Origin of the sequence: Serinibacter arcticus (assembly GCF_003121705.1) — a bacterium.
Lineage (GTDB): Bacteria > Actinomycetota > Actinomycetes > Actinomycetales > Beutenbergiaceae > Litorihabitans.
On record NZ_PYHR01000002.1, the window covers coordinates 3,508,081 to 3,969,453 of the forward strand.

Here is a 461,373-nt window from a genome sequence, read left to right on the forward strand (position 1 = left end):
AGATGCCCTTGATGCGATTGAGCGGCGCGTCGACGAACGGGTGCTCGGTCACGCCCACCGCGTCGACGATCACGAACCGCGTCTTCACCTCCGCGTCAGGCGTCACCGCTTGGAAGTCGGACGGTTCGATCGTCCGAGCGCCGCGGCCCTTCATCTGCTCGAAGTACTGCCCGCTGCGCACGTCCCGCATGAAGAACACGCACTCCAGCGGCTTCACGTCCGTACCGGTGGCGATCATGTCGACCGTGACGGCGATGCGCAGCGTCGGCGAGTTCCGGAACGCCTGCAGGTGGCCCTTCGGGTCACGCGCGGCGTAGGTGATCTTGGCGGCGAAGTCGTTGCCCTTGCCGAACACCTCGCGGACGGCCGTCACCACCTCCTCGGCGTGGGCGTCGTCCTTGCAGAAGATCAGCGTCTTCGGGACCGTCGAGCGGCCCGGAAAGATCTCGGTGAACAGCCGGTCGCGGAACGTCTCGAGCACCAGGCGGATCTGCGGACGCGACGTCACAGCGCGGTCGAGCTGGCTCGGCCGGTAGTCGAGGTCCTCCTCCAGCGTCGTGTAGCGCTGCACCCGCGTGCGCCGGTCGATGGTCGGCACGACGGTGCCCGCCTCGATGGAGCCGCCCTGCTCAGTGCGCTCGGTGCGGATGCGGAAGATGTCGAAGTCGACGTTGACCTTGTCGGCCACCGACTGCGGGTAGGTGTACTCCGAGACGAGGTTCTGGCGGAAGAAGGCAAACGTCTGGCGGCCCGGCGTCGCCGTCAGCCCCACCACGTGCGCGTCGAAGTACTCCAGCACGCTGCGCCAGACGCCGTAGATGGAACGGTGCGCCTCGTCCACGATCACCAGGTCGAACGACTCCGGAGGCAGGTCCTCGTTGTAGGAGACCGTGACCGGCGCGTCCGGGACGAAGTCGTCGAGATCAGGGTCGTCGCCGGCCGGGGCGACGCCGCCCTGGAGCACTCGGTGGAGCCGCTGGATCGTGGAGATGACGACGCTCGCGCTGTCAGCCACACCCGCCGAGGTCAGCTTGTCGACCGGGTAGAGCTCGGTGAAGCGGCGCCCGTCGTCCGGCGTGCGGTAGTTGCTGAACTCGCCGAGCGTCTGATCCGCGAGGTTGTTGCGGTCCACGAGGAACAGCACGCGCTGGAAGCCGCCGTACTTGAGCAGTCGGTAGGACGACGTCACCGCCGTGAACGTCTTGCCGGCACCCGTGGCCATCTGGATGAGCGAGCGGTCGAACTGCTGCTTGCGCAGGGCATCCTCGAGCCCTGTGACGGCGTCGATCTGCGCCGGGCGCAGGCCCGCCGTCGTGAGCAGGGGCATGGTGCGGACGCGGCCACGCCAGGTCGGGGCGCCCGGGTGCTGCGTGGCCTCGCGCACGAAACGCGCGAGAGTCTCCGGCTTCGGGAACGCGAAGACCGCGCGTGAACGCGGGTCGAGGTCGTAGCCGTTGGTGAACTTCGTCTCCGTCCCGCTCGCCTCGAACGCGAAGGGCAGCCGTCCGTCGTCGATCGTGTGGCTCCGCGTGCGGTGGTGCTGTGGCAGGCCGGAGGCGTACATGGCGGACTGCCATTCCACGCCGGAGAGCGTGGTGCCGGTGGGCTTGGCCTCGATGACGCCGACGACCTTGCGGTCCACGTAGAGGAGATAGTCGGCGCGGCCGTGACCAGGTGCCATCACGGCCTCGCGTACGGCGACGCCCTGGTGGCTGACGATGTTGAGAGTGCGGGAGTCCTGGACCGACCAACCTGCGGCGGTGAGCTGCGCGTCGATGAGGATTCGGGCGCGCTGCTCGGCAGCGACGTAGGCCTCGTCGACGGGAGTCACCTCCCCACCCTATCCAGGGGTTGGCGAGCCCCATCTGCACCTCTACTGCGCACGGCCGTCGAAGCCCCGCACACATAGGGGATATGGGCCATCCCGGAACCGACGTCCGAGGTCGGAGGTCGGAGGTCGGAGGCGATTCTTCGCATGGTCCTATCCGAGGGCGTCGACCGGCGCCCCACGACAGTCCGGGCTCCGGACAGAAAGCGAGTACGGCGTGAGCGGTCGAGGAGATGCTGAGTGGTCGGATGCGCTGGAGGAGATGTACGGACTCACTCCCGGCGACGTCGCCGCGCACGGGTGCTTCGGCTGGGAGCACTACGCATGCCCTACGTGCCGGAGTGGCGCGGAGCCGTGCGGATGGTGCGAGCCCTGCGTCCGATGCCGCGTCCCGCTCGGAGGCTACGGTCGGCATGACATCCGTCATCCCACCCGGTGAAGGCCGTCACTACTCCGCGCCCGGATCCGCCGCGAGGCTGGATGCATGACCACCGACCTCGCAGTCCACGCCCAGGGGGTGACCCGTCGCTACGGCAGCTTCACCGCCGTCGACGGGGTCGACCTCGACATCCGGACCGGGGAGCTGTTTGCCCTGCTCGGCACCAACGGCGCCGGCAAGACGTCCTTCCTCGAGCTCCTCGAGGGCCTCGCCCCGGCGCACTCCGGCGAGATCCGGGTGCTCGGCGCCGAGCCGTACCGGCAGCGCCGCCAGGTGATCGGCCGCCTCGGCATCATGCTGCAGGACGTCGGGTTCTCCGGGGACCTCACCGTCGCCGAGACCGCCCGGATGTGGCACGGCACCCTCACCGGGCCGCGCCCGGTCGCCGACGTGCTCGACCAGGTCAACCTCGGCCACCGCACCGGCGTCCGGGTCGCGAGCCTGTCGGGCGGAGAGCGCCGCCGGCTCGACCTGGCCCTCGCCGTCATGGGCGGCCCCGACCTCCTCTTCCTCGACGAGCCGACCACCGGGCTCGACCCGGAGAGCCGGCGCGCCGCCTGGGACCTCGTCCGGGGGTTGCTCGACGGCGGCACGACCGTCGTCCTGACCACGCACTACCTCGAGGAGGCCGAGGCGCTGGCCGACCGGCTCGCGATCATGCACGGCGGCCGGATCGTCCGGCGGGGGACCGTCGGCGAGATCGTCGCGAGCGAGCCGGCGCGGATCGCGTTCGAGCTGCGGCGCGACCACCACCACGACCTGCCCGCCCTCCCCGGCCTGATCGGGGCACCGGCCACGGTCGGCGAGCGCGTCGAGATGCGCAGCACCGACCTCCAGCGCGACCTCCACACCCTCCTGACCTGGGCCGACGCGCGGGACCTCACCCTCGCCGACCTCGACGCCCGGTCGGCCTCCCTCGAGCAGGCGTTCCTCGCGGTCGCCGGGACGGACCAGTCATGACCACCACCCAGCCCACCCCCACCCGCCCGACGGCGCCCCGTGCGTCGGCCGAACCGTCCACCGGCACGCGCGCCACGCTGCGCCGGGTCCGCGCGCTCGCCCGCGCCGAGATCACCCTGCTGCTGCGGAACAGGGTGACGCTGTTCAACGGCGTCGCGCTCGCCCCGCTGATGGTCGGCCTCATCGCCGGCGTCGGCGGCGACCGCCTGCTCGACCTGTACGTGCCCGGCGGCGCGGCCAGCGCCGTCATGATCATGGTCATCGCGTTCGCGCTGACGTTCGTCGTCTACTACAACCTCACGACCGTGCTCGTGGCACGGCGCGAGGAGCTCGTGCTCAAGCGGCTGCTCGTGGGGGAGTGCTCGCGCACCGAGATCCTCGTGGCGACCGTGGTGCCCGCCGCCGTCGTGATGGGGCTCCAGGTGATCCTGTCGGTGGTGGTCGCGCTCGTGACGATCGGGACGCCCACCTTCGCCAACCCCGTGCTCATCGTGGTCGGTGTCGTCGGGGGCCTGGTCGTGCTGGCCCAGCTCGCCGTCGCCACGTCCGGCATCACCCGCACCGTCGAGTCGGCGCAGCTGACCACGCTGCCCGGGCTCGTGCTGCTCGGGATCGGCGCCTTCATCCCCGTCACCGTGCTGCCCGACTGGGCCGTGCGCGTGCTGGAGCTGACGCCGCTCAACCCGGTCGCCTCGCTGCTGCGGCTCGGCATCGGGGGCGTGGACGCCGAGGGTGCCCCGCTCGACCTCGCCCAGACCTTCGAGCAGGGTCTGCGACCGCTGGTCGTCCTCGTGGCCTGGGTGCTCATCGGCTCGCTGCTGGCCCGCCGGAGCATGCGGTGGGAGCCGCGTCGGTGACGACGGCGTGGCAGGCTGACGCGGTGACGTCCGGCCCCACCAGCACCACCCCCACCAGCACCACCCCCACCCCGCGCCGTCCCGACGTGCGCGGGGTGGAGGTCTACACGCGGTGGTCGCTGCTGGCGGTCTCGGCCAGCGAGGTGCTCCTCGTGGCGCTGGCGGTGGCCGGCGCCCGGCTCGGCGACGCGGCCGGCTGGCTGCTCGCCGTCGGGCTGCTCCACACGGCGAGCGCCGTGTGGGTCCTCGACACCGGGCTGCAGCCGGAGCTGCCTCGCCGCCGGTGGCGTCGGGCGGTGGCGACCCTCGCCGTCGCGACCGTCCTCGCGGTGGTCGTGATCGCGGCCAGGGTGCCGACCGTGCACGGGGAGCCGGGTTCGGTGCTCTACCAGCCGCGGGCCTCGCTGATCGCGGTCGTGGCGATGTTCACGGTCGGGGCGCTCGCGACGCGCCTGCGCCTGCGGTGGCTCGTCCTCGCGGCGGTCTCCTCGTGCGTGGTGACCCTGCTCGCGCACCACGACGACCTCGTCGTGCCGCTGGTGGCGGCCGCCGTCGCGCTCGCCTTCGCCGTGCTCGGGTTCGCCGGTTCCTACCGCGTCTCGGTCTGGATCCTCGCCGTCGTGCGCGAGCTGGAGGAGGCACGGCGCAGTGACGCGCTGCTCGCCGTCGCGCAGGAGCGGCTGCGGATCGCGCGCGACATCCACGACGTCGTGGGGCGCGCGCTGTCCGTCGTCGCCGTGAAGAGCGACCTCGCCGCCACGCTGCAGCGCCGCGGTGACGCGCGCGCCGAGGGGGAGATGCTCGAGGTGCGCCAGGTGGCGCAGGAGTCGCTCGCGCAGGTACGCGCCGTCGTCTCCGGCTACCGCGAGGTCGATCTGGTCACCGAGCTCGCCGGGGCGCGCGCCCTGCTCGGGTCGGCGGGGGTGACGACGACGGTGACCGGGTCGGCCGACGGCGTCGCCGACGCCGACCGGGCCGTGCTCGGTGCTGTCGTGCGCGAGGCGGTGACGAACGTCGTGCGGCACAGCCGGGCGCGACGCTGCACGTTCGAGCTGAGCCCGCACGCCCTGGTGGTGCGCAACGACGGTGTCGTGACGACACCTGCCGGCGACCCCGAGGACGTGCGGCCGGGCAACGGCCTGACCGGGCTGAGCGAGCGCCTCGAGGCGGTGGGCGGCAGGCTCGAGCTCGCCCGGGAGCCCGGCGGCTGGTTCGAGCTGCGGGCGGTGCTGCCGGCCGGACCGGGCCCGGCGGGTCCGTGGCCGGCGGGTCCGAGAACGTCCGGTTCCGGAACGTTCGAGGGGGAGCGCGCATGATCCGACTGCTGCTGGCCGACGACGAGGCGCTCATCCGCGACGCCGTCGCCACGATGCTCGACCTCGAGGACGACCTCGAGGTCATCGCCCGTGCGGCGTCGGGGACCGAGGCGATCGCCGTCGGGCTCCGCGTGCGGCCCGACGTGGCGGTGCTCGACCTCCAGATGCCCGGCGCCGACGGGATCGAGGTCGCGCGTGCGCTGCGCGCGGAGCTCCCGGACTGCGCCGCCGTGATCGTCACGTCGCACGGACGGCCGGGCTACCTGCGGCGGGCGCTGGAGGACGGCGTGCGCGCATTCCTGCCCAAGACCGCCTCGGCGGCCGAGCTGGCCGCGGCGATCCGCCAGGTGCACGCGGGCGGCCGGTACGTCGATCCGGCGCTCGCGGCCGAGGCCATCGCGGCGGGGGACTCGCCGCTCACGGCGCGGGAGGCCGACGTGCTCGAGCTCGCCGCCGAGGGGGCGCCGGTCGAGGAGATCGCACGACGCGCGCACCTCGCCCCCGGGACGGTGCGCAACTACCTGTCCTCCGCCGTCGCCAAGCTCGGGGCCGCGAACCGGCACGAGGCCGCGCGGACGGCGCGGGCGAAGGGGTGGCTCTAGCGGGTCGGGTGCGCGACCGGGCGGCCGGCGGTCAGGCCTTGGTGACCAGCACGGCCATCGGCGCGTCCATCAGCACGCTGCGCACCGTGCTGCCGAGGATCAGCTTGCCGACCGGGCTCCGGCGTCGGGCGCCGATCACGAGGGGGTCGGCGCCGACCTGGACGGCGAGGTCGACGATCACCTCGGCGATGTCACCGCGCGTGGGTGCCGTCTCGACGCGCCAGGTCACCGCCTCGCCGCCGTCCACCTCGGCGATCCGCCGGGCCGTCTCGTCGCGGACGGCCTCCACCTCGGGGCCGGCCTCGGCGTGCTCGGCCGTGTCCACGACCGCCAGGACTGCGAGATCGACCCCGCGACGGAGCGACTCGCGCGCGGCCTCCCGCAGGGCGGCCTGACCCGCGGGGGTGCTGCTGAAGACGACGCCGACGGTCATGGGCACAACCTACTCACGTATCCGCGCGGGCGGCCACTGTCCCGTGGGCGGCTCGGTCCGTGCCATGATTCGCGACGAGATCTGCTTCCGACGGCGAAGGTGGTGACTGGTGGTGACGCGAACCGTGGTGCAACGCGTCGTCGGTGCGGTGGTGGTGGGAGTGCTGGCCGTGCTCGCCGTCATCGACGCCCGCGGCGCGGGGGAGGGCGCAGGTGCGCGCACCACCCTGACCCTGGTCGCTCCGGCGGCGGTCGGCGGCGGCTGGGACCTCGTGGCCCGCGAGTCGCAGCAGGCGCTGCGCAGCGACGGCGTCGTCGGCTCGGTCAGCGTCGTCAACATTCCGGGGGCGGGCGGCACGATCGGCCTGAGCCAGCTCGCCGAGCTCGAGGGCGACTCCCAGACCCTGATGGTGACCGGGACCGTGATGCTCGGTGGCATCGCCCAGTCCGGCAGCACGACCACGCTGGCCGACACCACCCCCGTCGCGCGGCTCGCCGAGGACTTCGAGGTCATCGCGGTGCCGGCGGACTCGCCCTACGAGACCCTCGAGGACTTCATCGCGGCCTGGGAGGCCGACCCGGCCGGCCTCCCGATCGGGGGCGGCTCCGCCGGCGGCATCGACCACCTGGTCGCGGCCCAGCTCGCGGGCTCGCTCGGGATCGCGCCCGAGGACCTCGTCTACACCCCGCACGCCGGCGGCGGCGAGCTCACCCAGTCCCTCACCTCGACGGCCTCCGGCACGGTGAACGTCGGGATCAGCGGCTACAACGACTTCCGCGACCTGATCGAGGGCGGCCGGCTGCGGGCGCTCGCTGTGGTCGCGCCGGAACGGCTGCCCGGCATCGAGGTGCCCACCATGATCGAGCTCGGCTACCCCGAGGTGGACCTCGTCAACTGGCGCGGCCTGGTGGCCCCCGCGGGCATCACCGACGAGGAGCGCGCCGAGCTCATCGCCGTCGTGGAGGAGATGGTGGAGACCGAGAGCTGGGCCGAGGCCGTCGAGCTGAACCGTTGGGTGCCGAGCCCGCTGTACGGCGACGACTTCGCCGCCTTCGTCGAGACCGAGCAGGAACGCATCGGCGTGCTGGTCGAGGAGCTGGGGCTCGCATGATCGAGCGCCGCGCGCTGGGCGCGCTGATCATCCCCGTCGTGCTCCTCGCCGTCGGGATCACGCTGGTGACCGGCATCCTCACGATGGACGAGGCCGGCGACGGCGGACTGTTCGGACCCAAGGCGTTCCCGTGGCTGATCGCGGCGCTCTGCCTGGTGGTCGCCACCCTGATGACCGTCCAGGTGCTGCTCCCGAGCACGCCGCCTCCGACGGCGGACCCCGGGGACGAGGCCGACGAGATCCTCGACGGCGATCCCGACCTGCCCGAGGGCACGAACTGGCGCGGTGTGGCGATCGTGGTGGGCGGCATCCTGCTGTTCATCCTGCTGCTGCAGCCGGTCGGCTGGCTGATCTCCGCAACGCTCCTGTTCGCGGTCGTCGCCGTCGGCATGGGGGCGCGCAACCACCTCGTCAGCCTCGGCGCCGGCCTCGGCCTCGCCGCGGCCATCCAGCTGGTCTTCGGCGGCCTGCTCGGTATCCACATCCCTCCCGGAATCCTGGGGTGACCCGATGGACCAGCTGACCAACCTCGCCGGCGGCTTCGCCGACGCGCTCACCCTGTCCAACCTGCTCTTCGTCCTCATCGGCGCGGTGCTGGGCACCGCCGTCGGGGTGCTGCCGGGGCTCGGGTCCGCGATGGCGGTGGCGCTGCTGCTGCCGCTGACCGCGAGCCTGGACCCGCTGGCCGCGCTGGCGATGTTCGCCGGCATCTACTTCGGAGGACTGTTCGGCGACTCGATCGCCGGCATCCTCATGAACACCCCGGGCAACAGCACGGCGATCGCGTCATCCCTCGAGGGATACCGGATGGCGCGCGCCGGGCGGGCCCCGCAGGCGCTGGCGACGGCGGCGATCGGCGCCTTCATCGGCGGCATCATCGCCACGGTGCTCGTGGTGTTCTTCGCGCCGTCGATGGCCGACCTCGCCAACCGCTTCGGTCCGGCCGAGTTCTTCGCGCTGGCGGTGTTCGCGTTCGTGGCGATCGCGACCGTCGTCTCCGACTCGGCGATCCGCGGCCTGGCGGCGCTCGCGATCGGCCTCGCGATCGCGGTGGTCGGGATCGACCAGCCCACAGGGACGCAGCGCTTCACGTTCGAGCTCCGCACGCTGTTCGACGGAGTCGACATCGTCGTCATCACCGTCGCGCTGCTCGCGGTGGGCGAGGTCATCCACCAGGCGTCCAAGGTCGGCTTCTCCGACGAGGCCAAGCTGATCCCGACGGGCGGCCAGCCCTTCCTCAGCCGGGCGGAGATCCGCCAGGCGCTGCCCGCGTGGCTGCGGGGAACCGGGTTCGGCGTGCCGTTCGGCGTCATCCCGGCGGGCGGCGCGGAGGTGCCGACGTTCCTCTCCTACGGCGCCGAGCGCGCGCTGGACCGGCGGTCGGGCGACCCGCAGTTCGGCAAGGGCTCGATCAAGGGTGTCGCCGGCCCCGAGGCCGCGGGCAACGCGACGGCCGGGACGGCGATGGGCGCGCTCCTCACGCTCGGGCTGCCGACCTCGGCGACCGCCGCGGTGCTGCTGATCGCGTTCCGGCAGTACGGGATGCAGCCCGGACCGCTGCTGTTCGAGCGCAACGGCGAGATCGTCTGGGCGCTGCTGGCCAGCCTGTTCATCGCGATGGTCGTGCTGCTCATCCTCAACCTGCCCGTGGCCCCGCTGTGGGCCAAGCTGCTGAAGGTGCCCAAGGCGTACCTGTACGCGGGGATCAGCCTGCTCGCGGCCTTCGGCGTCTACGCGGCCGCGGCGAGCACCACCGACCTGCTGCTGATGCTCGCCATCGGGCTGCTCGGGTTCGCGATGCGCCGCTACGACGTCCCGCTCGCCCCGATGCTGATCGCCGTCATCCTCGGCCCGCTCGCCGAGTACTCGCTCCGCGACGCGATGGCCAACTCCGGCAACGACCCGATGGTGCTGGTGAGCAGCCCGATCACGATCGTGCTCTACGTGGTGCTCCTGGCGGGGGTCGCCTGGGCGGTGCTGCGACGCCGGCGGTCGGCGCGCGCGGACTTCTGAGCGCTGCAGCTCAGTCCTCCTCGAGCTCGTAGCTCCCCGAGGTGTCGCCGAACCGCGCCGTCTGGCCCTCGCGGGCCTCGCGCGTGAAGGCCTCGGTCCAGGGGAAGCGGGCGACGTAGCTCGCCGTCGAGACGATCTGGTGGTTGTCGGCGTCGTCCATGTACTCGGGCGACTCGCCGCCGGTGACGGACTGGAACATCCCGCGGGAGAGCGTGAGCCAGCGGGGTGGATGGGTGTCGTGCATCCTCGTCACGACGACGGCGGGAGCGGCCGGGTCGGCCGGGTCGTTGGCGTCGGCCGCCGCCGTCCCGGGCGCGGACGGGGCGCCCGGGGGAGCGCCGGGGACGACGCCGGCGCGCGTCACGTCGAGCAGGGCGTCGAGGCTGCCGGCCCGGCCCACGAGCGCGTCCCACCCGGTCTCGGCGACGACGGCCGCCTCGGCGTCCGTCAGCAGCCGCAGCGTCCGGACGTGGCCCAGCAGCGTGCCGCTGGAGTCCCGTACCTCGTCGAAGGCCGCGCCCCACCGTGAGCCGGTGGCGACGATCGCGGAGATCTCGGTGCCGCCCAGGAACGCCGTCCCGTTGCGCCAGGGGTTGCCGAAGGGCGGGCGACGGCGGTGCTGGGCGATGTCGCCGCACACGATCTGCAGCGCGACGAACGCCGCGCCCTGCTGCCCGTCCACGACCTCGACGGCGAGCTCCACCGGCAGGCCGTCACCGACCGGCAGGCGTGCGACGCCCGCCGTCATCAGCGTGATCGGGCCACCCTCGGGCCGCTTCTCCACCACCATCACGGAGCCGCCGATGCGCTCGTCGAACGGCAGCGGCGGCGCGCCGAGGGCGTCGAAGACGTGGTTCGGGAAGTCCTGGGGGACGTCGATGAGGGGGATGTCGTCGCTCATGGTGATCGACCCTAGGGGAGGGGCGGGTCAGCCGGGGAGAACCCGTTCCGGGTCGCCCAGCGCAGCCAGCACCGGGGCGAGCGCGGCGCCCCGCAGGCCCGGGAGGTCGCTGATCTCCGCCGGCTCGACGGCGACCGACGCCCACGGGTAGGCGAGCACGCGGGTGGCGAGCTCGGTCGTGAGGGCGGGCAGCAGGCGCGGCAGCAGCTCGCCTCCGAGCGTGCCGCCGAGCACGACGGTGCCGACGTCGACCACGTTGACGGCGCTCGCGAGCGCGATCCCGACGGCGCGACCCACCTCGTCCGGCGCCAGCCGGGCCAGCGCCTGGGCGCCCGCGTACTGCTCGAGGCAGCCGGTCGCCCCGCACCGGCAGTCGGGTCCGGCCGGGTCGACGACCACGTGACCGAGTTCGGCCGCGAAGCCGTGCATGCCGCCCTGCACCACGCCGTCGACCACGTGCGCGCCACCGACGCCGACGCCGCCCGAGAGGTAGAGGAACGTGCGCCCGGGGCGGGCGTGGGACTCCGCGAGCGCGGCGAGGGAGGCCTCGTTGCCCAGGGCGACCGCGGCATCGGGCTCGATCCCAGTCAGCGCGGAGGCGGCCTCGACGTCCAGCCAGCCCAGCCGCGGGGCGTCGAGCACGACGTCGCCGCGGACGATCCCGGGGACGGCCATCGTCGTGCCGAGGAGGCGGAGGTCGGGGTGGGCGGCGCGTGCGGCGGCCAGCGTGGTGCGGCCGAGGGCCGCGACGGACGCGAGTGCGTCGGCCGGTTCGGGGGCGGCGAAGTCGCCGCGCACCTCGCGGAACGCGAGCGTCTCGCCGCGCAGGTCGACGACGGCGGCGCTCAGGTGGTTGGCGCCGATCTCCAGGCCGAGGCCGGCGAGGGTGCCGGCCGCGAGCCGTATGGGGGCCGCGGGGCGGCCGACGCCGCCGGCCGCGGGGGCGGGTGCCCACTCCAGCACGCGCGCGGCCACGAGCAGCTCGACCAGGCTCGACACGGTCGCCCGCGTCAGCCCGGTGCGCAGCGCGACGTCGGCCCGGGAGATCGTGCCGGCGTGGGCGACCTGCTCGACGACGACGGCGAGGTTCTGGCTGCGCAGCCCCGCCTGGCGGGCAGGTCCGCGAGCGGGGGCGGCGGGCGGGCCGGCCGGGGTGGGGGGAGCGTCGTCGTCGAGATCCACGCCTTGACGGTAGCGCAGCGCGGCGATAAGTTCATCCAGTAAACCAAATCTCGACGACGAGATTCGTCGGGCGACGAGGCCAACCGAAAGAGGCAGTGATGGTGCGCGCAGCAACCCCCGAGGACAAGTTCAGCTTCGGCCTGTGGACCGTGGCGTGGGCGGGCAAGGACCAGTTCGGCGACGCCACGCGCGCCGAGCTCGACCCGTGGGCCTACCTCGCGCCGCTGGCCGAGGCCGGCGCGTGGGGCGTGACGTTCCACGACGACGACGTCGTCCCGTTCGGCGCGTCCGACAGCGAGCGCGAGCGCATCCTGACGACCTTCAAGAAGGCCGCCGACGAGGCGGGCCTGACCATCGAGATGGTCACGACGAACACGTTCAGCCACCCGGTCTTCAAGGACGGCGGCTTCACGGCCAACGACCGCTCCGTGCGCCGCTACGGCCTGCGCAAGGTCATCCGCAACGTCGACCTGGCCGCCGAGCTCGGCGCGTCCACCTTCGTCATGTGGGGCGGCCGCGAGGGCGCCGAGTACGACGGCTCCAAGGACGTCAACGCCTCGCTCGACCGCTACCGCGAGGGCATCGACACGGTCGCCGGCTACATCAAGGAGAAGGGCTACGACCTCAAGATCGCTCTCGAGCCCAAGCCCAACGAGCCCCGCGGCGACATCTTCCTCCCGACCGTCGGGCACGCCCTCGGCTTCATCGCCGAGCTCGAGCACGGCGACATCGTCGGTCTCAACCCGGAGACGGGCCACGAGCAGATGGCCGGCCTCAACTACACGCACGGTATCGCGCAGGCGCTGTGGGCGGGCAAGCTCTTCCACATCGACCTCAACGGCCAGCGCTCGATCAAGTACGACCAGGACCTCGTGTTCGGTCACGGCGACCTGCTGTCGGCGTTCTTCACGGTCGACCTCGTCGAGAACGGCTTCCCCAACGGCGGCCCGACCTACGACGGTCCTCGTCACTTCGACTACAAGCCCTCGCGCACCGAGAACTTCGACGGCGTGTGGGCCTCCGCCAAGGCCAACATCGACACGTACCTGCTGCTGGCCGAGAAGGCCAAGGCCTACCGTGCCGACCCGCGCGTGCAGGAGGCCTTCGAGGCCGCCGGCATCTTCGAGGCTGCCAAGCCGACGCTCGGCGAGGGCGAGTCGCTCGCCGACCTGCTCGCCGACCGCAGCGCGTACGAGGACTTCGACGTCGACGCGTCGGGCGCCCGTGAGACGAACTACGTCGCGCTCAACCAGCTCGCGCTGGACCACCTGATCGGCTGATCGCCGCGCGACCGGTGGGGTGCTGCTGCGGCGGCACCCCACCGTTCGCGAGGCCCTTCGGGTCCGTTCGCGAGGCCCTTCGGGTCGCATCGCGAGGCCCTTCGGCACCATCCGCGAGAGACTTCTGCACCACCGGGCGACGCCGCCCGCACCGTTCCCTCCCCACCCGTCGCCCGCGCCCAGCGCGCCACCCCACCGCGGAGATCCACCCATGACGCTCGTCGCCGGCATCGACTCCTCCACCCAGTCCTGCAAGGTCGTCATCCGTGACGCCGCCACCGGCGCGCTGGTCCGTCACGGGTCCGCGCCCCACCCGAGCGGCACCGAGGTGGACCCGACGGCGTGGTGGGACGCGCTCGCCGTCGCCGTCGAGCAGGCCGGCGGCCTCGCGGACGTGGCCGCGATCAGCGTCGGCGGTCAGCAGCACGGGATGGTGGTGCTCGACGCCGACGGCGACGTCATCCGCCCCGCGCTCCTGTGGAACGACAGCCGCTCCGGCGGCGCCGCGCGCGACCTCGTCACGGAGCTGGGCGCGCAGGCCTGGGCCGAGGGCACCGGCACCGTCCCGGTCGCCTCGATCACCGCGACGAAGCTGCGCTGGCTCGCGCAGCACGAGCCCGAGAACGCCGCTCGCGTCGCCGCCGTCTGCCTCCCGCACGACTACCTCACCTGGCGGCTGAGCGGGTCGACGTCGCTCGACGACCTCGTCACCGACGCCTCCGACGCCTCGGGCACCGGGTACTACTCGGGCCGCGACGGCGCGTACCGCCGCGACCTGCTGGCCCACGCCTTCGGCCGCGACGACGTCGTGCTCCCGCGCGTGGCCGGCCCCCGCGAGGCGGTGGGGACGGCGACGGCGTTCGGTGCCTCCGCGCTGCTGGGTCCCGGCGCGGGCGACAACGCCGCCGCCGCGCTCGCGCTCGGCCTCGGGCCGGGGGACGTCGCGATCTCGCTCGGGACGTCCGGGGTGGTGAGCGCCGTCGTCGCGCAGCCCGTGGCCGACGCCAGCGGGACCGTGGCCGGCTTCTCGGACGCCACCGGCAACTTCCTCCCGCTCGTCGTCACCGTGAACTGCGCCCAGGTGCTCGACGCCACGCGGCGCGTCCTGGGGATCGACGTCGACACGCTCGCGGCCCTCGCGCTGGCGGCCCCTGCCGGTGCCGGCGGCGTCACGCTCGTGCCGTACCTCCAGGGCGAGCGCACCCCCAACCTGCCCGACGCGACCGGTGCGCTGCACGGGCTCACGCTGGAGAGCTACACCCGCGAGAACGTGGCCCGCGCGGCCTTCGAGGCGATCGTGTGCAGCCTCGCCGTCGGGATCGACGCGGTGCGCGACCTCGGCCTCGAGGTCTCCTCGGTCCGGCTGCTCGGCGGTGCGGCCAAGTCGCCCGCGCTGCGCGAGGTGGCGCCCGCGGTGCTCGGCACCGACGTGCTGCTCCCCTCGCCGGGGGAGTACGTGGCGGACGGCGCCGCGCGTCAGGCCGCGTGGGTGCTCGCCGCCCAGGACGACGCCGGTGCGGACCTCCCGGACTGGGCGGACTCGGGCGCCGAGACGGTGAGCGGGACCGCGACGCCGCACGTGCGCGAGCAGTACGCGGCGGCGTCGGGACTGTTCCTGTCGCGCTGACGCCCGGTGGTGCGCAAGCCCCTCGCCGGTGGTGCAGAAACCCCTCGCCGGTGGTGCGTAAGCCCCTCGCGGGTGGTGCAGAAGCCCCTCGCGGATGGGTGGGGGTCAGGCGGGGGTCGAGGTGAGCGCGCGCAGTCGCGCCTCCGCGGTCGTGGTCGGCAGCGCCTCGAGGCCGCCCGCCCGCCAACCGGCCACGAGGCCGGGCTCGGCCAGCATGAGCGACGTCCCGCGTCGCACGAGTGCCGGGAGCGGCTTGCGCGACTCGCCGACATCGCGCGCGAACCGCCGGACCGCCGTCGTGAACCTGGACTGGTCGAGGTAGTACGCCCCCGCCAGCACGCCCTCGGCGCGCAGCGGCTCGACGACCTCGGCGGCGAAGATGCCCTCCGCCACCACGGCCGGGGCGCCCGCGATGTCGATCGTCTCCATGCCCGTGCGGCGCGAGGTCGGGATGTCGTACGTGGGGACCTCGAGCCGGTCGCCGCGGCACGCGGTCAGCAGGGCGGCGACGGCGGCCTCGGCGTCCCAGGTGCGGGGCGAGTCCCAGTCGACGATCCCGTGCCGTCGCGGCAGCTCGGGATGGTCGTGGTCGAGGTAGAAGTCGTCGAGGTGGACGACGGGCACGCCCAGGCGGTGGGCGATCGAGCTCTTGCCGCTCCCGGAGGCCCCCGCGAGCACGACCACCCTGCGCAGCGGCACCCTGGCGTCGTCCGGAAGGTCGAAGAGCGCCTCGTCGGACGGATTCTCGTGCGGCACCCCGCGAGTTTAGCCACCGCTCGCGACCGACCCGCGAGCATCCGGGTGTCCCCTTGCGTCGCCGCGGGGCCCTCGCCATAGTGAGCGCGCAACCACTCCACGACCCGGGCGGGCCTCCGCGCCGGGACCCGATCACGAAAGCGGTGCGGCATGACCGAGGAGAGCTTCTTCGACAAGCTGAAGGACAGGGCCGAGCAGGTCGCCGAGAAGGTCGGGGACATCGCCGACGACCTCGGTGACAAGGCGCAGGCCGCCTTCGCCGACGCCAAGGAGGCGGCCGGGCCCACGCTCGAGAGCGCGCGCGAGAAGGCCGGCGAGGCGTTCGAGGCGGCGAAGGACCGGGCGGAGGATGTCGTGGCCGACCTGAAGGACCGGTTCGACGGCGACGACGCCCCGGCCGCCGAGACCCCGGCCGATCCGCCCGCACCGGAGGCGCTCAAGCCGCACCCGCCGACGACGCCGCCCGCGACGCCGCCGGTCTGATCCACCGCTGCCACCGGGGCTGGGTGATCCGTTCGACGCCGTCGGGCGATCGCCCCGCCCCGGGCACACGGATCAGGCGGTGGCGACCCCGGGCTGCGAGCCCTGCGAGCCTCGCTCGTCGCGCCCGCCCCGCAGCACCGCCACCACGCCGGCGACGACGACCACGGCCGCCGCCGTCAGGGCCGTGATCACGGCCGCCTGCGAGTCCGGACCGTCCGTGAGGCGCCCGACGGCGATCCAGGCGAGCCCCCACGCCGACGCGAGCGTCGCGCCGACGGCGACCGCCCGGCGTCGGGCCGTCGTCACCACGGCCGCGCAGATGGCCGCGGCGACGGCGAGCACGACCACGACCCACACCGCCTCGGGCAGGAACGTCAGGTCGAGGTCGGAGAAGCTGAGCACGGCGGTGACGTTGGCGACCGTGGCCACGCACACCCAGCCGAGGTAGAGGCCGACGGTCCCGCCGAGCACGACGGCGTCCAGGCGCGGCGCGGGCGGCAGGGCCCGCAGCCGCAGGAGGCACACGACCAGCACCGCGACCAGGAGCGCGATGATCGGCACGGTCAGACCCAGCAGCCCGAGCTGGGCCGCGCTGATCCAGGCCGCGTTGAGGATCATCGAGGCGAGGATCCACCAGCCGAGCGCGCGGTGGTGCGGCGAGGCGGCGCGCGAGGGGAGCGCGTGCAGCACCGCCGTCACGATCAGCAGCGCGTAGACGACGCTCCAGATCGAGAACGCCCCGGTGCCCGGTGCGAGCACCGTCGCCGTCGCGGCGAGCGCGCCGCTGCTGGCGCGGTTGATCTCCTCACCACCGAACGCCCCGGACCCCCACGCGGCGCCGACGATGGCACCGGCGCCACCGACGACGAGGGCGATCTGTCGGACTCTGTCTCTCGCTTCGACCTGGACCATGCCTTCCATCGTCACCCCGATCGGCCCGCAGGGCGAGAGTGGCGTGCGGCGGCCACGTCGTCGGACGCTGGTCGGGACGCCTGCCATGCGCGCCGCCACGCCGCCCGGCGCGGGGGAGGTCCGCGATGTCTAGGCTGCAGGCATGGCGGCGGACCGGGTGACCCTCAGCGACGTGGCGCGGGAGGCGGGCGTCTCGCTCGCGACGGCGTCCCGCGCGATCAACGGCAGCGCCGACCGGTCGGTGCGGCCCGAGCTCGTCGAGCGCGTCACGGCCGCCGCCGCCCGCCTGCGCTACAGCCCCGACGCCACCGCGCAGGCGATGGCCCGCGGACGCACGACGACCCTCGGCCTCCTCGTGCACGACATCGCCGACCCGTACTTCTCGGCCATCGCCGCGGCCGTCGTCGCCTCGGCCGAGACCGCCGGTCTCCAGGTCTCGCTGGCCACGACGCAGAACGATCCGGCGCGTGAGGTCCAGCTGGTCGACCTCATGCGACGGCAGCGCGCCCGCGCCGTCGTCATCGCCGGCGGCCGCTCGGCCGGGTCGAGCACGGAGGACCTCGCCGGCCAGCTGGCCGCGCTGCGGGCCCAGGGGGTCGGCGTCGCGGCGATCGGCCAGCCCGTGCCCGGGGTGCCGTCGGTCGCCGTCGACAACCTGGGCGGCTCGGCGTCGCTCGCCCGGGCGCTCCTCGCGCTCGGCTACCGGACGTTCGCGCTGCTCACCGGCCCGCGCCAGCGGACGACGGCGCAGGAGCGCTGCCGCGGATTCTCCGACGCCCTGGGGGCCGGTGGGGGCGTCGTCATCGCGCGCAGCGAGACCCCGTTCACGTGGGAGGGCGGCCACGCCGGGATGCTGCGGCTCATCGACGACGGCTCGCTGCACGGTGTCGACGCCGTCGTCGCGACCAACGACGTGATGGCGCTCGGCGCGCTCGCCGCCGCGCGCGAGCGCGGCCTGCGGGTCCCCGAGGACGTCGCGCTCACCGGGTTCGGCGGCATCTCGACGCTGCGCGACGTGGTGCCCGCCCTGACCACCGTCGCGGTGCCGATGGGCGAGCTCGGGGAGCGCGCGGTCCGCCTCGCGCTGACCGCGGAGGGGGACGTCGTGGAGTCGGTCGGGTGCGACGTGGTGGTCCGCGCGTCGACGCCGGATCTTCGCCGCCGCTAGCCCTTCTCGGCGCTGCGCTGAAGCGCTTTCCACACGGTTGACGGCTGGGGGCCTCGCCGCTAGGTTGGAAAGCGCTTCCCGGCACCTGGCCGGGTCCTCGTCGCAACGGAGCCCCGATGACAGCCACCCTGAGAATCGCCATGAACGGCATCACCGGCCGCATGGGCTACCGCCAGCACCTGCTGCGCTCGATCCTGCCCATCCGCGACGCCGGTGGCGTGACGCTCGCTGACGGTTCCCGCGTGCAGGTCGAACCGATCCTCGTCGGTCGCAACGCCGAGAAGGTCGAGGCCCTGGCGAAGCAGCACGACGTCGAGCACTGGTCCACCGACCTGGACGCCCTCATCGCCGACGACTCCGTCGACATCGTCTTCGACGCCTCGATGACCTCGCTGCGCTACGACACCCTCGCCAAGGCGATGCGCGCCGGCAAGCACATCTACACCGAGAAGCCGACGGCGGAGACGCTGGACGAGGCGATCGACCTCGCGCGGATCCGTCGCGAGACCGGCGTGACGGCCGGCGTCGTGCACGACAAGCTCTACCTGCCCGGGCTGGTGAAGCTGCGCCGGCTCGTTGACGAGGGCTTCTTCGGCCGGATCATCTCGCTGCGCGGCGAGTTCGGCTACTGGGTGTTCGAGGGTGACCTCCAGCCGGCCCAGCGCCCGTCGTGGAACTACCGCAAGCAGGACGGCGGCGGTATGACCACCGACATGTTCTGCCACTGGAACTACGTCCTCGAGGGCATCATCGGCCGCGTCGACACCGTCTCGAGCCAGACGATCACGCACATCCCGACCCGGTGGGACGAGCAGGGGGAGGCCTACGAGGCCACCGCCGACGACGCCGCGTACGGCGTCTTCCAGATGACGACGCCCGACGGCGACCCGGTCATCGCCCAGATCAACTCCTCCTGGGCCGTGCGGGTGCACCGAGACGAGCTGGTGGAGTTCCAGGTCGACGGGACCCACGGTTCCGCCGTCGCCGGACTGTTCGGCTGCGTCGCGCAGCAGCGCGGCAGCACGCCCAAGCCCGTGTGGAACCCCGACCTGCCGACGACGGAGAAGTTCCGCGACCAGTGGCTCGACGTGCCCGCGAACGCGGAGCTCGACAACGGCTTCAAGGCGCAGTGGGAGGAGTTCCTGCGCGACGTCGTCGCCGGGCGCGAGCACCGCTTCGACCTGCTCTCCGCCGCCCGGGGCGTCCAGCTGGCCGAGCTCGGTCTGCGCTCCTCGGACGAGGGCCGCCGCCTCGAGGTCCCGGAGATCTCGCTGTGAACGCCGCGTCGGCGCTCCACGAGGCGCTCGACGGCCGGAAGCCGGTCGGGTCGCCCGTCGAGGTGACGAGCGAGGCCAGGCCCGCCGACCTCGCTCGTCTGTCCCTCAACACCGCCACCACCAAGCACCTCACGCTCGCGGAGGCGGCCGAGGTCGCCGCTCGGGCGGGTCTGAGCGCCATCGGCCCGTGGCGGGACCGCGTGCAGGAGGTCGGTGCCGACCGCGCCGCCCAGATCCTCGCCGACTTCGGCCTGCGGGCCTCCTCGCTGTGCCGGGGCGGTTTCCTCACGGCGGCCGACGCCGAGGGCCGACGCACCGCGCTGGACGACAACAGGCGGGCGATCGAGGAGGCGGCCACGATCGGCACGTCCGAGCTGATCATGGTGGTCGGCGGGCTGCCGGCCTCCCGCGTCCCCGGCGGCGCCGCCGAGCCGTACGCGAGCGGCGACGGCGTCGACCCCGGTCGCGACCTCGGTGCGGCCAGGGACCGGGTCGCCGACCGCATCGGCGAGCTCGTGCCGTTCGCTGCCTCGCACGGCGTCCGGCTCGTCCTCGAGCCGCTGCACCCGATCTTCGCGGCCGACCGCGCCGTCATCTCGACGTTGGGCCAGGCCCTCAGCATCGCCGAGGCGTTCGAGGCCGCGGTCGTCGGCGTCGTCGTCGACACCTACCACGTGTGGTGGGACCCGGACCTGCAGCGGCAGATCGCCCGCGCCGGCCTGGAGCGGCGCATCGCCTCCTACCAGGTGTGCGACTGGACGCTCCCGCTCGCGGCCGACCCGCTGCTCTCGCGCGGCCACGTCGGGGACGGCTTCATCGACTTCGCCACCATCACCTCCTGGATCGCGCAGACCCGCTACCGCGGCGACATCGAGGTGGAGATCTTCAACGACGACGTCTGGAACGCCCCGGCGGACGAGACCCTGTCGACGATGGTGGACCGCTACCGCCGCCACGTGGCCCCGCACCTGTAGCGGTCCAACCCCTGCCGAGAACGCCTGAGGCTGCCGTATCGCACCAGATACGGCAGCCTCGGGCGTTCTCAGCGGGCCTCGTGGGTCAGTAGACGTTCCCGTTGTCGCGGAAGGCCCGCCAGACGTTCTCGAAGAAGTCGTCGTCCTCGGGCAGCGGGCGGCGCGGGCGCCACCGGAAGGACGCCTCGCCGTCGTCCAGCGCGGCCTCCTGGACCTCGGAGTCCAGCGCCCCGCCGTCGAGCGCGAACCGGAAGATCTCGGGCAGGTCGAGCGCCTGCCCCGCCCCCTCGCCCCAGCTCGCGACGGGCAGGTCGCCGCCGGCGTCGGTGTAGAGCACCGACCCCCGCGAGCGGCCGCCGTGGTCGACGTAGTCCTGCATCGCCGACAGGTACACGTAGGCGGAGGTGAGCGTGTCCCGCACGAGGAACGTGCGGTTGACGGACTGCCGCGAGGACGCCGACGCCGTCACGATCCCCTCGTAGTCGGCGAGCCACGCGGTGACCTGCGTCAGCGCCTCGCCGATCGAGGCGGCGCTGCGGACGGGACCGGCCTTCTCGCTCATGAGGGCCTGGAGGTCGCGCAGCAGCTCGTGCACGTTCTCCGGCTCGCCCGCGGCCGCGCGGGCGGTGGCGCCGGCGACGAGCGCACGCGCGTCGGCGAGCACCGGGGCGGCCGCGACGGCGAAGGCCGCGTCCTCGAGCACGCTCACGTGCTCGGGGCCGCGCCGCGCCGCGATGAACTGCGCCGCCCGCGTCGCGCCGACCTGACCGGAGTTCAGCGCCGCGCCGCCGGGGCGGTAGACGCCGTGCGCGCCGCCCGCCTCGCCGACCGGGAACAGACCGGCCACGTTGGACTGCCACCACGCGTCGACCACGAGGCCACCGTTGTTGTGCTGCGCGCAGACGTCGACCTCGAGGAGATCCTTGGTCAGGTCCACGTACGGGTTTCGGTCGAGGTAGAACTGGTAGGCGGGCTCGTTCATGGTCCGCAGGCGCTCGATCGGGGTGCCGGTGAGGGCGCCCGCGCGCTCGAGGTAGTCGTACGCCTCGGGGGACAGCGCGCTGGGGTCGAAGGTGTCCTGCACCGGGTTGCGGGTGAAGTCGAGGAACACGGTCCGCCCGCGCAGCACCGTCTCGCGGTAGACGAGCAGGTCGATGAGGCTCGAGCCGTCGCGCGCCTTGCGGATGTCGAACGGCCACTGGTAGCCCTTGAGGAACACGAGACTCATGAGCGCGCCGTAGTCGTCGATCATTTCGGTGAGGAACTCGCGCTCGTCACCCCCCTCGGCGTCGAAGGAGACGAAGCGCGGGATCACCTGCATGTAGGTGCCGGACACGTTCCACCGCGGCTTGGTGGAGGCCAGCCCGAACTGCCACTCGGTGAGGTTCTTGCCGTGCACGCCCGCGCGGTAGGCGGCGCCCGACGCGCCCCACTGGCCGTTCGGGAAGACGCGCGTGCGGTACATGCCGGCGGGGCCGCCGGTGGCGTAGACGAGGTTGCTGCACCGCAGCAGGAGGTAGGGGGAGGCGGGCGCCGCGCCGTCGCCGTCGTGCGTCTCCGTCTCCTGCGCGGGGGACGGCACGTGCGGCACGTCCGTCCGCAGCACGAGCAGGCCCGCGACCGCGCGGGTGCCGTCGGCCGCGGTGGTGGTGACGACGTCGACGACACGGCACTCGTCGAGGATCAGGGTGCCGTCGCGCTGCACCTTCTTCTCCAGCTGCGTGACCATCGAGCGGCTCGTGTACGGGCCGACGGACGTGGCGCGACGGCGGGGGTCGTGGTCGGTCTTGTAGCCGATGAACTCCCCGTACCGGTTCTGCGGGAACGGCACGCCGAGGTCGACGAGGTGGAGGAAGCCGCGGGCGGACAGCGCCGCCTCCGCGAGGGCGTTGTCGCCGTCCATCGCGCCGCCGGAGAAAAGGGTCTCGGCCATCTCGCGCACGGAGTCGTCGTCACCGCCGGAGAGCGTCAGCTTGTAGTAGGTCTGCTTGTCGCTCCCGGCGTTCCGGCTCGCGCCGGCACCGATCTTGTCGGCGACCATGACGATCGTCCCGCCGCCGAGGTCGTGCAGGCGGTCGGCGGCGCAGTAGCCGGCCGACCCGGTGCCGACGACGACGGTGTCGGCGGTGAGGACGGGGACGTCGAGGCCGTCGATCACCAGGGGAGCGGGCTGGGTGTTCCGGGCGGGCTGCGTGGTCACGGTGGCTCCCCTCAGAGCGTCGGGATGTGGAGGCCGCCGTCGACGTTGAAGATCTCGCCGGTGGAGTACGGGGTCTGGCCGGACGCGAGCAGGGAGACGGCGCCCGCGACGTCGGCCGGCCGGCCCCAGCGCGCGATCGGCACGTTCCCGGCGGCGAAGAAGGCGTCGTACTTGCTCGTCACGCCGGCGGTCATGTCGGTGGCGATGATGCCGGGGCGGACCTCGTAGACCACGACCCCCTCGCTCGCGAGCCGGGCCGCGAACAGCTGCGTCGCCATCCCGACGCCCGCCTTGGACAGGCAGTAGTCGCCGCGGTTCACGCTCACGGTGACGGCCGACGTCGAGGAGACGTTGACGATCGTGGCGACGGGGCGCACCGGGGGCTCGGGCAGCGCCTCGAGCGGGCCGCGCAGCGCGAGCACGCGGTTGGCGAACGCCTGCGTGAGGAAGTACGGACCGCGCAGGTTGATGCCGATGACGCGGTCGAAGCTCTCGGGCGTGGCCTCGAGGATGTCGGCGCGCACGCTCGGGGCGACGCCGGCGTTGTTGACCAGGAGGTCGAGCCGGCCCCAGGCGTCCACGGCGTCGTCGAGGTAGCGGGCGTGGTCGGCAGGATCGGCCACGGACCCCTGCAGGTAGCGCACGCGCCCCGGCTCACCCGCGATTCCGTCGAGCCGCGCCACGAGGCCCTCGGGCTCCTCCCGGGTGGCGAGGATCGCGACGGCGAACCCGTCGGCGAGCAGTCGTTCCGTGATCCCGAGGCCGATGCCTCGGCTCCCTCCCGTCACCAGGGCGACGGGGACGGCTGCCGGCTCGAGAGTCATGGATGTCCTTCGTTGGATGGCTTGTCATCGTTGACGGTAAGCGCTATCCAAACACGCTCCGGGGGTCATGTCCACCGCCGTCCGGCGGAGCGGCGGCCGTCATCTCGAGCGATGAGGGGGCTCAGCCGGCGGCGACGGACGAGGCGCGGACCACCAGCTCGGGCGAGAAGCGCACCTGCGCCAGGCTCTCGGGCTGCGGCCGGAGCAGCAGATCGGCGGCGGACCAGCCGATCTGGTGCGTCGGTTGCCGGATCGTGGTGAGCGGCACCATGAGCATGCTCGCGAAGCCGATGTCGTCGTAGCCGACCACGGGGATCCGTTGCGGCACCTCGACGCCGGCCCGCAGCAGTGTGCGCAGCACGCCGAGGGCGACGAGGTCGTTGACGCAGAACACGGCGTCCGGCCTCTCCGACCTGGGCAGGGCGAGCAGCGCGTGGGCGGCCGCCTCGCCGGCATCGGCGTTCAGGGCGGGCAGGACCCGCTCGGTCAGCACCTCGTCGGGGTTGAGGCCGGCGTCCACCACCGCGCGCCGGGCGCCGGTGAGCCGGTCGAGGCACTGCCGGATGGTGCTCGGCCCGTTGAGGAATGTGATCCGGCGACGGCCGAGGTCCAGGAGGTGGGCGACGGCGAGGTGGCCGCCGTGGGCGTCGTCGACGGAGACGCCGGGGAAGGCCGAGTCGCCGTCGGAGTCCATGAGGACCACGCGCGTGCCGCGGTCACGGACGGCGGCGAGCTCGGAGTGGTCGGTCCCGACCGGGGTGACGAGGATCCCGCGCACCTCGTGCTGCTCGTACATCCGCAGGAAGTGCGTCTCGCGGGCCGGGTCGTCGTCGGTCGAGGACACCATCAGGGCCAGGGACTCTTCGGCCAGGCGGTCCTCGATGCCGCGCATCACGGACGTGAAGAACGGGTTGGCGAGGTCGAGCACGATCGCCCCGACGCTCTGCGCGACCCCCGCTCGCAGCTGCCTGGCCGAGGCGCTGGGCACGAAGCCCAGGTCGGCGATGGCCTTCTCCACCCGCGCCCTCGTGGGGCCGGAGACCCGGTCCGGCCGGTTGAGAACGTTCGAGACGGTGCCGACGGACACCCCGGCCACGGAGGCGACGTCGGTGACGGACGGGCGCTGCCGCATCGCGGTGTCCTTCGCTCGGTGGGCACTCCCGCACGGGGGTGTTTGACGGTCGCTGAATCGTTACATACGCTCGTGCTGTGAATCGTTTCATCACGGTGGTTCACCGGTCGAGGATCGAGCGGGGTGACGACGCCTCGCCCGTCGACCGGCCCTGACGACAGGCCCTGACGACGACCGTCCGGCCGGCTGCGCGATGGACCGCTCCACCCCAGGCACCCTCAGGAAGGACGCAGTCGTGACCATCGAAGCCGTGAAGCGGGCACTCCTCGCGCAGACCGTCGAGGTCCCCTCGTGGGCCTACGGCAACTCCGGCACCCGGTTCAAGGTGTTCACCACTCCCGGGACGCCGCGCGACCCGTGGGAGAAGATCGCCGACGCCGCCCAGGTCAACGCCTTCACCGGGGCGGCCCCGCGGGTGTCGCTGCACGTGCCGTGGGACGAGGTCGAGGACTACGACGCTCTCGCCACCCACGCCCGCGACCTCGGGGTGCGGATCGGGACGATCAACTCCAACGTCTTCCAGGACGACGACTACCGCCTGGGCTCGCTCGCCAACCCCGACCCCGCCGTGCGCGCCAAGGCCGTCGCCCATCACCTCGACTGCCTCGAGGTGATGCGAGCCGTCGGCAGCACCGACCTGAAGATCTGGCTCGCCGACGGCACCAACTACCCGGGCCAGGACTCCATCCGGGCGCGCCAGGACCGGATCGCGGACGGCCTCGCGGAGATCTACGCGGCCCTGCGGCCCGACGAGCGGATCCTGCTGGAGTACAAGTTCTTCGAGCCGTTCTTCTACACCACCGACGTGCCGGACTGGGGCACGTCGCTCGTGCACTGCCTCGCGCTCGGCGACCAGGCCCAGGTGGTGCTCGACACCGGCCACCACGCCCCCGGCACCAACATCGAGTTCATCGTGGCGCAGCTGCTGCGCCTGGGACGCCTGGGCGCCTTCGACTTCAACTCGCGGTTCTACGCGGACGACGACCTCATCGTCGGCGCGGCCGACCCGTTCCAGCTGTTCCGGATCATGCACGAGATCGTCGGGGCGGGGGCCCTGGACCCGGCGCTCGGCGTCAACTTCATGCTCGACCAGTGCCACAACATCGAGGAGAAGATCCCCGGCCAGATCCGGTCGATCACGAACGTCCAGGAGGCGACGGCCAAGGCGCTGCTGGTGGACGCCGACGCCCTCGACGTCGCCCAGCGGTCGGGCGACGTGCTCGGCGCCAACGACGTGCTGATGGACGCGTACAACACCGACGTCCGCCCGCTCCTGGCCCAGGTGCGCCAGGAGCAGGGGCTCGACCCGCACCCCCTGCGGGCCTTCGCCGCCAGTGGCTACGCCGACCGCGTCGCGGCCGAGCGCGTCGGCGGCACCCAGGCCGGCTGGGGCGCCTGACTCCGTCCCTCGCGCCGGCCGCACGACCCCGAGCGCCCGCCCCACCCGCCCCACCCCGACCCACCCCGACCCACCCCGACCCACGACAGAGGGACGCCATGACCAGCACGAACCCCGCCGCCGCGGACCTGATCGCCCGCTCCAACCGCCTGGGCAGCGACCCGCGCGTGACCAACTACGCCGGCGGCAACACGTCAGCGAAGGGCAGCGCCACCGACCCCGTCACCGGCGAGGACGTCGAGCTGCTCTGGGTCAAGGGGTCGGGAGGAGACCTCGGCACGCTGCAGGAGAAGAACCTCGCGGTGCTCCGGCTCGACCGCCTACGCGCGCTGCCGGGCGTCTACCCGGGGCTCGAGCGCGAGGACGAGATGGTCGCCGCGTTCGACTACTGCCTGCACGGCAAGGGCGGCGCGGCGCCGTCGATCGACACGGCGATGCACGCCCTCGTCGACGCCGCCCACGTCGACCACCTGCACCCCGACTCCGGGATCGCGATCGCCACCGCGGCCGACGGCGAGCGCCTCACCGCCGAGATCTTCGGCGACGCGGTCGTGTGGGTGCCGTGGCGCCGTCCGGGCTTCCAGCTCGGGCTGGACATCGCCGCGATCAAGGAGGCCAACCCGCAGGCGATCGGCTGCATCCTCGGCGGGCACGGGATCACGGCCTGGGGGGCCACGTCGGCGGAGGCCGAGGAGCGCTCGCTGGAGATCATCGCGCGCGCCGAGCAGTTCATCGCGACGGCGACGGCGGAGCTCGCCGCCCGCGGCGAGCACCCGTTCGGCGCCGAGCGCCCCGGCTTCGCCCCGCTCGAGCCGGAGGCACGCCGGGACCGCGCCGCCGCCCTGGCCCCGGTGATCCGGGGCATCGCCTCCGCCGACCGCCCGCAGGTCGGGCACTTCACGGACGCCGACGTCGTGCTCGACCTGCTCGCCCGCGAGCGGCTCGCGGAGCTCGCCGCGCTCGGCACCTCCTGCCCCGACCACTTCCTGCGCACCAAGGTCAAGCCGCTCGTGCTCGACCTCCCGGCCGACGCCCCGCTCGAGGACGCCGTCGCGCGGCTCGCCGAGCTGCACGCCGCCTACCGCGAGGACTACGCCGGCTACTACGACCGCAACGCCGAGCCGGACTCGCCCGCGATGCGCGGCGCCGACCCGGCGATCGTGCTGGTGCCCGGCGTCGGGATGTTCTCCTTCGGCAAGGACAAGCAGACGGCCCGCGTGGCGGGGGAGTTCTACGTCAACGCGATCAACGTCATGCGCGGCGCCGAGGCGATCTCGACCTACGCCCCCATCGACGAGCGCGAGAAGTTCCGGATCGAGTACTGGGCGCTCGAGGAGGCCAAGCTGCAGCGGATGCCGGCGCCGAAGCTCCTCGCCACGCGCATCGCGCTCGTGACGGGGGCGGCGTCCGGCATCGGACGAGCGATCGCCGAGCGGCTCGCGGCCGAGGGCGCGTGCGTCGTCATCGCCGACCTCGATCTCGCCAAGGCGCGGGCGGCCGCGGCCGAGATCGGCGGCACCGACGTCGCCGTCGGGATCGCGGTGGACGTCACCTCGGAGGAGGCGGTCGTCGCCGCGCTGCGCGAGACCGTCCTCGCCTTCGGCGGGGTCGACCTCGTCGTCAACAACGCGGGGCTGTCGATCTCCAAGCCGCTGCTGGAGACGTCGACGCGGGACTGGGACCTCCAGCACGACGTCATGGCGCGCGGGTCGTTCCTCGTGGCCCGCGAGGCGGCGCGCGCGATGATCGCCCAGGGCCTGGGCGGCGACGTCGTCTACATCGCCTCGAAGAACTCGCTGTTCGCCGGGCCCAACAACATTGCATACTCGGCGACCAAGGCCGATCAGGCCCACCAGGTCCGCCTGCTGGCCGCCGAGCTCGGCGAGCACGGCATCCGCGTCAACGGCATCAACCCCGACGGCGTGGTCCGCGGCTCGGGGATCTTCGCCGGCGGCTGGGGTGCCAAGCGCGCCGCGGTCTACGGCGTCAGCGAGGACGACCTCGGTGCGTACTACGCCCAGCGCACGCTCCTGAAGAAGGAGGTGCTGCCGGAGCACGTCGCGGCCGCCGTCGTCGCCCTCACGGGGCCCGACCTGGTCCAGACGACGGGGCTGCACGTGCCCGTCGACTCCGGGGTGGCCGCCGCCTTCCTGCGGTGAGCCGGACGGGACAGGTGCGCGCGTGACCACCCCCACCACCGGCCGGGAGGCCGGTCGCGACGACGGGCGTCCGCCGTCGTTCGCCGCCGTCGACCTCGGGGCGACCTCCGGGCGGGTGATCGTCGGCTCGGTGGTCGGCGAGCCCGGTGCGGAGCGGATCGACCTGGTCGAGGTCGCACGGTTTCCCAACGAGCCGGTTCGGCACGGCGACCGGCTCGTCTGGGACCTGCCCGCGCTGTGGGACGGAGTGGTCCACGGGCTGGCGGAGGCCGCCGCACGGTTCGGCCCGCTGGCCGGGATCGGGGTCGACTCCTGGGCCGTGGACTACGCCCTGGTGGACGACTCCGGCGCGGTGCTCTCCCCGCCCGTGCACTACCGCGACCCGCGCACCGAGGGGATGGCCGACCGTGCCGACGCGCTGGTGCCTCCCGAGCGGCGGTACGCCGTCACCGGGCTGCAGCGCCAGCCGTTCACGACCGCCCACCAGCTGCTCGCGGAGGACGGCGATCTGCTCGAGGCCGCCCACCGGCTGCTGCTCGTGCCCGATCTGCTGGGCGCGCGGCTGACGGGCCAGGTGCGGGCCGAGATCACGAACGCCTCCACGACGGGGCTGCTCGACGCTCGACGGCGCACCTGGTCGGCCGAGCTGGTTGACGGCCTCGGCCTCCCGCGGCGGCTGCTGCCCGACCTGATCGAGCCCGGGGAGCGGCTCGGGCGGGTGCGGGCCGAGCACGGCGTGCTCGCCGGGACACCGGTGTGGACGGTCGGGTCGCACGACACGGCCTCCGCCGTCGTCGCCGTACCGCTCGGCGCTGGAGCGTCGGTGGGCGACGGCGTGGCGGCGTACGTCTCGTGCGGCACCTGGTCGCTCGTCGGCCTCGAGCTCGGCGAGCCCGTCCTGACCGAGGCCTCGCGCGAGGCCAACCTGACGAACGAGGCCGGGGTCGACGGGACCGTCCGCTACCTCGCGAACGTCATGGGGCTGTGGGTGCTGAGCGAGACGCTTCGGACGTGGGCCGCGCGGGGCACGGAGGTCGCGCTCGCCGATGCGCTCGCGGCCGCGCGCGAGGTTCCGTTGCGACGCACGCTGATCGACATCGACGACGCCTCGCTGCTGCCGCCCGGCGACATGCCCGCGCGCCTCACGCAGCTCGCACGTGCCGCCGGCCAGCCGGTGCCGGAGAGCGTGGGCGAGGTCGTCCGCTGCATCCTCGACTCGCTCGCCCTGGCCTACCGCCGCAGCGTGCGGACGGCGGCGCGGCTGGCCGGGGTGGAGGTCACCGTCGTCCACATCGTCGGAGGCGGGGTGCACAACTCCGACCTGTGCCACCTGACGGCCGACGCGACCGGACTACCGGTCGTGGCCGGTCCGGCGGAGGGCGCCGCGCTCGGCAACGTCCTCGTGCAGGCCCGCGCGGCGGGGGTGCTCGCGGGGGACTGGACGCGCTGCGACGCGTCGTCGCGGCGTCCTGCGAGCTGACGGTGCACGAGCCCGACGTCGCTGAGGCCGCGGCCTGGGACGCCGTGGATCCGGTCGGCTGACCCACGCTGTCGGACCGGTCGGCTGACCCACGCGGTCGGACCGGTCGGCTGACCCACGCGGTCGGACCGGTCGGCTGACCGGACGCGGGACGCGCTCCCGGGTCCGTGGCCGGGCGGGGCGCGGCACTCGCTCCCGCCCGCCCCGCCCCCCGACCTCCTGGCTAGGGCAGCCGCACGTGCCGCGGTCCGAGCTCCCCGACGGAGCTCACCCCGAGCAGCTTCATCGTGCGCCGGATCTCGCCCTCGAGGATGTCGACGGCGCGTTCCACGCCGCGCTCGCCGCCGGCCATAAGGCCGTAGAGGTAGGCACGGCCCACCATCGTCGCGTGCGCTCCGAGCGCGAGGGCAGCGACGACGTCGCCGCCCGAGGTGATGCCGGTGTCGACCCACACCTCCGTGGCGTCGCCGATCGCCTCGCGGACGTCGGGGACGAGGCGGAGCGGCACCGGTGCGCGGTCGAGCTGGCGACCGCCGTGGTTGGACAGCACGACGGCGTCGGCGCCCGCCGCGCTGACGCGGCGCGCGTCGTCGAGGGTCTGGATCCCCTTGATGACGAGCGGGCCGTCCCAGCTCGCGCGCAGCCACTCGAGGTCGGCCATCGTCATGGTGGGGTCGAACAGCGAGTCGAGCAGCTCTCCGACGGTCCCGTCCCACTGGTCCAGGGAGGCGAACTCCAGCGACGGCGTCGTCACGAGGTCGATCCACCAGGTCGGGTGCATCGCACCGTCGAGGATCGTCCTGACCGACAGCTGCGGTGGGATCGAGAAGCCGTTGCGGCTGTCGCGGAGCCGGGCGCCCGCGACGGGCACGTCGACGGTCAGCTGCAGCGCCTCGTAGCCCGCGGCCTTCGCCCGCGCCATCAGGTCCTCGGCGCGCGAGCGGTCGCGCCACACGTAGAGCTGGAACCACTTGCGGGCCTTCGGGCCGGCGGCGGCGACGTCCTCGATCGAGGTGGTCCCCATCGTCGACAGCGCGTACGGCACGCCGCGGCGCTCCGCCACGCGGACGACGGCGGACTCGCCCTCGGTGTGCATCATCCGGGTGAATCCGGTCGGCGCGAACGAGAAGGGGAGGGCGGCCGGGCGTCCGAGCATCGAGGTCGTCGTGTCGACGGCCGAGACGTCCTGCAGGATCGACGGCTGGAACTCGAGGCCGCGGAAGGTGTTCCGCGCCCGGCGCAGGGAGATCTCGGACTCGGCGGCGCCGTCGGTGTAGTCGAACACCGAGCGCGGGGTGCGACGGGCCGCGAGCGTGCGGAGGTCGGCGATCGTGAGCGCCTTCGCCAGCCGACGGCGCGTGCCGTCGGGGTCGAACGGGCGCAGTCGGATGAGCTGGGCGAGCTCGACGACGTCGGGGATCTGACGCTGGACCACGGCTTGCCTCCTGGGGCTGAGTGTCGGAGTCACCCTAACGTTAGAACGTTTCAATCTCGACGGGTCGGCGGTCCCAGGATCGACGAGGCGATCGTCGCGTGGGCCGACTCCTCGTCGCTCGGGTGGAAGATCCCGGCCAGCACGTCGCGGTAGAGCCGGTTGATCTCGTTGCCCGTGCTGTAGCCGGCGCCGCCGCTGACGCGCAGCACCAGGTCGACGACGGCGCGCGCGTCCTCGATCGCCCGCACCTTGAGCCCGACGAGCTGCGCGAACCAGCGGGCGCCGTGGTCGGCGCGCTCGTCGACGTCGCGGGCGAGCGCGAGCACCTGCAGGCGGGCACCGTCGTGCCGCATCGCCGCCTCGGCCACCTTCCAGCGGATGTCGGGGTCGTCGGCGTACGGGGCGCCGTCGTTCTTCCGCGAGCGACGGCGGTGGGCCGCCTCGGCACCGAGCTCGACGGCGCGGCCCGCCAGGCCGGTGTAGACGGCCGCGAGCAGCACCTCGAAGGTCGCGAACAGCGCGAACATGAACGGGTCGGCGTTCGGGCCGGGCGGGAACGACCGATAGGTGCGGGTGACGGGGGAGTGCGCGCCGTCGAGCACGGTGCTGGCCGACTGCGTCGCACGCATGCCGAGGGTGTCCCAGTCGTCCCGCGTGCTGGTGCCGGCGCGCTCGACGACACCGTGCACGAGGCGGGGGTCGTCCGGGTCGGAGTCGTCGCGACCGAACGTCGCCAGGCGCGTCCACACGGGCGACAGCGAGGTGAAGATCTTCGTGCCGTGGAAGCGGTAGCCGCCCTCGCCGTCGGGCACGGCGCGCGTCACCGAGTCGAACATGACGAGGTCGTTGCCGGCCTCGGAGTTGCCGAACGCGTAGATCTCGTCGGCCGCGGCGTCGCGCAGCACGAACTCCACCGACTCGTCGCCGTCGGCGACCAGGCGCGCGGCGAGGCCGGTGACGACGAGGTGCATGTTGACGGCGAGCGCGGTCGCCGGGGCGGCGGCCGCCAGGCGGGTCTGCTCGCGCGCGACCTCCTCCAGGCTCAGCCCGGACCCGCCGAGCCGCTCGGGCACGAAGGCGCGCAGGTAGCCCAGCTCGACCAGGTCGGCGAGGTCCGCGTGCGGGAACGTGTTCTCGGCGTCGTGGGTCGCGGCGCGGCCGTGGATGCGCTCGAGGACCTCGTCGGTGAGGAGGGTGCGTGCCGTCATGACCTCAGCCTGCCACCAGGGTCCGACAACGAGCCCCGGCGGATCGGAGGGGCGGCGACAGGGTCCGCAGACGTCCGTGGCCGGCCTGCAGGGGGACTGCGGCCGGCCACGCTCGTGCCCGCGACGTTGAGGACGCGAACAACGTAGCCCACGCTCCGTGACGCACCTCACCTGGGAACGTTCACGCGGGCTTTCGATATCGGTTCGTTACCCGCCCGTGCGACCGTCGCCCGGTCGGTGTCCGATCGGGGGTCCGAGTGGCTCCGTCCCGGGTCCGAGTCGGTCCGGGGAGGTCCGGGTCGGTCCGTCGCTGCCTGACCGTGCCCGGGTCCGCGTGCGGCACCGGTGGCCGGGAGGCGGCGCCGTCGGGAAGGACGAGCGACCGCGCCCGGGAACGACGAACGGCGGCCGCCCACCGGGCGGCCGCCGTCGCAGGCGTGCGGACTACTCGACGTCGTCGTCGACCCAGTCGAGGGTCTTGGTGACGGCCTTCTTCCAGTTGCGCATCAGGCGGCCGCGCTCGGACTCCTCCATGGAGGGGGTCCAGCGCTTGTCCTCGGCCCAGTTGTCGATGACGTCCTGCTCGCCCTGCCAGAACCCGACGGCGATGCCGGCCGCGTAGGCGGCGCCGAGCGCCGTCGTCTCGGCGACCTTCGGGCGGACGACGTCGACGCCGAGCAGGTCGGCCTGGAACTGCATGAGGACGTCGTTGGCGACCATGCCGCCGTCGACCTTGAGCTCGGTGAGGTTGACGCCGGAGTCGGCGTTCATGGCCTCGAGCACCTCGGCCGTCTGGAAGGCCGTGGCCTCCAGCGCGGCGCGGGCGATGTGGCCGATGTTGACGTAGCGGGTGAGGCCGACCAGGGCGCCGCGGGCGTCGCTGCGCCAGTGCGGGGCGAACAGACCCGAGAACGCGGGCACGAAGTACGCGCCGCCGTTGTCGTCGACCGTCGCCGCGAGCTTCTCGATCTCGGGGGCGGAGGAGATGACCTTGAGGTTGTCGCGCAGCCACTGCACGAGCGAGCCGGAGACGGCGATCGAACCCTCGAGGGCGTACACGGCCGGCTGCTCGCCGATCTTGTAGCAGACGGTGGTGAGCAGGCCGTTCTCGCTCGGGACGATCTCCGTGCCGGTGTTGATCAGCATGAAGTTGCCGGTGCCGTAGGTGTTCTTGGCCATGCCGACCTCGAAGCAGGCCTGGCCGAAGGTGGCCGCCTGCTGGTCGCCGAGGATGCCGGCGATCGGGACGCCGGCGAGCAGGCCACCCTCGCGGTCGTTGCCGTAGACCTCGGAGGAGGAGCGGATCTCCGGGAGCATCGAGAGCGGGATCCCCATGTCGGACGCGATCTCCTCGTTCCAGGAGAGCGTGTCCAGGTTCATCAGGAGCGTGCGCGAGGCGTTGGTGACGTCGGTGACGTGCACGCCACCGTCGGGGCCGCCGGTCATGTTCCACAGCACCCAGGTGTCGATGGTGCCGGCCAGCAGGTCGCCGGCCTCGGCCTTCTCGCGTGCCCCCTCGACGTTCTCGAGGATCCAGGCGATCTTCGGACCGGCGAAGTAGGTGGCCAGCGGCAGGCCGACCTTGGCCTTGTACCTGTCGGCACCGACGTCGCCCGCGAGACGGTCGCAGATTTTCTGCGTGCGCGTGTCCTGCCAGACGATGGCGTTGTAGACGGCCTCGCCGGTGTTCTTGTCCCACACGACGGCGGTCTCGCGCTGGTTCGTGATGCCGATGGCGGCGATGTTCTTGGCCTGCACGCTGGCGCGGCCGAGGGCCTGGCCGACGACGTCGCGGACGTTGGTCCAGATCTCGGCGGGGTCGTGCTCGACCCAGCCGGCCTTCGGGAAGATCTGCTCGTGCTCCTTCTGGCCGGTGGCGACGATGCTTCCGGACTTGTCGAAGATGATCGCGCGGGAGCTGGTGGTTCCCTGGTCGATGGCGAGGACGTAGTCGGCCACGATGATTCCCTTCACTTCATTGTGTGTGCGGTGGTGGTGCATGTGCTCGAGGTACGGGTGGTGCGCGACGGCGGTGGCGGGCCGAGGGAGTCGGCCCACCTCCGCCGTCGTGACGGGGGATCGGGTCGGTCAGATGACGGTGAGCGCGCCGCCGACCAGACCGGCCAACGCGCCGCCGACCAGCGGGCCGGCGATCGGGACCCAGGAGTAGCCCCAGTCGGACGAGCCCTTGCCCTTGATCGGGAGCAGGGCGTGGACGATGCGCGGACCGAGGTCGCGGGCGGGGTTGATGGCGTAGCCGGTCGGACCACCGAGGCTGGCGCCGATACCGACCACCACGAGGGCGACGGCGAGCGGACCGATGGCGGTCGGCGTGGGGCCGAAGTGGATGATCGTGAAGACCAGCACGAACGTGGCGATGACCTCGGTGACGAAGTTGCGACCGAGCGAGCGGATCGCGGGTCCGGTGGCGAAGACGCCGAGCTTGGCGCCCGGGTCCTCCTCGGCGTCGAAGTGGTCCTTGTAGATGACCCAGACCAGGAAGGCGCCGATGATGGCGCCGACCAGCTGGGCGGCGATGTAGATGAGGGCGTTGCCCGCGTTGGCGGCGATCGGGTCGAGGCCCAGGTCGGCGTTGCCGGCGAAGAAGTCGCCACCGCTGGTCCACAGACCGACGGTCACGGCGGGGTTCAGGTGGGCGCCGGAGCGGAAGGCGGCGTACACGCCGGTGAAGACCGCGAGGCCCCAACCGAAGTTGATCAGCAGCCAGCCGCCGCCGAAGCCCTTGGTGCCCTTGAGGATGACGTTGGCGACGACGCCACCGCCGAGCAGGATGAGCAGTGCGGTCCCGATGAGTTCGGGCACGAAGATGTTGCTCACGGACAACCTCTCTTCACTTCGTTGTGACGATGACGCGGGTGCGTCACGTGGGACTGATTGTGATGGCGATCCCCCGCGGCCGCATGGGCGGCGCGCGGGTTCACGTCATCGGGTGATCACGAGGATCGACCGCTACTGACCGGCGACGGTGTGCAGCGGCTGCATGGGGGCGATGTCGTCGGCGGCTCGACGGGCGAGCTCGGCCTCCTCGTCGGTGGTGGTGCGGGCGGCGGCGTCCGTCGCCTCGCACCGGGCGATCCACGAGGCCTTCTCCGCAGCGACCTTCGCGTCGTCCCAGCCGAGGACCGGGGCGATGATCGCGGCGATCTCGTCGAGCGCGGCGCGGCCGGCGTCGGCGATCTCGTACGACAGACGGGTGCGGTGCAGGAGGACGTCCTCGAGGTGGAGCACCTGCTCGTGCGTCGCCGCGAAGTGGATCTCGGCGCGCAGGTAGGCGGGTGCGTGCTCGAGCGGACGGGCGAGGTCGGGCTGCTCCTCGATCGCGGCCATGAGGTCCCGGACCCCGGAGCCGTAGCGGTGGAGCAGGTGGTCGATCATCGCGGTGCTCCAGCCGAAGCGACGCTCGAGACGGGAGGTCTGGCGCTTCATCGCCTGGAGTCCGACGGCGCCCAGGAGCGGGATCCGGTCGGTGATCGAGGGCAGGGTGCGGGCGCGGTCGCCGAGGGCGAAGTCGACGGCGTCCTTGGCCATCACGCGGTAGGTCGTGAGCTTGCCGCCGGCGATCGCCACGAGGCCGGGGGCCGGGGAGGCGACGGTGTGCTCGCGCGAGACCTTGGCCGAGGAGGTGCCCTCCTTGGTGCCGGGCTGGAGCAGCGGTCGCAGGCCGGCCCAGGTGCCGATGACGTCGTCGCGGGTGATCGGCTCGGCGAGCACCGCGTTGGCGTGCTCGATCACGTAGTCGATGTCCGTGGCGGTGGCGACGGGGTGGACCGGGTCCTGCTCGTAGGGCGTGTCGGTCGTGCCGATGACCCAGTAGCGCGACCACGGGATCACGAAGAGGACGCTCTTCTCGGTCTGGAGGATCAGGCCGACCTCGCCGCGGATCCGCTCGCGGGGCACGACGATGTGGATGCCCTTCGACGCGAGGACCTTGAGACCGCCGTCGGTCTCGGCGAGCGACTCGGTGTCCTCGGTCCAGACGCCGGTGGCGTTGATGACGTTCGTGGCCTTCACCGTGCGCTGCTCGCCGGTCTCCAGGTCGCGGATGACGGCGCCGTTGATGCGGCCGAGGCCGCTCTTGGTGAGCTCGACGAGCTGGGTGCGCGGGGCCACGAGGGCGCCGTAGGCAGCGGCCGTCCGGACGACGGTGAGGACGAGGCGGGCGTCGTCGACCGAGGCGTCCCAGTACTTGATGGCGCCGAGGGCCGCGTCGTCGCTCAGGTCGGGGAACGCGCGGTGGAGCGCCTTCTTCGACAGGTGGCGGTGGAACGGCATCGCGCGGCCCTTGCGGCTGCCGATCGTGGCGAGCACGTCGTACAGGGCGATGCCGGCACCGACGTACGGGCGCTCGTAGTGCTTGACGACCGGGTAGAGGAACGGCACGGGCTTGACCAGGTGGGGGGCGATCTCCTTGATCAGGAGGTCGCGCTCGGTGAGCGCCTCGTGCACGAGGGAGAAGTCGAGCATCTGCAGGTAGCGCAGGCCGCCGTGGACGAGCTTGCTCGACCGGCTGGACGTGCCGCTGGCCCAGTCCTGGGCCTCGATGATGCCGGTGCGCAGGCCGCGCGTCGCGGCGTCGAGCGCGATCCCGGCCCCGGTGACACCGCCGCCGATGACGAGGACGTCGAGGCCGGCGTCGTCGCTCATCGCGTCGAGGGCCTCGGTGCGGGTCTGGGGAGTGATCGCGGTGGTCACAGTTCCTCCTGTGCCTGGGCTGGCGGGCCGTCGGTCGACGGACTCGTTCCAGGCCGGCTCCTGAGGTGGTGCACCCGGGGGTGGGCCACCCCTGCCATCGGTGCAGGATCACTGCGCCTCTGCGGTCCGGGCGCCGGCCCGGACACCCACCATGGCGCTCTCGGGCACATCTGCGCAACACTGGTGCACGAACGTGCAACGAGGGGAGTGGAGCCGTGGACGGTCGTGACGAGCTCATGCACGAGGCCGCCACCATGTACTACCTGCAGGACGCGACCATGGAGACGATCGGCCGGCAGCTCGGGATGTCCCGGTCCGGTGTGAGCAGGCTCCTGAAGACGGCGCGCGAGCGCGGGATGGTCCAGGTCCAGGTCCGGCCCCCGGGGGCGGGCGGAGCGGTGGCGCGACGGGTCGAGCGGCTGTTCCCCGTGCGTGCGCACGTGGTGCCGGTGCGGAGCCCCCTGACGGAGGACGTCCGGCTCGACCACGTCGCGCGGTACGCGGCCCAGCTGCTGCTGGGGTGGTTCGGGCACGGGATGACGCTCGGGCTCGCGTGGGGGACGACCGTGGCGGCGGTCTCCGCGCACCTGACGCACACGCCGATCCGCGAGGCGACGGTGGTGCAGCTCAACGGGGCGGCCAACACGTCGTCGTCGGGGCTGTCCTACGGCACCGACCTCGTGACGCAGTTCGCGCAGGCGTTCGACGCCGTGCCCGAGCACTTCCCGGTCCCCGCCTTCTTCGACTACGCCGCGACCCGGGAGCTCATGTGGCGCGAGCGCAGCGTGCGGCACGTGCTGAGCGTCCAGGCCAGGGCCGACCTGGCCGTGTTCGGCGTCGGCGCGCTCGTCGCGCCCGTGCCCTCGCACGTCTACACGTCGGGATACCTCGAGCCGGACGATCGGTCGGCGCTCGCGGCCGACGGCGTGGTCGGGGACGTCTGCACCGTCTTCCTGCGGGAGAACGGGTCCTGGGAGGACGTGGCGATCAACGCCAGGGCCTCGGGGCCGACGCCGCGGCAGCTGCAGGCGATCCACCGCCGGGTCTGCGTGGTGGCGGGGGAGGCGAAGGTGGTCCCTCTGCGCGCGGCCCTGCGGGCGGGCACGGTGACCGATCTCGTGATCGACGAGCCGACGGCGAACGCGCTCGTCCGTGGCACCATTCCGTGATGAGCACCGAGACCGAGTCGGGCGACGCGTCGCCGTCGCCGTCCGCTGCGGCTGGATCCGGGGACGCGGAGCGTGGTCGTCGCGGCCGTGCCGGCCACGACGGCGTGACGGTGCGCCGCGCCGTCGCCGCCGACGCCCGGGTGATCCGCGATCTCGTGACGCCGTACGCCGAACGCCGGATCCTGCTCGCCAAGGAGCTGGTCGGGTACTACGAGTCGGTCCAGGAGTTCGTGGTCGCGGTGGCGCCGGACGGCGAGGTGATCGGCTGCGGCGCGCTGCACGTGATGTGGCGGGACCTCGGTGAGGTTCGCACGCTCGCGGTCCGCGAGGACTGGCTGCACCGAGGGATCGGCCGGCTGATGCTCGCCGGCCTGCTGGACCGGGGCGGGAGCTCGGGCTCGAGCGCGTGTTCTGCCTGACGTTCGAGGTCGACTTCTTCGCGGGGTGTGGCTTCGCGCCTCTCGAGGGCGAGGCCGTGGCGCCGGAGGTCTTCGCCGAGCTGCTGCGATCGCACGACGACGGCGTGGCCGAGTTCCTGGACCTCGCGCACGTGAAGCAGAACACGCTGGGCAACACCCGGATGATCATCACGCTCGACTGAGCGGAGGTGGTGTCGCGACGGGGGCCGCAGGTCCGGAGCTGGCGGGTGGGGCTGGCGGGTGGGGCCGGCGGGTGGGGCCGGCGGGTGGGGCCGAAGGCGCGCCCGAGGCCTGTGGGTCAGGCGGTCGGCGGAGTACTGCGCTCGGCGGATGACGACGTTCCGGAGGCAGGAGCGGCGGGGCCGGGAGAGTTCGGCTCGGGGATGACCAGCCCACGAACGACGGGCTCGGGACTGTGGGGTTCGTGAGCGTCCGGGCCGTGGGTGACAGGCCCAAGGACGGTGGGGTGCGCCGGGCGCGGGCGCAGCAGGCGCGACCGCACCAGACCGATGATGAAGGCCACCTGGCAGGCGACGATCGCGCCGAGCACGGCGGACAGCGTGGCTCCCGGGCGGACGACGATCCAGACGGCGACGCCGACGATGCAGCCCGCGAGCAGGAACCGCGCGCACAGCCCCAGCGCCCGGCCGAGGCCGAGCACGTTGCGGGCGGGGTCGGAGACCCGACGACGCAGCAGCTGCACCAGCGACCAGACGGCCAGTGCCGTGCCGACGAGGGCGACGAGCTGGCCCACCATCAGCACCGAGATGCCGGGGACGACGACGTCAGCACCCGCTCCGCCGTTCTCCACCTGCGCCATGCTCGCGGCGCCGGCCCCGACGAGGCCGATCCCCACGGCGGTCGCCGCCATGGCGACGACGGTCCGGGTGATCGCCTTGACGGCCAGGCCGGTGGCGACGTCCGGGTCGGAGGCAGGCGGCGTCTCTGTCACGTGTCCACGGTAGTTCGCGACGGCGCCCGGGGCCGGGATGTCGGCCGCGACGAGCGGGAGCAGTTCAGTCGCACGGTCTCGTCCGGGGGTGTCTTGCCGCGCCGGCCGGCTCGCATCATCCGGTGAGGTGGGTGGTGCGTGGGGTGGTGCCGGTGTGCATGGGGTTGGTGGTGAGGGTGGGCAGGGTGCTCCACGGTGGGCGGAAGTGGATGCCGGTGGGGGTGTGGGTGAGGGTCCAGTTGGTGGTGTGGATGAGGTGGTGGTGGGCGGGGCAGAGGAGGAGTGAGTTGTCGGTGCTGGTGGTGCCGCCGGTGAGCCAGCTGATGATGTGGTGGGCTTCGCACCAGGTGGCGGGGATGGTGCAGCCGGGGAAGGTGCAGCCGTGGTCGCGGGCGATGAGGGCGCGTCGCATCCAGGCGGGGACGAGGCGGTGGTGGTGGCCGACGTCCAGGAGTCGTCCGTCGGTGCCTAGGACGATGGGGATGAGGTCGGCGTCGCAGGCCAGTCGTCTGACGGTGTGGATGGGGACGGGTCCGGCGTGTGGGAGCAGGGCGATGCCGCCGGTGGGTTGGAACGGTTGGGCCAGTCCTGGTGGGTTCGTTGTCCCGGGTGAGGGTGGGGCCTGACTGCAGGCGCAGGCCGTGATCGGGACCGGTGTCACGCCGCCGGCACCGGGGCCAGGACCGGGGCCGGTACCGAGACCGCTACCAGGGGTGGTGTGGGTGGTGGCGTTGTGGTCGAGGCTGGTGAGGAGGTCGTTGAGCTGCATGGTGACCAGGACCTGGGGTGGGAGTCCGGCGATCTGGGGTAGGTCACCCACGCGGAGGGCGGCGCCGGCGGCGGCCATGAGGGCGTCGAGCATCTTGCGGGCTCGGGAGCGGGTGTCGGCCCGCATCGCCTCCGCCTCGGCCTCCGAGACCGGGCCGGTTGCGGCCGCTGCGCTGTCCGGGCCGCCGGCATCGTCCGCGATCCCACCGTCAGAACTGTCGGCACCAGCGTCGGGACGGGCGTCATCGGCGTCGCCGCTCACGGCGCTGGCGGTGGTGCGGGGGTTGGTGCCGGTGTCGAGGATGGTCTGGAGGATCTCGCGTTGGGTCTGGTCGACCACGAGGCGGTAGGAGGTCAGGCCGTCGTGGGTGGGTCCTTGGTACAGGCCTTGACGCAGGTCGCTCTCGCGGGGAGCGGGTCCGTCGGGGTCCAGCAGGGCGATGGCCCGATCGGCCAGGACTCCTATCGCGTCCGGGTCCAGCTCTACCGCTTCTTCGGCCAGGGTCTGCTCGACCTGACCGGCCAGCTCAGGACCGACCAGCGGCCGGACCCGTTTCACGGCCCGGATCACGTGCCGGGCACTGTCACCACTGATGGAGGCGATAACGTCTCCGAGGTGTTCCAGGGGTGGGGGGACCATCTCGCCGGTGACCATCTGGCGGGGCAGGACACGGTGGGCCAGCGCGATGCGTCGTCCGGCCTCGGCCGCGGAGATCCGCAACCGGACCCGGAGCAGGTCCTTGGCCCGACGAAAGGGTGACCCGCCCGCCGGCGGACGCGGCGCGCACCCGCTCACCGGCTCGACCGTCGCGGTCTCGTCGGTGGGCTCGTTGCGGTTCATGGTGCCGGCGTGGTCGACCAGGACCAGGTCGCGCATCGGGGCGGGTGCTGCCTCATCGACCGCGCGGGCGGTGATCAGGCGCAGCAGGTCGATCTCGCGGCCGGTGACCTCGACCCGTTCAGCCAGCTCCAGCGCCGGTTCCCGCTCCAGCCCCGCCAGCTCGTTGGTCAGGGCCGTCCTGGCCCGGGTCAGGATCGCCAGCGCCTGCGTCAGCAGGACCGTTGCCGAGGTTGCCGCCGGGTCCGGGCCGTCGGGGCCGGGGCCCTCAGCACTGTTCTGGTTGGTGGCAGCACCCAGGCTGGAGCGGGTGCTCGGGTCGAGGACGGGGTGCTGGGCCATGACCCATTCTCTCGCACGCACGTTCGACAAACAAGGGACCGTGTGCACAGATTGATCCCCAGGGCGTCAAACGCCCTCCCGTCCACAGGCAACCCGACCCCGCCCACGCACCACCCACCTGGGGACAGCTTTGGACCAGGCACGACCCCAACAGCACGCGGCTCAACCGCCGAGGCGGTACTCGCCGTCGCGCTCCGAGACCAGCCCGTCGACCACGAGCGACGCCAGAGCACGCAGCGCCTGCTCGTCGCCGCACTCCGCGACGACCAACGCCTGCTCGGTCGTCAGCGTGGCACCGTCCATTCGCAGCGCGCCCATGAGCCGTCCGCGGACCTGTCGGTCCGTGCCGTGCCAGGCCTGCGTCCGGCGCGAGCTCGCATGCTCGTCCGAGGGGTAGCCCGCCGATCGCCACGCGCACAGGTCCCGCACCGGGCACGCGTCGCAGTGCGGCGATCGAGCGGTGCACACGAGGGCCCCGAGCTCCATGACGGCGACGTTCCAGCGCGCGGAGGCGGCGACGTCGTCGGGCAGCAGCGTCGCCGCGCGGCCGTGCTCGCCGCGCGTGAGGTGGGGCCGGGGGAGAGCGACGCCGTCGACCAGCCGGCCCAGCACCCGCCGGACGTTCGTGTCCAGGACGACGGCTCGTCGTCCGAAGGCGAACGCCTGCACGGCCGCGGCCGTGTACTCACCGATCCCCGGGAGCGCGAGGAGGTCGGCCTCGGCGGAGGGGACCACGCCGTCGTGCCTCGCGGTGATCGCCGCCGCACACTCCCGCAGCCGCAGCGCGCGTCGCGGGTAGCCCAGGCGCCCCAGGCGCGCAGCACCTCCTCGACGGGCGCGGCCGCGAGGTCGGCCGGCGTGGGCCAGCGCTCGAGCCAGTCGCGCCACGGACCCTCGACGCGCGCGACCGGCGTCTGCTGCAGCATCACCTCGCTGACGAGGACACCCCACGGCGTCGCGTCGGCGGCACGCCACGGGAGGTCGCGGGCGTGCTCGTCGAACCAGGGGAGCAGGCGGCCGTGCAGGGTCGCGGGTGCGGTGGTCATCGCCCACGAGTCTGCCGTCCCGCGAGGCAACCCGGTGACGGCGAGGGGCTCACCTATCCTCGAGTGGTGCCGGAGAACACTGGGTCGCGGGGGCCGTCGCGCAACACGAGGTCGACGCCGTCGCCGCGTTCCGGATCGGGCGGGAGCTCGTCCGGCAAGGGTGTCCCGACGGGCAGGGCCGCCAAGTCAGCGGGCTCAGCCAAGACCACCAAGACCGCCACGTCAGCAGGGGCCGGCACGACCGCGGGTCGAGGACGAGGCCGCTCGGCGTCGCACCCCGGGGCCTCGCGCCGGGTCGCCGATCCCGCCACGTTCCGCCGTCGCCGCCTTCTCGTGCTGGTGCTCGCGCTGCTCCTGGTGGCCGGCATCGGCCTGGGCGTGTGGGCCATCGTGCGCGCGCTCGACGCCGGCACGGCGACCGACCCCGAGGCGGACACCACCCCGGTCGCCACCGAGAGCGTCACGCCCACCGACCCGGCGGGTGACGGGACCGGCGACGAGTCGCCGACCGAGCCCGAGCCGACCGAGCCCGAGATCGGCGCGACCCCACCGATCCCGACGGCATGCACCCCCGAGGAGGCGACGCTCGCCGTCGTCACGCCGAGCTCCCCGAGGGCCGGCGCGACGGTCGGGGCCTCGATCGAGGTCGCGACGACCGGGACGACGCCGTGCCTCGTCGATCTCGGGTCGGGAGCCACGACCGTGGAGGTGCTGTCGGGTGAGGACCTCGTGTGGACGTCGGCGCACTGCGCGTTCGCGCCGTCCGAACGGCGGCTCCTCCTCGGCGAGGGGGCGACGGACAGCCAGCTCGTGACCTGGCCGGGCAGCCGTTCCGTCGAGGGCTGCGCCGCCGGTCAGGCGACGGCCGAGCCGGGCACGTACCGCGTCGTCGTCACGCATCGTCTCGACGGGCAGACGCTCGTGGGGGAGTCGACCTTCAGCCTCAGCTGAGGCTGTGGTCTCTCCCCGACGTCGTCGGGCGAACCGGTCAGACGAAGCGGTCGATGAGCGAGGTCTCGGCCAGCCGCGAGAGCCCCTCGCGGAGCGAGCGGGCCCGGATCGCGCCGATCCCGTCGACCAGCTGGAAGTCCTCGACCGTCGCCGAGAGCATGCGCTGCAAGCTCCCGAAGTGTCCGACGGTCGACTCGACGATCGCCGTGGGAAGGCGCGGGATGCGCGCGAGCATGCGGTAGCCGCGGGGCGAGACGGCCGCGTCCAGGACGTCGCCCGCCGCGCCGCCGAGGCCGAGCATCCGCGCGATCTGGGCGAGGTCGATGAGCGAGGCGGAGTCGATGGCCTCGAAGCCGGCGAGGGCGTCGTCGAGGCCGCGGCGGTCGTCCAGGTAGTCGCGGACGACGTGGTCACGGTCGGGCCAGGTGTTGCCGACGAGCTCCTCGAGCTGGAGCGAGAGCAGGCGGCCGTCAGCGCCGAGCTCGGAGACGTAACCCGCGACCTCCTGCGAGATCCGGCGGACCATCTCGAGGCGCTGGATCACGGTCGCGACGTCGCGAACCGTCACGAGATCCTCGATCTCGAGGGCTGACAGGGTCTGGGAGACCTCGTCGAGGCGGGACTTGTACCGCTCGAGCGTGGCGAGGGCCTGGTTGGCGCGGGAGAGGATCGCATCGGAGTCCTCCAGCACGAAGCGCTCACCCTGGAAGTACACGGCGACGATCCGCATCGACTGGCTCACCGAGATGATCGGGAGTCCTGTCTGGACGGCGGCGCGCTGGGCCGTGCGGTGGCGCGTGCCGGACTCGGAGGTCTCGATCGAGGCGTCCGGCAGGAGCTGGACGGCGGCGCGGAGGATGCGGGACGCCGTCGCATCGAGCACGATCGCGCCGTCCATCTTCGCGAGCTCACGCAGCCGGGTGGAGGAGAAGGCGACGTCGAACTCGAAGCCGCCGGAGCAGATCGATTCGACCACGGAGTCGTAGCCGACCACGATGAGGGCGCCGGTACGGCCGCGAAGGATGCGTTCGAGGCCGTCGCGCAGTGCGGTACCCGGGGCGATCGCCCGCAGGATGCTGCGGCCGGTGGCGCCAGGGAGCAGGTCGGACATGATGCGAACTCTACGACAGCGCAACCTTGGCGAGACCGGCGGTCGTCGCCGTGTCGGGCGGAATCCGCGGTCGGCGCAACCGGCGGAATGATCAAGCGTCGGGAAGTGCCCCCTCGTGCGTCGGGAAGTGCCCCCTGGTGGGGCGGGAAGTGCCCCCTGGTGGGGCGGGAAGTGCCCCCTGGTGGGGCGGGAAGTACCCCCTCGTGAGGGCGTCGGAGGGGGAAGCCTCAGCGGAAGGAGGCCTCGACGACGGCGGCCGCCGGCTCGCTCGCGAGCTCCCACGCCCGACGGAGGTCCGCTGCGAAGTGCACCGTCATCCCCTTCGGCGCGCGCAGGGTGGCGCGCGCCGACTCCGGGACGACGGCCTGGGTGAACCCCAGGCGGTTCGCCTCCCCGAGGCGACGCTCGAGGCCGGTGATCGGTCGGAGCTGTCCGGTCAGGCTGACCTCCCCGACGGCGACGAGTCCCGCCCGCAGCGGGGCGCGGCGGTGGGCGCTCGCCAGCGCGAGCGCGACGGCGACGTCGCCCGAGGGCTCCTGGGCCCGGGCGCCCCCGATCGTGGAGACGTAGACGTCGCTCGAGGACAGGCCCAGCTGCAGCCGCGACTCGAGCACCGCGAGCGTCATGCTGACGCGGGCCGACTCGACGCCGGAGGTCGCACGGCGGGGGTGCGGGGTGGCCGAGGGGGCGACGAGCGCCTGGATCTCGATCGGCATCGGCCGCGCGCCGTCGAGCGTGATCGTCACGCACGTCCCGGGCTCACCCGTGGCGCGCTCGGACAGGAACAGGCCGCTGGGGTCGGCGAGCCCCACGATCCCCGTGTCGGACAGGTCGAAGCAGCCGACCTCGTCCGTCGGGCCGTACCGGTTCTTCACGGCGCGGACCATGCGCAGCCGCGAGTGCCGGTCGCCCTCGAACTGGCACACGACGTCGACGAGGTGCTCGAGCACGCGAGGCCCGGCGATCCCGCCGTCCTTGGTCACGTGCCCCACGAGCACCACCGGCAGGTGGCGCTCCTTCGCCGTGCCGATGACGCCGGCGGCGACCTCACGGACCTGCGCGACGCCGCCCGCGGCACCCTCGACGGACTGCGACGCGATCGTCTGGACCGAGTCGAGGATGAGCAGGCCGGGGTCGACGGCCTCGACGTGCCCCAGCACCGTGCCCAGGTCGGACTCGGCGGCGAGCATGAGGTCGGGGTGCACGGCGCCGATGCGCTGCGCACGCAGCCGCACCTGGGCCGCCGACTCCTCACCCGTGATGTAGAGGACGCGCGTGCCGCCGCGCGCCATGCGTCCCGCGACGTCGAGCAGCAGCGTCGACTTCCCGACGCCGGGCTCCCCGGCCATGAGGATCACCGCGCCGGGGACGAGGCCGCCGCCGAGCACGCGGTCGAGCTCGCCCACGCCGGTCGCCCGCGTCGCCACGAGCGCGATCTCGACCTCGTCGATCGGGCGCGCGGGGGAGCGGGGCGGCGTCGCCGCCGTCGCGCGGGCGGTCGGCTCGGCGCCGACCTCGGTCACCGTGCCCCACGCCTGGCACTCGCCGCAGCGGCCCACCCACTTGGCGGCACGCCAGCCGCAGTCGGTGCACTCCCAGGAGGCACGGGTGGATCGCGAGGTCTTGGCTGCCATGTCGGCGAACCTACCCGCGACCACCGACATTCCCGCCGGGCGACCCGCTCGACCGACCACCAGACCCGCCGCGCGACCCACTGCCCGACCTACCGCCCCACCCACCCCCGGCACGTCCGCCCTGCCCCGACCCCGCCCCTGGCCTAGGCTTCCCCCAGATCCTGACCGCCACCGGTCCGGCCGCACCCGACCCACGACCCCTGCACGAGGAGACCGCGTGTCCCAGCCTGGCCCCGAGGGCGAGCTGCCGAAGCGTCGGCGCCCCGCCCCGGAGAAGCTCGAGGTGCGGCCCCCCAGCGCCGAGACGCTCCGCCGTCGACGCCTGATCGCCACGATCGCGGCCGCCGTGATCGGGGTCGCCGTCGTGATCCTCGTGCTCGTCCTGATCAATCGGCCCGACCCCGAGCCGACCGTGCTCGAGCCCGTCCCCGGCGAGACCGTCACCGCTCCCGTGCCGACGGCGTCCCTCGCCCCGATCGAGCGCGACACCTCCACGGCGTTCCTCGCCGCGCTGCCGTCGACGGTGCTGCAGTGGGCCGTCGTCGACCAGCAGGTCCCGCAGGGGATCCTCGACGAGGGTGCCCTCGAGGCCTACACGCTCGTGTACGCCGACGGCCCGGTCGACGACGACCCCAGCTCGCTCGTGCTCTCGGCGGCGCAGTGGCGCTCGCCCGAGGCAGCGGCCGGCCACCTCGCCTCGCTCGGGCTGCCGGGCGAGCCGGTGGCCTCCCAGGAGGTCCTCGTCGCGGGAGCGGCGGTCGGCACGATGACCACCTACCCCGACGTCGACGGCAGCGGCGCCTCCGTCGCCTGGTCCAACGGCGCCACCACCTTCGTCGCGCGGGCTCCCGGGGAGACCGCCACGACCTTCTACGACGCGTTCGGGATGTGACATGAAGATCGCTCTGCTGGGATCCGGGGTGATGGGCAGCGCCGTGCTGTCCTCGATGGTCGAGGCCGACGGCGTCGAGGAGGTGGTCGTCACCGACGTGCGCGGCGAGGTCGCCCGCGAGGTCGCGGCCCGCCACGAGGCGAACGACGCGGGCGTCACCGTGAGCGGCACCGACGACAACGTCGCCGCCGTGACGGGGGCCGACGTCGTCGTCCTGGCCGTGAAGCCGCAGCACATGGGCACGCTGCTCGCGCAGGTGCGCGACGCCGTCGAGCCCTCCGCCCTGGTGGTCTCGATCGCCGCCGGCCTCACCTGCGCCTACCTCGAGGCCGGGCTTCCCGACGGCGTCGCGGTCGTCCGGGTCATGCCCAACACCCCTGCCACGATCGGCCGCGGGGTGGCCGCGCTCAGCGCCGGCACGACGGCGGGCCCCGAGCACCTCGACACGGTCGCCTCGCTGCTGGCGCGCACCGGCCTCGTCGTCCGCGTGCCCGAGCACCAGCAGTCGGTCGTCACGGCGATCTCCGGCTCCGGCCCCGCGTACGTCTTCCACCTCATCGACGCGCTCGCGGAGGCCGGGACCGCCGGCGGGCTGCCGCGCGAGCTCGCCCTCCGGCTCGCCGCCCACACGGTCGCCGGCTCCGGGCTCTACGCCGTCGAGTCCGGCCAGCACCCCGCGCTGCTGCGGGAGGCCGTCTCCTCGCCCGGCGGGACCACGCTCGCCGCCCTCGAGGTGCTCGACGAGCGGGCCGTCCGCGCCGCCTACGGTGCGGCCGCGCGGGCCGCCGCCCGGCGCTCGGACGAGCTCAGCGAGAGCCTCGGGGCGCCGTCGGGGGAGAAGGCGTGACCGGCCCGTTCGGTGGCTCCGAGGGGTCCGCCCCCGACCCCGACCCGCAGCCGGCCAAGACCGACCCGCAGCCCTCGGCCCCCGCACCCCGCCGCGAGCGCCCCGCGGGCATGGCGGCCGTGGCCCGCCGCGCCGACGTCTCCCACCAGACGGTCTCGCGCGTCCTGAACAACCATCCGAGTGTCCGGACGAGCACCCGCGAGCGCGTGCTGCAGGCGATGGCCGACCTCGACTACCGGCCGAACCGGCTCGCCCGCGCGCTCGTCACCTCCCGCTCCGGGCTGATCGGCGTCGTCACGAGCGGGTCGGCGAAGTACGGGCCGACCTCCACGCTGATGGCGGTGGAGGAGGCGGCTCGCGGCGCCGGCTACGCCGCGAGCGTCACCGCCGTGCACGACAACGACCCCGAGGCGCTCGCGACCCGGATGGCCGACACGCTGCTGTCCTTCGACTCGCAGGCCGTGGAGGGCGTCATCGTCATCGCGCCGCGCGTCAGCACGGTCCTCGCGCTGGAGACGATCAGCTCGCGCGCGCCCCTGCTGCTCATCGCGGCCGGGGTCGCCCCGAGCTCGCGGTTCGGGGTCGTCAGCGTCGACCAGAGCCAGGGCGCCCGGGCGGCGACGGCGCACCTCGTGGCTCAGGGACACACGAGCATCGGCCACCTCGCCGGCCCCGCCGACTGGTTCGACTCGCGCGAGCGTTACCGCGGCTGGGTCGAGGAGCTCGAGAGCGCCGGGCTGCAGCCCGGACCCGTCTGGGAGGGCGACTGGAGCGCGGACTTCGGTTACGACGTCGGGCGCCGGCTGGTCGCCGACCCGGACCGTCCGACCGGCATCGTCGCGTCCAACGACCAGATGGCCCTCGGGCTGCTGCGCGCGTTCGGCGAGGCGGGCGTCGCGGTGCCGGGCGACGTGAGCGTGACGGGCTTCGACGACATCGAGGGGACGGCGCACTTCCAGCCGCCGCTGACCACGGTGCGCCAGGACTTCGCCCAGCTCGGCGAGGCCGCGATCGCCTCGATGCTGCAGATGATCGAGGAGCGCACGACGCCGACCGGTGCGGTGCCGCTCATCCCGACGGAGCTCGTCGTGCGCGCCTCGACCGGTCCCGCGCGCGCCTGACGTCCCCGCTGGATCGGCCCCGGAACCGCACCGTTCCGCGCCTCGCCACCACCCCGTGGGGTCGTCGCCGGAACCGATTGATGTGATCGTTAACAAGCGATAGGCTCGCACGAGTTCCACCACTTCGAGAGGGTCACAGATGACAGCCTCAGCCGCGAGCAGCCCTGCCGCGACGACCAGCCCGACCGCCACCGACGCGCAGCACGCCGCGCGCGAGGCGCTCTCCGCCGGCCGCACCACCATCGGCATCGAGCTCGGTTCCACCCGCATCAAGGCCTGCCTCATCGGCCCGGACCACGAGGTCCTCGCCACCGGCAGCCACGCCTGGGAGAACACGTACCTCGACCGCGTCTGGACCTACTCGCTGGAGGAGGTGTGGTCCGGCCTCGCCGCGAGCGTCACCGGCCTGCTGGACGACGCCGAGCAGCGTCACGGCGTGCGGCCCACCGCGGTCGGCGGCATCGGCATCTCCGCGATGATGCACGGCTACCTGGCGTTCGACGCGAGCGACGAGCTCCTCGTCCCGTTCCGCACCTGGCGCAACACCAGCACCGAGGCAGCCGCCACGGAGCTGACGGAGGCGCTCGGCCACAACATCCCGATGCGTTGGACCGCCGCGCACCTGTACCAGGCGGTGCTCGACGACGAGGCGCACGTCGCCTCGCTGGCGCACGTGACGACGCTGGCCGGCTACGTCCACTGGCGTCTGACGGGCCGCAAGGTCGTCGGGGTCGGGGACGCGTCCGGCATCTTCCCGATCGACCCGGCCACGCACGACTACGACGCCACCCTGCTCGCGCAGCTCGACGAGCGCATCGCCGCCCACCGGTCGGACCTGCCCTCGGTGCGCGACCTCTTCCCGGCCTCGCTCGAGGCCGGCGCCGACGCCGGATCCCTGACGACGGAGGGCGCCGCGCTGCTCGACCCGAGCGGCACGCTCCAGGCCGGCATCCCGCTCTGCCCGCCCGAGGGCGACGCCGGCACGGGCATGGTCGCGACCAACGCGATCGCCCCGCGCACGGGCAACGTCAGCGTCGGCACCAGCATCTTCGCGATGATCGTGCTCGAGAAGCCGCTCGAGGCCGTCCACCACGAGATCGACCTCGTCACCACGCCCGTCGGCGACCTCGTCGCGATGGTGCACTGCAACAACGGGGCCAGCGAGCTGGGGGAGTGGGCGAACGTCTTCCACCGCTTCGCCGGGGCGCTCGGCCACGGCGCCGACCGCGACACCGTGTTCGCCGCGCTGCTCGCCGAGGCGCTGGAGGGCGACGCCGACGGCGGCGGGCTGCTCGCCTACAACTACCTCGCCGGCGAGCCCGTCACGGGCCTGCCCGAGGGACGACCGCTCATCGTCCGCACCCCCGACAGCAGCCTCACGCTCGGCAACCTCATGCGCGCGCAGGTCTACGGCGCGTTCGGCACGCTCAGCCTCGGGATGCGCATCCTCGAGCGCGAGGGCGTGGAGGTCGACGCGCTGCTCGCGCACGGCGGCCTGTTCCGCACCGCCGGCGTGGCCCAGCGACTGCTCGCCGCCGCCGTCGGCACCGCGGTCGCCGTCGGCGAGACGGCCAGCGAGGGCGGTGCCTGGGGCATCGCCGTCCTGGCCGCCCACCAGCGCGCGGTCGCGGCCGCCCGCGAGGCGGGGGACGCCGTCCCCACGCTCGCGACCTACCTGGACGAGCGCGTCTTCGCGGGTGCCGAGCACGTCACGGTGGAGCCGGAGGCGGACGACATGGTCGGCTACGCCTCCTTCCTCGCCCGTTACGAGGCTGGCCTCGCGATCGAGCGCGCCGCCATCGCAGCGGTCTGACCGACCCTCCGGCGGCTCTCCGACGCATCGTCCGACCCGCCGCCACACCACCCCCACCCGAGAACGAGGAGCACCACCATGGGGACGATCCCCGAGAACCTGCGCGACGCCGTCGCGAAGGCCCGCGTCGACGTCGCGGCCCTGCACGCCGAGCTTCCCCGCTGGGGCCTCGTGGTCTGGACCGCCGGCAACGTCAGCCAGCGCGTGCGCGGCGAGGCCGCCGACGGCAGCCAGGACCTCCTGGTCATCAAGCCGTCCGGCGTCACCTACGACGAGCTCACGCCCGAGTCGATGGTCGTGTGCGACCTGGACGGGACCCTGATCGACGGCGAGCGCTCGCCGTCCAGCGACACCGCCGCGCACGCGTACGTCTACCGGCACATGAGCGAGGTCGGCGGCGTCGTCCACACGCACTCGACCTACGCCACCGCGTGGGCCGCGCGCCGCGAGCCCGTCCCGTGCGTGCTGACGATGATCGCCGACGAGTTCGGCGGCGAGATCCCGATCGGCCCGTTCGCGCTCATCGGCGACGACTCGATCGGGCGCGGCATCGTGGAGACGCTCCGCGAGTCCCGCAGCCCCGCCGTGCTCATGGCCAACCACGGCCCGTTCACGATCGGCAAGGACGCCAGGGCCGCCGTGAAGGCCGCCGTCATGGTCGAGGAGGTGGCCCGCACGGTCCACATCTCGCGCCAGCTCGGCGAGCCGGTCGCCATGGAGCGCAGCGACATCGACTCGCTCCACGACCGCTACCAGAACGTCTACGGGCGCTGACGCCCACTCCCGCCCGACCATCCCGACCCCCAGGAGACCCCACGTGAGCAGCGTTCCCCCCACCAACCCCACCACCCTCGACCCGTTCGCGGGCCGGGAGATCTGGTTCCTCACCGGCAGCCAGCACCTCTACGGCCCCGAGACCCTCGAGGAGGTGAAGGAGAACTCGCGCACGATCGTCGGTCACCTCGACGGCAGCGCCGAGATCCCGGTGAAGGTCGTCTTCAAGGACCTTCTCACCGACACCGAGGCGATCCGCGCCGTCGCCGCCGAGGCCAACGCGAACCCCGCCGTCGTCGGCGTCATCGCGTGGATGCACACGTTCTCCCCGGCGAAGATGTGGATCACGGGCCTGGACGCGCTGCGCAAGCCGTTCCTCCACCTGCACACCCAGGCCAACGTCGACCTGCCCTGGGGCGAGATCGACATGGACTTCATGAACACGAACCAGGCCGCCCACGGCGACCGCGAGTTCGCCTACATGGCCTCGCGCCTCGGCGTCGCCCGCAAGACGGTCGTCGGCCACGCGTCGCAGTCGTTCGTCCGCGAGGAGATCGGCACCTGGGCGCGCGCCGCGACGGCGTGGGCGCACGTGCGCGGCCTCAAGCTGGCCCGCTTCGGCGACAACATGCGCTTCGTCGGCGTCACCGAGGGTGACAAGACCGAGGCCGAGCGCGTCTTCGGCGTCCAGGTCAACACCTGGGGCGTCAACGAGGTCGCGGCCCGTGTCGCCGCCGTCACCGACGCCGAGGTCGACGCCCTGATCGAGGCGTACATCGCCGAGTACGACGTCGCCCCGGAGCTCCTCCCCGGCGCCCCGCGCCACCAGAGCCTGCGCGACGGCGCCGCGATCGAGGCGGGCATGCGCTCGTTCCTCGTGGAGGGCGGCTTCGGCGCCTTCACCACGAGCTTCGAGGACCTCGGCGACCTCAAGCAGCTCCCGGGCCTCGCGGTCCAGCGGCTCATGGCCGAGGGCTACGGCTTCGGCGCCGAGGGCGACTGGAAGACGGCGATCCTCGTCCGCGCGGCCAAGGTGATGGGCCACGGCCTGCCCGGCGGCGCCTCGCTCATGGAGGACTACACCTACGAGATGGCCGACGGGAAGCAGAAGATCCTCGGCGCCCACATGCTCGAGGTCTGCCCGTCGCTCACCACGGACCGCCCCTCGCTCGAGGTCCACGAACTCGGCATCGGCGGCAAGGACGACCCGGTCCGCCTCGTCTTCAACACCGACACCGGCCCCGCGATCGTCGTCGCCCTCTCGGACATGCGCGAGCGGTTCCGCCTCGTGGCGAACGTGGTCGACGTCGTCGAGCCCGACGCCGAGCTGCCCAACCTGCCCGTCGCGCGCGCCGTGTGGGTCCCGCAGCCGAACTTCCGCACGTCGGCGCAGGCCTGGCTCATGGCCGGCGGCGCGCACCACACCGTGATGTCGACGGCCGTGGGCGCCGAGGCGTGGGAGGACTTCTCCGAGATCGCCCGCACCGAGCTGGTGCTGATCGACGACGACACCACGATCCGCGGTCTGAAGAAGGAGCTGCGCTGGAACGCGGCGTACTTCCGTCTGGCGCAGGGGTTCTGACCGCCCGGCCCCACTGACGGGCGCGACCCCGCGGTTCGGGCGCGCGCGGATCTTGATCCGCGCCCCGACCGCGGGGTCGCTGCACGTCCAGGCGTGTGAACCTCGACAGCGTCACCTCGGGGGAGCACTCTGGGCACAGCGACCGGCCTCACCGGCGAGACCGGCGCCCGTGGAGGTGGTGCGGTCATGTCCAGCCCTGAGGTCACCCGGACGGATGCTCCGGACGAGCCGCCGACCGAGCTGAAGCGGGCCATCGGCCCCAAGCTGCTGCTCCTGTTCATCGTCGGGGACATCCTCGGCACCGGTGTCTACGCCCTCACGGGCCAGGTCGCCGGCGAGGTCGGCGGCGCCGCGTGGCTGCCGTTCCTCATCGCGTTCGCCGTCGCGACGCTGACGGCGTTCAGCTACCTGGAGCTCGTCACGAAGTACCCGCAGGCGGCCGGGGCCGCGCTGTACACGCACAAGGCGTTCGGCATCCACTTCGTCACGTTCATCGTGGCGTTCATCGTGATGAGCTCAGGCATCACCTCGGCCTCGACGGCGTCGCGCGCGTTCGCGTCGAACTTCGCCGTCGGCATCGGCTGGGAGGCCGAGCCCGGCCAGATCCTCGTGGTGGCGGCCGGTTTCATGGCGCTGATCGCGGTCGTGAACTTCCGCGGCGTCGGGGAGAGCGTCAAGGCGAACGTGGTGCTCACCCTCGTGGAGCTCTCGGGACTGCTCCTCGTGATCATGGTCGGGCTGACCGCGCTGGGGAAGGCGGACTTCTCGCGCGTCGTCGCGTTCGACACCCCGGAGGACAAGAGCGTCTTCCTGGCGATCACGACGGCGACGTCGCTCGCCTTCTTCGCGATGGTCGGCTTCGAGGACTCGGTCAACATGGCCGAGGAGACCAAGGAGCCGGCCCGGATCTTCCCGCGCATCATGCTCACGGGCATGGCGATCACCGGCGTCATCTACGTCGCGGTCGCGGTGGTCGCCGTCGCCCTCGTCCCCGTGGGGGACCTCGCCGCGAGCGAGACCCCGTTGGTGGAGGTGGTCAGGGCGGGGGCGCCGAACCTGCCGATCGACACGATCCTGCCGTTCATCTCGATGTTCGCCGTGGCCAACTCCGCGCTGATCAACATGCTCATGGCCAGCCGCCTGATCTACGGCATGGCCCGCCAGAAGGTGCTGCCGCCCCTGCTGGGCAAGGTCCACCCCAAGCGGCAGACGCCGTGGGTCGCGATCATCTTCACGACCGTGCTGGCGCTGGCGCTGATCACGGCGGTGTCGCTCAACCCCGAGTCCAACGTCATCGGCGTGCTCGGCGGGACGACCGCGCTGCTGCTGCTCGCCGTCTTCACGGTGGTCAACACGGCCGTGCTCATCCTCCGGCGGGACCCGACCCCCGAGGGGGCCTTCCGGGCGCCCACGGCGATCCCCGTGCTCGGGGCCGTGACCTGCCTCTACCTCGTGACGCCGCTGGCCGGCCGCGATCCGCTCCAGTACACGGTCGCGGGGGTGATCCTCGTCGTCGGGGTCGTGCTCTGGGCGATCACCTACGCGATCAACGCGACGATGGGGATCAAGCCGACCCGGTTCTCCGACCCCGACACGTTCAGCGGTTCGGGCCCGGTGAACTGACGGGCACCGAATCGACCGACGGCGGTCGGGCTGTGCCCGACGGCGGGGCGACGTAGACTCGCGCCGTGACCCCTCGTCGATCGCTCGCGCTGGCTGCTGCCGGCGTGCTGCTCGCGTCGCTGTGGGTCGTCGTGGCTGCCGGGTTCGTCCAGGTCCGGGCCTGCGTCCCGACCGTGGGACTCCTCGGGGACGCCCACCTGCTCCTCCTGCGCCCCGCGGCCGACTGCCCGAGCGGAGCGGCCCTCGACGAGGGCGGCGTGCTCGCCGTCGTCGGCACGGTGGCGCTGACCACCCTCGCGGCCCACCTGGCCGGGATGGGGGCGCTCGCCGGCCTCGGCACCGTCGTGGCGCGGGCGACCTCGCTCGTGGCGCGCCTGCTGGAGGCGGTCCTTCCGGGGCGCCGGGCCCCGGGGCACGTGGTCGCCGTCGTGCGTCGCGCTGCTCTCAGCGGGGCGACGGCGGTCGTGGGGGCGGTGCGGGGTGCTGCCTCGTCGGTGGTGGGCCTGCGGGCCCCGCCGCTCGCCGCCTGACACCTCACCCCTCCCTGACTCTCCCCTCCTCGAAGGAGCCCCCATGTCCACCCCCAAGCAGTCCGCGAAGCAGACCAAGGACGCCCGCCGCGAAGCGGCCCGCGCCCAGGCCGAGAAGATGCGCCGCGCGCAGGACGCCCGCGAGAAGCGCAGCCGCAACATCCTGATCGGTGTGCTCGGCGGCATCGTCGTGCTCGTCGTCGCCGTCGGGATCGTCATCTGGAGCCAGTCCCAGCGGACGCTGCTCGACGCGTTCGACGGCAACGCGCCCAGCACGGCCGACAACCACGCCGGCATCACGGTCGGCGCCGAGGGCGAGGCCGGCACCGTCAACGACGGCGCCCCCGTCATGCAGGTCTACGTCGACTTCATGTGCCCCTACTGCGGCGACTTCGAGGAGGCCAACGCGGCCGACCTCGAGGAGCTGCGCGCGGCCGGTGACCTGACGGTGACCTACCACATCATGTCGAACCTGGACCAGCTCTCGCAGGGCACCAACTTCTCCACCCGCGCCGCGAACGCGGCCGCCACGGTCGCCAACGACTCGCCGGAGCACTTCGTCGCGTTCGTCGAGGCCATGTTCGTCAACCAGCCCGAGGAGAACACCGCGGGGCTGAGCGACGAGGAGATGGCCGCCATCGCCGTCGAGGTCGGGGTCCCGCAGTCGGTCGCGGACACGTTCTCCGCCGGGACCTACAACGAGTGGGTCGGCGTCGGCACGAGCCAGGCCAACCGCGAGGGCGTGCGCGGCACCCCGACGGTGAAGATCGACGGCGACAACCTGCCCGAGACGGTGAACTACTACAACGCCGGCGCGCTCGCCGCCTACCTCACCGAGCAGGGCGCCGGAGACGTCTCCGAGTGATCTGAACCCGAGGACGACGCCGAGACCGATCCGTCCGCGTCGAGACCGAGCCGCACCGGCTCGGTCTCGGCTGCGACGGATCGGTCTCGGCGTTTGCCGCCGGCGTTCCGCTCCGGCGGGGGAGCGTGGGCGGTCTGGCAGAATGGCCGGGCCCGGCAGCGACCGGGCGTGCCTCCTTAGCTCAGCTGGCCAGAGCAGCTGTCTTGTAAACAGCAGGTCATCGGTTCGAATCCGATAGGGGGCTCCACCGCGGCCTCACCGCGCTCCCGCGACACGCGCCTCACCCCACCAGGCCCTCCCGGAACGCCAGCACGACCGCCTGGGTCCGGTCCCGCAGCTCGAGCTTGTTCAGCACCCGCGCCACGTGCGACTTCACCGTGAACTCGGAGACCATCAGGTGCGCGGCGATCTCGGCGTTGGACCGTCCGGTGGCCAGCTCGACGAGGATCTCGCGCTCGCGCTGGGTCAGCCGCGCCAGCCGCGGGTCGGGCTCGGCGGCCTCCGGCGGTCGCAGCTGGTCGGCGAAGGTGTCCAGGAGCCGTCGCGTGATGCGCGGGGCGACGACCGCCTCGCCCCTGGCCACCGTGGCGATCGCCTCGGCCAGCTGCTCCGGACGAGAGGTCTTGAGCAGGAACCCGCTCGCGCCGGCCTGCAGCGCGGCGAACGCGTACTCGTCGAGGTCGAACGTGGTCAGGACCAGCACACGGCTGCTCGATCCCGAGCCGAGGATCTGCCGGGTCGCCTCGACGCCGTCCAGACCGGGCATCCGGATGTCCATGACGACGACGTCGGGCCGCAGCCGCCGGGTGAGCTCCACCGCCCTCGCGCCGTCGTCGGCCTCGCCCACGACCTCGATGCCCTCCGCCCCCGCCAGCACCATGCCTAGGCCCAGCCTGCTCAGGGGTTCGTCGTCGACCAGCAGCACGGTGGTCACGAGGCGCTCCCCGGGTGCGACGCCGTGACGGGCAGCTGCGCGGTGACCCGCCACCCCGCGTCGGGGTCGGGTCCCGTGCGCAGCGAGCCGCCGTGCGCGTGCACCCGCTCCCGCATGCCGAGGAGACCGTGGCCGCCGGCCTCTCGCCCGCGACCGGCGCCGCGCCCGGCGTCGAGCCCCGCACGGATCGGGGCGCGCCCGTCGTCGACCACGTCGACGACGACCTGGTCCGCACCCCACCGCACCGTGGCGACGGCGGAGCGTGCCTCGCTCGCGTGCCGCAGGGTGTTGCTCAACGACTCCTGGACGAGCCGGTAGATCGTCAGCGCCGTGCCGCCGCTCACGGGCACGGGATCACCCTCGGTGACGAGCGTGACCTCGAGCCCGGCCGTGCGCACCTGGGCCACGAGGTCGGGCAGCTGGCCGAGGCCGGGGCGGGAGGCCGCGAGGGCTCGTCCGCCTCGTCGGCCTCGTCGGGCTCGCGCAGGACCCCCAGGAGGGCGTGCATCTCGGCCATCGCCTCGCGTCCGGTCCCGGCGATCGCCTCGATGGCGGCGAGGGTCCGGGCGGGAGGGTCGACCCGGCGGAGGGCGACCGTGGCACCGTCGGCGAGGTTCGTCATCACCGCGATGTTGTGGGACACGATGTCGTGGACCTCGCGGGCGATGCGCCGCCGCTCGTCCGCGACCGCCGTCCTGGCGAGGGCGAGCTGCGTGCGCTCGGCCGTGTCGGCCCGCTCCCGCAGCAGGGCCAGCTCGCTCCGCCGACCCCGGCGGTTGCGCCCCAGCAGCACGGCAGCAGCGGCGAGCGACAGCAGGGTGAGGACCGGGTTGCCCGTGCTCGCCTCCGGGCGCAGCAGGGGCGCCAGCGAGACGACGGCGGTGACCCCCACGGCCGCGAGCGCGAGCGCGTTGGAGGCCCGCTCGACGACGGGAACGAGGCAGAGCACGAGCGCGAGCGCCGCCGCGGTGACCGCCTCGCTCGAGGTCGGCGCCGCCACGAACGCCAGCACCGCCCCGGCGGCGGTGGCGGCGAACGCGGCCACCGGCCGGTGGTGCCGGCCCAGCGCCGTCAGCAGAGGCGGACCCAGCACGAGCACCCCGAGCCAGGCCGGCGGCGGCTCGACGGCCGAGCGCCACAGCACGACCTCGAACACCCCCAGCGCGATCACCGGTCCGGCGTCGCGGAGCACGGTCACCGACCGGGGTCGGACCTCCTCCGTGCGGGGCTCGAGGTCCCGCCACCGCGGTCGAGGACGGGGCGGGGCCGGGCTCTGCTGCATGCGTCCAGCGTGACTCGACGTTCCCCGTGCTCGCATCGGCCGCAGGAGCCGGGTGGGGCCGGTCGGCCTCATCCTCAGGAGTGACGCCGAGGGGCGCGGCGCCGTCGGTCGGCGGCCCCGGAGGGCGGCGGAGCGGGGCGGGGACAGCGGTGGAGGACGGCGACGGCGGTGCGCCCCGCCGTCGGGCACGTCGCCGTCGTCGTCCGCGCGGACCACGCGGCGCTCGACCGCGCGGACGAGGGCCGCGCCGCAGGTCCGCCCGGCAGGCCGATGTGCGCGCGGCCCCGCGTGCGGAGGCTGGAGGGCATGACTCGATCGGCCTCACCGCCCCCGCCCGTCCCGCCCGTCCCGCCCGTCGCCCCGCACGCCGTCGCCCCGCACGCCGTCGCCCCGCACGCCGTCGCCCCGCACCGGAAGGGGCGCTGACGTGGCCCGTCTCCTGCACCGTCTCGGCACCGGGACCCACCGGCGTCGCGTGCCCGTCATCATCGTCTGGCTCCTCGTCCTGGCCGGCGCCGGGATGGGCGCCGCCACGCTGTCCGGCGAGACGACCACGTCGTTCTCCCTGCCGGGCCAGGAGTCCACCGAGGCGACCGAGGTCCTCGTCCGGGAGTTCGGCTCGTCGGGTACGGGCACGGCCTCCGCCCGCGTCGTCGTGGCGACCGAGGACGGCGGTCCCCTCACGAGCGAGGCCAACGCCGCGGGGGTCGCGGCGCTCGTCGACCGGCTCGCCGGGCTGCCCGGGGTCGTGGCCGCCACGGACCCGCTGGAGGCGGCGACCGCCACCGTCTCGCCCGACGGCTCGACGGCGTTCAGCACCGTCACCTACGACGTCGGCACCACCGACCTGACGTCCGACCAGCGCGTGGCCCTGGCCGAGGCGCTGGACGCCGGCCGCGAGGCCGGGCTCGTCGTCGAGATGACGGGGGACGCCGCGCAGGCCGAGGTCGGCGGTCACTCGGCCGAGCTCATCGGCATCGTGGTGGCTGCCATCGTGCTCGTCCTCACCTACGGCGCCCTCGGCGTCGCGGGGATGAACCTGGCCACCGCGCTCGTGGGCGTGGGCGTCGGCGTCCTGGGCATCCAGATCGCGACGGGCTTCCTCGACCTGTCCGCCAGCACACCGCTGCTGGCCTCGATGCTCGGCCTCGCCGTCGGCATCGACTACGCGCTCTTCATCATCAGCCGCTACCGCAGCGAGCTGCGCGGCGGCGCGGACGTGGCCGCAGCGGTGGCGACGGCCGTCGCCACGGCCGGCTCCGCCGTCGTCACCGCCGGTCTGACCGTCGTCATCGCCCTCGTGGGCCTGTTCGTCACCGGCATCCCGTTCCTGGCCCAGATGGGGGTCGCGGCCAGCGCCACGATCGTCATCGCCGTCCTGGTCGCCACCACCCTCGTCCCGGCGTGCCTGAGCCTGCTCGGCCGCCGCGCCCTCCCGCGACGCGAGCGCGCGACCGAGGCCGACACCGCACCCGGCCCCGTGAACGCACCCGCCGGCGAGCAGGACCGCCCGGCCGCCGCCCGCGGTCGCGGCTTCTACCGCGGCTGGATCGGCCTGGTGACACGGCGCCGGCTGCCCGCGCTGCTGCTGAGCGTGGGGGTGCTGGCCGTGCTCGCCGTCCCCGCGCTCGACCTGCGGACCACCCTGATCGTCGCCCCGGTCCCGGACAGCACGCAGGACCGGGCCGAGGAGCTGCTGGCCGACGCGTTCGGCGAGGGCTTCAACGGTCCGCTCACGGTGCTCTACGAGGGTCCCGGGTCCGGGCAGGACGCGGCGGCGGCCGTGGCCGCGATCGGGGAGCTCCCCGGTGTCACCTCCGTCGCCGGTCCCGTGCCCAACCCCACCGGGAACGCCGCGCTGCTGACGGTCCTGCCCGAGCACGGACCGACGAGTGCGGAGACCGAGGCGCTCGTGGGGGACCTGCGCGAGCTGGTCCACGCCCAGACCGACGGCGCGGTGTACGTCACCGGCCAGACGGCGATCGGCGTCGACGTCACCCGCGCCGTCAACGAGGCGCTGCCGCTCTACCTGTCGCTCGTCGTCGGGCTCGCGTTCGTTCTTCTCGTGCTGATCTTCCGCTCGCTCGTGGTGCCGCTGCTCGGCGTGCTCGGGTTCCTGCTCTCGATCGGCGCGGCCCTGGGGGCCTCCGTGGCGATCTTCCAGTGGGGCTGGCTGAGCTCGCTGTTCCAGATCGAGGCGACCGGGCCGCTGATCGCGCTCACGCCGATCCTCATGATCGGCATCCTGTTCGGCCTCGCGATGGACTACCAGATCTTCCTGGTCTCGCGCATGCACGAGATGCACGGGCGGGGACTGGCGACGACGGCGGCCGTGCAGGCGGGCTTCCGCCACACCGCGCCGGTGGTCGTCGCCGCGGCCGTGATCATGTTCGCCGTGTTCGCCGGATTCTTCCCCGGCGCCGACGCCACGCTGAAGTCCATCGCTTTCGCGCTCGCGGCCGGGATCGTCTTCGACGCCTTCGTCGTGCGCATGGTCCTGGTGCCCGCCGCGATGGCCCTGCTCGGGGAGCGCACCTGGTGGCTGCCGCGCTGGCTCCACCGTCTGCCGAAGCTCGACGTCGAGGGCGCCGAGCTCGACGCCGCCACGACCGAACGGCAGGAGCGGGGCGAGCCCAGCCTCGTCTGACGTCGCTCGGACGCTCGGACGCTCGGACGCTCGGACGGCGCCTTGGCGACGTCCCGACGGCGACCCGCCCGATCACCGGGCGGGGCGCCGTCGGGCCGGCCGGCGGCACGTCGGGACCCGACGTCGCGGGCGGCCCCGGATGCGCTCTCGCCACGTCCGACTAGCGTGGGTGTCCCGCGCCGTAGGAGGTTTCCCGTGGTCCGCACGTCCCCCCGGCACCGACTGGCCCTCGTGCTCGCCCTGGTCCTGGCCGGGACCCTCGGCCTCGCCCTCCCGACCGCTCCGGCCTCGGCCGTACCGGTGGCCGACGGTGTCTACGCCATCGAGCACACCGGGGAGATCTACCGGGTGAGCGCGGGCACGGCCCGCCACCTGACCTACTCCGAGTGGGTGGATCTCGGTCGCCCCTCCCCGCAGCCCGCCCCCACGAGCTACGTCGGCTACGCGTGGAGCACCGGGATCTCCTCAGTGACCCGCTGGGACCCCGATGTGCCGGCCTCGTGGACGTGGCGTCAGGTCGGGTACGACGCCTGGGTGCGCGTCGGACGGCCCTCGCCGGCCGCCGTCGGCTGGGTCGAGGGGTCCTACGTCTACCGGTGGGCGACCAACGACCAGATCGGTGTGATCGCCCCCGACGGCACCTACCGCTGGCTGACGCCGGCCGAGTGGGCGGCGATGGGGCACCGCGCCCCCGACGTCCGTCGCAACGAGGGATTCGTCTCCCTCACGTGGGGCCCCGAGATCTTTCGGATGACCGACCTGGCCAGCGGCCGCGGCGAACCGCTGGACTACGCGGGCTGGCGTCGCGAGAACTTCCCGACGCCCCGGCCGGTGACGGCGCTCGCGGACCACCGGTACGAGCGCTACTCGACCCAGAGCTCGATCTGGTACGCGGGTCCGATGGTGCAGCGCGAGATCAGCCACGCCGAGTGGTCGGCCGTCGGTCGCCCCGCCCCGACCGTGCTGCCCGCGGGGGCGTCCTCCCCGTGGCCGGCCGGTCGCCCCGCGCCGTACTCGGGCCAGTACCGCGCGGAGAACGGACGGATCGACGGGGAGATGTGCGTCATCCCGTTCATGCCCACCCACCGCATCCACTGCCGGGCGCTGAACGACCTCGTCGGGTTCAACCGCGCCTACTCCGCGCGGTTCGGGACCGACCTCCCCATCGACGACTGGCGGTACTCCACCTACCGGACCCAGGCGGACCAGCAGGTCGTGCTCGACACGATCACCGCCCCGATCGTCGCGGCCGTCGGCACGTCACCGCACGGCTGGGGGCTCGCGATCGACTTCCTCGAGGGACCGCGGTACGGGTTCGGCTCGACGATCCACACCTGGTTGCGGACCAACGGTCCGGCCTACGGCTGGGAGCTCATGCCGTGGCACCGCGAGGACGGTCGCTACAAGGAGTACTGGCACTTCGACTACGTGCGGTGAGTCCCGTCCGACCGCCCGTCGTGTCGCCGCCGTCAGGCCCGCCGCTCGACCGTCACGAGCTCCGGCTGCTTGGGCTGACGGGTGTCACCGGACGACCTGCCCCGCAGCCGGCGCGTCGCCCACGGGTAGGCGTGCTCGCGGAACCAGGCGGCGTCCGAGGTCACGCGGTCGCGCACCGGCACGACCAGCGGCGTCAGCGGGTCGTCCCACGCGGCGTCGTCTGGCTCCTGGCCCAGGCCGACCAGGGCCGCCTGCGCCACCCGCCGGTGGCCGTCCGCGACGAGGTGGATGCGATCGCCGCTCCACATCCGCAGGTCGTGCAGGCTCCGCATGCCCCACACGTCGAGCACCATCGCGTCGTGGCGGCGCGCGATCGACCAGATGTGGGAGTTGAAGATGCCCACGCGTGTGCGGGTGGAGGAGATGAGCATCGACCCCTTGGCGTCGACGCCGGTCGCGAGCAGCACGGCGATCCCCGCCTCGCGCAGCCGTACGACGGCGTCCTCGAGCCGGTCGGCGATCGCGTCGACGTCGACCGAGGGCCGCAGGATGTCGTTGCCGCCGGCGATCAGCGAGACGAGGTCCGGCTCCAGCTCGAGCGCCACGGGGACCTGCTCCGTCACGACGGCGGGGAGCAGCTTCCCCCGGACGGCCAGGTTCGCGTAGCGGACGGACTCGCCCTCGGGCCGCCGGTCGGCGAGGTGGCCGGCGAGCAGGTCGGCCCAGCCGCGCAGGTGCAGCCAGCGCGTCTCGGGCGCGTGCGGGTTCGCCGTCGCCCAGGCGGACATCTCGGGATCGGGACGGGCGTCGTCGTCGACGACGTCCCACAGGCCCTCGGTGAAGGAGTCGCCCAGCGCGACGTAGGAGGACCAGGGAGCAGGTGCGGTCATGCCCGCCATGGTGGCACTAGGAGAGCCGCCAGTCGACGGGCGCCGCGCCCTGCTCCGCCAGGAGGGCGTTCACCCGGCTGAACGGTCGCGACCCGAAGAAGCCGGTCCGCGCCGACAGGGGGGAGGGGTGCGCGCTGGCGACGATCGGGGTCGAGCCGAGCATCGGCGTCAGGGACTGCGCGTCGCGGCCCCACAGCACGGCGACCAGCGGACCGCCGCGGGCCACGAGCGCCTCGATGGCCACCTGCGTGACCTCCTCCCAGCCCCGGCGACGGTGCGACCCCGCGGCGCCGGGCGCCACGGTCAGCACCCGGTTCAGCAGCAGCACGCCGGCGTCCGCCCACGGGCTCAGGTCCCCGGTGGCGGGTCGCGGCACCCCGAGGTCGCTCTCGAGCTCGGTGTAGATGTTCGCCAGCGACCGCGGGACGGGACGGACGTCCGGGGCGACGGAGAAGGAGAGCCCGACGGCGTGGCCGGGGGTCGGGTAGGGGTCCTGGCCGACGATCAGGACCCTGACGTCCGCCAGCGGACGCTCGAAGGCCCGCAGGACGTGCTCACCCGCCGGCAGGAAGCCGCGGCCGTGCGCGACGTCGTCGCGCAGCTGGTCCCCGAGGCGGCGGATCGTGGGTTCCACGGGAGCCAGGGCCTCGGCCCAGTCGGCGGCCACGAGCTCGGTCAGGGGTCGCGTCGGCATCCCCCGATCCTCGCAGCAGCCGGGCGAGCGGAGGCGAATGACACCCGTGTGCTTCGTGGCTAGACTGACCGGGCACGTCGATCACCACCGTCCCGGCACCCACCGACCTCAGGAGCGTCCCATGGCAGCAGTCGTCGCCCACGACGTCGAGGGCCTCACCGAGCGCGAGGCCGCGATCCTGGAGTTCGAGCGCGGCTGGTGGCGCCACGGCGGTGCCAAGGAGTCGGCGATCTCGGAGCTGTTCGGGATGACCGCGACGCGGTACTACCAGACCCTCAACGTGCTGATCGACTCGCCCGACGCGCTGGCCGCCGACCCGATGCTGGTCAAGCGTCTCCGCCGCCTGCGCTCCGCCCGTCAGCAGAACCGTCAGGCGCGCCGCTTCGCCGACGGGGCGCTCTGAGCGCTCTCGCCGGTTAGTCTCGAACCGTGCCCCAGGACGACTACGACTTCCCCGAGGACGAGTTCGACGTCCTCGGAAGCAACCGCACCCGCAGGCCGTGCACCGCGCGCCTCGCCCCTGGTACCGGGTGTGGGGACCGCTCATCGCCGTCGTGATCATCGCCCCGCTCGTGGCCTACGGGCTCGTCTCGCTCGCGACGGGTGACGACGGGACGCCGGAGCAGTCGTCGCCCGAGACGTCCCAGGAGGCCGGCGAGACCGCGCCGCCCGAGGGTGAGGGCGAGGGAACCGAGGCACCGGGTGAGACCGCCCCCGGTGAGGAGCCGACGGAGGAGCCCACCGCCGAGGAGCCCCCGCCGCCGCCGCTCGACCAGGAGGTCGCGGTGAGCGTGCTCAACGGCGCCTCGGTGCAGGGCCTCGCCGGACAGGTCGGCGAGACCCTCGCCGAGGCCGGCTGGACCGGCGCGACGACCGGGAACTACCAGTCGGCGCAGCCGGAGATCTCCACGATCTTCTACGCCGACCCCGACCTCCTCGACGAGGCCCAGGCGCTCGGCGAGCTCCTGGGGATCGGGAACGTCGTCGAGCTCGGCGACGTGCCGAGCATCACCGTGGTGCTGCGCCCCGACTTCGTGGGCTGACCCCGGTCGTCGACCGTCCGGCCCGGGTGGGGTCGTCGTCGGGGACGCTGTTTGGCGTCGAGGGTGACCGACGACTTACGGTGGACCCATGCCCGCTCCGCGCAACGACGCCCCGGTCGACTACGCCCTCGTCGGTGGTGGGGTCATGAGCGCCACGCTCGCGATCCTCCTCACCGAGCTCGACCCCGATGCGACGATCCACGTCTACGAGCGCCTCGTCGAGCCCGCGCAGGAGAGCTCCGACCCCTGGCGCAACGCCGGTACCGGCCACGCCGCGCTGTGCGAGCTCAACTACACGCCCGAGCGGGCCGACGGCAGCATCGACATCACCAAGGCGATCGCGGTCAACGAGCAGTTCAAGGCCTCGCGCGAGCTGTGGGACCACCTCGCCGACTCCGGCGCCCTGCCGGACGGGACGACGTTCGTCAGCCCCGTCCCGCACATGACCTTCGTCAGCGGGACCGAGGGCGTGGACTACCTGCGCCGACGCCACGAGGCGCTCGCCGCCCACCCCAACTTCGCCGACATGGTCTACACCGAGGACCCCGAGGTCGTGCGCGACTGGGCCCCGCTGCTGGCCGAGGGCCGACTGAGCAGCGAGCCGATCGCCGCGACCCGCTCCGACGCCGGGACCGACGTCGACTTCGGCTCGCTGACCCGCCAGCTGCTCGAGGCCGCGCAGGCGCGCGGCGTCGTCGTGCACACGAGCGTGCAGGCGTCGTCCGTGACGCGCGGCCCGCACGGCTGGAAGATCCGCCTGCGCGACAACGCCTGGACCCCGCTCGGCGAGCGCCGCACGGCGCACGCCCGGTTCGTCTTCGTCGGGGCCGGCGGCGGCGCGCTGCGCCTGCTCCAGACCACCGGCATCCCGGAGATCAAGGGCTTCGCCGGCTTCCCGATCTCGGGCCAGTTCCTGCGCACGTTCGACCCCGAGCTCGTGGCCCGCCACCAGGCGAAGGTCTACGGCAAGGCCGAGGTCGGCGCCCCGCCGATGTCCGTGCCGCACCTGGACACCCGCGTCGTCGACGGCCGCACCGCGCTGATGTTCGGCCCGTTCGCGGGCTTCAGCCTCAAGTTCCTCGCGTTCGGCTCGCCGCTCGACGCGCTCAAGACGATCCGGCCGGGCAACGTCCTGCCGCTGCTCGCCGTCGCCCGCGACAACCTCGACCTGGTGAAGTACCTGGTCAAGGAGCTGCTCGCGACGCCGGCCGCCAAGCTGCGCACGCTGCGGAAGTTCTTCCCCGACGCCGAGCGCTCGCGCTGGACCATGATCACCGCCGGGCAGCGGGTGCAGGTCATCCGGCCCGACGCCCGTCGCACCGGTGTGCTGCAGTTCGGCACGGAGGTCATCACGGCGGCGGACGGCTCCGTCGCCGGGCTCCTCGGCGCGTCCCCGGGCGCCTCGACCGCCGCGTTCGCGATGGCGCAGGTGATCGAGCGCTGCTTCGGCGACGAGCACCCCGAGTGGGTCGGGCGGCTGCACGAGATCATGCCGAGCCTCGCGCGTGCCGGGTCGGGCTCGCGCGACCCCGCCAAGCCCGCCGGGCCGGTCTAGGACGCGCTGCCGATCGGCTGCCGTCCGGCTCCGGCCGGCTGGCGGTCGAGCTCGTCCAGCGTCAGCAGCACCAGCGCGCTCGACCAGACCAGGGGCGCGACCTGCGCCCCTGCGCCGTCGGGTCCGACCTTCTCGGGGACCGACCCCATCAGCGTGGTGTGCGCGGCGAGCCAGTCCAGCCGTTCGCGTGCCGCGGCGTCCTCGCCCAGGGTGGCGGACGTGAGCGCGTACAGCGCGGTCTGCGGCGTCCAGGAGTAGTGCGGCTCGCGCCACCCCTCGCCCGGCGCGAGCCCGCCCGCCGGTCGGGCCATGCCGCGCGCACTCAGCCGCCACGCGGTCTCCGCGCCGGGCAGGGCCTCGTCCTGGAACGGCGGCAGCGCCAGCGCGGTCGCCGCGTCCTGGTGCCGGCCGCCCGCGTGCCGCGGCCAGGTGGGGCCGAAGGCCGTCGCGACGGCGTCGCGCACCAGCGCGAGGCGCTCGCGGGTGGCCGTGGCCTCGCCGTCGCGCCCCGCGAGCTGCTGCAGCGTCGCGAGGGCGTCGAGCCCCGTGAGCACCGGGGCCGCGGTACCGAGCGTCAGGCGCGTCTCCGGCAGCTCCCAGTAGTCGGAGGAGACGTCCGGGAGGTGCCCGGGGGAGTCCGTCGCGCCCAGGAGCACGCCGGCGCTCGCCAACGTGATGCCCGCGAGGTCCTCGAGGACGGCGGGGACGTCCGACGGCGGGGCGAGCGCTGCCGTCTCCGCGCTCGCCCACAGCAGCCAGGCCGCGCCGTCCAGCTGCGGGCCGCGGTCGTCCGGCACGGTGCCGTCGAGGCGGTAGCGCGCGTGGAAGCCCTCGGCGGTGACCTCGACGTCGTCGAAGAACCCCAGGACGGCGACGGCGTCGGCCACGTGCCCGGTGCGGGCGAGGGTGACGGCGGCGAACGCCGCGTCACGCGGCCAGACGTAGCGCCAGGCGCCGGTGGGCGCGGCGAACGGGGCGCGGACGTCGCCGTCGGGCGTGTGCGTGGCGGTGTAGAGGTCGAGCAGGGCGTCCCGGCCCAGGTCCGCGTGCGGGCCGCCCTCGCCGGGGACGGAGCCGGCCGCGAGCCAGTCGCGCTGCCGCTGCGCCTCGGCCGTCGCCGCCGCGCGCTCGGCGTCGGTCGCCTCCGGTCCCGGCGCGAGCACGCGGGAGCCGGGCAGGAGGTCGGGGGCGGTGCCCGGGCGGACGACGACGACGGCGCCGCTCACCTCGCCGTCGCTCTCGGTCCACGTGTGGACCGCACCCTCCGACGCGAGAACCACCGAGGGAGCGCCGGCGGGGCCGAGGCTCGCGCCCGCCGTGAGCACGGCGGTCAGCCCCAGCACGACGAGGGACGGACCGCGGCGCTGCACCCGGCCATCGTGCCAGACCGTGGTGTGACGGCCGGCACGCCCCGAGAACCGCCGACCGTCGGTCGGTCCGCGCGGTCCTAGGGTGGAGAGATGAGCAGGGACGTGGTGGACGTCGTCGTGGTCGGTTCGGGTCCGAACGGGCTCGCGGCCGCCGTCACGATGGCACGGGCAGGCCTGAGCGTGCGCGTGTACGAGGGGCAGCCGACGATCGGCGGTGGGGCCAGGACGGCCGACCTGGGACTGGCGCCCGGCGTCGTGCACGACATCTGCTCGGCCGTCCACCCGATGGCGCTGGCGAGCCCGTTCCTGCGCGAGCTCGACCTCCCGGCGCGCGGCGTCCAGCTCGCCGTCCCCGAGGTCTCCTACGCCCAGCCGCTGGACGACGGCCGCGCGGGACTGGCCTGGCACGACCTCGAGCTCACGGTCGACGGGCTCGGGAGCGACGGCCCTGCCTGGCGCTCGCTCATGACGCCGCTGGTCGAGAACAGCGAGGCCGTCGTCGCGCTGGCGATGGGTGACAAGCGCTCGGTTCCGCGCGAGGTGCTCTCGCCGTCGGGCGTGCGCAGCGCCCTCGCCTTCGCCTCCGCGCTGCTGGAGCAGGGCACGCGCGCCTGGGACCTGCGGTTCTCGGGCGAGGTCGCCCCGGCGCTCCTCACGGGGGTCGCGGCGCACGGCATCGCGATGATGCCCGGTCTGGCCCCCGCGGGCACGGCCCTGCTGCTCGGCAGCCTCGCGCACGTCGGCGGGTGGCCGATCCCGGTCGGCGGGACGCAGTCGATCACCGACGCGCTCGTGGCGGACCTCGTGGCGCACGGCGGCGACCTCGTCCCCGACCACCCGATCTCCGACTACCGCCAGCTGCCGAGGGCGCGCGCCTACTTCATGGACACCTCCCCGCGGGCCCTCGCCTCGATCTGGGGCGACCGGCTGCCGGCGGGCGTGCGCCGCGGCCTGGAGGACTTCCGCTACGGCGACGGCGCCGCGAAGGTCGACTTCGTGCTCAGCGAGGCCGTGCCGTGGCAGGCGGAGGGAGTCTCACGGGCCGGCACGGTCCACGTCGGCGGGACGCGGCCGGAGATGGCGCTGGCCGAGCACGAGGTCTCCCGGGGGCGGCACGCCGAGCGGCCGATGGTGCTCGTCAGCGACCCGAGCGAGCCCGACCCGTCCCGGCGCGTGGACGGACTCAGCCCGCTGTGGACCTACGCCCACGTCCCGAACGGCTCCGACGTCGACCCCACCGAGGCGGTCACCGCGCAGATCGAGCGCTTCGCGCCGGGCTTCCGCGACGTCGTCGTCGCCTCGCACGCGGTGCCCGCGTCGCGGATGGCCGACCACAACGCCAACTACATCGGCGGCGACATCGCGGCCGGGGCCATCACGATCTACCGCATGGTGGCGCGTCCGCGCCTGAGCTGGAACCCGTACGACGTCGGGATCCCCGGCGTCGCGCTGTGCTCCGCCTCCACGCCGCCCGGGCCGGGCGTGCACGGCATGTCTGGCTGGTTCTCGGCCAGGCGTCTGCTGCGGACGCGGTTCGGGATGTCGGCGCCGTCGCTGGCGCCCTGAGCCTCAGGCCGGGCGGCGCGCGCGCAGGAAGGGCAGCCGTTCGAGCGGCAGGAACGCCGCCCAGCACACGACCGTGGGCAGGAAGTGGATGCCGAGCGACAGGAACGTCGCGAGGTGGAAGAGGATGAACGTGGAGATGGCGACGTAGAGCCAGCGCCCCCGCAGCCACAGCACCACCGGTGAGAACAGCTCGATGAGGTACAGACCCCACTGACCGACGATCAGCAGCCACGGGTACTCGAGCGTCCACCGGATGAGCGGCGAGCCGCGCCGCATGATCGCCCACACGAACACGGCGCTGTTGGCCCAGCCGGCCGGGCTGCCGGCCCGCATCCACTTGAGGATCGCCGAGCCGAAGTAGGTCGCCACGACGGCGAGCTGGATCGCGCGCAGCGCCCAGCCGGCCGCCTGCGACGGCGTGTGGTCGCGCAACCGGGTGACGCCCGCCGTCGGGAGCACGGTGACCGCGACCATGAGGGCGAGGTGGTCGTGGCTGATGTAGCCGAACCCCTGGGAGTTGAGCATCCAGAGCCAGAACCCCAGCGCTACCGCGATACCGGTGGTCCGCTGCAGGCGCCCGAGCACGACCGCGACGACGGCCGCCACGCACGAGGCCAGGAGCAGCCACAGGAGGACGGTGCCCTGCGTCGGTGTCAGCGGCGGGATCGCCAGTGCCCGGGAGAGCCAGGTGGGGCGGTACAGGTCGGGGACGTAGCCGTGCGGGACGACGCTGGTGCGCACCCACAGCACGTCGAGGACCACGAACGCGTAGATGAGGATGCGGAAGGCCGCCACCCGCGCGAGCGGGACGGGTGCGAGGAACCAGTCGAGGCCGGCGCGCAGCCCGCGGCGGACGGGGGAGCGGTCGCGGGGCGACGAGGAGACGGCGACGGCGTCGGACGCGGTGGTCACTCGACCTCCCAGGTGGCGAGCGTGAGGATCTCCGGCTCGCCGACGGCGTGGCCGTCGGCGAGCTGCACGACAGAGCGCCGCAGGTACAGGACCTCGGGCTGCGCGCGCTCGGGGCGCAGCTGCGCGTAGGCGTCGGCGATGGACTGCAGGAGGGAGGGGTCGTCGACGAAGCGGCCGAGCTGACCCTCGATCTCCCCGCGCGCGACGCCGGTGCTGGCGTGGCTGAGGCCGATCACGACGGGTTCGGTCTCGCCGGGCAGGAGGCCCTCGAGGTAGACCGAGCGGACGGTGCCGTTGAGGTCCTTCGGGGCTCCGTACTGCGAGAGCGAGCCGAGCGGGAAGTAGTCGTCGGTGTCGTGGACCTGGCCCGCGACGAGGATGCCGAGCGCGAGGGCGGTGGCGCCGAGGCGCCAGGCGATCCCGGCGGAGGTCAGTCGTTGCACCACGTCAACCTACCGGCGGGCTCCTGCCGGTGTCCGCACCTCCAGGGCGTTGCGCCGTGGGGGAAACGACTCCCACTCGCTTGCACTCTCGGTGGGGGAGTGCCAATAATGGCGTTAGCACTCTCGTACCGAGAGTGACAAAACAGCCGGTACCGATGAGGCGCTGCTGCGAGCGGGACGAGACCGCGCGCGAGCGACGTCGTCCGTCGCGGGCATCGCCCGGCACTCACGTCAACACGGAGGATCGCACGCCACATGGCCAAGATCATTGCCTTTGATGAGGAAGCCCGCCGCGGCATGGAGCGTGGCCTCAACCGCCTCGCCGACGCCGTCCGCGTGACCCTCGGCCCGAAGGGCCGCAACGTCGTCCTGGAGAAGAAGTGGGGCGCCCCCACGATCACCAACGACGGCGTCTCGATCGCCAAGGAGATCGAGCTCGAGGAGCCGCTGGAGAAGATCGGCGCCGAGCTCGTCAAGGAGGTCGCCAAGAAGACCGACGACGTCGCGGGCGACGGCACCACCACCGCCACCGTCCTGGCCCAGGCGCTCGTGCGCGAGGGTCTGCGCAACGTCGCCGCCGGCGCCAACCCGATCGCCCTCAAGCGGGGCATCGACAAGGCCGTCGAGGCTGTCACCGAGGCCCTGCGCACGCAGGCCGTCGAGATCGAGACGAAGGAGCAGATCGCTGCCACCGCCGCGATCTCCGCCAACGACCCGGCCATCGGCGAGCTCATCGCCGAGGCGATCGACAAGGTCGGCAAGGAAGGCGTCATCACCGTCGAGGAGAGCAACGCGCTCGGTCTCGAGCTCGAGCTCACCGAGGGCATGCGCTTCGACAAGGGTTACCTGTCGGCGTACTTCGTCACGGACCAGGAGCGCCAGGAGGCCGTCCTGGAGGACGCCTACGTGCTCCTCGTCGAGTCGAAGATCTCCACGGTCAAGGACCTGCTGCCCCTGCTGGAGAAGATCATCCAGTCCGGCAAGCCGCTCGTCATCATCGCCGAGGACGTCGACAGCGAGGCCCTGGCCACGCTCGTCGTGAACAAGATCCGCAACATCTTCCGCTCCGTCGCCGTCAAGGCGCCCGGCTTCGGTGACCGCCGCAAGGCGATGCTGCAGGACATGGCCATCCTCACGGGCGGTCAGGTCATCTCCGAGACCGTCGGTCTCACGCTGGAGAACGCCGACCTGTCGGTGCTCGGCCAGGCGCGCAAGGTCGTCATCACCAAGGACGAGACGACGATCGTCGAGGGTGCCGGCGACGCCGACCTCATCGAGGGCCGCGTCAACCAGATCCGCGCCGAGATCGAGAACAGCGACAGCGACTACGACCGCGAGAAGCTCCAGGAGCGCCTCGCCAAGCTCGCCGGTGGCGTGGCCATCATCAAGGCGGGCGCGGCCACCGAGGTCGAGCTCAAGGAGCGCAAGCACCGCATCGAGGACGCCGTTCGCAACGCGAAGGCCGCCGTCGAGGAGGGCATCGTCGCCGGAGGCGGCGTGGCGCTCATCCAGGCCGGCAAGGTCGCGTTCGAGACGCTCGAGCTCGAGGGTGACGAGGCCACCGGGGCGAACATCGTCCGGGTCGCCATCGACGCGCCGCTCAAGCAGATCGCCATCAACGCCGGCCTCGAGGGCGGCGTCGTGGCGGAGAAGGTCCGCAACCTCCCGTCGGGTCACGGCCTCAACGCCGCGACCGGGGTGTACGAGGACCTCCTCGCCGCCGGTGTGAACGACCCGGTCAAGGTGACCCGCTCTGCTCTGCAGAACGCTGCCTCGATCGCCGGTCTGTTCCTCACCACCGAGGCTGTCGTGGCCGAGAAGCCCGAGAAGGCCCAGCCGATGCCGGCCGGTGGCGGCGACGAGATGGGTGGCATGGGCTTCTGAGCCCGTTCCCCTCGTAGCACCAGCAGCACCCGCAGGACGACGGCGGGCGGTCACCTCACGGTGGCCGCCCGCCGTTCGCGTTCCCGGGCGGTGTGCACCGGTCGATCCGCGGAGCCTTGGTCCCTCGCGGCTGCAACTTCTTGCAAGCCTTTACCCGCCCTTGCAATCCGGGCGTGATCTGGCGCACACTCGTCGGGTGCGCCGGGCCAGGCGCGCACCAACCTGCCCAACGACGAACAGGTGACTCACGTGCGAGCACGACGAAGCGCGCCCACGGTCCGCACCCGGACCGCCCGAACCACGGACGCCCCGACCGGGCGTTCCCGTCCCGCCCGCGAACCCGGGTCTCTGCGGCGCCGCAGCCTCGGGGCCGCGCTCGCAGCGGCGATGCTCCTGAGCGGCAGCGCCGGTCTCGCGGCGGCCGCCCAGGCGACCCCGTCCGACCCCGTCGGTGAGGCCGGCAGCGGGGGTGACGTGGCTGCGGCCGCCGCCGTCCGCACGTTCACCCTCGTCGGCAGCCTCCAGTCCGAGCTCGGCTGCGCCGGCGACTGGGACCCGACCTGCGGTGCGACGCTGCTGGCGGAGACCGCCACCCCCGGCGTCTACGCCGCCGACTTCGAGGTCCCGGCCGGGTCCTGGGAGTACAAGATCGCCGTCGACGGCGCCTGGGACGAGGCCTACGGCCTCGAGGGCGGCGCCGAGAACGCCCCGCTGACGCTGGGCGGCACGACGACGCTGCGCGTGACGTTCGACGACACCACCAAGCGCGTGGGCCTGACCCCGCTCGGGCTGGCGGGGGAGTACACCGCCACCGACGACGCGATCGTGGCCGAGCCGGTGCGCCAGGAGGGTGCGGACGAGACCTTCTACTTCGTCATGGCCGACCGGTTCGCCAACGGCGACACCACGAACGACACGGCCGGGATCGCCGGCGACCGGCTCGCGCACGGCTTCGACCCGACAGACAAGGGCTTCTACCAGGGCGGCGACCTCGCCGGGCTGCACGAGAACCTCGACTACATCGAGGGCCTCGGCGTCAGCGCGATCTGGCTCACGCCGTCGTTCGAGAACCGCCCCGTCCAGGGCGAGGGTGCGGGCGCCAGCGCCGGGTACCACGGCTACTGGATCACGGACTTCACCCAGATCGACCCGCACCTGGGGACGAACGCCGAGCTCGAGGCGCTCATCGACGACGCCCACGCCCGGGGCATCAAGGTCTACTTCGACATCGTCACCAACCACACCGCCGACGTCATCGAGTACGCCGAGGGTGAGTACGGCTACGTCGACCAGGCGACCTCGCCCTACCTCGACGCCGACGGCGCCGCGTTCGATCCCGCCGACTACGCCGGGACCGACGACTTCCCCGAGCTCGACCCGGCGACGTCGTTCCCCTACACCCCGGTGATCGACGCCGACGTCGCGGACATCAAGGTGCCTGCCGTCCTCAACGACCCGACGCTCTACCACAACCGCGGCAACTCGACCTGGTCCGGGGAGTCGGTCACGTTCGGCGACTTCGACGGCCTCGACGACCTCATGACCGAGCACCCCGTCGTGGTCGACACGATGATCGACGTCTACAACGCGTGGGTCGACCTCGGCATCGACGGCTTCCGGATCGACACCGTCAAGCACGTGAACATGGAGTTCTGGGACGTCTTCACCCAGGCCGTCTCCGAGTACGCCACGTCCCAGGGCCGGCCTGACTTCTTCATGTTCGGCGAGGTCTACGACGCCGACCCGAAGCTGCTGAGCCCGTACGTCCGCGACACCGACATGGACTCGGTGCTGGACTTCACGTTCCAGCAGCAGGCGATCTCCTACGCGTCGGGCAACTCGCCCTCGGCGCTGGCGTCGCTGTTCGACGGCGACGACTACTACACGACCCCCACCACGTCCGCGTCGGCGCTGCCGACCTTCCTCGGCAACCACGACATGGGGCGCGCGGCCTACTACCTGCGCCTCACCGACGACCCGCTGCAGCGCACGACGCTCGCGCACGAGCTCATGTACCTGACGCGCGGCCAGCCGGTCGTCTACTACGGCGACGAGCAGGGCTTCGTCGGTGACGGCGACCTCGGCGGTCGTGACAAGGACGCGCGCCAGTCGCTGTTCGCCACCCAGGTGCCCGAGTTCGCGACGCAGGAGCTCGTCACGGGCGAGGTCGCCGGGAGCGTGGACCGCTACGACACCGACGCCCCGCTGTACACCCTGATCGCCGACCTCTCGGAGCTGCGGGCCTCGTCGCCCGCGCTCTCCACCGGCGCCCAGATCGAGCGGCTCGTCGACGGCGACGCGGGGGTCTACGCGTTCTCGCGCGTCGACCGGGACGACAAGGTCGAGCACCTCGTGGCCACCAACACCTCGGCCACCGACCGCACGGTGACCGTCCCGAGCCTGACGGCGGACGCGACGTTCGCGCCCCTGTACGGGACGACGGCGACGGCCACCTCCGACGCCGACGGCGCCGTGATCGTCACCGTCCCGGCCCGCTCCGCCGTCGTCCTCGTGGCCGACGGCGAGGTCACGGCCCCGGCCGCGGCCTCGGCGATCGCGTTCTCCTCGCCCGCCGCCGGCGCGGCCGTCACCGGGGTCTCCCCGGTCGCCGTCGACGTCGACGACTCCTGGCGCGAGACCTCCTTCGCGTGGCGCGTGGTCGGCAGCGACGGGTGGACGCCGCTCGGCACCGCCGAGGACACCGACCCGCGCGTCTTCCACACCACGAGCGACCTCGCCACCGGCACCCTCGTGGAGTACCGCGCGGTCACGGTGGACGCGGCCGGGGCGGCCTCGGCCGTCTCGACCTTCGCCTCCGTCGGCAACGACGTCACGACGACGGAGCCCGGCGGCCCCGAGGAGCCGACGTTCGACTCGATCGCCGTGCCCGGTACGCACAACTCCGAGATGGGCTGCGCGTCCGACTGGCAGCCGGACTGCGCCGCGGCCGGGCTCACGCTCGCGGCCGACGGCATCTGGAAGGGCACGTTCGACCTCCCGGCCGGCGACTACGAGTACAAGATCGCCGCGAACGGCAGCTGGGACGTCAACTTCGGCGTCGGCGGCGTCCCCGGCGGCGCCAACGCCCTCTACACGCACGGCGGCGGGCCGATCACGTTCTTCTTCGACCCGGTGACCAAGCAGTTCAGCAACACCTCCTCGGGTCCGGTGATCACTCTCGCCGGCAGCCTGCAGACCGAGCTCGGCTGCACGTCCGACTGGGCGCCCGACCAGATGTGCGGGTGGCTGACCGACTCCGACGGCGACGGCACCTACACGTTCTCGACCGCCGACCTGCCCACGGGCGCGTACGAGGTCAAGGTGGCCCACGGCCTGAGCTGGGCCGAGAACTACGGCCTGAACGGCGTGCGCGACGGGGCGAACATCCCCTTCTCCGCGACCGAGGGCAGCGTGACGGCGTTCTCCTACGACATCGCCACGCACCTGCTGACCATCACGGTCGAGGACCCGCCGCTGCCCGGCACCGGACAGCTGCAGGCGCACTGGGTCACGCAGGACCTGCTGGCCTGGCCGAGCACGCTCGGCGCGCCGGCGGCCGGGGCGACCTGGACGCTGCACCACTCGCCCGACGCGGGTCTCGCGGTCGGCGACGGCGGGATCACCGGGGGCGACGACGTCGCCCTGAGCGTGGTCGCCGGCGGGCTGCCGGCCGACGTGGCCGCACGGTTCCCGGCGCTGGCGGGCGCCACGGTGCTGCGGGCCGACGGACTCACACGTGAGCAGGCCGCGGCGATCCTCACCGAGCAGGTGTGGGTGGCGCAGTCCGTCGGGGGCGACCTCACGGCGGCCACCGGCGTGCAGGTGCCGGGCGTCCTGGACGACCTGTACGCGGACGCCGTCACGGACGCCGACCTCGGACTGGTCTTCGACGGCGACGCCGCGGCCGCGACGCTGTGGGCGCCGACGGCGCAGGACGTCGTGCTCCTGCGCACACCGGTCGGCGGCAGCGAGGCCGAGGTCCCCGCGACCCTCGACCCCGCGGCCGGGGTCTGGGAGACCGCGGCGGTCCTCGCCGTCGACGACACCTACCGCTGGCGCGTGACCGTGTACGCGCCCAGCACGGGCGCCGTCGAGACGAACGAGGTGACCGACCCGTACTCGGTCGCGCTGACGACCAACTCGACCGCGTCCGTCGTCGTCGACCTCGACGACTCCTCGCTCCGCCCGGAGCAGTGGGAGGAGACGGCTGCCCCGATCGTCGAGCGGTCGGTGGACCAGACGATCTACGAGCTGCACGTGCGGGACTTCTCCATCGGTGACGCGACGGTGCCGCAGGACGAGCGCGGCACCTACGCGGCCTTCACCCGGGAGGACTCCGACGGAATGCAGCACCTGGGGGAGCTGGCGGACGCCGGCATCACCACGGTGCACCTGCTGCCCACGTTCGACATCGCCAGCATCGAGGAGGACCGGGCGGCCCAGACCGTCCCGGACTGCGACCTCGAGGCGCTCTCGACGGCAGATCCGGCCGGTGAGGCGCAGCAGGCGTGCGTCGGCGCGCAGCGCGACACCGACGGCTACAACTGGGGCTACGACCCGTACCACTTCCTCGCACCGGAGGGCAGCTACGCCGCCGATCCCGAGGGCGGGGCCCGGGTGGAGGAGTTCCGCGCGATGGTCGGCGGGCTCCACGCCGAGGGCCTCCAGGTCGTGCTCGACCAGGTCTACAACCACACGGCGGCCTCGGGCCAGGCGGACAGGAGCGTCCTGGACCGGGTCGTGCCCGGCTACTACCACCGGCTCGACGCGGCAGGCGCGGTCCAGAAGTCCACGTGCTGCGAGAACATCGCCACCGAGCACGAGGTCGCGCAGAAGCTGATGGTCGACTCCGTGGTGCTGTGGGCGCGGGACTACCGCGTCGACGGCTTCCGGTTCGACCTCATGGGCCACCACAGCAAGGAGAACATGCTCGCCGTGCGGGCCGCCCTCGACGAGTTGACGCTCGAGGAGGACGGGGTGGACGGCTCGTCCATCTATCTCTACGGGGAGGGGTGGAACTTCGGTGAGGTCGCCGACAACGCGCTGTTCGAGCAGGCCACCCAGGGCCAGCTCGGCGGCACGGGCATCGGCACCTTCAACGACCGCCTGCGCGACGGCGTCCACGGCGGAAGCCCCGTCGACGGTGCCTCGACCTTCGACCAGGGCTTCGGCACCGGGCTCGCGGGCGACCCGAACGGTCGGTCGCGCACCGGTGAGGCCGACCTCGGGGGTCTGACGGACCTCGTGAAGATCGGGCTGGTGGGCAACCTGGCCGACTACACCCTCACCGCCTCGGACGGCACGGAGAAGACCGGTGCCGAGCTCGACTACCGGGGCTCCCCGGCCGGCTACGCCACGCAGCCCGAGGAGACGATCAACTACGTCGACGCCCACGACAACGAGACGCTCTACGACCTCGGGGTCTTCAAGCTGCCGACCGACACGACCATGGCCGACCGGGTGCGGATGAACACGCTCTCGCTGGCCACGGTCTCGCTCTCGCAGTCGCCGTCGTTCTGGCACGCCGGGACGGATCTGCTGCGGAGCAAGTCGCTCGACCGCGACTCCTACAACTCGGGCGACTGGTTCAACCGGATCGACTGGACGGGCACCGAGAACACCTTCGGGTCCGGACTCCCCGGGGCGTGGGCGAACGAGGAGAAGTGGGACGCGATGCGTCCGCTGCTCGCCGACCCCGCGCTGAAGCCGTCGCCGGACGCCATGGCGAGCGGATCCGCGCAGGCGCTCGACCTGCTCCGCGTCCGCAGCGAGGTCGACCTGCTGCGCCTCGGCTCGGCCGAGCTCATCGAGCAGAAGGTCACGTTCCCCGGGAGCGGGACGGGCGCCCCGGAGGGCTGGATCGCGATGCTCGTGGACGACACCGTCGGCGCGAGCGTCTCCGACGACCTCGACGCGGCGCTGGTGCTGTTCAACGCCTCGCCCGAGCCGATCACGCAGGTCGTGGACGGTCTGGCCGGACGCGAGCTCGCCCTGACCACGGCCCAGGCCGAGGGCAGCGACGACGTCGTGCGCACCACGACCTGGGACCCGGCCACCGGCACGGTGACGGTGCCCGCCCGGACCGTGGCGGTGCTGGTCGAGAAGGCGGGGGAGACGGCTCCGACGTTCACCGACGTGGACGAGGACAACCAGTTCTTCCTCGAGATTACGTGGCTCGCGACGGAGGGCATCTCCACCGGCTGGGAGGACGGGACCTTCCGCCCGCTCGAGCCGGTCGCCCGTGACGCGATGGCGGCGTTCCTGTTCCGGATGCTGGCCCCGGAGGACTACACGGCCCCGACGACGTCGCCGTTCGTGGACGTCACCGTGGACAACCAGTTCTACAGGGAGATCGCGTGGTTGGCGGATGAGGGCATCTCGGCCGGCTGGGTCACCCCGGCCGGCCGGGAGTTCCGCCCGCTGGCGCCGATCGCCCGTGACGCGATGGCGGCGTTCCTCCACCGCGCGGCGGACTCGCCCGCGGTGACGCTGCCGGCGACGTCGCCGTTCGTGGACGTCAGCCCGGACAACCAGTTCTACGAGGAGATCGTCTGGATGCAGTCCACGGGGGTCGCCACGGGCTGGGTCGGCAACGACGGCCGGAACCTGTACCGACCGCTGGCGCCGGTCGCGCGCGACGCGATGGCCGCGTTCCTGTACCGGTACGCGCACCTCGACTGAGGTCGCCCCGCGACGTCGGCGGGCCCGGCACCCCTCGGGGTGCCGGGCCCGCCGACGTTCGCGTTCCCCCCTCTCGGGGGTACTTCCCGCCCCTCGAGGGGGCACTTTCGGCCCCCTCGAGGGGGTACTTCCGGCCCCTCGAGGGGGTACTTCCAGTCCCTCTCGAGGGCTCCTCGGTCGGGCGGGGGACCGGTGACGGGACGCCGCGAGGGCGGCCCGCCCGCGGGAGGACGGTGCACCCGGCACCGACCTCCCCACGGGGGACCGCCCTCGCGGCGGTGTTCTCAGAGCTGCTGCAGGCGGAACAGGAACGCGGCCATGGCGTCCCGCTTGACGCTGCTCAGCGGCTGGAACGTGCTGCTGCCGTCGTTGCCCTGCCAGCCGGTCGCGATCCCCGACTCGTAGAGCCACGCGATCTCCGTGTAGTACCGGTCGGAGAGTGCGACGTCCGTGAAGGGCGACGTGGACGGCGCCTGGTAGCCGGACCCGGCCGCGTACCGGTACAGGAAGGCCGCGATGGCGTCCCGGGCGATCGGCTCGAGCGGTCGGAAGGACCGGGTGCCGTCGGCGTTCTCCCAACCGGTGGAGATGCCGGCCTCGTGCAGCCAGGCGATCTCCGTGTAGAACTGGTTGCTCGTGCTGACGTCCACGAACGGCGAGACGGCGGGTGCGGTGTAGCCCTCGACGTCGGCGGCGCGGTAGAGGAACGCGGCCATCGCGTCACGCGCGACCGGGGTCAGCGGACGGAAGGTCGCCGTTCCGTCGGACTCGGCCCAGCCCGTGGCGATGCCCTCGTTCACGAGCCACGCGATCTCCTGGAAGAACTGCGAGCCGCGCGGGACGTCGGTGAACGCCGGAGCGTCGTAGGACAGCCCGTGCCGGTAGGTGAAGAGCGGGTCGGCCGTGTCGTTGGGCAGGTCGGAGGCCTGCGCGGCGACGTCCGCCATGCTCGAGGGCAGCTCGAACGGGAGGGTGCCCTCCGGCTCGGCGTCGCCGACGATCACGTTCAGCAGCGCCTCGTCCGACGCTCCGTAGTGGGCCAGGACGGCGGAGGAGTGCTCCACGACGTCGCCCAGGATCAGCGAGCGCGAGAGCTGCGGCAGTGCGATCGTCACGGCGCCGGCGTCGTGCGCCGCGAGCAGCGCCTGGTGGGCGGGCTCGGTGCCGTTGTAGTCGAGGTTGTAGTAGTTGTCCGGGTCGGCGACCAGGGCAGCCTCGCCGCCGCGCCAGTTGCCGGCGGGGTCGGTCAGGCGGACGAAGGCGTAGTCGGCCTCGGCCGGGTCCGTCACCGGCACGAAGCCGGCCGCGGTCGCAGCCTCGGGCGAGATGCCGTACAGGTAGGCGGTCGCGCCCGCGGTTCCCGACAGCGGGAGCAGGTCCTCCGAGTTGGTGAGCAGCGTCGTCGAGCGCTCCTGGATGTCCAGGGCGACGGCGCGGTGCTCGGGGGAGCCGACGACGGCGGTCGCCTCGACCGCGTCGACGTACGGGTTCTCGAACAGGCCCAGCAGGAACTTCTGCTCGACGACCCGCTCGGCCGCCTCGGAGACGCGCTCCTCGCTCAGCAGCCCGGAGGTGACGGCATTGACGATGTTGACGGGCTGGTCGGCGCCGCCGATGACGTCCGTGCCGGCGTTGATGGCCTTCGCGTAGCGCTCGGTCACCGTCGCGGAGTCCATGCCCCACGGGGTGCCGAAGCCGTCGGAGACGATGTAGAACGGGGTCGGCGGGCGGTTGTTCGTGCAGGAGACCGGGCCGCAGGTCTCGGTGATCGCCCAGTCGGAGGTGACCACGCCGTCGAAGCCGTAGTCCTCGCGCAGGAGATCCTGCAGGAGGTAGGAGTTGAAGCCTGCGCCGACCTGCTCCAGCAGCGTGCCCTCGAGCTCGAGGTTCTGCAGGATCGAGTAGGTGGGCATGATGCCGGCGGCTCCGGCCTCGAACGCCTTCTCGTACGCGACGACGTGCTCGTCGAAGTTGTTGCCGGGGAACGTGGCGTACCGGCCGTAGGAGTAGTGGCTGTCGTAGCCGTTCGCCTGGGCGCCGTAGCCCACCCAGTGCTTCACGACCGTGGCGACGCCGTCCGAGGCGAGCTCGGTGTCGCTGCCCTGGAGGCCGCGCACGTAGGCGCCGACGTGCTCGCCGGCGGAGACGCCCTCGGAGCCGAACGTGCCGTTGGCACGGGTCCAGCGGGGCTCGGTGGCGATGTCGGCCTGCGGGGAGAGGGCCTCGCGGATACCGACGGCGACGTACTCCTCGCGGATGATCTCGGCCATGGCCTCGGTGGCCTCGACGTCGTCGAGCCCGCCCATGCCGATCGCGTCGGGGAACTGCGTGAACGAGCCGCTCGTGACCGAGACACCGAAGGAGTCGGTGAAGCCCGAGCGCGGGTCGGTGCTGATGAGGACGGGGATGCCCCAGTCCTCGGCCTCCGCCAGCTCCTGCAGCAGGTTGTGCTGGTCGGCGAGCTGCGACGTCTCGGGCGACATGCGCGAGATGTAGGTCGAGATGTGACGCTGCTGCAGCATCGTCTTGAACCCCACCGACGGCCCGAACGGACCGACGCCGTCCTCGAGCGCGTAGGTGTCGGGCGCGCTGCTGGGGGAGGTGAGGCTGGCGTGCATGAGAAGGCCGGCCTTCTCGGCCAACGTGAGCCGCGAGACGAGGTCGGCCGCGCGCTCCTTGTCGGTCAGGCGCCAGTCCTCGTACGGCGTCAGGTCGCCGCTGTGGTCGAGGTCGCGGAACTGCAGGCCGTCGACGGTGAGGATCTCACCGCTCCGGCTGCCGAGCTCGGGCTGCTCCACAGCGGGTGCGGGGGCCGCCACAGCTGCGGGGACCGAGGCGGCGAGGGGGAGGGCGACGGCAACGGCCGCCAGGGCTCCCAGCCTCCGGCTGGTCAGGATCTTTCGGGTTGACGAATCCATCGGTGCATCCTTGCATCAGGGTTCTCGGGGTCGGGGGTGCCCCGAATGGAACAGTAGGCACGGTGTTCTGCGGGCGCAAGGTTCAGATGGGACCTGATCGCCGGTGCGGGCGAGCGCGGCACGCCGGTCGGCGAGCCCGCCAGCGGCGGGAATCCGGGGTCGACGGGGCGGCGGAGCGGTCAGGGCATCCCGACCAGGTGGTTGAGATTGAGCGGCGTGTCGCGCTCGCGTGTCGCGGTCAGGCGCGCAGGAAGCCGCGGTACACCAGACGGTTCTCGGAGCTCCGGGGGAGGTGCCGGCCCGCGCTCTCCGCCTCGTACTCGTGACCGAGCGCCACATGGCCCGCACGCACGAGCGCTCCCACGAGCGGCGCGCTCGCGACCGACGCCGAGATCACCCGCACGCCTCGCGCCACCACCGGCTGGGTGTGCCGCTCGATCGCCGCGGCGAGGCCCTCGTGATAGGCCGGGTGGGCTCCCAGCAGGTCCCCTCCGACGACGACGGCCTCGGGGTTGAGCACGTTGCACGTCGCGGCGACGACGCTGCCCAGGGTGGACCCCGCCTCGCGCAGCACCCGAGCGCTCACCTCGTCCCGGAAGTCGGCGATGCCGCGGGGGTCGTCCGGTCCGGCGTCGTTGACCTGACGCAGCCGCCGCAGGATCTCGACGGCGTTGACCATCACCTCGACGCACCCGTGCTGCCCGCAGCGGCACAGCGGGCCCATGGGGTCGACCTGGTTGTGGCCGATCTCGCCGGCGTAGCCCGCGTGGCCGGAGTAGACGCCGCCGCGCAGCACGAGGCCGGCGCCGACGCCGCGCGAGACCTCGAGGTAGAGGAAGTCCTCCAGGTCGCGGCCGACGCCGGTGAGGCGTTCCGCCCACGCGGCGAGGTTGGCGTCGTTGTCCACGTGGACCTGACGCCCCAGCCGACGTCCCAGCTCCGTGCGCACGTCGATCCCCGACCAGGCCGTCAGGACGCTCGGGCTGCCGACGGTGCCCGTGTCGTGGTCGATCGGACCCGGGAGGGCGGCAACCACGGCGTCGACGTCGGGGGCGTCCGGATCCCGACGGGCCAGCAGCCGGACGAACAGGTCGGCGGCGACGTCGAGCGATCGGGCGGGGGCCGCGCCCGGGGCCACCTCGGCCTCGAGGTGGTCCGTCACCTGCGCCAGCATGTCGCCCAGGGCCACCTCGACACGGTCGTGCCCGAGTCGGACGGCTGCGAGCGCGACGTGCGGGAGGACCGGGAAGAGGAGGGCCGGCCGGCGGCCGCTTCCGGTCCGGTCGGGCTCGCCCGTCCCTTCCTCGGCGAGCAGCGAGTCGGCGATCAGCTCCGCCACGACGGTCTTGACGGTCGAGCGCGACAGGCCCGTCTCGATCATCAGGTCGGCCCGCGTGGTCCCGGGGCTGGCTCGGACGATGGCGGCGATCCACTCGCGGTTGCCGGCTCGGCGCTCGGCGCTCCTCGGGCCCGACGACAGGCGTCCCGGGTCGAAGCCGGGCTGGTTCGGTGCCGTGCGCGGGGGCATGTCGGTCCTCTCGTTCACGGCTCCGATCGGCCGGTGCAGTCGTTCCACTCTAGGGCGGAACACGCATTCGGGTTCACCGTGACCCCGAAATGCCTCCCGCGGGTCGGTCGCGCAGCGCCACGACCTCCGCGCGCAGGTTGGCCCGCGCGCGTGCCTCCCATCGCACGTGGGCCGCGGCGGTGACGAACACCTCGCCCTCCAGCAGCCGGTCCAGGATCGCGGCGCGCGCCGGAGCGAAGACGTCGTCGGCCACGTGGGCGTACTCCTGACGGATGCCGGCGGCGTAGTCGGCGTAGCGCGGGGCGTCGGCCCCGAGCACCGCCAGGTCGGCATCGCTCAGCAGGGCTCCGGCCCTGTCGTCGGGCGCGACCTCGTGCGTCGCGGTCAGTCGCACGAGCCGTGCCACCTCCGCGGCGTCGCGATCACCGTCGAGCATCTCGAGCGCGAGCGCCGCCGAGGCCTCCTCGTCGTCCACCAGCGCGTCGCCGACGGGCACGGCCTCCCGCCGTCGGCCCGAGGCGTGCACGGCGTCGTGGAACCACGCCGCGAGCAGCGCCGTGCGCACGGTCCGCGGCGCTGCACGCTCGGCCAGGGCGAGGTCAGCGACACCGTCGAGCACCTCGCGCAGGTGGGTGCGGCCGTGGTGCAGCCGACCCGGCTCGGACCACCTGGCCAGGAGGTTCGCGCCGACGGCCTCCCAGGAGACGGACCCCGAACCGTCCGACGGGCCGGTGGCCAGGCCGGCCCAGTGCTCGCGCAGCCAGGCGTCCTCGGCGAGGCGGCGCCGCTCCGGGTGGCGCAGCCCGCCGGCGACGAGCCGGCGGATCAGGTCCCGCCCCGACACGGGCGCGGCGCCACGGGCGACGAGCTCCGCGTGGCGGGACGCCGGCACGTCGTAGTGGTCGACGTCGAACGAGCGCGCCGGCACCCCCGCCAGCGCGGCGAACGTGTGCAGCTCGGCCAGCGAGGTGTCCGAGACGAGGTGCGACCACAGGGTGCCGTGCGCGGGCCACGCCGGGGGATCGACGAGGACGGCCACGGGAGCAGCCTAGTGAGCGGGCCGACCCGCCCCGAACCACGCCCCGGCACCCGCCCTCACGCGATCGTGAAGAGCCTCGTCGCATTGGTCTCGGTGTCGGTGTACTGCCGGGCGGCGTTGTCGAGCGCGAGCGCGATGGCGTCGAGGTTCGCCTCCACCTGCGACTGCGTGCCGCGCCACTGCGCGGCCAGGGCCGCGAACTGGGTGGAGGCGGACCCCTGCCAGGTGGTCTCGAGCGACGTCAGGTGCGTCATCATCGCGGCGACCTCCGCGGAGATGGTGGCGCCGGACGTGCGGGTGCTGCGGGCTGCGGTGGCGACGGCCTCGGCGTCGACGGTGTATGCGGTCATGGGTCCTCCTCGGACCGGCGCTGTCACCCCGGCCGTCCCGGTCGGGGAGGCGCCGTCGGGACCGAGACTAGGAACGCGGGTCGGGTCGCGGGGAGCGTCCGAGCGTGGAGGTGGACCCGTCGTCGAACGGCGAGGCTGGGGACAGTCCGTCACGGGGACCACGCGCGGAAACCCGGGTGACGATCGACTGGCCGTCGAGCACCGCGGCCTCGGCATCGGCGTCAGGCCCCTGCGAGGCTGCTTCCACGCGCTCGAGCTCCGAGCTGAGCTTGGACAGCTCGGCGGTGATGTTCTCCCGCGCGGGCTCCTCCCACTGGCGGCCCATCGGCGAGCAGAAGATCTGGGGCCGGGAGACCAGCTTGCGCAGGATCGCGATCCTGGCCTCGAGGTAGTCCTCGGCGGGGATGTGCGCGTACTCGGCGCGGATGTTCTTGCGGTACGCCGCGTACTTCTGAGGCTCGCACGCCAGCCCCGCGAGGTCGGCGTCGCTGAGGGCCTGGGCGTCGACGTCGACGGTGGAGGCCGAGTGGCGGTGGATCTGTGCGATCAGCGTCGCGATGCGCTCGACGGTCGCGTCCGCGACGCCGATGGCCGGGAGCTCACGGCGGGCCCGCTCGGCGCTCGCCATGGTGTCCTCCCCGCCCTTGTGCGCGTAGGAGGCGCGGGCGAGGGCGGTGAACTCGGCGCCGTGGTACCAGCCGGCGACCCGCACGACGTCGGGGTCGTGCGTCTCCTCGGCGAGCTGGTCGATGCTGGCCAGGACGTCGACGAGGTGCTTGATCGCGTGGTGGAACCGGTCGGGGCTGGACCAGCTCGCGATCAGGGCCTCGGCCACCGCGGCGATCTCGTCGGTCGGGGCGTCGGCGCCGATCGCCTTCGCACTGCGCGTGAAGGCGGGGACCAACCACTGCGGCGCTTCGATCACGCCCATGACGCCCATCCAGTTCTGTCTCGGGACCTGAGCGGGAGCCATCGTAGCCCCGCGGCCGACGGGTCGCGTCACGTCGTTCGGAGGCCGCCTCGTCCGCGGGTCAGGTCGCGGTCGGGAGCCAGACCTGCATCGTCGCCCCGCCGCCCGGGGTGGCGTCGCAGCGCACGCGTCCCCCGAGCGCCGCCGTCATCCCGGCCACGATCGACAGCCCGAGGCCCGACCCTCCGGCGTCACGGGTCCGACCGGAGTCGAGGCGTGCGAAGCGCTCGAAGATGCGCAGCCGATCGGCCTCCGGGACGCCCGGGCCGTGGTCGACGACGGCGAGCCGCACGACGTCGCCGTCGTCCACCGCGGTCAGCTCGACCGGGCTGCCGTCGGGGGAGTATGCGGCGGCGTTGGCCACGAGGTTGGTGAGGATCCGGCGCAGGGCGGCGTCGTCGGCCAGGACCTGACGCGTCGTGTCGACCCGCACGGTCACCGCGCGGGTCGGGTCGAGGACCTCGAGATCGCGGGCGGCGTCCCGCAGTGGTGCCTCGACGTCGAGCGGGACGGGGGTCATCCCGACCCCCTGGTCCAGCCGCGCCAGCGAGAGCAGGTCGGCCACGAGGGCCGTCATCCGGACGGAGGAGGTCTCGATCCGCTTCATCACGCCGGGCACCTCCTCCGGCGGGATGCCCCCGATCCGGTACAGCTCGGCGTACCCCGTCAGCGTCGCGAGCGGCGTGCGCAGCTCGTGGCTCGCATCCCCGACGAACGCCTTCATGCGCTGCTCGCTCGCCTGCTGGGCGTGGAAGGAGGTCTCGACCTGGCCGAGCATCGTGTTGAGCGAGGTGGCGAGCGAGCCGACCTCCGTCGTCGGCGGGGCGGGTTCGACCCGCTGGGCCAGGTCGCCGGCGGCGATGCGGGCCGCGGTCGTCTCGATGCGTCGCAGCGGCTGGAGGCTGGAGCGGACCACGATGTAGGTGGCGATCGCGGCGAGCGCCAGCACACCGCCCCCGACGGCGAGCAGCGCACCGGCCATCACGCCCATCGTCGCGTTGACGGCGGTCAGCGGGAGCGCGACGGCGGCCGTCCCCGTCACCGAGCCGTCGGGAGCCGTCACCGGCGCGACGACCACGCGCCAGGACCCCCCGTCCAGGCCGGGCACGGTGAAGGGGCGGCCGGCGAGCAGGGCGACCGAGTCGACGTCGAGCGGACCGAGCTCGGGTCCCGCCGTCGCGACGCTCGAGCCGCCCAGCAGGCTGCCGCGCGTGCACGGTCCGGCGACGCAGCGCTGGATCTCGGTGCCGTCAGGTCGGGCCAGCACGACGGCGTAGTCGGTCGGCAGCGCCGAGTTGACGGGATCTTGCACCCCGGTCGGGACGAGGTCGGAGTAGGCGACGTCGACCAGGCTCTGCGCGGCACGATCGAGCTGGGAGTCGACCTCGCGCACCAGGGAGCTCTTCAGGAGCGTCAGGGCGAGCCCACCCACCGCCACGAGGGCGAATGTGAGCAGGACCGAGAACAGCACCACGAGCCGGACCCGCAGCGGCAGCTGCCGCCAGGCCGTCACGGCGTCTTGAGGACGTACCCGAGGCCCCGGCGGGTGTGGATGAGCGGCACGGGGGCCGCGGCGTCGGGCGTCCCGGGATCGGGCGCGTCGACCTTCCGGCGCAGGTAGGAGATGTAGGACTCCACGATCGTCGGTTCGCCGCGCCAGTCGTAGTCCCAGACGTGGTCGAGGATCTGGGCGCGTGACAGCACACGGCCGGCGTTGGCGGTCAGGTAGCGCAGCAGCTCGAACTCGGTGGGGGAGAGGTCGATCAGGCGACCGGCGCGGCGAACCTCGCGGGCGTCGGAGTCGATCTCGAGGTCGGCGTACCGCAGGATCGCCGAGTCGTCGGGGGCGTCCTGGGTGCGGCGCAGGACGGCCCGGATCCGCGCCACCAGCTCCTCGAGGCTGAACGGTTTGGTCACGTAGTCGTCGCCGCCGACGGTGAGGCCGGCCACCGTGGAGGCGACGTCGTCGCGCGCCGTGAGGAACAGGACGGGCACGCGGATCCCGCGCTCGCGGAGGCGGCGGGTCACCTCGAAGCCGTCGATGTCGCCGAGCATCACGTCGAGCACGACGAGGTCGGGCTCGACCTGCGTGACGACCTCGAGCGCGTCGTGCCCGTTCGCCGCCGTCGCCACCTCGAAGCCGGCGAACCGGAGCGAGGCGACCAGGAGGTCGCGGAGGCTGGGCTCGTCGTCGACGACGACGATGCGCGCCTCGGGCGCGGACGTGGGCGTGGCCATGGCACCAGTGTGCCCCCGCGGACTGAGAGTTTCCTGGGTGTCGCCTGGACACCGCGTCGGGGCGACGTGATGGTCGTGCTGGGCGGCGGGTCCGTGCGGTGCGACCTACAGGTAGCGCATCGGGTCGAAGGCGCCGATCGGGATGATCCGGACGCGGGGGAGCGGAGCGTTGAACGCGCCGAGGTCGTCCTCGAGGTCGTGGATCGTCAGGCCGTCCTCGACCAGCTCGGTGAAGCGGGCGTTGGCGAACTCGCGGAACGCGAGCAGCCCGACGCGGTGGTCGCCCTCGAGCAGCTGCTCGACCTGGGGCAGGAAGTCCCCGTCGTGGCTCGCCAGCAGCACGTCGCCGCCGTTGGTGGAGATCGCCTCCAGCATGCGCTGGATACCGATGTCGACGACCTTCTCGCTCGAGCTGCCCGACAGCGGGATCGGGTGGTAGCCGAGGGCGAGGAGCGCCTGGACGAAGCCCATCGGCATCTGGCCCGAGGACGCGTTGAGGAAGAACAGCGCCGTGATCGGCTGGTCCCACAGCGCCTGCGCGTAGTTGGTCACGCGCTCCCAGCGCGGGCGCTCCTCCGGGGCGGGACGGTGGCCCAGGACGCTCATGCCCAGGGTGGCGTCGATGTTCTCACCGTCCACCAGCAGATAGGTCCGGCGCTGAGTCGTCGTGGGCTCCATGCGCTCACCCTAACGACACCCGGCCCGCCACCTCGCAGGAGGTGCCGGGCCGGACGGCTTCGTGGAGCGGGGGTCGGGTCAGGAGGAGCTGATCTGGTCCTGCGTGCCGGCCGCCGGCAGGACGCCGCCCGGGTTGCGCAGCGCCTCGAGCCGGAGCTCGATCTCCGTCTGGTCGCTCGCGGTCTCGAGCTCGGCGAACTGCGACTCGAAGCTCGAGGCGGCGATCTCCGCGTGACCGGCGGCCTGGGCCTCCTCGCGACGCACGGCGTCCTCCCAGCGGGACAGCTCCGACGTCGGGTCCAGGACGTTGATCGAGCCGATCGACTCCTGCACCTGACGCTGCGCCTGCGCGGCCTTGGCGCGCGCCACGAGCTCGTCGCGCTTGCTCTGGAGCTGACCGAGCTTGTCCTTCATGCCGGCCAGGCCGGCCTTGAGCTTCTCGGCGGTGTCGGCCTGCGACGCCACGAGCGGCTCGCTCGAGGAGACCTCGCGCTCGAAGGAGAGCTGCTTGCCCAGCGCCAGGCGGGCGAGCTGCGTGAAGCGCTCGGCGTCGGCGGCGTTGCCTTCGGCGGCCTTGCGCTGGGCGGTGGCGGCCGCGGCCGAGGCCTTGGCGCCCCACTCGGTGACGGCGGCGCGGTCGGCCTCGAGGTCGGCCTGGGCCAGGCGCACGTTGCCGATCGTCTGGGCGATCGCGTTCTCCGCCTCGACGATGTTGTTGGTGTAGTCCCGGATGAGCTGGTTGAGCATCTTCTCCGGGTCCTCGGCGCGGTCCAGGAGCGAGTTGATGTTCGCCTTGGCCAGCTGGCTGATGCGTCCGAGGATCGTCTGCTTCTCTGCCATGCGTGTTTCCTTCCTGTGGACCGCCCGACGGGCGGTTGCCTGACGGGCGGCGGCTGGTGCCGACGCCCACGTGATCGGGCCCGACGGGTGTCCGGCGGGAGGGGCGACGGCTAGAAGCGGCCTCCGCGCGAGCGGCCGCGGGAGCCGCCCGAGGAGGACCGGCGGCTGCTGCCGCCGCTGGAGCGCCGGCTGCTGCTGCCCGACGAGCGCCGGCTGCTGCTGGAGCGGCCACCGCCGTAGGACGAGCCGCCACCGCCCCAGGACGAGCCGCCGCCCCACGAGCTGCCCCAGGTCGAGCGGCGCTGCCCCGAGCCGCCGAGCATGCCGCCGAGGATGAGGGAGCCGAGGTCGATCCCGCCGCCCCGGTTGCCGGAGCCCCCGTAGCCGTAGCCGCCGCCCTGCTGCTGCTCCCAGCGGGCGACGTCCTGCTGCGCGAGCTGGCTCGCCGAGGCGGTGAGCTGCTCGGCCTGCTGCAGCGTGGCGACCGCGCGCTGCGGGTCGCTAGCCCCCTGCTCGTGGGCGACGCCGAGCAGGCGGATCGCCTCGGCCAGCCGCGTGCGGGCCTCCGGACCGACGGCACCGCGGCGGGCGTCGATGTACTCGTTGGTGGCCCGGATGCCGCTCTCCAGGCGCGCGGACCGCTCGCCGATCTGGGCGGAGGCTCGCTGCGCGACCTCGGCCGCCTCCCGTCGCGGGGCGAGCGCCGTGTCCAGGGCCGTCTCGGCGTCCGCCAGCGCGGCGAGCGCCCCGAGGGGGTCGCCGCCCGGCTCGGTCGCGGCGGACGCGGCCGTCAGCGCCGAGCGGGCCGCCGTGACGGGGCCGACCAGGGCCGGGTCGCCGGGGGCGAGGCGGTCGGCGTCGGCCAGGTCGGACTGCACCGAGGCGCTCGCGGCCTGGATCCTCCCCGCCGCGTCGGCGAGGTCCTGCTGGGCGCGCTCCACGCCGTCGAGCAGCGTGGTGGCCTGGGCGAGCGCGTTCTGCGCGACGCGTGCCTGGGCGACGGCGGAACCGGCGTCGCCCGCGGCGAGCTGCTCCTGACCGGTGACGACCGTGCCGTAGGCGCCCTCGAGGAGCTGCGAGGCGTGGTCGGGGTTCGAGCCGATGGACGCGAGCGCCGTCGCCGGGTACTGCACGGCCAGGTTGGCCAGGGTGGCGCGAGCCGGCTCGATGCGACCGCGCAGCTCCTCGATCCGCCGGGCGAGGGTCGCCAGCGTCGTGGGCACGTCGCTCTGCTCCTGCCGCAGCTTCTCGAACGCCTGCGACTGCTGCTGCAGGTCGGCCGAGACGCCCTGGCAGACCTGGAGGATCTGCGTGGCGATGCCACGGCGCGCGGGCTCGTCCGTCGCGGCCACGCCGTCGAGCTGCTGACGCAGCGCGAACGCCTGGCCGACCTGGGCCTTGGCGCGGGCGAGCGCGGCGGCGAAGTCGCGCGTGGCGTCGGTACCGAACTGGGCTTCGGCGAACCCGAGCTCCTGCTCGAACTCGCGCAGGTCGTCGTCGATCGCCACGAGCGCGGGACCGGCCTGCTGGACGAGCTGCTCGGTCGGGACGCCGCCCCGGTCGCCCTGGCCCGCACCGCCGCCGGCCGTCCGGCGCTTGCGCGTGGAGTAGATGCCGTACCCGACCGCCCCGACGGCCGCCACGGCGACGCCCCCGACGACGAGCCCGGTCGCCCCGCCGCCCGAGCCCGACCCGCCCTGGAGGGCCTCCGCCGTCGCGACGACGGCGTCGCTCCACGGGGCACCGTCGTTCGCGGCGCCCCGGAGCGCGTCCTCGGCGGCGTCGTAGGCGCGGTCGTAGGTGCCGTCGGAGACCGAGTCGGTGGCGGACAGCGCGAAGGCGCGGTCGTCCACCGCGACGGCGAGGAGGAGGTCGTTGTCGCCCAGCGAGGAGATGTCGGCGGCCTCGTTCGCCCAGTCCACCGAGTTCACGCCGTCGAAGGAGTCGACGTAGACGGCCCAGAGCCGGAGGTCGCCCGAGGCGGCCAGCGCGTCGACGGCGGCCTGGGCGTCCGCGCCGTCGCCGAGAACACCGGCGGTGGACTCGTCGACGATCGGCTGCGCGAGCCGGAACGGCTCGGCGGCCTCGGCGCGGGGCGCGAGCGGGCCCAGCGCCAGGGCCAGCGCGGCGAGCGCCAGCCCGAGCACCGCGATCACCCGCGCGAGCAGCGGCGAGGGGAGGGACGTCGTCGTACCGCGAGCACTCATGCCCCCGATCCTCGCCTGCGGGCGGACCGGGCGCAACGACCGACCTGGTCCCGGGCCGCCGGTGCCGGGGCGCGGGTGGAGACGCGGATCACGCCTCGAGGGGAATGCCGGGACCGATGAGTTCGTTGGACCGCACGCGTCAACACCGTGATGCATCCGGCGAACGACAGGCACCGCATGACCTCCACCACCAGCTCCGACCGCGCCCTCACGGCGGCGTCCGGCGCGACTCCCGAGTCGACCGAGGCCGTGGCCGACGTCGTCGCGGTCGAGGTCGCCCACGACGCCCAGCCCGCTCCCGAGCGGCTCACGCCCGCCAATCTGCGGCTGCTGGTCCTGCTGCTGGTGTCGGCGTTCGTCGTCATCCTCAACGAGACGACCATGGGCGTGGCGCTGCCTCCGATCATGGACGACTTCGGCATCACGGCCGCGACCGGCCAGTGGCTGACGACGGCGTTCCTGCTGACCATGGCCGTGGTCATCCCGACGACGGGCTGGCTGCTCGGACGCCTCGGCACCCGCCGGGCCTACCTCGTGGCGATGTCGGCGTTCAGCGTCGGCACGGCGCTCGCGGCGTTCGCCCCCTCCTTCGAGATCCTGCTCGGGGCCCGCGTGGTCCAGGCGTCCGGCACCGCGATCATGATGCCGCTGCTCATGACGACCGTGATGCGGATCGTCCCGCCGTCCCAGCGCGGCCGCGTGATGGGTAACGTCGCGCTCGTCATCGCCGCCGCCCCGGCGCTCGGCCCGAGCGCGTCAGGCCTCGTGCTGCGCGGTCTGACGTGGCACTGGATCTTCGCGATCGTGCTGCCCATCGCGGTCGTCGCGCTCGTGTGCGGCTGGCGCTGGGTGCGTGACGCCAGCACGCCGAGCCCGATCCCGCTCGACCTGATCTCCGTGCCGCTGGCGGTGCTCGCGTTCGGCGGCCTCGTCTACGGCCTCTCCGGCCTGGGCGAGGCGGCGCAGTCGGACCCGGTCGTCCCGGTGTGGGTCCCGCTCGTCGGGGGTGTCGCGGCGCTGGCGCTGTTCGTGCGGCGCCAGCTGGTGCTGGCGCGCGACAACCGCGCCCTGCTCGATGTGCGGGTGATGACGGTACGGAGCTTCGCGACCGCCGTCGTGCTCATGTGCCTCGCGATGTTCTCGATGTTCGGCGTGATGATGCTGCTGCCGCTCTACGTGCAGCGCGTGCTCGGTCTCGACCCGCTCGCCACCGGCCTGCTGATGCTGCCCGGCGCGCTCGCGATGGGTCTGCTCGGCCCCGTCGTCGGCCGGGTCTACGACCGCATCGGCCCGCGGCCGCTCGTGGTCCCTGGCCTGGTCGCGAGCTCCGCGGCGCTCGCGCTGCTGGCGGCCGGCCCCAGCGAGGCGTGGCTCGTCCTGGGCGCGCACATCCTCATGAGCCTCGGCATGGCGCTGGTGTTCACGCCGATGTTCACGCTCGCGCTCGGCTCGCTCACCGGCCACCTGGTCCCGCACGGCTCGGCCGCCATCGGCACGATGCAGCAGCTCGCCGGCGCGGCCGGGACCGCGGCGTTCGTCGCGATCATGACGATCCGCGAGGAGTCGGCCTTGGCGGTCGGCACCGACGAGGTCGCCGCGCTGTCGGGCGGCGTGCACACGGCGTTCTGGGTCGGGGCTGCCGTGATGGCGCTCGCGGCCGTGGTCGCCACGACGCTGCGCCGTCCGGCCGATCTCGGTTCGGGCGGTCCGGTCGCCGTCGGCCACTGACCGACCCTGGTCCACGACGACGGGCTCCGCACCTCCGGGTGCGGGGCCCGTCGTCGTTCCGGGTCCTCCCGACCCCGATCCCCAGACCGCTGCTGCGCTGGTTGCGGTTGACGGTCGGCCAACCGCAACCAGCGCAGCAGCGGTTCGGGGGACGACGGCGGGGGTGCGCCTGGCCGTGAGCTGTCCCCAGGTCGTCCCTACGTCCGTGCGTCCACATCGGGTCCGGTCTCGGGCCCGCGGCCCCGGCGGTGCTGCTCCGATGGCGCCATGGACGACGATCCGCTGGCAGCGCTGACCGAACCGGGGATGGTGGCCCGAGGCCGTCGAGGGTCCCCACCTCCCGCACTCATCGAGCTCGCAACGCGGCAGCGGGGCCTCGCCACCCGCCGGCAGTGCGAGGAGAACGGCATGTCCGCGTTCCAGATCACGAGGCTCGTCCGTCGCGGCCTGTGGCCCGCGGTGGCTCGCGGCGTCGTCCTCGTCGTGCCAGGTCTCGTGAATCACAGCGACTGGCCGGAGCGGGCGAGGCAGCGCGCGCAGGTCGCGGCGCTCGCAGCCGGCGATCGAGGGATGCTCGTCGGACTCGCCGCGCTCTCGTGGCTCGGGGTGCAGGGGGCCCCGCTTCGCTACGTGCCGGAGTTCACCCGGCTCGAGGGCGGCACGCTGCGGGTCCAGCCCGGTGTGCGACAGCGTCGACTGACCCGTCGGGAGGACATCGCGGGCCACCCGAAGGTGGTCGGGTTCGACGGTGTGCTCACGTCCGGTCCGCTGTGGGCGCTCCAGCAGGGACTGTCCGGACTATCACGCGACCAGGCCGTCTCGCTGGTGGACAGCGCTCTGAACACGGGCCGGCTCCGAGCCTCGGACCTGCCGACGCTCCTCCATCTCCTGACGGCGATGCCGGGCGTGTGCGCGCTCCGGGAGTGGCTGCCCCTCGTCGACGGCAGGTCGGAGTCGCCGGCGGAGACCCGTGCCCGTCTGGTGTGCCACGACAGCGGTGTTCCGCCGGACGATCTCCAGCGCACGGTCCTCGACCAGTGGGGGGAGTTCGTCGCGCGGTGCGACCTCGTGTGGGAGCTCGGCGACGGTCGTCTGCTGATCATCGAGATGGACGGAGCACACCATCGTCAGACGGGTCAGATCACGCGGGACAACGCGCGTGACAGCGCCCTGATCGGGCTCGGCCACGTCGTGCACCACGTGAGCTGGAGCGACCTGTTCGACGGTCGGCTCGTGGCGATCGTCCGTCGCGAGCTCCACCGCGCCGGCCGACTCTCTTGACCGGCAGAGGTCCGCCGAACCCGTCCGTCACCACACCGGTGCTGCGGTGGTTGCGGATGACGTATCGGCAACCGCAACCACCGCAGCACTCGTGCGGGACGGGCCGGCCGTACCGGTCAGTCGACCGTCGCGTCCAGGTCCTCCGCGTCCACGATCCGGTAGGCGTAGCCCTGCTCCGCCAGGAAGCGCTGGCGGTGGGCGGCGAAGTCGGCGTCGACCGTGTCCCGCACGACCACCGCGTAGAAGTGCGCCGACCGCCCGTCGCCCTTCGGGCGCAGCAGCCGACCGAGGCGCTGGGCCTCCTCCTGCCGCGACCCGAACGCCCCGGACACCTGGATCGCCACCGCCGCCTCCGGCAGGTCGACCGAGAAGTTCGCGACCTTCGAGACCACGAGCACCCGGATCTCGCCCGACCGGAAACCGTCGTAGAGCTTCTGCCGCTGCGTCACCGTCGTCGCCCCGGTGATGACGGGCGCCCCGAGGGACTCGGCGAGCTCGTCGAGCTGGTCCAGGTACTGCCCGATGACCAGCGTCTGCTCGTCGGGGTGCCTGGCGAGCAGCTGCCGCACCACCGCGATCTTCCCCGGCGCGGTGGCGGCGAGCCGGTAGCGGTCCTCGGGCTCCGCCGTCGCGTACGTCATCCGCATCGTCTCCGGGAGCGAGAGCCGCACCTCGACGCAGTCGGCCGGCGCGATGTAGCCCTGCGCCTCGATGTCCTTCCACGGGGCGTCGTAGCGCTTCGGCCCGATGAGGGAGAAGACCTCGTCCTCCCGGCCGTCCTCGCGCACGAGTGTCGCGGTCAGCCCGAGCCGCCGCCGCGCCTGCAGGTCCGCCGTCATCCGGAAGATGGGCGCGGGCAGCAGGTGCACCTCGTCGTAGAGCACGAGGCCCCAGTCGCGCGCGTCGAGAAGCTCCAGGTGCGGGTAGGCGCCCTTCCGCTTCATCGTCAGCACCTGGTACGTGGCGATCGTGACCGGGCGGATCTCCTTGCGGGCGCCGGAGTACTCACCGATCTCGTCCTCGGTCAGCGTCGTGCGCCGCACCAGCTCGTCGCGCCACTGCCGCGCGCTGACGGTGTTCGTGACGAGGATGAGCGTGGTCGCCTTGGCGGCGGCCATCGCGCCGGCCCCCACGATCGTCTTCCCGGCCCCGCAGGGCAGCACGACGACGCCCGACCCGCCGTGCCAGAACGTCTCCACGGCCTCGGCCTGGTAGGGCCGCATGGCCCAGCCGTCCTCGTCCAGCGCGATGTCGTGCGCCTCGCCGTCGACGTACCCGGCGAGGTCGTCCGCCGGCCAGCCGAGCTTGAGCAGCACCTGCTTGAGGTGGCCGCGCTGGGACGGGTGCACGACGACGGAGGTGTCGTCGAGCCGCGTGCCCACCAGGCCCTGGGTGCGCTTGGAGCGGAGCACCTCCTCCAGCACCGCGCGGTCGAGCGCGTGCAGCACGAGCCCGTGCGCGGGGTCGGAGAGGATCTGCAGCCGCCCGTAGCGCGACATGGTCTCGGCGACGTCGACCAGCAGGCTGTGCGGCACCGGGTAGCGCGAGTAGCGCACGAGGGTGTCGACGACCTGCTCGGCGTCGTGCCCGGCGGCGCGGGCGTTCCAGAGGCCGAGCGGGGTCAACCGGTAGGTGTGGACGTGCTCCGGGGCGCGCTCGAGCTCGGCGAACGGGGCGATCGCGCGGCGGCACGCGCCGGAGTCGGGGTGGTCGACCTCGAGCAGCAGGCTCTTGTCGGACTGGACGATCAGGGGGCCATCAGGCATCCGACCATTCTCTCAGCCGGGGCGCCGCGGTGGGCGGTCGGTCGCTGCGCTCCTGACGAACACGCACCCGGCCGACCCCGCAGACGCAACACGCCGGCTCAGGCGGGCGTCACGCCACCGATCCGGTGCAGCGCGATCGTGAGGTCGCTCTCGCGCTCGACGTCGCGCGCGACGACGTGCCCGCCCTGCACGCGCAGGGGCGCGAGCCGGCGTCGGTCGACGGCGCCCGAGGGGCCGACGACCGTCACCCAGACGGTCGTCTGCGCTCGCACGGCCTCGCGGAGGGCGGCGACGGCGCTGGCCGGGTCGCTCTCGCGCGCCGCGCGGGCGTCCGCCTCCCGCAGTCGTGCGACGGCGGCCTCGGGGTCGGCGAGCTCCGCCGTCGGGGCCGTCGTGGTCCGGGAGCCTCGGGGGACCGCCGCGACGGTCGTCGTCTCCGTGCGCACGACGACGCCGTCCGGCCCCTCCACCAGCACCGCCTGCGCCTGCCCGCGCAGCAGCGACGCGAGGCGGGCGGCGGGCAGCTCGGACACCGCGACCGTCGGGGCGAGGAGGCGCAGCCGCAGGTCCCGTTCGTGCACCAGGGTCGTCAGCGTGCCGGGGTCGTCGCTGCGGAGGTAGCTCGCGGCGGGACCGGCCCGCAGCCCGCCGTGACGGCGCTGGGCGTCGCGGACCGCGTACTCCAGCGCCTGCGGCACGGGCGTGCGGCTGACGTCGGTGAGGGTCGCGAGGATCTCGTCGGCGTCGAGGCCGGACTCGACGGCGCGGCTGAGCGACGCCGTCGTGAACCGCGCGGTCAGGCCCGAGCCGCGCGACTCGATCTCGCTCGTGCGCGCCAGCAGCTCCTCGATCACGCGGCTGGGACGACCCGGCACGATCGCCGTGAGGTCGGCCTGCAGCAGGATCTCCTCGACGGCGGGCGGGAGGTCGGCCGCGAGGGCGGCGGCGGACGCGGCGACGACCGTGCCCGACCCGCCCGCCTCGTCCGACCCGTCAGCCTCGGCCCGCTCCCGCCCCGGACCCCCCGACCCGAGCAGCGCGGTGCCCGCGCCGCTCAGCGCGCCGGCCGCGGTCACCCCGAGCACGGCGGCCTCGGTCAGCACCGCCGCGACGGCCCAGTCGGGCGGGGGCGAGGCGGGGGTCTCCCAGGCGAGGTGCCGGGTCACGGCCTCCAGGGTGGGGGCGCCGCCGTCGGGCCACGCCGTCAGCGCGAGGAGCACCCGGCGCCGCAGCCGGGCGGCCCAGCCGCGCTCGAGGCCCGGCTCCAGCACGGAGCGCAGGGCGCCGTCGTCGGCCCGGGTCCCGACCAGGGCGAACGCCCGGTCGCTGTGCAGCCAGGCGTGGGCGAGCCGCGCCCAGCGCGCGGTGACGTCCTCGTCGTCGTACGCGTGGGTGGGGGCCCAGAGCGCGCCGTCCTCGTCGTGCGTCTGGCCGATCTCCCCGACGGCGGCCGCGAGCTCCACCAGAAGGGTGGTCGTGGTCTCGGGGGCGCCGAGGGCGGTGCCGGTGCGGCGGATCTCGCGCACGCCGACCCCGCCGGACCGCAGCGCCCCGGCGGGGGCGGCGCCCCACGCCTCGACGAGCGCGACCAGGTGCTGGTGCAGCTCGAGGGCGGCGCGGGCCGACTCGGCGGCCCGCGTCTCCTGACCCACCGACGCGGCGGCCGGGGTCGGGGGAGCGACGGCGAGGTCGCGGTGGGTGCGCCCCTCGCGCAGCGCCAGGGCCGTGGCGCCGGGCAGCACGACGCCGCCGTCCGCGGTCCGTCGCACGAGGCCGCGCTCGGTGAGGGTGGCGACGGCGGAGGTGAGCGACGACGCGCCCGCGCCGTCGTCATCCGCGAAGGTCCCCACCGGCGGCCCCCACGTGAGCGCGTCGAGGATGCGGCGCGCGGCTGCGGGCAGGTCGGCGGCCGCGGCGACGGCGGCGGCCGGCTCCGCCGTCCCGGCCGGGACCGTCACCGCGAGCCCGGCGGGCCGCGGGCGGGCGGCCGCGACGCCGGGCGCGGGCGACGTGCGCCGCCCGGTGCCCGCCGCGTCGGGGTCCGCCGCGACGAGGTCGACCAGGGCGAGCGCGTGCAGGCGCTCGAGCACATCGCCCACCTCCGCCAGACCCGTGGCGACGGCGAGGGTGGCCTCCGGGACCCCCGGCGCGTCGCCGTCCCCGGCCGGGAGCAGCGCGTCCAGGGCCACGACGGCGTCGAGCACCGCCAGGTGCGGCGTGTCCAGACCGGCGACGGCGAGCTGGACCGAGCGCGCCGTCGCGGCCCTGGCCGCGAGCGCCGTGAGGGAGCCGGGCAGCGGCGTCGCGAGGTCCGGTCGGGCGCGCAGGAGCGCGGCGAGCTCCGCGTCGGAGCGGTTCGCGAGGGTCGGCGCACGGCCCGCCCCGGCAGCGGTGGGGGCGGCCGGGTCGGGGCTGGGGATGGTGGGCATCGGGAACCACGCTAGGCCTCCGCGAGCCAGGGGAGAACCTCAGGCCCGACCGGTAGGGTGGGCAGTCCTGACCCGTGCAAGAAATGGACCCTTTCGTGCCCACTGGCAAGATCAAGTTCTTCGACACCGACCGCGGCTTCGGCTTCATCGCCGGCGACGACGGTACCCAGGTGTTCCTGCACGCGTCCGCCCTCCCGGGCGACGTCACCGACCCCAAGCCCGGATCCCGCGTCGACTACGGCGTCGCCGACGGCCGCAAGGGCCCGCAGGCCCTCTCCGTGACCATGCTCGACCCGGTCGTGTCCGTCTCCCGCGCCCAGCGGCGCTCGCCCGACGACATGGTCGCCGTCGTCGAGGACCTCATCAAGCTCCTCGACCGGGCCTCCGGTGCGCTCCGCAAGGGCCGCTACCCGGAGAGGGAGTTCTCCTCCCGGCTCGCATCGGTCATGCGGGTCATCGCCGACGACTTCGAGGCCTGAGCCATGACGACCCCCACCGCCGACGCGCCCGTGCGTGCGCGCCGCACCACCGCCAAGCCGCGCCGCGACGCGGTGCTGGCCGCCGCCGTCGAGCAGGCGCGCGAGGCTGCGCTGGAGACGTCGGGCTACGACGACGTCGGTGAGCACCTCGGCTACGCCGACGACGCCGAGCGTCTCGGGAGCCACCGCTTCGCCAGCACCGCCCCCGGCTACCGCGGCTGGCACTGGACCGTCACGGTCGCGCGCATCTCCCGCTCCAAGACCGTCACGATCTGCGAGGTCGAGCTCCTCCCGGGCGACGACGCGCTGCTCTCCCCGGCCTGGGTGCCGTGGGCCGAGCGCCTCGTGCCGGGCGACGTCGGCCCGAACGACGTCCTCCCGGAGGGCGCCGTGGACGACCGCGTCGTTCCCGGCTACGTGCCGGCCGACGGCGACCCGGTCGACGTCGCGCGCGACGCGCAGGCGATCATCGAGCTCGGTGCCTGGCGCCAGCAGGTGCCCAGCCGCCAGACCCTCGTCGACGCCGCGACGCGGTGGGAGGACCGCCTCCCGGCCGGAGGCCGGTCGTTCGCGACCGACCCGACCGCGTTCATCGTCCCGCTCAGCGGTGTGCTCGGTCAGGTGTACGGCGTCTGCGTCAACGAGTTCTCGCCCGACGACGGCAAGGTCGTCCGCCTCGACCAGGTCGGCACCGTCCCCGTGGAGCGCGGGGTCATCGAGTCGGTGTGGCCGGACAACGCGCCGGTGATCGACGAGATCAGCCTCGACACGGCGGCGCTCGCGGAGAAGGCGGAGCCGGCACCGGTCGCGGAGGCCGTCGAGGTCACCGGGGCTGTCGACGACGAGACGCCGGCTGACCCCGTCGCCACCGACGACGTCGCAGCCACCGACGAGGCCCCCGACCAGGCCTGACACCCCCCGTCCCGCCATCACGGGAGAGCACGGCCCGCCCGGCGAGAGATCGCCGCGGCGGGCCGTTCTCGTCCCCGGCACCGACCGGTGCCAGCCCACCCCGTCTCGGCTGGCACTGCGGGAATCCTGACGTAAACTCAGCACAGAACGCATCGAGTCTTGAGGCAGTTCTCATCTCGTCCCGGGCCTTCGGACCGGCCGAGGTGAATGTCCGCAGGGGGCTACGGATCGCGCCTGCCGGATCTCCGGGCGTCGAGAGGACCGCCGGGCCCGTGCCATGAGCGCTGACACCCCCCGGAGCGACACCGCTCTCCCTCCCGCCGCCCTTCCGCCCGCCGGCCGCCGCGTCGTCGGACCGCCCGAGTGGCACGCCCGGATCCAGCTGTACCTCACCATCGGCGACGCCCTCGCCATCCTCGCGACCCTCGCCGTCGTGCAGGCGCTGTGGCCCGGGGCGGACTCGAGCGTCCGGGTCGGCTGGATCGCCGTCGACCACGCCGTCGTCGGCAGCGTGATCGGTCTGGTCTGGCTGTTCTTCCTCGCCGTCACCCGGTCGCGGCAGACCCGGGTGCTCGCGGCCGGTGACCTCGAGTACCGACGCGTGCTCAACGCCACGCTGCTGGCGTTCGGCACCGCGGCGATCCTCGCCTTCCTGCTGCAGGTGTCCTTCTCGCGCGGCTACTTCCTCCTGGCGCTGCCGCTCGGGGTGCTGCTGGTGCTGGCGGGGCGCTGGTTCTGGCGTCGCTACCTCTCCCGTGCCCGCCGACGCGACCGCTACGTCGACCACGCGCTGGTCATCGGCACGCGCGCGGACGCCCAGCGCCTGACGAGCGAGCTCGCCCGGCACCGTTCGGCGGGGCTGAGCCCGGTCGCCGTGTGCGTGCTCGACGACGATCCGGGCGAGATCACCGACGCCGGCGACAACCCGCTGCCGCGCGTCCCCCGCCTCGACCTCGTGGCGGGCGCGTCCTCCTCGTCGGTCGACGTCGTGGTGGTGGCCGGCGAGATGCCGCGCGGCCGCGAGGACGTCCGCCGGCTCGGCTGGGACCTCGAGGGCACCCACGCCGAGCTCATCCTCGAGTCGCGGCTGACCGACATCGCCGGGCCGCGCCTGCACCTGCGTCCCGTCGAGGGACTGCCGCTCGTGTACGTGACGCTCCCGCAGTTCAGCGGGGCGACGTACGCCGTCAAGCGCGCGACGGACGTGATCCTCAGCGCGGCGGCCCTGGTCGTGCTGTCACCGCTCCTGCTGACGATCGCCCTGCTCGTCCGGCTCGGCGACGGCGGTCCCGCGTTCTTCCGGCAGGTGCGGGTGGGGGCCAACGGTCGCCCGTTCACGATGCTGAAGTTCCGCTCCATGCGGGTCGACGCCGAGGACGTGCGCGCCCGCCTGCTGGAGCAGGACGAGGGCGCCGGGCTCCTGTTCAAGATGAAGGACGACCCCCGGATCACGCGCGTCGGACGCGTGCTGCGCAAGCTCTCGCTCGACGAGCTCCCGCAGTTCCTCAACGTGCTCGGCGGCTCGATGAGCGTCGTCGGCCCGCGCCCGCCGCTGCCGGACGAGGTCGCGGCCTACGAGGGCGACGTCGGGCGCCGCCTCCTCATCAAGCCCGGCATCACGGGGCTGTGGCAGGTGAGCGGGCGCTCGGACCTGAGCTGGGAGGAGAGCGTCCGGCTCGACCTGATGTACGTCGAGAACTGGTCGATCACGGGTGACCTCGCCCTGATCGCGCGGACCGTGGTGACCGTGCTGCGCCGGGACGGGGCGTATTGACCGCGTCGCCGACCCTCGCGGCGCTCCGCCCGCCGCGTCACATCCGGGTCAACGTCAGGACGACGTCGCGGGTGTTCCTGCGCAACGCGCCGGTGCTGGCGGCGGGCGGGGCGTTCGTCGCCGTCCTGGTGCTCCTCTCGGGGCCAGGCGCGCGGACTCCGCACCTCTTCGTCGGCGTCGGTCTCGGGATGCTCGCGTGCGTGCTCTCCTTCGCCGTCGACTTCTCTCGCCTGCCCGGCGCGGCCGCCACGGCGGTGCCCCTGCTCAACCTCGTCGCCCTCGGCGTCCTCGAGGCGGGCGGTATCCCGGTCTCGATGCTCACCGTCCTGCCCGTCCTGACGCTCGCGGTCTCGCACGGGTCCGCCGGTGCCCTCGCGGGGGTCGTCGGCGGCACGCTGGTCGCCTGGACGCCGATGCTCCTCGACCCCGTGCCGGTCGGGCCCGCCCACCTGCCCTCGCTCCTGCTCGTCCCGATCGTGCTGGTCACCGTCGGGTTCACGGTGACCGGCGCCGAGCGCAGGGCCCGCGCCCGCAGCAGCCTCCTGCGCCGTCAGGACGGCGCGCTGCAGGAGCTGCTCGACGACCTCGTCGCCGAGCGCGAGACGCTCCAGGGCATCCTCGCCGTGCTGCCCGCCGGCGTCGTCGTGCTCGACGGGTCCCGCGTCGTGCTGGCCAACCCCCGCGGTGCCCGGCTGCTCGCCCCGGCGGGCCACCCGGTGGACCGCGAGAGCCGCGAGCAGGAGGCCGAGAGCGAGGCGGACGCCACGGCGTCGCCCCTCTCGAGCGTGCTGGGCCGCGCCGTCGCCGGCGAGGCGATCACGGCGGAGACCCACGCGTGGGTCGAGCCGGACGGGACGCGGTCCGCGATCCGGACCACGACGGCGACGCTGCCCGGCCGATCCGGCCGCGCGCCGCTGCGCGTGGTGCTGCTGGAGGACCTCACGCAGGAGGACCGCGCGATCCAGCAGCGGGAGGACTTCGTGCGCGCCGTGTCCCACGAGCTGCGGACCCCGCTCACGTCGGTGGTCGGCTACCTCGACCTCGCCCGTGACGTGCCCGACGTCCCCGACGACGTGCACGAGCTGCTCGAGATCGCCGACCGCAGCGCCCACCGCGTGCTGCGCCTCGCGGACGACATGATGGTCGCCTCGCGCCTGCGCACCGGACCGCTCCGCGTCGATCTCGCGGCGACGGACCTGTCGGAGCTCGTGCGCTCGCGGCTCGAGGAGACCCGGTACGCCGCCGAGGTGGGCGGCATCGTGCTCGTGGACGCCACCGAGGGTCCCTGCCTCGTGCAGGCGGACGAGGCCCGGCTGCGGCAGGCGATCGACAACGTCCTGTCCAACGCTGTCCTGTACTCGCACGTCGGTGGTGTGGTGACCGTCGCGACGCGGACCCGGGGGGATCACGCCGTGGTGGAGGTCCTCGACGAGGGGATCGGGATCCGGCCGGAGGACCGAGCCCGGGTCTTCGACCGCTTCTTCCGCGCCCCCGCCGTCGTGCGGGGCTCCCGTCACGGCACCGGCCTGGGGTTGCACGTGGCCCGCGAGATCGTCGTCGGGCACGGCGGGGACATCGCGATCCGCAGCACCCCGGGCGAGGGGACGCGCGTGGAGATCCTGCTGCCCGCCGTCGTGCACGGGGCCGCCGCGTGAACGTGGACCTGCCCACGGTGCTGCTCCTGCAGCACCTCGTGGTCGGGATGCTCACCGTCGTCTACGGGGTGGACGTCGTGCGCCGCGGGTTCACCTCGGTGGACCGGTACTGGATGATCGCGTACCTCGCGGCCGGGCTCGCCAGCCTCGGCCACCTGATCGGCACCCTGACCGCGCAGCGCGACTGGACCGACTCCGTCGCCGACGCCCTGCTGGTCCTCGCCGCCGGGGCCGCGTGGAGCGGGGTGCGGGTGCTCGACGGCGCCAGGCCCCGGCTGTGGATGCCGGTCCTCACGGCCGTGGCCGTCGCCGTCGCGGGTGGCCTCGGCTCCTCGGTGGAGCCGCGAGGCTATCTCGCGGTCGTCGCCGGCTGGGCGGTGGCGACGGCGGTCGCCACCGTGCGGGGGAGCGCCATCCGCCACATCGGTGGTGCCGTGATCGCCGGCTCGCTGGGTGTCGGCGGGTCGGCCCTGCTGCTGCACACCGTCGTCGGGATGTCCCGCGACGGCGCCGCCGCCCCGACCGACCTCATGCTCTCGCCCGAGACCGCCGCCCTGATCATCATGGTGGCGGTCGTGGGCACGGGCGTCGGGACGCTGCTCCTGCGGACGGGGGAGGGTGGGGCCCTGCAGGTCGGCGAGGCGCTCTTCGATCCCGCGACGGGCGTGCGCACGCCGCTCGGGCTGCACGGCAGGGCCGCGGCCCTGCTCGAGGACGGGCGTGCCGGCGGGCGCCCGTCGACCGTCGCCGTCGTGGAGCTGGTGGACGCCGTCACCCTGCTCGACGCCTACGGGTCGCGGATGATCGAGTCCGCGCGCGAGCTGGTGGCAGCGGTGCTCATCGACACTGCGCCTCGGGGGAGTCTCGTCGGGACGGTCGAGGGGACGGAGTGCTCGTTCGTCGTCGTGCTCCCCGACCACGACGCCGAGCAGGCGGATCCCTGGCGGGCGACGGTGGTCGCCGCGGTGCGCGCCTCCCGCGTCGAGGTCGTGGGCGACGGCGTGCGGCTCGGCGTCAGCGTCGGGCTCGCCGACGGGGACGGCGCCCTGCTCGACCTCGTGGACCGGGCGAGCTAGTCGGCCCTCGCGGCTCAGCCCTGGCGGAAGCGGTACCCCACGCCACGCACCGTCTCGACCCAGCGCGGGTTGCTGCTGTCGTCGTCGAGCTTGCGGCGGAGGTTGACCATGTGGACGTCGAGGCGACGGTTCTCGGACTGCTCGACGGGAGCGTCCACGCTCTCGCGCCCGTGCCGCAGCATCCGCGCGAGGTCCTCCTTGCTCGAGACGCGCCCGGGCACGGTGACGAGGTGGGAGAGGATGTCGAACTCGCTGCGGGTGAGGTGGACGTCCGACTCGTCGAGCGTCACGGTCCGGGCGAGACGGTCGACCACCAGCGTGCGGCCGCTCTCGTCCTGCGCCCGCATCGGCCACGACTGCCCGCCGGTGCCGGCGCCGTTGCTGCTGCCGGCGCCGCCGGAGATCTCGACCGGGGCGTCCTCGCCGAGCGGGGGCGCGTCCTCGCCGCGCACCGTGGTGCGGGGGCGGCGGAGCATGGCCTCGATGCGCGCCCGCAGCTCGCGCGGGCGGAACGGCTTGGTGATGTAGTCGTCCGCGCCCGACTCGAGCCCCATGAGGGCGTCGATCTCGTCGACCCGGGCCGTCAGCATGATGATGTAGGCGTCGGAGAAGGTGCGGATCCGGCGCGCGACCTCGAAGCCGTCGATGTCGGGCAGGCTGATGTCCAGCGTGACGACGACGGGGTCGGTCTCACGCGTGAGGTTCACCCCGTCGAGGCCGGTGGCCGCGGAGTGCGTCTGGAACCCGGCGGGGCTCAGGACCATCTCGAGGAGACGTCGGACGTCGGCATCGTCCTCGACGATCACGACGACTCGCGAATTGCTGCTCATAGTTCGAGAGGGTACAAGCCCGACCTGCCGTCCAGCGCTGTGCGCCCAGTTCGTGGGGAAGCTCTGCGCTCACCTTGCGGGAACGCAGAGCCTCCGTGGTCAACGATGCGCCCCGGCTCGTGTCTCGCACGTGCCGGGGCGCATTGCCTCTGTCGGATCAGGCCCGCGTGCGGGTCCCCCGACGGACGAGGTAGGTGCCGCCCGCACCGGCGACGACGAGGCCGCCGGCGAGGAGGGCGAGGCCACCGACCGAGCCGACGCCGGTCTCGGCCAGGCCGCCGGCCGAGGCCGCGGCGCCGGCGTCCGACCCCGTGCCCGACGACGAGCCCGAGCCCGCACCCGCGCCCGAGCCGGAGCCCGAACCGGAGCTCGGCGTGCCGACGGTGACGACCTGGGCCGGCAGGTCGTGCCCGGCGTCGGTGGTGATCTGGTGGGTGTAGACGCCCTCGACGGTGTGGGTCACGGAGAACTCGACGGTCGAGCCCGGCACGTCCTTCGTGAGCGAGGCGGTGCCGGCGATCGTGATCGTGGCGTCGGGGACGCTCGGGTCCTCGGACGTGACGGTCATGGTCGCGACGGTGGCGGTCTCGAGTCCGCCGGCCGTGACCGTGACGGGCTCGCCCGGAGCCGGGTTGAGCGAGGAGACGCTGACCGGGACGGGGGGTGCGGGGTAGGCCTGGGCGGCGGTGGGAAGGGCGACGAGGGCGAGCACGGCGGCCCCCACGGCGAACGATCGCTTCATGGTGTGGTCCTTTGCTGAGGGCGGGGGAGGTGGGTGGGGTCAGCCACTGACGAGCGCACGGTCGGTGCGGTCGGGGCCGCAGCTGCGGCTGCGACGAACGAGGTAGGCGGAGCCGGTGGCTCCGGCGACGACGCCCACGGCGAGCACCACGGCGAGGCTGGACTCGACGTGGACCGTGGGGGCGGAGGTCGTGACGGTGGTGACGACGGCCTGGTCCGAGGTGGTCACCAGATCGTTGGGGGTCGCCGTGGCCGGGGCGGCCAGGAGAAGGCCCCCGACCACGAGTGCCGTGGCGGTCCCCAGCGGTGCGAGCAGACGAGCCATGAGGTGCCTCCATCGGGTTGCACGGGTGTTCGGCGAGGCGTGCCGCGTGGAATGACCGTGACACATGGCTGATCCTTACGCAACCCCAACATTCTGCCAACGCTTCCGCCTATGTGAACAGCAAGTTACGGCTAGGCGTAAGGATTAGCGTTAGGTTTGTGTTTGTGATTCAGTTCGTGACGTGAACATCTCCGTCATCGGGTGCGGGTACCTCGGCGCCGTCCACGCCGCATGCATGGCCGACCTCGGCCACGACGTCGTGGGGGTGGACGTCGACCCCGGTCGGGTCGCACAGCTCGCGGCCGGCGAACCCCCGTTCCACGAACCGGGCTTCGCCGAGGTCCTGCGGCGCGCGCTGGACAGCGGACGCCTCTCTTTCACCACCGACGTCTCGCGCGTCGCCGGGGCCGAGATCCACTTCGTCGCCGTCGGGACGCCGCAGCAGCAGGGCTCCTACGCCGCCGACCTCACCTACGTCGACGACGCGGTCACCTCGCTGCTGCCGCACCTGGCCCCGATCGACGGCCGACCGGCCGTCGTCGTCGGCAAGTCGACGGTGCCGGTCGGGACCGCGGAGCGCCTCGCCGAGCGGCTCGGCGACGCGGCCGTCCTGGTGTGGAACCCCGAGTTCCTCCGGGAGGGCTTCGCCGTCCAGGACACCGTCGCCCCCGACCGCCTCGTCTACGGCCTGCCGGTCGACGAGACCGCCGCCGCGGCGGCGAGGGACGCGCTCGACGGGGTCTACGCCTCGATGCTCGAGCGCGGCACGCCCCGCCTGACGGCGGACTACGCGAGCGCCGAGCTCGTGAAGGTCGCCGCCAACTCCTTCCTGGCCACCAAGATCTCCTTCATCAACGCGATGGCGGAGATGTGCGAGTTCACGGGGGCCGACGTCACGTTCCTCGCCGAGGCGATCGGTCACGACGACCGCATCGGCAAGAAGTTCCTCCGCGCCGGCGTCGGCTTCGGCGGGGGCTGCCTGCCCAAGGACATCCGCGCCTTCATGGCCCGCGCCGGCGAGCTCGGCGCCGCCCAGTCGCTGACGTTCCTGCGCGAGGTGGACTCCATCAACCTCCGGCGCCGCCAGCACGTCGTCAACCTCACGGTCCACGCGCTGCAGGGCCGCGTCCCCGGCAAGCCCGTCGCCGTCCTCGGGGCGGCCTTCAAGCCGCACAGCGACGACGTGCGCGACTCCCCGGCGCTCGACGTCGCCTCCCGCCTCGCCGGGCTGGGCGCCGACGTCCGCATCGTCGACCCGGCCGCCGGCCCCGTCCTGCGCCGGCTGCGTCCCGACCTGGGGGTCGTGGACACCGTCGAGGAGGCCGTCGCCGGGGCGCACGCCGTCCTGCTGCTGACCGAGTGGCCCGAGTTCGTCGGCCTCGACCCGGCGGTGGTCGGGACCGGGGTCGCGGCGCGCACGGTGATCGACGGCCGCAACGTGCTCGACCCCGCGTCCTGGCGCGCGGCCGGCTGGACCTACGTGGGGCTGGGGCGGCCGTGACCGGGCGCCCGGCCGGCGTCGCCCTCACGCTCGGGGCGACGTGCCTGCTGCTCGCCTCGTGCGCGTCCGGCGCCTCGGCGAACGGCACCCCGACGACCGCGTCCGCCCCGGAGCCGTCGGCCTACGCCGAGCAGCTGACGGACGCCGTCGACGCCGCGCGCGTCGCCCACGGGGCCCCGGCCCTGGCCGGCTCGACCTGCGCCGAGGAGCACGCCGGCGAGCGGGCGGCCGCCCTGGTGGGTCGCGAGCTCGCGCACGCGCCGATCGACGACGTCATCGCCGACTGCGCGCCGGCCGCGGGGGCGGGGGAGAACCTGGTGCGTTCGGCGCGCGAGCCCGCCGCCGTCGTCGAGGCCTGGCTCTCCTCGCCCGGCCACGCCGACAACCTCCTCAGCCCCGACTTCGTCTCGCACGCGATCGCGTGCGTGCCCGACGGCGCGGAGCTCGTCTGCGCCGACGTGTTCCTGCGGGGGCCGAGGCATGACCGCCCGGCGCTCCTCAGCGACGCAGCGCGTCACCGATCGCCGTCGTGGCCTCGACGATCTGCGCGAGCACCGCCACGTGGACGGCGTCGCCCCGGCGGTAGGGGTCGGCGACGTCGTCCTCCGCCGGGTCGGCCAGCCCGGTCCGGTTCCGCAGCGTGAGCGCGGTCAGCGCCGCCAGCCGGTCGGCGATCGTTCCCGCGGGCAGGTCCTGCGACTCGACACCCGCCGCGGTCCGCGCGAGCTCGCGCAGGGTCACGGTCCGGCGCAGGGCCCGCACGCTCGCGGCGACGACCTGCGAACGGTGCTCACGGGTCAGCGCGACGACCAGGTCCGCCTGCTCGACCAGCGCCCTGTCCAGCTGCTGAGCCACGCCGCCGCCGGCGTCGACACCACGCTCGGCCAGCAGGCGCGCGACCGTCGCCTCGACGGGCGCGCCGACGACCGCGGCGGTCCCCGCGCTGCCGACCTCGACCTCGTCCCCGAGCGCGTCGGCGAGCAGCAGCGCCGCGGCGGGGGACCGGCAGATGTTCCCGGTGCAGACGACGAGGACGCGCGGTCGATGGGTCTCGGTCGTCGGCAGCATCGTTCGATCGTAGGTGTCGGCGCCGTCCGCCCGACCGCGGGAGCGCGGCGATGAGCCGCCGGGCGTGGGGCGCCGTGGGACTGGCGGTGCTGGTGGCCGTCAACGGACTCGTCGTGCTCGACCTGCTCGGGGACCGGGCCGCCGCCAGGCCCGACGCGACCGCGCCGGTCCCGTCGCCGTCGTCCGTGAGCACCCCCGTGCTCCCGGACGCCGCCGACGCTGCCGGCGGTGTGTCCGAGCCCACCGGTGCGACGTCGGCCGCGCGCCAGCTCGTGGCCGTGGGGGACGGCATCGCCTGGCGCGCCACCTTGGCGGAGTGCGGTCGCGGACGCTCGGTGGTCGAGCGCACCGCGGACGGCGGGGCGAGCTGGGCCGTAGTGACCCCCGACGTCTCGACCGTCGTCCGGCTCCGGGCGACCGGCGCGAACGAGGCGTTCGTCGTCGGCGCCCAGGTGGACTGCGCGACGGCGCTGGCCACCACCGCCTCGGCGGGGTCCGACTGGCGCCTCGCCGACGCCTCCCTCAGCACCGCCTGGTACCTGGCCCCCACCGACCGCTCGCTCGTGGTGGGTCCCGACGGGGCGGTCCCGGTGCCGTGCCCCACGGGCGCCGTCGACCTCGCGGCGGCCGGGACCGACGAGGCCGCCGTCCTGTGCCGGGACGGCTCGCTCGCCCTGACCCGGGACGCGGCCGTCGAGTGGTCGCCGGTCCAGCCGGACCTCCAGGCGCTCGCCGTCGCCGACAGCGCCGGCGGCTACGTGCTGGCCGGACGGGCGCAGGGGTGCGACGGCGTCGCGGTGGTCGCCCTCGACGAGGACGCGAGCGGCTCCGGCAGCCCCCTGGCCTGCGCCCCGATCACCCCCGAGCCAGGGCTGGCCGTCGCGGTGGCCGGCGAGGAGATCTGGGTCTGGACCGCGCTCGGCACGGCCGTCTCGACGGACGGCGGTGCGACGTGGTGACGCGGCGGCGTCGTCGTCGCCCGCCCCGGCCGCTGCGCCGGACCGGTGCCGTCGCGGGCTGGTGCCTGCTCGTCGTGGCCACCACCGTGGTCGCGGCCGGCGTGTGGACCGCGGCGGACGCGCTGCGCGTCCGCGACCAGCTGACCGATGCGGCCGCGCTCGTGCCTCAGCTCGAGGAGCAGGTCCGCGCGGGTGACCTCGACGCCGTGACGGAGAACGTCGCCGCGCTGCGGTCGGTCTCCGCCGCCGCCGTGCGCACCACGCACGCACCGCACTGGGACCTCTTCTCCCGCCTGCCCGGGGTCGGACCCGACGTCGCGGCGGTCCGCACCCTGACCGACGTCGTCGCAGAGCTCGCCGACGGCGCGCTGCCGCGGCTGCCCGACGTCGTCGCGGCCGTCAGCCCGGCGTCGCTCGCGCCGGTGGACGGCCGGGTCGACGTCGCGGCCGTCGCCGAGCAGGCCCCCCACGTCGTGGCCGCGGACGACAGCGTCCTTCGGGCGCTGGCCACCCTCGCCACGATCGACCGCGACGGGCTGCTGCCCCAGGTCACCGACGCGGCGGACCGGCTCGAGGGCGAGCTGACGCAGCTGCGCACCTCGACGGCGACCGCCGCGCGCGCCGTCCGGCTGCTGCCGGCGATGCTCGGCGCCGACGGGCCGCGCCAGTACCTGCTCGTGGTGCAGAACAACGCCGAGCCCCGGGCCCTGGGCGGCATCGCGGGCTCCGTCGTGCTGCTGCGGACCGAGGACGGACGGGTCGAGATCGTCGAGCAGCGCGCGGGCAACACGCTGACGTTCCCCACCAGCCCCCTCCCGCTCGAGCCGGTCGAGACCGCGCTCTTCGGCGACCAGGTCGGCCGCTACCTCATCAACGCCACCAGCACGCCCGACTTCCCCCGGGCGGCGGAGCTGGCGGCGTCCGCCTGGCGGGCCGAGACGGGCACGACGGTCGACGGCGTGCTGTCGGTCGACCCCGTCGCCCTCGCGGCGGTCCTCGGGGCGACCGGTCCGGTCACGACGTCCACCGGTGTCACGCTCGACTCCGACAACGCGGCCGCCTACCTCCTCAACCAGATCTACCTCGACGAGCCCGACCCCGCGGGTCAGGACCTCTTCTTCACCGACGCGGCGAGCGCCGTCTTCGACGCGCTCAGCTCGGGGGCGGGTGACGCGGGTGGTCTGCTCACGAGCCTCGTGGCCGCCACCGACGCCCACCGGCTGCTGCTGTGGTCCTCCCACCCGGTCGAGCAGGAGGCGCTCGCGGGCACGGTGCTGGCGGGGGAGCTGCGCGGCGACCTCGGCGGCGCCCCCGTCGTCGGCGTCGCGCTCAACGACGGGTCGGGCGCGAAGGTCGGCTACTACCTCGACGTGCGTCCGACCGTCACCGTGCTCGAGTGCCGACCCGACGGCTCCCAGCGGCTGGGGGTCTCGGTCGCGCTCCGGTCCGACGTCCCCGACCCGGCCACCCTGCCCGAGTACGTCACGGGCGGCGGCGTGTTCGTCCCCGAGGGCATGACGCGCACCAACGTGCTCGTCTACGCCCCGACGGCCGGCCGGGTCCTGACCGCCGGGTCCGACGGCGGTGAGACGGCCGTCCTCTCGCAGAGCCACGACGGCCTCGCCGTCGTCAGCCAGACGGTCGACCTGATGCCGGGCGAGTCCCGGACGCTCGAGTACGAGCTGCTGTCCGGGCCCGACCTCAGGGCCGCCCCCCACCTCCGACTGACCCCCGGTCCGCGCGCGTCCCAGGGCGTCGTCGAACCCGGCTGCGCCGAGGAGACGCGATGACCTCGACCAGCACCCCGGGCGGTCCCACCCGCCCGCTCGCCGCACCCCACCCCGGAGGAGCCCCCATGGTTCTGAGCGACCACCTGAGGATCGTCCGCCGTCGGTGGATGCTCATCGCCTCGATGGTGCTCCTGGGCACGCTCGGGGCCGGGGTGGCCACGAGCCTCGTCGAGCCGGAGTACTCCTCGACCGCGCAGGTCTACGTCTCCGTCCAGACCCAGGACGGCTCGACGTCGTCGCTCCAGCAGGGCTCGAGCTTCACCCAGAACCAGGCGGCGGCCTTCGCCGACCTGGCCTCGAGCCCGCTCGTGCTCGACCCCGTCGTCTCCGCTCTGGGCCTCGGCGTCACGCCGCAGTCCCTGAGCGGCCGGATCACCGCCACGGCGAAGGCGAACACGCCCCTGATCAACGTCACGGCCCGCGCCGCCGACCCCGTCAGGGCGGCCGAGCTGAGCAACGCCGTCGTCGCGAGCATGACGGAGGTCATCCCCGAGCTGCAGCGCCCGCTGGACTCCGCGGTCTCCCCCGTGAAGCTGACGATCACGCGATCGGGGCAGGTCCCGGTCGTCGCGTCCTCGCCCGACGCCGTCACGAACCTCGCGATCGGCGCGTTCGTCGGGCTGGCCGTCGGCCTCGGGCTCGCGGTGCTCCGGTCGATGCTCGACACCCGGATCCACGGCAAGGAGGACCTGGCCCGCCTGACGCGGTCGCCCGTCCTCGGCGTCGTCGGCTTCGACGCCGGCCTCCGGGGCGGGCCGCTCGTCATGGCGACGGACCCGCACGGCCGCAGCGCCGAGGCGATCCGCCAGGTCCGCACCAACCTCCAGTTCGTCAACCCCGACGCCCGGCCGCGCCAGATCGTCGTCACCTCCGCGGTGCCGGGCGAGGGAAAGTCGACGACGGCGGCCAACCTCGCCCTCGCGCTCGCCGAGGCGGGCGGCCGGGTGCTCCTGATCGACGCCGACCTGCGTCGACCCTCGATCGCCTCGATGTTCGGGCTGGAGGGGGCTGCCGGCCTCACCACGCTCCTCATCGGGCAGGCGGAGGTCGACGACGTCGTCCAGACGTGGGGCACGTCCTCGCTCGACGTCATCACCTCCGGGGCCATCCCGCCCAACCCGAGCGAGCTGCTCGGCTCCGGGCCGATGACGGACCTGCTCGCGAAGCTCGCCGAGCGCTACGAGACGGTCGTGCTCGACGCCGCGCCGCTGCTGCCCGTCACCGACGGCGCGGTCCTGACCAAGCTCACCGACGGCGCCCTGTTCGTCGTCGGAGCCCACGAGGCGCGCCAGGCCCAGGTGACCTCCGCGCTCGAGTCGCTCGCCACGGTGGACGGCACGGTGCTCGGCGTCGTGCTCAACGGCGCCGACGTCCGGCGCTCGGCGACCTACGAGTACTACGACTACACGACCGAGGAGCAGCCGGCGCCGCGCCGGCCCGGGATCCTCGGCCGGGCCCGCGCCGCCCGGGCGGCCAGGGCCGACCGCGAGGCCGCGGCCGACCGTGAAGCCGGGGCCGCCCGGGCCTCGACCGCCACCTCGAGCGGTCCGTCACCGGACGCGGCATGACCACGACGACGGTGCGGCCGACGGACTCGCGGGTGCCACGAGCGCCGCGGATGCCGTGGTCGGGGGCGGAGGCCGCACTGGGCGTGGCCGCCGGCGCGCTGTGCGTGCTCGGCGCCGCCGCGGCCGTTCTGCTCCTGGGCGACCGCGGGGCGATGGGCCCCGGCCTCGTCGTCGCGATCGCCGTCGGCGTCGCACTCGTGCTCGCGCTCCCGGTGCACCGGCTGCCGGCGCTCGCGCTGCTGGTCGCCGTCGCGATCCCGGTCCGCGTGCTGCCCGACCTCGCGCTGCTCTCGGTGCTCCCGCCGGCAGCGCTGGTGGTGCTCGCGTGGATGGCGCGCCGACTGCTGGACCGGGCGCGTGGCACCGGTCGCGACGCTGCCCCCACGGCCGGCTCCGCCGTCCGGGTGCTCGCGGGCCTGACGGCGGGCTGGATCCTCCTCAGCCTCCTCGCGGGCGACCACCTGCAGACCTCCGTCGCGTGGACGGCGAGCTTCGGTGTCGCCGTCCTCGCGCCGCTGCTGGTTCGCGGCGTGGCCGACGAGGCCCGTGCGCTCAAGCGCACGCTGATCGTCGGCGGCGGCCTCGCCGGTGCCTACGCCGTGCTCGAGACCATGCTCGGTCGCAACCCGGTGATCGACGTCGTCAACGCCGCCCTCGGGTTCGGCTCCGTGCAGCACTGGTCCGTCTACCGGGCCGAGGTCACCCTCGGCCACCCGCTCGCCGCCGGGACGCTGCTGGCGGTGGCCGGCGCCGCCGGTGTGCTGGAGTGGCTCGCCCGCGGGCGTCCGCGCGACGGCGTCTGGGGCGCGCTGGCCGTGGCCGGCACGGTGGCCACCGTGTCGCGCGGCTCGCTGCTCGCCCTCGTCGTCGCGCTCGGCGTCGGCATCCTCGTGTGGCTCGTCCGCAGCCGGAACCTCAGTGGACCGCGCGCCGTCGCGCTGGCGATCGCCCTGGGCGCGGCCGGCACCCTCGTGACGACCGCCAGCGGGCTGCTCGACCGGGGGGCCTCCGCCGAGGCCGCCGCCTCGGACGCGGCCCGCGCCCGCGGCGTCGAGCTCGCGATCGCGACGGCGCGCGAGAACGGCCTGCTCGGCAGCGGTCCCGGCACCTCCGCGCTGGCGGTCGCCGAGCGGGACACCGTGACGGCGATCGAGAGCTCGGGGCTCCAGCTCCTGGTGAGCATCGGGCTCCCCGGCGCACTCCTGGTCGGGGCCCTCGTCGTCGCGGGGTCGCTCACCGCGTGGCGCGCGGGCGACGTCGCGGCCCTGGCCGCCGTCGTCGCCTACACGGTCTCGGTGCTCGGCTACAACGCGATCGACACCCGCCGGTCCCTGCACGTGCTGCTCGCCGTCGTGCTGATCCTCGCGGTCGGCGCGGCGGACGAGGCGCGGCAGCGGCGGGCGGTGAGCTCGTGACGAGCCGGGTGGTGCACGTCGGGGTCGTCGGTGACGTCCCCGGCGGGATGGCGCAGGTCGTCAACGAGTACCTCACCTGGACCTTCCCCGGGTTCGAGGTCGAGGCCGTGGCCTCCACCCGGGGCCGCCACGACCCGGCGGCCCTCGTGCTCTGGCTGCGCGCCGCCGTCGTGCTCCTGGCACGGCGCGTGCGCTGCGGGCGCTCGACGATCGCGGCCTTCCACCTCTCCGAGCGCGGGTCGTTCGTGCGTGAGGGCAGCCTCGTGGTCTGGGCCCGGCTGATCGGGCTGCACGTCGCCGTCCACCTGCACGGCGCCCAGTTCGTCGAGTTCGCCGCGGCCCGGCCCGGCCTCGTCACGCGGGTCCTGGAGCGCGCCGAGCTCGTGCTCGTCCTCACCGCCGCGACGCACGACGTCGTCGCGTCGCTGCTGGGGAGCCGGTCCGGGGTGCGCGTGGTGCGGATCTCCAACGCCGTGGCGCTGCCCCCCGAGGCCGGGGAGAAGGAGGACGTCGTGCTGTTCGGCGGCGAGATCGGTCACCGCAAGGGCGTCGACGTGCTGCTGCGAGCCTGGGACGCGATCCCCGCGAACGACCGCGCCGGCTGGCGGCTGCGGCTGCTCGGACCGCGCGCGATGACGCTGGCACCGGCCGACCTCGGCGGCGACGTCGAGCTGCTGCCCCCCGTGGGGCGGCGGGCGATGGCGCTCGAGCAGTCGCGGGCGGCCGTCGCCGTCCTGCCCTCGCGCGACGAGGCGCTGCCGATGTTCCTCGTGGAGTCGATGGCGCACGGCTGCGCCGTGGTCGCGACGCCGGTGGGCGAGGTGGCCGCGCTGCTCGAGAACGGCGCCGGGACCCTGGTGGCCGTCGACGACGCGGACGGACTCGCGCGCGCCCTCGCCGACCTCATGACGCAGGACCGACGACGGGGCGAGGCCGGCCGCGCCGCCCGCGCCCGCATCGCGGCCCGGCACGACGCCGTCCGCGTCGCGCGCGACCTCACCGAGCACTGGACCCATCTCCTGGAGGAGCCGGCATGAGCATCCTCGGCCTGACGAACCGCCGCGTCGCCCTCGTGGCGTCGACGGGCGGCCACCTCGAGGAGCTCGTGCGGCTCCGACCGCGCCTGGACGTGGCGCCCGACCCGCTGTGGGTCACCTTCGACACCCCGCAGTCGCGCTCGCTCCTCGCGGGGGAGCGGGTCGCCTACGTGCCCTACGTCGCCCCGCGCGACGTCGGCGGCGTGCTGCGCGCGGCCCACGCCCTGCGCGGTCCGCTGCGGCAGCGCGACGTCGAGGCCATCGTCTCCACCGGTGCGGCCGTGGCGCTCGCCGCGCTGCCGCAGGCCCGGTCCGACCAGCGCGCGATCTACGTCGAGAGCGTGAGCCGGTTCGACGGCCCCTCGCTCACCGGGCGGCTCCTGCAGCGGCTGCCCGGCGTCGAGCTGCACTCCCAGCACCCCGACTGGGTGAGCGGCCGCTGGCAGCACGCGTTCTCGCTGCTCGAGGACTACCGGTCGCAGCCGGTCGCGCCGGTCGACCGACCGCTGCGGGTCCTCGTGACGCTCGGCACGATCCGGCCCTACCGCTTCGACGCCCTCCTGGACGCCGTCGAGCGGATGGCCGGCGACCTCGGCGAGATCGTGTGGCAGACCGGGGCGACGGACGGCCGGGACCTCACGGGAGCGGAGCGGACGCTGATGCCGTCGGAGGAGTTCGACGCCGCGGTGCGCCGCGCCGACGTCGTCGTCAGCCACGCGGGGGTCGGGTCGGCGCTGCGCGCGCTCGACCTGGGCCGCGTCCCCGTGCTCGTCCCGCGTCGCGCCTCCCGCCACGAGCACGTCGACGACCACCAGGCCCAGATCGCCCGCCTCCTCGCCTCGCGCGGACTGGCGGTCGACGTCGAGGCCCCCGACCTCACGATGGACCACCTGCGCCGGGCGGGCGCGCTGACGGTGTCCTCGCCGGCCAGGGCCGCGGCATGACCGCCGGCTCCCTCGCGTGGCTCACCGTCGTGCTGCCGCTGCACGACGCCGCTGCCTACGTCGACGACGTCCTGGTCCGGGTGGGCCGGCTGGCGGACGCCGGTGCCGAGGTGCTCGTGGTCGACGACGGCAGCCGCGACACCACCGGCGCCTCGGTCGGCGCGGCGGCGGCCGCCCACCCCGGCGTGGTCGCGGTGCTGCTTGAGGAGAACGTCGGGGTGGCGCGCGCCCGCAACGTCGCGCTCGGGCGCGCCACCCGCGAGTACGTCTGGCTGGTGGACGGCGACGACGTGTGGGCGCCCGACGTCGTGGACCTGCTGACGCGGGTCCGAGGCGAGGACGGCGCCGACGTGATCGCGTTCGGGGCCGACCGGTGCGGCACCGACGGCCGGCTCCGCCGCGCCGACACGTTCGCGGCGCCCGGGCTCTACTCCCGCGAGGAGGCTCTGTCGCTGCTGGCCTCCGGCGGTCTGCACGGCTTCCTCTGGAGCAAGCTCGTCCGGCGCGCGGTGCTCCCGCCCGACCCGTTCCCCGCCACCCGCTCGCAGTCGGACTTCGTCGGGGTCGTGGCGATCCTGGACCGGAGCTCCTCCGTGCGCGTCGTCGGGGAGACGCTCTACCGCCACGTCGAGCGCGACGGCTCCATCACGCGCTCGCGCGCCGCCGACGCGTCCAACCTGCTCCGTGCCCACGACGCGCTGCTGGCGGTCGCCGATCTGACCGAGGCGGAACGTCGGGCGTTCTCGCTCTGGTTCTACCTCGCCCCGTCCGTGGCCACGGCCCTGCGGACCGAGGCGGACGACGCGGAGGTGGCGCGCCTGGTGGGCGACCTGCGCGCGGCGACCACCTGGCGCGACGTGGCCCTGGCCGCCCCGGCCCACCCCCGCGCCGCGGCGGTGACGGGCGCCGTGCGGCTGCTCGGCCCTGCCTTCCCACCGATCTACCGGCGCCTGCGCCAGGGGCGTGCCGCGCTCCGTCGCGGCGTCACCTCGAGAGGACCCCACCGATGACCCGAGTACTGCTGGTGACCTCGTCGCTCCACGGCGGCGGCGCCGAGTTCGTCGCGCGCACCTGGATCGACTGGCTCACCCAGCGCGGGGCCGCCACGGCCGTCGCGCTGCTGAGCGACACGAAGGGGCGCGACGACCTGGACCCCCGGATCGCCGTGCACGACGACGCCGCGGGTCAGCGCCCCGCCGAGGCGGTCCGCTCGTTGCGCCGGGTGATCGACCGCGTGCGCCCGAGCGTCGTGCTGAGCCTCCAGACCCACCCGAACCTCTGGGCGCTCGCGGCCGTCGCGTCCATCCCGAGCGCGAGCCGCCCCGCCGTCGTCATCAGCGAGCGCAACCTCGTCTCGCTCGGGCTGGCGGGGTCCTCCCCGACGCACCGGGCCAAGGTGCTGGCCGCGAAGGCGAGCTACCGACGCGCCGATCGCGTCATCGCGATCAGCCACCCGGTCGCCGGCGAGCTCGTCTCGGCGTTCGGCGTCACCGGGCGACGCTGCGTCGTCGTCCCCAACCCGGCGACGGCGAAGGTCACGGTGCGCCACGAGCCGTGGATCGCCGAGCGACCGGTGCTGCGCCTGGTCCTGCCGGCGCGCATCGTCGAGCAGAAGCGACCCCTGCTCGCCGTGCACGTGGCGAGCGTCCTGGCCCGGCGGGGCTACGACGTCGAGCTGATCACGTTCGGAACCGGGCCCCAGGAGGCGGCCATGACCAGGCTCGCGGGCGAGGTCGGCGTGCGGCTGTCGCACCGCGGCTGGGTGGAGGCCTGGTTCGACGCGGCACCGCGCGACGCGATCGTCCTGCTGCCCTCCCTGCGCGAGGGCTTCGGGAATGTGCTCGTCGAGGCCGCCGCCGTCGGACTGCCGGCCGTGGCGGTCTCGGGAGCACTCGGCGTCGCGGACGCCGTCGTGCCCGGGGTCACCGGGCAGCTGGCCCTGGACGACGACCCCGAGTCGATCGCCGACGCCGTCCTGGCCGCGGCGCCCCTGCGGGTGCGGGGCATCGACGGCTGGCTGGAGCGGTTCTCGGTCCCCACCAGCGGGGCGCTCCTGGAGCGCGTGCTCGCCGGCGCCGAGGCCGAGCGGAGGGCGAACCGATGAGCGTGTGGGTCTCGGTCCCGGGACAGGTCGACAACGTCGGGGACACCGTGCTGCGCCGGGGGCTGCTCGAGGCGCTGCGGCCGCTCGGCACGCTCCACGTGTTCGTCGGCGACCACGACGACGCCTACTGCACCGGGCTGCGGCTGCGGCCCGAGGACGTCGTGCACCGGTCGGTCCCCGCGTGGCGCCGCGACGTCGCGCGCGCCGTGCTGTCGGGTCGCGCCACCTACGCCTACAACGCGGGGGAGATGATCGTCGACCGCCGCTACGTCGCCTCCTACGCCCGATTCGCCCCGCTGCTGGCCGCCGGTCGGCTGCGGGGCGGCCGCGCCGTCCACACGGGGTTCGGCATCCGCGCGAGCAACCCGCGCTGGAACTGGGCCCTGCGGGCGGCGCTCGCCCCCGTCGACGTCGTCACGTGGCGCGACCCGGTCAGCGCCGAGACCATCCGTCGGGGCCGGGTCACCCCGGACTGGGCCTTCCGCGAGGGGGCGTCCACCGCCGAGCTCGAGGGGTTCGCGGCCCAGACCCGGCGACCGGCGCTCGGCATCGCGCTGCGCTACGACCGGCCCGCCCCCACCCCGGCCTGGGTCCGCGCGGTCGGCGAGCACGCCGAGGCGGCCGGCTACGAGGTCGTCGTGCTCGCCCAGATCGCCCGGGACTCGCCCCGGGCCCAGGAGCTCGCGGACGCGCTCGACGGCGTCGCGGTGACGTGGGACGGTCCCGAGCACCTGCCCCAGGAGGAGCGGCTGCGCGAGGCCTACCGCCGCTGCGACGTCGTGATCAGCGACCGGCTGCACGCGCTCGTCATCGCGGCGACGGAGGGCGCCCTGCCGCTCGCGCTGGCCGATGCGCCCGGCGACAAGACGGTCCGGACGCTCGCGGCGGTGGGCCTCGGCGAGCACGCCGTCGACCGTCGCGGGAGCGAGGACGTCGCCGTCCTGGGGACGGCCGTGACCGCGGCCTCGGCCGCCCGGGCCGGGACGATGGCGCGCGTGGTCGAGGCCCGGCGTCGGCTCGACGACCTCGCGCAGCAGCTGCTCACCCTGCGGTCGCCCCGGTGACCTCGCTCGCCACCCGCACCGTCCGCGGGGCCGCCGTCACCCTCGTGGGGCAGTGGCTCCGGTTCGCCGTCCAGCTCGCCTCGATCGTCGTGCTGGCGCGGTTGCTGCTGCCCGCCGACTACGGCCTCGTGTCGATGGTGACGGCGGTGGCGGGGGTGGCGATGTTCCTCAGCGACTTCGGTCTCTCGACGGCGTCGATCCAGGCGCGCACCCTCGACCAGTTCCAACGCTCGAACCTGTTCTGGTTGAACGCCGCGCTGGGCACGCTGCTCGCGCTCGGGGTGCTGGCCCTGGCGGCCCCGTTGGCGGCGCTCTACGGCCACCCGGAGGTCGAGCGGGTGACCCAGGTGCTCGCCGGGACCTACCTCCTCAACGCGCTCGGCGCCCAGTTCCGGGCGCACGCGGTGCGCGCGATGCGGTTCCGTGCTCTGGCCGCCGTGGACGTCATCAGCCAGGTGGCGGCGTTCGGTGTCGCGCTGGGTCTGGCGCTCTCCGGGGCCGGCTACTGGGCGCTGGTGGGACAGATGGTCACGCTCTCGGTCGTCACGCTGGTGGCCGTCGTGGTCGCGGCGCGGTGGTGGCCCGGACTGCCGAACCGGCGAGGGGACGTTCGGGCGATGCTGGGCATCGGCGCGAGCTGGATGGGCACGCAGGTCGTCACGTACGCCAGCACGAACGTCGACTCGATCATCATCGGGTCGGTCGCGGGGGCCGGTCCGCTCGGGGTCTACGACCGCGCCTACCAGATCTTCCGGATGCCGCTGCTGCAGATCGCTGCCCCGATGACGCGCGTGGCGATGCCCGTGCTCTCGCGGCTGAACGGGACCGATCGGTTCGAGCCGTACGTGCGCCGGGCGCAGACCCTGCTGTCCTCCGTGCTCGGCGGCGCGTTCCTGGTGGCCGCCGGGGCGGCCGAGCCGCTGATGGCGATCGTGCTCGGCCCGGGGTGGGGCGAGTCCAGCACGATCTTCCGGGTCCTCGCGATCGGCGGCGCCTTCCAGGCCATCGCCTACGTCTACTCGTGGGTGTTTCTCGCGCGCGGTCGCACGGGCCTGCAGCTGCGCTGCACCCTGGTGGCTCGCGCCGCCATGATCGGGCTGATGCTGCTCGGGATCGCGTGGGGGGTGATCGGCGTCGCGTGGGCCGTCACGGCCGGACTGGCGCTGAGCTGGGCGATCATGACGTTCTGGGCGATGCCCCGGCTCGACGTCGCCGTCACCCCGCTCCTGCTGGCGGCGTTCCGTCCGCTGCTCGTGTTCGTCGCCGCCCTCGGGGCGATGCTCGCGGTGGAGCCGCTCGTGACCGAGATGGCCGCGGCCGCACGGCTCGGGGTGCTGCTCGGCGTGGCCGTCGTGGTGGTGGCGCTCGCCGTCGCCCTCGTGCGCCCCGTCCGCGCCGACGCGCTCGAGATCCTCCACACCGTGCGACGCGTGCGTCGCGGCGACGGGGCCACCACCCCCTGACCGGTCTCGCGCGGTCCTGGTGGGGACGCCTCGCCTCCGGCGCACGCCAATGCCGTTACTTACGCTAACTAACTACCTAGACTGGGTGCCGTGCCCGACACCCCCGACGCCACCGACGAGCTCGCCTCGCAGCTGCGGCGCGCCATCCTCGTGACCTCCCGCCGACTGCGCGCGGAACGCGTCGGCGACGTCACGCTGGGCCAGTACTCCGTCATGGCACGCCTCCTGGAGGAGGGGTCGGCCACCCCGTCGGACCTCGCCGCCCTCGAGCGCGTCGCCGCCCCCTCGATGACGCGCACCGTCCGGTGCCTCGAGGACGCGGGCTACGTCACCAGGGCCGAGCACCCCGACGACCGTCGGGCGATCCTGCTGACCCTCACCGACGCGGGGCACGAGGTCATCCGCGAGACCCGCCGCCGTCGCACCGTCTGGCTCGCCCAGCGCCTGGACTCCCTCACCGCCGACGAGCTGGACACGCTCGCGGCCGCCGCCGACATCCTGAGGAGGATCGCCACCCAGTGAGCACCACCTTCGCCTCCCTCCGCCACCGCGGCTACCGGCTGTGGTTCGCCGGCGCCCTCGTCGCCAACATCGGGACGTGGATGCAGCGCGTCGCCCAGGACTGGGTCGTGCTGACGGAGCTGTCGGACAACTCCGGGCTCGCGGTCGGGATCGTCACGGCGCTGCAGTTCCTGCCGGCGCTCCTGCTGTCGCCCTACGCGGGGCTGCTCGCGGACCGGCTGCCGCGACGGGCGCTCCTCATCTCCACGCAGGCGGCGATGGGACTCCTCGCGGCCGGGCTCGGCGTGCTGGTGCTCACCGGGGTCGCGCAGCTGTGGCACGTGTGGGCGTTCGCCCTGGGGCTCGGTGTCGCTTCCGCCTTCGACGCCCCCGTGCGTCAGACCTTCGTCGCCGAGCTCGTCCCGCCCGAGGGCCTGCCGAACGCCGTCGGCCTCAACTCCGCCTCGTTCAACGCCGCCCGCCTCATCGGGCCGGCGGTCGCCGGGTTCGCGATCGCCGCCGTCGGACCGGGGTGGGTGTTCGTCGTCAACGCGGCGAGCTTCGCCTTCACGATCGTCGCGCTGCTGCGGATCTCCGAGGCGATGCGGTTCCCGCTCGCTCACGCCGAGCGTGCCAAGGGGCAGCTGCGCGAGGGGATCGACTACGTGCGACGCCGCACGGACATCCTCGTGATCATGGTCGTCGTCGGGGTGGTCGGTGCCTTCGGGCTGAACTTCCAGCTGACGAGTGCGGTGATGGCCAGGACCGTTTTCGACAAGGGGCCGCAGGAGTACGGGCTGCTCGGTTCGATCCTGGCGATCGGCTCCCTGGCGGGGGCGCTCGTGGCCGCCAGACGGACGCGGCCCCGGGTGCGGATCGTCGTGCTCGCGGCCCTCGGGTTCGGCCTCTCCGGGATCGTGATGGCCGTCGCGCCGACGTACACGACCTACGCGATCGCCGCGATCCCCGTGGGCTTCTGCACCCTGACGATGCTCACCGCGGCCAACGCATACGTGCAGATGTCGACCGCGCCCGAGATGCGCGGCCGCGTGATGAGCCTGTACCTGATGGTGTTCCTCGGCACGACGCCGATCGGCTCGCCGTTCGTCGGCTGGGTCGCCGAGGCGTGGGGCGCCCGGTGGTCGGTGGCGATCGGTGCGATCGCCGCGATCGTCGTCGCGATCGCCGCCATGGCGTGGGCGCGTCGCGCCTGGCACGTGGAGCTGCGCTACGTCCGCGAGCCCAGCCGTCGCGTGCTCGTGATGAGCGACGCGGACCGGGTCGCCGAGGCCGCCTAGCTCGGCGCAGCCGTCCGGGGCGGACTCAGCCGAGCCGGTCGGGACGCGGCGCGTTGAGGCGGTAGCCGACGCCGCGAACGGTGTCGATCCAGCGGGGACGCGAGGTGTCCTCGCCGATCTTGCGGCGGAGGTTGGCCATGTGCACCTCGACGCTGCGGTGGTCCGACGGCGTGATCCTCGTCCCCGCGTCGTACTCCTCGCCCCACAGGGCCCGAACGAGATCGTTCTTCGTGACCACGCGGCCGCACGAGGCCCAGAGGCTCGCGAGGATGTCGAACTCGCTGCGGGTCAGGGAGACACCGGCGCCGTCGACCTCGACCGTGCGGGCCTCCCGGTCGACCCGGAGCCCGTTGACGACGGCGGGCGGCGGGCCCCACGGGCTCTCGGCCTTCGCCGTGGCACCGTCGGTGCCCGGAGCGGTGGTCCCGGGACCGGAGCTCGCGGCTGAAGGGCCGTGCGCCGTGGCGACGGCCGCCGTCCCGTGGAGCGGCGGTGCAGCACGGGGCCGGCGCAGCATGGCCTCGATGCGGGCCCGCAGCTCTCGGGGCCGGAACGGCTTGGTCATGTAGTCGTCGGCGCCGACGTCGAGCCCCGAGAGGGTGTCGATCTCGTCGTCGCGTGCCGTGAGCATCACGATGTAGGCGTCGTTGAGCGTGCGGATGCGGCGCGCGACCTCGAACCCGTCGATGTCGGGGAGATTCACGTCGAGGGTGATGACGAGCGGGTCGACCTCGCTCGCCAGGGCGACGCCGTCGCCCCCGTTGCTCGCGGAGTGCACGACGAAACCCGCCTGGCCGAGAACGGTCTCGAGCAGGCGGCGGATGTCGGGGTCGTCCTCGATCACGAGGGCCACTCTCTCGGTGAACTCCACGCGTCGATGCTACGGCGGTATCGCCGGAGATGCGTGTGTTTCCCTAACGGCATCCACGGAGTGACACGTTTCGCGAGGACTTCGTGTCAGCGGAGCTGGTCCACGACGACGTCGACGCACGCCGTCAGCGCCTCGACGTCGGCCAGGTCGACCGCGGGGAACAGGCCCATCCGCAGCTGGTTGCGCCCCAGCTTGCGGTAGGGGAAGACGTCCAGGATCCCGTGGTCCCGCAGCGCGGCGATCACGGTGGTGTGGTCGATGCTCGCGTCGAGGTCGATCGTGGCGACGACGGGGGAGCGGTGCGCCGGGTCGGCGACGAAGGGGGTTGCCCATTCGCGCTCGGTCGCCCAGGCGTAGACGTGGTCGGAGGAGGCGCGGCTGCGGCCGGCGGCCCAGCTCAGCCCGCCGTTGTCGGCGAACCAGTCGAGCTGGTCGGCCAGCAGCGCCAGCGTGGCGATCGCGGGGGTGTTGAGCGTCTGGTCGAGCCGGGAGTTGGTCACGGCCTGCTGCAGCGACAGCGACTCGGGGATCCAGCGGTCGGTGGCGGCGATCTCCTCGACCCGCTCGAGCGCCGCGGGCGAGAGGACCGCCAGCCACAGCCCGCCGTCGGACCCGAAGACCTTCTGCGGCGCGAAGTAGTAGGCGTCGGCCTGCGTGAGGTCGACGACGGCGGCGCCGGCGATCGACGTCGCGTCCACGAGGGTGAGCTGGTCGGTGGCCCGGTCGCCGCCGTCGGCGCGGGGACGCACGACGGGGGAGACCACACCGGTCGAGGTCTCGTTGTGCGCCCAGGCGTACACGTCGACGTCGTCGTCGTGGCGGACGTCGGCGCGCGTGCCGGGCTCGGCCCGCACGACGATCGACGGGTCGAGGAACGGCGCCGCCGTCGTGGCGGCCGCGAACTTCGCGCCGAACTCGCCGTGGGCCGCGTGCAGCGCGCGGTGGCGCACGAGCGAGAAGGTCGCGGCGTCCCAGAACGACGTCGAGCCGCCGTTGCCGAGCACGACCTCGTACCCGTCGGGGGCGCCGAGCAGCTCGGCGACACCGCGCCGGACGCGGGCGACGAGGTCGCGGACCGGGGGCTGCCGGTGGGAGGTGCCCATCACGCCGGCGCCGAGCGCCGCGAGCGTGTCCAGCTGACCCTGACGGACCTTGGAGGGCCCGGAGCCGAAGCGTCCGTCCTTCGGGAGGAGGTTCTCGGGAATCTGGACGGAGGTCTGCGCCATGGCCCCATTCTCGCAGGCGGCGACGGCGAGCCGCGAGGCCGTAGGGTGGTGCCGACGAGAGCAACGGGTGGTGCGGGGAGACCCTGGGCCGCCCCGCATTGAAGGGCCTGCCGCGTGAGCGACCTCATCGACACGACCGAGATGTACCTCAAGACGATCTACGAGCTCCTCGAGGAGGGGATCGTCCCCCTCCGTGCGCGCATCGCCGAGCGTCTGGGGCACTCGGGGCCGACCGTGTCGCAGACCGTGGCCCGCATGGAGCGCGACGGGCTCGTGGTGGTCACGGACGACCGCCACCTGGAGCTCACTCCGCTCGGCTACGAGCGCGCCATGCACGTCATGCGCAAGCACCGGCTCGCCGAGCGCCTGCTGGTGGACGTCATCGGGCTCGACTGGGCGCACGTCCACGAGGAGGCCTGCCGCTGGGAGCACGTGATGAGCGAGCAGGTCGAGTCGCGGCTCCTCACGCTCCTCGACCACCCCACGCACGACCCCTACGGCAACCCGATCCCGGGCCTGGACGAGCTCGGCGACATCGTCGCGGAGCCCTTCCTGTCGGGCGTGTCCTCGATCGTCACCGCGGTGACGGCCGGCCGGACCGACGTCGAGATCAAGCGCATCGGCGAGCCGCTGCAGGTCGACGTCGAGCTGCTCCGCCGGTTCGAGGAGGCGTCGGTCCGCCCGGGCGCGCACGTCGCCGTGACGCGCGAGGGCAGCACCCTCACCCTGCGGGCGACCGGCAGCGAGGTCGTCCTCGACCTCCCGACCGAGCTGGCCAAGCACGTCTTCGTCGCCGCCTGACCGCTCCGACGACGCCCCGGGGGGCGCCTGGGACCGCGTCCACACCCTGCCGTCACCGGCCGGATGTGAACGGTTGCACGAGCCCCGACCTGCGACGACGCGCCTGTGATGCACGACACGCGAATCGTTCGTAACCAAAATGTGACATCCGGGCGGACGTCGGCTAGTCTCGCTCCGTCCACGATCCCCTGATCGAGGACTCCCAGCGGTTCGTCGAGCCCTACCGCCGCGCGGGAAAGCCGTTCCAGGTAGGGACGGGGGAACCAGGATTCACGGACACCGACTCGTCGGGGTCCTTGGGGTGAAGCCCCGCACCACGGTGCGAGGCCGGGCGATCTTCCAGCCCGAACCCGACAGCTCACCCCGCAGGCGCTCGGAGGAACTTCTTTGACCCAGGTGACACAGCGCGGACGCCACCGTTCGGCCGCGCGACCCTCGACACCGCTCGACATCATGTCGGCGAGCATCACCACCTCGTTCCAGGGCAAGGCCGGCCGCACCGCCGTCGTCGCCGTGGCAACGTCCGGCCTCGTTCTCGGCGTCTCCGCCGCAGCGACCGCCGAGCCGACGTCGAAGGACGTCATCCAGGCCCCAGCCTCAAGTCCACCTCGCTGACCGCGAAGGACGTCGAGCGCGCAGGCACGCAGGCGACCGTGGTCGTCGACGCCGGCACCGAGCTCGGCTTCGCCGCCGCGATCGTGTCCGCCGAGGCGCCGCCGCCCCGCCCCCGCCGCCCCCCGTCGTTCGCACGGTGACGTCGCGGACGCGCACGGCCCCGGCCGTCGCGAACACGAACGAGCGCGCCGCCGAGGCGACGCAGGACGCCGAGGAGGAGAGCTCCGAGCCCGTCGTGGAGGAGGCCTCCGCCCCCGCTCCGGCGATCGACGGCAGCCTCGCCTCCTCGATCGTCAACGAGGCGTTCAAGTACGTCGGTGTCCCGTACGTCACCGGTGGCGCGAGCCCCTCGGGCTTCGACTGCTCGGGCTTCGTGCAGTACGTCTACGCGCAGATGGGCGTCTCGCTGCCCCGCACCTCCAGCGCCCAGGCCGGCGCCGGCTACCGCGTCTCCGCCTCGGAGGCCCGCGCCGGAGACCTCATCTACAGCCCCGGCCACATCGGGATCTACCTCGGTGACGGTCAGCACATCGCGGCGCGCAACCACAGCACCCCGCTGAAGGCCGGCCCCGTGTACATGAGCAACCCGACCTACATCCGCGTCCTCGGCTGATCCAGGCCCCACGCGTCACGAACGGCCCGAGCCTCGGCTCGGGCCGTTCGTGCGTTCCGGGACGAGCACGAAGTCTCGCGGGGCGGCGGCCGCCCCCAGCTCCTGCCGTGCGCGACGGCGCAGCTCGGCCTCGCTCGTCCCGCTCCGGGCGCGCACCACCAGGCGCGAGCCGAGCCGGGCGTCGGACACGACCTCGAGGCGGCTCGCCACGAGGTCGCCCTGCGCCGCGAGCCAGCGGCGCACGCCCGCGAGGTCGACGTTGTGCCCGCCCACCACGGCGACGTCGTCGGTCCGCCCGCGGAGGTGCAGCAGCCCCGAGGGTCCGAGGATCGCGAGGTCGCCCGTGGGGCGGAAGCCTGAGGCCGTGCCGGCCGCCCGCCACGGCGAGGCGATCTCCAGCCGTCCGGGGGCGCCCGTCACCGCCCGACCACCGCCGTCGACCACCCGGAGCCGGACACCGAGGGCCGCCCGACCGACGGTGCCGGGCTCGGCCGCCAGGTCCGCGGGCCGCGCGATCGTCGCGGTCCCCGTCTCGGACGTGCCGAAGAAGTCGGTGACGCGCGCGCCGAGCCGCTCGCCGGCCTCCTCCGCCAGCGCGGACGCCAGCGGTGCGGACCCCGTGACCACGCTCCGCAGGGCCAGCGCCGGGGCGCCGGCCGCCGCGTGGGCGTCGAGCAGGGCGGCCAGCTGGGCCGGTACCGCCGTCAGCACCGGGCGCGGTGCTCCGCCAGGGCGCCCAGCAGGGCGTCGTCGCGACCGACGAGCACGGGGGAGCCCAGGGCGAGGGCGGCCATCAGCACCGAGAACCCGTGACCGTGCTCCAGCGGGGGAGCGATCGCCGTCACCTCGTCGCGTCGGATCCCCGACGCAGCGCCGAGGTCGAGGACCGTGGGCCACGCCGTCGCCGGCACCCCGCGCCGGACGACCGGGTGCGGTCGACCGGTCGTGCCCGAGGTCAGCATGCTCACGCGCCCCGACCTCGCCGGCGGCGGGAGGCGCAGCAGGTCGACGGCGGTCCGCGGCAGCGCGGTGTCGGCGGTCACGAGCACGCCGCGCCACCGGTCCCGGATCTCCGTGGCCAGCCCGGGCGGGGCCGACGCCCCCACGAGGGCGACGTCGACGCCGAGCGAACCCGCCGCCAGGAGCGCGGCGACGAGCCGGGCAGGACCGCAGTCCTCCAGCACGAGGGGAGCGGGAGAGCCGGACGAGGTCGCGACGGCGTGGGCGGCCAGCCGGGCGGCCTCGCCCCGCAGGTCGGCCCCGGTGTGCACGCGTGTGCCGAGCTCCCGCGACACCTCGACGAGGACGGGCCGGTCCGGCCGGCGGAGGCACGCGGTCATCACGACGCCGGCGGGCCGCCCGCGGTAGCGGGCGGAACGCACGAGGGCCGCGAGCTGGACGAGGTCCGGCCCGGCGGCGCGCAGGACGGTGACGGCGGCGACCGCGGTGCCCGGACCGTCTGGAGGATCGGGGTCACGACGGCGGCCGCGGGCTCGAGGAGCCGGCCGCGCGTTCCGTGAGGCCCGGGGCGGCGAGGGCGACGTGCGCGCCGAGCCGGATCCACCACGGCGTGATCGTCCGCGGCCGCTCGACGATCGCCCGGCAGACCCAGTCGGCGGCGTCGGCGACGCTCATGCCGGCCCGGCCGGCGTAGGTGGGCGCGCTCATGGCCGTGTGGACCAGGGGGAGCCGGATCGTCGTGGTCGCCACGCCGTCGGGGGAGAGCTCGGCGTGCACCGATCGCAGCCACGCGTCGTGGGCGGCCTTGGACGCCCCGTAGGAGGACCACCCGGGCGCGGGGACGAGCGCGCTGGCGCTGCTGAGCGCGATGAGGTGGCCCGATCCCACGTCGCGCATCGCCGCGAGGAGCGGCAGGGCGAGCGCGACCGGTCCCAGGTAGTTCACGCCCGCGAGCCGCCGGACGTCGTGGAACCGGTCGGTGGTGGCGGCGAGGCTGCGGTGGATGGAGTGGCCGGCGCCCTGCAGCAGGACGACGGGGGTGCCGTGGTCGGCGAGCACGGTCTCACCCGCCCGCCCCGCCGCGTCGGTGTCGCGCAGGTCGGCGACGAGCACGCGGGCACGGCCCCCGGTGCGTCGGATCCGTCCCGCCACCGTCGTGAGGTCCTCCACGCCCCTGGCCACGAGGACGACCTCGGCCCCGCAGGCGGCGGCCCGCCACGCCACCTCGGCCCCGATCCCGCGCGAGGCGCCCGTGACCACGACGACCCGCCCCTCGACCACCCGTCGGACGGCGGAGGGCGGCGGGCCGCCACCGGTCATCCCCGCAAAGGCGAGGAGCACGCGTTGCGCGGGACCGCGGGCGGGCTCGGGCTGCGCCTCGGGGCCGGGGGAGGTCGACACGTCCCGAGACTAGGCCGGATCGCGGACGGGTCGCGGGTGCGGTGGAATCCCGCGCGAGGTCCCGCTATGGTCAAGAAAGCGTCAAAAGGCGCGGGGAACAGGCGCGGAGAGGCACGGTGGGGACGGTGACTCAGGAACAGCACGTCCTGGTGGGGGTCGACGGCTCGGAGTCGAGCGGGTGGGCCCTGGAGTGGGCGCTCGAGGCGGCGCGGCGGCGGGGGTGGGCGCTGCACGTGCTCTGCTCGTACTCGTTGCCCTCGTTCACGGCGGCCTCGCTCGACGGCGGGTACGCGGCGCTCGACGACAGCGCGATCCGCTCCTCCGCCCAGGCCGCGCTCGACGGCGCGATCGCCCGGGCGAGCGGTCGCGGGGTGACCGTCACGGGAACGCTCGAGACCGGCGACGCTGCAGGCGCGCTCATCGAGGCGAGCGCCGCGGCCGGTCTCGCGGTCGTCGGCACGCGCGGTGGGGGCGGCTTCACCGACCGGCTGCTCGGCACGGTCTCGACGGCGCTGCCCGCGCACGCCCACTGCCCGGTGGTCGTCGTGCCGCTGCGGACCGAGGAGAGCCCGACGCCGATCGCGGCGCCGCGCAGGATCGTCGTCGGCGTGGACGGTTCGCCGAGCGCCAAGGTCGCGCTGCACGGCGCCGTCGCCGAGGCGGCCCTGTGGGGTGCCGAGCTCACCGCCGTCGCCGGCGTCCCGCTCTCGCACGGTGCGGGGATGCTCGCCTGGCTGCCGGCCGCGATCGACCGAGGCCAGGTGCTGGCCGACGTCAAGGCGGGGCTCGAGGTCATGGTGCGCGAGGCGGTGGGCACGACGGGGCTCGACGTGAAGCTGCACGCGCTCGACGGCTCCGGCGCCGCGCTGCTCAGCGAGTTCTCGACGGCGGTCGACCTCGTCGTCGTCGGCTCCCGCGGCCGCGGGGGTTTCACGGGCATGCTGCTCGGCTCCACGAGCCAGTCCGTGCTCCACCACGCCTCGTGCCCGGTGCTCGTCATCCCCGCCCGGATCGACGACCAGGGCGTCTCGCCCGTCGACCCGCCCTGGCTGCGTCGCCGTCGCCAGCAGGGCTGAGGAGGGTCAGGCCGACGCGGCGTCCTGGACGGCCAGCTGCGCCAGGTGGCGCAGGGCCAGGCGCGCCACGAGCGCGCACGAGACCGTCGCGAGCGGCCGCGTCAGCGCGGCCGGCCCGACGGCGAGGCGTACGTCGTAGGCCCAGGTCACATCGGTCGCGGAGCCGTCGTCGACGGGGGCCGCCGTGAGCACGACCGTGCCGCGGAAGACGCCGTCGACCTTGTGGTAGACGGCGCGCCGGGCACCGGAGCCCGACGTCGCGAGCCGGTCCAGCACCATGACGTCGCGCACGAACCCGAGCGAGACCGCCTCGTAGCGGTCTCCGGTGCGGGCCGGCGGAGGCGGGGCGGCGACGGTGGTGAACGGGAAGGCCCCGGCATGACGGCGCAGGTCGGTCAGCACGGCGAACGTGGTGGCGAGCGGGGCGGCGACACGGCGACGGGCGGTGGTCCAGGCGGTCACGGGTGCTCCTGCGGCTGACGAGCCCGGAGACGAGCGGTGCCCCCGGCGCGAATCGAACGCGCGACCTACCGCTTAGGAGGCGGTTGCTCTATCCCCTGAGCTACGAGGGCGGGCACTGCGGCGTGCGCCGCGGCCAGGTCAGCCTACCGGGCGGACGGGCGGGGTCACGATGTGGACGACCGGAACGACCCGACCGCCTCCGCGTGCCGCCGTGCGAGTGTGGAGGAATGACGACGACATCCCCCTCCCCGTCCTCCTCCACCTCCGGCCACCTCGGCGACCTCGGCCCGCTCGTGCTCGGCGGCAACGTGTTCGGCTGGACCGCCGACCGCGCGACGAGCATCGCCGTCCTCGACGCGTTCGTCGAGGCGGGCGGCCGGTCCGTCGACACGGCCGACGCCTATTCGGCCTGGGTGCCGGGGAACTCCGGCGGCGAGTCCGAGACCGTCATCGGCGACTGGCTGGCCGGTCGCGGCCGTCGCGACGACGTCCTCATCGCCACGAAGGTGGCCAAGCACCCGGAGCTGCGGGGCCTGGCCCGCGAGAACGTCCGCGCCGGCGTCGAGGCGTCGCTGGGCCGGCTCCGCACCGACGTGATCGACCTGTACTACGCGCACGAGGACGACGAGACGCTCGCCCCCGAGGAGATCGCGGCCACGTTCGACGAGCTCGTCGTCGAGGGGAAGATCCGCGCGATCGGGCTGTCGAACTTCACCCCCGAGCGACTGCGGGCCGTCGTCGAGGCCGGACGGTCAGGCGGGCTCACGGCCGCGGCCTACTCCCAGGACCGCTACAGCCTCGTCGAGCGATCGCTGGAGACCGAGCTCGCCCCGACCCTCGCCGACCTCGGCGTGACGGAGCTGCCGTACTCGGCGCTCGCGTCCGGCTTCCTCTCGGGCAAGTACCGCCCCGGTGTCGAGGTCGACTCGCCCCGCGCGGGCGGCGCCGGCGCGTACCTCCAGCGCCCCGGCGCCGGCGCGCTGCTCGACGCGCTCGACGACGTGGCGCGGGCCCACGCGGTGTCCCCGGCCGCCGTCGCGCTCGCGTGGCTGCGCTCGCGGCCGACCGTCGGCGCCCCGATCGCCTCGGCCCGCACCGTCGAGCAGCTGACCGCGCTGCGGGAGAGCTTCGCGCTCGAGCTGTCGGCCGAGCAGGCGCAGGCGCTCGAGGTCGCGAGCGACCAGCTCGGCTGAGCGTCCGCCGGTGGCCCGTTCGCCGGTGACGGCCCGAGAACCTGGCCGTCACCGGCGCGGGGCCGCCGCTCCGGGCCGGGGAGGGTGCGACGATGGTCGCCGAGTCCTCGCCAGGACCAGGGTGCACGCGAGCGCGCCCGCGGCGGGGAGCTGGAGGTGGGTGTGAGGCGGCACGACGACTCGGACGCGACGGAGATCATTCCGGCCGCTCCCGACCCGGTGGACGAGCCGGGCGCCTCCGCGCGCCCCGACGGATCCGACGGTGACGCCGTCGAGCCCGCGGTCCAGCCGCTCGAGCCGCCGGACGACGACCTCGACCTCGACCTCGTCGACTCCGACGTGGTCGACCCCCGGCCGACCGGGGCCGACGACGCGGCGTCCGCCACGGGCGGGTCCGCGGTCCAGGAGGCCGCCGACGAGCTCGCGGGCGAGGAGCCCGTCGCCGCCGCCCCGGCTCCCGCGCTCGAGCCCGAGCCCCGTCCGGAGCCCGAGCCCGCTCCCGCACCCCGCCCCGCCGTCCCCCTCACGCGGGACGAGGCGGTGCTGCGCGCCACCCGCGGCTGGCAGGAGTCGCTGTCGGCGATGGGCGGGGAGTCCGCCCTGCGCGACATCGAGACCCTCGCCGACGCCACGCTCGACCTGTCGGCCGCGCACCCCGGCGGCATGGCCCAGTTCCTGGCGGGCCGGCCCACCACGCTCGGGCTGCTGGTCCGGGAGCCGTCCGCCCTCGCGCACGCCCGCCGTCGCGCCCGGGCCGTGCTGGCACGCGCGGCCGAGCACCTCCACCGCTACGGCGTCACGGCGACGACGGCGGCGCTCGGCGTGCTCACGTGGACCGAGCCGGGGAGCGAGGACGGTGCCGGCCTGCTGATGCGGGCCCCCGCGTTCCTGCGCCCCGTCAGCCTCACCCTGGCCGACGGCCAGCACGAGCCGACCCTCACCCTGCACTCCCGCGCGAGCATCAACCCCGTGGTCGAGCGCGCGCTCCTCGCCGCGGGCGTCGACGTCGAGGCGCTCGTCGCCCCGGCCGTCACCGGCTCCAGCGACCTGCGCGAGGCCCTCGACGCGATCCGCGACGTCGCGGACGGCGCACTCGGCGACGTCGAGGTGACGGAGCTGATCGTCATCGGCTCGTTCGCCCACCCGGGCCAGATCCTCGCCGACGACCTGTCGGGCGGCTGGCTCACCGGCAACGACGTCATCGCCGCCCTCGCCGGTGACGAGTCGGCGCGCGCCGCGCTCGACGTGCCCCTCCCGACGATGCTCCGCGGCGACCGTGACCCCGGTACCGAGCGCGGGGTCGGCGATCTCGACCCGACGCAGCACCACGTGCTCGACGCCGTCGCGAGCGGGATCAGCGTGCTCGTCGACGCCCCGCCCGGGTCGCCCACGACGGACACGGTGGTGGCGATCGTGGCCGACGCCGCGGCGTCCGGCCGCACCGTGGTCCACGTCCCCGGCACGCGCCGTGCCGCCGAGTCGCTGCGCGGCCGGCTCGAGGAGCTCGACCTGCCCGGCCTCGTGCTCGACGCGTCCGCCGGCTCGACGCAGGGGACCGAGGTGGGCGAGCTGTTCACCTCCCGTCTCGGTGGCGACCTGCCCTCCGTCGACGCTCCCTCCATCATCCGCACGCGGGGCGAGCTCTCGCGCCTGCACTCCGCGCTCACCGCACGCGTCCTCGCCTGGCACGCGCCCCGTCCCGAGTGGGGCGTCACGGCGCACGAGGCGATGCAGGCGCTCGCGGAGCTCACCGCCGCCCGACCCGCGCCGCGCAACCAGGTGCGGCTGCCCGTCCCGGTCCTCGCCCGCCTGACGGGCCGCGCGATGGAGGACGCCAGGGGCGAGCTCGCGAGGGCCGCGACGCTCGGAGCCTTCCAGATCCGGCGCAGCGACAGCCCCTGGTACGGCGTCGTGCTGACCGACGCCGACCACGCGCGCCGCGTCGTCGACGACGTCCAGCGTCTCGCCGTCCGCACCCTGCCCGCGCTGCGCCAGAAGATCGCCGTGGCCACCGCCCAGACCGGCCTCGAGCCGGCGACCACGGTCGCCGTCTGGGTCGAGCAGCTGCGCATGCTGCAGGGCGTGCGGGCCGCGCTGGACGTCTTCCAGCCGATCATCTTCGAGCGCTCGGCCGCCGACCTGGTGGCCGCCACCGCGCCGCGCTCCGAGCGGGCCGACCACGAGGAGCTGCCCGCGGGCGTGCGCCGTCGGCTGCGCAAGGAGGCCAAGGACCTGCTGCGCCCGGGGCGCCACGTCACGGATCTGCACGGCGAGCTCGTCGCCGTGCAGGAGCAGCGCGAGATCTGGCGCATCCACTGCCCGGCGGGCGGCTGGCCGCGACTGCCCGACGACATGACGGACCTCGTCCAGGTCACGGACGAGGTGGTGACGGCGCTGGCGAACCTGGAGTCGGCGCTCCGTCCCACCTACGACGACACCGTCCCGCTCGAGCACGTCCCGTTCGAGGACCTCGGCGACCACCTGCTGAGCCTCGCCGAGGACGAGAGCGTCACGCGCGCCCTGCCGGAGCGGACGGAAGCGATCACCCGTCTCGACGGCCTCGGGCTCGGCGACCTGCTGGACGACCTGGCCGCCCGGCGCGTGCCGCTCGCGCTGGTGGCCGCCGAGCTCGATCTCGCGTGGTGGTCCAGCGTGCTCGAGCAGATCCTCGCGTCCGACCCCGCGCTGCGCGGCGCGACCACGTTCGGGCAGGACGTCGAGCGCTGGCGCGAGCTCGACGTCGAGCAGGTCGCCTCCCTCGTCCCGCCGGTCCGGCTGGCGACGGCGACGCACCTGCGCCAGGTCGCCGTCACGCACAAGGACGCCGCGCGCGACCTGTTCCGCGCCGCCGATCAGGCGCGGCGCGGTCTCGCCGGGTTCGACCTCCGCACGGCCCGGACGCAGCACGCGCCGGTCGCGGCGGCCGTGGTCCCGTGCTGGAGCGTGCCCGCGATGCTCGTGCCGCAGGTGCTGGACCAGACCGAGCGCGCGGACCTGCTCGTCCTCGACAACGTCCAGAACCTCACGACCGACCAGGTCGTCGCGGCCATCGGGCGGGCGCGTCAGGTCGTCGTCGTCGGTGACGTTCGACGCGGAGGGACCGGGGTGGTCGCCGACCTCGCCGCCGTCCTGCCCCGGGTCGAGCTCGACTCCGAGCGCACGGACCGCGACGAGCACCTCACCGCCTTCCTCGCGACGCACGGCTACGAGGGCGCGGTGTGCCGGGTGCCCGGCCCGCCGGGTCCGTCGCTGATCCGGCTGGACCTGGTCGACGGTCGCGGCCTCGCCGCGCACGGCGGCGTCGTGGAGACCGTGCCGGCGGAGGTCGAGCACGTCGTCGACCTCGTCATCGAGCACGCGCTGACCAGCCCCGAGGAGAGCCTCGCCGTCGTCGCGCTGAACCCGCGCCACGCCACCCGGATCCGGGAGGCCGTCGCGCAGGCCGTCGCCGAGGCGCCCGCGGTCGCCACGTTCTTCGACCCGGCGGCGATCGAGCCGTTCGCCGTCGTCGACGTCGAGCAGGCGGCCGGCATGCGTCGCGACAGCATCGTGCTGAGCGTCGGTTACGGCAAGTCGCTGCACGGACGGGTGATCCACCAGTTCGGCGCCGTGAGCTCGCAGCACGGGGTCTCGCTGCTCGTCGACGCGATCGACGCGTGCCGGGGCCGGCTCGTCGTGACCAGCTGCATCGCCCCCTCCGAGCTCGACTCCAACCGGTTGCGTGCCAGCGGCTCGCGGATGCTCGCCGACCTGCTCGCCTTCGCAGCGGCCGGGGGCGACATCGAGGTCGAGACGGGGGAGCGGGAGGGGTCGCCGGACCCGCTGCTCGTCGACCTCGCCGACCGGCTGTGGCGCATGGGTCTGACCGTCGCGGCGGACTACGGACCCGACGGCGGCGTGCGGATCCCGCTCGCCGTGGGCCACCCGCACCTGTCCGAGCAGCTCGGCGTGGCGATCCTGTCGGACACCGACGTCTACGTCTCGACGCCGAGCCTGCGCGTGCGCGACCGGCACTGGGTCGAGCGCCTCGAGCGCCGCGGGTGGGACGTCGTCGTGCTCGCGTCGCTGGACGTGTTCCTCGATCCCGACGCCGCGGCGCAGCGCGTGCTCGACGTCGTCTCCGACCGGGTCAGGGCCCGCGGCGGCTCCGCAGAGCTCACGCCGAACGTCTCGCCGCCCCCGCTCGTGGAGGAGGAGCACCCGATCGAGGACGACGTCGTCGATCCCGACGCCGTGGCGGTGCCCGCCGTCGGGGGGGCGGACGTCGAGGCCGAGGCCGAAGCTGCGGCTGAGGCCGAGGCTGAGGCCGACGACGTGGACGTGGACGGGTCGAACCTGCCGGACGGCACCGCCGACGAGGTCGACGGCAAGGACGCTCCGGAGGTGTCGACGGCGGTGCTCGGGGCGGTTCCGGCGCAGCCCGTGACCGAGGGCGGAGCGGCGGAGGAGCCCGGCGGGACCGGGGCCGCCGAGGAGTGCGACGACGAGAGCGCTCCGGCGCCCCGCACGCCGGAGACGGCCGCTCAGATCGTCGCCTCGCAGCCCGTCATCCCGGAGCGCGCGTGGGAGGACGACGACCGCGCCTGGGGCGACGGTGGCGGCGACGACGAGGACCGCATCCTGCGGGAGCGCCCGCCCCACTGGGGCTGAGAGACAGACAGCAGCGGCCGCCCGGCTCGAAGCCGGGCGGCCGTTGCTGTTGGTCGTGCAGGTGGCGCGGGGTCAGCCGCGCACGGTCACGGGCGAGGCTTCGCCTGCGAGGCGAGGAGGTCGCGGATCTCCTGCAGCAGGATGACGTCCTCGGCCGGGGCCGCGGGCTCGGGCTCCTCGCCCTGCTTGCGGCGGGCGGCGAGCGTGTTCAGCGGGAGCACCACGATGAAGTAGATCGCGGCGGCGACGATGAGGAAGTTCAGCAGCGCGGTGAGGACCATGCCGGGCATGATCGCGGCGTCGCCGAGCGAGATCGTCCAGATGTTGTCGAGGTTCGGCTTGCCGAAGATGCCGCCGATGAGCGGGTTGATCAGACCCTCGACGATCGCGGTCACGACGGACGTGAACGCGGCGCCGATGACGATGCCGACCGCGAGCTCGACCGCGTTGCCGCGGGAGATGAACTCCTTGAATCCGTTGAGGAATCCGGAGCGCTCGCGGATCGCGTTCGTCGCCTTGTTGAAGTTGTTGCTGGGGGTGGTCATGGTGCCTCCTGGGTACGTGGAGCGTGGTCAGTCCCCCGTCCCGAGGGCGACGGTCAGGGAACCGCCCGCACTGGCGTCGAGGACGAGAGTAGCGACCTCCTGCGGAACCGCCAGCAGGAGCAGCGTCCCGGAGTGTTCGCCGCCGCCGAGCACCGAGGTCGTCGTCTCCTCCCGGACGGCCGCGACGAGGCGCGCCCGATCCGTCAGCAGGGTCGAGCCGGCGCCCGTGGCGGAGACCAGGTGGAGCGGCGTCGCCGTCGGGAGCAGGTCGGGCACGGCCGGGTCCGCCAGCCGAATGGGAACCACCAGCTCGCCGTCCTCGGCGAAGGACCACGCGCCGCCGTCGACGAGGTCGGAGGGCACCAGGGGGACGCCCCGACCCGCCGGATGGGCCAGGCGGTGCCCGACGGCGTCCGCACCGAGCCGGAGCGCGGCGGCCGGCGCAGCGGAGACGGGGATCGAGACGGTGCCGACGTCGGCGTCGGCCAGCAGGTGCCCGGCGGGGAGGTCCGCCGTCGCGACGACCAGATCGACCGACGGCGGGGGCGCGGGACGCAGCGCGCCGAGCGCGGACCACGCGGCGACGGCGACGAGGAGGGCGACGAGCGCAGGACGCCAGCGCCACAGGATCGAGCGCAGGCGTCGCCGCCGGGATGAGGTGGTGATCGCCGTCGTCATCGGCCGACGGTAGCCAGGGACTCGCCGACGCAGCCCTGCGAACGGGCGCCGATGGGGACGAACGCACGCGGCGCGGTCCTGGGGACAGCGCGCGCCGGGGAATCAGCTGGAGGCGGCCTTACCGGGGCCGGACGTGCCGCTCGACGACGACGAGGCGCCGCCCGAGGTGGAGCCGGAGCCCGTGCTGGGGGAGGGGGTGCTCGGCTTGGACGTCTCACCCTTGGAGGACTCGCCCTTGGACGACTCGCCCGAGGACGACCCGCTCGTGGAGGAGCTCCCCGAGGACTCGCTCGACGTCGACGTGCCGCGGGAGTCGTTGCGGTAGAAGCCCGAACCCTTGAAGACGACGCCGACAGGGGAGAGCACCTTGCGGAGCTTGCCCGCGCACTCGGGGCAGACCGTCAGGGAGTCCTCGGTGAAGGACTGGTAGATGTCGAACGCGTGCCCGCACTCCGTGCAGCGGTAGGCGTAGGTCGGCATGGGGCTCCTCGGCGTCAGTCCGGCCGACGGTCCGTCGGCTGGCACTCTCTCGATCCGAGTGCCAATTCTACGCCGTCACGCGGGAGGCAGCGGCCACGACGAGGTGGGCGTCAGCACACCGCGCACCGGGATGTCGTGCGGTGCGCGGGGGAGGGTGGGGTGGTGGGCCTCGCCGTCGTACACGACGCCGTAGACGGAGGCGTCCGGGTCGGCGTGGAGGAGGGCGCGGTCGTACCAGCCACCGCCGAGTCCCAGCCGCACGCCGTCGTCGTCGATCGCGAGGGCGGGGACGAGGACGAGGCGGGCGCGGCCCAGCGCGGGCGCCTCCTCGCAGGCCCCCCGGGGCTCGAGCGGCCGCCCCGGCGCGAGCTGCGCGAGGTCGTCGGTCCCGGTGAACACGCCCCAGCACCGGTCGAGCGCAGGACCCAGCACCGGGACGAGCACCTCGAAGCCGGCCGCGTGCAGCGCCTCGAGAGCGGGCAGCGTGCCGGGCTCGTGCCGGCGCGAGACGTAGGCGGCGACGGTTTCGCCGGCCTCGAGGCCGAGAGCGGCCGCGAGCTCGATCGAGCGTCGGGCGATCTCGTCGGCGCTTGAGGCGAGCGCGCGGGCGTCGAGCTGGGCCCGGCGCTCCTTGATCACGGCACGGAGGTCGTCCTTACGGTCCTCGAGGAGCTCGATCGCGAGGATCGAGTCCGCGGAGGAGTGCGGGTCGGCCAGGAGGTCCGAGGCATCTGCCGTGGCAGGGGTGGACAGGGTGGGGGCGTCGTTGCCGGTCACCCGACCACTGTCGCACGGATCGATGCGGACCCGTGAGCACCGCGTTTCCGACCAGCCCGTGGACGCGGCCGAGGTGGCCGCTAGGGTGAGCGCTCATGTGGCCGACGCGACTCGTGGAGGGCGACCTCGTGCTGCGGCCGCTCCGCCGACGGGACGCCAAGGAGTGGGGACGCGTCCGAGCCCGGAACGCCTCCTGGCTCGCGCCGTGGGAGGCGACGCTGCCTCCTGGATCGCCGGTCTCGCCCCTCACCTTCGGGCAGTACGTGCGGGAGGTGAACCGCCAGGCCAGGACCGGCGTCTCGCGCCCCTGGGTGATGGAGCACGCCGGCGCGATCGTCGGTCAGGTGACCGTCTCGAACATCACCCACGGTTCGCTCAGCTCGGCCGCGATCGGTTACTGGATCTCCCGCGACGTGGCCGGTCGCGGACTCACACCGCTCGCCGTCGCGATGGCGGTGGACGACTGCTTCTTCTCCCTCGGGCTGCACCGGGTGGAGATCAACATCCGGCCCGAGAACCGGGCGAGCCTGCGGGTGGTGGAGAAGCTCGGACTCCGGGACGAGGGTCTGCGGCGCGCGTACCTCCACATCCAGGGGAGTGGGCCGACCATCGGACCTTCGCACTCACGGTCCGGGAGGCACCGGAGGGCCTCGTCCCCGTCGCCCGGGCGATGGCACGGCCCGCGGTCGGCTAGGGCCCGCTTACAGACGGAGCGGTCGGACGCGATCTCGGGACCGGTTGCCGACACGCCCGGCGACCTGCGCCGTCGCGTGCAACCCCGCACCTACCGTCTACCTCGTGAGTTTCGCCGGGTACGTCATTGCGGCGGCAGTCATGCTGATCCTGGGTTACCTCGTGCCGTCGCTCGTGCGACGGCGCCAGGCGGCCGGTGACAGCTGCGTGGACGACCGCTTCTCCCAGGAGCTGCGGGTCGTGGCACGTGGCGGTGCCGGGGGACGACCCCGCCAGGAGACGCGACTGCCGAGCACCAGGGCCCTCGTCGTCTCACCGTCCGTCCCAGGCCCGCGAGGTGAGGAGCTCACCGTGAACCGTCCCACCGGGATGGCAGACCGCCGAACCGCCAACGAGGCGCGTCGCGTGGCGGCGGTTCGTGCTGCCCTCGCCGCACGCCGAGCAGAGCAGGCCGCCGCAGCGCGGCGCCGTCTCGTGCTGACCGTGGCGCTCGTGCTCGTCTCCGGAATCTCCTGGGCGGCCGTCGCGCTCGCCCAGTTCTCCTTCCTGCTCGCCGCCTTCCCGACGGTCGTGCTCGCAGCGGTGCTGTGGCTCGGTGTCCGGACGGCGAGGGCCGAGCGTGCGGAGTGGGCGCAGGTTCCCACCAGCCTCACCGAGCCGCGGGCGACCCGCGCCGCGGGTCCGACCTACTCGCCCTCGCAGCTGCGCTCGCACCTGTCGGCCGAGGGCGCTGCGCGTCCCGACGCCGCCCCGAGCGACGCCGCGGCCGGCCGACTGAGCTGGCAGACGGACGACGTTCCCGTGGAGGTCCCGGTCGAGGCCGAGCCCGAGCCGGTCGAGGTCGTGGCCGAGGTCGAGGAGCCGGCGGTGGCGGGGTCCTGGACGCCCGTCCCGGTGCCGGTGCCCACCTACACGCTGAAGCCGGTCGCGGTGCGCCGCGAGGCTGCTCCGTACGAGGCTCCCGTCGCGCCGACGACGGCGGAGGCCGACGTCTCCCTCGAGGTCTCGATCGACGAGGGCATCGATCTTCGGGCGGTCCTCGCCCGGCGCAGGGCGGTCGGGGCCTGAGCGGGGCCGGACGCGGCGTACGAGCCGCGTCCTTCCGCCGATTCGGCTCAGGACCGTCCGAGTGTTAGTCTTGATCCCGCTCAACCGGGGGTAACCCGAAGAGCATCGGGGCATTGGCGCAGTTGGTAGCGCGCTTCGTTCGCATCGAAGAGGTCAGGGGTTCGAATCCCCTATGCTCCACCCGCAGTACGACAGCCTGTCCGGCTCAGCCGGGCAGGCTGTTGTCGTTCCTGGGGAGGCCGGGGGTGTCGGGGGATCGGGGCCGATCCCAGAGGTCCGAGGTGTGGTCCGGGACCGGACGTGGCGCAGCGGTGGTCGGGTCTCGAGCTCGCGGTTCCGGTCGCCGCGGGCGGGGGTTCCCCTCTCCGGGGCGGTGACCGGTTTGCCGGCGGTCGGCGCTCGACGCCCGGACCGCAGGACTCGGACGGCTGCGACCACTGCGCCCGCCGGGTACCGAGATCACGGCGACCATCGAGCATCCAGACCGCTGCGACGGGGCAGCGCGTTCGGTGCGGCGGACGAGTCCTCTGGTGGGGGAGCGCATCAGTGGGGGAGCGCATCAGTGGGGGAGCGGATCCGCAGGGGGACGCACCAGCAAGGTAGGGGCCGCTCGAACCGCAAGGCGCGGCCGGACCTGACCGCGAACGTGGCGATCCCCCGAGGCCCAGGCGGCCATCGTCAGGCGGGTGCGTGAGACTGGCTCCAGGTGGTCGCCACGGCCCGGCCGAGCTCGCCGACGCACCGGGCCAGCGAGCGGGAGCCGGCGTCGAGGCGTGGCGGAACCCAGTGATCACGCCGATTTGCCACATCGGTCACCCTGACGTAATGTTCTTGTCACACGGGGAAGCGAGCCGGACCGAGAGGGCCGGGGCTGACCGTGAATCCCAAGCGAAGAGCCGCTGAAGCGGTTCCACTGTCGCGGGGTCACCCTTGAGCTGGATCTGGTCAGGCCGTTGGTTTGACGGAGTGGCTTGGGGGGTGTAAGTTGGAGAAGTTGCCCCGGTTGGTCCGGGCCCCAGGGTTTGGGGTGTGGATGGACTGGTGTGGTGTGTTGTTTGAGAACTCAACAGTGTGTTTGTGAACTTGATGCCATTTGTTGGCCGGGTTCTGTGGCGCGGTCCTTCGGGGCATGCGTTGTGGGGTTTGGTTGACTGTTTTTGTTTTGCCGGGCGTCATGGCTTCCTTTGGGGGTTGTGGTTGTTCGGGTTTTTGCTTGGATCATTGTCGTTAAATGATTCCCGTCGTGCTTTCGGGTGTGGTGGGGTTAGTTTTTGACGGAGAGTTTGATCCTGGCTCAGGACGAACGCTGGCGGCGTGCTTTACACATGCAAGTCGAACGATGATGGGGTGCTTGCATTCCTGATTAGTGGCGAACGGGTGAGTAACACGTGAGTAACCTGCCCCAGACTCTGGGATAACTCCGGGAAACCGGGGCTAATACTGGATATCACTTCCTGATGCATGTCGGGTTGTTGAAAGGGTTTCTGGTCTGGGATGGGCTCGCGGCCTATCAGCTTGTTGGTGGGGTGAAGGCCTACCAAGGCGATGACGGGTAGCCGGCCTGAGAGGGTGACCGGCCACACTGGGACTGAGACACGGCCCAGACTCCTACGGGAGGCAGCAGTGGGGAATATTGCACAATGGGCGAAAGCCTGATGCAGCGACGCCGCGTGAGGGATGACGGCCTTCGGGTTGTAAACCTCTTTCAGTAGGGAAGAAGCTTTCGGGTGACGGTACCTGCAGAAGAAGCGCCGGCTAACTACGTGCCAGCAGCCGCGGTAATACGTAGGGCGCAAGCGTTGTCCGGAATTATTGGGCGTAAAGAGCTCGTAGGCGGTTTGTCGCGTCTGCTGTGAAATCCCCAGGCTCAACTTGGGGCGTGCAGTGGGTACGGGCAGACTAGAGTGCGGTAGGGGAGACTGGAATTCCTGGTGTAGCGGTGGAATGCGCAGATATCAGGAGGAACACCGATGGCGAAGGCAGGTCTCTGGGCCGTTACTGACGCTGAGGAGCGAAAGCATGGGGAGCGAACAGGATTAGATACCCTGGTAGTCCATGCCGTAAACGTTGGGCACTAGGTGTGGGGTCTGTTTCCACGGATTCCGCGCCGTAGCTAACGCATTAAGTGCCCCGCCTGGGGAGTACGGCCGCAAGGCTAAAACTCAAAGGAATTGACGGGGGCCCGCACAAGCGGCGGAGCATGCGGATTAATTCGATGCAACGCGAAGAACCTTACCAAGGCTTGACATACTTGAGAAGCCACCAGAGATGGTGGTCTCTTTGGACACTCATGTACAGGTGGTGCATGGTTGTCGTCAGCTCGTGTCGTGAGATGTTGGGTTAAGTCCCGCAACGAGCGCAACCCTCGTCCTATGTTGCCAGCACGTGATGGTGGGGACTCATAGGAGACTGCCGGGGTCAACTCGGAGGAAGGTGGGGATGACGTCAAATCATCATGCCCCTTATGTCTTGGGCTTCACGCATGCTACAATGGCCGGTACAAAGGGCTGCGATACCGCGAGGTGGAGCGAATCCCAGAAAGCCGGTCTCAGTTCGGATTGGGGTCTGCAACTCGACCCCATGAAGTCGGAGTCGCTAGTAATCGCAGATCAGCAATGCTGCGGTGAATACGTTCTCGGGCCTTGTACACACCGCCCGTCAAGTCATGAAAGTCGGTAACACCCGAAGCCAGTGGCCCAACCTCTTGTAGGGGGGAGCTGTCGAAGGTGGGATTGGCGATTAGGACTAAGTCGTAACAAGGTAGCCGTACCGGAAGGTGCGGCTGGATCACCTCCTTTCTAAGGAGTCAACGTTGGCTGCTCACTTTCTTCTGCACTGCTTGTTCGTGCTCGCTCGTTGATGCTTCCTGCTGTGGTGGGGGGTGGAGGGTTGAGCTGTTCGGGGTGTGGGGTGTGGGTGGCAGGTCGAACATCATCATCTCGATGGTGGGGTTGCCTGTGACTCTTGGGTGGAACATCAGGTTCACTCTTTCATCGTGTCTGGTCTGCCGGCTCCTTCAATGGGGGGTCTGGGGGGCTGGGGCTGCGGTGGGGGGCACACTGTTGGGTCCTGAGGCAACACACGGGTTGTGCTGGTGGTGACGCTGGCGCGGTCGGGTGGTTGTTTCTGGCCCTCGCTGTCACTGGTCATCTCTGTTGGGGTGGGTGGTGGTGGTGGGTGGGGTTGGTTGTTTGAGAACTGCACAGTGGACGCGAGCATCTTTGATCTTTTGTGGTCAAGTGTTTAAGAGCAAACGGTGGATGCCTTGGCATCAGGAGCCGAAGAAGGACGTTGTGGCCTGCGATAAGCCTCGGGGAGTTGGCAAACGAGCTGTGATCCGAGGATTTCCGAATGGGGAAACCCCGCACGAGTCATGTCGTGTGACCTGCACCTGAATATATAGGGTGTGTGGAGGGAACGCCGGGAAGTGAAACATCTCAGTACCGGCAGGAAGAGATATTCCGTGAGTAGTGGCGAGCGAAAGCGGATCAGGCTAAACCGTGTGCGTGTGATACCCGGCAGGGGTTGCGCATGCGGGGTTGTGGGACCTTACTAGCACTGCTGCCGCAAGTGCGAAGGAGTTACAAAAGCGTGTCATAGTCGAACACTCTTGAACGGGTGGGGATACAGGGTGCGACCCCCGTAGACGAAATGGCATGGTCTTCTGTGAGTGTTCCCGAGTAGCACGGGGCCCGTGAAATCCCGTGTGAATCTGGCAAGACCACTTGCTAAGCCTAAATACTACCTGATGACCGATAGCGGACAAGTACCGTGAGGGAAAGGTGAAAAGTACCCCGGGAGGGGAGTGAAATAGTACCTGAAACCGTTTGCTTACAATCCGTCGGAGCCTCCCTAGTTGGGGTGACGGCGTGCCTTTTGAAGAATGAGCCTGCGAGTTAGTGGTACGTGGCGAGGTTAACCCGTGTGGGGAAGCCGTAGCGAAAGCGAGTCCGAATAGGGCGATTCAGTCGCGTGCTCTAGACCCGAAGCGAAGTGATCTACCCATGGGCAGGTTGAAGCGCGGGTAAGACCGTGTGGAGGACCGAACCCACCAGGGTTGAAAACCTGGGGGATGACCTGTGGGTAGGGGTGAAAGGCCAATCAAACTTCGTGATAGCTGGTTCTCCCCGAAATGCATATAGGTGCAGCGTTGCGTGTTCCTTGCCGGAGGTAGAGCTACTGGATGGCCGATGGGCCCTACCAGGTTACTGACGTCAGCCAAACTCCGAATGCCGGTAAGCCAGAGCGCAGCAGTGAGACTGTGGGGGATAAGCTTCATAGTCGAGAGGGAAACAGCCCAGATCACCAGCTAAGGCCCCCAAGCGTGTGCTAAGTGGGAAAGGATGTGGAGTTGCCCAGACAACCAGGAGGTTGGCTTAGAAGCAGCCACCCTTGAAAGAGTGCGTAATAGCTCACTGGTCAAGTGATTCCGCGCCGACAATGTAGCGGGGCTCAAGCACACCGCCGAAGCTGTGGCATTCACACTGTAGACAAGCCTTCGTGGTTCAGTCGTGTGGATGGGTAGGGGAGCGTCGTGTGGGCAGTGAAGCTGCGGAGTGATCCAGTGGTGGAGCCTACACGAGTGAGAATGCAGGCATGAGTAGCGAAAGACGGGTGAGAAACCCGTCCGCCGAATGACCAAGGGTTCCAGGGCCAGGTTAATCCGCCCTGGGTAAGTCGGGACCTAAGGCGAGGCCGACAGGCGTAGTCGATGGACAACGGGTTGATATTCCCGTACCGGCGAAGTACCGCCCATACCGAGCCCGGTGATACTAACCACCCAATCCTTCCCACCGTGACCTTCGGGTTGCATCGGGTAGGGGCGCGTGGGACCTGAACCGGTAGTAGGTAAGCGTATTAACAGGGGTGACGCATGAAGGTAGCCAGTTGGAGCGATGGTTGACTCCTTCCAAGCCCGTAGGACGCATGATAGGCAAATCCGTTGTGCATACAGTCCGAGAGGTGATGGTGACCGCGAACGCGGGAATATGGTGATCCTATGGTGCCAAGAAAAGCCTCGACGCGAGGTACTAGCCGCCCGTACCCCAAACCGACTCAGGTGGTCAGGTAGAGAATACTAAGGCGATCGAGACAATCGTGGTTAAGGAACTCGGCAAAATGCCCCCGTAACTTCGGGAGAAGGGGGGCCCGGAGCGTGATCCACACTTGCTGTGGTGAGCGTGCAAGGGCCGCAGAGACCAGGGAGAAGCGACTGTTTACTAAAAACACAGGTCCGTGCGAAGTCGCAAGACGATGTATACGGACTGACGCCTGCCCGGTGCTGGAAGGTTAAGAGGACCGGTTAGCCGCAAGGCGAAGCTGAGAATTTAAGCCCCAGTAAACGGCGGTGGTAACTATAACCATCCTAAGGTAGCGAAATTCCTTGTCGGGTAAGTTCCGACCTGCACGAATGGCGTAACGACTTCTCCGCTGTCTCAACCGCGAACTCGGCGAAATTGCACTACGAGTAAAGATGCTCGTTACGCGCAGCAGGACGGAAAGACCCCGGGACCTTTACTATAGCTTGGTATTGGTGTTCGAAACGGCTTGTGTAGGATAGGTGGGAGACTGTGAAACCTTTACGCCAGTAGGGGTGGAGTCGTCCTTGAAATACCACTCTGGTCGTTTTGGACATCTAACTTCGGTCCGTGATCCGGACCAGGGACAGTGCCTGGTGGGTAGTTTAACTGGGGCGGTTGCCTCCCAAAATGTAACGGAGGCGCCCAAAGGTTCCCTCAGCCTGGTTGGCAATCAGGTGTCGAGTGTAAGTGCACAAGGGAGCTTGACTGTGAGACTGACAGGTCGAACAGGGACGAAAGTCGGGACTAGTGATCCGGCGGTGGCTTGTGGAAGCGCCGTCGCTCATCGGATAAAAGGTACCCCGGGGATAACAGGCTGATCTTGCCCAAGAGTCCATATCGACGGCATGGTTTGGCACCTCGATGTCGGCTCGTCGCATCCTGGGGCTGGAGTCGGTCCCAAGGGTTGGGCTGTTCGCCCATTAAAGCGGCACGCGAGCTGGGTTTAGAACGTCGTGAGACAGTTCGGTCCCTATCCGCTGCGCGCGCAGGAAACTTGAGAAGGGCTGTCCTTAGTACGAGAGGACCGGGACGGACTAACCTCTGGTGTGCCAGTTGTTCCGCCAGGAGCACTGCTGGTTAGCTACGTTGGGAAGGGATAACCGCTGAAAGCATCTAAGCGGGAAGCCTGCTTCAAGATGAGGTTTCCATCACTCCTTGAGAGTGGAGAGGCTCCCAGTAGACCACTGGGTGATAGGCCGGAAGTGGAAGCGGGGACTAAAGACCCGTGGAGCTGACCGGTACTAATAAGCCGATCACTTCACCACACCAACAAGCTCAAAATATGTTGCGACGCGTCCACTGTGCGGTTCCCGAACCACCAACACACCCCCGACCCGGGTACTGCCTGGGTTGGGTGGGGTTGTGTTTGACAGTTCGACAGAGTTACGGCGGCCATAGCGAGGCGGGAAACGCCCGGCACCATTCCGAACCCGGAAGCTAAGCCCCTCAGCGCCGATGGTACTGCCCTGGAGACGGGGTGGGAGAGTAGGACACCGCCGAACACCCATTCGAAAGGCCCCACCCGCAAGGGTGGGGCCTTTCGCCATTCCCGGGCAGGTTCACCGGACGCCCAGCGCGGTGGTCACCCTGTCCTGAGTGCTGACTTCCTGCCGCCCCCACCGGCGTGTCACCGGCAGCAACTCAGCACTCAGCGGGCGAGGGCGAGCTTCGGCCTTGCTGCTGAGTGCTGACTTTCTGCCGCCACCACCGGCGTGTCACCGGCAACAACCCAGCACTCAGCAGGGGTGGGCGCGCCTGGGCCTTGCTGCTGAGTGCTGACTTCCTGACGCCACCACCGGCGTGTCACCGGCAACAACCCAGCACTCAGCAGGGGTGGGCGCCCCGTGGCTGCCTGCGGGGGAGCAGAGCTAGGTGGCGTCGTTGTCCGGGTGTGCCGCGCGCGCCGTGGTGACGGGGTCGCTGCCGGCGGACACCGCGTCGTCGAGCACCACGGTCAGCCGCGCCGGCGCCGTCGCCCGGTAGGAGGAGTCCAGCAGCTCGGCCACCTCGGACCACTCGGTGACCCCGTCAGGGCCCTCGAGGTCGAGGTCCAGGCCGAGCCACCCGCTCGGACCGAGGTAGGCGGGCTCGAAGCACCTGGGGTCGTCACTCAGGGCCTGTCGCTCGGCCTCGGGGAGCTTGAGCAGGAGGGCGTGGTCCCGTCTGTCCCCCGTTGCCTTGCCGCGAACGGAGCCCCCGAAGTAGGCGAACACCTTGGTCGTGCGAAACGTAGGTCTGCCGTGCGCCTCGACCTCGGTCGCCTCCGGGAACGCCAGTGCGACGGTGCGCAGTCGTCGGAGGACGGGATCGTCGTCGTCGTACATCCGCGGGTGCACCATCGCAACCCTCCTCGTCGAGGTGTCTGGAAGACCAGGCTAGACCCAGCCCACCCTCAGGGACGAGAACGAGGGGATCCACATGTGCCAGCGCCAGAACTCGTACGGAACGGGGTGACCGATCCAGATCGGCCAGTAGAACGCGGCCACGACGACCGCGAGACCGACCACGCCCCCGAGGATCCAGTAGCCGCGACGTCGGGCGCGGGTACCGGCACCGTCGGGAGCGAGCGCCTTCCCGAGGGCGTACGCCAGCGCGAGTGCGACGAAGGGCGCGAACGCGACCGTGTAGAACGTGAAGATCGTCCGGTTCGCGAAGGGTGCGGAGTAGGTGAACCAGGGGAGGTACATGGCGGCGTAGCCCGCCAGGATGCCCCAGGCGCGCCAGTCCCGGCGGCGCAGGGCCCACCACAGCACGACCAGCAGGGCGATCGCACCTCCCCACCACACGATCGGATTGCCGAGTGCCAGGACGACCTCGACGTCGCCGGTCTCGTTGCCCTGGGCGTCGGTCAGCCGCTTCCAGGCGAACGACGTCGGTCGGACCTGGAGCAGCCAGCCCACCGGGTGGGAGGAGTAGGTGTGCTCGGAGTCCAGCCCCTGGTGGAAGGACCACATCTGCAGGTGGTACTGCCACAGGGAGTTCAGGGCGTCGGGCATCCAGGTTCGCTCGGGCACAGCGGCGACGGCGTTGACGTCCTGGGCCCAGCGCCGGTTGTACGCGCCGTCGCTGGCGAACCAGCTCGCCCAGCCCGCGACGTAGGTGAGCACCGCGGTCGGGACCAGGGCGACGAAGCTCGAGACGCCGTCCCGCACCAGGCCGGCGCCGACCCACAGCCGGACCCCGGCGGCCCGGCGGGCGAACACCGACCAGACCACCGCGAGGATCCCGAAGACGGCGACCGCGTAGATGCCGGACCACTTCACCCCGCAGGCGAGACCGAGCAGGACCCCGGTCGCGACGAGCCACCACCGCACACCGATCCGAGGGCCCCACGGGTCGCGCAGGCGTCCGTGCTCGGCGAGCTGCCCTGCCACGCGCGTGGCGAGCCGCCGTCGGGACTGCTCCCTGTCCAGCAGGAGCGTGCCGAACGCGGCGATGACGAACGTCGAGACGAAGATGTCGAGGATGCCGGTGCGGCTCATGACGATGTGCATGCCGTCGACGGCGAGGAGGAGCCCCGCCGTCGCCCCCAGCAGGGTCGAGCCGAGCAGCCGCCGCCCGATGCGCACCACGAGCAGCACGCCGATGATGCCGGCCACGGCACCCGAGATCCGCCAACCGACCATCGACTCGGTGCCGAGGAGTCTCATGCCGATGGCGATGAGCCACTTGCCGAGCGGGGGGTGCACCACGTAGTCGGGGGTCTCCGAGAGACCCGAGTAGTCGCCGGCGGCGAACGCCTCGTCCTGCTCGTCGGCCCAGTCACCCTCGTAGCCCAGCGTCAGCAGCGAGTAGGCCTGCTTGACGTAGTAGGTCTCGTCGAAGACGACGCGGGCCGGGCGATCGAGGGCGACGAGCCGGAGCACCGCCGCCACGGCTGTCACGGCGAGTGCGGCGATCCAGCCCCACAGGCGGCTGCCCTCGACGCGGTCGACCAGGCGGGGGAGCAGGAGCGCGAGGTGCTCCGACGCGGTGCGGGTCTCGGGCTCCGGCGGCGCCGCCTCGACCGTCGTCGGCTCGGTCCCTGCCAGGTCGGCGCTGGCCCACGCGCTCGTGCCGTCCTCGACAGCGGCGTCGTCCCTCGTGCGCACACCGGGCTCGGACAACCCGTCGGCCGTTTCCGCCGGTCGGGAACGCGCGGCGTCACCGTCGTCCTCCAGCCCGGCGGCCCGGGGATCGAGGACGTACGGCGAGAGCGGGGCCGGGTCGGGCCGGGGGGAGTCACTCACCCGCCGAGTCTAGGTCGACCCCTCCGTCGCCGGGCGCGGTGCCGGGCCGGACCGGGGAACAATGGCCGGGTGAGCACCCGAGCAGACAGCGACGACGCCGCGCGGGAGACCGCCGGCCGCACCACGCACGACGATGACGCGACGGCGGACGACCTCGACGCGGCGTCGACCCCGGAGGAGGGCGCGCCCGAGGACGCCGTCGAACCCGGTCCGCTGCGGTGGCGAGGCCTGTCCCGCATCGTCCTGGCCGCGACGCCGATCGGCAGCTCGCGGGACGCGACCGAGAACCTGCGGGACCTGCTGGGCCAGGCCGACGTCGTCGCCGCGGAGGACACCCGCACGCTTCGCCAGCTGCTGCGGCGGATCGGTGTGCATCCGACGGGACACGTCGTCAGCTACCACGAGCACAACGAGCGCGAGCGCGCCGTCGAGCTGGTCGAGCGCGCGCAGGCGGGGGCGACGGTCGCCGTCGTCACCGACGCCGGGATGCCGTCCGTCTCCGACCCCGGCTTCCGCGTCGCCGCTGCGGCGCAGGAGGCGGGGGTACGGGTCTCGGCGCTGCCCGGTCCGTCCGCGGTGCTCACCGCTCTGGCCGTCTCCGGGTTCCCCAGCGACCGGTTCTGCTTCGAGGGTTTCGTCGCGCGCAAGGCGGGGGAGCGCCGTCGGGCCTTCGCCGAGCTCGCCGACGAGCGACGCACGATGGTGTTCTTCGAGTCCCCGCACCGGATCGCCGCCACGCTGGCGGACATGGCCGAGGCGTTCGGGCCCGAGCGCCTCGTAGCCGTGTGCCGCGAGCTGACCAAGCCGTACGAGGAGGTGCGTCGCGGCGGTCTGGGCGAGGTGGCGGCGTGGGCCGCCGACGGCGTACGCGGCGAGATCACGGTCGTCGTCGCCGGAGCGGACCCGGCGCGGCGATCGGTCACGGCCGCGGACGTCGCCCCCGAGGTGCTCGCCGCCGTCGCTGACGGAACCCGACTCAAGGACGCGGCGGCCGAGGTCGCCGTGCGCCACGGACTGGCCAAGCGCGACGTCTACGAGGCGGCGCTCGCCGCCCGCTGACGACGAGCCCGCACCGGATCAGGCCTGGGTGCTCGGCACCAGCACGACGCCGGAGGACGCCATCAGCTCGCGGGCGGCCTCACCCTGCTCGGGGGAGACCGGCACCGTGAGGTCGGTGAACACGCGGACCGCGAGGCCCTCGTCCAGGGCGTCGAGGGCCGTGCGGAGCACGCAGTGCGACTCGGCGAGCCCGACGACGTCGACCTCGTCGATCTCGGCGGCCGCCAGCAGGTCGCCCAGGGCGGCGCCGTCGGCGTCGACGCCCTCGAAGCCCGAGTAGGCCGCGGCGTACTGGCCCTTCTTGACGCTGATGTCCGGTGCGAGCCCCGCGAGCTCCGGGTGGAGCTCGGCCTCGTCGGTGCCGGCGACGCCGTGCGGAGGCCAGGAGTCGATGAAGTCGGGCTCGCTCGAGAAGTGGGCGCCGGGGTCGATGTGCCAGTCCTGCGTCGTCACCACCAGGGCGTAGTCGCTCCGGCGGGTCTCCGCGAAGGCGGCGATCGCCTCGGCGACGGCGTTCCCACCCTCGACGGCGAGGGCGCCGCCCTCGCAGAAGGTCGGCTGGACGTCCACGACGATCAGTGCTCGGCTCATCCCCCCAGGCTAGGCGCTCGTCCCGTGGCTCGGTAGGACGCCCGGGGTGCGGGAACGAGTACCGTCTGGCCATGGACTTCCGTCGCATCCAGGGCCTGCCGCCCTACGTGTTCACGATCATCGACGGTCTCAAGGTCGAGGCCCGTCGAGCCGGTCGCGACGTGGTGGACCTCGGGTTCGGCAACCCGGACCTCCCGAGCCCGCAGATCGCCGTCGACAAGCTGGCCGAGGCGGCCCACAACACGCGCAACCACCGCTACTCCTCCTCGCGCGGGATCCCGAAGCTGCGCGAGGCCGTGGCCGACCTGTACATGCGCCGGTTCGGCGTCACGCTCGACCCCGAGCGCGAGATCATCTCGACGATCGGTGCCAAGGAGGGCTTCAGCCACCTCATGTGGGTGCTGCTCCAGCCGGGCGACACGGCGATCGTGCCGACGCCGAGCTACCCGATCCACATCTGGGGGCCGTACTTCGCCGGGGCGTCCACCCTGCAGGTGCCCGTCGGTGACGGCGACGACGGCTCCGGCTACATCGACCGCGTCATCGAGGCGTGGGAGCTGGGGGCGCCGAAGCCGCGCGTCGTCGTGCTGTCTTTCCCGCACAACCCGACGACGACGACGGTCGAGCTCGCCGACCTGCAGCGGCTGGTGGACTGGGCGCGCGAGCGCGACGTCGCCCTCGTGCACGACCTCGCCTACGCGGACATGTGCTTCGACGGGTGGCAGCCGCCGTCGATCATGCAGTGCGAGGGGGCGAAGGAGGTCGCCGTCGAGCTCTACTCGCTGACCAAGTCGTACTCGATGGCGGGCTGGCGCGTGGCCTTCATGGTGGGCCGGACGGACGTGATCGCCGCGCTCACCCAGCTCAAGAGCTACCTCGACTACGGCACGTTCCAGCCGATCCAGATCGCCGCCACCGTGACGCTGAACGAGGCGCACGAGTACCCGGCCGAGCTCTCGCGCATCTACGAGTCGCGCCGCAACGCGCTCGTCGACGGGCTGTCGCGCGCGGGCTGGGAGATACACCGACCCCGCGGGACGATGTTCGCCTGGGCGCGGATCCCGGAGCCGTACGCCGAGATGGGCTCGATCGAGTTCGCCACGCACCTGATCCGCGAGTGCGACGTCGCGGTCTCGCCCGGGGTCGGGTTCGGCGCCGGCGGCGACGACTTCGTGCGGTTCGCGCTCATCGAGAACGAGCACCGGATCGGCCAGGCCACGCGCTCGATCAAGCGCGGTCTGACGCGGTTGCAGGGCTGAGGGTCGTCGAACCCTCGGTCGTGTCGGAGGTCGGCGCTACCTTCGCGATCTCACCTCCTCGAGGAAGGCTCCACCATGACGGACACGACCCCGGCACCCGGCAGCGAGAAGGCTGACCTCCTGGACAGCCTGGCGCGCCACCGCTGGTTCCTGACCACGACGGCGGAGGGGCTGACCGACGAGCAGGCGGCGCTCACGCCCACGGTGAGCGAGCTGCACATCGGCGGGCTCATCAAGCACGTCACCTCGACGGAGCGGAGCTGGATCGCGTTCATGATCGGCGGCGACGACGAGGCGGCCGCGGGCGACTGGTGGGCCGGCCACCACATGCTGGAGGGCGACACCCTCGCCGGCCTGCTCGAGGACTACGCGCGGTGCGCGGAGGAGACGACGGCGGTCGTGCTGGCGCTGCCCGACCTCGACGGCTCGCAGCCGCTGCCCGAGGCCCCGTGGTTCGAGCCGGGGACGCGCTGGACGTCGCGACGGGTGCTGACCCACATCATCGCCGAGACCGCGCAGCACGCCGGGCACGCCGACATCATCCGAGAGACGATCGACGGCCAGAAGACGATGGGATGACGGCGGCGACGCGCGTGCGGGCGAGGGAGCGGCCCGTCGGTCGCCGACGGGGTGCGTCGGTGGTCGTCGCGGTGCTGCTGGGCCCGGGCCTGCTCGGGGCGTGCGCGGGCGCCGGCGAGGACGACGAACCGACCGCGTCGTGCGACCGGTCCGCGTGCATCGACCTCCCGATCACGGAGATCGAGCAGATCAGCGGCCTCGACCTGCCCGAGGGCACCGAGGTGCTCGACTCCTCCTACTCCGCCTTCCAGGACTGGAACCTCGAGGCGACCCTGCTCCTGCCGGAGGGCGCGGAGGACCCGGTCGCCGCGAGCGAGGACGCGTGGGACGGGCAGGGCGACGAGGAGGGCGTGTTCCGCACCGTCGAGTCGTCGCTCGAGGGCGGACGCCTGACGCTCGAGATCCGGGTGTTCACGACCTGACCCTGCTCGGCCGACCGGGCGAAGGATCAGAGCGGAACGACTGCGGCCTGGTCCGGAGGCGGCCGATCGGGTGACCATGGAGGATGACCCGAACCTCCGCCGTCGTCACCGTCGCTGTCGCGCTCGCCCTCACCCTCGCCGCTTGCTCGACCGCGGGGGACGGTGCCGGTGCGAGCCCGTCGACCGGTGCCACCACCAGCGAACCGGCGAGCGAACCGACGAGCGAACCGGCGAGCGAACCGACCGCGAGCGGAACCTCCGACGCGAGCCCCGACCCGACGACCGAGCCGTCCGAGCCGTCCGAACCCGTCGAGACCGTCACGGTCGACCAGGTCGTCACCACGGGTCTCGCGCAGCCGTGGGGGCTCGCGCCCCTGCCGGAGGGCGGTCTCGTGGTGACGCTGCGGGACGAGGCGCGGCTCGTCGTCGTCGGACCGGACGGTTCGCAGACGGACGTGACGGGGCCGGGCGCCGACACCCTCGCCGACGAGACCGTCCCCGGCGGCGAGGGCGGCCTGCTGGGCGTCGCCGTCGCCCCGGAGCCGGCCGGCGACGGGGGGACGGCCCTGGTCGTCTACCGGACGGGGCAGTCCGACAACGCGGTGCTCACCGGGCGTCTCGACGGGACAGAGCTCGGTGAGCTCACCACGGTGGTCGACGGGATCCCGCGCGCCCGGACCCACAACGGCGGCCAGGTCGGGTTCGGTCCCGACGGCCACCTCTACGTCTCCACGGGCGACGCCGGCGACCCCTCCCTGGCCCAGGACCCCGACTCGCTCGGCGGGAAGATCCTGCGCGTGACGCTCGAGGGTGAGCCGGCGCCGGACAACCCCGTCGCGGACTCGCCGGTGCTCTCGCTCGGACACCGCAACGTCCAGGGGCTGGGCTGGGACGCCGGGGGCGTCCTGTACGCGAGCGAGTTCGGGCAGAACGACCTCGACGAGCTCAACCGCATCGAGCCCGGGGGCAACTACGGCTGGCCGGACGTCGAGGGCGACGGCGGCACGGACGACGGCTTCGTCGATCCCGTCGCCACCTGGGCCACCGACGTGGCGAGCCCGAGCGGGCTGGCGGTGACGCCGTCCGGCGTGTGGCTCGCGGGTCTGCGCGGGCAGCGGCTGTGGCTCGTGCCGTTCGACGGCGACGACCGGGCGACGGGGGAGCCGCGCGCCTACCTCGAGGGCGAGCTCGGACGGGTGCGTGCCGTCGTCGCCGGCGGTGAGCGGGGGCTGTGGGTGCTGACGAACAACACGGACGGCCGTGGCGCTCCCGGCCCGGACGACGACCGCCTGCTGCGCCTCACCTACTGACGCGGGCGGCAGGCGGCGACGTCGGCGCGGGGTTGGGGGCCTCACCCCAGGACGGTGACCCCCGCCGACCGCAGCTCGCCGAGCACCGGGTGCTCGTCGCCGTCGGTGACGAGACCGGCGATCTCGCCGAGCTCGAGAACGCGGTGAGGCGAGGCGGCGCCCAGCTTCTCGGCGCTCGCGAGCACGTAGGTGGCCGCGCTCCGGCCGGCGATCGCGCGCTTGGTCGCCGCGTCCTCGATCTCGCCCGTGGTGAGTCCGGCGCCCGGATGGACGCCCGTGACGCCCAGCAGGAAGAGATCGGCGCTCAGGCCGCTGACCGCCTCGGCCGCCAGCGCCCCGCCGACGACGAGCGAGTGACGGTGGAGGACGCCGCCGAGCAGGACGATCTCGGCGTCGGTGGTCTCCGCGAGGGCGACGGCGACGAGCGGGCTCGGGGTGATGATCGTGGCTCGAAGGTGCGAGGGAAGGGCGTGGGCCAGAGCGAGGGCGGTCGTGCCGCCGTCGAGCACGACCGTCATCCCCGGCTCGACGAGGGTGACGGCACGCCGGGCCACCCGCTCCTTGCTCGCCGTCGCGATCATCGTGCGCGCCGAGTACGGCTGGGCCGCCGGGGCCACGGGGAGGGCGCCGCCGTAGACGCGCTGCACCAGACCTTCGTCGGCGAGGTCGCGCAGGTCCCGGCGGATCGTGTCCTCGGAAAGTCCGAGGGCGGCCGCCTCGGCCTTGGCGACGACCTTGCCGTCGCGGGCGAGGACGGCGAGCAGGTGGGCGCGACGTTCGGCTGTGAGCACGGGGCCATCCTCTCGTGAGCCTCGGCGGGTCTCACCCGCCGCATCGCATTACTTCATAGTCTTGCACGATTCTGCACGGTTGTGGTGAGATGGCGCCATGACGACTCCGCAGCTCATCCTCATCGCCGGCCCCTACCGCTCCGGCACCGGTGGCGACCCCGCCCTGATCGCCGCGAACCTCGCCCGCCTGGAGGAGGCCTCGGCGCCGATCTTCCGGGCGGGTCACGTGCCGATGATCGGGGAGTGGGTCGCGCTGCCGGTGCTGCGCGAGCTGGAGGCCGTCGGCGAGGTCGGCGACGCGGACGTCATGTACGAGACGGCGGCGCGGCTGCTCCGGCACTGCGACGCGGTGCTCCGCCTCCCGGGGGAGTCCTCCGGCGCCGACACCGACGTGCGCATCGCGCGCGAGCGTGGCCTGCCGGTCTACACGGCGGTCGAGCAGATCCCCGGCTACGTGGCGCCGTAGCGGGACCGGCCGCGCCGACGCGCCCCGCCCGCCTAGACTGGACCCCCGTGAGCCACATCCTCTCCGCCGTCGCCTGGCCCTACGCCAACGGCCCGCGGCACATCGGTCACGTCGCCGGGTTCGGCGTTCCCTCCGACGTCTTCAGCCGGTACTCGCGCATGGCCGGCCACGACGTGCTGATGGTCTCCGGCACCGATGAGCACGGCACGCCGATCCTCGTGCAGGCGGAGCAGCAGGGCGTCGCCCCGCAGGCGCTCGCGGACCGGTACAACCGCGTCATCGCCGAGGACCTGACCCAGCTCGGGCTCACCTACGACCTGTTCACGCGCACCACCACGCGCAACCACTACGCCGTGGCGCAGGAGCTCTTCCGCCAGGTGCACGCCAACGGCTACATGGTCGAGCAGACGACCCGCGGTGCGATCTCGCCGAGCACCGGCCGCACGCTGCCCGACCGCTACATCGAGGGCACGTGCCCGATCTGCGCCTACCCGAGCGCGCGAGGCGACCAGTGCGACAACTGCGGCAACCAGCTCGACGCGAGCGAGCTGATCGAGCCGCGCAGCCGGATCAACGGCGAGACCCCGCAGTTCATCGAGACGGAGCACTTCTTCCTCGACCTGCCGGCGCTCGCGGACGCGATCGCCGCCTGGCTCGGCACGCGCACCGCGTGGCGACCGAACGTCCTGAACTTCAGCCAGAACCTGCTCAAGGACGTACGCCCCCGCGCCATGACCCGCGACATCGACTGGGGCATCCCGGTGCCGCTGGACGGCTGGAGCGAGAACCCGAGCAAGCGCCTGTACGTGTGGTTCGACGCCGTCGTCGGCTACCTGAGCGCCAGCATCGAGTGGGCGCGCCGCAAGGACATCGCGGCGGGCGGCGACGGGCGTCTCGACTCGACCGGCGCCGAGGCCTGGCGCGCGTGGTGGAACGACCCGACGGCCCGGTCGTACTACTTCATGGGCAAGGACAACATCACGTTCCACTCCCAGATCTGGCCGGCCGAGCTCCTGGCCTACTCGGGCAAGGGCTCGCGCGGCGGGCAGCCGGGCTTCTTCGGCGACCTCAACCTGCCGACCGAGGTCGTCTCGAGCGAGTACCTCAACGTCGGGGGCGAGCAGTTCTCCACGAGCCGCGGCAACGTCATCTACGTGCGCGACATGCTCGAGCGGTTCCAGCCCGACGCGCTGCGCTACTTCATCGCGGCCGCCGGGCCCGAGACGAGCGACTCCGAGTTCACCTGGCCCGAGTTCGCGCGCCGCACGAACGACGAGCTCGTCGCCGGCTGGGGCAACCTCGTCAACCGCACCGCGACGCTCGTGCACAAGAACTTCGGCGCCGTCCCCGCCCCGGTCGACGTGCAGCCCGAGGATCGAGCCCTGCTCGCCACCACGAGCGCCGCGTTCGACGGCGTCGGTCAGCTCCTCGGGGGCCAGCGCCTGCGCGCCGGCGTCGGCGAGGCGATGCGCGTGGTCGGCGAGGTCAACAGGTACGTCTCCGCGCAGCAGCCGTGGACGCTCAAGGGCGAGGAGAACCGCGACCGCCTCGCGACCGTCCTGCACACCTGCGTCCAGGCCGTCGCGGACTGCTCGGTGCTGCTGGCGCCCGTGCTCCCGCACAGCTCGCAGGCCGTGCACGAGCTGTTCGGCGGGGCGGGCACGCTCGCGCCGATGCCGCGGCTGGAGGAGGTCACCGACCTCGACGACGAGGAGCGCCACTACCCGGTCATCACGGGCGACTACCGCCTCGGCACCGACCTCGCGCCGTGGCGCAGCGCGCCCGTCGTGCCCGGCACCGAGGTCGCCAAGCCGAGCCCGGTGTTCACCAAGCTGACCGACGAGGCGATCGACGCCGAGATCGAGCGGATGAAGGCCTAGCCTCGTGGCTCGCAAGCGCGAGAAGGGCTGGCCGCCGCCGCCCGAACCGCTGGGCGACGGCGTCGAGCTGGTCGACAACCACACGCACCTGCTCAGCGCCGTCGACGTGCTCCCCGAGGGTGAGGCCGTCCCGACGGCGTCCGAGGAGATCGCCTGGGCGCGCGCCGCGGGCGTGACGCGCCTCGTCCAGGTCGCGTGCGACGTCGACGCGATCGAGCCGGGCCTCGCCCTGGCGCGCGATCACGCCGAGGTCGTGCTCGCCGTCGCGATCCACCCCAACGAGGCCGTGCTGCACGCCGGGATCCACGAGGTTGCCCCCGACGGGCTCGACCCCGACCCCCGCGCCCGGCACGAGCTGAGCCTGGACGAGGCGATCGACGCTGTCGCCCGAGCCGCCCGCACCGACCGGGTGCGCGCGATCGGCGAGACGGGGCTGGACCACTTCCGCGGCGGCGAGCGCGGCCGCGCTGCCCAGCGCGAGTCGTTCCGGGCCCACATCGCCCTGGCGAAGGAGCTCGGTCTGCCGCTGCAGATCCACGATCGCGAGGCGCACGCCGAGGTGGTCGAGATCCTCCTCGCCGACGGCGCCCCCGACGCGACCGTCTTCCACTGCTTCTCCGGCGACGCGGCGATGGCGAGGGTGTGCGTCGAGAACGGCTGGTACCTGTCGATCGCCGGTCCGGTGACGTTCAGGGCGAACGACGACGGGCGCGACGCCGTGCGCGTCGCCCCGCTGGAGCGGCTCCTCCTCGAGACGGACGCCCCGTACCTCACGCCGCACCCGTACCGCGGCCGCCCCAACGGGCCCTACCTGCTGCCGCACACGCTGCGCGAGGTGGCCCGCGTCCGCGACGAGTCCGTCGCGCACGTCGCGGCCGTGACGACCGCGACGGCCGTGGACCTCTACGGCCCGTGGTGACGGACCGCCCGGTGTGTCGCCGCCCGCCGCGCCGGGGCGCCTCGCGATTCCGTGACCGTTCCGTTATCGTCGCCGGGTGCCGGGACGCCGGCCGGTGAGGAGCAACTACCAGGTGAGCAACGCACGTCGCGGGGTCAAGATCGGCCTCCACACGCTGATTCTCGGGACCCTCGTGACCGGGACCGCCACGGTCGTCGTGGCCCAGGTCCAGGGCGACGCCGCCCTCGCGGCTGACAGCGCCGCCGAGGTGGTGGTCGACCGCGAGGCGGTCGAGGCCGACATCGCTGACGGCAGCGCCGACGTCCCGATGACCAGCTCGCTCGCCGCGCAGGACGTCCAGCACGTCGTGCCCGCGTCCCGCTCGCAGGCCCGCGACCCGCTGCTCGAGGGCGTCACGTTCACCCTCGTCGTCGACGGCGTCACGACCGAGATCACCACCGCGGCCGCCACGCTCGGCGAGGCGCTGACCGAGGCCGGCGTCGCGCTCGGCTGGGAGGACCAGGTCACCGGAGACCTGACCGCCGCCCCGGAGGTCGGCGCCCAGATCCACGTCGGGCGCGCCACCACCACCTACGTCACCGACCAGGTCGTCACGCCGCACGAGGTCGAGGAGCGCAAGAGCTCCACGATGCTCGAGGGCGAGACCAGGGTCGTCCAGGAGGGCGTCGACGGCGACGAGCGCGTCACGTCCGAGGTCAGCCTCGTCGACGGCGTCGAGGTCTCCCGCACGACGGTCGTCGCGGTGCGCACCTCGACCGCCGTCACCGAGATCGTCGAGGTCGGCACCCGCAAGCCCGTCGTCGCGGCGGCGCCCCGCGCCACGACCTCCGGTTCCGGAACGCCCGCTCCGGCCACCCCGGCCGAGCCTGCCGCTCCGCTCACCCCCGCCGACCCCGGCAGCAACCGGGCCATCGCCCAGGAGCTGCTCTCGGCGCGCGGCTGGGACTCGGCGCAGTGGTCGTGCCTGGACTCCCTGTGGCAGAAGGAGTCCAACTGGAACCACCTCGCCAAGAACAAGTCGTCCGGTGCCTACGGCATCCCGCAGTCGCTGCCCGGCAACAAGATGGCCTCCGTCGGTTCGGACTGGCAGACCAACCCGGCCACGCAGATCACCTGGGGCCTGAACTACATCGAGGGTCGCTACGGCAACCCGTGCGGCGCGTGGGACCACTCCAAGCGCAAGAACTGGTACTGAGCCGCTCAGGACTCAGGACCAGCCGAACGCCCCGGACTCCAGGTCGATCTGAGCGTTGCCGGAGCCGAAGTTCAGCAACCCGATCTCCTCGAGCTCCAGGTACCAGGGAGTCAGACCCGTCGGCAGCTCGTTCACCGGAAAGCTCGTTCCGCCGAGGTGGCTGACCAGGTGCAGCGACCGGGCCCACTCCACGAGCTGGGAGTGCTCGTCCCGGGGGCTCACGTAGCCGTCCTCGGACGACCTCTCCCACGACTCGCGGGGCGCGAGGCCGCCGTTCGGGTCGGCGCGCGGAGCCAGCCAGATGCGGCGGTGTCGCCCCGCGTCGTCCCACGCGTTGAGCTGGGAGTCGTGCCTGTGCTCCCCAGGGCGTCGGACGTCGGGCGCGGGCGCGCGCGGCCCGCGCGCCAGCTCGTCGGCCGTGAGCCACACCAGGGCGTGCTCGGCGTCCAGGACGTCGGTGCGGCGACGCAGCATCGGGTGGTCCTCCGCCCGCGCGAGGTCGGCGAGGAACGGATCATCGGAGCCGGGGTCGGCCTGCACCTGCTCGGTGGGCATCGACTCCCCGCTCGAGGCGAAGTAGGCCAGGCCGGGGTGCTCGCTGCCCGCCCGCTGGAACTCCGCGGGGAGCCAGAGCGTCAGCGCGTGCATCATCGGCAGCCCGGTCACGCCGTTGCGGGGCCAGTGCTTCCACGCGAGGGCGGGGCCGAACCCGCCGCTCCAGCCGTGGTGCGGTTCCTGCGGGACCGGGCCCACGCGCGTGCGGGGGCGTGCGGGATCGGTGGCGACGCCGTCGTCGATCTCGAAGTGCAGGTTCCACGAGGGGGATGTCGGAGTGGGCACGCGGCGACGATAGCGCCGCGGCGACGCTGTGAGGCCTGCCACCAACGGTCGACCGGTCGATAACGATTCGGTTACGGTAGCGCGCGGGCCGCCCCGGACGGCAGGCCCTCAGCCAGCCGGAGGCTCGCCGCGGTGGAACCCACCCCCGCGACCCCGGGACGCGCCTGCCCAGGAGCTCCATGACCGACCCCACCACGCCCGAGACGCCCGACGCCGAGGACACCGCCGTCGTCGCCCCCGTCGCCGAGACCGCGACGGAGCGCACCGACGAGCTGGCGCAGGCCCGCGACGACGGCCCCGAGCACGAGGCGCCGCTCGCCGGCGCCGCGGAGGAGACCCGGCCCCGCCGGCCCCGCCGCGTGCTGGTCGGCAGCCTGGTGGCCGCGCTCGTCGTCGTGCTGGGGACAGGTGGGGCGGTCGCCGCCCACGCCCACAAGGTCGTCACCCTCGACGTCGACGGCGAGGCTGTCGCCTCGAGCTCGTTCCGCGGCAGCGTCGCCGGCTTCCTCGTGGAGAACGACATCACGCTCGGCGAGCACGACGAGGTCGTCCCCTCCCTCGACTCCCCGCTCCGCGAGGGTGAGGGCGTGAGCGTCCTGCGGGCGGTGCCGGTCGACATCGTCATGGACGGCCAGCAGGACGTGCTGTGGACGACGGCGGACGACGCCGGTGCCGCGCTCGCCGCGTTCAACCTCGAGGGGCGCGACGTCCAGATGGCCGTCTCGCGGTCGACCGGTCGCACCGAGATGGACCTGCCGCTGGGCGAGAACACGCGCCTGACCGTCGACGGCGGCACGCAGGAGCTCGAGCTCGACCCCGGCACCACGCTGCACGAGGCCCTCGAGGGCCTCGGCCTCACGCTCGCCGACCTCGACGAGATCACGGTCTCGAGCGAGGCGGACGGCACCTCCGTCGTGACGATCGTCCGCGTCGTCGTCGCCGAGCGCGTCGAGAACGAGGCCGTGCCCTTCACCAGCCGGGAGGAGGAGGACTCCACGCTCCTCGTCGGCACCACGACGGTCACCACCGAGGGGGTCGACGGCAACATCGAGCGCCGCTACGCCGTCACCACGCGCGACGGCGTCGAGATCTCCGCCGACCTCACCAGCGAGGCGACCACCGTCGCCATGGTCGAGAAGGTCACCGCCGTCGGCACGAAGCCCAAGCCCAAGCCCGTCGCGGCGACGCCGCGGGCCAGCGCCGGCGGGAGCTCGTCCTCGGGCTCCGGCAGCGCCCCCGCCCCGGCCGAGCCGGCCGCTCCCGTCGCGAGCGGCGACGTCTGGGGTCAGCTCGCGAAGTGCGAGTCCGGCGGCAACGCGAGCATCGTGAGCTCGAACGGCAAGTACCACGGCCTGTACCAGTTCACCGTCTCCACGTGGCAGTCCGTCGGCGGTTCGGGTCTCCCGTCGCAGGCGTCCGCCTCCGAGCAGACCGAGCGCGCCCAGGCGCTGCAGGCCCGCTCGGGCTGGGGACAGTGGCCCGCGTGCGCCCGCAAGCTCGGCCTGCTCTGAGCGCTCGACGGCGCTGACCGGCCCGGTCCGCAGCGCGCAGCCACGCCGACGGCGGGGTCCACCGACGAGGTGGGCCCCGCCGTCGTGCGTCTCGGGGTCCGTCCCGGTCGTTAGGCTCGCGGGGTGACCGATGCCCCCGCGCCCGACCCCGATCCCGCCCTCGCCGTCGACCTGCTGACCACGGCGGACGTGCGCGAGCTGCTCGGACTGACCGGGGTGCGCCCCACCAAGGCCCTCGGGCAGAACTTCGTCACGGACCCCGGCACCGTGCGCCGGATCGTCCGCGTCGCGGGCGTCCGGGCGGGCGAGGTCGTGGTGGAGGTCGGTCCCGGGCTCGGCTCGCTCACGCTCGGGCTGCTCGACGCCGGGGCGGCCGTCGTGGCCGTCGAGATCGATCCGCTGCTCGCGGAGCGGCTGCCGGCCACGGTGGCGCGGCAGGCGCCGCGCTGCGCCGACCGGCTGACGGTCGTCCTGTCCGACGCCCTCGAGATCACCGAGCTGCCGAGCATCGACGGCGTGGTGCCCACGCGGCTGGTGGCGAACCTGCCGTACAACGTCGCCGTCCCCGTGCTGCTGACGATGCTCGAGCGCTTCCCCGACGTGGCCGAGGTGCTCGTCATGGTCCAGGCCGAGGTCGCCGACCGCATCGCCGCGCCGCCCGGCTCCAAGACCTACGGAATCCCGTCGGTGAAGGCCGCCTGGTACTCCGAGGCGACCCGCGCCGGCTCCGTCGGTCGCAACGTCTTCTGGCCGACGCCGAACGTCGACTCCGCGCTCGTCCGGCTCGTTCGGCGCGACCCGCCCGCGGGGGAGGCCACGCGCGAGGCGACCTTCGCCGTCGTCGACGCGGCCTTCGCCCAGCGACGCAAGACGCTGCGCGCCGCGCTCGCCGGCTGGGCGGGATCGCCGGTTCGGGCCGAGGCGATCCTGCGCGCGGCCGGGGTGGACCCGACGCTGCGCGGCGAGCGGCTGACCGTGACGCAGTTCGCCGCGATCGCCGCCGCGGAGCCCGGCGTCGCCCGCTGACCGTCAGTCCTCCTGCGGGCCGTCACCCTCGTCCGTGGTCGCGGACCGCGGCAGCCGCGACCGTGGTGCTGCCCGGGTGTGGATCCGCTCGCCCGCGGCGTTGAAGATCGCGACGAGCTCGCACGGGGTCTCGCCGTGGCAGCTGAGGGCGTGCGGGGTGCGGGTGTCGAACTCGGCGGCCTCGCCCGGACCGAGCACCAGGTCGTGCTCGGCGAGCTGCAGGCGGAGCCGGCCGCTGATCACGTACAGCCACTCGTAGCCGTCGTGGGTCCGCAGGCTCGGTGGCGGCGGGCCCGGCTCGAACGTGATCCTCACGGTCTGGACCGGGGAGCCCTCCGGGGCGAGCGGCACCATCGTGACGCCGTCGCGCGTGTGGGCCTTGCGGCGCACGCGTGGATCCGGCACCGCCGGCGGGACGAGCTCGTCGAGCCCGAGCCGCAGCTCGCGCGCGAGTGGCAGCAGCAGCTCGAGGTTGGCCTGCCGCTTGCCGCTCTCGAGCCGGGAGAGCGTGCTGGGAGAGATACCGGCGCGCTCGGCCAGCGCCTCGAGCGTGAGGCCGGCGTCCGTGCGGGCAGCCCGCAGGCGCGGGCCGATCTCGTCGATGCGGGGGTCGGTCACCGATCGCCTCCGGGAGTCGGGGGGCGCTTGCTGATTCCGCAAACGCGCTTGCTGGCTCGACATCCTGCCATGCATGCTCGGGTCATGGAGAACACCGAGCAGCACCCCACGTCCTGGGACGTCGTCATCGTCGGCGGGGGATCCGCCGGCCTCAGCGCCGCCCTCACCCTCTCGCGCGCCCAGCGCCGCGTGCTGGTGCTGGACGGCGCACAGCCGCGCAACCGCTTCGCCGGCCACATGCACGGCGTGCTCGGCCACGACGGCCGGTCGCCGCTGGAGCTGCTGGAGATCGGCCGCCGCGAGGTCGCCTCCTACGGGGGAGTGGTGCGACCCGCCGCGGTCTCCGGGCTCGACCTGCGCGGCGAGGACGGCCTGTTCCGCGTGCACACCGACGGCGGCACGCTCGCCGCGCGGGCGGTGCTCGTGGCGACCGGCCTGGTCGACGAGCTGCCCGCCGTCCCCGGCCTGACCGAGCGCTGGGGCCGTGACGTCAACGCCTGCCCGTACTGCCACGGGGCGGAGGTGGCCGGGCGGCCGCTCGGCGTCGTCGCCACGAGCGCCATGGGGGTGCACCACGCCACGATGCTGCGGCAGTGGAGCCCGGACGTCACGTTCTTCAGCCATCTGGCCGGGGACCTCGACGCCGAGACGCTGGCCGGTTTCGCGGCGCGCGGCGTGCGGGTCGTGACCGAGCCCGTGGCCGAGGTGGTCGTCACGGACGACGCCGTGCGCGCCGTCGTCGCCGGCGGTCGCCACTACCCGGTCGAGGCGATCTTCACGGGGTCGACGATGCGACCGCTGGACGCCCTGCTGGTGGGCGCCGGCGCCGAGACGGTCGAGGCTCCGCAGGGGTTCACCGTCGTGCAGGCCGTGATGGGCCGCACCAGCGTGCCCGGGCTCTACGCCGCGGGCAACGTCGTCAACCCTGCCGCGACCGTCCCCGTGGCCATCGCGGAGGGCTTCCAGGCCGGGGTGATGATCAACTCCGAGCTCCTCGAGCTGGACGTCGCCGAGGCGCGGGCCCTCGCCGTCGACCGCGAGCGTCGGTGGGAGGAGCGCTACGGCGAGAGCGCGGGTCCGCAGTGGACCGGCCACGTCAACGCGAGCCTCGGCGACGTCGCCGCGGCGTGGGAGCCCGGCGCCGCGCTCGACCTCGGGGCCGGGGAGGGCGGCGACGCGCTGTGGCTGGCCGGGCGCGGGTGGGAGGTGACCGCCGTCGACATCTCGGCGACGGCGCTGGAGCGCGGTCGGGCGGCGGCGCAGGAGCGCGGCGTCGAAGGGGTCACCTGGGTGCAGGGCGACCTCGTGGCGTGGCAGCCGCAGCGGACCTACGACCTGGTCAGCGCACAGTTCCTCCAGGACTGGGAGGCGTTCCCGCGCGAGCAGGTGCTGCGGCGCGCGATGGGCGCGGTCGCGCGCGGAGGGCGGCTGGTGCTCGTCTCGCACGCGAGCATGACCCCGCGCGTCCCGCCGGCCGACGGCGAGCAGGGCCACCACGGACCGGGTCACCACGCGATGCCCACGCTCGACGAGGAGCTCACCACGCTCGGCCTGCCCGACCACGGCTGGGTGGTCGAGACCGCCGAGGTGCGACGGCGCGAGGTCGTGCGCGACGGCGAGACCTGGGACCTGGGCGACAACGTGGTGGTCGCGCGGCGCCTGGGCTGACGCGCGGCGCCCCGGCTGACGCGCGTCGCCCCACGGGGCAGCCTCAGTCGGAGGCGAGCTCCATCCACCGCTCCTCGAGCTCGGTGACCTCGGCCTGGATCTCCCGCAGCTGGGCGGCGAGCTTCTCCAGGCCGGGGTAGTCCGACGGGTCGTGCGCGGCCATCGCGTCGTGCACCTTCGCCGCGTCGCCCGAGCGCTTCTCCATCCGGCGCTCGAGCGAGGCGAGCTCCTTGCGGGCGGCGTGGCGCTCGGCGCCGGACGCGGCGGACGAGCCGGCCCCGGACCCACCGCCGGCCGAGGACGCACCCGACCCGGTGGCGGCCGCCGTCCCGGGCGTCCCGCGGCGCTCGGTGCCCGCCGCCTCGGCGGCCCGCAGCGCGAGGTACTCCTCGACGCCGCCGGGCAGGTGGCGCAGCGTGCCGCCGTCGGGCCCGGACAGCACCGCGTACTGGTTGTCGGTCACGCGCTCCAGCAGGTACCGGTCGTGCGAGACGACGAGCAGCGTGCCCGGCCAGCCGTCGAGGAGGTCCTCCATCGCGGCGAGCATGTCGGTGTCCATGTCGTTGGTCGGCTCGTCCAGCACGAGGACGTTCGGCTCGCCGAGCAGCACGAGCACGAGCTGCAGGCGGCGCTTCTGACCACCGGAGAGGTCCTTGACCGGGGTCGCCAGGTGCGCGGAGGTGAAGCCGAGCCGCTCGAGGATCTGGCCGGGGGTGAGCTCGTCGCCCGAGGCGGACGTGAACGCCACCCGGTAGGGCGCGATGACGTCCGTGATGCGCTTGTCGGCGACGCCGGCGAGCTCCTTGAGGTCCTGCGAGAGCCACGACGCCTTGACCGTCTTGCCGCGCTTGACGCGGCCGGAGGTCGGGTCGAGGTCGCCGGTCACCAGGCCGAGCAGCGTGGACTTGCCGGCGCCGTTGGCGCCGAGGATGCCGACGCGGTCGCCGGGGCCCAGGTGCCAGGAGATGTCGTGCAGGACGTCGCGGCTGCCGTCGTAGCTGACGCTCGCCCCGACCAGCTCGACGACGTCGCGGCCCAGCCGCGAGGTGGCCATCCGCGTCAGCGCGACGGTGTCGCGCACGGGCGGCTCGTCGGCGATCAGGGCGTTCGCGGCCTCGATGCGGAACTTGGGCTTGGCGGTGCGGGCGGGTGCGCCGCGGCGCAGCCAGGCCAGCTCCTTCTTCATGAGGTTGGCGCGCTTGGCGGCGATGGTCGAGGCCTGCCGGTCGCGCTCGACGCGCGCGAGCACGTAGGCGGCGTACCCGCCCTCGAACGGCTCGACGATCCCGTCGTGCACCTCCCACGTCGTCGTGGTCACCTCGTCGAGGAACCACCGGTCGTGGGTCACGACGGCGAACGCGCCCTGACCGGTCGCGAAGCGGGCCTTGAGGTGGGCCGCCAGCCAGGTCACGCCCTCGACGTCGAGGTGGTTGGTGGGCTCGTCGAGGAGCAGCACGTCGAGGTCGCGCACGAGCAGGGCCGCCAGGGCGGTGCGACGGCGCTGCCCGCCCGAGAGGGCCTCGACGGGCTGGTCCCAGGGGACGTCGGTGACGAGTCCGGACATCACGTCGCGGATGCGCGGGTCGGACGCCCACTCGTGCTCGGGGGCGTTGCCGACGATCGCGTGGCCGACGGTCTCGGTCGGGTCGAGCGAGTCGGTCTGGTCGAGCATGCCGACCGTGACCCCGCGGCGCATGGTGACGCGGCCGGAGTCCGGTTCGTTCTTGCCCGCGAGGAGGCGCATGAGCGAGGACTTGCCGTCGCCGTTGCGACCCACGAGGCCGACGTTGTCGCCGTCGGACAGTCCGAGGGAGACGCCGTCCAGGACGATGCGGTTGGGGAACTTCAGGCGCAGCTGTTCGGCGCCGAGGAGGTGTGCCATCGGGACACCAGCCTATCGGCGCGGGCGGTGGCGCCCGACGTCAGCGACCCTCGAGCGCGCGACGGTGGTCGTCGGTGAGCTCGAGGTAGTGCGCGGCGTTGTGCCGCAGGTGCGCCTTCTCCTCGTCGGTCAGGTCGCGCACGACCTTCGCGGGGACGCCGGCGACCAGGACGCCGGGCGGGACCACCTTCCCCGGCGTGACGAGCGCCCCGGCCGCGACCATCGAGCCGGCACCGATCACCGCGCCGGACATCACGGTCGCGCTCATGCCGACCAGGACCCCGTCGCCGATGCTGCAGCCGTGCAGCACGGCCCGGTGGCCGACCGAGACGTCGTCGCCGATGAGGGTGGGGGAGGAGTCCTCGACGTGGACGACGACGCCGTCCTGGAGGTTCGTCCGCGCGCCCACGACGATCTCGTGGCAGTCGCCGCGCAGCACGGCGGAGTACCAGACGCTCGCGTGCTCGCCGACGGTGACGGCGCCGGCGACGACGGTGCCGGGCGCGAGCCACGCCGTCGCGGAGATCCGGGGACGGCGGTCCCCGAGCGCGACGACGAGGGGGGCGGTGGGCGACGGCGTGCTCATGCGGTCTCCTGCGCGGTGTCGGTGTACTGGGTCAGGACGCCGCGCAGCAGCGCCGCCAGGTCCGCGGCCCCGCCGTCGGGCAGGGTCTCGAGCAGGGCGCGCTCGCGGGCGACGAGGTCGGCGACCGCTCCGTCGACGGCGGCGGTGCCCGCCTCGGTGAGCCGCACCAGCACGATGCGCCGGTCGCCCGACGAGCCGCGTCGGGCCACGAGTCCGCGCTCGGCGAGGCGGTCGATGCGGTTGGTCATGGTGCCGGAGGAGACGCGTGTCTCGGTCACGAGCCGGCCGGGGGTCAGCTCGTAGGGGGCGCCGGCCCGGCGCAGTGCGGCGAGCACGTCGAACTGCCACACGGCGAGGCCGTGCTCGCTGAACGCGTCCCGGCGCAGGTCCTGGATGCGACCGGCGAGGCGGTGCAGGCGGGAGAAGACGTGCATCGGCTCGACGTCGAGCGTGGGCAGCACCTCGCTCCACGCGCGGACGATGAGGTCGACCTCGTCCTGGCGCCCGGGGGTGGAACCCACGTCGGCGGTCATGGAGGGGAGCCTAACCTCTCGACGTCGAGAATCTCGACAGCAGAGAGAGTGGCGTCGCGCGCGGTCGGCGGGCGGCTCCCGAGCGGGGGTCGGGCTAGGAGTGGCGGGTGCGCTCGCGCAGGGTCGGGTCGGGCTGCAGGTCGGCCAGACCGTTCCAGGCCAGGTTCACCAGGTGGGCGGCGACCTCGCGCTTGTCGGGGGAGCGGGCCTCGAGCCACCACTGCCCCGTGAGGGCGATCATCCCGACGAGCATCTGGGCGTACATGGGGGCGGTGGAGGTGTCCAGACGCCGGCTCGCGAACTGCTCGGCGAGAAGGTGCTCGACCTGCGTGGCGACGTCGCCGATGAGCGAGGAGAACGTCCCGGTGGCCTGGGCGACGGGGGAGTCGCGCACGAGGATGCGGAACCCGTCGGTGTTGGCCTCGATGTAGTCCAGGAGCGCCAGCGCCGCGCTCTCGACGATGACCTTGGGGTGCCGGGTGGGGGCGAGCGCCGTGGTCAGCATGCTGGTGAGGCGCTCGACCTCGCGGTCGACGATGACCGCGTACATGCCCTCCTTGCCGCCGAAGTGCTCGTACACGACGGGCTTGGAGACGTCGGCACGGGCGGCGATCTCCTCGACGCTGGTGGCCTCGAAACCGCGCTCGGCGAACAGGGCGCGTCCGACGTCGAGCAGCTGGGCGCGTCGCTCGCGGGCCGTCATGCGGGCGCGGGTGGTCCGACGGGGCCGCGGACGCAGCGGCTCCGACGGCTGCTGCTCGGGCGCGCTGGTGGACTCCACGGGACCATCATGCCGTCTGCCACGGAGGTGGCGGGGCCATGGGGCAGAATCGTCGGGCGGCCGGGCCGGGCCCGGCCGCGGTCCGCCCTGGTGTAATGGCAGCACGCCGGCCTTTGGTGCCGTGCAGTCCGGGTTCGAATCCTGGGGGCGGAGCCGCGGCGTCCAGCCCTTCCGGCGCCTCGCATCCCGACCGTTCCCCACCGCCTCGACGTCCGGCGGGCGGCGGAGGGCGGGTGCGCCACGGGCTAGAGTTGGCCCGCCCGAGTGTCGACATGGGGAGAGAAGCGTTCGTGAGTCACCCGAGCCCAGCAGCCGTGATCGTCCTCGCCGCAGGTGAAGGCACGAGGATGCGGTCGGCCACCCCGAAGGTGCTGCACGCCATCGGCGGTCGGAGCCTTCTCGGCCACGTGCTGACCTCCGCCCGTGACCTCGAGCCGCAGCGCCTCGCCGTCGTCGTCCGGCACGAGCGCGAGGCGGTCGCCGCCCACGCCCTCGAGCTCGACCCCGCCGCCACGATCGCGGACCAGGACGACGTCAAGGGCACCGGCCGCGCCGCCTGGTGCGCGCTGGCGGCGCTGGACGCCCAGGCCGAGGTCGACGGCGCCGTCGTCGTCCTCGCCGGTGACGTCCCGCTGCTCGACGCGGGGACGCTCGGCGAGATGCTCGCGGCCCACGCCGCCGACGGCAACGCCGTCACCGTCCTGACCACCCGCGTGCCGGACCCGACGGGTTACGGCCGCATCGTGCGCGACGCCGACGGTTCGGTGCTGCGGATCGTCGAGGACCGCGACGCCGACGAGACCGAGCGCGCGATCGACGAGATCAACACCTCCGTGTACGCGTTCGACGCCGCCGTCCTGCGCGCGGCGCTCACCACGCTGCAGGACCCCGCCAGCGGGGCGACGTCGAACGCCCAGGGCGAGGTCTACCTGACCGACGTGCTCGCGCTGGCCCGGGCGACCGGCCCGGTGCGGGCCATCGAGACCGACGACCCGATCATCGTCGAGGGCGTCAACGACCGCGTGCAGCTCGCGACGCTCGGCGCCGAGCTCAACCGCCGCATGGTCACCGCGTGGATGCGCGAGGGCGTGACCGTGGTCGACCCCGCCTCCACCTGGGTGGACGTGACGGTCGAGCTCGCGCGCGACGTCACCCTCCTGCCCGGCGTGCAGCTGCACGGCGCGACGACGATCGGCGAGGGCACCACGGTCGGACCCGACACGACGCTGCGCGACTCGAGCGTCGGGGCCGGTGCGAGCGTCGTCCGCAGCCACGTCCTCGGGGCCCGGATCGCCGACGGCGCGACCGTCGGACCGTTCGCCCACCTCCGCGAGGGCACGGACCTCGGCGCCGGCGGCAAGATCGGCGGCTTCGTCGAGACCAAGAACGCGGTCGTCGGGGCCGGGACGAAGATCCCGCACCTGTCCTACGTCGGCGACGCCGAGATCGGGGCGGGCGCCAACATCGGCGCCGGCGTGATCCTGGCGAACTACGACGGCACCACCAAGAGCCGCACCACCATCGGCGACGGCGCGTTCGTCGGCAGCGACAGCGTCCTCGTGGCGCCGCTCACGATCGGTGCGGGGGCGTTCGTCGCCGCCGGGTCGACCGTGACGCGCGACGTCCCGGCGGGCGACCTCGCCGTCGAGCGCGGTCAGCAGAAGAACCTGCCCGACTGGGTGATCCGCCGTCGACCGGGCTCGCGCTCGGCCAGGGCGGCGACGGCGGCGCGCGACCAGGCGGCAGCAGCAGAATCGTCCGGAGCCGACGCCTCGTCGGAGCCGGTCAAGTCAGACCCGTCAGACATCTGACGAGCAACGTGAAGGGCGCGACGGCATGAGTGGCATCACAACGTTCGGAGAACGTCGACTCGTTCTCATCTCGGGCCGGGCCCACCCCGAGCTGGCCGAGCGTGTGGCCTCGGAGCTGGGTGTGGACCTCGTTCCGACGACCGCCTACGACTTCGCCTCGGGCGAGATCTACGTGCGGTTCGCGGAGAGCGTGCGCGGGGCCGACGCCTTCGTGCTCCAGAGCCACACCGCGCCGATCAACCAGTGGGTCATGGAGCACCTGCTCATGGTGGACGCGCTCAAGCGCGCGTCCGTCAAGCAGATCACCGCCGTGATGCCCTTCTACCCGTACGCGCGGCAGGACAAGAAGCACCGCGGCCGCGAGCCCATCTCGGCCCGCCTGATGGCCGATCTGTTCCGCACGGCCGGCGCGAACCGTCTGATGTCGGTCGACCTGCACGCGGCCCAGACCCAGGGCTTCTTCGACGGCCCCGTGGACCACCTGTTCGCGATGCCGACCCTCGTGGACTACGTCCGCACCCGCGTGGACCTGTCCAACGTCGTGGTCGTCTCGCCCGACGCCGGCCGGATCCGCGTCGCTGAGCAGTGGGCCGCGAAGCTCGGCGGCTGCCCGCTCGCGTTCGTGCACAAGACGCGCGACATCACGCGGCCGAACCAGTCCGTGGCCAACCGTGTGGTCGGTGACGTGGCCGGCCGCGACGCCGTCCTGGTCGACGACCTCATCGACACCGGCGGCACGATCGCCGAGGCGGTCCGGGTGCTCAAGGAGAACGGCGCCCGCAACGTCACCATCGTGGCGACGCACGGCGTGCTGTCCGACCCGGCCACCCGTCGCCTCGCGGAGTGCGGGGCGCAGGAGGTCGTCGTCACCGACACCCTCCCGATCCCGCGCGAGAAGCGGTTCGAGGGCCTGACCGTGCTGTCGATCGCGCCGCTGCTCGCCCGCGCCATCCGCGAGGTGTTCGACGAGGGCAGCGTCACCTCACTGTTCGACGGCAACGCCTGACGGGGTCCGTCACCGGGGGAGTGGGCGCACCGCCGTCGCGGCTGCGGGCGGTCCGCCGCCCCGTGGGTGAGGATGAGGACGTGGACACCCCCCGTGAGACCGAGGACCTCGAGGCGGCGCAGGACTTCGAGTTCGAGCGACGGTTCTTCGTCGCCGAGTTCCCCCGTGCCCTGCGCGACGCGCCGACCCTGATCGTCCAGTCCTACTTCCTGGCCGACGCCGGGTACGCGCTGCGCGTGCGGGTCCAGGCCTCCGAGGTCGAGGCCGACCTGGACGGCAGCAGCCGACCGCTCGACGTCCTCGCGGCCCACGGGCACCGGATGTCCATGGGGAGCGTCACCGTCAAGGGTCCGTCGGTCGGCGGGACGCGGTACGAGTCGGAGCGCCAGGTGGACCCGACGGTCGCCGTCGAGATGATCCGCCGCGGCGGCATGGCGATGTGCAAGACGCGCTACTCGCTGTGGGTCGGCGGCGACGGGTGGTCGATCGACGTCTTCGGCGGCGCGAACCACCCCCTGATCGTCGCGGAGTGCGAGCGCTCGGGCCCGGTCACCGACCTGGAGATCCCGTCGTTCTGCGTGACCGAGCTGACGGACGACCTCCGCTTCTCCAACGAGTCCCTCGCCTCGCGGCCCTACGGGGAGTGGGCGGTGGACTACCGGGCCGAGCTCGTCCGCACGGGGCCGGCGATGCGCGAGGACTTCGGCACGAACGCCTGACGGGGCCGCGGTGGGGTCTGCCGCGGATGCGGTGGGGCCCGACGGCGAGATCGGGTAAGATTGCCAGGTTGCCTCGGCGAGGGACCCGCGGGTCCGTGATCGACGCGGCTGGGACGCTCCGGTGACGGGGCTCGTCCCTGCTGCGCTCGACCGCGCCCCCGCCCTTCTCGCCGAGAGCCCCCGATCACCATTGCTCTCCAGGAGGAACCCATGGCCGAGGCCATCACCGCCACTCCCCGCTCCGAGTTCGGCAAGGGTGCGGCCCGCCGCACCCGTCGCGCCGGCCTGATCCCCGCCGTGCTCTACGGCCACGGCACCGACCCGGTGCACCTGTCCCTCCCGGGCCACGAGACCTTCCTCATCGTGAAGCACACCTCGAACGCGCTGCTCGAGCTCGCGATCGAGGGCGGCACCGAGCTCGCGCTGGTGAAGGACGTCCAGAAGGACGTCGTCACGAACGAGATCGAGCACATCGACCTCCTCCTCGTCCGTCGTGGCGAGAAGGTCACGGTCGACGTCGACGTCGTCACCGAGGGCGAGTCCTACCCGGGCACGATCCACTCGGTCGAGCTGCAGACGCTGACCGTCGAGGCGCTCGCCACCAACATCCCGACGCAGATCGTCGTCGACATCACGGACCTCGAGGACGGCGCGATCGTGCGCGTGTCCGACCTGGTCCTGCCCGAGGGCACCACGACGGAGATCGACGACGAGTCGCCCGTCGTCCTCATCACCGTGCCGCGCGCCAGCGCCCAGGACGAGGCCGACGAGGCCGCCGTCGAGGCCGCTGCCGCCGCCGCGTCGGCCGCGTCCGCCGCTGCCGCGGAGGCCTGAGCCTCCACCCACGGCTGTGTCGACGGCGTCCGGGCCTGTGCCCGGACGCCGTCGGCGTTCCACCACCCGCTGACCCCGTCGGCACTGCCCGCCCGCAACCGCATCGGAGCACCTCGTGAACACCGTCTGGCTCGTCGTCGGCCTGGCCAACCCCGGCTCGAAGTACGCCGGCAACCGGCACAACGTCGGGGCGATGGTGCTCGACGTGCTCGCATCGCGGATGAACGGCTCGTTCACGCAGCACAAGGCGCGCGCCGCCGTCCTCGACGCCCGGCTCGGCACGCTGCCCGGCGGGGTCCCGGGGCCGCGCGTGATCCTGGCGCGGCCCGCCACGTACATGAACACGTCCGGCGGCCCGGTGGCTGCGCTCATGCAGTTCTACGACGTCGACGCCGAGAACCTCCTCGTGGTGCACGACGAGCTGGACATCCCCGAGCACCAGCTGCGGCTCAAGCGCGGCGGCGGCGAGGGCGGGCACAACGGCCTGCGCTCGATCAGCTCCTCGATCGGCACGCGCGACTACGCCCGGCTGCGGGTCGGTGTCGGCCGCCCGCCCGGCCGGATGGATCCGGCCGACTACGTGCTGTCCGACTTCCCCGCCGCCCAGCGCGAGGAGCTCGGCGTGACGCTGCAGCTCGCGGCGGACGCGGTGGGCGACGTCGTGACGCAGGGGCTGCTGGCCTCGCAGAACGTCTGGAACACGAAGGACTGAGGGCGCGGTCGAGGACCGGATCCACCGCCCGCCGACCCCCGATGTCGGCGGTGAAACGTAGACTGGACCTCGCGACCGGAACCCCCGCCCTGGCGGGTTCCGGGCTGTTCGTGCTGCCCGCACGCTGTTGAACGGAACCGACTGTGAAGCTCACCGCCACGCTCCCGATCCTCGCGGAGGACCCTGCCGTCCCCGCGTCCCTGCTCGCGCTCCGCGCCGGCGGCGACCTCGAGATCGTCGCCCCCGCCGGCACCCGCGCCCCGCTCCTGGCGACGCTGCTGCAGGCCGACCGCCCGCGCCCGCTCGTCGTCGTGACGGCGACCACGCGCGACGCCGACGAGCTCGCCTCCGCGCTGCGCGCCTACGTGCCGAGCGACGACGTCGCCGTCCTGCCCGCCTGGGAGACGCTCCCGCACGAGCGCCTCAGCCCCCGCAGCGACACCGTCGCCCGCCGACTCGCCGTCATGCGCCGCCTGGCCCACCCCGAGGTCGACGACGCCCCCGTCGGCGTCGAGGCCCGCACCGGAGACGCCGCCCGCGCCCAGGCCGGCCCGATCCGGGCGCTCGTCGTCCCGGTCCGCGCGCTGCTGCAGCCCGTCGTCGCCGGTCTCGGCGACCTCGAGCCGGTGAGCGCCCGGGCGGGGGAGCAGCGGAGCATGGAGTCCCTCGTCGACGCCCTGGCCGCCGCCGCCTACACGCGCGTGGACATGGTCGAGAAGCGCGGCGACTTCGCGGTGCGCGGCGGGATCCTCGACGTCTTCCCGCCGACCGAGGACCACCCCCTGCGACTGGACTTCTGGGGCGAGGAGATCGAGGAGATCCGCTGGTTCGCGGTCGCCGACCAGCGCAGCCTCGAGATCGCCGAGGACGGCCTGTGGGCCCCGCCGTGCCGCGAGCTGCTGCTCACGCCGGCGGTGCGGCAGCGCGCGCTCGAGCTGCGCGACACGCTGCCCGGCGCCGTCGACATGCTCGAGCGGATGGCCGAGGGCATGGCCGTCGAGGGCATGGAGTCGCTCACCCCCGCGCTGGTGGACCGCATGGTGCCGGTGCTCGATCTCGTCGAGGACGACTCGCTCCTCGTGCTCGCCGACCCCGAGCGGATCCGCCGTCGTGCCCACGACCTCGTCGCCACCACGCACGAGTTCCTCGCCGCCGCCTGGACCTCGGCCGCCGCCGGCGGCTCCGTCCCGCTGGACCTCTCGGCCGCCAGCTTCCTCACGATCGCCGACGCCCGCGAGACCGCCGCGCGCCGCGGTCTGGGCTGGTGGACGCTGACCCACTTCGGCGGCGACCAGGAGCTGACAGCGCTCGAGGACGGCGAGCTCTCGTCGGACCCGTCCGACCCGATCACCGACGACGCCACGACCACGCTGCGCCTCGCCGCGCGCGACGTCGAGGGCTACCGCGGCGACGTCGAGCGCGCGATCGTCGACGTCGCGCAGCTCACGAAAGAGTCCTGGCGACTCGTCCTCGTGACCGAGGGAGCGGGTCCCGCCCGTCGCCTGTCGGAGCAGCTCGCCGGGGCCGGCGTCCCGGCGCGCCTCGTCGCCGACCTCGACACCGAGCTCGAGCCCGGCGTCGTGCACGTGACGACCGCCGTCATCGGTCGCGGCTACGTCGCGCCCGAGGCGCGGTTCGCGATCTTCACCGAGGCCGACCTCACCGGCCGCGCCGGCGTGAGCACGCGGGACCGCCGCCAGCTGGCGCCGCGCCGTCGCAACGTCGTCGACCCGCTCGCCCTGCGCGCCGGCGACTTCGTCGTGCACGAGCAGCACGGCGTCGGCCGCTTCATCGAGCTCGTGCAGCGATCGGTCGGCGGCGCCGCGGCCAACGCGACGACGCGCGAGTACCTCGTGATCGAGTACGCCTCCTCCAAGCGCGGCCAGCCGGGCGACCGGCTCTTCGTGCCGACGGACGCCCTGGACCAGGTGACGAAGTACACCGGCGGGGAGTCGCCGTCGTTGTCCAAGATGGGTGGCAGCGACTGGCAGAACACCAAGGCGCGCGCCCGCAAGGCCGTCAAGGAGATCGCGGGCGAGCTGGTGCGCCTCTACTCGGCGCGGATGGCGACGCAGGGCCACGCCTTCGGGCCGGACACCCCGTGGCAGCGCGAGCTCGAGGACGCGTTCGCCTACATCGAGACGCCCGACCAGCTCGTCACGATCGACGAGGTCAAGGCCGACATGGAGAAGTCGGTCCCGATGGATCGCCTGATCTGCGGCGACGTCGGTTACGGCAAGACCGAGGTCGCCGTCCGGGCCGCGTTCAAGGCGGTGCAGGACGGCAAGCAGGTCGCCGTCCTCGTGCCCACGACGCTCCTGGTGCAGCAGCACCTGCAGACGTTCTCCGAGCGCTACGCCGGCTTCCCGGTGAACGTCGCCGGGCTCTCGCGGTTCCAGACGAACACCGAGGCCAAGGCCGTCCGCGAGGGCGTCAAGGACGGGTCGGTCGACATCGTCATCGGCACGCACCGCCTCATCACGGGGGAGGTCCACTTCAAGGACCTCGGTCTGGTGATCATCGACGAGGAGCAGCGGTTCGGCGTCGAGCACAAGGAGACGCTCAAGCAGCTGCGCACGAACGTCGACGTGCTCGCGATGAGCGCGACGCCGATCCCGCGCACCCTGGAGATGGCCGTCACCGGCATCCGCGAGATGTCGACGCTCGCGACGCCGCCCGAGGAGCGCCACCCCGTCCTCACCTTCGTCGGGCCCTACGAGGACAAGCAGATCACCGCGGCGATCCGTCGCGAGCTGCTGCGCGAGGGCCAGACGTTCTACGTGCACAACCGTGTCGAGTCGATCGAGCGGACCGCGGCGCACCTGGCCGAGCTCGTCCCCGAGGCGAGGATCGCCGTCGCGCACGGGAAGATGAACGAGCACCAGCTCGAGCAGGTCATCCTCGACTTCTGGGAGAAGCGGTCCGACGTGCTCGTCTCCACCACGATCGTGGAGACGGGCCTGGACATCTCCAACGCCAACACCCTCATCCTCGAGCGGGCCGACGTGCTCGGGCTGAGCCAGCTGCACCAGCTGCGCGGCCGCGTGGGCCGTGGCCGCGAGCGCGCCTACGCCTACATGCTCTACCCGCCGGAGAAGCCGCTGACCGAGACGGCGCACGACCGGCTCGCGACGCTGGCCGCCAACACCGACCTCGGGGCCGGCATGCGCGTCGCGCTCAAGGACCTCGAGATCCGTGGCGCGGGCAACCTGCTGGGCGGGGAGCAGTCGGGCCACATCGCGGGCGTCGGCTTCGACCTGTACATCCGCATGGTCTCCGAGGCCGTCATGCGCTACCGCGGCGAGGACGTGGCCGAGCTCGCCGACGTCACGATCGAGCTGCCGATCGACGCGCACATCCCGCACGACTACGTGCCGCACGAGCGCCTGCGGCTCGAGGCGTACACGAAGATCGCCGCGGCCGCGGGCCCTGCCGACGTCGCGGCGGTCCGCGACGAGCTCACGGACCGCTACGGCCCCGTCCCGCGGAGCGTGGAGCTGCTGTTCGCCGTCGCCGAGCTCCGGACGCTGGCCCGGGAGCACGGCGTCACCGGCATCACGATCCAGGGGCAGTTCATCCGGTTCGCGCCGGTGGACCTCGCCGAGTCGGCGCAGCTGCGCCTCAAGCGGCTCTACCCGCGCGCGATCCTCAAGCCCGCGATCCGCACGATCCTCGTGCCCGCGCCGATGACCGCGCGGCTCGGAGGAGAGGTGCAGCGCGACGGCGCCCTGCTGGAGTGGGTGACCGGCGTGCTCAAGGGTGTGATCGGCGGGGACGTCGCGGTGGCGGCGGCGACGGCGGCCGCGAGCCGATAGGGCGGCGACCGGGGTGGGGGCGAGGCTAGGATCGAGCCGGACTCCTGCCCGCCACCACCGGAGGTTGTTGTGCGAAGAAGCGCACGTCTCGCCGTCGTCCCCCTCGCCGCCGCTCTGCTGCTGACCGGCTGCGGCCGCCCGGGCACCGCGGCCACCGTGGACGGGCAGCGGGTCACCGAGGCCCAGGTCGCCACCCTCGTGGACGAGCTGTCCCAGCTGTCGACCGGCACCGTCGCCCCGGCGGGGGCGCTGAACTCGATGATCGCCGCACCGACGGTCCTGCGGGTGGCCGCCGAGGACGGGTACGCCTTCTCCCACGCGCAGGCCGTGCAGCTGCTCGACGACTCCGCCGCCGAGCTGCAGCTGGGCGAGTGGGACTACTCCGAGCAGATCGTCACGTTCGTGCGTCAGAGCATCGTGATCCAGCAGCTCCAGCAGGACCCCGCAGCCGAGGACACGCTCGACGAGATGCTGGCGGAGATCGCGGACCTGGACGTCGAGGTCAATCCCCGGTTCGGTGCGTGGGAGGCCGGCGCCGTGGTGGCCCAGCCCTGGCCCTGGATGATCCCGACGGCGGCCGAGGCACCGACGTCGTGACCTCGCCCGAGGTGATCCCCGGCCAGCTGGTGCTGGTGCGCCACGGCGAGACGGCGTGGAGCCGCGCCGGCCGCCACACCGGTCGCAGCGACATCCCGCTCACCGACGCGGGGGAGGCCCAGGCGCGCGCCACCGGCATCGCGCTCGCGGGACGTCACTTCTCCCTCGTGCTCACCTCGCCGCTCGGGCGCGCCCGTCGGACCGCCGAGCTCGTGGGACACGGTGATGCGCTCGTCGAGCCCGACCTCGCCGAGTGGGACTACGGACCCGTCGAGGGGCTGACGCGCACGCAGGTGCGTGAGAACCTCGGCCGCCCCTGGTCGGTGCTGCCCGGCGGGGTCCGGGTGCCCGTGACGATCAGCGGGACGGCGGACGTTCCCCCCGAGCAGCGGCCGGCCGAGCCCGGCCCCGGCGAGCTCGTCGAGGAGGTCGCGGCACGCGCCGCCCGCGTGATCGCGAGGATCGAGCCGACGCTGCTCGCCGGTGAGGACGTGCTCCTCGTCGCCCACGGCCACCTGCTGCGCATCTTCACGACGGTGTGGCTGGACCTGCACGCCGAGGTCGCCGAGCGGCTCGCGCTCGGGACGGCGGCGCGCTGCGTGCTCGGCTACGACCGGGGCGTGCGCTCGCTCGAGCACTGGAACGTGCTCCCTGTGCTCGACGACGACACCGAGGACCTGGGGTGACCGCAGCGGCGCGTCGGCTCGACACGGAGCGGGCGGCGCGGGCGCTGCTGGACGCCGTCGCCGTGATGGACCGGCTGCGCTCCCCGGGCGGGTGCCCCTGGGACGCCGAGCAGACGCACGCCTCCCTCGCGCGGTACGCGATCGAGGAGGCTCACGAGGTGGCGGAGGTCGCCGAGGGTGGCTCCTCCGCGGCGCTCGCGGAAGAGCTCGGTGACCTCCTCCTGCAGGTCCTGTTCCACGCCCGCATCGCCCAGGAGGAGGCGGACGGGTTCGACGTCGCGGACGTCGCCGAGGGCCTCGCGGCCAAGCTCCGCCGTCGCCACCCGCACGTGTTCGCGGACGTGGCGGCCGACGACTCCGCCGCGGTCCTGGCGATGTGGGACGACATCAAGGCGGCCGAGCGGGCGGCGAAGGGGCCGGCGGAGGGCGCCGTCGTCCGCACGTCGGTGCTCGACGGCGTGCCGGAGCACCTGCCCGCGCTGATGCGGGCCCAGAAGGTGCTGGGCCGGGCGCAGCGGGCGGGGATCGCCGTCGGGCCCGACTTCGACGCCGATCCGGCCGACGCCGAGGCGACCGCCGCGGCCGACGTGGGAGCCGAGCTGCTCGCCGTCGTCGCGCGGGCGCAGGCCCTCGGTGTGGACGCCGAGTCGGCGCTGCGCGCGCAGGTGCGGGGCCTGGGGCGTCAGGTTCGCGAGGCCGAGGACGAGCGCGCGGGCGATCGTCCCGCGTGACCTGCCCGGGCGAGGTGCCCGGGTGACGAACGTCCCGTCCGGGTGACGCACGGCATCCCCTAGGCTGAGGCACGGGCAGTGAGCCCGTCACCGGGCGAGCTCCGGGCCGTCGACAACACGTCCTCGGCCCCACGATGACCTACCCGAGGAGCATCTATGGCCACGATCGAGGCCGTTTACGCCCGCGAGATCCTTGACTCGCGCGGCAACCCCACCATCGAGGTCGAGGTCGGCCTGGACGACGGCACGACCGCTCGCGCGGGCGTCCCGTCCGGCGCCTCCACCGGCGCGTTCGAGGCCGTCGAGCGCCGTGACGGCGACAAGGGCCGCTACCTGGGCAAGGGCGTGCAGGAGGCGGTCGAGGCCGTTCTCGACGTCATCGCCCCCGAGGTCCTGGGCTTCGACGCCGCCGACCAGCGCGAGATCGACCAGACCATGCTCGACCTCGACGGCACCACGAACAAGGGCAAGATCGGCGCCAACGCCATCCTCGGCGTCTCGCTCGCCGTCGCCCGCGCCGCCGCCGACAGCGCCGACCTGCCGCTCTACCGCTACATCGGCGGCCCGAACGCGCACGTCCTGCCCGTCCCGATGATGAACATCCTCAACGGTGGGTCGCACGCCGACTCCAACGTCGACATCCAGGAGTTCATGGTCGCCCCCTACGGCGCGCCGACCTTCAAGGAGGCCCTCCGCTGGGGCGCCGAGGTCTACCACTCCCTCAAGTCCGTGCTGAAGTCGCGCGGCCTGGCCACCGGCCTGGGTGACGAGGGTGGCTTCGCGCCGAACCTCGGCTCCAACCGCGAGGCCCTCGACCTCATCCTCGAGGCCATCACCAAGGCCGGCTTCGAGCCCGGCAAGGACCTCGGCCTCGCGCTCGACGTCGCTGCCACCGAGTTCTTCAAGGACGGCGCGTACGCGTTCGAGGGCGGCACCAAGACGCCCGACGAGATGATCGCCTACTACACCTCGCTCGTCGCCGACTACCCGCTGGTGTCCGTCGAGGACCCGCTGAGCGAGGACGAGTGGGCCTCCTGGTCGCAGCTCGTCACGCAGGTCAACGACAAGGTGCAGATCGTCGGTGACGACCTGTTCGTGACCAACCCGGAGCGCCTGAGCCGCGGCATCGCCGAGAAGTCGGCCACGTCGCTGCTGGTGAAGGTCAACCAGATCGGCACGCTCACCGAGACGCTCGACGCCGTCTCGCTCGCGCAGCGCAGCGGCTTCACCGCGATGATCAGCCACCGCTCGGGCGAGACCGAGGACACGACGATCGCCGACCTCGCCGTCGCCACGAACGCCGGCCAGATCAAGACCGGCGCGCCCGCCCGCGGCGAGCGCATCAACAAGTACAACCAGCTCCTCCGGATCGAGGACCAGCTGGGCGACGCCGCGGTGTACGCGGGCCGCTCGACGTTCCCCCGCCTGGGCTGAGCACCACCACGCAGTGACCCGAGGGCCCCGGCCCGCCGCGCCAGCGGCGGCCGGGGCCCTCGGCGTTCGAGGGGGTCCTTGCTGCCGTTCGAGGGGGTCCTTCCTGACGTTCCAGGGGGTAGTTGTTGCCGTTCGAGGGGGTCCTTCCTGACCTTCTCGGGGTGCTTCCGGTCGCACAGGGCGCGCCCCGTCTCCCGTCCCGGCGGCGCGGCTTCGCGTGGATCCGCGACGGCGTGAGGCACCATGGCGAGGTGAGTGTCCGTCCCGCAGCCGTTCGAGTCGCGCCCGCGCGCGCCGGAACGGCCCCCGCAGCTCGTCCCGTCCTGCGGGCAGGGTCGGCACGTCCCCGCGCTCCAGCACCGGAGCAGGCTCCGGAACCGCTCGGTCGACGACACGGGGCGGCTCGGGTTCCGGATCGGGCCGTGCGGGTGGCGGCGGACGTGGACGTGGACGCGGCGGGGACCAGGGCGAACCGCGCCAGATCACGCTGCGGACCGCCGGCTTCGCCCTCGTGCTCCTCGTCGCGTTCATCGTGCTCGCCCCGACGCTGCGCGCCTACGTGTCCCAGCAGGAGCAGCTGCGCGACGTCAACGCCCGGCTGGCCGACACCAACGCGAGGGTCGAGACGCTCCAAGACGAGCTCGAGCAGTGGGCCGACCCCGAGTACATCAAGTCGCAGGCGCGCGACCGCTTCAGCTATGTCGATCCGGGCGAGACCGTCTACAAGGTGGTCGACCCCGAGACCGTGACCGGCGAGGACCCGATGGCCGAGCTGGCCGCCCAGAACGAGGCGCGGCCGGCGTACGCGACCGCCTCGGCGCTGCCGTGGTACTCCACGATCTGGGGATCGGTCGAGGTCGCGGGAGCCGCGCAGCAGGCGACCGCCGCGGAGGAGGCCGAGGCCGGCACCCCGTCCCCGGACGCACCGGCCACCGACGCGCCCGCCGACGGAACAGCCCCGGCCGGAGGCTGAGGCTCCGCCGTCGTCGACGTCGCGCTGCACCCCACCGAACCCCTCGGTCCGGTGGGGGAGAATGAACGACGTGAGCTTTACCGATCCCGCCGAGACCCTCCCGCGCGCGCACCGTGACATCCCGGGGACCGACGCCCGTCCGCGTCCCGTGAGCGACGCCGTCGACGTCGACGGCGTCAGCCCGACCGCCACGGGCCCCACCACCACGGGCGCCTCCGCCGCTTCTACCGCGGCCGCCGCGACCTTCCCCCCGGTCGACCCCGCCGACCTGGCGGCCGTCGCCGAGCAGCTCGGGCGCGAGCCCCGCGGCGTCGTCGAGATCGCGGCGCGCTGCGTCTGCGGGCGGCCGACCGTCGTGCGCACGTCCCCCCGGCTCCCGGACGGCACGCCGTTCCCGACGTCGTACTACCTGACGCACCCGGGAGCCGTCTCCTCGGTCTCCACGCTCGAGGGTTCCGGCCTGATGACCGAGATGACCGACCGACTTCCGGGCGACGCCGAGCTCGCGGCCGCCTACCGCCGGGCCCACGAGGACTACCTCGCCGCACGCGCCGAGCTCGGCGACGTGCCGGAGATCGCCGGTATCTCGGCCGGCGGGATGCCGGGCCGCGTCAAGTGCCTCCACGTGCTCGTGGGCCACAGCCTCGCGCGCGGCCGCGGCGTCAACCCCTTCGGCGACGAGGCGCTCGACCTCATCGCGTCGAGCTGGTCGCCGACCCGCTGCACCTGCTGACCACCGGCTCACGGTCCGTCCCCCTCGGGGAGGAGGGGTGCGCTGAACCCCTCGCCCGAGCGCAGCAGGCTCCCACGCGTCAGCGCGCCCGACCCGAAGCGTTCGCCCAGCCCGTCGACCGCCGCGTCGAGAAGCCGTGTGTCCCGCACCCCGGCGCCGAGCGCGGGGCTGGTCCCCACCGGCAGGTCCTCGAACGAGAGCTCGGGCTGCTCGACGGCGTCGGGCACGAGACCGGTGAGTGCGACCCCGACCAGCGTGATCCCGCGCGCCGCGACGACCCCCGACGCCTGCCGCAGCAGCGTGCCGGCGGCATCGGCGAGCCGCACGGTCGAGCCCGTCGCCTGTGCCAGCGTGTGCGAGCGCGACGCCTTCGTGTAGTCCCCGAACCGCAGGCGGAGGATCACGCACGTCGCCAGCTTGTTCGACTCGCGCAGCCGGTGGCTGACGCGATCCACCAGTCCGAGCAGGGCGGCGTGCACCGCCTCGCTCTCGTGCGGTCCCGGGCCGAGCGCACGCTGCGCCCCGATGGAGGATCGCCTCGCCCCGATCGTGAGCTCGGTGGACGTGAGGCCGTGCACGACGGCGTGCAGGTGCCGGCCGCCGGCGCCGCCGAGGAGCCCCACCATCACGTGCTCCGGCAGCGCGGCGAGATCGCCCGCGGTGGTGAGGCCGAAGGATCGCAGCCGCGACGCCGTCGCCTCGCCCACGCCCCAGAGCCGCTCGATCGGGAGCGGGTGCAGGAACGCGTCCTCGCCGTCGGGCGGCACCTCGAGGAGCCCGTCGGGCTTGGCCACCTGGCTCGCGACCTTCGCGAGGAACGGCGTGCGGGCCACCCCGACCGTGATCGGCAGCCCGACCTCCTCGGCGACGAGCCGCCGCACCCGCGCGGCGATCTCGACGGGCGAGCCGTCGATGCGGTGCAGCCCCCCGACGTCGAGGAACGCCTCGTCGATCGAGATCCCCTGCACCAGGGGAGTGGTGCGCCGGAAGATGTCGAAGACCTTCCGGCTCGCCTCGGTGTAGACGGGGAAGTCGGGCGGCACGACGATGAGCCCGGGACACAGCGATCGAGCCTTGCGCCCTGACATCGGCGTCGAGACGCCCCGCCGCTTCGCCTCGTAGCTCGCGGCGAGGATCACCCCGCCGCCGACGGCGACCGGGCGCCCGCGCAGCCACGGGGAGTCGCGCTGGGCGACGGACGCGTAGAAGGAGTCGAGGTCGGCGTGCAGGATGCTCGCTCGGCCGGTGCTCGCGATCGTGGACACGAACACACGTTCGCACACCCCACCGACATCGCGGGGAGCCGGACGGCGCGGTCGGGATGTCAGCGCCCCGTCATAGGGTGTCCAGGTGACTCGGGTAGCTGCCATCGACTGCGGGACGAACACCATCAGACTCCTGGTGGCGGACGTCGAGCCCCACCTCGGCCGGACCACGGAGGTGATCCGCGAGGGACGCGTGACCCGCCTCGGGCGGAGGGTCGACCGCACGGGCGAGTTCGACCCGCAGGCGCTCGAGCTCACGCTCGCCGCCACCCGAGAGTTCGCCGTGCTCATCGCGGAGCACGGTGCCGAGCGTGTGCGCTTCGTCGCCACCTCGGCCACCCGCGACGCCCGCAACCGCGAGCAGTTCGTCGCCGGCGTCCGGGCGGCGCTCGGCGTCGATCCCGAGGTGGTCTCGGGCGAGGAAGAGGCGCGGCTGTCCTTCGCCGGCGCCGTCAGCGTCGTCGCCGACCACCATCCCGGGCCCTATCTCGTCGTCGACCTCGGGGGCGGCTCGACCGAGCTGGTCCTCGGCGAGAGCGAGCCCGAGGCCGCGATCTCCCTCGACATCGGCTCGGTCCGGCTGCACGAGCGCCACCTGCACTCCGATCCGCCCACGCAGGCCGAGATCGCGGACGCGGCGGTCGACGCGCGCGAGGCGCTGGAGCGGGCCGCCGCCGTCGTCCCGCTCGGCCGCACGGCCACGCTGATCGGTGTGGCGGGGACCATCACGACGACGACGGCGCACGCCATGCGCCTGCCCGCCTACGACCGCGAGGCCATCGACGGCGCCGTGCAGCCCACGGGCATCGTGCTCGCGGCCGCGCAGGACCTGCTCGCCGCCACGCGCGCCGAGCGGGTCGAGATGCCGTACGTCCACCCGGGCCGCATCGACGTCATCGGCGCGGGAGCGCTGATCTGGTTCGAGATCGTCTCGCGCGTGTTCTCGGACGTCCAGGAGGTCGGGGGAGCGCTCCTGTCGGTGGTCACGAGCGAGCACGACATCCTCGACGGCATCGCCCTCAGCCTGCGCTGAACGACTCGAACCGAACCACCGCGGCACGCGGTGGCGCCCCTTGCGCAGTACTGTGCAAAGCGCGCTAGTGTGTCTCGCGAAGGTCCGGCCGCGTCGTGCGGCACCGCGGTCGAGCTCGGAGGGGTTCATGGACAACAGCCAGCTGCTCAAGGGGGTGCTCGACGTCGCCGTGCTCGCGGTCGTGCAGCGCGAGGACTCCTACGGCTACGACGTCGTGCGGAGCCTGCGCGCCGCGGGCCTGACGGAGGTCGGCGACGCCTCGGTTTACGGGACGCTGCGCCGGCTCTACGCCAGCGGCTCCCTCACCAGCTACGTCGTCCCCTCCGAGGAGGGGCCTCACCGCAAGTACTACGGCGTCACGCCGCAGGGCCGGACCGCGCTCGCGCACCAGGCCAAGCAGTGGAGCGAGTTCGCCGGAACCATGTCCGATCTTCTCGTCGACGCGGAGGCCTGAGATGTCCACCCTGATCCGATCCGAGGCCGTCACCTTCTACGCCGCCCGCGTGCGCGCCGCGCTGTCCGGCGTCGACCCCGACGTGCTGGACGACCTCACCGACGGCCTCGAGGCCGACCTGACCGAGGCGCTGCTCGACGTCGCGCCCGACGGGGAGGACCCGGCCGCCCACCTCACGGCACTCACCGTCGACGACGTCGATGCGCGCTTCGGTCCGCCCGCGGCCTACGCCGCGGAGCTCGCGGCAGCGGCCGACGTCGTCGTGCCCGAGCAGGACGACGACGGCGGAGCCCACCACCGCGTGAGCTTCCGGTCGTTCGTCGCGGACGTGCGCGACCGCGTGGCCGCGTCCGTCGCCCGGCACCGCTGGTCGCGGGAGGGCGCGGCGCTGCTGCGTTCGCTCCGACCCGTGTGGTGGCTCGCACGCGGCGTCGCGCTCGCGATGATCGTCTCGAACGTTCTCGGGTGGGGGAGCTGGCGCCTCTGGCCCGCGACCTTCCTGGGGTGGGTCGTCGCCCTGGCGCTCGTCGCGGTGTCGGTCTGGTGGGGTCAGCGACGGTTCGGTCAGGGCCGCTGGCCCCGTCGCGCAGGGATCGTGCTGGGCGGGGTCGGCGCGATCGCCTGCCTGGTCGGCCTCTCGCAGTCCACGAGCTCGTCCCTGATCGAGCAGGCGTGGAGCACCGGCTACTCCGACGGGATGGCCAACGCGCCGGTCGGGATGGCGACGAACGGCGTCGTCGTGGACGGCGAGTCCGCGTCGAACCTCTTCGTGTTCGGCCCCGACGGTCAGCCGATCGACGGCGCTCAGGTCGTGGACCAGGACGGTCGGCCGGTGGTCCTCGCGGGACCGGAGGACGTGGGGGTGACGTCGTGGGCCGAGTGGCGCGCCGCCGGCCCCGGCTACGCCGACGGGCCGGTGCCCGCCGGGGCGTTGACCGCCACCGGTGCGCTGAACGTCTACCCCTACGTCTGGATCGACGCCGCGGACGTGCGCTGGTCCGACGCCGGGCGCCCGTTCGCGGGGACCGGCAGCACGGAGTCCCTGCCCGTCTGGCCCGCGGGGACGCTGGTCCCGGTGGACGACAACCGCGCGGCGACCCTCACGGCGCCGGCGCCCACCGAGACGCCGGCGTCCGGCGAGGCACCGGCGTCCGACGGCGCCTCCGTGCCCGACGGCGCCACCGCGCCCGGCACGACGGAGACCCCGACCGACGCCGAGGCCCCGCGGTCGGGCACGCCGTAGGGTCGAGCCATGGAGCACATGCGCGAGGAGACCGACGGCGAGCGTCGCGCCCGTGAGGCCGCCGAGACGCTGGGGCTGGCCCACGAGATCCGGCGGCACGGCCGGGTGAGCTCGCTGGCGGAGGCTGCGGCGGCGCGCGGGGTGGCGCCGTCGTCGCTCATCAAGACGATGGTCGTCCGCCGCGGCGAGGACGACTACCTGCTCGTCCTCGTACCGGGCGACCGGTCGATCTCGTGGCCGAAGCTGCGGTCCTCGCTCGGCGTCAGCCGGCTCTCGATGCCCGACGCCGAGACCGCCCGTGCGGCGACCGGGTACGAGCGAGGCACGATCACGCCGCTCGGCTCGACGACGGCGTGGCCGGTCGTCGCCGACGAGCGCGTGCGCGGCCCGATCTCGCTGGGGGGTGGGGGACACGGCGTCGGGATCTCGCTCGACGCCGACGCCCTGGTCGAGGCGCTCGGGGCGACGCGGGCCGACGTCACCGACCCGGAGTGACCTGAAGGGCCTCGCGACGTGACCCGAAGGGCCTCGCGACGTGACCCGAAGGGCCTCGCGACGTGACCCGAAGGGCCTCGCGACGTAACCCGAAGGGCCTCGCGACGGGCCCATCGGGCCCGGTGTGTCTAGTGACACAAGGTCCCGACCTAGGACCTTCGATGAGGCCCCCCTAAACTCGTGGCGTGACTTCCTCGACTGCAGGTACCAAGCGCGTGGCGAGCGGGCGCAAGACCCCCCGCATCCTGATCCTCGGCGGCGGGTACGTCGGCCTCTACACGGCGATCCGGCTGCGCAAGCAGATGGGCCGCCGCGAGGTCGCGATCGTCGTCGTCGACCCGCGCTCGTACATGACCTACCAGCCGTTCCTCCCCGAGGCGGCGGCCGGTTCGATCGAGCCGCGCCACGTCGTCGCGCCGCACCGTCGCGAGCTCAAGGGCACCACGGTCGTCAACGGCCGCGTCTCCGCGATCCAGCACGGCCAGCGTGCCGTGCAGGTCACGCCGGCCGAGGGCGACGCCTACTGGGTCCGCTACGACCACCTCGTCATCTCGCTCGGCGCCGTCGCCCGCACGCTCCCGATCCCGGGCCTCGCCGAGGTCGGCATGGGCTTCAAGCAGGTCGAGGAGGCGTTCGCGCTCCGCAACCAGGTGCTCGGCCTCATGGACCAGGCCGCGTCCACGTGGGACCCGGTCAAGCGTCAGCGGATGCTCACCTTCACGTTCGTCGGCGGCGGCTTCGCCGGCATCGAGGCCCTCGGAGAGGTCGAGGACATGGCGCGAGCCGCCTGCCGCGACTTCGACTCGATCGAGCCCGACGACCTGCGCTTCGTGCTCGTCGAGGCCACGGCCCGCATCCTCCCGGAGCTCGGCGACGAGCTCGGCGGGTACGCCCTCGAGCAGCTGCGCAAGCGCGGCATCGAGATGAAGCTCTCGACGTTCCTGAACAGCTGTGTCGACGGCCACGTCGTCCTGTCCACGGGCGAGGAGTTCGACTCGGACACCATCGTGTGGACGGCCGGCGTCAAGGCCAACCCCGTCCTCCAGCAGAGCGACCTCCCGCTCGACAAGATGGGCCGCGTCACCACGGACACCCACCTGCGCGTGATCGACGATAACGGCGCGATCGTCCCGGGTGCCTGGGCCGCCGGTGACTGCGCCGCGGTGCCCGACGTCGCCCAGGGCGACGGCAAGTTCTGCGCCCCGACCGCGCAGCACGCGGTGCGTCAGTCGAAGCACCTCGGCGACAACATCGTCCACTTCCTCAGCGACGAGCCCACCAACGAGTACGTCCACGCCAACCTCGGCACGGTCGCCTCGCTCGGTCTGGGCAAGGGCGTGGCGCAGATCTTCGGCGTCAAGCTCCGCGGCCCGGTCGCCTGGTTCATGCACCGCACGTACCACCTGTGGGCCATGCCGACGCTGAACCGCAAGGTCCGCATCATGCTCGACTGGACGACGGCGCTGCTCTTCCGTCGCGAGCCCGTGGCCCTCGGTGGCGTCACGTCCCCGCGCGCGGAGTTCCTCGCCGCGTCGGCGGCTGCGCCCGGCCGCGACAACGTCCCGCAGCCGCCCGCGATCGGCTGATCGCACCGCATCACGCAGGCCACGACGGCGGGTCCCACCTTCGGGTGGGGCCCGCCGTTCGCGTTGCCGGGCCGCCGGCCGATCGGCGTCCACCGCGACGCACCGGCTCGGGCGGCGGACAGGAGCCGGACCCTCGCTCTCTGCGGACCGGCCTCGCTCTCTGCGGACGACGCGGCAGCTGCGCCGCGGCCCGACCCTGTGACCTGCGGCGACGCTCGGGCCGGCTCCGGCGAGCCGGTTCTGTCCGCATAGAGCGAGGGTCGTCCGCAGAGAGGGAGGCGATCGCGAGGCCGCGGCCGGTTCCCGACTGCGCCCGACGGTGCCCGACCGCTAGGCGACGGCGGCCGACCGCTAGGCTCGACGGCGCCCCCGTAGCCCAACTGGCAGAGGCAGCTGGCTTAAACCCGGCGCAGTGCGGGTTCGAGTCCCGTCGGGGGCACCCACCCGGTCCGCGGCGCTCGCGACGACGGCCGTGACGCTCGCCGCCGCGGTGGCGGCGATGGCGCCGCTGTCGGTCCGTCGTGGCACGCTTGCGGCGTGCACCGCGACCTGCTCCTCGACGAGGCCGACGGGCACCTCACGGTCACCGACCTGACCACCCCGGACCTCGCCCCGGCCCGCGTCGCCCCGGCCGACCTCCCCGCCCTCGTCGCCGCGCGCGAGGCCGAGCCCGACGGCGTGCGCTGGGTCTGGGACTCCACCTTCCGCCACTACCCGGCGCTGCTCGCCGCGGGCGTCCGCATCAACCGCTGCTGGGACCTGCGGCTGACCCGCGCCATCCTGCGCGGCTCGACCCTCCTCCCCGCCGGCGTCGCCGTGCGCACCTGGCCGACCCTGGAGCCCGACCCGTGGGAGCACTGGGACGGCGACCTCGGCTCGGCCGCCGCGATCCCGGACGCCGAGGACCTCGGCGCGACGCTGTTCGACCTCGTCGGGGGCGGCGCCCCACGCCCCGATGCCCGACGCGACGTCGCCGCCGAGCACGCGCGTCAGCTCGCCGCGCTCGACGCCGTCGCCGAGCCCGGTCACCGGCGCCGCCTGCAGCTGCTCCTCGCGGCCGAGTCCTCCGGGGCCCTCGCCGCCGCCGAGCTGCGCCACGACGGGCTCCCGTTCGCGCGCGCCGAGCACGAGGCCACCCTCGAGCGGCTGCTGGGACCCCGCCCGCGCACGGGCGAGCGACCCACGACGCTCGAGCGCCTCGCGGCCGAGATCCGCACGATCCTGGACGCCCCGCGCCTCAACCCCGACTCCCAGCCCCACCTCCTGCGCGAGCTGCGCCGCAACGGCCTCGACGTCTCCTCCACGAGCAAGTGGGAGCTGCAGGGCAACGAGCACCCGGTCGTGCCGGTCGTGCTGGAGTACAAGAGCCTTGCGCGCCTGGCGTCGGCCAACGGCTGGGCCTGGATGGACACCTGGGTGCGCGAGGACCGCTTCCGGTCCGACTACGTGCCCTCCGGCGTCGTCACCGGACGCTGGTCCTCGCGCGGAGGTGGCGCGCTGTCGCTGCCCAAGGTCATCCGGTCGGCCGTCCGGGCGGACGAGGGCTGGTCGCTCGTCATCGTCGACGCCGCCCAGCTCGAGCCGCGCATCCTCGCCGCGATGGCGGGGGACACGGCGATGCTCGAGGCGGGGGCGCGCGGCGACCTTTACCAGGGGCTGGTGGACGCGGGCGTCGTCGACACCCGCGAGCACGCGAAGGTGGGGATGCTCGGGGCGCTGTACGGTTCGACGTCGGGCACCTCGGGGATGCTCGTGCCGCGCCTCGCCCGGGCCTACCCCCGGGCGCTCGCGCTCGTCGACGGCGCGGCTCGCACCGGTGAGGCCGGCGGCGTCGTCACGACGTGGCTGGGGCGCAGCTCGCCCCCGGCCTCGGCCGCCTGGCGCGACGCGCAGGCGAACGCGTCCGGCGTCGACGCGGGGGAGGCGGAGGAGTCCCGGGCGAGGTCCCGGGCCCGCGAGTGGGGACGGTTCACCCGCAACTTCGTGGTGCAGGGCACGGCGGCGGAGTGGGCGCTGTCCTGGATGGCCGGGGTGCGGCAGCGGCTCCGGGTCCTCACCGCGACGGCGGGTGGTGGCTCGGACCGGGCGCCCCACCTGGCGTTCTTCCTGCACGACGAGCTGGTCGTCCACACGCCGGACGCGCTCGCCGACGAGGTCACCGAGGCGGTCCGCGAGGCCGCGGCACAGGCCTCGCACCTGCTCTTCCCGCACCTGCGTGCGGTGGTCGACCCGCTCGTGCCGCTCGACGTCGTGCGCTCGCGCAGCTACGCGTCCTCGCCCGTCGCGGAGGTGCTGGACGAGCTGGGGACCGTCGAGGACGCCACCGGGCCCAGCTCCGCGACCATCGTCAGGGACGACCCCAGCTCGCCGTCGCGCGGCTGATCCTCGACCACGACGAACCCCGACTGCTCGTAGAGGTGCCGCGCCGGGTTCGTCGCGCCGACCGACAGGCTGAGGCGCCGGGCCCCACCCTCGCGGGCCCGCACCAGCAGGGAGCCGAGCAGGGCCCGCCCGATCCCGAGCCGCCGACGCCCGGGGATGATCGCCATGGACAGCTCGGGCACTCCCGGCTCGAGGAACCCGTACCCGGGCTCGGTGCTGGGGAAGTACCGGATCCAGGCGGCCCCGACCGGGATCTGCAGCCCGCTCGGCCCGTCGAGGTCGAACGCGACGAGCCCGAGGTCGCCCTGACGACCCCAGCCGTTGGCGTAGCGCGCCAGGCGCGGTGTGGTGAGCACGTGGCGTCGGTTGAGGCGCGGCTCGCCGCCCTCCGCGGTCTCCCAGTTGGCGGCCTCGAGCACCATGTCCACCAGGAACTCGCCGTCGGACGGCGTGATCTCGCGCACCCCGATGTGCGGCGACGTCTCGGTCATCCGAGCACGTTACCCGGGGGTGACCAGACCTGTGGAGTAGGCCAGCACCACGGCCTGCACCCGGTCGCGCGATCCGGTCTTCGCGAGCACGTTGCTCACGTGCGTCTTCACGGTCGCCTCGGAGACGACGAGCTGGCGTGCGATCTCGGTGTTGGACAGGCCGTGACCGATGGCCGTGAGGACCTCGGTCTCGCGCGGGGTGAGCGTGCGCAGCGCGGGGTGGGTGCCCGCGTCCTCGCCCGCCACACCCGCGGGCAGCCGCTCGCCGAAGAGCTCGAGCATGCGTCGCGTGATCCGCGGCGAGACGACGGCGTCCCCGCTGGCCACGACGCGGATCGCGTCGATGAGCTCGGCGGGACGGGTGTCCTTGAGGAGGAAGCCGCTTGCCCCGGCGCGCAGCCCCGTGAAGGCGTACTCGTCGAGGTCGAACGTGGTGAGGATCAGCACGCGGGTGCGTGGGTGGGAGGCGGTGATCGCCGCCGTCGCGTCGATGCCGTTGCGGTTCGGCATCCGCACGTCCATGAGCACGACGTCGGGGTCCAGCGCCGCGACCATCCGCTCGGCGACGACGCCGTCGGCGGCCTCGCCGACGATCTCGATGTCGTCGGCGGTCTCCAGCACGAGGCGGAAGCCCGTGCGGAGCAGGGCCTGGTCGTCGACGAGCAGCACGCGGATCACGTCTCATCCTCCCAGGGCAGGACGGCGCGCACGCGCCACCCGGTCGCCGTCGGCCCGGCGTCGAGCGTCCCGCGGAACACCGCGACCCGCTCGCGCATGCCGATGAGCCCGCGGCCGCCACCCTCGGCCGGGGTGTGGGTGCCGGGTCCGGAGGTGTTGGACACCTCGACGACGACCGCGTCGGCCGTCCGCTCGAGCCGCACCCGGATCTCGCTGGCGAGCGGCGCGTAGCGCAGCACGTTCGTCAGCGCCTCCTGCACGATCCGGTAGACGGCGAGGCGCAGCCCGGAGTCCCCGGGGAGGGCCGCGCCCTCGTGCACCACGGCGACCGCGAGCCCCGCGGCCCGGAACTGGGTCACCAGCTCGTCGACACCCTGCGTCGGGGCGGGCTGCAGCAGCCCCGGTCCGGCGGCCGGCTCGTCGATCGCGCCGGCCTCGTTGCGCAGCACGCCGAGGACCCGTCGCATGTCGGCCAGCGCCGTCCGGCCCGTCTCGGAGACGTCGAGCATGGTGGTGCGGGCACGGGCGGGATCGCGTTCGGCGATGCCGGCCGCGCCGTCCGACAGCGTCACCATCACGGTGAGGGAGTGGGCCACGACGTCGTGCAGCTCGCGGGCGATCCGGCTCCGTTCGGCCACGACGGCGAGCTGCTCGCGCTGGTCGCGCTCGAGGGCGAGCCGGTTGCCGCGCTCGATGAGGGTGCTCACGTGCTGCCGCCGGTTGTAGACGCCGGTCCCGATCGCCAGCGCCACGAGGTTGAGGATCAGGATGAGGGCAGCACCCGTGATCTGGTACGTCAGCGTGCTGATCTGGATGCCGTCGTCCGTGGAGATGTCGATGGTGTCCACCACCGCGCCGCCCCACAGCAGGGCCGCGACGAGCACGAGCGTGGCCCCGCCGAACGCGGCCCACGAGCGGCGCGCCCCGCCGGACGCCGCGACCGCGTAGACGCAGAACGCCGTCGCGAGCTCGAGCCCGTTGGTGTTCAGGCTGACGACGGCGGCGACGGCGGCCAGCGCGGTGATGACGACGAGCGTCACCACCGGTGCCCGGCGACGCCACCAGAGCGCGACGGCGGCGGCCAGCATGCAGCCCAGAGCGGTGACGATCTGCGCCCGCGAGAGCTCGAAACCGGGGACGTCGGTGCCGATCACCATCGCCGAGAACAGCGCAGGAACCCCGAACCAGGCCATCACGAGGACATCCATGACGACCGGGTGCCGCACGAAGTACGCGCGGACGGGACCGAGCCGTCGGGTCGTGAGCTCGGTGAACTCCGGCTGGGGGACGGCGGGCGTGCCGGATCCCGGCGGCACCGGGGGTGCCACCGGGATCACGGGTCGGGAGTCGGTCACGAGGCTGGGCTCAGACGTCGCGCTTCTTGACGAGCGTTCCGGCGACGACCAGCACGACGGCGACGTAGCCGGCCAGGACCAGGCCACCCACCGCGGGGCTGAGCGTGGCGAAGTCCGCGGCCATCGCGTCGGCGGCGCCACCGACCGCCATCAACTGCTCGCCGGCCGGACCCGGCAGGTAGGCCATGACGTCGTTCGCCCAGCCCTGACCGAGGCCACCGAGGATCGTGAAGACGAGCGGCAGCATGAGCAGCACACCGAGGACGGCGGAGATCGCGCCGGCGGAGTTGCGCACGATCGTGCCGAGCCCGAGGGAGAGCAGGGCGATGAGCGCGAGGTAGGCGCCCGTCCCCGCGATGACACGCCAGGTGTCGCCGTCCGTGAGCGACACGGCGGCCACGTCCGGGAGGAGCGGCAGCGTGACGAGCCACGCGAGCAGCGTGCCGACGACGCCGGTGACGAACACGACGACGCCGACCACGAGGGCCTTGGCGGCCAGCACGTCCAGGCGGCGGGGGCGGCCGCCATCGTGGAGCGGATCATCCCGGTGGAGTACTCGCCGGAGATCGCGAGGGCGCCGAGCACGGCGACCGTGATCTGGCCGATGAAGTACCCGAACGTGATGGCCGAGGCGCCGAAGCTGCCGGCGCTGCCGGGTTCGCCCGCGCCGCCCATGTCCCCCGCCAGGGCGGAGACCGAGGCGGCGAAGATCGCGGAGATGCCGACCATGCCGAGCACGGTCAGGCCGAGGGTCCACCACGTGGAGCGGAGCGTCGTGAGCTTGATCCACTCCGAGCGCAGGAGGTGGAGGAAGGTGACGCGGCCGACGGCGGCGGTGGCCGAGGGCCGACGTGATGCCGGAGCGGCGGTGGGGGTGCTGAGCGCGGTCATGCCGCAGCTCCTTCCTGGACGTGGGTGCCGGCGGAGTGGTACTCGACCTCGTCGGCCGTGAGGGTCATGAAGGCCTCCTCGAGGGAGGCGCGCACCGGGGTGAGCTCGTGCAGCGCGATGCCGTGGCGCGCGGCGGTGTCGCCGATCACGGCGGCGTCGACGCCGCGGACGCTGAGCACGCCGGGCTCGGAGGCGCTGATGCTCACGCCGGAGGCCGCGAGCAGCTCGGCGAGCTGGGAGGCGCCGGGGGAGCGGACGGTGACGGAGGTGCCGGACGTCGCGTCGATGACCTGCTGCACCGGCCCGGACGTGAGGATCCGTCCGCGGCCGATCACGATGAGGTGGTCGGCGGTGATCGCCATCTCGCTCATGAGGTGCGAGGACAGGAAGACGGTGCGACCGTCGTCGGCCAGGTAGCGCACCATCGTGCGGACCCACTTCACACCCTCGGGGTCGAGGCCGTTGACCGGCTCGTCGAGGATGAGCGTGCGGGGGTCGCCGAGCATCGCCGCGGCGATCCCGAGGCGCTGGCCCATGCCGAGGGAGAACCCGCCGACGCGCTTGTTCGCGACGGCGCCGAGCCCGGTCATGTCGATGACCTCGTCGACGCGGCGGGCCCCCATGCCGTGCGTGGCGGCGAGGGCGCGGAGGTGGTTGCGGGCGCTGCGGCCCGTGTGGACCGCCTTCGCCTCGAGGAGCGCGCCGACCTCGTGCAGCGGGGAGGCGTGGTCCGCGTACGGCTTGCCGTTCACGGTGACGTGGCCGGAGGTCGGAGCGTCCAGGCCGACGATCATGCGCATCGTGGTCGACTTGCCGGCGCCGTTCGGTCCGAGGAAGCCGGTGACGGTCCCCGGCTCGACGACGAACGAGACGCCGTCGACGGCCGTCTTCGTCCCGTACCGCTTGGTGAGGTTCGTGGCCTCGATCATCGGCGGGTGCTCCTTGTCTCGGTGGTGCTGCGTGTCGTGCTCATGCCTCGACGTTAGGCCCGCGCCGTCCGCGGGGGAGCGGGCGACAGGGGGATCTTGGCTGCACGCCTCTCCCTCGCGGGGATGAGCCGGTCCCCTCCGGGAGGGACGACGGCGGGTCGGCGTCCCTGAGATCTCGCCCCGACCTGCCCGATCGGGTGCCCCCGACCGTCGAGTCTGGGAACATAGACGCATCGGGGAACGTTCTCCCCAGTGTCACCCGGCACACGCCCACACCTCAGGAGTCTCGCGTGAGCAACCCGTACTTCAGCAACGATCCCTACTTCGGGGAGAGCGAGAAGGCGCGCAAGCAGCGCGCCTCCCTCGGTGTCCCCGCCGTCCCGCAGCCGGCGCCCGGGCAGCAGCCCTACGGCGCCGCGGCCTACGGCAGCGCGCCCTCGGGCACGCAGACGCTGACCCCCGGCCCGACGGACCGCCTCGAGCACGCCTACAGCATGCCGGCGGCCTCGCCCTCCCAGACCGGGCGGATGACGTACGACGACGTCATCATGAAGACCGGCCTGGTGCTGGGCACCGTCATCCTGTTCGGCGCGCTGAACTGGTTCGGCCCGGCCGCGATCGGTATGCCCGGCCTGCAGATGCCGCTGCTGTTCGTCGGTGCCATCGGTGGACTGGTCCTCGGCCTGGTCAACTCGTTCAAGCGCGAGCCGTCGCCGGCCCTGATCATGGCCTACGCGGCCCTCCAGGGTCTGTTCATGGGCGGCATCAGCTTCATCTTCGAGTCGCAGTGGTCCGGCATCGTCATGCAGGCGCTCCTCGCCACGGTCGCCACCTTCACCGCCGTGCTCCTGCTCTTCAAGAGCGGCAAGGTGCGCAACACCCCCAAGTTCCAGCGCATCGTCATGGTGTCGCTCGTGGGCTACGCGCTCTTCTCGCTCGTCAACCTCGTCCTCATGTGGACCGGCGTGATGGGCAACGCGTGGGGCCTGCGCGGCGTGACGATCATGGGCATCCCGCTCGGCGTCATCATCGGTGTCGCGGCCGTCGTCCTGGCCGCCGCCACGCTCGTGATCGACTTCGACGGCATCCAGCGCGGTGTTCAGCGCGGCGCCCCCGCCCGCTACGCCTGGTCGGCCGCGTTCGGCCTCGCTGTCACGCTGATCTGGATGTACCTCGAGTTCCTCCGCCTCCTCGCGATCCTGCGGGGCGACTGACCCCTCACCCTCCCGGGTGGTGCACGCGTGACCGACGGCCGGTCCCCGGAAGGGGGCCGGCCGTCGTCGTTCGACGACACGTGCGCGTCACGCGGAGGTGCGACAGTGGGGGCATGCCCGACTCCGCCCCCCGGACCGCCACGTCCCCGTACGCCGAGGCCGGCGCCGTCGTTCGCCACACCGTCGTGGAGGACGTGTTCGGCATCCTGACCGGGGCGTTCATCGCCTCGCTCGGCCTCAGCCTGCTCCAGTCCGTCGACGCCGTGACGGGCGGGACCGCCGGTCTGGCGCTCCTGCTCAGCTATGCGCTCCCGGTACCGTTCGGCCTCCTGTTCTTCGCGGTGAACGTGCCGTTCTTCCTGATCGCGATCCGAGCACGCGGCTGGTCGTTCACGCTCCGCAGCGCGGCCTCGGTGGCGCTCGCGGCCGCGCTGGCCTCGCTCCATCCCTTCGCGCGGCTCGCGGAGACGGCGGGGCTGGAGCTGACCCCGATCTACGCCATCGTGACCGGAAACTTGCTCGCCGGCGTCGGGCTCCTCATGCTGTTCCGCCACCGCTCGAGCCTCGGCGGGTTCAACATCCTGGCCCTCACTCTGCAGGACCGGCTCGGCTGGAGCGCCGGCTACGTGCAGATGGGGCTCGACGTCGGCGTCATCCTCCTGGCGCTCACGGTCGTGCCGGCGCCGACCGTCGCGCTGTCGGCCCTCGGCGCCGTGGTGCTGAGCCTGGTGCTCGTGCTCAACCACAAGCCCGGCCGCTACCTCGGCACCTGACGCGCCGTGCGCCGTCGCGCGTCCGCAGGCGCGAGGTCCGGGGTGGTGCGGGCTGCTCGGGGGTGGTCCTGCGGTTCGGGCGCATCTCGCGCCGAGCGCCGCCCGCCGTCCTAGGGTGATCGGGTGGCCTTCTTCGACCTCCCGCCCGAGCAGCTGGAAACCTACCGACCGGAGCTGGCGACGCCGCCCGACCTGGCCGACTTCTGGAACTCCACCATCGCCGAGGCCCGGGCGTTCGACCTCGACGTCGCGCTCGTCCCCGTCGCCTCCGGACTCACGGCGATCGACGTCTACGACGTCACGTTCTCCGGCTTCGGCGGCCACCGCATCAAGGGTTGGTTCCTGCGCCCCACGGGCGACGCCGTCGTCCCCGCCGTCGTGGAGTACATCGGCTACGGCGGCGGACGCGGGGCTCCCCACGAGCGCCTGGCCTGGGCCGCCGCCGGCTGGGGCCACCTCGTGATGGACAACCGCGGTCAGGGCTCCACCTGGGGCGTGGGCGGCGCGACGCCGGACCCGGCCCCCGGCGGCCAGGGCGTCCCCGGATTCATGACGCGCGGCATCGCGGACCCGCACGAGCACTTCTACCGCCGACTGTTCACCGACGGCGTCCGCGCGGTCGACGCCGTCCGCACGATCCCCGGGGTCGACCCGGCCCGGGTCGCGGTCGCGGGAGGCTCCCAGGGCGGGGCCGTGACGCTGGCGGTCGCCGGTCTCGTGCCCGACCTCGTCGCCGCGATGCCGGACGTCCCGTTCCTCAGCCACATCGACCGCGCCCTCACGCTGACGGACGCCTACCCCTACCGCGAGCTCGCCGACTACCTCCGCACGCACCGCGGCGCCGAGGAGGGCGTGCGGCGCACGATGTCCTACTTCGACGTGGCCGGTCTCGCCCGCGGGGCCACCGCGCCCGCGCTGTTCTCCGTCGCGCTGATGGACCTGACGTGCCCGCCGTCCACCGTCTACGCGGCCTACAACCACTACGGCCACCCCGACGGCAGCGCGATCGACGTCTACCGCTTCAACGGCCACGAGGGCGGCGAGGCGCTGCGCTGGGCCAGGCACCGGGAGTTCCTCGCGGGTGTGCTCGGAGGGTCGAACTAGGCTGGACCCGAACCGCCGGGCGCTGGCCCGGCCCCCCGCTCGAAAGGCAGACCATGTCGACCCTCCCCACCGCCTCCGGCACGTTCGGTGACAAGCCCGTCCTGACGTTCCCCGAGACCGCCGCTCCTGCCGAGCTCGAGGTCGTCGTCCTCGAGCAGGGCACGGGCGAGGAGGTGCGCGCCGGTCAGTCGATCGACGTGAACTACTACGGCCAGGTCTGGAACGGCGCGATGTTCGACAACTCCTACGACCGCGGCTCCTCGATCCAGTTCCCGATCGGCGTCGGCGCCGTCATCTCCGGCTGGGACGACTCGCTCGTGGGCAAGCAGATCGGCTCCCGCGTCCTGGTCTCCATCCCGCCGCACCTGGGCTACGGCGAGCGCGGCATGCCGGCCGCCGGCATCGGCGGCACGGACACGCTCGTGTTCGTCGTCGACATCATCGGCGCTCGCTGAGCACCGAGGCTCCAGAGCCATCGTGAGTGACGACCCGGGCGCGGGCGGCCAGGCCGCCGTCGAGGCGCTGCGCGAGATCGCGTTCTGGCGCGAGCGCGCCCGGGTCGACACCCACCGCGTGAAGGCCTACCGGAAGGCGGCCGACGCCGTCGAGGCCCTCGCGCCCGAACGGGTCGCCGAGCTCGGCACCACCGCCACCGCCTGGCAGCGGATCCCGGACGTCGGCGCCTCCACGGCCAAGGCGATCGTCTCCGCGCTGGAGGGGTCCGTGCCGGACGCACTGGCCAAGGCGCGCGCCGAGGCCACCCCCACGCTCTCGCCCGACGACGTCGCCGGGGCCGAGCTGTTCGCCCACGCCCGCGGCGACCTCCACATGCACACCATCGCGTCCGACGGCGGGAGCCCGCTGGAGGAGATGGTCCGGGTGGCGGCACGGCTGGGCCGCGAGTACGTCGCGATCTCCGACCACTCGCCGCGGCTGCGGATCGCCAACGGACTCAGCCCCGCGCGTCTGCGCGCCCAGATCGAGGAGGTCGCCGACCTCAACGCCGTGCTGGAGGACGAGGGCACCGGCATCCGGGTGCTGACGGCGATCGAGGTCGACATCCTCGACGACGGTTCGCTCGACCAGGAGCCCGCGCTCCTCGAGGAGCTCGACGTCGTCGTCGGCTCGGTGCACTCCGAGCTGCGCATGGAGTCGGCCGCGATGACGCGGCGGATGGTCCGCGCCGTCGCGAACCCGCACCTCGACGTGCTCGGCCACTGCACCGGCCGGCTGGTCGAGGGCGCGCGCGGCACCCGCCCGCAGTCGCAGTTCGACGCCGAGATCGTGTTCGAGGCGTGCCGCGAGTACGGCACCGCCGTCGAGATCAACGCCCGTCCCGAGCGACGCGATCCGCCGGACGATCTCATCGACCTGGCGCTGGACGCCGAGGTCCTGTTCGCGATCGACTCCGACTCCCACGCCCCGGGCCAGCTCGACTGGCTCGCGCTGGGCTACTCCCGGGCGGCCGCGCGCGGCGTGCCCGCGGAGCGGATCATCACGACCTGGCCGCTGGAGCGGCTGCTGAGGTGGACCGAGACCCGCGAGGTCTGAGCCGCCCCGCGATCCGCGAGGACCTCACCACGGCGCCGTGATGAAGATGTCGAACAGGTGGGGGTTGTGGGCGTGCACGAGCACCATGAACACGACGGCGTCGAACAGCAGGTGCACCGTGACGACGTAGGTGAGCGACTTCGTCAGCGCGAACGTCCAGCCCTGGATGAGCGCGAACGGGATCGTCAGCAGCGGCCCCCACGACCGGTAGCCGAGCTCCCACAGGAACGAGACGAACACGACGGCCTGCAGCACGTTCGCGAGCCAGAGCGGCACGTGCCGGCGGTAGAGCGCGAACACGATGCAGACGAAGAACAGCTCGTCCCAGATGCCGACCGCGTTGACGCCGAGGAACAGCCGCCCGATCTCGTTCCCGGTCTCGATCGCCGGCCAGTTGAGGTAGGCGCCCGAGCGCAGGAAGTAGGCGGGCAGGATGAGGTAGCCCGCGACCACCACGAAGATCAGGTACAGCCAGGCTGGCCGTGACCACCGCTGGCCGGTGCGCAGCGGGAAGGTCACGGCGTCGCGCGCGACGAACCGCCGCGCCAGCAGCGCCGGGACCACCACGGAGAACGAGAGCACGACGGCGAAGCGCGCGATCCCGGCGTTCGTCAGGTCGGCGGCGAGGTTGATCGAGGAGAGGGCGACGAGCCCGACGGCGACGATCGTCAGGGTCCGCGCGAGCACCCGGTCCACGACGACGGCGAGGCCCACGCCCGCGGCCAGGAGGGCCCAGCCCGCGGGCCGCTCCAGCATCACGAGGAGGGCGACGGCGCTCGCGCTCACCATGGCCATCGCCACCACGCCCCACGCGGAGGTCGGGGTGACGGGGCCCGCGCCCCGGCCCTGGGGGAGGGCGTGGGAGAGATCGCCGTCGGGCGTCGGACCGTGCGAGGGGGCGGCGCTCATCTGCCCAGTCTGCCTCGGATCCCAGGCGGGCCCTGGATGTGAGGTGCGTCACAGTAAGGTGCAAGGCCGTTGCAAGTTTTGCAGCGCTCACCTTGGTGAACGTGAGGTGGCGCACGTGGGGCGCCACGCCGGGTCGGGTGCCAAGCCACCCCGGAGTCGCTAGCGTGGCTGCCGTGCCAGAGACCAGCAGCCCCGTGACCGAGAACGTCCCCGTGGAGGAGGTGCCGGAGACGGCCGCCACCCTCGTCGCGAGCCACCCGCTGGCGCTCGCCCCCGTGACCGCCCCGCCGAGCTCGGTGGACGGTTTCGTGCGCGAGTTCCTGCGCGAGCTGAACTTCGGTCAGGGTGTGGCCCTGTCCGCCTCGACGGTGAACGACCAGTACCTGGCCCTGGCCAAGACGGTCCGCCACTACCTGATGGCTCGCTGGGCCGAGACGATGCGTCGTCAGCGCGAGACCCAGGCCAAGGGTGTCGCCTACCTCTCGGCCGAGTACCTCCTGGGACGTCAGCTCGGCAACGCGCTGCTCGCGACCGACCTGACCGACACCGTCGAGGAGGGCCTCGCGAAGTGCGGCATCTCGCTCGCCGACCTGCGAGCCCAAGAGGTCGAGCCCGGCCTCGGCAACGGTGGCCTCGGCCGCCTCGCGGCCTGCTTCATCGACTCGCTCGCGACGATGAGCGTGCCGTGCATCGGCTACGGCATCCGCTACGAGTACGGCATCTTCCGCCAGACCTTCGTCGACGGCCGTCAGGTCGAGCAGCCGGACTCCTGGCTCGCCCTCGGCGCCCCGTGGGAGTTCCCCCACCCCGAGAACGCCCGCCGCATCTCCTTCGGGGGCTCGGTCGAGACGGTCACGGACGAGGCCGGCACCGAGCGCCGTCGCTGGGTCCCGGCGTGGGACGTCAACGCGGTGCCGTACAACTACATGGTTCCCGGGTTCCAGAACGGCCGCGTGAACACGCTGCGCCTCTGGCGCGCCCAGGCCACCGACGCGTTCGACCTGAAGATCTTCAACTCGGGCGACTACGAGGAGGCCGTGCGCGCGCAGACGTTCGCGGAGAACATCTCCAAGGTGCTCTACCCCGAGGACTCCACGCCCCAGGGCAAGGAGCTGCGCCTGCAGCAGCAGTACTTCTTCGTCGCGGCCTCGATCGGCGACTTCCTCGACCAGCAGCTCCCCGAGGACTTCGACCTGACGAAGCTGCCCGAGCGGATCATCTTCCAGCTCAACGACACCCACCCCGTCATCGGCGTGCCCGAGCTCATGCGCGTCCTCGTGGACGAGAAGGGTCTGGAGTGGGACGCCGCGTGGGCGATCACCCAGAAGTGCTTCGCCTACACCTGCCACACGCTCCTGCCGGAGGCGCTCGAGGTCTGGTCGGTCGACCTGCTCGGCAAGCTGCTGCCGCGCCACCTCGAGATCATCTACCGGATCAACGAGGAGTTCCTCGTCGAGGTGCGCAAGGCGTTCGGCGACGACGAGCTGCGCGTCCGTCGCATGTCGATCATCGCCGAGCACCCCGAGCGGTCGGTGCGGATGGCCTACCTCGCCACGGTCGCGGGCTCGAAGGTCAACGGCGTCGCCGCCCTGCACAGCCAGCTGCTGCGCGACAAGGTGCTTCCGGACTTCGACGAGTTCTACCCGGGCAAGTTCACGAACGTCACGAACGGCATCACGCCCCGCCGCTTCATCCGCCTCGCGAACCCGGCGCTGTCCGAGCTCATCACCGACGCCATCGGCGTCGGCTGGCTGACGGACCTCGAGCGGCTGCGCGGGCTGGAGTCCTTCGCCGAGGACGAGGAGTTCCGCGAGCGCTTCCGCGACGTGAAGGCCTCCAACAAGCGTCGCCTGAACAAGGTCCTCGTCGAGCGTGACGGCTTCACCGTGCACGACGACCACCTGCTCGACGTCATGGTGAAGCGTCTGCACGAGTACAAGCGCCAGTCGCTCAAGCTCCTGCACATCGTGACGACCTACGACCGGATCATCTCCGGCGAGGTCGCGGCGGCCGACGTCACGCCGCGTACGTTCATCTTCGGAGCCAAGGCCGCACCCGGCTACAAGATGGCGAAGGAGATCATCCACCTGATCAACGCCGTCGGGGCGACGGTCAACTCCGACCCGCGCGTCGAGGACCGCCTCAAGGTGATCTTCCCGCCGAACTACAACGTGACGCTCGCCGAGAAGGTCATCCCGGCGGCCGACCTGTCCGAGCAGATCTCGCTCGCCGGCAAGGAGGCCTCGGGCACCGGCAACATGAAGTTCGCGCTCAACGGTGCCCTCACGATCGGCACGGACGACGGTGCGAACGTCGAGATCCGTGAGCTCGTCGGCAACGACAACTTCTTCCTGTTCGGGATGCTCGAGCCCGAGGTCGAGGCGCTCCAGGCCAAGGGCTACGTGCCGAGCTCGTTCTACGAGGCGGACGCGAACCTGCGTCGGGCGATCGACCTGATCTCCTCCGGCGCCTTCTCGAACGGCGACCGCAAGGTCTTCGAGCCCGTCGTGTCGAACCTGCTCTACGAGGACCGCTTCATGGTCCTGGCGGACTACGCCGCCTACATCGACGCCCAGGCGCGGGTCGACGCCGCGTACTCCGACGTCGAGGGCTGGACCCGGTCGGCGATCCTCAACGTCGCGCGCTCGGGTTTCTTCTCCTCCGACCGCTCGATGCGCGACTACATCGACCGCATCTGGGGCACGCCGCCGTCGTTCTGACCGGCACGGACGCCGCTGCTGACGCGATCACGGGCGGGTTCGGGACCTCAGGGGTCCCGGGCCCGCCCGTTCGCCGTCGCGGGCGCATGACCGCTGCAGCGGCAAGCCGAACCACCGGAGCGGCGATGGTCGCCGTTGCGGGAGGGCGAACCGCCCTGACCTGCGACGACGCTCGGCGAGCTGGTCGCCGGGCCGAGGATCGCCGCTGGAGCGATTCCGGGTGCCGCTGGAGTGGCGGTGCGCGACGGCGGAGGCGGCGCCGCGAGGGCGGCCGTCAGACGCCGCGGGTGGGGCCCGCGGCGAAGCGCGCCACGGCGTCGAGCGTCGCCCGCCGCACCTGCGGGTGGTCGACCACCCGGAAGTGACCCACGACGTCGACGACGACGTTCTCCGCCCCGGCCAGCGCGCTGCCGCCCGGGATGTGCGGGTCGAACGAGGCGTAGACCGACACGATCCGGGGATCGACCTCGTGCCGGGCCCGCAGCGAGCCGAGGTGGGGATCGAGGTCGCTGAGGAGGCGGACCGTCGGGTCGGGGAACCAACGGGCGTGGCGCGAACCGCCGAACGGGGTGCTGATGGCGACCATGCCGAGCACCCGGTGCCCGATGGGGCCGAGCATCAACGCCTTGCCGATCAGTCCACCCTTGGAGTGCGCGACGATCACGAGCCGGTCGGTGCCGCTCGCGCGCAGCCGACGCGCGACGACGCGGGCCGAGGTGCGCAGCGCCCCGAGGTTGCGTCCCAGCTCGGGGACGACGACGACGGGGTGACCCGCCTCGTTCAGCGCCCGTGCGAGACGCTCGAGCGACTGCCACGGCTCGTAGATGCCGGGGAGGATCAGGACTGGCACACCGTCGCCGGTCGCGAACGACGGGGGCGGGTCCGGACGCAGCCACGCGCGGAGCTGGATGGCGAGGATGTGCCGGTAGTCGTCGATCCGGCCGACGGTGCGCGCGACCCAGCCGGGGACACGGCGTCGGGCGATCACCGCTCGACGTCCTCCCCGCCGCCGCCCGGCTCCGAGTCGCCCGGCTGGGAGTCGCTGCTGGGGACGGCGAGTCCCACCTGATCACCGAGCTGCGCCGCGATCTCGGCGTCCACCTCCGCGTCGACGGCGGCCGCCTCCTCCTCGGTCCCGACCGCCAGGCCGTCGGGGGAGGCGGCGGGGTGGTGCCCGTCGAGGTGCGTGCCGTCGAGCTCGTCGCCGTCGGCGTGCGCGAGCACGAGCGCCGCCGTCTCGGCGAAGTGCTCGTAGACGACGGCGTGCGAGGCGCCCTCGATCTCGGCGTGGGAGGCGCGGGCGGCCGCCGCGGTGAGCTCCTCGATCCACCCCTGGGGAGCGATGCCGTCCCACGATCCGCGCAGGACGAGCAGACGTGCACGGACGGCCGCGATGCGGTCCTCGATCCGGTAGTCCAGCAGTGCGGGCAGCACCCGCATCATCCAGTGCGGGCCGCAGCGCAGGTAGCCGGCGATGGCCTGCTGGCGGGTGCCGAAGGACTCGTGCAGCGAGCTCTGGGCCAGCCGCAGCACCTGCCAGCCCGGGCTGCGCTCGCTGGCGTTGACCGGGGGGCCGATCAGGACGCTGCGGGTGGCGAGCTCGGGGTGGCGTGCCAGCGTCTCGACGACGACCTGGGCGCCCATCGAGTGGCCCACGAGCACCGGGTCCTGCACGCCCTCGCGCTCGCACCAGGCGGCGACGACGTCGGCGAACCCGCCGATCCCGAGGGCCTGCCCGGCGTGCGGGACGCCGTCGAAACCGGGCAGGTCGAGCAGGTAGACGACGCCGGCTCGCGCCAGCCGCGCGGCCAGCGGCTCGAAGTAGTAGGAGGAGACGCCCAGGCCGTGCACCAGCACGAACGTGTGGCGGGGGCCGGGGCGGACGGCGTCGGGCTCGACGTCGTCGACGCTCATGCGCCACACCCGGAGGTACTCACCCGCCACCCGCATCCGCTGGATGCGCACGTTGAGGCCGTTGGGGGCGAGCTTCGCCTTGTCGAGTCGGGGCACCGCTCGAGGCTACCCGCGACGGTGGCGGCGGGCGCAGCCCGGTCACGGAGCGGCCCGCTCGAGCGGCACCCGGGCTCGTCCCGGGCGCCGCCCCGCGAGGATCGGGTCAGCGGGCGAAGGCCACGCCGGTGGCGTGCACGGGGCAGTAGCCCGTCGGGTTCACGACCAGGTACTGCTGGTGGTAGCCCTCGGCGTACCAGAACGGTCCGGCCTCGTCCGCGCCGCGGGCGTCGGTCGTGATCTTGCCGTACCCGGCCTCGGTGAGGCGCGGCTGGTAGGCCGCACGGCTGGTCTCGTACGCCGCCTGCTGCTCCGGCGTCGTCCAGAAGAACGCGGACCGGTACTGGGTGCCGCGGTCGTTGCCCTGGCGATAGACCTGGGTGGGGTCGTGCATCGTCCAGAACACCTCGAGCAGCTGCTCCGTGCTCACGACGGCGGGGTCGTAGGCGACGAGGACGGTCTCGGTGTGGCCGGTGCGGCCCGTGCACGTCTCCTCGTAGGTCGGGTTCGGGGTGAACCCGCCCATGTAGCCGACGGCGGTCGTGACGACTCCGGGGATCTGCCAGAAGTGCTTCTCCTCGCCCCAGAAGCAGCCCATCGCGACGTAGAGCACCTGCGTGCCCTCGGGCCACGGCCCTCGCAGCGGGGTGCCGAGGACACGGTGGGTGCCGGGGACGGAGTACGCCGGCTGCTCGCGACCGGGCAGCGCCTCGGAAGCGGTGACCATGGTGGGGGCCTGCTTGAAGAACATGGGGGCTCCTTTCGCCACCTGGTGGAACGTCGGGCCGGGCCGTGGTGTTCCACCAGTCGCGCCCCGGTGGCAGGGTGGGGGAGTGACCACAGCCTCGCCCGTGACCCTCGACGACGTCCTGCGGGCGCGGGAAGTCCTCGACGACCTGCTGCACCTCACCCCGGTCGAGGGCAGCGAGGCCTTCTCCGAGATCGCCGGCCACCCGCTGATGCTCAAGTGCGAGCACCTCCAGCGCACCGGTTCCTTCAAGGTGCGCGGAGCGCTCGTCCGCCTGGCCCGGCTGAGCGACGAGGAGCGCCGCCGCGGCGTCGTCGCCGCGAGCGCCGGGAACCACGCGCAGGGCGTGGCCTGGGCCGCTCGACGGCTCGGGATCGACGCCGTCGTGCACATGCCGGCCGACGCCGCGATCCCCAAGGTCGAGGCCACCCGCTCCTACGGCGCCCGCGTGGTGCTCGGCGGCGACCGCGTCGAGGACGCCCTCGCGCGAGCCACGGCGGAGGCCGAGGCCGAGGGGCGCACCTTCATCCACCCGTACGACCACGTGGACGTCGTGGCCGGCCAGGGCACCGTCGGCCTGGAGATTCTCGAGCAGGTGCCCGACGTCGGGACCATCCTCGTGCCGACCGGTGGCGGCGGGCTCGTGGCCGGGATCGCGGCGGCGGTGCCGGCGCACGTGCGCGTCGTCGCGGTGCAGGCCGAGCGGGCGGCCGCCTACCCGGCGTCGCTCGCGAGCGGCGTCCCGACGACGGTCGCCACGGGCCGCACGATGGCGGACGGGATCGCCGTCGCGCGGCCGGGGGACGTCCCGTTCGGTGTGCTCGCGGCCCACGGTGCCCAGGCGCTCACCGTCAGCGAGGACGACCTCTCCCGCGCCGTGCTGTCGCTCGCCGAGCGCGCGAAGCAGGTCGTGGAGCCGGCCGGCGCCGCCGGGATCGCGGCCGTGATCGCCCACCGCGGGGAGACGCTCGACGGGCTGGCCGAGCCGGGACGCAAGGTCGTCGTCGTCCTCTCCGGCGGGAACGTCGACCCGATCGTGCTGCGGAAGGTGTTCCGGCACGGCATGGCCGCGGCCGGGCGCTACCTGCATCTGCGGTGCAACCTGTCCGACCGGCCCGGGAGCCTCGTCGGTCTGCTCGAGGCGATCGCGCAGGTGCACGCCGACGTCGTCACGATCGGCCACGTGCGGACGGGTGCCGGTCTCGGCGTGGACGAGACCGCCGTCGACGTCGAGGTCGTCACGAAGGGATCGCGGCACAGCACCGAGGTGCTGGAGCACGTGCGCGAGTCCGGCTACGACGCCGTCGTGCGCTGACCGGAACGGCCTCGCGACGTGACCGGAAGGGCCTCGCGACGTGACCGGAACGGCCTCGCGACGTGACCGGAAGGGCCTCGCGACGTGAGCGGAAGGGCCTCGCGACGCAGCAGCGGCGGTCACCCCGAGGGGTGACCGCCGCCGACGCGAAAGGTGGGTGCTCAGCCGTGGAACGGCTTGGCGCCCGTGATCTCCACGGAGATCTCGACGCCCTTCGGCGTGGTGTAGCTCGTGGTCTCGCCGATCTTCTTGCCGTTGATCGCGTCGCCGAGCAGCGACGACGGGGAGTAGACGTCGAGGTCGGTGTCGCCGCCGACCTCGCGCGAGCCGAAGACGAACGACATCTCCTCGCCGCCGACCAGGGCCGTCACGACCATGCCGGGCTCGACGACGCCGTCGTCGGGCGGGACCTCGCCGACCTCGGCGGTGCGCAGCAGCTCGGTGAGCTGGCGGATCCGGCCCTCGGCCTTGCCCTGCTCCTCGCGTGCCGCGTGGTAGCCGCCGTTCTCCTTGAGGTCGCCCTCGGAGCGGGCCTGCTCGATCCGCGCCGTGATCTCGGCGCGGCCGGGGCCGGAGAGGTGGTCGAGCTCCGCCTTGAGGCGGTCGTAGGCATCCTGCGTGAGCCAGGTGGTACCGGACACGGTGTTCTCCTTGCTTGGTGATGTCGCATCCACGACGACGGTGTCGGCCGGAGCCGGGGCCGGGTGGCCGGGCGCGCGACGGCGGACCGTCACGTACTGGTAGACGACACGCCGCCCCCCACGGGAACGGCGAAACGACCAGTGTAGTGCGAGATGCCTCAGCCGACGGCGACGCACCCGTTCGCGGTGGCGTCGGCCTGCTCGGCCCGGGCGAAGGTCGTGACGTCGACCGTGAGGGGAACGGCGCGGGCGCCGCCCGCGGGGACGTCCACCAGGGTGACGCCGACCTGCGCGTGGCTGGCGTCCAGGGCCTGCACGGTGCAACGGAGCGCGACGTCGGGATCGTCGCGAACGACGGAGAACGCGACGCGGACCTGGGAGTCGGAGATCACCTGGTAGCTCGAGCCCGTGACGGTCGCCCCACCGCCCGGCCCTCCCAGCACCAGCCAGAGAACGACGGCGGTCCCCAGCGCCGCGATGACCGCGGCGGCGATCCAGGCCACGCGCCCGGGAGACGTGCCGGTCGTGGCCGGCCGCGACCCGTACCGGCGGGCGAGCTTCGCCTCGCGGTCGACGGGGCCGGCGGCCTGGGGCGTGCTCACCCGACCAGTCTGCCCCAGGTGGGAGGATGGTGACCGACAGATCCCAGCACGCAAGGAGGGCCCGTGGCCCCGCTCCGGCTCATGGCCGTGCACGCACACCCCGACGACGAGTCCAGCAAGGGCGCCGCCACCATGGCGCGCTACGCGGCCGACGGCGTCGACGTCCTCGTCGTCACCTGCACCGGTGGCGAGCGTGGTGACGTGCTCAACCCCCGGCTCCAGCACGACCCCGAGGTCCTGGTGGACCTGCCCGCCCGCCGTCGGCGGGAGATGGACGCCGCGGCCCAGGCCCTGGGCGTCCGCCAGACGTGGCTCGGCTTCGTGGACTCGGGTCTGCCCGAGGGCGACCCGCTGCCCCCGCTGCCCGAGGGCTGCTTCGCCCTCGCGCCGCTGACCGAGACGGTCCCGGCGCTCGTCGCGCAGATCCGTGAGCAGCGGCCCCAGGTCCTGCTCACCTACGACGAGAACGGCGGCTACCCCCACCCCGACCACATCATGACCCACGTGGTCTCAATGGCGGCGGTCGAGGCGGCGGCCGACCCGGAGCAGTTCCCGGAGCTCGGCGAGGCGTGGCAGGTCGCGAAGGTCTACTACCACGCGTCCTTCTCGCGACGCCGGATGGCGGCCGTGCACGACGCGCTCACCGACCGCGGCCTGGAGTCCCCGTTCGGGGCCTGGCTGGCGGAGTGGGACGGCGAGGGCGGCCGCAACGTCACCTGCCGCGTCGACGCGTCGCGCCACTTCGGTCAGCGCGACCAGGCGCTGCTGGCGCACGCGACACAGATCGACCCCGACGGGTTCTTCTTCGCGGTGCCGCGCGACCTCGAGGCCGACATCTGGCCGTGGGAGGAGTTCGAGCTCGTCTCCTCCACCGTGCCGACCGAGCCGATGGAGGACGACCTGTTCGCCGGGGTGCGCGAGTGAGCGTCGACGGGCTGGGCGTCGTGCTCGCCCAGACCCAGGCACAGGTCCCCGACCAGTACGACGTGACCCCCGGCCTGCTCGGGTTCCTCGTGACGTTCGCGATCGCCATCGCGTTCCTCGTGCTGATCCGCTCGTTCAACAAGAACATGCGCAAGGTCCAGCTCAACGAGCGCCGTCGTCAGGAGGCCGCGCGCGTCGCGGCCGAGGCGGCCGAGGCCGAGAAGGCGGACGCCCAGGAGGCGGACGGCGAGGCGGCCGACGCCGAGGTGTCCGACGCCGCGAGTGCCTCGGACCCGGCCCCGACCGTGCCGGCTCCGACCGAGCCGACCGAGACCGAGCTCGACACCGACCAGGCGGACGCGCGCCGGTGAGGGTCGCGGTCGCGCAGCTGGACACAGCCCGGGACGCCCCGGGCCTCCGCGGCGCGACCGACCTGGTGCTGGACGCCGTCGAGCGCGCGGCCGGCGCGCACGCGGCCGACGTGGTGGTCCTGCCCGAGTACGCCTCGGGCTGGGCCGAACCGGTGGACGCCGACCTCGCCCTGCCCGACGGCGGCGACCTGCTCCCCGCGGTCCGCGACCTGGCGGCGCGGCTCGGCGTCGCCGTCGTGCTCGGTCTCCTGATCCCGACGGCGGAGCCCGGCCGGGCCCACAACGTCACCGTCGTCGTGGGCGCCGACGGTGACGAGCTCGGGCGGTACACGAAGGTCCACCTCTACGACGCCTACGGCGCCAGGGAGAGCGACGTCCTCGACGCCGGCGACCCCGCGACGGCGGGCGCCCCGCTCGTCGTCACGGTCGCCACCGCGGCGGGTTCGCTGCGGCTCGGCGTCGTCACCTGCTACGACCTGCGCTTCCCCGAGTCCGTGCGGGCGCTCGTGGACGCGGACGGCGGTCCGCCCGACGTCGTCGCGGTCGGGGCGGCCTGGGCGGCGGGGGAGGGCAAGGCCGACCAGCTGCGCGTCCTCGCGCGGGCGCGGGCCATCGAGAGCACCGCCTACGTGGCGCTCGCCTCGCAGTCCGGTGCCGGACGCGTCGGGGGCTCCGCCGTCGTCGATCCCCGCGGGATCGTGCTGTCGCAGGTGTCCGACGACGCGCCGACGCCGGCGATCGCCGTGGCCGACGTCGACCTCGAGCAGCTGGCCGCCGTGCGGTCGGCGAGCCCCGTGCTGGCCCACCGCCGCTACGGCGTCCACCCGCTCAGCTGACGGACTCCTCGCCGCCCTCCACCGCAGCGGCGCGGGCCTCGACCTCGGCCACGCTCAGCGCCGTCGGGTCGTCCTTCGTCGCATCGAGGACCTCAAGCGCCGCCGCGGGGTCGAACGTCACCACGGGCCAGCCCAGGTCGAGGCCGCGCAGGGCGTCCACGAGCAGCTGCGTGACGACGAGCCTGGTGTACCACTTCCGGTTCGCCGGGACGACGTGCCACGGCGCGTACTCGGAGGAGGTCCGCTCGAGCACGCGGTCGTAGGCCTCGGTGTACAGCGGCCACTTCGCGCGCGTCTCGAGGTCGCCCATCGAGAACTTCCACTGCTTGTCGGGACGCTCGAGGCGCTCCCGCAGCCGGGCGTACTGCTCCGAAGGAGAGATGACGAGCGCCACCTTGACCACGGTGGTGCCGGCGTCGACGAGCTCGCGCTCGAAGGCCACCAGCTCGTCGTAGCGGCGCTCGATCTCCTCGGCGTCGACCAGCTCGTCGACCTTCACCACCAGCACGTCCTCGTAGTGCGAGCGGTCGAACACCCCGATGCGTCCGGCGGCGGGGAGCGCGTTGCGGATGCGCCACAGGTAGGGGTGCTCGCGCTCCTCCTGCGTGGGCACGCCGAACGAGCGGATCGTCACACCCTGCGGGTCCACCATGCCGAGCACGTGGCGCACGATGCCGCCCTTGCCCGACGTGTCCAGGCCCTGCAGCACCAGCAGCACCGATCGCGTACCGCCGGAGCGGCCCTCGGCGAACAACCGCTCCTGGAGCTCGGAGAGCTCCTCGCCGAGCGTGGTGGTGAGGGCCTCGGCAGCGGAGCGGTCGCCGTTCCAGCCCGGGGTCGCGTCGGCGTCGACGTCCCCGATCGAGTAGCCCGCGCCGGGCTGGAGCACCGGTGCGAGCGGGGCGGTGAGGCGGGCGTCGGCGGTCGAGGGCTTCGCTTTCGAGCCCTTCGCCTTCGACCCCTTCGCCTTTGGGTCCTTCGTCCCGCCCGAGCTGTTCTTGCTCGTGCTGCCTGACTTCTTCGACGTCGTCGTCTTCGCCATGCTGGTCCTCCCGGTCCGGTGACGCGAGCCTAGGCCAGCGCACCGACAACGGGTCGGGTCAGCGCAGCGAGAGCACCACGACGTAGATCGCGATCGCGTGGCAGGTGTAGCCGATCAGGGTGCCGACGTGGAAGATCTCGTGGAAGCCGAACCAGCGCGGCGAGGGGTTGGGCCGCTTGAACGCGTAGACCGCGGCGCCGACCGTGTAGCCGATGCCACCCGCGATGACGAGCCACATCACGGCGTCACCGCCGGAGCGCCCGAAGGAGGGCAGGAACCAGACCGCGACCCAGCTGAGCGCCAGGTAGATGGGCACGTAGAGCCAGCGGGGCGCCCCGAGCCAGAACACGCGCGCGAGGATCCCCGCGAGGGCGCCGCCCCACACGACGAGCAGCAGCGTCCGGGACTGGGTCGGCGGCAGCAGGAGCGCCGCGAGCGGCGTGTAGGTGCCGGCGATCACGAGGAAGATGTTCGAGTGGTCGATGCGCCGCAGGATCGCGAGCGTCCGCGGCTCCCACGTGCCCCGGTGGTAGACGGCGCTCGCGCCGAACAGCAGCGTCGTCGCGACGGCGAAGACCAGCGTGCTCCAGCGCGCCGTCGGCGTGGGGGACAGGACGACGAGCACGACGCCGGCGATCACGACGAACGGGAACATCCCGGCGTGGATCCAGCCGCGCAGGAGCGGCTTGACGGCGGTGGCGAGCTGCTCGACGGCCGACTCGACGGTCAGTCGGGGACTGCTCTCGGACGGGGTGCGGTCCGGGCTGTCGCTCGGGGAAGTGCTGGCGGGCATGCGGTCCTCGCTCGTGGTTACGTCACCGTAGGTTACCCCACCGTAGGTTACGGACGAGGGGGCTCCCGGGCTGCGGTGTGGGCGGTCGGTGGGGAGGATGTGCGGGATACGCACGCGGCGCGTCGCGTCGGCGGACGACGGCGTGCGGCGCGCGGTAGCGTGGCTCGGCGGTGGACCTGCCGGTGGGCGGTGATCGTGCGAGCGCGACGAGATGAAGGCGGTGTGGTGTGAGCAGGTTCAGCCTGACGGGTGGCCTCTACGGGCTCTACGAGCGTCGTCTCGCACGCGAGCTGCTCCAGGGTGATGTCCCGCACCACATCGGGATCATGATGGACGGCAACCGGCGCTGGGCGCGCCAGGTCGACGCCCCGCCGTCGCACGGGCACCGCGCCGGTGCCGACAAGATCGTCGACGTGCTCGGCTGGTCCGACGCGATCGGCGTCAAGATCGTCACGCTCTGGATGCTCTCGACGGACAACCTCCGCCGTGACCCCACCGAGCTGACCGAGCTCGTCGCGATCATCGAGGGCGCCGTCTCGGACCTGGCCGCCTCGCGCCGCTGGCGGATCCACGCGCTCGGAGCGCTCGACCTCCTGCCCGAGTCCACGGCCCAGCGGTTGCGCGCCGCGCAGGAGCTGACCAGCGACGTCGAGGGCATGATCGTCAACGTCGCCGTCGGGTACGGCGGCCGCCAGGAGATCGCGGACGCCATCCGGTCCCTGCTGCGCGAGCGGGCCGAGCAGGGCGTCACGCTCGAGCAGGTCGCGCAGGAGATCACGGTCGAGCAGATCGCCGACCACCTCTACACCAAGGGCCAGCCCGACCCCGACCTGGTCATCCGCACCTCGGGCGAGCAGCGCATCGGCGGGTTCCTGCTGTGGCAGAGCGTCCACACGGAGTTCTACTTCGCCGAGGCGTTCTGGCCGGACTTCCGCCACGTGGACTTCCTGCGCGCCGTGCGCGCCTACTCCAGCCGCGAGCGTCGCCTCGGCCGCTGAGGTCCCGCCCGTCCCGGGTCCGCCGGGTGACGTCCGGGGGCCGGCCGGTTTCGCGCAGGTGAACTCTTTCCGCGCCACGCCGACGACGCGCGTGTCGTGTCGCGCGCGAGGTCCCGACGGCTCGTAGCGTCACCCTCGTGAGCGACATCCAGCCGCTCGCCGGGAGGCCACTGTGAAGCACTGCTTCGACAGGAGGGGCCGACGGCCCCAGCGGCCGTCCGTCCCCACCTCGCACGGTCCGCACGCGCTCCGGCGCGTCTGCGCGGACTGACCACCAGGCGCCCTCGGGCGCCGGAGGGAGCCACCGTGAGCGAAGGCACCGAGATCAACCCCGTACCGACCGGGGCGGGTGAGGGGGTGCCGGGCGTCACGTACGTGCTCGACACCTCCGTCCTGCTGTCGGACCCGCGAGCGATGTTCCGGTTCGCGGAGCACGACGTCGTGCTGCCGGTCGTCGTCGTGACCGAGCTGGAGGCGAAGCGCCACCACCCCGAGCTCGGCTACTTCGCCCGCGCGGCGCTGCGGATGCTCGACGACCTGCGGATCAAGCACGGCCGGCTCGACGCCCCCGTCCCCGTCGGCGACGGCTCGCTGCGGGTGGAGCTCAACCACTCCGACCCCTCGGTGCTCCCCTCGGGCCTGCGCCTCGGCGACAACGACACGCGCATCCTCTCCGTGGCGGCCAACCTCGCCGCCGAGGGCAAGGACGTCGTCGTCGTGAGCAAGGACCTGCCGATGAGGGTCAAGGCCTCCTCGGTGGGGCTGGCCGCCCAGGAGTACCGGGCGCAGCAGGCGGTCGAGGTGGGCTGGACCGGCATGGCGAGCGTCGACCTGGACGAGGGCGAGCTCGCCTCGCTCTGGGGCAGCGAGCGCATCTCGATCGCGGACCTGCGCGACCCGGCCCCGGTCCGCGACCTCCCGGTCCACACGGGGCTCGTGCTGCACTCCACGCGCGGCTCGGCCCTCGGCCGGGTGACCGCCGACAAGCAGATCCAGCTCGTGCGCGGCGACCGCGACGTCTTCGGGGTGCACGGGCGAAGCGCCGAGCAGCGCGTCGCGATCGACCTGCTGCTGGACAAGGAGATCGGCATCGTCTCGATCGGAGGGCGGGCCGGGACGGGGAAGTCGGCGCTCGCTCTCTGCGCCGGGCTCGAGGCCGTCATGGAGCGCCGCGAGCACCGCAAGATCATGGTGTTCCGTCCGCTGTACGCCGTCGGGGGCCAGGACCTCGGCTACCTGCCCGGCAGCGAGTCGGACAAGATGAACCCGTGGGCCCAGGCGGTCTTCGACACCCTCGGCGCCATGGTTTCCACCGAGGTCGTGGAGGAGGTGATGGACCGCGGGATGCTCGAGGTCCTGCCGCTCACGCACATCCGCGGCCGCTCGCTGCACGACGCGTTCGTGATCGTCGACGAGGCCCAGTCGCTCGAGCGGAACGTGCTCCTGACGATGCTCTCCCGCATCGGGCAGAGCTCGCGCGTGATCCTCACGCACGACGTCGCCCAGCGCGACAACCTGCGCGTCGGCCGGCACGACGGCGTCGCGGCGGTCATCGAGGCGCTCAAGGGCCACCCGCTCTTCGCGCACGTCACACTCACGCGCTCCGAGCGCTCACCGGTCGCCGCGCTCGTCACGGAGCTGCTGGAGGGCATCGACCTCTGACGCGCCTCTGATCTCCCGTCCGGACCACGACGGCGGGCGCCCCTCCCGAGGAGGGCCGCTCGCCGTCGTCGTGCCGGGACGTGAACAAGATCCTTGCGCCCGTCGCGCTACTGAGGTTGTGTAGAGGTCAAGGGGAAACCAAGACGACACGACAGCGGCGACGTTCGGAGCACGAGTCATGAGGAAGTCAGTGGCGACGGTCGCCGTCGCGCTGGCCGCCACGCTGGGCCTCGCGGCCTGCGGGAGCGGCGACGACGACGGGGTCGAGCTGACCTGGTACATCAATCCGGACGCGGGGGGTCAGGCCCTCATCGCGCAGCAGTGCACGGAGGAGGCGGCGGGCGCCTACACGATCGCGACAGCTCTGCTTCCGCGTGACGCGGACTCGCAGCGGGAGCAGCTCGCGCGTCGGTTGGCGGCCAACGACACCTCGATCGACCTGATGAGCCTCGACCCGCCATACATCCCCGAGCTGGCCCGTGCCGGGTTCCTCGCCCCGGTCCCGGACGAGCTGGCCGCCACCGCCCAGGAGCAGGCCGTCCAGGGCGCCCTCGAGACGGCGACCTGGGAGGACGAGCTCGTCACGGTCCCGTTCTGGTCGAACACGCAGCTGCTCTGGTACCGCACGTCGGTGGCCGAGGCGGCGGGTCTGGACATGTCGCAGCCCGTCACGTGGGACCAGCTGATCGACGTCGCCCGCGAGCAGGACGTCGATCTCGCCGTCCAGGGGATCCGCGCGGAGTCGCTGACCGTGTGGCTGAACTCCCTCGTCGTCTCGGCGGGCGGCGAGGTCATCAGCGGTGAGGCGACCAGCGCGGCCGACGTCGACGTCACGCTCGACAGCGAGGCCGGCGCCGAGGCGGCGCGGATCCTGTCCACGATCGGCCAGGAGGGTCTCGGGGGACCGGGGCTGCCCACGGCCGACGAGAACGCCAACCTCGCGTCCTTCCAGGGCGACGCCGGCTCGTTCATGGTCAACTGGCCGTTCGTCTGGCCCGCCCTCAACGACGCCGTCGCCGGTGGCTCGCTCGACCAGGCCGTCCTCGACGATCTCGGCTGGGCGATGTACCCGGCGATGATCGAGGGCGAGGGAGCCCGGCCGCCGGTCGGCGGCATCAACCTCGGGGTCAGCGCCTTCAGCGGGCACGTCGAGGAGTCGTACGACGCGATCGCGTGCATCACCGACCCCGCGAAGCAGGCGGCCTACTTCGTCAGCGACGGGAACCCGCCGTCGGCCACCTCCTCCTACGACGACCCGGCGGTGCAGGAGGAGTTCCCGATGGCGCCGCTCATCCGTGACAGCCTGGAGGCCGGGGCGCCGCGCCCGCTGACGCCGTTCTACAACACGCTGTCGGCCGGGCTGCAGCGCACCTGGCACCCGATCGACCAGGTCGACGAGGACACCCCGACGATCTCGACCGAGCTCATCGAATCCATCCTCGCCGGGGAGGCGCTGCTGTGAGCACCACGACCCGGGCGACGACGTCGTCGCCCACCCCGTCACCGTCGGGGAGCCCCCGCACCAAGCCTCGCCGCAGCGCCCGCCGTCGGGCGGAGGCCCGCCTGGGCTGGCTGCTGGCCGGTCCGGCGTTCATCGTCATGCTCGCCGTCACCCTGTACCCGATCCTGCAGGCCGTCTGGGAGTCGCTGTTCGACTACGTGCTCACGGCGCCCGACGACCGTACGTTCGTCGGCCTCGGCAACTACGCCGTGATCCTCACGGACTGGGTGTTCTGGAAGAGCCTGGGCATCACCCTGATCATCATGATCGTCACGGTCGGGATCGAGCTCGTCCTGGGCTTCGGCCTCGCGTGGGTGATGCACCGGGCGCTGAAGCGCCTCCGTGGCCTCCTGCGCACGGCGATCCTCGTGCCCTACGGCATCATCACGGTCGTCTCCGCCTTCGCCTGGTTCTACGCGTTCGACACCACGACCGGTTACGTCAACTCGTGGTTCGACTGGGTGCCCGGCATCGACTCCGACCTCAACTGGTTCGCCTCGACGCCCACCAGCCTCTTCGTGATCATCGCCTCGGAGATCTGGAAGACGACGCCGTTCATCTCCCTGCTCCTGCTCGCCGGTCTGGCCCAGGTGCCGGGCGACCTGGAGGAGGCCGCGAAGGTCGACGGCGCGACGTCGTGGCAGGTGTTCAAGCGCGTCATCGTGCCGAACATGAAGGCCGCGATCATGGTCGCCGTGCTGTTCCGCGCGCTGGACGCGTTCCGCATCTTCGACAACGTCTTCATCATGACCAACGGCGCCTACAACACCGAGGTGCTCGCGCTGCTCGCCTACCGCACCTCGATCAGCCAGCTGCAGATCGGGATGGGCTCCGCGATCTCCGTGCTGCTGTTCCTGTGCGTCATCGTCATCTGCTTCGTGGCGATCAAGATCTTCAGGGTCGACCTCGCCGGCGCCCAGGGAGGGAAGTGACATGCTGACCGGTCGTCAACGCCTGTGGTGGACGCTCATCACCGCCGCCGTCCTGCTGTACGCCCTCTTCCCGGTGGCCTCGATCCTGGCGACGTCGTTCAAGCCGGCCGCCGAGCTCACCTCGGGCACCTTCCTGCCCTCGAGCCCGACGCTGGAGAACTACTCCCAGATCCTCGCCGGCGACGCGCAGGAGCTGTTCCTCTCCTCGCTGCGCAACTCGATCGGCATCTCGATCATCTCGACGGTGCTCGCCGCGATCCTGGCGACGCTCGCCGCCTACGCGATCGCGCGCCTGGACTTCCCGGGCAAGAAGCTCGTCCTGATGACGTCGCTCGCGGTGTCGATCTTCCCGGTCATCTCGATCGTGACCCCGCTGTTCAACCTGTGGCGGACCGTCGGCCTGTACGACACCTGGCCCGGCCTGATCATCCCGTACCTCTCGCTCACGCTCCCGATCTCCATCTGGACCCTGACGGCGTTCTTCCGCCAGATCCCGTGGGAGCTGGAGCAGGCGGCCCAGGTCGACGGCGCGACGGCGTACCAGGCGTTCCGTCGCGCGATCGTGCCGCTCGCTGCGCCCGGGGTGTTCACGACGGCGCTCATCGCCTTCTTCATCGCGTGGAACGACTTCGTCTACGGCATCTCGCTCACGTCGACGTCGGCCGCGCGCCCCGTCCCCGCGGCGCTCGCGTTCTTCACGGGCGCCTCCCAGTTCGAGCAGCCGACGGGCGCGATCTCCGCGGCCGCCGTCGTCGTGACCATCCCGGTGGTCGTGCTCGTTCTCCTGTTCCAGCGTCAGATCGTCTCCGGCCTCACGCAGGGTGCCGTCAAGGGCTGAGGCCCGGGAGGAGTAGTCATGTCAGCCATCACGCTCAAGAACATCGTCAAGGAGTACGGGGACGGCTACGCGGCGGTCAACGACGTCAGCCTGGACATCGCCGACGGCGAGTTCGTCATCCTCGTCGGCCCCTCGGGCTGCGGGAAGTCGACGCTGCTGCGGATGATCGTCGGGCTCGAGGACATCACCGACGGCGAGCTGCGCATCGACGACGAGCTCGTCAACGACAAGGCGCCGCGCGACCGCGACCTGGCGATGGTCTTCCAGAACTACGCGCTCTACCCGCACCTGACCGTCTACGAGAACATCGCGTTCCCGCTGCGGCTGACGAAGGGCGCCTTCAGCCACGAGGAGATCGACCGCCGCGTGCGCAGCGCGTCGACCATCCTCGAGCTCGACGAGCACCTCGACCGCAAGCCGGCCAACCTCTCCGGCGGCCAGCGGCAGCGCGTGGCCATGGGCCGGGCGATCGTCCGCGAGGCGCGGGCGTTCCTGTTCGACGAGCCGTTGTCGAACCTCGACGCCAAGCTCCGCGGCCAGATGCGTACGGAGATCGCCCGCATCCAGCGCACGCTCGGCACGACGACCGTCTACGTCACCCACGACCAGACCGAGGCGCTCACGCTCGGGGACCGCGTCGCCGTCCTGCGCAAGGGCGTCCTGCAGCAGGTCGCGAGCCCCCGGGCCCTGTACGAGCAGCCGGTCAACCTGTTCGTGGCCGGGTTCATCGGCTCCCCTCCCATGAACTTCCTGCCGGGGACGGTCGGGGACCAGGCCGTCTCGACTCCCTTCGGCGACATCCCGCTCACCGACGACCTGCGCTCCAAGGTCGGCGACCGCGGGATCGTCATCGTCGGCATCCGCCCGGACTCCTTCCACGACGTGGACGACGCCGAGGCGCCCGAGGGGGCTGTGACGGTCGAGGCGGAGATCGACGTCACGGAGTGGCTGGGCTCGGAGCTGTACGCCTACGTTCCCTTCGAGAGCCACGACGACGTCGCGGCCAAGCTCGAGGAGCTCGACCGGGATCTCGACGGCGAGGGGATGCGCACGCAGCTGGTCGTCTCCCTCGACGCGATGAGCACGCTGGCCGACGGTGACCGCGCGACGCTCTGGTACGACCCGACGGGCGTCCACCTGTTCGACCCCGAGTCCGGCGACAACCTCACGCGCGACCCCGAGCGCGCCGACACGCTCGACGAGCAGGGCGCCAAGGCCCGCAAGCGCGCGATCGAGCGGGCGCGGGCGAAGGCCGAGAAGGGCGAGGCGGAGGTCGCGGTCCCGAGCGCGGGCTGACTGCGTGCGACGGCGGGCGCCCGCGTCCGCCGTCGCCGTCCGCGCTGAGCGACGGGGGTCGATCAGCGCGACAGGTCGATCAGCGCAGGGGGTCGAACGGCCGCAGCACGTCGGGCACCGTCCCCGTGACGACGGACTCGGCCACGAGCCGTCCGGTGAGCGGGCCGAGCGTGACGCCCCACATGCCGTGACCACCGGCGGCGACCACCCGGGGCGATCGCGTCGGGCCGATCAGCGGCAGCCCGTCCACGGTGCACGGGCGCGAGCCCACCCACTCCTCGCGACGGTCGTCGAAGTCGGCGCCCGTGATCATGGGCTCGGCCGCCCGGCGGATAGCGGCGATCCGCCGCTGGTCCAGCGGTTCGCCCGGACGGCGGAACTCCATCATCCCGGCGACGCGCAGGCGACCCCGCAGCGGCGTGCACGCCACGCGCTGCGCCGGAAGGTAGAACGGCCCGCGGGGCAGGTGCTCGACCGGGACCGTGAAGGAGTAGCCGCGCCCCGCCTGCACGACGCGGCGCACGCCCACCGTGTGGGCGAGCTCGCCCAGCCGGGCGCCCGAGGCGAGGATCACGACGTCGGCGCTGCGGTGGTCGCTGTGGTGGTCACCCCGCGCGGTGCGCCCGCGCGGCGGCACCCCCTCGTGGTCGACGACGCGGACCCCGGCGGCGGAGTGCGGGCTGCCCCCTGACACGGACGTCACGCGCAGCCCCTCGACGATCTCGACCCCCTCGGAGCGGACGAGGTCGGCCAGCGCGGCGACGTAGCGGGGCGGGTCGATGTGGCGGGTGCCGTGCAGCCGCAGACCGGCACCGACCCGGTCGGAGGCCGCGGGGACGAGCGCGCGCACGCCGTCGCCGTCGAGCAGCTCGTGGGGAGCCCGCTGGCCCGACTCCTCGATGATGCGCAGCTCGTGGAGGAGGGTCTCGCGCTCGGCCGTGCTCGCGTAGGCGGCGACGAAGGGCGCGTCGCCGTGCGTGGGTTCGGTCAGGCCGTGCGCGGCGAGCTCGTCGAACGCGTCGAAGACCATCGCGTTCAGCGGCACCAGCGCGCTCATGCTGCGACGCCAGGCGTCCCACGTGCAGTGGCGCAGGAAGCCGACGAGGAACCGCAGCAGGTTCGGGTCCGCCCGCGGCGGGATGTAGACCGGCGACGACGGCGAGGCCAGCGCCTGGAGGCCGGCCGCCAGGATCGAGGGGTCGGGGAGCGGGATGGTCAGGCTCGGTGTGAGCCAGCCCGCGTTGCCCCAGGAGGCGCCGGCGGCGACGTGCTCGGCGTCGAGCACCGTGACCTCGAGGCCGGCGCGGCGCAGGTGGTGCGCGGTGGAGAGGCCGACGATGCCGGCGCCCACGACGATCGCGGATCGGGGAGCGGGGAAGCGACGGGCGGCCATGGGCCAGTCTCCCACTCGGTTCCGCGCAGGGCGAGGGGCCGCGGACGCGGACGTGGAATCCCCACGGGTCGGCGGCACGCGCGAGACTGGTCGGGCGCGGTGTCCGCCGTCATGGGTTTCTGGTCCCTGCCGCGTGCTCGCGCCAGACCTGCCCGTTCGCTCGACCGTTCCTCGTTCGAGCGCCCTCGATCCGGAGGTTCCTCGTGTCCCAGCCGTCCCCGTACGGCGGCCCCGCCGTCCCCGCCGCCTTCCTCGAGCAGCAGGCTGCCGACCTCCGCCGGAGCGCCCGTGGCCAGACGGTCGCCGCGGTCGTCAGCTGGGGGTTCGTCGCGCTGATCGGGCTCGGACAGGTCGCCCGGGTGTCCTCGGGTTCGCTCCTCGGCGGTGGGGCGGGCGGGCGCAGCGGCAGCTACCTGTTCGGGACGGCCGTCGGCGCCCTGGCCTTCCTCGCGGTCCCGCTCATCCTGGCGATCCGGTCGACCGTGGGGGCCCACCGCAAGCGCTCCCAGGCACGAGCGTTGGAGATGCAGGCACGGCAGTCGGCGTTCGGTGGCGTAGCAGGCTACGGCGACCAGGGCTTCGGGGCGTCGGGCTACGAGGTTCCGTCGTACGGGGCACCGGGTTACCAGGGTTACCAGGGCTACCCGAGCCAGCCGTCGGACGGCCGGCCCTCCGACGCCCCGTCCTCCGGGACGCAGCCGTACGGATCGCCGCCCTCCGGGTCGCAGCCCTACGGGACGGCGCCGTCCTCGACCGACGGGTGGGACCAGGACCGCCCGGTGCCGCCCGCGCGCTGAGGGCGAGCGACCGCCGTCGGCCTTCTCGGCCGACGGCGTCCCGGGCTCAGCTCTCGGGCTGGGCGCCGACGTCGCCCTGGACGGCGACGAGCTTGGCCTTGCCGTCCGCGAGGGCGTACTCGACGCCGACGACCGCGAGTCGGCCCTCGGCGATCCGCTGCGCGATGGTGGCGGAGTAGGCCGTCAGGGTGCTGGTGGTGTTGGTGACGTGCTCGCGCAGCAGGACGTCGGCGCTGGGGCTGTGCGGGAGCCCGTAGCGCATCGTCTCCTCGAGCGAGCGACGCGTGATGATGCTGGGGATGACGCGGTCGACGATCGCGCGGACGAACCCGGGAGGCATGACGCCGGTCCGGAGGGCGTCGACGGCGGCCTGGACTGCGCCGCACGAGTCGTGACCCAGGACGACGACGAGCGGCGTGCCGAGGATCTCGACGCCGTACTCGATCGAGCCGATCACCGTGGTGTCGATGACGTGACCGGCCGTGCGGACCACGAAGGCGTCGCCGAGGCCCTGGTCGAAGATGATCTCGGCCGCGAGCCGCGAGTCCGAGCAGCCGAAGATGACGGCGAACGGGTGCTGGGCGGCCGCGACGTCACGGCGGTGCTCGATGCTCTGCGCGGGATGGGTCTGGGAGCCGGAGAGGAATCGCTCGTTGCCCTCGACCAGTGCGGTCCAGGCCTCGGCGGGCGTGGTGGGACGGGGGGCGTTGATGGGCGTCGGGGTGCTCACGCCCCGATCATCCCACCGTGGTGGCCATCCGACGCGTGGGTGTCCGCCGCGGAGTGCGAGGCGACCTCACGGCCGTGTCGACCGGCAGGGTTCAGGCTCCGCCGTCGAGCTCCTGGCGGGTGGGCGGGTTCGCGCCTGGTCGGGAGACCGTGATGGCTGCGATCCGGGCGGCCTGCTCCAGCAGCGAGGTCAGGCCGGTCGCGTCGAGGGCGGCGATCGCGTCGTGCCGCGCGGCGCCGAGCAGGCCGGTGGACCAGAGGCCGTCGATGAGCCCTCCCATGAAGGAGTCGCCGGCGCCCACGGTGTCGGCGACGTCGACCGCCGGAGCGGTCACGGCGACCTCGACCCCGGACGCGGTGACGGCGAAGGAGCCCTCGGCGCCCAGGGTGACGACGACGAGCGCCGGCCCCGCGGCGGCCCAGGCGCGGGCGACGTCCTGCGGCGTGCTGCCGGGCTCGAGCCAGGCGAGGTCCTCGTCGGAGACCTTGACGACGTCGCTGACGCCGACCAGCGCGAGGACGCGTGGTCGGACCGCGTCCCGCTCGCCCATGATCGTGGGGCGGAGGTTCGGGTCGTAGGTGAGGACGGCGCGGCGGCGGGCGCTGCCGAGGAGCGAGGTGACCTTCGTGGCCCCGGGCTCGATGACGGCACCGATCGAGCCGACGTGCACGACGACGGCGTCCTCGGCGACCTGGTGCTCGGGATAGTCGATCTCGAGGTCGAAGTCGTAGGTCGCCGAGCCGGCGGAGTCGATGTGCGCCTTGGCCGTGGAGGTGCGGGCGGCCCGCTGGGAGCCGGAGGCGATCCGGACCCGGCTCGCCTCGAGGTGGTCGCGGACGAGGTCGCCCTCGGCGTCCTCGCCGAGCCAGGTGAGGAGCTGGACGTCGCGGCCGAGCCGGGCCAGGCCGATGGCGACGTTCGCGGGGGATCCGCCCGGGTAGGCGACGGGCTCGACGCCGGGACGTGCGACGACGTCGACGAGGGCCTCGCCGATGACCAGCGCCTGCATCAGACGTCCTCGTTCCGGTTGCCGGCGGGCTGCTCGGCCGAGGCGGCCTCGCGCTCGGCGGCGACCTCGCGCAGCCGGGTCCGGGCGCCGTCGAGCCAGGTCTGGCAGTGGGCGGCCAACGCCTCGCCCCGCTCCCAGAGGTTCATGGAGTCCTCGAGCGTCGAGGCTCCCTGCTCGAGGCGCTGGACGACGTCGAGCAGCTCGGAACGGGCCTGCTCGTACGTCAGGGTGGTCACGTCTACCTGCACCGGTGCGCTCACGAGCCCAAGTCAATCAGAGTTCGGCGTGATCTCGGGGGTGCCGGGGACGCGCGGCGCGACGGCGACGGCGAAGCGCCCCTCGGCGACCACGGCCTCCAGCGCCTGGCCGGCCTCCACCTCGGCCGCGTCGCGGACGACGTGACCCTCGGTCGTGCGCAGCACGGCGTACCCGCGCTGGAGCGTCGAGGCGGGGGAGAGGGCGCGCACCTGGGTGGCGAGCGAGGCGACGCCGAGGGCGGCGCGTTCGAGTCGGTTGTCGAGCGACGTGCGCATCGTGCGGACCTCGCGGGCGAGGGCCTCCTCGCGAGCGGTGATCATGACGATCGGGTTGGCCATCACCGGGCGGCTGCGCAGCGCGGTGAGGCGGTCCTGCTCGGCACGCAGGCGCGCGCCGAGGGCGTGCTCGAGCCGGCGACGGGCGACGCCGAGACCCTGGCGCTCGGCGACGACGTCGGGCACGACGCGCTTCGCGGCGTCGGTCGGGGTCGAGGCGCGGTAGTCCGCGACCAGGTCGAGCAGCGGAGCGTCCGTCTCGTGACCGATGGCGGAGACGATCGGTGTGGTGCAGCCGGCGACCACGCGGACGAGGGCCTCGTTCGAGAACGGCAGGAGGTCCTCGACGGAGCCACCGCCGCGGGTCACGACGATGACGTCGACGGCGGGATCGGCGTCGAGCTCGGTGATCGCGCGGCTGACCTCGCTGACGGCCTTGACCCCCTGGACGGCGACCTGGCGCACTTCGAAGCGCACCTCGGGAAAGCGTTCGCGAGCGTTGACCAGCACGTCGTCCATCGCCTTGGCCTCGCGGCCGCAGACGAGGCCGACGCACGCGGGCAGGAAGGGGAGGGGGCGCTTGCGGCTGACGTCGAAGAGGCCCTCGGCGGCAAGCACGCGTCGCAGCTGCTCGATGCGGGCGAGGAGCTCACCGAGCCCGACGGGACGGATGTCGCGCGCCTGCAGGGAGAGGTCGCCCCGCTTGGCGTAGAACGCCGGCTTGGCGTGGACGACGACGTGCGTGCCCGGCGTGAGCGGGGCGGTGACCCGGTCGAGCACCTCGGAGAACGCGGTGAGCCGGAGCGACATGTCGGCGGCCGTGTCCCGGAGCGTGAAGAAGCTCATGCCGGAGCGACGGTTGGCCTCGACGATCTGGCCCTCGACCCAGACCGGGGCCATCTTGCCGATGTAGTCGGCCATCTTGGCCGACAGCAGCCGGAGCGGCCACGGGCGTTCGGCGGTCGTCTCCAGGGCGCGCTGCGGGAGCGGCTGGGGGTCGGGGGTGGGGGAGCTGCTCACGAGGACCAGCCTGCCGCACCGGCGGGGTGCGCCGGTGCGGCTGTGGACGCCGCGGTCACGCGCTGGCGCGGCCGCGCGTGCTGCGGGAGGCCGAGCCGGACGGACCGGCGGCGATCTCGCCCAGGAGGTCGTCCTGGACGCCCTCGGCCTCGAGCGCGGCCTGCTGCTCGGCGCGGTCGCGCTCGATCTCGGCGTCGGTCAGCTCGACGGCGTGGAGGTCGGACTTCTGCGCCGGGACGGCGAGCACCTCCAGCGGCGGCGGGACCTCCAGGGCGGGCTCCAGGCCCTGCAGGGCGCTGAACTTCCGGACCTGCGGGACCACGCGGGCGTCGAGCGAGGACGTCATCTTGTTGAACTGGTCGACCGTGCCGTTGAGCTTGCGCGCCAGCTGGTCGAGGTGGGTGCCGAAGGTGGCGAGGCGCTTGTGCAGCTCGCGGCCGACGGAGAACACCTGGTTGGCCTCGGCGGCGAGCTTCTCCTGGCGCCAGGTGTAGGCGACCGTGCGCAGCAGCGCGACGAGCGTGGCGGGGGTGGCCGGCACGACGTTCCGGGCGAACGCGTACTCCTGCAGCGTCGGGTCCTGCTCCAGGGCGGCGTTGAGGAAGACCTCGGACGGCACGAACATCACTGTGAACTCGGGCGTGGAGTCCAGGTGCGACCAGTACTCCTTGCCTGAGAGCTGGTCGATGTGGGTGCGCATGTGGCGGGCGTGCGCCGCGAGCCGCTTCGCGCGGGTCTGGTCGTCGCGGGCCTCCATCGCCTCGAGGTAGCCGTTGAAGGCGACCTTGCTGTCGACGATGATCTGCTTGCCGTCGGGGAGGGAGACCACGAGGTCGGGACGCAGCTTGCCGCCCTCGAGCTGCACCTGCTCCTCGAAGGAGACGTGCTCGACCATGCCGGCCGCCTCGACGGTGCGGCGCAGCTGCATCTCGCCCCACTGGCCGCGGACCTGCGGGGCACGAAGCGCGTTGACGAGCGCCGACGTCTCGGTGCGCAGCATCTCGGAAGACTCCTGCATGCCGCGGACCTGCTGCGCCAGCGAGGCGTGCGCCTCGAGGCGGGCCTTCTCCGCCGTCGTCATCTCGTCCCGCACCTGGGTGAGGGTCTGGGCGAGCGGCGCGACGAGCTGCTTCACGGCCTCCTCGCGCTTGGCGAGCTCGGCCGCACCCTCACCGTGCGTGCGCTTGAGGCGCTCCTCGGCCTGGGCGAGGAAGGCCTCCGTGTTGGCGGCGAGCGCCTTCTTCGAGAGCGCGTCGAACTCGTCGGCGAGGCGCTTGGTGTCCTCGCGCAGCTCCGCCACCCGCTTCTCGTTGTCGGCCCGGAGCGCCAGGACGGTCTCGGCGTGGCGCTGCTCGAGTGTGCCGACGGCCGTCGCGTGACGCTCCTCGAGGGCCTCGATCGTCGCCGCGTGGCGATCCTCCGCCTCGGCCACGGCACGGGCGCCGCGGCGCTCGGCCTCGCCGACGCGGCCGATGCCGTCGGCCCGGGCCTGCTCGACGGCGGCGTCGGCCGCGGCCCGTGCCTGTTCCACCGCCGTCGCGGACGCCTCGCGGGCCTCCGTGAGCTGCGCCGTCGCCCCCTCCAGCCGGGAGGTGAGGGCCGCGACCTCGGCGGCGGCCGCCGTGCGGGCGGTGGAGGTGCGTCCCTGGGCGAGGAGGTACCCGACGACCGCGCCGACGGCGAGGGCGAGGAGTGCCGCGAGGAGGGTTGCGATGTCCATGACGTCAGTCGATCACAGACCTCCGACATCCACGCGGGCGACGGGCCGGGGGTCCGGGCCCCGAGCACCTAGAATGGCTGCCCGTGGCTCTCACTATCGGCATCGTCGGCCTGCCCAACGTCGGCAAGTCCACCCTCTTCAACGCCCTGACGCGTGCTCAGGTCCTCGCGGCGAACTACCCGTTCGCGACGATCGAGCCCAACGTCGGCGTCGTGCCCCTGCCCGATCCGCGCCTGGACAGGCTCGCCGAGGTCTTCGGGTCCGAGCGCATCGTCCCCGCGACCGTGTCGTTCGTGGACATCGCCGGCATCGTCAAGGGCGCGAGCGAGGGGGAGGGCCTGGGCAACCAGTTCCTCGCCAACATCCGCGAGGCCGATGCGATCTGCCTCGTCACGCGTGCGTTCGCCGACCCCGACGTCGTGCACGTGGACGGTCGCGTCGACGCGCTCTCCGACGTCGACACCGTCGTCACCGAGCTGGTGTTCTCCGACGTCCAGACGCTGGAGAAGGCCATCCCGCGTCTGGAGAAGGAGGTGCGCGGCAAGAAGGCCGAGCCCATCGTTCTCGAGACCGCCCAGAAGGCCCTGGACCTGCTGCTCACCGGCGAGACGGTCGACGCGCACCGCGCCGACTTCGACGCCGACGCCCTCAAGCAGTTCGGCCTCATGAGCGCCAAGCCGTTCATCTATGCCGTCAACACCGACGACGCCGGTCTGCGCGACGCGGACTTCCAGGCCAAGGTGCGCGCGCAGCTCGCCCCGGCCGACGTGATCTTCCTCGACGCGAAGTTCGAGTCCGAGCTCGTCGAGCTCGAGCCCGAGGACGCGGCCGAGATGCTCGCGGACTCCGGTCAGGACGAGCCGGGCCTCGACCAGCTCGCGCGCGTCGGTTTTCACACGCTCGGACTGCAGACGTACCTCACCGCCGGGCCCAAGGAGGCGCGCGCCTGGACCATCGGCCAGGGCTGGACCGCCCCGCAGGCCGCCGGTGTGATCCACACGGACTTCCAGAAGGGCTTCATCAAGGCGGAGGTCATCTCGTTCGACGACCTCGTCGAGGTGGGCTCGGTCGCTGCCGCCCGCGCCGCCGGGAAGGCCCGCATGGAGGGCAAGGACTACGTGATGCACGACGGCGACGTGGTGGAGTTCCGGCATGGAGGAACATCTGGATCGGGAGCCAAGAAGTAGTTGTGGCGGTGAGGCGGGCTGATCTAGCCACGTAGGTCAGTCTCACTACGTGAGCCCCTACTGGTGCCTCCTCAATCGCGTCCGGGTAGCCCGCCGCCTTCCCGCGTTCCGGCGCTTCGGACCGTCTACGCGTAGCCTCGTGACCGTGTCGACTCAGCCCATCCGCGCTGCCGTCTACCTGCGCATCTCACTCGACCGAGCCATGGACGGGCTCGCAATCGAGCGCCAGCGCGAGGACTGCCGCAAGATCGCGGCGGATCGTCGCTGGCAGGTCGTGCAGGAGTACGTCGACCAGTCCAGGTCCGCGACCGACAAGACGAAGAAGCGCCCGGCCTACGACCAGATGGTCGAGGACTTCGACGCCGGTCGCTTCGATGCGATTGTCTGTTACGACCTCGACCGCCTCACACGACAGCCCCGTCAGCTCGAGGACTGGATCGACGCTGCCGAGGACCGCTCGCTGCTGCTGGTCACTGCCAACGGCGAGGCGGACCTGACCACCGACAGCGGCCGGCTGTTCGCCCGCGTGAAAGCCGCCGTGGCGCGCTCGGAGGTAGAACGAAAGTCCGCGCGGCAGTCCCGGGCGCAGGTTCAGCGTGCCGAGCAGGGGAGGGCACCCAAGGGCGTGCGGCCGCTGGGCTACGCGACCGACGGCTCGGTGATCGAGCACGAGGCTGCTGCTGTTCGAGAGCTATACCGCCTCTTCGCCATTCGCGACGGGCCCTCAATCGCGGCCCTCGCAGCAGCGCTCTCGGGTGTCCATCGCGACGACGCTCCGCGCTCGGTGCCGCACCTGCCCAGGCACTCCCGCACGCTCGTGCAGGAGCGCAACCTCCGGCGTGCTCAGGAGGGCGAGACGCTCGCGCCCGTTCCGGACGACGGCCCGTGGACGTCCAGCACCGTCCTGGGGATCCTGCGCAACCCTCGCTACGCCGGTTACTCGGTCTACACCGACAAGAAGGACAGGCGGGACAAGAACAAGCGCCGCAGCTGGTACGCCCAGATCTTGCGCGACCCTGACGGGCAGCCGGTGCGGGCGCAGTGGACGCCGATCGTCGACGATTTCACCTGGCTCAGCGTCCAGGAGCGCTTGGACGACCAGACCCGCGTCACCAACCGCACTGGCAGCACCGCGCGCAAGCACCTGGGGTCGGGCCTCTACCTGTGCGGCATCTGCGACCAGCCGATCACAGCACACTCCCGCGGGTACCGATGTCGGCAGGGCGGACATGTCACGCGCACGCGCGAGCACATCGACCAGTGGGTGCTGACGGTCATCAGGAACCGTCTGGCGGAGCGCGACGTAGCCGACAGCCTCGTCTCTCGCGACGAGCCGAGACTGACTGCCATCCATGCCGAGATCGCCGGCCATCGCGGAAGGGTCAAGCGTGCCCAGAACGACTACGACGAGCAGATCATCGAGGGTCACGACCTCAAGCGGATCCGGGATCGCGAGCTCGAGATGATCGAGTTGCTCGAGACCGAGCGCCGGATGCTGTCCACCAGCACCGAGCTCGGGGGAGTGCTCGACGCGCCCGACCCCGTCGCCGCCTTCGACGACGCCGACCTCGCGATCAAGCGTCGGGTCATCGACTTCCTTTGCACCGTCCGACTCCTGCCGCACCCCCGGGGCCGAAGGGGCTTCGACCCCGAGAGTGTGGTGATCGCGCCGCGAGAGTGAGACGTCGGAGATGCCGGTGGGCACGTCGAGATTGCTGTCGGCCAGTCAGGAGCTTGCTCGGCGATCGCCAATCCCGAGACACCGCCGCACCTCGGGCCACGGTCCGAAAGCCTAGGTGTTGTCCGCGCTGTCGGCTCGACTCGATCGCAGGATCGAGACGATGAGGTCGACCTGCGCCGGTGTTAGAGGTGGCGCATTCTCGGCCTCCTGCGCGCCCGCTGCCCGAAGGTCCGCGATCACACTCGCGGGAGTCGCGTGCGTGCCGGTGGTGACGCGGGGCGCAACGTCACCCTGACGGGCTGGCTTGATGCCCACTGCTACAGCCGCCCTTGGCCGTTGATGTCGTCGTCGTCGGCGGGCGCGACGATCTCGTTTCGACCTGTTGTTGGCCAGTGCTCTCCATCGAAGACTCCCACCTCGGCCACATGATCGGCTCGCGCCTGAAGCCACTCAGCAGTCGCAGGATCGCCGTCCCAATCCTTCGCGGCCAACTCGAGGGCGGCAGACGCAGCCGCGGCCGCGTGCTCCTGCGCGATGAGGCTCATCCGCAAGTAGGAGATGTGATCGTCCCACTCGCGGCTACGACGACGGCGATGATCCGACGGCTGCCATGTCACCGGATCGCCGGACCACCCGCACTCGCACAGCGGTACGCGCCCGTCCAGGACCGCCTCGAGGTCGGGTAGCGCCGGGGTGCCGATCGCCGGGGTGAGCAGCTCCACCAGCCGCTCACGGGCCGCAGTGTCCAGATCCCCGATCGGCGTCCAGCCCAACCACGCGTGACCCGGGGTTCTCACGGGCAAGCCCACCTTGGCAGCCATCGTCTCCTCCTCGCGGTAGCGGTCCTCGAGGCACGAGCGTAGGACGGCGGTCTGACATCCGAAGCACTCCCACGAGCCTCGTGCTGGACATCGTCACGGGGCACTGTCATCCTCGCCAGCCATGGAGTCCAAGCCGCAGTGCGCCGTGATCGGCTGCGCCAGCCAGCGCATGTGGCGACAGATGTGTGAGAAGGATGCCCGCCGGCTGCTGGCTTTGGAGCCGCTGACCGACCCGGTGCGGCCCCTGACCGTTCCGACGACCTGCCCCGAGTGCGGGACGTCCTGGGATCGACCCCGCGGCCAGCAGGCGCGTTACTGCTCGGATGGCTGCCGGACCGAGCGGGCCCGTCGATCAGCAGCCGGGCCCCGTCACCCCCAGCGCGATGCCCAGATCCGTGAAGATGTCGCCGCTGGCGAGCTCATGCGCGAGGTGGGGGCGAGACACGGGATCAGTGCTGATCGGGTGTGGCAGGTCGTCCACGACTGGCGCGGTTCTGCGAGCAGTGGCGACACACCGCCAGCGGCGGTCAGCCCGCGTGCGGGAGAGTTGTCGCCATGACGATGCTGCCTGAGCCGGCTTGCGAGATGGGCTACAGCCTCCAGCAGGTCGAGGACGTCGTCGGTGCGGAACGGCTGCCTGCCTTCCGTGCGTTCATGATGATGCGCGCCCACGCCACCTGTCCCGGGCATGGCGAGGTCTTCTTCCCCTTCGACGTGGGTCAGTTCGTGGAGCGTGTGACCCGTGCTGACGACACCGACCTCAAGGCTCGGCGCGAGGCGATGATCGACATCGTGGCCTCCTGGCATCTCGACGGCTCACGCCCCAACGCCGCCGGCATGGCCATCCTTCGGGACTATGTAGCTGGCGAGATCGATTTCGAGGAGATGTTTCGGCGGATGACCGGCACAGGTCTCTGAGACCCGCCGCCAGCGATTAGTGCACGCCGTCCTGCGAAAGAGTTGTAATCATGACGATGCCGCCTGACCCCGGACGACACCGTGCCGACGACAGCGATCTCGATGCTCGGCGCGAGGCGATGATCGACATCGTGGCGTCCTGGGACCTGGACGGTGCCCGGCCCAGCGAGGCCGGCATGGCGGTCGTCCGGTCTTACGTCGCCGGGGAGATCGACCTCGACGAGATGATCCGGCGGATGGCCAGTACGAACCTCTGAACCGCGACACCAGCACGACGGCAGACGACCCACCGAGCTGGAACTCGATGGGCCGTCGGGGCGATCAGGTCAGATGCCTGGACCGCCGGCACTACCCCTCTGCGCTAACAGAAGGAAAAGCACCCCCGGGACGCTGCCAGAAGGTGCAGCGCCACGTCGAACGTTAGCAACAGTGCTAGACCCGCGTGACAGCGTTCGGCCAGACCCACGCCAGGCCCTTCGCGCTCGTGGTCGTCGATGTAGCGCACGCGCACCTGCGTCTCGGTCCAGGCGACTGCCCATCCTCGGTGCTGGTGCCAACGGCTCCGGTGCGAGTCGATCCAGACGAGGACCTCCACCGGCGTCTCGGCCTCAACCATCCGCTGACCGCGGCGCTGGATCTCGGGAGCCTCGCGTGCAGCGTCACCCATCGGGATGAGTTCACGTCCCGTCTCCCCCCCGGTACTTCCTTCCCTCGCCTGTCACGGCCTGAGACTCGCACAGGGGTGCGACAGACACGCGGTTGTGCTCCAGACTGGACCCATGAGCACGCTCGATCAGGACGACGCGCTGACTACGGAGCAGGCCGCAGTGTTCCTGGGAGTGGCCGAAAAGACGTTGGCGAACTGGCGATCGCTCGGCCAGGGCCCTCCTACATCCGCTACGGCGGCGGCCGGGTCTCCTACGTTCGCAAGGACCTCGTGACCTACCGCGAGGCCAACCGAGTCACGACCACCGGCACGGCCCACTAGCTAGCCCGCGGAAGTCGCCGCTGCGCGATCTGCCCGGGGTCTCAACCTCCAGCTGCCAACGCGCCCGACCCGGAGATCCGGGTCGGGCGCGTTCCCTCGAGCGAGGGCGGCAGGCGGTACGCGCATCGAAGCGCGCTGAGTCGCTGCCGGTCGATCAGGCATGGGGCCCGATCGACCCCAGGGGAGATCGCGGGGCAGCGGGTTCCCTGGGGAGGGTCTGAGTGCTGTCAGTCCTGCACGGCCATCAGTACCGGTGAGGACGCTAGTGCGCATACGCAGCTGGCTGCGTCCCGTCGGGCGCTGTGTCAGTAGTCGCGGACCGCGCGTCAGTAGCGGCCGCAAGCCAGTCACCCTGGTTTTCACCCCGCCGCTGTCTCGATCGATCGCGACGGCGCTTTGAGCACTCTTGACACTCTGCGCTTGCCTTCGCGGCGGTATGGCTGCTGCGCTGCGAGCTGCACTGCCGGTGCGTGCTGCGATCCGGTCCTCGTGCAGTCCGTTCCGCCGAAGAAGGTTCGCCGGTTCGCGTCATATACGAGCCGTTCGTACGTCTAGGAAAACGAGGGGAATCGCTGGTCTCTGGCTGGCTTTCCGTCCTCATGAGTGGCGTCTCGGCCTGCCGATCAGGTCGGGATGCGCTCGACGGTGGGTGCTCCTACGTTGGTAGCGCATCGCCGCGGATGGACGGGGGTGCTCACACCTGAACACCTCAGTGAGGTACCCGCGGGCCTTGGGGGGCACGCGGCGACGAAGGGATTGCCTGTGACTCGATCAGATGGTCTAACGCGCATGGGGGCGCAACGGGGGAGGTCGCGAAGGATCACTGGTGCAGTTGCCGGCGTCCTGGTGGGTCTCATGGTGGTGACCGGGCTGGTGCCCGCCGTCGCCGAGCCACTCGCAGTTCCGAGCGAGACTGCAACAATTACAGACGAGGGTGCGCCTGCGCCTGAGCTTGAGAACGCCGGCGCTGATGCCGGCGGGAGCGCTCCGCAGGACAGCGCCGAGCTCCCCGAGACCGTCGAGGTGGAGTGGACGGCTTCTGACAGCTCGACCACGTCCGAGGGTGAGGCGAGCCGGGACGGTTCGATCGGCATCTCTCCGATGTCCGTTCCCGATCCTCCGGCCGGTAGCGCCGTGCTGACCGTCAAGGTCGGCGGCGACCGTCTGGCTGATGGCTCGGTCCAGGGTCTAGCGGGGGTCGAGCTCGGCCTGTTCGGAACTGGGAGCGCAACCTTCGAGGACTCCAACGCTCCGACTCCCGGGCTCACGGCGATCCAGGGAACGCGCGGCAGCCAGTTCAACTCCGGGTGGTCGTGGACGACGTGCGTCTCGGACGCCGACGGTGACTGCAGCTTCATCATCCCGATCCGCGCCGGTGCCATCTCTGAGACCGGTGTTCCGCAGGACACCCGGTTCTGGGTCCAGCAGATCGGGACGTCTCCCGAGGGCTGGTACTCCAACCCCTCCGCGCGACTGGGTGGCAGCGGTGCTACTCCGGACTTCACCTTCGTGTACCGCTTCCGCACCGACAGCCTCCTGCGAGCTGGGCAGACCTACCGCTCCACCACGCCGCTCCTCCAGAGCACCCCGAACTACCTCAGTCCCGACGTCGGCTTCATGCGCGTGCGTGAGGACAGCAACGCCGAGGGGGGCCAGGCTGCCAACGTCACCCGCACCACGGGCGTGTGGAACCAGTCGCGGGCGAACCCGCCGGCCACGGCGCGCTGCGATCTGGACATCGCGCTCGTCACTGATACCTCCGGCTCCCTCGGCGCGGCGGGCATCGCCAGCGTGAAGAGCGCGATGGGCACCTTCGTGGACGCCTTCCGCGGGACGCCGACCCGGATGTCGCTGTTCTCCTTCTCCACCACCAGCCCCGGATCCGGGGCCATCCCGGCCCCCGGCGTCTCAGCCATCAACTACCCCGACCTGCTGCCGGTGACCACCGCCGCCCAGGCGGCAACGTTCAAGGCCCAGTACGCCAACTGGCTGTCCGGCGGAGGCACCAACTGGGACCGCGGCCTCGCCGCCGCCGCGAACTCGGGCAACACCTACGACCTGGTGATCCTCCTGACGGACGGCAACCCGACCACGTACGGGCCCACCCCCGGCACGGGTGCCAGCGCCTTCAACTCCCACCAGGACATCGACGCCGGCATCTTCTCGGCCAACCAGCTCAAGGCCGCCGGTAGCCGAGTGATCGCTGTCGGCGCTGGCCCGGGCCTGACGCCCGCCAGTGAGCTCAACCTGCGCGCGGTCTCGGGAACGACGGCGGGGTCGGACTACTTCCGGGCCGCCAACTTCGACCAGGCTGCTTCGGTGCTGGCCGGCCTGGCCGGCAACTGTGACGGCGGTATCGAGGTTCGCAAGATGATCGTGCCCGAGGGCGGCACCATCGCCCAGGCAACGCCTGCTCCTGCCGGATGGCAGTTCGACGCCTCCACCACCGCCACGGGCGTCTCGCTGGTCGCGCCGACCACGGCCACCACGGTCGACGGTGGCGACGGTCGGGTCTCCTTCGGCCTGACCTTCGACAGCCCCGTCACCTCGGGGCCGGTTGAGATCCTCGAGACCCAGCAGGACGGCTTCGAGCTCGTGCCCGTGGCCGGGGCGAACGCGGTCTGCCTCAACCCCGAGACCGGTGCACCGGTCTCGGTCACCAACGCCGGTAGTGCTGCCACGCCGGGCTTCTCGGTCGTGGGCCAGGAGGGCGTGCAGCTCACGTGCACGATCTACAACACCCCCGTCTCCGAGCCCGAGCCTGAGCCCGGGTTCGAGCTGACCAAGACGAGCGACCCGGTCTCCGGTACCGCTGTCGCGGGCGGCGACACGATCACCTACACGGTCACCGGCACCAACACCGGTGACACGGTCCTGGACCCGGTGACCATCACCGACGACCTCGCCGAGGTTCTCAACAACGCCACGCTCACGGGCACGCCGACGGCCTCCGCCGGCGCTGCACCGACCGTGACGGACACGACGCTCACCTGGAACGGCACGCTGGCTGTCGGCGGTTCGGTCACGCTGACCTACACCGTCACGCTGGACGAGGACGTGCCCGCGGGCACGATCATCAACAACGTCGCCTCCGGCTCGGCCACGCCTCCCGGCCTGCCACCGATCGAGCCTCCGCCGGTCGAGACCGAGCACCCCGTGCCCGGCTTCGAGCTGACCAAGACCAGCGACCCCGTCTCGGGCACTGCTGTCGTGGCCGGCGACACCATCACCTACACGGTGACCGGTACCAACACCGGTGCCACGGTGCTGGACCCGGTCGTCATCACCGACGACCTCGCCCAGGTGCTGAACAACGCGACCCTGACGGGCACGCCCACCGCCTCGGCGGGTGCTGCTCCGACCGTCGCTGGCACCACGCTGACCTGGAACGGCACGCTCGCCATCGGGGCGTCGGTCACGCTGACCTACACCGTCACGCTGAACGACGACGTCGCTCCGGGGACGATCGTCAACAACATCGCCTCGGGTTCGGCCACGCCTCCGGGGCTGCCGCCGATCACTCCGCCGCCGGTGGAGACCGAGCACCCCGTCCCCGGCCTGTCGGTGACGAAGTCCTCCGACCCGGTCTCCGGGACGCAGGTCCTGCCCGGTGATTCGATCGACTACACGCTGACCTTCACCAACACCGGCGCGACGCCGGTCGCGGTCGACCACCTGGACTCGCTCCTGGGTGCGCTGGACGACGGCACGGTCACCACCGCTCCGACGGCCTCGCCGGCCGGTGCGCTCAACGTGTCCGCCGTCGAGCCCGTCACGGGCTCCTTCACGATCGACGGGACCCTCGCGATCGGCCAGACGGTCACCGTGACCTACACCGTCACCGTGAACGGACCCACGGGACCGTTCGGTGACGGCAACCTGGTCAACGTCCTCCTCGAGGGCGACGTGCCCCCGACCGAGCCGCCCGGGGCGTGCGAGCCGGCGCTGCCCGGACAGATCGCCTGCACCGAGCACCCGATCCCGGGCGCGCTGGTGATCCAGAAGGGCTCCACGCCCTCCTCGGGCACCGCGGTCGAGCTCGGGTCGACGATCTCCTACGCGATCGTCTTCCAGAACACCGGCGGCCAGGCAGTGCCGGTCGATCACACCGACCACCTCCTCGACGTCCCCACGCTGGGCACGATCACCGGCCAGCCGGCATTCATCGGCGGCAACGGCTTCGGCCTGAGCCTGACGGTGGGATCCAACGGCGATGAGTTCACCGTCGCTGGTGATCTCGCTGCTGGTGCGACCGCCACGGTGATCTACAGCGTCACGCTGGTGGACGAGCTGCCCGAGGGCAGCGACGGGGTCTTCAGCAACGTCGTCGTCCCCACCGGCCAGGAGCCCCCGACCGGCCCCTGCGAGCCGGGCGACCTCCTGTGCACCGAGCACCCGATCCCCGGGTTCACCCTGACCAAGACCTCCGACCCCGTCTCGGGAACGGCAGTCCAGGGCGGCGACACCATCACCTACACGGTCACGGGCACCAACACCGGTGCCACGGTCCTGGACCCGGTCGTCATCACCGACGACCTGGCGCAGGTGCTCAACAACGCCGAGCTGACTGGTGACCCGGTCGCCACGGTGAACGGTGAGGCCGCCGAGACCCCCTCGCTCGACGGCACCACGCTCTCCTGGAACGGCAGCCTGGCTGTCGGCCAAACGGTCACGCTGACCTACACCGTCACGCTGGACGCGGACGTGCCCGCGGGCACGATCGTCAACAACGTCGCGTCCGGTTCGGCGACGCCTCCGGGTCTGCCGCCGATCACCCCGCCGCCGGTGGAGACCGAGCACCCCGTGCCCGGGTTCACGCTGACGAAGACCTCCGACCCCGTCTCGGGGACGACGGTCAACGGTGGCGACACCATCACCTACACGGTGACCGGCACCAACACGGGCGCCACGGTCCTGGACCCGGTCGTCATCACCGACGACCTCTCCCAGGTGCTGAACAACGCCGAGCTCACCGGTGCGCCGGTGGCCTCGCTCGGCGGGGCTCCGGTGGTCGAGGGCACGACGATGACGTGGAACGGATCGCTCGCCGTGGGCGAGACGGTCACGATCACCTACACCGTCACGCTGGACGCGGACGTGCCCCCGGGCACGGTCATCAACAACGTCGCCTCCGGTTCGGCGACGCCTCCGGGTCTGCCTCCGATCGAGCCGCCTCCGGTGGAGACCGAGCACCCGGTGCCCGGGTTCACTCTCACCAAGAGCAGCGACCCGGTCTCGGGCACTGCTGTCCAGGGTGGTTCGACGATCACCTACACGGTGACCGGTACGAACACCGGCGCGACGGTTCTCGATCCGGTCGTCATCACCGATGACCTGGCCGCGGTGCTGAACAACGCCGAGCTGACCGGTGAGATCACCGCTTCGGTGGGCGCTGCTCCGGTGCTGGCCGGTACGACGCTCACCTGGAACGGCAGCCTCGCTGCCGGCCAGGCTGTGACGCTCACCTACACCGTCACGCTGGACGCGGACGTGCCCGCGGGCACGGTCATCAACAACATCGCGTCGGGCTCGGCCACGCCTCCGGGTCTGCCGCCGATCGAGCCGCCTCCGGTGGAGACCGAGCACCCGGTGCCCGGGTTCGAGTTCACCAAGACCAGCGATCCCGTCTCGGGGACAACGGTCACCGGTGGCGACACGATCACCTACACGGTGACCGGTACCAACACGGGCGCGACGGTCCTGGAGCCGGTCGTCATCACCGATGACCTCTCCCAGGTGCTCAACAACGCCGAGCTCACCGGTGCTCCGGTCGCGACGGTGAACGGTGAGACGGCTGCAGAGCCGTCCATCGAGGGCACGACGCTCACCTGGACCGGCAGCCTCGCCGTCGGCCAAGCCGTCACGCTGACCTACACGGTGACCGTTGACGCTGACGTGCCCGCGGGCACGGTCATCAACAACGTCGCCTCCGGCTCGGCTACGCCTCCGGGTCTGCCGCCGATCGAGCCGCCTCCGGTCGAGACCGAGCACCCCGTGCCTGGTTTCGCCCTGACCAAGACCAGCGATCCTGTCTCTGGTTCGACGGTCGTCGGTGGCGACACGATCACCTACACGGTGACCGGTACGAACACCGGCGCGACGCTCCTGGACCCGGTCGTCATCACCGACGACCTGGCCGCGGTGCTGAACAACGCCGAGCTGACCGGCGAGGCCACTGCGACGGTGAACGGTGAGGCTGCTGCTGCGCCGTCCCTCGAGGGCACGACCCTCACCTGGACCGGCAGCCTGGCTGCTGGCCAGGCTGTGACGCTCACCTACACGGTCACGCTGGACGCGGACATCCCGGCCGGGACGATCGTGAACAACATCGCGTCGGGCTCGGCAACGCCTCCTGGGCTGCCGCCGATCACCCCGCCCCCGGTCGAGACCGAGCACCCGGTGCCCGGCTTCGAGCTCACCAAGACCTCGGACCCGATCTCGGGCTCGACGGTCGTCGGGGGCGACACCATCACCTACACGGTCACGGGCACCAACACCGGTGCCACGGTCCTGGATCCGGTCGTCATCAACGACGACCTGGCGCAGGTGCTGAACAACGCCGACCTGACCGGCGATCCCGTCGCCACCATCGGGGACGAGACTGCTCCGGCTCCGGTGCTGGAGGGCACCACGCTGACCTGGACCGGCAGCCTGGCCGTCGGTCAGACGGTGACGATCACCTACACGGTGAGGCTGAGCGATGACGTGCCTGCGGGCACGGTCATCAACAACATCGCCTCGGGGTCGGCAACGCCTCCTGGGCTGCCGCCGATCACCCCGCCGCCGGTGGAGACCGAGCACCCGGTGCCCGGCTTCGAGCTCACCAAGACCAGCGATCCTGTCTCGGGTTCGACGGTCCTGGGTGGCAACACCATCACCTACACGGTGACGGGCACCAACACGGGTGCCACGGTCCTGGATCCGGTCGTCATCACCGACGACCTGGCTGCGGTGCTCGACAACGCGGTGTTCAACTCCGACGCCGTCGCCGTGGTCACCGACCAGGAGGCTCTTCAGCTGGACCTGGAGGGCACCACGCTCACCTGGAACGGTTCCCTGGCCGTGGGTGAGTCGGTGACGATCACCTACTCGGTGACCGTGAACGCCGACGCCGCCGGCGCGGTGCTCCACAACATCGCCTCGGGTGAGGGCACGCCTCCGGGTCTGCCGCCGATCACTCCGCCGACGGTGGAGACCGAGCACCCGGTGCCCGGCTTCGAGGTCACCAAGACCAGCGACCCCGTCTCGGGGACTGCTGTTCAGGGCGGCCAGACGATCACCTACACGGTGACCGGCACCAACACGGGCGCGACTGTGCTGGACCCGGTCGTCATCACCGACGACATGGCTGCGGTGCTCAACAACGCGGAGTTCAACCCTGACTCCGTCTCCATGGTCAGCGACGATGCTCCCGGGGCCCTGGTGCTCGAGGGCACCACGCTCACGTGGAGCGGTTCCCTCGGGGTCGGTGGCTCGATCACGATCACCTACTCGGTGACCGTGAACGAGGACGCGGCCGGTGTGTTGATCAACAACATCGCCTCGGGTTCGGCCACGCCTCCGGGCGTTCCGCCGATCACTCCGCCGCCGGTGGAGACCGAGCACCCGGTGCCGCCGGGGCCCACGCCGCCGCCCGTCACGCCGCCGGTGACCCCGCCGGTCACGCCGCCGGTCACGCCGCCGGTCAAGCCCACCCCGCCGCTGGCCCACACGGGTGCAGCAGTGACCACGGTCGGTATCGCTGCGCTCCTGCTCCTGGGAGCCGGCGGAACGATCCTGGTGGCGCGACGTCGCCGAGGAGAGACGCAGTCCTCATAGCAGGGGGACTGACAGGACCCCTGGGGCGCGTGGCGGAGAGCCGCTGCGCGCCCCAGGTGGGTCATAGAATCTGGGCAAGCCCAGTGCATGGGCAACGAGCCACCCACGCTCTGCGGGGGTAGCCCAGGACGATCAGCAGGCGAGCCCCTCACTCGCTTGACGTCCCGGGAGTGCGGCTCACCAGCCCCCCTGGCGGCCGCACAGCGAAGGCCCCCGGCATCCAGCCGGGGGCCTTCGTCGTACCTGCGGGCGCTGCGCAGGCGCAGAACTGATGCCGCGCGTCAGGCGTTTGCCTTGGGGAGATCGAGCTTCTGAACCACCTGGTCTGCCAGGTCGCGGAGCTTGATGTTGTGGTTGTTGGAGTACCGCTTCAGCACCGCGAAGGCCTGCTCCTCGGTGAGCTTGTGTCGCTCCATCAGAATGCCTTCGGCCTGACCGATTCGCTTGCGACCGTCCAGTGCCAATGTCAGGCCCTCGACCTCGATCGATGAGGCCAGTGCGAACGCGGCGTGCCGGGTCAGCAGGTGTGCGAACTCCACGTCGCTGGAGGAGAAGTCCCGGGGCTGCGTCCAGAAGAGGTTCAGAGAACCGATCCGGTGGCCGTTCGCCTGGCCCGGGAGGTCTGTTCCCAGTGCGCTGCGCAGGCCCAACTCGACAGCACGGGGTGCCCACAGCGGCCACCGCTCGTCGGCAGCCAGGTCCTGAGAGACGAAGGAGTCTCCCTGCAGGGCGCTGTCGTGGCAGGGGCCCTCGTTCAGCTCGTGCTGCAGCCGATCGGCTTCCTCGACCAGGGGATCGGTGGGGGCCACGGTCTGAAACTGGCGACGCTGCTTGATGAGTGTGATGCCGGCGTAGTCGGCGTCGAACTGCTGACAGGCGAATTGCACGACCTCGGCAGCCGTATGGGTGGTGTCGGGGGCCTGGTGGAGCCGCACGACGAGTTCGGCGAGCTCCCGCGCCAGTGAGTTGTCAGACATGAGTGAAGCCTCTCGGGTGCAAAGTCGGGTCACCAACGACCCCGACGGCTCGAGTTTAGAGCGATGGTGATCGTGGTCTCAGAAACCTGGCGGGCGTAGCGTTGAGGGTGTCCTCAGTGACGACGGGATCCGTGAGGAGCGGTGGCAGTGAACGACCTTCCTGCACACGAGCGCAAACGAATCCTCGCGGGCCTGGCCACCACGCTCGCGGCGCTTCCTCTGGATCAGCCGCAGCCTTGGCGGCTAGGGGAGGCGTTGCGGCTGATGGTGGGTGCCGACGGAGTAGCGCTCACCGTGGACTACCTCACAGATGGCAGAACCACCATCTGCGCGAGCGACGAGCTGGCCAACACGCTCGAGAGTCTGCAGGAAGTTGCGGGCGAGGGTCCCGGCTATCAGGCAGCGCGGTTGGAGGCCTTCGTCCTGGTTGATCTCGCTTCCGAGGCCGAGAAGCGCTGGCCGCGACTTGCTCAGGCGCTTCACAAGCAAAGGATCAGACAGGTCAGTCTGTGTGCCGTTCCCCTTCACCTCGATGGGCTCAGAGGGGTCGCCACCGTCTACACCGGACTCGGCGAGCCGCTAGCCGAGCGCCCGGACCAGGTCGCGTTCCTGGCCAATGCACTGGGGCCGGCGCTGCTGGAGGATGCGGCCCGCCAGCCCGAGGGTCGCCCGCACGCGAGCAGCACCTGGGGCTCGCGCACAGTCGTCCATCACGCGACCGGGATGGTGATGGCGCAGGCCGACCTCGCCTCTCAGGACGCACTGGCGCTCCTGCGTGCGCGGGCCTACGTTGCTGACGCCCGCGTCGACCAGGTCGCCGCAAGTGTCGTGAGTGGGGAGCTCGACTTCAGCAACGGAAGAGACTGACACCGGCCCCGCTGCACGCAGGGATGCCGTGCTGCGGTAGCGGCACTGGCAGGTGTCCAGGGGGGCGGGGTACTTTCTACCTGCTCGAGTCTTGCCCTCTGCAGGCTCGGCACAGACCTGTCCCGGCGTGCCCTTACACGCCGGGACAGGTCGCTTCTCCACACAGACCGAGCAACGTGGCTGGCTCTGTCACCAGGCTGCTTGCCGGCCCAGAAGTTCTGGGAGAAGGGGCCAGCTAGGCCCCGGTCGCCAGCCCTGTGCGTTGGAGTGCGCACGCCCCCTCGCTCGACGAGGGAGATCAATCAGTACTCGCAGCGCCGGGGTAAGTAGTGGCAGTAGCGCTCCGCAAGGAGCCGGGAGCTCCCGGCTAGGGTCGATCGCGTGCACCCCGTCCGCCTTTCTGACGTCCCGGGCGTCGTGTGGACGCTGGCGCAGGCCTACGCCCCCAGCTCCAAGGGGCTGAAGAAGTTCCTGGCCGCCTTCGCGGTGCCTCTCTGGCTGGTCGCGATGCTCCTGCCCGGCTATCTCCACCACCAGCGCAGGGTCGTGGTCCGGGTGGCGCGACGCGGTGCCCGCGGCGCAGGACCACTGCTGGGCCGTATCGCGCTGGTGCTCGTGGTGATGATCGCGCTCGTGCCGCTGGCGTCCGCCTCGGACCTAGGAGCCGCCATCGTCCTGACAGTCCTGGCGATCGGCTGGCTCGCGATGGTCTCGGGGCTGCTGGTGCTGCTGCCTCACACGATCGAATCGCTCAGCTCGGTCGGCCGCGTCGCTTCGTCTCGGCAGGACAGGAAGGCCGACCGCGCGCGGCTGCGCGAGGCGCGCTGGACCGTGGATTCGGCAGCGTCGCTGGAGCCGATCGGCGGCGTGCTGATGATGCGCTCTCATCTCGATGCTGCGCTGCCCTCGGGCGACGTCGCTGCCGTGCGGGCTGCGACGAGGAAGCACGCCGGCGTCTACCGCCGGCTGGGATTCGTGCCCCTGGTCTCGCAGCCCCAGGTGCTGACGTACCGCGTGCTGTGAGCCAGCGTGCCGAGATTCATCAGCAGGCAGTCGTTACCCTGAACGCAGAAGCCCACGCCATCGGCGTGGGCTTCTCGAGTTGGTGCTCGAAGCAGTTTCTCAGCTGCAGCTACCGACGGGAACGGTACCCCCAACCTTGCGCCGCCGCATGGCGATGGTGCCCCCGGCATGCCAGGTCCAGGCGGATCGCAGCGAGCAGAGCCAGCAACGCCGCAGGGTCACAGGAGGTTTCGCTCCTGTGACCCTGCGGCGCTTGGCGTGCTAGGTGATCACACAGCCGTGGTGCGGCTGCGCTTGCGGTGAGCCGCGGTCAGTGCGACTCCGCTGGCCAGCAGCAGGGCTGCTGCTCCGATGGCTCCGGCGACCGTCGCGCCCGTCTCCGGAAGGCTGGAGGCGGCCGCCGGGACGATGGGCGACTTGGTGCTGGAGGGAGGCGAGGTGACGGTCCCACCCTCCGGCGGAGTGCCCGTGGCGATGGCCGTGTTGCTGAGCTCGAGGGAGCGCAGGTCCTCGCGTGTGACGGTGTAGGTCGCGGAGAAGGTCTGCGACTCACCCGGGCTGAGGGTGACGGCCGCCGGCGTCAACGCGCCCAGCTCGCCCGTACCCGAGAACTGGGTCTCCACCGGGGTGACGCCGTTCAGCGTGACGTTGCCGGTGTTGGTGACCACGAAGGAGTAGGTCACGACCTGACCCGCCCTGGTGACCTTCTCGGTGTCGGAGGACTTCACCACGGCCAGCGCAGGGCTGGGCGTGCCGGGGATGGTGACCTCGGACGGGGGAACGGGCGGCAGTTCGGTCCCGGGCGGCGGGGTGCCGGTGGCGGTGGCGGTGTTGGTCAGCTCGCCGGCGTCCACGTCGGCCTGGGTGACCGTGTAGATCGCGGTGAACGTCGCGGACTGACCAGCGACCAGCGTCGCGGTCGCCGGGGTCAGGGCACCGAGGACGCCGGTGCCGGAGAAGTCCAGCTCCACCGGCGCGGCGTCGGTGATCGTGACGTTGCCCGTGTTGGTGACCACGAAGGAGTAGGTGACCTCCTGGCCGGCGGCGGTGATGACCTCGGTGTCGGAGGACTTGACCACCGTCAGCGCGGGGTCGGGCAGCGAGGGGATCTCCACCGTCGAGGGCGGAGCCTCGGTCGGCGGACCCACGGGCGGAGTCCCCGTGGCCGTGGCGGTGTTGGTGGTGCTGCCACGATCCACATCGGCCTGCGTGAGGGTGTAGGTGGCCGTGAACGTCGTGGACGCAGCCGGAGCCAGCGTCGCGACCGAGGCGGGCGTGAGAGGTCCGAGCTCACCGGTGCCGTCGAACGCAGTCTCGTTGACGACCACGTCGGCCAGGGTCACGTTGCCGGTGTTGGTGACCACGAAGGAGTAGGTGACCTCCTGACCGACCACGTAGGAGGCCTCGTCTGCGGGATCCACCGACTTCACGACCGTCAGCGCAGGGCTGGGCAGCGAGGGGATCTCGACCGTGGAGGGCGGGGCCTCGACCGGCGGGCCGACCGGCGGTGTGCCCGTGGCGGTGGCGGTGTTGGTGGTGCTGCCACGGTCCACATCGGCCTGGGTGAGGGTGTAGGTGGCCGTGAACGTCGTGGACTCAGCCGGCGCGAGGGTGGCGACCGAGGCGGGCGTCAGGGGCCCGAGCTCACCGGTGCCGTCGAACGCGGTCTCGTTGACGACGACGTCGGTGAGGGTGACGTTGCCGGTGTTGGTGACCACGAAGGAGTAGGTGACCTCCTGGCCCACGCCGTAGGAGAGCTGATCGGCGGGGTCCACCGACTTCACGACCGTGAGCGACGGGTCTGCGACGGGGTGGCTGGTGCACGTGGTATCGCCCGTCTCGCAGGAGGCGGGGGGCGTGGTGCCGGTGGGGATGACGTAGTTGGTCAGGACGCCGTCGCCGGTGGCGGGGTCGTTGACCGTCACGGCGTAGGTGATCGTGGACTCGCCACCGGCAGGGATGAGGCCCGTGATGCGGAAGCTGCCGTCCGTGACGGGGGCGATGGTCAGCGGGCTGCCGGCGGAGACGACGGGCGCGGAGGTGATCTCGGCGTCGTCCAGGACGGCCGTGAGGTCGTCGGTCTGATCCACCGCGGCGGGGGCCGTGCCGTTGATGTTGGACAGCGTGATCGAGTAGGTCACGGTCTGACCCAGCTCCAGCAGCGTGCCCGAGGGCGGCGTGGAGGTCTTGGTGATGTTCAGCTCCGAGCACAGGCCGCTGTCCTGCTGTGAGGTCGCGCCGAAGAACTCCAGCCCCGTGACGGCGAGCGCGGTCACGGCCACCGGAGCGGTGGACGCAGCCGTGGGCACGTCGTTGATCTCGTAGAGGGTTCCCTCTGCGCCGGCCAGGTAGACGTTCCCGCCGCTCTGGGCCGCACCGAAGGAGACCGGCACCGTGCCGACGTTGGTCACTGTGAAGTCCGGGGCGATACGGAACAGCGAGCTGCCGAACTGGCCCAGGCCGATGGCCAGCAGGTCGCCGTCGGGCAGGGAGAGGAAGTCGCCCGCGGAGCCGAAGCCCTCGGGGAACGAGGCTCCGAACTGGGTGGCGACACCGGTGATCGGGTTGATCCGGTAGATGCGCTGAGAGGTCTCCGTACCGCTGGGAGCTGCGCCGACCAGGAGGTCCCCGTCGGGGAGAGCGCTGAGGGCGTTGATGAAGTAGCCCGCGGTGGGCAGGCCGACCACGGCAACCGACCCCAGCTCGGCCCCGGTCTCGGGGTCGAACGTGAAGACGGAAGCGCCGTCGTCGAGGATCCCGTACATCACCAGGCCGTCGGCGGAGAAGGCGATGTCGGTGTAAGCGGCCTCGGTGGGGGCGCTGTTGAGGAGCTCACCCGTGGGGGAGTACCGGTTGATCACGGGGGTCGCGCCACCGGTGTTGACGTAGATGTCACCCGGCTCGCAGATCGGGGCGGCGTTCGCCGAGGGAACAGGCAGAAGCACATTCATGGCCGCAAACATCGAGGCGACCAGAGCGAAGATCGCCAGAATTGATGTTCTTCGGGTTAAGCGGCCCGGGCCGCGTCCCAGTTCGACGGATGGATTCTGGGAAGAAAGCATTGACACCCCACGGTTGGCTATCAGCGTCCCGTGCAGTGAACGACGAGCGCCGGGTTGGCGTAGAGGAGCCAAGCCGACGCCCCCACGTGCCGCCCACCGTACAGGCTCGTAGACGAGGGCGCACATGGTGCGGCTGCGACCCGGGAGAGTCAACGTCCGCGCCAATGATCGGACAGCGTTGCGCCTTGGCAGACCGCACACCACGGCGCTATTGCTAGAGCGATCTGCGGCGACTTGTGCATCAATTGACTACTCTTGATACCTAGGAGCAGCGGAAATCCTATGGTGGGGCGCTTGGAAGTCGGGCGGAGCGATGTGCCCTTGTGGCCTAGCCGGGACCTGAATGACCGATGCAGCGGCTGACGTAGCGTGTTTCGATGACGACACGACGACGACACCTGTCCCCGCCTGTGTTCGCCGCGACGATCGGCGCTCTTGCCGTGGCGGTCGCAGGATGCTCTGGCCCGGCCGAGCCCGATGAGCCGACCCTCGACGGGGCCATCGAGGCTGGTAGTTCGCTGATCGATGGTGAGTCGCGGATTCAGGACGTCCTCATCACGCCCCACCCCGGCCGCGGCGGGGCCACCTTCGAGGTCCCGGGATCAGAGCTGGGGAGGTTCTTCAAGATGTCATGCCTCGGTGAGGGCGAGGTGACCCTGCGCGTCAACGGGGGCGACCGAACCACCGAGCAGCGTTGCGATGACGGCACCATCGGGATGGGCTTGGGCACTGATGGTGATGGGGCTGTCATCGACAACCAGACCCCGGTCGAGGTGCAGCTCCTCGCCGCTGACGACGTCTACTGGGTCGCGACCACCTTCACCCAAACAGCACCCTGATCAGCACGCCCGGGCCCGTGGTCACGTCCGACAAGTTTGCTACACCAGTGGCCGTCGAGACGGCGGCTCGTCTTCGCGCACGGGACCGTTCTAGAGGGGCGGCATCGCGACCGACTAGGACTGGGGGTTGCTGCTCTGCTTCTTGACGGTCGGGATCACCCGGCTGGCAACGATCTGGGCGGCCACGATCCGCACCTTGGTGTTGGAGTTGACCGAGATGCGATGGATAGCGGCGAAGGCGTGCTCGGCGTCGACCCCGAAGCGCTCCATCACGATGCCCTGGGCCTGGCCGATGATGTGGCGGGAGGCCAGGGCCTGCTCGAAGGAGTCCAGAAGGCGGGCCTGGTTCAGGGCGATGCCTGCGTGGGAGGCGTACAGCGCAGCCAGATCCAGCTTCGCGGTGTTGTCGAAAGCGTCGCGCGCAGATGAGTACAGCGTCAACGCCGCCACGGGCTTGCCCGCGAGGGTGAAGTGCAGGCTGACGGCGGAGTTGAGCCCGAGTGCTGCGGCTCGTGGTCCCCACCTGGGCCACCGCTCGTCCTGGCCCAGGTCCCCGCTGCGGTACCAGGTCTCGCATCCGAACGCGTCGACGGTCGGACCTTCGCCGAGCTCGTACTGCAGATCATCTGCTTGAGCGGCGGTGGGAGAGCTGGATGCCAGCGAGATGAAGCTGCCGTGCAGCTGGACGGTGAGGCCGGCGTGGGTGGCGTCGTCGACGTACTCGATCGCGCTGGAGATGATGCGATTGACCGTGTCGACCAGGCCCACGGTGTTCTGCAGGTCCACGGCCCGCTTCGCCAGGTCGTCGGCGTCGTTGGGAAGATCCATCCGACCTCCTCGACGATCTGGGTCCGCCGGTCCAGACGTTCCGGCAGCTCGTGGGTGGCCTGCCAGGCTACCGAGAATGGACGATCTCCGCCCGGGAGAACGAGCCGCCCGGACGGCGGAGATCCGTGGTCTCGAGAGTTGCACGGATGCTCGGCTGAGCCTCGAACGCCAGACGGGGCCCCGGGAAACCCGGGGCCCCGTCTTGGGTGATCAGGCGCGCTGGGTCAGAGGCTCTGGCCCTGCAGACGACGGCGACGCGCGAGGGCGAGCCCCACGAGACCGGCCGCCAGAAGACCCCCGGCGGCGCTGATCAGCGATGCAGCCGATCCCGCTCCGGTGTCGGCCAGTGAGCCGCCTGTGCCGGTAGTGGCGCTGCTGGTTGTCGGGGAGTCACCAGCCGGCGCGGTCGTCTCGGTCGTAGGAGTCGAGGCGCTCTCCGAGGGCGACTCGGTGACGGTGACAACCGTGCTGGCAGTGTTAGTGAGCTCCACCTGGGCCACAGCGTCGCCGGCGACGGTGAACGTGTCGGTCTCGATCCCGTCGATGACGAAGACGGGCTCGCCCCAGTTGATGTCGGCGATCACGGGCAGGCCGGTCTCGACCAGGGTCACGGTGGCACCCTCCGGAAGATCGGTGACGGCGGTAGGCGTGCCATCAGCCAGCACCTCGAGCTGCCCGGCGGGCTGGCCGTCGACGGAGTAGCTGACCGTGAAGCTGGTGTCGGCCGCCACCTGAGCGGCGGCGTCACCCGTGACCTGCTTGGCGAGCTGGAAGCTCCCGGTGGCGATCGCCTCTGCGAAGGAGACCTGCGCCGAGCCGACCACAGGGCCAGCTTGCGTCGTCTCGAAGGTCGCGAAGACCTGGCAGGCGATGGCGTCGGTCCCGGGCGAGCTGGACCAGGTGATGTGCTGCATCGAGGCAGACTCGGCGCTGAGCTCAAGGCTGACCTGGCTTCCGGCCGGTCCAGTGACGCACAGCGTGATGGTGACGGGGCTGGAGGGGTCGGTGCCGCTCACGGTCAGGATGCCGTCGGTGATCGAGCCGGGGCCCTCGCACACGGCCACCGTCGCTTGGTCGGCACCGGTACCGGTCGAGGAGAGCACGATGGGCTGCTCCAGGACGTTGGTGGTGACGGTGATCTCGGCGGTCTCACCTGCCATGACGGGCTCCGTACTGGTGGCGGCCACCTCGAGCACAGCCTCCTCCGGGACCTGAGCCAGGATGGCGGCCTGCTGCTCGGGGCCCATGTTCTGGGCGCAGAACTCCGCAGCGGCCGGGTCCCCGGCCAGCAGATCGAGATCGCTGACGCACCACACCAGCTGCTGACGCGTGGCGCGAGTGCTGACATCGGCGTCGGAGGCCGTCGAGCTGAAGTAGCCGGTGTTCTCGATCGTCACCGCCATCTCGTGGGTGAGGATGTGGGCGATCACCGTCTCCTGCTCACGCGTGAGGCGCTCGTTCCCGTCGAGCCAGACGTACCCGGGAATCGGGGTGCTGCCCTGGGCGATCTCGCCCTCGGCCGTGGTCCCCGCGCAGACCTCGTTGCGCGCGTCGGTGCAGTACATCCACTCCGAGACCGGGCCAGTGCCTTCGACGAACCGCACGCCGCAGACCGGAGCACTGGTGTCGGGATCATTGTCACCGAAAGAGTTGTACAGGGGCACGACGTTGCCCTCGTTGTACTCCGCCAACCGCTGACCCCACACGCGCAGCAGGTCGAACTCCACGGCCGTTGCCGGATCCAGCGCCGTCGCTCCGACACAACGATCAGCGGTGAACTCGCCCACGGGCGGCTGAGGCTGCTGGCCAACGGCCTGGGCCGAGGGCTGCAGCAGGACGAATGAGGCGAGCACGACGGCCAGCACAGCAGCAGCCGAGACCAGTCGTCGAAGAGAGCTGCGCGGATCCCGGCGTCGGGCGAGCGCGAAGGCAGCAGACATGAGTGTTTCCCCCTGAGGTGTACGTGTGAGCGCCCACCAGCTGTCCGCGGCGGCGCGCTACCACCGTAGGAGACTCGTCTATGAGATGCACCTCGCCCTACCGCCCGGCGCGTCACATGCGCACCGTACAGCCGTGCAGCACTCCGCGCCGGTCGATCTCACGGCCCTGCGCCAGCACGCGGATGTAGCTCACGTGTCTCTGGTAACGGCGTTTCTCAGGGCTAGCCGGTGGCCCACCCTCGCGTGACACGGTCAGCGCCATGGACGCGCTCTGGCTGGACTGGTGCGAGGTGACCAGCACCCGCCGGGAGCCAGACCCCTCCCGTCGGCCGTCGTTGCACGCGCTGCTCGAGACCGCTGGAGTGAGCAGGTACGCCGAGGTCACCCACGCGATGCGCCAGCAGACTGAGTTCATCCGTGGCCGCTCCTGGCGACACCTCGAGCGAGCAGACCTTCCCGTTCAGGTGGTGCTGGGTGCCGACCCTGCCGGACAAGGAGCACGGCAGCGGCTTCGTGGTGGACTTGGAGGCCGCGTTCGAGGCGCGGATCGCTGAGTTTTGGCACTGCTGGCCAGGTGCTGCCCCCGATACGGTCGTGACGTGCTTCGTCAAGCAACCCAGGCACGTCGCGGTGCGTCGCGACCTGCCCGCGAACCTGCGGCGCTACCTGCCCTGGCTCATGCAGCCGCAGGCCCGTTAGTCATCGACGACAGTCAGGCCGTTGAAGACCAGCGCGCGCCGGAAGTCCTCCTTGCTTGACCTCTCCAGGTTCGGGACCGACACACTGACTGACCCTGCGTACTGGTTTCCCAACTCCGCATCCTTGAACAGCGACAGGGTCACCTTCGTGACGACGAGCTCGTAGTTCGAGCCCAAGCCGTAGTTCTCGTCGACCAAAGAGATGACGTCGCCGACCTGTGGAAAAGCGGCCAGGTACACCGTCCCCAGGACGGTCCAATCACGCCACGGCGTGGTCACGCTCAACACGATCTTGTGCATCGCTCTCCGACTCCGATCGTCCGATCCACACTAGATCAAGCCGATCCCGAGCGCTGAACGACGCACTGCCGGCCACCGAGCCGCGCCCCACCTGACTTCGAGATCTCACAGATCAGCAGCACCCCACCCACCGCCCGGAGCGCAGCAGTTTCAGACCGACGGGGTCTTCTTAAAGGCACCCCTGCCACTCGACGGCCTTGGCAATATTCGTGAGCTCGGCCCATCTGGCAGGGCACGCTCGCGCTCCTATCCGAAGTTGTGGTCGTACCGGAAGAGGAACGCTGCCATGGCGTCGCGGGCGATTGGGGATGTTGGCTGGAAGACCCTCCGCCCGTCTGCAGTCGTCCAGCCGGTGGAGAGTTCCGTGAGACTCATCCACGTGATCTCGTTGTAGAACTGGGTGCCGGGCGGGACGTCGACGAAGTCGTCGATGCCGGGCGCCACGAGCGGAGACCCCGAGAAGCGGTAAAGGAACGCAGCCATCGCATCCCGGTTGACGAGGGAGAGGGGGCGGAATTCTGCGCGGCCGCCTCCTGCGGGCCAGCCCGTCGAGATCCGAGCTTCAGCGAGCCAGGCGATCTCTCGGTAGAACTGCGTGGTCGGGGTGACGTCGGTGAACGGTGACTGGGTGGGCGGGGTGAACGGTGGGCTCCCCGCGAGTCGGTAGAGGAAGGCTGCCATCGCATCGCGGCGCACCGGCTCCAGCGGGCGGTAGGACCCGTCGGCGTAACCGGTGGTCAGCCCCCGTGTCCGCATCCAGGTGATCTCGTTGTAGAACTGGTCTGTGGGGGCGACGTCGGTGAAGCGGATGGGTTCGACCGGGGGAGCGACCGTCGGCCTGATGAGGTCGTTCAAGTCGTACCCGATCTTGAGCAGGTTGCCCGGGTCGAAGTCAGTGGACTGCCCGTAGGAGGTGTGCACTCCCAGCGTCCCCAGACGCGCTGCCAGGATGCCGAACTCGATCTTCGTTTCCAGAGACGAGCCCTGGCCGATTTGGTGGGTGTAGGCGTCGCACACAGGGTCGCCAGCGAGGCAGACGTCGATCGTCCTGCCCCACACGCGGGTCGGCAGATGCAGTCCCGAACCTGACGGCAGGATGCTCAGGTGCGACATACCGGTGGTCGTGGTCACGACGCGTGACATGGCGGGGCCGACACCGAAGCCTCGAGACGGGTTGCCCACCTTGGTGCCGGCGACACCTTCGAGCGGATTGCGTCCAGGGTCGGCTATGAGGGCGACGCCCGAGATCTGGGAGGTGGCGTGGTTGCCGCGCCTGGCCAGCGCGAGGTGGATGACCCACGCTCCCTGGGAGTAGCCCGCGAGGACCACTTGCTGGTCTGGACAACGGACGTACTGGTCGTCCAGGGTTTCGATGAGGTTGTCGGCTCCAGTCTGGACGCTCTCCATATACCCCGGTCGCGACGTCATGTCGAAGGTCAGGAAGTTGTTGCCGATGTCCAGGACGGCGCTTACCAGCGACGGTCCGGACCAGGATCCGATCGGCAGCGCCGGATATTCCAGGGCTACCTCGGTCACGGTGGTCTTTCCCTCGGACGGGAGGCGGACGCCGTCGCGGATGCGCTCGACGATGCGGCCGTAACCGCCATGCTCGGTGGCGCTCTCGCCAGATCCTCGGACGCCGATGAACAGCACCTGCGTGCAGGCCTTCGTCGGCAGCTGCCACTGGCTGGGAACAGACGTCCAGGTGGAGGCCGCGGCAGGGGCAGCTGTCGCCGCGACCATGACGGGTAGAGCAACAGCTACAGACGCGATCAGACCCGCGAGGCGTCGTCGAAGGGATGTGCGCACGAGTCTCCTTAGGCGGTTCAAACCGAGTTCAATGAGAACCTAGCGCGGGTCCAAGTTTCACGCGCGTCGTTAGATGGGCTTCGGCAGGTCTTCGGAGGTAGCTGACGGAGGTGAGGTGATGCCGTCCAGTCTCCGGGAACAGAAGGAACAGACCCTGCCGTCCCGGAGCTCAGTGGCTCCAGACCGACGGGGTCGTTTCGGTGGGAAGGTACTCGAACGCGCTACAGAACCTGGGCGGTCGCCAGCGTTCTCCGTGCCTGGACTCGGACGCTCGAATCTCCACGAAAGAGGCAGCCGTCTCGATGTGATCGGCCGCGGTCGCCGGTGACGCAAGGACCAGCGTTGACGTCCGGGACCTGCTCTCGCACGGCGCTTTCCGTCCCGTCGGCTGTGCCCTAGAGCCTAGATGTGCGGACATGGCCGGGAGCACGCCGGCAGATGTCGGACGCGCTCCCGGCCCGCCCTGTGGTGGCCCCCTACTTCTGGGCTGCCTCGTACTGCTCGCGCACGCTGGCCGAGATCCGGCCACGCTCGTTGACGGCGATCCCCTGCGCAGCCGCCCAGGCGCGGATCTTCGCCAAGTCCGACGACTTGCTTCGTGCCGGAGTCGTTGCCGAAGAGGCTGCGCGGCCAACACGTCGGCCAGCCGTCTTGTAGGGACCAAGGAGCTCCGCGAAGGCCTCGCGGTTTGCTGCGCCGAGGTCGATCTCGTACGTCCGCCCCTCGTGCGCGAACGTCACGCTCTGGACGTCATCAGTCACCGAATCGTCGAGGTCATCGACATAGGTCACGGTCGTCTTCTGCACCATCGGGAGCTCCTGTTCACGGGCATCTTCTGCCCAGTTAGGTGGGCATCCTGCCATACCCGTGGACCTACCGTACTCGCCGCAGCTTTCGGAGAGTCTTGGCCGTTTGCGCCGTGCCACGCGGACGTGTGGTTATCCTAGGTCCGCTGAGACAACTTAGCGGTGACCGGATACTCGCGTCGCCAGATACATGCAGGGGGCTGCAGTGCAGAACGAGAAGAAGCGCTTGCGCGCGGAAGTAAACTCCACGGTCGAGGTTCACGGGCAGACAGTGCCGGACCGGTGTGCCCGGTGCGGGCGTCGCTACCGGGAGCGAACTAGAGAGGCCGCCCGCTGGAACGCGGACTTCAAGTCGGGGTTTGTGACGGGATTGATCTGTCCCGGATGCCAGACGGGCGCGGAGAACCTCGAAGCTGAGATCAACCTCATCGAGGCGGAGCACTCGGAGCGAGTCGACTGGCTCAGCCTCAACCAGGAGGAGCGGGCTGAGCTCATCGTGAGGGCCATCGAGCAGCGGGCCGTGGCAGTGGTGCGAAGACATCGTGACCTCGCAAGCATGGCTGGTGAAACCACACTCGCGATTGACGTCGAGAATTGGGTCAAGGAAGCCGTGGACGGGTGGCCCGGAATCGCTGGTCAGTCCAGCGAGGTTTGGAAGACGGCCTACGCGATTGCGGAGGACACGATCCGCTCCATCATCGAAGCCTCTGGTCAGGCTAACGATCCGGATGCGTGAACCGCGACCGTCGCCCGGGATCCTCAGCTCAGGCGACTGAGTTCAAATATAGCTACGAGCCCTAGTAAGGCGGGATCAGCCTCAACCAAGCATTCGCGCAACTGGGGATAACTTGGCGGCGCGACCGTTGGGCGCCTGAGGAACTCCGCCGAGAGCGGCCGTAGCTAGTATTAGCCATGTCACGGACCCGCATGGGTCGTCAACAGCAGGGGGATTTTCATGACCAAGTTCACTATAACCGTCGAGACACGATCCGAGGACCGGAAGATCCGCGTTGCTCCGCTGAGAGGCGACGTGGAAGCTCCTGATGTTCTCTCCGCACTAGACCAGTTCAAGGCTGCGCTGAGCCGGGACCCGCTCGAAGACCCTGAGATCCGGGCACGATTTGCCGACTTCTTAGTCGCTGAACAGTTCGCAGATGGCCGGGAGGAGAACTGGCCGACGGAGAAGGCGGACCTGCGGACGTTCAACTCTCAGGACGACATCACACGCCAGATCATCCTTGGCCTGCTCGCCGACCCGGAGAACGCGGACTTCTCCGACCTCGAGGCGCGTCCCAACGGCCAGGCTCTCGCAGAGTGGGTCTCCGGCCTGCCCGCGTTCGAAGATTACGATGACTGACTCTGTCTCGTAGACATCTCCTAGATGCGACGAGACCCGCTCACCACCATCGCTGGGGTGAGCGGGTCTCTGATACCCGTCTCGCTAGCGAGCCTTCTGAGACGGGGGTTACGAGACGACCATCGGAAGTTGGTGCCACGACGTGACGCGTGACCAGCACCGGCACTGCGACGAGCCGGACACGTTCTCGCCGCGGCAGCCTGGGCCCGACGTCGCGAACCTGGTGCCGTTGGTCAACTGCTGGGCCACAGAGGCACCAGGACTCGGTGCAACTTTTGTCGCTGTCAGAGCTCATAGCGATCGTCTCGCGACCACTCGAGGGTCGTTCGTCGGTAGTCCGATTTGCGAGCTGCGCCGCTGCGACTCGAAGATGAGTCGGCGTCGACGTGCAGATCGACAGGCTTCGTCCCATCACACCGAACTTGGAGCAGTACTCGTGCGCGGCAAGCACCTCCTAACCCTCGTCCCCGTCGTCGCGATGACCCTGACCGGTTGCTCGGCAGGGGGTGGCAACACGGAGATGGCTGAGGCGTTGTACGAGGCCTGCACTGATCAGGGTGGTGACCTGATCAGGCTCGATGGGTCGGCTGTGCTGCTGGAGGTCCTCGGGCAGGACGCACGAGACCTGGCCGAAGGCAGTGACGTCACCGCCGACGACATCCTCGCCGGCGACATGCCGAACCTCGGCGTTGCGATGAGCGTTCTGGCTGGCACAGAGTGCCTCGCTGAGGCGACCGGGTACCCGGGTAACTACGAGCAGTTGCGTGACGGCGAAGACTGGAACGGCTGGGAGTACTCCGTCGCCAGCGGTACGGGCAGCGAGTCGACGGCGATCTTCCGAGCGACTGCCAACGCCGAGGTCTTCGAGATCGTGGCGGACCCGATAGAGGTGGCTCGCGACCAACACGCGGATCTGGGCTGCACGGACGACTTCGACGAGATCCGGTCGGACCCGGGCGACAACTGGACGTCGCGCAGTTGCCACGAGGGCAGCCCTGCAGGTTACAAGGGTGCGGTGTTCGTGCACTTCGACGACGACTCGCAGCGAGAGGCTTGGGAGCAATTCTGGCGTTCCCGAACGAAGTCCCCTGACGCGTTCTACCTCTCGTCCAAGGAAGGCTGGGGGGTGTGGGGGTGGCCCGAGTCGATTGAGTCCCGCGCTCTGGAACTGGGCGCGACCTCGGTCTAGCCGCGGGATCTACAGTCCTGAACGCGTCACGATCGACCCCTCATCCGAACTCACACGCGCGGCTCCGTGAGCGTTGGCGACCCGGCCGCGAGGTCTCCCAGTAGCCGAGACAGGGGCCACGAGACGACCGCCTGAGCTCGGTGCCGGTAGTAGGTCGCCTCGGACCAGCCGACCGTCTTGGCCGCCTCCACGACGCCCAGTCCCTCGGCCTCCATGAGGTGCTCGACCTTGCGGAGGTTCCGGGCGACCTTCTTGAGGTCGGGGGCCGCCCGGCCGAACCTCACCCCGCGGGCCTTGGCCGAGTTCACCCCGACCTGCACCCGCTCCTGGATCAGCTCCCGCTCGTACTCGGCGAACGTGGCCATCAGGTGGAGCATCAGCCGGCCCTCGCGGGTGGAGGGGTCGATGCCGTCGGAGATCGACCGCACCACGACGCCGCTCTCGGTCAACGCCTGGACGGTGGTGATGACGTCGATCATCGAGCGCCCGATCCGGTCGATGCGCCAGACCACGAGCTCGTCTCCCTCGCGCAGCCGTTCGTCCACGGCCGACCACCCCGGCCGTGGCTTGGTCGCCTTGGAGCCCTAGACCTGGTCGGAAAAGATGTCGCGCTCGGCGACGCCTGCTGCCAGCAGCGCGTCGCGCTGCAGGTCGTCGAGCTGCTTGTCGATGGTCGAGGTGCGTGTGTGCCCGAAGCTCACTGGATCTCATCATCAGTCTGTGGCTGGTGTTCCGTCTCCTGAAGCTCAGCTGCTGCCGCCGCCGTCTTGAGCTTGAGGTACTCCATGCGCTCCCGCGGACGGGGGTCGTAGATGCCGGCCGAGCGATCGGCCCTGATTCGCTGCTGGTAGCCCTGCTCAAACCTGGCATCGCTGAGGTTGGTTCGCAGGCGGCGAGGGCCGCTTCCAGAAGGGTCCCGCTGCGCCGCCCGCGCGAGGCCGGGGCGTGCCCGGTCGAGCTTCTTCAGTCGCTCGATCGATGCGTCGTGAGCGCGAGCCTGTTCCACCCGTTGCGTGAGCACGGCGTGCAGCTGAGGGTCGAGGTGGGCCTGGACCCGAGCGAGAACCGCGTCTCCAATGCCGATTTGGTTGGCTGTCTGCTCGAACGCTCGACGCTGGTCAAGGGTCGACGGAAGTCGGCCGTGCCAGGTCTCTTCCAGTTCGGCCAGACCGTCGAGGCGCGACTGCATATTGTCGGTGGTCGCCCGGATCTGGCGCACCTTCGACCGGTGGTGCTGGCGGGCGGAGGCGACCGCCCGTATGACGGACGAGATCGGCGCTCGTGCGTTGGTGTCCTGTGCGGTGTCGGTCCCGGAGGCGGAGGGCGGCGTTTGCTCGAGCGGTTGATCCGACACCGCCGACGCGACGTTAGGCTCGCCGACCAGAGCAGGGGAGGCCGACGCGGAATCGGCTACGACAGGTCCAGAGTCTTGTTCGTGGGTAGTGACCACCGGCACCGGCGGCGAAACCGACACCGACACCGACACCACCGGCTTGCCGCGCTCATCGGCCGTCGTCGGGCAGTCCAGCGATCGCCACAGCACATCGAGGTAGGCGGCTTCGTCTCGGGACAGCTCGTGCTGGTCGCGCATCGCCTCGAGGTTCGCCTCTCGGATCGATCGCAGAGGACCGATCCACGCGCTGCGCACGATGACCTTCTCGTCAGCCAGGTCCGCGAGCAGCTCGCTGGACATGCCCCGGTATGCCGTCGGCGGGTTGTCGAGGATCGTCCGTTGGGCCCGAGAGACATCGGCGTGCTCGGCCGCCAGGACCTCGCGACGATGCGCGATGCGGCCTTCGAGCGCTGCCACGTCGGTATCGATCGCTGCCTCAAGTTCCGCGAGACGTGCAGAGCTCTCCGCTCGCCGGACCGACATGCGCCGGTCCAGTTCCTGCTGCTGAGCCCTGAGCTCGGCCACCGCGGGCAACAACAGGTCAGCAGTCGTGGCCGCCTGGTGCTGCGCGACGTTTCTCTGGATCGCGGCTTCCACATCGGTTAGACGGAAACCGTCACCGAGACCCTTGCCCGAACCAGGCTGGCCTCCCCGACGCAGGTGAGCACGAGACGGCTCGGCGACGGTCCCGTCGGGCTGAATGAGCATCTGGCCGTAGCTGACGTCCTTGCCGCGTTGTTCGATGGTGACCCGGTACTCACGAGCCGCGTCGCTGAGAGTTTCCCAGGACTGGCTGCGCGGATCGGAGAGAGCGCTCCGAATGCGGGCCTCGAGCTCGATCTCGGAGAAGCGTTCGGGCTCAGGGTCTACGCCGATGTCCAGCGCTGCCGCTCGGTCCTGCTCACGCAACAGATACCGATCGAACTCTCGGCGACGGCGGTACTCACGGTCCTGGGTGCTGGATGTGCCGGCAACGCCCTTGAGCCGGACGTAGTTCTCGGCAGCCAGGAGTCGCCGACGACGCTGGGTAGCGCTGATGCCAAGGGGCATGTCGGCCTCGGCCCGTGCTCGAAGGGCGTTGATCTGAGTCTGGGCGGCGGCTGTGATCGCCTGCATGTCCCGGCGCTGCTCGAAGCAGTGCTCGCGCAGCACCCGGTCGTGGTGGAGCGCGAGCCGCGCGTGGGTGACGACGTTGGAATCGAGGCTCAGACCGGTCTGGACGTGGATCGCACCTACGACGATGTGGTTGTGGACGCAGCCTGAACGGCCGTTGACCTCGGTGACGATCAGTACCGGATGTCCGGAGAACCGGTCCTGAGCCAACGCTCGGCCGAGCTCCTGCGCCTGCTCCCAGGACGCCGGGTCGTCAGGGTCGAGCTCGTCGGGACCGAAACTCTGCACGAGGCAGTACGCCTGGAGGTACCGAGCCTCGTAGATCGTGTGACCCCGGGAATCGGTGACGACGATGGCAGAGCCGTCCACGCCGCGCCGGGCCCTGCCACGTTCGTCGACCTCGACCTTCGCTCGGACGCCGTCCTTGCCGTGCTGGACCCGGACCTGGCGCAGGCGCTGCTCGAAGAGCACGACGGGGGAGTTGATCGCCGAGATGGCGACGGGATCCTTCATGACGTAGCGAATGACCGCGGCCGAGGTGCGCGTGGACTGCGCCGAGATGGTGACCATGGTCGGTCAGCTCGCCTGCGCGTCGGACTTCGCTACCGCTGCGTCCGTCGCTCCCTGCACGAAGTGGACGAGTAGATCCTCCATCCCCGTCACCGCTCGCTTCGAGGCCTGGACGGCCTCGAAGGCCTCGCGCACCTCTTCATTGGTGACCTCGGCGTCGAAGTTGAGCTTGCGCATGATCGTGTACAGCGATCCCTGGGAGTGGGACAGCCTGTTACGGCAGTCCGTGAGGCCGTCCCAGAGGTCGGCGGGAACTTCGATCGTCCTCGACGTGGGCCACGAGCCCGGCTGACCGGCGAGCTCCCGCGCCGCCTGGTCGCGGTCGACCAGTAGGCCGCGGACAGCCTCGGAGAAGGAGACGGCGTCGACCTCGACGCCGCGGTTGTGCGCCAGTGCCTGGCGCATGCGGTGCACTGCGGCCCCGGACTTGTCGTCCAGGCGCACTGCGCCACGCAACGGAAAACGCGACGGCTTGGGCCGACGCTTGGTGGGACGGGTGGCGGCCACGGGCCTGTTCTCCTCGAATCGACGATGCACTGATCGCGTCAACGCACTGCCGTCAAGCGGTGCTGACATCGATGCATTGATCGATTCGGGAGCACCAAGAATACCGCCTGTACACCCGCCGGACAAACTTGAGGACCAGTTTGATCCGTCTGACAGATGACCTCGCAAGCTCGGTCATCGTCAGCCGGATCCTGGTCCATCGCGCTCCGCGCTCTCCGAGGATTCCGGCTGCGCCATGCCTCCCCACCTCGCTGTCGCTCGGAGGGGCCCCCAAGGGCTTGTGCCTGAACGACAAGCCCTGCAGGAGATTGCGGCAGGTTTGTGCCAACCACACGCAGATGCTGTCACAGCGCGAACCCGCGGGCTGCGCCATGGGCGATCTTCCCCGAGCGGTGGTCTCCTGGTGGTCTCGCGAGTGTCGTTGCTGCGCCGTTGATCTGACATTCGGGAGCCGCGGGGGAGACCCGGGGTTAGGGCCCGGAGGTGGTGGTCTCTTGGTGGTCTCGCGAGTGTCGTTGCTGCGCCGTTGATCTGACATTTGGGAGGCGTGGGGGAGACCCGGGGTTTGGGCCCGGAGGTGGTGGTCTCTTGGTGGTCTCGCGAGTGTCGTTGCTGCGCCGTTGATCTGACATTCGGGAGGCGTGGGGGAGACCCGGGGTTTGGGCCCGGAGGTGGTGGTCTCTTGGTGGTCTCGCGAGTGTCGTTGCTGCGCCCTCGATCTGACATTCGGGAGGCGTGGGGGAGACCCGGGGTTAGGGCCCGAAGGTGGTGGTCTCTTGGTGGTCTCGCGAGTGTCGTTGCTGCGCCCTCGATCTGACATTCGGGAGGCGTGGGGGAGACCCGCGTCGCGAGGGCGGTCTGGATACTGGTTCTGAGGCTGAGTCGGGAACGGTGGTCAGGGCTCCTGGGGCCCGCTCTCAGGGCTCAGTTACGGCGTCGCAAACGTCGCTTCAGGGCTGCCATGTCCAAGTTCACAGCAGCCCTGAAGTCGAGTCCTCGGGTGGTCATGGCGAGTGCGTTACCGCGCGGTCACACCGCATCGATCGTCCAGCGGCCGTAGCCGCCGACCGCAAAGAGTGTGGCACCAGGCCGTCCGCCTCGTTCCATGCAGGCAGCCGTCCACAGGTCGATCTCCTCGATAGCCGGGAGCAGGTATGTGTGCCCATCGCGGGTGTCGAGCCAGGACATCGCTCGCCGACGACCGTTGCCGATCGGTCGCCCTCGATCCATCACGTAGCCCCCGGTCGATCGGTCGTTCGGATGACGAGGCGGGCGATGTCGTTCTCCACGGCGACGATCCGGACGACGTCGAAGATCGCCGCGCGAGTCCCCAGGCTCGGCAACCCCTCCGGGTGGACCGGCTGGAGCTTGTCGTGGACAGAGCTGCCCATCTTGTTGCTATCGAGGTCCAGCGCGCGCTGATAGAGGCCAAGAGCCTCCGTCGTCTCCCTGGACAGCAGGGAAGCGTCACGCGCCCCGCCGGCCAGGCTCTTGAGGTCCTCCAAAGTGGGGACACGAAGCGGTTCACGACTCTGTCAAGGACGGTAGATCGCGCGGCGGACCGCCATCTCCGTAGACGAGAAACTCGAGCTCGTTGTCGTTGGGTTCCGTCATCGGACAGACCCACCCTCATCGTCCAGGCCGTCGGCGTCGACCTGAACCCCGGGCAGGGGCCCGAGCTGGCGCAGAAGACCGGTGTAGTTCGCCTTCAACTTGGGGTGGCCCTTCTTGACCGGGTCGATGCCGGAGTAGCGCGGATCCATCCAGTGCTTCAGGTCGTACCGCGCGATCAGAGGTTCACCGGTGTTCATCATCTGACCAGGTCGGATGTCGGGATACTTCTTGCTGCCGCTCGTCGCCTCCCGGCAGTGCCACAGGTCGTCGGCCCGCACGATCGCAACGATGTCAGCGATGAACGGCTTGTTCGACACCGGCGAACCCGAGGGCGAGGCTTCGGCGAACCAGGACTTGTACAGGTCGTACAGAAACGTGAACGGCAGCAGGTCCCAGACGAACTCAGTCCTGAACTCCTGCCAGAACGCGCGAACGGGGTCGTTGGTCTCCTTGTACTCGGCCAGGACCTTCTTGGTGGCCTCGGGCTCGGAAAGCGCGTAGTAGTTGCCAGGGTCGGTACTGCCGGCGACGTTGAGCACGTGCCACAGTGCGTACTCCAGGACCTCGCGGCGCTGGAGGTAGTCGTCCTTGATGTACTTGCGCTCACGCCCGGTGAAGCTCTTGTCGAACGGCACGAACAGTTGCCGGCGGTAGAAGCTCTCGCTCTTGTCCTTCACGCGCGGGAACTCGTTGAGGCACTGCACCATGAAGCCGAAGAACTGGTAGGCCATCGGCATCCGGAACTTGCGGTTGATCTGGATGACGTCGTTCGTGACGATCGCCTTGAGGTTAGCCGCCTTGTCGATGAAGGTGCCGACGTCGTTCTCGTCCACGATGATCGCGTTGGCGCGCACCAGCGGCTCGAGCGCGAAGTCCTTGCCGAAGTCGCTGAGCGGGATCGAGGTGTGCGAGCGGGGCCCGCACAGGTTGCGCATCAGCGAGCACAGCGTGCCCTTGCCGTTGTTGCCCTGCTCGGAGTAGAACCACGCGGTCTTGCCCCAGCGCACGTGCGGCCTGATGATCGCGCCGATGATCTCCCACAGAAGATCGGGCACGCCCTCGTGGTCGGAGAGGTCCTCGACCCACGAGACGATGTCCCACTCGGTGCCGTCCTCGGCGTGCGTGATGACGGGGTTGACGGGCAGGTCGACGTAGTCGATGTGGCACTTGGCCAGGAACACCAGCGCCGGGTGGAAGGGGCGCAGCTCCTTGGGCTCGAAGTGGAAGTCCGTGCCGCCCAGGGTCAGGTCGCGAGGCTCGCGGCCGTAGTAGAAGACGCCGTTGTTGACGGCGATCAGGTCTCGGTCGGAGCACTGGTGCCGGCGCGGGGAGTCCTCGCGCAGGATCGCCATGACCTCGGCGAACTCCTTGAGCGCGATCTGCGTGTTGTAGCGGCGCGCGGTCGTGCGGATGTCGTCCTCGCTGGTGGTGTACGTGCCGCGCGAGGGGCCGGTGGCCTGGTACATCGCCAGCAGGTCGTACTCGCGGTCGGTGTCCTTGGCGTTGGGCGCGATGCGGATCACGTGGTGCAGGGTCAGCATCAGCTGGGCCACCTGCCAGTTGGTCAGGTACCGCGGCATCGGGTAGCGCTCGGGGGCGCTGCCGGCCTTGGCGTTCTCCAGCTTCACCACCGCGGTGAGCAGGCCCAGCAGCTCCGACTCCACCATGCTGGCCGTCGGCGGCCGGGAGACGTCGATCGCCTCGAGGTAGGCGCGGGTGCAGTGGGTGACGATCTCGTTGAGCGGGACCATGTCGGTCCGGGCCGCGAAGAGCTTCTGTGTCGCCGACAAGGCGTCGGCGACGGGGTTGGTCTGACTGGTCGAATCTGTCATAATTGAGAGGTACCTTCTGGTCGTGCACACGAGCGGCGAACTCGTGACCGGGGTTGAGTTGATCTAGATGAAGTCCCCGCCTCGGCGGGGCCTTTGTCGCGTCAGGACACGGCGAGGAGGCGACCGAGCTCGGCCTTGCGCGTAGGGGAGAGACGCGGCCAGGTCGCTACGATTCGAGCTGCCAGTGCGTTGGCGAACGCGTCGTCAGACTGGGGCGGCGCAGGGTCGGAGAGGACGCCCGGTGCGTAGGCCCGGGAGCGAGCCGCCAGGTCGGACCGCTCGAGGTCCTCCAGGGAGATCCCGTAGGTGCCGCGCTTGTCGATCCGCATCGCCGGGAGAGCGCCCGACTTGATGCGGTGTCGAATGGTGTCAGGGTGTCCGTAGCCCATGGCAGACGCCTGCTGCACGGTGAGCTGACGGCCGACGGTTGTGGTGGTCATGGGTAACGCCTCGCGAGTAGATCGGTGCGCTCCGTGCATGATGTGCGTGAGTGGGGCGGCGCAATCACGCCCTACTCACGGCCACCGGGTGTCTCAACCCGGCGGCGGCACACCTACTTCCAGCGCCGACCAGCCATGGTCGTCCGTGGGGTCTCGGCATTGCAGCCGAGACCGGCACACTCGTCCCAACGTCGACCAGCCATGGTCGTCCGTGGGGTCTCGGCGTCGCAGCTCGAGACCGGCGTTGTTTTTCCTATCCCGCTGCCGACCTGCGACCGGTCGTCCAGCGAAACGGCCCGTGACTGGCCGTGCCTCTACTGTAGGCGAGTCACACGATTTTCGCAAGACGCATCAGAGTACGATGTGGAAGAAGCATGGTTTGGCTGATTTTTGAGGAGGTCGCAATGACCCACGAGGTGTTCAGGCGACGCCTGCGGGAGGAACGTGCGAGGTCGGGGCTGAGCCAGTCGGCGCTTGCCGCGGCGCTGGGCCGGTTGCTCCAGCGACACCTGGACCCTAGTGCTGTCGCACGGATGGAAGCTGGCGAGCGGTCGGTTCGCCTCGAAGAGGCTGTGGCGGCTGCCGAGGTGTTGGGTCTACCCCTCGGTGCTCTGCTGCGTGACCGGGACGCGATCGACGATGAGATCGGTGAGCTAGAGCGCGATCTCTCGGTGGCCGAGTGGGAGACCAGCCAGGCGGCAGAGGCCCACCGCACGGCACGGGACAGCGCGGTGGGGCTACGGCGTCGCATCGCCGAACTGCGCGCCATCCGCGGCGATTGACGGTCGACGACGTAGAACCTGTAGGACCTGTGTAGGGCCTTGTCTGGTCGCGGTCCTACGCATGTTCCGCTCGACTATGAGCAAACTACAGCCACGTAGGACGTGTACCACCAGATTCGCAGGTCTCTATTGTGGTTGGCCTCCGCAGGGATAGTGGATACAGGAAGTCTGGTCTTTCCAGGTGTCACCTTTTCGATTACTCGTCCTACAGTTCCTACATGTTCAACAAACCTGTTCTGACCTGCGAGAACGCTGTAGGGCGTGGGGTAGGACATGCGTAGGACCAGGTGCAGCTGGTCCTACCGTTGCCCGTCGCACTCGCCCCGCGACCAACCCGGTGCGGAGCGCCGGCAAGGATGATGCCCAGACAGTCTGGCAGCGAGCCGCTGGCCGAAGGCCGGTATACCCAGTGAGACGTCCAGTGCATGACGAGCGGCCTGCGGTCCTCTCCGACCCACTCGCCCACATCGTCGGACGAGGAGCGCGAGGGGCCCGCGCGCCGATCTGGAAGCCACCGGGATCGGCCCGCTGACCAGAGGCTGCGGCGCGGTGGCTACCTCGATTCGCAGCAGGTCGGCCCGCTCCCGCAAAGTCAGGTAGTGGGGCGATAGCCGTGCGATGGTCGCGATCACGACGTGGACGGGCGTAGAACCACGGCCTCCACCGCACGGGCCCTGGCCCCACCGCTTGGAGTGCCGGCGACGATCTCGTGAGGGCTTCAGTACTACTCGCTACTTGGCGAGCCACCACACCGACGACTTTTTCCACCGTCGGAATCCGGCTGTCTTGTAGGCAGCCTCGAGTCGCGCCTTGGCCTGGTCTCGCTCGGGACCGTCTGGGTAGGGTCCACCTCCGCCCAGCTGCTGCGGCTCCGGCACGAGCACTACGACGGCTTCGTCCCGATCGCGCTGCAGCAGGTCGAGCACCTGGTCGACGATTCGGCCGGTCAGCCTTCGACCGCGCCAGGTCTCATCGAGCCAGAACCTGTCGATGAGGAGCCCTAGCCAGTAGCGGGAGTGCTTCTGGGAGATCGCCGCGGCGGCAGCCGTCAGCACCATGGCATCGTGGCCGACGCAGTCGCCGGCATCGGCCAGATCCGGTGAGTCCGGGTTGAGGGTGATCCACCCGTTCATGCCGCCGATCGGCTTTGGGCCGTCGGCATCATCGTCGTCGTAGGTGATCTCGACCCACAACGATCGCAGAGCGTTGTACCCGTCTTGGCCTTCGCGCTCGATCCGAACACTGACGTCGACCAACTCGGGGTCGAACTCCTCTTCGTCCTGTGTCATGGGCACAGGCTAGGTTGCGGGACTGACAATGAGCCGGCGTGCGAACAGTGCGCAGGATCGGTTGAGCCGGGCAGCTGCCCGACGGCGACGCGGCCGATGCATCAAGTTGGCACAGTCAAGTCATGCGTCGAGCCGCTGGGGCCCCGGATAGCATCGGCCAAACGGGGGGCGGCAAGGTCAAGGTGCCGCTCTACAACGTTGCTACCCAGAGGTACGACCCTGTCCTCGTCGGCGCGGAGGGGCCAGGACGCCCGCGGATGCCACCGTGAAAAGCTAGCGAGTGCGACGCTCCGTAGCGGGCCCTCGCCTTCAGGTGTCCAGACGCCCCGTTAAGGTCGGTGACGTTGATCTTCGAGGCGTGAGGAGGCGTGATGCGGCTGTCATCGTTCCAGGTGTTGCGATACAAGAACGTGCTGGACTCGACCGAGGTGGTCGTAGAGGATGACGTCACGACCCTCGTCGGGATGAACGAGTCCGGGAAGTCCACGATGATGGACGCGCTCTACCGGTTGAATCCAGTCTACGGCGATGACTTCGCGGAGCTTGAGGACTACCCCCGCTGGAGACGGAGTCGTGACAGCCGTAGTGAGGACCTCTCACAGGTCTCGCCCATCAAAGCGACCTTCTACCTGGACCAAGCCGATCGCGACGCCCTCGCGAAGGCCGTCGGCGAGGGTGTTGTAACTGCCGAAAGCGCGATCGTCGGTCGCCGGTACAGCGGTGAGACGTGGGCGTGCATCGACGTGAACGAGGCTCGATTCCTCGAGAACGTTCTCGACGGGCACCTACACGCGCACGCCCTGGCTGAGCATCACGAGTCCGTCACGTCCCTGCGCGCTGCGCTACAAGCACTGGCCGAAGAAGAAATCGATGCCGCTAGCCGTGCTGCTGCCGAAATAGCTTCTGCAGGAGCAGAAGTCGAAGCAGCAGGTCAGGCGTCCCCCGCCCCGGCGCTCGGCACAAGCGCAAAGGAAGTGCTCGCGCGAATCACCGCGGTCGTCGGTACCGGAGACCTCGCGTCCGTGGCGAGCTCGGTCGTCCTGGCGCGTATCCCGAAGTTCTTCCTGTTCTCGGACTACCAGAGCCTCGAGGGGCGCGTCGATGTGTCAACGCTGAAGGCAGATGTCGACGAGCAGCCAGGTGCATCTCCTCAGCAGACAGCTCGTGCTCTCTTGAAGCTTGCGAACACCGACGTCAACGCGATGGCCGACTCGAGTTTCGAGTCGAGCACGGCAGAATTGGAGTCGGTTTCAAATGACTTGTCCAGGGAGATGAAGGCCTACTGGAGCACTAACCCCGAGCTCCGCATCAAGATCATGACGGAGCCTGAGACGGTTTCGGACGCGCGCGGTCAACGTAGCGTCGTCCGTTACCTCAACTTTCGAGTCGAGGACCGTAAGCACGACTTCACCAACAATTTCTCTCGCCGCTCGTCCGGTTATAGGTGGTTCTTCTCGTTCCTAGCCGCCTTCAGCGAGTTCGAGAGTCGGGTTGGGGACGTGGTTATTCTGCTTGACGAACCTGGCCTCACTCTCCACGCCAAGGCGCAGCGGGACTTCCTGCGATTCATCAACGAGCGTCTCGCACCGGCAGGTCAGGTTATTTACACGACCCACTCGCCGTTCATGGTTGACCAGATCGAGCGCGTTCGCGTGGTCGAGGATCGCGGTGAGGACGTCGGGTCGGTCACCTCCTCCGACGCGTTGGAGGTGGGTGAGGACAGCGCATTCCCGTTGCAGGCCGCGCTCGGCTACGACCTCAGTCAGAACCTATTTATCGGCGAGCGGAACCTTCTCGTCGAGGGGCCGTCGGACCTCGCGTATCTCGATCTTCTCAGTCGCGCCCTCCGGAAGGTGGGCCGGGAAGGGCTCGACGAGCGCTGGCGCATCCTCCCCGCCGGTGGCTCCTCGAACGTGCCGACTTTTGTCTCACTCCTCGGCCGGAAGGTTTCTGTCACGGTGCTGCTTGACTCGGGTGTCGAGGGAGCAGGCAAGGTTGAGGCGGCGATGAGCGCGAACAAGATTGACAGCAGCCGAGTGGTTCTCGTCAGCGCGGTGCTCAAGCAGAATCACGCCGATATCGAGGACCTCTTCGCGGTAGAGGACTACCTCGCGCTCTACAACGAGGCGCTTACGAGGGCTGTCGCACTCGAGACCTTGCCTCAGTACCACGACCGCATCCTGAAGCGGCTGGAGTCTGCGGGAGAGTCTAAATTCGACCATTGGCGGCCGGCTGAGCTACTGCTCCGCGATCCCGCCCGCGTGGACGCGCTGTCCGCATCAACGCTCGATAATTTCGAGGCCCTCGCGAGGAGAATCAACGCGACGCACCCCTAACGTCACGGACCCTCGCTGCTGCCGCTGAATCGAGGCTGCTGGCGGGGGTATGTGCCCGGAGAGACTTCGAGTGCGCGCTCGTTTGCGAGCGGCGTAATGTTGTCGAGTTCTGTTTCTCGAACTGAACCTCTGGCGTCTTCGCGTTTAGCGCACAGGGTCGGGAGGCTGCTCGCGAGACGCTTTGGTGACCTGCATTCTGCCGTCTGAATCACGTTGCATCGCCACGTAGACGATGTCGTCTATGGCATAGATCCGAAGTACGCGGACCAGTTCGGCGACTTCGATGTACGTCAAGGACTTCCTGCTGCTCCAGTCGGATGCGACGAAAATCCCGTCGAGCCGGTGCGGCGGTTCTTCGCTTCCGTTGAACGAGAAAACGACGCTGTGGATGACGCGGTTGCACAGTTCACGAACCGAGATCCGCTCGTGGTCGCCCTGGTCGAGGTCGAACATCTCCCAGAACTCGTGGCGGCTCCAGAAGTCCGGCTGCTGTCCTGCGGGAGGATGCGAGACCACCTGCACGCGTTCGGCTTGAGCCTCATCGCTGATCTTTCCGGGAGCGTCTAGGAGCTTCCGCATGGCAAAGCTCGCGACCATGACGTCGCGCTCCACAAGGAAGCCTGTACGGTCTGTCCATCGTTTTTGGCCCGCACGCCTCTCGACATCTACAGCAATCCGACCGAGCGCCTCCTTCCATGGAACCGAGTCGCCGATCATTGCCGCACTCTTCCCGCAGCCGCGTTAGCCAATAGGGCGTCCTGCAACGCGGCAACCTGCGACGACGGGACGAAATCTGGACAATACTGCTTGCGGGCCACACACCCAGTCTCGCGCAGACTTACGACACGTCTACAGTGGTTTCCCCGTGCCGAAACTGGGTGGAGTTCCGCTTCAACGTCTGAGTCCTGCACCGATCGCTTCCCAGCGGCGGCCCGTGTCGGAGGCGGCGCGCAGCGACCGGTCTCAGGCGTGCGCCACCGGTTGACCGAGTCGGCGGGCCAGGCGATCGACACGCGCCAGCGCCGTCGGTATGCGGTGATCCCCGCTCATCCCGGCCACGATGCGTGCGGCGCCGTCGCTGTCGAGTCCGCCGGCGGCAGTGACGTAAAGAGGCCGCGTGGAGCGGCCTCGGGTCACGGTGCTGGCATGGGTAGCGGTCCGGAACGGCGTCTTCGCGACCCCGATGACAGGAACGCCGAGTGCTGCCGAAGCATGCGCCCCGAGCCCCGGCCGGCCTGCTGCGTCGAGCGTGGCATAACCGTCGACGACGAGAAGACTGGGCTTCGACGTCCCTTCGAGGACGGCGAGGATGCAGGGCAGCTCGCGTTTGAACAGGGCGCCGGGTTCGTACGGCGCAACGTCGACAACGTCGACCACACGTTCGGTCAGGGGCATCGAGCACTCGAGGTCGGCGTACGTGACGAGAGCGGCGGTGGCCCCGCCGTTGACGCCGTAGTGGACGTCGACGGCGGCGACCACGATCGGCACCCTCGGCGACGGGGCTTCCTCGGTGGTCACGTCGCAACTCTAGGCAGTGCGATGTCGCTCAATCTCATCGTCTCGGGCACGCTCGATCACCGGCGATGTGACTGCATTCCAGGGCGCAGGGTCGTCAGAAGAGCGGCCAGGGCACTGCGGGCATGTCGCCGGCGGGGCCAGGGAACCGCCCTGTCGAGCGCAGCGCGGAGCACCGCGCAGCGAGCGACGCGATCTCCTCGGCGGTGAGCAGCTTCGCCAGGTCCCGCCCCAGGTCGCCGTTGAGCCCCTCCCCGAGGCGCGCGAGGCCGTCGAGCTCGTCGTCGGACAGCTCCTCGCCCAGCCAACCCCACAGGATCGTCCGCAGCTTGTGGTCGCTGTGGAAGGTGAGGCCGTGGTCCACACCGTGCCTGTGGCCGTCAGCCATGGCGAGGACGTGGTTGCCCTTGCGGTCGGCGTTGTTGACCACGACGTCGAACACGGCCATGCGTCGCAGCGCCGGCGAGTCCTCGTGAACGAGGATGACCGACCGCCCGTTCTCGTCCTGGCCCTCGAGCACCGGACGCCAGCCCTCGTCCGGCACGTCGTCCGACGCGACCAGGTCGACGGCACGGTGGTCGGGGTGCTGGTCCTGCCAGAGCTGCACCATCCCCTCGCCGAGGGGGCCGTCGCGCAGCCACGTCTGCGGGACGACGCCCCAGCCGAGTGCCTGCGAGACCAGGTAGGCCGCCACCTCCCGGTGCGCCAGGGTGCCGTCGGGAAAGTCCCAGAGCGGACTCTCGCCGGCGATCGGCTTGTAGACGACGACCACGTCGTCGATGCTGCCGAGGAACGTCGCGTTGGACGCCGTCCGGATGCGACCGGTGAGCGTCAGCTCGCCGGTCACGAGATCCGTCTCGGACATCAGTCCTCGGGGACGGTGCAGGTGTGTCCGTCGGGGTCCACGGGGTAGCCGCAGAGCGGGCACGCGGGGCGGCCGGCACCGACGACCTCGCGGGTGCGCTTGGCGAAGGCGCGGGCCGCACCCACGGGCATCTTCACCAGCAGCACGTCCGTCTCGGCAGCGAGGTCCTCGTCGGACAGCTCGACGTCGTCGGCATCGCCGTCCGTGAGGGGGTAGGCCTCGATCACGACCTGGGCGGTGGCCGGGTCCCAGCCCAGGCCCATGGCACCGGAGCGGAAGAGCTCGGAGACGGCCTCGAGCTGATCGTTGTCGACGAGCTCGGGAGGTGTGCTCACGGGTGCGCTGTAGGGGTTGCCCTCGATGGTGAGGAGCTGGTCGAGGATGGCGTCGATCTTCTCCGAGAGGAGCGCTGCCTGCTGCTTCTCGAGGGCGATGCTCACCAGCCGTGCGCCGGAGCGCACCTGGAGGTAGAACGTGCGCGCCCCCGGGAGGCCGATGGTGCCGATGACTGCCCGGTCGGGCCAGTCGAACTCATGAACACGGGGAGCCATATCGACCACTCTAGGCGCGCGTGCTCGACGTTGGCTCGTGTCCTGCGCCGCCGCCCACCGGAGCTTCGCCCGGCCGGATGCCCTTCGCCAGCCACGAGAGATCGCCCGCGTCGGTGTTCGTGGCGTGGACGCTCGTCCGTCCGGCGCCGTAGCGCACGATGGAGACCGAGGCCGGGCTCACGTTGATGCGTTGGAACAGGTCGAGGTGCATGCCGAGCGCGTCGGCGAGGATCGACTTGATGATGTCGCCGTGGCTGACGGCGACCCACACGGCCTCGGGCCCGTAGTTGGCCTCGACGGCTGCGTCGTGGCGACGGATCGCTGCCACCGAGCGCGCCTGCATGGCTGCCATGGACTCACCGTCGGGGAAGGTGACGGCCGAGGGCTGCGACTGCACCCGCGACCACAGGTCCTCGGCCGCGAGCTCGGACAACGGCCGGCCCTGCCACGCGCCGTAGTCGCACTCGACGAGGTCGGGCTCCACCGGTACCTCCGGCCTGCCCACCTGGCGATCGATGATGTGCTGGGCGGTCTGCCGGCAACGCTCGAGCGGGCTCGACACCACGGCGACCAGGGGGATGGCCGCGAGGCGTTCTCCGGTGAGGGTCGCCTGGTCGCGCCCGACCTCGTCCAAGTCGACGCCGGACGCCCGGCCAGCCAGCAGGCCGGTGGCGTTCGCGGTGGTGCGGCCGTGCCGCACGAGGAGGACTGTCGCCATCTAGTCAGCCTAATGACCCGGGTGGTCCCGACCGTGGTCTGCCTAGCGCGCACGACGGCGGGCGGCCATGACGCCGGCTCCAGCCGCCGCGACCAGGAAGGCGCTGCCGGCGACACCGGGGATGGTGGCGGCCCAGCTCTCCTCGGGAACGACGACGCTGCTGGGGGTGTCCTTGCCGAACTCGCAGGAGGTGCCCAACGGCCACAGCGTCGTCTCGGTGTGGCGTGGGCTCTCGGGTGCGAAGCCGGGCGGAATCTCGGACGAGGCGCAGAGCTGGCCCATGGTCGATCCGAGCGCGGGCCCGTAGGCAAGGGTCCAGGCCAGGACCAGCAGCGGGACGGCAGCGACAGCAAGGCACACCGCAGCCCAGACGACGGGGTCATCGGTCGGCCGAGAGCGGTATCCCTCGGTGACCGTCCTCGCGCGCGGGAACCCGCTCATCCGTCACCTTCGCTCCGCCACCGCGGGTTGAGGCTGACGAAGGCCAGGACCAGCAGCAGTCCGGCGAAGCCCAGCGCCCCGTAGCCCGCACCGCGGCCGTCGAAGGCAAGGACGAGGTCGCCGACGCCGTCGGCGCAGAAGATCTGGAAGTTGCGGACCTCCATGGCCCCGGCCCAGTCCGGGACGACGTTCTGGCAGTGGTGGGTGTCGGAGAGTCGAGCCGTCCCGTAGGCCACCGCCAGGACCACGAGCGCCGCGCCGAGCACCAGCGCGAAGCCGAGAACCCCGCGGGCGGTCGAGACGCGCGACTGAGCTGCAGACATGTCGATGACAGTAGGAGTCACTGTGAGAGATTGCCGGCCGTGCCACCGGCTGCTGTGCGGACCCACCCATTCCCTCCACAACGTGAAGCCCGGGCACGTCGGGGCAATCCTGGCTGGGCTGTGTCACCGGTCGGGTCCCTTCGGCACGCGCGGTGCTGCGGTGGCGGAGCAGCGCCGAGTCGGTCACGCTGGGCGGGTGAGAACGCCACACAGCCGTCACCTGGGCGCAGGCCTGGCACTGCTCGTGCTGAGCGGATTGGGCCTGGCGGCGTGTGCCTCGACGTCCGAGGGGCAGGCGCCGGACGACGTGGTGTGTCCAGCCATCGGCTGGTTCAACACGCTGACGGTGACGTTGGAAGGCGACAGCGCCGGGGTCGATGACATGAAGCTGTGCCTCGGCGAGGACTGCTACCCCAAGGACGAGCCCGCCACGGACGGGTCCGACCTCGCCGACTCCGTCGGGGTCGAACGCGAGGCGACCCGGAGTCGATGGACCTTCGCCCTGATGTCACACGCCCCTGACGAGGTGACCGTCCGCACCTACGACGCCAGCGGCACGATGCTGACCGACGACCTCGTGGCGCCGGGGTGGCGGCGCACCGGCGGCAGCGAAGAATGCGGCGGGCCTCACTTCGGGCGAGCCACCGTCCGGCTCTAGCGGGAGACGAGCGATGAATCAGCCCTGGTACAAGGACCTTCCGGCGAAGGTCCTTCTTCTGGTTGTCGTGGTCGGTCTCGGTCTCTTCGTCTACACGGGCATCGCCATCCTGGTCAGAACGTTGTTCGGCCTGTTCTGACTGTGAGTTGGTCACCACGTCAGCGTGCGAGCCGGTGAACGACATCGGCTAGCAACGGGTGGGAACGTCGCTGAACACCGCGATCACGGTGCTGCCTGCTACGCCCGAGGGATCGGGGGAGGACCTCCATCCGGCGCCCCTGAAACCTCGCATCGGTCACGGCGCGCCCGGCGCCACGGTCCGCTCGCGAACACCGGCGGACCGAGGAGGAGCACCAGCAGGACGGTCACCCCGAGAACGGCGCCGCGTCGGTCCTCGCCCTGGACGAGCTCCTCGGGGATCCGCGGATCGCGCATCGCATCAGCCAGGGGGATCCCGATGACGGCGGCCACGAACACGAGCGCCGGCAGGATCATCGCCACGAGGAGAGATCCGCGCCACAGCCCACCGCGGCGCTGGGCCCAGGTCAGGGGCTGCAGCGCCCGACGCACGAGCAACCGGTCGACCGTGACGTAGAAGGCGGTCAGCCCGGTGCCGAGGACGAGCAGCAGCATCCCGGGAAACGCGAGCGCACCGAGGGGTGGGGAACAGCGGGTGCAGTCGGCGTCGCCCCGAGCATGGCCGTCCCCTGCACGACGGCGACGACCGTGATCGACGCCAGAGCGCCGACGAAGGCGGCGATCGCGAACGGTGCGTACGGGTAGCGCCGGAACGCGGGCGGGGTTCTCACCTCCCCATCGTGACCACGACGGCGGCGCGGTGCACCGCGACCGCCGCGCTGCCACGACATCGGTCCAGCACGTTCACCGCACCGCCACAGCGTTCCGACCGCGAGGCCCGCGCCGGTCGTCGCGACCGTTCGGTCAGCCGCCGAGCGCCGCCAACCGGGCACTCCCCGGTGCGAGCGCCCGCGCGACAGTCACGGCCGACCGCACCGCGCTCTCGTGCGAATCCGCACCCGCCGTGTAGGGGCCGGCGAGCCACACCCCGCCGCCGCCCTGCACCTCCGCCAGCCGTCGTTGCGCGTCGAAGTAGGTGGGCGTGACCTTGCCGTGCTCGTACGTCACGACAGGGTGGAGCGGCTCCGGCAGCTTCTCGGCGAACGTCACCCAGCTGCGGAAGACGTCGTGGCTGTGGCCGGGTCCCCACACGGTGTTCTGCGCGTGCGCGCCGTCCCACCGCACGTTGACCACGGACCACGCCGATCGGTCCGCGGGCATCAGCCGGGTGTCGCCGTGGACCGCGATCCTGGTGTCGACGTACTCGAACCGTGCGAGCTGCGCCCGCATCTCCTCGAGTCCGTCCAGCGGTCCGAGCAGCGCGAGCGCCTGCCGCGCGTTGGTGGCGACGACGACGCGGTCGACCGTGTGCGACCCGCCCGAGGAGTCGTGGACCACGAGGTCGCCCCCGTGGCGCTCGACGCGCTCCACGCCCACCCCCGTGCGGACGTCGGCGCGTTGGACGTCCCGCGCCAGCGCGTCCACGTACGTGCGGAGCCCGCCCTCGAGCGCCACCTGCCGCGGAGGCCGCAACCCGCCCGCGGCCGCCCCCGCGAGGTAATGCAGCGTGTTGAACGCCGCGAAGCCCTGCAGCTCCTCCGGTTCCACGCACCAGAACGAGAGGAGCAGCGGGTGGAGGAAGCGATCGACGAACGCCGCGGGGAGGCGCTGCGCCTCGATGTACTCGCGCGTCGTCGTCGTGGTGTCGTTGCTGGCGAGAAAACGGGGGACACCGGCGAGGAATCGGCGGAACCGGATCACGTCGGCCAGAGCGCGGGGCGTCAGCGAGCGCCGGACGGGGCCGCCGCGCCAGGGCGGCAGCGCGACCGTGCTCCCCGTCGCCGTCGTGGTGAGCGACATCGTGGCGGGATACGGCGTCCGCTCGAGATGGAGCGCGTCGAGCAGGCGGTTGAGGACCGCATAGGTGGGTCCCGTGCCGAAGAACTGGAAGCCCGCCTCCACCGGCACCCGCGCGCCGTCGACCTCGACCTCGATCGTGTGGGCGTGGCCGCCCAGCCGGACGTCGCGCTCGAGGAGCACGACGTCGTGCTCCTGCTCGAGCAGCCAGGCCGCCGTCAGACCCGCGCCGCCGGCACCGATGATCGCGATTCGCATCGTTCTCCGATCCCGGGCGCGCCTCGAGCCCATCCTTCCCGCAGTCGTCGAACCCGCGGTTCCGGGACTCGACGTGTGCCGGTGAGGGCCCCGGTAGCGTTCTGGGCATGACGGACGTGAGCGCGACGAACGCCGCGGAGCAGCGGGTGCAGCAGTTCATGGTCGAGTTCGAGGGGCAGTGGCGGCTCGCGGCCCCGGCCTTCGAGGAGCGCGGAAGCAAGCGGGCGGCATTCGAGGCCTGGCGTGCGCTGATGGACGAGACTCGGCGGCGCCACTTCACCGACGACACCGCCGTCGACCTCGGCCAGTCCTTCGGCAGTCCCGCCGAGTACGGCCCCGCGTCGTCGACGTTCCTGCGGTCGGAGCGGCAGGGCGACGCCGTCCACGTGCTCACGCGCGGGACGTCCGGCCTCAGGCGCTTCCGCGACCACACCCTCCGGCAGCAGGGCGGGGAGTGGCGGATCGCGTCGATCGCCTCCCACCCTCGTGACCCCGTCGAACGGTTCGTCGACGAGCAGACCGTGGCGGTGTCCCTGGGCCAGGTCGCGGAGGACGCGCCCCTCGGCTCGATCTCCGACGAGCAGGCGCAGCTGGACGAGACCCTCAACTTCACCGAGCGCGTCGTCGTCCGTCCGCGCGACGGCGAGACGACGCGCACCGAGGTCTCGGAGGTCGGCACGCTCGTCACGAGCACCGGGGTTCTGGCCGTCCTGGACTTCGGCTACGGCAACGACGACGCCCGGCCGCTCGCCCGCACCGTCGCCCCGGGGACGTACCCGATCGACCGCGTGACCGGGTTCGGGCGCAACGCCGCGGTGCGGGTGCGTTTCAGCGACCGGGTCCCCGTGTCGTGGCACCCGGCGTCGCTCCCGGCGGGCGGACACGTGATCGGCGTCGACGCCGGCTGCGGCTGCATCGTCGACCACGTCGCCTACGCGGCCATGACCCGGCGTGACAAGGCGGCGGTCTACGACCGGTTCACGACGGCGGCGCGCCCCGCCGTCCTGGAGGTCCCGCTCGGAGCGACGGACCTCGGGATTGCCTTCGACACCGGGTACGGCGACGGCAGCTACCCCGTCTACTGGGGCGTGGACGAGCAGGGTCGGACGGCCCAGCTCGTCGTCGACTGCATGGTGCTCGTGGCGCAGGACGACGACGGCGTGCTGACGCACCTGTAGGCACGCGGCGAGCGGACCGTTCCGGGCCCCATGCCCGCGACAGGACTACTGTCACGGCGCATGGACATGCTGACGGGCAAGCAGATCGCCGATGCCGATCTCACCGACTGGCGCAAGCTCGCCCAGGGACTCCACGCCCGGTTCCTGATCGAGGACTTCGGCGCCGGGGTGCGTCTCCTCGAGGCCGTGGCGGAGGCGGGTGACGAGCTCGGTCACCACCCGACCGTCGCGATGGGCGGCGCTCATCTCGACCTCACGCTGGTCTCCGACGACGCGGTCTACCGCGACGCCTCGGGCACCGAGCACGTCGTGGGATGGGTGACGCAGAAGGACGTCGACCTCGCGCGGCGGATCAGCGCGCTTGCCGCCGGCCACGGGATCGAGGCCGATCCCGCCTCGGTCAGCGACCTGGAGCTGGGCCTCCACACGGCGAGCTCGGCGGTCATCGCTCCGTTCTGGGCCGTGCTGCTGACCGGGGGCGCGGACGCGCAGGGCCGGGGGACCCCCAGCGACGAGGTCAGGGACGCCACCGGGCGGGTGCCGAACCTGTGGTTCGACGACGCCGCCCCCGACGCCGATCGCGCCGCGACGCCGGGCCACCGGTTCCTCCTGGAGATCTACCTGCCGGCCGAGGTCAGGGACGAGCGGATCGCCGCGGCCGTCGCTGCGGGCGGGCGCGTCGTCGACGACAGCGCCGTGCCGTCGCTCACCGTGCTCGCGGACCAGGACGGCAACCAGGTCGTCGTGTGCGTGGACACGTCCGCCGTGGCGTCGGCCTGAGCTCGTCGTCGACCTGGACGGGAACGTCGCCCGGGGCCCGGCGTCGCCTGCGACCCCCGGCCCACGGCGGCACGCTACCGACGGGTCAGCGCGTGCGGGTAGGCGGCCTCGCGCCCCTGGAAGGTGAGGATGCGCGGGTTGGCCACCACGCCGTCCTGGATCTCGATCGCCCGGGAGAGCGTGGCGTCGGCGGCCCACGCCGTCGGGCCCTCGAGGACGGTCCGCAGGAACGGCAGGATCGCCTCGCTGATCTCCCAGGTGGCCGAGTTCCACAGGTACGACGGCGTGTGGTCGACGGCGTAGTAGTGGACGCCCCCACCGACCGTGAACATCGGCTTCTCGAACGTGGTGGGGGCCGCCCACTCGAAGCCCATGCCCTCGTCGCACGAGACGTCGACGACGAGGCTGCCCGGGGCGAAGCCTGCGAGGTCCTCGGTGCGCAGGTAGGTCAGCGGTGCCTCGACGTCCTGGAGCGTGCAGTTGACCACGATGTCGTGCGCCGCGAGGAAGTCCGGGAGCAGGACGTCGCCGTCGGGGGTGGAGACCTTGCTCAGGTGGGTCGGCCCGCCGTCGGTGTCGAGCTGGGTCATCTGGGCGGAGTGGATGGGGGAGCCCACCGCCGCGACGTCGCGCTGGGTCAGCACCTGGACGTCGTGCACGCCGTGCGCCTTGAGCGCCGTGACGGCGCCGCGCGCCGTCGCGCCGAACCCGATGACGACGGCGGAGAGCCGGGGCCCGTAGTCACCCGTCGACCCGACCAGGCGCAGGGCGTGGATCACCGAGCAGTAGCCGGCGAGCTCGTTGTTCTTGTGGAACACGTGCAGGCTGAAGCGACCTTTCTTCGTCCAGTGGTTCATGGCCTCGAAGGCGATGAGGGTGAGCCGGTGGTCGATCGCCGTCTGCGTCATGGCAGCGTCCTGGACGCAGTGCGGCCAGCCCCACAGCACCCGTCCGGCCGGGATCTCGACGACGTCAGCGGCCTGCGGCTTGGGGAGCAGGAGGACGTCGGCGGCGGCGATCACCTCGGCGCGCTCCGCGACCCGGCCCACGCGGGCCTCGAGGTAGCCCGGCTCGACCTGGAAGTCCGAGCCGTACCCGTGCTCGACGATCATCCGCGCGCGGATGTCGGGGTCGATCCGGTCCAGGTGGTGGGGGTGGATCGGGAGGCGCTGCTCGTTCTCCATCGAGGAGCGTGCGAGCAGTCCGAGCGTGAGCAGGGGTCGCGGTGAGTCGTTGGCCCCCGACGTCGACGTCGGAGCGGGGGAGGGTGCAGCGGTGCCGGTCATCCGGGCTCCCGTCATTGGGGAACCTAGGTCAGCTCCTGGCGCGACTGTACGCGGGTGGGGCGACGGGGCAGTTCCGGGACGACCGGTCCGTGTGTGGTCGGAGGTGTCAGCTGGTTCCAGCCACGTAGTTCTCGATCCGGCGGTTTCGAGCCCGGATGAACTCGTTGCTCGATCGGACGTAGGCGAGGTACTCGTCCACGGTCCGGGGCACCGCGGGTGTCCGGAAGTCGTCGAACGGGTGCATGAACGCGACCTGTCGACTCTCGGCGTGGACGAGATCGTCCAGGAGGAAGAACTCCGTGTAGGCGTCGAAGGTCTCGAACAGGTCGAAGAATCGTGCGTAGCGGAGGAGTGCGTCCGTCAACGGACTGGTCCCTCCGGCGTAGTGACGTCGGATGCACTCGAGGGTCAGATCGAACCGGTCGGCGATGCGTGGATGGAATCCGCGAGCTCCGTTGATCGTCGCCTTGCCGTCGATCTTGTCACCGGGGAACACCACGGCGCTTCCTATCGTGTAGCCGAGGTTCTCGGGACGATCGTCCGGGGCGATCCGCTGGATCACACGCCAGGCGCGACCGAGGAGGTTGGTGGTGATCGCGTCGCTCGACAGGAAGAACGTGCCGCGACCTGAGCGGTGGCTCAGGTAGCCCCTGGGCTCGGGGGTGAGAGTGAACGGATCGCCGTTCGGCAACGGCTTGCTCCACAGGAGCTGGTGGTACCGGCGGAGAGTCGGGCTGTGGGCGTCGGCGTCCTTGCCCGATGGCGTGTCGGAGTGGAACTCGAAGGCGGTGTCGATCACGGCTTCCTCCAACCTCAGCGCCGACGCCCGCGGAACCAGCGCGACAGGCGGCCGCCGCCCTCGTCCGAGGTGGGTGCGCCGTCGTCGGGCTCCGGCCTGGCCTCCCGCAGCCGGGCCACCAGCGCGGACGCCTCGACCACCACCTGGTCCGGGGGCCAGCCGTCGGGGCTGCTCAGCATGACCCCGCCGCCGACCGCGCGCCGGCCGATCTCCCCGCCGTCGACATCCGCCGCGGCGGTGCCGAGCTGGTCCTCCCGGAGCCAGACGCGGTAGCCCGTCGGTTGGGGGATCCCGCGCTCGGTGGCGGTGCGGTTCGCAGCCGTGCTGGAGGCGGTGACGCTCGAGGGGGACAGGATCTCCGCGGCCTCGACGACGAGGGCGTCCACCTCCCCCGGAGCGGGTGGCCCGCCGTCGCCCGCCGACCTCAGGAGGAGCAGCACGTGGTCCTTCGCCGCCGCCGGCCAGGACCGCGTCACGGAGACCTGCCAGGCCCGCCCGTCCGCCAGGCGTGTCGAGGCGGTGAGGAAGAGGACGTGGGCGCCGTCGGGCAGCACGCGGGTGGCCTCGCTCATCACGCGCTCGAGCCCCGCGGGGCTCCCGTCCCAGCGACGCGTGGCGATCTCCCACGGGGCGTCCGGCTGCGACCGGGCGAGCCGCCCCATCAGGGTGAGGAGGCCCGACGCCAGCTGCTGGCGGGTGTCCGGGAGACCGCGGACGACGACGGCGGGCTCGGCGTGCCAGACCTCGCGCGCCCGCGCCTCCTTCGTCTCGCGAGCGACGAACCGCCTCGCGTGCGTCGCCACCTGTTCCGTCATGGCCCCCAGGAAGTCAGCGAACGACGGGTAGATCTCCCCGATGAACGTGTCCTCCTCGGCCCATCCCGCGAGCGTCACCACCTCGGGGCCCGCCCGGCCGTCGCGCACCGGAACGAGATAGGTCGCGCCGTAGAACGGATCGACCGCCACGGCGAGGCAGTCCCCGAGGGTGACGCCGGCGTCGAGGAGCTCCCGGGCGGTCGCGGCCCCCGTGAGCGGTTCGAGGGCCGGACCGGAGAAAGTGCGGGGAGCGCGACCGAGCCACTCGACGCTCGCGATCCGTACCGGTCCGGCCAGCTCCTTCGTCCGGCCGGTCGGCTCCCATCCGTCCTGCGCGAGGAGGAGGCGACGGTGCGTCTCGTCGAGAACCAGGCCGAGCTGCGCCTCGAGCGCGGCGACGCGTTCCGCGGTGGCGCTCGCGGCCGTCCCCGCGCCCTCGACCAGGCCCGCGACCGTCCCGAGCCACGTCACCAGGCCGTCGGAGGGACGCGTCTCGTCGTCGATGCTCGCCATGCCTCCTCACCCTAGGGCTGTCGGTCGGGCGGGGTGGGGTGGTGTCGCCGTCGTGCCAGGCTGGCCGGGTGACCTCGCCCCAGACCCTGAGCGACGCCGACCGCCGCCTCCTCGCGGGGTGGGCGGCGGACTGTGCGACGCGCGTCCTTCCCCTCCTCGACGCGGACGCGTCCAGCCTCGCGCTGGTGCGCGACGCCGTCGCCCGGGCCCACGCCTACGGCCGCGGTGGGAGCACGGCGGCGGCAGAGATCCGGCAACGGATGGTCGCCGTCACGGCGGCCGGCGCCGCGACGACGCCCGCCGGCGCTGCCGCGGCCAGGGCCGCGGGCCAGGCCTCCGCCGTCGCCCATCTCGCGGCGCACGCCCTCGGGGCCGCCGCCTACGCCGCGAAGGCCGTCTCGCTCGCGCACCCGGACCGGCCCGAGGCCGTCGACGACGAGCTCCGGTGGCAGGTCGCCCACCTCACGCAGGAGCAGGCGGCGGCGCTGCGTCGGCTGCCGCTGCTGGAGTCGGTCCCGTCGGGGCCGCTCGGGCCGGGACTGCTGTCGCGCGGCGTCCTCGGGCGGGCGATCCGCGAGATCCAGGCCCGCATCGGCGACGACGTCGACGGCGGTCGACCAGCCCCGGCACCCGCGGGACACCACCCGTGACAGGCAGGCCGCCGCACGGGAGTGTGGGCACATGGACCTCGCGATGCGCCCACCCCGGACCCTCTGCCTCATCCTGGCGGGCGGCCAGGGGTCCCGCCTCGGCGCGCTGACCGAGCACCGCGTCAAGCCGGCGCTGCGGGTGGCCGGCAGCTACCGCCTCATCGACACCGCCCTGTCGACGGTCGTCAACAGCGGTCTCGACGACGTCTGGATCGCCGAGCAGTACCTTCCCCACTCGCTCAACGACCACCTGGCCAACGGCGGCCCGTGGGACCTGGACCGCGTGAACGGCGGCCTGCGGATCCTGGCGCCGTTCGAGGGCGGTCCGGGGGAGGGGATGGCGCAGGGAAACAGCGACACCCTCTGGCGGCACCGCGAGCGCCTGGCGGAGTTCGACGCCGAGTGCATCGTCGTGCTCAGCGCCGACCACCTGTACACGCTCGACCTCCTCACCGTGCTGCAGACGCACGTGGCGAGCGACGCCGAGCTCACGCTGGTCACGACGCGCACCGACGAGGACCCCTCCAGCTACGGCGTCGTGCAGGTGGACGACGACGGCCGCGTCGCCTCCTACGACTACAAGCCCGAGGACCCGGCGGGGAACCTCGTGGCGGCGGAGGTCCTGTGCTTCGACGCGACGCTGCTCGTCGATGCGCTGGAGGAGCTGGCCGAGCGCGAGGGCGGTCTCGGCGACTACGGCGACGACCTCGTGCCGTGGTTCGTGGACCGGGGACGCACCGTCGAGCACCGGCTCGAGGGCTACTGGATGGACATGGGGACGCCGGAGACGTACTGGCGCGCCCACATGCACCTCGTCGACGGCGAGGGAGCCCGCTTCGACGATCCGCAGCATCCGATCCGCTCGGCGCAGCCGCAGCTGCCGCCCGCCCGGGTGGTCGACGGCGCCGTCGTGGTCGACTCGCTGCTGGCGGCCGGGTGCCAGGTGGCGGGGGAGGTGCGGCGCAGCGTGATCGGGCCGGGCGTCGTCGTCGAGGCCGGCGCGGTCGTGGAGGAGTCGGTGCTTCTCGACGACGTGCGCGTGGCCCCGGGCGTGCGCCTGCGGCGCTGCGTGGTCGACGACGGCGTGCAGCTCACCGAGCCGCGCGTCCACGGCGACGGGGTCGGGGTCACCGTCCTGGGGCCGGACGACGCTGCCGGCTCGGCCGTCAGCTGAGGGCGCGCGTCACGAGCTCCGCACCAGCCGCGACCACTCGCCGTCGCCCTCCAGCAGGCGCCGCGCACGGCCCCGGTGGATCTGGCGCTTGCCCGGGTCCATCTTCTGCAGGAGCGAGACGATCATGCGCGCGCGGGGGTTGGACTCGAACACCTCGCGGTGGTCCTCGACGAACGTCCAGTACAGGCCGTCCCAGTCGGCACGCCACTCCCCGGCCGGGAGGTCGGACATCGTGCGCAGGTAGTTGCTCCCGGAGACGTAGGGCTTGGTGGTGATGTCGGCGCCGGCGGCGAACTGGCTCATCGCGTAGACGTTGGGCACCATCACCCAGTCGTAGGCGTCGATGAACATCTCCATGAACCACTCGTAGACCTCGTCGGGGTGGATGCGCAGCAGCGCCATCGCGTTGCCCAGCACCATCAGGCGTTCGATGTGGTGCGCGTACCCGGTCGCCAGCACGCGGGAGACCACGACGTCGACGGGCTGCAGGCCCGTCGTCGCGTCCCACCACCCCTCGCCCAGCGCGCTGTCGTGCGCCAGGTGGTGGGAGGTGCGCAGCCGACGGCCCTGCGTCCGGTAGGTGGCCCGCATGTACTCCCGCCAGCCGATCACCTGGCGGACGAAGCCCTCGAGCGACGCCAGTGGAGTGTCGTCGTCGGCACCCTCGAACGCGGCGCGGAGCACCTCGTCGGGGCTCAGCAGGCCGATGTTCAGGGACGCCGTCAGCAGGCTGTGGGCGATGAAGGGGTGCTCGGTCGAGATCGCGTCCTCGTACGGCCCGAAGTCCGCCAGGCGCTCGCGGACGAACTCCGCCAGGTGCGCCTGCGCCTCGGCGTGGCTCGTGGGCCACGCGAACAGCTGCGGGTCACCGGGGGCGTCGGGGAACTCCGCCTCGACCCACGCGACCGCGTCCCGCACGTCGCTCTCGCCGTCGTTCTCGCCCGGCTGCCCGTCGGTGCCGCCGGCGTCGACGTCGAGGCCCGCGAGGTCGAGCGCCCCGTCCTCCGCCAGCACCGGGTGCCGGGCGAACCGCCCGACGACGGGTGGGGTGTACCCCCGCGGCAGCTTCTTGCGGTTGTCGGCGTCGAACGACCACTGCCCGCCGATCGGGCCGCCGTCGGAGTCCAGGAGAAGGTCCAGGCGGCGCCGCTGCCACACGTAGAAGTCGTGCATCCGCGCCGTCCGCCCGGTGAACCACCCGTCGATCTGGGACCGCGAGGTGAGGAAGTTGGGCGACTCGAGCTCGTCGTCGAGCGAGGTCTCGTAGCCACCGTCGGCCAGCGCGGCGCGCAGGTCCCGCTCCAGCCAGTCGTCCACGACGTCGAACCAGGTCACCTGACCGGGGCGGCGGTCCCGCACGAGGTCGGCGAGCTGGCTGCGGGAGGTGCGGTCGGCCTCGCTGCGCAGCACCACGACCTCGTGACCCTCGCCGCGCAGCAGCCGGGCGAACCGGGTCATGGACGCGCGGTGCAGCACCAGCTTGTGCGCGTGGAAGGAGTACTGGCGCACGAGCAGGTCGTGCTCGACGAGCACGATCACCGTACCGGCCGGAGCCGCGAGGTGCTCGGCGAAGAGCTGGTGCGGCAGGACGAGGCGCACCGGCGCTCCAGGGCTCATCGCCTCACGATAGGTGGTGCCCCACGGCGCAGGAGCCGCGAGTTACGGGCATGTGTCCTACCTCCGGCAGCGAGTATCTATTGGGTAACGATTGGTCTCCCTGGGCCATCCGGGGCAGTCGACGGCGGGTACCTGTGGTTAGGCTCACAGCGTCCTAAGCAGGTCCCTGGGCGACTCACCCACAAGGCGAGGTCCCCGGTATGTCCGGAACCCCTTCCGGCCGTGCAGCCCCAGGGGCCCACCCACACTGGAGGAACATTGAGAATCCGGAGAATGACCGCGGGCATCGCCGTGGTCGCGGCGACCGCACTCGTGCTGAGCGCCTGCACCAGCAGCCCGTCGGAGGAGGAGACCACCTCGGCCGGTGACGACGAGACGTCGGAGACCACCGACCCGTCGAGCGAGCCCACCGAGACGTACGAGGGCACCGACAAGCAGGACCTGGGCGACGTCACGACGGTGGACGACTCCATCTCCTACTCCCTCGGTGAGGACGAGTGGCTCGGGTACAACGGCAACACGCCGGAGACCTACTCCACCTACAACTCCGTGGTGAACGAGCGCTTCCAGAGCGCCTTCACCTACTTCGGCACCGACGGCACCATCTACGTCAACGAGGAGTTCGGCAACGTCGAGCTCGTCTCCGAGGACCCGATGACCGTCGAGTACACGATCAACGACGACGCGGTCTGGTCCGACGGCACGCCGATCACCTACGACGACGCCCTCTTCTCCTGGGCCACGCAGGCGATCGCCGACCCGGTGGCGACCGAGGCCGCCCGCGTCGAGGCCGAGGCTGCGGCCACGGCCGCCGGCGAGGACCCCGCCGCCGCGCGCGAGGCCGTCGGTGACGTCCCGCTGTTCAACTACGTCGGTGGTCTCGACCTCGGCAGCCGCACCTCGATCCCCGAGGGCGAGCCCGGTGGCAAGAGCTTCACGCTCAGCTACACCGACCCGTACCCGGACTACATGATCTCGACGATGATGCAGTTCCCGCTGCACGTCGCCCTGGACTCGGCCGGCATGACGGTCGAGGACTTCGTCGCCGCCGTCGAGGCCGAGGACGCCGAGGCCCTGCGCCCCGTCGCGGACTTCTACAACAACGACTGGCTCTCGCAGCCGGGTCAGCTGCCCGACGCGGCGATCGCCCTGAGCTCCGGCCCGTACCTGGCCCCGACCTCGTGGGAGGCCGGCCAGAGCATCACGATGGAGGCGAACCCCGACTGGTGGGGCACGCCGCCCGCCACGAGCACCCTCGTCTACCGCTTCGCGGCTCCCGAGACCCAGGTCCAGGCCCTGCAGAACGGTGACCTCAACATCATCGAGCCGCAGGCCACGGTCGACACGGTCTCGCAGATCGAGGCCATCGGCGACTCCGTGTCCCTGCTGACCGGTCCGTCGCTGACGTGGGAGCACCTCGACTTCAACTTCAACAACGGGCCGTTCGCCACGAGCCTCCCGCTGCGCGAGGCCTTCGCCATGTGCGTGCCGCGCCAGCAGATCATCGACAACCTCATCGCGCCGATCGACCCCGAGGCGCAGGTCATGAACGCCCGTGAGGTCTTCCCGTTCCAGCCCAACTACGAGACCGTCCTCGAGGGCTCCTACGACGGCCGCTACGACGAGGTCGACCTCGAGGGTGCCGAGGCGAAGATCGCCGAGTCCGGCGTCGCCGGGCCCATCACGGTCCGCATCGGCTACTCCGCCCCGAACCAGCGTCGTACCGACCAGGTCGCCCTGATCAAGGACAGCTGCGACCAGGCAGGCTTCGACGTCCAGGACGTCGGCAACGCCGACTTCTTCGACCAGACGCTGCCCAACGGTGACTACGAGGTCGCGCTCTTCGCGTGGGCCGGCTCCGGCCAGATCACCTCGGGTCAGAACATCTACTCCAGCACCGGTGGTCAGAACTACGGCGGCTTCTCCAACGCCGACGTCGACGCCGCCTGGGACACCCTGAGCGCCACGCTCGACACGGATGTCCAGCTCGAGCAGACGATCATCATCGAGAAGGCCCTGTGGGACGAGCTGTACGGGATCCCGCTGTTCGCCCACCCGGGCGTCGTGGCCTTCGACTCGTCGATCCAGAACGTCCGTGACACTGCCACGCAGAGCACGGTCGCCTGGAACGCCGAGCAGTGGCTCCGCAGCAGCTGAGGTCTTCTGACCTCCAGCTCCGCTGAATCCCAGCACGGCTGACCACACGACGGGGCAAGGGCTCTGAGCCCTTGCCCCGTCGTGCTGCGCCCACCCGCACCCGCTCCCACCTCGGCAAGGACGCCGTGACGTGGGTCTACAGTGGTCGGGCGCCGACCGTGCTCCGACGTCACTTCCGAAGGGCCACAACCCGTGATCAAGTTCATCCTCAAGCGCCTGGGGATCTCTCTCCTCGTGCTGCTCGGCGGCTCCCTGCTGATGTTCGTGCTGACGATCAACTCCGGGGATCCGCTCGAGGACTACCGCGAGTCGAACGACCGGAACAAAGAGCAGATCATTGCCGCCATCACCCGCAACCTCCGTCTGGACGACGCGTGGTACGAGCGGTACTGGGAGTGGTTGAGGGGCGTCTCGGGCTGCGTCGTCGGCAAGTGCGACCTCGGCACGAACATCAACGGCAACGACGTCACGGTGCTCCTGGGCAACGCGGCCGGCTCCACGCTCCGCCTGGTCTTCATCGCCACGATCCTCGCGATCTTCATCGGTATCGCGGTCGGCATCGTCACGGCGATCCGTCAGTACTCCGGCTTCGACTACGTCGTCACCTTCCTGACCTTCCTCTTCTTCTCGCTGCCGGTGTTCTGGGCCGCGGTGCTGCTGAAGGAGTACGGCGCGATCCGCTACAACGACTGGATCGCCGACCCCCAGATCTCGCCGCTGCAGGCGATCATCGCCGCGCTCGTGCTCGCGTTCGTCCTGCAGTCGGTGCTCGGTGGTGACTGGCGTCGACGCCTCATCACGGGTGGCGTGACCGCGGTCTTCGTGTTCGCGGCCCTCACCTACTTCACCTCGGTCGGCTGGTGGCGCGCCCCCGCGCTGGGCATCGGCATCGTCGCCGTCGTCGCGATCGCCACCGCCGTCGGCCTCACCGCGCTCGTCGCGGGCCTCAACAACCGCCGGGTCCTGTACTCGACGCTGACCACGGTGGCCGTCGGGATCGTGTCCTACTACGCCGTCTCGCCGCTGCTCGAGGCGCCGACCATCGTGGTCCTGCTGGTCCTGCTCGTGGTCGCGATCGCCGTCGGCCTCGTCTCGGGCTACTTCTGGGGCGGCTACTCCAGCCGCCGCACGGCGATGAGCCTGTCGGCCATCACCGCCGTCGTCATGGGCCTGCTGATCCTGGTCGACCGCGCGGTCTACGCGTGGGCGGAGTTCCTCAACCTGAAGCCGCGCCCGATCTCGACGATCGGCTCGAGCACCCCCAACTTCCGCGGGGAGTACTGGGAGTCGATCCTCGACAACGCGACCCAGCTCCTGCTCCCGACCATCCTGCTCACGCTGATCTCGGTCGCGAGCTACTCGCGCTACACCCGGTCGTCGATGCTCGAGACCATGAACCAGGACTACGTGCGCACCGCCCGGTCCAAGGGCCTGTCGGAGCGTGTCGTCATCGTCAAGCACGCGTTCCGCAACGCGCTCATCCCGATCACGACGATCGTCGCCTTCGACTTCGCCGCCCTCATCGGTGGCGCTGTCATCACCGAGTCGGTCTTCGGCTGGAAGGGGATGGGCGAGCTGTTCCGCACCGGTCTGACCGCGGTGGACCCGGCACCCGTGATGGCGTTCTTCCTCGTCACCGCCCTGGCCGCCATCGTCATGAACATGTTGGCCGACATCGCCTACGCGTTCCTCGACCCGCGGATCCGGAGGTGAGGCAGGTGCACGACCTCAGCCCCGCCACCCCCCGGACCGCAGAACGGAGTGACCGATGAGCGACAAGAGCGACAACAACGACGCGAACCCGCCCGAGCCGGAGAACCTCGTCCCCGGCCCGGAGCGCGACGCCCCCACCCCGCAGCCCGGCGGCTTCGTCGGCCTCGAGCCCGCGGCCGGACAGTCGGGCACCCTGACCGTCGAGGCACCCGTCCCCTCGGGCGAGAAGTCCTACAGCCAGGGCCAGCTGGTCCGCCGGCGGTTCTTCCGCCACAAGGGCGCGATGACCTCGATCGTCGTGCTGGCGTTCATCACGGTGCTGGCCTTCACGTCGATCGGCATCGGCCCGATCCCGGGCTGGTGGGACAAGAGCTTCAGCACGACGGGTTCCGTCCTCGACGGCGGCCGCCCCACGCTCGGCTTCTTCCAGCTCGGGGAGCACCCCTTCGGCCAGGACCAGACCGGCCGCGACTACTTCGCCCTCGTCATGCGGGGCACGCAGATCTCGCTGATCATCGCGTTCGTCGTCGGCATCGGCTCGACGATCATCGGCACCGTGATCGGCAGCCTCGCCGGCTACTTCCGCGGCTGGGTCGAGTCGATCCTCATGCGACTGACCGACCTGCTCATCATCATCCCGCTGCTCGTTCTCGCCGCCGTCATCGCCCGCCGAGCGGGCGAGGCCGGGATCTGGGCCCTCGCCGTCGTGCTCGCCGCGGTGACGTGGACGTCGCTGGCGCGACTCGTGCGCGGTGAGGTGCTGTCGCTGCGCGAGCGCGAGTTCGTCTCCGCCGCCCGGGCGATCGGTACCCACCCCGCCCGGATCCTCTTCCGCCACATCCTGCCGAACACCATCGGCGTGATCATCGTGTCGACCACGCTGTCGATCTCCGCGGCGATCCTGCTCGAGACGTCGCTGAGCTTCCTCGGCTTCGGCGTGCAGCCCCCCGACGTCTCGCTCGGGTCCCTGATCAACACCTACCAGACGGCCTTCACCGCCCGACCGTGGCTGTTCTGGTTCCCCGGTCTGTTCATCCTCGCGATCGCGCTCTGCGTCAACTTCATCGGTGACGGCCTGCGCGACGCCTTCGACCCGCGTCAGAACAGGAACCGCGACTGATGGCACTCTTCGGCAAGCGCTCCCATCCCGAGCACGTCCCGGCGACGTCCTCCGGTGCGGACACGGCTTCGGTCCTGTCGTTCAGCGATCTCGACGTCAAGTTCGGGACCGAGTTCGGCACCGTGCACGCCGTCAAGGGCATCTCCCTCGACGTCAAGGCCGGTGAGGTGCTCGCCCTCGTCGGTGAGTCCGGGTCCGGCAAGTCCGTGACCTCCATGACGGCGCTGGGTCTGCTGCCCGGCAACGCCCGCGTCAACGGCGGCATCACGGTGGACGGCAAGGCCGTCGACCGGATGAGCCCGTCCGCCCTGCGCCGCATGCGCGGCAACGACGTCGCGATGGTCTTCCAGGAGCCGATGACGGCGCTGAACCCCGTCCTGACCGTCGGGTCCCAGCTCGTCGAGGCGCTCGAGCTCCACGGCATGGCCTACGGGCGCGACGCCGAGAAGCGCGCGGCCGAGCTGCTCACCATGGTCGGCATCCCCGATGCCGAGCGTCGCCTCAAGCAGTACCCGCACGAGTACTCCGGCGGCCAGCGCCAGCGCGTGGTCATCGCCATGGCGATCTCCTGCAACCCCAAGGTGATCATCGCCGACGAGCCGACCACGGCCCTGGACGTCACCGTCCAGGCCGAGATCCTCGACCTCCTGCGGTCGTTGAAGACGGAGCTCAACACCGGCATCCTCCTCATCACCCACAACATGGGGGTGGTGGCCGACATGGCCGACCGCGTCGCCGTCATGTACAAGGGCGACCTCGTCGAGATGGGCAGCGCGGACGAGGTGCTCGTCACGCCCAAGCACGAGTACACCAAGCGTCTCCTCGCGGCCGTGCCGCACCTCGGTGCCCGCGACAACGCCCCCGAGGGGACCGTGCGCGCGGCCGGGACTCCGGCGCTCACGGTGGAGAACCTCGTCATCGAGTACGAGCGCATGGGCAAGGCCCCGTTCCGCGCCGTCGACGACGTGTCGCTCTCGGTCAACAAGGGCGAGATCGTCGGCCTGGTGGGGGAGTCGGGGTCGGGCAAGTCGACCATCGCGCGCTGCGCCCTCGGCCTCATCCCGGCGAAGTCCGGCGTGATCGAGATCCTCGAGACGGACCTGCTCCGCCTGCGGGGCGCGGAGCTCAAGGCGATGCGTCGCCGGATCGGCGTCGTCTTCCAGGATCCCGCGAGCTCGCTCAACCCGCGGTTCCCGATCGGTGACTGCATCGGCGAGCCGCTCGACGTGCACAAGGTGGGCGACGCGGCGTCGCGGAAGAACCGCGTGATGGAGCTGCTCGACGCCGTCGAGCTGCCCCGAAGCGTGTACAACCGCTACCCGCACGAGCTCTCCGGCGGACAGCGCCAGCGCGTCAGCATCGCCCGCGCCCTCACGCTCGACCCCGAGCTGCTGGTCGCCGACGAGCCGACGTCGGCCCTGGACGTGTCCGTGCAGGCCAGCGTGCTGGAGATGTTCACCACGCTCCAGCGCGAGTTCCAGTTCGCCTGCCTGTTCGTCAGCCACGACCTCGCGGTGATCGACATGCTCGCGGACCGCGTCGTCGTGCTCCAGAACGGCAAGGTCGTCGAGCAGGGTGAGCGCGAGCAGGTGCTGCAGCACCCGACCAAGGAGTACACGCGTCGTCTGCTCGCCGCGGCCCCCGTGCCGGACCCGGCCGAGCAGCGTGCACGTCGCGAGGCGCGCTACGCGCTGATGGCCGAGCTCGGCGAGGAGTCGCACGAGCTCAACACGGCCGTCTAGGACACCACCGACGGCGAGCACGCCCACCCTCGATGAGTCGTTTCCCGTGGCAGCGAGGCCGCGCCCAGCTGGTCATGCTGGGCGCGCTCGCCGTCCTGGTCGCGCTCGTGACGGCGACAGCGGTCGCGGCCGTCGGGTTCGTCGAGCGACGGTCGGGGGAGATCTCCTCCGAGCAGCTGCGGGCGGCGACGGCGGCGAGCGGGGCGCTCGTCCTGCAGACCCGGCTCGGTGACGATCCCGACGCCCAGGACGCCGCGTGGTCGGCGCAGCTCGCGACCCGGGCTCCGGGCGGGAGCCTCGAGGTCGTCCGCCTCCTCATCACCGAACCGCTGACGCTCGGCGTGCAGGGCCGGGCGGAGGAGCCCGCCTCCCGCACGTCGCTCGCCTCGGCCGCGTGGCTGCCCGACCAGGCGGACCTCGTCTCGGGGTCGTGGCTCGAGGACGCCCCCGCCGTCGAGCCGGGGCGGATCGCCGCCGTCGTCCCGCACGCCTCGGCGCAGGAGCTCGGCGTCGAGGTCGGCGACGTGCTGCTGCTCGGGCGCGGTCAGGACACGGCGGTCGAGATCGTCGGGACCTGGGAGCCGCGCGAGGCCGCCGCCCCCGCTGGGTCGGGTTCGGCTCGGTCGACCTGTCCGGGTCCGCCGCGGCCTTCGGCCCCGTGCTCGTCACGGTGGACGACCTCGCCGCCGTCGGCGGCGACCCGTTCGTCCGGTGGTCGCTCGTCCCCGGCCCGGCCGACCTCGACGTCGCGGCCACGGCCGCGCTGGCCGACGGCGTCGCCACGCTGGTGGCCGCCGTCGACGCCGACGAGGCCATCGCCCCGCGCGGGGTGACCTCGACCGGCGACCTGGCCGGGACCCTCGCCGCGCTGCGCGACGCGTCGGGCTCGGCGATCGTCGTCGGCAGCGTCGCGCTCGTCCTGCTGGTCGTCCTCGGTGCGGTCACCGTCACCCAGGTCGCCCGTCTGGTGGCCCAGACCCGCGCGGGGGAGACGGCGATCCTCGTGGCGCGCGGCGCGTCCCGGGGCAGCCTCGCGGTGCTCACGTGGGGCGAGGCCGCCGTCGTCGCCGTCGTCGGGACGGGTGCCGGGACGGCGGTCGGCCTGGCGCTCGGCGGCGCGCTGCCCGCACCGGGTGCCGTCGTCGTGCTCGCCGCGGTGGTGCTGTGGACCCTGGCGATCGGGCTGCCCGGCTGGAGCAGCACGCGGTCGCTCACGCGCGGCGTCCGGATCGACGTCTCGGGGCGCTCGCGCACGCTCGCGACGGGCGGCGCCGCGGTCCTGCTGCTCCTCGCGGCCGGCGGCAGCCTGTGGCGCTTCTCGCGCGACGACCCCGCCCGCACCCCGCTCGACCAGGCGCTCGCCATCGGCGCGCCCGGGCTCGTGACGCTCGCGCTCGCCGTCGTCGTCCTCGTGCTGCTGACGCCGGTCTGGAGCCTGCTGGAGCGCGCCGCTGCCGGCCGGGTCGGCACCGCCCCGCGGCTCGCCCTGCTGTCGGTCTCCCGGCGCCGGTCCGTGCTCGGCGTCCCGCTCCTGCTCGTGGTCGTCGCCGTGGCGACGTCGGTGCTCGGCGCCGGTTACACGGCCAGCACGCAGGCCGCCCAGGACCGGCTCGACGGCACCCGCGTCGGCGCCGACGCGCGGCTCGAGCTGCCGGCCCGCTCCGCCGTCACCCCGCTGTTCCCGCCCCGCACCACGGCGGCGGTCGAGGCCGTCGACGGCGTCACCGCCGCCGCGCTCGTCGCACGCGTCCCGGCACGCACCGGCCAGCAGGACCTCGTGCTCGAGGCCGTCGCCGCACCGGCCGTCGAGGCCGTGGTCCGCGGCGGCACCGTGTCGCCCGCGCGGGTCTCGGCCGCGCTCGCCCCGACCAGCCGGCCGCCCGCGGTCCCGGAGGGGACGGTGAGCGTCGCCGTCCTCCCGGCCCAGGGCGCCGGCACGTTCGACGGCGACATCACCACGCTCTCGGCCACCGGCACGCTCTGGCTCACCTCGCCCGTGGGCGAGCTGGCCCGGGTCGAACTCGCCGGCGGCGATCTGGCGCTCGGCGCGACGGGCACGCTCGTGGGCGACGTGCCTCCGGGGGACTGGCGCCTGCTCGCCGTCGACGTCGTGGCCGACGGCACGACGAGCGGGTGGGAGAACACCCTCGAGCTGACCGTCCAGGAGGTCACTGTCGACGGCGCCCCCGTGGCGACCGGCGCCGACGCGTGGGCCACCGCCGCCTGGCCGGTCGCCTCGGGCGCCGGCACGGGCGCGGCCGGGACCAACCCGAGTGACGGCGCGACGGCGGCCGCCCGGTTCCAGGGCTCGGCCACCCTCCGCTTCGTGCCCGACCCGGTCGGCCCCGTGCCCGCCGTCGTGACCCGGGCTCTCGCCGACCGCCTCGACCTCGCCACGGGCGACGGCCTGACCGTGAGCTACCGCGGCGGCACGGTCGAGGTCACGATCGGCGCCGTGACCGACCTCGTGCCCGGGGTGCTGGACGAGCCGGCCGCCGTCGTCGACCTCACGGCGCTCCAGCGCGGCGAGGCCCTCGTGCGCCGCTCGGTCGCGGACGCGTCGGAGATCTGGGTCGCGCTCGAGCCGGGGGCGGCGGGGACGGCCGCCGTCACGGAGCTGCGGGCCCTCGCGCGCGGGGAGTCGGCGACCCTCGTGACGACCGAGTCCGCCCGGGCGGGCACGGCCGTGGCCCAGCCCGTGTTCGCGGCCGTGGGCCTGGTGGCGGTCGTGCTGGCCGTCGTCGGCGCGCTGGCGGCGTTCGACGTCCTCACCCGGACGCGGCGGGGCGAGGTCGTCGCACTGCGCGCCGTCGGTGTCCCCGGTCGCGTCCAGGGGCGCAGCCGGCTGGTCGAGGCGCTCGTGCTGGGCGCGGTCGCCGTGCCCGCCGGGGTGGCGGTCGGCTGGGCCGTGGCCTCGCTGACGATCGGCACCCTGGTGCGTCTCAGCGTGCCCGGCCTCGCCGGGTTGTCGCAGCCGCTCGCGCTGGCCCCGCTCGAGCTCGCCCTCGGCCTCGCGCTCGCGCTGGGCGGGGTGGCGGCCGTCGGAGCGCTCGTGAGCCGACGGGTGCGGCGACAGCACCGTGACACCGACCACCGCGAGGAGACCCGGTGACGCGCGCGGCCGCGCCGACCTCGGCGACGCCCCTGACGTGGGCGCGGCTGTCGACCCGCGCGCTCGTGCAGCAGCGGTGGGTGTGCCTGCTCGTCGTCGTGATCGTGGCGCTCATCGCCGGCCTGCTCGCCGCCTGGCCCCGCGTCGAGGCCGACGCGCGCGCCGACCAGGTGCGGTTCCGGCTCGCCGACGCCTCCTCCCTGGGCAGCGACGTCGCGGGCCGGGTCTCGGCGGCGGGCGTCGTGCTCGGGCTCGCCGAGGACCCGTACGAGGACCCGCCGCGCACGACCGAGGCCGAGCGGGCGCTCTGGGACGCGTTCGACGCCGAGCTCGAGGCGCTGCGGCTGTCCACGGACGCCCCGCTGCGCGACGTGCTCGCGCCCGCGCAGCGCGTGGCCGTGACCGAGAAGGCGTTCGACCTCCCGATCAACCCCGCGGTGGACGTGCGCGGACCCGCGCTGTCGTTGGCGGGCGACCCGACGGTGGCCGACCGGGTCACGCTCGCCGACGGTCGGTGGCCCGAGGCGCCGGCGTGGGACGGTCAGCCCGCCCCGACCGGCGCGGTCGACCTCGAGTCGCTGCCCGACCTCGACGTCGAGGTCGTCGTGCTGCAGGAGACGGCCGAGCGGCTGGGCCTGACGCTCGGGGAGCCGCTCCGGGTGCCCACGCTCTCCTACGACCTCGCCATCGTCCCGGTCGGCACCTACACCGTGGACGATCCCGACGACCCGTACTGGCGCCACATCACCGCGGCCGCGTCGCCCGGCGTCGTGGAGGACCTGAACGCCGGGACGTCGGTCGTGGGCGTCGGCTACACCGCCGCGGACGGCTGGTGGCGCACGAGCCAGGCGACGGCCGAACCGGCGCGGGTCGACGTCTGGTACGCGGTCGACCCCGGCACGCTCGACGGCGTCGACCCCGCGCGGCTCGGGGCCCAGCTGCGGGCGTTCCTCGGGGCCGACCACTCCCTGACGGGCGCGACGTTCCCCGGCGACACCCGGTTCACCAGCGAGCTTCCCGAACGGCTCGACGCCGTGGCGCAGGAGAACGAGGCCGTCGCGGCCGTGGTGCTGCTCGTCGCCGTCGGACCGCTCGGTGTCGCCCTCGCCGTGCTGGCGCTCGTGGCGCGGCTGCTGCTGGACCGGCGTCGCCGCGCGCTGGCGATGATCGCGGCCCGCGGCGCCTCCCCGCGGCAGCTGCGCACGACCCTTGGCGTCGAGGGCCTCCTGCTCGGGCTACCGGCCGCTGCGCTCGGGTGGGGCGCCGTCGCGGTCGCGCTCGGCGGTGACCCGGGTGCGCGGGGCTGGGTGCCCAGCCTCGCCCTCGGGCTCGTGCCGGCTCTCGTCCTGACGACGGCGCCGCTCCCGTCCGGCCTGCGACGCACCCGCCGCGACCTGCGCGCCGGGGGAGTGGTGCGCGACGTCGTCGTCGCCGTCCTCGCGGCCCTCGTGCTCGCGCAGGTGATCGCCTCGCCCACCGGGGCCGTGGCCGGGACGGGCGACCCGCTGCTGATCGCGGCGCCGCTCGTGCTCGCCCTCGCGGTCACCGTGGCGGTGCTGCGGGTCTACCCGTGGCTGGCGCGGGCCGCGCACGCCGCGCTGCGCCGCGGCCGGTCGTTGCCGCACGTGCTGGGGTCCGCGCGCGCCGTCCGCGAGAGCGCGGCGAGCCTGACGTCGGTGCTGGCCGTCGTCGTCGGCGTGAGCGTCGCGGTGTTCTCGGTGGTGGCGCTCGGGTCGCTGCGCGCGGGTCTCGAGCGCACCGTGTGGGTGACGGCGGGCGCCGACCTGCGGATCAGCGGTCCGGTCGTCGACGCCGACCAGCTCGAGGCGGTGCAGGCGCTCGACGGCGTCGCCGCGGTCGCGGCCGTGAGCACCGTCAGCCCGGCGATCCTGCAGCTCCCCGGCTCCTCCCCGCGCGTCCAGCTCGTCCTCACGGACACCGCCGCCTACGCCGCCGTGCTCCAGGACGTGCCCGGCACGGTCGGGGCGGCCCCGGTCGACAGCGTCGCGGCCGACGACGGCGTCGATCCCGTCCCGGTGCTCACCTCCCCACGGCTCGGTGGCCAGGGCGCCGACGGCGTGCGCCTGGTGGCGTCGCAGAACGTCGCCGTGGAGGTGCTGGCCTCGGGCGACGTGCTCCCCGGGGTCGCCGACTCCTCGGTCGCCTGGGTCCTGGCCGACGCCGCCGGGCTGCCCGAGGCGGCCGCCGGCTCCCCACCGCGCCTCCTCCTCGTCCGGGTGGCGCCGGGCGCGGACCCGGCGACGGTCGGCACGGCGATCACCGACGTCATCGGCCCGGCGGCGGTGGAGCGCTCCGTCGACGCGCGCGACGCCGTCGCGGACACCCCCGCGTTCCGTCTGCTGGCCGGCGCCCTGACGGTGAGCATCGTGCTCGCCGCGCTGCTCGCCGTCGCCGCACTCGTGCTGGTCCAGGTCACCGCCGCCCCCGCCCGGGGCAGCTGCTCGCGCGGCTGCGGCTGCTGGGGATGCGTCGCTCGGGCGAGCGCCGCCTCGCAGCGTGGGAGCTGCTGCCGTGGGTGACGCTCAGCGTGCTGGCGGGCTTCGGGCTCGGGCTGCTGAGCGCCGTCGTGCTGCTGCGACCCCTCGACCTGCAGCCCTTCACCCAGGGTGCGGGCCAGCCGCCGCTCGCGGCCGATCCGGTGGCGCTCGGGGGCGTGGCAGCCGCCGCGCTCGGCGTCGCCGTCGTGCTCTCGCTCGTCACCACGGTCCGCCGGACCGCTGCGCCCACGTCCGAGGAGGACTGATGGCTTCGACCCCGTTCGTGCAGTGCGAGGACCTCGTGCGGATCTTCTCCGTCGACGGGCTGGAGGTGCAGGCGCTCCAGGGCCTGAACCTGCGGATCGCCGAGGGGGAGCTGGTGGCGGTCGTCGGCGCCTCCGGGTCCGGCAAGTCCACGCTCCTGACGATCCTGTCGGGCCTGGACCGCCCCACCGGCGGGACGGCCCGTGTGGCCGGGATCGACCTGCTGACGATGGGCCGCAAGGAGCGCGTGCGCTTCCAGCGCGAGGTTGTCGGGTTCGTGTGGCAGCAGACGTCGCGCAACCTCCTGCCCTACCTGACGGCGCGCGAGAACGTCGCGCTGCCGCTCACGCTGGCCGGGCGGCGCGGCGATGCCGCGGCGCGCGTGGACGAGCTGCTGGAGCTGCTCGACGTCGCGGACTGCGCCGACCGGCTGCCGGCCCAGCTCTCGGGCGGCCAGCAGCAGCGGACGGCGATCGCCGTCGCCGTCGCGGGCTCGCCCCGCCTGCTGCTCGCGGACGAGCCGACCGGCGAGCTCGACGAGGCGGCGTCGGTCAACGTGCTCGAGGCGATGGAGCGGGTCAACGCCGAGCTCGGCGTCACCGTCGTGATCGTCACGCACGACCCCGCGGTCTCCGAGCACGTGGACCGCACGATCCAGATCCGAGACGGCCGCACCTCCACCGAGGTGCTGCGGCGGACCGAGGTCGACGAGCACGGGGCCCACCGGCGCGTGGTCGAGGAGTTCGCCGTGCTCGACCGGGTGGGGCGCATGCAGCTGCCCGAGACGTTCATCGACACGCTCGAGCTGAAGGACAGGGTCAGGCTCGGGCTCGAGACCGACCACGTCGAGGTCTTCCGAGGGGACGAGGAGCGATGAGGCACAGGGGAACGGGACCGCAGGAGGGGGCGGCCGGGGCGTCCGGGCCTGAGCACGACGGCGGGGCGGCCGACGGAGGCACGCGCGACGTCAGGGTCGAGCTCGCCGGGGTCCACCGCACGTTCGTCACGCCCGCCGGCGCGGTGCCGGTCCTGCGCGGGGTGGACCTGCGCGTGCACGCGGGGGAGCTGGTGGTCGTCGTCGGCCCGTCGGGATCGGGCAAGACCACGCTGCTCAACATCGTCGCGACGATCGACCCGCCCACCGCCGGCACGGTCGCGATCGCGGGGACGGTGACGGCGGGGCTGTCAGACGACGCCCTGGCGGACCTGCGCGCACGCCGGATGGGGTACGTCTTCCAGTCCTTCGGCCTGCTGCCGGTGCTGTCGGCCGCCGAGAACGTCGAGGTGCCGCTGCGGCTGCTGGAGACCGAGCCGGGGGAGCGGCGCGAGCGCGTGGCCCACGCCCTGGAGACCGTCGGCCTCGCACGGCACGCGCGCCAGCGGCCGTACGAGCTCTCCGGCGGCCAGCAGCAGCGCGTCGGGGTGGCGCGCGCGCTCGTCACGCGCCCCGAGGTGCTGGTGGCGGACGAGCCGACGGGCCAGCTCGACAGCGCGACGGCCGCGTCGGTGATGACGCTCATCGCCGACCTGGTGCACACGGAGGGGGTGGCCGCCGTCGTGGCGACCCACGACCCGGCCCTGATGGAGCGCGCCGACCGGGTCGTCACGCTCCACGAGGGCCGGCTGGTCGGCTAACGGACGGCGCATCCGCCGCGGGGTCGTGCCTACAGCTCGTCGCGGCGGACCTCGCGCTCGGACCGGACGGTGCCGCCGGGGGCGGAGGGGTCGCGCACGACCTGGCGCTCGCTGGTGACGGCGCTGCGACGACGGTTGACGATCAGCTCGATCACGAGCCACACGGCGCCCGCGATCATGAGGATCAGGCCGATCATCGTGAGGTCGACACCCTCGACCATGTCCGAGACGGCGAAGTACAGGATGGCGCCGATGATGGCGACGGCGATCGGTCCCCCGATGCGAGCACTGCGGCCCATGGTCAGCTCCGTTCCTCGTGGGGCCCGGCATCTCGCCCGGCCCCGGTCGCCTGCCACGCTAGGGCGCTGGGCGTGACTTTGCACGCATTCGCTGCTGGGGATTGGCCTGGCGGGTAGCATGGCCCCGCGCCATGTCTGGCTTGCGACGCGACCAGAGCGTACGGCGCACCACCGACGCCGATGAGATGAGTACCCGCATGCCCGCTGCTACGCAGCAAGACGCCACGACCGCCCTGCGCTCCGACCTGCGCAACGTCGCGATCGTCGCGCACGTCGACCACGGCAAGACCACGCTGGTGGACGCCATGCTCTGGCAGTCCGGCGCCTTCGGCGACCACGCCCACGTGGACGAGCGCGCCATGGACTCCGGCGACCTCGAGCGCGAGAAGGGGATCACGATCCTCGCCAAGAACACCGCGATCCGGTACTCCGGTCCCGCGGCGGCTGCGGCCGGCCACCCCGAGGGCATCACGATCAACGTGATCGACACCCCGGGCCACGCCGACTTCGGCGGCGAGGTCGAGCGCGGCCTGTCGATGGTCGACGGCGTCGTCCTCCTCGTCGACGCGTCCGAGGGCCCGCTGCCCCAGACGCGCTTCGTCCTGCGCAAGGCGCTCGCGGCGAAGCTGCCCGTCGTGCTCGTGGTCAACAAGGTCGACCGCCCCGACTCCCGCATCTCCGAGGTCGTGCACGAGGCGACCGACCTGCTGCTCGCCCTGGCGAGCGACATGGACGGCGAGGCCGACGGCGTCGAGATCGACCTCGACGCGATCCTCGACCTCCCGGTCCTGTACGCGTCCGCCAAGGCCGGCCGCGCGAGCACCGAGCAGCCCGCCGACGGCGAGCTCCCCGAGTCGCCGAACCTCGAGCCGCTCTTCAAGACGATCCTCGACCGGATCCCCGCCCCGTCCTACACGGTCGGCGCACCGCTCCAGGCCCACGTCACCAACCTCGACGCGTCGCCGTTCCTCGGCCGCCTCGCGCTGCTGCGCGTCTTCAACGGCACGATCCGCAAGGGTCAGACCGTCGCGTGGGCCAAGAAGGACGGCACGCTCGCGAACGTCCGCATCTCCGAGCTGCTGCGCACCGAGGCGCTCGAGCGCGTCCCGGCCGAGAGCGCCGGCCCGGGCGACATCGTCGCCGTCGCCGGCATCGAGGACATCACCATCGGTGAGTCCCTCGTCGACGCCGACGACCCGCACCCCCTGCCGCTCATCACGGTCGACGACCCCGCCATCTCCATGACGATCGGGATCAACACCTCCCCGCTCGCCGGCAAGGGCGGCAAGGGCCACAAGGTCACCGCCCGTCAGGTCAAGGATCGCCTCGACAAGGAGCTGATCGGCAACGTGTCGCTCAAGGTCCTGCCGACCGAGCGTCCCGACGCGTGGGAGGTGCAGGGCCGCGGTGAGCTGGCGCTGGCCATCCTGGTCGAGCAGATGCGCCGCGAGGGCTTCGAGCTGACCGTCGGCAAGCCGCAGGTCGTCACGAAGGAGGTCGAAGGCAAGCTCCACGAGCCGATGGAGCACATGACCATCGACGTGCCCGAGGAGTACCTCGGCGCCGTGACGCAGCTGCTGGCCGCCCGCAAGGGCCGCATGGAGACCATGAGCAACCACGGCACCGGCTGGGTGCGCATGGAGTTCATCGTCCCCGCCCGTGGGCTCATCGGCTTCCGCACGCAGTTCCTCACGGACACGCGCGGCACCGGCATCGCCTCGTCCATCGCGCACGGCTTCGAGCCGTGGGCCGGCAACATCGAGTTCCGCACGGCGGGCTCGCTGGTGGCCGACCGCACCGGCGTCGTCACCACCAACGCCCTCATGCTCCTCCAGGACCGCGGCACGTTCTTCGTGCGGCCGACCGAGGAGGTCTACGAGGGCATGGTCGTCGGCGAGAACAGCCGCGCGGACGACATGGACGTGAACATCTGCCGCGAGAAGAAGCTCAACAACATCCGGTCCGCCACGGGTGACGAGCTCGAGCGCACGGCGCCGCCGCGACTCCTCACGCTCGAGGAGTCCCTGGAGTGGGCCAACGACGACGAGTGCGTCGAGGTCACCCCCGAGGTCGTCCGCATCCGCAAGGTCGTGCTCAACCAGACCGATCGGGCCCGGGCCGCCTCGCGCGCCAAGAAGGGCTGAGCGTGACGACGGCGAGCACCGGTTCCGAGCCCACCGCACCGTCCGCGGTGGTGCCCGGCCCGGTGCTCGCCGTTCTCGCACACCCCGACGACGAGACGCTGCTCGCCGGCGGCCTGCTCGCGCTGGCCGCCGCGCGCGGCGCTCGCGTCGTCGTCGTCACCGCCACGCGCGGTGAGCGGGGCGAGATGATCGGCGCCCCGCAGCTCGAGGGGACGGACGCGGTCGCCCCGACGAGGTCCCAGGAGATCGCCGCGGCGCTCACGGCGCTCGGAGTGCGCGAGCACGTGTTCCTGGACGGGCTCGCCGCGCACGTGTCCGACCCCGCCGCACCCGTGCGGTGGACCGACTCCGGCATGGCCTGGATCCGCCCCGGCGTCGCCGGACCGGCCCCGACGCGCCCGCCACGGCCCTCGGCGCCGGCGACCTCGAGTCCCAGGCCGCCGCGCTGGCGCGGCTCGTGCGGGACGTGCGCCCCGCCGTCGTGATCAGCGACGAGGCCGGCGGCTCCTACGGCCATCCCGACCACCGCCGCACCCACGCGATCGTGGTGCGCGCGCTCGACCTCGCCGCGCAGGAGGGCCCCGGCACGCGGGGGACGCCGCTGGCCGGCGTCCAACCCGTGCACGCGGCCGTCGCCGTCGCCGAGGACCGGCTGCGCGCCGCGAACGCCTCCGTCACGGAGCAGGTGCGCGGGCTCGGACCGCTCGGCGCCCTGGCGCAGCCGCTGCTCGTTCCCGGCACCGACCTGCCGTCGCTGGCCGTGCCGGCCGAGGGCGTCGACCTCGAGGTCGACACGACCTCGGTCGCCCCGGCGGTGCTGGCCGCGCTGCGCGCCTACCGCTCACAGGTCCAGGGCTCCACGATCCCCGTGCTCGACACCCCGCTGCAGCAGCGGCGCGCGACCGACCAGCTCACCCCCGACCAGGCCGCCATCGGCTGGTACGCACTGAGCAACGACGTCGCCCAGCCGATCCTGCCCGTCGTGGGCCTCGTGGTCGTCCGCGGCGACGCGGCACGCCTGCGGGACGCGCTCGCCGGGCTGCCCGCGCTCGCGCGGCCCGGGACCGACGGCGCTGCGCCCGCCTCGCCCGTCGCGGCGCCGGACGTCCAGCCGCTGATGACCCCGCCGTCCGCCGGTCGGATCGCGGCCGTCGTGAGCTGCCTCGTCCTCGGTGTCCTGGTCGGCGTGGTGACGACGGTCGTGCACCGCTGGCGCCTGGGTGACCTCCCGCTCGGCATGCTCCTCGCGCTCGTCACGATCGGTGCCGGAGCGCTGCTGTCCCGCGCGGTCACGCGCGGTGCGGGGCTGCTCGGGTTCGCCGTCGGCGCCGTCGGCGCCATCCAGGCGATGGCGTTCCTCGTCGCCGGGGGCGACGTCCTGGTCCCGGGGGACACGCTCGGCATGGTGTGGCTGCTCGGTTCCGTCCTCGCGATCGGCGTCGCGGCGTTCCTGCCCGACCGCTGGGTCGGACGTCACCGCGACCGCGGCGCGGAGGCGGCCCGGCCGTGACCTCCGAGGAGACCGAGGAGCTGACCCGCCGCTACCGCGCGGCGATGGCGCGGCTGCCCGGCGGGGTCGCCGTGCTTGCCGCCCGCGCGGGAGGCCACGACGTCGTCGCCGTCGTCACCTCGTTCGTCTCGGTCTCCCTCGACCCGCCGACCGCCCTCGTCGTGGTGCACTCCGCCGGGCGGCTCGGCGAGGTGCTCGACGTCGGCAGCCGCTGGGCGGCCACCGTGATGGGGGCGGACTCGGCCCCCCACGTCGCCTGGATCGCCGAGCCCGGCCGCCCCGACATCGGGCAGCTGCAGGGCATCGCCCACCACCGCGGCGACACGAGCGGCGCCGCCGTGCTGGACGGCGGGGGCTCGTGGGTCGAGTGCGTCACCGAGCAGGTGCTGGACGCCGGCGACCACCTCGTCGTCGTCGGCCGCGTGACCGACGCCGGACCGGGGGAGGCCGAGGGCGCGCTGGTGCACCGCCTCGGCCGCGTGCGCGCGCTGCCCTGATCTGACCTGTCCGCGGCGACCCGGCCTGGCTGTTGACATTTACTTTTGCTGGCGAAAGAATGTGGAGCCAGCACCGCCGGGGGTCTCGGCGGCGCTCAGATCAAAGGAGATGTGTGCGCATGCAACGGAAGACACGTGTGACGACCGCGGCCGCCGTGGCCGGGATGCTCGTCCTGGCGGCCTGCTCCGGCGGGTCCGACGGTTCGGGCGGTGGGTCGTCCGACGACGCGACGACCGGGGCCGACGGGACGGTCACCCTCGACTACTGGGCCTGGGGCACGACGCAGAAGCCGCTCGTCGACGCCTGGAACGCCGCCAACCCCGACGTCCAGGTCCGCCACACCGACGTCGGCGGCGGTGGTGACACGGCCTCCAAGCTCGTCACGGCCACCCGGGCGGGCAACGCGCCCGACGTCGCGCTCGTGGAGTACCAGACGCTCCCGGCGATGATCGTGGCCGGCGTCGCCACCGACATCAGCGAGTACACGGGGGAGATCTCCTCGGACTTCGCGGACGGGATCTGGAACCAGGCCACGTTCGACGGCGTGAGCTACGGGGTGCCGCAGGACGCCGGCCCCCAGGCGCTCACGTACAACGCCACCCGCCTCGCGGAGCTCGGGGTCGAGGTGCCCACCACCTGGGAGGAGTTCGCCGAGGCCGCGGAGCAGGTCAAGGCCGCGGACCCCACGACCTACATCACGACGTTCGCCCCGGGGGAGTTCGGTGGCTTCGCCGGGTTCGCCCAGCAGGCCGGTGCCCAGTGGTGGTCCATCGACGGCGACACCTGGACGGTCGACTTCGACGGCGAGGAGTCCCGCGCCGTCGCCGAGTACTGGCAGGACCTCATCGACCGGGACCTCGTGCTGGCCGAGCCGCTGCTGACGCCGGAGTGGAACGCCGCCCTCAACGAGGGCCGCATCCTGTCCTGGCCCGCCGGGATGTGGGCCGCCGGCGTCCTCTACGGCGTGGCCGAGGGCATGGCGGGGGAGTGGGCCATGGCGCCCCTGCCGCAGTGGACCTCCGGTGACGCCGCCGTCGGCTTCCAGGGCGGATCGGCCGCCATCGTGACGACGTCGTCGGACGACGCCGAGGCCGCCGCGCGGTTCGCAGCCTGGATCGGCTCCTCCGAGGAGGGCGCGAGGATCCAGATCGAGCAGGGTCAGTACCCCGCGTCGCTCTCCGGGCAGGAGCTCACCCTCGAGAGCGACCCGCCGCTGCTCATGCCGCAGCAGACCGACTACTGGGCCGTGGCCGCCGACATCGCCGCCGACACCATCCCGCAGATCACGTGGGGCCCGAACGTCAACGTGGCGGACTCCGCCTTCCAGGACGCCATGTCCGCCGCGATCAACGACGGCACGCCGCTCGTGGACGCACTGGTCGAGACCGAGCGCGTCGTCCTCGACGACATGAGGACCTCGGGCTTCACGGTCAGCAACGACTGAGACACCTCGGCCGGCGCCCTCGCGGGCGCCGGCCGACGGAAGGACGAACCTCATGACCAGCACCTCGATCCCGGTGCGGCGCTCACGCCGACGCTGGGTGGCGCCCTACCTCTTCCTGCTGCCGGCAGGCGTGCTCTTCATCGCCTTCCTGGCCATCCCGATCGTCTACGCGGTCTACCTGAGCCTGCGCGGCCTGAAGGTGACGGGCAGCGGCCCGTTCGGCACGAGGGAGGAGACGTGGGTCGGCCTCGACAACTACGTCCGCACGTTCACGGATCCGGAGTTCTTCGCGGGCTTCGGCCGCCTCGCGCTCTACGGCCTCATCGCGATCCCGCTCACGCTCGGGCTCGCGCTGCTCTTCGCCCTGCTGCTGGACCTGCCGCGCGTGCGGGCGGCCCGGTTCTCGCGCGTCGCGATCTTCATCCCCTACGCGGTCCCCGGTGTCATCGCCTCGCTGCTGTGGGGCTTCCTGTACCTGCCCTCGACGAGCCCGCTGAACTGGTTCACCGAACGACTCGGCCTGCCGGACGTGCTGATGCTCCAGGGCGGGGCGCTGTTCCCGGCGATCGCGAACATCGCGATCTGGGGCGGGGTCGGGTTCAACATGATCATCATCTACACCTCCCTGCGGGGCATCCCCGGGGAGGTGCTCGAGGCCGCCCGCATCGACGGCGCGAACGAGTCCACGATCGCCAGGCGGATCAAGATCCCGCTGGTCTCACCCGCCCTGGTGCTGACGGGGCTCTTCGCCCTGATCGGCACGTTGCAGGTCTACGGCGAGCCGACGACGCTGCGGCCGATGACGAACGCGATCTCCCAGACCTGGGTGCCGCTCATGAAGATCTACCGCGACGCCTTCACCCGTGACGACCTGTCGCTCGCCGCCGCGTCGTCGGTGGTGCTCGCCATCGGCACCCTGGTGCTGTCCGTCCTCCTGCTCCGCGCCACCCGGGGCAGCTCCTTCGGAGGAGACCGATGACCACGCTCACCACGCCCCGGCCCGTGCGGCCGACCTCCTCCATCGCCCCGCGCCGCCGCCACAAGCGCTCCGTGGTGGCCACCCTGGTGCTGCTGGGCGGCGCGATCTACTGCCTGGTCCCGGTCGTCTGGGTGATCATCGCCTCCACCAAGAGCAACTCCGAGCTCTTCACCACCCTGACGTTCCTGCCGGGCAGCGGGCTGATGGACAACATCAACGACCTGTTCAGCTACGGCGGCGGTCTGTTCGCCGGGTGGGCCGCCAACAGCCTGCTCTACGCGGGTGTCGGGGCGGCGCTCGCGACCCTCGTCTCGACGATGGCGGGCTACGCGCTGGCGAAGTTCGACTTCCCGGGGCGTCAGGTCTGGTTCTACGCGATCCTCGCCGGCGTGCTGCTGCCCGGCATCACGCTGGCGATCCCGCAGTACCTGCTGATGTCGATGATGGGTCTCGCCGGCAGCCACTGGTCGGTGCTGCTGCCGTCGATCATCTCGCCGTTCGGGATCTTCCTCGCCCGGGTCTTCGCCAGCAGCGCGGTCCCCACCGACACGCTCGAGGCCGCGCGGATCGACGGCGCAGGCGAGGGCCGCATCTTCGGTGCGATCGTGCTGCCGATGATGGTGCCCGGCATGGTGACCGTGTTCCTGCTGCAGTTCGTCGGCATCTGGAACAACTTCCTGCTGCCGTTCATCATGCTCTCGGACGAGAGCCGCTACCCGCTGACGGTGGGCCTGTACACGCTGCTGTCCAAGGGGTCGGGGACGCCGTCGCTCTACAGCCTCGCGATCATCGGCTCGGCGGTGAGCATCATCCCGCTGATCGTGATGATGCTGGTGCTGCAGCGGTACTGGCGGCTCGACCTGGTGAGCGGGGGGCTGAAGGGATGACCGCGTCCTCCCGCAGCATCCGGCTCGGCGCCACGGGGCTGACGAGCGCGCCGCTCGCGCTCGGCACGTCGGCGATCGGGGGCAGGGAACCCGCGCAGGCCAGGGCCGCCCTGCTCGCCGCGGCCGAGGCGGGGATCCACGACTGGGACAGCAGCAACAACTACGGCCGCTCGGAGGAGTACGTCGGGGCCGCGCTGGCCGAGCTCGGGCCCGGGTCCGACATCCAGGTCTTCACCAAGGTCGACCCGCTGCCGGGGTCGGCGGACTTCTCGGGGACGAGGGTCAGGGCCTCGGTGGAGGAGTCGTTGACCCGGCTGGGGCGCGACCACCTCCCGCTCGTGCACCTGCACGACCCCGAACGGATCTCCTTCGCCGACGCGATGGCGCCCGGCGGGCCGGTCGAGGCGCTCGTGGCCCTGCGGGACGAGGGTGTCATCGGACACCTCGGCGTCGCCGGCGGACCGGTCTCGCTGCTGGAGCGCTTCGTGCGCACCGGGGCGTTCGAGGCCGTCGTCACCCACAACCGGTTCACCCTCGTGGACCGCTCGGCCGCGACGCTGCTCGACCTGTGCGCCGAGCGCGGCCTGGCCACGTTCAACGCCGCACCGTTCGGCAGCGGCGCGCTGGCTCGCGACGACGGACCCGTCGGCACCTACCAGTACCGGGAGCCGGATCCCGCGGTCGCCGACGCCGTCCTCGCGCTGCGCCGGATCGCCCGCGAGGCCGGCGTCCCGATCGCGGCGCTGGCGCTCGCGTTCAGCCTCGCCGATCCGCGCGTCGACGTCACCATCGTCGGCTCGACCGACCCCGGCAGGATCGCCGAGATCGCCCGGCTGGCCCGCGTCACCGTGCCGGCAGGCGTCTGGGACGAGGTCGAGGCGGTCGTCCCGACCACCCAGATCGGGCCCCAGCACCGCTGACGCGGCGCCGGCGCCCGACCCCTCGCCCGACACGACCGTGCCCACCACCCCCTCGCCCGACACGACGGGAGCACCACCCATGCCCATGCCCACCCCCGACCGACTCCTGTTCGGCGGCGACTACAACCCCGAGCAGTGGACCCGCGACGTCTGGCTGGAGGACATCGAGCTGATGCGGCGAGCCCGGGTCAACACCGTGACGCTCGGGGTGTTCTCGTGGTCGGCGCTCGAGCCCGAGGAGGGCCGCTTCACCCCCGAGTGGCTCGACGACGTCATCACCCTGCTCGACGACGCGGGCATCGGGTTCTTCCTCTCCACCCCGACGGCGTCGCCGCCGCCGTGGTTCTCCCTGGCCCACCCCGACGCGCTCCCCGTGCGGGCCGACGGCGTGCAGCTGAGCCACGGGTCCCGCGACACGTACGCGATCAGCGCCCCCGCCTACCGGGACGCCGCCCGCCGGATCGCCCGGCTCCTGGCGGAGCGCTACGGCGACCACCCGCGGCTCCGCGGCTGGCACGTCCACAACGAGTACGGGACGCTCGACCTCGGACCGCACGCCGCTGCCGCGTTCCGCCGCTGGCTGCGGGGACGCTACGGCGACCTCGCCGCTCTGAACGAGGCGTGGACCACCGCGTTCTGGTCGCAGCGGTACTCCTCCTGGGAGGAGATCCTCCCGCCCCGGGTCACGCAGTACCTGCACAACCCGGCGCACGCCCTGGACTTCCGGCGCTTCAGCTCGCAGGAGATGCTCGACGCGTTCGTCGAGCAGCGGGAGGAGATCCGCGCAGCCGGCTCGACCGCTCCCGTCACGACCAACTTCATGCTGCCGACGTGGAACCACCTGGACCAGTGGTCGTGGGCGAGCGAGCAGGACGCCGTCTCGATCGACCACTACGTCGACACGACGGGACCCGACGGCGAGGCGCACGTCGCCTACGGCTCGGACCTGACCCGGTCGTGGGCGCAGGGCCCCTGGCTGCTGATGGAGCAGAGCGCCACGGGCGTCAGGATGGGGGACCGGACGTACACCAAGGCTCCCGAGCGGATGATCCGGAACTCCCTCGGCTACATCGCCCGGGGCTCGCAGAGCTCCCTGTTCTTCCAGTGGCGCGGCAGCGCCGGCGGGTCGGAGCAGTGGCACTCGGCGCTCGTGCCGCACGCGGGCGGGGACTCGCGCGCGTTCCGGGCCGTGGAGCAGCTGGGCGGGATCCTCGAGGAGCTGGCGGACGTGACGGCGCCGCCCGAGGAGGGACCCGTCGTCGCGGCCGACGTCGCGATCCTGTGGGACGCCGCCTGCTGGTGGGGGATGGAGACGCCGCACAAGCCCAACGACGCGATCACGTACTCCGACCGGGTGCGGGCCGCCCACCGGTCCTTCTACCGGGCGGGGGTGCCGGTGGACTTCGTGGCGCCGGGCGCGGACCTGAGCCGCTACCGGCTGCTGGTCCTCCCGTGCGCGTACGTCCTCGAGGCGTCCTCCGCCTCCTGGCTGCACGACTTCGTCGCGGGCGGCGGGGACCTGGTGGTCACCTTCCTCAGCGGCGTCGCGGACGAGCACCTGCGCGTCGTGACCGGGGGCTACCCCGGTCTGCTGCGCGACCTGCTGGGCGTGCGGGTCGAGGAGATCCACGTGCTCGGGCCGCAGGAGACCAGCGTGCTCGACGACGGCTCGACCGCGCGCAGCTGGACCGAGGTGGTCGCCCCGAGCGGCGCCGCGGTGCTGGCGCGCTACACGCAGGGCCCGGTCGCGGGCGGCGCGGCGATCACCCGGCACGACGTCGGTGCCGGGCACGCGTACTACGTCTCCACCGAGCTGGAGCAGGAGGCGTGGGACGCGTTCCTCGCCGCGCGCGCGGCCGACGTCGGGGCGACGGCGACGCTGGCCGGTGCCGCCGAGGCCGGGGTGGAGGCGGTGCTGCGCCGCGGGCGCGAGACGGACCACCTGTTCCTGCTGCACCACGGGGAGCACGAGCCGGTCACCGTGCAGGGGGCGGGGACCGACGTGATCTCGGGTGGGTCCGCCGAGGCGGGCCTGACGATCGAGCCGGGCGGGTTCGCCGTGCTCCGGCTCTCCAGGGGCGGGCCGCTGCCCGCGATCGTCGCGGCTCGCTGACGGCGAGCACCGCCCGCGGCGACGACGGGGACGAGGAGGAGGGGTGGGCCGCGGCCCACCCCTCCTCCTCGTCGGGGCTCTCAGGCCTGGTGCGCTCGACGCTGCTGCGCGATGAAGTCCCGGTACCAGGCGCCCGAGTCCTTCACGGTCCGCTCCAGCGTGGAGTAGTCCACGCGGACGATCCCGAACCGGCGGTCGTAGCCGTACGCCCACTCGAAGTTGTCCATCAGCGACCACAGGAAGTACCCGCGCACGTCCGCGCCCTGCGCCCGGGCACGCGCCACGGCGTCGATGTGGTCGCGCACGTACGCCGTGCGCGCCTCGTCGTGGATCGCGCCGTCCGGGCTCACGACGTCCTCGAACGCGGCGCCGTTCTCGGTCACGTAGAGCGGCAGACCGGGATACCGCCGCGCGACCCCGGTGAGGAGCTCCACCAGCCCGTCGGGGTCGATGTTCCAGCCCATGCTCGTGGACGGGCCGGGCTGCGCGAGGAACTCCAGCCGGTCGGAGCCCACCCAGGCGCTGTGCGGCGACGTCTGGTGCCCGTCGGCACCGGGCCGGCCGTCGCCGACGGGAGGAACGCCGTCGCGTACCAGGGAGGTGTTGTAGTAGTTGATCCCGAGCGAGTCCAGCGGCACCCCGATCGTGGCCAGGTCGCCGTCCTGCACGAACGAGAAGTCGCTGACGCCCGCCGTCTCGGCGAGCAGGGACTCGGGGTAGGCGCCGTCCAGCATCGGCCCCAGGAACGCCTCGTTGGCCAGGTTCTCGGCCCGCCTCCTGGCGGCGAGGTCGGCCGGGTCGTCCGACGCGGCGCGGACGACGTGCAGGTTGAGCACGACAGACAGGTCGACGTCGGTGGCGGCCCGCTCGCGCACCTGCCGGCCGGCCAGGCCGTGGCCGAGGTTGAGGTGGTGCACCGCGGCGAGCGCCTGGGCGCCGTCGGTGATGCCGGGGGCGTGCACCCCGGAGGCGTGCCCGAGGTAGGCGCTGCAGTAGGGCTCGTTCAGGGTCGTCCAGCGCGTGACCCGGTCGCCGAGGGCGTCGGCCACCCACCCGGCGTACTCGGCGAACCGGTGCGCGGTGTCGCGCTCCGGCCAGCCGCCCCGGTCCTGCACCCACTGCGGCAGGTCCCAGTGGTAGAGGGTCAGGACCGGGGTGATCCCCGCGCCGAGCACCTCGTCCACGAGGCGGTCGTAGAAGTCCAGCCCGGCGCGGTTCGGGGTGCTCCCCGGGGTGGGCTGCACCCGCGGCCACGCGACGGAGAACCGGTAGGCGTCCAGGTTGAGGGAGCGCATCAGCGCCACGTCCTCCGGGACGCGGTGGTAGTGGTCGGCGGCGACCGCGCCGCTGTCGCCGTTGCGGGTCTTCCCGGGGGTGGCGGCGAAGGTGTCCCAGATGCAGGGCGTGCGGCCGTCCTCGGCCACCGCCCCTCGATCTGGTAGGCGGCGGTCGCGCTGCCCCACACGAAGTCCGCCGGGAACGGCGTCTGCTCGCGGGGCGTGGGGGTCGTGGTCATCGGTTCCTCCGTGGTGGGTGGCGGTCAGGGGAGCGGACGGCGCAGGTCGTTCGCGCTGCGCAGGACGTCGCGACGCAGCAGGTCCTCGGGATCGATCGACTCCGACGTGCGCACCCGCAGGGTCGCGGTCGCACCCGCCGGCAGCGTGAGGAGGGCGTCGTCGACCACCGCGTCCCGCAGGACGCGATCGGCCAGCAGCGTGACGTCCCTGACGAGGGACGCGGCGCGCAGGTGGACCTCGTACCCGTCGTCGGTCGCCGTGACGCTCGCGCTCAGCGCGGCGGGGTCGAGCGCGAGGTCGACGTCCTCCACGGCGGCGTGCACCTCCACGAGGCCGTCGGCCGAGGCGGTCACGACCTCGCGGGAGGTGTCGGTGAGGGCGGCCACGTCGGCGGGCACCGGCACGACCGTCACGCTGCGCGGCGCGACCTCGACGCCGACCGTGGCGCTCGCGACGACGTCGCCCGCGAGCGACTCGCGCCTCAGCGCGAGCTCGGTGCGCCACACGGAGTCGGAGTCGCCCGCGAGGGCGACGGCGAGCGCCCCGTCCCGCTCGACGAACGTGAGCAGGCGCGGGGCGAAGGACCGCCGGACGGCGTACCAGGCCGGCTTCGGACGCTCGAGCGAGTCGATCAGCGACCAGGACGTCACCGGCCAGCAGTCGTTGAGCTGCCAGAGGATGGCGCCCGCCGTGCGGGGCCACCAGGAGCGGTAGTGGTCGATCGCGTGGCGCAGCGCCCTGGCCTGGTTCAGAGCCCCTGCCCACAGCCAGTCCTCCCAGTCCGTGGGAACCCCGAGGTGTGGTGCCATCCCGCGGTCGAGCTTGCCGTTGCCGTCCTGGGCCTTCTGGTGCACGAGCCACACGGGGTCGTTCCTGGGGTCGGGCGCGTCCGCCAGCGGCCCGCCGTCGGCCGCGTGGACGTGATCGGCGATGGTGCGGGAGGTGGGAGGTCCCTGGAAGCCGAACTCGGAGCAGAACCGGGGGACGTCGGCGCGGTAGGCGCGGTAGTCCACCCGGTTCCACACCTCCCACTGGTGGTGGGTGCCGTGGTCGGGGTCGTTCGGGTGGATCTGCTCGGGGGCCCGGTGCGGGGTGCTGGGGCTGTTGTCGCTGTACGGACGCGTGGGGTCGAGCTCGGCCACGAGAGCGGGCAGGAGCACCCGGGCGTAGTGCTCGCCCCAGGTCAGGCCGCCCAGCTTCTCCTTCCAGCCCCAGTCCTCGTGGCCCCACAGGTTCTCGTTGCCGCCGTTCCAGATCACGAGGGAGGGGTGCGGCGAGAGCCTGGCGATGTTCTCGCGCGCCTCCGCCGCGATCTCCGAGCGGATCGGGTCGTCCTCGGCGTAGGCGCCGCAGGCGAGGAGGAAGTCCTGCCAGACCAGGAGGCCGCGCTCGTCGGCGGACTCGTAGAAGTCCCGGCTCTCGTAGACGCCGCCGCCCCACACGCGCAGGAGGTTGACGTTCGCCGCCAGCGCCTGGTCCTGGCGCCGGGCCACCCGCTCCCGCGTGAGGCGGGTCAGGAGGTGGTCGTCGGGGATCCAGTTCGCGCCCTTGACCAGGACGGGACGTCCGTTGACGGCGAGGACGAACCCCGACCCGTGCTCGTCGGCGCTCGTGTCGAGCTCGACGCGACGGAACCCGAGGCGTCGGTCGACGCGGTCGAGCTCGGCCGCGTCCCCGTCGCCGTCCGACAGCGTGAGGGAGAAGGCGTGCAGCGACGGCGCGCCGTACCCCACGGGCCACCACGGGGCCACGTCGGGAACCTCGAGCGTCAGGACAGCGGACTCCGCCCCGGCCGCCAGCGTGGCGGTGACCTCGACGCCGGCGACGGCGGCGGCCAGGTGCAGCGGACCGGCGGTGCCCAGGCCCGAGCGCTCGACGCGGACGTGCACCTCGGCGGTGCCGGTGCCGTCGGGCCGGAGGTCCACCAGGGGCCGGACCTCGGCCAGCCGGGCCACGCGCCAGCGGTGGAGCCGCACCGGTCGCCAGATGCCGGCGGTGCGCAGGTCCGGCCCCCAGTCCCAGCCGAACGAGCACGCCATCTTCCTCACGAACGGGAACGGGGCGGTGGTGGCGGAGTTGGCCCCGGGACGGGCGCCGATCCGGTCGCTGAGCTCCTCGGCGTACCGCGTCGCGGAGGCGAAGGTCACCGTGAGGTCGCGGGCGACGCCGTCGGCCTCCGGGCGGAGGTCGAACCGGTAGGAGCGGTGCATGTTGGCCGTGCTGCCGAGCCGCCGGTCGCCGAGGTCGAGGGCCGCGACGGTGTCGAGTCCCTCGCACACGAGGTCGACCCGCTCGTCCGGCGCGGCCGGCTCCAGCGTGAGCGACCGGCGGTAGCGCCAGTCCACGTCCCAGGCCCAGCGCAGCGAGGTCTCGTTCGCGTCGAGGTAGGGGTCGTCGATGAGGTCGGCGTCCAGCAGGTCCGTGTGGACGGTGCCGGGGACCGTGGCCGGGACGTCCCGCCCCGCGATGGTGGCGGGCGCCTCGCCCCGCTCCAGCCGCAGGGTCCAGCCGTCGTGCAGGTCGGTGCTCGTCACGGGTGCTCCCTCGCTCGGCGGGGGTCGTCGGTGACCCCGGTGATCTCGGTGGTGCGGGCGGTGCCGGCGGTGACCTCGGTCACGTGGAGGAGGCACGCCTGCTCGGGCTTCTGCTGCGGGACCTGGACGCCGGCCGTCGCCAGGACGGCGCCGGTCAGCTCGATGCCCGCGGCCCACCACGACGGCAGGATCCGGCGGGGTTCGGGCACGCCGTCGGGCCACACCGCCTCCACCCGGTAGCGCCGGTCGGGGCGCAGACCCGGCAGCCGCAGGCGTCCCGGGGGCGAGACGATCGACGTCGCCATCGCGACGACGGCGTACAGCGCCTCCGCGCCGTCGGGGGAGACGACGCCGTGCACCCAGGTGGCGGGGTCGGGATGGTCGGACCGGACCACCACCCCGGAGTGCAGGAGGTCCCGGTGCCGCTTGTGCAGGGCGACCCAGCGGGTGAGCTCCTCGACGGCCGCGGGATCGGCGTCGAGCGCCGCGTCCAGGTCCCACTCGATGCCGAGGTGGCCGAACAGCGCGGTGATCGCCCGGAACGGCAGGTCCTGGACTCGTCCCGTGGTGTGCGCCCGGGCGCCGCCCACGTGCGCCCCGACCAGCTCGGGCGGGACGAGCAGTCCCGTCCAGCGCTGGATCTGCTGACGTTCGAGCGGGTCCAGGCAGTCGCTGGCCCACACCCGGTCGGTGCGTTCCAGCACCCCCAGGTCGACGCGGCCACCGCCGGACGAGCACGACTCGATCTCGAGCCCGGGGTGCCGCCGCCGGAGCCCGTCGAGCAGGCGGTAGACGGCGAGGGTCTGGTCGTGGACGCCCGCGCGGCCGGTGGTGGGGTGGCCGCCGTCGACGAGATCGCGGTTGTGGTCCCACTTGAGGTAGTCCACCCGGTACTCGGTCACGAGGGCGTCGAGCCGGCCGGCGATGTGCTCGAACGCGGCCGGGTTGGCCAGGTCGAGCACCTGCTGGCCGCGCGAGAGCGGCGGCAGGCGGTCCCCGGTCGACATCACCCAGTCGGGGTGCGCCAGCGCGAGCGCCGAGCCCGGGCTGATCATCTCCGGCTCGACCCACAGCCCGAACTCCAGGCCGAGACCGCGCACGTGGTCGACCAGCGGGTGGAGGCCGTCCGGCCACACGTCGGGGTCGACGTCCCAGTCGCCCAGCCCGACGGCGTCGTGCCGGCGCCCGCGGAACCAGCCGTCGTCGAGGACGAACCGCTCCGCCCCGACCCGCGCCGCCGCGTCCGCGAGCCGGGTCAGCTTGTCGACGTCGTGCTGGAAGTACACGGCCTCCCAGGTGTTGACGACGACCGGCCGTCTCGTGCGCGGGTGCCCGGGACGGGCGCGGAGGTGGCGGTGGAAGCGCGCGGAGATCGCGTCGAGGCCGTGACCGTGGGAGCCGTAGACGTCGGGGGTGGTGTAGCTCTCGCCCGGGGCCAGGACCCCCTCGCCCGGGAGGAGCAGCTCACCGCCGCTGAGGAGCGAGACCCCGGTGGGCAACCGCTCGGCGGCGTGCACGTGGTTGCCGCTCCACGCCGTGTGCACCGCCCAGGCCTCGCCCGAGCGGAACCCGAAGCCGGACTCGCCCGCCACCAGCAGGAGCGTCGCGTCGGTGCCGGTGCGGCCGCGGCGGCCCTCCCGCAGGTGCGTGCCCAGGGTGAAGGCGTGCCGCTGCGGGGCCCGCTCCCGCGTCCAGCGGCCGGTGAGGTCGAGCAGCTCGGCGGCCTCGGCGGGGATCGGGAGGGAGAGCTGGAGGCGTTCGAGCACGTACTCGCTCGTGCCGGTGTTGGTCAGCGTGGCGCTCAGCCGTACGAGCCCCGATCCGGGCAGCAGGGCGATCCGCAGCTCCAGGTCCACCTCGAGCGCGCTGTCGCGGCCGAGGATCCGCAGCGCGCCGGCCGTGGCGTCGTCGCCGTCCGGCACGTCCACGGCGACGAGGTCGAACAGGGGGGAGAAGCCGCGACCGCCGCGATGGCCGGACAGGCCGGGGGTCCCGACCCACCCGACGGCGGCCTCCGGCAGCACGCCGACCGGCACCTCCTCGTCCATGAGGTTGAGGACCGTGGGAGGCCGACCGGCCTCGACGACGGCCCGCACGTCGGACGGGTCGAGCTCCCCGAGGTCGGCGCCCCAGTAGGCGATGCGTGGCAGCCGGGGCCCCGTGGTGTCCAGGACGAGACTGACCCCGTCGGACCGCAGGTGAACGGCGTCGTTCATCGGTGCTGCAGGCATGGAAGACCTCCCGGTGTCCGGCTTACTTTTGCAAGCAAAAGTAAATAGGTCAAGCCGGAGGGGCCGGGCCCGGGGCGGTCAGCGGGGGGCGGTCTCGCGGTCGGCGGCGCTCGTGACGAAGTCCTGCACGGCGAGCACGGCGGCCCCGCGCGCCCAGGCCTCGAAGCCCATCGGATGGATCTCCGTGACGACGGGCGGCGCGTGCGGCACCCGGCTGGCGGCGATGCCGCGCTCCACCTCGTCCGGCGCCAGCGAGGCCAGGCCGATGCCCTCGCCCGACAGGATGATCAGCTCGGTCAGCGCGATGTCCGCGACGGCTGCGACGAGGCGACCCAGCTGGAAGGCCGCGGCCCGGACCACCCCGAGGCACGCGGTCTCGCCCGCCTCGGCGCGCCGCATCACCTCCTCGTAGGTGAGGTCGCTGCCGGCCGCGGCCGAGCCCGCGCGCCGGATCGCCTCGGAGGAGAGGTAGGCGGACGCCGTCCCGTCCGGTGAACCCGGCTGCGCGGGACCGTGCGGATCCAGCACGTGGTTGCCGATCCCGGACAGGTCCGCCCCCGCACCGCGGACGATCGCGTCGTGGACCACGAGCGCGTAGCCGATGCCTGCCCCGATCGTGATCACGGCGAACGTGTCGTGCCCCCGGGCGGGCCCGAACCAGTGCAGCGACTCGGTCAGGGCCACCACGTCGTTGTCGACGACCGAGGGGAGGCCGGTGGCCTGACGCAGCAGCGAGGCGAGCGGCAGGTCGTTCCAGCCCAGGAACGGGGCGCGGACGACGTCCGAGCGGTCGCGGGTGCGGCCGCCGAGCGAGACCCCGAGCCCGCGCAGCCGGTCGGCCGGGGCGCCCAGGTCGGCCACCACCGCGGCGATCGCCTCGACGACGGTGTCCGGGCGCGTGGAGGTCAGCGGCACGTGACGCTGCGTGAGCACGTCGCCGCGCAGGTCGGTGAGCGCCGCGTAGAGATCCTCGCCCGTGAGCTTCACCCCGACGACGAGGTGCTCGGAGGCGAGCACGTCCAGCGGGAGGCGCGGTCGACCCTTGCCCGGCGTGCGCTGGGCGGACCCCTCGGCGAGCACCCCGTGGTCGAGCAGGGGCTTCGTGAGACGGGTCAGGCTCGCGAGCGTCAGCTCGAAGGTCTGGGCGAGCTCGGTCCGCGACTGGGGCCCGTGGACGAGGATGCGCCGCAGGATCGCCCGGGCGGCGCGGGGCAGGGAGTCGAGTTCGTCCTTCAGACCGGCTGGCACGGCCACACGGTACCGCCGACCGCCGCTGTCCCGGCCCTGCCCGGGGCGTGCACGACCTTCCCCGGGCGTGCGCGAGATCACCACGAACGCTGCCCCGCCCGGGCGCGCGCCGCGGCCTCGTCGACCGTAGTATTGGCCGATCCCACCGCTTGTCCGACAGGAGAACCACGCGTGACTGACACCGCTGAGGTCGGCGGCTCTCCGCTCGACGAGCTCGAGGGCGAGAAGCCCTCGCGTCGTGGCCGCAACGTCGGCATCGGTGTCGGGATCGGGATCGTCGTCCTGGCCGGCGCGTACGTCGCCGCCGTGGTCGCGACGGCCGACACGCTGCCGCGCGAGGCCACCGTCGCCGGCGTCGACGTCAGCGGGCTGCATCGCGACGACGCGGTCGCGACGCTCGAGGACGAGCTCGGCTCCCGCACCGGCGAGCCCATCCCGATCGTCGTGGGCGAGGTCGAGGCGAGCCTCGACCCCGCGACCGCCGGCCTGACCTTCGACCCCGAGGCGAGCGTGGCGGCCGCGACGGGCCGCACCTGGAGCCCCGGCGACCTCGTCACCCGGTTCTTCGGCAGCCTGGACGTCCCCGCGGTCACCGCCGTGGACTCCGAGGCCCTGGAGACCTCCCTCGCCGAGGCCCAGTCCTTCGTCGACGTCTCCCCGGTGGACGCGACCATCGCCTTCGCCGACGGCGCCGCCGTCGTCGGGGACCCGGTCGACGGCGCGGCGCTCGACGTGCCGGCCGCCGTCGACGTCCTCACCGAGAGCTGGCTCTCGGCGCAGGGACCGATCGAGCTCCCCGTGACGGTGGTGACCCCGACGCTCGACCAGGCGGCGCTGGACGCCGCGATGACGAGCATCGTCGACCCGCTGCTGTCCGGCCCGGTCACGGTCACGGCCGGCGAGCAGAGCGCGGCCCTCGAGCCGGCCACCCTGACGGGCATGGCGACGGTCTCGGGCGCCGACGGGGCGTTCGCCCTGCAGCTCGACCAGGACGCGCTGGCCGCTGCCGTCACCGAGGCACTCCCCGAGGCTGGCACGGCCCCCGTCGACGCCTCGTTCACGTTCGTCGACGGCGCGCCGTCGATCGTCCCGGGGGAGAACGGCACCGGGATCGACCCGGCCCAGCTCCTCGCGGTCGTCACCACCGCGGCGCAGTCGCCGACGGAGCGCACGGCCGCCGTCGAGCTCGTGGAGGCCGAGCCCGAGTTCAGCACCGCCGACGCCGAGGCCCTCGGCATCGTCGAGGTCATCTCCACGTTCTCCACCCCGATGCCCAACGACCCGCCCCGCACGGAGAACCTCCGGATCGCCGCGGCGAAGGTCACGGGCACGCTGGTCAAGCCGGGGGAGACGTTCTCGCTCCTGGAGACCATCGGGCCGCTCTCGCTGGCCAACGGCTACAACCTCTCGCACGGCGTCGCCGACGGCGTCGTGGTGGACGTCGCCGCGGGCGGCGTGTCCCAGATGTCGACGACCATGTTCAACGCGGGCTTCGAGGCCGGCATGGAGGACGTGGTCCACCGGGCCCACAGCCGCTGGTTCGACCGCTACCCGGCGGGCCGCGAGGCGACGGTCGACGACCCGAGCCTCGACATGCAGTGGCGCAACAACACGCCGTACGGCGTGCTGGCCCAGTCCTGGGTCGCCGACGGCCGCACGCACGTGCAGCTGTGGGGCACGAAGCACTGGGACGTCTCGATCGAGTCGGGCGGCAAGTACGGGTTCACGTCCTCGCGCACGATCTACAACACGCGGGCGAGCTGCCAGCCGGAGTCGGGCGGACGCGAGGGCTTCTCCATCGACGTGACCCGCACGGTGTCGCTCGACGGGGCGAGGAACGACGAGTTCTCGAACACCTACACCACGACGTACGTCGCGTGGCCCCGCGTGGTCTGCGGGCCCGACCCGTCCACCCTGCCGCCGCCGGCGCCTGCCCCCGAGGAGCCGGCGCCGCCGGCCGAGGGCTGAGGTCGCACTCGTCGGCTCGGAGCGTCGGTCGCGTCAGCGCCGCGGCGCGCGGCGCGGCGGTGCGGGCGGGACCTGCTTGACCAGGGCGACGTCCGCCGTCGGGATCCGCACGTCGCCGCGCCTCGTGGCGATCACGACGGCGTCGGGACCGACGTCGAGCACCTCGCCGATCGCGTCGGTGAGGGAGTGGTCGGCGTCCTGGATGCGGTACCGCACGACGACCCGTGTCCCGATCTGCAGGCGTGGATCGTGGGCATCGGTCATGGCAGGCGATACTAGAGGTTCGCCAGTACTGGAGGAGTGTTCGTGACCTATGTGATCGCGCAGCCCTGCGTCGACGTCAAGGACAAGGCCTGCATCGACGAGTGCCCTGTCGACTGCATCTACGAGGGTGAGCGCTCGCTCTACATCCACCCCGACGAGTGTGTCGACTGCGCCGCGTGCGAGCCGGTCTGCCCCGTCGAGGCGATCTACTACGAGGACGACGTGCCCGGCCAGTGGTCGGCGTTCACGCTCGCCAACGCGGAGTTCTTCGACGACGTCGGCTCGCCCGGCGGCGCTGCGAAGATGGGCCTGATCGCCAAGGACCACCCGCTCGTGTCCGCTCTCGGGCCGCAGGCCGAGTAGCGGCGTCGATGGGCTTCCACCCGCTCGGCGTCGCCTACCCGTGGGACGCCGTGGCGCCGCTGCGCGGCCGCGCCCTGCTCCACCCCGACGGCCTGGTCGACCTGTCGATCGGCACGCCCGTCGACCCGACGCCCGACGTCGTCCGCCGCGCGCTCGCCGACGCGTCGGACGCGCACGGCTACCCGATGGTCGCCGGCACGACGCAGCTGCGCACCGCCGTCGCGGACTTCTTCGCCCGACGGCGCGGTGTGCCCGGGCTCTCGCCCGAGGCGGTGCTGCCGACGATCGGCTCCAAGGAGCTGGTGGCGCTGCTGCCGAGCCAGCTGGGGCTGGGCCCCGGCGACGTCGTCGTCGTCCCGACGGCGGCGTACCCCACCTACGAGGTCGGCGCGCGGCTGGCGGGGGCCGAGGTCCTCGCGAGCGACGACCCGGCCGAGTGGGCCGGACGCGAGGAGGTCGCCCTCGTCTGGGTGAACTCCCCGGCCAACCCCACCGGTGAGGTGCTCGGCGTGGACGCGCTGGCCGCCGTCGTCGCCGCGGCCCGCGAGGTCGACGCGGTGGTGGCCAGCGACGAGTGCTACGCCCAGCTGCCCTGGACCGCCCCGTGGACGGATGCGGTGGCGGACGGCGGGGGAGTGCCCTGCATCCTCGACGAGCGCGTCAGCGGCGGTGACCACACCGGCCTGCTCGCGGTCTACTCGCTGTCCAAGCAGTCCAACCTCGCCGGCTACCGCGCCGCGTTCGCCGCGGGGGACGCCGCGCTCGTGGACCAGCTGCTCCAGCAGCGCCGCCACCTCGGCATGATGCTGCCGTGGCCGGTGCAGCAGGCGATGGCCGCGGCGCTGGCCGACGACGCGCACGTGACGGAGCAGGTGGAGCGCTACCGCGCGCGCCGCGAGACGCTGCTGCCGGCCCTGGTCGCCGCGGGCTTCGAGGTGGACCACTCCGAGGCCGGGCTGTACCTGTGGGTCCGCCCCGGCGACGCGCTCCGCGCGCGGCTCGCGGTCGACGGCGGTGACGGCGAGGTCGTCGACGCGCCCGAGACCGACGACGCGCCCGAGGCGCCGTGCTGGCCGGTGATGCGCCTCCTCGCGGAGCACGGCATCCTCGCCGGGCCGGGGGTCTTCTACGGTCCGGCGGCGGCCGGACACGTGCGGATCTCCCTCACCGCGACCGACGAGCGGGTGGCCGCGGCCGCTTCGCGACTGGCGGCGTGGTCGTGAGAGGATCGCACCAGCTTCTTTGCCCGTTCCTGAAGGAACGCGGCGATTCCCATGAACAGCGCGGTCCGGGATCGACCCGCGCGACGGCAGAGACGGAGACCCGATGACGGCGAGCACCCCGACAGCGACCCTCGCGGTGGACGGTACGAGCGTCGAGTTCGAGCGCGTGCCCGCGGTCGTCGGCAACGACGGCGTGGCGATCTCGTCGCTGCTGGCCGACACCGGCCTGGTGACGTACGACCCCGGCTTCATGAACACGGCCAACTGCCGCTCGGAGATCACCTACATCGACGGCGACGCGGGCATCCTGCGCTACCGCGGGTACCCGATCGAGCAGCTCGCCGCCAGCTCGAACTACCTCGAGGTCTCCTACCTCCTCGCCAAGGGCGAGCTGCCGAGCAAGGCCGAGTTCGAGGCCTTCGAGACCCGCGTGCTGCGTCACACGCACGTGCACGAGGACTTCCGCCGCCTCATCTCCTCCTTCCCCCGCACGGCCCACCCGATGGCGATCATCTCCAGCGCCGTCTCGGCCCTGCCCGGGTTCTACCCCGAGGTCTTCGCGGTGGCCGGTGAGGACGAGGAGGAGCTCGCGACCGTCCTCCTGCTGGCCAAGATGCCGACGATCGTCGCCTACGTCCTGCGTCACACGCAGGGCCAGCGGATGCTCGACGTCGACCCCGAGAACGGCTTCGTCGACGACTTCCTGCGCCTCGCCCTGCACCAGGTGCGCGGCGAGCAGTTCGGTCCCGAGGTCGTGGCCGCGATGGACAAGCTCCTCGTGCTGCACGCCGACCACGAGCAGAACTGCTCCACGGCCACGGTGCGCTCGGTCGGGTCCGCCCACACCAACCTGTTCCTGTCGGTCTCGGCCGGCATCAACGCGCTGTCGGGTCCGCTGCACGGCGGCGCCAACGAGGCCGTGCTCACGATGCTCGAGGAGATCCGGGACGACCACGGCGACGCGAAGTCGTTCGTGGCCAAGGTCAAGGACAAGTCCAGCGGGGCGCGCCTGATGGGCTTCGGCCACCGCGTCTACAAGAACTACGACCCGCGCGCCGCGATCGTCAAGGAGGCCGCCGACTCGGCCCTCGAGGCGCTCGGCGCCCGCGACGAGCTGCTCGACATCGCCATGGGGCTCGAGGAGATCGCGCTCTCGGACGACTACTTCGTCTCGCGGAAGCTCTACCCCAACGTCGACTTCTACACCGGCCTCATCTACCGCGCGATGGGCTTCCCGACGTCGATGTTCACGCCGCTCTTCGCCGTCGGGCGGATGCCGGGCTGGATCGCGCAGTGGCGCGAGATGATGCACGACCCGACCACCAAGATCGCGCGTCCGCGCCAGGTCTACACGGGTCCGGGCGAGCGCGACTTCGTGAGCCTCGACGCTCGCTGAGCTCGTGACTCGGCTGCGCTGCTGAGCGCGGCCGCCGACGGCGGGTCGCCCCCAGGGGCGGCCCGCCGTCGTCGTTCCCGTCCGTGCGCGTGGGTCCGGACGTCAGGAGCCGACGACGACCTGGCCCCGGGCCGGCATCGGGTCGGCGGCGGTGCGGTCGCGCCAGCCCGAGTCGATGCCGTCGCGCACCCAGACCTTGTCGGCGATGCTCACGCGGCCGGCGCCCGTCTCGCTCGCGCCGGCGACGGCGGCGTGCGCCACCGCCCAGGCCAGCCGGTCGACGTCGCTCGAGGACGGGTCCTCGACGGGGACGTCGACGACGACCTCGCGCTCGCCGTCGGGCCCCTCGCGCAGCGTGCCGGTGACCGCGAGGTCGCGGGCGAGGCGCGTGACGACCGCCTCGGGGACGCCGGCGGTGTCCTCGACGTCGTGCAGCGTGCAGCTGAGATCGGCCCGGCTCCACCCGCTCAGCGACGACGCGAACGCGCGCGCCAGCTCCTCGTGCTGCGCGTAGGCGTCGGGGAACGCGCTGCGCTGGACGGCCTGGGCGGCCTCGGTGACGGCCATCTCGGTGTAGCCGGGGACCTCCACGAGGTGGTCGTAGAAGATCGACGTCGAGTAGACCAGGTCCTGCACCTGCTCGGGCGTGCCCCAGCCCTGCGACGGGCGCTGCTGGAACATCCCCAGCGAGTCGCGGTCGCCGTAGTCGATGGGGCGCATGCGGGACTCCTGCATGGCCGTGGCGATGCCGATGGTGCCGGCCCGCGCGGGGAGGCCCCGCTGGACGGTCATGCCGACGACGAGGGCGGCGTTCGCGGTCTGGTCGGGTTCGAGGCGGTGGTCGCCCGCGGTGCAGGTCTCGGCGAGCGGACGCGTGGACTCCAGCGATCGGAGCAGCAGCACGAGCCCGCCGGTTCCGACGACCGCGAGGACCCCGAGCGCGAGGAACCAGGCCAGGACCCGGGTGGCGCGACGGCGGACCACGGCTACTGGGCGTGGAGCGCGGAGTTGAGCTCCACGGTCCGGGTGGCGCGCGGCAGGGCCTCGACCCCGCCCGTGAGGGAGTGGCGACGCAGCAGGACGCCGCCGAGGCCGGAGAGGACCTTGGCGGAGACGACCGGGCGACCGTCGGTGTCGGTGGCCGCGCCCGTGAGGTCGACGCCCCAGCTCGTCGCGTCGCCGAGGAGGCGCACCTTCGTGCCGGCCGTCACGTAGAGGCCGGCCTCGACGACGCAGTCGTCCCCGAGGCTGATCCCGATGCCCGCGTTGGCTCCGAGGAGCGTGCGCTCGCCGATCGTCACGCGCTCCTTGCCGCCGCCCGACAGCGTGCCCATGATCGAGGCACCGCCGCCGATGTCGGTGCCGTCGCCGATGACGACGCCCTGCGAGACGCGGCCCTCGATCATCGCGACGCCGAGTGAACCGGCGTTGAAGTTGACGAAGCCCTCGTGCATGACGGTCGTCCCGGCACCCAGGTGGGCGCCGAGCCGGACGCGCGAGGCGTCGGCGATGCGCACGCCCTCGGGCAGCACGTAGTCCGTCAGCCGGGGGAACTTGTCGACGCCGTGCACCGTGACGCCCGGGTGCTTGGCCTGCAAGTGCATCCGCGTGGTCTCGAAGTCGACGGGGGAGCACGGGCCGGCCGAGGTCCACACGACGTTGGCGAGCACGCCGAACACGCCGTCGAGGTTGATCGAGTTGGGCACGACGAGTCGGTGGGAGAGCAGGTGCAGGCGCAGGTAGGCGTCGGCGGCGTCGGTGGGCGCTGCATCGAGGTCGATCTCGGTCCGCACGACCGACCGGCGGACGCGGCGGACCGGGTCGGTCACCTCGAGGGCCCCCATCTCGGCGGGCACGTCCCACGGGCTCGTGGTCCCGGGCTCACCGAGCTTCGGGGCCGGGTACCAGGTGTCCAGGACCGTCCCGTCGATGTCCGAGATGGTGGCCAGTCCGATTCCCCAGGCTGCGCGTGTCATGCCTCCAGGGTACGCAGCGGGGCGCGACCGCGTCGGGCGACGCCGAGGGGTGAACGTGAGGATCGGGCGGGGGTCAGGCGGGGAGGTGGCGGGGACGAGGTGCCTGGTCCAGGTGGCGCCGCAGCGTCTCCGGGCCGACGACGCGCGCACGCTCCGGGAGCCGACTCCGCAGCTCGCGGTCCGCCGTCGCCACGGCGAGCGCCTCGCTCGGGGACGCCGCGGCGAGTCGGACGATCTCGTCGTCGCCGCTCCCCGAGGCGGGCACGACGGAGACGCCCAGGGTGCCCGGGGCGGGTGGGGGCGGGGGAGGGGTGGCGGCGCGGGCGGCCCCCTCGAGGACGGCGACGACGTCCGGCCAGGCCTCGCCTGCGTCCAGGCCGAACCAGTCGGCGGGGAGCGGGCCGGCGTCCGCCAGGGTGGCGAGCAGGTGCGTCGTGGCGCCGGGGCGGTCGCGCCACCAGCCGTCGGGGCGCGACCCGAGGACGTTGGCGACGTCCACGAGCAGCTCGGCGCGCGTCGTGGCGAGCGTCCGGAGGGCGGGCCAGGCCTGCGCGAAGGCCGGATGGAGCGGGAGCCGGTCCACGGCGTCGAGCTCGACCCACGCGAGATCCGCGGACTCGCCGTCCAGCGGGAGCAGAACCGGCCGCTCGCCGACGACGTCGGCGACGACCGTGGTGTAGCGCCAGACCTCGTGGTCGAGCACGCGCGCGAACCGCGGTCGGACGGCGTCGCTCGCGATCGCCGCCTCCTCCTGGGCCTCGCGGAGCGCGCCGGCGAGCGGGGACTCCCCGGTGCCGATCGCGCCGCCAGGGAGCGCCCACGACCCGCCCTGGTGGCTGGCCGCGGACCGCAGCTGCAGCGCGACGGTGCCCGTGGCACGGTCGACGAGCGCGAGGCCGGCGGCGCCGCCGAGACCCCAGTGACGGGATCCGCAGGTGCACTCGACCCAGGCGTCGTTCGGGTCGCGTCGGGTCACCCGGTCAGTCTGCCGCAGTTCCGGCTCGCCGATCGTGAGCGGGTCGGACCGGTCCGCGGGGCGGACTCGTCCGCGGCTCGGTCCAGTCCGCGACCCGGTCTACTCCGCGGCGGTGATCTGGCAGAGCGCCTCGCCGGCCGTCACGCCGGTGCCGGCCGCCTTGAGGCCGGTGACGACGCCGGCGCGGTGCGCGAGGAGCGGCTGCTCCATCTTCATGGCCTCGAGGACGACGACGAGGTCGCCCGCCGCGACGGTGTCGCCCTCCGCGACGGCCACCTTGACGATGGTGCCCTGCATCGGGGAGGTGAGCGCCGCGCCGTTGCCCGCCGCCGACGCACCGGAGCGGGCGACCGCGCGGGGGCGGGTCGGGCGCGAGCGGCCGCGCAGGCCGCCGAAGCCGCCGAGGCTGGCCGGGAGCACGACCTCGAGGCGCTTGCCCCCGACCTCGACGACGACCCGCTCGATCTCGACGTCGGGCGTCGGCTCCGCGGGGGCCGACGTCGGCGACGGGGCGAGGGCCGAGAGGCGGGGGGCCATCTCGGACTCGATCCACGTCGTCCAGATGCCGAGGTCCTCCTGCGTCCGCCCGGGCTCGCCGGCGAAGGCGGGCTCGGTCAGGACGGCGCGGTGGAAGGGCAGCACGGTCGGCAGGCCGACGATCTCGGCCTCCGCGAGCGCGCGGCGGGCCCGCTCGATCGCCTGGGTGCGCGTGGCACCCGTGACGATGATCTTGGCGAGCATGGAGTCGAAGTTGCCCGTGACGCTCTCGCCGGGCGCGATGCCGGCGTCGATGCGGACGCCGGGACCGCCGGGCCACGTGATGCTCGACGGCGTGCCGGGCGAGGGGAGGAACCCCGCGGCGGGATCCTCGCCGTTTATGCGGAACTCGATGCTGTGGCCGCGCGTGGTGACGTGGTCGTAGCCGAGCGGCTCGCCGGCGGCCAGGCGCAGCTGCTCGCGCACCAGGTCGATCCCGGAGACCTCCTCGGTCACGCAGTGCTCGACCTGCAGGCGCGTGTTGACCTCGAGGAAGGACAGGGTGCCGTCGGAGCCGATGAGGAACTCGCACGTGCCGGCACCCTCGTACCGCGCCTCGCGCAGGATCGCCTTCGAGGCGCGCACGAGCTCGGCGTTCTGCTCGTCCGTGAGGAACGGCGCGGGCGCCTCCTCGACGAGCTTCTGGTGGCGGCGCTGCAGCGAGCAGTCGCGGGTGGAGACGACGACGACGCCGCCGTACGCGTCCGCGAGGCACTGGGTCTCGACGTGGCGCGGGCGGTCGAGGAACCGCTCGACGAAGCACTCGCCCCGGCCGAAGGCGGCCACGGCCTCGCGGGTGGCGGACTCGAACAGCTCGGGGATCTCCTCGAGCGTGGTGGCGACCTTCAGGCCGCGGCCGCCGCCGCCGAACGCGGCCTTGATCGCGACGGGCAGCCCGTTCTCGCGGGCGAACGCGACGACCTCGTCGGCGCCCCGGACGGGGTCGGGCGTCCCCGCGACGAGGGGGGCTCCGGCGGCCTGGGCGATGTGACGCGCGGACACCTTGTCGCCGAGGGCGTCGATCGCGGCCGGGCTCGGACCGATCCAGGTGATCCCGGCGTCGATCACCGCCTGGGCGAACGAGGCGTTCTCCGACAGGAAGCCGTAGCCGGGGTGGATGGCGTCGGCGCCGGAGCGGCGGGCGACGTCGAGGATCTTGGCCGGGTCGAGGTAGGTCTCGGCGGCGCGGACGCCGCCGAGGGCGTACGCCTCGTCGGCGAACCGGACGAACGGGGCGTCCCGGTCGGTGTCGGAGTAGACGGCGACGGAGACGAGCCCGGCGTCGCGGACGGCGCGGACCACCCGGACGGCGATCTCGCCCCGGTTGGCGACGAGGACCCGCGACACGGGTCGACGCAGACGCTCGGGCTGGTGTGCGCCGTCGAGGATCTCCTGCGATCCGGGCGCGCTGGCGTCAGACGTCATCCACTCTCCTGTGTTGCTCGCGTGGGGTGCTCGCGGTTCGGGCCACGGTAGCGCCGGTGGCGACGGCGACCCAAGGACCGGCTCGGCCCGTCGGGAAGTCTGTCAGGGGCGGCAAGGCGCGCCGGTCATCGATTGTAGGTTCCCGACAACACCGGGGCGACGTCAGGGGGTGTAGCGGCGCGTCGGTCGTGGGGATTCTCCAGCGTCGCGGGGTGTGACGGCTGGCGGAAGGACTGGCGCCCGCCGGGCGACGGGTCAGGTCCAGAGCGCCGGGTAGGGGATGCCGAGCCCGCCCAGGAGACGCCGCAGCAGGGGCAGGCTGAGGCCGAGCACGCCGTGGTGGTCGCCCTCGACACCCTCGACGAACGCGCCCCCGAGACCGTCGATCGTGAAGGCTCCGGCGACCTGGAGCGGCTCGCCGGTCGCGACGTACACCGCGATCTCGGCGTCGCTGACGGCGCCGAAGTGCACGGTGGTCGAGCTGACGCCCGTCCGGGTCCGGCGACGCGGGCGGCCGCCCGACGGGGCGACGGCGCGCGCGCCCTCGACGTCGTCGAACCGTCCCGTCGCGATCAGGTGGTGGCCCGTGTGCAGCACCCCGGACCGTCCCCGCATCTCGGTCCACGCCTGCGTCGCCCGCTCCGGGGTGCCGGGCTTGCCGTGCGCGACGCCGTCGATCTCCAGCAGGGAGTCGCAGCCCAGCACGAGACGCGGGCCGTCGTCGGCCGGGAGGGTCGCCAGGACCGCCTCGGCCTTGGCCTGGGCGAGGACAGTCACCTGCTCGGGGACGGTGAGCTCGCGGGTGGCCGCGATCGAGGCGGCGACGAGGGCCGCGTCCTCGTCGACGTCGGACACGACCACCTGCGGGGTCACGCCCGCCGCCTGCAGGAGCTGCAGGCGTGCGGGGGAGGCGGAGGCGAGGACGAGGCGCACGTGCGTGCGCGGCCGGGCGCGGCGCCGTCGGCTGTCGGTCACGGTGTCTCCTCGCGGTGGTGGGGGCGGGCGGGTGTGTCCGGCCGGAGCGATCGGGTGGCGGCGAGGACGCCGTCACCCGATCGTCGGGCCGTCAGCGCAGGGCGTCGGCGAGCACGTCGAGTCCGACGGAGCCGACGTCGAGCGCCCGGCGGTGGAACGCCTTGAGGTCGAAGGCGGCACCCTCGCGGGCGGCGGTCTCGTCGCGGATCTTCTCCCACAGGCGCTGGCCGACCTTGTAGGACGGGGCCTGGCCCGGCCAGCCGAGATAGCGGTCGAGCTCGAACTCCAGGAACCCGTCGGCCATGTTGGCGTTGGCGAACAGGAACGTCCGCGCCTTGGCGGCGTCCCAGGTGCCGCCGCCGAGCTCGGACGGCGCGTCCTTGTGGAGGTGGACGCCGATGTCGAGCACGACGCGCGCGGCGCGCAGGCGCTGGCCGTCGAGCATGCCCAGGCGGTCGGCCGGGTCGTCGAGGAAGCCGAGGTCGGCCATCAGGCGCTCGGAGTAGAGCGCCCAGCCCTCGCCGTGACCGCTGACCCAGGAGGCCAGCCGGCGCCAGGAGTTGAGCAGCTCGCGGCGGTAGGTCGTCTGGCCGACCTGGAGGTGGTGGCCCGGGACGCCCTCGTGGTAGACGGTCGTCTTCTCGCGCCAGGTGCCGAACTCGGTCACGCCGGCGGGAACGGACCACCACATGCGGCCGGGCCGGGAGAAGTCGTCGGTCGGACCGGTGTAGTAGATGCCACCCGACGTCGTCGGGGCGATCATGCACTCGAGCGTGCGGACCGGGCCCGGGATGTCGAACTGGGTGTCGGCGAGCGCAGCGACGGCCTCGTCGGAGGTGCGCTGCATCCACTCCTGCAGCGCGGCGGTGCCGTGCAGCTGGCGGGCCGGGTCGGCGTCGAGCCGGTCCATGGCCTCCTCCGGCGAGGTGCCCGCGCCGTAGAGCTCGGCCGCGGTCGCCTCCTGCTCGGCGACGATGCGGGCCAGCTCCTCGCGGCCCCACTCGTACGTCTCGTCGAGGTCGATCGTGGCGCCGAGGAACTGGCGGGAGAACAGCGAGTAGCGCTCCCGACCCACGCCGTCGCCCTCGGGGGCGCGGTGGATCAGCTCGGAGCGCAGGAACTCCGCCAGGTCGGCGTAGGCGGCGCGGGCCTTCTCGGCGCCGGCGGCCAGCGCCGCGGCGTCACCGGTGGCGGCGCCGCGCTCGGCGAGCGAGGTCCAGAAGGACTCGGCGCCGGCGAGCTCCTCGGCCTGGCCGATGCCGGCCTCGACCTGACGGCGGGCGGCCACGATCCCGGTGGCGGCCCCCTCGCGCAGCGACTCGACGTAGCCGGCGAGCGCCCCGGGGACGTTGCCCATCCGGGCCGCGACGACGTCCCAGTCCTGCGCCGTCCCGGTCGCCATGAGGTCGAACACGTCGCGCGTGTCCTGGAGCGGCGAGGCGATCACGTTCAGCGTGGCGAACTGCTCGCCCGCGTCGTACAGCTCGCCCTCGAGGCCCAGGCGCTCGAGCATCGCGGCCTTCGTGACGGCGTCGACGTCGTCGGCGGGGGTCAGCCTCGAGAGCTTGCCCATGACGGCGGTGCGCTCGGCGTCGAGCGTCGCCAGGCCGGCGGGCGAGACGTCGTCGAGCTCGCTCTGGTCGCCGGGGAGGCCCAGGTGGGTGCGCAGGCCGGGGGAGAGGCGGGCGAGGGTGGCGACGTAGTCGTCGGCGACGGCGTCGATCTCGGTGGGGGTGCGGGGGGATTCGGTCACGCCCCCAACCCTACGACCCACCCCCCACAGGCCCGGGCTCCCCCCCACCCCGCCGAGTGCTGAGCTGTTGACGACGACACGCCGACCGCCCCGGCAACAGTTCAGCACTCAGGCAGCTCAGCGGAGGCCGGTGCGGCGGCAGGCCCGGTCGTAGGCCCGACGGACCCGCCGGACCACCTCGTCTGGCCGGCGGAGCACGTCGTCAGCGGTGAACACGAGCACCTCCCACCCCTGGTCGCGGAGGACCTCGCGACGGCGGACGTCGCTGCGCCACGTGCCCTGATCCGTCCGGTGGAGGTCGCCGTCGTACTCGAGCGCGAGCTTCAGCCGGGCGAACGCGAGGTCCAGCAGGGCGAGGAACGCTCCGTCCGACCCCAGAACCTCGACGTTCACGTCGGGGCAGGGCAGACCGGCGTGCACGAGGAGCAGCCGAAGTCTGGTTTCCATGCTCGAGTCCGTGCGGGGCCGAACCAGCGGGAGCGCCTCGCGGCACGTGGCGATCCCCTTCATCTTCCAGGTGCTCCGCGCGGCTTCCTCGAGCTCGGCCGGGGTCTCGACCGCGCTACCGCGCCGCATCATCGAGTCACCCAGGACGACCATGGCGTCGACGTCGACGTCGAGCGCGGACGCGAGCAGCAGCCACGTCCACGCCGCGGAGGTGAGGCGCACGCCGTCGACCTCGGTCGTCGTCAGCGAGCGCTGGGCGCAGAAGTGGGCGACGACCCCGAGGCGTTGCGGACGCCAGCCCCGGCGCGGGGCGACGACGTGGATCCGATCGTCCTTCTCGAGCTGCCACGGAACCTCCGTGCCGAGCAGGCGCAGCGCCGTCACACCGGTGAAGACGCACGCGGGAGGAAGGATCTGGGCGACGGCGCGGCACTCGTCGGTGATCCGCGACGATCCGGCCACCGTTCGGACGCCCCGGGTGAGGGTCGTCAGCTCGGAGGCGTAGATCTGACGGTGGGTCAGCCCGGCGGCGAGGGCCGCCGTCGTGGTGAACGGAGCGGGTAGCTGGTCGGCCATGCCCCACCGTCACAGAGCGAGCCACTCACGCGCTGGCTATCCACAGGTGGGTGGACCCACCCCCGTGAGTGCGGAGTTCTTGACGGTCGCGACGGCGTGTCGGCGGCAGAAACTCAGCACTCAGCGAGTGGGGGGAGGGCTAGGGGTGGAGCGACCAGCGCCAGGCGGCGTCGCCGCGCGACGGCAGGCCGCGCTCGCCGCCGCGCAGCGCGTGCGAGCGGTCCATCCAGCGGTGGCGCACCACCTCGGCGGGCTCCTCGCCGTGCGAGGCGGCGGCCGCCGCCGTCAGCCCCGCGATGAGGGCGGCGAGCTCGTCGGCGTCGGGCTCGCCCCGCACCACCCGGACCGTCGCCGGGGCCAGCACGACGCGGTCGTCCGCACCGCTCGCGCCACCGGCCGGGCCCGCCACCTGCGCGGCGGGCGCCTCCGGGACCTCGCCGTACAGCTCGCCGATGCGCGTGCGCTCGGAGGCGTCGGGCGCGTCCGCCCCCGTCGCGCCCCCGAGGTCCACGCCGCCGTCGCCGGTCACAGCGGGATGTTCCCGTGCTTCTTCGCCGGCAGCGCCGCGCGCTTGGTGCGCAGGGCGCGGAGGGCCTTCGTGATCTGGACCCGCGTGTCCGACGGCGCGATGACCGCGTCGACGTAGCCGCGGTCCGCGGCCTCCCACGGGTTCACGATCGCGTCGTTGTACTCGTCCACGAGCCTCGTGCGCTCCGCCTCGACGTCGCCGCCGGCGTCCGCCACGGTCTTCAGCGCGCCGCGCTGCAGGATGTTGACGGCACCGGAGGCGCCCATGACGGCGATCTGCGCCGTCGGCCACGCGAGGTTGACGTCGGCGCCGAGCTGCTTGGAGCCCATGACGATGTACGCGCCGCCGTAGGCCTTGCGCGTGATGACGGTGACGAGCGGGACCGTCGCCTCCGCGTAGGCGTAGATGAGCTTGGCGCCGCGACGGATGATGCCGTTCCACTCCTGGTCGGTGCCTGGCAGGAAGCCGGGCACGTCCACGAACGTCAGGACGGGGATGTTGAACGCGTCGCACGTGCGCACGAACCGGGCGGCCTTCTCGGCCGCGTTGATGTCCAGCGTTCCGGCCATCACCTGCGGCTGGTTCGCCACGATCCCGACGGCGTGGCCCTCGACGTGCCCGAAGCCCACCAGCACGTTCTTCGCGAACAGCGGCTGGACCTCCAGCAGGACGCCCTCGTCCAGCACCGACTCCACCACGACGCGCATGTCGTACGGCTGGTTGTCGGAGTCGGGGACGAGGGTGTCCAGGGCGAGGTCGCCGTCGCTCACCTCGAGCGGGAGGTCCTCCTCGTAGCTGGGCGGGTCGGCCAGGTTGTTGGAGGGGAGGTAGGACAGCAGCGCGCGCACGTAGTCGAACGCCTCCTCCTCGTCGGCCGCGAGGTAGTGCGCGACGCCGGAGCGCTCGTTGTGCGTGAGGCCGCCGCCGAGCTCCTCGAAGCCGACGTCCTCGCCGGTGACGGCGCGGATGACGTCGGGTCCGGTGATGAACATGTTGGACGTCTTGTCGGCCATCACGATGAAGTCGGTCAGCGCGGGGAGTAGACCGCGCCGCCGGCCGACGGGCCGAGGATGAGGGAGATCTGGGGGATGACGCCGGAGGCCGCGACGTTGCGGCGGAAGATCTCGGCGAACTGCGTCAGCGCCGCGACGCCCTCCTGGATGCGGGCGCCGCCGCCGTCGCTGATCCCGACCAGCGGTACGCCGGTCCGCAGCGCGAAGTCCTGGATCTTGGCGATCTTGGCACCGTGCACCTCGCCGAGCGACCCGCCGAACACGGAGAAGTCCTGGCTGTAGACGCAGACCCGGCGGCCGTCGATCGTGCCGTGCCCGATGACGACGCCGTCGCCGTACGGCCGGCGCGAGGCCAGCCCGAACGCGGTGGCGCGGTGACGGGTGAACGCGTCGATCTCGGTGAAGCTGTCCTCATCGAGCAGCGCGTCGATGCGGGAGCGGGCCGACCCCTTGCCGCGAGCGCCCTGCTTCGCCGCCGCGGCCTCCGCGGGGGCGTCGATGCCCTCCGCGGTGCGCCGGTGGAGATCGGCGAGCTTGCCGGCCGTGGTGGTGAGGTCGGGGACGGCGGGGTCGGTGGTTGCGCTGGTGTCACTCACGCAGGCGAGGCTACCGGTGGCAGGCTGGAGCCGTGAGCCGAGAGCCCAGCAACGCGTCCCTCCCGCCCGACCCCGCCCCGTTCTCGCGGGTGGTCGAGGTCGCCTCCGCCGGTTCGACCAGCTCCGACCTCGTCGCCGCCGTCCTCGCCGACGACGACGCCTGGCCCCACCTGTCCGTGCTGCGCGCCGACCACCAGGTCGCGGGCCGCGGCCGCGCCGGGCGGGCCTGGCACACCCCGCCCGGATCCGCGCTCACGGCGTCGATCGTGCTGCGCCCCGGGCGGTCGCCGCAGGAGTGGGCAACGCTGTCTCTCGTGGCGGGGCTCGCCGTCGTGACGGCGCTGCGCGAGCTCGCCGCGGAGCGCGCCGTCGCCCTCGCCCCCGCGCTGAAGTGGCCGAACGACGTCCTGCTCCGGCCGCCCGGTGCCACCACCGACAGAGACACCACCGACACCGACACAGACACCCCCGCCGTCGCCGGCTGGGGCACGACCCGCAAGGTCGCCGGCCTCCTGGCCGAGATCGTCCCCGGGCGGGACGCCCTCGTCCTGGGGATCGGCGTCAACGTCGCCCAGACCCCCGAGCACCTGCCCGTCCCGTGGGCCACGTCGCTGGCGCTCGCGGGCCTGCGGACCACCTCCGCCGAGCTCCTGGACCGCATCGGCGCCGCGCTCGCGCCGCTGCTGGACCGGTGGGAGACGACCGGGTTCGACGGCGTGCGCGCGGACGTCGCAGAGGTCACCGACACGCTCGGCCGGGACGTGGAGGCGGACCTCGGGGGCCGTCCCCGCTCGTGGGCCGGGCCACGGCGCTCGACGGCGCAGGTCGCCTCGTGCTCACCACGCCCGACGGCGAGGACCACGCCGTCGCGGCCGGCGACGTCGTGCACGCGCGGAGCCGGTGAGCGCCTCCCCGGGAGCCCGTGCCGACCCCCTCGGCCCCGTGCGGAGACCGGGCCCGGGCGCGTAGGGTCTCGTGACGTGGACCACAGCGACGGGCGGGGGAACGAGCGGGAGCAGGACCTCACCCTCGAGCGGCAGACCCGCCTCCTCCTGGGCGACCTGCCCGACATGGACGCCTACGACGTCGCCCGGCTCGTCGGCACCAGCGCCGCGCGTGTCCTGCAGTTCTGGCGGTCCCTGGGCTTCGCCGGCATCGCCGCCAACGAGAAGGCCTTCACCCGTTCGGACGCCGACGCGCTGCGCGCCGCGCTCAGCCTCATCGAGGACTCCGGCCTGACGGAGACGGCCTGGCGGGCCGTCGTCCGCGCCGCTGCCCACTCGGCCGACCGGCTCGCGCTGTGGCAGCTGGAGACCCTGGTCGAGGACGCCGAGCGGCGCTGGGTCCTGGACGACACCTCCGCGCGACTCGTCGTGCTCGACACGGTGGGGGAGTCGGTCGCGGCCCTCGAGGCGCTCACCTCCCACGCGTGGCGCCGGCACCTGCTCGCGCTGCTCACCCGCACCGAGCAGTCCGTGGGCCAGGCGGGCACCGCGGACGACGCCGACGCGCTGCCGCTCGAGCGCGCGACCGGGTTCGTCGACGTCGTCGCCTACACGGAGCGCTCGGCCCAGCTGGGAGCCGTCGGGCTCGCGGAGCTCGTCGCCTCGTTCGAGGAGCGGGCGCGCGACGTCGTCACCGCCTCCGGCGCCCGGGTCGTGAAGACGATGGGCGACGGCGTGCTGTTCGTCGCCGACGACCTCCCCACCGGCATCGAGGTCGCCCTCGACCTCGTGGACTCCTACGCCGACGCCCCGGTCCCGCTCGAGGTGCACGGCGCCGTCACGTGGGGCCGCGTCCTCTCGCGCTCCGGAGACGTCTTCGGACCGACGGTCAACCTCGCCGCGCGCCTGTCCGACATCGCGCAGGCGGGGCAGATCCTCACCGACGAGATCACCTGGGCGCTCGCCGAGGCCGACTCGGGCATCCGGGCCGGCGTGGCGGCGCTCTCGCTCCCGACGGCGCAGGTCCCGGGGATCGGGCCGGTCGAGCCGGTCCTGCTGGGGCGTGTCGAGCACTGATTCCCGCGTCCTGGCACCAGGGAGGGCCGATGCCAGGCCGATAGCAGCCCGATATGCGGGCTTGGGGAGCCGATGGCATTAGCATGCACGTGTGACGAAGGTGCTGCTTGCTGAAGACGACCCGGCCATCGCCGAGCCCCTGGCCCGCGCCCTGACCCGGGAGGGGTACGAGGTCTCGGTCCACGGAACGGGCCGCGGTGCCATCGACGGTGCGCCGACGGCCGACCTGTTCGTGCTCGATCTCGGGCTGCCGGACATGGACGGCCTCGACGTCGCCCGCTGGATCCGCAGCCAGGGCATGACGACGCCGATCCTGGTGCTCACGGCCCGGGCCGACGAGGTCGACCTCGTCGTCGGCCTCGACGCCGGCGCCGACGACTACGTGACCAAGCCGTTCCGGCTGGCCGAGCTCCTGGCCCGCGTCCGGGCGCTGCTGCGCCGCGCGGGCGTCGAGGGCGAGGACTCCGACGAGCTCGTGGCCCAGAACGTGCGCGTGGACGTCTCCGCCCACCGCGCCTTCCAGGGCGACCGCGAGCTCCAGCTCACGGCCAAGGAGTTCGACCTGCTGCGCGTGCTCGTGCGCGAGGCCGGCACCGTCGTCTCCCGCGAGTCCCTCATGCGCGAGGTCTGGGCCTCCGACCCCTCGGGCTCCACCAAGACGCTCGACATGCACGTCTCGTGGTTGCGCCGGAAGCTCGGCGACGACGCCGGAGCCCCCGCTACATCTCCACGGTCCGTGGCATGGGCTTCCGGTTCGAGGCGACGACGGCGTAGGGCACCTCCCGTGTGCCCCTCCCCGCGGCGCGGGCACCGGCAGGGCTGACCCGTGCAACGCCGACTCCTGCAGGCGACGATCGCGGCGGTGCTGGTCGCCGTCGTGCTCATCGGCGTGCCCGTCGGCATCTTCAGCGCCCTCACGGTGCGGGGCGGGATCGAGGACAACCTCGAGGTTCGCACGCTCGCGGTGGCGCGCGCCGTCGAGCGCCGGGCCGCGATCAACGAGCCCATCACCGAGGACCTGCTCAGCCCCTGGGTCGGTGAGGGCAGCCAGCTCCCGCTGAGCATCCGCGTGACGCCCGCCCGCGGCGAGGTGGTCGAGGTCGGCGACGAGTGGCCCGACCGCGCCGTCGTGGCCCGCATGGAGACGGCGTCCGGCGCCAACGTCCAGGTCGCCATCTCGGGCGACGCGATGGCGTTCCGGATGGCGCAGGTCGTCATCTTCGTCGGTCTCGCCGCCCTCATCGCGACGGCGGCCGCGGTCGCCGTCGCGCGCTTCCAGGCCCGCCGCGTGGCCGCCCCCCTGATCTACCTCGCCGCCAGCGCCGAGCAGCTCGGTTCCGGTCAGGTGCGGCCGCGCACGGAGGACTCCGGCATCGAGGAGATCGATCTCGTGGCCGCCGAGCTGTCACGGACCTCCGACCGGCTCGCGGCGCGACTCGCGGCCGAGCGCCAGTTCAGCGCGGACGCCAGCCACCAGCTGCGCACCCCGCTGACGGCGCTGTCCATGCGGCTGGAGGAGATCCAGCTGATGGCGGCCGAGGAGGAGGTGCAGGAGGAGGCCCGGATCGCGCTCGAGCAGGTGGAGCGCCTCGTCGGCGTCGTGGACGACCTCCTCAAGACCTCGCGCAAGTCCGCGGGCGGCACGACCGAGGTGGTGCACCTCAAGGAGGTGTTCAGCCAGCAGGAGAGCGAGTGGGGGCCCACCTACGCGAAGGCGGGCCGGACGCTCGTGTTCGACTCCGCCGGCTCGACGTCGGTGCTCGCGACGCCGGGCGCGCTCGCGCAGGTGCTCGCGACCCTCCTGGAGAACTCCCTCAAGTACGGCGACGGCACCACGCGCGTGGTCTGCCGCCCCGCCTCGACCCGCCAGTCGGTCGTCATCGAGGTGAGCGACGAGGGCGCCGGGGTGCCGGCGGACATCGCCCCGCGCATCTTCGAGCGCTCCGTCTCGGGCGGGAAGAGCACCGGTCTGGGCCTGGCCCTCGCGCGCGACCTCACGGCGGCCGACGGCGGCAAGCTCGAGCTCGTCAAGGCGGTCCCCGCGGTCTTCCAGGTGTTCCTCAGTGCGGTCCCGACCGCGCTCGACCCCGACCACGTGCTGCCCCCGGGCTCCCTTGTGGCGGTGGGTCGACGGCGGCGCCGGCCGTGACGACGACGTCGCCGCGGCCCCGTACGCCCCGTACGCCCCCGGCCCCCGGCCACCGCTCCTCGACCCTCCGGCAGGCGCTGCGGTTCGCCGTCGTCGGTGGCGGCGGCGTCGTGGTCAACATGCTCGTGGCGATCATCCTGAACAGGCTCAACGGCGGCACCCGCAACTCCCAGGCGATCCTGTTCGGGCTGCCGGGGACCGACTTCAACGTGCGGTTCACGGCGCTCGTCTGGGTGGCCTCGTTCCTCGTCGCCGTCGTGTTCAACTTCCAGCTCAACCGCACCTGGACGTTCGGCGGCGCCGCGCGCAGCCGGTGGTGGTCGGAGTTCTGGCGGTTCCTCCTGGTCGGGAGCGTCGCGGCCGTCGTCGGGCTGGCGATGAAGATCGCCCTCACGCACCCGGACTCGCCGATCTACCTGCCCGAACCGTGGTTCAACGAGGAGGTCGGGCTCTCCTCGCGCGAGTACTGGGCGCAGCTCGTCGCCATCGTGTGCACGATGCCGGTGAACTTCCTCGTGAACCGGTTCTGGACCTTCGGCAACGGCGACGGCGAGGGCCGGCGGCTCAGGAGGCGCTGAAGCCCGTCGTGGTGCTCCGCGAGCTGCGCAGCCGCGCGCCCTTCGCGCGGGCGACGTCGGCGAGCTCCGCCTGGAACGCGACCATCGCGGCGCGCAGCCGCAGCGACTCCTCGTCCGTGCCCGAGGCGAGGATGCGGGCGGCGAGCAGCCCGGCGTTCCGGGCGCCGCCGATCGACACGGTGGCGACGGGGACCCCGGCGGGCATCTGCACGATGGAGAGCAGCGAGTCCATGCCGTCGAGATGGCGCAGCGGCACCGGCACGCCGATGACGGGGAGCGGGGTGACGGCGGCGAGCATGCCGGGCAGGTGCGCGGCGCCGCCGGCCCCGGCGACGATTACGCGCAGGCCCCGGTCGGCCGCGCTCCGTCCGTACTCGATCATCTCGGTCGGCATCCGGTGCGCCGAGACGACGTCGACCTCGACGGCGACGTCGAACTCGGCCAGGGCGGTGGCCGCGGCCTCCATCGTGGGCCAGTCGGAGTCCGACCCCATGACGATCCCGACCACCGGCTGCTGCGACTGCGTCATCGTGCTCACTCTCCCTGTCCGGACAGGATCGCGATCGCGCGGGCGGCGTCGCGACGAAGGACCTCGAGGTCGTCCCCGACGACGGTGACGTGCCCCAGCTTGCGTCCCGGGCGCACCTCCTTGCCGTACAGGTGCACCTTGGCGTGCGGCAGCTCGGCCAGCAGCTGCGGGTAGGCGCTGGTGGGGTCGGCCAGGTCGCTGCCGAGCAGGTTGGCCATGACGGCGTGCGGTTCGCGCTGGTCGGTCGCGCCGAGCGGGAGGTCGAGGACGGCGCGCAGGTGCTGCTCGAACTGCGAGGTGGTGTGGGCGTCGATCGTCACGTGACCGGAGTTGTGCGGGCGCATCGCGAGCTCGTTGACCACGAGCTCGCCGTCGACCTCGAACAGCTCCACGGCCAGGACGCCGGTGACCCCGAGGCCCTCGGCCACCAGCCGGCCGATGCCCTCGGCCTGGCGGACCGCCGTCGGGCTGAGGTCGGGCGCGGGGGAGAGCACCTCGGCGCACACGCCGCCGCGCTGGATCGTCTGGACGACGGGCCACGTCCGCATCTCGCCGCTCGGACGGCGGGCGACGAGCACCGCGAGCTCGCGAGCGAAGGGGACCTTCTCCTCCAGCAGCACCGGCCAGGACCAGTCCAGCTCCCAGGCCTGCGCCTCCTCGCGCGACAGCACGCGCACGCCCTTGCCGTCGTAGCCGCCGCGGGGGTCTTGGCGATGATCGGCCAGCCGACGTCGTCGCCGAACGCCAGCACCGCCGCGGCATCCTCGGCCGCGGCCCAGCGCGGGCACGGCACGTCGAGCTCACCGAGGCGGCGCCGCATCACGATCTTGTCCTGCGCGTGGATCAGGGCCTCGGGGCGGGGCTCGACGGCGTGGCCCGCGGCCCGCAGCTCGGCCAGCGTCTCGTTCGGCACGTGCTCGTGCTCGAACGTGAGGACGTCCGCCCCCTGCGCGAGCGCGCGCAGCGCGTCGGCGTCGCTCGCGGAGCCCACGACCGAGTCGGGCACGACCTGCGCCGTCGAGGACGTGGCGGACTCGACGAGGACCGTGAGGTGGACCTGCAGACCGACGGCGGCCTGCGCCATCATGCGGGCGAGCTGACCACCGCCGACGACGGCGACGCGGGGGAAGTCATGTCCGCCAGCCTAGGCGAGGCCCCGTAGGCTCGTCGCGTCCGGTCCACGCCCTGGGAGTGCCCTTGTACCGTCTCGCACCTGCCCTGCGTCACTACGACTGGGGCTCCACGACCGCCATCCCCGAGCTCCTCGGGGAGAGCGCCGACGGGTCCGCCGTGGCCGAGGCCTGGTTCGGGGCGCACGCCCACGGCTCCAGCCTCGTCGTCCCGCACACCGACGAGGCTTCGGACGGGCCGGACGGTCGCGAGACGTGGCCCACCCTGGCCGACGTCGTCGCACGGGACCCGCGCCTGCTGCTGGGTGAGGACGTCGTCGAGCGGTTCGGCGCCGAGCTCCCCTTCCTGCTCAAGCTGGTCGCCCCCGTGTCCCCGCTGTCCCTCCAGGTCCACCCCTCGCTGGAGCAGGCGGCCGTGGGCTGGGTGCGCGAGGAGCGGTCGGGCGTGCCCGCCGCGGCCGACCACCGGACCTACCGCGACACCAACCACAAGCCCGAGATGCTCTACGCCCTGACGACCTTCGAGGCCCTGAGCGGGTTCCGCACACCGCGCCGCGCCGCCGAGATCCTCGACGGCCTCGGCACCCCGCTCATCACCTCGACGATCGAGCGGCTGCGGTACGGCCACTCGGCGCAGGGCGTCCGCTCGGCGTTCGAGTACGTGCTCCTGGGGGCCAGGGACCGCGACGCCGACGTCGGGGTCGCCGTCGAGCGGATCGCCGCCCGGCTCGAGTCGGGGACGAGCCCGTCGGAGCACGCCGACACCATCGCGCTGCGGATCGCCCGTGAGCACCCCGGTGACCGCGGCATCCTCGCCTCGCTCCTGCTCAACCCCGTGACGCTGCGGCCGGGCGAGGCGATGTTCGTCCCCGCGGGCGCCGTGCACGCCTACATCGCCGGGCTCGGGGTCGAGGTGATGGCGAGCTCGGACAACGTGGTGCGGGCCGCCATGACGAGCAAGCACCGCGACGCCCGGGCTCTGCTGGACATCGTCGACGTCCGCCCGGCCCCGCCGATCCGGCTCGCGCCCGAGCACGCCCGCAGCGGTGTGGAGGTCTTCTACGCCCCGGTGGAGGACTTCGAGCTCGCGGTCCTCACGGTCGACGAGCGCCCGGTGGAGATCGACGGCGGCGGACCCCGGATCGTGCTCGCGATCGAGGGCGACCTGGAGCTGTGCCTCGGCGACGTCGTCGAGCGGCTCCCGCGCGGGGCGGCGGTGTTCCTGGCCGACGGCGAGGACCCCGTCGTCCGCGGTCACGGGCGCCTCGTGCGCGCCGGGGTGCCGTAGGAGGACGTCAGTGGTTCCCCGAGTGCTCAGGAGGCGGCGAGGATCTCCGCGAGCATCGGGGCCGCCGCGTCCTTGGCCGACAGCTGGGACCGGTTCTCGGGGTCGACCGGCACGGGCCACGCGATGGCGAGCTCGGGGTCCAGCGGGCTGATGGCGGACCCGGCCATGCCCGGGCGCCACTCCTGGTCGAAGCAGTACAGGTACTGGCTGGTGCCCTCGCTGGTGGACTGGAAGCCGTTCAGCACACCCTGGGGGACGAGCACCTGGACGCCGACCTCGATCGGCACGGTGACGACGGCTCCGACCGTCGGCGACCCGGGGCGCGCGTCGACGTAGGCGCCGAAGACGGACCCGCGGACGACGGAGACGAGCTTCGTCATCGCCTCGCCGTGCAGGCCGCGGAGAGCGCCGTGCGACGTCTCCGTGAGGTTGAGCTGCTGCCAGGGGCCGGCGTGGAGACCGGCGTCCGCCATCGCGCTGGCGCGGAAGAACTCGCGGATCGTGCCGCGCTCGTCGTGGATCTGCTTCATGCGGACGACGACGAGCCCGTCGATCGCGGTGGTCTCGGTCCGGAAGTCGTCGATGCGCACGTTCACGGCCGCAATCCTAGGCGTCCGGCCTCGATGGCCGGGCAGCGGTCCATGACGACGTCGAGGCCGGCGGCCCGGGCGCGCCCGGCGGCGGCCTCGTCCACGACGTCGAGCTGGAGCCACACGGCGCGGGCGCCGCGGGCGATCGCGTCGTCGACCACCGCCCCGGCGAGGGACGAGTTCACGAAGACGTCGACGACGTCGACCTCGCCGGGCGCGTCCTCGAGCGTGGCGTAGCCGGTCGCCCCGTGCACCACGGGGGCGCTCGGGTGGACCGGCACGATCTCCATGCCCAGGGCCTGCAGGAGGTGGGCCACGCCGTAGGCGGCGCGCGCGGTGTTCGTGGAGAGCCCGACCACGGCCCAGCGGCCCGGCGTCGTCAGCAGCGTGCGGATGACGTCGGGGTCGTTGAGCGTGCCCGGGGTGCCCGGGGTGCTGTCGATGGTCATTCCTGTCCCTCCGGGACGATGCCGTTGGCCGCGTCCTGCTCGGCCTGGGTGGGGAGCGTGCCGTCGGTCACCTGCTGCCAGAACAGCGCTGCGGCGGCCTCGTCGAGCAGCACGGTCGAGCCGAGGTTGCCCGGGCGGTAGTCGGGGTCGCCGATCGGAGGCGAGCCGCGGAAGCCGTCGGGGCCGGTGGCCGCGCGGAACGTGAGGGCCATCCGGCCGAGGTCGACGACACCGGTGCCGGGGTCGGTGACGAGCGCGTCGGTGCCGGCGGTGACGAGCGGGACCTGCTCCCACGGCAGCAGCAGCGACGGACCGCGGAGCTTCGCGGTGACGCCCTGGATGACCTGCTGCTGGCGCAGACCGCGCCCGATGTCCCCGGTGGGGTCCGACTTGCGCATGCGGGCGAAGGCGAGGGCCGCGGCGCCGTCGACGTCGTGGCAGCCCGGGGTCCAGACCATCCCGGACTCGGGGTCGTCCACCTCGGCGTCCCAGCAGAGGTTCACGCCGCCGACGGCGTCGACGATCGACTGGACGCCACCCATGCCGATCTCGACGTAGTGGTCGACGGTGATCCGGGTGAGCCCCTCGACGGTCTGCACGAGCAGGGGTGCGCCGCCGAAGGAGTACGCGGCGTTGAGCTTGTTCTGGCCGTGGCCGGGGATCTCCACCAGCGTGTCGCGGGGCAGCGAGACGAGCGAGGCGGTCCCGTCGCCGGGGGCGGTGAGCAGCATGATCGTGTCGGTGCGCGCACCCGCCGTCGGGTCGCCGACCAGGGTGCCGTCGGCGCGCGAGTCCGACCCCGCGAGGAGGTAGGTCGTCCCCGGCGTGCCCGCGGCGCCGGAGAGCGCCTCGGTGTGCTGGACGCGGCCGTCGGCCCACACCACCAGCGCCACCGGCCAGACGAGCAGGAGCACGAGGACGACGGCGACGAGCACCAGCCGGCGTCGGCGGTAGACGGAGCGCGAGGAGCGGCGCGGGTCGCGCGGCGGACGAGCGTCGTCGCGCGGCGGACGTCCACCGGGGCCACCGGGACCGCCCGCACCGCCGTGACCGCCCGGGCGCAGGCCGGGGGCGCCGGGGTCGACGGGGGAGGCGCCGCGGGAGATCGGCATCGCGCGGGTGGCGTTCACCTCGCCCGACGTGCGGGAGGGGGCCCCCGCCACGGGCGGGCGGCCGGCGGGTGGCTGAGCGACGGGCGGTGCGGCCGCGCGCGGCGCGGCCGGGCGGGAGACGGGCTGGCGCGGGGAGGCGGGGCGGGCGCTGCGGCCGGGGAGGCGGGCGCGCTCCGCGGGACCGCGCGACGCTCGGGCGGCGCGACGGCCGGAGGCTGGACCGGCTGGGCGGGCGTCGCCGGTCGGCGCGGCGTCAGCGGACGTCCGGTGCCCGGTTCGAACGACGGGGGAGGCGCGTCGTCGGTCATGGGCCCTCCTCAGGGGTGGCGCGAAGGCTCTCCGCGGGGTCGCTGGCTGCTGGCCAGGGTAGATGCCGGTGCTCCCGTCGCGGCCGGGACGCGCCACGGCCGCGCCAGGTCAGCAGACCGCGGCGTCCGTGCCCGAGACCACGTTCCAGGGGTCGGTCGGCTGCTCGGTCGGGGTCGCCGGCGCGGTCGTCTCCACGCCCGGTTCGGCCGAGGGGTCGGTCTCGGTGCCGGCCGCCGGGTCGGGCGCGTCCGTGGCGGGGTCGGGCGCCGCGGGGTCGGGCGCCGCCGGATCGGCCGCCTCCGGGGCGGGGGCCTCGGAGGTGATGGGGAGGTCCTGCTGGAGCCGCTCCCACAGCTGGCCGGTCAGGTCGTTCTCGACGACGCGGTTGCCGGCGTAGTTGAACGGCATGGTGACGAACGTGATCCCACCGGCGCCGACGCTGCTGAGCGAGGTGGCGAGGCCGGCGAGATGCATCGGGTTCCCGAGGTTCTGGCTCACCGAGAGGGAGTCCGTGACGGCGTCGAGGAAGCCGATCAGCTTCGGCAGGTCGGTGACGAGGTTCTGCGACAGCACCTGGCGCATCACCGCCGCGAGCAGCTCCTGCTGGCGGTCGATGCGCTGGATGTCGCTGCCGTCGCTCCCGGCGATCTTGCGGGCGCGGGCGAGGCCGAGCGCCTGCTGACCGTTGAGCACCTGCTCGCCGGCGGCGAGGTCGAGGTCGGCCTCCTTGCTGACGATCGGCTCCGGGATGCACATCGGCACACCGCCGATCGTGTCGACCATCCGCTCGAAGCCCACGAAGTCGACGACCGCGTACTCGTCCACCTGCAGGCCGGTCAGCTTCTCGACCGTGAGGAGCGTGCAGTAGGCACCGAGGTGGACGTCACCGTCCTGGGCTCCCGTGCTGAACGCCGAGTTGAACATCGCGTTCGAGCGGGAGGAGGACGTGCGATCAGGATCCGCCTGGTCCACGGGGCAGGCCGGGATGTCGGTGAGCAGGTCGCGGGGGATCGACACGACGTCGATCCGGCTGCGGTCCGCCGGGATGTGCGCGAGCAGCGTCGTGTCCGACCGGGCACCGTCCTCCTCGCCGCCACCGATGGCGAGGTTCTCGCCGCCGCGCGAGTCGGAGCCGATCATGAGCACGTTGAGGGCCTGCCCGGCGTTCGGGTCGGCCGGAGCCTCGGTGGTCTCCACCGGCTCCTCCGGATCGACCGGGGCGTCCTCACGCATCTCCGCGACGTTCAGGCCGCCCCCGACGTTCCCGGTGAAGTTGCGGTAGACCGCGAAGGCGCCGCCCCCGACGAAGGTGAGCGCGCCCACGAGCGTCGTCGCGACGACGCGTCGAACGGTGTGGCGGCGTATGCGGCGGGTGTGGCGCGGGACCCCGGAGCGGCGCGGACGTGTCGTTGGCATCGCCCCCGATGCTATGACCTGCGTGTCAGCGTTCGCCCAGCAGCCCACGGTCATCGTGTGAAGGCTTCGTGCACACGCTGGGCGACGGCGCTCCCAGCCACCTCCCCGCCGCCTCCGCGCTGCTCGCCTGCCGGTCCCGATCGGGGCTGGCCGGTACGGTGAACCGGTGATCCATCCTGACCCAGACGGCCCTGTCCAGAGCGCCGGGCCCGAGGTCGCGCCCGTGTGCGCGGTGGTGGTCGCCTACAACCGGCGCGACCTGCTCGTCGAGGTCCTCGACGCGCTGCGGGCGCAGGAGGTCCGACCGGAACGCGTGATCGTCGTGGACAACGCCTCCACCGACGACTCCGCCGCCGTCGCCGGCTCCTACCCGGAGGTGGACCTCGTCACGCTCGCCCGCAACACCGGCGGCGCGGGCGGGTTCGCCGCCGGCATCGCGCTCGCGCTCGAGCGCAACCCGTCGTGGATCTGGCTCATGGACGACGACACCGTGCCGACGCCGGACGCCCTGGCCGAGCTCGTCCGCGTCGCCGCGGCGGCCCGCGCCGACGCCGCCGGATCGCGCGTGATCTGGACCGACGGCAGCGAGCATCCGATGAACACGCCCAGGGAGAACCCGTTCGCGACGGCGTCGCAGCGCGCGGCTGCCCGGCGCCTGGACGGCCTGAACGTCCGCAGCACGTCCTTCGTCTCGATGCTGGCGAGCACCGCCACGATCCGTCGGCGAGGACTTCCCGTCGCCGACTACTTCATCTGGAACGACGACTTCGAGTACTCCACCCGGCTGATCCGGGACGGTCGGGGCATCCACGTGCCCAGCAGCGTCGTCGTGCACAAGACGAAGGCGCTCGCCTCCACCGACGCCGACCCGGGGGAGCGGTTCTACCACGAGGTGCGCAACAAGATCTGGCTCTTCACGCGGTCCCGCGGCCTGACGGGCCGGGAGAAGGCGGTGTACGGGGCCTCGACGCTGCGCCGGTGGGTCCGGACGGTGGCGCGGTCGGGCGATCGAGCGCTGCTGCTGCGCTGCCTCGGACGGGGGCTGCGGGACGGCGTCGCGACGTCACCCCGTCCCAACGCGGAGGCGCTGGCCGGCCTCGGGGCTGTCACGGACGCCGTCGTGCGCGCGGAGGCCGGCCGTGGCTGACACCCCGTTCTCCCTGCTGGTCCCGGTCTACCGCGCCGACAGCCCGAGCCACTTCCGCAGGGCGTTCGAGTCCTCGGTGCAGGAGCAGACCCTCCGCCCCGCCGAGGTTGTGCTCGTGCAGGACGGGCCGGTCCCCGCCGCACTGGCCGCCGTGCTCGACGACGTCGCGGCCGCCAGCCCGGTGCCCGTCGTCCGCGTCCGGATCCCGGCGAACGTGGGCCTGGCACTCGCCCTCACCCGCGGGCTGGAGAGCTGCAGCCACGAGATCGTCGCGCGGATCGACGCGGACGACGTGTCCCTGCCGCACCGGTTCGCCACCCAGGTCCCGCTCGTGGAGGCCGGCCTGGACCTCGTGGGCGCGGGGATGGTCGAGTTCGAGGACGACGAGCAGGTCGTCGTCGGCAGCCGGGTGCCCCGTCAGGGCCAGGAGGCCATCGAGTCCTACGCCCGGTTCCACGACCCGTTCTCCCACCCGACCGTCGTCTACCGCCGCAGCGCCGTCGAGCGCGCCGGTGGCTACGAGCCGCTGGGGCGGATGGAGGACTACTGGCTCTTCGTGCGGATGCTCGCCGCGGGAGCCCGGGTCGACAACGTCGTCGAGCCGCTGGTGCGCTACCGGATCGGTGAGGGCGCCTACGCCCGTCGCGGCGGCCGGGAGCAGTGGCGCACCGAGCTCGAGCTGCAGCGCGCGATGCGGCGGATCGGGTTCACGTCCCGAGGCCAGCAGGTGCGCAACGTCCTGGTGCGCGGCGCGTACCGGTTCGTTCCCGAGGGGCTGCGCAAGGTCGCCTACCGCGCGCTGATCGCGCGGAGCGGCCGGGGGCCCGACGGGGCCTAGGACACGGCACGGGGTCGGCGATCGTAGAATGGTCGATCGCCGCCCCCTCGTCTCGAGCCCCGATCCCCCTCGGAGGTCGTCAGGTGCCTTCCGCGCGCCCCCTCACCTCGCCCGCGCCGTCCTCGGCGCCGGAGCCCGCGACCGACCGCGCGACGACGCCCGGTGAGAGGGTCTACCGGCACGACGTCGAGGGGTTGCGGGCGGTCGCCATCCTCCTGGTCGCGGGCTACCACGTCTGGGGCGGCGGGCGGGTCTCCGGCGGTGTCGACGTCTTCCTGCTGATCTCCGGCTTCTTCGTCGGGGGCGGGCTGCTGCGACGGTTCTCGCAGGGGCGCGGTCTTCAGCCCGGGCCGTACCTGGCCAGGCTTGCGCGCCGTCTCTACCCGCCGCTCGTGCTCACGCTCCTCGCCGTCGTCGTCGGCACGCTCACGCTGCTGCCGCAGTCGGAGTGGAGCGGGGTCTCCGGCGGGGTTCTCGCCTCCCTGACCTACACCGAGAACTGGCGCATGGCGCTCGAGGGCCAGGCTTACGCCGCCGCCGACCAGATGGCCTCACCCGTGCAGCACATCTGGTCGTTGTCGGTCCAGGGGCAGCTCTTCGTGGTGCTCCCCCTCCTGATGCTCGGTGCCGCGACGCTGCTCCGACGCCTCGGGGCGGACGAGGCCCGACGCAGGCGGGTGCTCGTCCGGGGAGTGGCGGTCATCGCGGTCGCCTCGTTCGTCTACGCCCTCGTCGGGGTCCGTGTCGCCCAGGACGTCGCCTACTTCGACACGTTCGCCCGCGCCTGGGAGTACCTCGTGGGTGCGCTGCTCGCCGTCGTGCTCGCCCGCGTGAGTCTGCCGCGAGTCGCCGCCGTCGCGCTGGGCGTCGTCGGCCTCGGCATGATCCTCGCGACAGGTGTCGTCGTGGATGCCCGCGCCACGTTCCCGGGGCCCGAGACGCTCCTGCCGATCCTCGGCGCGGCCGCGTTCATCACCGCAGGCGCCTCGGGCATCCACGGCGCCGGCCGCCTGCTCGCCTGGCGGCCGGTCGCCGTCGCGGGTGGCTACGCGTACGAGTTCTACCTCTGGCACTGGGTGGTCCTGGTGTTCGCGCTGGCCGCGACCGGGCGCGAGCACCTCGGCTGGCTCGCCGGCTCGGTCGTCCTGATCGCGTCCGGCGTGATCGCCGTGGCCTCGCGCTGGGTGACCACCCGCCTCGTCCCGTCGAGCCCGAGCACGCGGACGACGTCGACCGCACCGGTGGAGGCGCCCGCAACCGTCGCGGCCGACGATGCCGACGCGGTCGCACCGTCCGCCCCGCGGCGGCCCTGGGCTCGCACGGTCACGGCCGCCACCGTCCTCGTCCTCACGGTGGGGACGCCGGTCGGCTGGCTCTCCCACCGCGCCGCGAATCCCTGGACGGGGATCACCGACCTCGACCTGCAGGCGAACCCCGGGGCGTTGACGCTGCTCGACCCCGGACGCTGGCCGACGGACCCCGATGCGGAGCTCGTCCCGGGACCTCTCGAGGCCGCCGGGGACTGGCCGCTCGAGGGCCGGGAGAACTGCGAGCAGACCAACCAGGTCGACACCGACGTGAAGGTCTGCGTCCTCGGAGATCCTGACGCCCAACGCAGCGTCGCACTCATCGGCGGATCCCACAGCGCGAACTTCGCGCTCGCTCTCGACGCCGTCGCCCGGGAGGCGAGCACGCGGGTGGACGCCTACATCAAGCAGGGCTGCCCGCTGCTGCTTCGCGAGCACCAGCCCTCCGACGACCGGTCCGACGCCTCGTGCACCGACTGGAACGTCGCCGTGATGGAGCAGGTCGTCCAGAGCGGGACCGTCGGCGTCGTGACGACGGGAACGCGGCCGGGGTTCGAGAGGGAGGACGTCGACGGCGACTACGTTCCTGCCGACTACGTCCGGGCCTGGGAGCACCTGATGTCCAGCGGGGTGCCCGTCATCGCGATCAGGGACACCCCGTGGTTCCGGGACGACGCCAGGGCGTGCGTCGAGAGGAACGGTGCCGACTCGGATCAGTGCCGCGGCGACCGCGCGACGATGCTCGGCGGAGACGTTCTCACCGACGCGGTCGAGGACGACCTCTTCACCGCCGTCGACCTCAGTGACGCCTTCTGCGACGAGGGGCAGTGCCACGCCGTGGTCGGGAACGTCATGGTCTACATCGACTCCAACCACATCACCGCCACGTACCAGCGGACGCTCGCCCCCGCGCTGGCCGCCGCGCTCGGCCCGGTGTCCTGGTGGTGAGGCTCCTCGTGCCGGCGGCGTGAAGGTCGGTGAGGGGAGTGTCACGAATCCCCGCCACGACCTCCGAGACCGGCCGGAGCGGCCGCCGGACCAGGTAGCCTCAGTCGTTGTTGTCGACAGAGGGAATGACGTGAACGCAGATCTGGTTGTTGTTGGTTCGGGTTTCTACGGCCTGACCGTCGCTGAGCGCCTGGCGTCCGAGCGGGGGGTCAAGGTCCTCGTGATCGACCGTCGCTCCCACATCGGCGGCAACGCCTACAGCGCGAACGAGCCGGAGACCGGGATCGAGGTCCACCAGTACGGTGCGCACCTCTTCCACACCTCCAACGAGCGCGTGTGGGAGTACGTCAACCGCTTCACGGCGTTCACCTCCTACGTGCACCGCGTGTACACCTCCCACAAGGGGGAGGTCTACCCGATGCCGATCAACCTCGGCACGATCAACCAGTTCTTCCGGAGCGCCCACGGGCCCGACGCGGCGCGTGCGCTCATCAAGGAGCAGGCCGCCGAGCTCGGCGGCAAGACGCCGGAGAACCTCGACGAGCAGGGCGTCAACCTCATCGGTCGCCCGCTCTACGAGGCGTTCATCCGCGAGTACACCGCGAAGCAGTGGCAGACCGACCCGCGCGAGCTCCCGGCGTCGATCATCTCCCGTCTTCCCGTGCGCTACACGTACGACAACCGCTACTTCAACGACACCCACGAGGGTCTGCCCGTCGACGGCTACACCGCGTGGCTCGAGCGGATGGCGGACCACCCAAACATCACGGTCCAGCTCGACACCGACTTCTTCGACACGTCGCAGCCGATCAACAAGCAGGCCGTCGTCGGCCAGGTCCCGGTCCTGTACACGGGTGCGGTCGACCGCTACTTCGACTACGCCGAGGGCGAGCTGTCCTGGCGCACGCTGGACTTCGAGCAGGAGGTGCTCCCGGTCGGCGACTTCCAGGGCACGCCGGTGATGAACTACCCGGACGCCGAGGTGCCGTACACGCGCATCCACGAGTTCCGCCACTTCCACCCGGAGCGCGACTACCCGACCGACAAGACGGTCATCATGCGCGAGTTCTCGCGCTTCGCCGAGCGCTCCGACGAGCCGTACTACCCGGTCAACACGGCCGCCGACCGGGAGCGTCTGCTCGCCTACCGCGCGCTGACGGAGGGTGAGTCCGAGGTCTTCTTCGGTGGCCGGCTCGGCACCTACCAGTACCTCGACATGCACATGGCCATCGGCGCCGCGCTGAGCCTGGTCGACAACAAGCTGACCCCGCTGTTCGCCGGCACGAAGGACGCGTGATGACGACCACCACCGAGACTCCCGTCGAGGATCCCCGAGGCGCCGAGGTCGTCCTCGTCCCCGAGGGTCACCGCGTGCTCCAGCGCGTGATCCTGCCCCCCGACGCCGAGTCGGACTCGCTCGTGCTCTACGTCGAGCAGGGCATCAGGCTCAGCACGCAGACGAGCGGCAGCGACGACGACGCGCACGTCGACAGCTCCGGCGTCGAGCGGGTGTCCACGCGAGACGTCAACGGTCGGTTCTCGATCCGGATCCGCTCGGGTCAGCGCACGTCGTTCGGTACGTACTTCAACGGCTTCGCCGCGTCGTACTGGAAGAAGTGGACGACTCTCTCGAGCGTCCGCCTCGCCGTCGACATCTCGGGGGCGGCCAACGTCATCATCTACCGCTCCAACGCCCGCGGTGCGCAGCAGCGCGTGGGGTCCAAGGCCGTTCACGGTCGCGGCGTCGTGGAGTTCCAGCTCCCGCTGAAGCAGTTCGGCGACGGTGGCTGGTACTGGTTCGACGTCGAGGCGGCCGGCAAGGGTGCTCTCGTGCACTCGGCCGTGTGGACCGCCCCCGCCGAGCTCGCGCCGCGCCGCGGCTCGCTCTCGCTGGGCATGACCACCCTGAACAAGACCGACGACGTGCTGCGGAACATCGCGACGGTCGCGGGCGACGCGGACCTGCGCGAGCTTCTCGACGAGATGATCATCGTCGACCAGGGCTCCGACCGGCTGATCGCGACGGAGGGCTTCGACGCCCTCGCCGCGCAGATGGGTGAGCAGCTCCAGATCGTCGAGCAGGGCAACATCGGTGGCTCCGGCGGGTTCTCCCGCGGGATGTACGAGGTCGTCACGCGCGGGAAGTCCGACTACGTGCTCCTCATGGACGACGACATCGACGTCGAGCCGGAGAGCCTCATCCGGATGGTGACCTTCGCGGACTTCGCCAAGCGTCCCACCCTGGTGGGTGCGCACATGTTCGACCTCAACAACCGCTCGGTCCTGCACACCTACGGCGAGCGCGTCGACCCGTGGCGGGTCCAGCCGGTCGTCGCCCACGACGACCTCCACATGGGGCACGACTTCGCCGCGTCGGGTCTGCGATCGACGTCGTGGCTGCACCGCCGCGCCGACGTGGACTACAACGGCTGGTGGAGCACGCTCATCCCGGTCGAGGTCGTGCGCGAGCTCGGTCTGTCGCTCCCGATCTTCATCAAGTGGGACGACGCCGAGTACGGGCTGCGCGCCAAGGCAGCCGGCTACCCGACGGTGTCGCTGCCCGGCGCCGGCGTCTGGCACATGTCCTGGATCGACAAGGACGACCTGGTGGGGTGGCAGGCCTACTTCCACACCAAGAACCGCCTCATCGTCGCGCTGCTCTACTCGCAGTACGCCAACGGTGGTGGCGCGTTCAAGGAAGCCATCATGAGCGACGTCAAGCACCTGCTCTCGATGCAGTACTACACCCAGGCCGGCCGCATCCGCGGCCTGCGGGACCTGCTCAAGGGCCCGGGAGCGCTCCACGGACAGATCGGAACCGTCCTGCCGGAGATCCGCGGCATGGCGAAGCAGTTCGACGACGCCGTGTACAAGTCCGACGCCGACGAGTTCCCGGCCGTCGACCGTGGCAAGCCCAAGAACAAGGGCCGTGGCCTGCGTCCGCCGAGCATCCGTTCGCTCGTGCCGTTCACGGCACGCACGACGCTCCGCCAGCTCGCCGAGCCGCTGTCCGACCGTGCGAAGACCGCTCCGCAGGACGAGATCGCGTTCCAGGACGCCCGGTGGTGGCGTCTCGCGCAGTACGACAGCGCGCTCGTGACCAACGCCGACGGCACCGGGGTCGCGTGGTACCGCCGCAACCCGGCGAAGCTGCGAGCCCAGCTGGCCGAGGTCGCGATGCTCCACGTCGAGCTGCAGCGCCGCTGGTCCTCGCTCAGCACCGAGTACCGCGACGCCCTGGCCGACCTGACCTCGTTCGAGGCGTGGGAGAAGACCTTCGCGGACAACCCGTCCCAGCACCGTGACTGACGGCACCACCGCGCCCGCGGCGCTGCCGCCGGGCTTCGAGCGGCCGGGCCGCAGCCGCGGTCTGGTCGACGTGTTCGGCCAGCGGTACCTGCTCCGTCTGATCGTGCGCAAAGAGCTGCGCGTCAGGTACCAGGCCTCCTTCCTGGGGCTGGCCTGGTCCTACGTGAAGCCCGGCGTGCAGTTCGTCGTGTTCTTCTTCGTGATGGGGAACTTCCTCGGGATGCGCGGCATGCTGCCGCCGTTCGCGGTCTACCTCTTCAGCGGCATCGTGATCATCAACCTGTTCTCCGAGATTCTCGGCAACGCCACCCGCTCGGTGGTCGCCAACGGGGCGCTGGTGAACAAGATCTACCTGCCGCGACAGATGTTCCCGGTCTCGTCGGTGCTCGTCGCGCTGGTGCACTTCGTCCCCCAGCTGATCGTGCTGATGATCGGGGCGGTGGTCGCCGGCTGGCGCCCCGGCCCCGTCGAGCTCGGGGCCGCCGTCCTGGCGGTCCTCATCGTGCTCTGCCTCGCGCTGGGGCTGGGTCTCGCGTTCGGCGCGATCAACGTCGCCTACCGCGACATCGAGAACATCGTCGACCTCATCCTCATGGTCTCGATCTGGTTCTCGCCGGTGCTCTACCCGATCGCCACGGTGCGCGACACCTTCGGCGCCGACAGCGTCCTGATGCGGATCTACGAGAACAACCCGCTCACGATCGCCGTCGAGCTCTTCCACCGCGCCTTCTGGTGGCCGGCAGCGGACGCCGCCTCGCGCGAGGGGGCGATCGTCGACCACGTGGTCGACCGCGGCCTCATCGCCCTCGCGGCGTGCGCCATCCTGCTCGTCATCGGTGACCGCATCTTCCGTCGCATGTCCCGCAACTTTGCCCAGGAGCTGTGACGTGGCCACCGACACGACGATCATCGTCGACAACCTGACCAAGCAGTTCACCCTGAAGCACGTCCACTCCCTCAAGGAGATGGCCTCGCGCGCGGTGCGGGGACGGCGCGCCGAGGCCGACTCGTTCACCGCGCTCGACGGCGTCGACCTCGAGGTCCGCGAGGGCGAGACGCTCGCCCTGCTCGGCTTCAACGGGTCGGGCAAGTCGACCCTGCTCAAGTGCATCTCGGGCGTGCTCACCCCCGACGAGGGCACGATCGGCGTGCGGGGACGGCTGGCAGGCCTGATCGAGGTCGGGGCCGGGTTCCACCCCGACCTGACGGGGCGCGAGAACGTCTTCCTCAACGGCGCGATCCTCGGGATGACCGAGGCGCAGATCCGGGCGCGCTTCGACGAGATCGTCGCGTTCTCCGAGATCGAGCAGTTCATCGACACCGAGGTGAAGTTCTACTCCTCGGGCATGTTCCTGCGCCTGGCGTTCGCCGTCGCGGTCCACACCGATCCGGAGGTGTTCCTCGTCGACGAGATCCTCGCCGTCGGGGACGAGCCCTTCCAGAAGAAGTGCATCACCCGCATCAAGGAGCTCCGCGACGAGGGCCGGACCCTCGTGATCGTGAGCCACGACCTGGACATGGTCGCCAAGCTGTGCTCGCGCGCCGTCCTGCTGGAGAAGGGTCGGCTGGTGGCCGACTCGAGCGCTGACGCGGTCGTCCGGCAGATGCGCGGCGAGCCCGAACCCGCCTGACGATGCGGCACGCCTCCGCCCCCACGGCCGAGCGGCGCAGCACGGCCGCCCCGGGGCACACCCCCCGGCTCGACATCCAGGGCCTGCGCGCCCTCGCCGTCGGTGTCGTGGTCGTCTACCACGTCTGGCCAGGGGTGCTGCCGGGTGGCTTCGTCGGGGTCGACGTGTTCTTCGTGATCTCCGGCTTCCTGATCATCGGTTCGCTGGCGCGCGAGCTCGAGCGGACCGGAACGGTCGGCCTGACGGCGTTCTACGCCCGGCGCGTCCGTCGCCTCCTCCCGGCCGCCTCGGTCGTCATCGTGGTGACGACGATCCTCGCCTTCCTCGTGCTGCCGGCGTCGCAGCTGCGCCGGAGTCTCGGGGACGGCGTCGCGGCCTCGCTCCAGGTGGCCAACTGGAGGTTCGCCTTCGGTCCCGACTCCTACGCCGAGGCCACGGCCGGCGTCTCGCCCTTCCAGCACTTCTGGTCGCTGGCGATCGAGGAGCAGTTCTACATCGTCGTGCCGATCCTGCTGCTGTCGATCGGGTTCCTGGTCCGCCGCGCGGGGCTCCGACTCGCGCCGACGATCGTCGTCGTCCTGCTCGGGCTCGCGGCGGCCTCGCTGCTGTGGTCCGTGGTGCAGACGGCGAACGATCCCGGCGTCGCCTACTTCTCGACGCTGACCCGTGCCTGGGAGCTGGTGCTCGGCGGCGTCGCGGCACTGGTGCTGCGACGGGTGACGGTGGGGCGGCTGACGTCCCAGGTCATGGGAGCCGTCGGACTGCTCCTCGTGCTGCTGACGTCCGCCGTCCTGACGACGGGGATGCCCTTCCCCGGGATGCTGGCGCTGCTGCCGGTGATCGGGACCGTCCTCATGCTGGCGGCCGGAAGCGGGCACGAGCCCGGGCTCGTGACGGTCGGACTGCAGGCGCGCCCGTTGACGTGGGTCGGCGACGTGTCCTACAGCCTCTACCTGTGGCACTGGCCGGTGGTGGTCGTGGCTCTGGCCCTGGTGGGCCCGACGCTTGGGGCGCTCGACGGTCCGCTGGTGATCGCCGTCAGCCTCGTGGCCGCCGGACTCTCGGAGAGGTTCGTCGAGCGCCCGTTCCGCACGCGGTCGGTGACGCGCCCCGCACGGGCACGCCGCTCGCAGGTGCGCATCGTCGCCACGGGGATCGCGGTGGCGACCGGCGTCGCGGCCGGGGCGGGCATCCCCCTCGTCGTCATCGACCGTCAGCTCGCGAGCGGTGCGGATCTGCAGGCCCAGGAGTACCCGGGAGCGCTCGTGTTCGCGGGCGCGACCACGCTCCCGATGCCGGTCGCCCCCGACCCGCTCGTCGCGTTCGAGGACGTGGCGCTCGTCAACCGTGATCGCTGCATCGAGCACGACCTCACCACCCCGGACCCGGAACGACCGGCGACGACGTGCCGCTACGGCCCGGCTGAGGCCGAGCGGGAGATGGTCCTCGTGGGCGACTCGCACGCGGGCGTGCTCAGCACGCCGCTCGCCGACCTGGCCGGCGCCGAGGGCTTCGAGCTCACGGCGCTCGTGCGCAACGGCTGCCCGTTCTCCTACCTCCCGCCGAGCCACGTCGACGGCGTGCCCGACCAGTGCGCCGACCAGAACCACCGCTCGAGCGACCTGATCCTGGCGGAGGACCCCGACGTCGTCGTGCTGTCGGCGATGACGGCGTACGGCTACCGGGAGGCGTTGGGGTGGTCCGGCGTCACCTACGAGGAGATGGTGGGAGGCTACCTCGACGCCCTCACGCCCCTGGTCGAGGCCGGGATCGAGATCGTCGTGGTGCGGGACACCCCGTTCCTGCCCTTCAGCGCCCCCGACTGCGTGGCCCAGGACGACGACCCGAGCGACTGCACGGCGCCGAGGTCGATCCTCGAGGAGCAGCCGGACCCGCTCGTCGAGGCAGCGACGTCGCTGGAGGGCGCGTCCGTCGTGGACCTCACCGACCACGTGTGTCGCGAGAGCGAGTGCACGTCCGTCGAGGGCAACGTGCTCGTCTACCGTGACAACCACCTCACCGACACCTACGCCCGGAGCCTTCGGACGGCTCTCCGACCCGCCATGGCGTGGCTGGACGCATGATCGACGAAGGAGCGGGAATGACGAGCATCCCAGCGGCGGAGACCGCGCACCCGAGCCAGGCGCCCCGCGCCGAGACCGGACGGCGCTCCTCGGCCGTTTGGTTCCTCGCGACCGTGGCCGTCACCGGGCTCCTGGCGACGATTCCTCTCCTGTTCAACCCGCGGTTCTACTACGCGGACGACACGCAGGCCGGTGCCTACCCCATCTGGGTCAGCATCGGCGACTCGATCCGCGCGGGCGAGCTGCCGTTCTTCGAACCTGACCGGTGGATGGCGGGCAACCTCGTCGCCGAGGGCCAGTGGGGGACGTTCAACCCGCTGATCTGGCTCGTGGGACTCGGGGCGACCGTCGTCACGCACGGCGCCCTGTACTCCGCGATCGTCAAGATCGCTTTCCTCGCGATCGCGGCCGGCGGGGTCTTCGTCCTGCTCCGCCAGCTCGGGGCCCGGCCCGCCTGGGCTCTCGTCGGCGGGGTCGTCGGAGCGGGCAGCGGCTTCACGGTCTACATCGACGCAGCCTCCTGGGTGACGTCGTTGTTCGTCTGGGCCCTGCTTCCGTGGGCGCTGTGGGGGCTGCGAGCCGTCGGCGTCCACCGCCGCTCCGTCCTGCTGTCCTTCGTGCCCGGGTTCCTGCTGGTCACGGTGGGCTACGTGCACGGCACGCTGATGCTCGTCGTGGCCGTCGTCGGCGTCATGCTCGAGGTCGCCCTGCGTCGTGACTGGCGTGCGCTCGGTCGCACCGTCGTCGCCGGCGGCCTGCTCGGTCTGGTGGCGCTGGCCGTCTACCTGCCCGGTGTGCTGAGCTCCGGTGTCACGGCGCGCGACAGCGACAAGATCGAGAACACCAACTTCATGTCGCCCGACCTCTCGGGCCTCGGGTCGGCGGCCGCCCCGACCGCGCAGCCGTGGTTGACGGGTTTCTGGGGCACGCCGGTCGGGGCGCCGCTGATGTACGTGGCCTGGCTCCTCCCGCTCGCCGTGCTCGTCGACTGGCGGCGCGCCCGCGCGCTGACACCGTCGCTCGTGGCCGTCCTCGTCGTGGGGGGCGGGGCCGCCGTCCTGGCGTTCGGGCCCAGCGACATGGGTCCGTTGAGGTTCCCGGCCCGCGTGCTGCCCTACCTCTCGGTCGTGCTCGTCGTCGTGGTGGTGCTGCTGCTGTCGAGGGCAGGGCGGCGCCCGACGGTACGGCTCGGCGTGCTCGCGGCCCTCTGGCTGCTGATCAGCAGCTTCCTGGGCTACGCCGAGGCGCCCGAGCAGGTCCAGATCCTCGTCATCGGTTCGGTCGTCGCGCTCCTCGGGATCGGAGGGGTCATGGTGGTGCTGTCGAGGTCGCGGTCGCAGACCGCGCTCGCCGGCGTCGCCGTGGCCGCGACGGCACTGGTCGTCGTCGTCCAGCACCACTTCTTCCCCTACTCGCCCCTGCCCGACTTCGGCCTGCCCTCGGACCGGGAGGCGTCGAGGTCGGTGCTGGCGGAGGCCCGGGGGGATGCGATGGTTCTCGGCGACCCGATGCAGACCGAGATCGACTGGAGCCGGACCAGCTTCGCCAACGCGTGGCTGCTGTCGGACGCCACCGTCACGAACGTCTACTCGCCCCTCATGCACCGGGCCTACGCGGAGGATCTGTGCGTCGACTCGCACGGCATGGTCTGCTGGGAGACCGCGACGCACCTGCTGGGCACGGACGAGGCGACCGGCCTTCCGCTGGTCGATCTGCTCTCGCTGTCGACCCTCCAGGTCCTCGCGCGTCCCGACGGCGGTGAGCCCGGGGTCGAGGCCTCCGACCCCTACACCTTCCTCCCGGTCCCGGAGGGATGGTCCGAGGTCCAGCGCGACGACTTCTCCGCGCTCTGGGTGCGTGACGAGCCTGTCGCCGGCGCCGGCGGCGTCGTGTGGGCGTCGGAGGGAACCGAGATCTCGGCGTCCACGACGACGTCGACCAGCGTCACCCTGGACGTCGCGGACGTCCCCGCCGAGGGCGGGAGCGTGGTGCTCTCCCGGCTCGACTGGCCCGGCTACACCGTCGACGGCGGGACGGTGGGGGAGTCGACCCGCGACTACCTGCTCACCGTCGAGATCCCACCGACGTCCGCGGGCTCGACGGTCGTGGTCACGTTCAGCCCGCCGGGCTGGTCGGTCTCCGTGATGGCGGTCGGCGCGGCCGTCCTCGGGGCGGTCGTCCTGGCCGTGCTTCCCCTGGTGCGGCGCCGCCGGGACTGACCGGCGTCCCGTCCGGCAACGGCGAAGGCCGGGGCCGTCACCCGATGGTGACGGCCCCGGCCTCGGTCATCCCGGGCGAGCTGCGCTCAGCGGAGACCGAGCTTGCGGGAGCAGGCGGGCCACTGACCCCAGCCCGAGCGGGCCTGGAGGATCGCGGCGCGCTCCGTCTGCTCCTCGGGCGAGGCCTGCGAGGGAAGACCGCTGCCGCCCACGGAGCGCCAGGTCGACGTCGTGAACTGGTACAGACCGTGGTAGAGACCGTTCGAGCTGACGATGCGGGGGTTGCCCCCCGACTCGCACTGCGCGAGCGCCGCCCACGTCGAGGCGGGGACGCCGCCGGTCTCGGTCCCGATGACCTGCGGCGCCGGTGAGCCGGCGGCGTGCCACTCGTCGAGGGTGATGGCCCGATTCATGGTCGGTCCTGCGTAGTAGATCGTGCTCGACCCGGCGTTCCGGTAGAACTGGTCGCCGGCGAACCGGGTCACCTGCATCGGCGCAGGGCGGTTCTCGGCGTCCCAGGCCGCGGCTCCGATGGGGTGGCCCCGGCCGGAGGACAGGCTCGTCATCCGCGCGATCTCCCCGGACCAGGTGAGCTTGGCGAAGCCCTGGTCGTGGTGGACGCTCGGCGCGGGTCGTCCCATCGCGGCCCACTCGGCCGCGGTGAGCCAGTGGTAGTCACCGGACGGATCGACGACCCCGACCTGGTCGGAGGTGGCCCAGCGGTAGACGTACGTGCCGTCGACCCACGGGACGTGGCGCGCGGCCGGGCGGTTCGCGTCCGTCCACTGGTCGAAGCTGATCAGCGACGTCGCCGGTGCGGGCGAGGCCCACGTCGTGCGGGCCCAGATCCCGGACGACCAGTAGTAGCCGACGTAGTCGACCGGGGCGAGGGAGGGGGAGGGCCGTCCGTTGGCGGTCCACTCCTCGAAGCTGAGGGGACGAGCCGCGGAGCCGTCGACGGCCCAGATGGTGCCGTCGTGGGGGGTGATCTGGAAGGTCGTCGCCGAGGCGGCGCCAACCGTGAGCGTTCCGGCGGTGAGGGCGACCGCCGCGGTGGCGATCGAACGTCGAAGCCACGTCTTCATAGGCGCTCCTGGAGCGAGCGCACCGCTGGACCCGGGGCTCGACCCGAGGGTCGTGGGCGTGGCGGCAGCGTCTCGCGAACGGGTGGGGCCCGAGCGGCACCCACGGAAGCACCCACCGTAATCAAAACGTTACCTGGCGGCCAGCAGACGTGGTCAGCGCCACTCAGGACAGCGGGCTGCCCTCCGGCACCGACTGGAGGGTCGGGGAACCCACGACGGCGACGGTCGGGGCGGCACCACCCGTCAACCGGAGCACCGCGGCCCAGGTGCGGACGTGCTGGCGCACACCGTTCGCGACGTAGTAGAGATCGGCGCTCTGGGCGGTCTTGAGGAGCACGGGGGCGACGGCGGTGCCGGCCAGTCGTGGCGTCGTCGCGCACAGGTGCGCACCGAACGGCGTGACCGGCAGGCCTCGCTGCTGGGTGACCGCTACGGCCTGCAACCGACCACCGGTAGCGACGAACGAGGTGGCGGAGCACTGCACGACCGGTGACAGTCGACCGGGCAGCCGGGTGGATGACGCGATCGAGGCCGCCGGGATCGTCCGGATCGATCGGAGCCCGAGCTGAGCCGGTACCGCGAGATCGTCGACGTGGATGACCGTGTTCACGTCGGTGGCGAGGAAGACGTCGGGGGAGTCCGCCGCCTTCACGAGCTCGCCCGGCGCCACGGTGGGCGCGCCGGTCGTGGCGAGGAAGCGGAACAGCGTCGGCGGGACCGTGTGGACCGGGGGGTTGGCGGTCCCGGACGAGGTGACCAGGTCGGACCAGGTCGCGACGGGGCGGGCGACGGCGTTGGTCACCCGGTGGACCGTGCTGCTGCCGTCCGGTCGCAGGTTCGCCGCCGCCGGGACGCTCGGGGTCACGGGGAAGGAGGCGATGAAGCTGGCGGACCAGGAGGGGGCGGTCGAGGTGACCGTGCTCGCGCTCGTGAGCGGCGACAGCCCGGTGGTCGTCAGGAGGTAACGGCGGCCGTCGGGGCCCGCGACGGCGCCGGTGGCGTGCAGCCCCGGGGGCAGCTGCGCCAGGCTCGCCGCGTCGAGGACCCCGGTGGGCAGGGCGGCGAGCGTCGACTGCTCGGCGACGGCGGCCATCGGGATCTCGTGACGTCGGCCGTCGGCCCAGATCCACCCGGTGCTGGTCCAGCGCTCGGCGATCACGACGCGGTCCCTCAGCACGGGGGCGCCCACCGGGAGGGCGGCGACACCGTTCAGCGACAGCCGGACCGACGTGGTCGGCAGACCGTTGGCGCTCAGCGACGCCTCGTCCAGGACCTCGCGTCGCGTGCCGTTGCTGACGTACCAGCGACGACCGTCCGTCGTCACGTAGCCGTTGGTCATGGCGGGTCCGGCGTACAACCGCTGGACCTGCGCCCCGCTCATGGTCGGGAGGGAGGAGCAGGCACCGCCGAAGTCGGCGACCTGGGTGCAGGTCGACATCCGGAGGGCGATGTTGGTGTCGACGAACAGCACGTTGCCGGTGCTCGAGTCGAGCACCATCGGTCCGAGGTCGGATCCCACGCGCAACCGGTCGACGTAGCTGGAGCTGACGGTCGCGACGTCGCCGAGCCGGGAGAAGTTGGCGAGCGTCGCCATGCTCGTCACCCGGTGACGGGTCGCGCCGTTGACGAGCCAGACCGTCGGGTCGGAGGCCGTGCGGACGAACGAACCGCCGGCGCGAGGGTCGCCGAACCAGTCGGTGAACAGCCGCCAGAAGTTCCGGTTGCCGTAGGAGGAGCAGCTGTCACCGGTGCCGTAGAGGTTGCGGAGGGCTGCCGCGTTGGGCTGGTAGGGCGTGTAGATGTACAGCGCCGCGGTCGCCTGGTTCTCGATGTAGACGTTCGTGCCGCCGCAGGCCGCGTTGGGGTTCCACTGGATGTAGTTGGTCCGCCCGGCCTGGTAGCCGTACCGCGTCGGGTTGCTCTGGTAGATCTGGAACTGGCGGGCCGCGCGGTAGACCTGGTTGAAGAACCCGTAGTACTCCGTGTTGCAGGGGGCGGTGTCGGGGCAGCCGAACCCGGTGGCGATCTGGTACGCACGCGACGTGGGACGGGTGCGCCCGACCAGGGCCTGCTCCTTCTCCAGGAGCACCAGCAGCGAGCGCGGGTTGAGACCGCAGCTCTGAGCCACGCCGACGATGATCTCGGCGGCGGTCTGCTGCGACCGTCCCGTGTAGCCCTGGCACAGGCCGCTCTCCGCCGCCCACGTGCGCGAGTCCGACCGGTAGTCCTTGAGGCAGGGCTGCTCGCCGGCGACGCAGTTGCGCCCGCGCAGCTCCAGGAAGCTCTGCACCTCCGCGACGCTCATCGCCCCGGAGTCGTAGAACACGGCGTCGGAGACGATGTTGCCCGGGTCGAAGAGCGAGCCCTCGGCGGCGGCCGCCGTCGGCTCCGGAACGCCGGGCAGCCCCGGCAGACCGACGAGGACGGCGGCCGCGACGGCGACCGACAGGCCGGCGGTGAGGAGTCGGCGCAGAAGGGTCACGAGGTGCTCACAGCCGTCGAGGTCGAGGTGCCCTGGTGGGCGGGGGAGGAGTAGGTCACCACGACGCGCCAGCCCGAGACGTCGCCGTCGACGGCGTCGAGGACGAGCTCGTCGCACCAGGTGGCCGTCGCGTCGGCGAAGGCCGACGCCGACGCGGTGGTCGTGCCCGAGGCTCCCGTGAGGACGGCCGAGCACGTCCCGCCGTCCTCGACCACGCCGGGGACGAAGCTGTTGACCCGCACGCGCGAGTCGGGCCCGGCGCCGGCGTACACGACGGTGGGAACGACGTCGGAGCCGGACGCGGGCGGCGGTGTCTCACCGCCGGCTCCACCGTTGTCCGTCGGGACGGACGTCGGCTCCGCGGGTGCGGACGGGGAGCCGCTGGTGGGCGGCGAGGTGGGCGAAGCGGTGCCGCCCGAGCCGTCGGTCCCCGACTCCTCGGCGGACGGTGACGCGGGGCCCGACGGCGTCGGGGGCCCTGCACCGTCGTCCGTCGGGGTGGTGGACGACTCGCTCGACTGCGTCGCGCCGGCTCCGTCGCCGGGAGCCGTCGGATCGGCAGGGTCGGCCGGGGTGCACGCGGCCACCACGCAGGTCAGGACGAGCGCGGCGCTGGCGATCAGGTGGCCGGGGCGAACAGTCACCTGGGCACAGTACCCAGCAACTCCGGTTTCTGCTTGCCCTGCGTGCGGATCGCGTCAGGAGAAGAGCTGGGTCCGGGTGGCGGCGAGTGTGGCCGCGATGCCGGCCGTCATGGGGGTCAGCGCGCGGGCGTCGAGGTCGGTGGCCACGACGGACCGCAGCCGGAGGTCCACCGCCTGCATGGAGGTCAGCGCCGAGGACCCCATCACGACCCGGGGGCGGCGGCGGAACACGGCCGTGCAGTGACCGATGAGGGCCCCGACGGTGACGGACTGGCCCGAGGCGCAGATCTTCGTGAGCGTCGTGCCCGCCGGGACCTCGACGTCGAGCAGGTCGGCGGTCAGGGACGCCGCGTCGTCGATGTAGAGGTAGTCGCGCAGCGTGTCGATCGGCACGTAGATGGAGATCGGCGTGGCCGTGAGGAAGCCCCGGCAGAGGTGGGAGACCAGACCCTGCGGCTTGCGCAGGTTCTGGCCCGGACCGTAGAGGTTGGCGTAGCGGGCCACCACGCCGTGACCGCCGCGCGTGACGCTCCAGTCCGCCAGCACCTGCTCCGCGCGCAGCTTGTTGCTCCCGTACGCGGACAGCGGCACGGGCACGGTGCGCTCGTCGTGCGGAGGACCGGAGCTGCCCGCGTAGACGCCGCCGGCCGACGAGGCGAGCAGGACCGTTCCCGAGGCCGCGCCGTCGGACAGAGCCTCGAGCGCGGTGTGCAGTCCGGCGATCTCCTCGGCGAGGTGCTCCTCCGAGGTGCCGGTGACGCCGGAACCGGCGCACCACGCGAGGCGCCACGGTCCGCCGTCGGCCGCAGCGAGCAGGGCTCCCGCGTCGCGCGCGAGCGTTTCACGGGCGAGGGCGTGGTCGGCCCACGGCACGGCGCTGGTGAGGACGAGGTCGCCGCGGCGTCGCAGCTGGGCGACGAGAGCGCGCCCCAGGAGCCCGCCGCTGCCCACGACCCAGGTGGGGACGGTCATGCTCGCGGCTGACGTCCGGTGCGTGAGAGGGGTCCGTTCCCCGGGTCGGAGACGATGAGGTAGGCGGGTTTGCCCATCGCCATGTTGACGCTCACCCCGATGTACTCGGCGATGATGCCCAGGAAGAACAGGGTGAACCCGATCCCGACGAGGAAGACCACCATCAGCGACGTCCAGCCGGGCTCGGACGCGCCGTGTCCCGCGAGGCGGGCGATGAAGAAGTACAGCGCGAGCAGGACGCCGCCGACCGCCGCGAGCGCCCCGAGGCCGGAGACGAGACGCAGACCCTTCGTGCCCGAGGAGAGGACCATCCGCCAGAAGTGCGACAGCAGCGTCCGCACCCGGTAGCCCGACGTGCGCTCCCCCTCGGAGCGCAGGGTGACCGGCGCCTGGGCGACGTTGCCGGCGATCCAGCCGATGGCGATGTCGAGGTACACGCCGGAGCCGACGTAGGCGGCGGCGGACCGGCCGATCTCGCCGAGGAGCAGCCGGTAGCTCTGGTACGACTGCGAGTCGCGGGAGCCGAGGAGCTTCGCCAGCACCCACTTGGCGCCCTTGGACGAGGTGTTGCGGAACCAGCCGTGCGGCGGCGGGTTGAGCGCCTTGCCGTAGACGACGGACGCCTGCTCGTCGAGCGCCACGTCGAGCATCGTGCCCATGTCGGCCGGATCGTGCTGGCCGTCCTCGTCGAGCGTGACGATCCACTCGCCGCCGCTCGAGGCCATCCCGGCGAGCGTCGCGGGGTGCTGGCCGTAGTTGCGCGAGAGCCACACGCCGCGGACGACGTCGTGCTGGCCCTCGAGCTCGCGGATGACGGCGGCCGAGGCGTCGGGCCCGTGGTCGTGGACCAGGACGACCTCCTCGACGCGGTACGGGCGTCCTCCGGGGGTCAGCTGTCCGGCGGTCATCGCCGCGAGCTCGGTGACGAGTGCGGGAAGCGTGCGCTCACCCTGGTACACCGGCACGACGACGGAGATCCGGTGCGGGGTCAGCGGCCCCGCCGCATCGGTCTTCACAACGAGTGAGTGTAGTTGACTGCGATCGACGGACACCTCATGCCGACCCGGGCTCCAGCCGCCACAGGACGATCTCGGCGTCGTCGTAGCCGAAGCGGTCGACCTCGGCGAGCTCCGAGTGGTCCCACGTCGCTTCGCACGCCGAGTCCGTCACGACCCAGCCGACCTCGGAGTCGCGGGCCGCCGACACGTCGAGGAACCCTGCGTTCGCGGCGTCGAGGAGTCGGGTGATCTCGTCGTACCGCTCCGGCCAGGCCATCCCCAGGTGGAAGTACGCCACCGGCGCACCGGAGGTGACCTTCATCCGTCGGGGGTCGACGCACGGTCCGGCCAGCACGAGGCCGGAGTCGGCCGACGCGGCCTGAGCAGCCGCGCCGCCGATGGCCTCCTCGCGCGGGGTGGTGGGGTCCCAGACGGCCGTCATCTCGGGCGACGACCGGTACCTGAGGAAGTCGGGAAGTCCGGCCGCCGTGACGGCGGCGAGCGAGACGACGGCGAGGATCCCGACCGTGCGGACCCGGCCTGACGACCGGACCCGCGGTCGGCGGGGGGAGGGTGTCGCGTCGCCGACCTGGCCCTCGGACCTGGTCGCGGCGGGGTCGCGGCCGCCGTCGGTGCTGGTGAGGAGGGATGCCAGGAGCACGAGCTGGAGCACCGCTCCGATCAGGAAGGTGTCGATCCAGAATCGGTACGGCTCCGCGTTCGCTCCCCAGCGGTCGTTCACGACGAGGATCGCGGTGGCGACCAGGTAGCCCGTGGCGATCCCCAGCTCGACACGACGGCGCCGGAGGACCGCGAGCACGATGACCGCCGCCGTGGGAACCAGGACCCCTGCCGCGCCCACGAGGGCCCAGGGAGAGCCCACCCCGAGGTTGACGTTCGAGCCCACCCGGTAGGAGAGGAACGGGTCGCCACCGAGGATGCCACTCATGGTCCAGACCAGCTGCGGCGCCGCGGCGAGTGCCGCCAGGGCGACGGCACCGAGGAGCCGCCAGCGGGACGAGAGGGCGAGAAGGATGAGACCGGGGGCGCTGGGGGTCAGCCCGAGAACGAGGGTCGGAAGCTGGCCGGCTGCCTCGGCGAAGTGCGGGCCGACGACGAACAGCGCGACGACGAGTCCTGCGGAGACCGCGGCGGCCACCACCGAGCGTCGATGCCAGATGGCGGTCGCGGCGAGGGCGTAGCAGGCGACGTAGACCAGCGTGAGGAAGGAGTAGGTCTGGAAGTTCGCTGTCAGGCCGATCGTGAGGGCCGAGACGGTCGCGACCACGACACGGACGCGGACGGACGTCGGGCGGAGCCACGTCGCCGCCGTCGCCACCAGGGCCGCGGTCCCGACGCACAGCCCCGCCGTCTCGCCGTTGAGGCTGTAGAGAACACCGAAGGGGCCCCAGAGAACGGCGTGCGACTCCAGCGAGGTGAACCACCCCGTGTCGGACCGGGTCCAGGCGAACGTCCCGAGGATGAAGGGAAGGGGGGCGAGCAGAGCGGTCCACCAGCGTCGGGTGAGAACGACGAGGACCGTCGCGAGCGTGCCGACGAGGACGACCTGGACGATCAGCCCACCGAGGTTCCAGGCCGCGACAGGATGCAGGCCGGTGACGCGGGCGAGCATGCCGACCGCCGAGTAGTACAGGCGCGGGTAGTGGTTCACGCCCGTCAGGGTGTCCGGCTCGACGTCCGCGAGCGTTCCGTGCGCCACGTTCGTCGCGATGGCCATGTAGCCGAGCTGGTCGTGGTCGTAGGCGCGCCGGAGGCCCTCGAACGTCCCCCGGTGCTCCGGAGGAGCGCCCCGAGCTGGAGCCAGATGTGAACCAGGACGGCGACGACCACCGCCCCGGCGCTGAGAACCGCGGAGCGACGGCGCCTCGACGGGGGTGCGGGAGGCGTGTGTTGCTGGGAGGTCATCGCGGGGTTCGCACCAATGGCTCGGTCTCGACAGGTCGATCGAGGGTATCGGCTGCGTCCCCGTCGGCCGAATGCTCGCGAGAAGGTGAGCCGGGTCACGACGTCGGAGCCGTCGTCGGCACGACAGCCACGTCGGGTATCCGGCGCGAAGGACGCACCCGATACCCTCGGGGGGATTCACGACAGTCGAACGACCGAGGAAAGGACCGCTGCCCGTGCGCATGCTTGTCACCGGAGGTGCCGGGTTCATCGGTGCCAACTTCGTCCACACGACGCTCGAGGAGCGCCCGGACGTCGAGATCACCGTTCTGGACGCCTTCACGTACGCGGGCAACGAGGCCTCGCTGACGGGGCTCGAGCCGCGGGTGACGGTCGTCAAGGGCGACATCGCCGACGCGGAGCTCGTCGACCGACTCGTCGCTGACTCGGACCTCGTCGTCCACTTCGCCGCCGAGTCCCACAACGACAACTCGCTGGCCAACCCGTGGCCCTTCGTCCAGACCAACGTGATCGGCACCTACACGCTGCTCGAGGCGGTGCGCCGCCACGAGGTGCGCTACCACCACATCTCCACGGACGAGGTCTACGGCGACCTCGAGCTCGACGACCCGGCCCGCTTCACGGAGAACACGCCGTACAACCCGTCGAGCCCGTACTCCTCGACGAAGGCCGCCAGCGACCTGCTGGTCCGCGCCTGGGTCCGCTCGTTCGGCGTCCGGGCCACGATCTCCAACTGCTCGAACAACTACGGGCCCTACCAGCACGTGGAGAAGTTCATCCCGCGCCAGATCACCAACGTGCTCGACGGCGTCCGCCCCAAGCTCTACGGCCAGGGGCTCAACGTCCGCGACTGGATCCACGTGACGGATCACAACCGCGCGGTCTGGACGATCATCGAGAAGGGTCAGCTCGGCGAGACCTACCTCATCGGGGCCGACGGCGAGGTGGACAACCGCACCGTCGTCGAGATGATCCTCCAGCAGCTCGGCCAGGACGCCGACGCGTTCGACCTGGTGACCGACCGTCCCGGCCACGACATGCGCTACGCGATCGACGCCACCCGTCTGCGGACGGAGCTCGGCTGGACCCCGATCTACGAGGACTTCCGCTCGGGCCTCTCGCAGACGGTGGCCTGGTACCGCGACAACGAGGCCTGGTGGCGCCCGCAGAAGCAGGCCACCGAGGCGAAGTACGCCGCCGCCGGGCAGTAGCAGGCGGCACCACGAAGGGCCGACCGCGTCAGCGGTCGGCCCTTCGTGGTGCCGGAGGCCGTTCTGGCCGGTGGTGGGGCTCAGGCCTCCGGGCGCATCCGCTTCCCCAGCACGAGGTAGGCGGCGCGACGCTGCCACGCGACGACGTGCGCGAGCAGGTCGCCCCGACGCACGTCCCCCTCGGTGATCGTGTCGGGGAACAGGGTCCGGGCCTCGGCGTGGAACTCCGCGGCCTGCTGCTGCTGCTCCTTCATGAGGCGGACGCTCCACTGGGACGCGCTCACCCGGAAGGCGGCCAGCGACCTCGGGACGGCGACCAGATCGCCCTGGGTCAGGACCCGGGCGTACGTGCCGGCGTCGATGTAGTACGCCTTGGTCCCGTCCCACCACCCGGTCTCCTCCAGCGCGGAACGACGGATCATCGCGCAGGCCGGCTCGCCGAAGATGTTGGTCCCGGCGCGGACCGTCGCGCGGACCGCCTCGGCGCCCCTGACGAGTCCGGACAGGCCGTCGAGGCCGCGGGCCTTGACGAAGGTCTTCCCGCGGGCGTCCACGAGATCGCGCTTGCAGGCCGCCATCACGGCGCCCGGGTGGGCGTCCAGGGCGGCACGCTGCTCGGCGATGGCCTCGGGGTGGATGAGGTCGTCGCCGCAGACGAGCTTGACGTAGGCGCCCGTCGCGAGCTCGCTCACCCGGTTCCAGTTGCGCGGGGCTCCGCCGCCGGCGGGGGTGTCGACCACGGTGATGCGGGGGTCGTCGAAGCTCTCGGCGACCTGACGGGTGCCGTCGGGGGAGGAGTGGTCGGCGATGATCAGCTCGAAGTCGGGATCCGTCTGGGCGAGGATCGAGGTGATCGTGGCGCCGAGGTAGTCGGCGTTCTTGTAGGCGGGGACGACGACTGAGACGAGCTCGGGCATGTGCTTCCTTGGGCCGGTGTCGAGGATTCTCCGCAGTAAGGTGCAGACGGAAAGTTCCAGCCTAGCGGGCGGCCCCAGCGGCGTGCCCCGGGCGAGCGGCCGCCGCATCGGGGGCTCACCACGAGATTCAGGAGTCCGCCAGGTGGAAGACGTGCAGGCCGCTGCCCCCGGACCGACGGGGGCCCCCGCGCCGACGGCGATCGGCCGGCGCTCGAGCCTGCGGATCACCGCGGCGTCGCTGCTCGGGGCGCTGTCCGGCTACGTGGTGCTCGCCGTCGTCGCCCGGAGCGTGTCGCTCGAGGAGAACGCCGTCTTCGTGACCTTCTGGTCCGCGTTGTTCACCATGTACGGGGTGCTGACGGGGATGGGCACGGAGACCGCGCGCTCCGTCGCCCAGGCCGGGCTTCACCCCGGGGTCGCGGGACGATCCAGCGTCGCGGCCGCCGTCAGGGTCGGGGCCGGGGTCGTGGGTCTCGGGGGGCTGCTCCTCGCCGCCACCGGGCTGCACGTCTTCGACGCCGAGCACCAGGTGCTCGCCTTCGTCGTCGCGCTGTCGGCGGCGGCCTACGCCGTCGAGGCGGTGCTGCTGGGCGCCCTCTCGGGACGCGGACGGTGGGACGCCTACGCGGGCATGCTGGGGCTCGAGGCCATCGCGCGCGTGGTGCTCGTCGGAGCCGTCGCATGGGTCGCGGCGACGGTGACGAACGTCGCGGTCGCGTCCGGTGCCGCCGCGGCGATGTGGCTGGTGATGGTGGCCGTCTCGCGCGACGTTCGCGAGGTGTTCCGCGCCGAGCTCGACGCGCCGTTGCGCGCATATCTGGGACGGGTGTCGTTCGCCGCGACGGCCTCGGGGGCGAGCGCCGTGCTCCTGGTCGGCTTCCCCGTGCTCGTGAAGATGACGACGGACAAGGCGATCTTCGACCTGGCGGCGCCCCTGATGCTGGCGATCTCGCTGACGCGGGCACCCATCATGGTGCCGCTCACGTCGTTCCAGAGCGTCATCGTGGCCCAGTTCGTGAAGAACCGATCCGGTGCCGGTCGGACCCTGACCCGCGCGGTGGCCGCGCTCGCGGCACTCGGCGTGGTGGGCGGGGCCGCCGCGTATCTCGTCGGACCCTGGCTGATGGCGTTCCTGTTCGGACCTGACTACCGGGTCGAGGGCTGGGTGCTGGCCGGCATGACCGTCGCCTCGGTCGGTACCGCGATCCTCACGATCACGGCGGCCCTCACCCAGGCGCTGCGCCGCCAGGTCGCCTTCGTCGCCGGCTGGCTGGTCGCGCTCGTGGTGTCCGTCGGACTGCTGCTGACCGGGCTGCCGATCGACCAGCGTGTCGTCGGTGCCCTGCTGATCGCGCCGTACGCCGGCGTCGTGGTCCACGCCGTCGCGATCGTGCGCGAGCTGCGGCGGCCGGTGGCCGCCGCAGCCTGACCTCAGCCGAGCAGGCGGAGCAGGTACTCGCCGTACCCGGACTTCACGAGCTTCTCGGCGCGCTCGCGCAGCTCGTCGTCGGTGAGGAACCCACGTCGCCAGGCGACCTCCTCGGGGCAACCGATCTTCATGCCTTGGCGAGCCTCGACCGTGCGCACGAAGCTCGTCGCGTCGGCGAGCGAGTCGAACGTCCCCGTGTCGAGCCAGGCCGTCCCCCGGGGGAGAACCTCGACACCGAGGCGTCCCTGCTCGAGATAGACCCGGTTGACGTCGGTGATCTCGTACTCCCCGCGGGGGGACGGCTCGAGGTCGCGGGCGATCGCCACGACGTCGTTGTCGTAGAAGTACAGGCCGGGGATGGCGTAGCTGCTCCGGGGGTGCGCGGGCTTCTCCTCGATCGAGACGGCCTTGAAGTCCGCGTCGAACTCGACGACGCCGTACGCCTTCGGGTCCGCCACCTGGTAGGCGAACACCGAGGCGCCGTCGATGCCGGCGAAGCGCTGCAGCTGCGAGCCCAGGCCGGGCCCGTAGAAGATGTTGTCGCCGAGGACGAGGGACGCCGAGTCGTTCCCGACGAAGTCGGCCCCGAGGACGAACGCCTGGGCCAGCCCGTTGGGTTCAGCCTGCACCGTGTAGGTGATGCTGATGCCGAACTGCGAGCCGTCGCCCAGCAGGCGCCGGAATGCTTCGGCGTCGTGCGGCGTCGTGATCACCAGGACGTCCTTGATCCCGGCGAGCATGAGCGTGGAGAGCGGGTAGTAGATCATCGGCTTGTCGTAGACGGGAACGAGCTGCTTGCTCACGCCCATCGTGATCGGGTGTAGTCGCGTGCCGGACCCGCCGGCCAGAATGATTCCCTTCATGGGGACAGTCTGGCCTACCGGGGCGCTCCTGTCGGTCAGCCCGGGGTCCGAGTCGGGTCAGACCACCTCGGGTGCCGGCCGCCCGAGGGTGGTCCACTGCGCCAAGGTCAGCGGGTACCCCGGACCTGTGATGCTGCTGTCGAAGTAGATCTGGCTGGAACCGGCGTAGCGCCAGACTCTCTCGCCACGAATCCCGACCACCTCCCTGGGGGTCGGGCGTCCGAACGAGGCCCACTCGTCAAAGGTGATCGTGCGGCCGAAGCCGTACACGGGCTCGAGCATGTACCCGATGCTCGGAGCCCAGGCGTACTTGTAGAAGGCTCGCCCCCACGCCTCGGGGGCCGGCGATCCAGCCTCGATCCACTCGGCGAAGGTCAGCTTGTGCGGGGTCTCGGCGTCCGAGGACTGCACGAAGATCTCGCTGGACGAGGAGTACGTCCAGAACGTCGATCCCTGGATCCACCCCGCGGCTCGCGGACTCGGCCGTCCGATCGACGACCACTGGTCGTAGGTCAGGTTCTGCCAGAGCCAGGTGTCGCGTCCGGGGGCGAAGAAGTGGACGGCGTGGATCTCCGACGACCACGGGTACCGGACGTAGTCCACCGGAGCCGGCCTCGGATCCGGAGAGCCGTCGGCCTGCCACTGCGCGAACTCGGCGGCAACGGTCGACTCGGTGCCGTCACCGTGGTGATCGTGCCGGTACAGGGTGGGGGAGTAGGGGACCGAGTAGTAGCCGTTCTCCAGACCCTGCGCGGAGGGGCCGACCACGACCGACACCAGGGCGAGGCCGAGGACGGCCGTGGAAGCGCCTCGCGTTCTCATGGTCGGGTCCGATCGATCAGTAGATGACGGGGGCCGGTCGGCCGAGCGCGCTCCACTGCCCGAAGGTCAACGGGAAGTCGATCCCCGTGATGGCGCTGTCGAGGTAGAGCTGGCTCGAACCCCGGAAGCGCCACACGTGCTCGTAGCTCAGGTGGTTCACGGTCTGCGGTGTCGGGAAGCCGAGGAAGGCCCAGTCCTCGAACGTCAACGTGTCGCCGTCACCGGTCGGGGTGTCCCAGACGTACCCGATGCTCGAGGACCACGGGTACGTGTAGATGCCCTGGTTCCAGAGCCGCTCGGGTGCGGGCGAACCGGCCGCCCGCCACTCGGCAGGCGTGAGCTTGTGCGCCGGCTCGTCCTCCCAGATGGCCACGAAGATCTCCGGAGACGACGCGTACTGCCAGTAGGTCGAGCCCTCGATCCAGCCGGCATCGCTGGGCGCAGGACGTCCTGCCCTGCTCCACTGCCCGTAGTCGAGCACCGACCACACCCAGTCCTCGCGGTCCGGACCGAAGAAGTGGACCGCCCAGATGTCGGAGGACCACGGGTACTTCACGTAGCGGACGGGGGCGGGACGGGGGGTGGGGAACCCCGACGACTGCCACATCTCGTACTGCGCGGGAAAGGTCACCTCGTCGCTGCCGCTGTAGTGCTCGTGGTAGTAGAGCGTGTCGGCGTAGGGCACGGAGTAGAACCCCGTGTCGACGGCGGAGGACGGCGCCGCCAGGAACGTGCTGGCCACGGCCAGCGCGACAACGGGGGCGAGAAGACGACGAACGCGCATGAGAGCTCCCTGCTGGGGCGGACCGAGATCGCAACCGTGGCACCGGTGTGTCGTGGCCGCAACGCAGAAGCGTCACGAATCGGTCTCGATCCATGACGGCACGACACCGCCCGACCCTCACGGGCCGGGCGGTGTCGGTGGCGATGCTGCGAGACGGACCCGGGTCAGCAGCTCGTCACGGCAGGGAAGCCGGCCGCGGCGTACTGCGAGTACGTCAGCGTGCCGTAGGCGGTGAGGCCGTTGTAGTGGATCGTCGCGCTCCCGGGGTACTTGCAGAACGTGTCGCCCGGGAAGCGAGAGACCGCTTGCGGGGTCGGGAATCCGAACTGCTGCCACGCGTTGAAGGTCACCGTTGACCCGCTGCCGCTGGAGACGTTCGTCATCTTGGCGACGCCGTCCCACCACGAGAGCTTCTGGAAGCCCTGGTTGTTGTGGAAGGCGGGCGAGGGAGATCCAGCCGCCTGCCACTCCGGGTAGGTCAGCTTGTGGTGGGTGCCGTCGGGCGCCTGCACGAAGAGCTCGTTGGACGTCTGCCACTGGTAGAAGTAGCTGCCCTGCACCCAGCCGGCGTTGCGCGGGGCCGGCGAGCCTGCGCGCTGCCACTGCTGGAGGGAGAGGTTCGTCCAGAGCCACGTTCCGCCGTCGAAGTACGTGACGGAGTAGATCGTGGGAGACCACGGGTACTTGACGAAGTCCGTGGGTGCCTTGCGCGGCGCCGGGAACCCGGCCTGCTGCCACTGGCTGTACGTGACCTGCTGCCAGCCGGTGTTCTGCTGGTTGTAGTACAGGTTGTCGGAGTACGGCACCGAGTAGAAGCCTGTCGGCAGGGCCGACGAGGGCGCCACCGCACCGACGAGTGCCACGACGCCGAGGGCGACGGCGGCGAGAGCGCGCTTGATGATCTTCATGTTCCCCCTGAGGGATGGTGAGGCGGTCAGGTACCGGCGGGAGCACGGTGCCCGAACGGTAGCGGTTCTGCGACGATGGTTGTGTCGTGACCGATCGACGGACCACCTCGTCCGGCGACGGGCGAGGTGTCCGCGCGCTCGTTCCGCCCCACCGCGCGGGAGAGGGTCTCAGCGGGTGGCGGGTGCGGGTCGCCCGAGGGCGGTCCACTGGTCGTAGGTGAGGCGGAACCCGTCGCCGGTGATGGGGCTGTCGAGGTACAGCACGGACGAGCCGGGCTTCTTCCACACGACCTCGCCGATCACGTGCGTGACGGTCTGGGGAGTCGGGCGACCGACCCACTCCCACGTCTCGAGGTCGAGGTTGTCGCCCGACCCGGTGGTCGTCTCGTCGAGGTACCCGATGTGGGCGGACCAGGGGTAGCGGTAGAACCCGGTCGTCGGGAACCGCTCCGGCGCCGGTAAGCCCGCGAGGACCCACTCGGCGAACGTCGCGCGGTGGTAGCCGGGGCCGGCGTCGGTGGGCATTCCGAAGAAGACCTCCGGGGAGGAGGCGTACTGCACCACGTTGGTCCCGTCGATCCAGTGGGCGAGACGTACGGTCGGCTGTCCGGCCCGCGACCAGCTCTCGTGGTCGAGGTGGTCCCAGTACCACTCGCTCGCGTCCGGACCGAAGTACTGGACCGCGTGGACGTCCGGCCACCACGGGTACCTGACGTAGTCCGTGGGTGCCTGCAGCGGGGTCGGGAGTCCTGCGGAGGCCCACTCGGGGTAGAGCACCGGCCGGACGCTCGTCGTCCCGTCGACGTGGTGCACGTGTCGGAGAAGCGTGTCGGTGTACGGCGCGGAGCAGAAGCCGGGCTCCAGCGCCTGCGCCGGGGCGGCCGCGAGAGTGCCGGCGACCGCGAGGGCGAGGACGGCTCCGAGAACTCGTGGACGACGAGACATGGTGGGCTCCGGTGGCGACGAAGGAACTCCGGCCGAAAGGTCACCCGTGCTGTGAGACCCCCTGGATCGACCGGAACCTGTCGCCGGTGGAGAGGTCGGTCGTGTGCACGATGGCCGGCGACCAGGAGTACCGGGAGGAGCCGCCCCCTCGCGTGGGCGGCCGCGGGCTCACGGCAACCGGTGGGCACGGCAGCCTCAGAGCCCGAAGATCTGCTCCAGGGTGGTCACGCCGGAGCGCTGCATGTGCGAGGAGAGCTCGACGCCCACGTAGCGCAGGTGCCAGGGCTCGTGGATGTAGCCGGTCACGTGCTCCATCCCGGCCGGGTACCGCACGACGAAGCCGTAGCGCCACGCGTTCTGGGCGACCCACTGGCTCGTCCGGGTGGCCCCGAAGCACTGTCCGAGGCCGCAGCCCGAGCCGGCCTCGCCGATGTCCACACCGAGGCCGAGCTGGTGCTCCGAGTGACCGGGACGGGCGCTGAAGCGGTCGGCCTCGGCCTGGCCGTGCGTGCGCACGTACTGGTTGTAGAGGTTGGCCTGGTAGTCGTAGGAGCGGTAGGCCGACACGAGAGTCATGGTGCGACCCGTCGCGGCGTTCGAGGCGGCCGCCAGCCGTTCCAGTGCGCCGGCGGCCTCCGTGCGCATGAGGGTGTTCCCGCCGGCGAGCGGGATGTTCACCTGGCGCAGGTCGCCGGGCACGTACCGCAACGGGTTCGTCGAGCGCTGCTTGTTCACGACCTCGGTGACGGAGCCGGCGGGGCCCGGTGTCACGTCCACCCGCACGGCCGGGAACCCGGCCGCCGCGTACTCGGCGTACGTGATCGCACGGTTCATGGTCGGGCCGGCGTACCAGACGGTGTCGGAGCCCACCTGGCGGTAGAACTGGTCGCCCGCGAACCGCTGCACGGCGAGCGGGCGGGGGAAGTTCTCCCTCGCCCACGTCGCGTAGCCGATCGGCCGGCCCTGACCGGCACCGACGTTCGTCATGTAGGCGATCTCGGAGGACCAGGAGAGCTTCGCGAACCCTTCCGAGCGCCGGACGGGCGCGACGTGGCCCGTCGCCGCCCACTCGCCGGCGGTCAGCCAGCGATAGCCGCCGTCCGGGGCGACGAGACCGACGTCGGGGCTGGTGGCCCACGTGTACACGTAGGAGCCCGGTACCCACCCCGTGGTCGACGGAGCGGGGCGGCCGGCCCGGACCCACTCGTCGTAGGTCAGCGTGCGCTGCGTCGAGGACGCGCCCCACCAGGTGCTGGCGTAGATCGTCGAGGACCAGGGATAGGACACGTGGATCGTGGGGGCGGGCGTCGGTGTCGGCCGGCCGGCCGCGACCCACTCGTCGTAGCCGAGGGCGCGGGCGTTCCCGGCGGCGACCGAGTAGATGGTGCCGTCGTAGCGCGTGGTGTACGTCCCGTCCCCGACGGCCTCGGCGCGCCCCGGCACGAGGATGGTGAGGGCGACGGCGAGCGCGGCGACGGCAGCCGTCAGCAGCCGCGAGCGGCGGCCGTTCGACGCTTCACCGGCAGGGGCGACGGCGGGGGAGGGGCTCATGCCTCCAGGGTAGGCGAGGCTCCGGGAGCGCGATCAGCCCAGGACGACGGGAGCGGCGACGTGCCACCGCTCGCTCCAGTCGCCGATCGGAGCGAGGCCGGCGGCGACGAGGCTGTCGTGGCCGAGCACCGAGCTCGCGGGGCGCGGAGCGGGGCGCACGAACTCGGCGCTCGTGACGGGCGTGACCATCGCGGGGTCCTTCCCCAGGGTCTCCACCACGGTCTGCGCGAACTCGAACCACGACGCCCGGCCCGACGACGTCGCGTGGTAGGTCCCACGCGGCGCCCCGGTCTCCAGCAGCTGCGTCACGATCTCCGCGACGTCGACCGTCCACGTCGGCTGACCGATCTGGTCGGACACCACGGTGAGCTGGTCGCGCTCGGACGCGAGCCGCGCCATCGTGCGCGGGAAGTTCGGTCCTCCGGCGCCGTAGAGCCAGGCGGTCCGGACGACCAGGGCGTCGCCCTGGAGGACGGCCCACTCGCCGGCCGCCTTCGTGCGGCCGTACGCCGAGGCGGGACGGACCGGATCGTCGGCCTGGTACGGCTCGGTGGCACCGCCGTCGAACACGTAGTCCGTGGAGATCTGCACGAGGCGTGCCCCGGAGGCGGTCGCGGCGCGCGACAGGAGGTGCGGTCCCACCGCGTTGAGGAGGAAGGCATCGGCCTCGCGCGTCTCCGCGTCGTCGACGGCGGTCCAGGCGGCGCAGTTCACGACCGCGTCGTAACCGCGGACCTTCTCCGTCACGTCCGCGAGGGAAGTGATGTCGAGGGTGTCCCGGTCGGCGGCGACGACGTCGTGGTCGGCCTCGAGGCGAGCGCAAAGGTCCTGACCCAGCATTCCGGCGGCACCGGTGACCAGCACTCTCATGCGACGACCCTTCGAGTTGGTGTGGTGGCTGCGGCCGACCCGGCCTCGCCCGGGTCAGTCTAGGCGGGCGGGAGTGGTCACCCCCGCAGCCCCACGACGCCGCTGCTCGCCGTCAGAGCCTCGATCGCCAGCGCCAGCTCGATCGCCGTCGTCCCCTCGCGCAGACCCTGCGCCGAGGCGGGTCCGGCCGCCAGCTCGGCGAACGACGTCGACAGCCCGCCGGAGACGATCGCCGGGTGCCCGGCCGACGCCGGCGCGAGCGGGCCGAGCGCGTCCGGCTGGGCGGCGACGTCGGCGGAACCGTCCAGCGCCGCACCGGGGAGCGTGCCGGGCCACCGCAGGGCGAAGGACGGGAGTGCGACGGCGGTCACGACGTCGCACTCGTCGAGCCAGCGCTCCGGGCGGGTGGTGACGACGACGTCGGGGTCGGCGCCGTCGCCCACGAGCCCCTCGCCGTCACCGGCGTCCAGGACGGCGGTCGCCCCGGTGACCCACGTCCCCAGGACCCACACGAGGCTGCGCCAGTGGACGGGGACGTCGATCAGCACGCGGGTCCCCGGGCCGGCGTCGACCTCCTCGACGAGCAGGTTGGCGATCTTCGCCGTCCAGTTCGCCAGCACGCGTCCGGACAGCTCCAGACGTTCGCCGTCGGTCGAGGACCAGGCCAGCCGGGGGCGGCGCCGTCGGCGAGGAGGCGCGGATACAGGGTCCGAGGATCGATGCTCATACGTCGAACCTACGGCGATCCCCGACCGACACGCCGGTCGAGACGTGATAGATACCACCGCTCGGCTTGACTCCGTGGGGATGACACGCGTGTAATTCGATGAACGCCGTGCAGGGGGCAGGGCGAAGGACTATCTAACTTGGAGGCGCGGATGTGGAACATCCTGGGTGAGGGCCCGCTCTCCTCTCCGTCCGCCTGGAGTGCAGTCAACGCCGGGCCGTACGAGGGCGAAGGCGCTCTCGGCTGGCAGGAACGTGCGCTGTGCGCCCAGACGGACCCGGAGGCGTTCTTCCCCGAGAAGGGCGGCTCCACGAGGGAAGCGAAGAAGGTGTGCGTCTCGTGCGAGGTACGGGGCGAGTGCCTCGAGTACGCGCTCGCGAACGACGAGCGCTTCGGTATCTGGGGCGGCCTCTCGGAGCGTGAGCGCCGCAAGCTCAAGCGCCGAGCGGTCTGACGCGTCTGGTCGCCGTGTCCTCAGTCGCACCTGTGCGTGAGCCCCGTTCGGTGCTCACGGTCCTGGTGACCCGTGGGGTCACGCCCTGGCTGTCGGCGACGCTGCGCGCCCTGGGCGCGCAGGAGTCCACACCCGACCGGATCCTCGTGGCCGTCTGGGACCCGACGGCGATCGTCGCCGTGCGGGACGCCCTCGCCGAGGCGGGGCTCGACCAGGCCGACGTCGTCGCGACCGGCGGGGCGGCGACCTTCGGGGCCGCCGTCCGCACCGCGATCCGCGACCACCCCGCCGTCGTCGGCCAGTGGCTGTGGCTGCTGCACGACGACAGCGCGCCCGAACCGGGGGCGCTGTCGGCGCTCCTGCGGACGGTCGAGCAGGGGTCCTCGATCGTCGTGGCCGGGTCCAAGCAGGTCGAGTGGGCGGCGCCCGACGAGCTCATCTCGGTCGGTGTCGGTCTGACGCGCTCGGGGCGCCGGTTCACGGCGCTCGAGGAGAGCGAGATCGACCAGGGACAGTACGACGACCGTTCCGACGTGCTCGCCGTCGGCACCGCCGGCATGCTCGTTCGCCGCGACGTCTGGGACGAGCTCCGGGGTCCCGATCCCGCGCTCGGCCCGTACGGCGACGGCGCCGACCTGGCCCGCCGCGCCCGACTGGCCGGCCACCGCGCCGTCGTCGTGCCCCGCTCCGTGGTGCGGCACGCCCGCGCCAGCTACACCGGCCAGCGGCACCCCGAGCACGGCGAGCCGGCGGCGCTGGACGCCCCGGTCGAGCCCGTCCGCAGCTGGTCCGCCCGACGACGGGCCGTCCTGCACTCCCGGCTGGCGGGTGCGACGACGGCGGGCTCCGTCCTCCTGCTCCTGGGCATGTTCGTCCTGGCCCCGGTCCGGGCGCTCGCCCGCGTGGCCACCAAGGAGTTCGCGCTCATCGGCCCCGAGCTGCGGACCCCGTTCGCGACGGCGGCCCACCTCGCCGCCGTCAGCCGCGCGCGCGCGAACGCCCGCCGCACCGCCGTCGTGCCGCGCCGCGTGCTCGCACCGCTCCAGGTCGGTCCCGGCGCGCAGCTCGCCGCCTGGCGCGACACCCGGCTGCAGCGCGCCTCGCTGCGCCGGTCGAGCCGCGCCCGCTCGGAGCTGGAGAAGGCCGAGGCCGCGTCCCTGGCGCGTCGTCGCCGGCTGGCCCTCCTCGGTGTGACGGTCCTGACTGTCGTCGTCGCCCTGGTCACGGTCGGTCACTGGGCCCTCGGCGACGCCCTCCTCGGCGGTGCGCTCCTGCCGGTGGACACCGGCGTGCGCGACCTGTGGACCCTCGCGACCTCGCCGTGGCTCGCCGTCGGCGACGGCCACGCCGCCCTCCCGCAGCCCCTCCTGGCGGTCCTGGCGTTCCTCACCACCGTCCTCGGCGGCTTCTGGGGCACCCCGGTCTCGGCCACGATCGCCGTCCTGACGGTCGGCGCGATCCCGCTCGCGGCGCTCGGTGCCTGGTTCGCCGCCGGTGCCGCGACGCGCGGCCTCGCCGCCCGGGCGTGGGCCGCGGTCGTCTGGGCGCTGGCCCCGACGCTCCTGATCTCCCTCGCCCAGGGCCGCCTCGGCTCGATCGTGGCCCACCTGGCACTGCCCTGGGTCGCGCTGGGCGTGGCCAGGGCCCTCGGCGTCCAGCGCCGCGACGTCGTGCTCGGCGGCATGGTCGGCGCGCGCCGGGTGCACGCGGAGGTGCCCGACGACGACGGACCCACCACGCGCAAGGCCCCCGTCCCGCCCGCCAGTGCCGCTCGCGCCCGCGGGTCGATCGGTGCCGCCGCCGCGGCCGGGCTGGCGTTCGCCGTCGCCTGCGCCGGGGCGCCGCTGCTGCTCCCGCTCGGCCTCGTCGCCGTCGTCGTCATGCTCCTCACGCTCCCGCGCGTCACGACCGGGGTGCAGGCCGGCCGCGGTCGCCTGGTGCTCGTCGTGCTGCCCGCGATCGCGCTCGTCGGCCCGTGGCTCACGGCGCCGTTCGGCACCGCGGGGACGGGCACCCAGGAGTCCTCGCTGGACTCCGTCGTCCGCCTCCTGCTGTCCGAGCCGGGACGCCCGCTGCCGCAGGACGTGCCCGACGCGTGGCAGCAGCTGCTGCTCTGGCCGGGCGACCTCGCTCCGCTCCCGCCCGCGCTGGACGTGCTGGGCGCGGTCGGCCCGTTCCTGCTCACCGGACCCGTCCTCCTCGGGGCCGTCCTCGCTCTCCTGCGGGGCGGGGCGCGTGGCCGCACGGTGCGGATCGCCTGGGCCGTCGGCGCCCTCGCGCTCGCCGGCGCGGTTCTCGTCACCCACGTCCCCGTCGGCGTCGCCCTCGACACGGCCACCGGGGCCGAGACCGCCGTGCCGGCCTGGTCCGGCCCCGCCGTCTCCCTGCTGCTGCTCGCCCTCCTCGTCGCCGCGGTCGTCGCCGCCGACGGACTCCAAGTCCGGCTGGGCGAGAACACCTTCGGGTGGCGCCAGCCCGTGACGGCCGTCGTCGCCGCCGTGCTCGTGATCGCTCCGCTCGCCTCCGCCGTCGTGTGGACCTGGTCCGTGCGGACCGATCCCGCGCTGCTGGCGGTCCAGGTGCGCGAGGACGCCCCGGTGCCCGCGCTCGGCCGCCAGGTGCAGTCCTCGGCCGCCTCGGCGCGCGTGCTCTCGCTCGCCCCGACCACCACCGGCTACGACGTCCAGGTCTGGCGCGGCGCCGGCCCCCAGCTCCTCGACACCGCGACCGCCCCGCACGCGCTCGTCGGCGCCCTGCTCGACCCGTCCGTCGCACCTCCCGACGCCGCGGACGAGGCGCTCGCCGTCACGGTCGCGCGCCTCACGGTCGCCGCCGACGAGGCCGCGCCCGCGCTCGTCGAGCACGGCGTCGCCGTCGTTGTCGTCCCGCCGGTCGACTCGGTCGTGCGACCGGGCGTCGACGCGACGGCGCGGGCGGAGCTGGTGGCGAGTCTCGACGGCACGGCCGGCCTCGAGCGCGTCACCTCGAACGCCGCCGGGACCATCTGGCGCGTGGTGACCGACACCGGCGTCGCGCGGGCCAGGGTGCTCGAGAGCGACGCCAGCACCCCCTCGGCCGAGGTCGTCGTGACCGGCCGCGACCTGCCCGTCGGCGGCCTGACGTCCGGGCTCGTGCGCGCCGGTGGCGAGGTCCTCCCGAGCGAGCAGGACCGGCTGGTCGTGCTCGCCGAGCGAGCCCACCCGGGCTGGCGCGCGACGCTCGACGGCCGTCGCCTCGAGCACACCGACCTCGACTGGCGCCAGGCGTTCACGCTGCCGGCCGGCGCCGAGGGGCGGCTGACCCTGACCTACGTCGACCCGCTGCGGACCGTCTGGACCGTCGGACAGATCGTCGTGCTCGGGCTCGCGGGCCTGCTGGCCCTGCCGACACGACGCCGCACGCCGGGGGAGGACGCATGACCGACGACAGCACGCGCACGAACGGGGCCGCGAACGTGCCCGGGCGGAGGGGGAGCCGGAGGAGACGACCGCGTCGCCGTCGCTCGCCTCGCCCTACCAGCTCGAGGCCCCGCCGGAGGTGCCGGCCGCGGAGGAGGAGTCCGCGGACGGTGCGGACCAGGGGGGCCCGGTCGCGGCACCCGCCGCGCCCGACGCGACGACCGAGCCCGGTCCGACGACGCCGGCCGACGGCGACCCCGCCGGGACAGCCGGGACCGTGGGGACCGACGGGACCGAGACCGTCACCGGTGCTGCGGAGACCGGCACCGCGGCGACGACGGCGCTCCCCGCCCGGATCGCCCGCTCCTCACGCGAGCCGAGGGCGCCGCGCGAGCCCAAGGCGTCGCGCGAGCCCAAGGCCGGTCGTGAGCCCAGGGCGCCCCGCGCTCCGAAGACTCCCCGCGACCCGAAGACCCCCGCGACCGCGCCGGCCTGCGCCGCGCGGGGTCGATCGTCACCGGCGCGCTCGTCCTGGCGCTGGCCGGCGGCGTCGTCCTCGGCAGCGACCTGCTCGACCGGACGGCGCCGGCCTCGGCCGACCCGCTCGCCGTCGCCGTCCCGCCGACCCAGGTCGCGCTCGCGTGCCCCGGACCCGTCGCACCGCTGGGCGGCGCCACCGGCTCGACGGACACCGAGCTCGGCGGAGCGTCCGTCTCCACCGCCACCGTGCGCGGCCTCGTGCTGCCGCGCGAGTCCGGGACGGCCGCCGCCACGCTGGGGCCGCTGACCGCCGTCGACGGCGCCGCCCCCACCGACCTCGCCGGCTCGGACGCGGCGCTGCTCACCGTCCTCGAGGGCGCCCCCGGGGCGACCGTGCTCCGGGCCGAGCCCGACGAGCGCACCGCGGCCTACGCCGTCGCCGCGAGCGTCTCGCGCGCCGACGAGGGAGACCTGCGCGGCCTGACCGGTGTCGCGTGCCCGCCCGCCGCGACGTCGTCGTGGATCGTCGGCGGGAACACCCTGATCGGCTCCTCGGCGATCCTCACGCTCCGCAACCTCGGCGCCACCGCGGCGACCGTCACGCTGCGGGCGTGGGACGCGGTCGGCGAGGTGCCGGTGAGCGGCACCAGCATCCTCGTCCCGGCCGGCACGGAGGTGCAGCAGGCGCTCGAGGCGAGCACCGCCGACGTCGAGCGCCTCGCCGTGCTCGTCACCGCCACCGGTGGCCAGGTCAGCCCGACCATCCAGACGTCCCAGCTGACCGGTCTCACGCCCGCGGGCACCGACGTCCTGGCCCCGACCACGATGCCCGCCCTGGAGCAGCTGCTCCCCGGCGTCGTCCTCACCTCCACCACGGTCGACGAGCCCGACCCCAGCCTCGTGCGCATCGTCAACCCCGGCGACGAGGCGACGACCGTCACCCTCGAGCTGCTCGGCAGCGACGGACCGCGCCGGCTGACCGACGAGGCCGGGCTCGTGATCGAGCCCGGCGCCGTCGCCGACGTGTCCCTCGCGGGCGCCCCGGCGGGCACCTTCACTGTGCGGGTGACGGCCGAGGACCCGATCGTCGCCGGGGCGATGCTCGTCCGCCGCGGCGAGCCCGCGCCCGAGGACCCCGACGTCCCCGTGCTCGAGCGCGCGTGGCTCCCGGCCGTGCACGGGGCGACCGACGCGGCCGTCACGGCCCCCGGCCTCGGCTCGCTGGCAGACCGCGGCGTGCTCGTGGTCGGCAACGGCGAGGAGACCGACGCCTCGGTCGAGCTGACGGCCTACGACTCGCGCGGCGAGATCGTGGCCGAGCGGGCGGTCAGCGTCCCCGCCGACAGCTCCGCCGCGCTCGAGCTGACCGCGCTCGGCGCCGGTGCGGTGGCCGTGACCATGAGCGCGCCGACGCCCGTGAGCTCAGCCGTCGTCCTCACGCGGGGCGACGTGCTCGGCGAGATGATCGCCGTCGTCACGGCTCAGGCGGACCCGCAGGTCGAGCGCTCGGCGGCCGTCACGATCTCGGGCTCCTGACGGCTCACGACGCCACGACCGCTCAGTCGCCGCGGAACCCCGGGTCGACCTCCTCGGGAGGGCGACCCAGGAGCTGGGCGACCTGCTCGACGATGACGTCGCGGACGAGCGCGCGGAGCGTCTCCGGATCGTCCGCCCGGCCCTCGACGACCCGGCGGTAGAGCACGATGCGGTGGGCGAGCCCCGCGGCCGGGTCGGCAGCGAAGTAGCGCCCCAGCGGCACGCCGTGCTCCCACGGCGAGGGGTCCGACGGCGGGACGTCCTCGACCGCGTACTCCACGCCCCGCAGCTGGGACTCCCAGCGCCGCTCGAGCGCGTCCACCGCCTCCAGGACGGCGTCGTCGAACCGGTCGGCGCGGCTGCGTGCGGCCGGCATCCCCGGCGGCAGCAGCGGTCCGCGCACGCCGTGGCCGCGGCGGTCGCGCCGTCGCGCGCCCCGGCGGGAGGGGATGGCGACGTCGGCGGGGCCGCTGCCGTCGCCGTCGACGGCGTGACGGGGCGTGGGGGAGGGCATGGCACCACGGTAACGGGGCGCGGAGGAGGTAGGTTGGCAGGCGTGAGACCAGCCCGTCAGTGCATCCGCCCCACGTGCGCCCAGCCCGCCGTGGCGACGCTGACGTACGTGTACGCCGACTCCACCGCGGTGCTCGGCCCGCTCTCGACGCACGCCGAACCGCACTCCTACGACCTGTGCGGCGCCCACGCCGAGCGTCTGACGGTCCCGCACGGCTGGGAGGTGGTGCGGCTCGACGTCGACCTCACCCCCGCCGCCCCGACCTCCGACGACCTCGTCGCCCTGGCCGACGCCGTCCGCGAGGCGTCCCGCACCGTTCCGCGTCGGGCCACGCCGCCCGCGCAGGGCCGCCCGGTCCTTCCCGAGCCGCCCGTGTCCGCCGAACCGAAGCGCCGCGGGCACCTGCGGGTGCTCGACGGAGGGGAGTGACCATGACCCGGGCCGACTGGATCAGGCAGGCGCTGCGGTGCCCCGTGACGGGTACCGAGCTCGTCGATGCGACGGGCCCCGACGGCACCCCCGAGCTGCGCAACACCTCGGCCGAGCGTCCGCTCGCCTACGCGGTGCGCGACGGCGTCCCGGTGCTGCTGCCGGACGAGGCGCGACCCGTCGAGGGCTAGCCGCCCCACCAGGTCTACGATCGCGGGCGGCGCACCATCGTGCGCCGGTTCAGCGGTAGGAGATCGACATGTCCACTGAAGGTGGAACCAAGGCCATCCTGGCGGCGCTCGGCGCCAACCTGGGGATCGCCGTCACCAAGTTCGTGGCGTTCGCGCTGACGGGGTCCTCGTCGATGCTGGCCGAGGGCGTGCACTCGGTCGCCGACTCGGGCAACCAGCTCCTCCTGCTGCTCGGTGGCCGCCGTGCGGTCCGCGCCGCCGACGCCGAGCACCCGTTCGGCTACGGCCGCTCCCGCTACTTCTACGCGTTCGTCGTCTCGATCGTGCTGTTCACGCTCGGTGGCCTGTTCGCGATCTACGAGGCGTGGCACAAGTTCGCCGACCCCCACCCGATCGAGGGTCGGTGGTGGTGGGTGCCGCTCGCGGTCCTTGCTCTCGCGATAGTCATGGAATCCTTCTCGCTCCGGACGGCGGTGCGCGAGTCCCTGCCGCACAAGGGCGAGCAGTCGTGGTGGTCCTTCATCCGGACGTCGAAGTCGCCCGAGCTGCCGGTCATCCTGCTCGAGGACCTCGGTGCGCTCATCGGCCTGGTGCTCGCCACCGTCGGCGTCTCGCTGACGCTGCTCACGCACGACGGCCGCTGGGACGCCCTCGGGTCCGCCGCGATCGGCGTGCTCCTGGTGATCATCGCGTTCGTGCTGGCGCGCGAGACGCAGTCGCTGCTGCTCGGCGAGAGCGCCGAGCCCGGGGTCCAGGCGCTCATCCGCGAGGCGCTCGTCGGCGGCGGCGTGACCTCGGTCATCCACCTCAAGACGCTCCACCTCGGACCTGAGGAGGTGCTCGTGGCCGCCAAGATCGAGGTGCCCTCGGCCGCCACGGCCGCCGACGTGGCGCACGCGATCGATGCCGCGGAGGTGCGCGTGCGCGAGGCGGCCCCCGTCGCGCGGGTCATCTACCTCGAGCCGGACCTGCGCCGCGCCGTCGAGGACGCGGCCGCGGTGGCTCCGTCGGCCGCTCCGTCCACGCCGCCCGCCTCGCACTGACAGGTTCCGCCCCGCACCGGCACGCCGACCACGCCCGACCACGTCCGGGCACGCACGAGCCCCGGGCCCGACCGTGAGGTCGGACCCGGGGCTCGGGTGCGTGACGGCGGGCTCAGCCCTGCGAGCCGCCGGTGATGCCCTCGACGAAGTCGGGGTTGGCGTCGAGCCACGCGGCGGCCGCGCCCTCGAGGTCGTCGGCGTAGGCGTCGTCGTTGAACATCATGTTCTCGACCTCGAACAGCTGCTCGTCCGTCATCTCGAAGGACTCGATCCAGCTGACCAGGATCGGGAACCGGTCGGCGATGTCGGCGGAGCCGAAGGTGTGGATCTCCTCGGCCTCGCCGAGCGTGCCCTCGGGGTCGGCGAGGTCGCGGATCGGGAACGCGTCGTAGGCCCAGTGCGGGCGCCAGAGCGTCACGGCGACGTTCTCGCCGGCGGAGGTCTTGGAGGACAGCTCCGCGAGCATGGCCGGGGTGGAGGACGTGATGTAGTCCATGCCCTCGAGGCCGTACGTCGGGATGACGTTGTCGGTCGTGGCGGTGGTCAGGCCGGCCCCGGCCTCGATGCCGACGAGGCGGTTGTCGTACTCGGACGCCATGGCGGCGAGGTCCTCGAGGGACTGCGCGGGGGAGTCCTCGTTGACGGCGATCGTCAGCTTGGCGTTGTCGTACCAGACGCCCAGGTCGGTGAGGTCGGAGGAGTAGTCCTCCCAGTAGTCGGCGTGCGTCAGCGGCAGCCAGCCGTCGAACATGAGGTCGAAGCCGCCGCCGGCGAGGCCGGTGAAGAGCACGCCGATGTCGGCGGTCTCGGTCTCGACGGTGTAGCCCTCGTCCTCGAGCATGGCCTTCCAGAGGTGGGAGACGGCGATGCCCTCGTCCCAGCCGGACGGGATGCCGATGCGGACGGTCTCGTCGGTCTCGACGGCGTCGTCCCCGCCGGTGGCGGACGTGCCGCCCTCGGTGGACTCGCTGCCGCAGGCGGCGAGGGTGAGGGCGAGGCCGGCGGCCGCGAACGCGGCGACGGAACGACGGATGGTGGTGCTTCTCATGGGGATTCCTTCCTTCGGCTGCCGGATCTCGGCAGCTCTGGGTGGGACAGGGGTGGGGTCCGCCGGTGCGGACCGTGGCTCAGGCCGAGGTGGTGGTGCGGGCGCGGGCGACGGCGGAGCGCGAGCCGAGCGCGGACGTGACGCGGTCGAGGTAGACCGCGAGGATCACGACGGCGAGCCCGGCCTCGAAGCCGAGGCCCACGTTGATGCTGGACAGGGCGCGCGTGACCTCGGACCCGAGGCCGGCGGAGCCGACGAGCCCGGCGATGACGACCATCGAGAGCGCCAGCATGATCACCTGGTTGACGCCCGCCATGATCGTGGGCATCGCCAGCGGGAGCTGGATCTGGCGCAGGATGCGGCCCGAGCTCGACCCGAAGGCCTCACCGGCCTCGACGACCTCGCGGTCGACCTGGCGGATGCCGAGCTCGGTGAAGCGCACGCCGGGAGCCAGCGCGAAGATCACCGTGGCCACCAGGCCGGGCACGGCACCGGTGAGGAAGATCGTCACGGTCGGGATGAGGTAGACGAACGCCGGCATCGTCTGCATGAAGTCGAGAACGGGCCGCACGACGGCGGAGACGCGGTCGTTGCGAGCGGCGAGGATGCCGAGCGGGATGGCGATCACGAGGGCGATCGCCGTCGCGATCAGCACGAGCGCGAGCGTGTGCATCGCGTTGTCCCACTGGTTCATCATGTTGATGAGCACCAGCCCGACGGCGGCCGTGAGGGCCAGCTTCCAGCTCCGGATCCACCACGCCAGCGCCACGAGCAGCGCGATGACCACCCAGAACGGCGGCGCCGTCAGGATGCCGTCCAGCCCGTTGTAGGCGCTGGACAGCACGGTCTTGATCAGGTCGAAGAGCCAGGAGAAGGTCGAGGTGAGCCAGTCGACGGCGGCCTCGGCCGCCTCGCCGACGGGGAGACGGACGATCGGGTCGTTCACAGCTGGTCCTCCGTGCTGAGCGGTGCGGCGAGGGGCGGGACGGTGGGGCCGTCCTCGACGGGGGCGGCGGCGGGCGGGGCAACCGGCGGGTCACCCGCGGGACCACCGCCCGTGGCGAACCCCGCGGTCGGGAGGGGCTCGCCGATCGGGGTCGTGTCCTCCTCGCCGCTGCCGGGGTCGGTGGTGTGGGACATGGCCTCCAGCAGCCGGACGCGGGGGACGACCCCCACGAGACGGCCGGCGTCGTCCACGACCGGGACGGGGAGGACGGACTCGGCGGCCGGCGCGAAGATCTCCGAGATCGGTGCCTCGGGGGACACGGCGCGGTCGTCCGGTCGGGCGACGGCGCGCAGGTCGGCATCGCCGCGGCGCACGGCCTGCAGGAGGTCGGTGTCGGTGACGGTGCCGTGGAAGGTGCGGCTGCGGTCGGTCACGAAGGCGGCCGAGGCCGTGTGCTCCTCCATGGTGCGCAGGGCCTGGCGCGGCCCGCCCCCGAGCCCGACCACGACGCGCGACGGGCGCATCACGGAGGAGGCCGTCAGGACCCGGGTGCGGTCGACGTCGGCCACGAACTGCGCGACGTAGTCGTCCGCGGGCTCGGACAGGATCTGCTCCGCCGTCCCCACCTGGACGACGCGGCCGTCCCGCATCATGGCGACGCGGTCGCCGAGGAACATCGCCTCGTTGAGGTCGTGGGTGATGAACACGATCGTCTTGCCGAGCGTGGACTGCAGCTCGAGCAGCTGCTCCTGCATCTCGCGACGGATCAGAGGGTCGAGCGCCGAGAACGCCTCGTCCATGAGCAGGACGTCCGTGTCGGCGGCGAGCGCGCGGGCCAGGCCGACGCGCTGGCGCATGCCGCCCGACAGGTTGCCGGGCAGCGAGCTCTCCCAGCCGGCGAGCCCGACCAGCTCCAGGGCGCGGGCGGCGCGCTCGCGTCGCTCGGCGGCGGCCACGCCCTGGATCTCCAGCGGGTAGGCCGCGTTCTCGAGCACGGTCCGGTGGGGGAGCAGCGCGAAGTGCTGGAACACCATCGAGACGCGCTCGCGTCGGATCTGCCGCAGCCGGGCGGGACTGACGGTGCCGAGCTCGTCCTCGCCCAGGTGGATCGTGCCGGCCGTCGGCCGCCACAGACCGTTGAGCATGCGGATCAGCGTCGACTTGCCCGAGCCGGACAGGCCCATCACGACGAAGATCTCGCCGCGTCGCACCTCGAAGGAGGCGTCGATGACGGCGGCGGTGCCCAGGGGTCTGACCTCGTCACGGGTCGCCCCGGACCGCAGGCGCCTGACGGCCTCGGGGCCGCGCCTGCCGAAGATCTTGTAGACGCCGTCGGCGCGCAGCTCGATGGGTGTGTCTGTCATGGAAAGTGCCCTCCGCAGCACCGCCCGGACCCGTCGGGGGACGTGGTCGTGGCCCCGGGAGACCGGGTGCGGGCGTGCTTGATCGGCCCGACGCGGTGCGCCCGGCTCAAACGTGTGGTGTGGCTTCCACCGTGCGCCGATGCGGCCGAGGATGCAAAGCGGGAAGGGCGACGTTGGGGCGGGTTTGGCGTCTTGCTCACCCGCCACTATGCCTCTGACCTGCGGCTTTACCATTCCATGATCGTTATCGGTTCGTTACACTACTGATGCCCGAGGCCCCCGCGTACGCTGGGGGACCGTGACCGCACCCCAGATGAGCACCCACGGCGACCTCTCCTTCCGCGTCCGCGACCTGGCCCTGGCCGAGGCCGGGCGTCACCAGATCCGCCTCGCCGAGCACGAGATGCCTGGACTGATGGCGCTGCGGGAGGAGTTCGGCGCCGCGCAGCCGCTGAGCGGGGCGCGCATCGCCGGCAGCCTCCACATGACGGTGCAGACCGCCGTCCTCATCGAGACCCTCACGGCGCTCGGCGCCGAGGTCCGCTGGGCGAGCTGCAACATCTTCAGCACGCAGGACGAGGCCGCGGCGGCCGTCGTCGTCGGGCGCCCCGAGACGGGCGGCACGCCGGCCGACCCGCGCGGCGTCCCGGTCTACGCCTGGAAGGGCGAGACCCTGCCGGAGTACTGGGAGTGCACCGACGAGATCCTGCGCTGGGTCGACGCCGAGGGCGTCGACGTCGGCCCGACCCTCATCCTGGACGACGGTGGCGACGCCACGATGCTCGTGCACGACGGCGTCACCGCCGAGAAGCAGGGCGCCGTCGAGAGCGACCCGCAGCCGGGCGACCGCGGCTACTCGGGCGAGAAGCTCGTCTTCCTCGCCACGCTGCGCGCGAGCCTCGCGTCCGACCCGCAGCGCTTCACGCGTCTCGCCGCCTCGCTCAAGGGCGTGAGCGAGGAGACGACGACGGGCGTCCACCGGCTCGCGCAGCTCGCCGCCACCGGGGACCTGCTGTTCCCGGCGATCAACGTCAACGACTCCGTCACGAAGTCGAAGTTCGACAACCGCTACGGCATCCGGCACTCGCTGCCCGACGGCCTCAACCGGGCCACCGACGTGCTGATCGGCGGCAAGGTCGCGTTCGTGGTCGGCTACGGCGACGTCGGCAAGGGCGCGGCCGAGTCGCTCCGGGGTCAGGGCGCTCGTGTCATCGTCTCCGAGATCGACCCGATCTGCGCCCTGCAGGCCGCGATGGACGGGTACCAGGTCGCGCGCCTGGACGACGTCATCGGCTCGGTCGACTTCGTCATCACGACGACCGGCAACGTCGCCGTCGTGACGGCGGCACACATCGCCGCGATGAAGGACAAGGCCGTGCTGGGCAACATCGGCCACTTCGACAACGAGATCGACATGGCCGGCCTCGAGGCGCTGCCGGGCGTGGTGCGCACCGAGATCAAGCCGCAGGTGCACGAGTGGACGCTGCCGGCCGACGTCGACTCCGACGGGAACGCCCGCGCCGAGCGCAGCGTGATCGTGCTGTCCGAGGGGCGCCTGCTCAACCTCGGCAACGCCACGGGGCACCCGAGCTTCGTGATGAGCGCGTCGTTCGCCAACCAGGTGCTCGCGCAGATCGAGCTGCACACCGACGCGGACTACCTCCAGGTCGGGGAGGGTGGGACGCCCGACGTCCACCGGCTCCCCAAGGAGCTCGACGAGAAGGTCGCGCGCATGCACCTCGAGGCGCTCGGGGCCGACCTCACGGAGCTCACCAAGGAGCAGGCCGAGTACATCGACGTCGACGTCGCGGGCCCGTACAAGAGCGAGCACTACCGCTACTGAGAGCGCCGGTCCCGGGGGCGTCGCCCCCGGGACCGGCGTAGGTTCGACCCTGGTGTGCCGGGAAGTCTGGTCGGCGTCCCCGTTCGTCGACCCCCGGGAGCACCCGTGTCCACCACCCCCTCGCCCCTCTTCTCCTCCCTCACCCCGGGCGGACGCCGCAACCTGCTCGACACCCTGCGCGCGGAGCGCACCGGGGGCGTCCTGCTCCTGCTGGGCGCCGTCGTCGGTCTTGTGCTGGCGAACGGACCTACCCGGGCGTGGTTCGAGGAGCTGACGCACGCGCCCCTGACGGTCGGTCCGATCGAGCTCTCGGTCGCCCACTGGGCGGCCGACGGTCTGCTCGCGATCTTCTTCTTCGTCGTCGGGCTCGAGCTCACGCGCGAGATCCAGGTGGGCGAGCTGCGCCACGTGCGCACCGCCGTCGTCCCGATGGTGGGGGCCGTGGGCGGCATGCTCGCGCCGGCGGCGATCTACCTCGCCGTGAACGCCTCCGCGCCCGGGGGCGACGTCTCGGGGTGGGCGGTCCCGACGGCGACCGACATCGCCTTCGCCGTCGCGGTGCTCGCTCTCGTCGCTCCCGGGCTGCCCGTCGCGGTGCGCGCGTTCCTGCTCACCCTGGCCGTGGTGGACGACCTCCTGGCGATCGTCATCATCGCCGTCGCGTACTCCGACGGCGTGGCCTTCGGCTGGCTCGCCCTCTCGCTCGTCGCCGTGGTCGCCTTCGCGCTCGTGCTGCGCTCGCCCCTGATGCGCTCGCGCGCCACGACGGTGCTCCTCGTCGCCGTCGCGGTGCTGGCCTGGGTCGCGATGCTCCGTGCCGGGGTGCACGCGACGATCGCCGGCGTCGCGCTCGGGCTGGTGGTCCCCGCGCGGGGTGCGACGGCGGACGGGCGGGCCGCCGGGTCGGCCGGTGAGGGCGGCGACGACGGTCGCGGTTCCCTCGCCGAGCGGTTCGAGCACGCCTGGCGACCGGTGTCGGCCGGGTTCGCCGTCCCGGTGTTCGCCCTCTTCACCGCCGGGGTCGTCGTCGAGCCGGACCTGCTCGCCGCGACGTTCGCGGACCCGGTCGCCTGGGGCGTGCTGCTCGGCCTCGTCGTCGGCAAGCCGCTGGGCATCACGGCGGCGACCTGGCTCCTGTGCCGGTTCACGGGCGCGCGGCTGGCGAGCGGTGTGCGGTGGCGCGACATCAGCGCGGTGTCCTGCCTCGCGGGCATCGGCTTCACGGTCTCGCTGCTCATCGGCTCGCTGGCGTTCGGCGGGTCCGACCGCTCCTCCGAGGTCGTCATCGCGGTGCTGACCGCGTCGGTGGTCGCCGCCGTCGTGGGCGCCGTCGCGCTGCGTCTGGTGCGGCCTCGCGAGTCCGTGCTGCCCGCGTCGGTGGACCGGCCGACCGACTAGCGCGCCGCCGGGGCGCCGCGCCGCTCGGCCAGCTCGGTGTGGACGAGGCTGAGCACCAGGGCGCCCAGCGGCGCCGTGACGGCGGAGGCGACGATCGAGCCGAGCACCGACCACAGCGCCAGGGAGTCGGGCGCCAGGTAGGTCCCGATGCCGGTGAACGGCGTGCTCACGACGCCACCGGCGATCGTCAGGACCACGACGGTCAGCAGCCAGATCCCCACCAGCCGCCAGCGCTCGCCCGCCACGAGCCCCGCTGCCCGGCGCAGCGAGGCGCCCGGGCCGCCCGCCGCGGGGTCGGTGGTGGCGTGCTCGGGCAGGGCGAGGACGACGGCGGGTGCGAACCGCACGAGGACGGCGACGGTGCCCGCGAGGCCGAGCGCCGCGGCGAGGACGACGAGCCCCACCGACCCGGTGCCGACCGCGAGCGCCACGAGCAGGGCGGGCACGGCCACCGCTGCCGTGACGACCAGCACCGTCAGCAGCATCAGCGCGAGAAGGCCGCCCAGCCGCGGTCGCAGCGCTCGCCAGGTGGGCGACGGCGACGCGGACGCCCCGGGTGCCGCGAGCGCGAGCGAGCGGGCCGTCCAGCCGACGATCACGGTGGTGGCCACGGCACCGACGACGCTCGCGAGCGTCGAGGTGACGAGCTGCCCGGCGAGCACGTGCACCTCCGAGAGCGCCTCGTCCTGCCACGCCTCGCCGCCCGTGCCGGTCGCCACGAGCAGGTCGGCGATGCCGCCGAACGGGAGCAGCGCCGTCGCGAGGAGCTCCAGCGCCCCGAGGGCGAGCACCACGAGCACGCCGAACAGCCACGTCGAGCGGGGCGCGGTGCGGATCGCCGCGATGACGCGGTCCATGAGCTCGCCGACGCCCATCGCGGGCGGCGGTCCAGCGGGCCGGTCGGGTCCGCCGTCGCCCTCCCCGGGAGTGCCGGGAACGGCCCCGGGGCCGGCCGCCGGGCCAGAAGATCGGGGGCGCGCCGGTTCGCCCCAACCACGAGGTGTGCTCACGGGTGCCACCATAGGGGCATGACCTCCACCATCCTCGTGGTCGACGACGACCCCGCCATCTCGGAGATGATCGGCATCGTGCTGGCCTCGGAGGGCTTCGAGGCGGCGTTCTGCCCCGACGGCGAGCACGCGATCGAGGTGTTCAACGAGGCCAACCCCGACCTGGTGCTGCTCGACCTCATGCTTCCGGGCAAGGACGGCATCGAGGTGTGCCGCGAGATCCGCCGGCTGGCCGACACCCCCGTCGTGATGCTGACGGCGCGCTCCGACACGGTCGACGTCGTGCGCGGTCTCGAGGCCGGCGCCGACGACTACATGATCAAGCCGTTCAAGCCGCAGGAGCTCGTCGCCCGCGTCCGCGCGCGGCTGCGCCGCCAGGACCACGATGCCACCGAGCGGCTTCAGATCGGCGACCTGACGATCGACGTCGCCGGCCACCGGGTGATGCGCAGCGGCGAGACCATCGCGCTCACGCCGCTGGAGTTCGACCTCGTCGTCGCCCTCGCGCGCAAGCCGTGGCAGGTCTTCAGCCGCGAGGCGCTGCTGGAGCAGGTCTGGGGCTACCGCCACCAGGCGGACACCCGTCTCGTCAACGTCCACGTCCAGCGTCTGCGGGCCAAGATCGAGCGCGACCCCGAGCACCCCGAGGTGGTCGTGACCGTGCGCGGCGTCGGCTACCGGGCGGGGACGCCGACCTCGTGACGGCGGGGGCGGCGGTCCGCCGGCTGCCCGCCCTGCGACGGTCCTGGCGCCGCGGTGGCGTGGCCACCGCCCTGCGTCGTTTCCGCGCGGCCTGGGGGCGCTCGCTCCGGCTGCGCGTGCTCGTGGTGACCACGGTGGTGGGCATCGTCGCCCTCATGCTCATCAGCGTCTACCTGTCCGAACGCGTCCGCGACACCCTCTACGAGCAGCGCGTGACCGAGGCGCTCTCGGACGCGTCCACGCGCACCAGCCTGGTGCAGCAGCAGTTCGACGCCTCGACCGCCTCGACGCCCGCGCTCGTCCAGAGCGTGGTGAACGACATCGTGCGGCGCACGCAGAGCCCCGGGTCGGGCGCCGTCGGCACCATGCTGCGCCGCAGCCCGTCCGAGACCGCCGGCACGTCGCTGCTCCCGTTCACCTACGGCACGAGCGTCGGTCTGAGCGAGGAGCTGCAGCAGTCCCTCCGCGACACGGGGACCCAGCACTGGCAGGCCGTCGAGCTCACCTCGGGGGAGCGTCCGCGCCCGGGCATCGTCGTGGGGGCCGTCGTCTCGCCGCCCGTGGTGGGGCCGTACGAGCTCTACTTCGTCTACAGCCTGGAGACCGAGGAGGACACCGTCGTCCTCATCCAGCAGACGCTCGCCCTCGCGGCGCTCGCGCTGCTCGGTCTGCTCGCGGCGATGGCGCTCTACCTCACCCGGCAGGTGCTCGGACCGGTCCAGCAGGCGGCCCGCACGGCCGAGCGGCTCGCGGCCGGGCACCTCGACGAGCGCATGACGACCAAGGGCCGCGACGAGCTCGCCCTGCTCGGCCGCAGCTTCAACGAGATGGCGGAGAGCCTGCAGGTCCAGATCGAGCGGCTCGCCGGCCTCTCGCTCGTGCAGCAGCAGTTCGTCTCCGACGTCAGCCACGAGCTCCGCACCCCGCTCACGACGATCCGGATGGCGTCGGAGATGATCTACGACGCGCGCGGCGGCTTCGACCCGACCACCCGGCGCTCGGCCGAGCTGCTCCACACCCAGGTCGACCGGTTCGAGGCGCTGCTGGCCGACCTGCTCGAGATCTCCCGGTTCGACGCGGGCGCCGCGATGCTCGACGTCGAGCACCTCGACGTGCGCACCGTGGTGCGCCGCGCCGTCGACCTGGCCGCGCCGCTCGCGGAGCGGATGGGGACCCGGCTCGACGTCGAGATGCCCGACGTCGCGTGCCGCGCCGACATCGATCCGCGCCGCGTGGAGCGCATCCTGCGCAACCTGCTCGCCAACGCGATCGAGCACGCGGAGGCGCGACCGATCGAGGTCGTCGTCGCGGCGGACCAGCGCGCGGTCGCCGTCAGCGTGGTCGACCACGGGATCGGCATGACGACGCGGCAGAGCGAGCAGGTCTTCGACCGGTTCTGGCGTGCCGACCCGTCGCGGGCGCGCACGATCGGGGGCACCGGGCTGGGGCTGGCGATCGCGCTCGAGGACGCGCGGCTGCACGCCGGCGACCTCGAGGCGTGGGGGAGCCCGGGCGTCGGCGCGACGTTCCGGCTGACGCTGCCGCGCCGCGCCGGCGTGACCGTGACGGAGTCGCCGGGTCCGCTCGTGCGGGTCGAGGAGTCGCCCGAGCCGGAGCCGGCGAACCTCCTGCTCGGGCCCTCGCCGGCGTCGGTGCCCGGGTTCGACGGCGAGGAGGGGACACCGTGAGGCGATCACGACGGACGGCGGCGCTCGCGCTCGCCGCGATGCTCGCCGTCGCGGGCTGCACGTCGCTACCCACCTCGGGACCGGTCGAAGAGGGCATGACCGACGCCCCCACCGCCGGCACGATCCAGTACGAGGCGAGCGGCCCCGTGGCCGACGCCGAGCCCCAGGAGATCATCGAGGGGTTCCTGCAGGCGGGAGCCGCCGGGCTCTCGGGCGAGAACGACTTCGCCGTCGCCCGGTCCTTCCTGACGACGTCGGCGAGCACCGGGTGGCAGCCGCTGGACCAGGTGGTCATCTCGGCGAACGAGGCGCCGCAGGTGCCCGTGGTGACCCTGCCCGAGGGCGTCGAGGACTCCACGGAGCCGGCCTCGGACGCCGGCCAGGACGCCCCCGTCGACCCCGAGGCGAGCCCGGACGGCGACGGCGCCCTGGGACCCGAGGACATCGAGGGGCTCGACCGCGTCCAGGTGCGACTCGGGGTGGTCGCCGTCGCCGACGTCGACAGCTCCGGCATCTACGCGGCGGCCACCTCCACGACGGCCTCCGAGCTCGCCTACGAGCTCGTGCGGGTCGAGGGTGAGTGGCGCATCGACTCGCTGCCCGGTGGCCTGCTGCTGTCGGAGGTCGCGTTCGGCAACGTCTTCCGGCCCGTGCCCGTCATGTTCCTCACGCCCGACCTCACGACGCTCGTCCCGGACGAGCGGTTCGTCCCCAGCCGCAACGCCGTCTCGCACGCGCTCGACCTCCTCCTCGCCGGACCGGCGCCCTGGCTCTCGCCCGGCGTGACCACCCGCGCGGAGGCGGGGATGACGCTGGCCCAGCCGGGCGCCGGCGTCGTCGTCACCGAGGACGGCGAGGCGGAGGTGCGGCTGCGCGGCGGTGAGCAGCTCTCCGACGACGAGCGCGCGCTGCTGTACACGCAGCTGCGCGAGACCCTCGTCTCGATCCCCGGGATCCTCGGGGTCGGGCTCTGGCTCGACGGGAACCTCTTCGAACCGATGCCCGACTCGCCGTCGCCCGGCCGGGCCGACGTGGTCGTCGACCGGCTGGTCGCGCTGGCCGACGGCGAGCTCGTGACCGTCGACGGCTCGCGGGTGACGCCGTACGTCACCGTCACCGACGCGGACGCCGATGCCTCGACGGGGACCGGCGACACCGGGACGGACGACGGGACCGGGACCGGCACGGAGACCGGCACCGGCACGGAGACGACCGCCCCGGTCACGCCGCCGGCGCCGCTCCCCGACGACCTGCACGACCCTGCGCCCGCCTACGACGCCGCCGACGGCGTCGCCGTCCTCCAGGGGGCCCGGACCCTGCTGCACGTCGCCCCCGACGGGACGGTGACCACGCTCGCGAGCGGGACCGACCTGCTGGCCCCGACGCAGGACCGGTTCGGCTGGGTGCTGACGGGGGAGCGCGACAACGACGGCACGCTCACCGCGTCCGGCCCGGGACGGGTCCCCGTCGTGGTCGAGGCCGACATGCTCGCGGGCCGGGTGGTGCAGGTGCGCGTGTCGCGCGACGGCGCCCGCGCCGCCGTCATGACCGAGCGCGACGGGGTCGCCGAGGTCAGGGTGGCGACCGTCGTGCGCGAGCCCGACGGCACGCCCCGACGGCTCCTGCCGGGCCCGGTGCTGGTGAGCGACCTCGCGACCGGGCTGGGGGTCGTGTGGACGGACTCCACCGGGCTCGCCGTTCTCGCCTCGCAGGAGGCCGGCGCCGTGCCGAGCGTGCGCTCCGTGCTCGTCAGCGGGCCGGTCGTCAACGTCTCCACGACCGCCCAGGCGGTCGGGATCGCCGCGGGCAACGGCCTCAGCGAGCTCTACCTCGCGACGGCGGAGGGGCGGCTCCTGCTCCGGGTGTCGCTGCGCTGGGAGGAGGTCGCCTCGGGGGTGACCGACCCGGCCTTCCCGGGCTGAGCACTGTCCCCAGCCCGGGCGACCGCGTCGTCGTGCCCGACCGTCCTCGGACGCGTGCCTCGCCGTCGGTGCCTCGCGGCACGCTGGCGCCATGACCTCCAGGCCCACGCCGGCACGCGTCCCCCGGCCGCTCTCGCCCTCGTCCGCACGACGGGTGCGGTGGCGGGTGGTGGCGACGTCGTTCGGCCGCGAGCTGGCGCGTCTGGTCGTCCCGCTCGCGTGCGCGGGCTGCGACCGCTGGGACGTCACGCTGTGCGAGGAGTGCCGCACCCGGCTGACCCGGCCGACCCGGGTCGACGGCGGGGCGCCCGCCCTGGCCGGCGGCCTGCCGGTGTGGGGCCTGGGGCCCTACCGCGAGGCCCTGCGTCGGATCGTGCTGGCGTGGAAGGTCGCGGGCCGCCGGGACCTGGACGCGATCCTCGACGGGGCGCTCGCCGGGGTCGTGGACGCCTGGGTGGCGGGCGGCGGGACGTTCCGCGACACGAGGGCTCGGGACGGGCCGGACGAGGTCTGGGTCGTCCCGGCGCCGTCCCGCCTGCGACGGGTGCTGCAGGGCCGACCACCCGTCGCGAGCCTGGCCGACGCCGTCGCGCGACGGATCGCCGAGCACGGGCAGCCCGCCCGGGTCGTGCTCGCGCTCGGGCAGCGCGGCCGCGGCGGCCACCACGCGTCGGGTGTCCCCTCCCGGCGCGGTCGGCCGGACCGCCGACACGCCCGGGTCGTCGCGCGCGTCTCGATGGGTGGACAGCGGATCGTGCTCGTCGACGACGTCCTCACGACCGGTGAGACGTTGCAGCGCTGCCGCTCCGCCGTCGAGGACGCCGGTGGCGGCGTGCTCCTGGGCGTCGTGATCGCGGCCGCTCGGGCGCCCGGGTCGGGCGACCGCCTGTCCACCGGCGCGCGGGTGGACTAACGTCGATTCATGGAGCACACCACGACCACCCCGCGACGAGGCGGCTGGCAGCGATCGAGGCTCCTGCGGGGGGTGAGGCCCGCCGTCCGCCACCCGTGAGGGTGGAGTCACCCCACACAGTCCCTGGCTCACGCAGTCAGGCGATCAACGGAGGTAAGCCATGGAAATCGTCGTTGTCGGTCGGCACACCGAGGTTGCACCCCGGTTCCGCGAGCACGTCGAGGACAAGCTGTCCAAGGTCACGCAGCTGGCGCCGTACGCGCAGCGCGTCGACGTCGAGGTCACCCACGAGCCCAACCCGAGGCAGGCGTCCTCGAGCGAGCGCATCGAGCTCACCGTGCGCGACAAGGGTCCGGTGGTCCGCGCCGAGGCGAGTGCCTCCGATCGTTACGCGGCGCTCGACGTCGCCACCACGAAGCTCCTCGAGCGGCTGCGCCGCTCCCACGACCGCCGCAAGGCGAAGAGCGCGCGACGCGAGGCCCGGGCCCTGCCCGCGCAGGACGCCGAGCTGCAGGTCGAGGTCGAGAGCGTCGTGGACGACGCCTCCGTCGAGCTCGCGGACGTCATCCCGGCGCCGACCGAGACGGACGTCGCGGTCGAGACGCAGCTGGGCGACTCGCCCGTGGTCGTCCGCCAGAAGGTCCACAAGACCGCCCCGGTGACCGTCGAGGAGGCCATCAACGAGATGGAGCTCGCGGGTCACCCGTTCTACCTGTTCATCGAGGCCGAGACCCACCAGCCGGCCGTCGTCTACCACCGCCACGGCTGGACCTACGGCGTCATCCGCCTGGACGCCCAGGCCGAGGCCAACGAGTAGCAGCCCCGTGGGGCTCGACCTCCACCACTGATGCGCCGACGGGCGCCGGGACGGATCCCGGCGCCCGTCGTCGTGTCCGGGGCCACCTGCCGGCGCCGGCCCGGCACCGCTCCGGCGGGTCAGTCGGCTCGTGCCACCGGTGCGCGCCAGGACGCCTACGATGGAGGGGCGGCTCCCACGTGGGGACGCGAGGCGCGCCTACCGGCGTCTGACACCAATTCTGGGAGCAAAGCGTGGTCTCCATCCTCGACCGGGTCCTTCGCATGGGCGAGGGCCGCATCCTCAAGAAGCTGCACGGGATCGCGGCGCAGGTGAACTCCCTCGAGGACTCGTTCACGGACCTCACCGATGCCGAGCTCCGCGAGGAGACCGACGTCTTCAAGCAGCGGCACACCGACGGCGAGAGCCTCGACGCGCTGCTCCCCGAGGCCTTCGCCGTCGTCCGCGAGGCCGCCAAGCGCACGCTCGGCCAGCGCCCGTTCGACGTCCAGCTCATGGGTGGCGCGGCGCTCCACCTCGGCAACATCGCCGAGATGAAGACCGGTGAGGGCAAGACCATCACCGCGACGCTGCCCGCCTACCTCAACGCCATCTCCGGCAAGGGCGTCCACGTCGTCACGGTCAACGACTACCTCGCGAGCTACCAGAGCGAGCTCATGGGTCGCGTCTACCGCTTCCTGGGGCTGACCTCCGCCGTCATCCTCTCGGGCCAGAAGCCCGAGGAGCGCCGTCGTCACTACGCCGCGGACATCACCTACGGCACGAACAACGAGCTCGGGTTCGACTACCTGCGCGACAACATGGCCTGGACGACGGACGAGCTGGTCCAGCGCGGCCACAACTTCGTCATCGTCGACGAGGTCGACTCGATCCTCATCGACGAGGCCCGGACGCCGCTCATCATCTCGGGTCCGTCCTCGGGCGACACGAACAAGTGGTTCGCCGAGTTCGCCCGCGTCGTGCGCCGCATGGAGCGCGAGGTCGACTACGAGGTCGACGAGAAGAAGCGCACCGTCGGCGTCCTCGAGCCCGGGATCGAGAAGGTCGAGGACCACCTCGGCATCGAGAACCTGTACGAGTCGCTGAACACGCCGCTGATCGGCTTCCTCAACAACGCGATCAAGGCCAAGGAGCTCTTCAAGCGCGACAAGGACTACGTCGTCATCAAGGGCGAGGTCCTCATCGTCGACGAGCACACGGGTCGCGTGCTGGCCGGCCGTCGCTACAACGACGGTATGCACCAGGCGATCGAGGCCAAGGAGGGTGTGGTGATCAAGGCCGAGAACCAGACCCTCGCCACGATCACGCTGCAGAACTACTTCCGTCTCTACAACCGCATCTCCGGCATGACCGGTACGGCGATGACCGAGGCCGCGGAGTTCCAGAACACCTACACCATGGGCGTCGTGCCGATCCCCACCAACCGGGGCATGCAGCGCATCGACGGGTCCGACCTCGTCTTCACGACCGAGGACGCCAAGATCAACGCCGTCGTCGAGGACCTCGTCGAGCGCCACGCCGCCGGGCAGCCGGTCCTCGTGGGCACGACGTCGGTGGAGAAGTCCGAGGACCTGTCGGTCCGCCTCAAGCGCCAGGGCGTCCCGCACGAGGTCCTCAACGCCAAGAACCACGCTCGCGAGGCCGCGATCGTCGCGATGGCCGGCCGCAAGGGTGCCGTCACGGTCGCCACGAACATGGCCGGCCGCGGTACCGACATCATGCTCGGCGGCAACGCCGAGCACCTCGCGGTGGCCGCGCTCGCCGACCAGGGGCTGAGCCCCGCCGAGACGCCGGAGGAGTACGAGGCCGCCTGGCCCGCCGCTCTCGCGACGGCGCAGGAGTCGGTGGCGGCGGAGCACGACGAGGTCGTCGAGCTCGGCGGCCTGTACGTGCTGGGTACCGAGCGCCACGAGTCGCGACGCATCGACAACCAGCTGCGAGGCCGTTCCGGCCGTCAGGGCGACCCGGGTGAGTCCCGGTTCTACCTGTCGATGCAGGACGACCTGATGCGCCTGTTCAACTCGGGTCTCGCGGAGCGCTTCATGAGCTCCTCCTCCTACCCCGAGGACGTACCGCTCGAGTCCAAGATCGTCTCCCGCGGCATCCAGAGCGCGCAGGGTCAGGTCGAGGCGCGCAACTTCGAGATTCGCAAGAACGTCCTCAAGTACGACGACGTCCTGTCCCGCCAGCGCGAGGCCGTCTACGGCACGCGCCGCCGGGTGCTCGAGGGGGAGAACCTCGAGGACCAGGTGCAGTCGTTCATCGACGACGTCCTCACCGACGCCGTCAGCTCCCTCACCGAGGGCGACCCCGCCACGTGGGACCTCGAGGAGCTGTGGGCGCTGCTCAAGCCGCTCTACCCGGTCAGCCTGACGATCGACGAGGTCGTCGAGGCCGCGGGCGGCAAGAACCGCCTGACGCGGGAGAGCCTCCTGCGCGAGATCCTGTCGGACGCGAAGGTCGCCTACGCCAACCGTGAGGAGACGCTGGGCTCCGACGTCATGCGTCAGGTCGAGCGCCGCGTCGTGCTGTCCGTGATGGACCGCAAGTGGCGCGAGCACCTCTACGAGATGGACTACCTCAAGGAGGGCATCGGCCTGCGCGCGATGGCCCAGCGCGACCCGCTCGTGGAGTACCAGCGCGAGGGCTTCACCATGTTCAACGCGATGAACGAGGCGGTGAAGGAGGAGGCCGTCGGATACGTCTTCCACCTCGAGGTCAAGGCTCCCGAGCCCGCGCCCCAGACCGTCGTCGGCACGCCCGCCCTCGCCGCCGCCGGGGCCGGCCTCGTCGCCGCCGTCACCGCTGCGAAGGACGCCCCGGCGTCCAGCGACGGGGACGGGACCCCGGCTCCCGCCGTCACGGAGGCTCCGGCCCCCGCCGCCGAGGCGCCGGCCGCGAAGGCTGCACCGGCGATCGACGACCTGGGGCTGGAGGCGCCGGCCCGTCCGACGAACCTGCAGTACTCGGCGCCGTCGGAGGACGGTTCCGCGTTCGTCACGGGCTCGGCGCGAGGCGCTGCCCGCCGCCCGGCCGCTGCTGCCGCGGCGAGCGAGAACGGTGGCGCGGAGGCCGGCGAGGGCTCCGTGAACCGCGAGGAGCGTCGCCGGGCTGCCAAGCAGGCCAAGAAGCGCTGAACGTCGCCGCCGGGCGACGAACGAGAACGACCGGATCGGCTGGGTCCCCGCACGGGGGCTCAGCCGATCTGCATCTCCACGACCCGCCAGCGGTCGCGGAAGACCTCCAGACGGCCCGCGACGGCGCGCACGCGGCTCCCGTCGTGGATGACGGCGCACACCTCGACGTGGCCGGAGTCCGTCACCTCGGCGCGCGTCGAGAGCACCCGCCCGTGCACGGGCCGGGTCGGCCGGCCGTGCACCCGGACGTGGAGCCCGGCCCGGCGCGCGAGCGCGCCGTAGATCTCCGGGGTCAGCCAGCGCAGGAGCTGCTGCGCCGGACGGGCGCCGCTGAGGACCTCCACGACGGCGAGGGCGAGCGCCCCGAACCAGCGGTCGCCGTCCACGGGGGCGGAGGGCCGGGTCGACGGGTCGTCTCCGCGCTCGCCCGGGGCGCCGGGGCGGGTCGGGGCGAGGGACAGTCGCTCGCGGGCGGTCGGCGGTCGCAGGGGGAGCGGCTCGGGGGCAGGCAGCAGCGTGCCGGCGAGGTCGGGATCGACGGGGAGGGCGGACATGGCTACTCCTGAGGATTCGGAGGGGAGGGGAGGTCCGCCGGCACCGTCAGGGCGGTGCCGGGGTGGATCAGGTCGGGGTCGTCGCCCACGACGTCGTGGTTGGTGCGGTACCAGTGCTGCCAGGCCTCGGCCGTCTCCGCGTCGCCGACGGCGCCGAACCGTTGGGCGATCCGCCAGAGGGAGTCGCCCGGCGCGACGGTGTAGGTCGTGGCCTGCTGGTCGGGAGAGGGCGGGTCCGTTCTCGGGACCGCCGGGACGACCGGTGAACCGGGGCTGCCGGGAACGGTCCGCGCGGGCGTGGTGTCGGCCGAGCCGGCGGGTGGATCGACGACTGTGGGTGGGTCGACGACGGTGGGAACGTTCGGGGACGGCGTCGTCGCCGGAGGCGTCGTGGGGACGATCGAGGGCGTGGCCCGGGCCGGGTCTCCCGTGGCGGACGGCGGGTCGGGCGTCGCGCTCGGGACGGTCGACGGCGTCGAGCTCGGCACCGGCGTGTCCTCGACCACCGGCGGGAGCGTCGGGAGCGCCACCGCCCCCTTGAGCGCGGGCGAGGGGTCGTCGGCCGCCCGGGACGTCGGTGCGCCCGCCGTCCGTCCCGCGGCGGCGGCGAGCTCCGCACCCGAGGCGCCGGCAGCCTCGACGGCGCCTCCGTCCCGGGGTGCGGCCGTCGGCCGCTCCGTCCCGGGGGACCCGACGCCGAGCGTGAGGTGCGCCGGGATGGCGGAGGTGTCCGTCGCCTCGGCCCAGGATCTCGCGCCCACCGTGCTGGTCGCCGCCGGCGTGTCCGAGGGCGCGACGGCGGTCGACGGCGCGACCAGTGCGGCCACGGACAACCCCGCGACGGCCCCGGCCCCCGCTACCCGGCGCACGAGTGCCGGGGCCCATCGACGCAGGAGGTCGCGACCCGTGGCCCACGAGCGCCCCGTCGACTCGACCAGCAGCGTCACGGTCGAGACGAGCGCGGCGAGCGCGTACCAGAGGCACGCCAGGACGCCCGCGAAACTGACCGCCGTCACGACGACGGACTCGACGTTCGTGGGCTCGAGCGTCAGGTCGGCGGCCAGCGCGAGGCCCGCGGCGACCGCGGCCAGCAGCACGCCGGCGCTCGTCGCGGTTCGCGCGGTGAGGCTTGGCGAGGCCGACCGTTCGCCGTCGGGTTTGGCACCCGAGCTCGCTCGGGCGTGCGTAGGGCCGGTCGTCCACATCGTTCCCCCAGAATGTTTGACGTCATTTGACGTGCTCAGAGGATGGCGAACGATGGCTCCTGGCGTCAAGAGGTGTGGAAGAGTGCCGCCATGAGCTGGGACGAGCTGTTCGAGGATCTCGAGTCGCAGGCCGACGCGGCGGCGCGCGAGGCGGATGAGGACGACGTCGCGGAGCTGGGCGAGGCGGAGCAGGGCCGGATCGCCCTCGCGGACCGGCTGCGGGCGTGCGTCGGGCGTCCGGTCGTCGTCGGCGTCGACGGCGACAGCCACGCCGGGACCGTCCGTGACGCCACCCGGGCGTGGGTCGTGCTCGCGACGGCGGTCAGGGAGGTCCTGGTTCCCCTCACGGCTGTGCGGTGGGTGGAGGGCGCCGATCGTGCCGCGCCGGCTCCCGGTGCGGCGGAGTCACGGCTGGGGCTGTCGCACGTCCTGCGGGGGCTTCAGGCCGAGGGGAGGACGGTCCGGATGATCGCGTCGGGCCGAACGGTCGTCGGCGTGATCGATCGCGTGGGACTCGACCACGCGGACGTGGTGGACGACGGGAACGGGACCGTGCTCGCGGTGCCGTTCGTGGCGATCACGTCGGTCACGCTGTAGGCGTCAGGGCGTCAGGGCGTCAGGGCGTCAGGGCGTCAGGGCGTCAGGGCGTCAGGGCGTCAGGGCGTCAGGGCGTCAGGGCGTCAGGGCGTCAGGGCGTCAGGGCGTCAGGGCGTCAGGGCGTCAGGGCGTCAGGGCGTCAGACGCGTGCGTCGCGTCCACCCGCGACGAGCCGGCGGTCGGCGGTCGCGCCCCGACCGTCCGACCCGGATCGACGTCAGTCGCGCTGGAGGGAGCTGCGGCGCGATGCCGCTGCGGCCTTCTCGCGCTCGACGTAGGCGTCCAGCTCCTTGGACTCCACGCGCCACATCCCGCGGCCGCCGACCTGGAATCCTTGGATCTCGCCCTGGCGCACGAGAGCGCGCGCGGTCGGCACGGTGATGTCGAGGATCTCGGCGACATCGGCAAGGGTCAGCATCCGTTCGGGCATGACCTAATTCTCGCACCTCTCCTCTCGCCGCGCGCGGTGACGGCCAAACGTTGTGGAAAACCTTCGACGACGTCGGTCGCCGTGGCACGATGTGCGCATCGCGGGGGCGAATGAAGGGGGCAGCCGGTGGCACGTCGGAGCACGCGCGCGCAGAGCGGGGCCGGTGACGGGAGCAGTCCTGCGGCGGTGACGTCGCGTCGTCCGCCGGCGTGGCGCAGTCCGCGGTTCGGCGTCGGGGTCGTGCTCGTCGCTGCCTCGGTGGCGCTCGGCAGCTGGGCGATCGAGCGCGCCGGCTCGGGCGAGCAGATGTGGGTCGCGCGGCACGACCTCGCGCCGGGCGATCCCGTCTCGGCCGAGGACCTGCGGTCGGTCCCCCTCTCGTGGGAGGGCGGCGACGCCGTCTACCTCCCGGCCGCGGAGATCCCCGACGACGCCGTCGCGACCTCGTTCGTCGGCTCGGGGGAGCTGGTGCCCGCGAGCGCCCTCGGGACGAGCGCCGACGTCGACGGTCGCCCCGTCACGGTCCCGGTGCCGGCGGGCGTGACGCTCGAGGCCGGCGTCCAGGTCGACCTGTGGGCGCTGCCCCGGGCGGACGCCGGGGAGCCGCGGCTGCTCGCCGACGGCGTGAGCGTCCTCGGGATCGAGGAGGACACCGGGATGTTCCGCTCGGGGAGCGGGTCGGTGGCCCGCGTCCTGGTCGAGGCCGACGCCGTGGCGGGGGTGCTCGCGGCCCAGGCCGACGGCGGCACCGTCACGCTCGTCGAGCGGCCGGGGAGCTGACGTGGAGCCGGGGGCGCTCGTCTGTCTGTCCGGGACCGAGGAGCCGGAGGTGGTCTCGCGGCTCGAGGCACCGGGCTCGCCCGCGCGCGTGATCCGGAGGTGCGCCGACCTCGCCGAGCTCACGGCCGCCGCCGACGCGGGCCTCGGTGACGTGGCGGTGCTCCAGCTGGGCCGGGGGGTCGACGCGGGCAGGATGGCGCACCTGCGCCGGTGCGGGCTCGGCGTCGTGCTCGTCGCCGACGCGACCCAGGCTTCCCGCGGCGTCGCCATCGGGGTGGACGCCGTGGTGACGGACGGCGAGGGCCTGGCCGACCGGCTCGTCGCCGTGATCGCCGAGGTGCTCGCCCGCCGCGCGGAGACGCCCGTCGGTCGGTCCGGGCCCGGGAGCGTCGCCGCCCCGTCGCCGGCCATCCCCGACGACGCCCGGAGCCTCACCGGGCCGGAGCGGTCGGGTCGGCTGGTGGTCGTCTGGGGCGCGCACGGCGCCCCTGGCCGGACGAGCACGGCCGTCCACCTCGCGAGCGAGCTGGCGCTCGCGGCGCCGACGATGCTCGTGGACGCCGACTCCGTGGCCCCCTGCCTGACCCAGGTCCTGGGCGTGCTCGAGGAGACGGCCGCCGTCGCCGCCCTCTGCCGCGCCGCCGGTCAGGGAGCGCTCGACCCGACCCTCGTGCGCAGCCGGGCCCGCACCCTCCCGACGGGCGTCGCGCTCGTGTCGGGACTCACCCGCGCCGACCGCTGGCGCGAGCTCGCACCGGACCACCTCGACCTCGTCTGGCGGGCGGCCCGGCGGTGCGCGTCCTGGATCGTCGTCGACGTCGCGGGTGGGCTCGAGGCCGCGCCGACGCGCGGCGCCGACCGGTGGGCCGCCACGCGCTCGGCGCTGCACGCCGCGGACGACGTCGTCGTGACGATCGCCGGCGACCCCGTCGGGGTGCGTCGGGGCGTGGCCGCTCTCACGGACCTCGACGCCGAGGGGGTCGCGGCGCGGCGCCACCTCGTGGCCACGCGGGTGCGGCCCTCGCGCGGCGGGCGTACGGAGGAGGCCGTCACCCACGCGCTCGAGCGGTTCGCCGGGACCCGTCCGGTCGCCGTCGTCCCCCAGGACACGGCGTTCGACGACGCGCTGCTCGCGGGCGCGACCCTGCGCGAGACCGATCCCCGCTCGGCGGCCCGGCGGGCGTTCGCCGAGCTCGCCCGGAGGCTGGACCCGGAGGTCTCCGGGGCACCGGCGCCGGCCCGGCGCGGCGTCCTCGCCCGACGGCGGGGTGCCACACTGGCCTGATGCGACTGTACGTGCCCGCGGTCCTGTCCGATCTCGCCGCCCCCGAGCTCACGCCCCGACCCGCCTGCGCCGTCACGCCCGCGCTGCGGTCCGCGCTGCCGGAGGAGGACGAGGAGGGCCTGGAGCTGTCGGCGTTCCTGTCCGCCGCCGACCTCGCGGTGCTGCGGCTCGCTGATGCCGCCGACGCGCTCCCGGCCGTCCCGCGCCGCGTCGTCGTGGCCCTCGAGGTGCCGGACACCACGCCGCTCGGCGCCGTCCCGGGCGACCTCGTGGAGCTCGCCAGCGTCGTGGGGGAGATCCCCGCGACCGGCTGGTCCGCCGTCGTGAGCATCCACGTCGACGAGCCGGAGGCGGCCGACGCCGTGCGGGCGGCGCTGACCGACGACGCCGCGTTCGAGGAGCTCGGCGAGGTGGACCTGCTGTGGTTCCACCCGTCCGAGCGATCCGTGCTCGCGGCCGAGGCCGGCTGACCGACCGACGCAGGTCGACCAGCGGCGCCCCGTCAGGCGGACGGCCGCCCGGCGCGGTCGAGCACGACGTCGTGCAGGCGGCCGTTGGTCGCCACCGCGTCGCCGTCCCAGGGTCCGACCCGCCCCGCGCGGGAGGTGAACCGTCCGCCGGCCTCCGTGACGATCGGGACGAGCGCGGCCATGTCGTAGACCTGCAGCTCCGGCTCCAGGGCGACGTCCACGCTGCCCTCGGCGACCATCATGTACGACCAGAAGTCGCCGTAGCCCCGGGTTCGCCAGCACTCCGTGAGCAGTCCGACGAAGGCGTCCAGCTCGCCGCGCTGGGACCAGCCGTCCAGGCTCGCGTACGACAGCGAGGCGTCCGCCAGGTCCGAGACACCGGAGACCGCCAGCCGGCGGGGCTCGCCGCCGCCGACGCTGAGAAAGGCGCCGCCGCCGACGGCGGCGTACCAGCGGCGGTGCAGCGCGGGCGCGCTCACGACGCCCACCACCATCTCGCCGTCGACCGCGAGGCCGATCAGGCTGGCCCACACGGGCACGCCGCGGACGAAGTTCTTGGTGCCGTCGATGGGGTCGATGATCCACTGCCGCCCGCTCGGGGCGACGTCGCCGCCGAACTCCTCGCCGAGGATCGCGTCCTGCGGGCGGTGCTCGGCCAGCAGGGCGCGGGCCGTGCGCTCGGCGGCGAGGTCGGCGTCGGAGACGGGTGAGGTGTCGGGCTTGGCGTCCACGCGCAGGTCCAGCGCCCCGAACCGGTCGGCGGTGACGGCGTCGAGCGCGTCGGCGATCGCCAGCGCGAGGGCGAGGTCGTCGGCGTGGGCGGAGGGGCTGGTCATCGCTGGTGCATCCCGTCGTAGGCGGTCGGCTCGGGCTCGGCGTCGCCGAGCCGGGAGGTCAGGAGGCGGCGCAGCGACTCGACACGGGCGATCTCGCGCGCGGTGACGTCGGGCCGGGCGAGCCAGGTGTCCAGGGCGCAGCCGGCGGCGCCGTCGAGGTGGGTGCAGCCGGGCAGGCACCCGGTCACGACCTCGGCGAGGTCGGCGAACGAGGCGATCACGTCCTCGACGTCGACGTGGCCGAGCCCGAACGAGCGCACCCCGGGGGTGTCGATGACCCAGCCGCCGCCGGGCAGCGCGAGCGCGACGGCGGAGGTGGAGGTGTGGCGTCCGCGCCCGGTCACCGAGTTCACGTGGCCGACGGCGCGCGCGGCGTCGGGGACCAGCGCGTTGACCAGCGTCGACTTCCCGACGCCGGAGTGCCCCACGAGCACCGAGATGCGGCCGTCGAGGCGTGCGCGCAGCTCCTCCAGCCCCACGATGGTGGTGTCCTCGCGACGCGAGACGACGGCGGGGACGTCGAGGGGGAGTAGTGCTGCAAGAACGTGGCGGGGTCGGCGAGGTCGGACTTGGTCAGGGCCAGGAGGGTGTCCATCCCGGCGTCGAACGCGGCGACGAGGCACCGGTCGACCATCCGGGTGCGGGGCTCGGGGTCCGCGAGCGCGGTCACGACCACGAGCTGGTCGGCGTTGGCGACGAGGATCCGCTCGATGCCCCCGACGTCCTCCGACGAGCGTCGCAGCAGGGTCCGGCGCTCAGCCACGCGCACGATGCGGGCGAGCGATCCCGAGCGGCCGGAGGTGTCGCCGACGACGGCGACGTCGTCGCCCACCACGACCCCCGCGCGGCCGAGCTCCCGGGCCGAGACGGCCGTCAGGGTGCGACCGTCCACGAGCACCTCGTACCGGCCGCGGTTGACGCCGGTGACGAAGCCGTCCTCGGCCTGGGCGTAGGCGGGGCGCTGCTTGGTCCGGGGCCGGCTGCCGCGGCGCGCGGGCCGGATCCGGACGTCGGACTCGTCGTAGTCGCCTGCCCTCATCCTGCGGCGGCCCCGGTCTGCTCGAGCATGTCGCGCCACAGGCCGGGGAAGTCCGGGAGGGTCTTGGCGGTGGTGGCGACGTCGACGATCGCGACGCCGGGCACCGCCAGGCCGACGATCGCGCCGAACGTGGCCATCCGGTGGTCGTGGTAGGTCTCCACGACGGCGCCGTGCAGCGTCGCGGGCTCGATCTCGACGCCGTCGTCCGTCTCGCGGGCGATGCCGCCCAGTCGGGTGATCTCGGTGACCAGCGCCGCGAGCCGGTCGGTCTCGTGGCCGCGCAGGTGGCCGATCCCGCGCAGTCGCGTGGGGGAGTCGGCGATCGCGGCGAGCGCGGCGATCGTCGGGGCGAGCTCGCCGGCGCGCGTGAGGTCGAGGTCGAGGCCGTGCACGGTGCCGGTGCCCGTGACGCTGAGCGTCCCGTCCTCGGCGAGCGCGACGTCGGCGCCCATCCGGGTGAGGATCTCGCGGAGGTCGTCGCCCGGCTGCGTCGTGCTCGCGGGCCAGTGCGGGACGCGGACGGTGCCGCCGGCCGCGAGCGCGGCGGCCAGGAAGGGGCCGGCGTTGGACAGGTCGGGCTCGACGACGACCTCTCCGCCGGCGATCTCGCCGGGTTCCACCCGCCAGTGCCCCTCGCCGACCTCGCGCGCGTCGACGCCGCGGCCGCGCAGCACCTCGAGCGTCATGTCGATGTGCGGCTTGCTCGGCAGGCGCTCGCCCACGTGGCGCAGGTCCAGGCCGCGGCGCAGACGCGGGGCGACGAGCAGGAGCGCCGAGACGAACTGGCTCGAGACCGACGCGTCGATCGTGACGTCCCCACCCTCGAGGCCGCCGGTGCCGTGGACGGTGAAGGGCAGCGTGCGGGCAGGGGCGCCGTCGTGGGTGACGTCGACGCCGAGGCCGCGCAGGCCGTCGACGACCCCGTCCATCGGGCGCTCGCGGGCGCGCTCGTCACCGTCGAGGTGGACGTCGCCGTCGGCGAGGGCGGCGAGCGGCGGCACGAAGCGCATGACGGTCCCGGCGAGGCCGCAGTCGATGCTCGCGCCACCGCGGACGGTCGTGGCGGGCGTCACGTCCACGTCGCCGTCGGCCGTCACCTCGACACCTGCCCCGAGCGCGCGGAGCGCGTCGATCATCAGGGCGCTGTCGCGGGAGTGCAGCGGAGCGACGAGGCGGGTGGGACCCGAGGCGACGGCGGCCAGCAGGAGATAGCGGTTGGTGAGCGACTTCGACCCGGGGACGGCGACGGTCGCGTCGAGCGGGCGGTGGGCGAGCGGGGCGTTCCAGGGCTGGTCGGTCACGCCTGCCAGGGTAGTCGGGCCGCCCGGCGATCCGTCGACGGCGGGGTCGGCCGCCGCGCCGGAGGACAGCCCCACGGGACTCAGGAGTGGTCGGTGACCTCGTGCAGCGCGAGCTTCGCCTTGTCGGGCACGCGGGCGATCGTCTGCTTGGCCGCGATCCTGGCCACCTTGGCCGTGCGCTTCGCGTGCTTCGCGCTCGTGGCGACGTGCTTGGCCGAGGTGGAGCGGGCGGTGTCGAGGCGCCAGGCGATCGACGGCTTGCCCGCGGTGTCGGCGGCGGCGAGCAGCAGCCCTCCGAGGACGGCGGAGTCGCGCAGCAGCCCGAGGAGGTGCTCGCGACGCTTCTCGCCGGTGGCGTCCCAGAACGGGTTGGCCGCGACGACGGTCGGGAGGTGGAGCACCGTGAGGACGGTCGCGGCGGCGCGCGGGGCGATCCCGAGGCCGAGGAGGCCGCCCGCGACGATCTTGGCGGCACCGGCGGCGCGCACGATCAGGTCGGGGCTGAGCTGGACGGGCGCCTTGTCGGCGAGCTGGGTCAGGGCGGGCCGCGCCTGCGGCAGGTGCTCGACCTCGGCCGCGGGATGACGGACGGCGCGCCACCCGTCCGCGACGAAGACGGAGGCCAGCAGGGGACGAGCAACGCGGCGCAGCATCATGCTCCATCCTTACCGCACCCGTGCGTCAAAGGCGAGTCTCTCGTCGGACGTGCGGGAATGAGCAGGGGCCCGTGCACGTTGGCCCAGGTGTGAGAGAACAGAGCGTGCTGACCGCGCCCGATCGCGCCGCCGTCGACCTCGCGGCCGTAGGCTGGTGGCTGATGAACGCCACCTCGCACGACGCCGGATCCAGCAACCCGACCGACCCCGTCACCTCGGGCAACGCCCGGGTCGAGCCGGTCGCCGTCGCGGCGCCGCCCGTCGAGTCGACCCCCGCCGTCGAGCCGGTCGAACAGGCCGCCACCGTGGAGCCCGCAGCGACCGAACCGGTCGAGGAGGCCGAGCCCGAGGACGTCAGGGAGACGGAGACGGCCGCCGAGCGCACGCTGCGCTTCGAGACGGACGCCCTCCCGCACCTCGACCAGCTCTACAGCGCGGCCCTGCGGATGACGCGCAACCCCTCCGACGCCGAGGACCTGGTCCAGGAGGCGTTCGCCAAGGCGTACGCGTCCTTCCACCAGTTCCGCCCGGGCACGAACCTCAAGGCGTGGTTGTACCGCATCCTCACGAACACGTACATCAACTCCTACCGCAAGAAGCAGCGCGAGCCGCTGCAGTCGGACTCCGACGGCGTCGAGGACTGGGAGATCGCCCGCGCGGCGTCCCACACCGCCATCGGCCTGCGCTCGGCCGAGGTCGAGGCGCTCGACCGGCTGGGCGACTCGGTCGTGCGCGATGCGCTGGCGGAGCTGTCGGACGACTTCCGCCTCGTGGTCTACCTGGCCGACGTCGAGGGCTTCGCCTACAAGGAGATCGCCGAGATCATGGGCACCCCCATCGGGACGGTGATGTCCCGCCTGCACCGCGGCCGGGGCCAGCTGCGGACCCTGCTCGCCGACCACGCCCGCGACCTGGGGATGAAGGTTCCGTCATGAGCGACTCCACCGCCTCCGTCACCGACCCGGCCGGCACCGCGGCCGACGACGTCGCCGCCCGGTCCGCGCCCCTGAGCGCCGAGTGCCGCGACGCGCTCGAGCACCTGGCCGAGCTGCTCGACCACGCGATGTCCGAGCCCGACGCCGAGATCGTCCGGGCGCACATCGAGACGTGCGAGCCGTGCCTCGAGGCGGCCGACGTCGAGGAGCACGTCCGGCTGCTCGTGCGGCGCGCCTGCTACTCCAAGGCGCCCGACCAGCTCCGCCTGCGCATCGTCAGCCAGATCACGGTCCGCCGCCTCGGCTGACCCCGCTGCCCGCGAGGGCGCCGCGCCGTCGGCCCCACCCGTCGACCTGTGGGACGATGGTTCGTCACCACCGAAACCTCTCGAGGAGTTCCCATGAGCAAGCGCGGACGCAAGCGCAAGTCTCGTAAGGGCAGCGCTGCCAACCACGGCAAGCGCCCCAACGCCTGACGCACGAGACCAGCACGGACGGCCACCCTCGGGTGGCCGTCCGTGTTTCTGCGTCAGGAGGTCGGTACCGTGGCGGGATGCGTGCCGTCGTGGTGAGGACCCAGGATCCGGACGACCCCGGGGCGGGGGTCGCCGTCGTCGACCTCGAACCGACCGCCCCGCCGGCGGGGTGGGTGCGGGTCCGGATCGAGGCAGCGAGCCTCAACCACCACGACGTGTGGTCGCTGCGCGGCGTGGGTCTCCCCGCCGACCGGCTGCCGATGGTGCTGGGCACCGACGCCACGGGGCTGCTCGACGACGGCACCCCCGTGATCGTGCACGGCGTGATCGCCGACCCCGCCTGGCACGGTGACGAGACGCTCGACCCGCGCCGGTCGCTGCTGTCGGAGAAGCATCCAGGCACCCTCGCGGAGGAGGTCTGGGTGCCGCAGCACAACGTGCTGCCCCGCCACCCCGACCTGACCGCCGAGCACGCGGCCTGCCTGCCGACCGCCTACCTGACGGCCTACCGGCTGCTGTTCACGGCGGCCGACCTGCGGCCCGGCCAGACGGTGCTCGTCCAGGGCGCCGGCGGCGGCGTGGCGACGGCGAGCGTCCTGCTGGCCAGGGCCGCCGGCCTGCGCGTGTGGGTGACCTCGCGCGACGCCGAGCGCGGTGCGGCCGCCGTCGAGCTGGGCGCCCACGCCGCCTTCGGGGCGGGGGAGCGGCTCCCGGAGCAGGTGGACGCCGTCGTGGAGACGGTGGGCGAGGCGACGTGGCCTCACACGCTTCGGGCGCTCAGGCCGGGGGGCGTCGTCGCCGTCGCGGGGGCCACGACGGGCGAGGCGCCGAGCGCCGACCTGAATCGCCTGTTCTTCCGCGGCCTCCGGGTGGTCGGCTCGACGATGGGGACCTACGACGAGCTGGCGCGGGTCCAGCAGCTGCTCGTCACGACCGGGGTGCGTCCGCTGGTGGACCGTGTCGTCGACCTCGACGGCGTCCCCGGGGCGCTGGCGGACCTGGTGGCCGGCCGGGTGCGCGGGAAGGTCGTCGTGCGGGTGTCCTGATCCGCCGGGCGCCGAGCGCGCCGCACGATCGAGCTCTGGCGGTGGCGCGCCGGGTCAGGCGTCGTCGACAACGGTGCCGATCCAGTCAGCCCAGTCGTGGTGCAGCACGAGCCACGCCAGCAGGCCGTGACCGGCCTGGGCGGGGTGGATGCCGTCCGTGAGCGCGAGGTCGGACAGCCACTGCTCGTGGGTCGCGAGCGGCTGGTACGTCTCGACGTAGGGCACGCGGCGGCGGTGGCACACGTCGGCGTAGGCGGCCGAGAGCGCGGCCTGGGCGGCGCCGTCGAGATCGGTGCGCGGCGGCGGCCCGACGACGAACGCGGGCAGGTGCAGCGCGTCGGCCTTGTCCAGGATGTTGGCCAGGTTGAGACGGCTGCGCGCCATCGACGTCCCGGCGACGAGGTCGTGGGCGCCGAGCGCGAGCACGAGGGCGGCGTCGGCGTGGCCGCGGCGACGCGCGACCTCCCCTCCCAGCGCGCGCTCAGGGCCGTCGTCGTCTCGCCGGGCACGGCGAGCGTGCACACCAGCAGGCTCTGCGGCGTCGAGCGGGCGACGACCCGACCGACCCAGCCGAGGGCCCGCGGGTCGCCGAAGCCGGCCACGAGCTCGTCCCCGACGACGAAGAGTCGTCGGACGGTCTGCGTCAGGTCTGCCACGCGCTCCATCGTGCCACCCGGGGCGCGCGAGTCGGTCGCCCCGCGCCGGGGCCGGTGTCGGTGGGCGCTGCTAGCCTGCCGTTCGGGCCACGGTGCACCGTCGGTCCACGACCAGGGCAGGCAGACGAAGGGTAGGCACGTGGGTTTCTTCACCAAGCCGCAGGAGGGCACGTCGGCCGGGGCGCTCGCGCCGCTGACGAGCGAGCGGATCAGGGCGCGGCTGGACGACCGCGACGCCCAGTACGGCGTCGACGACGACGGCGACATCGGCGGCTACTGGGACGGTCACCTGTTCTACTTCTTCCTCCTCGGGCAGTCCTCGGAGTACCTGCAGATCCGCGGCCGCTGGAACCGCGCGGTCTCCATCGAGCAGCTCGGCGCGGTGACCGGCCTGGTCAACGCGTGGAACGCCGAGAAGCTGTGGCCCAAGCTCTACGCCCGCGCCGAGGACGACGTGGTCGGCGTCTACGCCGAGCACACCGTCGACTACGAGCACGGCGTCTCCGACGAGCAGATCGACCTCCACATCGCGTGCGCCATCGCGACGTCCGGCCAGGCGTTCGACACCCTCGACGAGTCCTTCCCGGCGGAGGCCGCGCTGGCCCGGGCGGAGTTCGAGCGCGAGTGACGAGCACGTTCCAGGTCGACCTGCGCGGCATGGTCGACCTGCTGGCCCGCCACCTCTACTCCGGTCCCCGCGTCTACGTGCGCGAGCTCCTGCAGAACGCGGTGGACGCCGTGACGGCCAGGAGGCTCCTGGAGCCAGACGCTCCCGCGACCGTCCGCCTGATCGTGCACCCGCACGGTCGGGCGGACGGCGTCGACGGCGCGGGGGGGACGACGACGGCGTCCCGAGCCTCGAGGTCGTCGACACGGGCATCGGGCTCACGGCCGAGGAGACGGCCGAGCTGCTGGCGACCATCGGCCGCAGCTCCAAGCGCGACACGGAGAACGGGCTCGGGCTGGGCAGGACCGAGTACATCGGCCAGTTCGGGATCGGCATGCTGGCGGCCTTCATGGTCGCCGACCGGATCGAGGTGACGTCGCGCTCCGCGCGCGAGGGCTCCGCAGTCGTGACGTGGCGCGGCTACGACGACGGCACGTTCGAGATCAGCGAGCGCGACGACCCCGATGGCGAGGTGCCCGTGGGGACGCGGGTCGTGCTGCGGGCCAGGCGCGACGCCGAGCACTGGCTGGCGGAGGAGACCGTCACGGCGCTCGCGGAGGAGTACGGGTCGCTGCTCCCGCTCGACGTCGCCGTGCAGGTCCTGGTCGGGGGAGCGCCCCTGTGGCGCCGGATCACCGGCGACGGCCCGCCGTGGCGCCGGACCTACCCGACCGAGGCGGCGCGCCGCGAGGCCCTGGTGGCCTACTGCGAGAAGCATCTCGGCTTCACCCCGCTCGGGCACATCGACCTCGCCGTCCCGCTGACCGGGCTGACGGGCGTGGCGTTCATCCTGCCCTCGGCCGCACCCGGTTCGAGCGGGCACCGGGTCTACCTCAAGCAGATGCTGGTCGGCCCCCGCGTGGAGGGGCTGCTGCCGGAGTGGGCGTTCTTCGTGCGCGCCGTGGTCGACGCGACCGAGCTGCACCCGACGGCCTCGCGCGAGCAGCTCCACACGGACGAGGTGCTGCTCGCCACGTCCGAGGCGCTCGCCGCCCAGCTCAAGGAGTGGGCCACCCGGACGCTGGGCGGCGCGTCCGGCGCGGCCCCCGGCGGCCTCGCCCGCCGCTTCGTCGAGACCCACCACCTGGCGCTGCGGGCCCTCGCGCTCACCGACGCCGACATGCTCGACCTGGTCGCGCGCGTCCTGCCGTACGAGACCACCGACGGAGGCGCGACCCTCGCGGAGCTGCGCGAGGCCGACGGCGAGATCGTCTACACCGCGACGACGCAGGCCTATCGCCGCGTCGCCTCGGTGGCCCGGGCCCAGGGGCTCACCGTCGTGAACGCCGGCTACGTCTACGACGCCGACCTGCTGACCCAGCTGGGGCGGCGTCCGGGCTGGCGCGTGCGCGAGCTCGCGACCGACGACCTGGCCGCGATCCTGCGACCGCTGGACCCCTCGCGGGAGCTCGCGGTGCTCGACGCCGTCGCCGCAGCCAACGCGGTGCTGGCCGAGGCCGACTGCGAGGTGCTGGTGCGGGAGTTCGCCCCGGAGCACGTGCCGGCCATGCTGCTGCGCGACCGCGACGGCGAGCACCAGCGCGACCTGCGGCGCGAGGTCGAGGCGGCGGACGACCTGTGGGGGTCGGTGCTGCAGGGCTTCGCGACGCCGGTGACGAGTCGGCGTCTCGTGCTCAACGACTCCGCGCCGCTGGTGCGGGACCTGCTGGCGGCCCCGCCCGGCGAGGTGTCGGCTGCCGGGATCCGCTCGCTCTACCTCTCGGCGGTGATGCTGGCCGGCGACGGCCTGCGCCCGCGCGAGGTCGAGGAGCTCAACGACGCGCTCGGGGCGCTGCTGCGCGCGGGCCTGGGTCGCGACGACGAGGGACGAGGGAACGCATGAGCCGCACGGTCGACGAGGCCAACCGGGCCGTCGGACGCATCCGTCGGATGCCGTACGGCGTCGCCCGCACGGAGATCGCCGAGCAGGAGGCCCGCCGGATCGAGGAGGAGGGCCCCGCCGAGACGCTCGCGTACGCGCTCTTCGCGCTCGTGGAGTCCTACGTCTGGGGCGGCGAGGGGGCGAAGGCCTACGTGCCGTTCCGCCGCTCGATCCGGCTGTGGGACACCAGCCCCGAGCTTTTCGACGAGGGTGACCGGCACGACTTCTTCTGGGCGTTCAAGTGGATGGTCACGGGGCTCGTGGAGTACCCCGACGTCCCCGCCACCCAGATCACCGCCACGATCGCGGACATGGAGCGGCGCTACGCCGTCGCCGGGAACGGGCTGGACGCCGTCGCCTACGCCGCCTTCCGGTGGGCGGAGCACACGGGGGACCCCGACGTCGAGCTCGCCTTCACCGCCTGGGCCGCGACCCCGCGCGACGAGTACTCGCAGTGCGAGGCGTGCGAGCTGGGGGACCAGGCCGTCCACCTCGCCGCCACCGGCCGCGTGCCCGAGGCGATCCGGGTGATCGAGACGGTGCCGCCCACCACGCGCTGGTGCGCCACCGAACCGGCCGACATGCTCTCCGTGCTCGCGCTCGCCCACCTCGACCAGGGCGACGCGGGGGCCGCGCTCGAGGCGCACCGGCGCGCCGTCGCCGCCCTCGCGGACACGCAGTCGGACATGGTCGGTGCGCGCGGCCGACGCCTGGAGCTGCTCGCGCGTGGCGGAGCGACCGACCGCGCGCTCGAGGCGCTCGCGAGCGACGGGCACCTGCTCGTCGACGCCGACTCGCCCCTGGGGCAGCTGCGGTTCGGCATCGCGGTGCTGCGCGCGCTGGCGGCGCTGCCGGACGTCGGGGAGCGGCCGGTCGCCGTCCCGGGGGTGCCCGCGGCCACGGTGGGGGAGCTGGGCGCCTGGACGGCGGAGCGGTCGCGGTCGCTGGCGGCCGCGTTCGACGCTCGGAACGGCTCCGACCGGCTCGTCCGCGAGGTCGAGGCCGCCGCCTCCGTCCGACCCTCGGAGACGCCGCTCAGCCTCACGGTGATCGACCCCGCCGCCGTCGCGGGGACGGCGCCGACGGTCGCCGCGGTCACACCGCCCCCGGGCGGCTCGTCGTCGCGCGACGCCGAGCCCGCCGGACAGCACCTCGGCGGCTCCGGCGCGGGGCCGCTCGCGGTCGCGGGTCACGACGACGCGTCGTTCCCGACCGCGCCCGCCGCGCCGGCCGACGCCCACCTCGCCCTGGCCGAGGAGCACCTCGCGGCCGACCGGCCCGCGCAGGCCGTGGCCTCCTACCAGGTCGCGGCGGGCCTGCTCGACGCCGCCGGGCGGCTGGCGGACGCGGGGCTGGCGTGGGCCGAGGCGGCCCGGTGCGCCGACCTGCTCGGCGACGTCGACGGCTCCCACGCCGGGTACGTCGCCTCGACCGCCCGGCTGCGGGCGGCGGGGACGCCGCCCGGCCTGCTGACCCGGGTCGTCGTCGCGTGGGCGCCCGTGGCGGCCCGCGCGGGCGGGGCCGGTGACGTGCTGGCCGTCGTCGGCGTCCTGCGGCCCGCGCTGCGGTCCCTCGTCGAGGCGGAGCGCCCCGAGGCCGCGGTGGACCTCGTCGAGCGCGAGCGCGGCGCCGCCCGACGTGCGCTCGCCGACCTGGACGACACCGCAGCCCGGCTGCTCGCCGCGGCCCCGCGGCGTCGCCCGCCTCCCCGTGGGCGGACACGGACGCAACCACCGACCCGCCCGCCGACACCGACGCCGTCACGCTCGCGATCCGCGCCGCCGAGGCCTACGCCGCGGTCGGGGCGATCGCCGACGCCGCCCACGCGTTCTGGCTGGCGGGGCGCCTGCAGCGCGACGCCGGCCGCGTCGAGGACGCCGTCTGGAGCCTGGAGTCCGCCACCGAGGGGTTCGGCATCGCGCGGGACCCGCTGCGCGCCGAGGTGGGCGGCGAGCTCGTCGCGCTGCTGCGCGGCACCGGCCAGCACACCCGGGCCGACGAGGTCGTCACGGAGCTGGCGCGATGACGTCGGCCGCTGAGGACCTGGTCGGCACGGTCACGCGGATCGGTCGCCTGCCCTACGGCCTGGCGCGCTCCGAGGCGGCCGCCGCGGCGGTGCGCCGGGCCGAGGAGCCCGAGACGGAGACGGTGCTCCCGTACGCGCTCGCCGGCCTGGTGGACGCGCTGTTCTGGGGCGGGGAGGCGACCAGGGCCCTGGTCCCGTTCTCGCGGCTGACCCGGCTGCGCGAGGAGCGTCCCGAGCACTTCGACGAGGTCGACACCTCGCTGTACTTCGGGGCGTTCGCCTGGATGCTCGGCGGGCTGCAGGACGACCCCACCGTGCCTGCCGCCTCGATCGAGAACCTGCTGACCGAGATGGAGCAGCGCTACGCCGTCGCCGGGCTCTCGCGGCACGCCCCCGCCTACGAGCGCCTGCGGTGGTCGGTGCGGATGGAGCGCGACGACGCCGACGCCGCCTACGCCGCCTGGTTGCGCGAGCCGGACGAACCTGCGCAGGCGTGCGAGCACTGCCACCGCACGCGCCAGGGCATCTTCCTCGTCCGCGGTCGTCGGTACGCCGAGGCCGTGGCGGTGCTGGAGGCGCCGGGCCTGCCGGAGGAGGCGTGCTCGACCGAGCCCGCCGACATGCTCTCCGTGCTCGCGCTCGCCCACCTCGAGAACGGCGACCCCGAGGCGGCCGTCCGGGTGCATCGCGCGGCCGTCGCCGCGCTGGCACGGGCGGAGACCGACATGGTCGGGGCGCGCGGCCGACGGATCGCGCTGCTCGGACGCGGGGGCGAGACGGGAGCGGCGCTCGCGGCGCTCGTCGACGACCAGCACCTCCTGCACAGGGCGATCACCCCGTTCTGGCACCTCCAGCTCCTCCTGAGCGTGGCGTCGGCCACCGGGGTGATGCGCGTGACCGAGCCCGACCGCCCGGTGCGGCTGCGCGACGTGCCGGCCACGACGATCGCCGAGCTGGACACCTGGGTGCGCGAGCGGGCCCTCGCGCTCGCCGACGCGTTCGGGGCACGCGCCGGCAGCCCGCGGACGCGGGAGCGGGCGCTCGCGATCATGGACGCCCCGGCCCCGCCGCCGATCGACCTGTCGCTGTCGCTGCCGCGCCCCGCGGCGGGGTCCGGCGACGCCGCCGCCGCGCCCGCGGACGCCGTCGCGCCGACGGGCGATGACCTGCTGGCGCGGGCCGAGCGCGAGGCCGCCGCGGGCGACGACGTCGCCGCCGTCGCGTCCTACCTCGCGTCCTCCCAGGCCGCCAGGAGCTCCGGACGGTTGCTCGACGCAGGGTTCGCCCTGGCGGAGGCGGCCAGGCTCACCGATCGGCTCGGGGACGTCGAGGGCGCCCACCTCCACTACCGCGAGGCCGTCGCCCTGCTGACCGAGGCCCGGACGGCGGCGTCCGACGTCGCCCCCGTGCTCGTCGCCTGGGCGCAGGCGGCGACCCGGGCCGGGGAGACGGGCGAGCTGCTCGGGGCGGTGGGGGAGGCGCTCGCCGTGCTCGACGTCGCGGCGCACCCCGCGGCGGCGCACCTGCTGGACGCCCGGGCCCGCGTCCTGGCGGAGATCGCGCTCGGCGACGACCGGCCGGCCACGCTCGCGCGGGCGGCCTCCGACGCCGTCGCCGCCGGTGAGGCGTTCGCCGCGCACGGCGCGATCGACGACGCGGGCCACGCCTTCTGGCTCGCCGGTCGGTTGCACGAGGAGGTCGGCGAGAGTGACGCCGCCGTCTGGGGTCTGGAGTCCGCCGTCGAGGCCTTCACGCTCGTGAATGCCGCGCGCTCGCGGGCCGACGCGGCCGGGGAGCTCGTGGCGCTGCTGCGGGAGCGGGGTCAGGACCTGCAGGCCGACGAGGTGCTGGCGGCGCTGTCGGGGCGGTCGGGTCGACGGTCGGGGAACGGTCGATGAGGCGCCTCGCCGCCGGGCGCGCCCTCTCGTCCGTCGGACTCGCGTCCGTCGCGCTCACCGTCGTGGCGCTGACGGGCTGCTCCGGATCCGATCCGGACGACGACGTCGACGGCGTCGACGTGACCGTCAGCGACGTGTCCACCGACGACGGCCTGCGGTACACGGTCGAGGTCACCAACGGGCTCGACGAGCCGCTCTGGTTCCACGACTACTACGGCTCGGCGGAGCGGGCGAACGGTGGCACCCTGCGGATCGTGCAGGAGTTCGGCACCGACGAGGGCGAGTGGACCGACGGCGGTCCGGGCGGCGATCCCGTCGTCACCCTCGAACCGGGACGCAGCGACGCCGCGACCTGGATGACGACGGGCGATCCCCTGGCCGACCTGGGGCTGGGGGAGTCGGCGGAGCTGGTCGTGTGCGTCGAGCTGGTCACCCGGTCGCAGGTGACGGACCTCGGGCTCGACTTCGGCGACGTCGAGACGATCGAGCGGGGCGTCCTGGAGGACGCCCCCCGGCGCGCCTGCAGCGAGCCGGTGCCCGTCGACTGAGTCAGGGGAGGCGGGGCCGCAGGCCGTCGTCCCAGGCGTGGTGCGACGACGGCGCGGGGCGCGTGCCGTAGCCGTCGCGACGGACCTCGTGCACCAGGTGGGCGACGACGCCGACGAGCGCGAGCAGGGTGAGGAGGGCGAAGAGTGCCAGTGCGGTAGTCATGGCAGTAATGCTCCTCTCGTGCGATTCGAGCCACCAGTGGCAGACGTGACAACGAACGCTTGATTTCTGCCATCCTTGCTGTGACGATCGACGTATGAGCCTGCTCAAGGTGCGCGTGATCGCGCTCCCGACCGTCTCCCCGTTCGAGCTCTCCGCCGCGGCCGAGGTCTTCGGCATCGACCGGAGGGACACCGGCGGACCGGTCTTCGACTTCGGGGTGGTGACGCCGACGCCCGGCCGGCTGTCGACGAAGGTCGGGTTCGACGTCGTGGTCGAGCACGGCCTGGAGGATCTGGACGGGGCGGACGCCGTCGTGATGGCCCCGTACGCGGCGGGCACCGAGGTCCCCGAGTCCGTGCTCGAGGCGCTCCGGTCCGCGCACACCCGCGGCGCCTGGATCGTCAGCCTGTGCAGCGGCGCCTTCGCGCTCGCGCTCGCCGGGCTGCTGGACGGTCGGCGGGCCACCACCCACTGGATGTACACGGCAGCTCTGGCCACCCGCCACCCCGACGTCGAGGTCGACCCCGACGTGCTCTACGTCGAGCACGACCGCATCATCACCTCGGCCGGGACGGCCGCGAGCATCGACGCGTGCCTGCACCTGGTGCGCTCCGAGCTCGGCGCGTCACCGACGGCGAGCATCGCCCGCCGCATGGTCGTCCCGCCGCACCGCGACGGCGGCCAGGCGCAGTACATCGACCACCCGGTGCCGGAGTGCTCCAGCGACAGCTTCGCGGCCCTGCTGGAGTGGGCGAGCGAGAACCCGGCCAGCGACCTCTCGGTGGAGGCGCTGGCCCGCCGCGTGCTCCTGACGCCGCGCACGTTCGCGCGTCGGTTCCGGGCGGAGACCGGCACGACCCCGGCGGCCTGGGTCGGCCGGATGAGGCTCGCGCGGGCGCAGGAGCTCCTCGAGCAGGGGGAGGAGGGCCTGGACGAGGTGGCCAGGCTCGCGGGGTTCAGCGACGCGGCGCTGCTGCGCCAGCACTTCTCCCGCACGCTCGGGCTGTCGCCGCGCGCCTACCGGGCCCGGTTCCGCGCGGTCTGACGCCCGCCCGACACTCGTCGTCCCGCATCGCCGCGACCACGGCGGCCGGCAACGCGAACGGCCGTCCCACCCCGAGGGGTGGGACGGCCGCTTCCGTGACGCGGTGGTCAGCGGGCGAACGCCTCGCGCACCAGCTCCTGCTGCTCGGCCTGGCTGACCTTCGCCGACCCGGTCGACGGAGCCGCCGACGACGGGCGGGAGACCCGGCGGACCGGGACGCCGTCCATCTTTCGCGAGGTGATCCCGGCGAGGTAGGGCCACACACCCTGGTTCGCCGGCTCGTCCTGCACCCAGACGAGCTCCGCGTCGCCGTACGGCGCGATGACCTCGCGGAGCGTGTCGGAGTCGAGCGGGTACAGCTGCTCCAACCGGACGATCGCCGTGCGCTCGTCCGCACCGTGCTCACCCTTGGTGCGCGCCGCGAGCAGGTCGTAGTAGACCCGGCCCGAGCACATCAGCACGCGGTCGACCTTGCCGGGGTCCACGGTGTCGCCGATCGCGGTCCGGAACGTGCCGGTGGTGAAGTCCTCCACGGAGGAGGTCGCGGCCCGCAGGCGCAGCAGCTGCTTCGGCGTGAAGACGATCAGCGGCTTGCGCGGACGGTCGTAGGCCTGGCGACGCAGCAGGTGGAAGTAGCTCGCCGGCGTCGAGGGCTGGGCGACCGTCATGTTGTTCTCGGCGCTCAGCTGCAGGAACCGCTCGATGCGGGCCGAGGAGTGGTCGGGACCCTGGTGCTCGTAGCCGTGCGGCAGCAGCAGCACGACGGACGAGCGCTGACCCCACTTCTGCTCCGAGGCCGAGATGAACTCGTCCACGATGGTCTGGGCGCCGTTGACGAAGTCGCCGAACTGCGCCTCCCACAGCACGAGGGCGTCCGGCCGCTCGACCGAGTAGCCGTACTCGAAGCCGAGCGAGGCGAACTCCGACAGGGAGGAGTCGTAGACCCAGAACTTCGCCTGGTCGGCCGAGAGGTAGGACAGCGGGGTCCACTCGGCGCCGGTGTGGTGGTCGTGCAGCACCGAGTGGCGCTGCACGAACGTGCCACGGCGCGAGTCCTGACCCGACAGCCGCACCGGCGTGCCCTCGAGCACGAGCGAGCCGAACGCCAGCAGCTCGCCGAAGCCCCAGTCGATCGAGCCCTCGTGCGCCGCCGTCGCCCGACGCTCGAGCAGCTGCGCGAGCTTGGGGTGGACGGCGAAGCCCTCCGGCGGGGCCAGGTGCGCGTCACCGATGCGGTGCAGCACGCTCTCCGGGACCGACGTGGTCCAGCCGACCATCGTGCCGGCGTCCTCGCGCTGGGACTCGGGGACCTCGAGGCCGCGTCGGTCGTCCTCCGACGGCGAGTGCGACCCCTCCTTCGTCTCGCGGAAGGCCCGCTCGAGCTCGCCCTGGTAGTCGGCGAGCAGCTGGTCGGCCTCCTCGGCCGAGAGGTCGCCGCGCCCGATGAGCGCCTGCGTGTAGAGCGTGCGGACGCTCTGCTTGCCCTCGATGAGGCTGTACATGACCGGCTGGGTCATCGAGGGGTCGTCCCCCTCGTTGTGACCGCGACGGCGGTAGCAGACCATGTCGATCACGACGTCCTTGTGGAACTCCTCGCGGTACTCGAACGCGAGGCGGGCCACACGGGCGACGGCCTCGGGGTCGTCGCCGTTGACGTGGAAGACCGGGATCTGCAGGCCCTTGGCGACGTCGGTGGGGTAGAGCGTCGAGCGCGAGCTCGAGGCCCCGGTCGTGAAGCCCACCTGGTTGTTGATGATGATGTGGACCGTGCCGCCCGTGCGGTAGCCGCGGAGCTGGGAGAGGTTCAGGGTCTCCACGACGACGCCCTGACCCGCGAAGGCCGCGTCGCCGTGGATCAGCACGGGCAGCCAGGAGAAGCCGTCGCCACCGAGGTCGATGCGGTCCTGCTTGGCGCGGACGACACCCTCGAGGACGCCGTTGACGGCCTCCAGGTGGGACGGGTTGGCGGCAAGGTAGACGGAGGTCTGCGAACCCGTCGGTGACGTGTACTCCCCGACGGTGCCGAGGTGGTACTTCACGTCGCCCGAGCCCTGGACGGTCTTGGGGTCGACGTTGCCCTCGAACTCGTTGAAGATCTGGCCGTAGGACTTGCCGGCGATGTTGGCCAGCACGTTGAGCCGGCCGCGGTGCGCCATGCCGATGCCGACGCCCTCGAGGCCGGCGTCGGCCGCCCCGGCGAGCAGCGTGTCCATGAGCGGGATGAGCGACTCGCCACCCTCGAGGCTGAAGCGCTTCTGGCCGACGAACTTCGTCTGCAGGAACGTCTCGAACGCCTCGGCCTGGTTCAGCTTGTGCATGATCTGGCGGATCGCCTCGGGCGACGGCTTCGGCCAGCCACCCTCGAGCTTCTGCTGCAGCCAGCGGCGCTGCGCCGGGTCGTGCAGGTGCATGTACTCCGAGCCGATGGTGCGGCAGTACGCGTCCCGCAGCCGGGCGAGGACGTCGCGCAGCGGCGCCGTCGGCTTGCCGGTGAAGCCCCCGGTCGGGAACGTGCGGTCCAGGTCCCACAGCGTGAGGGAGTGGTTGGCGACGTCGAGGTCCGGGTGCCGGCGCTGGCGGTAGGCCAGCGGATCCGTGTCGGCCATGAGGTGGCCTCGGGAGCGGTAGGCGTGGATGAGCTCGGCGATGCGCGCCGGCTTGCCGAGCGCCGTCGTCGGGTCCTCGACGATGTCGGTGCGCCACCGGACGGGCTCGTAGGGCACCCGCAGTGCGGCGAAGACGCGGTCGTAGAAGCCGTCCTCACCCAGCAGCTTGGTGTGCACGAGGCGGAGGAAGTCACCGCTCTGCGCGCCCTGGATGATGCGGTGGTCGTACGTGGACGTCAGCGTGAGCACCTTGGAGATGCCGAGGTTCGCCAGCGTCTCGGGGGAGGCGCCCTGGAACTCGGCGGGGTAGTCCATCGCCCCGACGCCGACGATCGTGCCCTGACCCTGCATGAGGCGCGGCACGGAGTGGACCGTGCCTATCGTGCCGGGGTTGGTGAGCGAGATCGTCGTGTCCGCGAAGTCCTCGACCGTGAGCTTGCCGCCGCGGGCCTTCTTCACCAGCGCCTCGTACGTGGACCAGAACTGGGCGAAGTCCATCGTGTCGGCGTGCTTGATCGACGGGACGAGCAGCTGGCGCGTGCCGTCGGGCTTCGCGAGGTCGATCGCGAGGCCGAAGTTGACGTGCTCGGGCCGGTAGATGCCGGGCTTGCCGTCGATCTCGCGGTAGGCCGCGTTCATCTCGGGGAGCTCGAGGAGCGCCTCGACGACGGCGAACCCGATGAGGTGGGTGAAGGACACCTTGCCGCCGCGGGTGCGGACGAGGTGGTTGTTCACGACGATGCGGTTGTCGACGAGGAGCTTCGCCGGCACGGCGCGGACGCTCGTGGCGGTGGGGACCTCCAGGGAGGCCTCCATGTTGGTGACGACGCGCGCCGACGGGCCGCGCAGCTTCGTCACCTCGCCGTCGCCGAGCGGGCTCTGCGTGTGCGACTCGTCGCCGGGCACGTAGGGGGCGGTCGCCGGCTGGGGGACGGCGGGCGGCAGGTCGGCGCGCACGTCCTGCGGGTCGAGCTGCCGGCGCGGGTCCGTGTGGGGGTCCTCGGCCCGCGGGGCCGGGCGCGCCGGTGCCGGTCGAGCCGCGGCCGGAGCGGCGGCAGGGGCAGGAGCCTCCGGCGCCGTCGTCGCGGCGGGTGGATCGGCCGGGGCCGTCGTCACCGTCGCCGCGCCGTTCGCCGTCCCTCCGGCGGGGGTGCGGCCCTCGGCGGCGAAGAACTCGCGCCACTGGGCGTCGACCGATGCGGGATCGGCCTCGTACGCGACGCGGAGCTCGTCGATGAGCCACTCGTTCGCGCCGAAGTCGGCCGTTGTCGGTGTTGCCGGGGATTCAGATGCCACGCTCGCTCACTCCATCGCCGTCGTCTGTTCGAGCCGCCTTCCAGGGTAGGCCCTCCGGGGTGTCCTCGAGCGCCACGGTCACGGGCGATCCGGCCTCCGATGTGCCTCTGACCTGGACTTTCGTCCGCGCTTGGGTAACGGCGGGCAAGGAGCGGGCAAAGGGCGGGGACGCTATCGCCCTTGTCGGTCGAGGACGTCGGCGACGGCGCCGACGGACGTCTCGGCGCGAGTGGGCGGCGGTCCGTCCATGGGCAGCGTGAGCCGGAGGGTCGCCCCGGTGCTCGGCGGCGTCGGGGCGACGGCGTCGAGGGTCCCGCCGTGCAGACCAGCCGCCCACCGGGCGATCGCGAGGCCGAGTCCTGTGCCGCCGCTGGTGGTGCCGTCCGTCGCCGGCCGGTTGGTGCCCTGCTCGAACCGGTCGAAGATCTTGGCGCGCTCGGTCGGTGGGATGCCCGGCCCGTCGTCGACGACGTCGATCACCACGGTCGTCCCGGTCACCCGCGCGCTGACCTGGACGGTGCCGCCGGCGGGGGAGTGGCGGGAGGCGTTGGACAGCAGGTTGAGCAGCACCTGGTGGAGGCGCTCCGTGTCGACGCGGAAGCTGAGCTCCTGCGGCACCTGGACGTCCCACGTCACCTCGCGGCCCGCGGCCCTGGCGGCGTGCGACGCCGCGGCGACCACCTCCTCCACCACGTCCCGGACGGGGACGACCTGCAGGTGCAGGCCGGCCGCCCCGGCCTCGAGCCGGGAGAGGTCGAGCAGGTAGGTCACCAACCGGGTCAGCCGCTCGGTCTGGTCGAGCGCGGAGGTGAGCGCCTCCTCGTCCGGTTCCGTGACGCCGTCGACCATGTTCTCGAGCTGGGCGCGGAGCGCGGCGATCGGCGTGCGCAGCTCGTGGCTGACGTTCGCCACGATCGCGCGCTGGGCCTCCGCCAGGGAGGACAGGTCGCCCGCCATCGCGTTGAACGCGTGGCCGAGCTGGCCCACCTCGTCGCGGCTCGTGGTGCGGACGCGGATGTCGTAGTCGCCGGCGGACATCGCCCGCGCGGCGGCCGTCATCTCCCGCAGCGGCGACGTCATGCCCCGGGCGAGCACCTGGGAGACCACGAGGGCGAGCGCGATCGCGACGGGGAAGGTCATGTACCAGCGCGCGTCGTAGTAGCTGCGGCCGGCCCAGACGATGACCGCCGAGACGAACACCGAGGCGGCGATGACGACGCCGAACTTGGTGCGGATCGAGGTGAGGCGGTCGAGCGGGCGCACGTCGACGGCGTACCGCAGCGCCGGCACCTCGCGTGCGTGGCGGACGCCCGTCCGCTCCCTCACCACGACGAGCTCGCGGGGAGGAGCGCCGGGAGGGCGGGGTTCGGTCGCGCCGTCACGGCCGCGCTCACTCGGTGGGGGGCTCGAGCGAGTAGCCGACCCCGTGGACGGTGCGGACGAGGTCGGACCCGAGCTTGCGTCGCAGCGCCTTGATGTGGGAGTCCACGGTCCGGGTGCCGCTGGCGTCCACCCAGTCCCAGACCTCCTCGAGCAGCCGCTCGCGCGTCAGGACGGTGCGCGGCGAGGTCGCGAGGCAGACGAGGAGGTCGAACTCGGTCGGGGTGAGGTGGGCCTCCTCGCCGGCGCGACTGACCCGGCGCTGGGCCCGGTCGATCAGCAGGTCGCCGAGCTCGATCGGTGCGGGGCCGGTGGGGCGGTCTCGGCGGCCGCGACGCGGGCGGTGCGCTCGTGGCGTCGCAGCAGCGCCTTCACGCGCGCCACGAGCTCACGCATGGAGAACGGCTTGGTCATGTAGTCGTCGGCGCCGACGCCGAGCCCGACGAGCAGGTCGGTCTCGTCGTCGCGGGCCGTGAGCATGAGGATCGGCACGGCCCTGGGGTCGTCGGCCTGGATGCGACGGCACACCTCGAGGCCGTCGAAGCCCGGGAGCATGACGTCCAGGACGATGACGTGGGGCGCGAACTCGCGCGCCCCCGCGACACCGCCGGGTCCGTCACCCGCGACGCGGACCTCCCAGCCCTCGGCGGCGAACCGGCGCGAGACCTGCGTGGCGATCTCGGGGGAGTCCTCGACGACGAGGACGCGGGTCCCGGGCTCACCACCGGCGGCACCGCTCCCACCCGGCGTCGGAGCGGGGCGGGCGGAGCTGGCGGAGTTCGGCGTGCTCATCGCCACAGCGTGGCACACACCCTCGACCGAGGAGGTGTGTGACGTCGCCCCCAGTCGTTTGGCAGGAGCCGGGAGGCGCGTTATGGTTTCGTGATCAAGTCGTCCTCCGGACCCCCGGCTCGCCCCCCTGCGCAGCTCGTGACCCGGTCGGAGGAAGGCCCACTGCCGAGCTGGGCCCCCTGAACAGTCGGAGGATGTGTGAGCGTGTCGCCCGTGGATGTCGTCGTGCCTGAACTCACGACGCGTCGTGCCCGTCGACTCGCCGCACCCTCCTCAGCAGCCGTTCCCCCGATCGCTCCGACGGCGCACACCCCCGTCGTCCTGCAGACGATCGTGGACATCCCGTCGCCCGCCGCCAGTGTCTCGGGGGCCACCAGCGCCACGGTCACGCTCGACGCGCCGGCGCCGCTGACGCGTCGTGAGCTGCGTCAGCGCCAGGCGGGCGAGGCCTTCGGCCTGACCGCGCCGACGGGAGCCGCCCCCGCCGAGCGCCGGACCGCGGCCGACGTCCTCGCCGCCGCCGTGCTCGAGCAGCAGGGCACGATGACCCGTCGTCAGCTCCGCGAGGCCACCCGCCGCGAGGCCGGTCTGACGACCACGCAGCACGTCGACGGCGCCCCCCACGTCTCGCTCCAGCAGGACCAGTTCGAGACGGTTCCGCCCGCCGACCAGCCCGTCGACCTCGAGTTCGACTTCGCCTCCGTCGCCCTCACGCTCAGCTCGCTCGCGGTGGCCCCGGCCGTCCGCGCCGACCGCTCCGCGACGCCCGTCCACGTCCCGGCCCGGCCGGCTCCCACGACGACCGAGCACGACGAAGGCGTCACGTTCGCCTCCGGTGGCAGCGGAGGCGGGTCGCCCCGCGCCGGCGTCGCGTCCGTCCCGTCCTCGCCGTCCGAGCCCGGCACCGTCCGCCAGTGGGTGCCGCGCCTCGCGGTTCTCTCGGCGCTGGGCGTCGCCACCGTCGTCACCCCGATCCACGCGATCGCCCAGGGGGCCGACGAGCCCGAGGTCGTCGAGATCCCCCTGGCCGACAGCAGCGCGCTCGACACGCTCGTCGCCACGCCGCAGAGCGTCGAGGCCGCGTCGGCCACCGCGACCGCCGACGTCGACGCCTCGGTGCTCGCCGAGTCCGCGCCGGCCGACTCCACCGCGGCCCTGCTCGCCTCCGACCCCGTGGCGGACGTCCGCGGCGTGGTCGCCGCCAGCCGCAGCGAGGGCCGCTCCGAGCTCCCGCAGTGCGGGGCTCCCGAGGCCGACCAGCCCAACGGCACGCTCGCCGCGCTCGAGTCGAGCGAGCACCTCACGCTCAGCATGCCGGTGCAGGAGGGCGTGTACCGCGTCAGCTCCGGCTTCGGCCCCCGCTGGGGCGCGTTCCACTACGCCTCCGACTTCGCCGCACCGCTCGGCACCCCGATCCGCGCCGTCGCCGGTGGCGAGGTCGTGCACGCCGGGGCCGGCCTCGCCGGACGCAGCCCGAACCTCGTGGCCATCCGCTCCGAGATCGACGGCGAGACCGTCGAGATCTGGTACAACCACATGTTCGACGACGGGGTGTTCGTCGAGGAGGGCGACGTCGTCAACGTGGGTGACGTCATCGGCGAGGTCGGCAACAACGGCAACTCGACGGGACCCCACCTCCACCTCGAGATCCACGTCGGCAACGTCGAGGACCCCAACGGCAGCGCCGTGGACCCGCTCGCCTGGCTCCGCGCCAACGGCGCGACGCCGGTCACGACCTCCGGGGCGGTCTGCGTCTAGGACGCACCACCACGCACGACGGCGGCCCGCACCCGAGAAGGTGCGGGCCGCCGTCGTGCGTCCGGGTTCGCGCTGGGACCGGGACGGGTCCGGTCAGGACAGCGTGAGGCCCCAGCGGACGGTGTGCGTCGCGCCCGGCTCGAGCCGGACGAGCCGGTCGCCCGAGTTGAAGGCGTCGGCGATGCAGCTCATCGGCTCGGCCGCGAGGCCGCGACGGCGGTAGTCCACCGCGCCGATGTGGTCGCCGGAGCAGACCTGCCACGTGTCCATGGACTCGTCCATCCAGACTCCGGCCGTGCGGCCGTCGGCCCCGGTGAGGCGGATCCAGGAGAGCCCGTCGGCGTCGCGCGTGGCACCCACGAAGGCGTCGTCGAGGTCCGTGGAACCCACGAGGCGCTCGGTGCGGAAGTCGAAGGCCTGGGGGAGCTCCTCGACGCCCGCGGGGAGCAGGCGTTCGTCCGGCCGGACCCACTGCGTGGCGTCCAGGCGCAGGGTGGCGGCGTCCAGGCCGCCGTCGCCGGGGGAGAGCCAGGGGTGGAAGCCGATGCCGTACGGGGCGACGGTCGCGGACCGGTTCGTCGCGCTGACCTCGATGGTCAGCGACGTCCCGCGCAGCTCGTAGTGCGCCTCGAGGCCGAGCTGCCACGGGTAGCCGGCGACCGGGACGGTCTCGAGCACGAGGCGTGCCTGCGTGGTCGTGAGGGAGCGGACGGCCCAGCGCTGGTTCAGGACGAGCCCGTGCAGGGCCGTGCTGCGCGCGACCTCCGTGACGGGGAGCTGGTAGTCGGTGCCGTCGAAGGAGTAGGCGCCGTCGGCCAGCCGGTTCGGCCACGGGGCGAGGATCGCGCCGTGGCCGGCGGGGGAGAGCTCGTCCTCGGGGTAGGAGACGACGACGTCACGACCCGCGACGTCGAACGAGCGCAGGGACGCCCCGACCTCGGTGAGGACGACCGTGGCGGAGGACGCCGGGTCGTGCAGGACGTGCTGGGAACCAGTGGGGGGATCGGCATGCGGCCAGCCTAGTGAACGGGCGCGCGGCGTGTGAGCGTGCACACCCGGAGCGCGACGGCGATGGGGGCGACGACGCGGGTCCGGGAACGACGACGGGCCCGGTCGCGATGACCGGGCCCGTTCTCGTGTACCCCCGACTGGATTCGAACCAGCGACCTTCTGCTCCGGAGGCAGACGCTCTATCCACTGAGCTACAGGGGCAGTGCTCGTCGTCGGCGGCCTCGGGAGACCCCGCGGCGTGAACCTGACAACGACAGGTGAGCCTACCAGCGGATCGCGGCAACGCTGAATCGCCTACGCTGGGGCGGATGACTGGTGGAGGGCGACCGTGAGCGACAGACCGCGCGACGACGAGCAGGGGACCGACCGTGGTTCGGTCGACCCCTACAGCTACCTGACCGCCGGTGGTCAGGAGGGTGCGTCCTACCTTCCCGGCGACGTCGCCGCCGAGCGTGCCGCGGCCGCCCCGGCGCCGGGTGAGCCCGCCCCGACCGCGCCGTCGGACGACCTCGACGTGTCCGTGGGCATGACGCGCCGCGAGCTGCGCGAGCTGCGCCTGCGCCGCGCCCAGCGGGCCGCGCAGGACGAGTCCTCCGAGGCCCCGGAGCCGGTGGCGGCTGCGGCCGAGCCGGAGATCGCACGGTCGCAGGAGGACGACGGCGACGCCGTCCCCGCACAGCTGAACGAGGACCGCACCGCCGTCCTCCCGATCGTCCCCGCGGGCTACCCCTCAACGACGACCACCGCAGCGTCCTCGACCGAGGGGTCCTCGACGGACGCGGGCTCCCCGGAGCTCGGCTTCGGCGTCCCGGCCAGCTCGCCCGCGCCGTGGGGCAGCTCGGCCACCACCGACGGCTCGCCGACCGACCGCTCGACCACGGACGACGCTCCCGCCGACGGCGCCGCGGCCCTCGCCCCGGGCTGGCACGACCCCGCGGCCGGCCGGAGCCGGCGTCGACTCCCGCTGATCATCGCCGCGGTCGTCGCCGTCGTGGTCACCGCGGTCGTCGCGATCGTGCTGCTGCTGAACCGCGGCGGCGACGGCGGCGAGGAGCCCACCACGGCGCCCACGACGGCGGAGGCCGAGCCCACGGGGCTCGCGGCGGTCCTCCCGACCTCCGTCTCGGGCGGTGAGTTCTCCGAGGAGGGGGCGACGGGGGTGACCTACTCCCTCACGGCCGACGGGCTGGTGCCCAACACCGCCGCGCCCGCCGGGTCGACCGAGTCGCTCGTCGGGGTCTACGCGGGTGGCGTGGAGGACATCACGCTCACCGGGTCGACGTTCGCGACGACGCAGGAGGCGCTCGACGCCGCGACCGCCGAGTCGGCCGCGCTCGGCACCCCGCTCGAGACCGGCGTCGTCTTCCCCGACCAGAACATCGGCACCTACTGGGCCTACAACAACGACGGGCTCGTGACCTACCTCTGGCACGACGGCGAGTCGGGCCTGTACACGGTCGTCTCGGAGAGCCCCGAGGACGCGCTCGGTTTCTACACCGGCCTGGACTTCTAGATGACGGCGATGCCCGCGCCCTGGCCCTCCGGCGCCCGGCGGACCTCGACCGGCGCCGTGGCGATCGCCGGCGTCGACCTGGTCGAGCTCGCGGCGACCGGCACCCCCGTCTACGTGCTCGACGAGCACGACATGCGCGGCCGCGCCCGCGCCTACCGCGACGCCTTCGCCACGGCCTCCGCCGAGGTCGGGACCGAGGTCGACGTCTACTACGCGGGCAAGGCGTTCCTGAGCACGGCCGTCGCCCGCTGGATGCACGCCGAGGGGCTGCGGATCGACTCCGCGACGCTCGGCGAGCTGACGACCGCGCTCCGGGCCGGCGTGCCCGCCGCCGACATCGGCCTGCACGGCAACAACAAGTCCGACGAGGAGATCGAGCTCGCCCTCACGAGCGGCGTCGGCCGCCTCGTGCTGGACTCGCTCCCCGAGGTCGCCCGCGTCGCCGACGCCGCCGCCCGGCTGGGCGTCCGCGCCCCGGTGATGGTGCGCGTGACGACGGGCGTCCACGCCGGCGGGCACGAGTACATCTCCACAGCGCACGAGGACCAGAAGTTCGGGCTGTCGATGGCGTCGCCCGACGGTGAGGACTCCCCGGCCGTGACGGCCGTGCTGGCGGTCCTCGAGCGCACGGAGCTCGACCTGCTCGGGCTGCACTCGCACATCGGCTCCCAGATCCTCGACCCGGCGGGCTTCGGCGTGGCGACGCGCGCCGTGATGGGGCTGCGGGCGGAGATCGCGCGCCGCACGGGCGTGCTGGTGCCCGAGCTCGACCTCGGGGGCGGTTTCGGCGTCGCCTACCTGCCCGGCGAGGTCCCGCTGGACCCGGAGCGCGCCGCGAAGGAGATGGTCTCGGCCCTGGCCGATGTCGGCCGCGAGCTCGGCACCCCGCTGCCGCGCCTGTCGATCGAGCCCGGCCGCTCCGTCGTCGCGCCGGCGGGGATCACGCTCTACACGGTCGGCACGGTGAAGCCGGTGCGGACCGAGGACGGCACCGTGCGCACCTACGTCGCGGTCGACGGCGGCATGAGCGACAACATCCGGCCCGCGCTGTACGGCGCCGCGTACCACGCCGAGATCGTCTCGCGCGTCTCGGAGGCGCCGGGCACGCGCTGCCGCGTGGTGGGCAAGCACTGCGAGAGCGGCGACATCGTCGTGCACGACGTCGAGCTGCCCGCCGACGTCGCGGCCGGCGACCTGCTCGCCGTCGCCGTCACGGGGGCCTACGGCCGGTCGATGGCGAGCACGTACAACCTCGTCCCGCGCCCCGGCGTCGTCGCCGTGGCCGACGGCGTGGCGACGCCGATCGTGCGCCGCGAGACCGTCGAGGACCTGCTCGCGCTCGACCTCGGCTGAGCGGGTCGAGGGCGCGAGGCCGTCCGCCCCTGGGACACCCGCTCGGTCCACCCGCGTCGACCCGTAAGGTTGGCGCACCCCCGCCCGGCTCCCGAGGAGATGCAGTGCCAGTGCTCGACGCGCCCGAGGGTGCCCCCGATCTCGCGATCGCCGTTCTCGGGTGCGGCACCGTCGGCACCCAGGTCGTCCGACTCCTGACCGAGCACGCCGACGACCTCGGCCGGCGCATCGGCCGCGGGGTCCGCATCTCCGGCGTGCTGGTGAGCGACCTCGACAAGCCCCGCGACCCGGCCGTGCCGACGGCGCTCCTCACGACCGACGCGAGCGCCCTGATCGAAGGGGCCGACGTCGTCGTCGAGCTCCTCGGCGGGACGACGACGGCGCGAGACCTCGTGCTCGCGGCCCTCACCTCGGGCGCGAGCGTGGTCACGGCGAACAAGGCGCTGCTGGCGACCTCGGGTCCCGAGCTCTACGCCGCGGCCGACACCGCCGGCGTCGACCTCCTGTTCGAGGCGGCCGTCGCGGGTGCCGTGCCGGTGGTCCGAGGCGTGCGCGAGTCGCTCGCGGGTGACCGCGTGCAGCGCGTGCTGGGCATCGTCAACGGCACCACCAACTTCATCCTCGACGAGATGACCACCGGCGGGCTCGACTTCGACGTCGCGCTGACGCAGGCGCAGGACCTGGGCTACGCCGAGGCCGACCCGACCGCCGACGTCGACGGTCACGACGCGGCCGCCAAGGCGGCGATCCTCGCGTCGCTCGCGTTCCACACCCGGGTCGCGCTGGCCGACGTCGCGTGCGAGGGCATCCGTGAGATCACGGCTGCCGACATCGCGGCCGCGCGGGAGTCCGGCGGCGTGATCAAGCTGCTGGCCGTCGCCGAGCGCGTCCCCGCCACCGCCGACCGCGGTGAGGCCGTCGCCGTCCGCGTCAACCCCGTCATCCTCCCCACCGCCCACCCGCTGGCCGGCGTCGGGGGCGCCTACAACGCCGTCGTCGTCGAGGCGGAGGCCGCCGGCCGTCTGATGTTCTACGGCGCCGGGGCCGGCGGTGCGCCGACGGCGAGCGCCGTGCTCGGCGACATCGTCTCGGCCGCGCGTCACCGCACCCACGGGGGCCGCGCGCCGGCCGAGAGCGCGTCCGCCGCCCTCCCGCTGGCCGGACCGGCCGACGTCGTGGCCCGCCTGCAGATCCGCCTGCTGGTCGACGACCGCCCGGGCGTGCTCGCGCAGGTCGCGACCGTCGTCGCCGAGCACGGCGTCTCGATCGAGTCGGTGCGCCAGCAGGTCTCGGACGAGGGCGCCGCCGTCCTCGCCGTCGTCACCCACGAGGCCGACGAGGCCTCGCTCGCCGCGACCGTCGAGGCGCTGCGCACCGCCGACGGCGTGCGACGAGTGCTGTCGGCCCACCGCGTCGAGCGCGCCTGAGACCTGATCACACGAGGAGAGAACCATGGCCCACCAGTGGCGAGGACTGATCGCCGAGTACGCCGACTTCCTGCCGATCGAGCCGGGCGAGCCCACGGTCACGCTCGGTGAGGGCGGCACGCCGCTCGTCGAGGCACCCGCGATCTCGGAGCGCACGGGGGCGCGCGTCTTCCTCAAGGTCGAGGGCGCGAACCCGACGGGCTCGTTCAAGGACCGCGGCATGACGATGGCCGTCTCGAAGGTGGCCGCCGCCGGGGGAGCGCTCGTGCTGTGCGCCTCCACGGGCAACACCTCCGCCTCGGCCGCCGCGTACGCCGCCCGTGCGGGCCTGCCCTGCGCCGTCGTGCTGCCCGCCGGGAAGATCGCCGCGGGCAAGCTCGCGCAGGCGATCGTGCACGGCGCCACGCTCGTCTCGCTCGAGGGCAACTTCGACGACGGTCTGCGCGTGGTGCGCGAGCTGGGGCAGCGCCCCGACGTCGCGCTGGTCAACTCCGTCAACCCGTACCGCCTGCAGGGCCAGAAGACCGCGGCGTTCGAGATCGTCGACGCGCTCGGTGACGCCCCGGCGATCCACGTGCTCCCCGTCGGCAACGCCGGCAACATCTCCGCGTACTGGATGGGCTACCGCGAGTACGCGGCCGCCGGTCTGGCGACCCGGACCCCGCAGATGTGGGGCGTGCAGGCCGACGGCGCCGCGCCGTTCGTCAAGGGTGAGCCGGTCGAGAACCCCGAGACGATCGCCACCGCGATCCGCATCGGCAACCCCGCCTCGTGGGGACTCGCCGTCGCCGCGCGCGACGACTCCGGCGGCCGGATCGACGCCGTCGGCGACGCCGAGATCCTCGACGCCCAGGCGCTCATCGCCCGCGAGGTCGGCGTGTTCGTCGAACCCGCCTCGGCAGCCTCGGTCGCCGGCCTGATGGCGCGCGCGGCCGCGGGCGAGGTCCCGCAGGGCGTCACCATCGTGTGCACCGTGACCGGCAACGGCCTCAAGGACACCGCGACGGCGCTCGGCGACACGCCGATCGACCCCGTGGTCGTCCCCGCGACGACCGCCGCGGTCGCGGACGCGCTCCGCCTGATCTGAGGAGCGACGCCATGAGGATCGCCACGGACTCCGTGCGGGTGCGGGTGCCCGCCACCAGCGCCAATCTCGGCCCCGGCTTCGACGTGTTCGGGCTCGCGCTGGGCCTGCACGACGTCGTCGAGGTCCGGGCCACCGCCGGCGCCACGCGGACGACGGTCCGCGGCGAGGGGGCCGGCACGGTGCCCGAGGGCGAGGAGCACCTCGTGGTGCGCGCCCTGCGCACGGGGCTGGAGCTGGCCGGGGCGCCGCAGGTCGGGCTCGACCTGACCGCGTTCAACCGCATCCCGCACGGCCGCGGCCTCGGCTCGTCGGCCGCCGCCGTCGTGGCCGGGCTGGTCGCGGCGCGCGGGCTGATCTCCGAGCCCGAGGCGCTCTCCGAGCAGGTGATCCTCGACGTCGCGACCGAGTGGGAGGGACACCCCGACAACGCGGCTGCCGTCGTGCTCGGGGGAGCGACGCTCGCCTGGACCTCTACCCCGGCCGACGCCGACGCCGCTCCGGTGGTCGAGGCGGTCCGGCTCGAGGTCGACCCGACCCTGGTGTGCACGGTGCTGATCCCGACGACGGAGCTCGCCACCACGGTGGCGCGCTCGGTCCTCCCGGCGACGGTCCCGCACGCCGACGCCGCCTTCACCGGTGCGCGCACGGCGCTGCTGGTTCTGGCGCTGGGCGGACGTCGCGAGCTGATGATGGCCGCGACCGAGGACCGGCTCCACCAGCCCTACCGCCGGGACGTCCTGCCGGACTCCTCGGCGCTCGTGGACGCGCTGCGGCGGGCCGGGCTGCCGGCCGTCATCTCGGGGGCGGGTCCGACGGTGCTCGTCCTGGGCGAGCTGCCCGACCGGGTCGAGGCCGCCGTCGTCGCCCAGGGGTGGCGCGCCATGAAGCTGCCGGTCGACCACGCGGGGGCCGGCGCGGTGTAGAGTGGCGGTGCACCGCGCGGCATCCCAGCGCACGACCACCGTGGTCACCCCTCCCCGATCGCCCTCCCTGTGGAGCCGATCGGGAGGACGACCGCCCGTGGCTGCATCTGGATGGCAACCAGACGCCCCCGACCTGGCCTACCGGTGCGGACGATCCGACGCCCCGTCCCTGTGGACGCGTTGGTCCCCATCTCTCCACGACATCGCGTCACCCCGACGCACCCGCAAAGGACACTCGTGACAGACACCACCGACTCCACCGCCACCCGCGGTGGGTCCCTCAGCACCCTTCGCCTCGCCGAGCTGCAGCAGCTCGCGAGCGGGATGGGCATCTCCGGCACCTCGAAGATGCGCAAGGGCGACCTCGTGACGGCGATCCGGTCGGCACGTGGGGGCGACGGCGCCTCCGCCGGCCGCGAGCGCGCGCCGCGTGCCGCCGCCGCTCCGGCCGCCGAGCAGGCGCCGGCATCGGCTCCGAAGGAGTCCGCCCCGGCACGCGCCGAGCAGCCCGCACGCGCCGAGAAGTCCGATCGCGCCGAGCAGTCCGCGCGTGGCGAGCAGCCGGCCGAGTCCGGCGGCGAGTCGCGTCGTGGGCGCAACCGTCGCGACCGCTCCGGCGGCGGCGACGCCGAGCAGGCCCCGGCCGCGCAGAACGACCGCGGCGAGCGGACCGAGCGCAGTGAGCGCACCGACCGCAGCGCCGGCGAGCAGTCCGACGGCGCCCCGCGCCAGGGTCGCCGCCAGCGCGACGGCCAGCAGCGTGAGGGCCAGGGCAACCGCCGGCCCGCGCTCGACGACATCAAGCTCCCGGAGCCCCGCAGCGAGGACGCCGCCCCCAGGGGCAGCGCGGCCAGCAGGGCGGCGGCCAGAACGGTCAGGGCGGTCAGAACGCGCAGGGCGGCAACCGTCAGCGCCAGGCCGAGCAGCGTCAGGCCGACGCCTACGACGACGAGCCCGGCGGCCGTCGTCGTCGCGGCCGCGACCGGTTCCGCGACCGTGACCGTGATCGCAAGCAGAACCGCCGCGGCGGCCGCGGCGAGGCCCCGCTCACCTACGACGAGGTCGAGCTGTCCGACGACGACGTGCTGGTCACCGTCGCGGGCGTGCTGGACATCGCCGACAACTACGGCTTCATCCGCACCTCGGGCTACCTGCCCGGGTCGGACGACGTCTACGTCCCGCTCGCGCAGGTCAAGAAGTACAGCCTGCGTCGCGGCGACGCCGTCACCGGTGCGATCCGCGCCCCCCGCGAGGGCGAGCAGCCCAGCGGCGGGCAGGGCAACCGCCAGAAGTTCAACGCGCTGGTCCGCCTCGACACGGTCAACGGCATGCCGCTGGAGAAGGCGCGCAACCGCCCCGACTTCAGCAAGCTGACGCCGCTCTACCCGCAGCAGCGGCTGCGGCTCGAGACCCAGCCGCAGGCGATCACCGCGCGGATCATCGATCTCGTGTCGCCGATCGGCAAGGGCCAGCGCGGCCTGATCGTCGCGCCGCCCAAGGCCGGCAAGACGATCGTCATGCAGCAGCTCGCCAACGCGATCACGACGAACAACCCCGAGGTCCACCTCATGGTCGTCCTCGCGGACGAGCGTCCCGAGGAGGTCACGGACTGGGCCCGGACCGTCAAGGGCGAGGTCATCGCCTCGACGTTCGACCGTCCGCCGTCCGACCACACCACCGTCGCCGAGCTCGCCATCGAGCGCGCCAAGCGTCTCGTGGAGCTGGGCCAGGACGTCGTCGTGCTGCTCGACTCGCTCACGCGTCTCTCCCGCGCCTACAACCTGGCGGCCCCGGCCTCCGGGCGCATCCTCTCGGGTGGTGTGGACGCCTCGGCGCTCTACCCGCCGAAGAAGTTCTTCGGTGCGGCGCGCAACATCGAGCACGGCGGCTCGCTGACGATCCTCGCCTCGGCGCTGGTGGAGACCGGTTCCAAGATGGACGAGGTCATCTTCGAGGAGTTCAAGGGCACCGGAAACATGGAGCTTCGCCTGTCGCGGCACCTGTCCGACAAGCGCATCTTCCCGGCGATCGACGTCAACGCGTCCGGCACCCGTCGCGAGGAGATCCTCGTGGCCGCCGACGAGCTCAAGATCATCTGGAAGCTCCGCCGCATCATGGGTGGCCTCGAGCAGCAGCCCGCGCTCGAGCTGCTCCTGGGCAAGGTCCGCGAGATCCCGACGAACGCCGAGTTCCTCATGACGGTGCAGAAGACGACGCCGTCGGTCCCCGACCAGAAGAACGAGCTGGTCGGCTGACGCACCGGTCACCCGATCACCCGGGCCTCACGGCCTGATCACGACGGCGGGGCGCCCCTTCTGCGGAAGGGGCGCCCCGCCGTCGTCGTGCTCGCCGACGGTGACCGGGGCTGCAGGTCTGGCCCAACCCTCACCCGCCTCAGACGGCGGAGCCGGAGTGGAAGGCGTTGCTCGTGAGCCGCGGGAGCGCCGACCAGGGAGGCGTGAACCTGGCACGCCCGCCCTCGAGCCGGACGGTCCAGCCGGCCTGGTGCACGAGGTGGTGGTGGCCGGAGCACACCAGCACCGCGTTGTCGGTGCCGGTGCTGCCGCCGAGTGCCCAGTCGACGATGTGGTGACCCTCGCACCAGCTGGCCGGGATCGTGCAGCCGGGGAAGGCGCACCCCTTGTCGCGGGCCGTGAGGGCGCGACGCATCCAGGCGGGGACGAGGCGGTTGTCTCGTCCGACGTCGAGGATCCGACCCGTGGTGCCCAGGACGACCGGGATGAGGTCGGCGTCGCAGGCCAGTCGTCGGACGAGGGTGAGGGGAACGGGTCCCGCGTGCGGGAGGTGGGCGAGGCCGCCGGGCGGTGGCGACGGCGGTGGTGCTGACGAGGGCACTGGCGGAGGTCCGGGGGACGGAGGTCGGGACGGCGGTCTGATCGCTGCGGGACCCCGGCGCACGGAAGCGGGAACATCCTCCTCGTGCACCACCAGGGCCCGGGGATCGGCGCTGCTGCCACTGCCGTCGCCACTGCAGCCTCCGCCCGACGTGCTCGCTGCGCCGCCGGTGAGGTGGCCGATCCGATCGCCGTGACCGACGCCGTTCAGACCTCCGAGCAGGTCGGAGAGCTGCATGGTGACCATGACCTGCGTGGGCGCGCCGCCGGTCCGGGGAAGATCGCCGCTGCGCAGGGCGGCGCCGCAGGCGGACAGCAGGGCGTCGAGCATCCGCGCGGCCCGTGACCGGGTGTCGGACGCCATCGCCTGCCGATCGATCTCGTTCAGGACGGTGGCGTCCGTCGACTCTGTCGTATCGGTGCCGTCCGTGCCGTCCGTGCCGTCCGTGCCGTCCGTGCCGTCCGTGGCGCCGTCGCCCGGCCCATCCGCGCCCACCGTCGCGCGGCGCGGGTTCGTCGCCGTGTCGAAGATCGTGGTGAGGACCTCGCGCTGGAGCTGGTCGACGATGAGCTTGATCGTGGTGAGGCCGTTCCGGGTCGTGCCGACGAAGGCGCCCCGGCGGTGGTCGGTCTCGTCGGGGGCCGGCCCGTCGGGATCGATGAGGACGATGGCGCGGTCGGCCAGCCGTCCGAGGCTGTCGGGATCGAAGGTGAGCGCGTGCTCGGCGAGCGTCTCCTCGACCGCTCGGGCGGCCTCGGGCCCCGCGACCTGCTCCGCCCTGGTGCTCGCCCGGGCCACGTGCCGAGCCGCGTCGCCGCTGACCTCGCCGATCACGGCTCCCACGTGCTCGAGCCGGGGCGGCAGCGTCTCGCCGCCGAGGGTCGTGCGTGACAGGACCTGGTGGGCGAGCCTGATCCGGCGGGAGGCGTCGGCCCCCGAGATCCGCAGTCGGGTCCGCAGCAGGTCCCGCCCGGTGCGGAACGGCGACCTCGACCGTGCGGTCGCGCAGTCGTCGCGGCCCGCCGCGCCGGTCTCGGTTACCGCCGTGAGGCCCTGCCCGGCGTGGTCCACCAGGGCGGAGCTGCCGGTCGGGGCGGGCGCGGCCTCGTCGACGGCGCGGGCGACCAGGAGGCGGAGGTGGTCGACCTGGCGACCCAGGACCTCGACCGCCTCGGCGAGCTCGAGGGCGACGTCGTGCGTCGCGCCGGCGAGGTCGCGGGTCAGTGCGGCGACGGCGTCCAGCGCGAGGTCGTGCGCCGTGGCGAGCACAGCGTCGCTCGTCCCGGCAGCCGCCGAGATCGCGGCGGCAGGAAGGTGAGCGGGAGCCGCTGCCCCCACCGTCTCTCGCCGCTCCGTGCCCATGATCCATTTTCTCGTACGCGCGTTCGAGAAACAAGAGTCTGTGTCCACAGATGTGGCGAGATTCCGCGCCTGCGGGCGTCGCGCGCGCCGGCTGGGGACAGTCCGCGACGCCGCCAACCAGGTGATCTCCCTCACCCGGGGCCGGACGCCCCCGCGGGATCTGGCAGAATATCCCGTTGGCTCCCGGTTCACGCCCCGTGCACTCCGTCTCGGCGACCCGGTAGCACCCCTAATGAGGAGGACTCCATGAAGAGCGGTATTCACCCCGAGTACGTCGTCACCGAGGTGACGTGCACCTGCGGCAACACCTTCACCACCCGGAGCACCGAGAAGTCGGGCAAGATCAGCTCCGACGTGTGCAGCGCCTGCCACCCGTTCTACACGGGCAAGCAGAAGATCCTGGACACCGGTGGCCGGGTCGCGGCGTTCGAGCGTCGCTTCGGCAAGAAGGCCGCCAACTAGCGACCTCGACGAGCGCCGGCACCCTTCGGGGGGCCGGCGCTCGTTTCGTCTTTTCCGGGCCTCACCACCCGGCACCACCCCGCACAACCGCAAGGAGCTGTCGTGAGCGAGGACTTCGCCGTCGTGAACGGACTGCTGGACGAGTACGCCCAGCTGGAGAAGGACCTCGCCGACCCCGAGCTGCACGCCAGCCCCGGCCGGGCGAAGAAGGTCGGCCGGCGCTACGCCGAGCTCGGCCGCGTCGTCGGGGCCTACCGCGCCTGGCACTCCGCCGTCTCCGACGCCGGGGCCGCCGCCGAGCTGGCCGACGAGGACCCCGACTTCGCCGCCGAGCACGCCGAGCTGCTCGCGAAGGTCGCCCCGGCGGCCGAGACGCTGCGCCGCGTGCTCGTGCCCCGCGACCCCGACGACGGCCGCGACGTCATCCTCGAGATCAAGGCGGGGGAGGGCGGCGAGGAGTCGGCCCTGTTCGCCGGTGACCTCCTGCGGATGTACATGCGCTACGCCGAGCGCCGCGGCTGGTCGACCCAGATCATCGAGGCCACCGACTCCGCGCTCGGCGGCTACAAGGACGTCCAGCTCGCCGTGAAGTCCAAGGGTGGAACGGCGCCCGAGGACGGTGTCTGGGCCGCCCTGAAGTACGAGGGCGGCGTGCACCGCGTCCAGCGGGTTCCCGTGACCGAGTCGCAGGGTCGCATCCACACGTCCGCCGCCGGCGTCCTCGTGCTGCCCGAGGCCGACGACGAGGGCGAGGTCGAGATCGACGGGAACGACCTCCGCATCGACGTCTTCCGCTCCTCCGGCCCCGGCGGCCAGAGCGTCAACACGACCGACTCCGCCGTACGCATCACCCACCTGCCCACGGGCATCGTGGTCTCGATGCAGAACGAGAAGAGCCAGCTGCAGAACCGCGAGGCCGGCATGCGCGTGCTGCGCGCCCGCATCCTGGCCGCGCGCCAGGAGGAGGCCGCCGCCGCCGCCAGCGAGGCCCGCCGCAGCCAGGTCCGCACGGTCGACCGCTCCGAGCGCATCCGTACGTACAACTTCCCCGAGAACCGCATCGCGGACCACCGCACGGGGTACAAGTCCTACAACCTCGACACCGTGCTCGACGGCGAGCTCGACGCCGTGATCGCCTCCGCCGTCGAGACGGACGAGGCAGCGCGGCTGGCGGCGGCGGGGGACCAGTGACGCCCGAGCTGCGCGCGATGGTGCGCGGCGCGAGCGAGATCCTCGACGAGGCGGGCGTGCCGTCCGCCGAGCACGACGCCCGTGCCCTGGCCGCGTACGCGCTCGCCGTGCCGCACCTCGCCTACGCGCCGTCCGAGCTGCCCGACGACTTCCGCGCCGAGTTCGCGGAGCTCGTCGACCGGCGACGGCGGCGCGAGCCGCTCCAGCACATCGTCGGCCACACGGTGTTCCGCCACGTGACGCTGCGGGTCGAACCGGGCGTCTTCGTGCCGCGCCCCGAGACCGAGGTCGTCGCCCAGCACGCGATCGACGCCGCCGTCGCCGTCGTGGCGACCGGACGCGACCCGCTCGTCGTCGACCTGTGCTGCGGCGCCGGCGGGATCGCCGTGTCCGTCGACGTCGAGGTGCGCGCCAGCGCCGTCGTGGCGGTCGACGCCTCGCCCGAGGCCGTCGCCCTGACCCGTCACAACCACGGGGCCGTGGGCTCGAGCCCGCTGCGGGCCGAGGTCGGCGACGTCCGCGACCCCGCGCTGCTCGCCGACCTCGACGGCACCGTCGACGTGCTCGTCTCCAACCCGCCGTACATCCCGCCCGACGCCGTCCCGACCGAGCCCGAGGTGCGCGACTTCGACCCCGATCTCGCGCTCTACGGCGGGGGCCTCGACGGGCTCGAGGTGCCGCGCGCCGTCGTGCTCGCCGCCCGCCGCCTGCTGCGGAGCGGGGGAGTGTTCGTGATGGAGCACGCCGAGGTGCAGGCCGAGGCCGTGCGCGAGATCACCGCCGCGGCGGGGTTCGTCGAGGTCAGCTCGTTCGAGGACCTCACGCACCGTCCGCGGGGTGTGCGCGCCGTCGCTCCCTGACTGCTCGCTCCGCCATCCGCCGTTCCCGCAACCGCCACCAGCGGTACGCCCACCAGCCCAGCACGATCCCGACGGCGTCGGCCGCGAGATCGGTGACGTCGCCGCTGCGGTCGGGCAGCAGCCAGTGCTGGACGACCTCGCTCGCGACGGCGTTGATCGCGACGCCGACGAGCAGCCACCGCGCGGGGACGCCGGCCAGCAGGCCGGTGAAGGTCAGCGCGGCGAACGTCGCCACGTGGCCGAGCAGGTCCAGGCGCAGCGACGACGGCGGTCCGGGGACCGAGGGCGCGTACATCGTGGCGAGGTTGACGGCCAGCGCGCCACCGAACAGCGCCCAGCGGATCGCACGGGGAGGCCGCGTCGGAGATTCCCGACGGCGGAGGGCCGGGTCCGATCGGTGGCTGCCACGACCCGAGCCTGCCACGCGTGGCAGGATCGGGGCCGTGACCATCCTGTCGTGCACCCCCGCGCAGCGCTCCGCGAACATCGCCGACGCCGCGGGCGTCCTGGCCACCGGAGGACTCGTCGTCCTCCCCACCGACACCGTCTACGGGATCGCCGCCGACGCGTTCGACCCCGACGCGGTCGCCGCGCTGCTGGCCGCCAAGGGCCGCGGTCGGCAGATGCCGCCCCCCGTGCTCGTCGCCTCCGCGACCATGCTCGACGTGCTCGCCGTCGGCGTCCCCGCGTCCGCCCGGGCCCTGGCCGAGGCGTTCTGGCCCGGAGCGCTGACGATCATCGTCCGCGCCCAGCCGAGCCTCACGTGGGACCTGGGGGAGACGGCGGGGACGGTCGCGCTGCGGATGCCCGACCACGAGGTCGCGCTCGACCTGCTGCGCACCACCGGTCCGCTCGCCGTGTCCTCGGCCAACCGCACGGGCCAGCCCGCCGCGACGAACGCCCAGGACGCCGTCGCCCAGCTCGGCGCGCGCGTGGCCCGCTACCTGGACGACGGCGAGGCGCCCGGCGGGCAGTCCTCGACCATCGTCGACGCCACGACGGCGCAGCTGACGATCGTCCGCGAGGGTGCGATCGGCCGGGAGCAGCTCGCCGCCGTCGTGCCGCACCTGCGCACGGTCGTGGCGGAGCCGACCGCGGAGCCGACCGCAGAGCCGACCGAGGAGCCTGCCTCCGCACCGACGGCGGCCACCGACGCCCCCCGGCAGCAGCCCACCGACGCCGTCGACGACGTCGCTCCGCCCGCCGACGAGGCGCGCGGGTGAGGATCTACCTCCTCGTCATTGCGCTCGCGGCCGCCGTCACCTTCGTGGCGACCCCGCTCGTGCGGGTGCTCGCGCGTCGGGTGAACGCCGTGACGCCGCTGCGCGAGCGTGACGTCCACGAGGTCCCCACACCCCGGATGGGCGGGGTCGCGATGCTCGTCGGCTTCGCCGTCGCGCTCCTGGTGGCCTCGCGCACGGAGTTCCTGGGCGAGGTCTTCACCGTCTCGCCGCAGGCGTGGGCGATCCTCGGGTCCGCGGTGCTGATCTGCCTGCTCGGGGCCGCCGACGACATCTGGGACCTCGACTGGATCACGAAGCTGGTCGGACAGGTGCTGTGCGCCGGCCTGATGGTGTGGCAGGGGGTGCAGCTGGTCACCCTGCCGCTCTTCGACTCGATCGCGATCCTCTCGCCGAACATGCTGCTGGCGATCACGCTGCTGATCGTGCTGGTGGCCATCAACGCGGTCAACTTCGTCGACGGTCTCGACGGTCTCGCCGCCGGGCTGATCGCGATCGGTGGCGGCGCCTTCTTCGTCTACAGCTACCTGCTGACCGTCTCGACCGACGAGGCCAGCTACGCCAACCTCGCGACGCTGATCATCGCCGCCGTGGTCGGCGCGTGCCTGGGCTTCCTCCCGCACAACTTCTTCAAGGCGTCGATCTTCATGGGGGACTCCGGGGCGATGTTCCTCGGGCTCACGCTGTCGGCCGCCGGCATCATCGTCACCGGCAACATCGACCCGGGGGCGAGCGCACAGCTCACGGAGTTCGTGGCGCTGCCGGCGTTCCTGCCGATCCTGCTGCCCGTCGCCGTGATGCTCATCCCGCTCGTGGACCTCGTGTTCGCGGTCGTGCGACGCATCGCCGCCGGCAAGTCGCCGTTCGCCGCCGACGGGAGGCACCTGCACCACCGGCTCATGGCCCGCGGCCACTCGCACCGCCGCACGGTGGTGATCCTCTACGCCTGGACGACCGTGTTCGCGTTCGGTGCCGTCGCCCTGGCCTTCCTGCCGCTGCAGACGGTCCTGATCGCCCTCACGGTGGCGGTCGTCGTCGGGATCGTGCTCACGGTCGTCCCGCTGCCGGTCCGGCGCTCGTCGCACCGCTCGCGCCACGTGAAGGGGCCCGAGGCGCGTGAGAAAGTAGAGCCGTGACCGACTCACCCGCCGCCCCGTCCTCGCCGGCCCCGTCCTCGCCGGCCCCCGCCTCGCCGGCCCGCTCCGGCCCGCCCACGACGCTCCGGGCCGTCCTCGCAGGGATCCTGCGACACGTGGCGGTCGTGACGGCCGCCGTGACCGTGCTGGGAGCGGTCGTCGGCCTGCTGACCTCGGGGACGCCCGGGCTGTGGGGCGCGCTCCTCGGGGGCGTGGTCGGCATCATCTTCTGCCTGACCACCGTCGTCACGATGCTCGTGAGCGAGGGCCGGTCCCCGCAGTTCCTCGCCGTCGCCGTGCTCGGTGGCTGGCTCGCGAAGATGATCGTGATCGTCGCGCTGCTGATGGTCCTGCGCGGGTTCGACTTCTACGACCGGTACGTCCTCGCGGGCACCCTCGGGGTGATCGTGATCGCCTCGCTGGTGGTCGAGATGCGCGCCGTGACGTCCGCCCGCGTGCCGGTCGTGGAGCCGCGGGCACAGGATCGCCACGAGCTCTCCTGATCATCCGGTAGGCTTCACACAGACCTGCAGCTCCGCATGGAATCAGCACGGCAGGATGCGTTGTCGCATCCTTGCTGGGCCTTGCGACACCACCACAAGACCCGGGGAGACCATTGAACGCGGCTGGACTGCTCATGGCCGAGACCGATCACGGATCGGGCTTCCACGCTCCGACGATCCAGGAGTTCTTCCCTCCCGCGATCTTCTTCGACGGCACGCCGTTCGAGTTCAACCGGATCCAGCTGGTGCGCGTCGTCGTCACCATCGCGCTGATCCTGTGGCTCTGGCTCTCCACCCGCCACGCGAAGCTCGTCCCGGGCCGCGCGCAGAGCGTCGTGGAGCTCGCCCTGGACTTCGTCCGGGTGCAGATCGTCGAGTCGGTTCTCGGCAAGACGGCGGGGCGGCGCTACCTGCCCCTCCTCACGACCCTCTTCTTCATCATCCTCGCGATGAACTTCGCCGGGGTGACCCCGTTCCTCAACATCGGTGGAACCTCGGTGATCGGCCTGCCGGTCGTGCTGGCGATCTGGGTGTACGTCACCTACCTCGTCGCCGGCTTCCGCAAGCACGGTCCGGGCTACCTCAAGATCAGCCTGTTCCCGAGCGGCGTCCCGAAGATCATGTACCTCCTGATCACGCCGATCGAGATCCTGCAGGTGTTCATCCTGCGGCCGCTCACGCTGGCGCTGCGACTCCTGGCCAACATGATGGCCGGTCACCTGATGCTCGTGCTCTGCTTCGCCGCGACGCACTTCCTCTTCTTCGAGAGTGGCGGCCTGATCCCGCTCACCGGCGTGATGACCTTCGTCGGCGGTATCGGCATCACCCTCTTCGAGATCTTCGTCGGCTTCCTGCAGGCGTTCATCTTCACTCTTCTCGCTGCCGTCTACATCCAGATGTCTGAGGACGACGCGCACTGAGGTTCCTGCTCCACCCCGCTCCACAGCCAGACCACCCACGACGGCGGGTACGGACCCGCCGCCCTAGGAAGGACAACCCATGGACATCCTCGCCGAGCTCAACGGCAACATCGCCACCATCGGCTACGGCCTGGCCACTCTCGGCCCGGGCATCGGCCTCGGCATCCTGATCGGCAAGGCGCTGGAGGGCATGGCCCGTCAGCCCGAGGTCGCCAACACGCTCCGCACCAACATGTTCATCGGTGTGGCCTTCGTCGAGGTGCTCGCGCTGCTCGGTCTGATCGCCGGCTTCCTCTTCATCTGATGGGCGAGGCACAGCTGCTGGCCGAGGGTGAGGTCTCCGGGATCGGAGTCTTCATCCCGGCCGACTACGACATCATCTGGTCGCTGGTCGTCACCGCTGTCATCGCGTTCTTCTTCTTCAAGTACCTGATGCCGAAGATGACGGCCCTGCTCGACGAGCGGGCGGCCAAGATCGAGGGCGGGCTCGAGCACGCCGCGAAGATCCAGGCCGAGGCCGAGGCCACCAGGGCGGAGCGTGAGGCCGAGCTGGTCGCCGCCCGTCAGGAGGCCGGGCGCATCCGCGAGGAGGCGCACGGCGAGGGCAACGAGATCGTCGTCGAGGCGAAGTCCAAGGCGCAGGCCGAGGCCAACCGCATCGTCGAGAACGCCCAGCGTCAGATCGAGGCGGAGCGCCAGCAGGCCGTCGTCTCGCTGCGCAGCGACATCGGTTCGCTGGCGACCGACCTGGCCGGGAAGATCGTGGGCGAGGCGCTCACGGACGACGCACGCCAGTCGCGTGTGATCGACCGCTTCCTCGCCGAGCTCGAGGAGACCTCCCGCCAGGGTGACGGCGTGCCGACCACGGTCGCCGCCGACGCCTCCGGCACCACCGAGACGGGGAAGTGATGCGGGCGACCAGCGAGGCATCCCTCACCGCGGCCAGGGAGCGGTTCACGCCGATCCTCGACGCGGCGGGCGACGGAGCGCGGGAGCTCGGGGAGCAGATCTTCTCCGTCGTCGACGCGCTCGACGGCTCGACCTCCCTGCGTCGCGCGCTCACCGACCCCACCCGGTCCGGCGAGGCCAAGGCCCAGCTGGCCAGCACGCTCCTGGGCACCCAGGTGCACGCCGACGTCGTCGACCTGGTCGCCGGCCTCGCGCGGGCTCGCTGGTCGGCCGACGCCGACCTCGCCGAGGCGCTCGAGGAGATCGGGACCACCGCGGTCCTGGTCGCGGCGGAGGCGCGCGGGGACCTCCTGCGCGTCGAGGACGACCTGTTCCGGCTCGGCCGCATCCTGGCGAACGAGCGCGACCTGCGTGTCGCGCTCGCCTCCACGGACCTGAGCGCCGAGCGTCGCACCAGCCTGGCCGACCAGCTCCTCAACGGGCAGGTCGCGCCGGAGTCGCAGGTGCTGGTCCGCCGCACCGTCGGTGCGCTCCGACAGCGGTCGGTCACCACGAGGCTCGCCCACGTGGCCGACCTCGCCGCCGCCCGACGTCAGCGCGTCGTGGCATCGGTGCTCGTGGCGACGCCGCTCACCCCGGCGCAGGTGGAGCGCCTCGGCGCGACGCTGTCGCGCATCTACTCCACCGAGGTCCACGTCAACGTGGGCGTCGACCCCAGCATCGTGGGTGGCATGCGCATCCAGGTGGGTGCCGAGGTCGTCGACGCCACCGTGCTGTCCAAGCTTGCCGAAGCCCGACGCCGCATCGCCGGCTGAGCGCTCACCCAGACACCCCGCGCCCGACGCGAGAGACGAGAGAAGGAACCGATGGCTGAGCTCACGATCAAGCCCGAGGAGATCAGGGCTGCGCTCGACACGTTCGTCAGCTCCTACACCCCGACGACCGACGCCCGCGAGGAGGTGGGTCGAGTCACGCTCGCTGCCGACGGCATCGCGGAGGTCGAAGGACTTCCGGGCGCCATGGCGAACGAGCTCCTCACCTTTGAGGACGGCACGCTCGGCCTCGCGCTGAGCCTCGACGTCCGCCACATCGGTGTGGTGGTCCTGGGCGAGTTCACCGGCATCCAGGAGGGCCAGGAGGTCCGCCGCACGGGCGAGGTCCTCTCGGTCCCCGTCGGCGACGGCTACCTCGGCCGCGTGGTCGACCCGCTGGGCACGCCCATCGACGGCCTCGGCGAGATCGCCACGACCGGCCGCCGCGCCCTCGAGCTCCAGGCGCCCGGCGTCATGGCGCGCAAGAGCGTGCACGAGCCGCTGCAGACCGGCATCAAGGCCATCGACTCGATGATCCCGATCGGCCGCGGCCAGCGTCAGCTCATCATCGGCGACCGCAAGACCGGCAAGACGGCGATCGCGCTCGACACGATCCTGAACCAGAAGGCGAACTGGGAGTCGGGCGACCCCGACAAGCAGGTCCGCTGCATCTACGTCGCGATCGGCCAGAAGGGCTCGACCATCGCCGCCGTCCGCGGCGCGCTGGAGGAGTCCGGCGCCCTGGAGTACACGACCATCGTGGCCGCCCCGGCCTCCGACCCGGCCGGCTTCAAGTACCTCGCCCCCTACACCGGCTCGGCCATCGGCCAGCACTGGATGTACGAGGGCAAGCACGTCCTGATCGTGTTCGACGACCTGTCCAAGCAGGCTGAGGCGTACCGCGCCGTGTCGCTCCTCCTGCGCCGCCCGCCGGGCCGCGAGGCCTACCCGGGAGACGTCTTCTACCTGCACTCCCGCCTCCTCGAGAGGTGCGCGAAGCTGTCGGACGAGCTCGGCGCCGGGTCGATGACCGGTCTGCCGATCATCGAGACGAAGGCCAACGACGTGTCGGCCTACATCCCGACGAACGTCATCTCGATCACGGACGGCCAGATCTTCCTCCAGTCGGATCTGTTCAACGCCAACCAGCGCCCCGCCGTCGACGTCGGCATCTCGGTGTCCCGCGTCGGTGGTGCGGCCCAGGTCAAGGCGATGAAGGGTGTCTCCGGAACCCTGAAGCTCACGCTCGCCCAGTACCGCTCGCTCGCGGCGTTCGCGATGTTCGCCTCGGACCTCGACCCGGCCTCGCGCCAGGCGCTGGCTCGCGGCGAGCGTCTGACCGAGCTCCTCAAGCAGCCCCAGTACTCGCCCTACCCGGTCGAGGACCAGGTCGTGGCGATCTGGGCCGGCACGAACGGCTACCTCGACGACGTCCCCGTCGCCGACGTGCTGCGGTTCGAGCGCGAGCTGATCGACCACGTGCGTCGCAGCACCGACGTGCTCGGCACCATCGCCACCACCGGCAAGCTCGGTGACGACGCGGTCGAGGCGCTCAAGGCCGCCATCGAGTCCTTCGCGCCGACGTTCCAGACCTCCGACGGCGACCTGCTCGGCAGTGACGAGCCGGTCGACGACGAGGGCCTGGACGTCGAGCAGGAGCAGATCGTCCGCCAGAAGCGGGGCTGAGCTGTGGCAGGTCAGCAGCGCGTCTACAAGCAGCGGATCAAGTCCACCCAGACGCTGAAGAAGATGTTCCGCGCCATGGAGCTCATCGCGGCGTCGCGGATCGGGAAGGCCAGGGCCCAGGCCCAGGCCGCCGCCCCGTTCTCTCGTGCGATCACGCGGGCCCTCTCGGCCGCGGCGACCCACGCCCAGGTGGACCACCCGCTCACCTCGGACCGCACCGACACCAAGAAGGTCGCGATCCTCGTCCTGACGGCGGACCGCGGGATGGCGGGCTCGTACAACGCCAGCGTGCTGCGCGAGGCCGAGCGTCTCCTCACGCGTCTGACCGAGGAGGGCAAGGAGCCGGAGCTCTACGTCGCGGGCCGTCGCGGCATCGGCTACTTCACCTTCCGCAACCGGACGATGATCAAGACGTGGCTCGGGAACTCCGACGCGCCGCAGCTCGAGCGGGCGGAGGAGATCGCGGACACGCTCCTGGAGGCGTTCCGGGCTCCCGCGGACGCCGGCGGCGTCAGCGAGATCCACCTCGTCTACACGCGGTTCCTGTCGATGGTGACGCAGGAGCCCCGCGTGGTCCGGATCCTTCCGCTCGAGGTCGTCGACGGCGTCGCTCCGGTGGGCGAGGAGCCCATGCCGCTGTACGACTTCGAGCCGTCGCCCGAGGTCGTGCTGGACGCGCTCCTCCCGCGCTACATCCTCGCGAGGATCTTCACGGCGCTCCACCAGGCCGCCGCCTCGGAGCTCGCCTCGCGTCAGCGGGCCATGCACACGGCGACCGAGAACGCCGAAGACATCATTCGCAACTACACCCGACTGGCCAACTCGGCCCGGCAGGCGGAGATCACCCAGGAGATCAGCGAGATCGTCTCCGGGGCCGACGCCCTCGCCGGCTGAGCAACTGACAAGGACAACCATGACTGCTGAAGCCGCTACGGCTCCCACGACTGTCGGCGCCGGTACGGGACGTATCGCCCGGGTGATCGGCCCCGTCGTCGACATCGAGTTCCCCTCGGGCACGCTCCCGGGGATCTACAACATGCTCAAGACCACCATCGACCTGGCCGGCCAGGGCGAGGGCGAGAGCGACGCCGTCGAGCTCACCCTCGAGGTCGAGCAGCACCTCGGCGACAACCTCGTGCGCGCCGTCGCCCTCAAGCCGACGGACGGCCTCGTCCGCGGTGGCGAGGTCCGCGACACGGGTGGCCCCATCACGGTGCCCGTCGGCGACGTCACCAAGGGTCACGTGTTCAACGTGATCGGTGAGCCGCTGAACGTGCCCGCCGACTCCCTCGACATCAAGGAGCGGTGGTCCATCCACCGCAAGGCCCCGGCGTTCGACCAGCTCGAGTCCAAGACGACGATGTTCGAGACCGGCATCAAGGTCATCGACCTCCTCACGCCGTACGTGCAGGGCGGGAAGATCGGTCTGTTCGGTGGCGCCGGTGTCGGCAAGACCGTGCTGATCCAGGAGATGATCCAGCGCGTCGCGCAGAACCACGGTGGTGTGTCGGTGTTCGCCGGTGTCGGCGAGCGCACCCGTGAGGGCAACGACCTCATCGTCGAGATGGAGGAGGCGGGCGTCTTCGACAAGACCGCCCTCGTCTTCGGCCAGATGGACGAGCCGCCGGGCACGCGTCTGCGCGTCGCCCTGTCCGCCCTGACGATGGCGGAGTACTTCCGCGACGTGCAGAAGCAGGACGTGCTGCTCTTCATCGACAACATCTTCCGCTTCACGCAGGCCGGGTCCGAGGTCTCCACGCTGCTGGGCCGCATGCCCTCGGCCGTGGGTTACCAGCCGAACCTGGCCGACGAGATGGGTCTGCTGCAGGAGCGCATCACCTCGACGCGTGGTCACTCGATCACGTCGCTCCAGGCGATCTACGTCCCCGCCGACGACTACACCGACCCGGCCCCGGCCACGACGTTCGCGCACCTGGACGCCACGACCGAGCTCTCCCGCGACATCGCCTCGCGCGGTCTGTACCCGGCCGTCGACCCGCTGGCCTCCTCCAGCCGGATCCTCGACCCGCAGTACGTCGGTGAGGACCACTACCGCACCGCGACCCGCGTGAAGTCGATCCTGCAGAAGAACAAGGAGCTGCAGGACATCATCGCGATCCTCGGTGTCGACGAGCTCTCCGAGGAGGACAAGATCACGGTCGCGCGTGCGCGCCGCATCGAGCAGTTCCTCTCGCAGAACACGTACATGGCCGAGAAGTTCACGGGTGTCGAGGGTTCGACGGTCCCGCTGACCGAGACGGTCGAGGCGTTCTCGAAGATCGCGGACGGCGAGTTCGACCACATGTCGGAGCAGGCCTTCTTCAACATCGGTGGCCTCGAGGACCTCGAGCGCAACTGGGCCCGCATCCAGTCCGAGCTGCGCTGATGGCAGGAACGAGCGGAGCGCTCACGGTCGAGATCGTCGCCCCGGACCGCACGCTGTGGTCCGGGACGGCGTCCGTCGTCAGCGTGCCGGCGGCCGAGGGTGACATGGGCCTCCTGCCCGGTCACGAGTCGGTCCTGTCGCTGCTGCGTGCCGGCACCGTCCGTGTGCAGTCCGCGAGCGGTTCGACGGAGACGTTCCCGGTCACGGCCGGCTTCGTGTCCTTCGACGCCGACATGGTCACGGTCGTCGTCGACTCCCAGGACTAGGCGTCGCAGGTGCCCGTTGCCGTGACCGTCACGATCATCGTGATCGTGGCACTGGGGGTGCTGGCGCTGGGGGCGTTCTCGGTGCGTCTGCGCACGCTCGGTTCGCGCGTCGGCTCGTTCGAGTGCGCCCTGCGCACGCCGACGGGCTGGGCCTCCGGCATCGCCCACTACGGCACCGACTCCCTGCACTGGTACCGCCTGATCTCGCTCGACCCGCGCCCGGGTGCCTCGTGGCCCCGGGCGCGGCTCGACGTCGTGAGCCGCGTGGCGCGCGACCCCGAGGCTGCCGCGACGTCGTCGCGCATCTTCGAGGTGACCTGCGACGTCGGCGGTACCGAGATCGTCCTGGCCATGCGCGCCGGCCAGTACTCCGGCCTGTCGTCCTGGCTCGAGTCCCAACCTCCCCGGGAGCTCCACTCGTGAGAATCGTCGTGGCCACCTGCGCCGTCGACTACTCCGGACGCCTGTCCGCCCACCTCCCGCTCGCCCCGCGCGTGCTCATGGTGAAAGCCGACGGCTCCGTGCTCGTCCACTCCGACGGCGGTTCGTACAAGCCGCTGAACTGGATGAGCCCCCCGTGCACGCTCAAGGTCTCGCAGCCGTCGGCGGAGCAGGCCGCCGAGGGCATCACCGAGGTCTGGACCGTGAGCGCCACCAAGTCCGACGACAAGCTCGTCGTCACGCTGGTCGACGTCGCCCACGACTCCGCGCACGAGCTCGGCGTCGATCCCGGTCTGCAGAAGGACGGCGTCGAGGCCCACCTGCAGAAGCTGCTCGCCGAGCAGGTCGAGCTCGTCGGCGCGGGCCACACGCTGGTGCGCCGGGAGTTCCCGACGGCGATCGGTCCCGTCGACCTGATGGTCCGGGTCCCTGCGGCGAGCCTCGAGACCGGGGCCACCGCGGTCGCCGTCGCACCGCGGCCGCCGCGGCACGTCGCCGTCGAGATCAAGCGACGCGCGACGATCGACGCCGTCGAGCAGCTCACCCGCTACCTCGAGCTCCTCAACCGCGACCCCCACCTCGCGCCGGTGCGCGGCGTCCTGGCCGCGCAGAGCATCGCGCCGCAGGCGCGCACCCTGGCCACCGACCGCGGCATCGACTGCCTCCTGCTCGACTACGACGCGATGCGCGGTGTGGACGACCCGGACTCGCGGTTGTTCTAGCCCCGGCCGGAGCGCCTAGGCTCGACGGGTGGGCAAGAGGTCGGGCAAGCGGGCGTACGGCGCGGAGCACGTGCCGCTGGACGTCGAGTCGCTGACGCGTGGCTGGACCCGCGGCGAGACCGGCCACGACGGTTCGGCGTGGAAGGTGCGCACCGTCGGCGGCAGCGACAAGTCCTACCGCTGCCCGGGCTGCGACCAGCTCATCCCGCCCGGGACGGCGCACGTCGTCGCCTGGCAGGACGACCACCTCCTGGGTGCGCAGGCCGGTCTGGACGACCGCCGCCACTGGCACACCTCGTGCTGGCGCGAGGGGCGTCGGCCGAGCCGTCGCTGGTCCTGAGCCCGCTGATCCCTGCGCGATCCCCGCTCGAGTCGTTCGCCACCGACTATCGAGGTGACGCACCCGCCCGCCGTCGGGCAGAGTGCACGGGTGGGCCACATCGACCTCAGCCAGATCACCTTCTCCCTCCCCGACGGCCGGCCGCTGCTCGGCGGCGTCGACCTGCGCGTCGGCGAGGGTCAGCGGATGGCGCTCGTCGGCCCCAACGGCTCCGGCAAGACCACGCTGTCCCGGATCATCTCGGGCGACCTCGACCCCGACGAGGGGGCGGTGGTCCGCACCGGCGGTCTCGGCGTCATGCGCCAGTTCATCGGGTCCGTGCGGGACGACACCACGGTGCGCGACCTGCTCGTGAGCGTCGCGACCGAGCGGATCCGCGTGGCCGGCGCCGAGCTCACCCGCGCCGAGGAGCAGATGCTCACGGTCGACGACGAGGCCTCCCAGATGGCCTACGCGCAGGCCATCGCGGACTGGGCGGACGCCGGCGGCTACGAGCAGGAGACCGTCTGGGACATGTGCACGACGGCCGCGATGTCGCTGCCGTTCGAGCGCGCCGAGCATCGCCGCGTCGCCACGCTCTCGGGCGGTGAGCAGAAGCGGCTCGTGCTCGAGGCGCTGCTGCGCGGGACCGACGAGGTGCTGCTGCTCGACGAGCCGGACAACTACCTCGACGTCCCCGGCAAGCGGTGGCTCGAGCAGGCGCTGCGCGAGTGCGGCAAGACCGTCCTGCTCATCAGCCACGACCGGGAGCTGCTGGACCAGGTCGCCACGCGCGTCGCGACCCTGGAGCCCGGGGCGGCCGGCGCGACGCTCTGGGTCCACCCCGGTTCGTTCGCGACCTACCCGCAGGCGCGCGAGGACCGCAACGCCCGGCTGGAGGAGCTGCGCCGGCGCTGGGACGAGGAGCACGCCAAGCTCAGGGCGCTCGTGCTGATGTACCGGACCAAGGCGTCGGTGATGGACACGATGGCCGCCAAGCTGCAGGCCGCCGAGACCCGGCTGGCGCGGTTCGAGAAGGCCGGACCGCCCGAGGCGGTTCCCGAGGTCCAGCAGGTGACGATGCGGCTGCGGGGCGGGCGGACCGCCAAGCGCGCCGTCGTCGTCGAGGGCCTGGAGCTCACGGGGCTGGCCCGGCCGTTCGACGCCGAGCTCTGGTTCGGCGAGCGCGTGGGCATCCTCGGGGCGAACGGCACGGGCAAGTCGCACTTCCTGCGCCTGCTCGCGGCCGGCGGTTCGGATCCCGACGCCGAGCACCGGCCCGTCGGCGACGTGCGTCCCGAGGTGGTGGCCCACTCGGGCGTCGTGCGCCTGGGCTCGCGGGTGCGACCCGGCTGGTTCGCCCAGACCCACTCCCACCCCGAGCTGCTGGAGCGCACGCTGCTGGAGATCCTCCACCGCGGTGACGAGCACCGGCGGGGCCGGCCGCGCGACGAGGCCTCCCGCGTGCTGGACCGCTACGGGCTGGCGAAGGCGGCGGAGCAGAAGTTCGGCCAGCTCTCCGGTGGTCAGCAGGCCCGGTTCCAGATCCTGCTGCTGGAGCTCTCCGGCGCCACGATGCTGCTGCTCGACGAGCCGACCGACAACCTCGACCTGGCCTCCGCCGAGGCGCTCGAGGCGGGCCTGGACGCGTTCGAGGGCACGGTCGTCGCGGTCACGCACGACCGCTGGTTCGCCCGCGGGCTGGACCGCTTCCTCGTGTTCGACGGCGCCGGCGAGGTGGCCGCGAGCGACGAGCCCGTCTGGGACGTCGCCCGAGCCGCCCGGTGAGACCGGACGACCGTTCGCCGGCGTTCGCGGCCGCGGTGCTCGCGCACTGGTGGGGCGAGGACGCACCCCGCGAGCCCGGGACCGAGCCCGGGTCCGGGTCCGGGTCCGGGTCCGTGGGCGGGATCCGCGTCGTCGTGCGCGACCTGCCCGCCCACCGTCGGTTCCAGGTGCTGCGGACCACCGGGGCGGGCGGCCTGCTGACGACGACGCCGGAGCTCGCCGCGCACCTGCGCCTGGCGCCGGGGGAGCAGCTGCACGAGGCCGCCGTCGCACGGGTGGTCGAGGACGCGGCCGCCGTCGGCGTCCACCTCAACGGCGCCGACCACGTCTTCCACCTGTCGCAGCCGGAGCGCGCCGCGGTCCGGGCGGAGGGCTCGGCCGACGGCGTGCGCCTGCTCTCGCCCGAGGACGGCGACGACGTGGCGGCGTTCGCGGCCTTCGGGCGGGCGGCGCCGCCGGACGACGCCGAGGAGGCGTACGTCGAGCTGGAGCACTGGCGGGTGGTCGGGGCGTTCGACGGCGATCGCCTGGTCGCCGCCGCCAGCGCCTACCCCTGGGCCGGGTCCGTGCTGGCCGACATCGGGGTGCTGACGCTGCCGGAGGTGCGGGGTCGCGGCCACGGCCGCGCGTGCGTGCGCCGGTTGTCGGGCGCCGTCCTGGCGGCCGGCCACGAACCGCTGTACCGGTGCCAGCTCGACAACGCCGCCTCCGTGGGGCTCGCCCGGTCGGCGGGGTTCACCGCGTTCGGCACGTGGGAGGTGGTCGTCGGCGACTGACCGCCGGCGAGCCTCAGGCGGCCACGGCCGTGCGCGCCTGCCACCACGCCACGGTCTCGGCGATCGCCGTCGACCACGGCGTCGCCGTGAGCCCGAGGGTGCGCGCGTCGGCGGTGGCCGCGTCGACGTCGATCTCGAAGGCCTGCGTGAACTGGTAGGTGACCTCGGCGATCTCCCGCACGCTCGGCGTCACGAGCCCGACGGCGGACAGGAGCCGCTGCGACATCGGGGCCAGACGCGGGGCCGTCACCCCGGCGGCGGCCGCGACGCGGGCGACGAGGTCCCGCATCGTGATCGATCCCGCGTGGGGGGCGAGCACGACCCGGTGCCCGCCCTCGCCGTCGCCCCTGACCGACTGCGTCGCCGCGACCATCGCGGCGGCGAGGTCGGGCACGTGCGTGAAGGCGTGGGGGAGGTCGACGTCGCCCACCGGACGGAACGTGCCGCCGCGCAGGAGCGGGAGCATCATCCGCTCACCCGCGTGCGACATCAGGACGCGTGGC

At 72.6% G+C, this 461,373-nt stretch carries 384 protein-coding genes, 6 tRNA genes, 3 rRNA genes, 13 pseudogenes and 1 riboswitch (2 of these 407 cut by a window edge); of the genes and pseudogenes, 233 read left to right on the forward strand and 173 right to left on the reverse strand.

Going from position 1 to position 461,373, the window contains the following annotated elements; translation table 11 throughout:
• Nucleotides 1–1,831, reverse strand: the 5' portion of a protein-coding gene (locus tag C8046_RS15625) for a DEAD/DEAH box helicase family protein (protein ID WP_199224501.1). The gene continues 938 nt to the left of window position 1, outside the view; only the first 1,831 of its 2,769 coding nucleotides appear in the window; its start codon is at nt 1,829–1,831; its stop codon lies off the left edge, out of view.
• A 481-nt stretch (nt 1,832–2,312) separates the two neighbouring features.
• Here C8046_RS15625 and C8046_RS15630 point away from each other — a divergent pair, with 481 nt between their 5' ends.
• From C8046_RS15630 to C8046_RS15645, 4 genes are read left to right on the forward strand one after another with little or no spacing between them, the layout of a single operon-like run.
• Nucleotides 2,313–3,227 carry an ABC transporter ATP-binding protein gene (locus tag C8046_RS15630; RefSeq protein WP_109230239.1) on the forward strand — a complete coding sequence of 305 codons (915 nt, stop codon included), beginning with the start codon at nt 2,313–2,315 and terminating at the stop codon, nt 3,225–3,227.
• The gene (locus C8046_RS15635; protein ID WP_109230240.1) at nt 3,224–4,084 is read left to right on the forward strand and encodes an ABC transporter permease; all 861 of its coding nucleotides are present in this window, start codon (nt 3,224–3,226) and stop codon (nt 4,082–4,084) included. Before C8046_RS15630 ends, C8046_RS15635 begins: the two co-directional genes overlap by 4 nt.
• Nucleotides 4,066–5,400 (forward strand): sensor histidine kinase, encoded by a 1,335-nt coding sequence (locus C8046_RS15640; RefSeq protein WP_109230241.1) that lies wholly within the window; start codon nt 4,066–4,068, stop codon nt 5,398–5,400. The genes C8046_RS15635 and C8046_RS15640 overlap by 19 nt, the downstream gene beginning before the upstream one ends.
• Entirely contained in the window at nt 5,397–6,002 is a 606-nt protein-coding gene (locus C8046_RS15645) for a response regulator transcription factor (protein WP_109230242.1), read from the forward strand. Before C8046_RS15640 ends, C8046_RS15645 begins: the two co-directional genes overlap by 4 nt.
• 31 nt (nt 6,003–6,033) lie before the next feature.
• On the opposite strand, the gene C8046_RS15650 is transcribed toward C8046_RS15645, so the two are convergent.
• Nucleotides 6,034–6,435: a universal stress protein gene (locus tag C8046_RS15650; protein ID WP_109230243.1), complete on the reverse strand. Its 402-nt coding sequence runs from the start codon at nt 6,433–6,435 to the stop codon at nt 6,034–6,036.
• A 109-nt stretch (nt 6,436–6,544) separates the two neighbouring features.
• Between C8046_RS15650 and C8046_RS15655 the strand changes: the two genes are divergently transcribed.
• The 3 genes from C8046_RS15655 to C8046_RS15665 are packed head-to-tail and all read left to right on the forward strand — an operon-like array spanning nt 6,545 to nt 9,559.
• Nucleotides 6,545–7,546 carry a Bug family tripartite tricarboxylate transporter substrate binding protein gene (locus C8046_RS15655; RefSeq protein ID WP_235866360.1) on the forward strand — a complete coding sequence of 334 codons (1,002 nt, stop codon included), beginning with the start codon at nt 6,545–6,547 and terminating at the stop codon, nt 7,544–7,546.
• Nucleotides 7,543–8,052 (forward strand): tripartite tricarboxylate transporter TctB family protein, encoded by a 510-nt coding sequence (locus tag C8046_RS15660; protein WP_109230245.1) that lies wholly within the window; start codon nt 7,543–7,545, stop codon nt 8,050–8,052. The genes C8046_RS15655 and C8046_RS15660 overlap by 4 nt, the downstream gene beginning before the upstream one ends.
• Nucleotides 8,053–8,056: 4 nt before the next feature.
• Complete coding sequence (locus tag C8046_RS15665) at nt 8,057–9,559, forward strand: tripartite tricarboxylate transporter permease (RefSeq protein ID WP_109230246.1); 1,503 nt, start codon at nt 8,057–8,059, stop codon at nt 9,557–9,559.
• 10 nt (nt 9,560–9,569) lie between these two features.
• Here the strand turns inward: C8046_RS15665 and C8046_RS15670 are convergent, their stop codons facing one another.
• Nucleotides 9,570–10,460 carry a 3-octaprenyl-4-hydroxybenzoate carboxy-lyase gene (locus C8046_RS15670; RefSeq protein WP_109230247.1) on the reverse strand — a complete coding sequence of 297 codons (891 nt, stop codon included), beginning with the start codon at nt 10,458–10,460 and terminating at the stop codon, nt 9,570–9,572.
• A gap of 27 nt (nt 10,461–10,487) precedes the next feature.
• Entirely contained in the window at nt 10,488–11,642 is a 1,155-nt protein-coding gene (locus C8046_RS15675) for an ROK family protein (RefSeq protein ID WP_158277237.1), read from the reverse strand.
• Nucleotides 11,643–11,740: 98 nt separating this feature from the next.
• Here C8046_RS15675 and xylA point away from each other — a divergent pair, with 98 nt between their 5' ends.
• On the forward strand, nt 11,741–12,922 hold the full coding sequence (gene xylA, locus C8046_RS15680; RefSeq protein ID WP_109230249.1) for a xylose isomerase: 1,182 nt from the start codon (nt 11,741–11,743) through the stop codon (nt 12,920–12,922).
• Nucleotides 12,923–13,133: 211 nt separating this feature from the next.
• Nucleotides 13,134–14,549, forward strand: a complete 1,416-nt coding sequence (xylB, locus tag C8046_RS15685; protein ID WP_109230250.1) for a xylulokinase — start codon at nt 13,134–13,136, stop codon at nt 14,547–14,549.
• A 105-nt stretch (nt 14,550–14,654) separates the two neighbouring features.
• Here the strand turns inward: xylB and C8046_RS15690 are convergent, their stop codons facing one another.
• The gene (locus C8046_RS15690) at nt 14,655–15,305 is read right to left on the reverse strand and encodes a uridine kinase family protein (protein ID WP_109230251.1); all 651 of its coding nucleotides are present in this window, start codon (nt 15,303–15,305) and stop codon (nt 14,655–14,657) included.
• A gap of 150 nt (nt 15,306–15,455) precedes the next feature.
• On the opposite strand from C8046_RS15690, the gene C8046_RS18180 reads away from it, so the two are divergent.
• On the forward strand, nt 15,456–15,788 hold the full coding sequence (locus C8046_RS18180; protein ID WP_146197184.1) for a hypothetical protein: 333 nt from the start codon (nt 15,456–15,458) through the stop codon (nt 15,786–15,788).
• Between the two features lie 72 nt (nt 15,789–15,860).
• On the opposite strand, the gene C8046_RS15700 is transcribed toward C8046_RS18180, so the two are convergent.
• Complete coding sequence (locus C8046_RS15700) at nt 15,861–16,700, reverse strand: tryptophan-rich sensory protein (RefSeq protein WP_235866361.1); 840 nt, start codon at nt 16,698–16,700, stop codon at nt 15,861–15,863.
• A 142-nt stretch (nt 16,701–16,842) separates the two neighbouring features.
• Between C8046_RS15700 and C8046_RS15705 the strand changes: the two genes are divergently transcribed.
• From C8046_RS15705 to C8046_RS15715, 3 genes are all read left to right on the forward strand, one after another.
• Nucleotides 16,843–17,868, forward strand: coding sequence for a LacI family DNA-binding transcriptional regulator (locus C8046_RS15705; RefSeq protein ID WP_109230252.1), 1,026 nt, complete (start codon nt 16,843–16,845; stop codon nt 17,866–17,868).
• Between the two features lie 116 nt (nt 17,869–17,984).
• A complete protein-coding gene (locus C8046_RS15710) occupies nt 17,985–19,145 on the forward strand; it encodes a Gfo/Idh/MocA family protein (RefSeq protein ID WP_109230253.1) in 1,161 nt (386 codons plus the stop codon).
• A 62-nt stretch (nt 19,146–19,207) separates the two neighbouring features.
• Nucleotides 19,208–20,119 (forward strand): sugar phosphate isomerase/epimerase family protein, encoded by a 912-nt coding sequence (locus C8046_RS15715; protein ID WP_109230986.1) that lies wholly within the window; start codon nt 19,208–19,210, stop codon nt 20,117–20,119.
• Between the two features lie 85 nt (nt 20,120–20,204).
• Here the strand turns inward: C8046_RS15715 and C8046_RS15720 are convergent, their stop codons facing one another.
• From C8046_RS15720 to C8046_RS15730, 3 genes are all read right to left on the reverse strand, one after another.
• Nucleotides 20,205–22,319, reverse strand: coding sequence for an FAD-binding protein (locus C8046_RS15720; protein WP_109230254.1), 2,115 nt, complete (start codon nt 22,317–22,319; stop codon nt 20,205–20,207).
• An 11-nt stretch (nt 22,320–22,330) separates the two neighbouring features.
• A complete protein-coding gene (locus C8046_RS15725) occupies nt 22,331–23,143 on the reverse strand; it encodes a 3-ketoacyl-ACP reductase (protein ID WP_109230255.1) in 813 nt (270 codons plus the stop codon).
• 121 nt (nt 23,144–23,264) lie between these two features.
• Nucleotides 23,265–24,275: a LacI family DNA-binding transcriptional regulator gene (locus C8046_RS15730; protein WP_109230256.1), complete on the reverse strand. Its 1,011-nt coding sequence runs from the start codon at nt 24,273–24,275 to the stop codon at nt 23,265–23,267.
• A gap of 235 nt (nt 24,276–24,510) precedes the next feature.
• On the opposite strand from C8046_RS15730, the gene rhaI reads away from it, so the two are divergent.
• The 3 genes from rhaI (at nt 24,511) to C8046_RS15745 (ending at nt 29,313) form a co-directional block, all read left to right on the forward strand.
• A complete protein-coding gene (rhaI, locus tag C8046_RS15735) occupies nt 24,511–25,674 on the forward strand; it encodes an L-rhamnose isomerase (RefSeq protein ID WP_419183563.1) in 1,164 nt (387 codons plus the stop codon).
• 98 nt (nt 25,675–25,772) lie between these two features.
• Nucleotides 25,773–27,833: a bifunctional aldolase/short-chain dehydrogenase gene (locus tag C8046_RS15740; protein ID WP_109230258.1), complete on the forward strand. Its 2,061-nt coding sequence runs from the start codon at nt 25,773–25,775 to the stop codon at nt 27,831–27,833.
• Nucleotides 27,834–27,855: 22 nt separating this feature from the next.
• Nucleotides 27,856–29,313 (forward strand): rhamnulokinase, encoded by a 1,458-nt coding sequence (locus C8046_RS15745; RefSeq protein WP_109230259.1) that lies wholly within the window; start codon nt 27,856–27,858, stop codon nt 29,311–29,313.
• 223 nt (nt 29,314–29,536) lie between these two features.
• Here C8046_RS15745 and C8046_RS15750 read toward each other — a convergent pair whose 3' ends face one another.
• The 5 genes from C8046_RS15750 to C8046_RS15770 all read right to left on the reverse strand — a co-directional run bounded on the left by C8046_RS15750 (nt 29,537) and on the right by C8046_RS15770 (nt 36,621).
• A complete protein-coding gene (locus tag C8046_RS15750; protein ID WP_109230260.1) occupies nt 29,537–30,748 on the reverse strand; it encodes an alpha-hydroxy acid oxidase in 1,212 nt (403 codons plus the stop codon).
• Between the two features lie 50 nt (nt 30,749–30,798).
• A complete protein-coding gene (locus tag C8046_RS15755; RefSeq protein ID WP_109230261.1) occupies nt 30,799–31,956 on the reverse strand; it encodes an acyl-CoA dehydrogenase family protein in 1,158 nt (385 codons plus the stop codon).
• Between the two features lie 444 nt (nt 31,957–32,400).
• A complete protein-coding gene (gene glpK / locus C8046_RS15760) occupies nt 32,401–33,915 on the reverse strand; it encodes a glycerol kinase GlpK (RefSeq protein WP_235866477.1) in 1,515 nt (504 codons plus the stop codon).
• A gap of 129 nt (nt 33,916–34,044) precedes the next feature.
• Nucleotides 34,045–34,794: an MIP/aquaporin family protein gene (locus C8046_RS15765; protein WP_109230262.1), complete on the reverse strand. Its 750-nt coding sequence runs from the start codon at nt 34,792–34,794 to the stop codon at nt 34,045–34,047.
• Between the two features lie 132 nt (nt 34,795–34,926).
• Nucleotides 34,927–36,621 carry a glycerol-3-phosphate dehydrogenase/oxidase gene (locus C8046_RS15770; RefSeq protein WP_109230988.1) on the reverse strand — a complete coding sequence of 565 codons (1,695 nt, stop codon included), beginning with the start codon at nt 36,619–36,621 and terminating at the stop codon, nt 34,927–34,929.
• A gap of 263 nt (nt 36,622–36,884) precedes the next feature.
• Here C8046_RS15770 and C8046_RS15775 point away from each other — a divergent pair, with 263 nt between their 5' ends.
• On the forward strand, nt 36,885–37,838 hold the full coding sequence (locus tag C8046_RS15775) for a sugar-binding transcriptional regulator (RefSeq protein ID WP_109230263.1): 954 nt from the start codon (nt 36,885–36,887) through the stop codon (nt 37,836–37,838).
• Between the two features lie 104 nt (nt 37,839–37,942).
• Nucleotides 37,943–38,439, forward strand: a pseudogene (locus C8046_RS15780) (amino-acid N-acetyltransferase).
• 116 nt (nt 38,440–38,555) lie between these two features.
• On the opposite strand, the gene C8046_RS15785 reads toward C8046_RS15780, so the two are convergent.
• From C8046_RS15785 to C8046_RS15795, 3 genes and pseudogenes are all read right to left on the reverse strand, one after another.
• The gene (locus tag C8046_RS15785; RefSeq protein WP_109230264.1) at nt 38,556–39,209 is read right to left on the reverse strand and encodes a hypothetical protein; all 654 of its coding nucleotides are present in this window, start codon (nt 39,207–39,209) and stop codon (nt 38,556–38,558) included.
• A 115-nt stretch (nt 39,210–39,324) separates the two neighbouring features.
• On the reverse strand, nt 39,325–41,157 hold the full coding sequence (locus C8046_RS19590) for an HNH endonuclease signature motif containing protein (protein WP_268921377.1): 1,833 nt from the start codon (nt 41,155–41,157) through the stop codon (nt 39,325–39,327).
• 162 nt (nt 41,158–41,319) lie between these two features.
• Nucleotides 41,320–42,203 (reverse strand): annotated as a pseudogene (locus C8046_RS15795) (A/G-specific adenine glycosylase).
• Between the two features lie 66 nt (nt 42,204–42,269).
• Here C8046_RS15795 and C8046_RS15800 point away from each other — a divergent pair.
• Nucleotides 42,270–43,154, forward strand: coding sequence for a hypothetical protein (locus tag C8046_RS15800; RefSeq protein WP_146197185.1), 885 nt, complete (start codon nt 42,270–42,272; stop codon nt 43,152–43,154).
• Nucleotides 43,155–43,191: 37 nt separating this feature from the next.
• Here C8046_RS15800 and disA read toward each other — a convergent pair whose 3' ends face one another.
• A complete protein-coding gene (disA, locus tag C8046_RS15805; protein ID WP_109230266.1) occupies nt 43,192–44,265 on the reverse strand; it encodes a DNA integrity scanning diadenylate cyclase DisA in 1,074 nt (357 codons plus the stop codon).
• Nucleotides 44,266–44,492: 227 nt separating this feature from the next.
• Nucleotides 44,493–45,899: a DNA repair protein RadA gene (gene radA / locus C8046_RS15810; protein WP_109230990.1), complete on the reverse strand. Its 1,407-nt coding sequence runs from the start codon at nt 45,897–45,899 to the stop codon at nt 44,493–44,495.
• Between the two features lie 217 nt (nt 45,900–46,116).
• Here radA and C8046_RS15815 point away from each other — a divergent pair, with 217 nt between their 5' ends.
• The 10 genes from C8046_RS15815 to C8046_RS15860 all read left to right on the forward strand — a co-directional run bounded on the left by C8046_RS15815 (nt 46,117) and on the right by C8046_RS15860 (nt 56,193).
• Complete coding sequence (locus C8046_RS15815; RefSeq protein WP_109230267.1) at nt 46,117–46,791, forward strand: hypothetical protein; 675 nt, start codon at nt 46,117–46,119, stop codon at nt 46,789–46,791.
• A 1-nt stretch (nt 46,792) separates the two neighbouring features.
• Nucleotides 46,793–47,638, forward strand: a complete 846-nt coding sequence (proC, locus tag C8046_RS15820; RefSeq protein WP_109230268.1) for a pyrroline-5-carboxylate reductase — start codon at nt 46,793–46,795, stop codon at nt 47,636–47,638.
• On the forward strand, nt 47,635–48,759 hold the full coding sequence (locus C8046_RS15825) for a LacI family DNA-binding transcriptional regulator (RefSeq protein WP_235866362.1): 1,125 nt from the start codon (nt 47,635–47,637) through the stop codon (nt 48,757–48,759). Before proC ends, C8046_RS15825 begins: the two co-directional genes overlap by 4 nt.
• Nucleotides 48,760–48,898: 139 nt before the next feature.
• The gene (locus C8046_RS15830) at nt 48,899–50,572 is read left to right on the forward strand and encodes a xylulokinase (RefSeq protein WP_109230269.1); all 1,674 of its coding nucleotides are present in this window, start codon (nt 48,899–48,901) and stop codon (nt 50,570–50,572) included.
• A 78-nt stretch (nt 50,573–50,650) separates the two neighbouring features.
• Nucleotides 50,651–51,346 (forward strand): L-ribulose-5-phosphate 4-epimerase, encoded by a 696-nt coding sequence (locus C8046_RS15835; protein WP_109230270.1) that lies wholly within the window; start codon nt 50,651–50,653, stop codon nt 51,344–51,346.
• Nucleotides 51,347–51,389: 43 nt separating this feature from the next.
• Nucleotides 51,390–52,928 (forward strand): L-arabinose isomerase, encoded by a 1,539-nt coding sequence (araA, locus tag C8046_RS15840; protein WP_109230271.1) that lies wholly within the window; start codon nt 51,390–51,392, stop codon nt 52,926–52,928.
• Nucleotides 52,929–53,114: 186 nt separating this feature from the next.
• The gene (locus C8046_RS15845) at nt 53,115–54,551 is read left to right on the forward strand and encodes an APC family permease (protein ID WP_109230272.1); all 1,437 of its coding nucleotides are present in this window, start codon (nt 53,115–53,117) and stop codon (nt 54,549–54,551) included.
• Between the two features lie 65 nt (nt 54,552–54,616).
• Nucleotides 54,617–55,081, forward strand: a complete 465-nt coding sequence (locus tag C8046_RS15850) for a hypothetical protein (protein WP_146197186.1) — start codon at nt 54,617–54,619, stop codon at nt 55,079–55,081.
• Nucleotides 55,082–55,124: 43 nt separating this feature from the next.
• A complete protein-coding gene (locus C8046_RS15855) occupies nt 55,125–55,946 on the forward strand; it encodes a DsbA family protein (protein WP_109230274.1) in 822 nt (273 codons plus the stop codon).
• Between the two features lie 170 nt (nt 55,947–56,116).
• Nucleotides 56,117–56,193: transfer RNA gene (locus C8046_RS15860), tRNA-Thr, on the forward strand.
• Nucleotides 56,194–56,226: 33 nt separating this feature from the next.
• On the opposite strand, the gene C8046_RS15865 is transcribed toward C8046_RS15860, so the two are convergent.
• Genes C8046_RS15865 through C8046_RS15875 form a run of 3 tightly spaced genes read right to left on the reverse strand, consistent with a single transcriptional unit; the run spans nt 56,227 to nt 58,162 of the window.
• A complete protein-coding gene (locus tag C8046_RS15865) occupies nt 56,227–56,880 on the reverse strand; it encodes a response regulator (protein ID WP_109230992.1) in 654 nt (217 codons plus the stop codon).
• On the reverse strand, nt 56,877–57,230 hold the full coding sequence (locus C8046_RS18530; RefSeq protein WP_158277238.1) for a sensor histidine kinase: 354 nt from the start codon (nt 57,228–57,230) through the stop codon (nt 56,877–56,879). Before C8046_RS18530 ends, C8046_RS15865 begins: the two co-directional genes overlap by 4 nt.
• Nucleotides 57,221–58,162: a sensor histidine kinase gene (locus tag C8046_RS15875; protein ID WP_158277239.1), complete on the reverse strand. Its 942-nt coding sequence runs from the start codon at nt 58,160–58,162 to the stop codon at nt 57,221–57,223. The genes C8046_RS18530 and C8046_RS15875 overlap by 10 nt, the downstream gene beginning before the upstream one ends.
• A gap of 427 nt (nt 58,163–58,589) precedes the next feature.
• Here C8046_RS15875 and C8046_RS15885 point away from each other — a divergent pair, with 427 nt between their 5' ends.
• Nucleotides 58,590–60,809, forward strand: coding sequence for an MMPL family transporter (locus tag C8046_RS15885; RefSeq protein ID WP_109230278.1), 2,220 nt, complete (start codon nt 58,590–58,592; stop codon nt 60,807–60,809).
• 195 nt (nt 60,810–61,004) lie between these two features.
• Entirely contained in the window at nt 61,005–62,246 is a 1,242-nt protein-coding gene (locus C8046_RS15890; protein WP_109230279.1) for a M15 family metallopeptidase, read from the forward strand.
• A 32-nt stretch (nt 62,247–62,278) separates the two neighbouring features.
• On the opposite strand, the gene C8046_RS15895 is transcribed toward C8046_RS15890, so the two are convergent.
• Complete coding sequence (locus tag C8046_RS15895; protein WP_328587613.1) at nt 62,279–63,136, reverse strand: SGNH/GDSL hydrolase family protein; 858 nt, start codon at nt 63,134–63,136, stop codon at nt 62,279–62,281.
• Between the two features lie 16 nt (nt 63,137–63,152).
• Nucleotides 63,153–63,830, reverse strand: coding sequence for a uracil-DNA glycosylase (locus tag C8046_RS15900; protein WP_109230281.1), 678 nt, complete (start codon nt 63,828–63,830; stop codon nt 63,153–63,155).
• Between the two features lie 121 nt (nt 63,831–63,951).
• On the opposite strand from C8046_RS15900, the gene C8046_RS15905 reads away from it, so the two are divergent.
• The 3 genes from C8046_RS15905 (at nt 63,952) to mqo (ending at nt 66,428) form a co-directional block, all read left to right on the forward strand.
• The gene (locus C8046_RS15905) at nt 63,952–64,233 is read left to right on the forward strand and encodes a DUF3263 domain-containing protein (protein ID WP_109230282.1); all 282 of its coding nucleotides are present in this window, start codon (nt 63,952–63,954) and stop codon (nt 64,231–64,233) included.
• A gap of 97 nt (nt 64,234–64,330) precedes the next feature.
• On the forward strand, nt 64,331–64,873 hold the full coding sequence (locus C8046_RS15910) for a LytR C-terminal domain-containing protein (protein ID WP_146197188.1): 543 nt from the start codon (nt 64,331–64,333) through the stop codon (nt 64,871–64,873).
• A gap of 88 nt (nt 64,874–64,961) precedes the next feature.
• Nucleotides 64,962–66,428, forward strand: coding sequence for a malate dehydrogenase (quinone) (gene mqo / locus C8046_RS15915; RefSeq protein ID WP_109230284.1), 1,467 nt, complete (start codon nt 64,962–64,964; stop codon nt 66,426–66,428).
• Here mqo and C8046_RS15920 read toward each other — a convergent pair.
• Nucleotides 66,425–67,798, reverse strand: a complete 1,374-nt coding sequence (locus C8046_RS15920) for a glycoside hydrolase family 15 (protein WP_109230285.1) — start codon at nt 67,796–67,798, stop codon at nt 66,425–66,427. The genes mqo and C8046_RS15920 overlap by 4 nt on opposite strands.
• Before the next feature lie 90 nt (nt 67,799–67,888).
• Here C8046_RS15920 and C8046_RS15925 point away from each other — a divergent pair, with 90 nt between their 5' ends.
• The gene (locus tag C8046_RS15925) at nt 67,889–69,364 is read left to right on the forward strand and encodes a phytoene desaturase family protein (protein ID WP_109230286.1); all 1,476 of its coding nucleotides are present in this window, start codon (nt 67,889–67,891) and stop codon (nt 69,362–69,364) included.
• 3 nt (nt 69,365–69,367) lie between these two features.
• Here C8046_RS15925 and C8046_RS15930 read toward each other — a convergent pair whose 3' ends face one another.
• Nucleotides 69,368–70,276, reverse strand: coding sequence for a hypothetical protein (locus C8046_RS15930; protein ID WP_109230287.1), 909 nt, complete (start codon nt 70,274–70,276; stop codon nt 69,368–69,370).
• Nucleotides 70,273–70,719: a hypothetical protein gene (locus tag C8046_RS15935; protein ID WP_146197189.1), complete on the reverse strand. Its 447-nt coding sequence runs from the start codon at nt 70,717–70,719 to the stop codon at nt 70,273–70,275. The genes C8046_RS15930 and C8046_RS15935 overlap by 4 nt, the downstream gene beginning before the upstream one ends.
• 255 nt (nt 70,720–70,974) lie before the next feature.
• On the opposite strand from C8046_RS15935, the gene groL reads away from it, so the two are divergent.
• Both groL and pulA read left to right on the forward strand, forming a co-directional pair.
• Nucleotides 70,975–72,603 (forward strand): chaperonin GroEL, encoded by a 1,629-nt coding sequence (gene groL, locus C8046_RS15940; protein ID WP_109230289.1) that lies wholly within the window; start codon nt 70,975–70,977, stop codon nt 72,601–72,603.
• Nucleotides 72,604–72,990: 387 nt separating this feature from the next.
• Nucleotides 72,991–79,284: a pullulanase-type alpha-1,6-glucosidase gene (gene pulA / locus C8046_RS15945; RefSeq protein WP_158277240.1), complete on the forward strand. Its 6,294-nt coding sequence runs from the start codon at nt 72,991–72,993 to the stop codon at nt 79,282–79,284.
• Nucleotides 79,285–79,568: 284 nt separating this feature from the next.
• Here pulA and C8046_RS15950 read toward each other — a convergent pair whose 3' ends face one another.
• The 10 genes from C8046_RS15950 to C8046_RS15995 all read right to left on the reverse strand — a co-directional run bounded on the left by C8046_RS15950 (nt 79,569) and on the right by C8046_RS15995 (nt 92,052).
• Entirely contained in the window at nt 79,569–82,202 is a 2,634-nt protein-coding gene (locus C8046_RS15950; RefSeq protein ID WP_109230290.1) for a glycoside hydrolase family 3 N-terminal domain-containing protein, read from the reverse strand.
• Between the two features lie 238 nt (nt 82,203–82,440).
• A complete protein-coding gene (locus tag C8046_RS15955) occupies nt 82,441–83,730 on the reverse strand; it encodes an ROK family protein (protein WP_146197190.1) in 1,290 nt (429 codons plus the stop codon).
• A gap of 73 nt (nt 83,731–83,803) precedes the next feature.
• The gene (locus C8046_RS15960) at nt 83,804–84,769 is read right to left on the reverse strand and encodes a DUF4031 domain-containing protein (RefSeq protein ID WP_109230292.1); all 966 of its coding nucleotides are present in this window, start codon (nt 84,767–84,769) and stop codon (nt 83,804–83,806) included.
• A gap of 56 nt (nt 84,770–84,825) precedes the next feature.
• Complete coding sequence (locus C8046_RS15965; RefSeq protein WP_109230293.1) at nt 84,826–85,119, reverse strand: WXG100 family type VII secretion target; 294 nt, start codon at nt 85,117–85,119, stop codon at nt 84,826–84,828.
• Between the two features lie 67 nt (nt 85,120–85,186).
• The gene (locus tag C8046_RS15970; protein WP_199224502.1) at nt 85,187–86,050 is read right to left on the reverse strand and encodes a hypothetical protein; all 864 of its coding nucleotides are present in this window, start codon (nt 86,048–86,050) and stop codon (nt 85,187–85,189) included.
• A gap of 100 nt (nt 86,051–86,150) precedes the next feature.
• Entirely contained in the window at nt 86,151–87,602 is a 1,452-nt protein-coding gene (locus tag C8046_RS15975; RefSeq protein WP_109230294.1) for a sensor histidine kinase, read from the reverse strand.
• Complete coding sequence (locus tag C8046_RS15980) at nt 87,599–88,327, reverse strand: response regulator transcription factor (RefSeq protein ID WP_109230295.1); 729 nt, start codon at nt 88,325–88,327, stop codon at nt 87,599–87,601. The genes C8046_RS15975 and C8046_RS15980 overlap by 4 nt, the downstream gene beginning before the upstream one ends.
• Before the next feature lie 105 nt (nt 88,328–88,432).
• Nucleotides 88,433–89,005 (reverse strand): NYN domain-containing protein, encoded by a 573-nt coding sequence (locus tag C8046_RS15985; protein ID WP_109230296.1) that lies wholly within the window; start codon nt 89,003–89,005, stop codon nt 88,433–88,435.
• A 78-nt stretch (nt 89,006–89,083) separates the two neighbouring features.
• Nucleotides 89,084–89,845 carry a PspA/IM30 family protein gene (locus C8046_RS15990; RefSeq protein ID WP_109230297.1) on the reverse strand — a complete coding sequence of 254 codons (762 nt, stop codon included), beginning with the start codon at nt 89,843–89,845 and terminating at the stop codon, nt 89,084–89,086.
• Between the two features lie 110 nt (nt 89,846–89,955).
• The gene (locus C8046_RS15995; protein WP_158277241.1) at nt 89,956–92,052 is read right to left on the reverse strand and encodes a TPM domain-containing protein; all 2,097 of its coding nucleotides are present in this window, start codon (nt 92,050–92,052) and stop codon (nt 89,956–89,958) included.
• Nucleotides 92,053–92,229: 177 nt separating this feature from the next.
• Between C8046_RS15995 and C8046_RS16000 the strand changes: the two genes are divergently transcribed.
• Nucleotides 92,230–93,780: an MDR family MFS transporter gene (locus C8046_RS16000; RefSeq protein ID WP_109230299.1), complete on the forward strand. Its 1,551-nt coding sequence runs from the start codon at nt 92,230–92,232 to the stop codon at nt 93,778–93,780.
• 408 nt (nt 93,781–94,188) lie between these two features.
• On the forward strand, nt 94,189–95,061 hold the full coding sequence (locus C8046_RS16005; protein ID WP_235866363.1) for a hypothetical protein: 873 nt from the start codon (nt 94,189–94,191) through the stop codon (nt 95,059–95,061).
• Between the two features lie 116 nt (nt 95,062–95,177).
• On the opposite strand, the gene C8046_RS16010 is transcribed toward C8046_RS16005, so the two are convergent.
• Both C8046_RS16010 and C8046_RS16015 read right to left on the reverse strand, forming a co-directional pair.
• A complete protein-coding gene (locus tag C8046_RS16010; RefSeq protein ID WP_109230301.1) occupies nt 95,178–96,827 on the reverse strand; it encodes a DNA repair helicase XPB in 1,650 nt (549 codons plus the stop codon).
• A 98-nt stretch (nt 96,828–96,925) separates the two neighbouring features.
• On the reverse strand, nt 96,926–99,256 hold the full coding sequence (locus C8046_RS16015) for a helicase-associated domain-containing protein (RefSeq protein ID WP_146197191.1): 2,331 nt from the start codon (nt 99,254–99,256) through the stop codon (nt 96,926–96,928).
• Between the two features lie 95 nt (nt 99,257–99,351).
• Here C8046_RS16015 and C8046_RS16020 point away from each other — a divergent pair, with 95 nt between their 5' ends.
• From C8046_RS16020 to C8046_RS16040, 5 genes are all read left to right on the forward strand, one after another.
• Nucleotides 99,352–99,735 carry a cold-shock protein gene (locus C8046_RS16020; RefSeq protein WP_109230303.1) on the forward strand — a complete coding sequence of 128 codons (384 nt, stop codon included), beginning with the start codon at nt 99,352–99,354 and terminating at the stop codon, nt 99,733–99,735.
• A 3-nt stretch (nt 99,736–99,738) separates the two neighbouring features.
• Nucleotides 99,739–100,647, forward strand: a complete 909-nt coding sequence (locus C8046_RS16025; RefSeq protein ID WP_109230304.1) for a DUF3027 domain-containing protein — start codon at nt 99,739–99,741, stop codon at nt 100,645–100,647.
• Nucleotides 100,648–100,924: 277 nt separating this feature from the next.
• Nucleotides 100,925–102,421 carry a sugar transferase gene (locus tag C8046_RS16030; RefSeq protein ID WP_109230305.1) on the forward strand — a complete coding sequence of 499 codons (1,497 nt, stop codon included), beginning with the start codon at nt 100,925–100,927 and terminating at the stop codon, nt 102,419–102,421.
• Nucleotides 102,418–104,076, forward strand: coding sequence for a sensor histidine kinase (locus tag C8046_RS16035; protein ID WP_109230306.1), 1,659 nt, complete (start codon nt 102,418–102,420; stop codon nt 104,074–104,076). The genes C8046_RS16030 and C8046_RS16035 overlap by 4 nt, the downstream gene beginning before the upstream one ends.
• Entirely contained in the window at nt 104,073–105,152 is a 1,080-nt protein-coding gene (locus C8046_RS16040) for a GGDEF domain-containing protein (protein ID WP_109230307.1), read from the forward strand. The genes C8046_RS16035 and C8046_RS16040 overlap by 4 nt, the downstream gene beginning before the upstream one ends.
• Nucleotides 105,153–105,166: 14 nt before the next feature.
• Here C8046_RS16040 and C8046_RS16045 read toward each other — a convergent pair whose 3' ends face one another.
• From C8046_RS16045 to C8046_RS16055, 3 genes are all read right to left on the reverse strand, one after another.
• The gene (locus tag C8046_RS16045) at nt 105,167–105,982 is read right to left on the reverse strand and encodes a response regulator transcription factor (RefSeq protein WP_109230308.1); all 816 of its coding nucleotides are present in this window, start codon (nt 105,980–105,982) and stop codon (nt 105,167–105,169) included.
• A 157-nt stretch (nt 105,983–106,139) separates the two neighbouring features.
• The gene (locus C8046_RS16050) at nt 106,140–106,724 is read right to left on the reverse strand and encodes a peptidase (RefSeq protein WP_109230309.1); all 585 of its coding nucleotides are present in this window, start codon (nt 106,722–106,724) and stop codon (nt 106,140–106,142) included.
• 39 nt (nt 106,725–106,763) lie between these two features.
• Nucleotides 106,764–107,048 (reverse strand): hypothetical protein, encoded by a 285-nt coding sequence (locus C8046_RS16055; RefSeq protein ID WP_109230310.1) that lies wholly within the window; start codon nt 107,046–107,048, stop codon nt 106,764–106,766.
• 181 nt (nt 107,049–107,229) lie between these two features.
• Between C8046_RS16055 and C8046_RS16060 the strand changes: the two genes are divergently transcribed.
• Nucleotides 107,230–108,549 carry a UDP-glucose dehydrogenase family protein gene (locus tag C8046_RS16060; RefSeq protein ID WP_109230311.1) on the forward strand — a complete coding sequence of 440 codons (1,320 nt, stop codon included), beginning with the start codon at nt 107,230–107,232 and terminating at the stop codon, nt 108,547–108,549.
• Nucleotides 108,546–108,932, forward strand: a pseudogene (locus tag C8046_RS20260) (CAP domain-containing protein); the annotation flags it as partial. The gene C8046_RS16060 and the pseudogene C8046_RS20260, both read left to right, overlap by 4 nt.
• Nucleotides 108,933–109,047: 115 nt before the next feature.
• Here C8046_RS20260 and C8046_RS16070 read toward each other — a convergent pair.
• A complete protein-coding gene (locus C8046_RS16070) occupies nt 109,048–109,617 on the reverse strand; it encodes a low molecular weight phosphatase family protein (protein ID WP_109230313.1) in 570 nt (189 codons plus the stop codon).
• 50 nt (nt 109,618–109,667) lie between these two features.
• On the opposite strand from C8046_RS16070, the gene C8046_RS16075 reads away from it, so the two are divergent.
• The 12 genes from C8046_RS16075 (at nt 109,668) to C8046_RS16130 (ending at nt 123,760) form a co-directional block, all read left to right on the forward strand.
• Nucleotides 109,668–110,576, forward strand: a complete 909-nt coding sequence (locus C8046_RS16075) for a hypothetical protein (RefSeq protein WP_109230314.1) — start codon at nt 109,668–109,670, stop codon at nt 110,574–110,576.
• Nucleotides 110,570–112,366: a DUF4012 domain-containing protein gene (locus C8046_RS16080; RefSeq protein ID WP_109230315.1), complete on the forward strand. Its 1,797-nt coding sequence runs from the start codon at nt 110,570–110,572 to the stop codon at nt 112,364–112,366. Before C8046_RS16075 ends, C8046_RS16080 begins: the two co-directional genes overlap by 7 nt.
• 65 nt (nt 112,367–112,431) lie before the next feature.
• Nucleotides 112,432–113,934, forward strand: coding sequence for a polysaccharide biosynthesis tyrosine autokinase (locus tag C8046_RS16085; protein WP_158277243.1), 1,503 nt, complete (start codon nt 112,432–112,434; stop codon nt 113,932–113,934).
• Complete coding sequence (locus C8046_RS16090) at nt 113,931–115,349, forward strand: O-antigen ligase family protein (RefSeq protein WP_146197192.1); 1,419 nt, start codon at nt 113,931–113,933, stop codon at nt 115,347–115,349. Before C8046_RS16085 ends, C8046_RS16090 begins: the two co-directional genes overlap by 4 nt.
• Nucleotides 115,346–116,386 carry a glycosyltransferase family 4 protein gene (locus C8046_RS16095; protein ID WP_146197193.1) on the forward strand — a complete coding sequence of 347 codons (1,041 nt, stop codon included), beginning with the start codon at nt 115,346–115,348 and terminating at the stop codon, nt 116,384–116,386. The genes C8046_RS16090 and C8046_RS16095 overlap by 4 nt, the downstream gene beginning before the upstream one ends.
• Complete coding sequence (locus tag C8046_RS16100; protein ID WP_109230319.1) at nt 116,383–117,330, forward strand: glycosyltransferase; 948 nt, start codon at nt 116,383–116,385, stop codon at nt 117,328–117,330. The genes C8046_RS16095 and C8046_RS16100 overlap by 4 nt, the downstream gene beginning before the upstream one ends.
• Complete coding sequence (locus tag C8046_RS16105; RefSeq protein WP_109230320.1) at nt 117,327–118,340, forward strand: glycosyltransferase family 2 protein; 1,014 nt, start codon at nt 117,327–117,329, stop codon at nt 118,338–118,340. The genes C8046_RS16100 and C8046_RS16105 overlap by 4 nt, the downstream gene beginning before the upstream one ends.
• Entirely contained in the window at nt 118,337–119,434 is a 1,098-nt protein-coding gene (locus tag C8046_RS16110) for a glycosyltransferase (protein WP_109230321.1), read from the forward strand. The genes C8046_RS16105 and C8046_RS16110 overlap by 4 nt, the downstream gene beginning before the upstream one ends.
• On the forward strand, nt 119,431–120,498 hold the full coding sequence (locus tag C8046_RS16115) for a polysaccharide pyruvyl transferase family protein (protein WP_109230322.1): 1,068 nt from the start codon (nt 119,431–119,433) through the stop codon (nt 120,496–120,498). The genes C8046_RS16110 and C8046_RS16115 overlap by 4 nt, the downstream gene beginning before the upstream one ends.
• A complete protein-coding gene (locus C8046_RS16120; protein WP_109230323.1) occupies nt 120,495–121,961 on the forward strand; it encodes a lipopolysaccharide biosynthesis protein in 1,467 nt (488 codons plus the stop codon). The genes C8046_RS16115 and C8046_RS16120 overlap by 4 nt, the downstream gene beginning before the upstream one ends.
• A 90-nt stretch (nt 121,962–122,051) precedes the next feature.
• The gene (locus C8046_RS16125) at nt 122,052–122,483 is read left to right on the forward strand and encodes a MarR family winged helix-turn-helix transcriptional regulator (RefSeq protein WP_235866364.1); all 432 of its coding nucleotides are present in this window, start codon (nt 122,052–122,054) and stop codon (nt 122,481–122,483) included.
• Complete coding sequence (locus C8046_RS16130; protein ID WP_109230325.1) at nt 122,480–123,760, forward strand: MFS transporter; 1,281 nt, start codon at nt 122,480–122,482, stop codon at nt 123,758–123,760. The genes C8046_RS16125 and C8046_RS16130 overlap by 4 nt, the downstream gene beginning before the upstream one ends.
• 25 nt (nt 123,761–123,785) lie before the next feature.
• Here C8046_RS16130 and C8046_RS16135 read toward each other — a convergent pair whose 3' ends face one another.
• Both C8046_RS16135 and serC read right to left on the reverse strand, forming a co-directional pair.
• Nucleotides 123,786–124,631 (reverse strand): response regulator transcription factor, encoded by an 846-nt coding sequence (locus tag C8046_RS16135; RefSeq protein WP_235866365.1) that lies wholly within the window; start codon nt 124,629–124,631, stop codon nt 123,786–123,788.
• Between the two features lie 86 nt (nt 124,632–124,717).
• Entirely contained in the window at nt 124,718–125,857 is a 1,140-nt protein-coding gene (gene serC / locus C8046_RS16140) for a phosphoserine transaminase (RefSeq protein ID WP_109230326.1), read from the reverse strand.
• Between the two features lie 114 nt (nt 125,858–125,971).
• On the opposite strand from serC, the gene C8046_RS16145 reads away from it, so the two are divergent.
• The 3 genes from C8046_RS16145 (at nt 125,972) to C8046_RS16155 (ending at nt 127,886) form a co-directional block, all read left to right on the forward strand.
• Nucleotides 125,972–126,658, forward strand: coding sequence for a metal-dependent transcriptional regulator (locus C8046_RS16145; protein WP_109230327.1), 687 nt, complete (start codon nt 125,972–125,974; stop codon nt 126,656–126,658).
• A gap of 228 nt (nt 126,659–126,886) precedes the next feature.
• Nucleotides 126,887–127,044, forward strand: a riboswitch (cyclic di-AMP (ydaO/yuaA leader).
• Between the two features lies 1 nt (nt 127,045).
• Nucleotides 127,046–127,273, forward strand: coding sequence for a hypothetical protein (locus tag C8046_RS16150; protein WP_146197194.1), 228 nt, complete (start codon nt 127,046–127,048; stop codon nt 127,271–127,273).
• 136 nt (nt 127,274–127,409) lie between these two features.
• Nucleotides 127,410–127,886 (forward strand): C40 family peptidase, encoded by a 477-nt coding sequence (locus C8046_RS16155; RefSeq protein WP_109230329.1) that lies wholly within the window; start codon nt 127,410–127,412, stop codon nt 127,884–127,886.
• A gap of 15 nt (nt 127,887–127,901) precedes the next feature.
• Here the strand turns inward: C8046_RS16155 and C8046_RS18535 are convergent, their stop codons facing one another.
• The 3 genes from C8046_RS18535 to C8046_RS16165 all read right to left on the reverse strand — a co-directional run bounded on the left by C8046_RS18535 (nt 127,902) and on the right by C8046_RS16165 (nt 130,247).
• Nucleotides 127,902–128,597, reverse strand: coding sequence for an AMP-binding protein (locus tag C8046_RS18535; protein ID WP_158277244.1), 696 nt, complete (start codon nt 128,595–128,597; stop codon nt 127,902–127,904).
• A complete protein-coding gene (locus tag C8046_RS18540; protein ID WP_158277245.1) occupies nt 128,591–129,268 on the reverse strand; it encodes a hypothetical protein in 678 nt (225 codons plus the stop codon). The genes C8046_RS18535 and C8046_RS18540 overlap by 7 nt, the downstream gene beginning before the upstream one ends.
• A 91-nt stretch (nt 129,269–129,359) precedes the next feature.
• Nucleotides 129,360–130,247 (reverse strand): SDR family NAD(P)-dependent oxidoreductase, encoded by an 888-nt coding sequence (locus tag C8046_RS16165; RefSeq protein WP_109230331.1) that lies wholly within the window; start codon nt 130,245–130,247, stop codon nt 129,360–129,362.
• Between the two features lie 125 nt (nt 130,248–130,372).
• Here C8046_RS16165 and C8046_RS16170 point away from each other — a divergent pair, with 125 nt between their 5' ends.
• Nucleotides 130,373–131,323, forward strand: a complete 951-nt coding sequence (locus tag C8046_RS16170) for a universal stress protein (RefSeq protein ID WP_109230994.1) — start codon at nt 130,373–130,375, stop codon at nt 131,321–131,323.
• Between the two features lie 6 nt (nt 131,324–131,329).
• On the opposite strand, the gene C8046_RS16175 is transcribed toward C8046_RS16170, so the two are convergent.
• Nucleotides 131,330–131,785: a hypothetical protein gene (locus C8046_RS16175; protein ID WP_109230332.1), complete on the reverse strand. Its 456-nt coding sequence runs from the start codon at nt 131,783–131,785 to the stop codon at nt 131,330–131,332.
• 37 nt (nt 131,786–131,822) lie between these two features.
• Nucleotides 131,823–131,895, reverse strand: a tRNA-Arg gene (locus C8046_RS16180).
• Between the two features lie 117 nt (nt 131,896–132,012).
• Between C8046_RS16180 and C8046_RS16185 the strand changes: the two genes are divergently transcribed.
• Nucleotides 132,013–132,978 carry an aldo/keto reductase gene (locus tag C8046_RS16185; RefSeq protein WP_109230333.1) on the forward strand — a complete coding sequence of 322 codons (966 nt, stop codon included), beginning with the start codon at nt 132,013–132,015 and terminating at the stop codon, nt 132,976–132,978.
• 162 nt (nt 132,979–133,140) lie between these two features.
• A complete protein-coding gene (locus C8046_RS16190; protein ID WP_109230334.1) occupies nt 133,141–137,628 on the forward strand; it encodes a hypothetical protein in 4,488 nt (1,495 codons plus the stop codon).
• Between the two features lie 86 nt (nt 137,629–137,714).
• On the opposite strand, the gene mscL is transcribed toward C8046_RS16190, so the two are convergent.
• The 4 genes from mscL to C8046_RS16210 form a co-directional block, all read right to left on the reverse strand.
• Nucleotides 137,715–138,173, reverse strand: a complete 459-nt coding sequence (gene mscL / locus C8046_RS16195) for a large conductance mechanosensitive channel protein MscL (protein ID WP_109230335.1) — start codon at nt 138,171–138,173, stop codon at nt 137,715–137,717.
• 27 nt (nt 138,174–138,200) lie between these two features.
• Nucleotides 138,201–138,851: an SAF domain-containing protein gene (locus C8046_RS16200; RefSeq protein ID WP_109230336.1), complete on the reverse strand. Its 651-nt coding sequence runs from the start codon at nt 138,849–138,851 to the stop codon at nt 138,201–138,203.
• Nucleotides 138,852–138,953: 102 nt separating this feature from the next.
• On the reverse strand, nt 138,954–139,331 hold the full coding sequence (locus tag C8046_RS16205) for an FmdB family zinc ribbon protein (RefSeq protein ID WP_109230337.1): 378 nt from the start codon (nt 139,329–139,331) through the stop codon (nt 138,954–138,956).
• Nucleotides 139,332–139,406: 75 nt separating this feature from the next.
• The gene (locus C8046_RS16210) at nt 139,407–140,108 is read right to left on the reverse strand and encodes a 5-formyltetrahydrofolate cyclo-ligase (protein ID WP_199224503.1); all 702 of its coding nucleotides are present in this window, start codon (nt 140,106–140,108) and stop codon (nt 139,407–139,409) included.
• Nucleotides 140,109–140,203: 95 nt separating this feature from the next.
• On the opposite strand from C8046_RS16210, the gene C8046_RS16215 reads away from it, so the two are divergent.
• The 4 genes from C8046_RS16215 (at nt 140,204) to C8046_RS16230 (ending at nt 144,667) form a co-directional block, all read left to right on the forward strand.
• Nucleotides 140,204–141,001, forward strand: coding sequence for a GNAT family protein (locus tag C8046_RS16215; RefSeq protein WP_328587614.1), 798 nt, complete (start codon nt 140,204–140,206; stop codon nt 140,999–141,001).
• Nucleotides 140,907–141,869, forward strand: coding sequence for a hypothetical protein (locus C8046_RS16220; RefSeq protein WP_146197195.1), 963 nt, complete (start codon nt 140,907–140,909; stop codon nt 141,867–141,869). The genes C8046_RS16215 and C8046_RS16220 overlap by 95 nt, the downstream gene beginning before the upstream one ends.
• A 107-nt stretch (nt 141,870–141,976) precedes the next feature.
• Nucleotides 141,977–142,049: transfer RNA gene (locus C8046_RS16225), tRNA-Ala, on the forward strand.
• A 1,091-nt stretch (nt 142,050–143,140) separates the two neighbouring features.
• Nucleotides 143,141–144,667 (forward strand): 16S ribosomal RNA (locus C8046_RS16230).
• Between the two features lie 8 nt (nt 144,668–144,675).
• On the opposite strand, the gene C8046_RS18185 is transcribed toward C8046_RS16230, so the two are convergent.
• Complete coding sequence (locus C8046_RS18185) at nt 144,676–144,855, reverse strand: hypothetical protein (protein WP_146197061.1); 180 nt, start codon at nt 144,853–144,855, stop codon at nt 144,676–144,678.
• A 247-nt stretch (nt 144,856–145,102) separates the two neighbouring features.
• Between C8046_RS18185 and C8046_RS16235 the strand changes: the two genes are divergently transcribed.
• Together C8046_RS16235 and rrf are read left to right on the forward strand one after the other, a co-directional pair.
• A 23S ribosomal RNA gene (locus C8046_RS16235) occupies nt 145,103–148,215 on the forward strand.
• Between the two features lie 119 nt (nt 148,216–148,334).
• A 5S ribosomal RNA gene (gene rrf / locus C8046_RS16240) occupies nt 148,335–148,452 on the forward strand.
• Together the 16S, 23S and 5S rRNA genes form the textbook arrangement of a ribosomal RNA operon.
• A 366-nt stretch (nt 148,453–148,818) precedes the next feature.
• Here rrf and C8046_RS16245 read toward each other — a convergent pair.
• Together C8046_RS16245 and C8046_RS16250 are read right to left on the reverse strand one after the other, a co-directional pair.
• Nucleotides 148,819–149,289 (reverse strand): MmcQ/YjbR family DNA-binding protein, encoded by a 471-nt coding sequence (locus C8046_RS16245; RefSeq protein WP_109230339.1) that lies wholly within the window; start codon nt 149,287–149,289, stop codon nt 148,819–148,821.
• A gap of 36 nt (nt 149,290–149,325) precedes the next feature.
• Nucleotides 149,326–151,179, reverse strand: a complete 1,854-nt coding sequence (locus C8046_RS16250) for a dolichyl-phosphate-mannose--protein mannosyltransferase (protein WP_109230340.1) — start codon at nt 151,177–151,179, stop codon at nt 149,326–149,328.
• Nucleotides 151,180–151,392: 213 nt separating this feature from the next.
• Here C8046_RS16250 and rsmI point away from each other — a divergent pair, with 213 nt between their 5' ends.
• The gene (gene rsmI, locus C8046_RS16255; RefSeq protein WP_235866479.1) at nt 151,393–152,238 is read left to right on the forward strand and encodes a 16S rRNA (cytidine(1402)-2'-O)-methyltransferase; all 846 of its coding nucleotides are present in this window, start codon (nt 151,393–151,395) and stop codon (nt 152,236–152,238) included.
• An 18-nt stretch (nt 152,239–152,256) separates the two neighbouring features.
• On the opposite strand, the gene C8046_RS16260 is transcribed toward rsmI, so the two are convergent.
• Nucleotides 152,257–152,829, reverse strand: a complete 573-nt coding sequence (locus tag C8046_RS16260) for an isochorismatase family protein (protein WP_109230341.1) — start codon at nt 152,827–152,829, stop codon at nt 152,257–152,259.
• A gap of 71 nt (nt 152,830–152,900) precedes the next feature.
• Between C8046_RS16260 and C8046_RS16265 the strand changes: the two genes are divergently transcribed.
• The 4 genes from C8046_RS16265 to C8046_RS16280 all read left to right on the forward strand — a co-directional run bounded on the left by C8046_RS16265 (nt 152,901) and on the right by C8046_RS16280 (nt 156,399).
• A complete protein-coding gene (locus C8046_RS16265) occupies nt 152,901–154,088 on the forward strand; it encodes an aminotransferase class I/II-fold pyridoxal phosphate-dependent enzyme (protein ID WP_109230342.1) in 1,188 nt (395 codons plus the stop codon).
• Nucleotides 154,089–154,163: 75 nt separating this feature from the next.
• Nucleotides 154,164–154,667 carry a DinB family protein gene (locus C8046_RS16270; protein WP_109230343.1) on the forward strand — a complete coding sequence of 168 codons (504 nt, stop codon included), beginning with the start codon at nt 154,164–154,166 and terminating at the stop codon, nt 154,665–154,667.
• Entirely contained in the window at nt 154,664–155,089 is a 426-nt protein-coding gene (locus tag C8046_RS16275) for a hypothetical protein (RefSeq protein WP_109230344.1), read from the forward strand. The genes C8046_RS16270 and C8046_RS16275 overlap by 4 nt, the downstream gene beginning before the upstream one ends.
• Nucleotides 155,090–155,172: 83 nt before the next feature.
• The gene (locus tag C8046_RS16280; protein ID WP_109230345.1) at nt 155,173–156,399 is read left to right on the forward strand and encodes a PQQ-dependent sugar dehydrogenase; all 1,227 of its coding nucleotides are present in this window, start codon (nt 155,173–155,175) and stop codon (nt 156,397–156,399) included.
• Nucleotides 156,400–156,440: 41 nt separating this feature from the next.
• Here the strand turns inward: C8046_RS16280 and C8046_RS16285 are convergent, their stop codons facing one another.
• Nucleotides 156,441–157,190, reverse strand: a complete 750-nt coding sequence (locus tag C8046_RS16285) for a DeoR/GlpR family DNA-binding transcription regulator (protein WP_109230346.1) — start codon at nt 157,188–157,190, stop codon at nt 156,441–156,443.
• 97 nt (nt 157,191–157,287) lie between these two features.
• On the opposite strand from C8046_RS16285, the gene C8046_RS16290 reads away from it, so the two are divergent.
• The 4 genes from C8046_RS16290 (at nt 157,288) to C8046_RS16305 (ending at nt 161,650) form a co-directional block, all read left to right on the forward strand.
• Nucleotides 157,288–157,656, forward strand: a complete 369-nt coding sequence (locus C8046_RS16290; RefSeq protein WP_109230347.1) for a DUF4406 domain-containing protein — start codon at nt 157,288–157,290, stop codon at nt 157,654–157,656.
• 47 nt (nt 157,657–157,703) lie between these two features.
• On the forward strand, nt 157,704–159,536 hold the full coding sequence (gene metG, locus C8046_RS16295; RefSeq protein ID WP_109230348.1) for a methionine--tRNA ligase: 1,833 nt from the start codon (nt 157,704–157,706) through the stop codon (nt 159,534–159,536).
• A gap of 4 nt (nt 159,537–159,540) precedes the next feature.
• The gene (locus tag C8046_RS16300) at nt 159,541–160,455 is read left to right on the forward strand and encodes a TatD family hydrolase (protein WP_109230349.1); all 915 of its coding nucleotides are present in this window, start codon (nt 159,541–159,543) and stop codon (nt 160,453–160,455) included.
• Nucleotides 160,456–160,567: 112 nt separating this feature from the next.
• Nucleotides 160,568–161,650 carry a G5 domain-containing protein gene (locus tag C8046_RS16305; protein ID WP_109230350.1) on the forward strand — a complete coding sequence of 361 codons (1,083 nt, stop codon included), beginning with the start codon at nt 160,568–160,570 and terminating at the stop codon, nt 161,648–161,650.
• Nucleotides 161,651–161,662: 12 nt separating this feature from the next.
• Here C8046_RS16305 and C8046_RS16310 read toward each other — a convergent pair whose 3' ends face one another.
• Entirely contained in the window at nt 161,663–162,490 is an 828-nt protein-coding gene (locus C8046_RS16310) for a hypothetical protein (RefSeq protein WP_109230351.1), read from the reverse strand.
• Between the two features lie 179 nt (nt 162,491–162,669).
• On the opposite strand from C8046_RS16310, the gene C8046_RS16315 reads away from it, so the two are divergent.
• Together C8046_RS16315 and rsmA are read left to right on the forward strand one after the other, a co-directional pair.
• Nucleotides 162,670–164,001, forward strand: coding sequence for a resuscitation-promoting factor (locus tag C8046_RS16315; protein ID WP_109230352.1), 1,332 nt, complete (start codon nt 162,670–162,672; stop codon nt 163,999–164,001).
• 123 nt (nt 164,002–164,124) lie between these two features.
• On the forward strand, nt 164,125–165,027 hold the full coding sequence (gene rsmA, locus C8046_RS16320; protein ID WP_109230353.1) for a 16S rRNA (adenine(1518)-N(6)/adenine(1519)-N(6))-dimethyltransferase RsmA: 903 nt from the start codon (nt 164,125–164,127) through the stop codon (nt 165,025–165,027).
• A gap of 3 nt (nt 165,028–165,030) precedes the next feature.
• Here rsmA and C8046_RS16325 read toward each other — a convergent pair whose 3' ends face one another.
• On the reverse strand, nt 165,031–165,645 hold the full coding sequence (locus C8046_RS16325) for a helix-turn-helix domain-containing protein (protein ID WP_235866366.1): 615 nt from the start codon (nt 165,643–165,645) through the stop codon (nt 165,031–165,033).
• An 84-nt stretch (nt 165,646–165,729) separates the two neighbouring features.
• Between C8046_RS16325 and C8046_RS19605 the strand changes: the two genes are divergently transcribed.
• Complete coding sequence (locus tag C8046_RS19605) at nt 165,730–167,313, forward strand: bifunctional NAD(P)/FAD-dependent oxidoreductase/class I SAM-dependent methyltransferase (protein WP_158277246.1); 1,584 nt, start codon at nt 165,730–165,732, stop codon at nt 167,311–167,313.
• Between the two features lie 43 nt (nt 167,314–167,356).
• Here the strand turns inward: C8046_RS19605 and C8046_RS16335 are convergent, their stop codons facing one another.
• The 4 genes from C8046_RS16335 to C8046_RS16350 form a co-directional block, all read right to left on the reverse strand.
• Nucleotides 167,357–169,195 carry an ABC-F family ATP-binding cassette domain-containing protein gene (locus tag C8046_RS16335; RefSeq protein ID WP_109230356.1) on the reverse strand — a complete coding sequence of 613 codons (1,839 nt, stop codon included), beginning with the start codon at nt 169,193–169,195 and terminating at the stop codon, nt 167,357–167,359.
• A gap of 40 nt (nt 169,196–169,235) precedes the next feature.
• The gene (locus C8046_RS16340) at nt 169,236–169,781 is read right to left on the reverse strand and encodes a gamma carbonic anhydrase family protein (RefSeq protein ID WP_109230357.1); all 546 of its coding nucleotides are present in this window, start codon (nt 169,779–169,781) and stop codon (nt 169,236–169,238) included.
• Nucleotides 169,778–170,314: a MarR family winged helix-turn-helix transcriptional regulator gene (locus C8046_RS16345; RefSeq protein ID WP_109230358.1), complete on the reverse strand. Its 537-nt coding sequence runs from the start codon at nt 170,312–170,314 to the stop codon at nt 169,778–169,780. The genes C8046_RS16340 and C8046_RS16345 overlap by 4 nt, the downstream gene beginning before the upstream one ends.
• 94 nt (nt 170,315–170,408) lie before the next feature.
• Complete coding sequence (locus C8046_RS16350) at nt 170,409–171,017, reverse strand: TetR/AcrR family transcriptional regulator (protein WP_109230997.1); 609 nt, start codon at nt 171,015–171,017, stop codon at nt 170,409–170,411.
• A gap of 159 nt (nt 171,018–171,176) precedes the next feature.
• On the opposite strand from C8046_RS16350, the gene C8046_RS16355 reads away from it, so the two are divergent.
• The 13 genes from C8046_RS16355 (at nt 171,177) to C8046_RS16415 (ending at nt 185,146) form a co-directional block, all read left to right on the forward strand.
• Nucleotides 171,177–171,248, forward strand: a tRNA-Gln gene (locus C8046_RS16355).
• A 137-nt stretch (nt 171,249–171,385) separates the two neighbouring features.
• Entirely contained in the window at nt 171,386–172,906 is a 1,521-nt protein-coding gene (glmU, locus tag C8046_RS16360) for a bifunctional UDP-N-acetylglucosamine diphosphorylase/glucosamine-1-phosphate N-acetyltransferase GlmU (RefSeq protein WP_109230359.1), read from the forward strand.
• A gap of 25 nt (nt 172,907–172,931) precedes the next feature.
• Nucleotides 172,932–173,912, forward strand: coding sequence for a ribose-phosphate diphosphokinase (locus C8046_RS16365; RefSeq protein ID WP_109230360.1), 981 nt, complete (start codon nt 172,932–172,934; stop codon nt 173,910–173,912).
• Nucleotides 173,913–173,992: 80 nt separating this feature from the next.
• Nucleotides 173,993–174,631, forward strand: coding sequence for a CYTH domain-containing protein (locus tag C8046_RS16370; RefSeq protein ID WP_109230361.1), 639 nt, complete (start codon nt 173,993–173,995; stop codon nt 174,629–174,631).
• Nucleotides 174,632–174,841: 210 nt separating this feature from the next.
• Nucleotides 174,842–175,465 (forward strand): 50S ribosomal protein L25/general stress protein Ctc, encoded by a 624-nt coding sequence (locus C8046_RS16375; protein WP_109230362.1) that lies wholly within the window; start codon nt 174,842–174,844, stop codon nt 175,463–175,465.
• Nucleotides 175,466–175,580: 115 nt separating this feature from the next.
• A complete protein-coding gene (pth, locus tag C8046_RS16380; protein WP_109230363.1) occupies nt 175,581–176,177 on the forward strand; it encodes an aminoacyl-tRNA hydrolase in 597 nt (198 codons plus the stop codon).
• A 143-nt stretch (nt 176,178–176,320) separates the two neighbouring features.
• Entirely contained in the window at nt 176,321–179,992 is a 3,672-nt protein-coding gene (gene mfd / locus C8046_RS16385; RefSeq protein ID WP_109230364.1) for a transcription-repair coupling factor, read from the forward strand.
• Between the two features lie 69 nt (nt 179,993–180,061).
• Nucleotides 180,062–180,589: a hypothetical protein gene (locus C8046_RS16390; RefSeq protein ID WP_109230365.1), complete on the forward strand. Its 528-nt coding sequence runs from the start codon at nt 180,062–180,064 to the stop codon at nt 180,587–180,589.
• Nucleotides 180,586–181,275 (forward strand): histidine phosphatase family protein, encoded by a 690-nt coding sequence (locus tag C8046_RS16395; RefSeq protein ID WP_235866367.1) that lies wholly within the window; start codon nt 180,586–180,588, stop codon nt 181,273–181,275. Before C8046_RS16390 ends, C8046_RS16395 begins: the two co-directional genes overlap by 4 nt.
• Nucleotides 181,272–182,006, forward strand: a complete 735-nt coding sequence (locus C8046_RS16400; protein WP_235866368.1) for a MazG family protein — start codon at nt 181,272–181,274, stop codon at nt 182,004–182,006. The genes C8046_RS16395 and C8046_RS16400 overlap by 4 nt, the downstream gene beginning before the upstream one ends.
• 156 nt (nt 182,007–182,162) lie before the next feature.
• Complete coding sequence (eno, locus tag C8046_RS16405) at nt 182,163–183,440, forward strand: phosphopyruvate hydratase (RefSeq protein WP_109230366.1); 1,278 nt, start codon at nt 182,163–182,165, stop codon at nt 183,438–183,440.
• A gap of 511 nt (nt 183,441–183,951) precedes the next feature.
• Nucleotides 183,952–184,413: an FtsB family cell division protein gene (locus C8046_RS18545; RefSeq protein ID WP_158277247.1), complete on the forward strand. Its 462-nt coding sequence runs from the start codon at nt 183,952–183,954 to the stop codon at nt 184,411–184,413.
• 268 nt (nt 184,414–184,681) lie between these two features.
• Nucleotides 184,682–185,146 (forward strand): DUF501 domain-containing protein, encoded by a 465-nt coding sequence (locus tag C8046_RS16415; RefSeq protein WP_235866480.1) that lies wholly within the window; start codon nt 184,682–184,684, stop codon nt 185,144–185,146.
• Between the two features lie 8 nt (nt 185,147–185,154).
• Here the strand turns inward: C8046_RS16415 and dinB are convergent, their stop codons facing one another.
• Nucleotides 185,155–186,411, reverse strand: coding sequence for a DNA polymerase IV (gene dinB, locus C8046_RS16420; RefSeq protein WP_235866369.1), 1,257 nt, complete (start codon nt 186,409–186,411; stop codon nt 185,155–185,157).
• A gap of 85 nt (nt 186,412–186,496) precedes the next feature.
• Between dinB and C8046_RS16425 the strand changes: the two genes are divergently transcribed.
• From C8046_RS16425 to C8046_RS16455, 7 genes are all read left to right on the forward strand, one after another.
• Complete coding sequence (locus C8046_RS16425) at nt 186,497–187,444, forward strand: exopolyphosphatase (protein WP_109230370.1); 948 nt, start codon at nt 186,497–186,499, stop codon at nt 187,442–187,444.
• 127 nt (nt 187,445–187,571) lie between these two features.
• Nucleotides 187,572–187,898, forward strand: a complete 327-nt coding sequence (locus tag C8046_RS16430) for a PadR family transcriptional regulator (protein ID WP_109230371.1) — start codon at nt 187,572–187,574, stop codon at nt 187,896–187,898.
• Nucleotide 187,899: 1 nt separating this feature from the next.
• Nucleotides 187,900–189,141 (forward strand): hypothetical protein, encoded by a 1,242-nt coding sequence (locus tag C8046_RS16435; protein WP_109230372.1) that lies wholly within the window; start codon nt 187,900–187,902, stop codon nt 189,139–189,141.
• 9 nt (nt 189,142–189,150) lie between these two features.
• Nucleotides 189,151–189,636 carry an aminoacyl-tRNA deacylase gene (locus tag C8046_RS16440; protein ID WP_419183564.1) on the forward strand — a complete coding sequence of 162 codons (486 nt, stop codon included), beginning with the start codon at nt 189,151–189,153 and terminating at the stop codon, nt 189,634–189,636.
• A 185-nt stretch (nt 189,637–189,821) separates the two neighbouring features.
• A complete protein-coding gene (locus tag C8046_RS16445) occupies nt 189,822–191,222 on the forward strand; it encodes an NAD(P)/FAD-dependent oxidoreductase (protein ID WP_109230373.1) in 1,401 nt (466 codons plus the stop codon).
• A gap of 365 nt (nt 191,223–191,587) precedes the next feature.
• A tRNA-Leu gene (locus tag C8046_RS16450) sits at nt 191,588–191,661 on the forward strand.
• Between the two features lie 98 nt (nt 191,662–191,759).
• The gene (locus C8046_RS16455; RefSeq protein ID WP_109230374.1) at nt 191,760–193,604 is read left to right on the forward strand and encodes a bifunctional 3'-5' exonuclease/DNA polymerase; all 1,845 of its coding nucleotides are present in this window, start codon (nt 191,760–191,762) and stop codon (nt 193,602–193,604) included.
• On the opposite strand, the gene C8046_RS16460 is transcribed toward C8046_RS16455, so the two are convergent.
• The 5 genes from C8046_RS16460 to C8046_RS16485 form a co-directional block, all read right to left on the reverse strand.
• Nucleotides 193,487–194,095 carry a GNAT family N-acetyltransferase gene (locus tag C8046_RS16460; RefSeq protein WP_109230375.1) on the reverse strand — a complete coding sequence of 203 codons (609 nt, stop codon included), beginning with the start codon at nt 194,093–194,095 and terminating at the stop codon, nt 193,487–193,489. The two genes, C8046_RS16455 and C8046_RS16460, sit on opposite strands and share 118 nt — an antisense overlap.
• Nucleotides 194,096–194,104: 9 nt before the next feature.
• Nucleotides 194,105–194,773, reverse strand: a complete 669-nt coding sequence (locus C8046_RS16465; RefSeq protein ID WP_109230376.1) for a response regulator — start codon at nt 194,771–194,773, stop codon at nt 194,105–194,107.
• Nucleotides 194,770–196,128, reverse strand: coding sequence for a sensor histidine kinase (locus C8046_RS16470; protein ID WP_109230377.1), 1,359 nt, complete (start codon nt 196,126–196,128; stop codon nt 194,770–194,772). The genes C8046_RS16465 and C8046_RS16470 overlap by 4 nt, the downstream gene beginning before the upstream one ends.
• Before the next feature lie 10 nt (nt 196,129–196,138).
• Nucleotides 196,139–196,630 (reverse strand): hypothetical protein, encoded by a 492-nt coding sequence (locus C8046_RS16475; protein WP_109230378.1) that lies wholly within the window; start codon nt 196,628–196,630, stop codon nt 196,139–196,141.
• Between the two features lie 385 nt (nt 196,631–197,015).
• Nucleotides 197,016–197,948, reverse strand: a complete 933-nt coding sequence (locus C8046_RS16485) for an ABC transporter ATP-binding protein (RefSeq protein WP_109230380.1) — start codon at nt 197,946–197,948, stop codon at nt 197,016–197,018.
• A 290-nt stretch (nt 197,949–198,238) separates the two neighbouring features.
• Here C8046_RS16485 and C8046_RS16490 point away from each other — a divergent pair, with 290 nt between their 5' ends.
• From C8046_RS16490 to C8046_RS16510, 5 genes are all read left to right on the forward strand, one after another.
• Nucleotides 198,239–199,162 (forward strand): Bax inhibitor-1/YccA family membrane protein, encoded by a 924-nt coding sequence (locus C8046_RS16490; RefSeq protein ID WP_109230381.1) that lies wholly within the window; start codon nt 198,239–198,241, stop codon nt 199,160–199,162.
• Between the two features lie 113 nt (nt 199,163–199,275).
• Nucleotides 199,276–199,935: a YitT family protein gene (locus C8046_RS16495; protein WP_109230382.1), complete on the forward strand. Its 660-nt coding sequence runs from the start codon at nt 199,276–199,278 to the stop codon at nt 199,933–199,935.
• A gap of 123 nt (nt 199,936–200,058) precedes the next feature.
• Nucleotides 200,059–201,039, forward strand: a complete 981-nt coding sequence (locus C8046_RS16500) for an acetylxylan esterase (RefSeq protein WP_109230383.1) — start codon at nt 200,059–200,061, stop codon at nt 201,037–201,039.
• Nucleotides 201,040–201,092: 53 nt separating this feature from the next.
• Complete coding sequence (locus C8046_RS16505; protein WP_109230384.1) at nt 201,093–201,494, forward strand: FKBP-type peptidyl-prolyl cis-trans isomerase; 402 nt, start codon at nt 201,093–201,095, stop codon at nt 201,492–201,494.
• A 22-nt stretch (nt 201,495–201,516) separates the two neighbouring features.
• The gene (locus C8046_RS16510; protein WP_109230385.1) at nt 201,517–202,590 is read left to right on the forward strand and encodes a PHP domain-containing protein; all 1,074 of its coding nucleotides are present in this window, start codon (nt 201,517–201,519) and stop codon (nt 202,588–202,590) included.
• 24 nt (nt 202,591–202,614) lie between these two features.
• Here the strand turns inward: C8046_RS16510 and C8046_RS16515 are convergent, their stop codons facing one another.
• Nucleotides 202,615–203,499, reverse strand: coding sequence for a type II CAAX prenyl endopeptidase Rce1 family protein (locus C8046_RS16515; protein WP_419183565.1), 885 nt, complete (start codon nt 203,497–203,499; stop codon nt 202,615–202,617).
• Nucleotides 203,500–203,720: 221 nt separating this feature from the next.
• Here C8046_RS16515 and C8046_RS16520 point away from each other — a divergent pair, with 221 nt between their 5' ends.
• On the forward strand, nt 203,721–206,219 hold the full coding sequence (locus C8046_RS16520) for a glycogen/starch/alpha-glucan phosphorylase (RefSeq protein WP_109231002.1): 2,499 nt from the start codon (nt 203,721–203,723) through the stop codon (nt 206,217–206,219).
• 274 nt (nt 206,220–206,493) lie between these two features.
• Here C8046_RS16520 and C8046_RS16525 read toward each other — a convergent pair whose 3' ends face one another.
• From C8046_RS16525 to msrA, 3 genes are all read right to left on the reverse strand, one after another.
• Complete coding sequence (locus C8046_RS16525; RefSeq protein ID WP_109230386.1) at nt 206,494–207,207, reverse strand: alpha/beta hydrolase; 714 nt, start codon at nt 207,205–207,207, stop codon at nt 206,494–206,496.
• Entirely contained in the window at nt 207,204–208,229 is a 1,026-nt protein-coding gene (locus C8046_RS16530) for an alpha/beta fold hydrolase (RefSeq protein WP_109230387.1), read from the reverse strand. The genes C8046_RS16525 and C8046_RS16530 overlap by 4 nt, the downstream gene beginning before the upstream one ends.
• A gap of 106 nt (nt 208,230–208,335) precedes the next feature.
• The gene (gene msrA, locus C8046_RS16535) at nt 208,336–208,980 is read right to left on the reverse strand and encodes a peptide-methionine (S)-S-oxide reductase MsrA (RefSeq protein ID WP_109230388.1); all 645 of its coding nucleotides are present in this window, start codon (nt 208,978–208,980) and stop codon (nt 208,336–208,338) included.
• 82 nt (nt 208,981–209,062) lie between these two features.
• Here msrA and ilvA point away from each other — a divergent pair, with 82 nt between their 5' ends.
• A complete protein-coding gene (gene ilvA / locus C8046_RS16540; protein ID WP_235866370.1) occupies nt 209,063–210,292 on the forward strand; it encodes a threonine ammonia-lyase in 1,230 nt (409 codons plus the stop codon).
• A 161-nt stretch (nt 210,293–210,453) separates the two neighbouring features.
• On the opposite strand, the gene greA is transcribed toward ilvA, so the two are convergent.
• Nucleotides 210,454–210,933, reverse strand: a complete 480-nt coding sequence (gene greA, locus C8046_RS16545; RefSeq protein ID WP_109230390.1) for a transcription elongation factor GreA — start codon at nt 210,931–210,933, stop codon at nt 210,454–210,456.
• A 158-nt stretch (nt 210,934–211,091) separates the two neighbouring features.
• Complete coding sequence (locus C8046_RS16550) at nt 211,092–211,535, reverse strand: DUF4307 domain-containing protein (RefSeq protein WP_158277248.1); 444 nt, start codon at nt 211,533–211,535, stop codon at nt 211,092–211,094.
• A gap of 81 nt (nt 211,536–211,616) precedes the next feature.
• Between C8046_RS16550 and mca the strand changes: the two genes are divergently transcribed.
• From mca to C8046_RS16565, 3 genes are read left to right on the forward strand one after another with little or no spacing between them, the layout of a single operon-like run.
• The gene (gene mca, locus C8046_RS16555; RefSeq protein WP_109231004.1) at nt 211,617–212,459 is read left to right on the forward strand and encodes a mycothiol conjugate amidase Mca; all 843 of its coding nucleotides are present in this window, start codon (nt 211,617–211,619) and stop codon (nt 212,457–212,459) included.
• A complete protein-coding gene (locus tag C8046_RS16560) occupies nt 212,456–212,830 on the forward strand; it encodes a hypothetical protein (protein ID WP_109230391.1) in 375 nt (124 codons plus the stop codon). The genes mca and C8046_RS16560 overlap by 4 nt, the downstream gene beginning before the upstream one ends.
• Nucleotides 212,827–213,666, forward strand: coding sequence for a nitrilase-related carbon-nitrogen hydrolase (locus C8046_RS16565; protein WP_109230392.1), 840 nt, complete (start codon nt 212,827–212,829; stop codon nt 213,664–213,666). The genes C8046_RS16560 and C8046_RS16565 overlap by 4 nt, the downstream gene beginning before the upstream one ends.
• Here the strand turns inward: C8046_RS16565 and C8046_RS16570 are convergent.
• The gene (locus C8046_RS16570) at nt 213,659–214,708 is read right to left on the reverse strand and encodes a PPK2 family polyphosphate kinase (RefSeq protein ID WP_109230393.1); all 1,050 of its coding nucleotides are present in this window, start codon (nt 214,706–214,708) and stop codon (nt 213,659–213,661) included. The two genes, C8046_RS16565 and C8046_RS16570, sit on opposite strands and share 8 nt — an antisense overlap.
• Nucleotides 214,709–214,766: 58 nt before the next feature.
• Complete coding sequence (gene trhA, locus C8046_RS16575) at nt 214,767–215,501, reverse strand: PAQR family membrane homeostasis protein TrhA (RefSeq protein ID WP_109230394.1); 735 nt, start codon at nt 215,499–215,501, stop codon at nt 214,767–214,769.
• A gap of 227 nt (nt 215,502–215,728) precedes the next feature.
• Between trhA and C8046_RS16580 the strand changes: the two genes are divergently transcribed.
• The 6 genes from C8046_RS16580 to C8046_RS16605 all read left to right on the forward strand — a co-directional run bounded on the left by C8046_RS16580 (nt 215,729) and on the right by C8046_RS16605 (nt 222,728).
• Complete coding sequence (locus C8046_RS16580) at nt 215,729–216,499, forward strand: isoprenyl transferase (RefSeq protein ID WP_235866371.1); 771 nt, start codon at nt 215,729–215,731, stop codon at nt 216,497–216,499.
• Between the two features lie 414 nt (nt 216,500–216,913).
• On the forward strand, nt 216,914–218,161 hold the full coding sequence (locus C8046_RS16585; RefSeq protein WP_235866482.1) for a PhoH family protein: 1,248 nt from the start codon (nt 216,914–216,916) through the stop codon (nt 218,159–218,161).
• Nucleotides 218,162–218,339: 178 nt separating this feature from the next.
• Entirely contained in the window at nt 218,340–219,623 is a 1,284-nt protein-coding gene (locus C8046_RS16590; RefSeq protein ID WP_109230396.1) for an extracellular solute-binding protein, read from the forward strand.
• On the forward strand, nt 219,620–220,594 hold the full coding sequence (locus tag C8046_RS16595) for a carbohydrate ABC transporter permease (protein ID WP_109230397.1): 975 nt from the start codon (nt 219,620–219,622) through the stop codon (nt 220,592–220,594). The genes C8046_RS16590 and C8046_RS16595 overlap by 4 nt, the downstream gene beginning before the upstream one ends.
• 1 nt (nt 220,595) lies before the next feature.
• Nucleotides 220,596–221,432 (forward strand): carbohydrate ABC transporter permease, encoded by an 837-nt coding sequence (locus tag C8046_RS16600; RefSeq protein WP_109230398.1) that lies wholly within the window; start codon nt 220,596–220,598, stop codon nt 221,430–221,432.
• An 18-nt stretch (nt 221,433–221,450) separates the two neighbouring features.
• The gene (locus tag C8046_RS16605; protein WP_109230399.1) at nt 221,451–222,728 is read left to right on the forward strand and encodes an ABC transporter ATP-binding protein; all 1,278 of its coding nucleotides are present in this window, start codon (nt 221,451–221,453) and stop codon (nt 222,726–222,728) included.
• Between the two features lie 79 nt (nt 222,729–222,807).
• Here the strand turns inward: C8046_RS16605 and C8046_RS16610 are convergent, their stop codons facing one another.
• On the reverse strand, nt 222,808–224,121 hold the full coding sequence (locus tag C8046_RS16610; RefSeq protein WP_109230400.1) for an NAD(P)/FAD-dependent oxidoreductase: 1,314 nt from the start codon (nt 224,119–224,121) through the stop codon (nt 222,808–222,810).
• Nucleotides 224,122–224,324: 203 nt separating this feature from the next.
• On the opposite strand from C8046_RS16610, the gene C8046_RS16615 reads away from it, so the two are divergent.
• Entirely contained in the window at nt 224,325–224,918 is a 594-nt protein-coding gene (locus C8046_RS16615; protein WP_109230401.1) for a hypothetical protein, read from the forward strand.
• A gap of 46 nt (nt 224,919–224,964) precedes the next feature.
• Here C8046_RS16615 and C8046_RS16620 read toward each other — a convergent pair whose 3' ends face one another.
• From C8046_RS16620 to rmuC, 5 genes are all read right to left on the reverse strand, one after another.
• Complete coding sequence (locus C8046_RS16620) at nt 224,965–225,648, reverse strand: carbonic anhydrase (protein ID WP_235866372.1); 684 nt, start codon at nt 225,646–225,648, stop codon at nt 224,965–224,967.
• 91 nt (nt 225,649–225,739) lie between these two features.
• Nucleotides 225,740–226,657, reverse strand: coding sequence for a carbohydrate kinase family protein (locus C8046_RS16625; RefSeq protein WP_109230402.1), 918 nt, complete (start codon nt 226,655–226,657; stop codon nt 225,740–225,742).
• On the reverse strand, nt 226,657–226,893 hold the full coding sequence (locus C8046_RS16630) for an exodeoxyribonuclease VII small subunit (RefSeq protein WP_419183566.1): 237 nt from the start codon (nt 226,891–226,893) through the stop codon (nt 226,657–226,659). Before C8046_RS16630 ends, C8046_RS16625 begins: the two co-directional genes overlap by 1 nt.
• 33 nt (nt 226,894–226,926) lie before the next feature.
• The gene (gene xseA / locus C8046_RS16635) at nt 226,927–228,210 is read right to left on the reverse strand and encodes an exodeoxyribonuclease VII large subunit (RefSeq protein ID WP_199224505.1); all 1,284 of its coding nucleotides are present in this window, start codon (nt 228,208–228,210) and stop codon (nt 226,927–226,929) included.
• 55 nt (nt 228,211–228,265) lie between these two features.
• Entirely contained in the window at nt 228,266–229,930 is a 1,665-nt protein-coding gene (gene rmuC / locus C8046_RS16640) for a DNA recombination protein RmuC (protein ID WP_109230405.1), read from the reverse strand.
• Between the two features lie 83 nt (nt 229,931–230,013).
• Here rmuC and ychF point away from each other — a divergent pair, with 83 nt between their 5' ends.
• The gene (gene ychF / locus C8046_RS16645) at nt 230,014–231,117 is read left to right on the forward strand and encodes a redox-regulated ATPase YchF (RefSeq protein ID WP_109230406.1); all 1,104 of its coding nucleotides are present in this window, start codon (nt 230,014–230,016) and stop codon (nt 231,115–231,117) included.
• Between the two features lie 145 nt (nt 231,118–231,262).
• Nucleotides 231,263–232,798 carry a recombinase family protein gene (locus C8046_RS16650; RefSeq protein ID WP_235866373.1) on the forward strand — a complete coding sequence of 512 codons (1,536 nt, stop codon included), beginning with the start codon at nt 231,263–231,265 and terminating at the stop codon, nt 232,796–232,798.
• A 317-nt stretch (nt 232,799–233,115) separates the two neighbouring features.
• Here the strand turns inward: C8046_RS16650 and C8046_RS16655 are convergent, their stop codons facing one another.
• Complete coding sequence (locus C8046_RS16655; protein WP_109230407.1) at nt 233,116–233,619, reverse strand: hypothetical protein; 504 nt, start codon at nt 233,617–233,619, stop codon at nt 233,116–233,118.
• Nucleotides 233,620–234,174: 555 nt separating this feature from the next.
• Here C8046_RS16655 and C8046_RS16660 point away from each other — a divergent pair.
• The 3 genes from C8046_RS16660 (at nt 234,175) to C8046_RS16670 (ending at nt 243,343) form a co-directional block, all read left to right on the forward strand.
• The gene (locus C8046_RS16660; RefSeq protein ID WP_109230408.1) at nt 234,175–234,537 is read left to right on the forward strand and encodes an antitoxin VbhA family protein; all 363 of its coding nucleotides are present in this window, start codon (nt 234,175–234,177) and stop codon (nt 234,535–234,537) included.
• A 50-nt stretch (nt 234,538–234,587) separates the two neighbouring features.
• Nucleotides 234,588–234,794, forward strand: a complete 207-nt coding sequence (locus tag C8046_RS18190; protein ID WP_146197196.1) for an antitoxin VbhA family protein — start codon at nt 234,588–234,590, stop codon at nt 234,792–234,794.
• A 1,586-nt stretch (nt 234,795–236,380) separates the two neighbouring features.
• The gene (locus tag C8046_RS16670) at nt 236,381–243,343 is read left to right on the forward strand and encodes a beta strand repeat-containing protein (RefSeq protein WP_158277249.1); all 6,963 of its coding nucleotides are present in this window, start codon (nt 236,381–236,383) and stop codon (nt 243,341–243,343) included.
• A gap of 281 nt (nt 243,344–243,624) precedes the next feature.
• Here the strand turns inward: C8046_RS16670 and C8046_RS16675 are convergent, their stop codons facing one another.
• On the reverse strand, nt 243,625–244,320 hold the full coding sequence (locus C8046_RS16675; RefSeq protein ID WP_109230411.1) for a GAF and ANTAR domain-containing protein: 696 nt from the start codon (nt 244,318–244,320) through the stop codon (nt 243,625–243,627).
• A gap of 141 nt (nt 244,321–244,461) precedes the next feature.
• On the opposite strand from C8046_RS16675, the gene C8046_RS16680 reads away from it, so the two are divergent.
• Both C8046_RS16680 and C8046_RS16685 read left to right on the forward strand, forming a co-directional pair.
• Nucleotides 244,462–245,187: an ANTAR domain-containing protein gene (locus tag C8046_RS16680; protein ID WP_216628980.1), complete on the forward strand. Its 726-nt coding sequence runs from the start codon at nt 244,462–244,464 to the stop codon at nt 245,185–245,187.
• A 381-nt stretch (nt 245,188–245,568) separates the two neighbouring features.
• Nucleotides 245,569–246,210: a hypothetical protein gene (locus tag C8046_RS16685; RefSeq protein ID WP_109230413.1), complete on the forward strand. Its 642-nt coding sequence runs from the start codon at nt 245,569–245,571 to the stop codon at nt 246,208–246,210.
• A gap of 269 nt (nt 246,211–246,479) precedes the next feature.
• On the opposite strand, the gene C8046_RS16690 is transcribed toward C8046_RS16685, so the two are convergent.
• On the reverse strand, nt 246,480–249,161 hold the full coding sequence (locus tag C8046_RS16690; protein WP_158277250.1) for a DUF7507 domain-containing protein: 2,682 nt from the start codon (nt 249,159–249,161) through the stop codon (nt 246,480–246,482).
• 488 nt (nt 249,162–249,649) lie between these two features.
• Between C8046_RS16690 and C8046_RS16695 the strand changes: the two genes are divergently transcribed.
• Nucleotides 249,650–250,111, forward strand: a complete 462-nt coding sequence (locus C8046_RS16695; protein WP_146197197.1) for a hypothetical protein — start codon at nt 249,650–249,652, stop codon at nt 250,109–250,111.
• Nucleotides 250,112–250,225: 114 nt separating this feature from the next.
• Here C8046_RS16695 and C8046_RS16700 read toward each other — a convergent pair whose 3' ends face one another.
• Both C8046_RS16700 and C8046_RS16705 read right to left on the reverse strand, forming a co-directional pair.
• Complete coding sequence (locus C8046_RS16700; protein ID WP_109230416.1) at nt 250,226–250,939, reverse strand: GAF and ANTAR domain-containing protein; 714 nt, start codon at nt 250,937–250,939, stop codon at nt 250,226–250,228.
• A gap of 224 nt (nt 250,940–251,163) precedes the next feature.
• Nucleotides 251,164–252,879, reverse strand: coding sequence for a DUF5979 domain-containing protein (locus C8046_RS16705; RefSeq protein WP_109230417.1), 1,716 nt, complete (start codon nt 252,877–252,879; stop codon nt 251,164–251,166).
• A gap of 474 nt (nt 252,880–253,353) precedes the next feature.
• On the opposite strand from C8046_RS16705, the gene C8046_RS16715 reads away from it, so the two are divergent.
• On the forward strand, nt 253,354–253,578 hold the full coding sequence (locus C8046_RS16715) for a hypothetical protein (RefSeq protein ID WP_146197198.1): 225 nt from the start codon (nt 253,354–253,356) through the stop codon (nt 253,576–253,578).
• On the opposite strand, the gene C8046_RS16720 is transcribed toward C8046_RS16715, so the two are convergent.
• The 3 genes from C8046_RS16720 to C8046_RS16730 form a co-directional block, all read right to left on the reverse strand.
• Nucleotides 253,575–253,877: a hypothetical protein gene (locus C8046_RS16720; protein WP_109230420.1), complete on the reverse strand. Its 303-nt coding sequence runs from the start codon at nt 253,875–253,877 to the stop codon at nt 253,575–253,577. The two genes, C8046_RS16715 and C8046_RS16720, sit on opposite strands and share 4 nt — an antisense overlap.
• 246 nt (nt 253,878–254,123) lie before the next feature.
• Nucleotides 254,124–255,686: a cutinase family protein gene (locus tag C8046_RS16725; protein ID WP_146197199.1), complete on the reverse strand. Its 1,563-nt coding sequence runs from the start codon at nt 255,684–255,686 to the stop codon at nt 254,124–254,126.
• Nucleotides 255,687–256,162: 476 nt separating this feature from the next.
• A complete protein-coding gene (locus tag C8046_RS16730) occupies nt 256,163–256,495 on the reverse strand; it encodes a histone-like nucleoid-structuring protein Lsr2 (RefSeq protein WP_109230422.1) in 333 nt (110 codons plus the stop codon).
• A 202-nt stretch (nt 256,496–256,697) separates the two neighbouring features.
• Between C8046_RS16730 and C8046_RS16735 the strand changes: the two genes are divergently transcribed.
• The 3 genes from C8046_RS16735 (at nt 256,698) to C8046_RS16745 (ending at nt 259,038) form a co-directional block, all read left to right on the forward strand.
• Nucleotides 256,698–257,228: a hypothetical protein gene (locus C8046_RS16735; protein WP_109230423.1), complete on the forward strand. Its 531-nt coding sequence runs from the start codon at nt 256,698–256,700 to the stop codon at nt 257,226–257,228.
• 219 nt (nt 257,229–257,447) lie between these two features.
• The gene (locus C8046_RS16740; RefSeq protein WP_109230424.1) at nt 257,448–257,849 is read left to right on the forward strand and encodes a hypothetical protein; all 402 of its coding nucleotides are present in this window, start codon (nt 257,448–257,450) and stop codon (nt 257,847–257,849) included.
• Between the two features lie 436 nt (nt 257,850–258,285).
• Complete coding sequence (locus tag C8046_RS16745) at nt 258,286–259,038, forward strand: hypothetical protein (protein ID WP_109230425.1); 753 nt, start codon at nt 258,286–258,288, stop codon at nt 259,036–259,038.
• A gap of 50 nt (nt 259,039–259,088) precedes the next feature.
• On the opposite strand, the pseudogene C8046_RS16750 reads toward C8046_RS16745, so the two are convergent.
• From C8046_RS16750 to C8046_RS16775, 6 genes and pseudogenes are all read right to left on the reverse strand, one after another.
• Nucleotides 259,089–259,598, reverse strand: a pseudogene (locus tag C8046_RS16750) (recombinase family protein); the annotation flags it as partial.
• Nucleotides 259,599–259,735: 137 nt separating this feature from the next.
• A complete protein-coding gene (locus tag C8046_RS16755; protein ID WP_109230426.1) occupies nt 259,736–262,114 on the reverse strand; it encodes a relaxase/mobilization nuclease domain-containing protein in 2,379 nt (792 codons plus the stop codon).
• Between the two features lie 6 nt (nt 262,115–262,120).
• A complete protein-coding gene (locus C8046_RS16760; RefSeq protein WP_146197200.1) occupies nt 262,121–262,621 on the reverse strand; it encodes a hypothetical protein in 501 nt (166 codons plus the stop codon).
• A 1,229-nt stretch (nt 262,622–263,850) separates the two neighbouring features.
• Nucleotides 263,851–264,126 (reverse strand): hypothetical protein, encoded by a 276-nt coding sequence (locus C8046_RS16765; RefSeq protein WP_109230428.1) that lies wholly within the window; start codon nt 264,124–264,126, stop codon nt 263,851–263,853.
• 105 nt (nt 264,127–264,231) lie between these two features.
• Nucleotides 264,232–266,067 carry a DNA primase family protein gene (locus C8046_RS16770; protein ID WP_109230429.1) on the reverse strand — a complete coding sequence of 612 codons (1,836 nt, stop codon included), beginning with the start codon at nt 266,065–266,067 and terminating at the stop codon, nt 264,232–264,234.
• Between the two features lie 101 nt (nt 266,068–266,168).
• Nucleotides 266,169–266,507, reverse strand: a complete 339-nt coding sequence (locus C8046_RS16775) for a hypothetical protein (RefSeq protein WP_109230430.1) — start codon at nt 266,505–266,507, stop codon at nt 266,169–266,171.
• 404 nt (nt 266,508–266,911) lie between these two features.
• Between C8046_RS16775 and C8046_RS16780 the strand changes: the two genes are divergently transcribed.
• Nucleotides 266,912–267,289, forward strand: a complete 378-nt coding sequence (locus C8046_RS16780; RefSeq protein WP_158277251.1) for a helix-turn-helix domain-containing protein — start codon at nt 266,912–266,914, stop codon at nt 267,287–267,289.
• Nucleotides 267,290–268,020: 731 nt separating this feature from the next.
• Here the strand turns inward: C8046_RS16780 and C8046_RS16785 are convergent.
• Complete coding sequence (locus C8046_RS16785) at nt 268,021–268,578, reverse strand: hypothetical protein (protein ID WP_109230432.1); 558 nt, start codon at nt 268,576–268,578, stop codon at nt 268,021–268,023.
• 371 nt (nt 268,579–268,949) lie between these two features.
• On the opposite strand from C8046_RS16785, the gene C8046_RS16790 reads away from it, so the two are divergent.
• On the forward strand, nt 268,950–270,914 hold the full coding sequence (locus C8046_RS16790) for an AAA family ATPase (protein WP_109230433.1): 1,965 nt from the start codon (nt 268,950–268,952) through the stop codon (nt 270,912–270,914).
• A gap of 144 nt (nt 270,915–271,058) precedes the next feature.
• Here C8046_RS16790 and C8046_RS16795 read toward each other — a convergent pair whose 3' ends face one another.
• The 7 genes from C8046_RS16795 to C8046_RS16825 all read right to left on the reverse strand — a co-directional run bounded on the left by C8046_RS16795 (nt 271,059) and on the right by C8046_RS16825 (nt 275,327).
• Nucleotides 271,059–271,631: a hypothetical protein gene (locus C8046_RS16795; RefSeq protein ID WP_146197201.1), complete on the reverse strand. Its 573-nt coding sequence runs from the start codon at nt 271,629–271,631 to the stop codon at nt 271,059–271,061.
• 246 nt (nt 271,632–271,877) lie between these two features.
• The gene (locus C8046_RS16800; RefSeq protein WP_235866374.1) at nt 271,878–272,432 is read right to left on the reverse strand and encodes an endonuclease V; all 555 of its coding nucleotides are present in this window, start codon (nt 272,430–272,432) and stop codon (nt 271,878–271,880) included.
• 94 nt (nt 272,433–272,526) lie between these two features.
• Nucleotides 272,527–273,294, reverse strand: coding sequence for an SCO1664 family protein (locus C8046_RS16805; RefSeq protein ID WP_109230435.1), 768 nt, complete (start codon nt 273,292–273,294; stop codon nt 272,527–272,529).
• On the reverse strand, nt 273,294–273,845 hold the full coding sequence (locus C8046_RS16810; RefSeq protein WP_109230436.1) for a DUF3090 domain-containing protein: 552 nt from the start codon (nt 273,843–273,845) through the stop codon (nt 273,294–273,296). Before C8046_RS16810 ends, C8046_RS16805 begins: the two co-directional genes overlap by 1 nt.
• A 10-nt stretch (nt 273,846–273,855) precedes the next feature.
• The gene (locus C8046_RS16815) at nt 273,856–274,563 is read right to left on the reverse strand and encodes a histidine phosphatase family protein (RefSeq protein ID WP_109230437.1); all 708 of its coding nucleotides are present in this window, start codon (nt 274,561–274,563) and stop codon (nt 273,856–273,858) included.
• Nucleotides 274,564–274,605: 42 nt separating this feature from the next.
• Nucleotides 274,606–275,004, reverse strand: coding sequence for a hypothetical protein (locus tag C8046_RS16820; protein WP_109230438.1), 399 nt, complete (start codon nt 275,002–275,004; stop codon nt 274,606–274,608).
• Entirely contained in the window at nt 275,001–275,327 is a 327-nt protein-coding gene (locus tag C8046_RS16825) for a hypothetical protein (protein ID WP_109230439.1), read from the reverse strand. The genes C8046_RS16820 and C8046_RS16825 overlap by 4 nt, the downstream gene beginning before the upstream one ends.
• Nucleotides 275,328–275,409: 82 nt before the next feature.
• On the opposite strand from C8046_RS16825, the gene C8046_RS16830 reads away from it, so the two are divergent.
• Both C8046_RS16830 and C8046_RS19830 read left to right on the forward strand, forming a co-directional pair.
• Nucleotides 275,410–275,985, forward strand: coding sequence for a hypothetical protein (locus C8046_RS16830; protein ID WP_146197202.1), 576 nt, complete (start codon nt 275,410–275,412; stop codon nt 275,983–275,985).
• A gap of 13 nt (nt 275,986–275,998) precedes the next feature.
• Nucleotides 275,999–276,124, forward strand: a complete 126-nt coding sequence (locus C8046_RS19830; RefSeq protein ID WP_268921378.1) for a hypothetical protein — start codon at nt 275,999–276,001, stop codon at nt 276,122–276,124.
• 98 nt (nt 276,125–276,222) lie between these two features.
• On the opposite strand, the gene C8046_RS16835 is transcribed toward C8046_RS19830, so the two are convergent.
• The 3 genes from C8046_RS16835 to C8046_RS16840 form a co-directional block, all read right to left on the reverse strand.
• Complete coding sequence (locus tag C8046_RS16835) at nt 276,223–276,618, reverse strand: hypothetical protein (RefSeq protein WP_109230441.1); 396 nt, start codon at nt 276,616–276,618, stop codon at nt 276,223–276,225.
• A complete protein-coding gene (locus tag C8046_RS18195; protein ID WP_146197203.1) occupies nt 276,588–276,794 on the reverse strand; it encodes a hypothetical protein in 207 nt (68 codons plus the stop codon). Before C8046_RS18195 ends, C8046_RS16835 begins: the two co-directional genes overlap by 31 nt.
• A 133-nt stretch (nt 276,795–276,927) precedes the next feature.
• On the reverse strand, nt 276,928–278,178 hold the full coding sequence (locus tag C8046_RS16840) for an FAD-dependent oxidoreductase (RefSeq protein WP_158277252.1): 1,251 nt from the start codon (nt 278,176–278,178) through the stop codon (nt 276,928–276,930).
• Nucleotides 278,179–278,285: 107 nt separating this feature from the next.
• Between C8046_RS16840 and C8046_RS16845 the strand changes: the two genes are divergently transcribed.
• Together C8046_RS16845 and C8046_RS16850 are read left to right on the forward strand one after the other, a co-directional pair.
• A complete protein-coding gene (locus tag C8046_RS16845; protein ID WP_109230443.1) occupies nt 278,286–279,356 on the forward strand; it encodes a DUF4241 domain-containing protein in 1,071 nt (356 codons plus the stop codon).
• 60 nt (nt 279,357–279,416) lie between these two features.
• A complete protein-coding gene (locus tag C8046_RS16850; RefSeq protein WP_109230444.1) occupies nt 279,417–280,136 on the forward strand; it encodes a 4a-hydroxytetrahydrobiopterin dehydratase in 720 nt (239 codons plus the stop codon).
• A gap of 74 nt (nt 280,137–280,210) precedes the next feature.
• Here the strand turns inward: C8046_RS16850 and C8046_RS16855 are convergent, their stop codons facing one another.
• From C8046_RS16855 to C8046_RS16865, 3 genes are all read right to left on the reverse strand, one after another.
• Complete coding sequence (locus tag C8046_RS16855; protein ID WP_109230445.1) at nt 280,211–281,422, reverse strand: N(5)-(carboxyethyl)ornithine synthase; 1,212 nt, start codon at nt 281,420–281,422, stop codon at nt 280,211–280,213.
• 106 nt (nt 281,423–281,528) lie between these two features.
• The gene (locus tag C8046_RS16860) at nt 281,529–282,221 is read right to left on the reverse strand and encodes a DUF6994 family protein (protein WP_235866375.1); all 693 of its coding nucleotides are present in this window, start codon (nt 282,219–282,221) and stop codon (nt 281,529–281,531) included.
• A gap of 14 nt (nt 282,222–282,235) precedes the next feature.
• Nucleotides 282,236–283,549: an SMI1/KNR4 family protein gene (locus C8046_RS16865; protein ID WP_109230447.1), complete on the reverse strand. Its 1,314-nt coding sequence runs from the start codon at nt 283,547–283,549 to the stop codon at nt 282,236–282,238.
• Nucleotides 283,550–283,617: 68 nt separating this feature from the next.
• On the opposite strand from C8046_RS16865, the gene C8046_RS16870 reads away from it, so the two are divergent.
• Together C8046_RS16870 and C8046_RS16875 are read left to right on the forward strand one after the other, a co-directional pair.
• On the forward strand, nt 283,618–284,199 hold the full coding sequence (locus C8046_RS16870) for a putative immunity protein (RefSeq protein WP_109230448.1): 582 nt from the start codon (nt 283,618–283,620) through the stop codon (nt 284,197–284,199).
• Between the two features lie 31 nt (nt 284,200–284,230).
• The gene (locus C8046_RS16875; RefSeq protein ID WP_235866376.1) at nt 284,231–285,373 is read left to right on the forward strand and encodes a glucose-1-phosphate adenylyltransferase family protein; all 1,143 of its coding nucleotides are present in this window, start codon (nt 284,231–284,233) and stop codon (nt 285,371–285,373) included.
• Nucleotides 285,374–285,382: 9 nt separating this feature from the next.
• Here C8046_RS16875 and C8046_RS16880 read toward each other — a convergent pair whose 3' ends face one another.
• Nucleotides 285,383–286,990: a cryptochrome/photolyase family protein gene (locus C8046_RS16880; protein ID WP_109230449.1), complete on the reverse strand. Its 1,608-nt coding sequence runs from the start codon at nt 286,988–286,990 to the stop codon at nt 285,383–285,385.
• Between the two features lie 273 nt (nt 286,991–287,263).
• Here C8046_RS16880 and C8046_RS16885 point away from each other — a divergent pair, with 273 nt between their 5' ends.
• The 10 genes from C8046_RS16885 (at nt 287,264) to C8046_RS16925 (ending at nt 301,231) form a co-directional block, all read left to right on the forward strand.
• On the forward strand, nt 287,264–289,147 hold the full coding sequence (locus tag C8046_RS16885; RefSeq protein ID WP_235866377.1) for an ABC transporter substrate-binding protein: 1,884 nt from the start codon (nt 287,264–287,266) through the stop codon (nt 289,145–289,147).
• 192 nt (nt 289,148–289,339) lie between these two features.
• Nucleotides 289,340–290,860, forward strand: a complete 1,521-nt coding sequence (locus C8046_RS16890; protein ID WP_109230451.1) for an ABC transporter permease — start codon at nt 289,340–289,342, stop codon at nt 290,858–290,860.
• Nucleotides 290,861–290,915: 55 nt separating this feature from the next.
• Nucleotides 290,916–291,980: an ABC transporter permease gene (locus C8046_RS16895; RefSeq protein ID WP_109230452.1), complete on the forward strand. Its 1,065-nt coding sequence runs from the start codon at nt 290,916–290,918 to the stop codon at nt 291,978–291,980.
• A complete protein-coding gene (locus tag C8046_RS16900) occupies nt 291,980–293,722 on the forward strand; it encodes an ABC transporter ATP-binding protein (RefSeq protein WP_109230453.1) in 1,743 nt (580 codons plus the stop codon). The genes C8046_RS16895 and C8046_RS16900 overlap by 1 nt, the downstream gene beginning before the upstream one ends.
• Nucleotides 293,723–293,754: 32 nt before the next feature.
• A complete protein-coding gene (locus tag C8046_RS20070; protein WP_328587615.1) occupies nt 293,755–294,555 on the forward strand; it encodes a hypothetical protein in 801 nt (266 codons plus the stop codon).
• On the forward strand, nt 294,552–296,834 hold the full coding sequence (locus tag C8046_RS16905) for an FtsX-like permease family protein (RefSeq protein WP_328587633.1): 2,283 nt from the start codon (nt 294,552–294,554) through the stop codon (nt 296,832–296,834). Before C8046_RS20070 ends, C8046_RS16905 begins: the two co-directional genes overlap by 4 nt.
• Nucleotides 296,831–299,374 (forward strand): FtsX-like permease family protein, encoded by a 2,544-nt coding sequence (locus C8046_RS18550; RefSeq protein WP_109230455.1) that lies wholly within the window; start codon nt 296,831–296,833, stop codon nt 299,372–299,374. Before C8046_RS16905 ends, C8046_RS18550 begins: the two co-directional genes overlap by 4 nt.
• Nucleotides 299,371–299,598: a hypothetical protein gene (locus tag C8046_RS16915; RefSeq protein ID WP_109230456.1), complete on the forward strand. Its 228-nt coding sequence runs from the start codon at nt 299,371–299,373 to the stop codon at nt 299,596–299,598. The genes C8046_RS18550 and C8046_RS16915 overlap by 4 nt, the downstream gene beginning before the upstream one ends.
• The gene (locus C8046_RS16920; RefSeq protein ID WP_109230457.1) at nt 299,598–300,473 is read left to right on the forward strand and encodes an ABC transporter ATP-binding protein; all 876 of its coding nucleotides are present in this window, start codon (nt 299,598–299,600) and stop codon (nt 300,471–300,473) included. Before C8046_RS16915 ends, C8046_RS16920 begins: the two co-directional genes overlap by 1 nt.
• Nucleotides 300,470–301,231, forward strand: a complete 762-nt coding sequence (locus tag C8046_RS16925) for an ABC transporter ATP-binding protein (protein WP_109230458.1) — start codon at nt 300,470–300,472, stop codon at nt 301,229–301,231. Before C8046_RS16920 ends, C8046_RS16925 begins: the two co-directional genes overlap by 4 nt.
• A gap of 29 nt (nt 301,232–301,260) precedes the next feature.
• On the opposite strand, the gene C8046_RS16930 is transcribed toward C8046_RS16925, so the two are convergent.
• Nucleotides 301,261–301,530, reverse strand: coding sequence for a DUF6458 family protein (locus C8046_RS16930; protein ID WP_109230459.1), 270 nt, complete (start codon nt 301,528–301,530; stop codon nt 301,261–301,263).
• A gap of 197 nt (nt 301,531–301,727) precedes the next feature.
• Here C8046_RS16930 and typA point away from each other — a divergent pair, with 197 nt between their 5' ends.
• The 9 genes from typA (at nt 301,728) to C8046_RS16975 (ending at nt 312,025) form a co-directional block, all read left to right on the forward strand.
• The gene (gene typA / locus C8046_RS16935; RefSeq protein WP_109230460.1) at nt 301,728–303,674 is read left to right on the forward strand and encodes a translational GTPase TypA; all 1,947 of its coding nucleotides are present in this window, start codon (nt 301,728–301,730) and stop codon (nt 303,672–303,674) included.
• Between the two features lie 2 nt (nt 303,675–303,676).
• A complete protein-coding gene (locus C8046_RS16940) occupies nt 303,677–304,159 on the forward strand; it encodes a PIG-L family deacetylase (protein WP_158277253.1) in 483 nt (160 codons plus the stop codon).
• On the forward strand, nt 304,132–305,184 hold the full coding sequence (locus C8046_RS16945; protein ID WP_109230461.1) for a hypothetical protein: 1,053 nt from the start codon (nt 304,132–304,134) through the stop codon (nt 305,182–305,184). Before C8046_RS16940 ends, C8046_RS16945 begins: the two co-directional genes overlap by 28 nt.
• Nucleotides 305,181–305,681, forward strand: coding sequence for a flavin reductase family protein (locus tag C8046_RS16950; protein WP_109230462.1), 501 nt, complete (start codon nt 305,181–305,183; stop codon nt 305,679–305,681). The genes C8046_RS16945 and C8046_RS16950 overlap by 4 nt, the downstream gene beginning before the upstream one ends.
• Before the next feature lie 119 nt (nt 305,682–305,800).
• Nucleotides 305,801–307,126, forward strand: coding sequence for an ABC transporter substrate-binding protein (locus C8046_RS16955; protein ID WP_235866378.1), 1,326 nt, complete (start codon nt 305,801–305,803; stop codon nt 307,124–307,126).
• 52 nt (nt 307,127–307,178) lie between these two features.
• Nucleotides 307,179–308,105, forward strand: coding sequence for a carbohydrate ABC transporter permease (locus C8046_RS16960; RefSeq protein WP_109230463.1), 927 nt, complete (start codon nt 307,179–307,181; stop codon nt 308,103–308,105).
• Entirely contained in the window at nt 308,102–308,992 is an 891-nt protein-coding gene (locus C8046_RS16965; RefSeq protein WP_109230464.1) for a carbohydrate ABC transporter permease, read from the forward strand. Before C8046_RS16960 ends, C8046_RS16965 begins: the two co-directional genes overlap by 4 nt.
• On the forward strand, nt 308,989–309,912 hold the full coding sequence (locus C8046_RS16970) for an aldo/keto reductase (protein ID WP_109230465.1): 924 nt from the start codon (nt 308,989–308,991) through the stop codon (nt 309,910–309,912). The genes C8046_RS16965 and C8046_RS16970 overlap by 4 nt, the downstream gene beginning before the upstream one ends.
• A 79-nt stretch (nt 309,913–309,991) precedes the next feature.
• On the forward strand, nt 309,992–312,025 hold the full coding sequence (locus C8046_RS16975; RefSeq protein ID WP_199224506.1) for a beta-galactosidase: 2,034 nt from the start codon (nt 309,992–309,994) through the stop codon (nt 312,023–312,025).
• An 80-nt stretch (nt 312,026–312,105) separates the two neighbouring features.
• On the opposite strand, the pseudogene C8046_RS16980 reads toward C8046_RS16975, so the two are convergent.
• From C8046_RS16980 to C8046_RS16995, 4 genes and pseudogenes are all read right to left on the reverse strand, one after another.
• A pseudogene (locus C8046_RS16980) lies at nt 312,106–313,541 on the reverse strand (GH1 family beta-glucosidase).
• A gap of 24 nt (nt 313,542–313,565) precedes the next feature.
• Nucleotides 313,566–316,076 (reverse strand): glycoside hydrolase family 2 protein, encoded by a 2,511-nt coding sequence (locus C8046_RS16985; protein ID WP_109230466.1) that lies wholly within the window; start codon nt 316,074–316,076, stop codon nt 313,566–313,568.
• Nucleotides 316,073–318,307, reverse strand: a complete 2,235-nt coding sequence (locus tag C8046_RS16990) for an alpha-galactosidase (RefSeq protein ID WP_199224507.1) — start codon at nt 318,305–318,307, stop codon at nt 316,073–316,075. The genes C8046_RS16985 and C8046_RS16990 overlap by 4 nt, the downstream gene beginning before the upstream one ends.
• Nucleotides 318,308–318,385: 78 nt before the next feature.
• A complete protein-coding gene (locus C8046_RS16995) occupies nt 318,386–319,555 on the reverse strand; it encodes an ROK family transcriptional regulator (RefSeq protein ID WP_158277254.1) in 1,170 nt (389 codons plus the stop codon).
• A 171-nt stretch (nt 319,556–319,726) separates the two neighbouring features.
• On the opposite strand from C8046_RS16995, the gene C8046_RS17000 reads away from it, so the two are divergent.
• Nucleotides 319,727–321,523 carry a VanW family protein gene (locus C8046_RS17000; RefSeq protein ID WP_158277255.1) on the forward strand — a complete coding sequence of 599 codons (1,797 nt, stop codon included), beginning with the start codon at nt 319,727–319,729 and terminating at the stop codon, nt 321,521–321,523.
• Nucleotides 321,524–321,556: 33 nt separating this feature from the next.
• Here the strand turns inward: C8046_RS17000 and C8046_RS17005 are convergent, their stop codons facing one another.
• On the reverse strand, nt 321,557–321,787 hold the full coding sequence (locus tag C8046_RS17005; RefSeq protein WP_109230470.1) for a hypothetical protein: 231 nt from the start codon (nt 321,785–321,787) through the stop codon (nt 321,557–321,559).
• Nucleotides 321,788–321,829: 42 nt separating this feature from the next.
• Here C8046_RS17005 and fdxA point away from each other — a divergent pair, with 42 nt between their 5' ends.
• The 3 genes from fdxA (at nt 321,830) to C8046_RS17020 (ending at nt 324,769) form a co-directional block, all read left to right on the forward strand.
• Nucleotides 321,830–322,150 (forward strand): ferredoxin, encoded by a 321-nt coding sequence (gene fdxA / locus C8046_RS17010; protein ID WP_109231013.1) that lies wholly within the window; start codon nt 321,830–321,832, stop codon nt 322,148–322,150.
• Nucleotides 322,151–322,158: 8 nt separating this feature from the next.
• On the forward strand, nt 322,159–323,373 hold the full coding sequence (gene dapC / locus C8046_RS17015) for a succinyldiaminopimelate transaminase (RefSeq protein WP_109230471.1): 1,215 nt from the start codon (nt 322,159–322,161) through the stop codon (nt 323,371–323,373).
• Nucleotides 323,374–323,476: 103 nt separating this feature from the next.
• Nucleotides 323,477–324,769 carry a citrate synthase gene (locus tag C8046_RS17020; RefSeq protein WP_109230472.1) on the forward strand — a complete coding sequence of 431 codons (1,293 nt, stop codon included), beginning with the start codon at nt 323,477–323,479 and terminating at the stop codon, nt 324,767–324,769.
• Nucleotides 324,770–324,871: 102 nt separating this feature from the next.
• Here C8046_RS17020 and C8046_RS17025 read toward each other — a convergent pair whose 3' ends face one another.
• The 9 genes and pseudogenes from C8046_RS17025 to C8046_RS17065 all read right to left on the reverse strand — a co-directional run bounded on the left by C8046_RS17025 (nt 324,872) and on the right by C8046_RS17065 (nt 335,572).
• Nucleotides 324,872–325,753: a hypothetical protein gene (locus C8046_RS17025; protein ID WP_109230473.1), complete on the reverse strand. Its 882-nt coding sequence runs from the start codon at nt 325,751–325,753 to the stop codon at nt 324,872–324,874.
• Between the two features lie 2 nt (nt 325,754–325,755).
• On the reverse strand, nt 325,756–326,745 hold the full coding sequence (gene dapD, locus C8046_RS17030; protein WP_109230474.1) for a 2,3,4,5-tetrahydropyridine-2,6-dicarboxylate N-succinyltransferase: 990 nt from the start codon (nt 326,743–326,745) through the stop codon (nt 325,756–325,758).
• Nucleotides 326,746–326,818: 73 nt separating this feature from the next.
• Nucleotides 326,819–327,721 carry an NUDIX hydrolase gene (locus C8046_RS17035; protein ID WP_235866379.1) on the reverse strand — a complete coding sequence of 301 codons (903 nt, stop codon included), beginning with the start codon at nt 327,719–327,721 and terminating at the stop codon, nt 326,819–326,821.
• Between the two features lie 99 nt (nt 327,722–327,820).
• A complete protein-coding gene (locus tag C8046_RS17040; protein ID WP_109230476.1) occupies nt 327,821–329,683 on the reverse strand; it encodes an acetyl/propionyl/methylcrotonyl-CoA carboxylase subunit alpha in 1,863 nt (620 codons plus the stop codon).
• Nucleotides 329,684–329,938: 255 nt separating this feature from the next.
• The gene (locus C8046_RS17045) at nt 329,939–330,658 is read right to left on the reverse strand and encodes a Maf family protein (protein ID WP_235866380.1); all 720 of its coding nucleotides are present in this window, start codon (nt 330,656–330,658) and stop codon (nt 329,939–329,941) included.
• Nucleotides 330,659–330,749: 91 nt separating this feature from the next.
• Complete coding sequence (locus C8046_RS17050; protein WP_109230477.1) at nt 330,750–332,411, reverse strand: DUF885 domain-containing protein; 1,662 nt, start codon at nt 332,409–332,411, stop codon at nt 330,750–330,752.
• A gap of 117 nt (nt 332,412–332,528) precedes the next feature.
• Entirely contained in the window at nt 332,529–333,434 is a 906-nt protein-coding gene (locus C8046_RS17055; RefSeq protein WP_109230478.1) for an endonuclease domain-containing protein, read from the reverse strand.
• 139 nt (nt 333,435–333,573) lie between these two features.
• Nucleotides 333,574–333,963, reverse strand: a complete 390-nt coding sequence (locus C8046_RS19610) for an acyl-CoA carboxylase epsilon subunit (protein WP_109230479.1) — start codon at nt 333,961–333,963, stop codon at nt 333,574–333,576.
• Nucleotides 333,960–335,572: pseudogene (locus tag C8046_RS17065) on the reverse strand (acyl-CoA carboxylase subunit beta). Before C8046_RS17065 ends, C8046_RS19610 begins: the two are co-directional and overlap by 4 nt.
• A gap of 89 nt (nt 335,573–335,661) precedes the next feature.
• Between C8046_RS17065 and C8046_RS20265 the strand changes: the two are divergent.
• The 5 genes and pseudogenes from C8046_RS20265 to C8046_RS17090 form a co-directional block, all read left to right on the forward strand.
• A pseudogene (locus C8046_RS20265) lies at nt 335,662–336,126 on the forward strand (biotin--[acetyl-CoA-carboxylase] ligase); the annotation flags it as partial.
• Nucleotides 336,127–336,404: 278 nt separating this feature from the next.
• Entirely contained in the window at nt 336,405–336,476 is a 72-nt protein-coding gene (locus C8046_RS20270; RefSeq protein ID WP_419183580.1) for a hypothetical protein, read from the forward strand.
• A gap of 1,208 nt (nt 336,477–337,684) precedes the next feature.
• Nucleotides 337,685–338,367 (forward strand): annotated as a pseudogene (locus C8046_RS17080) (response regulator transcription factor).
• 52 nt (nt 338,368–338,419) lie between these two features.
• A complete protein-coding gene (locus tag C8046_RS17085; RefSeq protein WP_109230480.1) occupies nt 338,420–339,742 on the forward strand; it encodes an ATP-binding protein in 1,323 nt (440 codons plus the stop codon).
• The gene (locus tag C8046_RS17090) at nt 339,739–340,320 is read left to right on the forward strand and encodes a GtrA family protein (protein ID WP_199224508.1); all 582 of its coding nucleotides are present in this window, start codon (nt 339,739–339,741) and stop codon (nt 340,318–340,320) included. Before C8046_RS17085 ends, C8046_RS17090 begins: the two co-directional genes overlap by 4 nt.
• Here C8046_RS17090 and purE read toward each other — a convergent pair.
• Together purE and C8046_RS20275 are read right to left on the reverse strand one after the other, a co-directional pair.
• Nucleotides 340,307–340,849, reverse strand: coding sequence for a 5-(carboxyamino)imidazole ribonucleotide mutase (gene purE / locus C8046_RS17095; protein WP_109231017.1), 543 nt, complete (start codon nt 340,847–340,849; stop codon nt 340,307–340,309). The genes C8046_RS17090 and purE overlap by 14 nt on opposite strands.
• 5 nt (nt 340,850–340,854) lie before the next feature.
• Nucleotides 340,855–341,936, reverse strand: a pseudogene (locus C8046_RS20275) (5-(carboxyamino)imidazole ribonucleotide synthase).
• Between the two features lie 104 nt (nt 341,937–342,040).
• Here C8046_RS20275 and manA point away from each other — a divergent pair.
• Entirely contained in the window at nt 342,041–343,267 is a 1,227-nt protein-coding gene (gene manA, locus C8046_RS17105; protein WP_235866381.1) for a mannose-6-phosphate isomerase, class I, read from the forward strand.
• 26 nt (nt 343,268–343,293) lie between these two features.
• Here the strand turns inward: manA and C8046_RS17110 are convergent, their stop codons facing one another.
• The 4 genes from C8046_RS17110 to C8046_RS17125 all read right to left on the reverse strand — a co-directional run bounded on the left by C8046_RS17110 (nt 343,294) and on the right by C8046_RS17125 (nt 347,143).
• Complete coding sequence (locus C8046_RS17110) at nt 343,294–343,863, reverse strand: dTDP-4-dehydrorhamnose 3,5-epimerase family protein (RefSeq protein WP_109230482.1); 570 nt, start codon at nt 343,861–343,863, stop codon at nt 343,294–343,296.
• Entirely contained in the window at nt 343,860–344,306 is a 447-nt protein-coding gene (locus C8046_RS17115; protein ID WP_109230483.1) for a CoA-binding protein, read from the reverse strand. Before C8046_RS17115 ends, C8046_RS17110 begins: the two co-directional genes overlap by 4 nt.
• The gene (locus C8046_RS17120) at nt 344,303–345,436 is read right to left on the reverse strand and encodes an LCP family protein (protein WP_235866382.1); all 1,134 of its coding nucleotides are present in this window, start codon (nt 345,434–345,436) and stop codon (nt 344,303–344,305) included. Before C8046_RS17120 ends, C8046_RS17115 begins: the two co-directional genes overlap by 4 nt.
• Nucleotides 345,437–345,835: 399 nt before the next feature.
• The gene (locus tag C8046_RS17125) at nt 345,836–347,143 is read right to left on the reverse strand and encodes an LCP family protein (RefSeq protein WP_146197207.1); all 1,308 of its coding nucleotides are present in this window, start codon (nt 347,141–347,143) and stop codon (nt 345,836–345,838) included.
• A 166-nt stretch (nt 347,144–347,309) separates the two neighbouring features.
• On the opposite strand from C8046_RS17125, the gene C8046_RS17130 reads away from it, so the two are divergent.
• The 9 genes from C8046_RS17130 (at nt 347,310) to C8046_RS17170 (ending at nt 360,626) form a co-directional block, all read left to right on the forward strand.
• Nucleotides 347,310–348,290 (forward strand): glycosyltransferase, encoded by a 981-nt coding sequence (locus tag C8046_RS17130; RefSeq protein WP_235866383.1) that lies wholly within the window; start codon nt 347,310–347,312, stop codon nt 348,288–348,290.
• A complete protein-coding gene (locus C8046_RS17135; protein ID WP_109231019.1) occupies nt 348,283–349,128 on the forward strand; it encodes a glycosyltransferase in 846 nt (281 codons plus the stop codon). Before C8046_RS17130 ends, C8046_RS17135 begins: the two co-directional genes overlap by 8 nt.
• An 83-nt stretch (nt 349,129–349,211) precedes the next feature.
• Nucleotides 349,212–351,383, forward strand: a complete 2,172-nt coding sequence (locus C8046_RS17140; protein WP_158277257.1) for an acyltransferase family protein — start codon at nt 349,212–349,214, stop codon at nt 351,381–351,383.
• A 130-nt stretch (nt 351,384–351,513) separates the two neighbouring features.
• On the forward strand, nt 351,514–352,680 hold the full coding sequence (glf, locus tag C8046_RS17145; RefSeq protein WP_109230487.1) for a UDP-galactopyranose mutase: 1,167 nt from the start codon (nt 351,514–351,516) through the stop codon (nt 352,678–352,680).
• The gene (locus C8046_RS17150) at nt 352,680–354,692 is read left to right on the forward strand and encodes a glycosyltransferase (RefSeq protein ID WP_109230488.1); all 2,013 of its coding nucleotides are present in this window, start codon (nt 352,680–352,682) and stop codon (nt 354,690–354,692) included. Before glf ends, C8046_RS17150 begins: the two co-directional genes overlap by 1 nt.
• A complete protein-coding gene (locus C8046_RS17155) occupies nt 354,685–355,578 on the forward strand; it encodes an ABC transporter permease (RefSeq protein ID WP_235866384.1) in 894 nt (297 codons plus the stop codon). Before C8046_RS17150 ends, C8046_RS17155 begins: the two co-directional genes overlap by 8 nt.
• A gap of 1 nt (nt 355,579) precedes the next feature.
• On the forward strand, nt 355,580–356,323 hold the full coding sequence (locus tag C8046_RS17160) for an ABC transporter ATP-binding protein (protein ID WP_235866385.1): 744 nt from the start codon (nt 355,580–355,582) through the stop codon (nt 356,321–356,323).
• A 2-nt stretch (nt 356,324–356,325) separates the two neighbouring features.
• Nucleotides 356,326–358,407, forward strand: coding sequence for an acyltransferase family protein (locus tag C8046_RS17165; RefSeq protein WP_109230489.1), 2,082 nt, complete (start codon nt 356,326–356,328; stop codon nt 358,405–358,407).
• Nucleotides 358,408–358,424: 17 nt separating this feature from the next.
• Nucleotides 358,425–360,626: a hypothetical protein gene (locus C8046_RS17170; protein ID WP_109230490.1), complete on the forward strand. Its 2,202-nt coding sequence runs from the start codon at nt 358,425–358,427 to the stop codon at nt 360,624–360,626.
• Between the two features lie 86 nt (nt 360,627–360,712).
• Here C8046_RS17170 and C8046_RS20090 read toward each other — a convergent pair whose 3' ends face one another.
• From C8046_RS20090 to C8046_RS17200, 6 genes are all read right to left on the reverse strand, one after another.
• Nucleotides 360,713–361,711 carry a transglycosylase family protein gene (locus tag C8046_RS20090; protein WP_109230491.1) on the reverse strand — a complete coding sequence of 333 codons (999 nt, stop codon included), beginning with the start codon at nt 361,709–361,711 and terminating at the stop codon, nt 360,713–360,715.
• Between the two features lie 163 nt (nt 361,712–361,874).
• The gene (locus C8046_RS17180; protein ID WP_109230492.1) at nt 361,875–364,193 is read right to left on the reverse strand and encodes a hypothetical protein; all 2,319 of its coding nucleotides are present in this window, start codon (nt 364,191–364,193) and stop codon (nt 361,875–361,877) included.
• A complete protein-coding gene (locus tag C8046_RS17185) occupies nt 364,190–364,837 on the reverse strand; it encodes a hypothetical protein (protein ID WP_109230493.1) in 648 nt (215 codons plus the stop codon). Before C8046_RS17185 ends, C8046_RS17180 begins: the two co-directional genes overlap by 4 nt.
• 54 nt (nt 364,838–364,891) lie before the next feature.
• On the reverse strand, nt 364,892–365,809 hold the full coding sequence (locus tag C8046_RS17190; RefSeq protein ID WP_109230494.1) for an NAD-dependent epimerase/dehydratase family protein: 918 nt from the start codon (nt 365,807–365,809) through the stop codon (nt 364,892–364,894).
• Nucleotides 365,806–366,825, reverse strand: coding sequence for a glycosyltransferase (locus C8046_RS17195; RefSeq protein WP_199224509.1), 1,020 nt, complete (start codon nt 366,823–366,825; stop codon nt 365,806–365,808). The genes C8046_RS17190 and C8046_RS17195 overlap by 4 nt, the downstream gene beginning before the upstream one ends.
• Before the next feature lie 37 nt (nt 366,826–366,862).
• Nucleotides 366,863–368,545, reverse strand: coding sequence for a hypothetical protein (locus C8046_RS17200; RefSeq protein WP_109230495.1), 1,683 nt, complete (start codon nt 368,543–368,545; stop codon nt 366,863–366,865).
• A gap of 403 nt (nt 368,546–368,948) precedes the next feature.
• On the opposite strand from C8046_RS17200, the gene rfbB reads away from it, so the two are divergent.
• Entirely contained in the window at nt 368,949–369,944 is a 996-nt protein-coding gene (rfbB, locus tag C8046_RS17205) for a dTDP-glucose 4,6-dehydratase (RefSeq protein ID WP_109230496.1), read from the forward strand.
• 80 nt (nt 369,945–370,024) lie between these two features.
• Here the strand turns inward: rfbB and C8046_RS17210 are convergent, their stop codons facing one another.
• Nucleotides 370,025–370,861 (reverse strand): glycosyltransferase family 2 protein, encoded by an 837-nt coding sequence (locus tag C8046_RS17210; protein WP_109230497.1) that lies wholly within the window; start codon nt 370,859–370,861, stop codon nt 370,025–370,027.
• A gap of 142 nt (nt 370,862–371,003) precedes the next feature.
• Here C8046_RS17210 and C8046_RS17215 point away from each other — a divergent pair, with 142 nt between their 5' ends.
• Nucleotides 371,004–372,290, forward strand: coding sequence for a lipopolysaccharide biosynthesis protein (locus C8046_RS17215; protein WP_146197208.1), 1,287 nt, complete (start codon nt 371,004–371,006; stop codon nt 372,288–372,290).
• Between the two features lie 2 nt (nt 372,291–372,292).
• On the opposite strand, the gene rfbA is transcribed toward C8046_RS17215, so the two are convergent.
• From rfbA to C8046_RS17255, 8 genes are all read right to left on the reverse strand, one after another.
• The gene (rfbA, locus tag C8046_RS17220; RefSeq protein ID WP_109230499.1) at nt 372,293–373,153 is read right to left on the reverse strand and encodes a glucose-1-phosphate thymidylyltransferase RfbA; all 861 of its coding nucleotides are present in this window, start codon (nt 373,151–373,153) and stop codon (nt 372,293–372,295) included.
• Nucleotides 373,154–373,210: 57 nt separating this feature from the next.
• A complete protein-coding gene (locus C8046_RS17225) occupies nt 373,211–373,975 on the reverse strand; it encodes a hypothetical protein (protein ID WP_109230500.1) in 765 nt (254 codons plus the stop codon).
• 16 nt (nt 373,976–373,991) lie between these two features.
• On the reverse strand, nt 373,992–374,759 hold the full coding sequence (locus C8046_RS17230) for a hypothetical protein (protein WP_146197209.1): 768 nt from the start codon (nt 374,757–374,759) through the stop codon (nt 373,992–373,994).
• Nucleotides 374,760–374,923: 164 nt separating this feature from the next.
• A complete protein-coding gene (locus tag C8046_RS17235) occupies nt 374,924–375,667 on the reverse strand; it encodes a hypothetical protein (protein ID WP_109230502.1) in 744 nt (247 codons plus the stop codon).
• A gap of 168 nt (nt 375,668–375,835) precedes the next feature.
• Nucleotides 375,836–376,612: a hypothetical protein gene (locus C8046_RS17240; protein ID WP_109230503.1), complete on the reverse strand. Its 777-nt coding sequence runs from the start codon at nt 376,610–376,612 to the stop codon at nt 375,836–375,838.
• 195 nt (nt 376,613–376,807) lie between these two features.
• Complete coding sequence (locus C8046_RS17245) at nt 376,808–378,163, reverse strand: M15 family metallopeptidase (protein ID WP_109230504.1); 1,356 nt, start codon at nt 378,161–378,163, stop codon at nt 376,808–376,810.
• Between the two features lie 33 nt (nt 378,164–378,196).
• Nucleotides 378,197–379,033, reverse strand: a complete 837-nt coding sequence (gene rfbD, locus C8046_RS17250; RefSeq protein WP_109230505.1) for a dTDP-4-dehydrorhamnose reductase — start codon at nt 379,031–379,033, stop codon at nt 378,197–378,199.
• 77 nt (nt 379,034–379,110) lie between these two features.
• Nucleotides 379,111–379,818, reverse strand: coding sequence for a TIGR03089 family protein (locus tag C8046_RS17255; protein ID WP_268921379.1), 708 nt, complete (start codon nt 379,816–379,818; stop codon nt 379,111–379,113).
• Between the two features lie 93 nt (nt 379,819–379,911).
• On the opposite strand from C8046_RS17255, the gene C8046_RS17260 reads away from it, so the two are divergent.
• Together C8046_RS17260 and C8046_RS17265 are read left to right on the forward strand one after the other, a co-directional pair.
• Nucleotides 379,912–380,214, forward strand: a complete 303-nt coding sequence (locus C8046_RS17260; RefSeq protein WP_109230507.1) for a WhiB family transcriptional regulator — start codon at nt 379,912–379,914, stop codon at nt 380,212–380,214.
• 32 nt (nt 380,215–380,246) lie between these two features.
• Entirely contained in the window at nt 380,247–383,633 is a 3,387-nt protein-coding gene (locus C8046_RS17265) for a glycosyltransferase (RefSeq protein WP_146197210.1), read from the forward strand.
• Nucleotides 383,634–383,726: 93 nt separating this feature from the next.
• On the opposite strand, the gene C8046_RS17270 is transcribed toward C8046_RS17265, so the two are convergent.
• Nucleotides 383,727–384,029: a hypothetical protein gene (locus C8046_RS17270; protein WP_109230509.1), complete on the reverse strand. Its 303-nt coding sequence runs from the start codon at nt 384,027–384,029 to the stop codon at nt 383,727–383,729.
• A 309-nt stretch (nt 384,030–384,338) separates the two neighbouring features.
• Here C8046_RS17270 and C8046_RS17275 point away from each other — a divergent pair, with 309 nt between their 5' ends.
• Complete coding sequence (locus tag C8046_RS17275; protein ID WP_109230510.1) at nt 384,339–385,628, forward strand: DUF5719 family protein; 1,290 nt, start codon at nt 384,339–384,341, stop codon at nt 385,626–385,628.
• A gap of 22 nt (nt 385,629–385,650) precedes the next feature.
• On the opposite strand, the gene C8046_RS17280 is transcribed toward C8046_RS17275, so the two are convergent.
• Nucleotides 385,651–386,142, reverse strand: coding sequence for a metallopeptidase family protein (locus tag C8046_RS17280; protein ID WP_199224510.1), 492 nt, complete (start codon nt 386,140–386,142; stop codon nt 385,651–385,653).
• 42 nt (nt 386,143–386,184) lie between these two features.
• Between C8046_RS17280 and C8046_RS17285 the strand changes: the two genes are divergently transcribed.
• From C8046_RS17285 to C8046_RS17295, 3 genes are all read left to right on the forward strand, one after another.
• Nucleotides 386,185–386,571, forward strand: a complete 387-nt coding sequence (locus tag C8046_RS17285; RefSeq protein WP_109230511.1) for a DUF3499 domain-containing protein — start codon at nt 386,185–386,187, stop codon at nt 386,569–386,571.
• A 2-nt stretch (nt 386,572–386,573) separates the two neighbouring features.
• Nucleotides 386,574–386,762, forward strand: a complete 189-nt coding sequence (locus C8046_RS17290) for a Trm112 family protein (RefSeq protein ID WP_109230512.1) — start codon at nt 386,574–386,576, stop codon at nt 386,760–386,762.
• Nucleotides 386,763–386,830: 68 nt separating this feature from the next.
• The gene (locus C8046_RS17295) at nt 386,831–387,805 is read left to right on the forward strand and encodes a cation diffusion facilitator family transporter (RefSeq protein WP_109230513.1); all 975 of its coding nucleotides are present in this window, start codon (nt 386,831–386,833) and stop codon (nt 387,803–387,805) included.
• A 112-nt stretch (nt 387,806–387,917) separates the two neighbouring features.
• On the opposite strand, the gene C8046_RS17300 is transcribed toward C8046_RS17295, so the two are convergent.
• From C8046_RS17300 to C8046_RS17310, 3 genes are all read right to left on the reverse strand, one after another.
• Complete coding sequence (locus C8046_RS17300; RefSeq protein WP_109230514.1) at nt 387,918–388,853, reverse strand: glycine betaine ABC transporter substrate-binding protein; 936 nt, start codon at nt 388,851–388,853, stop codon at nt 387,918–387,920.
• A gap of 79 nt (nt 388,854–388,932) precedes the next feature.
• Nucleotides 388,933–389,799 (reverse strand): ABC transporter permease, encoded by an 867-nt coding sequence (locus tag C8046_RS17305; RefSeq protein WP_109230515.1) that lies wholly within the window; start codon nt 389,797–389,799, stop codon nt 388,933–388,935.
• The gene (locus C8046_RS17310) at nt 389,796–391,163 is read right to left on the reverse strand and encodes a quaternary amine ABC transporter ATP-binding protein (protein ID WP_109230516.1); all 1,368 of its coding nucleotides are present in this window, start codon (nt 391,161–391,163) and stop codon (nt 389,796–389,798) included. Before C8046_RS17310 ends, C8046_RS17305 begins: the two co-directional genes overlap by 4 nt.
• Nucleotides 391,164–391,476: 313 nt before the next feature.
• On the opposite strand from C8046_RS17310, the gene ahcY reads away from it, so the two are divergent.
• Both ahcY and nhaA read left to right on the forward strand, forming a co-directional pair.
• Nucleotides 391,477–393,006: an adenosylhomocysteinase gene (ahcY, locus tag C8046_RS17315; RefSeq protein ID WP_109230517.1), complete on the forward strand. Its 1,530-nt coding sequence runs from the start codon at nt 391,477–391,479 to the stop codon at nt 393,004–393,006.
• A gap of 105 nt (nt 393,007–393,111) precedes the next feature.
• On the forward strand, nt 393,112–394,404 hold the full coding sequence (gene nhaA, locus C8046_RS17320; RefSeq protein WP_109230518.1) for a Na+/H+ antiporter NhaA: 1,293 nt from the start codon (nt 393,112–393,114) through the stop codon (nt 394,402–394,404).
• Here the strand turns inward: nhaA and C8046_RS17325 are convergent.
• On the reverse strand, nt 394,401–395,414 hold the full coding sequence (locus tag C8046_RS17325) for a hypothetical protein (RefSeq protein WP_146197211.1): 1,014 nt from the start codon (nt 395,412–395,414) through the stop codon (nt 394,401–394,403). The two genes, nhaA and C8046_RS17325, sit on opposite strands and share 4 nt — an antisense overlap.
• Nucleotides 395,415–395,432: 18 nt before the next feature.
• Here C8046_RS17325 and mtrA point away from each other — a divergent pair, with 18 nt between their 5' ends.
• From mtrA to secA, 6 genes are all read left to right on the forward strand, one after another.
• Nucleotides 395,433–396,116: an MtrAB system response regulator MtrA gene (mtrA, locus tag C8046_RS17330; RefSeq protein ID WP_109230520.1), complete on the forward strand. Its 684-nt coding sequence runs from the start codon at nt 395,433–395,435 to the stop codon at nt 396,114–396,116.
• Nucleotides 396,113–397,804: an MtrAB system histidine kinase MtrB gene (mtrB, locus tag C8046_RS17335; protein ID WP_235866386.1), complete on the forward strand. Its 1,692-nt coding sequence runs from the start codon at nt 396,113–396,115 to the stop codon at nt 397,802–397,804. Before mtrA ends, mtrB begins: the two co-directional genes overlap by 4 nt.
• The gene (locus tag C8046_RS17340; RefSeq protein WP_109230521.1) at nt 397,801–399,726 is read left to right on the forward strand and encodes an LpqB family beta-propeller domain-containing protein; all 1,926 of its coding nucleotides are present in this window, start codon (nt 397,801–397,803) and stop codon (nt 399,724–399,726) included. The genes mtrB and C8046_RS17340 overlap by 4 nt, the downstream gene beginning before the upstream one ends.
• A 91-nt stretch (nt 399,727–399,817) precedes the next feature.
• Nucleotides 399,818–400,639, forward strand: coding sequence for a ComF family protein (locus tag C8046_RS17345; protein WP_146197212.1), 822 nt, complete (start codon nt 399,818–399,820; stop codon nt 400,637–400,639).
• 160 nt (nt 400,640–400,799) lie between these two features.
• The gene (hpf, locus tag C8046_RS17350; protein WP_109230523.1) at nt 400,800–401,456 is read left to right on the forward strand and encodes a ribosome hibernation-promoting factor, HPF/YfiA family; all 657 of its coding nucleotides are present in this window, start codon (nt 400,800–400,802) and stop codon (nt 401,454–401,456) included.
• Between the two features lie 233 nt (nt 401,457–401,689).
• On the forward strand, nt 401,690–404,593 hold the full coding sequence (gene secA, locus C8046_RS17355; protein ID WP_109230524.1) for a preprotein translocase subunit SecA: 2,904 nt from the start codon (nt 401,690–401,692) through the stop codon (nt 404,591–404,593).
• Nucleotides 404,594–404,652: 59 nt separating this feature from the next.
• Here secA and C8046_RS19620 read toward each other — a convergent pair whose 3' ends face one another.
• Both C8046_RS19620 and C8046_RS17365 read right to left on the reverse strand, forming a co-directional pair.
• Complete coding sequence (locus C8046_RS19620; RefSeq protein WP_109230525.1) at nt 404,653–405,147, reverse strand: Rv3235 family protein; 495 nt, start codon at nt 405,145–405,147, stop codon at nt 404,653–404,655.
• Nucleotides 405,148–405,149: 2 nt separating this feature from the next.
• Nucleotides 405,150–406,244: a LysM peptidoglycan-binding domain-containing protein gene (locus C8046_RS17365; RefSeq protein ID WP_158277258.1), complete on the reverse strand. Its 1,095-nt coding sequence runs from the start codon at nt 406,242–406,244 to the stop codon at nt 405,150–405,152.
• A 198-nt stretch (nt 406,245–406,442) separates the two neighbouring features.
• Here C8046_RS17365 and C8046_RS17370 point away from each other — a divergent pair, with 198 nt between their 5' ends.
• Entirely contained in the window at nt 406,443–406,949 is a 507-nt protein-coding gene (locus tag C8046_RS17370) for a hypothetical protein (protein WP_109230527.1), read from the forward strand.
• A gap of 217 nt (nt 406,950–407,166) precedes the next feature.
• On the opposite strand, the gene C8046_RS17375 is transcribed toward C8046_RS17370, so the two are convergent.
• Nucleotides 407,167–407,379, reverse strand: coding sequence for a helix-turn-helix domain-containing protein (locus tag C8046_RS17375; RefSeq protein WP_109230528.1), 213 nt, complete (start codon nt 407,377–407,379; stop codon nt 407,167–407,169).
• A 126-nt stretch (nt 407,380–407,505) separates the two neighbouring features.
• On the opposite strand from C8046_RS17375, the gene C8046_RS17380 reads away from it, so the two are divergent.
• The 3 genes from C8046_RS17380 to C8046_RS17390 are packed head-to-tail and all read left to right on the forward strand — an operon-like array spanning nt 407,506 to nt 409,914.
• Entirely contained in the window at nt 407,506–408,159 is a 654-nt protein-coding gene (locus C8046_RS17380; protein ID WP_146197213.1) for a hypothetical protein, read from the forward strand.
• Between the two features lie 49 nt (nt 408,160–408,208).
• Nucleotides 408,209–409,444 (forward strand): AAA family ATPase, encoded by a 1,236-nt coding sequence (locus C8046_RS17385; protein WP_146197214.1) that lies wholly within the window; start codon nt 408,209–408,211, stop codon nt 409,442–409,444.
• Nucleotides 409,444–409,914, forward strand: coding sequence for a DUF6912 family protein (locus tag C8046_RS17390; protein ID WP_109230531.1), 471 nt, complete (start codon nt 409,444–409,446; stop codon nt 409,912–409,914). The genes C8046_RS17385 and C8046_RS17390 overlap by 1 nt, the downstream gene beginning before the upstream one ends.
• Before the next feature lie 32 nt (nt 409,915–409,946).
• On the opposite strand, the gene hisN is transcribed toward C8046_RS17390, so the two are convergent.
• The 4 genes and pseudogenes from hisN to C8046_RS17410 form a co-directional block, all read right to left on the reverse strand.
• Nucleotides 409,947–410,750 (reverse strand): histidinol-phosphatase, encoded by an 804-nt coding sequence (gene hisN / locus C8046_RS17395; protein ID WP_109230532.1) that lies wholly within the window; start codon nt 410,748–410,750, stop codon nt 409,947–409,949.
• Nucleotides 410,747–411,789 (reverse strand): annotated as a pseudogene (gene rsgA / locus C8046_RS17400) (ribosome small subunit-dependent GTPase A). The gene hisN and the pseudogene rsgA overlap by 4 nt, the downstream one beginning before the upstream one ends.
• Nucleotides 411,786–413,090, reverse strand: coding sequence for a 3-phosphoshikimate 1-carboxyvinyltransferase (aroA, locus tag C8046_RS17405; RefSeq protein WP_235866387.1), 1,305 nt, complete (start codon nt 413,088–413,090; stop codon nt 411,786–411,788). Before aroA ends, rsgA begins: the two are co-directional and overlap by 4 nt.
• Nucleotides 413,091–413,170: 80 nt before the next feature.
• Entirely contained in the window at nt 413,171–413,746 is a 576-nt protein-coding gene (locus tag C8046_RS17410) for a DoxX family protein (RefSeq protein WP_109230533.1), read from the reverse strand.
• A gap of 104 nt (nt 413,747–413,850) precedes the next feature.
• On the opposite strand from C8046_RS17410, the gene C8046_RS17415 reads away from it, so the two are divergent.
• From C8046_RS17415 to C8046_RS17430, 4 genes are all read left to right on the forward strand, one after another.
• Nucleotides 413,851–414,681, forward strand: a complete 831-nt coding sequence (locus C8046_RS17415; RefSeq protein WP_328587619.1) for a sigma-70 family RNA polymerase sigma factor — start codon at nt 413,851–413,853, stop codon at nt 414,679–414,681.
• On the forward strand, nt 414,678–414,989 hold the full coding sequence (gene rsrA, locus C8046_RS17420) for a mycothiol system anti-sigma-R factor (protein WP_109230534.1): 312 nt from the start codon (nt 414,678–414,680) through the stop codon (nt 414,987–414,989). The genes C8046_RS17415 and rsrA overlap by 4 nt, the downstream gene beginning before the upstream one ends.
• Before the next feature lie 93 nt (nt 414,990–415,082).
• Nucleotides 415,083–415,157 carry a 50S ribosomal protein bL37 gene (locus C8046_RS20280; RefSeq protein ID WP_109231027.1) on the forward strand — a complete coding sequence of 25 codons (75 nt, stop codon included), beginning with the start codon at nt 415,083–415,085 and terminating at the stop codon, nt 415,155–415,157.
• Between the two features lie 77 nt (nt 415,158–415,234).
• Nucleotides 415,235–416,203 (forward strand): zinc-binding dehydrogenase, encoded by a 969-nt coding sequence (locus tag C8046_RS17430; RefSeq protein ID WP_109230535.1) that lies wholly within the window; start codon nt 415,235–415,237, stop codon nt 416,201–416,203.
• Nucleotides 416,204–416,257: 54 nt separating this feature from the next.
• Here C8046_RS17430 and C8046_RS17435 read toward each other — a convergent pair.
• Nucleotides 416,258–416,830, reverse strand: a pseudogene (locus C8046_RS17435) (GDSL-type esterase/lipase family protein); the annotation flags it as partial.
• Nucleotides 416,831–416,998: 168 nt separating this feature from the next.
• Between C8046_RS17435 and C8046_RS17440 the strand changes: the two are divergent.
• The 5 genes from C8046_RS17440 (at nt 416,999) to C8046_RS17460 (ending at nt 423,880) form a co-directional block, all read left to right on the forward strand.
• Nucleotides 416,999–417,487, forward strand: coding sequence for a YbjN domain-containing protein (locus C8046_RS17440; protein WP_109230537.1), 489 nt, complete (start codon nt 416,999–417,001; stop codon nt 417,485–417,487).
• 280 nt (nt 417,488–417,767) lie between these two features.
• Nucleotides 417,768–419,369 (forward strand): HSP90 family protein, encoded by a 1,602-nt coding sequence (locus tag C8046_RS17445; RefSeq protein WP_235866485.1) that lies wholly within the window; start codon nt 417,768–417,770, stop codon nt 419,367–419,369.
• Entirely contained in the window at nt 419,366–421,447 is a 2,082-nt protein-coding gene (locus C8046_RS17450; RefSeq protein ID WP_109230538.1) for a hypothetical protein, read from the forward strand. Before C8046_RS17445 ends, C8046_RS17450 begins: the two co-directional genes overlap by 4 nt.
• A complete protein-coding gene (locus C8046_RS17455; protein WP_109230539.1) occupies nt 421,431–423,332 on the forward strand; it encodes a hypothetical protein in 1,902 nt (633 codons plus the stop codon). The genes C8046_RS17450 and C8046_RS17455 overlap by 17 nt, the downstream gene beginning before the upstream one ends.
• A complete protein-coding gene (locus C8046_RS17460; protein ID WP_109230540.1) occupies nt 423,329–423,880 on the forward strand; it encodes a hypothetical protein in 552 nt (183 codons plus the stop codon). Before C8046_RS17455 ends, C8046_RS17460 begins: the two co-directional genes overlap by 4 nt.
• 1 nt (nt 423,881) lies before the next feature.
• Here the strand turns inward: C8046_RS17460 and C8046_RS18930 are convergent, their stop codons facing one another.
• Nucleotides 423,882–424,043 (reverse strand): hypothetical protein, encoded by a 162-nt coding sequence (locus C8046_RS18930; protein ID WP_199224511.1) that lies wholly within the window; start codon nt 424,041–424,043, stop codon nt 423,882–423,884.
• Nucleotides 424,044–424,137: 94 nt separating this feature from the next.
• On the opposite strand from C8046_RS18930, the gene C8046_RS17465 reads away from it, so the two are divergent.
• A complete protein-coding gene (locus tag C8046_RS17465; RefSeq protein ID WP_109230541.1) occupies nt 424,138–425,088 on the forward strand; it encodes a GlxA family transcriptional regulator in 951 nt (316 codons plus the stop codon).
• Nucleotides 425,089–425,195: 107 nt separating this feature from the next.
• On the opposite strand, the gene C8046_RS17470 is transcribed toward C8046_RS17465, so the two are convergent.
• From C8046_RS17470 to C8046_RS17480, 3 genes and pseudogenes are all read right to left on the reverse strand, one after another.
• Nucleotides 425,196–428,990: a multifunctional oxoglutarate decarboxylase/oxoglutarate dehydrogenase thiamine pyrophosphate-binding subunit/dihydrolipoyllysine-residue succinyltransferase subunit gene (locus C8046_RS17470; RefSeq protein WP_109230542.1), complete on the reverse strand. Its 3,795-nt coding sequence runs from the start codon at nt 428,988–428,990 to the stop codon at nt 425,196–425,198.
• A gap of 171 nt (nt 428,991–429,161) precedes the next feature.
• Nucleotides 429,162–430,316, reverse strand: coding sequence for a HAMP domain-containing sensor histidine kinase (locus C8046_RS17475; RefSeq protein WP_235866388.1), 1,155 nt, complete (start codon nt 430,314–430,316; stop codon nt 429,162–429,164).
• A 64-nt stretch (nt 430,317–430,380) separates the two neighbouring features.
• Nucleotides 430,381–431,162: pseudogene (locus C8046_RS17480) on the reverse strand (response regulator transcription factor).
• Nucleotides 431,163–431,387: 225 nt separating this feature from the next.
• On the opposite strand from C8046_RS17480, the gene C8046_RS17485 reads away from it, so the two are divergent.
• Complete coding sequence (locus tag C8046_RS17485; RefSeq protein WP_146197215.1) at nt 431,388–432,920, forward strand: M23 family metallopeptidase; 1,533 nt, start codon at nt 431,388–431,390, stop codon at nt 432,918–432,920.
• Between the two features lie 93 nt (nt 432,921–433,013).
• On the opposite strand, the gene C8046_RS17490 is transcribed toward C8046_RS17485, so the two are convergent.
• Both C8046_RS17490 and C8046_RS17495 read right to left on the reverse strand, forming a co-directional pair.
• Nucleotides 433,014–433,973 (reverse strand): aldose 1-epimerase family protein, encoded by a 960-nt coding sequence (locus C8046_RS17490; RefSeq protein ID WP_158277259.1) that lies wholly within the window; start codon nt 433,971–433,973, stop codon nt 433,014–433,016.
• Between the two features lie 86 nt (nt 433,974–434,059).
• Nucleotides 434,060–434,132: transfer RNA gene (locus C8046_RS17495), tRNA-Arg, on the reverse strand.
• Nucleotides 434,133–434,259: 127 nt separating this feature from the next.
• Here C8046_RS17495 and C8046_RS18210 point away from each other — a divergent pair.
• The 6 genes and pseudogenes from C8046_RS18210 (at nt 434,260) to rho (ending at nt 442,489) form a co-directional block, all read left to right on the forward strand.
• Nucleotides 434,260–435,444 carry a hypothetical protein gene (locus C8046_RS18210; protein ID WP_146197216.1) on the forward strand — a complete coding sequence of 395 codons (1,185 nt, stop codon included), beginning with the start codon at nt 434,260–434,262 and terminating at the stop codon, nt 435,442–435,444.
• Nucleotides 435,445–436,797 (forward strand): diaminopimelate decarboxylase, encoded by a 1,353-nt coding sequence (lysA, locus tag C8046_RS17505; protein WP_109230545.1) that lies wholly within the window; start codon nt 435,445–435,447, stop codon nt 436,795–436,797. It abuts the gene before it with no gap.
• A 110-nt stretch (nt 436,798–436,907) separates the two neighbouring features.
• Entirely contained in the window at nt 436,908–438,224 is a 1,317-nt protein-coding gene (locus C8046_RS17510) for a homoserine dehydrogenase (RefSeq protein ID WP_109230546.1), read from the forward strand.
• Between the two features lie 25 nt (nt 438,225–438,249).
• On the forward strand, nt 438,250–439,311 hold the full coding sequence (gene thrC, locus C8046_RS17515; protein WP_109230547.1) for a threonine synthase: 1,062 nt from the start codon (nt 438,250–438,252) through the stop codon (nt 439,309–439,311).
• Nucleotides 439,312–439,322: 11 nt separating this feature from the next.
• Nucleotides 439,323–440,234, forward strand: a complete 912-nt coding sequence (thrB, locus tag C8046_RS17520) for a homoserine kinase (protein WP_109230548.1) — start codon at nt 439,323–439,325, stop codon at nt 440,232–440,234.
• A gap of 237 nt (nt 440,235–440,471) precedes the next feature.
• Nucleotides 440,472–442,489 (forward strand): annotated as a pseudogene (gene rho, locus C8046_RS20285) (transcription termination factor Rho).
• 139 nt (nt 442,490–442,628) lie between these two features.
• Here the strand turns inward: rho and C8046_RS19625 are convergent.
• Nucleotides 442,629–444,359, reverse strand: a complete 1,731-nt coding sequence (locus C8046_RS19625) for an HNH endonuclease signature motif containing protein (RefSeq protein ID WP_235866389.1) — start codon at nt 444,357–444,359, stop codon at nt 442,629–442,631.
• Nucleotides 444,360–444,698: 339 nt separating this feature from the next.
• Here C8046_RS19625 and rpmE point away from each other — a divergent pair, with 339 nt between their 5' ends.
• The 3 genes from rpmE to prmC all read left to right on the forward strand — a co-directional run bounded on the left by rpmE (nt 444,699) and on the right by prmC (nt 446,965).
• Nucleotides 444,699–444,914 carry a 50S ribosomal protein L31 gene (gene rpmE / locus C8046_RS17535; RefSeq protein ID WP_109230549.1) on the forward strand — a complete coding sequence of 72 codons (216 nt, stop codon included), beginning with the start codon at nt 444,699–444,701 and terminating at the stop codon, nt 444,912–444,914.
• Between the two features lie 102 nt (nt 444,915–445,016).
• Complete coding sequence (gene prfA, locus C8046_RS17540; RefSeq protein ID WP_109230550.1) at nt 445,017–446,105, forward strand: peptide chain release factor 1; 1,089 nt, start codon at nt 445,017–445,019, stop codon at nt 446,103–446,105.
• Complete coding sequence (prmC, locus tag C8046_RS17545; protein ID WP_235866390.1) at nt 446,102–446,965, forward strand: peptide chain release factor N(5)-glutamine methyltransferase; 864 nt, start codon at nt 446,102–446,104, stop codon at nt 446,963–446,965. The genes prfA and prmC overlap by 4 nt, the downstream gene beginning before the upstream one ends.
• Here the strand turns inward: prmC and C8046_RS17550 are convergent.
• Complete coding sequence (locus C8046_RS17550) at nt 446,925–447,260, reverse strand: VanZ family protein (RefSeq protein WP_109231031.1); 336 nt, start codon at nt 447,258–447,260, stop codon at nt 446,925–446,927. The genes prmC and C8046_RS17550 overlap by 41 nt on opposite strands.
• A 139-nt stretch (nt 447,261–447,399) precedes the next feature.
• Between C8046_RS17550 and C8046_RS17555 the strand changes: the two genes are divergently transcribed.
• The 16 genes from C8046_RS17555 to C8046_RS17630 all read left to right on the forward strand — a co-directional run bounded on the left by C8046_RS17555 (nt 447,400) and on the right by C8046_RS17630 (nt 460,870).
• Nucleotides 447,400–448,188 carry an L-threonylcarbamoyladenylate synthase gene (locus C8046_RS17555; protein ID WP_419183581.1) on the forward strand — a complete coding sequence of 263 codons (789 nt, stop codon included), beginning with the start codon at nt 447,400–447,402 and terminating at the stop codon, nt 448,186–448,188.
• The gene (locus C8046_RS17560) at nt 448,185–449,342 is read left to right on the forward strand and encodes a glycosyltransferase family 4 protein (protein WP_109230552.1); all 1,158 of its coding nucleotides are present in this window, start codon (nt 448,185–448,187) and stop codon (nt 449,340–449,342) included. The genes C8046_RS17555 and C8046_RS17560 overlap by 4 nt, the downstream gene beginning before the upstream one ends.
• The gene (locus C8046_RS17565) at nt 449,339–449,845 is read left to right on the forward strand and encodes a hypothetical protein (protein ID WP_109230553.1); all 507 of its coding nucleotides are present in this window, start codon (nt 449,339–449,341) and stop codon (nt 449,843–449,845) included. Before C8046_RS17560 ends, C8046_RS17565 begins: the two co-directional genes overlap by 4 nt.
• 134 nt (nt 449,846–449,979) lie before the next feature.
• A complete protein-coding gene (gene atpB / locus C8046_RS17570; RefSeq protein WP_109230554.1) occupies nt 449,980–450,765 on the forward strand; it encodes a F0F1 ATP synthase subunit A in 786 nt (261 codons plus the stop codon).
• Nucleotides 450,766–450,844: 79 nt separating this feature from the next.
• A complete protein-coding gene (gene atpE, locus C8046_RS17575; protein ID WP_109230555.1) occupies nt 450,845–451,069 on the forward strand; it encodes an ATP synthase F0 subunit C in 225 nt (74 codons plus the stop codon).
• Complete coding sequence (locus C8046_RS17580) at nt 451,069–451,674, forward strand: F0F1 ATP synthase subunit B (protein ID WP_109230556.1); 606 nt, start codon at nt 451,069–451,071, stop codon at nt 451,672–451,674. The genes atpE and C8046_RS17580 overlap by 1 nt, the downstream gene beginning before the upstream one ends.
• Complete coding sequence (locus C8046_RS17585) at nt 451,674–452,489, forward strand: F0F1 ATP synthase subunit delta (protein ID WP_109230557.1); 816 nt, start codon at nt 451,674–451,676, stop codon at nt 452,487–452,489. The genes C8046_RS17580 and C8046_RS17585 overlap by 1 nt, the downstream gene beginning before the upstream one ends.
• 51 nt (nt 452,490–452,540) lie before the next feature.
• Nucleotides 452,541–454,172, forward strand: coding sequence for a F0F1 ATP synthase subunit alpha (gene atpA, locus C8046_RS17590; protein ID WP_109230558.1), 1,632 nt, complete (start codon nt 452,541–452,543; stop codon nt 454,170–454,172).
• A 3-nt stretch (nt 454,173–454,175) separates the two neighbouring features.
• Nucleotides 454,176–455,066, forward strand: a complete 891-nt coding sequence (locus C8046_RS17595; protein ID WP_109230559.1) for a F0F1 ATP synthase subunit gamma — start codon at nt 454,176–454,178, stop codon at nt 455,064–455,066.
• Between the two features lie 19 nt (nt 455,067–455,085).
• Nucleotides 455,086–456,558, forward strand: coding sequence for a F0F1 ATP synthase subunit beta (gene atpD, locus C8046_RS17600; RefSeq protein ID WP_199224512.1), 1,473 nt, complete (start codon nt 455,086–455,088; stop codon nt 456,556–456,558).
• Complete coding sequence (locus tag C8046_RS17605; protein WP_109230561.1) at nt 456,558–456,824, forward strand: F0F1 ATP synthase subunit epsilon; 267 nt, start codon at nt 456,558–456,560, stop codon at nt 456,822–456,824. The genes atpD and C8046_RS17605 overlap by 1 nt, the downstream gene beginning before the upstream one ends.
• Nucleotides 456,825–456,833: 9 nt before the next feature.
• Nucleotides 456,834–457,247, forward strand: a complete 414-nt coding sequence (locus C8046_RS17610) for a DUF2550 domain-containing protein (RefSeq protein WP_109230562.1) — start codon at nt 456,834–456,836, stop codon at nt 457,245–457,247.
• Nucleotides 457,244–457,987, forward strand: coding sequence for an endonuclease NucS (nucS, locus tag C8046_RS17615; protein ID WP_109230563.1), 744 nt, complete (start codon nt 457,244–457,246; stop codon nt 457,985–457,987). The genes C8046_RS17610 and nucS overlap by 4 nt, the downstream gene beginning before the upstream one ends.
• 28 nt (nt 457,988–458,015) lie before the next feature.
• Nucleotides 458,016–458,327 carry a hypothetical protein gene (locus C8046_RS17620; protein WP_109230564.1) on the forward strand — a complete coding sequence of 104 codons (312 nt, stop codon included), beginning with the start codon at nt 458,016–458,018 and terminating at the stop codon, nt 458,325–458,327.
• Between the two features lie 90 nt (nt 458,328–458,417).
• A complete protein-coding gene (locus tag C8046_RS17625; RefSeq protein WP_109230565.1) occupies nt 458,418–460,094 on the forward strand; it encodes an ABC-F family ATP-binding cassette domain-containing protein in 1,677 nt (558 codons plus the stop codon).
• Nucleotides 460,091–460,870: a GNAT family N-acetyltransferase gene (locus C8046_RS17630; protein ID WP_109230566.1), complete on the forward strand. Its 780-nt coding sequence runs from the start codon at nt 460,091–460,093 to the stop codon at nt 460,868–460,870. Before C8046_RS17625 ends, C8046_RS17630 begins: the two co-directional genes overlap by 4 nt.
• 13 nt (nt 460,871–460,883) lie before the next feature.
• Here the strand turns inward: C8046_RS17630 and C8046_RS17635 are convergent, their stop codons facing one another.
• Nucleotides 460,884–461,373: the 3' portion of an NAD-dependent epimerase/dehydratase family protein gene (locus C8046_RS17635; protein ID WP_158277260.1), read on the reverse strand. Its footprint extends 470 nt past the window's final position; 490 of the gene's 960 nt are visible here — the last part of the coding sequence; its start codon lies beyond the right edge, outside the window; the stop codon is at nt 460,884–460,886.

Coding starts and splice junctions, on each gene's coding strand:
- C8046_RS16730 (WP_109230422.1), bottom strand. CDS start 256,495: ATGGTGCAGAAGACGACCGTGACCTATGTCGATGACCTCGACGATTCG.
- C8046_RS16900 (WP_109230453.1), top strand. CDS start 291,980: ATGGCACTCTTCGGCAAGCGCTCCCATCCCGAGCACGTCCCGGCGACG.
- C8046_RS17020 (WP_109230472.1), top strand. CDS start 323,477: ATGACGGCGAGCACCCCGACAGCGACCCTCGCGGTGGACGGTACGAGC.
- C8046_RS16875 (WP_235866376.1), top strand. CDS start 284,231: ATGGACCTCGCGATGCGCCCACCCCGGACCCTCTGCCTCATCCTGGCG.
- thrC (WP_109230547.1), top strand. CDS start 438,250: ATGGCCCACCAGTGGCGAGGACTGATCGCCGAGTACGCCGACTTCCTG.
- hpf (WP_109230523.1), top strand. CDS start 400,800: ATGGAAATCGTCGTTGTCGGTCGGCACACCGAGGTTGCACCCCGGTTC.
- C8046_RS15710 (WP_109230253.1), top strand. CDS start 17,985: ATGACAGCCACCCTGAGAATCGCCATGAACGGCATCACCGGCCGCATG.
- rfbD (WP_109230505.1), bottom strand. CDS start 379,033: ATGAGAGTGCTGGTCACCGGTGCCGCCGGAATGCTGGGTCAGGACCTT.
- rfbA (WP_109230499.1), bottom strand. CDS start 373,153: ATGAAGGGAATCATTCTGGCCGGCGGGTCCGGCACGCGACTACACCCG.
- C8046_RS16090 (WP_146197192.1), top strand. CDS start 113,931: ATGACCACGACGACGGTGCGGCCGACGGACTCGCGGGTGCCACGAGCG.
- C8046_RS17550 (WP_109231031.1), bottom strand. CDS start 447,260: ATGTACGCGCCCTCGGTCCCCGGACCGCCGTCGTCGCTGCGCCTGGAC.
- C8046_RS16495 (WP_109230382.1), top strand. CDS start 199,276: ATGCCCGACTCCGCCCCCCGGACCGCCACGTCCCCGTACGCCGAGGCC.
- C8046_RS16975 (WP_199224506.1), top strand. CDS start 309,992: ATGCCCATGCCCACCCCCGACCGACTCCTGTTCGGCGGCGACTACAAC.
- C8046_RS15635 (WP_109230240.1), top strand. CDS start 3,224: ATGACCACCACCCAGCCCACCCCCACCCGCCCGACGGCGCCCCGTGCG.
- C8046_RS17115 (WP_109230483.1), bottom strand. CDS start 344,306: ATGACCATCGACAGCACCCCGGGCACCCCGGGCACGCTCAACGACCCC.
- C8046_RS16600 (WP_109230398.1), top strand. CDS start 220,596: ATGCTGACCGGTCGTCAACGCCTGTGGTGGACGCTCATCACCGCCGCC.
- C8046_RS17300 (WP_109230514.1), bottom strand. CDS start 388,853: ATGAGAAGCACCACCATCCGTCGTTCCGTCGCCGCGTTCGCGGCCGCC.
- xylB (WP_109230250.1), top strand. CDS start 13,134: ATGACGCTCGTCGCCGGCATCGACTCCTCCACCCAGTCCTGCAAGGTC.
- C8046_RS16705 (WP_109230417.1), bottom strand. CDS start 252,879: ATGTCTGCTGCCTTCGCGCTCGCCCGACGCCGGGATCCGCGCAGCTCT.
- rsrA (WP_109230534.1), top strand. CDS start 414,678: ATGAGCGACTCCACCGCCTCCGTCACCGACCCGGCCGGCACCGCGGCC.
- typA (WP_109230460.1), top strand. CDS start 301,728: ATGCCCGCTGCTACGCAGCAAGACGCCACGACCGCCCTGCGCTCCGAC.
- C8046_RS16015 (WP_146197191.1), bottom strand. CDS start 99,256: ATGCCCACCATCCCCAGCCCCGACCCGGCCGCCCCCACCGCTGCCGGG.
- C8046_RS15630 (WP_109230239.1), top strand. CDS start 2,313: ATGACCACCGACCTCGCAGTCCACGCCCAGGGGGTGACCCGTCGCTAC.
- C8046_RS17040 (WP_109230476.1), bottom strand. CDS start 329,683: ATGACGTCTGACGCCAGCGCGCCCGGATCGCAGGAGATCCTCGACGGC.
- C8046_RS15730 (WP_109230256.1), bottom strand. CDS start 24,275: ATGCGGCAGCGCCCGTCCGTCACCGACGTCGCCTCCGTGGCCGGGGTG.
- C8046_RS15905 (WP_109230282.1), top strand. CDS start 63,952: ATGGCAGCAGTCGTCGCCCACGACGTCGAGGGCCTCACCGAGCGCGAG.
- C8046_RS16810 (WP_109230436.1), bottom strand. CDS start 273,845: ATGGCTCCCCGTGTTCATGAGTTCGACTGGCCCGACCGGGCAGTCATC.
- C8046_RS16075 (WP_109230314.1), top strand. CDS start 109,668: ATGAGCCGCCGGGCGTGGGGCGCCGTGGGACTGGCGGTGCTGGTGGCC.
- C8046_RS17245 (WP_109230504.1), bottom strand. CDS start 378,163: ATGAGCCCCTCCCCCGCCGTCGCCCCTGCCGGTGAAGCGTCGAACGGC.
- radA (WP_109230990.1), bottom strand. CDS start 45,899: ATGGCAGCCAAGACCTCGCGATCCACCCGTGCCTCCTGGGAGTGCACC.
- C8046_RS15955 (WP_146197190.1), bottom strand. CDS start 83,730: ATGCCCCCGCGCACGGCACCGAACCAGCCCGGCTTCGACCCGGGACGC.
- hisN (WP_109230532.1), bottom strand. CDS start 410,750: ATGACCAGCCCCTCCGCCCACGCCGACGACCTCGCCCTCGCGCTGGCG.
- msrA (WP_109230388.1), bottom strand. CDS start 208,980: ATGTTCTTCAAGCAGGCCCCCACCATGGTCACCGCTTCCGAGGCGCTG.
- atpA (WP_109230558.1), top strand. CDS start 452,541: ATGGCTGAGCTCACGATCAAGCCCGAGGAGATCAGGGCTGCGCTCGAC.
- C8046_RS16955 (WP_235866378.1), top strand. CDS start 305,801: ATGCAACGGAAGACACGTGTGACGACCGCGGCCGCCGTGGCCGGGATG.
- mtrA (WP_109230520.1), top strand. CDS start 395,433: ATGACCTCCACCATCCTCGTGGTCGACGACGACCCCGCCATCTCGGAG.
- C8046_RS15650 (WP_109230243.1), bottom strand. CDS start 6,435: ATGACCGTCGGCGTCGTCTTCAGCAGCACCCCCGCGGGTCAGGCCGCC.
- lysA (WP_109230545.1), top strand. CDS start 435,445: ATGACGGCGATGCCCGCGCCCTGGCCCTCCGGCGCCCGGCGGACCTCG.
- C8046_RS16270 (WP_109230343.1), top strand. CDS start 154,164: ATGACGGACACGACCCCGGCACCCGGCAGCGAGAAGGCTGACCTCCTG.
- C8046_RS15990 (WP_109230297.1), bottom strand. CDS start 89,845: ATGGCAGAGAAGCAGACGATCCTCGGACGCATCAGCCAGCTGGCCAAG.
- atpE (WP_109230555.1), top strand. CDS start 450,845: ATGGACATCCTCGCCGAGCTCAACGGCAACATCGCCACCATCGGCTAC.
- C8046_RS16030 (WP_109230305.1), top strand. CDS start 100,925: ATGAGCGCTGACACCCCCCGGAGCGACACCGCTCTCCCTCCCGCCGCC.
- mca (WP_109231004.1), top strand. CDS start 211,617: ATGGCCGTGCACGCACACCCCGACGACGAGTCCAGCAAGGGCGCCGCC.
- C8046_RS17410 (WP_109230533.1), bottom strand. CDS start 413,746: ATGATGCTGCGCCGCGTTGCTCGTCCCCTGCTGGCCTCCGTCTTCGTC.
- proC (WP_109230268.1), top strand. CDS start 46,793: ATGAAGATCGCTCTGCTGGGATCCGGGGTGATGGGCAGCGCCGTGCTG.
- C8046_RS15660 (WP_109230245.1), top strand. CDS start 7,543: ATGATCGAGCGCCGCGCGCTGGGCGCGCTGATCATCCCCGTCGTGCTC.
- C8046_RS16100 (WP_109230319.1), top strand. CDS start 116,383: ATGAGCATCCTCGGCCTGACGAACCGCCGCGTCGCCCTCGTGGCGTCG.
- C8046_RS16670 (WP_158277249.1), top strand. CDS start 236,381: ATGGTGGTGACCGGGCTGGTGCCCGCCGTCGCCGAGCCACTCGCAGTT.
- C8046_RS15670 (WP_109230247.1), bottom strand. CDS start 10,460: ATGAGCGACGACATCCCCCTCATCGACGTCCCCCAGGACTTCCCGAAC.
- C8046_RS19620 (WP_109230525.1), bottom strand. CDS start 405,147: ATGTCCGCCCTCCCCGTCGATCCCGACCTCGCCGGCACGCTGCTGCCT.
- C8046_RS16055 (WP_109230310.1), bottom strand. CDS start 107,048: ATGGCTCGTCTGCTCGCACCGCTGGGGACCGCCACGGCACTCGTGGTC.
- C8046_RS16775 (WP_109230430.1), bottom strand. CDS start 266,507: ATGACCACCACAACCGTCGGCCGTCAGCTCACCGTGCAGCAGGCGTCT.
- C8046_RS16820 (WP_109230438.1), bottom strand. CDS start 275,004: ATGAGCGGGTTCCCGCGCGCGAGGACGGTCACCGAGGGATACCGCTCT.
- C8046_RS15985 (WP_109230296.1), bottom strand. CDS start 89,005: ATGGAGCCCACGACGACTCAGCGCCGGACCTATCTGCTGGTGGACGGT.
- groL (WP_109230289.1), top strand. CDS start 70,975: ATGGCCAAGATCATTGCCTTTGATGAGGAAGCCCGCCGCGGCATGGAG.
- C8046_RS15665 (WP_109230246.1), top strand. CDS start 8,057: ATGGACCAGCTGACCAACCTCGCCGGCGGCTTCGCCGACGCGCTCACC.
- C8046_RS20070 (WP_328587615.1), top strand. CDS start 293,755: ATGAGTCGTTTCCCGTGGCAGCGAGGCCGCGCCCAGCTGGTCATGCTG.
- C8046_RS16005 (WP_235866363.1), top strand. CDS start 94,189: ATGTCCGCGTTCCAGATCACGAGGCTCGTCCGTCGCGGCCTGTGGCCC.
- C8046_RS16825 (WP_109230439.1), bottom strand. CDS start 275,327: ATGTCTGCAGCTCAGTCGCGCGTCTCGACCGCCCGCGGGGTTCTCGGC.
- C8046_RS17375 (WP_109230528.1), bottom strand. CDS start 407,379: ATGCCCGAACGGATGCTGACCCTTGCCGATGTCGCCGAGATCCTCGAC.
- C8046_RS16275 (WP_109230344.1), top strand. CDS start 154,664: ATGACGGCGGCGACGCGCGTGCGGGCGAGGGAGCGGCCCGTCGGTCGC.
- C8046_RS15900 (WP_109230281.1), bottom strand. CDS start 63,830: ATGCCGACGCGACCCCTGACCGAGCTCGTGGCCGCCGACTGGGCCGAG.
- C8046_RS16920 (WP_109230457.1), top strand. CDS start 299,598: ATGGCTTCGACCCCGTTCGTGCAGTGCGAGGACCTCGTGCGGATCTTC.
- purE (WP_109231017.1), bottom strand. CDS start 340,849: ATGACGCAGTCGCAGCAGCCGGTGGTCGGGATCGTCATGGGGTCGGAC.
- C8046_RS19605 (WP_158277246.1), top strand. CDS start 165,730: ATGGAGAACACCGAGCAGCACCCCACGTCCTGGGACGTCGTCATCGTC.
- C8046_RS16375 (WP_109230362.1), top strand. CDS start 174,842: ATGGCCGAGGCCATCACCGCCACTCCCCGCTCCGAGTTCGGCAAGGGT.
- C8046_RS16785 (WP_109230432.1), bottom strand. CDS start 268,578: ATGACACAGGACGAAGAGGAGTTCGACCCCGAGTTGGTCGACGTCAGT.
- C8046_RS16865 (WP_109230447.1), bottom strand. CDS start 283,549: ATGGCGAGCATCGACGACGAGACGCGTCCCTCCGACGGCCTGGTGACG.
- C8046_RS16590 (WP_109230396.1), top strand. CDS start 218,340: ATGAGGAAGTCAGTGGCGACGGTCGCCGTCGCGCTGGCCGCCACGCTG.
- eno (WP_109230366.1), top strand. CDS start 182,163: ATGGCCACGATCGAGGCCGTTTACGCCCGCGAGATCCTTGACTCGCGC.
- C8046_RS15700 (WP_235866361.1), bottom strand. CDS start 16,700: ATGGTCCAGGTCGAAGCGAGAGACAGAGTCCGACAGATCGCCCTCGTC.
- C8046_RS15835 (WP_109230270.1), top strand. CDS start 50,651: ATGGGGACGATCCCCGAGAACCTGCGCGACGCCGTCGCGAAGGCCCGC.
- C8046_RS18180 (WP_146197184.1), top strand. CDS start 15,456: ATGACCGAGGAGAGCTTCTTCGACAAGCTGAAGGACAGGGCCGAGCAG.
- C8046_RS16880 (WP_109230449.1), bottom strand. CDS start 286,990: ATGAGCCCTGGAGCGCCGGTGCGCCTCGTCCTGCCGCACCAGCTCTTC.
- C8046_RS16025 (WP_109230304.1), top strand. CDS start 99,739: ATGACGACCCCCACCGCCGACGCGCCCGTGCGTGCGCGCCGCACCACC.
- rpmE (WP_109230549.1), top strand. CDS start 444,699: ATGAAGAGCGGTATTCACCCCGAGTACGTCGTCACCGAGGTGACGTGC.
- C8046_RS16965 (WP_109230464.1), top strand. CDS start 308,102: ATGACCACGCTCACCACGCCCCGGCCCGTGCGGCCGACCTCCTCCATC.
- C8046_RS16050 (WP_109230309.1), bottom strand. CDS start 106,724: ATGAAGCGATCGTTCGCCGTGGGGGCCGCCGTGCTCGCCCTCGTCGCC.
- atpD (WP_199224512.1), top strand. CDS start 455,086: ATGACTGCTGAAGCCGCTACGGCTCCCACGACTGTCGGCGCCGGTACG.
- C8046_RS15965 (WP_109230293.1), bottom strand. CDS start 85,119: ATGACCGCATACACCGTCGACGCCGAGGCCGTCGCCACCGCAGCCCGC.
- C8046_RS16700 (WP_109230416.1), bottom strand. CDS start 250,939: ATGGATCTTCCCAACGACGCCGACGACCTGGCGAAGCGGGCCGTGGAC.
- pulA (WP_158277240.1), top strand. CDS start 72,991: ATGCTCCTGAGCGGCAGCGCCGGTCTCGCGGCGGCCGCCCAGGCGACC.
- C8046_RS16970 (WP_109230465.1), top strand. CDS start 308,989: ATGACCGCGTCCTCCCGCAGCATCCGGCTCGGCGCCACGGGGCTGACG.
- C8046_RS16805 (WP_109230435.1), bottom strand. CDS start 273,294: ATGTCCGAGACGGATCTCGTGACCGGCGAGCTGACGCTCACCGGTCGC.
- C8046_RS16790 (WP_109230433.1), top strand. CDS start 268,950: ATGCGGCTGTCATCGTTCCAGGTGTTGCGATACAAGAACGTGCTGGAC.
- C8046_RS17430 (WP_109230535.1), top strand. CDS start 415,235: ATGCGTGCCGTCGTGGTGAGGACCCAGGATCCGGACGACCCCGGGGCG.
- C8046_RS17260 (WP_109230507.1), top strand. CDS start 379,912: ATGTGGAACATCCTGGGTGAGGGCCCGCTCTCCTCTCCGTCCGCCTGG.
- C8046_RS17605 (WP_109230561.1), top strand. CDS start 456,558: ATGGCAGGAACGAGCGGAGCGCTCACGGTCGAGATCGTCGCCCCGGAC.
- C8046_RS16655 (WP_109230407.1), bottom strand. CDS start 233,619: ATGGCTGCCAAGGTGGGCTTGCCCGTGAGAACCCCGGGTCACGCGTGG.
- C8046_RS16335 (WP_109230356.1), bottom strand. CDS start 169,195: ATGGCACACCTCCTCGGCGCCGAACAGCTGCGCCTGAAGTTCCCCAAC.
- C8046_RS16610 (WP_109230400.1), bottom strand. CDS start 224,121: ATGGCCGCCCGTCGCTTCCCCGCTCCCCGATCCGCGATCGTCGTGGGC.
- C8046_RS16770 (WP_109230429.1), bottom strand. CDS start 266,067: ATGACAGATTCGACCAGTCAGACCAACCCCGTCGCCGACGCCTTGTCG.
- C8046_RS16850 (WP_109230444.1), top strand. CDS start 279,417: ATGGACATGCTGACGGGCAAGCAGATCGCCGATGCCGATCTCACCGAC.
- C8046_RS15980 (WP_109230295.1), bottom strand. CDS start 88,327: ATGGCCACGCCCACGTCCGCGCCCGAGGCGCGCATCGTCGTCGTCGAC.
- C8046_RS16795 (WP_146197201.1), bottom strand. CDS start 271,631: ATGATCGGCGACTCGGTTCCATGGAAGGAGGCGCTCGGTCGGATTGCT.
- C8046_RS16515 (WP_419183565.1), bottom strand. CDS start 203,499: ATGAGCGCCGCCCCCTCGCACGGTCCGACGCCCGACGGCGATCTCTCC.
- C8046_RS16105 (WP_109230320.1), top strand. CDS start 117,327: ATGACCGCCGGCTCCCTCGCGTGGCTCACCGTCGTGCTGCCGCTGCAC.
- C8046_RS17585 (WP_109230557.1), top strand. CDS start 451,674: ATGCGGGCGACCAGCGAGGCATCCCTCACCGCGGCCAGGGAGCGGTTC.
- C8046_RS16440 (WP_419183564.1), top strand. CDS start 189,151: ATGGAGCACATGCGCGAGGAGACCGACGGCGAGCGTCGCGCCCGTGAG.
- C8046_RS15705 (WP_109230252.1), top strand. CDS start 16,843: ATGGCGGCGGACCGGGTGACCCTCAGCGACGTGGCGCGGGAGGCGGGC.
- C8046_RS17580 (WP_109230556.1), top strand. CDS start 451,069: ATGGGCGAGGCACAGCTGCTGGCCGAGGGTGAGGTCTCCGGGATCGGA.
- C8046_RS16345 (WP_109230358.1), bottom strand. CDS start 170,314: ATGACCGCCGACGTGGGTTCCACCCCCGGGCGCCAGGACGAGGTCGAC.
- C8046_RS16460 (WP_109230375.1), bottom strand. CDS start 194,095: ATGACCGAGACGTCGCCGCACATCGGGGTGCGCGAGATCACGCCGTCC.
- C8046_RS16365 (WP_109230360.1), top strand. CDS start 172,932: ATGAGTGGCATCACAACGTTCGGAGAACGTCGACTCGTTCTCATCTCG.
- C8046_RS15875 (WP_158277239.1), bottom strand. CDS start 58,162: ATGCAGCAGAGCCCGGCCCCGCCCCGTCCTCGACCGCGGTGGCGGGAC.
- C8046_RS19590 (WP_268921377.1), bottom strand. CDS start 41,157: ATGGCCCAGCACCCCGTCCTCGACCCGAGCACCCGCTCCAGCCTGGGT.
- C8046_RS17190 (WP_109230494.1), bottom strand. CDS start 365,809: ATGACCGTCCCCACCTGGGTCGTGGGCAGCGGCGGGCTCCTGGGGCGC.
- C8046_RS18930 (WP_199224511.1), bottom strand. CDS start 424,043: ATGACTACCGCACTGGCACTCTTCGCCCTCCTCACCCTGCTCGCGCTC.
- C8046_RS19830 (WP_268921378.1), top strand. CDS start 275,999: ATGAATCAGCCCTGGTACAAGGACCTTCCGGCGAAGGTCCTTCTTCTG.
- C8046_RS16690 (WP_158277250.1), bottom strand. CDS start 249,161: ATGAATGTGCTTCTGCCTGTTCCCTCGGCGAACGCCGCCCCGATCTGC.
- C8046_RS15725 (WP_109230255.1), bottom strand. CDS start 23,143: ATGACTCTCGAGCCGGCAGCCGTCCCCGTCGCCCTGGTGACGGGAGGG.
- C8046_RS18190 (WP_146197196.1), top strand. CDS start 234,588: ATGACGATGCCGCCTGACCCCGGACGACACCGTGCCGACGACAGCGAT.
- C8046_RS16895 (WP_109230452.1), top strand. CDS start 290,916: ATGAGCGACAAGAGCGACAACAACGACGCGAACCCGCCCGAGCCGGAG.
- C8046_RS16010 (WP_109230301.1), bottom strand. CDS start 96,827: ATGCCTGATGGCCCCCTGATCGTCCAGTCCGACAAGAGCCTGCTGCTC.
- C8046_RS16925 (WP_109230458.1), top strand. CDS start 300,470: ATGAGGCACAGGGGAACGGGACCGCAGGAGGGGGCGGCCGGGGCGTCC.
- dapD (WP_109230474.1), bottom strand. CDS start 326,745: ATGACACGCGCAGCCTGGGGAATCGGACTGGCCACCATCTCGGACATC.
- C8046_RS16815 (WP_109230437.1), bottom strand. CDS start 274,563: ATGGCGACAGTCCTCCTCGTGCGGCACGGCCGCACCACCGCGAACGCC.
- C8046_RS16430 (WP_109230371.1), top strand. CDS start 187,572: ATGGACAACAGCCAGCTGCTCAAGGGGGTGCTCGACGTCGCCGTGCTC.
- C8046_RS17455 (WP_109230539.1), top strand. CDS start 421,431: ATGACGTCGGCCGCTGAGGACCTGGTCGGCACGGTCACGCGGATCGGT.
- C8046_RS16675 (WP_109230411.1), bottom strand. CDS start 244,320: ATGTCTGACAACTCACTGGCGCGGGAGCTCGCCGAACTCGTCGTGCGG.
- rmuC (WP_109230405.1), bottom strand. CDS start 229,930: ATGGACATCGCAACCCTCCTCGCGGCACTCCTCGCCCTCGCCGTCGGC.
- trhA (WP_109230394.1), bottom strand. CDS start 215,501: ATGCCCGCCAGCACTTCCCCGAGCGACAGCCCGGACCGCACCCCGTCC.
- C8046_RS17230 (WP_146197209.1), bottom strand. CDS start 374,759: ATGCGCGTTCGTCGTCTTCTCGCCCCCGTTGTCGCGCTGGCCGTGGCC.
- C8046_RS17150 (WP_109230488.1), top strand. CDS start 352,680: ATGACGACCACCACCGAGACTCCCGTCGAGGATCCCCGAGGCGCCGAG.
- C8046_RS16280 (WP_109230345.1), top strand. CDS start 155,173: ATGACCCGAACCTCCGCCGTCGTCACCGTCGCTGTCGCGCTCGCCCTC.
- serC (WP_109230326.1), bottom strand. CDS start 125,857: ATGGCGCAGACCTCCGTCCAGATTCCCGAGAACCTCCTCCCGAAGGAC.
- C8046_RS16755 (WP_109230426.1), bottom strand. CDS start 262,114: ATGGTCACCATCTCGGCGCAGTCCACGCGCACCTCGGCCGCGGTCATT.
- mqo (WP_109230284.1), top strand. CDS start 64,962: ATGCCCGCTCCGCGCAACGACGCCCCGGTCGACTACGCCCTCGTCGGT.
- dapC (WP_109230471.1), top strand. CDS start 322,159: ATGGGCTTCCACCCGCTCGGCGTCGCCTACCCGTGGGACGCCGTGGCG.
- C8046_RS15995 (WP_158277241.1), bottom strand. CDS start 92,052: ATGAGTGCTCGCGGTACGACGACGTCCCTCCCCTCGCCGCTGCTCGCG.
- C8046_RS17290 (WP_109230512.1), top strand. CDS start 386,574: ATGACCCGGGCCGACTGGATCAGGCAGGCGCTGCGGTGCCCCGTGACG.
- C8046_RS15830 (WP_109230269.1), top strand. CDS start 48,899: ATGACAGCCTCAGCCGCGAGCAGCCCTGCCGCGACGACCAGCCCGACC.
- C8046_RS17165 (WP_109230489.1), top strand. CDS start 356,326: ATGCGGCACGCCTCCGCCCCCACGGCCGAGCGGCGCAGCACGGCCGCC.
- C8046_RS17345 (WP_146197212.1), top strand. CDS start 399,818: ATGACCTCCAGGCCCACGCCGGCACGCGTCCCCCGGCCGCTCTCGCCC.
- C8046_RS16840 (WP_158277252.1), bottom strand. CDS start 278,178: ATGCGAATCGCGATCATCGGTGCCGGCGGCGCGGGTCTGACGGCGGCC.
- C8046_RS16185 (WP_109230333.1), top strand. CDS start 132,013: ATGACGACGACATCCCCCTCCCCGTCCTCCTCCACCTCCGGCCACCTC.
- mscL (WP_109230335.1), bottom strand. CDS start 138,173: ATGACCACCCCCAGCAACAACTTCAACAAGGCGACGAACGCGATCCGC.
- C8046_RS17210 (WP_109230497.1), bottom strand. CDS start 370,861: ATGCCCGAGCTCGTCTCAGTCGTCGTCCCCGCCTACAAGAACGCCGAC.
- ahcY (WP_109230517.1), top strand. CDS start 391,477: ATGAGCACCCACGGCGACCTCTCCTTCCGCGTCCGCGACCTGGCCCTG.
- C8046_RS16625 (WP_109230402.1), bottom strand. CDS start 226,657: ATGCAGGCGCTGGTCATCGGCGAGGCCCTCGTCGACGTCGTCGCACGT.
- C8046_RS17200 (WP_109230495.1), bottom strand. CDS start 368,545: ATGGCCATCGCGACGAACGTGGCGCACGGAACGCTCGCGGACGTCGAG.
- C8046_RS15770 (WP_109230988.1), bottom strand. CDS start 36,621: ATGAGCGACGACGCCGGCCTCGACGTCCTCGTCATCGGCGGCGGTGTC.
- C8046_RS16505 (WP_109230384.1), top strand. CDS start 201,093: ATGTCGACCCTCCCCACCGCCTCCGGCACGTTCGGTGACAAGCCCGTC.
- C8046_RS16660 (WP_109230408.1), top strand. CDS start 234,175: ATGACGATGCTGCCTGAGCCGGCTTGCGAGATGGGCTACAGCCTCCAG.
- C8046_RS17310 (WP_109230516.1), bottom strand. CDS start 391,163: ATGACAGACACACCCATCGAGCTGCGCGCCGACGGCGTCTACAAGATC.
- C8046_RS17295 (WP_109230513.1), top strand. CDS start 386,831: ATGTCCACTGAAGGTGGAACCAAGGCCATCCTGGCGGCGCTCGGCGCC.
- C8046_RS16835 (WP_109230441.1), bottom strand. CDS start 276,618: ATGCTGCTGCTCGTCCTCGGCACCGGGCTGACCGCCTTCTACGTCACG.
- C8046_RS16245 (WP_109230339.1), bottom strand. CDS start 149,289: ATGGTGCACCCGCGGATGTACGACGACGACGATCCCGTCCTCCGACGA.
- C8046_RS17450 (WP_109230538.1), top strand. CDS start 419,366: ATGAGCCGCACGGTCGACGAGGCCAACCGGGCCGTCGGACGCATCCGT.
- C8046_RS17240 (WP_109230503.1), bottom strand. CDS start 376,612: ATGTCTCGTCGTCCACGAGTTCTCGGAGCCGTCCTCGCCCTCGCGGTC.
- C8046_RS16110 (WP_109230321.1), top strand. CDS start 118,337: ATGACCCGAGTACTGCTGGTGACCTCGTCGCTCCACGGCGGCGGCGCC.
- C8046_RS16215 (WP_328587614.1), top strand. CDS start 140,204: ATGTGGCCGACGCGACTCGTGGAGGGCGACCTCGTGCTGCGGCCGCTC.
- C8046_RS15925 (WP_109230286.1), top strand. CDS start 67,889: ATGAGCAGGGACGTGGTGGACGTCGTCGTGGTCGGTTCGGGTCCGAAC.
- C8046_RS17055 (WP_109230478.1), bottom strand. CDS start 333,434: ATGGCCGACCAGCTACCCGCTCCGTTCACCACGACGGCGGCCCTCGCC.
- C8046_RS16070 (WP_109230313.1), bottom strand. CDS start 109,617: ATGCTGCCGACGACCGAGACCCATCGACCGCGCGTCCTCGTCGTCTGC.
- C8046_RS20090 (WP_109230491.1), bottom strand. CDS start 361,711: ATGAAGACGTGGCTTCGACGTTCGATCGCCACCGCGGCGGTCGCCCTC.
- C8046_RS17465 (WP_109230541.1), top strand. CDS start 424,138: ATGAGCCTGCTCAAGGTGCGCGTGATCGCGCTCCCGACCGTCTCCCCG.
- C8046_RS16695 (WP_146197197.1), top strand. CDS start 249,650: ATGACGACACGACGACGACACCTGTCCCCGCCTGTGTTCGCCGCGACG.
- C8046_RS17370 (WP_109230527.1), top strand. CDS start 406,443: ATGAGCTGGGACGAGCTGTTCGAGGATCTCGAGTCGCAGGCCGACGCG.
- C8046_RS15855 (WP_109230274.1), top strand. CDS start 55,125: ATGTCCACCCCCAAGCAGTCCGCGAAGCAGACCAAGGACGCCCGCCGC.
- atpB (WP_109230554.1), top strand. CDS start 449,980: ATGGCCGAGACCGATCACGGATCGGGCTTCCACGCTCCGACGATCCAG.
- disA (WP_109230266.1), bottom strand. CDS start 44,265: ATGTCCGACCTGCTCCCTGGCGCCACCGGCCGCAGCATCCTGCGGGCG.
- C8046_RS16990 (WP_199224507.1), bottom strand. CDS start 318,307: ATGCCTGCAGCACCGATGAACGACGCCGTTCACCTGCGGTCCGACGGG.
- C8046_RS16000 (WP_109230299.1), top strand. CDS start 92,230: ATGACCTCCACCACCAGCTCCGACCGCGCCCTCACGGCGGCGTCCGGC.
- C8046_RS16200 (WP_109230336.1), bottom strand. CDS start 138,851: ATGACGACGGCGATCACCACCTCATCCCGGCGGCGACGCCTGCGCTCG.
- C8046_RS16315 (WP_109230352.1), top strand. CDS start 162,670: ATGACCGACCCCACCACGCCCGAGACGCCCGACGCCGAGGACACCGCC.
- C8046_RS17225 (WP_109230500.1), bottom strand. CDS start 373,975: ATGAGAACGCGAGGCGCTTCCACGGCCGTCCTCGGCCTCGCCCTGGTG.
- C8046_RS15740 (WP_109230258.1), top strand. CDS start 25,773: ATGACCAGCACGAACCCCGCCGCCGCGGACCTGATCGCCCGCTCCAAC.
- C8046_RS16045 (WP_109230308.1), bottom strand. CDS start 105,982: ATGAGCAGCAATTCGCGAGTCGTCGTGATCGTCGAGGACGATGCCGAC.
- thrB (WP_109230548.1), top strand. CDS start 439,323: ATGAGGATCGCCACGGACTCCGTGCGGGTGCGGGTGCCCGCCACCAGC.
- C8046_RS16930 (WP_109230459.1), bottom strand. CDS start 301,530: ATGGGCCGCAGTGCTCGCATCGGGGGACCGATCGCCGTCGCCATCATC.
- C8046_RS17460 (WP_109230540.1), top strand. CDS start 423,329: ATGAGGCGCCTCGCCGCCGGGCGCGCCCTCTCGTCCGTCGGACTCGCG.
- C8046_RS17005 (WP_109230470.1), bottom strand. CDS start 321,787: ATGACCGATGCCCACGATCCACGCCTGCAGATCGGGACACGGGTCGTC.
- C8046_RS17235 (WP_109230502.1), bottom strand. CDS start 375,667: ATGAAGATCATCAAGCGCGCTCTCGCCGCCGTCGCCCTCGGCGTCGTG.
- C8046_RS16350 (WP_109230997.1), bottom strand. CDS start 171,017: ATGACGGCCCGCGAGCGACGCGCCCAGCTGCTCGACGTCGGACGCGCC.
- C8046_RS16435 (WP_109230372.1), top strand. CDS start 187,900: ATGTCCACCCTGATCCGATCCGAGGCCGTCACCTTCTACGCCGCCCGC.
- C8046_RS16205 (WP_109230337.1), bottom strand. CDS start 139,331: ATGCCGACCTACGCCTACCGCTGCACGGAGTGCGGGCACGCGTTCGAC.
- C8046_RS16960 (WP_109230463.1), top strand. CDS start 307,179: ATGACCAGCACCTCGATCCCGGTGCGGCGCTCACGCCGACGCTGGGTG.
- C8046_RS15970 (WP_199224502.1), bottom strand. CDS start 86,050: ATGGGCGTGATCGAAGCGCCGCAGTGGTTGGTCCCCGCCTTCACGCGC.
- C8046_RS16340 (WP_109230357.1), bottom strand. CDS start 169,781: ATGAGCACGCCGTCGCCCACCGCCCCCCTCGTCGTCGCGCTCGGGGAC.
- C8046_RS16605 (WP_109230399.1), top strand. CDS start 221,451: ATGTCAGCCATCACGCTCAAGAACATCGTCAAGGAGTACGGGGACGGC.
- C8046_RS15755 (WP_109230261.1), bottom strand. CDS start 31,956: ATGACGGCACGCACCCTCCTCACCGACGAGGTCCTCGAGCGCATCCAC.
- C8046_RS16845 (WP_109230443.1), top strand. CDS start 278,286: ATGACGGACGTGAGCGCGACGAACGCCGCGGAGCAGCGGGTGCAGCAG.
- C8046_RS16885 (WP_235866377.1), top strand. CDS start 287,264: ATGACCGCGGGCATCGCCGTGGTCGCGGCGACCGCACTCGTGCTGAGC.
- C8046_RS16570 (WP_109230393.1), bottom strand. CDS start 214,708: ATGGCGAAGACGACGACGTCGAAGAAGTCAGGCAGCACGAGCAAGAAC.
- C8046_RS16855 (WP_109230445.1), bottom strand. CDS start 281,422: ATGACCGGCACCGCTGCACCCTCCCCCGCTCCGACGTCGACGTCGGGG.
- C8046_RS16260 (WP_109230341.1), bottom strand. CDS start 152,829: ATGAGCCGAGCACTGATCGTCGTGGACGTCCAGCCGACCTTCTGCGAG.
- C8046_RS16265 (WP_109230342.1), top strand. CDS start 152,901: ATGGACTTCCGTCGCATCCAGGGCCTGCCGCCCTACGTGTTCACGATC.
- C8046_RS16290 (WP_109230347.1), top strand. CDS start 157,288: ATGACGACTCCGCAGCTCATCCTCATCGCCGGCCCCTACCGCTCCGGC.
- C8046_RS15895 (WP_328587613.1), bottom strand. CDS start 63,136: ATGACCGCACCTGCTCCCTGGTCCTCCTACGTCGCGCTGGGCGACTCC.
- C8046_RS16585 (WP_235866482.1), top strand. CDS start 216,914: ATGTTCCGGTTCGCGGAGCACGACGTCGTGCTGCCGGTCGTCGTCGTG.
- C8046_RS15845 (WP_109230272.1), top strand. CDS start 53,115: ATGTCCAGCCCTGAGGTCACCCGGACGGATGCTCCGGACGAGCCGCCG.
- C8046_RS15645 (WP_109230242.1), top strand. CDS start 5,397: ATGATCCGACTGCTGCTGGCCGACGACGAGGCGCTCATCCGCGACGCC.
- C8046_RS17280 (WP_199224510.1), bottom strand. CDS start 386,142: ATGCCCTCCCCCACGCCCCGTCACGCCGTCGACGGCGACGGCAGCGGC.
- C8046_RS15950 (WP_109230290.1), bottom strand. CDS start 82,202: ATGGATTCGTCAACCCGAAAGATCCTGACCAGCCGGAGGCTGGGAGCC.
- C8046_RS16720 (WP_109230420.1), bottom strand. CDS start 253,877: ATGCACAAGATCGTGTTGAGCGTGACCACGCCGTGGCGTGATTGGACC.
- C8046_RS16485 (WP_109230380.1), bottom strand. CDS start 197,948: ATGATCGAGGCCACGAACCTCACCAAGCGGTACGGGACGAAGACGGCC.
- C8046_RS16740 (WP_109230424.1), top strand. CDS start 257,448: ATGACCAAGTTCACTATAACCGTCGAGACACGATCCGAGGACCGGAAG.
- C8046_RS17125 (WP_146197207.1), bottom strand. CDS start 347,143: ATGCCAACGACACGTCCGCGCCGCTCCGGGGTCCCGCGCCACACCCGC.
- C8046_RS17390 (WP_109230531.1), top strand. CDS start 409,444: ATGCGACTGTACGTGCCCGCGGTCCTGTCCGATCTCGCCGCCCCCGAG.
- C8046_RS16115 (WP_109230322.1), top strand. CDS start 119,431: ATGAGCGTGTGGGTCTCGGTCCCGGGACAGGTCGACAACGTCGGGGAC.
- C8046_RS16780 (WP_158277251.1), top strand. CDS start 266,912: ATGACCCACGAGGTGTTCAGGCGACGCCTGCGGGAGGAACGTGCGAGG.
- C8046_RS17170 (WP_109230490.1), top strand. CDS start 358,425: ATGACGAGCATCCCAGCGGCGGAGACCGCGCACCCGAGCCAGGCGCCC.
- xylA (WP_109230249.1), top strand. CDS start 11,741: ATGGTGCGCGCAGCAACCCCCGAGGACAAGTTCAGCTTCGGCCTGTGG.
- C8046_RS16085 (WP_158277243.1), top strand. CDS start 112,432: ATGGTTCTGAGCGACCACCTGAGGATCGTCCGCCGTCGGTGGATGCTC.